Source organism: Klebsiella sp. 64, assembly GCF_018223915.1.
GTDB lineage: Bacteria > Pseudomonadota > Gammaproteobacteria > Enterobacterales > Enterobacteriaceae > Klebsiella > Klebsiella pneumoniae.
Genome location: NZ_JAGRQZ010000001.1, coordinates 1 through 410,732 on the forward strand (window position 1 = coordinate 1; position 410,732 = coordinate 410,732).

At 58.4% G+C, this 410,732-nt stretch carries 399 protein-coding genes, 11 pseudogenes and 1 other annotated feature; of the genes and pseudogenes, 222 read left to right on the forward strand and 188 right to left on the reverse strand.

Going from position 1 to position 410,732, the window contains the following annotated elements; all coding sequences use genetic code 11:
* The 6 genes and pseudogenes from KHQ23_RS00005 to xthA form a co-directional block, all read right to left on the reverse strand.
* Nucleotides 1-218, reverse strand: a pseudogene (locus tag KHQ23_RS00005) (thiamine ABC transporter permease); the annotation flags it as partial.
* Nucleotides 191-1,369, reverse strand: coding sequence for an ABC transporter substrate-binding protein (locus KHQ23_RS00010; protein ID WP_032434356.1), 1,179 nt, complete (start codon nucleotides 1,367-1,369; stop codon nucleotides 191-193). The pseudogene KHQ23_RS00005 and the gene KHQ23_RS00010, both read right to left, overlap by 28 nt.
* A 2-nt stretch (nucleotides 1,370-1,371) precedes the next feature.
* The gene (locus KHQ23_RS00015; RefSeq protein WP_004176519.1) at nucleotides 1,372-1,932 is read right to left on the reverse strand and encodes a carboxymuconolactone decarboxylase family protein; all 561 of its coding nucleotides are present in this window, start codon (nucleotides 1,930-1,932) and stop codon (nucleotides 1,372-1,374) included.
* Nucleotides 1,929-2,639: a TVP38/TMEM64 family protein gene (locus KHQ23_RS00020; protein WP_004190827.1), complete on the reverse strand. Its 711-nt coding sequence runs from the start codon at nucleotides 2,637-2,639 to the stop codon at nucleotides 1,929-1,931. The genes KHQ23_RS00015 and KHQ23_RS00020 overlap by 4 nt, the downstream gene beginning before the upstream one ends.
* Nucleotides 2,626-3,282 carry a TVP38/TMEM64 family protein gene (locus KHQ23_RS00025; RefSeq protein ID WP_004140389.1) on the reverse strand — a complete coding sequence of 219 codons (657 nt, stop codon included), beginning with the start codon at nucleotides 3,280-3,282 and terminating at the stop codon, nucleotides 2,626-2,628. The genes KHQ23_RS00020 and KHQ23_RS00025 overlap by 14 nt, the downstream gene beginning before the upstream one ends.
* A gap of 213 nt (nucleotides 3,283-3,495) precedes the next feature.
* A complete protein-coding gene (gene xthA, locus KHQ23_RS00030; RefSeq protein WP_002901486.1) occupies nucleotides 3,496-4,302 on the reverse strand; it encodes an exodeoxyribonuclease III in 807 nt (268 codons plus the stop codon).
* 438 nt (nucleotides 4,303-4,740) lie between these two features.
* Here xthA and KHQ23_RS00035 point away from each other — a divergent pair, with 438 nt between their 5' ends.
* From KHQ23_RS00035 to spy, 6 genes are all read left to right on the forward strand, one after another.
* The gene (locus KHQ23_RS00035; protein WP_002901489.1) at nucleotides 4,741-5,961 is read left to right on the forward strand and encodes an aspartate aminotransferase family protein; all 1,221 of its coding nucleotides are present in this window, start codon (nucleotides 4,741-4,743) and stop codon (nucleotides 5,959-5,961) included.
* Complete coding sequence (gene astA / locus KHQ23_RS00040) at nucleotides 5,958-6,992, forward strand: arginine N-succinyltransferase (RefSeq protein ID WP_002901491.1); 1,035 nt, start codon at nucleotides 5,958-5,960, stop codon at nucleotides 6,990-6,992. Before KHQ23_RS00035 ends, astA (KHQ23_RS00040) begins: the two co-directional genes overlap by 4 nt.
* Entirely contained in the window at nucleotides 6,989-8,467 is a 1,479-nt protein-coding gene (gene astD, locus KHQ23_RS00045; protein WP_004151922.1) for a succinylglutamate-semialdehyde dehydrogenase, read from the forward strand. Before astA (KHQ23_RS00040) ends, astD (KHQ23_RS00045) begins: the two co-directional genes overlap by 4 nt.
* Nucleotides 8,464-9,789, forward strand: coding sequence for an N-succinylarginine dihydrolase (gene astB, locus KHQ23_RS00050; RefSeq protein WP_004179412.1), 1,326 nt, complete (start codon nucleotides 8,464-8,466; stop codon nucleotides 9,787-9,789). The genes astD (KHQ23_RS00045) and astB (KHQ23_RS00050) overlap by 4 nt, the downstream gene beginning before the upstream one ends.
* A gap of 9 nt (nucleotides 9,790-9,798) precedes the next feature.
* Nucleotides 9,799-10,764 (forward strand): succinylglutamate desuccinylase, encoded by a 966-nt coding sequence (gene astE / locus KHQ23_RS00055; protein WP_032434358.1) that lies wholly within the window; start codon nucleotides 9,799-9,801, stop codon nucleotides 10,762-10,764.
* A gap of 343 nt (nucleotides 10,765-11,107) precedes the next feature.
* A complete protein-coding gene (gene spy, locus KHQ23_RS00060; protein WP_014907781.1) occupies nucleotides 11,108-11,593 on the forward strand; it encodes an ATP-independent periplasmic protein-refolding chaperone Spy in 486 nt (161 codons plus the stop codon).
* Nucleotides 11,594-11,680: 87 nt separating this feature from the next.
* Here the strand turns inward: spy and cho are convergent, their stop codons facing one another.
* A complete protein-coding gene (gene cho, locus KHQ23_RS00065) occupies nucleotides 11,681-12,544 on the reverse strand; it encodes an excinuclease Cho (RefSeq protein WP_073553510.1) in 864 nt (287 codons plus the stop codon).
* A 101-nt stretch (nucleotides 12,545-12,645) separates the two neighbouring features.
* Nucleotides 12,646-13,473 (reverse strand): ammonia-dependent NAD(+) synthetase, encoded by an 828-nt coding sequence (nadE, locus tag KHQ23_RS00070; protein ID WP_004151921.1) that lies wholly within the window; start codon nucleotides 13,471-13,473, stop codon nucleotides 12,646-12,648.
* Between the two features lie 282 nt (nucleotides 13,474-13,755).
* On the opposite strand from nadE, the gene osmE reads away from it, so the two are divergent.
* The 8 genes from osmE (at nucleotide 13,756) to chbG (ending at nucleotide 19,680) form a co-directional block, all read left to right on the forward strand.
* The gene (gene osmE, locus KHQ23_RS00075; RefSeq protein ID WP_002901544.1) at nucleotides 13,756-14,094 is read left to right on the forward strand and encodes an osmotically-inducible lipoprotein OsmE; all 339 of its coding nucleotides are present in this window, start codon (nucleotides 13,756-13,758) and stop codon (nucleotides 14,092-14,094) included.
* A 278-nt stretch (nucleotides 14,095-14,372) separates the two neighbouring features.
* Entirely contained in the window at nucleotides 14,373-14,693 is a 321-nt protein-coding gene (gene chbB / locus KHQ23_RS00080) for a PTS N,N'-diacetylchitobiose transporter subunit IIB (RefSeq protein WP_002901547.1), read from the forward strand.
* Nucleotides 14,694-14,712: 19 nt separating this feature from the next.
* Nucleotides 14,713-14,829, forward strand: coding sequence for a hypothetical protein (locus KHQ23_RS00085; protein WP_014907779.1), 117 nt, complete (start codon nucleotides 14,713-14,715; stop codon nucleotides 14,827-14,829).
* A gap of 11 nt (nucleotides 14,830-14,840) precedes the next feature.
* Entirely contained in the window at nucleotides 14,841-16,199 is a 1,359-nt protein-coding gene (gene chbC / locus KHQ23_RS00090) for a PTS N,N'-diacetylchitobiose transporter subunit IIC (protein WP_004148091.1), read from the forward strand.
* Nucleotides 16,200-16,252: 53 nt separating this feature from the next.
* Nucleotides 16,253-16,600 (forward strand): PTS N,N'-diacetylchitobiose transporter subunit IIA, encoded by a 348-nt coding sequence (gene chbA / locus KHQ23_RS00095; RefSeq protein WP_004179419.1) that lies wholly within the window; start codon nucleotides 16,253-16,255, stop codon nucleotides 16,598-16,600.
* Between the two features lie 27 nt (nucleotides 16,601-16,627).
* Nucleotides 16,628-17,452 carry a transcriptional regulator ChbR gene (chbR, locus tag KHQ23_RS00100; protein WP_002901552.1) on the forward strand — a complete coding sequence of 275 codons (825 nt, stop codon included), beginning with the start codon at nucleotides 16,628-16,630 and terminating at the stop codon, nucleotides 17,450-17,452.
* Between the two features lie 110 nt (nucleotides 17,453-17,562).
* Complete coding sequence (locus tag KHQ23_RS00105; RefSeq protein WP_004148093.1) at nucleotides 17,563-18,909, forward strand: 6-phospho-beta-glucosidase; 1,347 nt, start codon at nucleotides 17,563-17,565, stop codon at nucleotides 18,907-18,909.
* 12 nt (nucleotides 18,910-18,921) lie between these two features.
* Nucleotides 18,922-19,680: a chitin disaccharide deacetylase gene (gene chbG / locus KHQ23_RS00110; protein ID WP_004176512.1), complete on the forward strand. Its 759-nt coding sequence runs from the start codon at nucleotides 18,922-18,924 to the stop codon at nucleotides 19,678-19,680.
* A 57-nt stretch (nucleotides 19,681-19,737) separates the two neighbouring features.
* Here chbG and katE read toward each other — a convergent pair whose 3' ends face one another.
* The gene (gene katE / locus KHQ23_RS00115) at nucleotides 19,738-21,996 is read right to left on the reverse strand and encodes a catalase HPII (protein WP_032434360.1); all 2,259 of its coding nucleotides are present in this window, start codon (nucleotides 21,994-21,996) and stop codon (nucleotides 19,738-19,740) included.
* Between the two features lie 190 nt (nucleotides 21,997-22,186).
* Here katE and cedA point away from each other — a divergent pair, with 190 nt between their 5' ends.
* Nucleotides 22,187-22,441, forward strand: a complete 255-nt coding sequence (gene cedA, locus KHQ23_RS00120) for a cell division activator CedA (protein ID WP_008807754.1) — start codon at nucleotides 22,187-22,189, stop codon at nucleotides 22,439-22,441.
* 59 nt (nucleotides 22,442-22,500) lie between these two features.
* Here cedA and KHQ23_RS00125 read toward each other — a convergent pair whose 3' ends face one another.
* From KHQ23_RS00125 to hxpB, 4 genes are all read right to left on the reverse strand, one after another.
* Nucleotides 22,501-23,892, reverse strand: a complete 1,392-nt coding sequence (locus KHQ23_RS00125; RefSeq protein ID WP_004151918.1) for an L-cystine transporter — start codon at nucleotides 23,890-23,892, stop codon at nucleotides 22,501-22,503.
* 135 nt (nucleotides 23,893-24,027) lie between these two features.
* Nucleotides 24,028-24,618 (reverse strand): metal-dependent hydrolase, encoded by a 591-nt coding sequence (locus tag KHQ23_RS00130; RefSeq protein WP_211776840.1) that lies wholly within the window; start codon nucleotides 24,616-24,618, stop codon nucleotides 24,028-24,030.
* Between the two features lie 91 nt (nucleotides 24,619-24,709).
* Complete coding sequence (kduD, locus tag KHQ23_RS00135; protein ID WP_032434362.1) at nucleotides 24,710-25,471, reverse strand: 2-dehydro-3-deoxy-D-gluconate 5-dehydrogenase KduD; 762 nt, start codon at nucleotides 25,469-25,471, stop codon at nucleotides 24,710-24,712.
* A gap of 149 nt (nucleotides 25,472-25,620) precedes the next feature.
* Nucleotides 25,621-26,289, reverse strand: a complete 669-nt coding sequence (gene hxpB, locus KHQ23_RS00140) for a hexitol phosphatase HxpB (RefSeq protein WP_032424864.1) — start codon at nucleotides 26,287-26,289, stop codon at nucleotides 25,621-25,623.
* Between the two features lie 188 nt (nucleotides 26,290-26,477).
* Between hxpB and KHQ23_RS00145 the strand changes: the two genes are divergently transcribed.
* A complete protein-coding gene (locus tag KHQ23_RS00145; protein WP_002901627.1) occupies nucleotides 26,478-27,014 on the forward strand; it encodes a YniB family protein in 537 nt (178 codons plus the stop codon).
* A 29-nt stretch (nucleotides 27,015-27,043) separates the two neighbouring features.
* Here the strand turns inward: KHQ23_RS00145 and yciA are convergent, their stop codons facing one another.
* From yciA to KHQ23_RS00170, 5 genes are all read right to left on the reverse strand, one after another.
* Nucleotides 27,044-27,442, reverse strand: coding sequence for an acyl-CoA thioester hydrolase YciA (gene yciA / locus KHQ23_RS00150; RefSeq protein ID WP_002901629.1), 399 nt, complete (start codon nucleotides 27,440-27,442; stop codon nucleotides 27,044-27,046).
* A gap of 99 nt (nucleotides 27,443-27,541) precedes the next feature.
* Nucleotides 27,542-29,725, reverse strand: a complete 2,184-nt coding sequence (locus KHQ23_RS00155; RefSeq protein WP_032435282.1) for a TonB-dependent siderophore receptor — start codon at nucleotides 29,723-29,725, stop codon at nucleotides 27,542-27,544.
* A gap of 271 nt (nucleotides 29,726-29,996) precedes the next feature.
* A complete protein-coding gene (locus tag KHQ23_RS00160; RefSeq protein ID WP_002901631.1) occupies nucleotides 29,997-30,536 on the reverse strand; it encodes a septation protein A in 540 nt (179 codons plus the stop codon).
* A gap of 54 nt (nucleotides 30,537-30,590) precedes the next feature.
* A complete protein-coding gene (locus KHQ23_RS00165) occupies nucleotides 30,591-31,334 on the reverse strand; it encodes a YciC family protein (protein ID WP_032434364.1) in 744 nt (247 codons plus the stop codon).
* A gap of 25 nt (nucleotides 31,335-31,359) precedes the next feature.
* Nucleotides 31,360-31,773 (reverse strand): YkgJ family cysteine cluster protein, encoded by a 414-nt coding sequence (locus tag KHQ23_RS00170; RefSeq protein WP_002901633.1) that lies wholly within the window; start codon nucleotides 31,771-31,773, stop codon nucleotides 31,360-31,362.
* Nucleotides 31,774-32,042: 269 nt separating this feature from the next.
* On the opposite strand from KHQ23_RS00170, the gene ompW reads away from it, so the two are divergent.
* Nucleotides 32,043-32,681 carry an outer membrane protein OmpW gene (gene ompW, locus KHQ23_RS00175; RefSeq protein ID WP_002901634.1) on the forward strand — a complete coding sequence of 213 codons (639 nt, stop codon included), beginning with the start codon at nucleotides 32,043-32,045 and terminating at the stop codon, nucleotides 32,679-32,681.
* A gap of 84 nt (nucleotides 32,682-32,765) precedes the next feature.
* On the opposite strand, the gene ybiX is transcribed toward ompW, so the two are convergent.
* The 3 genes from ybiX to KHQ23_RS00190 all read right to left on the reverse strand — a co-directional run bounded on the left by ybiX (nucleotide 32,766) and on the right by KHQ23_RS00190 (nucleotide 36,794).
* Nucleotides 32,766-33,443 carry a PKHD-type hydroxylase YbiX gene (gene ybiX, locus KHQ23_RS00180; protein WP_004140326.1) on the reverse strand — a complete coding sequence of 226 codons (678 nt, stop codon included), beginning with the start codon at nucleotides 33,441-33,443 and terminating at the stop codon, nucleotides 32,766-32,768.
* A 48-nt stretch (nucleotides 33,444-33,491) separates the two neighbouring features.
* A complete protein-coding gene (locus KHQ23_RS00185) occupies nucleotides 33,492-35,777 on the reverse strand; it encodes a catecholate siderophore receptor Fiu (RefSeq protein WP_032434366.1) in 2,286 nt (761 codons plus the stop codon).
* Nucleotides 35,778-36,086: 309 nt separating this feature from the next.
* Nucleotides 36,087-36,794 (reverse strand): SDR family NAD(P)-dependent oxidoreductase, encoded by a 708-nt coding sequence (locus KHQ23_RS00190; RefSeq protein WP_032434368.1) that lies wholly within the window; start codon nucleotides 36,792-36,794, stop codon nucleotides 36,087-36,089.
* Nucleotides 36,795-36,912: 118 nt separating this feature from the next.
* Between KHQ23_RS00190 and KHQ23_RS00195 the strand changes: the two genes are divergently transcribed.
* Entirely contained in the window at nucleotides 36,913-37,185 is a 273-nt protein-coding gene (locus KHQ23_RS00195) for a hypothetical protein (protein ID WP_032427949.1), read from the forward strand.
* 35 nt (nucleotides 37,186-37,220) lie between these two features.
* Here KHQ23_RS00195 and KHQ23_RS00200 read toward each other — a convergent pair whose 3' ends face one another.
* Nucleotides 37,221-38,168 carry a zinc-binding alcohol dehydrogenase family protein gene (locus KHQ23_RS00200; RefSeq protein ID WP_211776839.1) on the reverse strand — a complete coding sequence of 316 codons (948 nt, stop codon included), beginning with the start codon at nucleotides 38,166-38,168 and terminating at the stop codon, nucleotides 37,221-37,223.
* Between the two features lie 74 nt (nucleotides 38,169-38,242).
* On the opposite strand from KHQ23_RS00200, the gene KHQ23_RS00205 reads away from it, so the two are divergent.
* The gene (locus KHQ23_RS00205) at nucleotides 38,243-38,701 is read left to right on the forward strand and encodes a MarR family winged helix-turn-helix transcriptional regulator (RefSeq protein WP_002901718.1); all 459 of its coding nucleotides are present in this window, start codon (nucleotides 38,243-38,245) and stop codon (nucleotides 38,699-38,701) included.
* Nucleotides 38,702-38,743: 42 nt separating this feature from the next.
* Here KHQ23_RS00205 and KHQ23_RS00210 read toward each other — a convergent pair whose 3' ends face one another.
* A complete protein-coding gene (locus tag KHQ23_RS00210; protein ID WP_009484646.1) occupies nucleotides 38,744-39,652 on the reverse strand; it encodes a LysR family transcriptional regulator in 909 nt (302 codons plus the stop codon).
* A gap of 128 nt (nucleotides 39,653-39,780) precedes the next feature.
* On the opposite strand from KHQ23_RS00210, the gene KHQ23_RS00215 reads away from it, so the two are divergent.
* From KHQ23_RS00215 to KHQ23_RS00225, 3 genes are read left to right on the forward strand one after another with little or no spacing between them, the layout of a single operon-like run.
* Complete coding sequence (locus KHQ23_RS00215) at nucleotides 39,781-41,091, forward strand: MFS transporter (protein WP_002901722.1); 1,311 nt, start codon at nucleotides 39,781-39,783, stop codon at nucleotides 41,089-41,091.
* Nucleotides 41,092-41,105: 14 nt separating this feature from the next.
* Nucleotides 41,106-42,194, forward strand: a complete 1,089-nt coding sequence (locus KHQ23_RS00220; RefSeq protein WP_002901724.1) for a tartrate dehydrogenase — start codon at nucleotides 41,106-41,108, stop codon at nucleotides 42,192-42,194.
* Between the two features lie 2 nt (nucleotides 42,195-42,196).
* A complete protein-coding gene (locus tag KHQ23_RS00225) occupies nucleotides 42,197-43,456 on the forward strand; it encodes a glycerate kinase (protein WP_004179454.1) in 1,260 nt (419 codons plus the stop codon).
* 218 nt (nucleotides 43,457-43,674) lie between these two features.
* Here the strand turns inward: KHQ23_RS00225 and trpA are convergent, their stop codons facing one another.
* The 5 genes from trpA to KHQ23_RS00250 are packed head-to-tail and all read right to left on the reverse strand — an operon-like array spanning nucleotide 43,675 to nucleotide 50,206.
* The gene (trpA, locus tag KHQ23_RS00230; RefSeq protein ID WP_002901728.1) at nucleotides 43,675-44,484 is read right to left on the reverse strand and encodes a tryptophan synthase subunit alpha; all 810 of its coding nucleotides are present in this window, start codon (nucleotides 44,482-44,484) and stop codon (nucleotides 43,675-43,677) included.
* On the reverse strand, nucleotides 44,484-45,677 hold the full coding sequence (gene trpB, locus KHQ23_RS00235; protein ID WP_002901730.1) for a tryptophan synthase subunit beta: 1,194 nt from the start codon (nucleotides 45,675-45,677) through the stop codon (nucleotides 44,484-44,486). The genes trpA and trpB overlap by 1 nt, the downstream gene beginning before the upstream one ends.
* A gap of 9 nt (nucleotides 45,678-45,686) precedes the next feature.
* On the reverse strand, nucleotides 45,687-47,045 hold the full coding sequence (gene trpCF, locus KHQ23_RS00240; protein ID WP_014907770.1) for a bifunctional indole-3-glycerol-phosphate synthase TrpC/phosphoribosylanthranilate isomerase TrpF: 1,359 nt from the start codon (nucleotides 47,043-47,045) through the stop codon (nucleotides 45,687-45,689).
* 3 nt (nucleotides 47,046-47,048) lie between these two features.
* Nucleotides 47,049-48,644 (reverse strand): bifunctional anthranilate synthase glutamate amidotransferase component TrpG/anthranilate phosphoribosyltransferase TrpD, encoded by a 1,596-nt coding sequence (gene trpD / locus KHQ23_RS00245; protein WP_004148109.1) that lies wholly within the window; start codon nucleotides 48,642-48,644, stop codon nucleotides 47,049-47,051.
* Nucleotides 48,644-50,206, reverse strand: a complete 1,563-nt coding sequence (locus tag KHQ23_RS00250) for an anthranilate synthase component 1 (RefSeq protein WP_004176488.1) — start codon at nucleotides 50,204-50,206, stop codon at nucleotides 48,644-48,646. The genes trpD and KHQ23_RS00250 overlap by 1 nt, the downstream gene beginning before the upstream one ends.
* A gap of 33 nt (nucleotides 50,207-50,239) precedes the next feature.
* Nucleotides 50,240-50,335, reverse strand: a sequence feature (Trp leader region).
* Between the two features lie 159 nt (nucleotides 50,336-50,494).
* On the opposite strand from KHQ23_RS00250, the gene rnm reads away from it, so the two are divergent.
* Both rnm and KHQ23_RS00260 read left to right on the forward strand, forming a co-directional pair.
* Nucleotides 50,495-51,358 (forward strand): RNase AM, encoded by an 864-nt coding sequence (rnm, locus tag KHQ23_RS00255; protein ID WP_211776838.1) that lies wholly within the window; start codon nucleotides 50,495-50,497, stop codon nucleotides 51,356-51,358.
* Between the two features lie 16 nt (nucleotides 51,359-51,374).
* A complete protein-coding gene (locus KHQ23_RS00260; RefSeq protein WP_002901738.1) occupies nucleotides 51,375-51,995 on the forward strand; it encodes an L-threonylcarbamoyladenylate synthase in 621 nt (206 codons plus the stop codon).
* A gap of 21 nt (nucleotides 51,996-52,016) precedes the next feature.
* Here the strand turns inward: KHQ23_RS00260 and KHQ23_RS00265 are convergent, their stop codons facing one another.
* Nucleotides 52,017-52,925 (reverse strand): DMT family transporter, encoded by a 909-nt coding sequence (locus KHQ23_RS00265; protein ID WP_004210746.1) that lies wholly within the window; start codon nucleotides 52,923-52,925, stop codon nucleotides 52,017-52,019.
* A 111-nt stretch (nucleotides 52,926-53,036) separates the two neighbouring features.
* Here KHQ23_RS00265 and gcvA point away from each other — a divergent pair, with 111 nt between their 5' ends.
* Together gcvA and rluB are read left to right on the forward strand one after the other, a co-directional pair.
* Complete coding sequence (gene gcvA / locus KHQ23_RS00270; RefSeq protein ID WP_004176482.1) at nucleotides 53,037-53,933, forward strand: transcriptional regulator GcvA; 897 nt, start codon at nucleotides 53,037-53,039, stop codon at nucleotides 53,931-53,933.
* 280 nt (nucleotides 53,934-54,213) lie between these two features.
* Nucleotides 54,214-55,116, forward strand: coding sequence for a 23S rRNA pseudouridine(2605) synthase RluB (gene rluB / locus KHQ23_RS00275; RefSeq protein ID WP_032434372.1), 903 nt, complete (start codon nucleotides 54,214-54,216; stop codon nucleotides 55,114-55,116).
* Nucleotides 55,117-55,176: 60 nt separating this feature from the next.
* On the opposite strand, the gene cobO is transcribed toward rluB, so the two are convergent.
* Together cobO and KHQ23_RS00285 are read right to left on the reverse strand one after the other, a co-directional pair.
* Nucleotides 55,177-55,767 carry a cob(I)yrinic acid a,c-diamide adenosyltransferase gene (gene cobO / locus KHQ23_RS00280; RefSeq protein WP_002901749.1) on the reverse strand — a complete coding sequence of 197 codons (591 nt, stop codon included), beginning with the start codon at nucleotides 55,765-55,767 and terminating at the stop codon, nucleotides 55,177-55,179.
* Complete coding sequence (locus KHQ23_RS00285; RefSeq protein WP_004196459.1) at nucleotides 55,764-56,525, reverse strand: YciK family oxidoreductase; 762 nt, start codon at nucleotides 56,523-56,525, stop codon at nucleotides 55,764-55,766. The genes cobO and KHQ23_RS00285 overlap by 4 nt, the downstream gene beginning before the upstream one ends.
* Between KHQ23_RS00285 and KHQ23_RS00290 the strand changes: the two genes are divergently transcribed.
* Together KHQ23_RS00290 and sohB are read left to right on the forward strand one after the other, a co-directional pair.
* On the forward strand, nucleotides 56,520-56,735 hold the full coding sequence (locus KHQ23_RS00290; protein WP_004210741.1) for a hypothetical protein: 216 nt from the start codon (nucleotides 56,520-56,522) through the stop codon (nucleotides 56,733-56,735). The two genes, KHQ23_RS00285 and KHQ23_RS00290, sit on opposite strands and share 6 nt — an antisense overlap.
* 44 nt (nucleotides 56,736-56,779) lie before the next feature.
* Entirely contained in the window at nucleotides 56,780-57,826 is a 1,047-nt protein-coding gene (sohB, locus tag KHQ23_RS00295; protein WP_002901758.1) for a protease SohB, read from the forward strand.
* A gap of 47 nt (nucleotides 57,827-57,873) precedes the next feature.
* Here the strand turns inward: sohB and KHQ23_RS00300 are convergent, their stop codons facing one another.
* Nucleotides 57,874-58,125 carry a YciN family protein gene (locus KHQ23_RS00300; RefSeq protein WP_002901761.1) on the reverse strand — a complete coding sequence of 84 codons (252 nt, stop codon included), beginning with the start codon at nucleotides 58,123-58,125 and terminating at the stop codon, nucleotides 57,874-57,876.
* A 406-nt stretch (nucleotides 58,126-58,531) separates the two neighbouring features.
* Here KHQ23_RS00300 and topA point away from each other — a divergent pair, with 406 nt between their 5' ends.
* From topA to acnA, 4 genes are all read left to right on the forward strand, one after another.
* Nucleotides 58,532-61,129 (forward strand): type I DNA topoisomerase, encoded by a 2,598-nt coding sequence (gene topA, locus KHQ23_RS00305; RefSeq protein WP_032434376.1) that lies wholly within the window; start codon nucleotides 58,532-58,534, stop codon nucleotides 61,127-61,129.
* A gap of 345 nt (nucleotides 61,130-61,474) precedes the next feature.
* The gene (cysB, locus tag KHQ23_RS00310; protein ID WP_002901772.1) at nucleotides 61,475-62,449 is read left to right on the forward strand and encodes an HTH-type transcriptional regulator CysB; all 975 of its coding nucleotides are present in this window, start codon (nucleotides 61,475-61,477) and stop codon (nucleotides 62,447-62,449) included.
* Between the two features lie 245 nt (nucleotides 62,450-62,694).
* Nucleotides 62,695-62,862 (forward strand): YmiA family putative membrane protein, encoded by a 168-nt coding sequence (locus KHQ23_RS00315; RefSeq protein WP_002901776.1) that lies wholly within the window; start codon nucleotides 62,695-62,697, stop codon nucleotides 62,860-62,862.
* Between the two features lie 388 nt (nucleotides 62,863-63,250).
* Nucleotides 63,251-65,923, forward strand: a complete 2,673-nt coding sequence (acnA, locus tag KHQ23_RS00320; RefSeq protein WP_004176472.1) for an aconitate hydratase AcnA — start codon at nucleotides 63,251-63,253, stop codon at nucleotides 65,921-65,923.
* Nucleotides 65,924-65,969: 46 nt separating this feature from the next.
* Here acnA and ribA read toward each other — a convergent pair whose 3' ends face one another.
* The gene (ribA, locus tag KHQ23_RS00325) at nucleotides 65,970-66,572 is read right to left on the reverse strand and encodes a GTP cyclohydrolase II (protein WP_002901778.1); all 603 of its coding nucleotides are present in this window, start codon (nucleotides 66,570-66,572) and stop codon (nucleotides 65,970-65,972) included.
* A 163-nt stretch (nucleotides 66,573-66,735) separates the two neighbouring features.
* Between ribA and pgpB the strand changes: the two genes are divergently transcribed.
* The 5 genes from pgpB (at nucleotide 66,736) to yciH (ending at nucleotide 70,378) form a co-directional block, all read left to right on the forward strand.
* Nucleotides 66,736-67,503 (forward strand): phosphatidylglycerophosphatase B, encoded by a 768-nt coding sequence (gene pgpB / locus KHQ23_RS00330; RefSeq protein WP_002901779.1) that lies wholly within the window; start codon nucleotides 66,736-66,738, stop codon nucleotides 67,501-67,503.
* A 135-nt stretch (nucleotides 67,504-67,638) separates the two neighbouring features.
* Nucleotides 67,639-67,947, forward strand: coding sequence for a LapA family protein (locus KHQ23_RS00335; protein WP_002901780.1), 309 nt, complete (start codon nucleotides 67,639-67,641; stop codon nucleotides 67,945-67,947).
* A gap of 6 nt (nucleotides 67,948-67,953) precedes the next feature.
* Nucleotides 67,954-69,123, forward strand: coding sequence for a lipopolysaccharide assembly protein LapB (gene lapB, locus KHQ23_RS00340; RefSeq protein WP_004140292.1), 1,170 nt, complete (start codon nucleotides 67,954-67,956; stop codon nucleotides 69,121-69,123).
* 191 nt (nucleotides 69,124-69,314) lie between these two features.
* A complete protein-coding gene (gene pyrF, locus KHQ23_RS00345) occupies nucleotides 69,315-70,052 on the forward strand; it encodes an orotidine-5'-phosphate decarboxylase (protein ID WP_032432724.1) in 738 nt (245 codons plus the stop codon).
* A complete protein-coding gene (gene yciH, locus KHQ23_RS00350; protein WP_002901782.1) occupies nucleotides 70,052-70,378 on the forward strand; it encodes a stress response translation initiation inhibitor YciH in 327 nt (108 codons plus the stop codon). The genes pyrF and yciH overlap by 1 nt, the downstream gene beginning before the upstream one ends.
* 131 nt (nucleotides 70,379-70,509) lie before the next feature.
* Here the strand turns inward: yciH and osmB are convergent, their stop codons facing one another.
* From osmB to KHQ23_RS00385, 7 genes are all read right to left on the reverse strand, one after another.
* Nucleotides 70,510-70,728: an osmotically-inducible lipoprotein OsmB gene (gene osmB, locus KHQ23_RS00355; protein ID WP_002901783.1), complete on the reverse strand. Its 219-nt coding sequence runs from the start codon at nucleotides 70,726-70,728 to the stop codon at nucleotides 70,510-70,512.
* Between the two features lie 275 nt (nucleotides 70,729-71,003).
* Nucleotides 71,004-71,753, reverse strand: coding sequence for a DNA-binding transcriptional regulator YciT (locus KHQ23_RS00360; protein ID WP_002901785.1), 750 nt, complete (start codon nucleotides 71,751-71,753; stop codon nucleotides 71,004-71,006).
* A 71-nt stretch (nucleotides 71,754-71,824) separates the two neighbouring features.
* Nucleotides 71,825-72,004, reverse strand: coding sequence for a hypothetical protein (locus tag KHQ23_RS00365; protein ID WP_002901786.1), 180 nt, complete (start codon nucleotides 72,002-72,004; stop codon nucleotides 71,825-71,827).
* Nucleotides 72,005-72,162: 158 nt separating this feature from the next.
* Nucleotides 72,163-74,097, reverse strand: coding sequence for an exoribonuclease II (locus KHQ23_RS00370; RefSeq protein ID WP_002901787.1), 1,935 nt, complete (start codon nucleotides 74,095-74,097; stop codon nucleotides 72,163-72,165).
* A gap of 81 nt (nucleotides 74,098-74,178) precedes the next feature.
* Complete coding sequence (locus KHQ23_RS00375; protein WP_004183728.1) at nucleotides 74,179-75,336, reverse strand: carboxymuconolactone decarboxylase family protein; 1,158 nt, start codon at nucleotides 75,334-75,336, stop codon at nucleotides 74,179-74,181.
* A 189-nt stretch (nucleotides 75,337-75,525) separates the two neighbouring features.
* Complete coding sequence (gene fabI / locus KHQ23_RS00380; protein ID WP_004140277.1) at nucleotides 75,526-76,314, reverse strand: enoyl-ACP reductase FabI; 789 nt, start codon at nucleotides 76,312-76,314, stop codon at nucleotides 75,526-75,528.
* A gap of 198 nt (nucleotides 76,315-76,512) precedes the next feature.
* Complete coding sequence (locus tag KHQ23_RS00385) at nucleotides 76,513-77,055, reverse strand: HutD family protein (RefSeq protein ID WP_004152967.1); 543 nt, start codon at nucleotides 77,053-77,055, stop codon at nucleotides 76,513-76,515.
* A 247-nt stretch (nucleotides 77,056-77,302) separates the two neighbouring features.
* On the opposite strand from KHQ23_RS00385, the gene KHQ23_RS00390 reads away from it, so the two are divergent.
* A complete protein-coding gene (locus KHQ23_RS00390) occupies nucleotides 77,303-78,682 on the forward strand; it encodes a cytosine permease (RefSeq protein ID WP_004151902.1) in 1,380 nt (459 codons plus the stop codon).
* A gap of 44 nt (nucleotides 78,683-78,726) precedes the next feature.
* On the opposite strand, the gene sapF is transcribed toward KHQ23_RS00390, so the two are convergent.
* The 6 genes from sapF to KHQ23_RS00420 all read right to left on the reverse strand — a co-directional run bounded on the left by sapF (nucleotide 78,727) and on the right by KHQ23_RS00420 (nucleotide 85,254).
* Nucleotides 78,727-79,536, reverse strand: a complete 810-nt coding sequence (gene sapF / locus KHQ23_RS00395; protein WP_004140269.1) for a putrescine export ABC transporter ATP-binding protein SapF — start codon at nucleotides 79,534-79,536, stop codon at nucleotides 78,727-78,729.
* A gap of 1 nt (nucleotide 79,537) precedes the next feature.
* Entirely contained in the window at nucleotides 79,538-80,530 is a 993-nt protein-coding gene (sapD, locus tag KHQ23_RS00400) for a putrescine export ABC transporter ATP-binding protein SapD (RefSeq protein WP_004140266.1), read from the reverse strand.
* Nucleotides 80,530-81,420, reverse strand: a complete 891-nt coding sequence (gene sapC / locus KHQ23_RS00405; RefSeq protein WP_211776837.1) for a putrescine export ABC transporter permease SapC — start codon at nucleotides 81,418-81,420, stop codon at nucleotides 80,530-80,532. The genes sapD and sapC overlap by 1 nt, the downstream gene beginning before the upstream one ends.
* Entirely contained in the window at nucleotides 81,407-82,372 is a 966-nt protein-coding gene (gene sapB / locus KHQ23_RS00410) for a putrescine export ABC transporter permease SapB (RefSeq protein WP_002901816.1), read from the reverse strand. The genes sapC and sapB overlap by 14 nt, the downstream gene beginning before the upstream one ends.
* Nucleotides 82,369-84,012, reverse strand: coding sequence for an ABC transporter substrate-binding protein SapA (gene sapA, locus KHQ23_RS00415; RefSeq protein ID WP_002901817.1), 1,644 nt, complete (start codon nucleotides 84,010-84,012; stop codon nucleotides 82,369-82,371). Before sapA ends, sapB begins: the two co-directional genes overlap by 4 nt.
* A gap of 333 nt (nucleotides 84,013-84,345) precedes the next feature.
* A complete protein-coding gene (locus KHQ23_RS00420) occupies nucleotides 84,346-85,254 on the reverse strand; it encodes an SDR family oxidoreductase (protein WP_009484624.1) in 909 nt (302 codons plus the stop codon).
* Nucleotides 85,255-85,361: 107 nt separating this feature from the next.
* Between KHQ23_RS00420 and KHQ23_RS00425 the strand changes: the two genes are divergently transcribed.
* Nucleotides 85,362-86,204, forward strand: coding sequence for a helix-turn-helix transcriptional regulator (locus KHQ23_RS00425; protein WP_047694635.1), 843 nt, complete (start codon nucleotides 85,362-85,364; stop codon nucleotides 86,202-86,204).
* Here the strand turns inward: KHQ23_RS00425 and KHQ23_RS00430 are convergent.
* Complete coding sequence (locus KHQ23_RS00430; RefSeq protein ID WP_073553522.1) at nucleotides 86,171-88,492, reverse strand: helix-turn-helix domain-containing protein; 2,322 nt, start codon at nucleotides 88,490-88,492, stop codon at nucleotides 86,171-86,173. The genes KHQ23_RS00425 and KHQ23_RS00430 overlap by 34 nt on opposite strands.
* Nucleotides 88,493-88,663: 171 nt before the next feature.
* On the opposite strand from KHQ23_RS00430, the gene KHQ23_RS00435 reads away from it, so the two are divergent.
* Both KHQ23_RS00435 and KHQ23_RS00440 read left to right on the forward strand, forming a co-directional pair.
* Nucleotides 88,664-89,833: a M20 aminoacylase family protein gene (locus KHQ23_RS00435; RefSeq protein WP_002901900.1), complete on the forward strand. Its 1,170-nt coding sequence runs from the start codon at nucleotides 88,664-88,666 to the stop codon at nucleotides 89,831-89,833.
* 25 nt (nucleotides 89,834-89,858) lie between these two features.
* Nucleotides 89,859-91,250: an MFS transporter gene (locus KHQ23_RS00440; RefSeq protein ID WP_032434384.1), complete on the forward strand. Its 1,392-nt coding sequence runs from the start codon at nucleotides 89,859-89,861 to the stop codon at nucleotides 91,248-91,250.
* On the opposite strand, the gene pspF is transcribed toward KHQ23_RS00440, so the two are convergent.
* A complete protein-coding gene (gene pspF, locus KHQ23_RS00445) occupies nucleotides 91,241-92,230 on the reverse strand; it encodes a phage shock protein operon transcriptional activator (protein WP_004148137.1) in 990 nt (329 codons plus the stop codon). The genes KHQ23_RS00440 and pspF overlap by 10 nt on opposite strands.
* Nucleotides 92,231-92,382: 152 nt before the next feature.
* Here pspF and pspA point away from each other — a divergent pair, with 152 nt between their 5' ends.
* The 6 genes from pspA to KHQ23_RS00475 all read left to right on the forward strand — a co-directional run bounded on the left by pspA (nucleotide 92,383) and on the right by KHQ23_RS00475 (nucleotide 96,495).
* Nucleotides 92,383-93,051, forward strand: coding sequence for a phage shock protein PspA (gene pspA / locus KHQ23_RS00450; protein ID WP_002901908.1), 669 nt, complete (start codon nucleotides 92,383-92,385; stop codon nucleotides 93,049-93,051).
* Between the two features lie 55 nt (nucleotides 93,052-93,106).
* The gene (gene pspB, locus KHQ23_RS00455; RefSeq protein WP_002901911.1) at nucleotides 93,107-93,331 is read left to right on the forward strand and encodes an envelope stress response membrane protein PspB; all 225 of its coding nucleotides are present in this window, start codon (nucleotides 93,107-93,109) and stop codon (nucleotides 93,329-93,331) included.
* A complete protein-coding gene (gene pspC, locus KHQ23_RS00460) occupies nucleotides 93,331-93,690 on the forward strand; it encodes an envelope stress response membrane protein PspC (RefSeq protein WP_002901913.1) in 360 nt (119 codons plus the stop codon). Before pspB ends, pspC begins: the two co-directional genes overlap by 1 nt.
* 28 nt (nucleotides 93,691-93,718) lie before the next feature.
* Nucleotides 93,719-93,937, forward strand: a complete 219-nt coding sequence (gene pspD / locus KHQ23_RS00465) for a phage shock protein PspD (protein WP_002901915.1) — start codon at nucleotides 93,719-93,721, stop codon at nucleotides 93,935-93,937.
* Between the two features lie 102 nt (nucleotides 93,938-94,039).
* Nucleotides 94,040-95,437, forward strand: a complete 1,398-nt coding sequence (locus tag KHQ23_RS00470; RefSeq protein ID WP_032434386.1) for a YcjX family protein — start codon at nucleotides 94,040-94,042, stop codon at nucleotides 95,435-95,437.
* Nucleotides 95,434-96,495, forward strand: a complete 1,062-nt coding sequence (locus tag KHQ23_RS00475) for a TIGR01620 family protein (protein WP_047694637.1) — start codon at nucleotides 95,434-95,436, stop codon at nucleotides 96,493-96,495. Before KHQ23_RS00470 ends, KHQ23_RS00475 begins: the two co-directional genes overlap by 4 nt.
* A gap of 89 nt (nucleotides 96,496-96,584) precedes the next feature.
* Here the strand turns inward: KHQ23_RS00475 and KHQ23_RS00480 are convergent, their stop codons facing one another.
* Entirely contained in the window at nucleotides 96,585-97,454 is an 870-nt protein-coding gene (locus tag KHQ23_RS00480; RefSeq protein WP_223175067.1) for a LysR substrate-binding domain-containing protein, read from the reverse strand.
* A 143-nt stretch (nucleotides 97,455-97,597) separates the two neighbouring features.
* Between KHQ23_RS00480 and KHQ23_RS00485 the strand changes: the two genes are divergently transcribed.
* The 3 genes from KHQ23_RS00485 (at nucleotide 97,598) to KHQ23_RS00495 (ending at nucleotide 101,779) form a co-directional block, all read left to right on the forward strand.
* A complete protein-coding gene (locus KHQ23_RS00485; protein WP_211776836.1) occupies nucleotides 97,598-98,911 on the forward strand; it encodes a 6-phospho-beta-glucosidase in 1,314 nt (437 codons plus the stop codon).
* Nucleotides 98,912-99,083: 172 nt separating this feature from the next.
* On the forward strand, nucleotides 99,084-100,625 hold the full coding sequence (gene tyrR, locus KHQ23_RS00490; RefSeq protein WP_002901979.1) for a transcriptional regulator TyrR: 1,542 nt from the start codon (nucleotides 99,084-99,086) through the stop codon (nucleotides 100,623-100,625).
* Nucleotides 100,626-100,726: 101 nt separating this feature from the next.
* A complete protein-coding gene (locus KHQ23_RS00495) occupies nucleotides 100,727-101,779 on the forward strand; it encodes an AbrB family transcriptional regulator (RefSeq protein WP_004176450.1) in 1,053 nt (350 codons plus the stop codon).
* A gap of 70 nt (nucleotides 101,780-101,849) precedes the next feature.
* Here the strand turns inward: KHQ23_RS00495 and tpx are convergent, their stop codons facing one another.
* Entirely contained in the window at nucleotides 101,850-102,356 is a 507-nt protein-coding gene (gene tpx, locus KHQ23_RS00500) for a thiol peroxidase (protein WP_004152131.1), read from the reverse strand.
* 102 nt (nucleotides 102,357-102,458) lie between these two features.
* Here tpx and ycjG point away from each other — a divergent pair, with 102 nt between their 5' ends.
* Entirely contained in the window at nucleotides 102,459-103,424 is a 966-nt protein-coding gene (ycjG, locus tag KHQ23_RS00505; protein ID WP_004892699.1) for an L-Ala-D/L-Glu epimerase, read from the forward strand.
* Here ycjG and mpaA read toward each other — a convergent pair.
* Complete coding sequence (gene mpaA, locus KHQ23_RS00510; protein WP_004152134.1) at nucleotides 103,421-104,128, reverse strand: murein tripeptide amidase MpaA; 708 nt, start codon at nucleotides 104,126-104,128, stop codon at nucleotides 103,421-103,423. The two genes, ycjG and mpaA, sit on opposite strands and share 4 nt — an antisense overlap.
* Before the next feature lie 72 nt (nucleotides 104,129-104,200).
* On the opposite strand from mpaA, the gene KHQ23_RS00515 reads away from it, so the two are divergent.
* Nucleotides 104,201-104,317 (forward strand): hypothetical protein, encoded by a 117-nt coding sequence (locus tag KHQ23_RS00515; RefSeq protein WP_004148146.1) that lies wholly within the window; start codon nucleotides 104,201-104,203, stop codon nucleotides 104,315-104,317.
* Nucleotides 104,314-105,930 carry an ABC transporter substrate-binding protein gene (locus KHQ23_RS00520; RefSeq protein ID WP_004176446.1) on the forward strand — a complete coding sequence of 539 codons (1,617 nt, stop codon included), beginning with the start codon at nucleotides 104,314-104,316 and terminating at the stop codon, nucleotides 105,928-105,930. The genes KHQ23_RS00515 and KHQ23_RS00520 overlap by 4 nt, the downstream gene beginning before the upstream one ends.
* Here the strand turns inward: KHQ23_RS00520 and KHQ23_RS00525 are convergent.
* Both KHQ23_RS00525 and KHQ23_RS00530 read right to left on the reverse strand, forming a co-directional pair.
* Nucleotides 105,927-106,184, reverse strand: a complete 258-nt coding sequence (locus KHQ23_RS00525) for a hypothetical protein (protein ID WP_032434388.1) — start codon at nucleotides 106,182-106,184, stop codon at nucleotides 105,927-105,929. The two genes, KHQ23_RS00520 and KHQ23_RS00525, sit on opposite strands and share 4 nt — an antisense overlap.
* Entirely contained in the window at nucleotides 106,181-106,360 is a 180-nt protein-coding gene (locus tag KHQ23_RS00530) for a hypothetical protein (RefSeq protein ID WP_014907748.1), read from the reverse strand. Before KHQ23_RS00530 ends, KHQ23_RS00525 begins: the two co-directional genes overlap by 4 nt.
* 485 nt (nucleotides 106,361-106,845) lie before the next feature.
* On the opposite strand from KHQ23_RS00530, the gene KHQ23_RS00535 reads away from it, so the two are divergent.
* Nucleotides 106,846-107,097: a hypothetical protein gene (locus KHQ23_RS00535; RefSeq protein ID WP_211776835.1), complete on the forward strand. Its 252-nt coding sequence runs from the start codon at nucleotides 106,846-106,848 to the stop codon at nucleotides 107,095-107,097.
* On the opposite strand, the pseudogene KHQ23_RS00540 reads toward KHQ23_RS00535, so the two are convergent.
* Nucleotides 107,040-107,771 (reverse strand): annotated as a pseudogene (locus KHQ23_RS00540) (DUF3577 domain-containing protein). The gene KHQ23_RS00535 and the pseudogene KHQ23_RS00540 overlap by 58 nt on opposite strands.
* Nucleotides 107,772-108,210: 439 nt before the next feature.
* Between KHQ23_RS00540 and tssB (KHQ23_RS00545) the strand changes: the two are divergent.
* From tssB (KHQ23_RS00545) to KHQ23_RS00575, 8 genes and pseudogenes are all read left to right on the forward strand, one after another.
* Entirely contained in the window at nucleotides 108,211-108,702 is a 492-nt protein-coding gene (gene tssB / locus KHQ23_RS00545) for a type VI secretion system contractile sheath small subunit (protein WP_032434390.1), read from the forward strand.
* Between the two features lie 41 nt (nucleotides 108,703-108,743).
* A pseudogene (locus KHQ23_RS26590) lies at nucleotides 108,744-108,821 on the forward strand (hypothetical protein); the annotation flags it as partial.
* Nucleotides 108,809-109,420, forward strand: a pseudogene (locus KHQ23_RS00550) (DUF2345 domain-containing protein); the annotation flags it as partial. The pseudogenes KHQ23_RS26590 and KHQ23_RS00550, both read left to right, overlap by 13 nt.
* Before the next feature lies 1 nt (nucleotide 109,421).
* Nucleotides 109,422-110,471 (forward strand): hypothetical protein, encoded by a 1,050-nt coding sequence (locus KHQ23_RS00555; RefSeq protein ID WP_211776834.1) that lies wholly within the window; start codon nucleotides 109,422-109,424, stop codon nucleotides 110,469-110,471.
* The gene (locus tag KHQ23_RS00560; protein WP_225590673.1) at nucleotides 110,461-110,943 is read left to right on the forward strand and encodes a hypothetical protein; all 483 of its coding nucleotides are present in this window, start codon (nucleotides 110,461-110,463) and stop codon (nucleotides 110,941-110,943) included. The genes KHQ23_RS00555 and KHQ23_RS00560 overlap by 11 nt, the downstream gene beginning before the upstream one ends.
* Nucleotides 110,855-111,117: pseudogene (locus tag KHQ23_RS00565) on the forward strand (PAAR domain-containing protein). The gene KHQ23_RS00560 and the pseudogene KHQ23_RS00565 overlap by 89 nt, the downstream one beginning before the upstream one ends.
* Nucleotides 111,117-111,557, forward strand: a complete 441-nt coding sequence (locus KHQ23_RS00570) for a hypothetical protein (protein ID WP_050484952.1) — start codon at nucleotides 111,117-111,119, stop codon at nucleotides 111,555-111,557. The pseudogene KHQ23_RS00565 and the gene KHQ23_RS00570 overlap by 1 nt, the downstream one beginning before the upstream one ends.
* 132 nt (nucleotides 111,558-111,689) lie before the next feature.
* Nucleotides 111,690-111,991, forward strand: a pseudogene (locus tag KHQ23_RS00575) (IS21 family transposase); the annotation flags it as partial.
* Nucleotides 111,992-112,072: 81 nt separating this feature from the next.
* Here KHQ23_RS00575 and KHQ23_RS00580 read toward each other — a convergent pair.
* Complete coding sequence (locus tag KHQ23_RS00580; protein WP_004152138.1) at nucleotides 112,073-112,957, reverse strand: LysR family transcriptional regulator; 885 nt, start codon at nucleotides 112,955-112,957, stop codon at nucleotides 112,073-112,075.
* A gap of 172 nt (nucleotides 112,958-113,129) precedes the next feature.
* Between KHQ23_RS00580 and KHQ23_RS00585 the strand changes: the two genes are divergently transcribed.
* The 4 genes and pseudogenes from KHQ23_RS00585 to KHQ23_RS00600 form a co-directional block, all read left to right on the forward strand.
* Nucleotides 113,130-114,266, forward strand: coding sequence for an alpha/beta hydrolase (locus tag KHQ23_RS00585; RefSeq protein WP_047682064.1), 1,137 nt, complete (start codon nucleotides 113,130-113,132; stop codon nucleotides 114,264-114,266).
* A 72-nt stretch (nucleotides 114,267-114,338) separates the two neighbouring features.
* Nucleotides 114,339-115,541 carry an MFS transporter gene (locus tag KHQ23_RS00590; RefSeq protein ID WP_050484953.1) on the forward strand — a complete coding sequence of 401 codons (1,203 nt, stop codon included), beginning with the start codon at nucleotides 114,339-114,341 and terminating at the stop codon, nucleotides 115,539-115,541.
* Nucleotides 115,542-115,619: 78 nt separating this feature from the next.
* Nucleotides 115,620-116,489, forward strand: coding sequence for an aldo/keto reductase (locus tag KHQ23_RS00595; RefSeq protein ID WP_004152141.1), 870 nt, complete (start codon nucleotides 115,620-115,622; stop codon nucleotides 116,487-116,489).
* A gap of 212 nt (nucleotides 116,490-116,701) precedes the next feature.
* A pseudogene (locus KHQ23_RS00600) lies at nucleotides 116,702-116,965 on the forward strand (ATP-binding protein); the annotation flags it as partial.
* Nucleotides 116,966-117,035: 70 nt separating this feature from the next.
* On the opposite strand, the gene KHQ23_RS00605 reads toward KHQ23_RS00600, so the two are convergent.
* Complete coding sequence (locus tag KHQ23_RS00605) at nucleotides 117,036-117,224, reverse strand: hypothetical protein (RefSeq protein WP_004176439.1); 189 nt, start codon at nucleotides 117,222-117,224, stop codon at nucleotides 117,036-117,038.
* Nucleotides 117,225-117,524: 300 nt separating this feature from the next.
* Nucleotides 117,525-118,439: a LysR family transcriptional regulator gene (locus tag KHQ23_RS00610; protein ID WP_004176438.1), complete on the reverse strand. Its 915-nt coding sequence runs from the start codon at nucleotides 118,437-118,439 to the stop codon at nucleotides 117,525-117,527.
* Nucleotides 118,440-118,547: 108 nt separating this feature from the next.
* On the opposite strand from KHQ23_RS00610, the gene KHQ23_RS00615 reads away from it, so the two are divergent.
* Nucleotides 118,548-119,309, forward strand: a complete 762-nt coding sequence (locus tag KHQ23_RS00615) for an SDR family NAD(P)-dependent oxidoreductase (protein ID WP_032434401.1) — start codon at nucleotides 118,548-118,550, stop codon at nucleotides 119,307-119,309.
* Nucleotides 119,310-119,525: 216 nt separating this feature from the next.
* The gene (locus tag KHQ23_RS00620; protein ID WP_032434403.1) at nucleotides 119,526-121,058 is read left to right on the forward strand and encodes an HD domain-containing protein; all 1,533 of its coding nucleotides are present in this window, start codon (nucleotides 119,526-119,528) and stop codon (nucleotides 121,056-121,058) included.
* A gap of 198 nt (nucleotides 121,059-121,256) precedes the next feature.
* On the opposite strand, the gene KHQ23_RS00625 is transcribed toward KHQ23_RS00620, so the two are convergent.
* The gene (locus tag KHQ23_RS00625) at nucleotides 121,257-121,823 is read right to left on the reverse strand and encodes a DJ-1/PfpI family protein (protein WP_004190556.1); all 567 of its coding nucleotides are present in this window, start codon (nucleotides 121,821-121,823) and stop codon (nucleotides 121,257-121,259) included.
* A 640-nt stretch (nucleotides 121,824-122,463) separates the two neighbouring features.
* Here KHQ23_RS00625 and tssB (KHQ23_RS00630) point away from each other — a divergent pair.
* The 27 genes from tssB (KHQ23_RS00630) (at nucleotide 122,464) to KHQ23_RS00760 (ending at nucleotide 154,660) form a co-directional block, all read left to right on the forward strand.
* Nucleotides 122,464-122,955 carry a type VI secretion system contractile sheath small subunit gene (gene tssB, locus KHQ23_RS00630; RefSeq protein ID WP_047694642.1) on the forward strand — a complete coding sequence of 164 codons (492 nt, stop codon included), beginning with the start codon at nucleotides 122,464-122,466 and terminating at the stop codon, nucleotides 122,953-122,955.
* 42 nt (nucleotides 122,956-122,997) lie between these two features.
* Nucleotides 122,998-124,542: a type VI secretion system contractile sheath large subunit gene (gene tssC / locus KHQ23_RS00635; protein ID WP_032427977.1), complete on the forward strand. Its 1,545-nt coding sequence runs from the start codon at nucleotides 122,998-123,000 to the stop codon at nucleotides 124,540-124,542.
* A 9-nt stretch (nucleotides 124,543-124,551) separates the two neighbouring features.
* Nucleotides 124,552-125,895 carry a type VI secretion system baseplate subunit TssK gene (gene tssK, locus KHQ23_RS00640; protein WP_073553528.1) on the forward strand — a complete coding sequence of 448 codons (1,344 nt, stop codon included), beginning with the start codon at nucleotides 124,552-124,554 and terminating at the stop codon, nucleotides 125,893-125,895.
* Complete coding sequence (tssL, locus tag KHQ23_RS00645; protein WP_004176431.1) at nucleotides 125,892-126,581, forward strand: type VI secretion system protein TssL, short form; 690 nt, start codon at nucleotides 125,892-125,894, stop codon at nucleotides 126,579-126,581. The genes tssK and tssL overlap by 4 nt, the downstream gene beginning before the upstream one ends.
* The gene (locus KHQ23_RS00650; RefSeq protein WP_032421272.1) at nucleotides 126,578-128,284 is read left to right on the forward strand and encodes an OmpA family protein; all 1,707 of its coding nucleotides are present in this window, start codon (nucleotides 126,578-126,580) and stop codon (nucleotides 128,282-128,284) included. The genes tssL and KHQ23_RS00650 overlap by 4 nt, the downstream gene beginning before the upstream one ends.
* A 4-nt stretch (nucleotides 128,285-128,288) precedes the next feature.
* The gene (hcp, locus tag KHQ23_RS00655) at nucleotides 128,289-128,780 is read left to right on the forward strand and encodes a type VI secretion system effector Hcp (RefSeq protein WP_002902160.1); all 492 of its coding nucleotides are present in this window, start codon (nucleotides 128,289-128,291) and stop codon (nucleotides 128,778-128,780) included.
* A 264-nt stretch (nucleotides 128,781-129,044) separates the two neighbouring features.
* On the forward strand, nucleotides 129,045-131,699 hold the full coding sequence (gene tssH, locus KHQ23_RS00660; protein ID WP_032434409.1) for a type VI secretion system ATPase TssH: 2,655 nt from the start codon (nucleotides 129,045-129,047) through the stop codon (nucleotides 131,697-131,699).
* A 1-nt stretch (nucleotide 131,700) separates the two neighbouring features.
* Nucleotides 131,701-134,211: a type VI secretion system Vgr family protein gene (locus KHQ23_RS00665; protein ID WP_074182940.1), complete on the forward strand. Its 2,511-nt coding sequence runs from the start codon at nucleotides 131,701-131,703 to the stop codon at nucleotides 134,209-134,211.
* The gene (locus tag KHQ23_RS00670; protein ID WP_004190533.1) at nucleotides 134,204-135,415 is read left to right on the forward strand and encodes a hypothetical protein; all 1,212 of its coding nucleotides are present in this window, start codon (nucleotides 134,204-134,206) and stop codon (nucleotides 135,413-135,415) included. Before KHQ23_RS00665 ends, KHQ23_RS00670 begins: the two co-directional genes overlap by 8 nt.
* Before the next feature lie 4 nt (nucleotides 135,416-135,419).
* Nucleotides 135,420-135,824 (forward strand): hypothetical protein, encoded by a 405-nt coding sequence (locus KHQ23_RS00675; protein ID WP_179205989.1) that lies wholly within the window; start codon nucleotides 135,420-135,422, stop codon nucleotides 135,822-135,824.
* Between the two features lie 394 nt (nucleotides 135,825-136,218).
* Nucleotides 136,219-136,581: a hypothetical protein gene (locus KHQ23_RS00680; protein WP_072001616.1), complete on the forward strand. Its 363-nt coding sequence runs from the start codon at nucleotides 136,219-136,221 to the stop codon at nucleotides 136,579-136,581.
* Between the two features lie 35 nt (nucleotides 136,582-136,616).
* On the forward strand, nucleotides 136,617-138,377 hold the full coding sequence (locus KHQ23_RS00685; protein WP_015958251.1) for a M23 family metallopeptidase: 1,761 nt from the start codon (nucleotides 136,617-136,619) through the stop codon (nucleotides 138,375-138,377).
* Nucleotides 138,374-138,634 (forward strand): hypothetical protein, encoded by a 261-nt coding sequence (locus KHQ23_RS26510; protein ID WP_004190528.1) that lies wholly within the window; start codon nucleotides 138,374-138,376, stop codon nucleotides 138,632-138,634. Before KHQ23_RS00685 ends, KHQ23_RS26510 begins: the two co-directional genes overlap by 4 nt.
* The gene (locus KHQ23_RS00695; protein WP_015958252.1) at nucleotides 138,621-139,388 is read left to right on the forward strand and encodes a hypothetical protein; all 768 of its coding nucleotides are present in this window, start codon (nucleotides 138,621-138,623) and stop codon (nucleotides 139,386-139,388) included. Before KHQ23_RS26510 ends, KHQ23_RS00695 begins: the two co-directional genes overlap by 14 nt.
* 179 nt (nucleotides 139,389-139,567) lie before the next feature.
* Complete coding sequence (locus KHQ23_RS00700; RefSeq protein WP_072032795.1) at nucleotides 139,568-140,089, forward strand: hypothetical protein; 522 nt, start codon at nucleotides 139,568-139,570, stop codon at nucleotides 140,087-140,089.
* 192 nt (nucleotides 140,090-140,281) lie between these two features.
* A protein-coding gene (locus tag KHQ23_RS00705) for an IS3 family transposase (protein ID WP_087652570.1) occupies nucleotides 140,282-141,380 on the forward strand; the annotation gives its coding sequence in 2 pieces (ribosomal slippage) (nucleotides 140,282-140,535 and nucleotides 140,534-141,380; 1,101 coding nt in all).
* A 364-nt stretch (nucleotides 141,381-141,744) separates the two neighbouring features.
* Entirely contained in the window at nucleotides 141,745-142,086 is a 342-nt protein-coding gene (locus tag KHQ23_RS00710) for a maltose transporter permease (RefSeq protein WP_223364773.1), read from the forward strand.
* 179 nt (nucleotides 142,087-142,265) lie between these two features.
* On the forward strand, nucleotides 142,266-142,487 hold the full coding sequence (locus tag KHQ23_RS00715) for a hypothetical protein (RefSeq protein WP_021469292.1): 222 nt from the start codon (nucleotides 142,266-142,268) through the stop codon (nucleotides 142,485-142,487).
* 339 nt (nucleotides 142,488-142,826) lie between these two features.
* Complete coding sequence (locus KHQ23_RS00720; protein WP_004179566.1) at nucleotides 142,827-144,035, forward strand: hypothetical protein; 1,209 nt, start codon at nucleotides 142,827-142,829, stop codon at nucleotides 144,033-144,035.
* Nucleotides 144,032-147,487 (forward strand): ImcF-related family protein, encoded by a 3,456-nt coding sequence (locus KHQ23_RS00725; protein WP_077254776.1) that lies wholly within the window; start codon nucleotides 144,032-144,034, stop codon nucleotides 147,485-147,487. The genes KHQ23_RS00720 and KHQ23_RS00725 overlap by 4 nt, the downstream gene beginning before the upstream one ends.
* Nucleotides 147,487-149,085, forward strand: a complete 1,599-nt coding sequence (gene tssA, locus KHQ23_RS00730; protein ID WP_032434416.1) for a type VI secretion system protein TssA — start codon at nucleotides 147,487-147,489, stop codon at nucleotides 149,083-149,085. Before KHQ23_RS00725 ends, tssA begins: the two co-directional genes overlap by 1 nt.
* Nucleotides 149,086-149,115: 30 nt before the next feature.
* Nucleotides 149,116-150,171 (forward strand): polymorphic toxin type 44 domain-containing protein, encoded by a 1,056-nt coding sequence (locus tag KHQ23_RS00735; protein ID WP_009486337.1) that lies wholly within the window; start codon nucleotides 149,116-149,118, stop codon nucleotides 150,169-150,171.
* Complete coding sequence (locus KHQ23_RS00740; protein WP_004190508.1) at nucleotides 150,168-150,638, forward strand: hypothetical protein; 471 nt, start codon at nucleotides 150,168-150,170, stop codon at nucleotides 150,636-150,638. Before KHQ23_RS00735 ends, KHQ23_RS00740 begins: the two co-directional genes overlap by 4 nt.
* A gap of 76 nt (nucleotides 150,639-150,714) precedes the next feature.
* Nucleotides 150,715-152,469 carry a type VI secretion system baseplate subunit TssF gene (gene tssF / locus KHQ23_RS00745; RefSeq protein WP_032434417.1) on the forward strand — a complete coding sequence of 585 codons (1,755 nt, stop codon included), beginning with the start codon at nucleotides 150,715-150,717 and terminating at the stop codon, nucleotides 152,467-152,469.
* Entirely contained in the window at nucleotides 152,433-153,518 is a 1,086-nt protein-coding gene (gene tssG / locus KHQ23_RS00750; protein WP_004176418.1) for a type VI secretion system baseplate subunit TssG, read from the forward strand. The genes tssF and tssG overlap by 37 nt, the downstream gene beginning before the upstream one ends.
* Nucleotides 153,496-154,038, forward strand: coding sequence for a type VI secretion system lipoprotein TssJ (tssJ, locus tag KHQ23_RS00755; protein ID WP_032434419.1), 543 nt, complete (start codon nucleotides 153,496-153,498; stop codon nucleotides 154,036-154,038). The genes tssG and tssJ overlap by 23 nt, the downstream gene beginning before the upstream one ends.
* Before the next feature lie 127 nt (nucleotides 154,039-154,165).
* Complete coding sequence (locus KHQ23_RS00760) at nucleotides 154,166-154,660, forward strand: hypothetical protein (protein ID WP_004179572.1); 495 nt, start codon at nucleotides 154,166-154,168, stop codon at nucleotides 154,658-154,660.
* A gap of 66 nt (nucleotides 154,661-154,726) precedes the next feature.
* Here KHQ23_RS00760 and bdcA read toward each other — a convergent pair whose 3' ends face one another.
* Nucleotides 154,727-155,440 carry an SDR family oxidoreductase gene (bdcA, locus tag KHQ23_RS00765; RefSeq protein WP_009309031.1) on the reverse strand — a complete coding sequence of 238 codons (714 nt, stop codon included), beginning with the start codon at nucleotides 155,438-155,440 and terminating at the stop codon, nucleotides 154,727-154,729.
* Nucleotides 155,441-155,513: 73 nt separating this feature from the next.
* Here bdcA and KHQ23_RS00770 point away from each other — a divergent pair, with 73 nt between their 5' ends.
* Nucleotides 155,514-156,107, forward strand: coding sequence for a TetR/AcrR family transcriptional regulator (locus KHQ23_RS00770; protein ID WP_004179574.1), 594 nt, complete (start codon nucleotides 155,514-155,516; stop codon nucleotides 156,105-156,107).
* 4 nt (nucleotides 156,108-156,111) lie between these two features.
* Here the strand turns inward: KHQ23_RS00770 and KHQ23_RS00775 are convergent, their stop codons facing one another.
* Nucleotides 156,112-156,867, reverse strand: coding sequence for an SDR family NAD(P)-dependent oxidoreductase (locus KHQ23_RS00775; protein WP_004151596.1), 756 nt, complete (start codon nucleotides 156,865-156,867; stop codon nucleotides 156,112-156,114).
* 158 nt (nucleotides 156,868-157,025) lie between these two features.
* Between KHQ23_RS00775 and KHQ23_RS00780 the strand changes: the two genes are divergently transcribed.
* Nucleotides 157,026-157,904: an AraC family transcriptional regulator gene (locus tag KHQ23_RS00780; protein WP_004151595.1), complete on the forward strand. Its 879-nt coding sequence runs from the start codon at nucleotides 157,026-157,028 to the stop codon at nucleotides 157,902-157,904.
* 50 nt (nucleotides 157,905-157,954) lie between these two features.
* On the opposite strand, the gene KHQ23_RS00785 is transcribed toward KHQ23_RS00780, so the two are convergent.
* Entirely contained in the window at nucleotides 157,955-158,161 is a 207-nt protein-coding gene (locus KHQ23_RS00785) for a YdgH/BhsA/McbA-like domain containing protein (RefSeq protein ID WP_032434421.1), read from the reverse strand.
* 25 nt (nucleotides 158,162-158,186) lie between these two features.
* Entirely contained in the window at nucleotides 158,187-159,116 is a 930-nt protein-coding gene (locus KHQ23_RS00790) for an aromatic alcohol reductase (RefSeq protein WP_025368193.1), read from the reverse strand.
* Nucleotides 159,117-159,256: 140 nt separating this feature from the next.
* On the opposite strand from KHQ23_RS00790, the gene KHQ23_RS00795 reads away from it, so the two are divergent.
* Nucleotides 159,257-160,162 (forward strand): LysR family transcriptional regulator, encoded by a 906-nt coding sequence (locus tag KHQ23_RS00795; RefSeq protein WP_004190483.1) that lies wholly within the window; start codon nucleotides 159,257-159,259, stop codon nucleotides 160,160-160,162.
* A 19-nt stretch (nucleotides 160,163-160,181) separates the two neighbouring features.
* Here the strand turns inward: KHQ23_RS00795 and KHQ23_RS00805 are convergent, their stop codons facing one another.
* Nucleotides 160,182-161,105 carry a LysR family transcriptional regulator gene (locus KHQ23_RS00805; protein ID WP_004151594.1) on the reverse strand — a complete coding sequence of 308 codons (924 nt, stop codon included), beginning with the start codon at nucleotides 161,103-161,105 and terminating at the stop codon, nucleotides 160,182-160,184.
* A gap of 87 nt (nucleotides 161,106-161,192) precedes the next feature.
* On the opposite strand from KHQ23_RS00805, the gene KHQ23_RS00810 reads away from it, so the two are divergent.
* Both KHQ23_RS00810 and KHQ23_RS00815 read left to right on the forward strand, forming a co-directional pair.
* Nucleotides 161,193-162,056: an MBL fold metallo-hydrolase gene (locus KHQ23_RS00810; protein ID WP_020316466.1), complete on the forward strand. Its 864-nt coding sequence runs from the start codon at nucleotides 161,193-161,195 to the stop codon at nucleotides 162,054-162,056.
* Nucleotides 162,056-162,967 (forward strand): NmrA/HSCARG family protein, encoded by a 912-nt coding sequence (locus tag KHQ23_RS00815; RefSeq protein WP_032434423.1) that lies wholly within the window; start codon nucleotides 162,056-162,058, stop codon nucleotides 162,965-162,967. Before KHQ23_RS00810 ends, KHQ23_RS00815 begins: the two co-directional genes overlap by 1 nt.
* Nucleotides 162,968-163,021: 54 nt before the next feature.
* Here the strand turns inward: KHQ23_RS00815 and KHQ23_RS00820 are convergent, their stop codons facing one another.
* Nucleotides 163,022-163,570 carry a TetR/AcrR family transcriptional regulator gene (locus tag KHQ23_RS00820; RefSeq protein ID WP_004179582.1) on the reverse strand — a complete coding sequence of 183 codons (549 nt, stop codon included), beginning with the start codon at nucleotides 163,568-163,570 and terminating at the stop codon, nucleotides 163,022-163,024.
* Nucleotides 163,571-163,658: 88 nt separating this feature from the next.
* On the opposite strand from KHQ23_RS00820, the gene KHQ23_RS00825 reads away from it, so the two are divergent.
* Nucleotides 163,659-164,693 (forward strand): NADP-dependent oxidoreductase, encoded by a 1,035-nt coding sequence (locus tag KHQ23_RS00825; protein WP_020316484.1) that lies wholly within the window; start codon nucleotides 163,659-163,661, stop codon nucleotides 164,691-164,693.
* A gap of 44 nt (nucleotides 164,694-164,737) precedes the next feature.
* Here KHQ23_RS00825 and KHQ23_RS00830 read toward each other — a convergent pair whose 3' ends face one another.
* Nucleotides 164,738-165,913, reverse strand: a complete 1,176-nt coding sequence (locus tag KHQ23_RS00830; protein ID WP_004148182.1) for an aminotransferase class I/II-fold pyridoxal phosphate-dependent enzyme — start codon at nucleotides 165,911-165,913, stop codon at nucleotides 164,738-164,740.
* 220 nt (nucleotides 165,914-166,133) lie between these two features.
* Here KHQ23_RS00830 and KHQ23_RS00835 point away from each other — a divergent pair, with 220 nt between their 5' ends.
* From KHQ23_RS00835 to KHQ23_RS00845, 3 genes are read left to right on the forward strand one after another with little or no spacing between them, the layout of a single operon-like run.
* Entirely contained in the window at nucleotides 166,134-166,940 is an 807-nt protein-coding gene (locus tag KHQ23_RS00835; RefSeq protein ID WP_002902393.1) for a MetQ/NlpA family ABC transporter substrate-binding protein, read from the forward strand.
* A gap of 8 nt (nucleotides 166,941-166,948) precedes the next feature.
* Nucleotides 166,949-167,962, forward strand: a complete 1,014-nt coding sequence (locus tag KHQ23_RS00840; RefSeq protein WP_004213990.1) for a methionine ABC transporter ATP-binding protein — start codon at nucleotides 166,949-166,951, stop codon at nucleotides 167,960-167,962.
* Nucleotides 167,955-168,623, forward strand: coding sequence for a methionine ABC transporter permease (locus KHQ23_RS00845; RefSeq protein WP_002902397.1), 669 nt, complete (start codon nucleotides 167,955-167,957; stop codon nucleotides 168,621-168,623). The genes KHQ23_RS00840 and KHQ23_RS00845 overlap by 8 nt, the downstream gene beginning before the upstream one ends.
* A 28-nt stretch (nucleotides 168,624-168,651) precedes the next feature.
* Here the strand turns inward: KHQ23_RS00845 and KHQ23_RS00850 are convergent, their stop codons facing one another.
* The 3 genes from KHQ23_RS00850 to KHQ23_RS00860 form a co-directional block, all read right to left on the reverse strand.
* Nucleotides 168,652-169,851 (reverse strand): amino acid aminotransferase, encoded by a 1,200-nt coding sequence (locus KHQ23_RS00850; protein WP_032412073.1) that lies wholly within the window; start codon nucleotides 169,849-169,851, stop codon nucleotides 168,652-168,654.
* A 38-nt stretch (nucleotides 169,852-169,889) separates the two neighbouring features.
* Nucleotides 169,890-170,504, reverse strand: a complete 615-nt coding sequence (locus tag KHQ23_RS00855; RefSeq protein WP_004176405.1) for a YitT family protein — start codon at nucleotides 170,502-170,504, stop codon at nucleotides 169,890-169,892.
* A gap of 251 nt (nucleotides 170,505-170,755) precedes the next feature.
* Entirely contained in the window at nucleotides 170,756-171,235 is a 480-nt protein-coding gene (locus tag KHQ23_RS00860) for an Lrp/AsnC family transcriptional regulator (RefSeq protein ID WP_002902405.1), read from the reverse strand.
* Between the two features lie 334 nt (nucleotides 171,236-171,569).
* Between KHQ23_RS00860 and KHQ23_RS00865 the strand changes: the two genes are divergently transcribed.
* Together KHQ23_RS00865 and KHQ23_RS00870 are read left to right on the forward strand one after the other, a co-directional pair.
* Nucleotides 171,570-172,949, forward strand: a complete 1,380-nt coding sequence (locus KHQ23_RS00865; protein ID WP_002902408.1) for an amino acid permease — start codon at nucleotides 171,570-171,572, stop codon at nucleotides 172,947-172,949.
* 250 nt (nucleotides 172,950-173,199) lie between these two features.
* Nucleotides 173,200-173,946, forward strand: a complete 747-nt coding sequence (locus tag KHQ23_RS00870) for a hypothetical protein (protein ID WP_211776833.1) — start codon at nucleotides 173,200-173,202, stop codon at nucleotides 173,944-173,946.
* Between the two features lie 112 nt (nucleotides 173,947-174,058).
* Here the strand turns inward: KHQ23_RS00870 and KHQ23_RS00875 are convergent, their stop codons facing one another.
* From KHQ23_RS00875 to KHQ23_RS00885, 3 genes are all read right to left on the reverse strand, one after another.
* Nucleotides 174,059-174,253 carry a hypothetical protein gene (locus tag KHQ23_RS00875; protein WP_004176404.1) on the reverse strand — a complete coding sequence of 65 codons (195 nt, stop codon included), beginning with the start codon at nucleotides 174,251-174,253 and terminating at the stop codon, nucleotides 174,059-174,061.
* A gap of 236 nt (nucleotides 174,254-174,489) precedes the next feature.
* Nucleotides 174,490-175,608, reverse strand: a complete 1,119-nt coding sequence (locus tag KHQ23_RS00880) for an oxidoreductase (RefSeq protein ID WP_020803981.1) — start codon at nucleotides 175,606-175,608, stop codon at nucleotides 174,490-174,492.
* The gene (locus tag KHQ23_RS00885; RefSeq protein WP_004213984.1) at nucleotides 175,571-176,314 is read right to left on the reverse strand and encodes a DeoR/GlpR family DNA-binding transcription regulator; all 744 of its coding nucleotides are present in this window, start codon (nucleotides 176,312-176,314) and stop codon (nucleotides 175,571-175,573) included. Before KHQ23_RS00885 ends, KHQ23_RS00880 begins: the two co-directional genes overlap by 38 nt.
* A 279-nt stretch (nucleotides 176,315-176,593) precedes the next feature.
* Between KHQ23_RS00885 and zntB the strand changes: the two genes are divergently transcribed.
* From zntB to dbpA, 3 genes are all read left to right on the forward strand, one after another.
* A complete protein-coding gene (gene zntB / locus KHQ23_RS00890) occupies nucleotides 176,594-177,577 on the forward strand; it encodes a zinc transporter ZntB (protein ID WP_004148192.1) in 984 nt (327 codons plus the stop codon).
* Nucleotides 177,578-177,911: 334 nt separating this feature from the next.
* Nucleotides 177,912-178,088 (forward strand): hypothetical protein, encoded by a 177-nt coding sequence (locus KHQ23_RS26515; RefSeq protein ID WP_303632692.1) that lies wholly within the window; start codon nucleotides 177,912-177,914, stop codon nucleotides 178,086-178,088.
* A gap of 14 nt (nucleotides 178,089-178,102) precedes the next feature.
* Nucleotides 178,103-179,476, forward strand: coding sequence for an ATP-dependent RNA helicase DbpA (dbpA, locus tag KHQ23_RS00895; protein ID WP_004151591.1), 1,374 nt, complete (start codon nucleotides 178,103-178,105; stop codon nucleotides 179,474-179,476).
* A gap of 45 nt (nucleotides 179,477-179,521) precedes the next feature.
* On the opposite strand, the gene ttcA is transcribed toward dbpA, so the two are convergent.
* From ttcA to nifJ, 5 genes are all read right to left on the reverse strand, one after another.
* Nucleotides 179,522-180,457 carry a tRNA 2-thiocytidine(32) synthetase TtcA gene (ttcA, locus tag KHQ23_RS00900; protein WP_002902422.1) on the reverse strand — a complete coding sequence of 312 codons (936 nt, stop codon included), beginning with the start codon at nucleotides 180,455-180,457 and terminating at the stop codon, nucleotides 179,522-179,524.
* A 233-nt stretch (nucleotides 180,458-180,690) separates the two neighbouring features.
* Nucleotides 180,691-181,125: a universal stress protein UspF gene (uspF, locus tag KHQ23_RS00905; RefSeq protein ID WP_004140161.1), complete on the reverse strand. Its 435-nt coding sequence runs from the start codon at nucleotides 181,123-181,125 to the stop codon at nucleotides 180,691-180,693.
* A gap of 81 nt (nucleotides 181,126-181,206) precedes the next feature.
* Nucleotides 181,207-181,419 (reverse strand): KTSC domain-containing protein, encoded by a 213-nt coding sequence (locus KHQ23_RS00910; protein ID WP_002902432.1) that lies wholly within the window; start codon nucleotides 181,417-181,419, stop codon nucleotides 181,207-181,209.
* Between the two features lie 143 nt (nucleotides 181,420-181,562).
* Nucleotides 181,563-182,687, reverse strand: coding sequence for a porin OmpK37 (ompK37, locus tag KHQ23_RS00915; RefSeq protein WP_004176397.1), 1,125 nt, complete (start codon nucleotides 182,685-182,687; stop codon nucleotides 181,563-181,565).
* Nucleotides 182,688-183,043: 356 nt separating this feature from the next.
* Nucleotides 183,044-186,571 carry a pyruvate:ferredoxin (flavodoxin) oxidoreductase gene (nifJ, locus tag KHQ23_RS00920; protein WP_211776832.1) on the reverse strand — a complete coding sequence of 1,176 codons (3,528 nt, stop codon included), beginning with the start codon at nucleotides 186,569-186,571 and terminating at the stop codon, nucleotides 183,044-183,046.
* Between the two features lie 362 nt (nucleotides 186,572-186,933).
* Here nifJ and KHQ23_RS00925 point away from each other — a divergent pair, with 362 nt between their 5' ends.
* The gene (locus tag KHQ23_RS00925; RefSeq protein WP_004140155.1) at nucleotides 186,934-187,197 is read left to right on the forward strand and encodes a DUF333 domain-containing protein; all 264 of its coding nucleotides are present in this window, start codon (nucleotides 186,934-186,936) and stop codon (nucleotides 187,195-187,197) included.
* 45 nt (nucleotides 187,198-187,242) lie between these two features.
* On the opposite strand, the gene hslJ is transcribed toward KHQ23_RS00925, so the two are convergent.
* From hslJ to KHQ23_RS00940, 3 genes are all read right to left on the reverse strand, one after another.
* Complete coding sequence (gene hslJ, locus KHQ23_RS00930) at nucleotides 187,243-187,683, reverse strand: heat shock protein HslJ (RefSeq protein ID WP_032434428.1); 441 nt, start codon at nucleotides 187,681-187,683, stop codon at nucleotides 187,243-187,245.
* Between the two features lie 122 nt (nucleotides 187,684-187,805).
* The gene (locus tag KHQ23_RS00935) at nucleotides 187,806-188,795 is read right to left on the reverse strand and encodes a 2-hydroxyacid dehydrogenase (protein ID WP_002902515.1); all 990 of its coding nucleotides are present in this window, start codon (nucleotides 188,793-188,795) and stop codon (nucleotides 187,806-187,808) included.
* A gap of 147 nt (nucleotides 188,796-188,942) precedes the next feature.
* On the reverse strand, nucleotides 188,943-189,443 hold the full coding sequence (locus tag KHQ23_RS00940; RefSeq protein WP_002902516.1) for a DedA family protein: 501 nt from the start codon (nucleotides 189,441-189,443) through the stop codon (nucleotides 188,943-188,945).
* 206 nt (nucleotides 189,444-189,649) lie between these two features.
* On the opposite strand from KHQ23_RS00940, the gene KHQ23_RS00945 reads away from it, so the two are divergent.
* The 3 genes from KHQ23_RS00945 to KHQ23_RS00955 are packed head-to-tail and all read left to right on the forward strand — an operon-like array spanning nucleotide 189,650 to nucleotide 192,802.
* On the forward strand, nucleotides 189,650-192,289 hold the full coding sequence (locus tag KHQ23_RS00945; RefSeq protein ID WP_032434429.1) for a YdbH family protein: 2,640 nt from the start codon (nucleotides 189,650-189,652) through the stop codon (nucleotides 192,287-192,289).
* A complete protein-coding gene (locus KHQ23_RS00950; protein ID WP_004140145.1) occupies nucleotides 192,286-192,471 on the forward strand; it encodes a YnbE family lipoprotein in 186 nt (61 codons plus the stop codon). The genes KHQ23_RS00945 and KHQ23_RS00950 overlap by 4 nt, the downstream gene beginning before the upstream one ends.
* 7 nt (nucleotides 192,472-192,478) lie before the next feature.
* A complete protein-coding gene (locus KHQ23_RS00955) occupies nucleotides 192,479-192,802 on the forward strand; it encodes a YdbL family protein (protein WP_032434431.1) in 324 nt (107 codons plus the stop codon).
* On the opposite strand, the gene feaR is transcribed toward KHQ23_RS00955, so the two are convergent.
* Nucleotides 192,803-193,705: a transcriptional regulator FeaR gene (gene feaR, locus KHQ23_RS00960; RefSeq protein ID WP_016947236.1), complete on the reverse strand. Its 903-nt coding sequence runs from the start codon at nucleotides 193,703-193,705 to the stop codon at nucleotides 192,803-192,805.
* Between the two features lie 235 nt (nucleotides 193,706-193,940).
* Here feaR and KHQ23_RS00965 point away from each other — a divergent pair, with 235 nt between their 5' ends.
* Entirely contained in the window at nucleotides 193,941-195,440 is a 1,500-nt protein-coding gene (locus tag KHQ23_RS00965) for an aldehyde dehydrogenase family protein (protein ID WP_004140136.1), read from the forward strand.
* Between the two features lie 123 nt (nucleotides 195,441-195,563).
* Nucleotides 195,564-196,454, forward strand: coding sequence for an oxidoreductase (locus KHQ23_RS00970; protein ID WP_025862099.1), 891 nt, complete (start codon nucleotides 195,564-195,566; stop codon nucleotides 196,452-196,454).
* 17 nt (nucleotides 196,455-196,471) lie between these two features.
* Here the strand turns inward: KHQ23_RS00970 and KHQ23_RS00975 are convergent, their stop codons facing one another.
* The 4 genes from KHQ23_RS00975 to KHQ23_RS00990 are packed head-to-tail and all read right to left on the reverse strand — an operon-like array spanning nucleotide 196,472 to nucleotide 200,482.
* The gene (locus KHQ23_RS00975) at nucleotides 196,472-197,203 is read right to left on the reverse strand and encodes a class II aldolase and adducin N-terminal domain-containing protein (protein WP_016947239.1); all 732 of its coding nucleotides are present in this window, start codon (nucleotides 197,201-197,203) and stop codon (nucleotides 196,472-196,474) included.
* Between the two features lie 5 nt (nucleotides 197,204-197,208).
* Entirely contained in the window at nucleotides 197,209-198,039 is an 831-nt protein-coding gene (locus KHQ23_RS00980) for an ABC transporter substrate-binding protein (RefSeq protein ID WP_016947240.1), read from the reverse strand.
* A gap of 23 nt (nucleotides 198,040-198,062) precedes the next feature.
* Entirely contained in the window at nucleotides 198,063-198,935 is an 873-nt protein-coding gene (locus KHQ23_RS00985) for a phytanoyl-CoA dioxygenase family protein (protein ID WP_016947241.1), read from the reverse strand.
* 26 nt (nucleotides 198,936-198,961) lie between these two features.
* On the reverse strand, nucleotides 198,962-200,482 hold the full coding sequence (locus tag KHQ23_RS00990) for an amino acid ABC transporter permease/ATP-binding protein (protein WP_004148211.1): 1,521 nt from the start codon (nucleotides 200,480-200,482) through the stop codon (nucleotides 198,962-198,964).
* Between the two features lie 488 nt (nucleotides 200,483-200,970).
* Here KHQ23_RS00990 and KHQ23_RS00995 point away from each other — a divergent pair, with 488 nt between their 5' ends.
* The 7 genes from KHQ23_RS00995 (at nucleotide 200,971) to KHQ23_RS01025 (ending at nucleotide 207,454) form a co-directional block, all read left to right on the forward strand.
* A complete protein-coding gene (locus KHQ23_RS00995) occupies nucleotides 200,971-201,885 on the forward strand; it encodes a LysR substrate-binding domain-containing protein (RefSeq protein WP_004190428.1) in 915 nt (304 codons plus the stop codon).
* Nucleotides 201,886-202,053: 168 nt separating this feature from the next.
* Entirely contained in the window at nucleotides 202,054-203,313 is a 1,260-nt protein-coding gene (locus KHQ23_RS01000; protein WP_032414844.1) for an NAD(P)/FAD-dependent oxidoreductase, read from the forward strand.
* A 24-nt stretch (nucleotides 203,314-203,337) separates the two neighbouring features.
* A complete protein-coding gene (locus KHQ23_RS01005) occupies nucleotides 203,338-203,772 on the forward strand; it encodes a RidA family protein (protein ID WP_004190423.1) in 435 nt (144 codons plus the stop codon).
* Nucleotides 203,769-204,443: a DUF1028 domain-containing protein gene (locus KHQ23_RS01010; RefSeq protein WP_016532663.1), complete on the forward strand. Its 675-nt coding sequence runs from the start codon at nucleotides 203,769-203,771 to the stop codon at nucleotides 204,441-204,443. The genes KHQ23_RS01005 and KHQ23_RS01010 overlap by 4 nt, the downstream gene beginning before the upstream one ends.
* Nucleotides 204,421-205,605 carry an acetylornithine deacetylase gene (argE, locus tag KHQ23_RS01015; RefSeq protein WP_369887433.1) on the forward strand — a complete coding sequence of 395 codons (1,185 nt, stop codon included), beginning with the start codon at nucleotides 204,421-204,423 and terminating at the stop codon, nucleotides 205,603-205,605. The genes KHQ23_RS01010 and argE overlap by 23 nt, the downstream gene beginning before the upstream one ends.
* A 24-nt stretch (nucleotides 205,606-205,629) precedes the next feature.
* Nucleotides 205,630-206,448 (forward strand): phytanoyl-CoA dioxygenase family protein, encoded by an 819-nt coding sequence (locus KHQ23_RS01020; RefSeq protein WP_047694651.1) that lies wholly within the window; start codon nucleotides 205,630-205,632, stop codon nucleotides 206,446-206,448.
* A gap of 22 nt (nucleotides 206,449-206,470) precedes the next feature.
* Complete coding sequence (locus KHQ23_RS01025; protein WP_073553534.1) at nucleotides 206,471-207,454, forward strand: zinc-dependent alcohol dehydrogenase family protein; 984 nt, start codon at nucleotides 206,471-206,473, stop codon at nucleotides 207,452-207,454.
* 2 nt (nucleotides 207,455-207,456) lie between these two features.
* On the opposite strand, the gene tynA is transcribed toward KHQ23_RS01025, so the two are convergent.
* Together tynA and paaZ are read right to left on the reverse strand one after the other, a co-directional pair.
* Nucleotides 207,457-209,724, reverse strand: a complete 2,268-nt coding sequence (gene tynA, locus KHQ23_RS01030; RefSeq protein WP_004176379.1) for a primary-amine oxidase — start codon at nucleotides 209,722-209,724, stop codon at nucleotides 207,457-207,459.
* Between the two features lie 476 nt (nucleotides 209,725-210,200).
* Nucleotides 210,201-212,246, reverse strand: coding sequence for a phenylacetic acid degradation bifunctional protein PaaZ (gene paaZ, locus KHQ23_RS01035; protein WP_004190405.1), 2,046 nt, complete (start codon nucleotides 212,244-212,246; stop codon nucleotides 210,201-210,203).
* Nucleotides 212,247-212,532: 286 nt separating this feature from the next.
* On the opposite strand from paaZ, the gene paaA reads away from it, so the two are divergent.
* The 14 genes from paaA (at nucleotide 212,533) to KHQ23_RS01105 (ending at nucleotide 224,102) form a co-directional block, all read left to right on the forward strand.
* Complete coding sequence (paaA, locus tag KHQ23_RS01040) at nucleotides 212,533-213,462, forward strand: 1,2-phenylacetyl-CoA epoxidase subunit PaaA (protein ID WP_004176377.1); 930 nt, start codon at nucleotides 212,533-212,535, stop codon at nucleotides 213,460-213,462.
* Between the two features lie 11 nt (nucleotides 213,463-213,473).
* Entirely contained in the window at nucleotides 213,474-213,761 is a 288-nt protein-coding gene (gene paaB, locus KHQ23_RS01045; RefSeq protein ID WP_004224492.1) for a 1,2-phenylacetyl-CoA epoxidase subunit PaaB, read from the forward strand.
* Between the two features lie 7 nt (nucleotides 213,762-213,768).
* Nucleotides 213,769-214,524, forward strand: a complete 756-nt coding sequence (gene paaC, locus KHQ23_RS01050) for a 1,2-phenylacetyl-CoA epoxidase subunit PaaC (RefSeq protein WP_004224493.1) — start codon at nucleotides 213,769-213,771, stop codon at nucleotides 214,522-214,524.
* A gap of 11 nt (nucleotides 214,525-214,535) precedes the next feature.
* Nucleotides 214,536-215,033, forward strand: coding sequence for a 1,2-phenylacetyl-CoA epoxidase subunit PaaD (gene paaD, locus KHQ23_RS01055; RefSeq protein WP_016947247.1), 498 nt, complete (start codon nucleotides 214,536-214,538; stop codon nucleotides 215,031-215,033).
* 7 nt (nucleotides 215,034-215,040) lie between these two features.
* A complete protein-coding gene (paaE, locus tag KHQ23_RS01060) occupies nucleotides 215,041-216,111 on the forward strand; it encodes a 1,2-phenylacetyl-CoA epoxidase subunit PaaE (RefSeq protein WP_032434436.1) in 1,071 nt (356 codons plus the stop codon).
* Entirely contained in the window at nucleotides 216,108-216,875 is a 768-nt protein-coding gene (gene paaF, locus KHQ23_RS01065; protein ID WP_032434438.1) for a 2,3-dehydroadipyl-CoA hydratase PaaF, read from the forward strand. The genes paaE and paaF overlap by 4 nt, the downstream gene beginning before the upstream one ends.
* Nucleotides 216,876-216,877: 2 nt before the next feature.
* Nucleotides 216,878-217,666: a 2-(1,2-epoxy-1,2-dihydrophenyl)acetyl-CoA isomerase PaaG gene (paaG, locus tag KHQ23_RS01070; RefSeq protein ID WP_004140117.1), complete on the forward strand. Its 789-nt coding sequence runs from the start codon at nucleotides 216,878-216,880 to the stop codon at nucleotides 217,664-217,666.
* Complete coding sequence (gene paaH / locus KHQ23_RS01075; RefSeq protein ID WP_073553536.1) at nucleotides 217,667-219,091, forward strand: 3-hydroxyacyl-CoA dehydrogenase PaaH; 1,425 nt, start codon at nucleotides 217,667-217,669, stop codon at nucleotides 219,089-219,091.
* Nucleotides 219,081-219,503, forward strand: coding sequence for a hydroxyphenylacetyl-CoA thioesterase PaaI (gene paaI, locus KHQ23_RS01080; protein WP_002902876.1), 423 nt, complete (start codon nucleotides 219,081-219,083; stop codon nucleotides 219,501-219,503). Before paaH ends, paaI begins: the two co-directional genes overlap by 11 nt.
* Nucleotides 219,503-220,708 carry a 3-oxoadipyl-CoA thiolase gene (pcaF, locus tag KHQ23_RS01085; RefSeq protein ID WP_004148223.1) on the forward strand — a complete coding sequence of 402 codons (1,206 nt, stop codon included), beginning with the start codon at nucleotides 219,503-219,505 and terminating at the stop codon, nucleotides 220,706-220,708. Before paaI ends, pcaF (KHQ23_RS01085) begins: the two co-directional genes overlap by 1 nt.
* A gap of 26 nt (nucleotides 220,709-220,734) precedes the next feature.
* Nucleotides 220,735-222,051, forward strand: coding sequence for a phenylacetate--CoA ligase PaaK (gene paaK / locus KHQ23_RS01090; protein ID WP_032434440.1), 1,317 nt, complete (start codon nucleotides 220,735-220,737; stop codon nucleotides 222,049-222,051).
* A gap of 99 nt (nucleotides 222,052-222,150) precedes the next feature.
* Nucleotides 222,151-223,077, forward strand: coding sequence for a phenylacetic acid degradation operon negative regulatory protein PaaX (paaX, locus tag KHQ23_RS01095; protein ID WP_004194367.1), 927 nt, complete (start codon nucleotides 222,151-222,153; stop codon nucleotides 223,075-223,077).
* Between the two features lie 9 nt (nucleotides 223,078-223,086).
* Nucleotides 223,087-223,683: a phenylacetic acid degradation protein PaaY gene (paaY, locus tag KHQ23_RS01100; RefSeq protein WP_002902883.1), complete on the forward strand. Its 597-nt coding sequence runs from the start codon at nucleotides 223,087-223,089 to the stop codon at nucleotides 223,681-223,683.
* Between the two features lie 8 nt (nucleotides 223,684-223,691).
* On the forward strand, nucleotides 223,692-224,102 hold the full coding sequence (locus KHQ23_RS01105; RefSeq protein WP_024940864.1) for a GFA family protein: 411 nt from the start codon (nucleotides 223,692-223,694) through the stop codon (nucleotides 224,100-224,102).
* Between the two features lie 36 nt (nucleotides 224,103-224,138).
* Here the strand turns inward: KHQ23_RS01105 and azoR are convergent, their stop codons facing one another.
* The gene (azoR, locus tag KHQ23_RS01110; RefSeq protein WP_002902889.1) at nucleotides 224,139-224,744 is read right to left on the reverse strand and encodes an FMN-dependent NADH-azoreductase; all 606 of its coding nucleotides are present in this window, start codon (nucleotides 224,742-224,744) and stop codon (nucleotides 224,139-224,141) included.
* Between the two features lie 204 nt (nucleotides 224,745-224,948).
* Here azoR and hrpA point away from each other — a divergent pair, with 204 nt between their 5' ends.
* Complete coding sequence (gene hrpA / locus KHQ23_RS01115) at nucleotides 224,949-228,851, forward strand: ATP-dependent RNA helicase HrpA (RefSeq protein WP_020316481.1); 3,903 nt, start codon at nucleotides 224,949-224,951, stop codon at nucleotides 228,849-228,851.
* 60 nt (nucleotides 228,852-228,911) lie between these two features.
* Here the strand turns inward: hrpA and KHQ23_RS01120 are convergent, their stop codons facing one another.
* From KHQ23_RS01120 to KHQ23_RS01145, 6 genes and pseudogenes are all read right to left on the reverse strand, one after another.
* Nucleotides 228,912-229,586, reverse strand: coding sequence for an O-methyltransferase (locus tag KHQ23_RS01120; protein WP_020324670.1), 675 nt, complete (start codon nucleotides 229,584-229,586; stop codon nucleotides 228,912-228,914).
* Nucleotides 229,587-230,966 carry an efflux transporter outer membrane subunit gene (locus KHQ23_RS01125; protein WP_211776831.1) on the reverse strand — a complete coding sequence of 460 codons (1,380 nt, stop codon included), beginning with the start codon at nucleotides 230,964-230,966 and terminating at the stop codon, nucleotides 229,587-229,589.
* Nucleotides 230,963-232,048, reverse strand: coding sequence for an HlyD family secretion protein (locus KHQ23_RS01130; RefSeq protein ID WP_002902965.1), 1,086 nt, complete (start codon nucleotides 232,046-232,048; stop codon nucleotides 230,963-230,965). Before KHQ23_RS01130 ends, KHQ23_RS01125 begins: the two co-directional genes overlap by 4 nt.
* A 28-nt stretch (nucleotides 232,049-232,076) precedes the next feature.
* Nucleotides 232,077-233,729, reverse strand: a pseudogene (locus KHQ23_RS01135) (MFS transporter).
* Complete coding sequence (locus KHQ23_RS01140) at nucleotides 233,729-234,160, reverse strand: MarR family winged helix-turn-helix transcriptional regulator (RefSeq protein ID WP_002902969.1); 432 nt, start codon at nucleotides 234,158-234,160, stop codon at nucleotides 233,729-233,731. Before KHQ23_RS01140 ends, KHQ23_RS01135 begins: the two are co-directional and overlap by 1 nt.
* Nucleotides 234,161-234,267: 107 nt before the next feature.
* Nucleotides 234,268-235,215, reverse strand: coding sequence for a LysR family transcriptional regulator (locus KHQ23_RS01145; protein WP_004183866.1), 948 nt, complete (start codon nucleotides 235,213-235,215; stop codon nucleotides 234,268-234,270).
* Nucleotides 235,216-235,315: 100 nt separating this feature from the next.
* Between KHQ23_RS01145 and KHQ23_RS01150 the strand changes: the two genes are divergently transcribed.
* Nucleotides 235,316-236,314: an aldo/keto reductase gene (locus KHQ23_RS01150; RefSeq protein ID WP_032434444.1), complete on the forward strand. Its 999-nt coding sequence runs from the start codon at nucleotides 235,316-235,318 to the stop codon at nucleotides 236,312-236,314.
* A 155-nt stretch (nucleotides 236,315-236,469) separates the two neighbouring features.
* On the opposite strand, the gene KHQ23_RS01155 is transcribed toward KHQ23_RS01150, so the two are convergent.
* Together KHQ23_RS01155 and KHQ23_RS01160 are read right to left on the reverse strand one after the other, a co-directional pair.
* Nucleotides 236,470-237,744: a Glu/Leu/Phe/Val dehydrogenase gene (locus KHQ23_RS01155; RefSeq protein WP_032434445.1), complete on the reverse strand. Its 1,275-nt coding sequence runs from the start codon at nucleotides 237,742-237,744 to the stop codon at nucleotides 236,470-236,472.
* A 212-nt stretch (nucleotides 237,745-237,956) separates the two neighbouring features.
* Nucleotides 237,957-238,103 carry a hypothetical protein gene (locus KHQ23_RS01160; RefSeq protein WP_004224524.1) on the reverse strand — a complete coding sequence of 49 codons (147 nt, stop codon included), beginning with the start codon at nucleotides 238,101-238,103 and terminating at the stop codon, nucleotides 237,957-237,959.
* A 169-nt stretch (nucleotides 238,104-238,272) separates the two neighbouring features.
* Here KHQ23_RS01160 and KHQ23_RS01165 point away from each other — a divergent pair, with 169 nt between their 5' ends.
* Genes KHQ23_RS01165 through KHQ23_RS01190 form a run of 6 tightly spaced genes read left to right on the forward strand, consistent with a single transcriptional unit; the run spans nucleotide 238,273 to nucleotide 245,784 of the window.
* Nucleotides 238,273-239,478, forward strand: coding sequence for an aspartate aminotransferase family protein (locus KHQ23_RS01165; RefSeq protein WP_004176366.1), 1,206 nt, complete (start codon nucleotides 238,273-238,275; stop codon nucleotides 239,476-239,478).
* 18 nt (nucleotides 239,479-239,496) lie between these two features.
* Nucleotides 239,497-240,519 (forward strand): arginine N-succinyltransferase, encoded by a 1,023-nt coding sequence (astA, locus tag KHQ23_RS01170; protein WP_004140076.1) that lies wholly within the window; start codon nucleotides 239,497-239,499, stop codon nucleotides 240,517-240,519.
* Complete coding sequence (gene astD, locus KHQ23_RS01175; RefSeq protein WP_004151571.1) at nucleotides 240,510-241,976, forward strand: succinylglutamate-semialdehyde dehydrogenase; 1,467 nt, start codon at nucleotides 240,510-240,512, stop codon at nucleotides 241,974-241,976. Before astA (KHQ23_RS01170) ends, astD (KHQ23_RS01175) begins: the two co-directional genes overlap by 10 nt.
* Before the next feature lie 21 nt (nucleotides 241,977-241,997).
* Nucleotides 241,998-243,338 (forward strand): N-succinylarginine dihydrolase, encoded by a 1,341-nt coding sequence (astB, locus tag KHQ23_RS01180; RefSeq protein ID WP_211776830.1) that lies wholly within the window; start codon nucleotides 241,998-242,000, stop codon nucleotides 243,336-243,338.
* Nucleotides 243,339-243,348: 10 nt separating this feature from the next.
* Nucleotides 243,349-244,344, forward strand: coding sequence for a succinylglutamate desuccinylase (gene astE, locus KHQ23_RS01185; RefSeq protein WP_032434448.1), 996 nt, complete (start codon nucleotides 243,349-243,351; stop codon nucleotides 244,342-244,344).
* Nucleotides 244,345-244,353: 9 nt separating this feature from the next.
* Nucleotides 244,354-245,784 carry an amino acid permease gene (locus KHQ23_RS01190; RefSeq protein ID WP_002903059.1) on the forward strand — a complete coding sequence of 477 codons (1,431 nt, stop codon included), beginning with the start codon at nucleotides 244,354-244,356 and terminating at the stop codon, nucleotides 245,782-245,784.
* A 208-nt stretch (nucleotides 245,785-245,992) separates the two neighbouring features.
* On the opposite strand, the gene KHQ23_RS01195 is transcribed toward KHQ23_RS01190, so the two are convergent.
* Nucleotides 245,993-247,318 carry an MFS transporter gene (locus tag KHQ23_RS01195; protein ID WP_032434449.1) on the reverse strand — a complete coding sequence of 442 codons (1,326 nt, stop codon included), beginning with the start codon at nucleotides 247,316-247,318 and terminating at the stop codon, nucleotides 245,993-245,995.
* Nucleotides 247,319-247,698: 380 nt separating this feature from the next.
* Here KHQ23_RS01195 and KHQ23_RS01200 point away from each other — a divergent pair, with 380 nt between their 5' ends.
* Nucleotides 247,699-248,499: a YdcF family protein gene (locus KHQ23_RS01200; RefSeq protein WP_004176353.1), complete on the forward strand. Its 801-nt coding sequence runs from the start codon at nucleotides 247,699-247,701 to the stop codon at nucleotides 248,497-248,499.
* 61 nt (nucleotides 248,500-248,560) lie between these two features.
* Here the strand turns inward: KHQ23_RS01200 and KHQ23_RS01205 are convergent, their stop codons facing one another.
* A complete protein-coding gene (locus tag KHQ23_RS01205) occupies nucleotides 248,561-248,698 on the reverse strand; it encodes a hypothetical protein (protein WP_064144915.1) in 138 nt (45 codons plus the stop codon).
* On the opposite strand from KHQ23_RS01205, the gene aldA reads away from it, so the two are divergent.
* Nucleotides 248,697-250,136, forward strand: coding sequence for an aldehyde dehydrogenase (gene aldA, locus KHQ23_RS01210; protein WP_004176352.1), 1,440 nt, complete (start codon nucleotides 248,697-248,699; stop codon nucleotides 250,134-250,136). The genes KHQ23_RS01205 and aldA overlap by 2 nt on opposite strands.
* 48 nt (nucleotides 250,137-250,184) lie before the next feature.
* On the opposite strand, the gene gap is transcribed toward aldA, so the two are convergent.
* Entirely contained in the window at nucleotides 250,185-251,183 is a 999-nt protein-coding gene (gap, locus tag KHQ23_RS01215) for a type I glyceraldehyde-3-phosphate dehydrogenase (protein ID WP_032434452.1), read from the reverse strand.
* Between the two features lie 282 nt (nucleotides 251,184-251,465).
* Between gap and KHQ23_RS01220 the strand changes: the two genes are divergently transcribed.
* On the forward strand, nucleotides 251,466-251,624 hold the full coding sequence (locus KHQ23_RS01220; RefSeq protein WP_002903230.1) for a YqaE/Pmp3 family membrane protein: 159 nt from the start codon (nucleotides 251,466-251,468) through the stop codon (nucleotides 251,622-251,624).
* 34 nt (nucleotides 251,625-251,658) lie between these two features.
* On the opposite strand, the gene KHQ23_RS01225 is transcribed toward KHQ23_RS01220, so the two are convergent.
* The 4 genes from KHQ23_RS01225 to KHQ23_RS01240 form a co-directional block, all read right to left on the reverse strand.
* Nucleotides 251,659-252,051, reverse strand: coding sequence for a DUF1398 domain-containing protein (locus tag KHQ23_RS01225; RefSeq protein WP_002903231.1), 393 nt, complete (start codon nucleotides 252,049-252,051; stop codon nucleotides 251,659-251,661).
* A 250-nt stretch (nucleotides 252,052-252,301) separates the two neighbouring features.
* The gene (yedF, locus tag KHQ23_RS01230; protein ID WP_002903233.1) at nucleotides 252,302-252,535 is read right to left on the reverse strand and encodes a sulfurtransferase-like selenium metabolism protein YedF; all 234 of its coding nucleotides are present in this window, start codon (nucleotides 252,533-252,535) and stop codon (nucleotides 252,302-252,304) included.
* A complete protein-coding gene (gene yedE, locus KHQ23_RS01235; protein ID WP_032434454.1) occupies nucleotides 252,532-253,740 on the reverse strand; it encodes a selenium metabolism membrane protein YedE/FdhT in 1,209 nt (402 codons plus the stop codon). Before yedE ends, yedF begins: the two co-directional genes overlap by 4 nt.
* Nucleotides 253,741-253,843: 103 nt before the next feature.
* The gene (locus KHQ23_RS01240; RefSeq protein ID WP_004179665.1) at nucleotides 253,844-254,197 is read right to left on the reverse strand and encodes a DUF1304 domain-containing protein; all 354 of its coding nucleotides are present in this window, start codon (nucleotides 254,195-254,197) and stop codon (nucleotides 253,844-253,846) included.
* Nucleotides 254,198-254,433: 236 nt separating this feature from the next.
* On the opposite strand from KHQ23_RS01240, the gene KHQ23_RS01245 reads away from it, so the two are divergent.
* Nucleotides 254,434-254,913, forward strand: a complete 480-nt coding sequence (locus KHQ23_RS01245; protein WP_073553545.1) for a hypothetical protein — start codon at nucleotides 254,434-254,436, stop codon at nucleotides 254,911-254,913.
* A gap of 69 nt (nucleotides 254,914-254,982) precedes the next feature.
* Here KHQ23_RS01245 and ydfZ read toward each other — a convergent pair whose 3' ends face one another.
* Nucleotides 254,983-255,186 carry a putative selenium delivery protein YdfZ gene (gene ydfZ / locus KHQ23_RS01250; RefSeq protein ID WP_004151566.1) on the reverse strand — a complete coding sequence of 68 codons (204 nt, stop codon included), beginning with the start codon at nucleotides 255,184-255,186 and terminating at the stop codon, nucleotides 254,983-254,985.
* Nucleotides 255,187-255,497: 311 nt separating this feature from the next.
* Between ydfZ and KHQ23_RS01255 the strand changes: the two genes are divergently transcribed.
* Nucleotides 255,498-256,526, forward strand: a complete 1,029-nt coding sequence (locus KHQ23_RS01255; RefSeq protein WP_004179669.1) for a CorA family divalent cation transporter — start codon at nucleotides 255,498-255,500, stop codon at nucleotides 256,524-256,526.
* A 13-nt stretch (nucleotides 256,527-256,539) separates the two neighbouring features.
* Here the strand turns inward: KHQ23_RS01255 and KHQ23_RS01260 are convergent, their stop codons facing one another.
* Both KHQ23_RS01260 and malX read right to left on the reverse strand, forming a co-directional pair.
* Nucleotides 256,540-257,712, reverse strand: coding sequence for a MalY/PatB family protein (locus KHQ23_RS01260; protein WP_009308961.1), 1,173 nt, complete (start codon nucleotides 257,710-257,712; stop codon nucleotides 256,540-256,542).
* A 51-nt stretch (nucleotides 257,713-257,763) separates the two neighbouring features.
* Nucleotides 257,764-259,356 (reverse strand): maltose/glucose-specific PTS transporter subunit IIBC, encoded by a 1,593-nt coding sequence (gene malX, locus KHQ23_RS01265; RefSeq protein ID WP_002903245.1) that lies wholly within the window; start codon nucleotides 259,354-259,356, stop codon nucleotides 257,764-257,766.
* Between the two features lie 172 nt (nucleotides 259,357-259,528).
* Between malX and KHQ23_RS01270 the strand changes: the two genes are divergently transcribed.
* Nucleotides 259,529-260,557, forward strand: a complete 1,029-nt coding sequence (locus KHQ23_RS01270; RefSeq protein ID WP_004183880.1) for a Mal regulon transcriptional regulator MalI — start codon at nucleotides 259,529-259,531, stop codon at nucleotides 260,555-260,557.
* A 39-nt stretch (nucleotides 260,558-260,596) separates the two neighbouring features.
* Here KHQ23_RS01270 and KHQ23_RS01275 read toward each other — a convergent pair whose 3' ends face one another.
* Together KHQ23_RS01275 and manA are read right to left on the reverse strand one after the other, a co-directional pair.
* A complete protein-coding gene (locus KHQ23_RS01275; RefSeq protein ID WP_047694664.1) occupies nucleotides 260,597-262,174 on the reverse strand; it encodes a YdgA family protein in 1,578 nt (525 codons plus the stop codon).
* A gap of 89 nt (nucleotides 262,175-262,263) precedes the next feature.
* Nucleotides 262,264-263,439 carry a mannose-6-phosphate isomerase gene (gene manA, locus KHQ23_RS01280; protein WP_032434459.1) on the reverse strand — a complete coding sequence of 392 codons (1,176 nt, stop codon included), beginning with the start codon at nucleotides 263,437-263,439 and terminating at the stop codon, nucleotides 262,264-262,266.
* 201 nt (nucleotides 263,440-263,640) lie between these two features.
* On the opposite strand from manA, the gene fumA (KHQ23_RS01285) reads away from it, so the two are divergent.
* Entirely contained in the window at nucleotides 263,641-265,287 is a 1,647-nt protein-coding gene (gene fumA / locus KHQ23_RS01285; protein WP_002903313.1) for a class I fumarate hydratase FumA, read from the forward strand.
* Between the two features lie 339 nt (nucleotides 265,288-265,626).
* The gene (fumC, locus tag KHQ23_RS01290; RefSeq protein ID WP_032434460.1) at nucleotides 265,627-267,027 is read left to right on the forward strand and encodes a class II fumarate hydratase; all 1,401 of its coding nucleotides are present in this window, start codon (nucleotides 265,627-265,629) and stop codon (nucleotides 267,025-267,027) included.
* Here the strand turns inward: fumC and tus are convergent.
* From tus to rstA, 4 genes are all read right to left on the reverse strand, one after another.
* Nucleotides 267,017-267,949: a DNA replication terminus site-binding protein gene (tus, locus tag KHQ23_RS01295; RefSeq protein ID WP_004148259.1), complete on the reverse strand. Its 933-nt coding sequence runs from the start codon at nucleotides 267,947-267,949 to the stop codon at nucleotides 267,017-267,019. The two genes, fumC and tus, sit on opposite strands and share 11 nt — an antisense overlap.
* Nucleotides 267,950-268,024: 75 nt before the next feature.
* A complete protein-coding gene (rstB, locus tag KHQ23_RS01300) occupies nucleotides 268,025-269,326 on the reverse strand; it encodes a two-component system sensor histidine kinase RstB (protein WP_004151564.1) in 1,302 nt (433 codons plus the stop codon).
* Between the two features lie 256 nt (nucleotides 269,327-269,582).
* A complete protein-coding gene (locus KHQ23_RS01305) occupies nucleotides 269,583-269,945 on the reverse strand; it encodes a hypothetical protein (RefSeq protein ID WP_002903374.1) in 363 nt (120 codons plus the stop codon).
* Between the two features lie 242 nt (nucleotides 269,946-270,187).
* Nucleotides 270,188-270,907 (reverse strand): two-component system response regulator RstA, encoded by a 720-nt coding sequence (gene rstA, locus KHQ23_RS01310; protein ID WP_002903377.1) that lies wholly within the window; start codon nucleotides 270,905-270,907, stop codon nucleotides 270,188-270,190.
* Between the two features lie 128 nt (nucleotides 270,908-271,035).
* On the opposite strand from rstA, the gene KHQ23_RS01315 reads away from it, so the two are divergent.
* Nucleotides 271,036-271,371 carry a GlpM family protein gene (locus KHQ23_RS01315; RefSeq protein ID WP_002903379.1) on the forward strand — a complete coding sequence of 112 codons (336 nt, stop codon included), beginning with the start codon at nucleotides 271,036-271,038 and terminating at the stop codon, nucleotides 271,369-271,371.
* On the opposite strand, the gene folM is transcribed toward KHQ23_RS01315, so the two are convergent.
* The 3 genes from folM to ydgH all read right to left on the reverse strand — a co-directional run bounded on the left by folM (nucleotide 271,368) and on the right by ydgH (nucleotide 274,637).
* Nucleotides 271,368-272,090, reverse strand: coding sequence for a dihydromonapterin reductase (folM, locus tag KHQ23_RS01320; RefSeq protein WP_004176334.1), 723 nt, complete (start codon nucleotides 272,088-272,090; stop codon nucleotides 271,368-271,370). The genes KHQ23_RS01315 and folM overlap by 4 nt on opposite strands.
* A 36-nt stretch (nucleotides 272,091-272,126) precedes the next feature.
* Nucleotides 272,127-273,509, reverse strand: coding sequence for an amino acid permease (locus KHQ23_RS01325; protein ID WP_032434463.1), 1,383 nt, complete (start codon nucleotides 273,507-273,509; stop codon nucleotides 272,127-272,129).
* Between the two features lie 177 nt (nucleotides 273,510-273,686).
* On the reverse strand, nucleotides 273,687-274,637 hold the full coding sequence (gene ydgH, locus KHQ23_RS01330; RefSeq protein ID WP_002903384.1) for a DUF1471 family protein YdgH: 951 nt from the start codon (nucleotides 274,635-274,637) through the stop codon (nucleotides 273,687-273,689).
* A 521-nt stretch (nucleotides 274,638-275,158) separates the two neighbouring features.
* Between ydgH and pntA the strand changes: the two genes are divergently transcribed.
* The 3 genes from pntA (at nucleotide 275,159) to KHQ23_RS01350 (ending at nucleotide 278,424) form a co-directional block, all read left to right on the forward strand.
* Nucleotides 275,159-276,688 carry a Re/Si-specific NAD(P)(+) transhydrogenase subunit alpha gene (gene pntA / locus KHQ23_RS01340; RefSeq protein WP_004148265.1) on the forward strand — a complete coding sequence of 510 codons (1,530 nt, stop codon included), beginning with the start codon at nucleotides 275,159-275,161 and terminating at the stop codon, nucleotides 276,686-276,688.
* Between the two features lie 10 nt (nucleotides 276,689-276,698).
* Nucleotides 276,699-278,087, forward strand: coding sequence for a Re/Si-specific NAD(P)(+) transhydrogenase subunit beta (pntB, locus tag KHQ23_RS01345; protein ID WP_002903386.1), 1,389 nt, complete (start codon nucleotides 276,699-276,701; stop codon nucleotides 278,085-278,087).
* Between the two features lie 148 nt (nucleotides 278,088-278,235).
* The gene (locus KHQ23_RS01350; RefSeq protein ID WP_002903388.1) at nucleotides 278,236-278,424 is read left to right on the forward strand and encodes a YdiH family protein; all 189 of its coding nucleotides are present in this window, start codon (nucleotides 278,236-278,238) and stop codon (nucleotides 278,422-278,424) included.
* A 109-nt stretch (nucleotides 278,425-278,533) separates the two neighbouring features.
* Here KHQ23_RS01350 and uspE read toward each other — a convergent pair whose 3' ends face one another.
* The 3 genes from uspE to ogt form a co-directional block, all read right to left on the reverse strand.
* The gene (gene uspE / locus KHQ23_RS01355; protein ID WP_002903391.1) at nucleotides 278,534-279,484 is read right to left on the reverse strand and encodes a universal stress protein UspE; all 951 of its coding nucleotides are present in this window, start codon (nucleotides 279,482-279,484) and stop codon (nucleotides 278,534-278,536) included.
* Between the two features lie 138 nt (nucleotides 279,485-279,622).
* On the reverse strand, nucleotides 279,623-280,375 hold the full coding sequence (gene fnr, locus KHQ23_RS01360; protein WP_002903394.1) for a fumarate/nitrate reduction transcriptional regulator Fnr: 753 nt from the start codon (nucleotides 280,373-280,375) through the stop codon (nucleotides 279,623-279,625).
* Nucleotides 280,376-280,569: 194 nt separating this feature from the next.
* Complete coding sequence (ogt, locus tag KHQ23_RS01365; RefSeq protein ID WP_032434465.1) at nucleotides 280,570-281,085, reverse strand: methylated-DNA--[protein]-cysteine S-methyltransferase; 516 nt, start codon at nucleotides 281,083-281,085, stop codon at nucleotides 280,570-280,572.
* Between the two features lie 292 nt (nucleotides 281,086-281,377).
* On the opposite strand from ogt, the gene KHQ23_RS01370 reads away from it, so the two are divergent.
* Nucleotides 281,378-281,536: a hypothetical protein gene (locus tag KHQ23_RS01370; protein ID WP_002903398.1), complete on the forward strand. Its 159-nt coding sequence runs from the start codon at nucleotides 281,378-281,380 to the stop codon at nucleotides 281,534-281,536.
* 32 nt (nucleotides 281,537-281,568) lie between these two features.
* Here the strand turns inward: KHQ23_RS01370 and abgT are convergent, their stop codons facing one another.
* The 3 genes from abgT to KHQ23_RS01385 all read right to left on the reverse strand — a co-directional run bounded on the left by abgT (nucleotide 281,569) and on the right by KHQ23_RS01385 (nucleotide 285,971).
* A complete protein-coding gene (gene abgT / locus KHQ23_RS01375; RefSeq protein ID WP_002903400.1) occupies nucleotides 281,569-283,095 on the reverse strand; it encodes a p-aminobenzoyl-glutamate transporter in 1,527 nt (508 codons plus the stop codon).
* Between the two features lie 120 nt (nucleotides 283,096-283,215).
* A complete protein-coding gene (locus KHQ23_RS01380) occupies nucleotides 283,216-284,661 on the reverse strand; it encodes a M20 family metallopeptidase (RefSeq protein ID WP_032434467.1) in 1,446 nt (481 codons plus the stop codon).
* The gene (locus tag KHQ23_RS01385) at nucleotides 284,661-285,971 is read right to left on the reverse strand and encodes a M20 family metallo-hydrolase (protein WP_015958358.1); all 1,311 of its coding nucleotides are present in this window, start codon (nucleotides 285,969-285,971) and stop codon (nucleotides 284,661-284,663) included. Before KHQ23_RS01385 ends, KHQ23_RS01380 begins: the two co-directional genes overlap by 1 nt.
* Before the next feature lie 166 nt (nucleotides 285,972-286,137).
* Between KHQ23_RS01385 and KHQ23_RS01390 the strand changes: the two genes are divergently transcribed.
* Together KHQ23_RS01390 and smrA are read left to right on the forward strand one after the other, a co-directional pair.
* On the forward strand, nucleotides 286,138-287,046 hold the full coding sequence (locus KHQ23_RS01390) for a LysR family transcriptional regulator (protein WP_002903460.1): 909 nt from the start codon (nucleotides 286,138-286,140) through the stop codon (nucleotides 287,044-287,046).
* A 101-nt stretch (nucleotides 287,047-287,147) separates the two neighbouring features.
* Nucleotides 287,148-287,711 (forward strand): DNA endonuclease SmrA, encoded by a 564-nt coding sequence (smrA, locus tag KHQ23_RS01395; RefSeq protein WP_009760676.1) that lies wholly within the window; start codon nucleotides 287,148-287,150, stop codon nucleotides 287,709-287,711.
* On the opposite strand, the gene KHQ23_RS01400 is transcribed toward smrA, so the two are convergent.
* Nucleotides 287,708-288,514 (reverse strand): IclR family transcriptional regulator C-terminal domain-containing protein, encoded by an 807-nt coding sequence (locus KHQ23_RS01400; RefSeq protein ID WP_004143057.1) that lies wholly within the window; start codon nucleotides 288,512-288,514, stop codon nucleotides 287,708-287,710. The genes smrA and KHQ23_RS01400 overlap by 4 nt on opposite strands.
* Nucleotides 288,515-288,683: 169 nt before the next feature.
* Here KHQ23_RS01400 and KHQ23_RS01405 point away from each other — a divergent pair, with 169 nt between their 5' ends.
* The 6 genes from KHQ23_RS01405 to pcaC are packed head-to-tail and all read left to right on the forward strand — an operon-like array spanning nucleotide 288,684 to nucleotide 293,748.
* Complete coding sequence (locus KHQ23_RS01405) at nucleotides 288,684-289,370, forward strand: 3-oxoacid CoA-transferase subunit A (RefSeq protein ID WP_002903522.1); 687 nt, start codon at nucleotides 288,684-288,686, stop codon at nucleotides 289,368-289,370.
* A gap of 10 nt (nucleotides 289,371-289,380) precedes the next feature.
* Entirely contained in the window at nucleotides 289,381-290,037 is a 657-nt protein-coding gene (locus KHQ23_RS01410; RefSeq protein WP_073553549.1) for a 3-oxoacid CoA-transferase subunit B, read from the forward strand.
* Between the two features lie 10 nt (nucleotides 290,038-290,047).
* Nucleotides 290,048-291,250, forward strand: a complete 1,203-nt coding sequence (gene pcaF, locus KHQ23_RS01415) for a 3-oxoadipyl-CoA thiolase (protein WP_004179693.1) — start codon at nucleotides 290,048-290,050, stop codon at nucleotides 291,248-291,250.
* Between the two features lie 9 nt (nucleotides 291,251-291,259).
* Nucleotides 291,260-292,612, forward strand: a complete 1,353-nt coding sequence (locus KHQ23_RS01420) for a 3-carboxy-cis,cis-muconate cycloisomerase (RefSeq protein WP_020316475.1) — start codon at nucleotides 291,260-291,262, stop codon at nucleotides 292,610-292,612.
* On the forward strand, nucleotides 292,602-293,366 hold the full coding sequence (gene pcaD, locus KHQ23_RS01425; protein ID WP_004151556.1) for a 3-oxoadipate enol-lactonase: 765 nt from the start codon (nucleotides 292,602-292,604) through the stop codon (nucleotides 293,364-293,366). Before KHQ23_RS01420 ends, pcaD begins: the two co-directional genes overlap by 11 nt.
* Nucleotides 293,359-293,748 carry a 4-carboxymuconolactone decarboxylase gene (gene pcaC, locus KHQ23_RS01430; protein ID WP_004143067.1) on the forward strand — a complete coding sequence of 130 codons (390 nt, stop codon included), beginning with the start codon at nucleotides 293,359-293,361 and terminating at the stop codon, nucleotides 293,746-293,748. The genes pcaD and pcaC overlap by 8 nt, the downstream gene beginning before the upstream one ends.
* A 622-nt stretch (nucleotides 293,749-294,370) precedes the next feature.
* On the opposite strand, the gene KHQ23_RS01435 is transcribed toward pcaC, so the two are convergent.
* From KHQ23_RS01435 to KHQ23_RS01445, 3 genes are all read right to left on the reverse strand, one after another.
* Nucleotides 294,371-295,987, reverse strand: a complete 1,617-nt coding sequence (locus KHQ23_RS01435; RefSeq protein ID WP_009486303.1) for a mechanosensitive ion channel family protein — start codon at nucleotides 295,985-295,987, stop codon at nucleotides 294,371-294,373.
* 162 nt (nucleotides 295,988-296,149) lie between these two features.
* Nucleotides 296,150-297,802 (reverse strand): class I fumarate hydratase FumA, encoded by a 1,653-nt coding sequence (gene fumA / locus KHQ23_RS01440; protein WP_004152246.1) that lies wholly within the window; start codon nucleotides 297,800-297,802, stop codon nucleotides 296,150-296,152.
* Nucleotides 297,803-297,856: 54 nt separating this feature from the next.
* Nucleotides 297,857-299,368 carry an anion permease gene (locus KHQ23_RS01445; protein WP_004148278.1) on the reverse strand — a complete coding sequence of 504 codons (1,512 nt, stop codon included), beginning with the start codon at nucleotides 299,366-299,368 and terminating at the stop codon, nucleotides 297,857-297,859.
* Between the two features lie 641 nt (nucleotides 299,369-300,009).
* Here KHQ23_RS01445 and KHQ23_RS01450 point away from each other — a divergent pair.
* A complete protein-coding gene (locus KHQ23_RS01450) occupies nucleotides 300,010-302,787 on the forward strand; it encodes a flavocytochrome c (protein WP_004179710.1) in 2,778 nt (925 codons plus the stop codon).
* Nucleotides 302,788-302,854: 67 nt separating this feature from the next.
* On the forward strand, nucleotides 302,855-303,805 hold the full coding sequence (locus KHQ23_RS01455; RefSeq protein WP_032434470.1) for an FAD:protein FMN transferase: 951 nt from the start codon (nucleotides 302,855-302,857) through the stop codon (nucleotides 303,803-303,805).
* Here the strand turns inward: KHQ23_RS01455 and dcuR are convergent.
* Entirely contained in the window at nucleotides 303,786-304,505 is a 720-nt protein-coding gene (gene dcuR / locus KHQ23_RS01460) for a two-component system response regulator DcuR (RefSeq protein WP_004176303.1), read from the reverse strand. The genes KHQ23_RS01455 and dcuR overlap by 20 nt on opposite strands.
* Entirely contained in the window at nucleotides 304,502-306,118 is a 1,617-nt protein-coding gene (locus KHQ23_RS01465; protein WP_004183910.1) for a sensor histidine kinase, read from the reverse strand. The genes dcuR and KHQ23_RS01465 overlap by 4 nt, the downstream gene beginning before the upstream one ends.
* Nucleotides 306,119-306,273: 155 nt before the next feature.
* Here KHQ23_RS01465 and KHQ23_RS01470 point away from each other — a divergent pair, with 155 nt between their 5' ends.
* The 4 genes from KHQ23_RS01470 to KHQ23_RS01485 all read left to right on the forward strand — a co-directional run bounded on the left by KHQ23_RS01470 (nucleotide 306,274) and on the right by KHQ23_RS01485 (nucleotide 310,719).
* Entirely contained in the window at nucleotides 306,274-306,630 is a 357-nt protein-coding gene (locus tag KHQ23_RS01470; RefSeq protein ID WP_032434472.1) for a hypothetical protein, read from the forward strand.
* A gap of 163 nt (nucleotides 306,631-306,793) precedes the next feature.
* A complete protein-coding gene (locus KHQ23_RS01475; RefSeq protein ID WP_211776829.1) occupies nucleotides 306,794-307,714 on the forward strand; it encodes an N-acetylmuramic acid 6-phosphate etherase in 921 nt (306 codons plus the stop codon).
* A 310-nt stretch (nucleotides 307,715-308,024) separates the two neighbouring features.
* Nucleotides 308,025-309,635 (forward strand): malate dehydrogenase (quinone), encoded by a 1,611-nt coding sequence (gene mqo, locus KHQ23_RS01480; protein WP_076750587.1) that lies wholly within the window; start codon nucleotides 308,025-308,027, stop codon nucleotides 309,633-309,635.
* Between the two features lie 157 nt (nucleotides 309,636-309,792).
* A complete protein-coding gene (locus KHQ23_RS01485; protein ID WP_002903632.1) occupies nucleotides 309,793-310,719 on the forward strand; it encodes a LysR substrate-binding domain-containing protein in 927 nt (308 codons plus the stop codon).
* Here KHQ23_RS01485 and mdcH read toward each other — a convergent pair.
* From mdcH to KHQ23_RS01530, 9 genes are all read right to left on the reverse strand, one after another.
* The gene (gene mdcH / locus KHQ23_RS01490) at nucleotides 310,709-311,611 is read right to left on the reverse strand and encodes a malonate decarboxylase subunit epsilon (protein ID WP_015874762.1); all 903 of its coding nucleotides are present in this window, start codon (nucleotides 311,609-311,611) and stop codon (nucleotides 310,709-310,711) included. The two genes, KHQ23_RS01485 and mdcH, sit on opposite strands and share 11 nt — an antisense overlap.
* Entirely contained in the window at nucleotides 311,611-312,228 is a 618-nt protein-coding gene (locus KHQ23_RS01495) for a malonate decarboxylase holo-ACP synthase (RefSeq protein ID WP_032434477.1), read from the reverse strand. The genes mdcH and KHQ23_RS01495 overlap by 1 nt, the downstream gene beginning before the upstream one ends.
* Before the next feature lie 3 nt (nucleotides 312,229-312,231).
* A complete protein-coding gene (locus KHQ23_RS01500; protein ID WP_004148291.1) occupies nucleotides 312,232-313,191 on the reverse strand; it encodes an AEC family transporter in 960 nt (319 codons plus the stop codon).
* Nucleotides 313,192-313,327: 136 nt separating this feature from the next.
* The gene (mdcE, locus tag KHQ23_RS01505; RefSeq protein ID WP_004224637.1) at nucleotides 313,328-314,128 is read right to left on the reverse strand and encodes a biotin-independent malonate decarboxylase subunit gamma; all 801 of its coding nucleotides are present in this window, start codon (nucleotides 314,126-314,128) and stop codon (nucleotides 313,328-313,330) included.
* Nucleotides 314,128-314,961 carry a biotin-independent malonate decarboxylase subunit beta gene (locus tag KHQ23_RS01510; protein WP_004143105.1) on the reverse strand — a complete coding sequence of 278 codons (834 nt, stop codon included), beginning with the start codon at nucleotides 314,959-314,961 and terminating at the stop codon, nucleotides 314,128-314,130. The genes mdcE and KHQ23_RS01510 overlap by 1 nt, the downstream gene beginning before the upstream one ends.
* Complete coding sequence (mdcC, locus tag KHQ23_RS01515) at nucleotides 314,954-315,253, reverse strand: malonate decarboxylase acyl carrier protein (RefSeq protein WP_004143106.1); 300 nt, start codon at nucleotides 315,251-315,253, stop codon at nucleotides 314,954-314,956. The genes KHQ23_RS01510 and mdcC overlap by 8 nt, the downstream gene beginning before the upstream one ends.
* Nucleotides 315,254-315,270: 17 nt before the next feature.
* Nucleotides 315,271-316,113, reverse strand: a complete 843-nt coding sequence (locus tag KHQ23_RS01520; protein WP_004143107.1) for a triphosphoribosyl-dephospho-CoA synthase — start codon at nucleotides 316,111-316,113, stop codon at nucleotides 315,271-315,273.
* On the reverse strand, nucleotides 316,113-317,768 hold the full coding sequence (gene mdcA, locus KHQ23_RS01525) for a malonate decarboxylase subunit alpha (protein WP_004176297.1): 1,656 nt from the start codon (nucleotides 317,766-317,768) through the stop codon (nucleotides 316,113-316,115). Before mdcA ends, KHQ23_RS01520 begins: the two co-directional genes overlap by 1 nt.
* A gap of 224 nt (nucleotides 317,769-317,992) precedes the next feature.
* Nucleotides 317,993-319,027 carry an AI-2E family transporter gene (locus tag KHQ23_RS01530; RefSeq protein ID WP_002903679.1) on the reverse strand — a complete coding sequence of 345 codons (1,035 nt, stop codon included), beginning with the start codon at nucleotides 319,025-319,027 and terminating at the stop codon, nucleotides 317,993-317,995.
* Between the two features lie 442 nt (nucleotides 319,028-319,469).
* Between KHQ23_RS01530 and kpnE the strand changes: the two genes are divergently transcribed.
* Complete coding sequence (gene kpnE / locus KHQ23_RS01535; RefSeq protein ID WP_002903681.1) at nucleotides 319,470-319,832, forward strand: multidrug efflux SMR transporter subunit KpnE; 363 nt, start codon at nucleotides 319,470-319,472, stop codon at nucleotides 319,830-319,832.
* Nucleotides 319,819-320,148: a multidrug efflux SMR transporter subunit KpnF gene (gene kpnF, locus KHQ23_RS01540; RefSeq protein ID WP_023280030.1), complete on the forward strand. Its 330-nt coding sequence runs from the start codon at nucleotides 319,819-319,821 to the stop codon at nucleotides 320,146-320,148. The genes kpnE and kpnF overlap by 14 nt, the downstream gene beginning before the upstream one ends.
* Before the next feature lie 43 nt (nucleotides 320,149-320,191).
* On the opposite strand, the gene KHQ23_RS01545 is transcribed toward kpnF, so the two are convergent.
* From KHQ23_RS01545 to KHQ23_RS01560, 4 genes are all read right to left on the reverse strand, one after another.
* The gene (locus KHQ23_RS01545; protein ID WP_004224649.1) at nucleotides 320,192-320,308 is read right to left on the reverse strand and encodes a hypothetical protein; all 117 of its coding nucleotides are present in this window, start codon (nucleotides 320,306-320,308) and stop codon (nucleotides 320,192-320,194) included.
* Nucleotides 320,309-320,321: 13 nt separating this feature from the next.
* Nucleotides 320,322-321,134, reverse strand: a complete 813-nt coding sequence (locus tag KHQ23_RS01550) for a serine protease (RefSeq protein WP_002903687.1) — start codon at nucleotides 321,132-321,134, stop codon at nucleotides 320,322-320,324.
* Between the two features lie 938 nt (nucleotides 321,135-322,072).
* Nucleotides 322,073-322,492: an acid resistance repetitive basic protein Asr gene (asr, locus tag KHQ23_RS01555; protein ID WP_002903693.1), complete on the reverse strand. Its 420-nt coding sequence runs from the start codon at nucleotides 322,490-322,492 to the stop codon at nucleotides 322,073-322,075.
* Between the two features lie 164 nt (nucleotides 322,493-322,656).
* Nucleotides 322,657-324,144, reverse strand: a complete 1,488-nt coding sequence (locus KHQ23_RS01560) for a carboxypeptidase M32 (protein WP_004176294.1) — start codon at nucleotides 324,142-324,144, stop codon at nucleotides 322,657-322,659.
* 216 nt (nucleotides 324,145-324,360) lie between these two features.
* Between KHQ23_RS01560 and KHQ23_RS01565 the strand changes: the two genes are divergently transcribed.
* Complete coding sequence (locus KHQ23_RS01565; RefSeq protein WP_004206050.1) at nucleotides 324,361-324,453, forward strand: hypothetical protein; 93 nt, start codon at nucleotides 324,361-324,363, stop codon at nucleotides 324,451-324,453.
* A 30-nt stretch (nucleotides 324,454-324,483) separates the two neighbouring features.
* Here the strand turns inward: KHQ23_RS01565 and KHQ23_RS01570 are convergent, their stop codons facing one another.
* On the reverse strand, nucleotides 324,484-325,734 hold the full coding sequence (locus KHQ23_RS01570) for an MFS transporter (protein ID WP_032434479.1): 1,251 nt from the start codon (nucleotides 325,732-325,734) through the stop codon (nucleotides 324,484-324,486).
* A gap of 130 nt (nucleotides 325,735-325,864) precedes the next feature.
* Here KHQ23_RS01570 and KHQ23_RS01575 point away from each other — a divergent pair, with 130 nt between their 5' ends.
* The 3 genes from KHQ23_RS01575 (at nucleotide 325,865) to bioD (ending at nucleotide 328,934) form a co-directional block, all read left to right on the forward strand.
* Nucleotides 325,865-326,767, forward strand: a complete 903-nt coding sequence (locus tag KHQ23_RS01575; RefSeq protein ID WP_002903700.1) for a LysR family transcriptional regulator — start codon at nucleotides 325,865-325,867, stop codon at nucleotides 326,765-326,767.
* Between the two features lie 123 nt (nucleotides 326,768-326,890).
* Nucleotides 326,891-328,111, forward strand: coding sequence for a sugar metabolism global transcriptional regulator Mlc (gene mlc, locus KHQ23_RS01580; protein WP_002903701.1), 1,221 nt, complete (start codon nucleotides 326,891-326,893; stop codon nucleotides 328,109-328,111).
* Between the two features lie 127 nt (nucleotides 328,112-328,238).
* Nucleotides 328,239-328,934, forward strand: a complete 696-nt coding sequence (bioD, locus tag KHQ23_RS01585; RefSeq protein ID WP_002903703.1) for a dethiobiotin synthase — start codon at nucleotides 328,239-328,241, stop codon at nucleotides 328,932-328,934.
* On the opposite strand, the gene clcB is transcribed toward bioD, so the two are convergent.
* From clcB to KHQ23_RS01615, 6 genes and pseudogenes are all read right to left on the reverse strand, one after another.
* A complete protein-coding gene (gene clcB / locus KHQ23_RS01590) occupies nucleotides 328,887-330,182 on the reverse strand; it encodes a voltage-gated ClC-type chloride channel ClcB (RefSeq protein ID WP_032434481.1) in 1,296 nt (431 codons plus the stop codon). The two genes, bioD and clcB, sit on opposite strands and share 48 nt — an antisense overlap.
* Nucleotides 330,183-330,315: 133 nt before the next feature.
* Nucleotides 330,316-330,924 (reverse strand): annotated as a pseudogene (dmsD, locus tag KHQ23_RS01595) (Tat proofreading chaperone DmsD).
* A 41-nt stretch (nucleotides 330,925-330,965) separates the two neighbouring features.
* Complete coding sequence (locus KHQ23_RS01600; RefSeq protein WP_032434485.1) at nucleotides 330,966-331,823, reverse strand: DmsC/YnfH family molybdoenzyme membrane anchor subunit; 858 nt, start codon at nucleotides 331,821-331,823, stop codon at nucleotides 330,966-330,968.
* A gap of 1 nt (nucleotide 331,824) precedes the next feature.
* Nucleotides 331,825-332,442: a DMSO/selenate family reductase complex B subunit gene (locus KHQ23_RS01605; RefSeq protein WP_004152235.1), complete on the reverse strand. Its 618-nt coding sequence runs from the start codon at nucleotides 332,440-332,442 to the stop codon at nucleotides 331,825-331,827.
* 10 nt (nucleotides 332,443-332,452) lie between these two features.
* Complete coding sequence (gene ynfE / locus KHQ23_RS01610; RefSeq protein WP_211776828.1) at nucleotides 332,453-334,888, reverse strand: selenate/tellurate reductase subunit YnfE; 2,436 nt, start codon at nucleotides 334,886-334,888, stop codon at nucleotides 332,453-332,455.
* Between the two features lie 150 nt (nucleotides 334,889-335,038).
* Nucleotides 335,039-335,308 carry a DUF1161 domain-containing protein gene (locus KHQ23_RS01615; RefSeq protein ID WP_002903714.1) on the reverse strand — a complete coding sequence of 90 codons (270 nt, stop codon included), beginning with the start codon at nucleotides 335,306-335,308 and terminating at the stop codon, nucleotides 335,039-335,041.
* Nucleotides 335,309-335,409: 101 nt separating this feature from the next.
* Between KHQ23_RS01615 and KHQ23_RS01620 the strand changes: the two genes are divergently transcribed.
* Entirely contained in the window at nucleotides 335,410-336,120 is a 711-nt protein-coding gene (locus KHQ23_RS01620; protein ID WP_004183934.1) for a YnfC family lipoprotein, read from the forward strand.
* On the opposite strand, the gene speG is transcribed toward KHQ23_RS01620, so the two are convergent.
* Together speG and KHQ23_RS01630 are read right to left on the reverse strand one after the other, a co-directional pair.
* Nucleotides 336,114-336,674 (reverse strand): spermidine N1-acetyltransferase, encoded by a 561-nt coding sequence (speG, locus tag KHQ23_RS01625; protein ID WP_002903719.1) that lies wholly within the window; start codon nucleotides 336,672-336,674, stop codon nucleotides 336,114-336,116. The genes KHQ23_RS01620 and speG overlap by 7 nt on opposite strands.
* A gap of 78 nt (nucleotides 336,675-336,752) precedes the next feature.
* Complete coding sequence (locus KHQ23_RS01630) at nucleotides 336,753-337,094, reverse strand: DUF1283 family protein (RefSeq protein WP_002903720.1); 342 nt, start codon at nucleotides 337,092-337,094, stop codon at nucleotides 336,753-336,755.
* Nucleotides 337,095-337,202: 108 nt separating this feature from the next.
* Between KHQ23_RS01630 and KHQ23_RS01635 the strand changes: the two genes are divergently transcribed.
* From KHQ23_RS01635 to KHQ23_RS01650, 4 genes and pseudogenes are all read left to right on the forward strand, one after another.
* On the forward strand, nucleotides 337,203-337,565 hold the full coding sequence (locus KHQ23_RS01635; protein WP_004219442.1) for a YnfA family protein: 363 nt from the start codon (nucleotides 337,203-337,205) through the stop codon (nucleotides 337,563-337,565).
* 113 nt (nucleotides 337,566-337,678) lie between these two features.
* Entirely contained in the window at nucleotides 337,679-338,962 is a 1,284-nt protein-coding gene (locus tag KHQ23_RS01640; protein WP_032434487.1) for an MFS transporter, read from the forward strand.
* Nucleotides 338,963-339,225: 263 nt separating this feature from the next.
* Complete coding sequence (locus KHQ23_RS01645) at nucleotides 339,226-340,689, forward strand: mannitol dehydrogenase family protein (protein ID WP_002903726.1); 1,464 nt, start codon at nucleotides 339,226-339,228, stop codon at nucleotides 340,687-340,689.
* A gap of 264 nt (nucleotides 340,690-340,953) precedes the next feature.
* Nucleotides 340,954-341,385 (forward strand): annotated as a pseudogene (locus KHQ23_RS01650) (universal stress protein).
* 50 nt (nucleotides 341,386-341,435) lie between these two features.
* Here KHQ23_RS01650 and KHQ23_RS01655 read toward each other — a convergent pair.
* Entirely contained in the window at nucleotides 341,436-342,122 is a 687-nt protein-coding gene (locus KHQ23_RS01655; protein WP_002903730.1) for a GntR family transcriptional regulator, read from the reverse strand.
* Nucleotides 342,123-342,213: 91 nt separating this feature from the next.
* Complete coding sequence (gene ydfG / locus KHQ23_RS01660) at nucleotides 342,214-342,963, reverse strand: bifunctional NADP-dependent 3-hydroxy acid dehydrogenase/3-hydroxypropionate dehydrogenase YdfG (protein ID WP_002903733.1); 750 nt, start codon at nucleotides 342,961-342,963, stop codon at nucleotides 342,214-342,216.
* A 130-nt stretch (nucleotides 342,964-343,093) separates the two neighbouring features.
* Here ydfG and dcp point away from each other — a divergent pair, with 130 nt between their 5' ends.
* The gene (gene dcp / locus KHQ23_RS01665; RefSeq protein ID WP_004190268.1) at nucleotides 343,094-345,139 is read left to right on the forward strand and encodes a peptidyl-dipeptidase Dcp; all 2,046 of its coding nucleotides are present in this window, start codon (nucleotides 343,094-343,096) and stop codon (nucleotides 345,137-345,139) included.
* 77 nt (nucleotides 345,140-345,216) lie between these two features.
* On the opposite strand, the gene KHQ23_RS01670 is transcribed toward dcp, so the two are convergent.
* Entirely contained in the window at nucleotides 345,217-345,603 is a 387-nt protein-coding gene (locus KHQ23_RS01670; RefSeq protein ID WP_021465457.1) for a nuclear transport factor 2 family protein, read from the reverse strand.
* A 99-nt stretch (nucleotides 345,604-345,702) separates the two neighbouring features.
* Here KHQ23_RS01670 and KHQ23_RS01675 point away from each other — a divergent pair, with 99 nt between their 5' ends.
* Nucleotides 345,703-346,473, forward strand: a complete 771-nt coding sequence (locus tag KHQ23_RS01675; protein WP_223174961.1) for a helix-turn-helix domain-containing protein — start codon at nucleotides 345,703-345,705, stop codon at nucleotides 346,471-346,473.
* Between the two features lie 50 nt (nucleotides 346,474-346,523).
* Here KHQ23_RS01675 and KHQ23_RS01680 read toward each other — a convergent pair whose 3' ends face one another.
* The gene (locus tag KHQ23_RS01680; protein ID WP_047694680.1) at nucleotides 346,524-347,198 is read right to left on the reverse strand and encodes an SOS response-associated peptidase; all 675 of its coding nucleotides are present in this window, start codon (nucleotides 347,196-347,198) and stop codon (nucleotides 346,524-346,526) included.
* Nucleotides 347,199-347,369: 171 nt separating this feature from the next.
* On the opposite strand from KHQ23_RS01680, the gene KHQ23_RS01685 reads away from it, so the two are divergent.
* Both KHQ23_RS01685 and KHQ23_RS01690 read left to right on the forward strand, forming a co-directional pair.
* On the forward strand, nucleotides 347,370-347,498 hold the full coding sequence (locus KHQ23_RS01685) for a hypothetical protein (RefSeq protein WP_004219446.1): 129 nt from the start codon (nucleotides 347,370-347,372) through the stop codon (nucleotides 347,496-347,498).
* A 54-nt stretch (nucleotides 347,499-347,552) separates the two neighbouring features.
* Nucleotides 347,553-347,675, forward strand: coding sequence for a small membrane protein (locus KHQ23_RS01690; protein ID WP_004143611.1), 123 nt, complete (start codon nucleotides 347,553-347,555; stop codon nucleotides 347,673-347,675).
* Here KHQ23_RS01690 and KHQ23_RS01695 read toward each other — a convergent pair.
* The 3 genes from KHQ23_RS01695 to KHQ23_RS26520 all read right to left on the reverse strand — a co-directional run bounded on the left by KHQ23_RS01695 (nucleotide 347,672) and on the right by KHQ23_RS26520 (nucleotide 348,812).
* Complete coding sequence (locus KHQ23_RS01695; RefSeq protein WP_023282553.1) at nucleotides 347,672-348,307, reverse strand: LuxR C-terminal-related transcriptional regulator; 636 nt, start codon at nucleotides 348,305-348,307, stop codon at nucleotides 347,672-347,674. The genes KHQ23_RS01690 and KHQ23_RS01695 overlap by 4 nt on opposite strands.
* Before the next feature lie 67 nt (nucleotides 348,308-348,374).
* A complete protein-coding gene (locus tag KHQ23_RS01700) occupies nucleotides 348,375-348,497 on the reverse strand; it encodes a hypothetical protein (protein ID WP_004225117.1) in 123 nt (40 codons plus the stop codon).
* Between the two features lie 219 nt (nucleotides 348,498-348,716).
* On the reverse strand, nucleotides 348,717-348,812 hold the full coding sequence (locus KHQ23_RS26520; protein WP_271229884.1) for a YnaM/YnfT family protein: 96 nt from the start codon (nucleotides 348,810-348,812) through the stop codon (nucleotides 348,717-348,719).
* Here KHQ23_RS26520 and KHQ23_RS01705 point away from each other — a divergent pair.
* The 4 genes from KHQ23_RS01705 to KHQ23_RS01720 all read left to right on the forward strand — a co-directional run bounded on the left by KHQ23_RS01705 (nucleotide 348,772) and on the right by KHQ23_RS01720 (nucleotide 350,470).
* Nucleotides 348,772-348,873 carry a hypothetical protein gene (locus KHQ23_RS01705; RefSeq protein WP_223174880.1) on the forward strand — a complete coding sequence of 34 codons (102 nt, stop codon included), beginning with the start codon at nucleotides 348,772-348,774 and terminating at the stop codon, nucleotides 348,871-348,873. The two genes, KHQ23_RS26520 and KHQ23_RS01705, sit on opposite strands and share 41 nt — an antisense overlap.
* Before the next feature lie 225 nt (nucleotides 348,874-349,098).
* Complete coding sequence (locus tag KHQ23_RS01710; RefSeq protein ID WP_071888938.1) at nucleotides 349,099-349,296, forward strand: hypothetical protein; 198 nt, start codon at nucleotides 349,099-349,101, stop codon at nucleotides 349,294-349,296.
* A 22-nt stretch (nucleotides 349,297-349,318) separates the two neighbouring features.
* A complete protein-coding gene (locus KHQ23_RS01715) occupies nucleotides 349,319-349,792 on the forward strand; it encodes an Hsp20 family protein (protein WP_002903808.1) in 474 nt (157 codons plus the stop codon).
* A 165-nt stretch (nucleotides 349,793-349,957) separates the two neighbouring features.
* Nucleotides 349,958-350,470, forward strand: coding sequence for a 2-oxo-tetronate isomerase (locus KHQ23_RS01720; RefSeq protein WP_002903810.1), 513 nt, complete (start codon nucleotides 349,958-349,960; stop codon nucleotides 350,468-350,470).
* 20 nt (nucleotides 350,471-350,490) lie between these two features.
* On the opposite strand, the gene KHQ23_RS01725 is transcribed toward KHQ23_RS01720, so the two are convergent.
* Both KHQ23_RS01725 and kbvR read right to left on the reverse strand, forming a co-directional pair.
* The gene (locus KHQ23_RS01725; RefSeq protein WP_004143607.1) at nucleotides 350,491-351,708 is read right to left on the reverse strand and encodes a diguanylate phosphodiesterase; all 1,218 of its coding nucleotides are present in this window, start codon (nucleotides 351,706-351,708) and stop codon (nucleotides 350,491-350,493) included.
* A 551-nt stretch (nucleotides 351,709-352,259) separates the two neighbouring features.
* The gene (gene kbvR, locus KHQ23_RS01730; protein WP_002903816.1) at nucleotides 352,260-352,871 is read right to left on the reverse strand and encodes a LuxR family transcriptional regulator KbvR; all 612 of its coding nucleotides are present in this window, start codon (nucleotides 352,869-352,871) and stop codon (nucleotides 352,260-352,262) included.
* 310 nt (nucleotides 352,872-353,181) lie between these two features.
* On the opposite strand from kbvR, the gene KHQ23_RS01735 reads away from it, so the two are divergent.
* A complete protein-coding gene (locus KHQ23_RS01735; protein ID WP_073553705.1) occupies nucleotides 353,182-354,108 on the forward strand; it encodes a helix-turn-helix domain-containing protein in 927 nt (308 codons plus the stop codon).
* 26 nt (nucleotides 354,109-354,134) lie between these two features.
* Here the strand turns inward: KHQ23_RS01735 and KHQ23_RS01740 are convergent, their stop codons facing one another.
* Genes KHQ23_RS01740 through ltnD form a run of 5 tightly spaced genes read right to left on the reverse strand, consistent with a single transcriptional unit; the run spans nucleotide 354,135 to nucleotide 359,136 of the window.
* Nucleotides 354,135-355,499 carry a GntP family transporter gene (locus KHQ23_RS01740; RefSeq protein WP_004209818.1) on the reverse strand — a complete coding sequence of 455 codons (1,365 nt, stop codon included), beginning with the start codon at nucleotides 355,497-355,499 and terminating at the stop codon, nucleotides 354,135-354,137.
* A gap of 57 nt (nucleotides 355,500-355,556) precedes the next feature.
* Nucleotides 355,557-356,339 carry an HPr family phosphocarrier protein gene (locus KHQ23_RS01745; RefSeq protein ID WP_032434491.1) on the reverse strand — a complete coding sequence of 261 codons (783 nt, stop codon included), beginning with the start codon at nucleotides 356,337-356,339 and terminating at the stop codon, nucleotides 355,557-355,559.
* 4 nt (nucleotides 356,340-356,343) lie between these two features.
* Nucleotides 356,344-356,964 (reverse strand): aldolase, encoded by a 621-nt coding sequence (locus KHQ23_RS01750; protein WP_002210516.1) that lies wholly within the window; start codon nucleotides 356,962-356,964, stop codon nucleotides 356,344-356,346.
* Nucleotides 356,957-358,222: a 3-oxo-tetronate kinase gene (gene otnK / locus KHQ23_RS01755; protein WP_004190239.1), complete on the reverse strand. Its 1,266-nt coding sequence runs from the start codon at nucleotides 358,220-358,222 to the stop codon at nucleotides 356,957-356,959. Before otnK ends, KHQ23_RS01750 begins: the two co-directional genes overlap by 8 nt.
* An 11-nt stretch (nucleotides 358,223-358,233) precedes the next feature.
* Nucleotides 358,234-359,136 carry an L-threonate dehydrogenase gene (gene ltnD, locus KHQ23_RS01760; protein WP_032414898.1) on the reverse strand — a complete coding sequence of 301 codons (903 nt, stop codon included), beginning with the start codon at nucleotides 359,134-359,136 and terminating at the stop codon, nucleotides 358,234-358,236.
* A 261-nt stretch (nucleotides 359,137-359,397) separates the two neighbouring features.
* Between ltnD and KHQ23_RS01765 the strand changes: the two genes are divergently transcribed.
* A complete protein-coding gene (locus KHQ23_RS01765; RefSeq protein WP_002210513.1) occupies nucleotides 359,398-360,159 on the forward strand; it encodes a DeoR/GlpR family DNA-binding transcription regulator in 762 nt (253 codons plus the stop codon).
* A 20-nt stretch (nucleotides 360,160-360,179) separates the two neighbouring features.
* Here KHQ23_RS01765 and KHQ23_RS01770 read toward each other — a convergent pair whose 3' ends face one another.
* A complete protein-coding gene (locus KHQ23_RS01770; protein ID WP_001620095.1) occupies nucleotides 360,180-361,040 on the reverse strand; it encodes a broad-spectrum class A beta-lactamase SHV-1 in 861 nt (286 codons plus the stop codon).
* Between the two features lie 297 nt (nucleotides 361,041-361,337).
* Here KHQ23_RS01770 and KHQ23_RS01775 point away from each other — a divergent pair, with 297 nt between their 5' ends.
* Both KHQ23_RS01775 and KHQ23_RS01780 read left to right on the forward strand, forming a co-directional pair.
* Nucleotides 361,338-361,598, forward strand: coding sequence for a hypothetical protein (locus KHQ23_RS01775; protein WP_004183954.1), 261 nt, complete (start codon nucleotides 361,338-361,340; stop codon nucleotides 361,596-361,598).
* Between the two features lie 86 nt (nucleotides 361,599-361,684).
* Entirely contained in the window at nucleotides 361,685-362,773 is a 1,089-nt protein-coding gene (locus KHQ23_RS01780) for an AAA family ATPase (RefSeq protein WP_001620097.1), read from the forward strand.
* 30 nt (nucleotides 362,774-362,803) lie between these two features.
* Here the strand turns inward: KHQ23_RS01780 and KHQ23_RS01785 are convergent, their stop codons facing one another.
* Nucleotides 362,804-364,069, reverse strand: a complete 1,266-nt coding sequence (locus tag KHQ23_RS01785) for an MFS transporter (protein ID WP_038991780.1) — start codon at nucleotides 364,067-364,069, stop codon at nucleotides 362,804-362,806.
* Nucleotides 364,070-364,123: 54 nt separating this feature from the next.
* Nucleotides 364,124-367,231 carry a beta-galactosidase gene (locus KHQ23_RS01790; RefSeq protein ID WP_029602384.1) on the reverse strand — a complete coding sequence of 1,036 codons (3,108 nt, stop codon included), beginning with the start codon at nucleotides 367,229-367,231 and terminating at the stop codon, nucleotides 364,124-364,126.
* Nucleotides 367,232-367,427: 196 nt separating this feature from the next.
* Between KHQ23_RS01790 and KHQ23_RS01795 the strand changes: the two genes are divergently transcribed.
* Nucleotides 367,428-368,492 (forward strand): LacI family DNA-binding transcriptional regulator, encoded by a 1,065-nt coding sequence (locus KHQ23_RS01795; RefSeq protein WP_004183956.1) that lies wholly within the window; start codon nucleotides 367,428-367,430, stop codon nucleotides 368,490-368,492.
* Between the two features lie 254 nt (nucleotides 368,493-368,746).
* Nucleotides 368,747-369,187 carry a GNAT family N-acetyltransferase gene (locus tag KHQ23_RS01800; RefSeq protein ID WP_032434495.1) on the forward strand — a complete coding sequence of 147 codons (441 nt, stop codon included), beginning with the start codon at nucleotides 368,747-368,749 and terminating at the stop codon, nucleotides 369,185-369,187.
* A gap of 52 nt (nucleotides 369,188-369,239) precedes the next feature.
* Here the strand turns inward: KHQ23_RS01800 and KHQ23_RS01805 are convergent, their stop codons facing one another.
* Both KHQ23_RS01805 and ftrA read right to left on the reverse strand, forming a co-directional pair.
* On the reverse strand, nucleotides 369,240-369,455 hold the full coding sequence (locus KHQ23_RS01805; protein ID WP_004205985.1) for a DUF4177 domain-containing protein: 216 nt from the start codon (nucleotides 369,453-369,455) through the stop codon (nucleotides 369,240-369,242).
* The gene (gene ftrA, locus KHQ23_RS01810; protein WP_004198831.1) at nucleotides 369,424-370,521 is read right to left on the reverse strand and encodes a transcriptional regulator FtrA; all 1,098 of its coding nucleotides are present in this window, start codon (nucleotides 370,519-370,521) and stop codon (nucleotides 369,424-369,426) included. The genes KHQ23_RS01805 and ftrA overlap by 32 nt, the downstream gene beginning before the upstream one ends.
* 67 nt (nucleotides 370,522-370,588) lie before the next feature.
* On the opposite strand from ftrA, the gene KHQ23_RS01815 reads away from it, so the two are divergent.
* The 7 genes from KHQ23_RS01815 to urtE all read left to right on the forward strand — a co-directional run bounded on the left by KHQ23_RS01815 (nucleotide 370,589) and on the right by urtE (nucleotide 377,896).
* On the forward strand, nucleotides 370,589-370,987 hold the full coding sequence (locus tag KHQ23_RS01815) for a rhodanese-like domain-containing protein (protein ID WP_004214783.1): 399 nt from the start codon (nucleotides 370,589-370,591) through the stop codon (nucleotides 370,985-370,987).
* A gap of 148 nt (nucleotides 370,988-371,135) precedes the next feature.
* A complete protein-coding gene (locus KHQ23_RS01820) occupies nucleotides 371,136-372,239 on the forward strand; it encodes a cobalamin-independent methionine synthase II family protein (RefSeq protein ID WP_211776827.1) in 1,104 nt (367 codons plus the stop codon).
* A gap of 171 nt (nucleotides 372,240-372,410) precedes the next feature.
* Nucleotides 372,411-373,682 (forward strand): urea ABC transporter substrate-binding protein, encoded by a 1,272-nt coding sequence (urtA, locus tag KHQ23_RS01825; RefSeq protein ID WP_023282557.1) that lies wholly within the window; start codon nucleotides 372,411-372,413, stop codon nucleotides 373,680-373,682.
* A gap of 61 nt (nucleotides 373,683-373,743) precedes the next feature.
* Nucleotides 373,744-375,318 (forward strand): urea ABC transporter permease subunit UrtB, encoded by a 1,575-nt coding sequence (gene urtB / locus KHQ23_RS01830; RefSeq protein WP_211776826.1) that lies wholly within the window; start codon nucleotides 373,744-373,746, stop codon nucleotides 375,316-375,318.
* Nucleotides 375,318-376,391 carry an urea ABC transporter permease subunit UrtC gene (gene urtC, locus KHQ23_RS01835; protein ID WP_004176247.1) on the forward strand — a complete coding sequence of 358 codons (1,074 nt, stop codon included), beginning with the start codon at nucleotides 375,318-375,320 and terminating at the stop codon, nucleotides 376,389-376,391. Before urtB ends, urtC begins: the two co-directional genes overlap by 1 nt.
* On the forward strand, nucleotides 376,391-377,188 hold the full coding sequence (gene urtD, locus KHQ23_RS01840) for an urea ABC transporter ATP-binding protein UrtD (RefSeq protein WP_004148342.1): 798 nt from the start codon (nucleotides 376,391-376,393) through the stop codon (nucleotides 377,186-377,188). The genes urtC and urtD overlap by 1 nt, the downstream gene beginning before the upstream one ends.
* A gap of 9 nt (nucleotides 377,189-377,197) precedes the next feature.
* The gene (gene urtE, locus KHQ23_RS01845; protein ID WP_004176246.1) at nucleotides 377,198-377,896 is read left to right on the forward strand and encodes an urea ABC transporter ATP-binding subunit UrtE; all 699 of its coding nucleotides are present in this window, start codon (nucleotides 377,198-377,200) and stop codon (nucleotides 377,894-377,896) included.
* A 35-nt stretch (nucleotides 377,897-377,931) separates the two neighbouring features.
* Here urtE and KHQ23_RS01850 read toward each other — a convergent pair whose 3' ends face one another.
* Both KHQ23_RS01850 and ydeE read right to left on the reverse strand, forming a co-directional pair.
* Nucleotides 377,932-378,414: a helix-turn-helix domain-containing protein gene (locus tag KHQ23_RS01850; RefSeq protein WP_002904389.1), complete on the reverse strand. Its 483-nt coding sequence runs from the start codon at nucleotides 378,412-378,414 to the stop codon at nucleotides 377,932-377,934.
* A 129-nt stretch (nucleotides 378,415-378,543) separates the two neighbouring features.
* Nucleotides 378,544-379,740 carry an efflux MFS transporter YdeE gene (gene ydeE / locus KHQ23_RS01855; protein WP_023313140.1) on the reverse strand — a complete coding sequence of 399 codons (1,197 nt, stop codon included), beginning with the start codon at nucleotides 379,738-379,740 and terminating at the stop codon, nucleotides 378,544-378,546.
* A 195-nt stretch (nucleotides 379,741-379,935) separates the two neighbouring features.
* Here ydeE and eamA point away from each other — a divergent pair, with 195 nt between their 5' ends.
* Complete coding sequence (eamA, locus tag KHQ23_RS01860) at nucleotides 379,936-380,835, forward strand: O-acetylserine/cysteine exporter (RefSeq protein WP_004143566.1); 900 nt, start codon at nucleotides 379,936-379,938, stop codon at nucleotides 380,833-380,835.
* Nucleotides 380,836-380,884: 49 nt separating this feature from the next.
* Here the strand turns inward: eamA and marB are convergent, their stop codons facing one another.
* The 3 genes from marB to marR are packed head-to-tail and all read right to left on the reverse strand — an operon-like array spanning nucleotide 380,885 to nucleotide 381,973.
* On the reverse strand, nucleotides 380,885-381,103 hold the full coding sequence (gene marB, locus KHQ23_RS01865; protein WP_002904394.1) for a multiple antibiotic resistance protein MarB: 219 nt from the start codon (nucleotides 381,101-381,103) through the stop codon (nucleotides 380,885-380,887).
* A 40-nt stretch (nucleotides 381,104-381,143) separates the two neighbouring features.
* The gene (gene marA, locus KHQ23_RS01870; protein WP_002904397.1) at nucleotides 381,144-381,518 is read right to left on the reverse strand and encodes an MDR efflux pump AcrAB transcriptional activator MarA; all 375 of its coding nucleotides are present in this window, start codon (nucleotides 381,516-381,518) and stop codon (nucleotides 381,144-381,146) included.
* A 20-nt stretch (nucleotides 381,519-381,538) separates the two neighbouring features.
* Complete coding sequence (marR, locus tag KHQ23_RS01875) at nucleotides 381,539-381,973, reverse strand: multiple antibiotic resistance transcriptional regulator MarR (RefSeq protein ID WP_004143563.1); 435 nt, start codon at nucleotides 381,971-381,973, stop codon at nucleotides 381,539-381,541.
* An 89-nt stretch (nucleotides 381,974-382,062) separates the two neighbouring features.
* Between marR and KHQ23_RS01880 the strand changes: the two genes are divergently transcribed.
* On the forward strand, nucleotides 382,063-382,191 hold the full coding sequence (locus KHQ23_RS01880; RefSeq protein WP_004217987.1) for a hypothetical protein: 129 nt from the start codon (nucleotides 382,063-382,065) through the stop codon (nucleotides 382,189-382,191).
* Between the two features lie 43 nt (nucleotides 382,192-382,234).
* Nucleotides 382,235-382,903 carry a MarC family NAAT transporter gene (locus tag KHQ23_RS01885; protein ID WP_002904403.1) on the forward strand — a complete coding sequence of 223 codons (669 nt, stop codon included), beginning with the start codon at nucleotides 382,235-382,237 and terminating at the stop codon, nucleotides 382,901-382,903.
* 68 nt (nucleotides 382,904-382,971) lie between these two features.
* Here KHQ23_RS01885 and KHQ23_RS01890 read toward each other — a convergent pair whose 3' ends face one another.
* Nucleotides 382,972-384,171, reverse strand: coding sequence for a sugar transporter (locus tag KHQ23_RS01890; RefSeq protein WP_002904407.1), 1,200 nt, complete (start codon nucleotides 384,169-384,171; stop codon nucleotides 382,972-382,974).
* 201 nt (nucleotides 384,172-384,372) lie between these two features.
* Here KHQ23_RS01890 and KHQ23_RS01895 point away from each other — a divergent pair, with 201 nt between their 5' ends.
* Nucleotides 384,373-385,164, forward strand: coding sequence for a PhzF family phenazine biosynthesis protein (locus KHQ23_RS01895; RefSeq protein WP_004183975.1), 792 nt, complete (start codon nucleotides 384,373-384,375; stop codon nucleotides 385,162-385,164).
* Between the two features lie 63 nt (nucleotides 385,165-385,227).
* On the opposite strand, the gene KHQ23_RS01900 is transcribed toward KHQ23_RS01895, so the two are convergent.
* From KHQ23_RS01900 to KHQ23_RS01925, 6 genes are all read right to left on the reverse strand, one after another.
* Nucleotides 385,228-385,905, reverse strand: coding sequence for an SDR family NAD(P)-dependent oxidoreductase (locus KHQ23_RS01900; RefSeq protein WP_004183978.1), 678 nt, complete (start codon nucleotides 385,903-385,905; stop codon nucleotides 385,228-385,230).
* Nucleotides 385,902-386,375: a YhcH/YjgK/YiaL family protein gene (locus tag KHQ23_RS01905; protein WP_002904414.1), complete on the reverse strand. Its 474-nt coding sequence runs from the start codon at nucleotides 386,373-386,375 to the stop codon at nucleotides 385,902-385,904. The genes KHQ23_RS01900 and KHQ23_RS01905 overlap by 4 nt, the downstream gene beginning before the upstream one ends.
* On the reverse strand, nucleotides 386,372-387,538 hold the full coding sequence (locus tag KHQ23_RS01910) for an exo-alpha-sialidase (RefSeq protein ID WP_211776825.1): 1,167 nt from the start codon (nucleotides 387,536-387,538) through the stop codon (nucleotides 386,372-386,374). Before KHQ23_RS01910 ends, KHQ23_RS01905 begins: the two co-directional genes overlap by 4 nt.
* A gap of 3 nt (nucleotides 387,539-387,541) precedes the next feature.
* Nucleotides 387,542-388,951 carry a sodium:solute symporter family protein gene (locus KHQ23_RS01915; protein WP_047694689.1) on the reverse strand — a complete coding sequence of 470 codons (1,410 nt, stop codon included), beginning with the start codon at nucleotides 388,949-388,951 and terminating at the stop codon, nucleotides 387,542-387,544.
* Nucleotides 388,952-389,027: 76 nt separating this feature from the next.
* On the reverse strand, nucleotides 389,028-389,912 hold the full coding sequence (locus KHQ23_RS01920) for a dihydrodipicolinate synthase family protein (protein ID WP_032434501.1): 885 nt from the start codon (nucleotides 389,910-389,912) through the stop codon (nucleotides 389,028-389,030).
* A gap of 14 nt (nucleotides 389,913-389,926) precedes the next feature.
* Nucleotides 389,927-391,075, reverse strand: a complete 1,149-nt coding sequence (locus KHQ23_RS01925; protein ID WP_004183982.1) for an iron-containing alcohol dehydrogenase — start codon at nucleotides 391,073-391,075, stop codon at nucleotides 389,927-389,929.
* A 174-nt stretch (nucleotides 391,076-391,249) separates the two neighbouring features.
* Here KHQ23_RS01925 and KHQ23_RS01930 point away from each other — a divergent pair, with 174 nt between their 5' ends.
* The 3 genes from KHQ23_RS01930 to KHQ23_RS01940 are packed head-to-tail and all read left to right on the forward strand — an operon-like array spanning nucleotide 391,250 to nucleotide 394,227.
* A complete protein-coding gene (locus tag KHQ23_RS01930; RefSeq protein ID WP_032434503.1) occupies nucleotides 391,250-392,485 on the forward strand; it encodes a four-carbon acid sugar kinase family protein in 1,236 nt (411 codons plus the stop codon).
* The gene (locus KHQ23_RS01935) at nucleotides 392,478-393,464 is read left to right on the forward strand and encodes a D-threonate 4-phosphate dehydrogenase (RefSeq protein WP_004151623.1); all 987 of its coding nucleotides are present in this window, start codon (nucleotides 392,478-392,480) and stop codon (nucleotides 393,462-393,464) included. Before KHQ23_RS01930 ends, KHQ23_RS01935 begins: the two co-directional genes overlap by 8 nt.
* Before the next feature lies 1 nt (nucleotide 393,465).
* Nucleotides 393,466-394,227 (forward strand): DeoR/GlpR family DNA-binding transcription regulator, encoded by a 762-nt coding sequence (locus KHQ23_RS01940; protein WP_002904489.1) that lies wholly within the window; start codon nucleotides 393,466-393,468, stop codon nucleotides 394,225-394,227.
* Between the two features lie 14 nt (nucleotides 394,228-394,241).
* On the opposite strand, the gene KHQ23_RS01945 is transcribed toward KHQ23_RS01940, so the two are convergent.
* On the reverse strand, nucleotides 394,242-395,186 hold the full coding sequence (locus tag KHQ23_RS01945; RefSeq protein WP_002904491.1) for an L-lactate dehydrogenase: 945 nt from the start codon (nucleotides 395,184-395,186) through the stop codon (nucleotides 394,242-394,244).
* 144 nt (nucleotides 395,187-395,330) lie between these two features.
* On the opposite strand from KHQ23_RS01945, the gene KHQ23_RS01950 reads away from it, so the two are divergent.
* Entirely contained in the window at nucleotides 395,331-395,813 is a 483-nt protein-coding gene (locus KHQ23_RS01950; protein WP_002904493.1) for a GNAT family N-acetyltransferase, read from the forward strand.
* On the opposite strand, the gene KHQ23_RS01955 is transcribed toward KHQ23_RS01950, so the two are convergent.
* The gene (locus tag KHQ23_RS01955; protein ID WP_004143535.1) at nucleotides 395,767-396,645 is read right to left on the reverse strand and encodes a LysR family transcriptional regulator; all 879 of its coding nucleotides are present in this window, start codon (nucleotides 396,643-396,645) and stop codon (nucleotides 395,767-395,769) included. The two genes, KHQ23_RS01950 and KHQ23_RS01955, sit on opposite strands and share 47 nt — an antisense overlap.
* Nucleotides 396,646-396,746: 101 nt before the next feature.
* On the opposite strand from KHQ23_RS01955, the gene sad reads away from it, so the two are divergent.
* The 7 genes from sad (at nucleotide 396,747) to KHQ23_RS01990 (ending at nucleotide 403,922) form a co-directional block, all read left to right on the forward strand.
* Nucleotides 396,747-398,135 (forward strand): succinate-semialdehyde dehydrogenase, encoded by a 1,389-nt coding sequence (gene sad / locus KHQ23_RS01960; protein WP_004179780.1) that lies wholly within the window; start codon nucleotides 396,747-396,749, stop codon nucleotides 398,133-398,135.
* A gap of 59 nt (nucleotides 398,136-398,194) precedes the next feature.
* A complete protein-coding gene (gene glsB, locus KHQ23_RS01965) occupies nucleotides 398,195-399,142 on the forward strand; it encodes a glutaminase B (protein ID WP_004143533.1) in 948 nt (315 codons plus the stop codon).
* On the forward strand, nucleotides 399,142-399,510 hold the full coding sequence (locus KHQ23_RS01970) for a DUF4186 domain-containing protein (protein ID WP_032434505.1): 369 nt from the start codon (nucleotides 399,142-399,144) through the stop codon (nucleotides 399,508-399,510). The genes glsB and KHQ23_RS01970 overlap by 1 nt, the downstream gene beginning before the upstream one ends.
* A 114-nt stretch (nucleotides 399,511-399,624) precedes the next feature.
* A complete protein-coding gene (locus tag KHQ23_RS01975) occupies nucleotides 399,625-401,049 on the forward strand; it encodes a GGDEF domain-containing protein (RefSeq protein WP_004148352.1) in 1,425 nt (474 codons plus the stop codon).
* A 77-nt stretch (nucleotides 401,050-401,126) separates the two neighbouring features.
* Nucleotides 401,127-401,657, forward strand: a complete 531-nt coding sequence (locus tag KHQ23_RS01980) for a GNAT family N-acetyltransferase (protein ID WP_002904601.1) — start codon at nucleotides 401,127-401,129, stop codon at nucleotides 401,655-401,657.
* A gap of 113 nt (nucleotides 401,658-401,770) precedes the next feature.
* Entirely contained in the window at nucleotides 401,771-403,222 is a 1,452-nt protein-coding gene (locus KHQ23_RS01985) for a tagaturonate reductase (RefSeq protein ID WP_032434507.1), read from the forward strand.
* Between the two features lie 253 nt (nucleotides 403,223-403,475).
* Nucleotides 403,476-403,922, forward strand: a complete 447-nt coding sequence (locus KHQ23_RS01990) for an N-acetyltransferase (RefSeq protein WP_032434509.1) — start codon at nucleotides 403,476-403,478, stop codon at nucleotides 403,920-403,922.
* Nucleotides 403,923-404,132: 210 nt separating this feature from the next.
* Here the strand turns inward: KHQ23_RS01990 and KHQ23_RS01995 are convergent.
* Nucleotides 404,133-404,318 (reverse strand): annotated as a pseudogene (locus KHQ23_RS01995) (tautomerase family protein); the annotation flags it as partial.
* A 172-nt stretch (nucleotides 404,319-404,490) separates the two neighbouring features.
* On the opposite strand from KHQ23_RS01995, the gene KHQ23_RS02000 reads away from it, so the two are divergent.
* The 3 genes from KHQ23_RS02000 to KHQ23_RS02010 are packed head-to-tail and all read left to right on the forward strand — an operon-like array spanning nucleotide 404,491 to nucleotide 405,907.
* Nucleotides 404,491-405,207: a hypothetical protein gene (locus KHQ23_RS02000; RefSeq protein WP_015958393.1), complete on the forward strand. Its 717-nt coding sequence runs from the start codon at nucleotides 404,491-404,493 to the stop codon at nucleotides 405,205-405,207.
* 4 nt (nucleotides 405,208-405,211) lie between these two features.
* Nucleotides 405,212-405,406 carry a hypothetical protein gene (locus KHQ23_RS02005; RefSeq protein WP_002904612.1) on the forward strand — a complete coding sequence of 65 codons (195 nt, stop codon included), beginning with the start codon at nucleotides 405,212-405,214 and terminating at the stop codon, nucleotides 405,404-405,406.
* An 18-nt stretch (nucleotides 405,407-405,424) separates the two neighbouring features.
* Entirely contained in the window at nucleotides 405,425-405,907 is a 483-nt protein-coding gene (locus tag KHQ23_RS02010) for a type VI secretion system tube protein TssD (protein ID WP_002904614.1), read from the forward strand.
* Between the two features lie 48 nt (nucleotides 405,908-405,955).
* On the opposite strand, the gene KHQ23_RS02015 is transcribed toward KHQ23_RS02010, so the two are convergent.
* The 6 genes from KHQ23_RS02015 to KHQ23_RS02040 all read right to left on the reverse strand — a co-directional run bounded on the left by KHQ23_RS02015 (nucleotide 405,956) and on the right by KHQ23_RS02040 (nucleotide 410,062).
* Nucleotides 405,956-406,336: a tautomerase family protein gene (locus KHQ23_RS02015; protein WP_015958394.1), complete on the reverse strand. Its 381-nt coding sequence runs from the start codon at nucleotides 406,334-406,336 to the stop codon at nucleotides 405,956-405,958.
* Nucleotides 406,327-406,647: a carboxymuconolactone decarboxylase family protein gene (locus KHQ23_RS02020; RefSeq protein ID WP_002904619.1), complete on the reverse strand. Its 321-nt coding sequence runs from the start codon at nucleotides 406,645-406,647 to the stop codon at nucleotides 406,327-406,329. Before KHQ23_RS02020 ends, KHQ23_RS02015 begins: the two co-directional genes overlap by 10 nt.
* Before the next feature lie 160 nt (nucleotides 406,648-406,807).
* Nucleotides 406,808-407,569 (reverse strand): trans-aconitate 2-methyltransferase, encoded by a 762-nt coding sequence (gene tam / locus KHQ23_RS02025; protein WP_073553709.1) that lies wholly within the window; start codon nucleotides 407,567-407,569, stop codon nucleotides 406,808-406,810.
* 208 nt (nucleotides 407,570-407,777) lie between these two features.
* Nucleotides 407,778-408,068: a hypothetical protein gene (locus KHQ23_RS02030; protein WP_002904624.1), complete on the reverse strand. Its 291-nt coding sequence runs from the start codon at nucleotides 408,066-408,068 to the stop codon at nucleotides 407,778-407,780.
* Between the two features lie 228 nt (nucleotides 408,069-408,296).
* A complete protein-coding gene (locus KHQ23_RS02035) occupies nucleotides 408,297-409,484 on the reverse strand; it encodes an MFS transporter (protein ID WP_047694693.1) in 1,188 nt (395 codons plus the stop codon).
* Between the two features lie 155 nt (nucleotides 409,485-409,639).
* The gene (locus KHQ23_RS02040; RefSeq protein WP_032434516.1) at nucleotides 409,640-410,062 is read right to left on the reverse strand and encodes a VOC family protein; all 423 of its coding nucleotides are present in this window, start codon (nucleotides 410,060-410,062) and stop codon (nucleotides 409,640-409,642) included.
* A gap of 207 nt (nucleotides 410,063-410,269) precedes the next feature.
* Here KHQ23_RS02040 and KHQ23_RS02045 point away from each other — a divergent pair.
* Nucleotides 410,270-410,732, forward strand: a 463-nt coding sequence (locus KHQ23_RS02045) for a YbfB/YjiJ family MFS transporter (protein ID WP_211777047.1), incomplete at its 3' end; no start/stop codon positions are given.

A 410,732-nucleotide genomic window follows, 5' to 3' on the forward strand; every position in this document is an offset into this window, starting at 1 on the left:
ATCTGCCGCTGCTCCCCGCCGCCGACGGATAACAGCGTGGAGACGAGCGTGGCGGCCAGCGCCTGGCCCAGCTGCGGGTCGGCGAACAGCGCCCGCCAGTGGGCCGGGAAGCGCGCAGCGCCCACCAGTTCTCCGGCGGCGGGGAGCAGCGGCAGATAGATCGCCGCCATCGCCCCCCAGGCCAGCAGGATCAGTGGGTACCGTAGCGGCGCAGCCATTCCTGCTCCAGCGCGTCAACCCATGCCGCGTGAGGCTCGGCAAGCACCGGCGGCAGATCCTGCGGCAGGGCTGCCGCCAGCGCCTGGCGCTGGCCGTCAGGCAGACGCTGCGGATCCAGTACGCTCGGATCGCCCCAGACGGCGGCATCGGCCTTGCGCAATTGCGCCTCAGGGGAGAGCAGGAAATTGGCCACTACTTTGGCGCCAGCGACAGCGCGGGCGTTAGCCGGGATGGTAACGAAATGGACGTTGCCGAGGGTCCCCGCGGTAAAGCCGAAGCTGTAGCTGTCCGTCGGTAATTCGCCGCTGGCGGCTTTCTGCCGGGCGTGCAGCGGGTTAAACGTCAGCGACAGGCGGAGGGTGCCCTGGTTGAGCATGGCGTCCATCCGCGCCGGCGACGCCGGGAAATCCTTGCCCGCCCGCCACAGGGCCGGGTGCAGCGCATCGAGATAGCGCCACAGCGGGGCGGTGACCGCCGCGAAGGTCGTTGGCTGCGGCGGCTGGCGCAGGGCGGCTGGCTGGTCGGTGAGCGCGATCAGCAGTTGCTCCAGCAGGGCGGTACCGGTGAAGTCCGGCGGCCGCGGGTAGGTTACGCTGCCCGGATGGGCTCTGGCGAAGGCCAGCAGGGCCTGCGGGCTGGTGGGCGGCTGCGGCGTTTGTCCGCGGCGGGCGATAAACGTCAGCTGGGCGCTGCCCCACGGCGACTCCGCGCCCTCGGTGGCGACTGAAAAATCTTCCCGTACCGGCTTTTGCAGATCGACATAGCGCCAGTTGGGCAGCGATTCGGCCCAGCCGGTGAGCAGCAGGTTGGCCTGCTTAAGCGTGCGAAAGTTTTCGCCGTTGATCCACAGCAGATCCACTGACCCGCCCTGGCGACGACCGGCCTGCGCCTCGGTCTGGATGCGTTTCACTGCGTCGGCGGCGTCGGCGACAGGCACAATACGCAGGTCGATTGCGTAATAGCGTTTGACCTCTTCGCTGACCCACGCCAGATAGCGATTGACGGCCGGGTCGCCGCCCCAGGCGTTAAACCAGACGGTCTGTCCGCGGGCTTCCGTCTGAATCTGCCGCCAGCTGTCGTCGGCATTAACCGCCAGCGGCCAGAGCAGCAGCAGGCACAGACAGAGGCTGTAATCACGCAAACGGCGCATCGTTACTCCTTATTCTGCGAGGAAGAGGTGGGTATCTGGCACAACCCCTGAGCCGGGATCGCCATCGCGGCATTGAACCGCGCTGATAAATTTTGCAGGCCGATCAGGGCGGTCAGCTCGGTGAGCGCCCGGGCGTCAAAATGCGCGGCCATCGCGCTACGCAGGGCATCATCCACCGCCGGCGGCGTCTGGGTGGCGGCTTCGGCATAGGCCAGCGCCAGGCGCTCTTTTTCGCTGAACAGCGTACTGCTGCGCCAGTCGGCGACCGCCAGCAGCTTGTCCTGGCTCCCGCTCCGCGCCGCGAGGGTCATGCTGGTGATATCGATACAGAATTCGCAGTGGCACAGCTGGGCGATGCGGGCGCTGACCAGCGAGCGCAGCACCGGATCCAGCGGCGAGCGGCGGCGTTCAATATAGCCCACGAACAGCGAAACCAGGTAAAACAGCCATGGGATCCGTCCCCACCAGCGAATGGGGCTCAGCACCTGGCCGTAATGCCGGCGGTGCAGCCAGGCCTGCGGACGAAGGATCAGGGGGACAGAATCCAGCGGGGGTAAGCTCATGGCGACGATCTCTTATGACGTTCACGGTAAATATTTTTGGCGATAGAGATGACCACCGCCAGGGCAAAAAGCAGCGAAAGCCCGGTGGCCAGCCAGAAGGTACCCCCGGTGAGCAGACTCCCGGCCCAGGAATAAACGATAGTCGCCGGGAGCTGGCCCACGCCGGTGGCCAGCATAAAGGGCCAGAAGCGCAGCGAGGTTAGTCCGGCGGCATAGCTGACCGGGTCAAACGGGACAAACGGCAGCAGGCGGCAGACCAGGATCGTCTGCGGGCCAAAGCGGGTGAAATAGCCGTCGGCACTGCGCAGCACCGCGCGGCCGGTGAGTTTCTCCACCACTTCGCGCCCCAGCGCTCTGGCGATGCAGAAGCAAAGCCCTGCCCCAGCCATGGCGCTGAACCACGACAGCGCCCCGCCCCAGAAGGCGCCGAACAGGGCGGCGTTCGCCAGGGTAATCAGGAAAGCCGGCAGCGGAGCGACGATCGCCTGGAGGATCATCAGCGCAAATGAGACCAGCGCGGCCTGCGGCCCCCAGGCGGCGATAAACCCTCTGACCTGCTGCGGATCCAGGGAGGCTAACGCCGTCAGACTCTGCTGCAGAAAGGTACGCCCGCCAGGGAACCACAGCCAGGCGGCCAGAGCGGCGGCGACCACGACGGCAAGGGCCAGCCGGGCGCGGCGCAGGTGACGGCGATCAGGTTGGGTCATGGCGCACCTCCTCACTGCACGCCGCCACGCGACGGGCGCGGGCAAACCGTTTACCTATCTGCACCAGGGCAAACAGCAGCCCGCCGGCGAGGCTCAGTTTGAGCGCGAAGGCGAGGGTCACCCCCTCGCGGGCCAGTTCGCTGGCCATCACCGAATAGATGACCAGACCCGGCAGGGTGGTCACGGCCGAGATCAGGGTAAAGGGCCAGAAGCGGATCGCCGTCAGGCCGTAGGCGTAATTCTGAATGTTGTAGGGAAAGAGCGGCACCAGGCGGGTGAGGATCAGGAAATCGCAGCCGCTGCGGGCGATACCGCGCTCAATCGCCTGAAAGACGGTGGTATGGCCCACATAGCGCTGCAGCAGATCGCGCCCAAGCCAGCGGGCGATTAAAAACGACAGCGAAGAGGCGAGGGTGGCGGCGGCAAACGAGAGCAGGGAGCCTGTTAGCGGGCCGAAGAGCATCCCGCCGGCGATCACCAGCAGGCTGCCGGGGATCAGACACAGGGTGGCAATGATAAACAGCGCAGCATAGACCAGATATCCCCAGGCGCCCTGATGGCGGAGGGTGTCCTGAAGCAGATGCAGGTGAGTCAGCAGATCGTGGAGACCGACGCGGTGGCTGATAACGGCCAGCGTGGCCACCAGCGCGAGAAGTCCCAGCCCTTTACCAATGGCCGGATGACGGCTTCTTTTGCATGAGAGGTGCTCCTGTACAGTCTGGACGCGGTGGACATCAAAAAGTGCGCGCGACAGTATCCTGTTCCGACGACCGTCACAATGGTTTACCGTCGCTTTGTTGATTTTGCTCAGGAAATTCTGCCCCCCGCACAGCGGGAGGCGAGAGAAGGGCGTGAATTATGGCCGGAAGGTGGCCCACACCGGCGCGTGGTCGGACGGTTTTTCCATCCCGCGGATCTCGTAATCGATCCCGGTTTCCACGCAGCGCTGCGCCAGAGGCTGGCTGGCCAGCAGCAGATCGATGCGCAGCCCACGGTTATCGTCGAAGCCTTTGGAGCGGTAATCAAACCACGAGAAATGCTCATGATTGTCGGGGTTAGCCTGACGCCAGGTATCCACCAGGCCCCAGCCCAGCAGGCGGTCCATCCATTCCCGTTCTTCCGGCAGGAAGGAACATTTGCCGGTGCGCAGCCAGCGTTTGCGGTTCTCTTCACCGATACCGATGTCCAGATCGGTAGGACTGATGTTCATATCGCCCATGATCAGCACCGGATTCTCTTTGTTGAGTTCGGTCTCCAGATAGTTCTGCAGATTCTGATAGAACGCCGCTTTGGCCGGGAATTTGGTTTCATGATCGCGGCTTTCACCCTGCGGGAAATAGCCGTTAATCACTGTGACGTTGCCGAAGGGCGACGGGATCTCCGCCATAATGATGCGGCGCTGAGCCTCTTCGCCATCGTCCGGGAAACCGCGGCGGACGGCAATCGGCGTCTCTTTGGTCAGCAGCGCGACGCCATAATGGCCTTTCTGCCCGTGATAAAAGACGTTATAGCCGAGCCTGGCGACCTCTTCGAGAGGGAACATGTCGTCGTGAACTTTGGTTTCCTGCAGGCCAATCACGTCCGGCTGGTGTTTTTCGACGATGGCGGCCAGTTGGTGTGGGCGGGCACGCAGGCCGTTGATATTAAAAGAGACGAATTTCATAGTCGCTGCCACTGTGCAAGGTGAATAGTGCAGGGATGGTAGCAGAAATTCGCCAGGCTGGCTGCCACCGGATGCGTCATTCTGCCAATCGCTGCGCATGAGCGTGCCGTGGGTGCCCCTTTTGCGGGCATGCCGCGCCAAAAAAGGGCAAATAGCTACGATAAATTTCGCAGAGGATCACAATTACAGAATTATATCTTACCGTTGCATAATTTATCTTCTTTAATAACTGTTTATCCCCCTTTGTCGGATACTTATTCACTAAATATGCATTTTATGTGAATAGCGTTCAGCTGTAACTCATTGATTCTGCGTTATCTCATCCGATTTATGCATTTTTATCGCTGGCTGGCACGAACCGTGCAATCTACATTTACAGCGTAATAACTCATATTTATTAACATTATTGCTACTTTTAATTTACCGGAAGAGGTCGATATGTCTCAGTCAATTACGCGTAACCACTTTGATGAATGGATGATGCCGGTCTACGCGCCAGCGGCGTTTATTCCGGTGCGGGGCGCCGGGTCACGGCTGTGGGATCAGCAGGGCAAAGAGTATATCGATTTTGCCGGCGGCATCGCCGTGAACGCGCTGGGGCATGCCCATCCGCGTCTGGTGCAAGCCCTGACCGACCAGGCCGGCAAGTTCTGGCATACCGGCAACGGCTACACCAATGAGCCGATCCTGCGTCTGGCCAAAATGCTTATCGATGCTACCTTCGCCGACCGGGTCTTCTTCTGTAACTCCGGCGCCGAGGCCAATGAGGCAGCGCTCAAGCTGGCGCGTAAATATGCCCACGATCGCTTTGGCAGCGAGAAAAGTGGCATCGTCGCCTTTCAGAACGCTTTCCACGGGCGGACGCTGTTCACCGTCTCGGCGGGCGGTCAGCCGGCCTATTCCCGGGATTTCGCCCCGCTGCCGCCGCAGATCCAGCATGCCGTATTTAACGATCTCGAGTCGGCAAAGGCCTTAATCAATGACCAGACCTGCGCGGTGATCGTCGAGCCGGTGCAGGGCGAAGGGGGCGTGGTGCCGGCCAGCGTCGAGTTTTTACGCGGCCTGCGTCAGCTTTGCGACCAGCACAACGCCCTGCTGATTTTCGATGAAGTGCAGACCGGGGTCGGGCGCACCGGCGAGCTGTATGCCTATATGCACTACGGCGTGACGCCCGATGTGCTGACCACCGCCAAAGCGCTGGGCGGTGGTTTCCCTATTGGCGCGCTGCTGGCGACAGAGGCCTGCGCCAGCGTGATGACCGTCGGCACCCACGGCACCACCTACGGCGGTAACCCGCTGGCCGGGGCGGTGGCCGGCGAACTGCTGTCGATCGTCAACACCCCGGAAGTGCTCTCCGGCGTCAGACAGCGCCATCAGTGGTTTTGTGAACGCCTGCAGGCAATTAACGCCCGCTATGGCCTGTTCAAGGAGATCCGCGGCCTGGGACTGCTGCTCGGCTGCGTGCTAAACGACGCCTGGGCCGGGAAGGCGAAAACCCTCAGTAACCTGGCGGCGGAAGAGGGGGTGATGATTCTGATCGCCGGCGCCAACGTGGTGCGTTTCGCGCCGGCGCTGAACGTCAGTGAAGAAGAGGTGAACAGCGGGCTGGATCGCGTCGAGCGGGCCTGCGCGCGTTTCGTGGCAGGAGTCTCATCATGATGGTTATTCGACCGGTGGAGCCGGGCGATTTGCCCGGGCTGCTGAAGCTGGCAGCGGAGACCGGCGGCGGGCTGACCTCGCTGCCGGTGGATGAAGCGACCCTCGCGGCACGGATCGCCCGCTCGCAGCAGACCTGGCGCGGCGAGCTACCGAAAAGCGAGCAGGGCTATGTCTTTGTGCTGGAGGAGAGCGAAAGCGGCGCGGTGGTGGGCATCTGCGCGATCGAGGTGGCGGTGGGGCTCAACGATCCCTGGTATAACTACCGGGTCGGCACCCAGGTCCATGCCTCGAAGGAGCTCAACGTCTATCAGGCGCTGCCGACGCTGTTTCTCAGCAACGATCATACCGGCAGCAGCGAGCTGTGCACCCTGTTCCTCGACCCGCAGTGGCGCAAAGAGGGCAATGGCTATCTGCTGTCGAAATCACGCTTCTTATTTATGGCCGCCTTTCGCGAGCGCTTCAATGAGAAGGTGGTCGCCGAGATGCGCGGGGTGATTGACGAGCAGGGCTACTCGCCGTTCTGGGAGAGCCTGGGCAAACGCTTTTTCGCCATGGAGTTTTCCCGTGCCGACTACCTGTGCGGCACCGGACAGAAGGCTTTCATTGCCGCCCTGATGCCCAAGCATCCGCTGTATATCGATTTCCTTTCCCCTGAGGCACAGGCGGTGATCGGCAAGGTTCATCCGCAGACCGCCCCGGCCCGGACGGTGCTGGAGAAAGAGGGGTTCCGCTACCTGAACTACATCGATATTTTCGACGGCGGCCCGACTCTGGAGTGCGACATCGACCGGGTGCGGGCGATCCGCAAAAGCCGTCTGGTGACTACCGAGGCAGGTGAAACCCCGCCCGGTGACTGGCCGCTGTGCCTGGTGGCGAATGAACAGTATCACCAGTTCCGCGCTCTGCTGGTGCATGCCGATCCGGATGGCGACACCCTGACCCTCAGCGCCCGCGAACTGGATATGCTGAAGTGTCATGCCGGCGACCAGGTGCGCATGGTGCGCCTGATCCCTGAGGAGAAAACTGCATGAGTCTGTGGATTAACGGCGAGTGGCGGCCCGGCCGTGGGCCAGGTTTCAGTAAACAGGATCCGGTTAACCTGAAGGTTGTCTGGCAGGGCGAGGCGGCGGATGCCGGGCAGGTTGCCGAGGCGGTGGCGGCTGCCCGCCAGGCGTTCCCGTCCTGGGCGCGGCTGCCGTTTGCCGCCCGTCAGGCGATCGTTGAAAAGTTTGCCGCTCTGCTGGAAGCCAGTAAGGCGGAGCTGACGGCGGTTATCGGCGCCGAGACCGGAAAGCCGCGCTGGGAGGCGGCCGGGGAAGTGACGGCGATGATCAACAAGGTGGCGATCTCGGTGAAGGCCTACCACGTCCGCACCGGCGAACAGCACAGCGACCTGCCCGACGGCGCCGCCACGCTGCGTCACCGGCCGCACGGCGTACTGGCGGTGTTTGGCCCCTATAACTTTCCCGGCCATCTGCCGAACGGGCACATCGTGCCGGCGCTGCTGGCGGGCAATACCGTGGTCTTTAAACCCAGCGAACTCACCCCGCGCAGCGGCGAAGCGGTGGTGAAACTATGGCAGCAGGCCGGCCTGCCCGCCGGGGTGCTCAACCTGGTGCAGGGCGGTCGGGAAACCGGCGAGGCGCTCAGCGGCCAGGCGGATATCGACGGACTGCTGTTTACCGGCAGCTCAACCACCGGTTTTCATCTGCATCGCCAGCTGGCCGGGCAACCGCAGAAGATCCTCGCGCTGGAGATGGGCGGCAATAACCCGCTGATCGTCGACGATCCGCGGGACGTGGATGCCGCGGTGCATCTGACCATCCAGTCCGCCTTTATTACCGCTGGCCAGCGCTGCACCTGCGCCCGGCGTCTGCTGGTCCGACGCGGAGAGGCGGGCGATGCCTTCCTCTCCCGGCTGGTGACGGTGAGCCAACGGCTGATCCCGGCGGCGTGGGACGCCGAGCCGCAGCCGTTTCTCGGCGGGCTTATCTCTGAACAAGCCGCGCAGAAAGTGCATCAGGCCTGGCTGCAGCGGGTCGCCGCTGGCGCGGTCACCCTGCTGGAGCCGCGGTTATTGCAGGCCGGGACGTCGCTGCTAACGCCGGGGATTGTCGACATGAGCGACGTGGCCAATGTCGAGGATGAAGAGGTGTTTGGCCCGCTGCTTGGGGTCTGGCGCTACGACACGTTCGAGGAGGCGATTGCCTTAGCCAACGCTACCCGCTTCGGCCTCTCCTGTGGGTTAATCTCCCCGGAACGGGAGAAGTTCGATCGACTGCTGCTCGAGGCGCGGGCAGGGATAGTTAACTGGAACAAACCGCTGACCGGGGCGGCGAGTACCGCGCCGTTCGGCGGCACCGGGGCGTCCGGTAACCATCGTCCGGGGGCCTGGTATGCCGCCGATTATTGCGCCTGGCCGATGGCCAGCCTTGAATCGCCGACCCTGACGCTGCCCGCCAGCCTGAGCCCGGGGCTCGACTTTCTGGCCGGGGAGGCGTCATGACCGCCCGCGAAGTCAACTTTGACGGTCTGCCCGGGCTGACCCATCACTACGCCGGGCTCTCCTTTGGCAATGAGGCTTCCACCCGGCATCGCTATCGGGTGTCTAACCCGCAGCTGGCGGCAAAGCAGGGGCTGAAAAAAATGAAAGCCCTCGCCGACGCTGGCTACCCGCAGGCGGTGATCCCGCCGCAGGAGCGTCCCAACGTGCCGCTTCTGCGCCAGCTGGGCTTTAGCGGCAGCGATGAGCAGGTGGTGGCCCGGGTGGCGCAGCAGGAGCCGGATCTGCTGTCGGCGGTGAGTTCGGCCTCGGCGATGTGGGTGGCGAACGCGGCGACGGTGTGTCCCTCCGCCGATTCGCTGGATGGCCTGGTGCATCTGACGGTGGCGAATCTGCAGGATAAATTCCACCGCGCCAGCGAAGCACCGACTACAGAGGCGCTGCTGCAGGCGATTTTCCCCGACCGCACGCGATTTGCTATCCACCCGGCGCTGCCCGCCTCGGCCTGGTTTGGCGACGAAGGGGCGGCGAACCATAATCGTCTCGGCGGCGAGTATGGCGCTCCCGGCGTCCAGCTCTTTGTCTATGGCCGCCGCCGGGGGAGCGAGGAGGCGCCGCGTCGCTATCCGGCGCGGCAAACCCTTGAGGCCAGCCAGGCGGTAGCGCGCCTCAATCAGGTCAATCCCCGCCAGCTGATCTTCGCCCGCCAGCATCCGGCGGCGATCGACACGGGGGTTTTTCATAACGACGTCATCGCGGTGAGCAACCGTCAGGTCCTGTTCTGCCATGAGCAGGCCTTTGCCGACCAGACCGCGCTTCTCCAGCAGCTGGCGCAGCGGGTGCCGGGTTTTACGCCGCTGGTGGTTCCCGCCAGCCGGGTCTCGGTGGCAGAGGCGGTTGCCACCTATCTGTTCAACAGCCAGCTGGTGAGCCGGGCGGATGGCAGCATGGCGCTTATCCTGCCTCAGGAAGCGCAGGAGCATGCCGGCGTGTGGGAATACCTCAATGAGCTGCTGGCCGGGGATAACCCCATCGCCGACCTGCGGGTGTTCGATCTGCGCGAGAGCATGGCCAACGGCGGCGGTCCGGCGTGCCTGCGCCTGCGGGTGGTGTTGACGGCCGAGGAGTATCAGGCGGTCAATCCGCACGTCCTGATGAACGATACGCTGTTTGCCACCCTCAATGACTGGGTGGATCGCTACTATCGCGATCGTCTCACCCAGGCCGACCTCGCCGACCCGCAGCTGCTGCGGGAAGGGCGCGACGCGCTGGATCGGTTGACCCAGATCCTGCAGCTCGGTTCGGTTTATCCATTTCAGCAATAAGGGGGCGCGGTGGAACATTTTCTGGCATTAACCCTGGCGGGGCGATTGCCCCATCACTTTCACGGCGAGACGGCCCATTTCCGCTGGCACTGGCTCGGGGAAGGGATCCTTGAGCTGACGCCGCATGCGCGCTGCGAGCGCGGGCTGGTACTTTCCTGCGCCATTCATGGCAACGAAACGGCGCCGGTGGAGATAGTCGACCAGCTGGTGCAGCGACTGGTCCGGGAGGCGCTCCCGCTGCGCTGGCGGCTGCTGGTGATCGTCGGCAACCCACCAGCGCTGCGGGCGAATAAGCGCTATCTGCACAGCGATATGAACCGTATGTTTGGCGAGCGCTGGCGGCAGTTTCCGCTCAGTGAGGAGACGCAGCGGGCGCAGCGGCTGGAGCAGGCGGTGGCCCGCTTTTATCGCGACCACGATGGCCCGCGCTGGCACCTCGATCTGCATACCGCGATCCGCGGGTCGCTACATCCGCGCTTCGGCGTGCTCCCGGCCCGCGATACGCCGTGGGAGGAGGATTTTCTTCACTGGCTGGGCGGCGCCGGGCTGGATGCGCTGGTGTTTCATCGCCAGCCCGGCGGGACCTTCACCCACTTCAGCTGCGAACGGTTCGCGGCGCTGGCCTGCACCCTTGAGCTGGGCAAAGCGCTGCCGTTGGGGGAAAACGATCTGACGCAGTTTGCCGCCGTCCAGCGGGCGCTCTCCCGGCTGCTGGTGGGGGATCTGGCCATTGCCGACGCCCCGGCGCCGCTGCGCTACCGGGTGGTACAGCAGCTAACCCGCCATAGCGATGATTTCCGCTTACATATGGCGGATCAGACGCTGAACTTCACCCCCTTCGAACCCGGCACGCTGCTGGCGGAGGAGGGCGAGACGCGGTATGTGGTGGGGCCTGAGCCGGAGTATGTTCTGTTTCCTAACCCGACGGTGGCGAAAGGACTGCGCGCCGGCCTGATGCTGGAGAAATTATCCTGAGGGCAAGCCGTCCGCCGGGCGGCCTGCTTTATTGCGCGCGTCTTTTTTCGCCATCTTATTTTTTTGTGCTCCAGTGTAAATTTGCAGATTATTCCTGGTAAAATGCTTTGTTTTTAATCTTCCCTACTTTATACTCTCCATAATTTCTCTGCAAAACAGTAAGTTATTTATTTTTTATTGCAATTCTTCGGCTAAATTCCTTATTTTCTCCATAATTGGCGAGAAACTGTTTTTTACACTTTCATTGTTTTACTCTTGCTCTGACTAATTGACGATTAACGTCGTAAAGTTAATCTCGTCAACACGGCAACGCGCCGTAAGAATAACGTAAAGTAAGGATTGAATGATGAAGAAACTCACTGCACTGTTTGTTGCCTCTACTCTGGCTCTGGGCGCGGCTAACCTGGCACACGCCGCCGAAACCACCACCGCGCCGAGCGACAGCAAGCCGATGATGATGCATCATAAAGGCGGCCCGGGTCAGCATGACATGATGTTTAAAGGCCTGAACCTGACCGATGCGCAGAAGCAGCAGATCCGCGACATCATGAAGAGCCAGCGCGAAAATATGAAACGTCCGTCCCTTGAAGAACGCCGCGCGATGCACGATCTGATCGCCAGCGACACCTTCGATAAGGCGAAGGCGGAAGCGCAGATCGATAAGATGGAAGCGCAGCATAAAGCGATGGCGCTGTCCCGCCTGGAAACGCAGAACAAGATCTACAACATTCTGACCCCAGAGCAGAAAAAACAGTTCAATGCTAATTTTGAGAAGCATCTGACAGAACGCAACGCGCCGGCAGGTAAAATGCCTGCACCTGCTGAATAATGTAGCGCACTGAATCAAGACCGCCGGTCTTGCCCAATAATGCCATCAGGCGTTGGGCAGGGCCGGCGGTTTTTTATTGGTGGCTTCTCAGCCAAGCGGATGCAGCGGATAGTCTCCGCTGAGCAAAGGCTTACAGAGGATCTTGTAACCATCCTGGTCAAATCCGGCGGGCAGACGGGTCAACTCCGCCGCCTGGTCGAGCGATTCAACGGCGCCCAGCCACAGCCAGTTATGAATGACGTGATACTGCGTCATGTCCGGGCCGCGCTCCTCCAGCGCCACGGGCCCCGCCCACGGCCAGCACACCAGCTGCAGTCTGCTCATCTGCGCCAGCAGGCGCTCTCTGTGCGCCTCCTCGCTCTCCTTTCCACAGCAGGCCCCGGCGCAGCGGCCCAGCGCGGAGCGAAAGCAGGCGCGGCCGCGGCTGAGCGGTTCCAGACCAAGCAGGCCATAACAGAGGCGCTGTTCGTCAGCGAGGCTCTGCAGCATCTGCAGCGCCGCCCGCCGGTTGGCGAACAGGCCATAGAGATGCTGCTGGTGCGAGAAATCAACCTCACGGGCATAGACAATCTGCGGCCGGTCGTCCGCAAGTAGCCAGGCGCAGAGCTGCTTGTTACGCCGTAGCCGCTTGTTAAACAGCGGCTGCTGCTCTTTAATCAACCGCGCCTCCAGCAGCAGCGCTCCCAGCTCGCCAGCGGTGCGCTGCCAGGTGATACGCCGCGACTGACGCAGCATCGCGGCCTCTTCAGGGGTGCGCAGGTGGGATAACACCCGGCTGCGGAGGTTGACGCTCTTACCGATATAGAGCGGCATCGTGTCGCTGTCGCCGTGAAACTGATAGACGCCCGGCAGCTTCGGCAGCGCCTCCAGCCACGGGCGAAGATGTTCGGGATATTCATAGATCGCCGCCGCCTCAAACTCGAGACGCGGGGCTGATTGCTTTCTGGCCACAATAACTCCTGGTACTGTCTATCCATCCAGTATAGCAGGCCATTTTTGCGGCGAAAAGGACAAAAAATAACCCCGGCGCAGGCCGGGGCGGGGGGGAGAGACTATTTTTTCCAGAAATCGTCAAAGACGGTGATCGGCGGCCGACGCTTGTGTTCGGTTTTCAGATACCAGCCCTCGATCGTTTTGGCGATGCTCGGGTCCAGCGTTTTGCCTTCCAGATAATCGTCGATGTTCTCGTAGGTGACACCCAGGGCCACTTCATCCGGCAGGGAGGGGCGATCGTCTTCCAGGTCGGCGGTGGGCAGCTTCTTATACAGATGTTCCGGGCAGCCGAGATGGGCCAGCAGCTGTTTGCCCTGACGTTTGTTCAGGCGGAAAATTGGGTTGATGTCGGTGCCGCCGTCGCCATATTTGGTGAAAAAGCCGGTAATCGCTTCCGCCGCATGGTCGGTACCGACCACAACTCCTTTGGTCATTCCGGCGATGCTGTACTGGGCCTTCATTCGCTCACGGGCTTTTTCATTTCCGCGAACGAAGTCGCTCAGTTCGATGCCTGCTTCGCGCAGCGCCTGTTCGCTGGCCAGCACCGCAGCTTTAATATTGACTGTCAACACCCGGTCAGGCTGGATAAATGCGATGGCGTCCTGGCAGTCCTGCTCATCAGCCTGCACGCCATAGGGTAAACGGACGGCGATAAACTGCAGGCTACTGTCGCCGGTTTCGGCACGCAGTTCGTTAATCGCTATCTGGCACAGTTTTCCCGTCAGGGTGGAGTCCTGACCGCCGCTGATACCCAGCACCAGCGATTTAATAAACGGGTAGGTCTGCAGGTATGACTTCAGGAAATCGACGCTGCGGCGGATCTCGCCTGCGACATCAATCTGCGGCTTTGCGCCCAGCGCCTGAATAATCTCTTGTTGTAGCGTCATCGCGCCCTCCGAAAGTGAATCTGTTTGGCAAGCTGTTGGCTTAAAGCTACCTCTTTGCCGCTGAAACGACAAGGACCGGGGTTTTGACTGCCGGAAAAGAAGGCAATCAATGACATAGGTTTTCATTATAGATGCTGTACCGCGCATTGCGCCGCCGTCCGACGTCGGCAGAACAATCCTGTTTACGCAATAACATAACCTGACATGATTTCGCTGTTCGGCTTGAAAAATAACACTATTTATTCCAGGCTTATCGTTACACAGTAGAAAAGAGGAACCAAAATGAACAAAAGCTTAGCAGGAATACTGGGCGTCACCGTCGCGTTAACCTTACTGGCGGGCTGTACCGCTTACGATCGTACCAAAGACCAGTTTACCCAGCCGGTGGTGAAAGATGTGAAGAAAGGGATGTCGCGTCAGCAGGTGATGCAGATCGCCGGCAAACCTTCAACGGAAGTCACCATGGTCCATGCCCGCGGCACCTGCCAGACCTATATCCTCGGTCAACGAGATGGTAAAGTTGAAACCTACTTTGTGGCCCTCGACGAAACGGGTCACGTCATGAACTCTGGCTACCAGACCTGCGCCGAGTATGATACCGACCCGCGCAACGCCAGGTAAGCTTCCTACTGTTTACTGACTTCTACGTAAGCCCGACCACTGGTCGGGCTTTTTTGTGAGTCATGATGCTTATTTAATTGCGCGAATTATTTGGATGAAAATGTGAGGGTAGTCAAAACCGGAGGTCAATGAGAGACAATTCTGTTCAACAGCGAATTATCCTGGCGGCTCAGCTTGCCGTATACTCAACTCATAAACAGAATTAACCGGATGTTACCAGTCTTACCGGCTCTCAGCGGTTACTGAAGGCCCTGGTCTCACACATTGAGGAAGCGTTCATGGAAAAGAAACACATTTATCTCTTCTGCTCGGCAGGCATGTCCACGTCACTGCTGGTCTCCAAAATGCGGGCGCAGGCGGAAAAATATGAAGTCCCGGTCATTATTGAAGCCTATCCCGAAACCCTCGCGGGCGAAAAAGGGCCGGAAGCCGACGTAGTATTATTAGGGCCACAAATTGCGTATATGTTACCGGAAATTCAGCGCCTGCTGCCGAATAAACCGGTTGAAGTTATCGACTCCCTTCTCTATGGCAAAGTTGATGGTTTAGGGGTATTGAAAGCCGCCGTCGCGGCTATTAAGAAAGCTGCAGCACAATAATTTTAACTTTTAAAACTCGATGTATTTTGACGCCTGGCGGCTGCCTGTTGCCGGACGTCAAAAAATAATGAGTTTATTTTCCCGTCAAAGAGTAATTTCATACATCATCGCCGTAATAGTTTATTGCGGCTTTTAAGGGTATTGACTATGAGTAAAGTGATCGATTCGCTTGAAAAGGTACTCCTTCCTTTTGCAGTGAAAATAGGAAAGCAGCCGCATATTAATGCAATAAAAAATGGATTTATTAAATTAATGCCGTTGACCCTCGCCGGGGCCATGTTTGTGTTAATTAACAACGTTTTTCTGAGCTTCGGCGAAGGCTCTTTCTTTTATTCCATGGGCATTCGCCTGGATGCCTCCACCATTGAAACCTTAAACGGCTTTAAGGCTATCGGCGGAAACGTCTATAACGGCACCCTCGGGATTATGTCGCTAATGGCGCCGTTCTTTATCGGCTCCGCGCTGGCGGAAGAGCGCAAAGTTGACCCGATGGCAGCTGGCCTGCTGGCGGTGGCGGCCTTCATGACCGTGACCCCGTATAGCGTGGGCGAAGCCTATGCGGTGGGCGCCAACTGGTTGGGCGGGCAGAACATCATCTCCGGGATGATTATCGGTCTGGTCGTTGCGGAACTGTTCACCTTCGTGATCCGTCGCAACTGGGTGATTAGACTGCCGGACAGCGTGCCGGGGTCGGTATCACGCTCTTTCTCAGCGCTGATCCCGGGCTTCTTGATCCTCTCCATCTTCGGCATTATTTCGTGGGCCCTGGCGAGCTATGGCAGCAACTTCCACCAGATCATCATGGACTCTATCTCGACGCCGCTGGCGGCGATGGGCAGCGTGGTTGGCTGGGCATACGTTATCTTTAACTCTCTGCTGTGGTTCTTCGGTGTGCACGGTTCTCTGGCGCTTACCGCCCTGGATAACGGCATCATGACGCCGTGGGCGCTGGAAAACATCGCGCTGTACAACCAGTACGGCTCTGTTGATGCGGCCATCGAAGCGGGCAAACAGTTCCACTTCTGGGCTAAACCGATGCTCGACTCCTACATCCTGCTGGGTGGCTCCGGGGCGACGCTGGGTCTGATTATCGCCATCTTTATCGCTTCTCGCCGCGCTGACCATCGTCAGGTTGCTAAGCTGGCGCTGCCGTCAGGCATCTTCCAGATTAACGAACCGATTCTGTTTGGTCTGCCGATCATCATGAACCCGGTGATGTTCATCCCGTTCGTGCTGGTTCAGCCGATTCTGGCGGCCATTACGCTGGCGGCCTACAGCCTGGGGATTATCCCACCGGTGACCAACCTGGCGCCGTGGACTATGCCGACCGGTTTGGGAGCGTTCTTTAACAGTAACGGCAGCGTTGCCGCCCTGCTGGTGGCCCTGTTCAACCTTGGCGTCGCTACCCTGGTCTACCTGCCGTTTGTGGTGCTGTCGAATAAAGCGCAGACCGTTATCGAGCAGGAAGAGAGCGAAGAAGACATCGCTAACGCACTGAAATTCTGATACCGCGCGGTACGGGCAGCGTCCCGTACCGCCTGATAAATGAGGGAAATATTATGTTTGATCTGGACAACATCGACGCGGTAGAGACCCCGGAAAATGACCTCGAAGAGGTAGTGATGGGGCTGATTATCAACTCCGGACAAGCCCGCAGCCTGGCCTATGCCGCGCTGAAGCAGGCGAAGCAGGGCGACTTTGCCGCAGCGAAAGCGATGATGGAGCAGTCGCGCCAGGCGCTGAGCGAGGCGCATCGCGTGCAGACCCAGCTTATCGAAAGCGATGAGGGCGAAGGGAAAATGAAGGTCAGCCTGGTGCTGGTGCATGCCCAGGACCATCTGATGACCTCCATGCTGGCTCGTGAGCTGGTGGCCGAATTGATTGAGCTGCACGAGAAGGTACAATAGGCCATCGCGACGATGAGGCAGCCCAGAATGATGACCACCGAGATCAGTACCGCCAGAGAACAACAGCTGTTCAACGGGAAGAACTTTCATGTGGTCATCTATAACAAAACGGAAAGCGTGAGCGGGCTTCACCAGCATGATTACTACGAATTTACCGTGGTGTTAACCGGGCGCTATTACCAGGAGATCAATGGCAAACGGGTGCTGCTGGAGCGCGGGGATTTCGTCTTTATCCCGATGGGCTCGCACCACCAGAGCTTTTACGAGTTCGGGGCGACGCGCATCCTTAACGTCGGCATCAGCAGACGCTTCTTTGAGAAACACTACCTGCCGCTGCTGCCGTTTGGTCTGGTGGCTTCGCAAGTCTACGCCGTGCAGAGCGCTTTTCTCGGCTACGTTGAGTCGGTCATCGCCTCACTCAATTTTCGCGAAACGGAATTTGACGAATTTATCGAGCTGGTCTCTTTTTATGTCATTAACCGTTTACGCCACTATCGTGAAGAGCCGGTTGCCGACGTGACGCCGCAATGGTTAAAAAATACCGTGGAAGCCATGCATGATAAGCTGAAATTCGGTGAAGGCGCTCTCGAAAATATGGTTCGCTTATCCGGAAAAACGCAGGAATATTTAACCCGGGCGACCCAGCGCTATTATGGTAAAACGCCGATGCAGATAATTAATGATATCCGTATCAACTTTGCCAAAAAACAGCTGGAAATTACCAATTATTCAGTGACGGATATTGCGTATGAATCAGGTTACAGCAGCCCGAGTTTGTTTATTAAAACCTTTAAAAAACTGACGTCGTTTACGCCGAGCAGTTATCGCAAACATTTGACCAGTATTAATTAAACCCGCGCGGCGTTCGCCGCCAGGTTTATACCGAAAATCATTCAAGTTAACTGTCCGCATTGTTGCGGAGAGCGGCCTGCGTCCAGGCGCAGCGCCTAAGGGAGAAAAAGATGAGCCAGAAATTAAAAGTAGTCACTATTGGCGGCGGCAGCAGCTATACCCCGGAATTACTGGAAGGATTTCTGAAACGTTATCATGAACTGCCGGTAAGCGAACTGTGGTTGGTAGACGTCGAAGAGGGCCAGGAGAAGCTCGATATTATCCACGCGCTGTGCCAGCGGATGGTGGAAAAAGCCGGCGTGCCGATGAAAGTCTATAAAACGCTGGATCGCCGCGCAGCGCTGCAGGGCGCAGATTTCGTCACCACCCAGCTGCGCGTGGGCCAGCTGAAGGCGCGTGAAAAAGATGAGCGCATCCCGCTGAGCCACGGCTACCTGGGCCAGGAGACCAACGGGGCGGGCGGGTTGTTTAAAGGACTGCGCACCATCCCGGTGATTTTCGATATCGTGAAAGATGTGCAGGAAATTTGCCCCGACGCATGGATCATCAACTTCACCAACCCGGCGGGCATGGTCACCGAGGCGGTCTATCGCCACACCAATTTCAAACGCTTTATCGGCGTGTGCAACATTCCTATCGGCATGAAGATGTTCATCACCGACGTGCTGCAGCTGAGCCCGAGCGATGAGCTGAATATCGACCTGTTTGGTCTCAACCACCTGGTGTTCGTCCGCGACGTGCTGGTTAACGGCGTCTCGCGCTTCGATGAACTGCTGGACGGCGTGGCCTCCGGCCGTCTGACCGCGAACTCGGTGAAAAACATCTTCGACCTGCCGTTTAGCGAAGGGCTGATCCGCTCCCTGCGCCTGATCCCATGCTCTTACCTGCTCTACTACTTTAAGCCAAAAGAGATGCTGGCGATTGAGATGGGCGAGTACTACAAAGGCGGTGCGCGCGCCCAGGTGGTGCAGAAGGTGGAGAAACAGCTGTTCGAGCTGTATAAAAACCCGGATCTTAACGTTAAGCCGAAGGAGCTGGAGCAGCGCGGCGGGGCCTATTACTCTGATGCCGCTTGCGAAGTAATCAATGCCATCTATAACGACAAGCAGACTGAGCACTATGTGAATATCCCGCATCATGGTCATGTCGATAATATCCCGGCGGACTGGGCGGTAGAGATGAGCTGCACCTTAGGCCGCGACGGCGCGAAGCCGACGCCGCGCATTACTCATTTCGATGAGAAGGTGTTAGGGCTTATCTACACCATCAAGGGGTTCGAAGTGGCGGCCAGCCAGGCGGCGATCAGCGGTGAGCTGAACGATGTCCTGTTGGCGCTGAACTTAAGCCCGCTGATCCATTCCGATCGTGACGCCGAACAGCTGGCGCGGGAGATGATTCTGGCGCATGAAAAATGGCTGCCGAACTTTGCGGCGACGATCGAAAAACTAAAATCGTAACGGGAGTAGCAAATGGAACGCGTATTGATCGTCAATGCCGACGACTTCGGCCTCAGTAAAGGGCAGAACTACGGCATTATCGAGGCCTGTCGCAACGGCGTGGTGACATCGACCACCGCGCTGGTCAACGGCGCGGCCATTGACCACGCCGCCCAGCTGAGCCGCAGTACTCCGGAGCTGGCGGTCGGTATGCACTTTGTGCTGACGCTGGGCGAGCCGCTGTCGGCCATGCCGGGATTAACCCGCGATGGCCGTCTGGGCAAATGGATCTGGCAGCAGGCGGAAGAAGATAGCCTGCCGCTGGAAGAGATCGCCCACGAGCTGGCGTGTCAGTACCGTCGTTTTGTCGAACTCTTCGGCCATGAGCCGACGCATATCGACAGCCATCACCATGTGCATATGTTCGCCCAGATTTATCCCATCGTCGCGGCCTTTGCCCGCGAGAAGGGCATTGCGTTACGCATTGACCGCCAGGTGGCGGCGCAGAGTGGGCTCGACCAGCAGGCGGCGCGCAGCAGCGCCGGCTTCAGCAGCGAGTTTTACGGCGAAGCGGTCTCTGAGGAACTGTTTCTGCAGACGCTGGATGCCTCCATCGCCCGCGGGGAGCGCTCCCTGGAGGTGATGTGTCATCCGGCTTATGTCGATCGGATCATTATGGGCAGCGCCTACTGCTATCCGCGACTGGATGAGCTTGATGTGCTGACATCTGCCTCGCTGAAAGCGGCGGTGGCCGACCGGGGTTATCGTCTGGGAACCTACCGCGACGTGTAAGCCCGACGGGGGAAAGGGAAAGTGAATCAAGCCCGGCACAGCGTGCCGGGCTTTTTACTACGCCGGAATAGCGGCGATTTTCGGGCTTCTCGACCACACGCGGTGGGCCGTCATCAGGGCGAGCAGTTTGTCCGCCGCTGGCGTGTCGAGCGCATCGGTGACGATGACCCCCTCTTCACCCTGGGTCGGAACATGCAGAACGGACGTCAGCTGCCGCGCATCCCCTGCCAGCAGGATCGGCTTCAGATGTTTATAGGCTTCCAGCAGGTAATAGCGCGCGTCACCGCTCTGACTCAGGGCGCTGAGGTCGCCGCCGAGCACCACCACCGCATCCACCGTCAGCGAAGGGGAACCGGCGAAGGTGCCGGCGATCGGCAGCGGAGAACCATCGTCGGCAATGACTTCGCCCATTCGCGAGTAGAGCAGCTTGCTGTGCACGCCCTGGGCCTGCAGCGCCTGCAGGAGCTGAACCAGATCCTGCGCTGAGGTGCGTTCGTTGAGCAGGACTGCCACCACGCGACCTTTCACATCGCCTTCGGCGTCGGCGTAGAGGCTGAGGCTGGGGTCTTTCTCCACGCCATTGACCGGGGCGGGCAGGGTAATGTTGCGCTGATCGTCGCTCAGTTCGATGCCTAAGTTCGCCCCAACCGCTTCCGCAAGCTTAGTATCAATGTGGGCCAGATGATCGACCACCCGCTCGCGGATCCAGGTGCGGACCACTTTGCTGAGTTCGAAGCTGAAACCATCGATAATATGCTGCTGTTCAATCGGCGTCTGGCTCAGCCAGAACAGACGCGGCTGGGCGTAATATTCGCCGAACGAAGGGCTGCGCTGGCGGATTTTTTCGCCGTCGACGCGCTCGGCGAGGGACTCAAAGCCACCGCGTTTGGCGGCAGGCGGCGTCTCGCGCGGCCAGTTGTCGTTAATCGAGTTGGGCTCGTAGTTGGCCGGATTGGTGTCAATGTCCATCCGGTGCATCCCGTCACGCTGGAAATTATGATACGGGCAGGTCGGACGGTTGATGGGGATTTCATGGAAGTTCGGCCCACCCAGGCGGCTAATTTGCGTATCGGTGTAAGAGAAGAGACGCCCCTGCAGCAGCGGATCGTTGCTGAAATCAATGCCCGGGACGATATGTCCGGGATGGAAGGCCGCCTGTTCATTTTCGGCAAAGAAGTTATCCGGGTTGCGGTTGAGGACCATTCTGCCAACCCGCTGTACCGGCACCAGCGCCTCGGGGATCAGCTTGGTGGGATCGAGCAGGTCGAAGTCAAAAGCAAATTCATTCTCTTCGGGGATCAATTGCAGGCCAAGCTCAAATTCCGGGTAGTCCCCGGCTTCGATGGCCTCCCATAGATCGCGGCGATGAAAGTCGGGGTCGCGGCCGGTCAGCTTCTGCGCTTCATCCCACACCAGCGACGCCTTGCCGGCGACCGGTTTCCAGTGAAAGCGAACGAAGGTGGCTTTGCCCTCGGCATTAATCAGACGGAAGGTATGGATCCCGAAGCCTTCCATGGTGCGATAGCTGCGCGGGATGCCGCGATCCGACATCGCCCACATCACGTTGTGCAGCGTTTCCGGCTGCAGGGAAACATAGTCCCAGAAAGTATCGTGGGCGCTCTGCCCTTGTGGTATGGCCCAGTGGGGTTCAGGCTTCACGGCGTGGACAAAGTCGGGGAACTTCATCGCGTCCTGGATGAAGAAGACCGGTGTGTTGTTGCCCACCAGGTCAAAAATCCCTTCGTCAGTGTAAAACTTGGTAGCGAAGCCGCGAATATCACGGACGGTGTCCGCCGACCCCGCGCCGCCCTGCACGGTGGAAAAGCGTACAAACACCGGGGTGATTTTATCGGCTGACGAAAGAAAATCGGCTTTAGTCAACGCAGCCAGGCTTTTGTAGGGCTGGAAGTAGCCGTGGGCGGCAGAGCCGCGGGCATGAACGATACGCTCCGGAATACGCTCGTGGTCAAAGTGGGTGATCTTCTCCCGCAGGATAAAATCTTCCAGCAGCGTTGGGCCGCGGCTACCGGCGCGCAGCGAATTCTGATCGTCAGCAATGCGCACGCCCTGGTTGGTGGTCAGCGGAAAATCTTCCCCCCCTTTGCGTTGCGCCTCCAGGGAATCCAGTTTGCTGTTATGAGTATCGGGCGCTTTCAGGCTGCCTGGGGCGGTGGGTTCGACGCCCGGAGCGGTAGGTTTCGGCGTGGGGCGCCACTCCCGATCGTCCGGCGCCAGCGAATCGAGACCCGGCTGCGCTTCCTCGCTGTCGTGGACCGGTGCCTGCTGTTGGTGAGGGTTCGGGTGCTTATCAGACATTACTCGTCTCCTGCTTTCATTGCTAAAAGTGGTCGTTGATAGACCAAAACCCTTCTAACTATAGAACATTACGCTGTCTGCGCCCGGCGAGGGGGCAGGGAGTTATCCTAAAATGCGCATCGGCGGCGAAGGGGCGACGAACGGGGCCACAATCGGCTATGATAGAGGTTTCTGTTTCCCGCTATGTTTAGTGAATCCATTTGTTATGAAACCATTGCGCCAACAAAATCGCCCTGTCATTAGCTACGTGCCGCGCGTGGAGCCTGCGCCCCCGGAACATGCCGTGAAAATGGACCATTTTCGCGATGTCTGGATTTTACGCGGGAAGTATGTCGCTTTTCTGCTGATGGGGGAGCATTTCCGTCGCTCACCGGCATTCAGCGTGCCGGAGTCGGCGCAGCGCTGGGCTAACCAGGTGCGTCAGGAAGGTGAGATTGAAGCCTGAGTCGGCTGCAGAAATAAAAATACCGCTGAATGATCAGCGGTTTTTTTTGTGCTTGCCGTTTAGCGATGCGCCAGTTCGGCTTCTTCCTCGCTATCGAAGATCGACTTGTCGGTCTGGCGCAGCCACTGGCTGGTCAGCGTCCCGGCGGTCATTGAGCCGTTAACGTTCAGCGCGGTACGCCCCATATCGATCAGCGGTTCGACGGAGATGAGCAGGGCTACCAGGGTCACCGGCAGGCCCATCGCCGGCAGGACGATCAGCGCGGCGAAGGTCGCGCCGCCGCCCACCCCGGCGACGCCCGCCGAGCTGACGGTGACGATGCCCACGAGGGTGGCAATCCACATCGGATCCAGCGGGTTGATGCCCACGGTCGGCGCGACCATCACCGCCAACATTGCCGGATAGATACCAGCGCAGCCGTTCTGGCCGATGGTGGCGCCAAAGGAGGCGGAGAAGCTGGCAATCGACTCCGGTACGCCGAGACGACGGGTTTGCGCCTCAACGTTCAGCGGAATGGAGGCGGCGCTGGAGCGGCTGGTAAAGGCGAAGGTGATCACCGGCCAGACTTTACGGAAGTACTTCAGCGGGCTGACGCCGTTAATCGCCAGCAGCAGGCCGTGGACGACAAACATAATACCCAGCGCAATGTACGAGGCTACCACGAAGCCGCCAAGCTTGATGATGTCCTGCAAATTCGACCCGGCAACCACTTTGGTCATCAGGGCCAGCACACCGTAAGGGGTCAGCTGCATGACCAGACGAACCAGCTTCATTACCCAGCCCTGCAGGGTATCGATCGCGGTCAGCACGCGCTGGCCTTTTTCCACATCCTCTTTCAGCAACTTAAGCGCTGCGACGCCGAGGAACGCCGAGAAAATGACGATGCTGATGATGGAGGTTGGGTTAGCCCCGGTCAGGTCAGCAAACGGGTTCTTCGGCACGAAGGAAAGGATCAGCTGCGGGACGCTGAGATCCGCTACTTTCCCCACATAGTTGCTCTGGATGGCGTTCAGACGGGCGGTCTCCGCGCTGCCCTGGACCAGACCCTCGGCGGTGAGGCCGAACATATTGGTCACCAGCACGCCAACCAGGGCGGCGATCAGGGTGGTGAACAACAGAGTACCGATGCTCAGGAAGCTAATTTTCCCCAGCTGCGAGGCATTGTGCAGGCGGGCCACCGCGCTAAGGATGGAGGCGAAGACCAGCGGCATAACAATCATTTGCAGCAGCTGGACGTAACCGTTGCCGACGATATTGAACCACTGGATGGAATCCTTCAGCACCTGGCTGTCAGACCCGTAGATTAGCTGCAGCGCCAGACCAAAGACCACGCCAGTCGCCAGACCGACCAGCACTTTTCTGGCCAGGCTCCACTGTTTATGGCGTGTTTGCCCCAGCGCAAACAGTAATACGGCGAACACGACTACGTTCGCTATTAATGGAAAGTTCATCCCCGTTCTCCTGATATTTTTATAACCTGGGCTGGTGGATAACCAGCTCTTATGACGGCAAGGTTAGCAGAAGGCGTTATCAAGGACTTATATTCAAATGGAATGGGTTATAACCAAATGGCGTTTTCCGCCGCTTTATCGCCCACTCTGGTGACTTATAAAGCGATTGAAGGTGATCTGTAGGGAATTGATCACCCCGGATGACCAGCGTATCGCGCTGTTGTCCGCCAGCGTCTGCGGCATCCAGACGGCATAGACGAACAGCGCCATACACAAGGCGCGTTCGAGCTGATTGCCCTTGCGTGGCGTAAGGATCGGCAGCCGGAAGCGCCAGCGACAGGGCCACAGCAGCGGCACACCGGCGGGGGTGAGCATATCGGCGAGAATGTGGCTGAGATAGCCCAGCACCAGGCCCTGGAGAGCGTCTGCCGGGACAATCCAGCTGTCAGGCACTTTCAGATAGAACAGCGTCAGCGCGCCAAAGACGGCCAGCAGGCTGTGGGTGAAGCCGCGGTGGCCAAAGGCCCGCGCCACGGGCTTTGAGATCCAGCTCAGCCGTTGGCCAAGAAACGACTTTGGGTGATCGATGTCCGGCAGCAGGCAGGTCAATACCGCCGAGGGCACAATATGCCACCAGTCGCCCTGCGCCAGCACCGGCGTTAACTCTGCGTTTTTGGCAAATACTGCGCAGGCGATTGAAAAGAAGAGATGGCCTTCCGCCGTCATGATAACACACCCTAAACTGTCGATTCATACAGTATAGGGTTTTTATACAGTGTACGGAAGAGGTGACGGTGTAACTCTTTGTCACAAACTCTCAGCGCGCCAGCCATCCGCCATCGACGGCCAGCGTATAGCCGTTAATATAGTCGGCCGCTGATGAGGCGAGAAACACCACCGGCCCCTGCAGGTCTTTCGGCGCTCCCCAGCGACCAGCGGGAATGCGCTCGAGGATCGCCTGGTTACGCTCTTCATCTTCGCGCAGCGCCTGGGTGTTATTGGTGGCCATATACCCGGGCGCTATGGCGTTGACGTTGATACTCTGGCCAGCCCATTCGTTGGCCAGCAGACGGGTCAAACCCAGCACGCCGCTTTTCGAGGCGGTGTAGGAGGGGACGCGGATCCCGCCCTGAAACGACAGCATCGAGGCGATGTTAATGATTTTCCCGCCTTCCCCCTGGCGAATGAACTGCCTGGCGACCGCCTGGCTGAGAAAGAAAACCGCTTTGAGATTCAGGTCGATCACCGCGTCCCAGTCGCTTTCCGTGAAGGTCAGGGCATCATGGCGGCGGATAATTCCGGCGTTGTTGACCAGAATATCGACCCGGCCCATCGCCGCCACCGCCTGGTCGACCAGACCGCTCATATCATTCTCTTGGCTGAGATCCGCCTGAATGGCGTGAAAGCGGCGGCCCAGCGCCAGCACCTGGGCGGCCGTATCATGGGGAATTTTACGGTTGATGCCGACGATATCGCACCCGGCCTGCGCCAGGCCCAGCGTCATTCCCTGTCCCAGGCCGGTATCGCAACCGGTCACGATGGCGACCTTACCCGTCAGGTCGAAGGCGTTCAGTACCATATTCACCTCTGTCAGCTGATCTACTGGCGTACGATGACGCCACCTGTGACCAGCATAGAGGGAGGAAAACAAAATTACAATTAAAATGAAACAATGTTTTGATTTTGTTGCTGGCGGCGTGACAGCGATTGTTGCACCCGCCAGCGGTCTTAGCCGAGCAAGTTCTCAGCAGTGAGTGCCAGCAGTGACGAAAGCTTGACGTCCGCCAGCGCAAAGCGCGGGTCGCGGCTGTTCTCCGCTTCCGGCACCACGATAGACCGCATGCGCGCGGCTTTGCTGGCGATCATGCCGTTGACCGAATCCTCCAGCGCGACGCAGCGCTGCGGGTCGACTCCCAGGGCAGCGGCACAGTTGAGGTAGACCTGCGGGTGCGGTTTGCTCCAGGGTAAATGCTCCGCGGAGGCGAGAGCATCAAACTGGTCGCGCAGTTCAAACATATCGAGCACTTTCTCCAGCATCATCAGCGGCGAGGCCGAGGCCAGGCCCACCTTTAAGCCCTGAGCTTTACACAGGGCCACTGCCTCGCGTACGCCCGGCAGCAGCGGGCGTGAGGCTTCCACCAGCTCAATGGCGCGACGAATAATGCGCGCGGTAGCTTCCGCCCGGTCTACGCCGTGCCACGGCTGCTGCGCGTACCACAGATCCACCACCAGGTCGATTCGCAGACCGAGCAGGTCGGGCAGTTCATCGCGGCGACGGGTATCCACTCCCAGGCTCTCCATGACCTCGACCTCCGCCTGATCCCAGAGCGGCTCCGAGTCAATCAGCAACCCGTCCATATCAAATATCGCGGCCTCAATGCGGCGCTTCGCTGACATATGTCCTTCTCCTGTTGCGTAATCAGATAAACGAATCGGCAATCATGGTATATCATACCGCGCATTATTGGGCGAAATTCGCCGTGGCAGATAGACTTATACCCGACATACTCGGGGGAGCGAGGGAAGCCAGCGCCACGCAACAGGCAGCAGGCGAACCACCAACGCGTCTTTAACAAGGGGAACTCATGACGTACCAACAAGCTGGACGCATAGCGGTTATCAAACGCATTTTAGGATGGGTTATCTTTATTCCCGCCGTGCTGTCGACGCTGATTTCTGTGCTCAAATTTATGTATGAGCACAGTGAAAAGAAACCCGGCATTGATGCGGTAATGATGGATTTTGCGCACGTGATGATTGAGATGATGCGCTTTAACACGCCGTTCCTGAACTTTTTCTGGTACAACTCGCCGCTGCCGGATTTTCACCATAGCCTGAACATCGGCTTCTGGATCATCTTCATTCTGGTGTTCGTCGGCATGGCCCTGCAGGCTTCCGGCGCGCGAATGGCGCGGCAGGCGAAATTTCTCCGCGAGGGGATTGAGGATCAGCTGATCCTCGAACAGGCCAAAGGCGCAGATGGGTTAACCCGCGAGCAGCTCGCTGAACGCATTGTGGTACCGCGCCATACGATCCTGGTGCAGTATTTCCCACTGTACGTGCTGCCGGTGATCGTGATTGTCATCGGTTACTTCTTCTTTTCGCTGCTGGGCTTTCTGTAAGTCAGGTGCCCGGCAAGCCGGGCACCTTCTTATTCCGCTGGCAGAGGACGTGGTTTTCCCTGATTATCAACGGCAACGTAGATAAACAGCGCTTCCGTCGCCTTGTAGCGCTGGCCAATCGGTTCTGAAGAAACTTTTTTCACCCACACTTCGATATTGATTGTCACCGAGGTGTTGCCGCGCTTCACGCAGCGGGCGTAGCAGCACACCACGTCGCCAACGGCGACCGGGCGTAAAAAGGTCATCCCATCCACCCGCACGGTCACCACGCGACCCTGGGCGATCTCTTTGGCCATAATGGCGCCGCCAATATCCATCTGCGACATCAGCCAGCCGCCAAAAATATCCCCGTTGGCATTGGTATCCGCCGGCATTGCCAGGGTGCGTAAAACCATTTCGCCCTTTGGGGCGAGATCTGTTGTTGTCATGCTCTACTCTGTTGTGGTCAAAGACGATCAGCGGGATGCTACTATGAAAATAGCGCAGTGAGAATAGGGGAATACGCCCGCTGGCGCGGGCGCGGTGGTTCAGAAGGAGAGGGTAACGCCGGCGTAATACGCGCGGCCAGGCTCATTGTAGGTCGAGGCGCCGGCATTTTCGCGATACAGTTGTTTATCAAATAGATTACTTATTCCGGCATTCAGGCGAATATCCCGGTTTAGCTGATACTGAGTACCAATACCCACGATGGAATAGGCGCCAACCTCGGTGGTGGCAAGGGTCCCGGTTTCGTTGCGGATCTCCGCATACTGACGCGGCTTCTGACGGCCATAAAGCGTCCAGTTCACATTCGCAGACAGGGCGTCGTTTACCTGCCAGTCGAGCATCGTGTTAACGGTATATTTCGGGATAACCGACAGCGGGTTGCCAGTCTCTTTACTTTCAGATTTGAGCATCCAGGTGGCATTGGTCCGCCAGCTGAGGACATCTCTCAGCACCGGGATCAGCAGATTTCCTTCCAGCCCCTCGACCACGGCTTTGCCGCCGTTCTGCCATTGCAAAATATTATTGCCGCTGGAGGTATAGCCCAGTACCTCTGTTCCGGAGACGATTTTGTTTTTGTAATCGTTGCGAAACCAGGTGACTCCGGCAGCGTAACCATTAAGGTTAAATTCGATACCGATCTCTTTGTTGATACTGATCTCCGGGTCGAGGTCAGGGTTACCCAGCAGGTAGCAGCTGCCTTCAGCGATCGTGTTTGGACAACCGTTGCCGCGGGTGGAGAGCAAATAGCCTTTACTGGATTGATAGAGGTTTGGCGCTTTAAACACTCGCGCGATACCGGCCTTCAGCGTGAACATATCGCCGAGCTCCTGAGACAGATTGAGGCTGGGGCTCCAGTTACTGCCAAACTGATTATGATAATCGAAGCGAATGCCGGGGATCAGGTTGGTGCCGGGCACGGCTTCGATATTATCTTCCAGATAGATACCGGTGAGGGTGGCGCTGTTTTTGGTACTGCGTTGCGTAGGGTCGCCCGAGGTCCCAGGGATAGTCTCGCCGTTGCTGTTAGTGGCCTGCATTGATGCCGGGTCGTCAAGCTGATCATGGTTCCATTCCATTCCCAGCGTCAGCGTCTGGTCCGCCAGCCAGAAGAAAGGCACATTTAATTCCGAGGTAGTACGCCAGGATTCCAGACGGCTGGTGGCATAATCTTCACTGTTGATCATGCCTTCGACGCGGCCGGTAGAGCCTTCCTGCAGGCGGGTATTGTTGGTTTTCTCGTAGTAAACACCGGCTTTGGACTGGCCCCAATCCCATAGACCGTTGTAGGTGAGTCCCCAGGACTGGCGATAGAGGCGATTAGTTTCGTGGCCGTACAGGGAGTCCACCAGCCCGTTCGGGCTAAGATTGCCGTTGCTGTACTGGGTATCACCAGCATAGATATTCCCCTGACGGCTATAGGCGTAGCTGAAATCGAGGATCTGTTGCGGGGTCATTTTCCATGACAGCAAGGTGTTAATATCTTTATTGCGGACCCCTTCGCGTCCCGCAGCGTAAGAGCCGTTTTGCGCATGGTTAATATCCCAGGCGTCGGGTTCCGTTTTATTGATATTGCCATACAGGCGCATCGTCAGCGCCTCGCCGGCCAGTGGGCCGCTGAGATTGAAGTTAGCGCGATTGGTCGTGCCTTCTTTGTTGTTTTCCGGCTGGTTGGTGAAGAAAGACAGCGAACCGTGCCAGGTGTTGGTCGGACGTTTGGTAATGATATTGACCACTCCGCCCGCCGCGCCGGAACCATAGCGCGCGGCTGCCGGACCGCGGAGAACTTCAATCCGTTCGACCATTTCGGCAGGTACCCAGTTGCTGTCGCCCCGGGTATCGCGTTCGCCGCGCCAGCTATAGCGAACCGCGTTACGTGACGTGACCGGTACCCCATCTATCAGGATCAGGGTGTTCTCCGGCCCCATGCCGCGGATATCAATCTGGCGGTTGTTGCCCCGACTGCCGCTGGCGCTGTTGCCGGTCAAGTTCACCCCGGGCATTTTACGGATGATGTCTGAGAGATCGTTGACCGGCGACTGCTTAGCAATATCCTCAGCCGTGATAATCGACACCCCGGGCTGTTGCTTAAGCGCCTCTTCCGCCGTACTGCGCACAATCATCGTTTCGGTATCTTGTTCTGATTCTTCAGCAAAGGCGTTAGGGGCGAGGAGACTGGATATGACCAGCGCCAGGGTCGTGGGCACAGAATATTGCGGCGATCTCATGTAAATATCCTTTTCAAAACAATGCAAAATGAGATCGAGAATATTAATGATAACAATTATCATTACAATGTAACGAGATGAATCTCCATAAAATCCTCACAATTACCGCAACTTTTTATGCAGTTGAGAGAAATCGTGAAGAGAGCCTGCACAGTGTGGCCGGGAAGCTGTCAGCGTATGCGCTGAGGTTGTGTGGTTGCAGGGAATGTTTGCCAGTGCAGTAAGCTTATAGGGGGCGAGCGCGGCGCGCGATGGCGCGCCGGCGGAGGGGTTAGTGGTGGTCGTCCTGCGGCATATGACGGTAGATGTAGATCCCGCTCAGCAAGGTAAAGACCAGCGTGAGGGCGGTTAAACCAAAGACCTTAAAGTTAACCCAGATATTCTGCGGCAGCCAGAAGGCGATATAGATATTGGCCAGCCCGCAGAGAATAAAGAACACCGCCCAGGCCAGGTTAAGTCGCGACCAGACCTGCTGCGGCAGGCTCAGCTCTTTACCCAGCATGCGCTGGATCAGCGGCTTTTTCATCACCCACTGGCTGAACAGCAGCGCGCCGGCGAACAGGGCATAGATCACCGTCACCTTCCATTTAATAAACTCATCATTATGGAAGAAGATGGTTAACCCGCCGAAGACGGCCACCAGCACGAAGGTGATCAGCGCCATTTTTTCCACTTTCCGGTAGCGCACCCAGCTGTAGATCAGCACGACGGCGGTCGCCACAATCAGCGCCGTGGTGGCGGCGTAGATATCGTAAAGCTTATAAAAGGCAAAGAAGACCACCAGCGGTAAAAAATCCAGAAACTGCTTCATACATCGATCCCGTCTTTCAGGACGGACCGGGGAAGGCCCCGGTCCTGGTTAAAATTAGCTGCGGATAAGCATATACACGCGAAATAAATAGATCAGCAACAGGGCGGAAATCAGGTTGCTGATGGTATTAATCACCACCGCGCCGACGTTTGGCGTCAGGGCGGCAAAGCTGGAAGCAAACAGTAACAGCAGGGTTTTCGCCACCAGCCAACCGATAATAGCCGGCGCCACCAGCCGCAGATTGGCCCACGCCAGGCGCATGCTGCTGCGCATGGCGCCGAGGATGCCCATTTTGTCCTGTACCAGCATGATCGGCGCAAAGGCCAGCACGATGGCCAACAGCACGCCGGGCACCAGCACCAGCATCATCCCCATCTGCACCAGGAAGGTGGTGAACAGGATCAGCAGCAGCAGCTTGGGCAGCACCGGCACCGAGGCGCCGATGGCGCGCAGGGCGCTAACGCGATGACCGGCGGAGACCAGCTGGATCAGCAGCAGGACGCCGCCGACGAGGATCGCATTACCTACCAGACCCGAGAAGGTTGATGCCGCCGAGGCGCGCAGCAGAACCTGCTGCTGCTCCGGCGTCATGTTCTGCACCAGCTCGAACAGCCCGGCGCTACCGGCGAGGTTATCGCCTTCGCTGAGTATCGACAGCTGCTCGTCGCTGGGTGAAAAGGCATGGCCAAGTACTACCGTAATAAACGCGCACAACAGCGCAATCAGTAAAATAGTAATGAACTGATTACGAAAAAAATTCCCGGTGTCACGGTAGACGGACTTCGCCGTGATAGACATGCATTCTCCTTGAGTGTCGCAGGTGTTAACTAGCCGGCGATTGTACCGCAAATCGTTCCGTCGTAGCACTCTCTGCGCCGGTCAGGGCAGGTATATCTTTGTAAAGAGGCCGCAATGGTGGCAGGCCGTAGCGCGCCCGCGCCCGGTTGCAGGCATCGTTTTCCTCGCCATTTTCCCCGGACATGGCGAATTCGCGACACGGCGAAGGCCGGTTTTCATAAATAGTGCAGTGAACGGCGTCGCCGATATCGCCAGACAGGGCCGCGCAGCGGCTCTGGCGCTGGTTGGTGCCGCTCATGCAGCGCAGGAAAGGGGTCAGCGGTTCGGTCAGCGCGGAGGGCACCAGGCCGCCCGCGTCGTCGGCTTCCGCCCAGTAGAAAGAGACTCGAAAATACGCACAACAGGCACCGCACGTCATGCACGGGTTGATTTCACTCATAATTACACCTGAAAAAAACGCATCAACACAGATTGTCGGCAGTTAACTTATCCAGCCGCCTCAGCGACGGCAAGAGGGGCAGAAATAAATTTTTGCGCGAAAAGTGAAAATTGATGTGCGGACAATTCAAGGCATTGCGATCGGTAGCGAAAATTAATCTGGATCAATAAATGTTAAATCTGAGGACTTAGTGTGATCTAAAACAGATCAAACGTAACTCGTTATAGGTATATTTGGCCGCGCTGAAAAACCATAATGAGGAAGTGGATATGAAGAAGTTAGCAGCGGCGGCATTGATTCTTGGCACGCTTTCTACCGGCAGCGTCTGGGCGCATGAAGCGGGTGAGTTTTTCATTCGTGCCGGGACCGCCACCGTCCGACCGACGGAGGGCTCTGACAATGTGTTAGGCAGCCTTGGCAGTTTCAACGTTAGTAACAATACCCAGCTGGGTTTAACCTTTACCTATATGGCGACCGATAACATTGGCGTGGAGTTGCTTGCCGCGACGCCGTTCCGCCATAAGGTCGGCACCGGGCCAACCGGGACTATCGCCACCGTCCATCAGCTGCCGCCCACCCTGATGGCGCAGTGGTACTTTGGCGATGCGCAAAGCAAGGTGCGCCCGTACGTGGGGGCCGGTATCAACTACACCACCTTCTTTAACGAAGACTTTAACGATACCGGCAAGGCGGCCGGGCTTTCCGATCTGAGCCTGAAGGACTCCTGGGGCGCGGCGGGGCAGGTCGGCCTTGATTATCTGATTAACCGCGACTGGCTGCTGAATATGTCGGTGTGGTACATGGATATCGATACCGATGTGAAATTCAAAGCCGGCGGCGTGGACCAGAAAGTCAGCACCCGTCTGGATCCGTGGGTGTTTATGTTCTCCGCAGGCTATCGGTTCTAAATTCTTCTGTAAACTGGCCAACGGATGGCCAGTTCATTGTCTCGTCACACCTGTCTGCCGCAAGCCTCTGTCATCAACAGCGGATCACACTTCCGTCCACTGGCGCAGCAGGTTGTGATACATGTTGAGCAGGGAGAGGACCTCTTCTCCGTCGCCAAAGCGGGCCTTCAGAGACTGGATGGTGCGGTCCAGGTCGTAAAGCATCGCACGCTGCTTATCGTCGCGGACCATCGACTGGATCCACAGGAAAGAGGCCTGGCGGACGCCGCGGGTGACCGGGGTGACGCAGTGCAGGCTGCTGGCGGGATAGAGCACCAGATGCCCGGCCGGGAGCTTCACCCGATGTTGGCCATAGGTGTCTTCAATCACCAGTTCGCCACCCTCATAGCTCTCCGGATCGCAAAGGAACAGCGTCGCTGACAGATCAGTGCGCATCCAGCCCGCCTCGCCGTTCTGGCGAACGGCGCCATCGACGTGAAAACCATAGGTCTCCCCTGGCCCATAGCGGTTAAACAACGGCGCGGAAATCGTCCGCGGCAGCGCGGCGGAAAAAAACTGCGGATGGCCGCGCAGCATATCGAGCACAGCGGCCTGCAGGCGGGCATACAGCGGCGTTCGGGTATCGATCTGCTGGTTCTGTTTGACGGCCGCCCCCTGGCTACCCACCGTAACCCGCCCGTCGACCCACTCGGCCTGCGCCAGCTGCCGGGTAAATTCCGCCACCTGGTCTGTCGATAGCACGTCAGGAATGTGATACATCATCGCGGTGTTCTCTCTAAAAAGTGGGGCGCAACGGCCCCACGCGCAGACTCAGAAATGGACGTTCGCCGTCAGCATAAAGGTCCGGGGTTCGCCCGGATGATAGCGATAGCCGCTCTTGTTGATGGAGGCCACGTAATCGGTATCAAACAGGTTATACATATTGAGCTGCAGATCGAGGTTGCTGTTGACCCGATAGCCCAGTTTGGCGTCGGCAACCCAGTAGCCCTCGGTGTGATCCGGGGTACCGACTGCACCATCGCTGCCCCGGCGCAGGCTTCCGACATAGCGCACACCGCCGCCGACGGACAGATCGTTGGTGGCCTGATACTGCGTCCACAGCGTAAAGGCATGTTTCGGGGTGTAGGCCAGGGCGGAAGATCCATCCTGTGCAACGTTCTGTCCCTCCGTCACTGTCGCATGCTGCTGAGTGTAGCCGGCGATAATCGTCCAGTCCGGGGTCAGGTTTCCGGTCGCGGAGAGTTCATACCCCTCCACGCGCTTTTTGCCGTACTGCGACCAGGTTCCGTCATCGTTGGCGGCCACTTCGTTTTCAATATCGGTGCGGAATAACGCCGCGCTGAGCAGCAGACGGTTGTCGAAGATTTGCCACTTGGTGCCCAGCTCGCTGGATTTTGCCTTCTGCGGCTTAAAGTCGGTTCGGTTAGCGCTGTTGCCGCTGCCGCTGGCGGCCAGGGCGAAGCTGCTGCCTCCCGGCGGCTGCTGTGAGATGGCGTAGTTGACGTAGACATTGCCCTGCTCGGTTAAGCGGTACAGCGCCCCGGCTTTCCAGTTAACCAGATTGCCGGATTTAGCGGTATCGACAGTGGTGACCGGGCTGCCGGTCGACTGTCCGGGCGGGCAGGCGATAGCCCCGCGTCCGCTGCCGCCGCAGGCGGTGGCGCTGTCATATTTGGTATGGTAATTGTCGAGACGCAGCCCGCCGTTGATCTCAATCCGCTCGGTCAGCGTCAGCGTATCGAAGGCATAAATCCCGAAGGTATCGGTCTGGCCGTTGGCGTTCGCCCCGTTTCTGTCCAGCCCGCCAATCGACAGGTTGCTCACCGGATGGTAGAGATTCACCGCCGGCGCGGTCCTGGCGTTAACGCCATAGTTGGTCTGGTTTTCCCGGGTAAACTCCACGCCGGCGCTGACGTCATGGCCTATCGAGCCAGTATTGAAAGTCGAGGTGATATTGGTCTGGTTGGTCAGAATGCGGTTGCTGACATCTTTGGTATTAACCAGACGCGACCAGCTCCAGGTGTTGACGTCATTGATATCGGGGGCGGTGATATTGTTCGCGCCGCCCATCACCGCGGTCAAAAGATACTCCTGTTTCACTCGCGACCAGCGGGTGGTATTGCGCACGGTGGTATTCTCCGTCAGATCGTGTTCGAAGCGCAGGGTACCGCTGTCGGTAGTAGATTTATCGTAATCGGAGTCGGTGCCATAGAAATTGCTGGTATCGACCTTCCCGGCGGAGTTGAGTGCGGCATACTTCGGCGAAGGCGCCGAATAGCCCGGCAGGCCGACGGTAGGGATCCCGCCATCCGGGGTGTTGTTCTGCCGGACGTGCAGATAGTTCAGATACAGACGAGTTGGGGTATCAAGGCCGAAGGCCAGCGACGGTGCGATGCCATAGCGTTCGTTTTCAATGCGGTCCCGACCAGCGTCATGGGTTTTTTCCCCCATCAGGTTCAGACGGAACGCAGCGTTGTCGCTAAACGCCTGGTTCAGGTCGAGAGTGCCCCGGCGCGACCAGGCGCTGCCGATGCTGGCCGAGCCGTCGATCCCGGAGTCAAGGCGCGGCTGCTTGCTGATCATATTGATCGAGCCGGAGGGCGCGCTGCGGCCATAGTCCGTGCCGGCGGGCCCTTTGATGACTTCCACCTGCTGGGTATTGAAGGTATCGCGCGTCACGCTGCCGATGTCGCGAATGCCGTCCACATAGATGCTGTTAGAGGTATCCACGCCGCGCATAAAGATGGCATCCCCGGTGGTTGAGCTGCCATTCTCCCCGGCATAAAACGCCCCCACGCCGGGAACGTTTTTGAGGGCGTCAGTCAGGTTGGTGACGCCCTGATCTTTAATCACCTGTTCCGGGATCACGGTGATGGTGCGGGTGGTATCGACCAGCGGTTTATTGAACTTGGGATCGGCGGAAGCGCCGGGGGAGTAGAGTGAAGGCGGAGCGGCTTCCACTACCAGCGTCTCTTCACTATTTTTGACCGAATTTTCCGCTGCGATGCCTGCTGCCGGCGAGGCTCCCAGACACAGACCTGTAAACAATGCCAATGAGTTGAAACTGCCGAAAGGCAGAGAAGCGTTTTTTTCCATGATAAATGCAGGCTTATTTTTTGTTATGAGCACATATCACACCGCGCAAAAGCGACGTTATTCGTCGTCTGGCTTGCGCTGACCCGGTGTGATTCTATAAATGATAAAAAGAATAGTTATCATTTGCCTTAATATTTACATAGAAAAGTTGACCTTAAAACAACTTTCTTCACTTCGATTTACATAATTCACATTTTTTGAACGATAATGCGGGAATATAGGAAAAGTGCTGCAGAATAAGGTCGGTAGCAAGCCGCGCCGGGCGGGGTTAACTTCCGGGCGGCCATATGATGGTTGTTCCGGCACGGATCACCAGGGCACGGTACGGCCCTGGTAATCCAGATAATCCAGTCCCGGACGTTGCCGTTTGTCGAGCAGGACGTTCACCAGGCGTGGGATCGTCTCTTCGATGGTCAGCGGGGCATCTGCCCCGCCGAGCTCGGTGCGGATCCATCCCGGGGCCATCACCACCAGCGGATGGGAGGCCGAGGTGGGGCGAGCGGCAAAGCTGCGCATAAACATATTCAGCGCAGCTTTACTCCCGCGGTAGAGTTCCCGCTGGCCGGTAAGGTTATTGGTCAGGCTCCCCTGGCCAGAGGACATCACGCCGAGCAGCCCCTGCGGTTTAACGGCCTGCTGCAGGCGCTCGATAACCCGCATCGGTGCCAGGGCATTGGTGAGCATCACCTGGTAAAACTCCTCGGTGGAGACGTCGCCAATGGTCTGCGATGGGTCACGATTGGTGGTACCGGCGTTGACAAACAGCATATCGAGGCTTGCCGGGGGAAGCGTCGCCTGCAGCGCGGCCAGCTGGGCTTCATCGCGAATGTCGAGCGTCGCCAGGCGTAGCCGCAGGGGATGCGTCTTGGCCAGGTCGTGGAGCGGCGTGTGGGATGATAAATCGCGCACGGTGCCGATGACCTCCCAGCCGTGCTGGAGGAACGTCGCCGCCATAGCATGGCCAAGGCCGCGCGAGGCGCCGACGATGAGGATAGTGTTGTGCTGATCGGATTTCATGATGTCTCTCGCTGCAGAAAGGAGGTCTTCACTATAATCAGGCCCGAGATCGGGCGGAAGACGCCGCCAGTGCACTCATATCTTGCAGCAAACGCCCTGTCTGGCGACTGGAGCGATAATGAACGATCCCGATTTTAATTTGCTGGCGGCCCTCGATCCGCTGCCGGTCAGTACCGAGGTGATTACGGTTTCGCAGGCGTGGCATCCGCGTCTGGAGCAGGCCCCGGCCACCGCTGGCTGCGGCAGCGGGTGCGTGAGGTGTGTCGCGAATAAAAAAAGCCCGCACAAGTGCGGGCAAAAATACTGGAAGCAATGTGAGCAATGTCGTACTGAATACCCGAGTGATTTACTCAACTATTCAGTGATGAGAAAGATAATATTTCTCATTTAAGATATCAACCCCATCTTTTGTGCGGAAGCGATTTTTTATCCGAGGGTGAAAACCGTGCGCTTCTGGCTGTCGTCCTGTGGCCAGGCCGCCGCGATCTCCTGCAGCGGCCGCGGGGTGGTGGCGATGGTCAATTTCCCCGGCACCGCCGCCTGCAGCATTTCGCCGGTCGCCGCCAGCAGCTGCGATACCGACAGGCTACCGATCCCGCTGCCCATCAGCAGGAGCGGGGCGGAACGCAGCACTGCGCCATTTAACGCGATATCGGCGCCAGCCAGGGAACCCACCTGCACATAGCGCACCGGACTGCCGGCAGGGGTATATTTCGCCAGTGCCGGCAATAATAATTCCGCGCTGTGTCCCCACAGGTAATCGATGACCACATCGATCTGCGCGGCGCTGACCGCTGAAAATTGCCCGCTCAAGGTTTTATCATCAGCGGTTAACTGAATACACTCATCGGCGTCCAGCGCCGCGAGCGACTGCGCATTGCGCCCGGTTGCAATGATTTTTTTCGCCCCCAGATAGCGGGCAATCTGTACCGCCAACTGACCGGCGCTGCCGGTGGCGCCATTAATCAGCACCGTTTCGCCGGCCTGAAGCTGGGCGCGTGTCACCAGCGATGCCCACGCGGACGTACCGGGGTTGGCCATTGCCGCCGCCTGGATATCATCGAGCGCATCCGGCAGCGGCAGACAATTCTGCAGGGCGACCGGCGCCCGCTGCGCCATACTGCCGAAGGGGGCGGTGGGGAAGGCGAAGTAGACGCGCTGGCCCTGAGGTGTGGTGCCGACGCCATCGATACCAGGCACAAAGGGCAGATTGCCGTCGAAGCTGTAATGGCGTCCGGATGCCCGGGCCTTAACCACATGGCTTATCGCGGCGGCGCGGACGTCAATGAGCGTCTGGCCGGGCGCGGGCTGCGGGTCGATAAATTCGGCCCAAACCGGGCCTTCTGCGAGATCAAAAACCACGGCTGCTTTCATAAATTATCTCCTGTCGGGAATTATGTGTAAAATACACATATTGTTTTGCAGCACTATACGCGGAAAATTAATACATGCAAGATGCACATAATGACTACGACATTACCGACTTTCACGGCGCGCTGCTGGATATCATCAGCGTAATGAACCAGCCGCTGCGCGATGAGCAGATCCTGCAGGCAGCCGGCATCCAGCTGGAACAGATGCTGTTTCCGCTGCTTGTGGCGGTAGGGCGCCATGGCCCGGTGGGGGTGGTTGAGCTGGCGGATCATTTAGGGCGCGATTACACCACCGTCAGCCGCCAGGTGAAAAAACTGGAAGCCCAGGGACTCGCCTGTAAGCAACCGAACCGTCATGATCGACGGATCAGCGAAGTGACGCTTAGCGCCAGCGGACAACAGATGATCGACAGTATTGCGGTAGCGCGGCGGCGGTTAATGAATCAGGTGCTGGCGCAGTGGCCGGAAGATGAAGTGCAGGCGCTGTTTCGCTTAACGCGCAAATACGCCGACAGTTTGCAGCAACCAGGCTAAATTCTCGTGTGTTGCCGCCTGGCGCAACAATCAGCTTTTGCGTCACAACTCACGGGTCAGTTCGTCGATGTTGTCGGAAAGTATCTCCAGCAGGGATCTCACATAGAGAGTGTTGTTTCCCTGATGCCACATCGCGCTGAGGGGGAGCCCTTCGACATGCTTTTTCGGCGTGAGCGCAAGGTATTTCACGCCGTCGGCATTCATGTCTTTATAGGACGCTGGCACCAGAGCAATGCCGAGTCCTGCGGCAACAAAACTCAGGATAGTCTGCTTCTCTTCAGCATACTGCGCGATGACAGGCATGCTGCCCCCCTCTTTGAAAATATTCATTGTCAGGTCATGGCTGTGACGCCGGGTGCGTCTTTCCGGCAAGATAACCGGCTCGTGTCGGAAATCATCGATACTGACTTCGTCATAACTGACCAGCCGGTGATGAGCGGGCACGGCGAGCACGCAGGTTTCATTGGCGATAAAACGCGCTGTCAGCGTGGCATCAATATGTTCCGGCGGGCGTACAAAGACCACATCCAGCCACCCTGAAATGAGTCGGGGAATCAGCTTGTGAGATTTATCTTCCGTAAGATGAATATCGGCCTCAGGAAAACGTCTGACAAAAAGATTAAGCAATTCAGGAAGTAATCCTTTGGCTGCGCTGTCGATAGCCCCGATCCGCAATGTTCTTTTCTGTAACAGGGTATTTTTACGGAATCGCTGCCGTAGCGCATCGAAATCAGCAATGACCGTTTTGGCCTCATTTAAAAAGGCGGCACCTTCAGGCGTTAGCGACACATTGCGGGTCGATCGATTCAGTAGCCTGATCCCCAAATCATCTTCCAGCAGTTTGATGAAGCGACTCAGTGACGCAGGCATCATTTCGAGTTTACGGGCAGCCCGGCCAAAGTGAAGCTCATCACCTAATACCACAAAGCAACGTAGCTGATTTATATCCATTTTTTCACCAAAACCTGATTATACAAATTATTTATATAAAGCCGTGCCGATGATAAAGCGGTTCAAAACTTCATACTGGGATTATTACAAAACGATAACAACCCTACATCACTATGGAGCATCCCGTCATGAAAAACGACCTCGAAAAGAAGGTGATGCGTAAGGTTACCCTGCGCATTATTCCTTTCATCATGCTGCTGTACTTCATTGCCTTCCTTGACCGCGTCAACATTGGCTTTGCCGCCCTGACCATGAATCAGGATCTGGGATTTTCACCCACCGTTTTTGGTCTGGGCGCTGGCATTTTCTTCCTGGGTTATTTTCTGTTTGAGGTACCGTCAAACTTAATTCTTCATAAAGTGGGCGCCCGCATCTGGATCGCCCGCGTCATGATTACCTGGGGATTCGTCTCTGGCTGCATGGCTTTTGTGCAGGGCACGACGAGCTTCTACATTCTGCGTTTTCTGCTCGGCGTGGCGGAAGCCGGTTTCTTCCCGGGGATCATTCTCTATCTTAGCTACTGGTTTCCTGCCGCCAGGCGTGCGCAGGTCACTGCCATCTTTATGGCCGCAGCTCCCCTGTCGACAGCACTGGGATCGCCGGTTTCGGCCGCACTGCTGGAGATGCATGGCTTCCTTGGCTACGCCGGCTGGCAGTGGATGTTTGTACTGGAAGCTTTGCCGGCGCTGGTGCTCGGTGTTGTGGTTCTGTTCTTCCTGACGGATCGTCCGGCCAAGGCCAAATGGCTGACTGATCAAGAGCGTGCCTGGCTGGAAAACGCCATGCAAGACGAGGAGCGGGCACGGGCGGCAAAACAGAGCCATTCCAGCGCATGGCGAGGGCTAGCGGATATACGCGTCCTGGCGCTGGCGCTGGTCTATTTCGGTACCTCAGCCGGGCTGTATACGCTTGGCATCTGGTCCCCGCAAATCATTCGCAGTTTCGGTGCTTCCTCGCTGGAGATTGGTTTCCTGAACGCCTTTCCGGCGGTGATCGGCGTCATCGCCATGATCCTCTGGGCGCGTCATTCCGATCGAACCAAAGAGCGCAGCTGGCACGTCATTGGCGCCTGCCTGCTGGCGGCTGCCGGGCTGATATACGCCGGTAATGTCAGCACATTGTTTACCGTAATGGTCGCCTTAACGCTGGTCACCGTGGGGATTAGCGCATCAAAACCCCCTTTGTGGAGCATGCCAACCCTGTTCCTCAGCGGCCCGGCTGCGGCCGCTGGCATTGCCGCTATCAACTCCATCGGCAACCTCGGCGGTTTCGTTGGCCCGATGATGATTGGCGTGATCCGCGAGCAAACCGGTAGTTACAGCTGGGGCCTGTACTTTGTCGCCGGATTGCTGGCGCTCTCGGCCCTCGTGGTCATGATTCTTTCTGCCAGAGCGAACAAATCGCCGACGGCAGAGCTTCCACATCCTCATACTCATTAACTGGAGAAGTAACGATGCGTCACTACAAAATTGCTGCCATCCCTGCGGACGGTATCGGACCGGAAGTCATTTCGGCAGGTATTGAAGTCTTGCACGCGCTGACGCGCCACGATCCGCAACTGAAATTTGATATAGAGACCTTTGACTGGGGGTCAGACTATTACAAAAAACATGGCGTGATGATGCCGGAAGAAGGGCTGAACATGCTGAAAGCATTTGATGCCATTTACTTCGGCGCGGTGGGGGCCCCGGATGTCCCTGACCACATCACACTCTGGGGCCTGCGGCTGCCTATTTGCCAGGGCTTTGACCAGTACGCCAATGTGCGACCCACCAAAATTCTGCCGGGCGTCACTTCACCGCTGCGCAACCGCGGGCCTGGCGATCTTGACTGGGTCATCGTGCGCGAAAACTCCGAAGGTGAATATTCTGGTAACGGCGGCCGTACCCACCGTGGTTTACCTGAAGAAGTCGGTACCGAAGTGGCAATCTTTACCCGTGTTGGGGTGACACGCATTATGCGCTATGCCTTCAGACTGGCACAGTCTCGTCCACGTAAACTGCTGACCGTGGTGACCAAATCCAACGCCCAGCGCCATGGTATGGTGATGTGGGATGAGATTGCCGCTGAAGTGGCGCAGGAATTCCCGGATGTGCAGTGGGACAAAATGTTGGTCGATGCCATGACGCACCGTATGACGTTGCATCCCCAGACCCTGGATACCATCGTTGCCACCAATCTGCACGCCGATATCCTTTCCGATCTGGCTGGCGCGCTGGCGGGTAGTCTGGGCGTAGCGCCGACCGCGAATATTGATCCTGAACGCCGCTTCCCTTCCATGTTCGAACCGATCCATGGTTCCGCATTCGATATCACCGGCAAAGGGATTGCGAACCCCATTGCCACTTTCTGGACCGCGGTACAGATGCTTGAACATCTGGGCGAACGCCATGCCGCTGCGCTGATTATGGAAAGCATTGAGTATGTGTGTGAAAAAGGCATTCTGACGCCAGATGTCGGTGGCTCAGCCAATACCGCGGAGGTGACACGCGCCGTGGTGCACTACATTGACGCTAAAGCTGACATTGCCGAGACCGCATAAACATGAATAACGAACAGGCTGCAGAGATCCTGCAGGATATCTTTCAACATGCGGTCAACAGTGCCCGCGCCGGGCCGGTGACCCTGGCTAACCTGCCGGAAAAACCTCGCGGCCGTTGTGTGGTGATCGGTGCGGGTAAAGCGTCCGCGGCAATGGCGGCTGCCGTGGATGCGGCCTGGCCGGATGTGGCGGTGTCGGGCGTGGTGGTGACGCGTTACGGTTACGCGGTTCCTGCGGGCCGCATCCGCATTATTGAGGCGGCTCATCCCGTATCAGATGCCATGAGCGAGGTTGCCGCAATGCTGATTGTGGAGACGCTGCGCGGTTTAACTGCCGATGATCTGGTGCTGGCATTGATTTCAGGGGGAGGGTCGGCGCTGATGGCGCTGCCCGCCCCGGGGTTAACGCTGGCAGATAAGCAGACCATCACCCGGGCCCTGCTCCATAGCGGGGCCAGCATCAAAGAGATGAATCTGGTACGTCGTCATCTCTCAGCGGTGAAAGGCGGAAAGCTGGCGACCATGGCGCAACCGGCGCGCATCGTATCACTGATTATCAGCGATGTGCCTGGCGATAATCCGACGGACGTAGCGTCTGGCCCCACCGTTGCCGATAACAGCGCACCACGTGATGCGCTCCGGGTATTGCAGCGGTATGGCATTGCGATCCCGAAGCCCGTTAGCGAACGGCTAAACCAGCCGGCCGGCCCGGTGGAAAACGCCGCGACAGGCGAGGTCAGGCTTATCGCCACGCCGGCGATGGCGTTAGCGGCGGCGGCTCTGGCCGCACGACAACATGGGTTCACCCCCCTTATTTTGGGGGATGCTATAGAAGGTGAAAGCAGGGAAGTGGCGGTGGTCATGGCCGGTATGGCGAGATCGGCGAAGCAGTATGGTCACCCGATTTCAGGGCCTGCTGTGCTGTTGTCAGGTGGCGAAACCACGGTGACAGTAAACAACACTCAGCCTGGAAAAGGGGGCCGCAATACCGAGTTTTTACTCAGTCTGGCCTGTGCGCTCCAGGGGGAACACGGTATCTGGGCCATGGCGGGAGATAGCGATGGTATTGATGGCACAGAAGATGCCGCAGGTGCGATCGTCTTCCCGGATACGCTTGCGCGCGGCAAGCTGAGCGGTCTTAATGCAGTGCAATATCTGGATGGCCATGATAGTTACTGCTATTTTCACGCGCTTAATGATTTGCTGATCACCGGCCCGACGTTAACCAACGTCAATGATATTCGGGCAATATTGATTGCCTGACTGTATCGCTCTCCTGTGCCAGGGAGAGCGATATTTTTCCCTTTCAACATAGTTCAAATCTTCGGTATCCGCCCGCCATCCATTTCCACGCTAAAGCGCATCGCCTGGCGTCAAGGTGTCGATCATCGGTCCGTCTGATGTGTTGGCGTGCAAGATGGCATGGAAAGGAAGGTAACGCGTGGAAATCGCCGCCTGGCGCGATGCCAGGCGGCTGATGGTCAGGCGGTTTTGGTCGCTGCCTTCAGGCTCTGGACGAAGGCTTTCAGCTCGTCGAGCATGGTCTGCGGCTCATCGAGGTGGCGTTCGATGATTTTGACGATGGCGGAACCGGAGATAGCCCCGGCGGCTCCGGCGTCAATGGCGGCGCTCACCTGCTCCGGCGCGGAGATACCAAAGCCCTGCAGCGGCGGCGCGGCGTGATATTCCGCCAGCTTCTCCACCAGGTGGTGCAGCGGCAGCGCGGCGCGATTTTCCGCACCCGTCACTCCGGCGCGCGACAGCAGATAGGTGTAGCCGCGGCCATAAGAGGCAATCTGGCGCAGTAAATCGTCATCCGCATTGGGCGGGCAGATGAAAATCGGCGCGATGTTATGGCGCATCGCCGCCTGGCGGAACGGGGCGGACTCTTCCACCGGCACGTCGGCCACCAGCACCGAGTCGACGCCGACGCGGGCGCACTGGGCATAGAACGCATCGATGCCCGGGCTGAAGACGAGGTTGGCATACATCAGCAGGCCGATTGGGATGGTCGGATGCTTCTGGCGGATCGCCGCCAGCATCTCAAAGCACTGCGCCGGGGTCACTCCCGCGGCGAAGGCGCGCAGGGCCGCGCCCTGGATGGTCGGGCCGTCCGCCAGCGGGTCGGAGAAAGGGATCCCCAGTTCAAGGGCATCGGCGCCGCCTTCGATCAGCGCATCGATAATTTTCAGCGACTGCTCCGGTCCCGGATCGCCAAGGGTGACAAAGGGGACGAAGGCGCCTTCCTGGCGATTTTTCAGTTGGGCAAACAGCGTCTCATAGCGTTCCATCAGATTTCCCCTCGCGCTTTCAGGATGTCATGTACGGTGAAAATGTCTTTGTCGCCGCGGCCGGAGAGATTAACCACTAGCAGCTGCTCTTTTTCCGGGTTCTCGCGCATCATCTTCAGCGCGTGGGCCAGAGCGTGAGAGGACTCCAGCGCCGGGATAATCCCTTCGTGGCGGGAAAGCGCTTTAAACGCGTCCAGCGCTTCGTCGTCGGTGATCGACACATAATCAGCGCGACCGGTGCTGTTCAGAAACGCGTGCTGCGGCCCAACGGACGGGAAGTCCAGCCCGGCGGAAATGGAGTAAGACTCTTCGATCTGGCCGTCGGCGGTCTGCATCATCGGCGACTTCATACCGAAGTAGATCCCAACGCGGCCATGCTTCAGCGGCGCGCCGTGCTCGCCGCTCTCGATACCGTGTCCGGCGGGCTCCACGCCGATCAGGCCGACGTTGGTTTCCTCGATAAAATCAGCGAACATGCCGATGGCGTTTGATCCGCCGCCGACGCAGGCGATCACCGCGTCCGGCAGGCGGCCCTCTTTTTCAAGGATCTGCGCTTTGGTCTCTTCGCCAATCATGCGCTGGAATTCACGCACAATCGTCGGGAACGGGTGCGGACCGGCGGCGGTGCCCAGCATATAGTGCGCCTTTTCGTAGCTGCCGGACCAGTCGCGCAGCGCCTCGTTACAGGCATCTTTCAGCGTGGCGGAGCCGCTGTGCACCGGGATCACCTCGGCGCCCATCAGGCGCATACGGAAGACGTTCGGCGACTGGCGCTCGACGTCCTTGGCCCCCATGTAGATACGGCATTTCAGGCCGAGCAGGGCGCTGGCCAGCGCTGAGGCGACGCCGTGCTGGCCGGCGCCGGTCTCGGCGATAATTTCGGTTTTGCCCATCCGTTTGGCCAGCAGAGCCTGGCCCAGCACCTGGTTGGTTTTGTGCGCGCCGCCGTGCAGCAGATCTTCGCGTTTCAGGTACAGGGTGGTGCGGGTGCCTTCGGTCAGATTCCGGCATTTGGTCAGGGCCGTCGGACGACCGGCGTAGTTTTTCAGCAGGTCGGTGAATTCCGCCTGAAAGGCCGGGTCCTTCTGCGCGCTGACAAAGGCTTCTTCCAGCTGGCGCAGGGCGGGCATCAGGATCTGCGGCACATACATGCCGCCGAATTCGCCGAAGTAGGGGTTCAGTAAAGTGCTCATTATTGCTCCTTAATATGCGCGCAGCGTCTGGAATACCGAGGCCAGCTTGCTGGCGTCTTTAATCCCGGGTTGCGACTCTACGCCTGAATTGAAATCGAGTCCGGCACAGCCGCTTTTGGCCGCTTCCACACAGTTATCGGCGCCGAGGCCGCCCGCCAGCATGACGTTGCGCAGATCCTGGCCCTGCAGCAGGCTCCAGTCAAAGCGCTGGCCGCTGCCGCCCTGGCCGTTGTCGAGCAGGTACTTGTCGACATGGCGGAGCGTACGGGCCGGGAAGGTTTCGCCGACGCTCAGCGCTTTCCAGATGCGGACGTTGTCCGCGAGGGCGTCGCGCAGCGCGTCGATATAGGCCTGGTCTTCATCACCGTGCAGCTGCACGGCGGCCAGCCCCAGAGCCTGCGCGCGGGCGACCACCTCCTCCAGCGGCGCATTGCGGAAGACGCCGACGTACTGCAGCGGCGCAGCGGCGATCACCGCTTTGGCCTGGGCGTCATTTACCGCTCGCGGCGAGGTCGGGACGAAGATCAGCCCACCGTAGATGGCGCCGGACTCCCAGGCCACCTGGGCATCCTGCGGGCGCGTCAGGCCGCACACTTTGTTCTCGCCGAGCAGCACGCGTTTAACCGCCGCTTCCAGATCCGCCTGCTCCATCAGGGCGGAGCCGATCAGGAAGCCGTTGGCGAAGTGGCTCAGCTCGCGCACTTCGGCATAGGTATGGATGCCGGATTCGCTGATCACCGTGACATCCGGGCCGAGACGCGCCGCCAGCTGACGGGTGCGGTTAAGGTCAATCGACATATCGCGCAGGTCGCGGTTGTTAATGCCCACCACCTTCGCCTTCAGGGCGATGGCGCGCTCCAGTTCCTCTTCATTGCTGACTTCGGTGAGCACGCCCATATTCAGGCTGTGAGCCACCGCCGAGAGCTGACGATACTGTTCATCGTCGAGCACCGAGAGCATCAGCAGGCAGGCGTCGGCCTGATAGTAGCGCGCCAGGTAGATCTGGTAAGGGTCGATGGTGAAGTCCTTACACAGGATCGGCTGCGGCGCGACCTGGCTGACGATCGGCAGGAAATCGAAGCTGCCCTGGAAATATTTCTCATCACACAGCACCGAGATCGCCGAGGCGTAGTGCTTGTAGATGCTGGCGATCGCTGCCGGATCGAAATCTTCGCGAATCAACCCCTTCGACGGTGAGGCCTTCTTGCACTCAAGAATAAACGCGGTGCGGGTGCCGGCCAGCGCGTCATAGAAATTGCGCTGCGTCGGAACGATCTCATTTTGAAAACTGGCTAACGGTTGTTGTTGTTTGCGGGCTTCCACCCAAATCGCTTTGTCGGCAACGATTTTTGCTAAAACGGTTTGCATTATTTACCCTCTTGCCGCTAAGGCGGTCACTCTGTCATAGGCCGCGCCGCTGTGCAGCACATCCAGTACCTGCTGAGCGTTAGCTTTCAGATCTTCATGCCCGTGTAAACGCATCAACATGGCGACGTTGGCGGCGACGGCGGCTTCGTGAGCGGCTTCACCTTTACCTTGTAGCAAGCGCGTCAGAATGTCACGGTTTTCTTCCGGGGTGCCGCCCGCCAGCTGCGCCTGATGGTAAGGCGTCAGGCCGAAGTCGTCGGCGGTCAGCTGATAGCTTTTAATTTCCCCGTTATGCAGTTCGGCCACCACCGTAGGCGCATGCAGCGAAACTTCATCCATCCCACCGCTGTGCACCACCGCCGCGCGCTGATAACCCAGCACGCGCAGGGTCTCGGCGATCGGCAGCACCAGTTCCGGGCTGTAGACGCCAATCAGCGCCAGCGGCGGATGCGCCGGGTTGATCAGCGGGCCCAGAACGTTGAACAGGGTGCGGGTCTTCAGCTGCTGACGGACCGGCATCGCGTGGCGGAAACCGGTGTGGTACTTCGGCGCGAACAGGAAGCAGACGCCCAGCTCATCAAGCGCGGCGCGGGATTTATCGGCGTTCATATCGAGATTAATGCCGAAGGCCGCCAGCAGGTCAGAAGAGCCTGATTTGCTGGAGACGCTGCGGTTGCCGTGTTTCGCCACTTTCAACCCGCAGGCCGCAGCGACAAAGGCGCTGGCGGTGGAGATATTGATGCTGTTGCTGCCGTCGCCACCGGTGCCAACGATGTCGGCAAACAGGTAGTCCGGGCGCGGGAACGGCGCGGCGTTTTCCAGCAGCGCGGTAGCGGCGCCGGCAATTTCCTGCGGCTGCTCGCCGCGCACTTTCATGCTGACCAGCGCGGCGGCCAGTTGCTCAGGCTTCACTTCGCCGCGCACGACGGCGGAGAACAGCTGGTGGCTCTCCTGCTGGCTCAGGGTTTCCGCCTGGTACAGTTTCTCAAGGATCGGCTGGAGGGTGTTGGTATGCTCCAGCTTCTGCAGCGCCCAGGCCAGGGTCTGCTCCAGCAGTCGCGCGCCCTGGGTGGTGAGGATCGATTCCGGGTGGAACTGGAAGCCGCACACCCGATCCGCATCGTGACGCACCGCCATCACCATACCGTTGAAATTGGCGTTAATCGTCAGCCCGGCGGGAATATTGCTGCCGACCAGCGAGTGGTAGCGCGCCACCGGCAGCGGGTTAGCCAGACCGGCAAACATCGCCTGGCCGTCGTGCTCAATGCTGGAGGCTTTGCCATGGAGGATCTCGCCCGCCTGGCCGACATAGCCGCCGTAGGCTTCGACAATGGCCTGGTGGCCGAGGCAGATGCCGATGATCGGCAGCTTGCCGCGCATACGGGTCAGCAGCTCCGGCATGCAGCCGGCTTCGCTTGGCGTACCCGGGCCCGGGGAGAGCATCAGCACCGGGTTGTCCATGGTGCCCAGACGCTCAATCAGCGCCTGCGCCGGAACGGAGTTGCGATAAATCACTACGTTATGGCCGTTGGCGCGCAGCTGGTCTGCCAGGTTATAGGTAAAGGAATCGATATTATCGAGCAGCAGAATGTCAGCCATCAGAAAATCTCCTTCGCGTGATGGGCCTGGGCAATGGCGCGCAGCACCGCGCGGGCTTTATTTCGGGTCTCATCCGCTTCCGACTGGGGAACCGAGTCGAGCACAATGCCGGCTCCGGCCTGGACGGTAGCGATACCTTCCTGCACGTAGGCGGAACGGATGACGATGCAGGTGTCGAGGTCGCCGTGGGCGGTGAAATAGCCCACCGCGCCGCCGTAGCTGCCGCGGCGTTTACCTTCGGCGGCGGCAATCAGCTGCATGGCGCGGACCTTCGGCGCGCCGCTGAGGGTGCCCATATTCATGCAGGCGCGATAGGCGTGGAGGACGTCGAGATCCTGACGCAATTCGCCTACTACACGGGAGACCAGATGCATCACGAAGGAGTAGCGGTCAACCTTGGTTAAATCAGCGACATAGCGGCTGCCCGGGGTGCAGATGCGCGCCAGGTCATTACGCGCCAGGTCCACCAGCATCAGGTGTTCGGAAAGCTCTTTATGATCGGTGCGCATTTCCAGCTCGATGCGGCTGTCGAGGTCGCGATCCAGCGAGCCGTCGGCGCGGCGGCCGCGTGGCCGGGTGCCGGCGATGGGGTAGATCTCAATCTGACGGCTGACGGCATCATACTTCAGCGAGCTTTCCGGCGAGGCGCCGAACAGGGTGAAATCATTGTCCTGCATAAAGAACATGTACGGGCTGGGGTTGCTCTTCTTCAGCACATCATAAGCGGCCAGCGGCGATGGGCAGGGCAGCGAGAAGCGGCGGGAAGGAACCACCTGGAAGATTTCCCCGGCGCGGATCGCGCGCTGCATTTTGCGCACCACCGCGCCGTACTCTTCATCGCTCTGGTCAACGTCGCAGCGCATTTCGGCCACGGTGGTAACCGGTAGCGGCGCCGGCGGCTCGTTCAGCTGCTGACGCAGCTGGCTCAGGCGCTGCTCCAGGCGCTGTTTTTCACTCTCCAGCGGGGTGAACAGGCTGGCCTGAATGCGGGTATGCTTGGTCTGATGGTCTATGACCAGCAGGGTTTCCGCCAGATAGAAGCAGTAGTCCGGGCAGGCGGTGTCGCTTTGCAACTGGGGAAGATCTTCAAAACCGGCCACCAGGTCATAGGCGAACAGGCCGCCGAAGAACATCGCTTCGCGCTCGTTGTCCGGAACGCTCACCAGCTCCTGCAGGAGACGGAAGGCGTCAAACACCGACAGTGAGCAGAGACGGGCGTCTTCATCGAGCAGGGCGCTGACGGCCGGGAAGGTCAGGATGCGGCCGTTGGGCTGGCGCTGATTGTTGATCCCGGAGGGCAGCGCGCCGTCCAGTAGTTCCAGCAGCGCCGCGCCGTTGGCGGAGAGGGCCTGAATAGTGACAGTGTCACCAAGGGCCGTAATGCGCAGCGCGCTATCGACCAGCAGCAGGCTTTTTAAGTCATCTTTGCTGTCGATGTCAGCGGATTCCAGCAGCAGCGTCGCCGGACGGGCGCCGCACAGTTGGTGGAATAACGCCGTCGGGTTCTCCCGGTAGATGGCGTCGCTGGTGAGAAGCTCGAGTGCCGGTTTGGATGTTTGCATTATTGTTCTCGCCTGTTCGTATTATTTTTGTCCAATAAAAAGCCCGCTCATTGGCGGGCCGGGTATCTGTATGCTGAATGCAAAACGCGATCACGCCGCCCGTCGTCAGGAGGTGCGCCACCAGCTGTGCAGAGTGATAAAGTGCATTTTCATCGTGATACCCCTTCATGTGAACTTTCGTACTAGTTAACTAGTTCAATGGAATAAAGTCAACCCTTGTTTGCAGATTTTCTCTGCCTGTCGGTATGATAATGCGCTTATTTACGTTGATGTCCAGCAGGAGTCCTTTTGAGCGACAGCCAATACGCAGTGATTTACGATCTGCACAGCCATACCACCGCCTCTGACGGGCGGCTGACTCCGCAGGAACTGGTCCATCGCGCCCATGAGATGCGCGTCGGCACCCTGGCGATCACCGACCATGACAGCGTGGCGGCGATCCCGGCGGCCCGGGAGGAGATCGCCCGCGCCGGATTACCCTTGACCCTGGTGAACGGCGTCGAGATTTCCACCCTCTGGGAGAATCACGAGATTCATATTGTGGGTCTGAATATTGATATTGCGCACCCAACGATGATCGCCCTGCTGGAGGAGCAGAAAGCGCGGCGCCAGCAGCGCGGTCAGATGATTGCCGAGCGCCTGGAGAAGGCGCGGATCCCCGGCGCCTGGGAAGGGGCGCTGAGACTGGCGGACGGTGGCGCCGTCACCCGCGGCCATTTTGCCCGTTTTCTGGTGGAGGCCGGCCATGCGAAAAACATGGCGGAAGTCTTCAAAAAATACCTTGCCCGCGGGAAAACCGGTTACGTGCCGCCGCAGTGGTGTACAATAAAACAAGCGATTGATGTGATTCATCATTCTGGCGGCAAGGCTGTGATTGCCCATCCCGGGCGCTACGATCTCTCCGCCAAGTGGTTGAAGCGGCTGTTGGCCCACTTTAGCGAGCAGGGCGGTGATGCCATGGAAGTGGCCCAGTGTCAGCAGGCGCCCCATGAACGCGCCCAGCTGGCCACCCTGGCCGTGCAGTTTGGTCTTCTGGCGTCGCAGGGATCCGATTTTCATCAGCCCTGCGCGTGGATCGAACTTGGCCGTAAGCTCTGGCTTCCTGCCGGCGTGGAAGGCGTCTGGCACAGTTGGGAAGCGGCCGCCGAATAAAAATTGAGAGGGAAGTATGAGCCAGTTTTTTTATATCCATCCGGATAACCCGCAGGCGCGGTTGATTAACCAGGCGGTGGAGATTGTGCGTAAGGGCGGGGTGATCGTTTATCCTACCGACTCCGGCTACGCGCTGGGCTGCAAAATTGAAGACAAGGGGGCGATGGAGCGGATCTGCCGCATTCGTCAGCTGCCGGACGGCCACAACTTTACCCTGATGTGCCGCGATCTGTCCGAGCTGTCAACCTACGCTTTTGTGGATAATGTGGCGTTTCGCCTGATGAAAAACAACACGCCGGGCAACTATACCTTTATCCTTAAGGGGACCAAAGAGGTGCCGCGTCGGCTGCTTCAGGAGAAGCGTAAAACCATCGGCATGCGCGTCCCGTCTAACCCCATCGCTCAGGCGTTGCTCGAGACCTTAGGCGAGCCGATGCTCTCCACGTCGCTGATGCTGCCCGGCAGCGACTTTACCGAATCCGACCCGGAAGAGATCAAAGATCGTCTGGAGAAAGTGGTGGACCTCATCATTCACGGCGGTTTCCTTGGGCAGCAGCCGACCACGGTTATCGATCTCACTGAAGACACCCCGGTGGTGCTGCGCGAAGGCGTCGGCGACGTGAGGCCGTTTCTCTAAGGCTATCTGCCGGGCGGTGCATCATGCGCCGTCCGGTACCCCGCGTTTTCGCCCCGACGGCACGATAATCATCCATAGCGCTACACAAACCAGCAGCGCGCCGAGAATCAATCCTTTCTCCACTGTCTCTCCGAGGCAGAGATAGCCCCACAGCGCCGCAAAAGGTGGGATCAAAAAGGTCACCGACAGCGAACGCAGCGGCCCTATATCTGCAATCAAGCGGAAGTAGAGAATATACCCTGCCGCCGTGCAGACCACGCCCAGCATGACTATCGCTATCCACGGCAGACTCTGCCGCCAGTCTACGGCAGGCCCATGCCAGCAGGACCAGAGAAAGAAAGGAAACAGAAACAGCGTGGCGCCGACCTGGCTACCCAGCGCGACGCGTTCAGCCTCGAGGCCGCCTCGCTGCTGGATCCAGCGGCGGGTCAGAAAGCCGGCCAGACCGTAACAGGCGGTCGCGGTCAGGCAGGCGCCAATCCCCGGCAGCAGCAGGGCGGCGCTAAGGCCAGACGTCGGGCGCGCGATCACCGCCACGCCAATGGCGCCCAGTATCGCGCCGCCGCCTTTGCGCAGGGTTAACGGTTCTGCAAAGCATAACGCGCCGATCAGCACCCCCATCATCGGCGCCGTGGCGTTAAGCGTGGCGGAGTACCCTGCCGGCAGCCATTGCGCGGCAAGGCAGTACATGAGAAAAGGAAGGCCTGAATTAATGACCCCCAACTGCAGAGTGGATGTGAATTTTCCCTGATACCCGCTCCATTTACCCTGCACGCCGAGTAACAGCCCGAGCGCGATAGCGGCGAACAGTACGCGAAGAAAAGCGCTGTTCAACGCCCCGAAGGCCGGGGTGGTGATGCGCATAAACAAAAAGCTGGCGCCCCAGAGGGCGGCGAGCAGCAGCAGGCGGCCATAGTCGATAACACGCATGATTGACTCCTTGTAGTCACGAAGGAAGTCAACTGTAGAACCCACGTGCAGCGTGCGACAAACGCGTTATGCTTACATGATTAAGTTTTTCTTAACTGAGGTTCCATACCCATGAAACTCCCGCCGCTGAATGCGTTGCGCTGCTTTGAGGCGGCGGCGCGGCTGCTCAGCCTGAAGCTGGCCGCCAGTGAGCTTTGCGTCACGCCCAGCGCCGTCAGCCAGCAGATTGCCCGCCTTGAGGAGACGCTGAATGTCCCGCTATTTATCCGTACTCCGCGACGGTTACAGTTAACGGCGGTGGGAGAGATCTACCTGCGGGCCGTTCAGCCGGCGTTTCATCAGATAGCCGCCGCCACCCAGCGCCTGCAGGTGCCCCCGGGACCAGAAAAGGTAGCTATCAGCTGTACCAGCGGCTTCGCCATTCAGTGGCTGCTGCCGCGGCTGGCTGATTTTGAACGACGCTATCCGCAGATAGAGATCCAGATCGGCACCACCAACCGGCGAGTGGATTTGCTGAGTGAAGGGATCGATTTTGCCGTGCGTCATGGTGTCGGTGGCTGGCCGGAACTGCAGGCTTACCGCCTGCTGGATGACGATCTGATGCCGGTCTGTAGCCCGCAACTGATTGCTCCGCGCCGGACGCTCACCGATGCGAGCGATCTACTGCAGTATCCGCTGCTGCACGATGAACATCGTGAAGACTGGGCGCTGTGGTGTGAGGCCGTCGGGCTGGCGCCGCACTTCGCGCGGCGTGGGCCGGTGTTCACTGATTCCAACGGCGTGACGGAGGCGGCGTTCGCCGGTATGGGGATGGCGTTGCTGCGACGCTCATTCATAGCGCCTGCGCTGACGCAGGGGCGGCTGGTTAATCCTCTGGCGCAGCCCATCGCCTGTCCGCTGGCCTATCATCTGGTTTACCACGAGACCGCGCTGCTGGCGCCTGCCAACCGCTGTTTTCGCGACTGGCTGCTTGGCCAGCGCCCGGCCGTTGCTGAGGAGCGCGCGTAGTGAGGGGGCGCTGTCCGATAAAGATCCGTGTGCGTGAATGGGCACAGGAGAATGAGGAAAATCTGTTCCATACTAAAGACGGGGCGCGGCGAACAGAAGCTTTCCCGACGAAGTTAGTGTAGTATGTTCGGCCACGAATACGGGCTCGCGGTGGATATCCTGAACGCGCCGACGAGACTTTACGTTAAAAGTATATACGTAACAATGAGTTGTGCTTTTGGCCTCATTGTTTCATAAAGCATACCAGACGCCTGGGAAGGCGACACCTTAAGGAAGCTCAATGAGCGAGAAACTGCAAAAAGTGCTGGCCCGCGCCGGCCACGGCTCCCGCCGTGAAATTGAAGCGAAAATCGAAGCTGGCCGCGTCAGCGTCGACGGCAAAATCGCCACCCTCGGCGATCGTGTGGAAATTGTCCTTGGTTTAAAAATTCGTATCGATGGTCATCTGATCTCGGTGAAAGAGTCTGCCGAGCAGATCTGCCGCGTGCTGGCTTACTATAAGCCGGAAGGCGAGCTTTGCACCCGTAACGATCCGGAAGGACGCCCGACGGTGTTTGATCGTCTGCCTAAACTGCGCGGCGCGCGCTGGATTGCCGTTGGTCGTCTGGACGTGAATACCTGCGGCCTGCTGCTGTTCACCACCGATGGCGAACTGGCCAACCGCCTGATGCACCCGAGCCGTGAAGTCGAGCGTGAGTACGCCGTTCGCGTTTTCGGCCAGGTGGATGATGATAAGCTGCGCCAGCTGTCGCGCGGCGTACAGTTAGAAGATGGTCCGGCAGCGTTTAAAACCATCAAATTCACCGGCGGCGAAGGGATTAACCAGTGGTATAACGTTACCCTGACCGAAGGGCGTAACCGCGAAGTGCGTCGCCTGTGGGAAGCGGTCGGCGTGCAGGTCAGCCGTCTGATCCGCGTGCGCTACGGCGATATTCTGCTGCCGAAAGGCCTGCCGCGCGGCGGCTATACCGAGCTGGACCTGGCGCAGACCAACTACCTGCGCGAGCTGGTGGAGCTCACGCCGGAAACCAGCTCTAAGGTTGCCGTCGAGAAAGACCGTCGGCGGTTGAAAGCCAATCAGATCCGTCGGGCGGTGAAGCGTCACAGCCAGACCAGCGCTAATCCGCGCCAGGGTAACAACAGCAACCGTCGTTCCAGTACTCGCAATAAGACTAACGGTTAATGTTATGCGTTCCGGTGACTTGCCGCCGGAACGCGTACTTCCTTCCGCGCTATCAGGCCCTCAGTAGTCTATCCCCATCTGCGCTTTAATCCCGGCATCAAATGCATGCTTGACCGGACGCAGTTCGCTGACGGTATCGGCCAGTTCAATAATATCGCGATGACAGCCGCGGCCGGTGATGATCACCGACTGATGGGCAGGGCGCTCACGCAGGGCGCTCAGCACCGACTCCAGCGGCAGGTAATCATACGCCACCATGTAGGTCAGCTCGTCCAGCAGCACCAGATCGAGCTGGTCGTCAGCGAGCATACGGCGGGCATGCTCCCAGACCGCCAGGCAGGCGGCGGTGTCGCTGTCGCGATCCTGGGTGTTCCAGGTGAAGCCGGTGGCCATCACCTGAAATTCGACGCCGTGAGGCTCCAGCAGATTACGCTCGCCGTTAGGCCAGGTCCCCTTGATAAACTGGATCACGCCGACTTTTTTGCCATGGCCGACGGCGCGGGTCGCGGTGCCAAAGGCGGCGGTGGTTTTGCCTTTGCCGTTGCCGGTAAAGACCATCACAATGCCGCGCTCGTCCTGGGCCGCCGCCACCCGGGCGTCAACTTTATCTTTCAGCCGCTGCTGGCGTTCGCGGTAGCGTTCATCACTCATTGGGCAATTCCTGGTTTACGTCCCGGTTGGGCGTCGAAGGTCATTCCCGTCTTGCGACGACTGTCGTCACCCATCAGCCACAGATAGACGGGCATAATGTCAGCGGGGGTTTTCAGTTTCAGCGGATCTTCCGTCGGGAACGCGCTGGCGCGCATTCCGGTGCGAGTGCCGCCGGGGTTGATACAGTTTACCCGCAGGTGGCGGCTTTGATACTCGTCGGCCAGCACCTGCATCATCCCTTCGGTGGCGAATTTGGAAACGGCATAGGCGCCCCAGTTGGCGCGGCCCTGACGACCGACGCTGGATGAGGTGAAGACCAGCGAGCCCGATTCCGAACGGAGTAATAAAGGAAGAAGCGCCTGGGTCAGCATAAAGGTGCCATTAACGTTCACCTGCATCACCTGCTGCCAGACCTCCGGCTTCTGCTCTTCCATTGGGCAGATGTCGCCGAGCAGGCCAGCGTTATGCAGCACGCCGTCAAGGCGGGGATAATGCATGCTGATCTGCTGCGCCAGCTGCTGGCACGCCTGGGGCGTACAGGTGAGCAGGTCGAGGGTAAACCAGCGAGGGGGAATACCACCCTCACGCTCAATCTCCTGGGCGACGGTGCGCAGTTTGTCGTCGTTGCGACCCAGCAGGATAACGCTGGCGCTATAGCGCGCGTAGGTCAGGGCCGCTTCACGACCAATCCCGTCGCTGGCCCCGGTGACCAGGATGATGCGATCTTTCAGCAAGTGACGTTGTGGTTGATAATGCACGGCAACTCCTTGGGCGATCGGTTCCCGATCGCGCTTCATCTTTGGTATCTCACTTTTGCGCTGTTATGCCTGAAAGCGCCCGCCATTGCAATCGGCGAAGCGGAAAGTATTCACAAAATTAATATCTTGCAACGATTTCAGCCGCGCGAAAAAAAACAGAATCCGCTGCGCAGAGAACACAAAGCACAAAGACTTCTCGCCAGCGGCTGAGGTACACTGTGCAGCAACGTCAGTGCTTTACACAAGGTGAAAACGTGGAATTACTTGCTCAGTACGGCTTATTTTTAGCCAAGATCGCGACGGTTGTCGTCGCCATCGCGGTGATTGCCGCTATTATCGTCAACCTCGCTCAGCGCAAGAAGCAGCGCGGCGAGCTGCGGGTGACCAATCTTAGCGAGCATTATAAAGAGATGAAGGAATCGCTGGCGGTGGCGCTGCTGGACGGCCCGCAGCAGAAGCAGTGGCATAAGGCGCAGAAGAAAAAGCAAAAACAAGAGGCGAAGGCGGCCAAAGCGCGGGCGAAGCTGGGCAATGCCGAGCCGGAAGGCAAGCCGCGCGCCTGGGTGCTGGATTTCAAAGGCAGTATGGATGCCCATGAGGTCAATAGCCTGCGGGAAGAGATCACCGCGGTACTGGCGGCGGCGAAAGCGCGCGATCAGGTGGTGATTCGCCTGGAAAGCCCCGGCGGGGTGGTGCACGGCTACGGTCTGGCCGCCTCTCAGCTGCAGCGCTTGCGCGACAAGCAGATCCCGCTGACGGTGGCGGTCGACAAAGTGGCGGCCAGCGGCGGCTATATGATGGCCTGCGTGGCGAACAAAATTGTCTCGGCGCCGTTTGCGATCCTCGGCTCTATTGGCGTGGTGGCGCAGATCCCGAACCTGCACCGCTTCCTGAAGAATAAAGATATCGATATCGAACTGCACACCGCCGGGCAGTACAAACGAACGCTCACCATGCTGGGCGAAAATACCGAGGAAGGGCGGCGCAAGTTCCGCGAGGATCTCAATGAGACACATCATTTGTTCAAGGATTTCGTCCACCGGATGCGTCCGGGACTTGATATTGAGCAGGTGGCCACCGGCGAACACTGGTACGGGGTGCAGGCGCTGGAAAAAGGACTGGTGGATGCGGTTGAAACCAGCGATGAGCTGCTGCTGGGGCTGATGGAGAGCCACGAGGTGATCGGGGTGCGTTATCAACAGCGTAAGAAGATGCTCGACCGCTTTACCGGTAGCGCGGCGGAGAGCGCCGATCGGCTTCTGCTGCGCTGGTGGCAGCGCGGTCAGAAACCGCTGATGTAAATAACATAACGCGAGGCCTGGGCCTCGCGTTATTGTTTTCACTTGTCTTAATCGACCAGGTGGTACTTGTCCGACAGTTCGTGAGCAAGATACTTAAACATGTTAAATACCGCTGTACTCTTCGGCGTCGGTAGTCCCTGCTCATCAAGGTAAAACTCACCGCTAAACACCAGGACATTGTTGCGCTGAACGACGTCGGTGGCTTCGATACCGGCTAACGTATCCTCATGTTCGCGAATAAGTTTGTTGGCTTTTTCGAGCAGCGTCTGGCGATCGATTGGTTGGGTTGTACCTTGCATAACGGACTCCTCTTTTTCTCCGCGCGTAGTTTACGCCGCGCGGCGGCGTGGGGCAATTTTTCCATGCATAAATCAAGGGTAATGGTAACCAGTGGAGAAACAGCCGTTTACTGGCGGGATTTGCTTTTGCATGCTAATAAAGTTGCGTAACGAATTTTATCAGGTACAGTGTGACGCTTTCGGCGATCTGGCAACAGATTTGCTTGACATTCGGCCAAAAATTCTTCGTGCTATGTCACCTGACGAGAAAAAGTCAGCAAACTCAAGCGCCTGGTTTTACGGAGATGAAACGGGTGTTCAGGGTTGATATTCACCGACGGTGCCGCAACATATGAGGCAGTCGCCAGTGGAGGGTGTATGAATGTGCGATGTATTCCTGGATGAATCAAATTAGGTAAAGGTGAATATGGGTAAAGCTCTCGTTATCGTTGAGTCCCCGGCAAAAGCCAAAACGATCAATAAGTATCTGGGTAATGACTACGTGGTGAAATCCAGCGTCGGTCATATCCGCGATTTGCCGACCAGTGGATCAGCTTCCAAAAAGAGCGCCGACTCTACCGCCACCAAAGGGGCTAAAAAGCCTAAAAAGGACGAACGTAGTGCTCTGGTTAACCGTATGGGCGTGGACCCATGGCATGACTGGAATGCGCACTATGAAGTACTTCCGGGTAAAGAAAAGGTAGTTTCAGAACTCAAACAGTTGGCGGAAAAAGCTGACCACATCTATCTCGCAACCGACCTTGACCGCGAAGGGGAAGCCATTGCCTGGCACCTGCGGGAAGTCATCGGCGGCGATGAACAGCGTTACAGCCGCGTGGTGTTCAATGAGATCACCAAAAACGCTATTCGTCAGGCCTTTGAAAAGCCGGGCGAACTGAATATCGATCGGGTTAACGCCCAGCAGGCGCGTCGTTTTATGGACCGCGTGGTGGGCTATATGGTTTCGCCGCTGCTGTGGAAAAAAATCGCCCGTGGTCTTTCTGCCGGGCGCGTGCAGTCCGTCGCGGTCCGCCTGGTGGTGGAGCGTGAACGTGAAATTAAAGCGTTCGTCCCGGAAGAGTACTGGGAAGTCGACGCCAGCACCACCACGCCGGGCGGTGACGCCCTGCCGCTGCAGGTGACCCATAAGGATGATAAGCCGTTCCGTCCGGTCAGCCGCGATGAGACCATGGCGGCGGTATCGCTGCTGGAAAAAGCCAGCTACAGCGTACTGGAGCGTGAAGATAAGCCGACCAGCAGCAAGCCGGGCGCGCCGTTCATCACCTCCACCCTGCAGCAGGCGGCCAGCACCCGTCTGGGCTTCGGCGTGAAAAAGACCATGATGATGGCTCAGCGACTCTATGAGGCAGGGCACATCACCTATATGCGTACCGACTCCACCAACCTGAGTCAGGACGCGCTGAACATGGTTCGCGGCTACATCAGCGACAAATTTGGCAAAAAATATCTGCCGGATAGCGCGAACCAGTACGCCAGCAAAGAAAACTCGCAGGAAGCGCACGAAGCGATTCGTCCGTCTGATGTGAACGTGCTGGCGGAAACGCTGAAAGATATGGAAGCGGATGCGCAGAAGCTTTATCAGCTGATCTGGCGCCAGTTTGTCGCCTGTCAGATGACGCCGGCGCAGTACGACTCCACCACGCTGACCGTGGCTGCGGGTGATTTCAAACTGAAAGCGCGCGGTCGCACTTTACGTTTCGACGGCTGGACAAAAGTCATGCCGGCGCTGCGCAAGGGCGATGAAGACCGGACGCTGCCGCTGGTCAAACAGGGCGACCGCCTGAGCCTGGTGGAGCTGACGCCTGCGCAGCACTTTACCAAGCCGCCGGCGCGTTTCAGCGAGGCCTCGCTGGTGAAAGAGCTGGAAAAACGCGGGATTGGCCGTCCGTCGACCTACGCGTCGATCATTTCGACCATTCAGGATCGCGGCTACGTGCGGGTGGAAAATCGTCGTTTTTACGCCGAAAAAATGGGCGAGATCGTTACCGACCGGCTGGAAGAAAACTTCCGCGATCTGATGAACTACGATTTTACCGCGCAGATGGAGGATCGCCTCGACCAGGTTGCGAACCACCAGGCCGAGTGGAAAGAGGTGCTGAACCACTTCTTCGGCGATTTTACCACCCAGCTGGCGACGGCAGAGAAAGATCCGGAAGAGGGCGGCATGCAGCCGAACCCGATGGTGCTCACCAGCATCGACTGCCCGACCTGCGGCCGTAAAATGGGGATCCGTACCGCCAGCACCGGCGTTTTCCTCGGCTGTTCGGGCTATGCCTTGCCGCCGAAAGAGCGGTGCAAAACCACCATCAACCTGGTGCCAGAGAACGAAGTCCTCAACGTGCTGGAAGGCGATGACGCGGAAACCAACGCGCTGCGCGCCAAACGTCGCTGCCAGAAGTGTGGGACGGCGATGGACAGCTACCTTATCGATCCTAAGCGTAAGCTGCACGTCTGTGGTAATAACCCGACCTGCGACGGCTACGAGATTGAAGAGGGCGAATTCCGCATCAAGGGCTATGACGGCCCGGTGGTGGAGTGCGAGAAGTGCGGGTCTGAAATGCACCTAAAAATGGGGCGTTTCGGTAAGTACATGGCCTGTACCAACGACGAGTGTAAGAACACGCGTAAGATCCTGCGCAATGGCGAAGTGGCTCCGCCGAAGGAAGATCCGGTGCCGCTGCCGGAGCTGCCGTGTGAGAAGTCTGACGCCTACTTTGTGCTGCGCGACGGGGCGGCGGGCGTCTTCCTGGCGGCCAACACCTTCCCGAAATCACGGGAAACGCGTGCGCCGCTGGTGGAGGAGCTGTACCGCTTCCGCGATCGTCTGCCGGAAAAACTGCGTTATCTCGCCGATGCGCCGCAGCAGGATCCGGAAGGCAATAAAACGCTGGTACGCTTTAGCCGTAAAACCAAGCAGCAGTACGTGGCGTCCGAAAAAGAGGGCAAAGCGACCGGCTGGTCAGCTTTCTTTATCGACGGTAAGTGGACGGAACCCAAAAAGTAATGGCGTTCGTTCGGGCAGGAAAAGCGCGCTTTTCCTGCTCAGGCGACCGGCAGAGAGAGTGCATTTCTCTGCCGTGTCGTCTTCCCCTCTTTGCGTTAATTTCCTCCCCTTATAACCACCTATATTATTTTTCGTTAGCGTCTATACAGTGTTGATATAAATGATATAGTGGTTATAGTTAATGCCTTTTTTATTATTAAAACGTCTTATACATCATCGCTTTCAGGATGCATTGCGGCGCCACTATGGCCAACTGCCGGGAGCCCAGGGCCTTCATCGGCGACAAGTTGCCTGAACGTAAAGTGTATTAAGCGGCTTCATTTTACGCGCAAACGGATATCAGCCATGAAACTACAACAGCTTCGCTACATCGTTGAGGTGGTTAACCATAACCTGAATGTTTCATCCACCGCCGAAGGGCTCTATACCTCCCAACCGGGTATCAGTAAGCAGGTCCGGATGCTGGAGGATGAGCTGGGCATTCAGATCTTTGCCCGCAGCGGTAAACACTTAACCCAGGTGACGCCGGCCGGGCAGGAGATCATCCGCATCGCCCGCGAAGTGCTGTCGAAAGTCGATGCCATCAAATCTGTCGCCGGAGAGCATACCTGGCCTGACAAAGGGTCTCTTTACGTCGCCACCACCCATACCCAGGCGCGCTATGCGTTACCGGGAGTGATCAAGGGGTTTATTGAACGCTACCCGCGGGTGTCGCTGCATATGCATCAGGGCTCGCCGACTCAGATTGCGGAGGCTGTGTCGAAAGGCAATGCCGATTTCGCCATCGCCACCGAGGCGCTACATCTGTATGACGATCTGGTGATGCTGCCATGCTATCACTGGAACCGGTCGATTGTAGTGACCCCCGAGCATCCTCTGGCCACCAAGGGCTCGGTGTCCATAGAGGAACTGGCCCAGTATCCATTGGTAACCTATACCTTTGGTTTTACCGGCCGCTCCGAACTGGATACCGCGTTTAACCGTGCGGGCCTGACGCCGCGCATTGTTTTTACCGCCACCGATGCCGACGTCATCAAAACCTATGTTCGCCTGGGGCTGGGGGTAGGGGTAATCGCCAGCATGGCGGTGGATCCGGTCTCTGACCCGGATCTGGTGAAGCTGGATGCGAACGGTATTTTCAGCCACAGCACCACTAAGATAGGTTTCCGCCGTAGCACCTTCTTACGAAGCTACATGTATGATTTTATTCAACGTTTTGCTCCCCATTTGACCAGGGACGTGGTAGATACCGCGGTGGCTTTACGCTCGAATGAAGATATTGAAGCGATGTTCAAAGATATAAAACTTCCGGAAAAATAACCCTGAAAATAATAATGGCACTCCCTGCGAGGAGTGCCATTAACTATGATGGACTGTATTTAACAACTTAAACCTCGAACCAATCACAAAATTAATAATTTTTGGCAACACGTTTTTCATTATGCCCGCCGCGATCAAATAACCGGTTAAATATATTCCATCAGGCCTAAATTCACTGGATTAATCTTTTATCCATAATTAAGATTTATCTGTACCTGATGATTTGAGCAATTGGTGGTGACAATATGATAAGTAATATCGATTACATGAAACTGGCGATGTCATACGAGAATGACAAAACCGAAATCGATCCCGTTCTGCGTAGTCGCGTATGGGGCGTAGTGTTGGTAGGGTTGGCGATGTTCTGGAGCATCATCGCGCTCACCATCTGCAACATCTGGATTGTCAGCTAAAGCTGTAGGTCATCGTTGTAGATACATGTCATTTTTATGACAGTGAAAGGAAACTGTAATATAAAATCAGTGACCGGCAATACAGGGAGAATATATTTTGCCGCTGGATTCATCCAACCTGAAATCACTCATCAGAGCTAATCACTGCCCGCTGGCCGATTAGCTCTTTTTTTGTCCTCGTGTACTAATACAATATCGGCATACGCCCTCTTTGCACTATTTTGGTGCTATTTCGCCTGCTCTCGGATAATTCCCGTTTCCTCTCTCTCTGTCTCGCCGTATTTAGCAATTTGGGTTGTTATCAAAGTGTTATGCTCAGTATGTGTTATCTTTAATGGAGACCCTGAGGAGAATCAGGGTATGCCATCCCTGAGATAAAGGAGGAGCTATGTCGTCAACCCTACGAGAAGCCAGTAAGGACACGCTGCAGGTCAACGATAAAACCTGGCATTACTACAGTCTGCCGTTGGCGGAGAAGCAGCTGGGCGAGATCAGTCGACTGCCCAAGTCGCTGAAGGTGCTGATGGAGAACCTGCTGCGCTGGCAGGACGGTGACTCGGTAACTGAAGAAGATATTCGCGCCCTGGCCGGCTGGCTGCAACAGGCCCATGCCGACCGGGAAATCGCCTACCGTCCGGCACGCGTCCTGATGCAGGACTTTACCGGCGTGCCGGCGGTAGTGGATCTGGCCGCCATGCGCGAGGCGGTGAAACGCCTTGGCGGCGATACAGCGAAGGTTAATCCGCTATCGCCGGTTGACCTGGTGATCGACCACTCGGTGACCGTTGACCGCTTCGGCGACGACGAGGCCTTCGAAGACAACGTCCGCCTGGAAATGGAGCGGAACCACGAACGCTACGCTTTTCTGCGCTGGGGGCAGCAGGCCTTCAGCCGCTTCAGCGTGGTGCCGCCGGGCACCGGTATTTGCCACCAGGTGAACCTGGAATACCTTGGCCGGGCGGTCTGGAGCGAGGAGGTGAACGGCCAGTGGATGGCGTGGCCGGATACGCTGGTGGGCACCGACTCCCATACCACCATGATTAATGGTCTTGGCGTGCTGGGCTGGGGCGTGGGCGGGATTGAAGCGGAAGCCGCTATGCTGGGCCAGCCGGTGTCAATGCTGATCCCCGATGTTGTGGGCTTTAAGCTCAGCGGCAAACTGCGCGAAGGCATCACCGCCACTGACCTGGTACTGACGGTTACCCAAATGCTGCGTCAGCATGGCGTCGTCGGCAAGTTTGTTGAATTCTACGGTGACGGCCTGGATACCTTACCCCTTGCCGACAGGGCGACCATCGCCAATATGGCGCCGGAGTATGGCGCCACCTGTGGCTTTTTCCCTATCGATGACGTAACGCTCAGCTATATGCGTCTCAGCGGCCGTAGCGAAGAACAGGTCGCGCTGGTGGAAGCCTACGCTAAAGCCCAGGGCATGTGGCGCCAGCCTGGCGATGAGCCGGTCTTTACCAGTACCCTGGCGCTGGATATGAGCAGCGTCGAAGCGAGCCTCGCCGGGCCGAAGCGACCGCAGGATCGCGTGGCGCTGGGCGATGTTCCGAAAGCCTTCGCCGCCAGCGGCGAGCTGGAGGTTAACCACCTTCAGCGTCAGCGTCAGCCGGTTGACTATACGCTGAACGGGCATCACTATTCGCTACCGGATGGCGCGGTGGCTATTGCAGCGATTACCTCCTGCACCAATACCTCTAACCCCAGCGTGTTGATGGCCGCCGGTCTGCTGGCGAAAAAAGCCGTCGAACGCGGCCTGCAGCCGCAGCCGTGGGTGAAAGCTTCCCTGGCCCCAGGCTCGAAAGTGGTGTCGGATTATCTGGCCCATGCCGGCCTGACGCCTTACCTCGACCAGCTCGGCTTCAATCTGGTGGGATATGGTTGCACCACCTGTATCGGTAACTCCGGTCCATTGCCTGAACCTATCGAAGAAGCGATCAAAAAAGGCGATCTGACCGTCGGGGCAGTGCTCTCCGGTAACCGTAACTTCGAAGGGCGTATTCATCCGCTGGTGAAAACAAACTGGCTGGCCTCGCCGCCGTTGGTGGTCGCCTATGCTCTGGCGGGGAACATGAATATCGACCTCACCCGCGAGCCGTTGGGACAGGGCAAGAATGGCGAGCCGGTCTATCTGAAAGATATCTGGCCGAGCGGGGAGGAGATTGCCCGCGCGGTGGAACAGGTCTCCACCGAGATGTTCCGCAAAGAGTACGCGGAAGTGTTTTCCGGCACTGAGGAGTGGAAGGCGATCAAGGTGGAGGCGTCAGATACCTACGACTGGCAGGAGGACTCGACCTATATTCGCTTGTCGCCGTTCTTTGACGAGATGGGCGCCGAGCCGCTGCCGGTAGAGGATATTCGCGGCGCGCGGATCCTCGCCATGCTGGGCGACTCAGTCACCACGGACCACATTTCGCCGGCGGGGAGCATCAAAGCCGATAGTCCGGCAGGCCGCTATCTGCAGGAGCATGGGGTTGCCCGGCGCGACTTTAACTCCTATGGTTCCCGTCGCGGTAACCATGAGGTGATGATGCGTGGCACCTTCGCCAATATCCGCATCCGTAACGAAATGGTCCCAGGGGTGGAAGGGGGCATGACCCGCCATCTGCCGGATCCTGAACCGATGGCGATTTACGATGCGGCGATGCTGTACAAGGCTGAGGGCACACCGCTGGCGGTGATTGCCGGTAAGGAGTATGGCTCAGGTTCCAGCCGTGACTGGGCGGCGAAGGGGCCGCGCCTGCTGGGGATTCGGGTAGTGATCGCCGAGTCCTTCGAGCGTATCCACCGTTCCAACCTGATCGGAATGGGCATTTTGCCGCTGGAGTTCCCGCAGGGCGTCACCCGCAAAACGCTGCGGTTGACCGGGGAAGAGCGGATTGATATCAGCAATCTGCAGTCGCTTCAGCCTGGCGCTACGGTGCCGGTGACCCTGACTCGCGCTGACGGCTCGCAGGAAGCGATCCCTTGTCGGTGCCGTATCGACACGGCGACCGAACTCACCTACTACCGCAACGACGGCATCCTGCACTACGTTATTCGTAATATGCTGTGAAACAAAGGGCCAGCATCGCTGGCCCTTTTTCGGTTATTCCACCGGTTTATTCTGTCGGCTTGCTGTTCAGCAGATGGCCCATCTTTGCGGCTTTGGTGTCCAGATAGTGAGCGTTTTTCGGGTTACGCCCGACGATCAGCGGCACCCGCTCCACAATGTTGATCCCGGCTTCGGTAAGAATTTCCACTTTTTTCGGGTTATTGGTTAATAACCGCACCTGCTCAACGTTGAGCAATTTGAACATGTCAGCGCACAAGGTGAAATCGCGCTCATCGGCGGCGAAGCCAAGCTGATGGTTCGCTTCGACAGTGTCGTAGCCCTGATCCTGCAGCGCGTAGGCGCGGATCTTATTCAATAAACCAATGTTGCGTCCTTCCTGGCGGTGATACAGCAGGATCCCCCGACCTTCTTCAGCGATATGCGACAGAGCCGCTTCCAGTTGAAAGCCGCAATCACAGCGCAGGCTAAACAGGGCATCGCCCGTCAAACACTCTGAATGTACGCGGGCGAGGACCGGCGACTGCCCTGATATATCGCCATATACCAGCGCGACATGATCCTGTCCGGTTGCCAGTTCTTCAAAACCCACCATCAGGAAATCGCCCCAGGGGGTTGGCAGTTTGGCTTCTGCCACACGTTTAAGCTGCATGTGATTCTCCAGATTCTGTCAGCACCTGACTGTGCTTTCTGTTTCCCGCTATTTTGCCACAACGCCTGGACGTTCTCCTAATCGCGAACGGTTAGCCGTGTGGAAAGCGCACAAACGATCTACTTTCCGCTATGATGTTCATCTACAAGGAGAAGGAGAGAAAATGCTGTTGATAGCCCGACGAACTGCTCTCGCGGCGGCGCTGCTGCTGGTTATGCCCCTCACGGTCTGGCTTTCCGGGTGGCTGTGGCAGCCTGGACTGCCGGTTGCCATGTTGAAAAGCCTGTGGTGGGTGACGGAAACGGTGACCCAGCCGTGGGGAATTATCACTCATGTCGTGCTTTGCGGCTGGTTCCTCTGGTGTCTGCGCTTTCGCCTGCGCGCGGCGTTGATCCTGTTCCTTATCCTTGCCGCCGCTATCCTGGCGGGACAGGGGGCGAAATCCTGGGTCAAGGCGCGGGTCCAGGAGCCGAGACCGTTCGTCATCTGGCTGGAAAACACAAGGCAGGTGCCGGTGACGCAATTCTACGCGTTAAAGCGTAAAGAACGCGCTAAACTGGTGCATGAACAGCTGGCGCAGGCGCAGGACATTCCGTCATTTTTACGCAAACACTGGCAGAAGGAGACGGGGTTTGCTTTCCCGTCAGGTCACACCATGTTTGCCGCCAGCTGGGCGTTACTCGCTGCGGGGCTGCTGTGGCCGCGTCGCCGCTGGGGCACAATCGCGGTGCTGCTGGTGTGGGCGACGGCGGTGATGGGCAGTCGCCTGGCGCTGGGCATGCACTGGCCGCTGGATCTCATCGTCGCCACGCTGATCTCCTGGCTGCTGGTCACGGTGGCCTGCTGGCTGACGCAGCGCCTTTGTGGGCCGCTCTCGCCGCCCGGAGAAGAGGCGCAGGATATTAAAAAACGGATGCCTGAAGCGGAATAATGTTGATTTTAGCGGCATCCGACCGCATATCCTGAAGAGTTGCCATGCTTTTTCATTCCACCGCTGCGGCGAAAATGATACTTTATAGGGCTGAAAGCGGGCTTTTTTCGCGCAACCCACATAACGGGAAGTCATGTGAAATATTTACTCATTTTCTTACTGGTGTTAGCAATCTTCGTCATTTCAGTGACGCTGGGGGCGCAGAATGACCAACAGGTCACTTTCAACTATTTACTCGCTCAGGGTGAATTCCGCATATCGACGCTGCTGGCGGTGCTGTTTGCCGCGGGCTTTGCCATTGGCTGGCTGATCTGCGGCCTGTTCTGGCTGCGGGTGCGTGTCTCACTGGCGCGCGCGGAGCGGAAAATTAAGCGTCTTGAGCATCAGATTGCCCCCGTCAGCCCGGCGGCTGTCGACGCAGGCGTGCCTGCGGTGAAGGAATAACCTCTTATGCTGGAGTTGTTGTTTCTGCTTTTACCCGTTGCCGCCGCTTACGGCTGGTACATGGGGCGCAGAAGTGCACAACAGTCCAAACAGGACGATGCGAGCCGCCTGTCGCGAGATTACGTGGCGGGGGTTAACTTCCTGCTCAGCAACCAGCAGGATAAAGCCGTCGACCTGTTCCTTGATATGCTGAAAGAGGATACCGGTACCGTTGAGGCGCACCTGACGCTCGGTAATTTGTTCCGTTCGCGCGGCGAAGTCGACCGCGCGATCCGAATTCACCAGAGCCTGATGGAAAGCGCGTCGTTAACCTACGATCAGCGCCTGTTAGCGGTGCAGCAGCTGGGACGGGATTATATGGCCGCCGGACTGTATGACCGCGCGGAAGACATGTTCAAACAGCTGGTGGATGAGACCGATTTCCGCCTCGGCGCGCTGCAGCAACTGCTGCAGATTTACCAGGCGACCAGCGACTGGCAGTCGGCTATTGAAGTGGCTGAACGGCTGGTGAAGCTAGGGAAAGAGAAACATCGTGGCGAAATCGCCAACTTCTGGTGCGAACTGGCCCTGCAGCAGATGGCAGCCAACGATCTGGATAAAGCGATGGCGTTGTTGAGAAAAGGCGCCGCCGCGGACCGCAACAGCGCCCGGGTATCGATCATGATGGGCCGGGTGTGGATGGAAAAGGGCGACTACGCCAAAGCGGTGGAGAGCCTCGAGCGGGTTATCGATCAGGATAAAGAGCTGGTGGGTGAAACGCTGGAGATGCTGCAGACCTGCTACCAGCAGCTCGGCAAAACCGATGAATGGGAAGTTTTTCTGCGCCGCTGCGTGGAGGAGAACGCCGGGGCGACCGCCGAACTGATGCTGGCGCAGATCCTTGAGCAGCGGGAAGGCGTCGAAGCGGCGCAAAACTACGTCACCCGGCAGCTGGAACGCCACCCAACCATGCGCGTCTTCCATAAGCTGATGGACTACCATCTCAACGAAGCGGAAGAAGGGCGGGCGAAAGAAAGCCTTGGGGTGCTGCGAAACATGGTTGGTGAGCAGGTGCGCAGCAAACCACGCTATCGCTGCCAGAAATGCGGGTTTACCGCTCATACACTCTACTGGCATTGTCCGTCCTGCCGCTCGTGGGCGACCATTAAACCCATTCGCGGTCTCGACGGCCAGTAAAGCCAAAAAAAAGCCCTCCATTAGTTACAACATACTTATCGCTTCACTCCTCTCCAGGCGCGGCCCCGGCAGCGCCATCGTCCGGTCAGGGCAGGTACGGCAGTCTGTTATTTTGTTCGCTTCACAGGTAGAATGCTGCCCGTTTACCTTTTTTGCGCCACCCCGGCGCCCATCAACACTAAGGTCTGGTCATGACGTCTACAGCTATCCCATCTTCCCGCGCTGTCACATCCTCTCCCGTTGTGGTTGCGCTCGACTATGATAATCGCGATAAAGCGCTGGCATTTGTCGACCGCATCGACCCGCGCGACTGTCGCCTGAAGGTGGGCAAAGAGATGTTCACCCTGCTGGGCCCGCAGTTTGTCCGCGATCTGCATCAGCGTGGGTTTGAGGTGTTCCTGGACCTTAAGTTTCACGATATTCCCAACACCACCGCCCGCGCGGTGGCCGCAGCGGCTGAGCTGGGCGTATGGATGGTGAATGTCCATGCTTCCGGCGGCGCGCGAATGATGACCGCCGCGCGCGAAGCGCTGCTGCCGTTTAGCAAAGATGCGCCGCTGCTGATCGCTGTCACGGTGCTCACCAGCATGGAGTCCAGCGATCTACAGGATCTGGGCATTACCTTATCTCCGGCTGACTACGCGGCGAAGCTGGCGGCGCTGACCCAACGCTGCGGCCTTGATGGGGTGGTGTGTTCAGCCCAGGAGGCTGTGCGCTTTAAGCATGAGCTGGGGCAGGCGTTTAAGCTGGTGACCCCGGGGATTCGTCCGCAGGGCAGCGACGCTGGCGATCAGCGGCGAATTATGACTCCTGAGCAGGCTCAGGAAGCTGGGGTAGACTATATGGTGATTGGTCGCCCGGTTACTCAGTCGGCGGATCCAGCCGCGACGCTGCGGGCGATCAACGATTCTCTGCGCAAGGGGGCATAATGAGCGATTCCAACAGCCGTCTGGTCTACTCCACCGAAACCGGGCGTATCGACGAGGCGAAACCGGCGCCGGTGCGCCCGAAAGGCGACGGCATTGTGCGGATCCAGCGCCAGACCAGCGGCCGCAAGGGCAAAGGCGTCTGTCTGATTAGCGGGATTGATGCCGATGATGCTGCGCTAACCGCTCTGGCGGCAGAGTTGAAAAAAAAGTGCGGCTGCGGCGGCGCGGTGAAAGATGGCGTGATCGAGATCCAGGGCGATAAGCGGGATTTACTCAAGTCGCTGCTTGAGGCGAAAGGGATGAAGGTCAAGTTAGCCGGTGGCTGATCGCTATTTTCCCTCTGCACCAATGGTCTGGTTGAAATAACAAGGCCGCGGTAAATGCCGCGGCCTTGAATGATTTAACGTGCGTAAGTCAATTCGTGTGAATTATTCTTTTATTTCGTCAGATAATTAAATTATTTGCCGACCTGGTGACCAATAATACCACCGACTGCTGCGCCACCCAGGGTACCGAGCGCGCTACCGTCAGTTAACACCGCACCACCGATAGCGCCGGCGCCAGCGCCGATAGCCGTGTTACGATCGCGTTTAGACATGTTAGAGCAAGCGCTCAGAGACATTGCTACAGTGACAGCCAGAACGACAGCAGCCATTTTTTTGCTCGTTGAAGTCATCATTTTTTTTCTCCTGAATAATCTATTCATGGATTACAGCGCTCCTCTAAGCATAGCCTGATAAAGCAGCTTTAGGGCAATTCCATGAAGTTAAGGTGCGCAGGTGTCACGAAAATCACGCAGGTGATAGTCACTTCCTGTTATATCGCTAATAATAATTTTACTTTTTTTAAAATTTATCGTCAGGTAAAAAGTCTTAATTAGCGGCTCGGAATACTCTCAGAGCGATAAAGCGCCCCTTCCGGCGCTTTGGCAGGAGATGGGGCGGCGGAGGATCAGATGTAGGGCACGATATCGACGGTCAGGCCGCTGCGGAGCAATTGTTCGCGACAGGCGTCCGGTAAGCGATCGTCGGTAATAACGCGATTAAAGCGGCCGGCGGGACCGAGCGGATAGGGATGTACCGCGCTGAATTTTGAACTGTCGCTAAGAATAATTGCCTCACAATGCTTCTCCAGCACGGCGTTCACCACGTCCGCACGCATCATATCGCGGCCGGTAAAGCCGGTTTCCGCCTGCCAACCGTCGATCCCGATGAAGGCTTTGCTGAAATGCACCTGCTGGATGAACTGACGGGTTAGCGGACCGACCATACTCTCACTGCGTTTCTGATAAATTCCGCCCAGCAGGATCACCTCTCCTGGGGTCTCTTTCAGCAGATGGGCGATATAGCTGCTGACGGTAATGATGGTGATATCGCCGCGCTCGGCCAGCGTACGCGCCAGCAGGGCATTGCTGCTGCCGTTTTCGATAAATACCGTTTCACCGGTATTCACTAGCGCCGCAGCCCGGCTGGCCAGCTCACGCTTAATGGCGAAATGGGTCATCATGCGGGTTTCGACATCTTCGCTGTCCAGCGGTACGGCATAGCCATGAGTACGGCGCAAATAGCTCTGCTTTTCCAGCAAATTCAAATCCTGACGAATAGTAACCTCAGAGACACCGGTCATCTTCGCCAGATCGGCGACGCTCATGCGGCCTTTATCGATGACCACTTGCAAAATACTTTGTTGTCGGGCGTTCATAGCAACATCACTGTTAGGGGGCTATATGGCGAGCAACCGGTCCATATGGCCGGCTGCGGCATGGCTGATATTCAGATTTCCCAGGGCGCCTTGGGTTGGTTTTGTTGTTCAGCATCGTCCGCCGCCAGCGCCAGCAGCTCCGCTTTGAGGATCTCCAGATTATGGATCGCAGAATGGTAATCACCGGCAACCAGAATATCCAGCACGGTATCGATACGTTGAGCGAGCAGGTGGGCATTCACATCTGACATGGCATTATCCTGGTAACAAAAACGAATGAAATCAATGATGCTAAAAATGAATGAAAAAGAGAAGCGAAAAAAACGCACAACCTTAATCGGTGCGACGGAAATGGCTGGATAGAGAGGAAAGAAGCAGCGGTTCCCGCAGGAACCGCTGTGAAGGGGCGTCAGACCGCCGGACGCGCAATAATGCTGCGGGTTTCCATGCGAACTTCAGCGATAGTGACATCGATAACGTCAGTCACTTTATAGACTACTTCACCTTTGATCTGCACGGTACCGTTCTCCTGGCTGCACACCAGTTCGTCGCGCACGGCGTGGAGGAACGGGGCCGGAATAAAGGCGACCGCGCCATTGTCCACCAGACGCACGCGCATCCCGCCGCGGCTGACGTCGATGATCTCCGCCGCGAAGCGGGTATCGGTCCCGGCTTTATCGTTGAGGAAACGGGCGTACAGCCAGTCGGCGACGTCGCGCTCGGCCATCCGGTTGAGACGACGGCGCTCCGCCATCTGCACGGTGGCTTCATCCTGGGGACGCGCAATGGTCTCGCCTTTAATGATGGCTTTCAGCAGACGGTGGTTGATCATGTCGCCATACTTACGGATCGGCGAGGTCCAGGTGGCATAGGCTTCAAGCCCAAGACCAAAGTGTGGGCCCGGCTCGGTGCTGATTTCCGCAAACGACTGGAAGCGGCGAATGCGGCTGTCGAGGAAACCGGTCGGCTGAGCGTCCAGTTCCCGGCGCAGCTTGCAGAACCCTTCCAGGGTGAGCACTTCCGTCGGGTCGACGTGCACATCATGGGTTTTCAGCAGGGCGGCCAACTGCTCGGTGTTCGCCGGATCGAAACCGGTATGAACGTTATAAACGCCGAAGCCGAGCTTGTCGCGCAGAACGCGGGCGGCACAGATGTTGGCGGCGATCATCGACTCTTCGACAATGCGGTTGGCAATGCGACGCGGTTCCGCGACGATATCCAGCACTTCGCCTTTTTCGCCGAGAACGAAACGGTAGTCCGGACGGTCTTTGAACACCAGCGCATGGGTCTGACGCCATTCGCTACGACGCTGGCACACGTCCTTCAGCAGCGTAATTTGCTGCGCGATCGCCTCGCTGTCCGGCTGCCAGCTGCCGCGGCCTTCCAGCCAGTCAGAGACGTCGTCATAGGCCAGCTTGGCTTTCGATTCGATGGTGGCGGCAAAGAACTCGATATTGTCTTCGATGGTGCCATCGGCCGCCAGGGTCATCCGGCAGGCCAGCACCGGGCGCACTTCGTTAGCGCGCAGGGAGCAGAGGTCGTCCGACAGCTCGCGCGGCAGCATTGGAATGTTGAAGCCCGGCAGATAGTTGGTAAAGGCGCGCACTTTTGCGGCGTTATCCAGCTTGCTGCCTTCGGCAATCCAGGCGGTCGGGTCGGCAATGGCGACCGTCAGCAGCAGTTTGCCATCAGCAGTGGACTCGGCATACAACGCATCGTCCATATCTTCGGTGCTGGCGCTGTCAATGGTGACGAAGTCGAGGGCGGTTAGGTCGCGGCGCGTCAGCCCCTCGTCGAGCATCTCGGTGGCGACGCCGTCCGGTGCCTCTTTCTCAAGATTATGGCGCGCCAGGGTTACCCACCATGGGACGAAGTGGTCGTCGCTAAAAGTGATGAACTGGGTCAACTCCGCGTAAAACCCGCGGTCGCCTTTTAATGGATGACGGCGCATCTCGGCGACGGCCCAGTCACCCTGTTTAAAATCGTGCTCAACGCCGCGGGCGGCGCGGCAGGGAATGGCGTCTTTCAGCAGCGGATGGTCAGGAACGATAGCGAGGCGATCGTCTTTCTTCTGGACTTTACCGACAAAACGAGTCAGGAAGGGCTCAACCAGCGATTCCGGCTCGGCGCTTTCGCGTTCTTTTTCAGAATGGATCACCGCGACGATACGGTCGCCATGCATCACTTTTTTCATCTGCGGCGGCGGAATGAAGTAGCTCTTCTGAGCGTCCACTTCGAGGAAGCCAAAGCCCTTTTCCGTGCCCTTAACGACCCCTTCCGCGCGCGGCGTCTGGGAATGCAGTTGCTGTTTAAGCTGCGCTAGCAGCGGGTTATCCTGAAACATAATTAGGTATTTTCGTGGCTAAAAGAGCGGCTGACATTTTTACGCGAATATGCCTGCCGCAGCAAGCGCTGTTTCAGCAATTTACGTCTGCTGACGCACATTGCCGAGGGCGATTTTCAGACGATTCATCCATCCGCACAGCCCGCTCCAGATCAACAGATCGATTGCATGTTGCTCAGAGAGTCGATATTCCGCGAGGGGCGTTAACTGGGCGGCGCTAAACCGGTCAGGCGAGCGTGTTAACAGCTGCACCGCGGTCACGAGAGACCGGGCCTGAGGATGCTGCTGGAGCCAGTGATGGAGGGCCTGGTCGCCCTCCCGCAGATGGCTGGCGAACTCCTCTTCACCCTGCCAGTGGGGGAGCCAGGCGTCAAAGCAGGTGGGGCTGCCATTGGTGCGCGCCGTGAGTAAGGCGACCTGCGGGCCAAAGGTATCATCCGTGCTGAGCTGGCGGATCAAGGTCTCCAGAGGCGCGAATAACTGTGGGTCGCAGGCCAGCAGCGGCGCCAGCTCGCCCAGACCGGGCAGCGACTGCCAGCCGGCGATGCGCCGCTGACGCTCATCATCGGCATACTGCAGGTCGGGATCCGCAATGTCTGCCTGCCATGCTCCCGGCGGCGGGGCGAACAGTTCCGCGGGTGCCTCCTCTTGCTGGGGCATACCGGGGATCCAGCGCACCGGAAAGCCCTGGGCCGCCTGCAGGACGGCAATCGCCCGCGCCTGGAAGCCGACGAATCCGATAATCTGGTTGAACAGAATAATGTCCCGACTGGTTAAGCCCACTTCGTCCAGCTGGCTACGGGAGAGAGCGTTAATAACCGAGGGCGAACCGGCAAGCTGACGAGCATATTGCGTGATTTGCGCCAGACGACGGTTGCTCTCGCGCGAGGAATCGGGGCCTGGCAGGGGAGCAAGGCGGGCGGCGTAGTGGTTACACAGCCGCTGGACGCCGTAGACCTGGGCGACGGTGAGCGCGGTGCTGAGTCGATCGTAAGCGGTAAAGGTCTGCAGGCGACTCACCGCCACCTGGTCGGGAAACAGCAGTTCGGCCAGCTGGCGTGCGGGGTGTAGCCAGTCAGCGTGGGCACGTAGCCAGGCGGCCGGCAGCGTCAGGTCCAGCAAAAAGCGGTCTTCAACATGGGCGGCTTCAGGGACGAGCGGCAGGACATCCACCGGGCAGATTGTTGACTGGGTTTCGTGATACCAGTGATTTTTGCCATTCACGCGGCGTGGCTCCATGGGCTTTCCTTGTTCGGTATGTGGCGAACCGCCGTTCCGCGGATCGTTTATGCAGAACTATCCTGGCGTAACCCGGAAGCAGGAGAAAATATTGATACGTGCTAACAAATAGCCGATTGGAATAACAGGTGGGGCGTAAGGCGTGGGGATGGAAGAACCCTCCTCACCGGGGCGAGGAGGGGAAGGAACTTATTTCAGTTCCAGCTCGTTCATGGCGGCGATATTGAACCCGCCGTCAACGTGAACGACTTCACCGGAGATCCCCGCAGACAGGTTGGAGCACAGGAAGGCTGCGCTGTTACCCACATCTTCAATGGTGACGGTGCGACGGATCGGGGTGACCGCTTCGCAGTGCGCCAGCATTTTACGGAAATCTTTAATACCGGACGCGGCCAGCGTACGGATAGGACCGGCAGAGATGGCATTGACGCGAACGCCTTCCGGACCCATGGCGTTAGCCATATAGCGGACGTTAGCTTCCAGAGAGGCTTTGGCCAGACCCATCACGTTATAGTTCGGGATCGCGCGCTCTGCGCCCAGGTAGGAGAGCGTCAGCAGAGCCGAACCCGGGTTCAGCATGCCGCGGCAGGCTTTGGCCATTGCTACGAAGCTGTAAGCGCTGATGTCGTGCGCGATTTTAAAGCCGTCGCGAGTGACAACGTCAACGTAGTCGCCGTCTAACTGGTCAGCCGGGGCAAAACCGATTGAGTGGACGAAACCATCGAATTTTGGCCAGACTTTTTCCAGCTCGGTGAACAGCGCGGTGATGCTCTCATCTTCAGCAACGTCGCACGGCAGCACAATGTCAGAACCCAGCGCGGCAGCAAACTCTTCTACGCGACCTTTCAGTTTCTCATTCTGATAGGTGAATGCCAGTTCCGCGCCTTCGCGGTGCATTGCCTGCGCGATGCCGTAGGCGATGGACAGTTTGCTGGCGACGCCAGTGATCAAAATGCGCTTACCGGAAAGAAAACCCATAGCTTTAATCCTTATCGTTATTGCTTATTTTTACTTTAACAATCATAACGTTAACATTGTTATTTCAAAATAACTCAAATTTAGCCGGGAATTATATCCCACTGACGACCCCTTGTGTCACGATATTTTTCAGCCGGTCCGCGCCGCGCGGGGCAAAAGTACATCGCGATAGCTGCAGTATATCATCTCTCCTGACGATTATTTGAGCGCGATCTCCGCCAGCAGCAGGCGTCCATTGCTGCCCACGGGACGCAGATTCCGCGGGGATCCACCGCGCCAGCAGAGGCCGCTGCCGGCCGCGCAGCGTCGCCCGGCCAGATCCCACTCGCCTTGTAGAACATAAGCGACCCCCTCGCTGGCAGGGCATTGCAGGTCGCTAACGACCTGAACTGTCGCCGACGCGCGCCCGCGCTGAGTCATGATATTGAAGTCCAGCCCTGGCGCAACGATCCCGACGCTGGACAGCGCCCATTCGCCGGGGAAAGCCCACGGCTGCCAGAGCGCCAGCGGTTGGTCGATATTCTCGCCACACAGCCGTAGCGGCTGCCCCGCCAGCAGAGTAATGACCCGGTCGACGCCAGGAAAGGGGGAGAAAGGGCCATCCGCCTGCAGGGTGGCAATACTCGCTCGCCAGAGAAAAGGGGCATCTGGAGCGGGTACGCAGATGATTTCGCGCGTCTCTCCGCCGCCGTTTTTCCACGGCGTGACGGGGAGCGTCGAAAGTTGAAAAGGGACCATCATGGGCAGCATACCTTAGTTAATCGCTTCCGGCGTCAACAATAAGCACCGCCTTGAGCTAGTTTAGTAACTTTCTGCAATACAAATATTTTACATATTCGTCACAAAATGAGAGTGCATGCAAGGCGGTGAGTTGTCAATGCTTGTATATACAAGAACGATTGAGTGAGGTGATATTAATAACTTGAGTGAGGAACCTATGTCTTCGTTTTCGTCTACAGACGGGCAGTCAAAGAGCAATTATGCTGGAATGAGTGAAAGGCGGTCGATTGATTACATCCCGGAAAGCGAACGGCATGGACACCCTTTTAGCCAGTTCACCCTTTGGTTTGGCGGCAATCTGCAAATTACGGCGATTGTCACTGGCGCTTTAGCCGTTGTGCTGGGCGGCGATGTAGTGTGGTCGCTGGTCGGGCTTCTGGTCGGTCAGATGCTGGGGGCGGCGGTGATGTCTCTGCATGCGCTGCAGGGACCGCGACTGGGACTTCCGCAAATGATCCTTAGCCGCGCCCAGTTTGGGGTTTTTGGCGCGGTGGTGCCGCTGGTGCTGGTTTGCGTCATGTATATCGGTTTTTCTGCCAGCGGCACCGTATTGGCCGGGCAGGCAATGGCCAAACTACTGAATATCAGCCACGTAGCCGGGATGCTGATATTCAGTGCGATTATTATCGTTATCGCCGTCCTCGGTTATAAGGTGATCCACAAGCTGGGCAAACTGGCGAGTATCGTCGGAATTCTCGCCTTCGTTTATATGTTCATCACGCTGCTACTTTCGGCCGATCTCAGTGCGCTCGCGCACAATAACCATTTTTCGCTGCCGACGTTTTTATTAGCCGTATCGCTCTCCTCATCGTGGCAGATCGCTTTTTGCCCCTATGTATCCGACTATTCGCGCTACCTGCCACGCGATGTTTCCGCCACGAAAACGTGGTGCTCAGTGTTTTTCGGCACCGTATTGGGTACCCAAACGTCGATGACGCTCGGGGTTCTGACAGCGGCCATTGCCGGCAGCGCGTTCCCTGGTCACGAGGTGAGCTATCTGGTGGGATTAGGTAAGAGTCAGGCGATGGCCATGGTTATCTATTTCGCCATCTGTTTTGGTAAAATTACCTTCACTACCCTCAATGCGTACGGCAGCTTTATGTCGCTGACCACCATTGTTTCCGCCTTCCGCCGGCAAACCGTGCTGTCGCAAAAGTGTCGCATTGCATTCGTGGTGCTGATGGTGACGGCTTCCTGCATTATCGCGTTGCTTAGCGAACCCGCTTTCTTAAAGCATTTCACGCATTTTCTTCTGTTTCTGCTGGCGTTCTTCGTGCCGTGGAGCGCCATCTGTCTGACGGATTATTATCTTATCTCGAAGGGCGCCATCGATATTCCGGCGCTAAGCGACCCGCAGCAACGCTACGGGTTCTGGAACCTGTACGCGATCACCCTGTATATCGTCGGTGTGCTTATCCAGTTGCCGTTCATTGAGAACCCGTTGTTCCATGGTTCGCTCACGTGGATCTTCGCCGGTAACGATGTCTCATGGATAATAGGTTGGTTTGGCACCGGGGTTCTTTACTACGCGCTGCGCCGCTTTGACCGCCGGTCGCTGCCGGCGCAGAGTCTTTTCCCTTCTACCTGAATGACAAGGGCGGCGTGAGGGCCGCCCCTGCCGTCGCCTGCCAGCTATTTCCCGTCTTTGCGCCAGGCGTCGGCGGTGAGGGCTTCCCCGAAGTGGCCGGCGATCAGGCGCCGGGTCAGGTCGTGCAGCGGCGAGGCCAGCACATCGGCAGTGCTGCCGCGCTCGACCACTTCGCCGTTATGCATCACCAGCACCTGATCGCTGATGTGTTTCATCATTCCCAGGTGCTGAGTGACATAGATATAGGAGATGCCCTGTTTCTCCTGCAGCTCCAGCATCAGGTTGATAAGCTGGGAGCGCATCGACATATCCAGCGAGGCCAGCGCCTCATCGCAGACGATAACCTTCGGGCGCAGGATCAGCGCCCTGGCGAGGCCGAGACGCTGCTTCTGACCGGGCGCCAGCATATGGGGGTAGTAGCTGACGTGGTCCGGCAGCAGACCGACCATGCGCAGGGTGTCGATTATCTGCTTCTGCCGCGCCTCGGCGTCGAGATCGGTATTCAGTCGCAGCGGAAAATCGAGGATCTGCGAGATGCGCTGACGCGGGTTCAGCGAGGTCGACGGATCCTGAAAGATCATGCGAATCTTCTGGCTGCGGTAGGAGTAATCCCCAAAAGTCAGCGGATGATCGTCAATCAGCAATTCGCCGCTGGTGGGTTCCACCATGCCCGCCAGCATCTTCGCGAGGGTCGATTTCCCGGAGCCGTTCTCGCCGATAATCGCCAGCGTCTGCCGTTCGCGCAGGGTAAAACTCAGCGGTTTAACCGCCTCAACCGTCTGACGGTGAAACCAGCCGGTGCGGTAGCGAAAGGTCTTACTGAGTTGGCGAACTTCCAGCAATGTTTCGACCATTTCACTCTTTCTCCATGTTCAACGGGAAATGACAGGCGTACAGATGGTTGCGCGCCCCGGTAAGACGCGGCGTTTCGATACACTCGCGCTGGGCGTACGGGCAGCGCGGCCCCAGCCGACAGCCGATAGGCAACTGCTCCAGTAGCGGGATCGCTCCAGGCAGGGTGTTGAGGCGACTTTTATGCGGCATGGCGCTACCGAAATCCGGGATCGCGCGGATTAACGCCTGGGTGTAGGGGTGATGTGGGAGGGTGATCAGCTCTTCGCTGGGCCCGCTCTCCACCGTCTGGCCGCAGTACATGACGTTGATTTTATCCGCCCATTTGCTGAGCATTTGCAGGTCATGGCTGATCAGCAAGATGGTGGTGTTGTTGTTCTGGTTGAGCCGCGTCAGCAGGCGAATAATCTGCGCCTGGGTGGTCGGCTCCATGGCGTTGGTCGGCTCGTCGGCAATCAGCAGACGCGGCTGGTTGGCCAGGGCGATGGCGATCATCACCTTCTGGCACTCGCCCTCGGTCAGCTGATAGGGGAAGCTGCGCATGGCATCTTTATGATCTTTAATGCCGACGCGGTGCAACAGCTCGATGGCCCGGCGCTTGCGCCAGCCCAGCCGTTGCCACCAGCGGCCCTTGTAGGTCCAGCCGGGGATACTCTGAATCAGCTGCTGGCCGATGCGCTCAGAGGGATCGAGGCACGACTGGGGCTCCTGAAAAATCATCGACACGTTATGGCCGATCAGCTTCCGGCGCTCGCGGTTCGACAGTCGCAGCAGGTCGATGTCATCGAAGCGCATGCGGTCGGCCGTGACCCGCCAGTTGTCTTTGGTCACGCCGCAGATAGCTTTGGCAATAAGGCTTTTCCCGGAGCCGGATTCCCCCACCAGGCCGCGGATTTCGCCTTCGGTCAGCGTCAGGCTGACGCGATCGACGGCTTTTACCCAGCCTTCGCTGGTTTTAAATTCAATGGTTAAGTGACGAATATCGAGTAACGGCATTATTCTACCCCGGCAATGATCGCCCGGCGAATACCGTCGCCCAGCAGGTTGACCAGCAGTACGCTGAGCATAATCGCCGCCCCGGGGAGCATCACGGTCCACGGCGCCACATAGATAAGCTCCAGCGCATCGCCCAGCATGGCTCCCCATTCCGGCGAAGGCAGCTGGGCGCCGAGATCAAGAAAGCCCAGCGCGGCAATATCCAGAATAGCCATCGACAGGGCGCGAGTGATCTCGGTCACCAGGCCGGAGGCGATATTGGGCAGGATGGCGAACAGCAGAATATTCAGCGTCGAGGCGCCATCGAGGCGGGCGGCGATGATGTACTCTTTTTCCAGCTCATCGTGGACCATGCTGTAGACGGAGCGCACCATGCGCGGCAGCAGCGCCAGCCAGACGGCGAACATCGCATGGCTCAGATGCGGCCCGGCAAAGGCGACGACGATAATCGCCAGCAGCAGCGAGGGGATGGAGAGCAGGGTGTCGAGGATATGGTTCATCACCGCCGAGCGCAGGCCGTGGGTCGATCCGGCAATCACGCCCAGCACCAGACCAAACAGCGTGGCGCCGAGGGTGACGACAAAAGCGCCGCCGACGGTGGGCGCCGCGCCGCTCAGCAGTCGGCTCAGCACATCGCGGCCGAGGTCATCGGTTCCCAGAAAGAAGGAGACTTCGCCATAGCGCGACCACGACGGCGGCAACAGCTGGTAGCCGAGGAACTGCTGGTCGATGCCGTAGGGGGCGAACCAGCCGCCGAAGACGCAGAGCAGCAGCAGGCCCGCGCAGCCGTACAGACCGATCATCGCCGTGGTGTCGCCATAGAACTTACGCCATACGGTGCGTAGCGCGCCGGGCGGACGCCTTTCCAGATAAACGCTATCGTAGGGCATACCATTCCTTATGTTTCAGTGGGTTAGCCATGGCACCGAGAATATCGGAAATCACGTTGACAATAATCACCAGCGCGCCAATCACCATCACTCCGGCGGAGATCGCCGCGTAGTCCTGCTGGCGAATGGCGTTGATCAGCCAGCGGCCCAGTCCAGGCCAGCTGAACACCATCTCAGTGATCATCGCCAGGGTGAGCATGGTGGAAAACTGCAGGCCGAGACGCGGGATCACCGGCGGCAGGGCGTTGTGCAGCACATGGCGCAGTAGAATTTTGCGTCGCGACACGCCGCGGGTGGCGGCCGCTTTTACATAGTTAGTGTCATACACCTCGCTGGTGCTAATGCGCATCAGGCGGATCACTTCAGTGGTGGGGGCGACCGCCAGGGTCAATACCGGCAGCACCATATGCCGGGCGGCGCTGACGATCATCTCATGGCGCCACGGCGAGTCCGAAAGCCAGGCGTCGATCAGCGCGAAACCGGTGACGTTTTTCACCTCATACAGCAGATCGAAGCGACCGGAGACCGGAAGCCAGCCGAGGGTCAGGGAAAAGAAGAGGGTCAGGAGCAGCGCCAGCCAGAAGACCGGGATCGAGAAACCGACCAGCGCAACGGCGCTGATCAGGGTATCGGGCCATTTATTGCGCATTACGCCGGCGATCATCCCCACCGGAATGCCTATCAGCAGGGCAAAGCCGAAGGCGAGGATGCACAGCTCCATGGTCGCCGGGAACACCTCGCGCAACTGCTCAGAAATCAGCTGGCCGTTAATGCTGGAGACGCCGAAATCCCAGTGCAGCACCCCTTCAAACCAGAACAGCCACGCATTCCACAGGGAAGCGCCCTGCAGTGGGGCATGAGGGGTGAAATAGCTCAGGCTGAAACCGACAAAGGTCAGAAAAAAGAGGGTGATCAGCAGCAGCAGCAGACGGCGCAGGGTAAAAATAATCATGGCTTCTTCACCTCTTCGGTATTTTCCCGCGATACGCCAGCGAACGAAGCGTTACCGAAAGGGCTGAGCACCAGGCCTTTCATATCATAGCGGTAGGCCTGCAGCCGCAGCGACGAGGCCAGCGGCAGGACCGGCAGTTCGCGGGCGAGGATGCGCTGCGCCTCTTTGTAAGCGTCCATTCGCGAGGAGAGCTGCTGCGAGAGCAGCGCTTTTTGCAGCACGTCGTCAAACTCCCGGTTACACCAGTGGGCAAAGTTGGTTTGCGAGGCGATGGCCGCGCAGCTCAGCAGCGGTCGGAAGAAACTGTCCGGATCGTTACTGTCCGTCGCCCAGCCGGAGAGCGTCAGGTCGTGGCTCATGTCCATCAGGCGCGCCTCCTGGAAACGTCCCTCTACCGGCACAATAATCACCTTAACGCCAATCTGCGCCATATCCGCCTGGATAAGCTCCGCCGTTTTCAGCGGGCTGGGATTCCACGCCTGCGAGCTGGTGGGCACCCACAGCTTGAGGGTCAGGTTTTCCAGACCCAGGGCTTTCAGGCGGGCGCGGGCCTCCTGCGGATTATATTCGGTAATTTTAGCGTCATTATCGTAGGCCCACGAGGCCCGCGGCAGCATGGACGCCGCCGTCTCCGCGGTGCCATAGTAGATGGACTGCATCAGGCGCTGGTTGTTAATCGCCAGCGCCAGGGCATGGCGCACCTCAGGATTATCCAGCGGCGGCTTGGCGGTGTTGAAGGCCAGCCAGGCGATGTTCATTCCCGGGCGCAGCGTCAGGCGCAGGCGCGGGTCGTCACGCAGGATCGTCAACTGGCTGGCGGCCGGCCAGGCCAGCACGTCGCATTCTCCGGTCAGCAGTTTCGACAGGCGGCCGGTGCCGCCGGAGCCAAGGTCGACCACCACCTGGGGCATCAACGGTTTGCCGCGCCAGTAGCCGGGGTGGCGCTGCAGGCGAACATATTGTCCGGAGCGGTAATCGGATAGCTGGAACGGGCCGGTGCCAACCGGCTGGCGGTCCAGTTGCTCCTGGCGGTCGTCCTGCGTTAAGCGGGCGGCATATTCGGCAGAGGTAATTGACGCATAGTGGGTGGCCAGATGCCAGAGGAACGAGGCGTCCGGCCGCTTGAGGCGAAACTCCACGGTCTGATTATCCAGCTTGCGGACGCTCTCCACGCTGTCAGCAAACTGCAGACTGTCGAAGTAGGGGAAGCTGCTGCCGTTGACGTTGTGCCACGGATGGTCGCGGTTAAAAATACGGCCAAAGGTAAAAATGACGTCATCGGCATTAAAGTCCCGCGTCGGGGTAAACCACGCCGTGCGTTGAAACGGGACGTGGCGGCGCAGGTGAAAGCGGTAGGTGGCGCCGTTATCGAGAACTTCCCAGCTCTCCGCCAGCTCGGGGACCAGCCGGTAGGTATAGGGATCGACGTCAAGCAGACGATCATAGATCTGAGCGGCCAGCGTATCGACAATCAGGCCGCTGCTGACTTTCTGCGGGTTAAAGGTATTAACCTGGCCGCTGACGCAATAGACGAAACCGCTATCGCGGATATCGGCGCGGTCGGGGAGCGCAGGGGCGGCAAAAGCTGGCCCACACAGCAGGGAAACGGCTGCCAGGAGAGATGACAATTTCAGGCGCATATTTTCTGTTTGATTATAGAGCTGAACTCTATCTTATTAAGATTAATAGACATTCACCACCGCCTTCAACAAGCCTGAGGGATAATGCGGTTACCGGGTGCGTATAGTATTCAGTCAATTGATTAAAATAGTCGCGGAACCGAGTCTGTATAGTGAAACATGGTAACTTTTTATCGCCGATATCGCCAGTCAGCTCTGTTTGGCCGCGGTTGACCAAACGGCGACGACGTGCGGACGCTAGAGAATAGACTCAGTATAGCGGGGAGAAAGCCGATGACCCGACGGGCGACTAGCCGTACCCGTCGGGTGTGATACAGGGGGAGCGTGTTTCGATTATTGTGACAGTGTCACTTTATGATAGTCCATATTCTGCAGGTCCTCCAGCAGCCCGGGGCCAACCGGCTGCCACTGCAAGCGCTCGCGGGTCCATGCCGAGCTGGCGCGCAGGTCAAGGGCGGTAAACGGCGCAAACCAGCCGAACCAGGCGTCGACCTGCGACTCATCCAGGTGGGTCAGCGGCAGGTTTAATCCGTGGGCAATTACCGCGGCAATATCGCGTAATGCGATCCCCTCTTCGGCCACCGCATGATAGCGCTCGCCGGCCGCGCCCTGAAGCAGCGCGCTGACATACAGACGTGCGACGTCATCGACATGGGCGGCTGACCAGCGGTTGCTTCCCTCGCCGCGCAGGGCTACCGCCCCGTTGGCGACCGCGCGTTCGATGTAGCAGGTCAGCAGTCCCTGACGCACGGTGTCATGCACCTGCGGTAAGCGGACCACCCTGACATCCACTCCCGCCTCCAGCAACTGCTGGCCGGCGAGCTCTGAGGCGGTGCGCGGGCTGGGGTGCCCTGAGTTGAAGAACGACTCCCGGGCCGGGGCGCCGCTCCCGTCGTCGCCCATCAGCGTGCCGGAGGTGATCACCAGCGGCCGCGTGCTGCCTCGCAGCGCCTGGCCCAGGGCCAGGATCGCCTGGCGGTCTTTCTCGCAGTTAGCGGCAAAGCGGCTGAAGTCGTGGTCGAAGGCGGTATGGATCACCGCGTCGGCGTTCCCGACGCCAGCCAGCAGCGACTCCGGGGCATCCAGCGTGCCGCGATGCACCTCGGCGCCGGCCGCCTTCAGGGCCTGTGCGGTGCTTTCGCTGCGCGCGAGGCCGATAACCTGATGGCCCGACGCCTGCAGCGCCGGAAGAATACGTGAGCCGATAAATCCGCTCGCGCCGGTAAGAAATATACGCATCATGGATCTCCTGAATGGGTTTCAGGCGTATCCTACCTGCGATGTCATACTATAAAAGTAGAGACATTATCGGGGTATAAATTCTAACAGGCAGAACCCACAGGCAGATGATGAACACTTCTGACAACCATGCTTTAGGCGATTTTCTCCGCGCCCGCCGCCAGCGTCTCGATCCGGCAACGTTTGGCTTCCCGGCGGGACGCCGGCGCACCCCGGGGCTGCGCCGCGAAGAGGTCGCGCAGCTCGCCAGCATCAGCCCGACCTGGTATACCTGGCTTGAACAGGGGCGCGGCGGGGCGCCTTCCCGCGAGGTGCTGGAGCGGATCGCCCGCGGTCTGCGGCTGACCACCCCGGAGCGCGAGCATCTGTTTATTCTCGCCTTTGGCCATCCGCCGCAGACGCGTCTGACGGTGACGGATGATATGACGCCGCGGCTGCAGCGGGTGCTTGACGCTTTCACCATTCCGGCGATTATCCGCACCGCCAGCTGGGACGTCATCGCCTGGAACGCGCCGGCGGCCAGGGTGCTGACCGACTACAGCCAACTGCCGCTGGCGGAGCGCAACGTGCTGCGCCGCCTGTTTACCCGGCCGGAGGCCCGCTGCACTCTGGAGGACTGGCAGAGGGTGGGGCAGCTTATCGTCAACGCCTTCCGCGCCGACGTCACGCGGATGGGCGCCACGAAAGAAACTGACCAGTTGATCGCGGAGCTCAGCCAGCAGAGCGTCGAGTTCGCCCGTTTCTGGCAAAGCCATGACGTCGCCGGCCACGGCGTGGGCTATAAGCGCATTAATCACCCGCAGATGGGTCCGCTCGACCTGGAATTTACCTCCTTTGCCGTGGAGGGCCGTCCCGATCTTTCCCTGCTGGTCTTTAATCCGGCAACGACGGAAAGCCAGCGGAAAATTCACGGTTTACTTCAGGGGGCGGGATCCGCGCCTGAGGAGAGCTGAGGGGTAAATTCATACAGCACCAGCGCATTGCTCTGCAGCGAGTCGATCCGCAGCCAATAGCCATCGAGCCTGGCTTCATCCACGCTGAGCGCCGGACGGGCCTGATGCATCAGCCACTGATAATCCTCGGCGTCAGGGCCGCTGCGGCTGCGAAAGGCGTCCACCAGCGGGAACAACGCGCCGTGGTGCTGATCGAACAGGTGCTGTTTGATGCGCCAGCTGCCATCCAGGCCCTGCAGCCGCACGCTGTAGGGCTGGCTGAAGCGCTGGATAAAGGCCGCTTCGCTGGAGAGCCAGGGATTGTAGACCACCGTATTGCGCAGCAGCAGCTGGTAGTGACCCTGGTGGTGGAGCAGCAGCAGGTTTTTATCGTGAACCAGGATCTCGCCGCGCAGCCGCCGCCAGAGCCAGAGGACCCAGTAAACCGGGCGCGGCAGGCCGTGCAGATAGTGCAGCGCCAGGCTGGAGGTATCGAGCTTGCCGTTGGCGCGAGCTTCGCCCTGGAGGCCTGAATTTAACCAGAAGCCCGCCAGCCAGACCTGGTCCGCCACCCCCAGCAGATTATCCATCAGCAGCGCGCCGCGAAAAAAGCGGCCGTTGGTATCCCGCGTATCGCCGGTCAGCGTATTCCAGGAGAGCAGCCACAGCGGCAGGTTGAGCTGACGCTGGCGCAGGGCGCTGTGGATCTGCCGCAGCTTGTGTAGCGGATAATGTTCGCTGGAGGCCAGGCGGCGGCTGTCTGCCTGGGCCAGATCCAGCTGTTCGTTGGCATCTGCCTGGCAGGCGAGAAAATCCGCCTCTGCCAGCAGCGGCGAGTGGAACAGCGGATCGTTCCCGGGATCGCCGGGAGCAAAGCGGTGCCAGATCCCCAGCTGCGGCTGCGGCAGCAGGCGATGAAGGACCCCGCGCTGCTGCCGCCAGGCGGCCTGGCGCGCAGCTTCGCTGGCCTGCGGCGACCAGTGCCAGACAAAGCGCCAGCTGTTGAGCGTGGCTGGCGGAAAATGGTTGGCGGCGAGCTGCAGGAAGCGCTGCAGCAGGTCGCTGCGGGTGGTGACGCCGGTGTGCAGGATCACCTGCCAGCCCATCGCCGCCAGCCAGCTAAAAATCTGCTGCAGGTTGTACCAGCAGGCGTAGCCGGCCATCTGCGGATCGTCCCAGCCGGTGCCGAACAGCCGACTGCTGAGAAAGGGATCGTTGATATCGATGGCATACACCGGCAGGGCGTGGTGCAGCTGTTCGAGTTCCCGGCGCACATCTTCGCGCAGCAGATCGTCCAGTTCGCGCACGGTCACCACCATCCGGGTATGGCGCAGCGCTGCGGGGCGCGCTGGACGATCGCGCAGATTGATCTGCCGGGTCTGCGGTGGGTTGATCGGCAGGGGGGGACTTTCCCGGTCGCGTGGTTCCGGCTCATTGAGTCGCGCATACAGCCGGTCGGCCGCCACCGGCTGCCAGCGATCGGCCTGCGGCGGGCGCGGTCTGGCAAGCTCCAGAGGATGCTGTTCACGATACTGGCGCGGCGTCACGCCGTGCTGGCGCTTAAACAAATCGCTCATCATTCGCGTACTGGCGAATCCCTGTTCGCGGGCGATTTGCTGGACGGTTTTGCGGGTGGTTAATAGCTGGTCGGCGGCGTGGCGCAGGCGCAGCGCGGTGAGGTACTGGACAAAACTAACCCCGACCTCTTTGCGAAATAAGCGTGACAGCCAGGCCTCGGAGACAAATTCCGCGGCCGCCACCTCCTGCAACGAGAGGCGACGCTGATAGTTAGCGTCGATCCGCGCCACCACGCTGGCTATTCTCCGGCTCCATTTTTCGGTATCGCGCCGGGGCGTGGAGGCGATGGGCTGGCTAAAGCGCGTGGCCAGCAGCAGCGCTATCTCACTCAGCCAGCGGTTGGCCTCCAGTCGGTAATGGCCAGGATGATTGACCAGGCCGCTCACCAGCAGCTGGCGCATCAGGCGGCGCAGGCCGTCATCGGCATCCCGGGTGCGCGGCGTTATCTGGTAATCGACGGCAAAAAAGGCATTATCGAGGCGGGCCAGCCAGCTGGCGGAGAGGGTGAGGATCATCACGGCGTTCGCCCCGGCGCTGCGCAGGCTCCAGCGACGGTTGCGGTTAACGATTGCCAGCCCGTCGGCGGCGAGCGGCTGCGACGCACCTTCCGCCACCGCCAGATTTACGCTTCCCTCCAGCACCCACAGCAGCGTCAGCAGATCGCTTTCCGGCTGGGTAAGCTGACGCACATCGCGTACGGTGACGCTAAAGTCGCCTGCATGCTGCTCCACATGACTCTCCTCTGTAGACAAAAAACAACCGGTTGTTTTTTGTCATAACCGATATGTATGAAAAACACTCATTGATTTTTCGTCAATATAAAACAAAAAAGCGCGCCTGCAAGCTGAGGCACCCGCATAAACTCGAAAGTGTCGTGCAAACACAACACAGGAATAACAAAAATGACACATCCGTTGCTAGAAGCATTGCAGGTTAACGAGGCGCAATTTATTGCTCTGCGTCGTCGGTTCCACCAGCAGCCGGAGATCGGCTTTGAAGAGCACCAGACCAGCAGCGAGGTCGCCCGACTGCTTGGCGAGTGGGGATACGAGGTTCACCGCGGCCTGGCGGGCACCGGAGTGGTGGGCACGCTGCGCGTCGGCGAGGGGAAAAAACGCCTTGGCCTGCGGGCGGATATGGATGCCCTGCCGATGCAGGAGCGGAGCGGTAAGCCGTGGGCAAGCCAGGTTGAAGGGCGCTTTCACGGCTGCGGCCATGACGGGCACACCACCACGCTGCTCTACGCAGCTGAATATCTGGCGCGCACCCGGCAGTTTACCGGCACGCTGCAGCTGATTTTCCAGCCCGCGGAAGAGTTGCTGTACGGCGGGCGGGTAATGGTCGAGGACGGTCTGTTTGATCAGTTCCCCTGCGACGCCATCTTCGGCCTGCACAATATGCCGGGTCAGCCGTTGGGCAAGATCGGCCTGCGCGACGGGGCGATGATGGCCTCCTCCGATACGCTGCATATTGAAGTGAAGGGCGTTGGCGGCCACGGCGCGGTGCCGGAGCATACGGTGGATGCCACGCTGGTGGCCTGCCATATTACCCTCGCGCTACAGTCCATTGTCTCGCGCAATATCACCCCGTTTGAACCGGCGGTGGTGACCGTCGGCAGCATCCAGGCCGGTCATGCGCCCAATATCATTAACGATCACGTGCTGATGAAGCTCACGGTGCGCACCCTCAATGAGCAGGTGCGCGAGACCGTGCTGCAGCGGATCCATGATATCGCCGTGGCCCAGGCGGAGAGCTTCAATGCCACCGCCACGCTGACCCACGTCAACGGCAGTCCGGTGTTGCGTAACGATCCGGCGACGAACGCCATGGTGCGGGAGGTGGCGACAGCGCTGTTTGGCGCAGAGCAGGTGGGCGAGGTGAAGCCGTTTATGGGCAGTGAAGATTTTGCCTTCATGCTGGAGCAGCACCCGCATGGCAGCTATTTCACCATCGGCGCTGGCGATGAGCCTGACCGCTGCATGGTGCATAACCCGGGGTATGACTTCAACGACGCGCTGTTGCTGACCGGCGCGGCGCTGTGGTGTGGCCTGACGGAACGCTATCTGCGCTAATCACGAGAAACGGGAGGGCCATGCGATGAGCACTGTCACAATAAGCGACACCCCGTTTGTCGGCAACGATCGCCTGCTGGTGGGGATTGTGTTAAGCGTTTTAACCTTCTGGCTGTTCGCCCAGTCGGTGATTAACGTGGTGCCGGCGATGAAAAGCAGCCTTGATATCTCTCTTGAAACCTTAACTCTGGCCGTCAGTCTCAGCGCGCTGTTCAGCGGCTGCTTCGTGGTCGCCAGCGGCGGCCTGGCGGACAAGTTTGGCCGGATGCGGATGACCACCCTCGGGCTGGGGCTGAGTATCGTCGGCAGCGCCATGCTGGTGGTCGCTCAGGGACCGGGGCTGTTCCTGGCCGGCCGGGTGCTGCAGGGGCTGTCGGCGGCGTGCATTATGCCGGCGACGCTGGCGCTGATTAAGACCTGGTATGAGGGGCGTGCGCGGCAGCGGGCGGTCAGCTTCTGGGTCATCGGCTCGTGGGGCGGCAGCGGTCTCTGTTCCTTCGTCGGCGGGGCTATCGCCACCGGTCTGGGCTGGCGCTGGATCTTCGTCTTCTCGATCGCCGTTGCCCTGCTGGCGCTGTTTTTGCTGCGCGGCACGCCGGAGAGCCGCAGCGCCAGCGCCAGCCAGCATAAGCTGGATGTCGGCGGTCTGCTGAGCCTGATTATTGCGCTGGTGCTGGTGAATCTGTTTATCAGCAAGGGCCACGGCTGGGGCTGGAGCAGCCCGCTGTCGTTGACCATGCTGGCCGGGGCGCTGGCGGCGGGGACGATATTTATCCGCAACGGCATGCGCAAAGGCGAGGCGGCGCTGATTGATTTTGCGCTGTTCCGCAATCGGGCCTACGGTGCGGCAGTGCTGTCGAACTTTCTGCTCAATGGGACGATTGGCACCATGATGATCGCCAGCATCTGGCTGCAGCAAGGGCACCACCTGACGCCGCTGGAGAGCGGGATGATGACCCTCGGCTATCTGGTGACCGTCCTGGCGATGATCCGGGTCGGCGAGAAGCTGCTGCAGCGCTATGGCGCCCGGCTGCCGATGATGGCCGGTCCGGTGTTGACCGCTATCGCCATCGCGCTGATATCCTGCACCTTTCTCGAAAAGGCGCTGTATATCGGGGTGGTGTTCGCCAGCAACGTGCTGTTTGGCCTCGGACTGGGCTGCTACGCCACGCCATCGACGGATACCGCGGTGGCCAATGCCCCGGAGAACAAAATCGGCGTCGCCTCGGGGATCTATAAGATGGGCAGCTCGCTGGGCGGGGCGATGGGTATCGCCGTGACAGCGTCACTTTTCGCGCTGTTTTTACCGCTGGGCATGGCCTATGCCGCCCAGTATGCCCTGTGGTTTAACGCCGTCTTATGTCTGGGGGCGATGGCGGTGAGCGCGCTGCTGCTGCCGCGCGCCTCTCACAGCTGATGCTTTTTCAGCAGCGCGCGGAGCTGGTGATAGGTTAATCCCAGCAGCTCCGCCGCCTGCTTCTGATGATACTTCGCCTGCTCCAGACTCCGCTGCAGCAGGCGTTTTTCCTGCTGGAGCTGGAAATCGCGCAGATCCAGCGGTAGCGCGGGCAGCTCATCGCCGGGCGCGGCTTCCGGCGGAGAGCCGGGGGACTGACGAAAAGGGTTAATAATAATCGCGTCCAGCTCATGTTCGCTGTCGCCGTGGCGATACACCGAGCGCTCAACCACGTTCTTCAGTTCGCGAATATTCCCCGGCCAGCGGTAGCCGAGCAGCGTCGCGGTCGCTCGTTCGCTAAAGCCGGGAAACAGCGGCAGACCGAGTTCGCGGCACATCTGGATGGCAAACTGGTTGGCGAGCAACATGATGTCGCTCTGCCGGTCGCGCAGCGGGGGGAGCTGTACCACGTCGAAGGCCAGGCGGTCGAGCAGGTCGGCGCGAAAATGACCTTCCTCGACCATCTGCGGCAGGTCAGCGTTGGTGGCGCACACCAGCCGGACGTTAACCTGCAGCGGCTGGCTGCCGCCCACGCGCTCCAGCTCGCCATATTCAATCACTCTTAACAGCTTCTCCTGCACCAGCATTGGGGCTGTCGCCAGCTCATCGAGAAACAGCGTCCCGCCGTCGGCGCGCTCGAAGCGCCCGGGATGGCGCTTGCTGGCCCCGGTGAAAGCCCCGGCTTCGTGGCCGAACAGCTCCGAGTCGAGCAGATTATCGTTCAGCGCCGCGCAGTTCAACGAGATAAACGGCCCCTGCCAGCGGCTGGAGAGGTAGTGGAGACGGTTAGCAATAAGCTCTTTCCCGGTGCCGCGCTCGCCGATGACCAGCACCGGTTTATCCAGCGGGGCCAGCCGGGAAACCTGTTCCAGCACCTCGAGAAAGCTGTTGGCCTCGCCCAGCAGATTATCCTTGTACTGCGCCATGATGAATTTCGCCATTAAGTAGTGTAATTAACCAGGTGACTGTAGCAATGCCCAGCACGTTTCGCAACCACCCTGTTTAAAATCAATAAGATAAAAAGTTGGCACGCCATTTGTATTAGCTAAGCCACAGGTGAATGCCTGAAACCAGAACTATGAGGATTGAAATTATGGGTATTTTTTCTCGTTTTGCCGACATCGTGAACGCCAACATCAACTCCCTGCTGGAGAAAGCGGAGGACCCGCAAAAGCTGGTGCGTCTGATGATCCAGGAGATGGAAGACACGCTGGTTGAGGTGCGTTCGACATCGGCCCGCGCGCTGGCGGAAAAGAAACAGCTGTCCCGTCGTATTGAGCAGGCGGTCGCCCAGCAGGCGGAATGGCAGGAAAAAGCCGAGCTGGCCCTGCGCAAAGAGAAAGAAGATCTGGCCCGGGCGGCGCTGATCGAAAAGCAGAAGCTGACCGACCTTATCGCTCAGCTGGATCATGAAGTGCAGCTGGTCGATGAAACGCTGGCGCGCATGAAGAAAGAGATTGGCGAGCTGGAGAACAAACTCAGCGAAACCCGCGCCCGTCAGCAGGCGCTGGCGCTGCGCCATCAGGCGGCGAGTTCGTCCCGCGATGTGCGTCGCCAGCTGGACAGCGGTAAACTGGATGAGGCGATGGCGCGCTTTGAATCCTTTGAGCGTCGCATCGATCAGATGGAAGCGGAAGCGGAGAGCCACCGCTTTGGCAAGCAGCAGACGCTGGATCAGCAGTTTGCCGAACTGAAAGCGGACGATGAAATCAGCGAGCAGCTGGCGGCGTTGAAAGCCAAAATGAATCAGTCCAACCAGTAAGTATGATTGCGCGGCGCGGCGTTGCGCCGCGGGTCACCCCCTGTAAGGAGTACACATGAGCATGCTTTTTCTCGCCATTCCGCTGACGCTGTTTGTGCTGTTTGTTCTGCCGGTCTGGCTGTGGCTGCACTACAACAATCGCGGCGCCAACGGCAGTCTGACGCAAAATGAGCAGCAACGGCTGCTGCAGTTGACCGATGACGCGAAGCGGATGCGCGAACGCATTCAGGCGCTGGAAGCGATCCTGGACGCCGAACATCCGAACTGGAGGGACAAATAATGGCCGGGCTGGATCTGAATAAAAAACTGTGGCGTATCCCGCAGCGCGGGATGGTAAAGGGCGTCTGCGCGGGCATTGCTCAGCATCTTGATGTCCCGGTGAAGCTGGTGCGCCTGATTACCGTGCTGGCGATGATTTTCGGCCTCTTTTTCTTTGTCCTGGTGGCCTACATCATTTTGACTTTTGCTCTGGATCCGATACCGGACAGCGAGCTGTACGGTCATAAAGCGCCGAGCAATGGCGATCTGCTGGCCGCCGTGGATGCCGAACTGGCCTCCGGTGAACAGCGTCTGCGTGAAATGGAGCGGTATGTGACCTCCGACACCTTTACGCTGCGCAGCCGCTTTCGCCAGCTGTAAACCCTGTTTTTAACGAATGAGGCAACGCATGAATAGCAAATGGCAACGCGCCGGGCAGCAGGTGAAGCCCGGTCTGAAAATCGTCGGTAAGCTGGCGCTGCTGACCGCGCTGCGTTATGGCCCGGCGGGCGTTGCCGGCTGGGCGGTTAAATCGGTCGCGCGTCGGCCGCTGAAAATGCTGCTGGCGGTGGCGCTGGAGCCGCTGCTCAGCCGGCTGGCCAACCGCGTCACGCGCGGGATGAAATAATGCCGCCGTGGGGAAGGCGCAAAAGGATTAACGTTGTCCTGCTTATCCCCGGCAGATCGCTTATGATGACGAGACATACCTTCAGGGCATAACGGACTGGCGATGAAGCGACTGAAAACTGAATTGAATGCGCTGGTCAACCGCGGGGTTGACCGGCATTTACGTCTGGCGGTGACCGGCCTGAGCCGGAGCGGTAAAACGGCGTTTATCACCGCGCTGGTCAACCAGCTGTTGAATATCCACACGGGGGCCCGCCTGCCGCTGCTGAGCGCCGCACGCGAAGAGCGGCTGCTCGGCGTCAAGCGCGTGCCGCAGCGGGACTTTGGCATTCCCCGATTCACCTACGACGAAGGGCTGGCCCAGCTGTACGGCCAGCCCCCCATGTGGCCAACCCCGACGCGCGGGGTGAGCGAGATCCGTCTCGCGCTGCGCTACCGTTCGAATGACTCCCTGCTGCGCCATTTTAAAGATACCTCCACGCTGTATCTGGAGATCGTCGACTATCCGGGGGAGTGGCTGCTCGACCTGCCGATGCTGGCGCAGGATTATCTGAGCTGGTCGCGACAGATGACCGGGCTCCTGCAGGGACAGCGTGCGGAGTGGTCGGCCCGCTGGCGGCAGCTGTGCGCCGGGCTGGATCCGCTAGCCCCTGCCGACGAGGCTCGGCTGGCGGATATCGCTGCCGCCTGGACGGACTATCTCCACGCCTGTAAGCGCGAAGGGCTGCACTTTATCCAACCCGGGCGCTTTGTCCTGCCCGGAGAAATGGCGGGCGCGCCGGCGCTGCAGTTTTTCCCGTGGCCCGACGTCGACGCCGTCGGCGAAGCCAAGCTGGCGCAGGCCGATAAAAACAGCAACGCCGGCATGCTGCGCGAACGCTACAAATACTATTGCGAAAGGGTGGTGAAGGGGTTCTACAAAGAGCACTTCCTGCGCTTCGACCGGCAGATTGTGCTGGTGGACTGTCTGCAGCCGCTCAACAGCGGGCCGCAGGCGTTTAACGATATGCGTCTGGCATTGACCCAGCTGATGCAAAGTTTCCATTACGGGCAGCGCACCTTGTTCCGCCGGTTGTTCTCGCCCGTCATCGACAAGCTGCTGTTTGCCGCCACCAAAGCCGATCACGTCACGATCGATCAGCACAGCAATATGGTGTCGCTCCTGCAGCAACTGATTCAGGACGCGTGGCAGAACGCCGCCTTTGAAGGGATCAGTATGGATTGCCTGGGGCTGGCGTCTATTCAGGCGACCCAGAGCGGGCTGATTGAGGTGAACGGCGAGAAAATTCCCGCCCTGCGCGGCAATCGCCTGAGCGACGGCCAGCCGTTGACCATCTATCCCGGTGAGGTGCCGGCGCGCCTGCCGGGCCAGGCCTTCTGGCAGCAGCAGGGATTTCAGTTTGAAAACTTTCGTCCGCAGGTCATGGATGTCGATCGGCCTTTGCCGCACATTCGTCTCGACGCGGCGCTGGAATTTTTGATTGGAGATAAACTGCGATGAGCGAACCGTTAAAACCGCGGATTGATTTTGATGGGCCGCTGCAAGCGGAGAAAATTCCGCCGCTGAAAGGCGCTCGCGCCTTCGACACCCTGGAGGCGGACAACTTCGCGCCAGCGCGGCTGGTGACCGGCGAAGAGGAAGAGGGGGCGGCGGAAGCGGTGGTGGAGTCGGTCCTGCGACCCAAACGCAGCCTGTGGCGGCGGATGGTCAGCGCCGGACTGGCGATCTTCGGCGTCAGCGTCGTGGCGCAAGGCGTGCAATGGACGGCTAACGCCTGGCAGACCCAGGACTGGATTGCGCTGGGCGGCTGCGTCGCCGGGGCGCTGATCGTCGGAGCCGGCGTCGGATCTGTAGCCACCGAGTGGCGCCGTCTGTGGCGACTGCGCCAGCGCGCCCACGAACGCGATGAAGCGCGCGATATGCTGCACAGTCACGCGGTCGGTAAAGCGAAAGCGTTTTGTGAGAAGCTGGCGCAGCAGGCCGGGCTGGATCAGTCGCATCCGGCGCTGCAGCGCTGGTATGCCGCGATCCACGAAACGCAAAGCGATCGCGAAGTGGTGAGCCTTTATGCGCAGCTGGTGCAGCCGGTGCTCGATGCCCAGGCGCGGCGGGAAATCAGCCGTTCGGCGGCGGAGTCGACGCTGATGATTGCCGTCAGCCCGCTGGCGCTGGTGGATATGGCGTTTATCGCCTGGCGGAACCTGCGGCTGATCAACCGAATTGCCACGTTGTACGGCATTGAGCTCGGGTTTTACAGCCGTCTGCGACTGTTTCGCCTGGTGTTGCTCAATATCGCTTTCGCTGGCGCCAGCGAACTGGTGCGCGAGGTGGGCATGGACTGGATGTCGCAGGATCTGGCGGCCCGGCTGTCGGCGCGCGCCGCGCAGGGCATTGGCGCCGGCCTGCTGACCGCCCGTCTCGGGATCAAGGCGATGGAGCTGTGCCGCCCGCTGCCGTGGATCGCCGATGATAAACCGCGACTCGGCGATTTTCGTCGCGAGCTGATTGGGCAGTTGAAAGAGACCCTGCAGAAAAGCAAAACCCACCCGGAGAAGTAACCTCCGCTCAGAGACATCGCCGGGCGGCGGCTTCGCCTTGCCCGGCCTTCGACGTCAAGCTCTGGCACGTGCACCCTGGCAATATTCGATTAGGCGCATTCCGCCGCCAGCCACTCGCTGAAGGCGCGAAAGCGCGGGCGGGAACGGTTCTCCTGCGGACAAATCAGGTCATAGCCAAAGGGCGAGGGCGCTTCATTTTCAGACAAGGCCACCAGCCTGCCGGCGTCGAGCAGCGGCTGGATCAGCGTTTTACGCCCCATCACCACGCCGAGTCCATTGAGCGCCATCTCGATGGCCAGCGAGTGGTTATTCACCGCGTAATACCGGCCTTCAAAAGGTAACGCCTGTCCGCTGTGCTGGCACCACAGGCGCCATTCCGCAAATTGATCCTGTACGTCGGTGGATTCGCACGCATGGATCCAGACGAGCGCCGCCGGGTCGCCGCCGCTTAGCGGACGATACTGCTGGCGATAACGCGGGGAGCAGACCGGGAGCAAACTTTCCGCCATCAGCCGCTGTTGATAAAGATCGGGGTAGCGCGTGGCGCCGTAGTAAATTGCCAGATCCACCCGCTCCTCGTTAAAATCCATCACCCCGGCGCGCACGCGAAACTGCAGATTCAGTCCCGGCCATTGCGCCTGAAAGCGCGGCAGACGCGGCATCAGCCACAGATGGGCCAGCGTCGGCGCAATACCAATATGCAGCGTGCCGCGCAGATCCTGATCGCGAATATCCTCAATTTCATCGTTAATCGCCCGCAGCGAATGGCTTAACGTCGCCAGCAGCCGCTTACCTTCCTCTGTCAGCGCCAGTTTACGCGTCATGCGGATAAACAGGCGAAACCCGATGTGCATCTCCAGCCTGCGGATCCGATGGCTGACCGCTCCCTGGGTTAGGTTCATTTCATGCGCGGCAAGGGTAAAGCTCAGGTGGCGGGCGGTCACCTCAAAGGTCTGCAGCAGCGCAAGGATGCTTTGTTGCTCAAGCACAGATTGTCTCCCTTATGCATTAATTGAGTTCATGCATAGGCCGATTTAATTCGTTTGTTAGGCCAGTTTTGCCGGTTTTAAATAGTTATATCGTAACTAAACCGAGGTATACCATGTCAGGACTCAAAATTGTGGTGATTGGCGGTGGCTCCAGCTACACCCCGGAACTGATTGAAGGTTTGCTCAACCGCTATCATGAAATGCCGGTCGCTTCGCTGTGGCTGGTGGACATTGAAGAGGGCAAAGAGAAAGTCGAGATTATCGCCGGACTGGCGCGGCGAATGATCGCCAAAGCCGGGCTGACTATTGAAGTGGTGGCCACCCTTGACCGGGAAAGCGCGCTGCGCGATGCCGATTTCGTCTGCTCGCAGTTTCGCGCCGGCTGCCTTGACGCCCGGATCAGCGATGAACGTATCTCCCTCAGGTATGGCTTGATCGGCCAGGAGACCAATGGCCTTGGCGGCTTCGCCAACGCCTGTCGCACCATTCCCATCGCCCTGGAGATCGCTGCCGATATGGAGCGACTGTGTCCCGACGCCTGGCTGCTGAACTTTACCAACCCGTCGGGGATGGTGACCGAAGCGATCCTGCGCCACAGCCGCATCAAAGCCGTCGGCCTGTGTAACGTGCCGGTGATTATGCAAAAAGGGATAACCACTCTGCTGCAATGCGCTGACGAAAAAGAGGTGGTGATGCAGGTCGCCGGCCTGAACCACTTTATCTTCGTGCGCCAGATCCTGCACAAAGGTAAAGAATGGCTGCCGGAGGTGATAGCCGAGATCAACGCCGGTCGGGATCCGCTGGTGCCGCGCAACATTCCGCCGTTCCGTTGGCCGTCGCATCTGCTGCAGGGCTTAGGCATGATCCCCTGCGCCTATCTGCGTTATTACTACATGAAAGACGATCTGCTGCGCCAGGAGCTGGCGGAGGCGGGCGGCGAAGGAACCCGCGGGGAAGTGGTTAAGCAGCTGGAAAAAATCTTGTTTGACCAGTACCGCGACCCGCACCTGGCAGTCAAACCGAAGGCGCTGGAAAGGCGCGGCGGCCAGTACTATTCCGAGGCGGCCTGCGAGCTGATGAATGCCATCTACAACGACAAGCGGATTATCATGCACGTCAACACGCGTAATAACGGCGCCATCAATGGCCTGCCGGATGACTGCGCGGTAGAGGTCAGCTCGCTGATTACCGCTTCTGGTCCGCTACCTCTCAATGTGGCGCCGTTCCCGGAAGATACCCTGCGTTTGCTGCAGCTGATGAAATCATTTGAACGGCTGACTATCGAGGCCGCGCTCACCGGCAACCGCCACACCGCATGGCGTGCTCTGATGCTGAATCCGCTGATCGTCAGCGGCGAGAAGCTCGAACTGGCGTTGGATGAGGTGATCGCTGAGAACTGTCAGTGGCTGCCTGCTTTCCACGCCTGACCCAAGACTCACCGGCCGCCTGGCCGGTGATTTAACCACTGACCGTCTGACTTTACGCCACAGCGCCCATTTTTCCGCCACACTGTCAATAATTGTTGACAGTTAGCTTCCCGAAAACCCATTCCTGGCCTATTATTCTCCCGTCATTGGCACTTTTAGGGTGAACACTCCCATGCGTCTTGAAGTCTTTTGTGAAGACCGTCTCGGTCTGACTCGTGAATTGCTCGATTTGCTGGTGCTGCGTGGTATTGACCTGCGCGGTATCGATATTGACCCTATTGGCCGAATTTACCTCAATTTCGCCGAACTGGAATTCGCCACGTTCAGCAGCCTGATGGCTGAGATCCGCCGTATCGCCGGCGTGACGGACGTGCGCACCGTGCCCTGGATGCCGTCTGAACGTGAACACCTGGCGCTCAGCGCGCTGCTGGTAGCGATGCCGGAGCCGGTGCTGTCGCTGGATACCAAAGGTCGGGTGGAACTGGCGAACCCCGCCAGCTGCCTGCTGTTTGGCCAAAGCCAGGCGAAGCTGCGTAACCACCCGGTGGCCCAGCTGATCGCCGATTTTAACGTTCAGCGCTGGCTGGAGAGCAGCCCGCAGGAGACGCATGCGGAGCATGTGGTGGTGAATGGGCAGAACTACCTGCTGGAAGTGACTCCGGTCTATCTGGAAGGCGAGCATAACGAGCGAGTGCTGACCGGCGCCGTGGCGATGTTGCGCTCAACCGTGCGCATGGGACGCCAGCTGCAGACCATGACCAGCCAGGATACCAGCGCCTTCAGTCAGATCCTCGCGGTGGGGCCGAAAATGCGCCACGTGGTAGAGCAAGCGCGCAAGCTGGCGATGCTCAGCGCGCCGCTGCTGATTGTCGGCGACACCGGCACCGGTAAAGATCTGCTGGCCCATGCCTGCCATCTGGCCAGTCCGCGGGCGGGCAAACCCTATCTGGCGCTCAACTGTGGCTCCATTCCCGAGGACGCGGTCGAGAGCGAGCTGTTTGGCGACGCGCTGCAGGGCAAGAAGGGCTTCTTCGAGCAGGCCAACGGCGGCTCGGTGCTGCTGGATGAAATTGGCGAGATGTCGCCGCGCATGCAGACCAAGCTGCTGCGCTTTCTCAACGACGGCACCTTCCGCCGCGTTGGCGAGGATCATGAAGTGCACGTCGATGTGCGGGTGATCTGCGCGACGCAGAAAAACCTGATCGAGCTGGTGCAGAAAGGGCTTTTCCGCGAAGATCTCTACTATCGCCTCAACGTCCTGACGCTGTATCTGCCGCCGCTGCGCGATTGCCCGCAGGACATCATGCCGCTGACGGAGCTGTTCGTGGCCCGCTTTGCCGACGAGCAGGGGATCCCGCGGCCGAAGCTCTCTGCCGATCTCAGTACGGTGCTTACCCGCTACAGCTGGCCCGGCAACGTCCGCCAGCTGAAGAATGCCGTCTATCGCGCACTGACCCAGCTGGAAGGATTTGAGCTGCGTCCACAGGACATTCTGCTGCCGGACCATGACGTCGCCTCGCTGCCGGTGGGCGAGGAGGCCATGGAAGGGTCGCTGGACGACATCACCCGCCGCTTTGAGCGCTCGGTGCTGACCCAGCTCTATCGCAGCTACCCCAGCACCCGTAAGCTGGCGAAGCGGCTGGGGGTGTCGCATACCGCCATCGCCAATAAGCTGCGTGAATATGGTCTGAGTCAGAAAAAGGGCGACGAATAATCCCGCCAGGCCGGCGACTCACGTCGCCGGCATCCCGGCCTGCAAAGCGGGCCAAACCTGTATATACTGGTTTTTTAATCCTTTTTCCGGGGTGGTGCATCTTGGCGTCGCGTCGCGCGATCGGGCACTGGCTGATATTGCTGCTGCTCTCTGTTCTCTTTTCCTCGCTGCTGTTACGAATACACCTGCCGGCAGCGCTGCTGCTGGGGCCGCTGATCGCCGGTCTCATTTTGAGCCTGCGCGGGGTGAAGCTGAGCATCCCTCGCCCCTGTTATCTGGCGGCGCAGGCCATTGTCGGCTGCATGATCGCCCGGGCGATTAATCCCTCTGTTTTTGGCGTGCTGTTCAACAACTGGGCGCTGGTGCTGGCGATCCTGTTGACCACCCTGGCGATAAGCGGCCTTACCGGCTGGCTGCTGGTCCGCTACAGCGCGCTGCCGGGCGCCACTGGCGCCTGGGGAAGCTCTCCCGGCGGCGCGTCGGCAATGGTGGTGATGGCCCAGGAGTACGGGGCCGATGTGCGGCTGGTGGCGCTGATGCAGTATCTGCGGGTGCTGTTTGTCGTCGGCGCGGCGGCGCTGGTGGTGCGCTATGCCCTGGGCAATGAAGCACAGGAAATGACTCAGGATATTGTCTGGTTTCCATCGTTGACCCTGAATTTCCCTTTCACGCTGCTGCTGACGGCGGTGGCCTGTTGGCTGGGCATGCGGCTGCGCATCCCCTCCGGGGCCATGCTGCTGCCGATGCTGCTTGGCGCCCTGGCCCAGGGCGGCGGCTGGCTGATGCTGGAGCTGCCGGAGTGGCTGCTGGCGATGGCCTATGCGGTGCTGGGCTGGACGGTGGGGCTCCAGTTTAATAAAGCCATTTTTCTGCTGGCCCTCAAGACGCTGCCGCAGATTATCGCCTCCATCCTCGGACTGATCCTGATGTGCGCCCTGATGGCCCTTGCCCTGACCCACATTCTGCAGATGGACTTTATGACCGCCTATCTGGCCACCAGCCCCGGCGGGCTGGACACGGTGGCGATTATCGCCGCCGGCACCCGGGCGGACATGTCGTTTATTATGGCGCTACAGACGCTGCGGCTGTTTACCATTTTGCTGACCGGCCCGGCGATGGCGCGGGCTATCTCCCGCTATGCGCCGCGGCAATAAAAAGCCCTCGCAGAGCGAGGGCTGGGCAGATCGAATGTCCGCGAGCGCGATGCGCCCGGGCAATCTGTTATCAGGCTTTCAGGGCGGCCAGCGCGGCGTCGTAGTCCGGCTCTTCGGTGATTTCGTTCACCAGCTGGCTGTAGACGACCTGATCGTTTTCATCGATAACGACCACCGCACGGGCAGCCAGGCCAGCCAGCGGACCGGTGGCGATGGCGACGCCGTAGTCAGCGAGGAAGGACGCGCCGCGCAGCGTGGACAGGGTGACCACGTTGCTCAGGCCTTCCGCGCCGCAGAAGCGGGACTGGGCGAACGGCAGGTCAGCGGAAATGCACAGCACTACGGTGTTGTCCAGTTCAGCGGCCAGCTGGTTGAATTTACGCACTGATGCGGCACACACGCCGGTATCAATGCTCGGGAAAATATTCAGTACTTTACGTTTGCCGGCGTACTGGCTCAGCGCGACGTCAGAGAGATCTTTGGCGACCAGCGTAAACGGCTGCGCTTTAGCGCCTGCCTGCGGAATGGTGCCCTGAACAGAAACGGGGTTGCCCTGGAAATGCACGGTTTGTGACATGGTTATCTTCCTGTTTACATATAGTTAACGTCGCGAGTAGTGTATGACATCCGCCAGCTACACGGCAAACCCTATTTAACATTTACCAGAGAGGACAAGGGAATGCGTAACGTGCGAGTGTATGAGGAAGCCTGGCCGCTCCATACCCCTTTTGTGATCGCCCGCGGTAGCCGCAGCGAGGCAAAAGTGGTGGTAGTGGAACTGGAAGAGGACGGCGTGAAAGGGGTAGGCGAATGCACACCCTATCCCCGCTATGGCGAGAGCATCGCCTCGGTCATGGCCCAGGTGATGGCGATCGGCGAGCAACTGGAGGCGGGGCTTACCCGCGAACAGCTGCAGCGGCTGCTGCCGGCAGGCGCCGCCCGCAATGCCATTGACTGCGCGCTATGGGATCTGCAGGCCCGGCGCGAAGGCAAAACCTTGGCCCAGCTGTTGGGCGTGGCGTTGCCTAACCGGGTGATTACCGCCCAGACGGTGGTCATTGGCACGCCGGATCAGATGGCGGCCAGCGCCGCGGCGCTGTGGCAGGCAGGGGCCCAGCTGTTGAAGGTGAAGCTCGACGATCGACTGATCAGTGAGCGGCTAATCGCTATCCGCCAGGCGGCGCCGGAGGCTACGCTGATTGTTGACGCCAATGAGTCCTGGCACAGCGAGGGGCTGGCGGCGCGCTGTCAGCTGCTGGCGGACCTCGGTGTGGCGATGCTTGAGCAGCCGCTCCCCGCCGACGACGACTCGGCGCTGGAAAACTTCGTTCATCCGCTGCCGATTTGCGCCGACGAGAGCTGCCACACCCGGGAGAGCCTGCCGCGGCTGCGCGGGCGCTATGAGATGATCAATATCAAACTGGATAAAACGGGCGGCCTGACCGAAGCGCTGGCTCTGGCCGGGGAGGCGGAACGGCAGGAATTTGAACGGATGCTGGGCTGTATGCTCTGCACCTCGCGCGGGATCGCCGCCGCGCTCCCTCTGGCGCCGCTGGCGCGCTTCGCTGACCTCGACGGCCCGACATGGCTGGCGGTGGACGTTGAGCCGGCGCTGCGGTTCAGCACCGGCGTGCTTCATCTTTAAGCCTGCCAGCGCAGCAGATCGGTCATCGCCGGCAGGTAACGCTCCGTTGCCTCGTCGGCGGAGACCGGCGGGAACTCGGCGGTGATGCAGGGGAGTCCGATATCGGCGCACCAGCTGCCAAAGGAGCCCGGCGTGTCGTAGCCCACGCTGCCCACCAGCGGCAGGGAGAAGGCGTCGGCCAGCCAGCGACCCAGCGGGCTGTGGCCCGGATCTTCGATACAGGCCAGCGGATCGTGAAAGGAGACCACCCACGCCGGATGAATCTGATGGATCAACTGACACAGGGCCTCGGTCTCCCGTTCCGAACCCGGCTGCTCACCGGTCAACAGCACCACGTCGCGCTCCGCCGCCGCGCTATTCCAGCGGTAAACCGTTTCCCCTTGCTTCCAGTTGGCTGCCGGAAAGTTACGGTTGAGGTCAACGCCGCGGGCATTGGCGCGCAGCCCGAGCTGACAGCCGTCAGGATTGACCGTCAGCACCACGTGGTGGCGGCGCAGCTCGGGTTTCAGGGTGCGCAGGGCGCAGGAGAGGGTCACAATCGACGAATTCTCATCACCGTGGGTACCGGCAATAATCAGCCCGCTACGGCTGTCGGCCTGCGGCGCAGGAAACCACAGCAGCGGCGCGCCCAGTTCCGAGCTGCCATACTGCCGGGTTCCCGGCGGAAAGTCGCCGCGCTGCGGGCGAGGACGTGAAATAGACATAGGGCTTCCTGTGTGTCGTTATTATTTAGTGTTGGCGAAAAGCGTATCGGGATCAAACCCATTCCCTGAGGCGTGAAATCCGACGGCACATCAATTTTCTATCATATGTCGTTTGCAATTTCAGGTGATGAAACAAATAATTATCGCTCTGTTGGCGGTATTTTTTTCATTTTAAAGGGGATCTTATGAAGTATCCTGTCGCTTTGACATGCGGCGCGCTGTGGTTAGCCAGCGTATCTTCTCTGGCCTGGGCGGCTGACGTACCGCCGGGCACGGTACTGGCGGAAAAACAGCTGTTAGTGCGCCATATCAAAGATGAACCCGCCTCGTTAGATCCCGCCAAAGCGGTGGGCCTGCCGGAAATCCAGGTGATCCGCGATCTGTTTGAAGGTTTAGTCAATCAGGATGCGAAAGGCAACCTGGTTCCAGGCGTAGCGACCCGCTGGCAGAGCAACGATAACCGCGTCTGGACCTTTACCCTGCGTGATAACGCCCGCTGGTCCGACGGCACGCCGGTTACTGCCGAAGATTTCGTCTATAGCTGGCAGCGTCTGGTGGATCCGAAAACCACTTCGCCGTTCGCCTGGTTCGCGGCGCTGGCGGGGATCGCTAACGCGCAGAACATTATTGACGGCAAAGCCGCGCCGGAGACCCTGGGAGTCACCGCCGTCGACGCCCACACCCTGCGGGTGCAGCTGGATAAACCACTGCCGTGGTTCAGCAACCTGACCGCCAGCTTTGCCTTCTATCCGGTGCAAAAGGCGAATGTCGACAGCGGGGCGAACTGGACGCGGCCCGGCAGCCTGGTGGGCAACGGCGCCTATGTTCTGAAAGACCGTGTGGTCAATGAGAAGCTGGTGGTGGTGCCGAACACGCACTACTGGGATAACGCCAAAACGGTGATCCAGCAGGTCACCTTTGTGCCGATTAACCAGGAGTCCGCCGCCACCAAGCGCTATCTTGCAGGGGATATCGATATCACCGAGTCTTTCCCGAAAAATATGTACCAGAAACTGCTGAAGGATATTCCGGGGCAGGTGTATACCCCGCCGCAGCTGGGTACCTACTATTACGCTTTCAATACCCAAAAGGGGCCGACGGCGGATGAGCGGGTACGCCTGGCGCTGAGCATGACCATCGATCGCCGGGTGATGGCGGAGAAAGTACTGGGGACCGGGGAAAAACCGGCCTGGCGCTTCACGCCGGACGTGACGGCGGGCTTCACCCCCCAGCCGTCACAGTTTGAGAGCATGAGTCAGGCTGAGCTTAATGCCCAGGCGAAAGCCCTGCTGGCTGCCGCGGGCTATGGCCCGAATCGTCCGCTGAAGCTGACGCTGCTGTATAACACCTCTGAGAACCACCAGAAGATTGCCATCGCGGTGGCGTCGATGTGGAAGAAAAACCTCGGCGTGGAAGTGAAGCTGCAGAACCAGGAGTGGAAAACCTATATCGACAGCCGTAACACCGGCAATTTCGACGTGATCCGCGCTTCGTGGGTGGGGGACTACAACGAGCCGTCCACCTTCCTGTCGCTGCTGACCTCCACCCACAGCGGAAATATTTCGCGCTTTAACGATCCGGCGTACGACAAAATCCTCGCCCAGGCGGCGGTAGAGAATTCGGCCAAAGCGCGTAACGACGATTACAACGCGGCGGAAAAGATCATTATGGTCAAAGCGCCGATCGCGCCGATCTACCAGTACACTAACGGCCGGTTGATTAAGCCGTGGCTGAAAGGCTACCCGATCACCAACCCGGAAGATGTGGCCTACAGCCGTACCATGTATATCGTGAAGCACTAACCGGTACTGGTTGCCTGATGATGCCAGGCAACCATCGCTGATCCCCGAGCTGGCGCGTCTTGCCGCGCCAGTTTTTCCTTCTGTAGGGCGTCGCGCAGCGGTATTCGCCTGCTGTGTCGGTGGGTGGCGGGCAGCGGAAGCATATAGAGCGATGAACGTTCGGCGGCGGTACACAGACTAAAGCCCGTCTGGCGCATTGCGGCGCCAACCGTATCGGGAAGGTTAATTTCGACGGGCTGTAGCAGCAGGCTCATCCGGCCGGTTTCGGTTTGAGTTCTACTAGAGTGTAGCGCTGCTGGCGCTCGGTAAATTGCGGCGTAAAGGGGGCTACACCGGTATTGGCGGAAACAGGCAACGGTTTCTGACGTAGAGCGCAGTGGCTAATAAACAGGGCGAAAACATACAGTAAACACAGAGCGTCATTCTTCATGGCGAGGCGTCCGGCAGAAAATGGAGTTCATCCTGCAAGTAGCGTGACTCTCGGACGGCCGATCTTGCTTGGTGTTCCGGCAATTTTTTTCTCATTACTGTTTTGTAATTATTATTTTTTATGCATGTCAAGGCTACGAGAAAATACTGTTAAAAAAATAAATCGAGCTCTTTTAATTCTGTGTTCAATCATATTGTTTCTTTCGAAGATGTTAACGAATGGTTTTGTCAATGAAGTCTTTGATATTAGTGTTGCTAAAATTGCTTATGTTGGGTGGACTTTTTCAATCTTATTTTCTATCCCATTTTTTGTGATTGCTTCCTATTTTAGTTGTATGGCTATAGGGGCGGTAACTGATTCATCGCGGGTTAAAAGAATTAAAATACCTTCGATGGTGTATACTTCAATTCTTTGTCTGTCAGGTGTTTTTTTTAATTATCGGTTATACTTCCTATTTCATTAGCTCTGGTGGATTGTTTAATGCTGTGGCGAAAGAAGTTTACCGTTATGATACCAAAAGCTCTTTTCAATGTAATGATAAATACTGGATTATTCCTGACTTAGGTAGAGAAGCCAGATATCTGATGGACACACCAAATAATTATAGAGCGATATATATTGAAAACAATTCTGTTCATGTGACTGCTGTGGTGTGTAAGAAAGATGTTAGTTATACCCGTTATCCTATTGAAAGTGCAGAAGATATATTAAAAAATCCCGCTTCCAAAGGAGCCTGACTGTCACCACTTATTGGACGTTGAATCTGGATATGCCGTCGATGCTGGAGCTTCCGGCGACGTGTCTTCAGCCTGTTCAGATGATTTGGACTTCGCCTGATAACCCTCCTCGCCATCGATTTTAATCCAGTGGATAAAGATAGCCAGGCCTTCAGGCTTACATCCTGCTTCCTGGCATATTTCCATTTGGTATGGGTATAAATATCGGTCCACAAATCGCCGAGACTAAAGCCAATCAGCACTTTTTTCTCGGCGTCCACGGCATCATTGTAGTGGCGGATCAGATGTTACGCCTCATCGCCTGAAACCCGAATATCAAAATAGCGATATTCCGGTTTGGTGGTAGGACCGTTCAGTGCCGCGATGGCGCACGCAAGGAAGCTGTCGCCTTTTTTAGGGTGCACGTCGCGGATGCGGCGGAGATAGTCCAGACCGTTAATTTGCAGGGTAAAGTACGGCGCAGGGGGCGTTGAGGTTGTCATGGCTGACCCCCTGAAGTTGATAAAAAAGGGATCAGTGTCGAAGGAGCTGTTACTGGCATTGAAACCATCCGCATGAGGACATTGACTCGTTGTGCGAGAAAGCTGTCCTGGATATAGCCCGGCGATCCGCAGAATGCGAACCGGCCGTGATGCCAGGGACGCTGACGCCAGCGCGGCGGAAAATAGCGTCATGTGGCAACGATGCGCAGCGGCGTAGGAGAGGGAGGAGCATGCGTCAGGCTCCCGGCCATGTACGTTGAGCGCAAACAGCGAACATGATGGTTCCCTGATAGTTGTCCTCTGAATAGTTTATCCCGCTACAGCGATAAATGTGATTGCTCCATCGCGACGCTGGCGTAAAGTGTATTCAGTGATGCATTTTTTTTTCGTTGCAGGGATATCAGGTGTATATATTTATCTTACATTATTTATCAAAGTAATCATTGGTGGGTGATATAGGTCCCGGTATTTAATATTCATGATGCTTTATCTTTTGAATTGAATTGTTGACTTGGTGAATAAATTAAATTCTTAACCTGTTAAGTTGATCGGTAATCTACTTTTGTTTTATCATCATTCCGTTTTATTCCCGCTAATATTCAATGATCCTTCCTCAAGGAAAGGAACTGCTATGGCTGATACGTTCCAGAACGAAGTGCCCAAAGCGCGTATTAATCTCAAATTATCACTTCATACCGGCGGAGCGCAAAAGAAGGTTGAACTACCACTCAAGCTGCTTACCATCGGCGATTTTAGTCATGGGAAGGAGAACCGGCCTTTATCGGAAAGAGAAAAAATCCACGTCAATAAAAATAGTTTTAACAGCGTACTTTCGGAATTTAGCCCGGAAGTAAACCTCTCGGTGCCGAATACGCTGGCCGGCAATGGTGAAGAGGAGAACGTCAGACTGCGTTTTACCGATATCAAAGATTTTGAACCGGAGCAGATTGCCCGGCAATTTCCGCAGCTCCGCGCCATGCTGGCGACGCGTAACTTATTACGCGATCGCAAATCCAATCTGCTCGATAACGCCACTTTCAGAAAAGAGCTCGAGACAATCCTGAAAGATCCGGCGCTGTCCCAGGAATTACGCGGCGAAATGAGTGCGCTTGCCCCGAAATAACCGGGGGCGCGTCTGTTAATGGATTAACCGGGAAAATGCTAATGTCTGTTACCACAGAAAACAGCCCTGTCCAGGGGCAAACCACGCTACAGGAAAACACGGCGGGAGAGGCATGGTACTAGTGAGCGGCGAAGATATGCAGCTATCAGCCAGTGATAATATGACGCTGACGGCGGGTAAACAGCTAGATGTCGGTGTGCAGAAGGACTTTACGCTGGCGGCCGGTAAACAACTCAGCCTGTACAGCCGTGAAGGGGCAAAACCGTTCAGCTCGCAAAACGATATTGATATTCAGGCTCAGAGTGAAAATATCACCACTTGGTCGACACAGGACACGCATATTTCGAGTGGCAAGAAACTGGTCGTTACGGCACAGGATGAACTGACGCTGGTCTGTGGAGGCTGCTATATCAAAATCAAAGGCGGGAATGTTGAGATTGGTGGACCGGGTAAACTGCTGTTTAAGAATACGGGCATCAGGAAAGCGGGCACTGGCAATATGCAGGGGGGGATGAAGTCGTTTGAGCCTTCAACATTTGATGAGAAATTTATAATCAGAAATGCGCTAACAAAAGAACCCATGCCTGGCAGGGCATACAAAATCACTATGCCAGATGGTTCTGTTATTTCCGGTGTGATAGATGATTCTGGAGCGACGTCACTCAATTCATCTGATGTTATCGACAATATGATTATCAGCTTGGTTAAGGCGAATTAAGATGAGATGGAATCAGTCAGACAGAAAAGTGCTTACAATTATAGCCATTGTCGGTGTGCTCCTCTATGTCATTTATAAAGGCCTGCAGTTCCTGGCAGGGGCCAGTATGGGGGCCAGTTTTGGAGTGGGCCTGGGAGGAATGAGTGGCTCTCAAAAGGTTGAAGTGTCGCGGAAAGTTGAAACGGATGCTCCGCCACAAATTATTTATCGCATAGATAAAAATCGATACTTGACGCTGGAAAACTACATATCCTGTGATAAGGGTGGACAGGTATATTACAATGACTCTCAGCGGGGAATAAAAACACACCTGGGATGGGATATCGAATTTTATGATATTTCCTATCGCCGGGGAAATAATTTAGTAGCTTATAAAGGCTCTGTTATTAATGGGGCAGATAATGGTTATCTGGCACTCCCCGGCGCATCTACCAGACAATATTGTGGTAGTGGAAGGTCAGAGCGAGGTTGTCCTTTGTTTTTCTTCCTTTCGGCAGATCATGGAAAAACCTTTATCTATAAAATTATAGCTGAGGAGTACAGTACCCCTGAACGGTTCAGTAAGCTTAAAGTGGTAGTGGCTAATGATGGGGTTTATTTAAAAGATGAGTCTCAAACAGAGAGTGTATTTTCTCACCCTATAGGTCTTCGCGATCTTCATTCAGTGAATAAATTAAGATTTTCAGACGGAAAATTAATCAGTGTTTATGATGATTGGCAGAAAAAAGTTCATGAGTTAGTGAGAAAAGAACTGATAAGAAAAAAAATGCCTTATGCAAATGATTATGGACCCACATTTCATATATTCGACTATATCAGAAAATTAACACCTCCTAAAACTCATGAGGATAGTAATTTGATGGCAAATGAGTTGTCAGATATTCGAATCAGGATTGAGGATGAGGTTTATAGTCACAGGATTGATTTTCCGAAACTTTCAACGAAAAGTATTGATGCTAAATATCTATGTAATAAAAGCATTGAAGCTAAAATCATCACATATACCAATGAGTCAAATGGGAAAAAGGAGGTGGTAAAAAATGAACAGTGATTCTGAACCCATCCGGGAACTTGAATGTAAATTTGATGATAATTGGCATCCGTCCTGGTACTCATTTCCATCTCATAAAAATTGCCAGATCAGAGGCGATTGTGATTTACCACCACATTTTCCTGGTATTATTATACTTGTACACGCTGTAAACTCGACAGGAGAGTGGTTTTCAATTGCGGAGAATAAACTTTGCGAAGGCCTGAATAAGAGGCTTGGATTAAACGGGGTAGATTATAAACTGGAGCCCAAAAAATATCTTTCTGACGATAAAATAAATTCTGAACCTCTAGTGTTCCGAGATTTACCTGAAGTTGATAAAATAAGTCTCCAGTTATTCGTTTTTACTGGGGGTATTCCTCACCTAAATAAAGGATTAACAAATGGGGAAGTTTGTCGTCGTTTTAGGGGACGTGACTTCGCACGGTGGCAAAGTCACATCAGCCTCATCCAGCTTCGATATATTCGGTAATAATGCCGCACTTTTGATGATACCGTAAGTTGCCCGAAACACGGTATGAATAAAATTATTGAATGCGATGTTTCTGCGTATGAAGAAAACGGGCGTGGGATTGTATTGCATGGCTGTAAGACACAGTGTGGTGCGAGTGTCATCGCAAGCATGCCGGATATGGAGGTTGGCTGATGGGATGGTCTCTGCCGGAAGTGCCTGAAAAAGATCAGGCACCATCCTGGTCACCGTGGATCTGTCTGTTGATTATTATTCTCGGACTTTTCACTGGGCTGCTTAATGCGGTGCTGAAATCACTAACGACAGGGTTACTTTCATTGAGCAGTGGGGCTTGGTTACCACTGACGATCAAGACCTTTGCGGGAATTTCGGCAGCCATCGCGGTCTATACTTTCAGCCAGGAAATGCTAGCAATTCGTGTCTGGAACTGGAATGAGTGGTGCAGGAACATGCGTCTGAAGTGGCGTTTACGTGCACAACAGCATCTTGTCATTCTCAGCCATGTTTTCATCACTGCCGATACGGGATTGTTAGGTCGGCTTGCAAATACGCAGGAAGGGGAACAGACCTGGAACGCGACGGCACGGAATTTATCCCTGAAGGACGCGGGCTGATACGTCATCTTAAACAGCAGCATTATCCTGCTGCTCAGGCTTGCCTTTACTATCCGGTTTACCCCTGTTTTTCTTTACGAGCAGCGTGACGCTCTGTCTGTAGACTTCGGCTGATATCCTGCCCCCTGTGCCTCTGTCCGCGCCGGCAGCCGGTTCGATAAAAAACAGGGGGTCAAAAGCCGCTGTACGTCACTGGCGGACGCACAAAGATCCTCCTGAAGCAGCAGGGGACAGCATGTATTAGCCGGCTGAAGGCGAGACCAGCGCTTATGCCAACGACGCTGTTGGCAATGCTGCAGGATAAATATCCCGGTCAGTCCCCCAACAGTCTCCGCTGGATAATGCAACGGCGGGGCCGCGAACGGACGTTGCAGTACGGTGCAGAGCAGGAGTTTATGTTCCGCCAGCGGCATCAGCCTGGCCTGTGTGGCCTGGGTCGGAAATGAGTGAAAATGCTGAGCACAGCGCCAGTCACCGGCCACTACCGGTTGCCTGCTGCCTGCAGGCAACCTCAGCTACATTCGCAATGTATCAATGACCGCTCTCAGCGCGGGTGACACATTGCGGTGCGGGTAATAGAGAAATGAACCTTCCAGACGCTGGCTATAACGCTGGAGCACCCGGATAAGTGTGCCCTGGGCTAGATCGTCGGTAATCAGCTCTTCCGGGACATAGGCCAGCCCCAGACCGAGCCTCGCCGCTTTGGCCTCCATATAGCTATCGGCGAAAGCCCACTGTCCCTGAGGTGGGTGGGTGATTTTTTTGCCATCCACATTAAGTTCCCAGGCGTAAAGGCTGCCGTCGCCGAACTGATAAGCGATGCAGGGGTGGGCGACTAAATCGGCGGGCGTTTGTGGAAAGCCGTAGCGTCGAAAATGTTCCGGGGTACCCACCACCGCCATCTCCATATCGGGCGAAATGCGTACCGCAATCATGCCGCTTCCGACTTCCGGGCCCAGACGTACGCCCGCATCAAATCGCTGCGCAATAATATCGACAAACCGGCTTTCGCTGATCAGTTCCAGTCTGATATCGGGATAGCGTTGTTTAAATACTGCCAGCTTCGGCAGCAGGACTTTATCAATGGCATGCTGGCTGGCATTGATGCGTACCGTACCGGAGGGCGTTTGACGATAGTGGGCCAGCGTGGCGAGTCCCATATCTAAGGCGTCGAAACCGGATTCGACATTGTGATAGAGCTGCTCACCCGCCTGAGTGAGCGACAATCGGCGGGTGGTGCGCACCAGAAGCTGAACGCCCAGCCGCTCTTCAAGTTCACGAACCGCACGGCTTACACCGGACTGCGCCAGGCCAAGTCGTTGCGCTGCGGCGGTAAAACTGCCTTCCCGCACCACCTGCATAAACAGATAGAGGTCATTATAGTTTTCCCGTTTCGCCATTCTCCCGCCTCGTCATCCGCATGCCATTTAGAACAATATGGTATTAATCTTAGCATTTTTCTCCCCCTAATAAGAACCATTACTGCTGGCTACACTAAGCGCACGACAATAAAGCAAAGCTGCATTGTCTACTGGAGACTTGCATTGATCACGTTTATTTAGGGGAATTTTGATGACGGTTTTCACCAAAAAACTGACAGCCGCGATACCCGCCATGCTGCTTTGCGCCTCATTAACTGGAGTCACAACGATGAGCTCTGCTGAGACAACTAACCCGAATGCGCCTGTTTCACTGATTGAACAATGGGATAAAACGTTTGCTGAGAGCTTGAAAGTGGATCACCGTAGGGTGACCTTCCAGAACCGCTACGGGATAACCTTAGTTGGCGATCTCTACCTGCCGAAGGATCGCGGTGAACGCAAACTGGCAGCTATTGCCGTGAGCGGTCCCTTCGGCGCGGTAAAAGAGCAGTCCAGCGGCCTGTATGCCCAGACGCTGGCCGAACAGGGGTTTGTCACCCTGGCGTTTGACCCATCCTATACGGGCGAAAGCGGTGGCTACCCACGCAACGTAGCCTCACCGGATATCAATACCGAGGATTTCAGTGCCGCGGTGGACTTTCTGGGCCTGCAAAAAGAGGTGGATCGCAACCGTATCGGTTTGCTCGGCATTTGCGGCTGGGGCGGTATGGCCCTGAACGACGCGGCGATGGACACCCGCGTCAAAGCGGTGGCGACCAGCGTCATGTATGACATGAGCCGCGCGATGGGGCATGGGGTAGGCGATGGCAAAGACCGCTACACGACAGCCGACCGCCGAGCGGTACTGCAGTACTTGAACGCGCAGCGCTGGAAGGATGCGGCAAACGGCACTTCCGCCCCCGGTGGGCATGACATATATGTTGATGATAAAGGCAACATCAGCGCTGCCGATCGTATTTTGCCGGAAACCTTGCCCGCCAACCCCAACCCGGTCCTGAAAGAGTTCTTCGATTATTACCGTATGCCGCGTGGTTTCCATCCGCGTTCGGTTAATTCAACCGGGGCCTGGAATGCGACGATGCCGCTGTCGTTTATGAATATGCCGCTGCTGAGTTACGCCAGCGAAGTGACTATTCCGACGCTTATCGTGACCGGCGAAAAAGCCCATTCACGCTATTTTGCCGAAGATGCCTTTAAGGCCATCGGCAGTAAAGAGAAAGCGCTGGTGATTGTCCCAGGCGCAAACCACGTCGATCTCTATGACAACGTCGCGGGCAAAATTCCCTTTGCGACGTTCGCGCAATTTTTTAAAACCAACCTGAAATAGATCTCCTGTGCCGGAGACATCCCCAAAGCCGCCACGCGCCTGCGGGCGGCTTTGTCTTGTCGGAGAGAAATAATGTCTGCATTAGGTCACACCCGGGCACACTGGAGCGGCGTCCTGGCGATGACGCTCTGCGTATTTGTGCTCATTGCCTCAGAATTTATGCCGGTCAGTCTGTTGACACCCATCGCGGGTGATTTACACATTACCGAGGGATTAGCCGGTCAGGGCATTGCGCTTTCTGGCGCGCTGGCGGTACTGACCAGCCTGACGATATCCCGTCTTACCGGATCGCTGGACCGTAAATGGCTGCTGCTGGGGCTCACGGCGTTGATGGCAGCCTCTGGGCTGATTATTGCCCTGGCGTCCAGTTTCCCGGTTTATATGCTGGGCAGAGCGCTCATTGGGATCGTCATCGGCGGCTTCTGGTCGATGTCGGCGGCAACGGCCATTCGGCTGGTGCCGCAACGCCAGGTCCCCCGCGCACTGGCCATCTTTAACGGCGGCAACGCGCTGGCCACCGTTGTGGCAGCGCCGCTGGGCAGCTACCTGGGGGCCACCGTCGGCTGGCGCGGCGCCTTTTTATGTCTTGTCCCGCTGGCGGTGCTGGCCTTCGTCTGGCAATGCATTAGCCTGCCGTCGATGAAAAGTCCGCGCGCACCACAGCGGCAGGGATCGGTGCTGCGTCTGTTCCGTCTTTCTACGCTATCCCTGGGATTGCTGGCCTGCGGACTGTTCTTTATGGGACAGTTTACCTTATTTACCTATGTGCGACCGTTTCTGGAGACGGTGACCCAGGTCAGTCCTTCTGGTCTGTCCCTGATATTGCTGACAATGGGTATCGCCGGTTTTATCGGCACGCTGCTTATTACGACCGTTCTGAATGCCCGATTTTATCCGACGCTGGTGGCTATCCCGTTGTTAATGGCCGCAATTGCCGGAACGCTTCTGCTGGCCGGACACCACACGGGATCGGTCGCCGTACTGTTAAGCCTGTGGGGCCTGCTGGCGACGGCGGCGCCCACCGGCTGGTGGACATGGATTGCGCGGACGCTGCCCGAGGATGCGGAGACGGGCGGCGGGCTGATGGTCGCCGTGATCCAGCTATCGATAGCCCTCGGGTCAACGGTAGGCGGCCTGGTGTTTGATAGTCTGGGATGGCACAGCACTTTTGCACTGAGCGGTCTGTTACTGCTGGGCGCGGCAGGGGTGACTTTTCTGCTCTCTGTCAAAATCAGATCATCTCAGCGCACTGCGATTAATGAATTGAATGCATAAGTCAAATCAGGAATGACAGGCTAATCGTGACCGCGTTCCTGTCTTACCATGGTGTTTTAACAAGAGGGGAGCTTCACCGTGGAATATTCAGTATTAAGTAACGCTCGCAAAATGCCGATGCTGGGTTTCGGCGTTTTCAAGGTGACCGATAAAGCGGAGTGTAAGCAGGCGGTGTTGAACGCCATTCGCACCGGTTATCGCCTCATCGATACCGCTGCCGTCTACGATAATGAAGATGCGGTGGGTGAGGCCGTGCGCGAAGCCATCGCCGAAGGTCTGTGTACCCGCGAGGCGCTGTTTATTACCTCCAAACTGTGGGTCCAGGACATGGCCAACACCGGGATGGCGAAAGCCGGGATTGCCGCGTCATTAAAAAAATCGGGCCTGGAATACTTTGATCTTTATTTGCTACATCAGGCGATGGGCGATTATTTCAGCGCCTGGCGTGCGCTGGAAGAGGCCTATGAGGCCGGTACCCTGAAAGCGATCGGCGTCTCCAATTTTTACCCCCATGTGTTAGCTAACTTCTGCGAAACTGTCAGAATTAAACCAATGGTGAACCAGGTTGAACTGCATCCTTATTTCGCGCAGCCCGCGGCGCTGGAAGCCATGAAGCATTATCACGTTCAGCCTGAAGCGTGGGCGCCGTTAGGCGGTGGCAGACATAATCCGTATCAAGATGCATTGCTTCGGGGGATCGCCGATGCGCACCAGAAAACCATTGCGCAGGTTGTTCTGCGCTGGAACGTGCAGCGTGGCGTCACGGTGATCCCTAAATCCACCCGCCAGGAGCGCATTGAAGAAAATTTTGCTATCTGGGATTTCGTATTAACAGACAACGAAATGGCGCAAATCAGCGCCCTGGATTTAGGCTATGTTGGCGAAGCGGTAAAACACTTCAACCCTGAGTTCGTTCGCGGATGTCTGGGGGTGAAAATCCACGACTGACCGCGGCACCGATTGGCTCCATCTTCATCTCCCCGCCTGCGCCGCGGCGACGGGCTCGGTATGCTGGTTAGCACCCACGTGTTTGCCGCGACGGTTGTCAATGCGGTAGACGATCGTCACGGGCAGCTGACTGGTGACAGTTGATCCTCTGGCCGGTGACATGTCGGTTGGATGCTTCCGTCGCAGTGGCCTTTAAAGCGGCAGTCTCCCGGGAAATTTTCGCTGCCAATGACCGCGTGACGCTGCGCTTTATCGATGCGGGAGAGATCTTTCCTGCCGAACGCCTGGCGCTGGCGCGTAACGATGAGCACTTTGATGTCGATCCGTTAGCGGAAGGCGGCAGGGGCTTGCGGCTTATTCTGCGTGCGGTGGACTATTTTAATGTGGAAACTGGCGCCGGGGAGAACGTGACTACCCTGATAGAAGCGTTGCCTGATACCCGCCTAAGCCATGCCACCGACGATCGCTGCGGGTGAGGGAACAGATGTTGCCCCCGGGCGAATCACCGGGTAAATTTCCTCACCCGCGTTCACCGGCTTCATCATCTTATTGCTGTGCCTGGGCAGCGGAGTGCACGCCCAGGTGATGAGGACGGATGGTATCTAATGTCATCATGGCTGATTTGCAGAAAATGCATTTCGCACCAAAAGGGTTTTTTTCAGTGACGTCAAACTGGGACGTTCTGTACTGGGAGCCATGGCAGCATGGGCATCTAAAATGGATATGTTCGATCATAATGTAAACCTTGTATGGGTGATGTTCTGTTGAAAAGACAATGGTCGTTTCAGGAAAATTAACGCGGCTGATTTTAGTTGGTGGTAAGCCGGGTTTTGGGTCAGATGGCGGACATTTTAAGGAGCCGACAAGGATCTGACAGGGCCTGTTTACAGAAAAAGCAAACTACTAACGGGACTGCTCAAAGGAAGGTGGTATCAGGGATAACGCCTGGAGATGAGAACACGTACTCAGATAATAACTTTTTGTCTGGTAAATCGACTCAACGATTAACGCACGTGCCGTGAATAATAGCAAACGTTATTTTAGCCTTCCGGATGCCTGCTGCGCCAGGGGAGGCTTCATCAGCGCCGTCACCCAGTCGATAAATACCTGTACCCGGGCAGAGAGCTGCCGATTACTGGGATAGAGCAGGGAGAGCGGCAGCGGCGCAGGACGAAAATCGGCCAGCACTTCAGTTAACGCGCCCGACGCCAGATCGGCCTCAAGGCGGGGCAAGGGCGCCTGATACAGGCCAAAGCCAAGCCTTGCCGCTTCGGCGCCGACGTCGGCATCGGAAGTCAGCAGCCGACAGGGCAAACTGACCTCGCTCTGACGGCCATCCTGGGTAAAGCTCAGCGGCAAGGTACGTTGCGTGCGCGATGAAACAAACCCGATCATCACGTGCCCCGTCAGTCCTTCAATCGTATGCGGGGTGCCGTACCGGGCGAGATAGGTCGGGCTGGCGCAGGTGATCTCCTGCAACCCGGCGAGCGGCCGGCAGATCATCTCGCTGTCGGGGAGATGGCCGCCGCGAATGACGCAGTCGACTCCCTCGCGAACCAGATCGACGTCACGCTCGCTTTCGCCGATCTGCAGCGTAATGTCCGGGTAGCGGGCGAGAAACTGCGGCAGCGCGGGCAGCAGCAGGGTCCGCGCCAGGTTGCCCGCCACGTCTACCCGAATGGTGCCGGAGATGCTCCCCCCGGCGCTGCGGTTGGCCTCCTCAAGGGCCGCCAGAATGGACACGCAGCGCTGATAATACAGCGAGCCTTCTGCCGTCGGCCGTACGTGCCGGGTGGTACGATGTAGCAGCCGCGCCCCGAGACTGACCTCCAACGCTTTAATAGCCGCGGTCGCTACTGGCCGGGAAACCCCCAGATCCGCGGCGGCGGCACTGAATGAGCCCCGTTCGACGATGCGCACAAACAAGGTCAGAGTATCCAGTTTATCCATGACATTGTTCCAGCTGGCAAAACTATCCTGTCGCCCAACGCGGTCTTATCGTCGGCATTCAGGGGATTATAATCGCTCATGTTTTCAGCAGAGAGAAAAGGAGAAAACATGAACAATAGCGCAAAAATCGCCCTGGTGACAGGCGGCAGCCGCGGCCTGGGACGCGCGACCGTCGAGGCGCTGGCACAGCGCGGCGTAAATGTAGTACTGACCTACAAAACGCGTCTTGCCGAGGCGAACGAGGTGGTTACACGGGTTGAAGCACTGGGCGCCCGGGCGATCGCGTTGCCTTTCAGCGCCGGCGAAATCGACACCTTTGACGCATTTGTTAGCGCTTTTCAGGGCGCGCTGACGGAGCTGGGCGCCGATAAATTTGATTATCTGGTCAATAATGCCGGCAACGCCAGCGGCATGGGATTTCTTAACGCCACAGAAGCGGAATTCGATGCGCTGTATCGCATCCATGTGAAGGGCGTTTTCTTCCTCAGCCAAAAACTATTGCCGCTGCTGGCCGATGGCGGGCGAATAGTGAATGTCTCGTCCGGCCTCACCCGCATCGTGATGGCGAACCGGGCGCCCTATGCGATCATGAAATCCGCGGTGGAAACCCTGACTCGCTATATGGCGTTTGAACTGGGCAGCCGCGGGATCACGGTGAACTGCGTGGCGCCCGGCGCCATCGCCACCGATTTCAGCGGCGGGGTGGTGCGGGATAACCCGCAGGTCGCTCAGGCGGTAGCGAACATAACGGCGCTGGGCCGACCTGGCCTGCCAGAGGATATCGGGCCGATGATCGCCTCGCTGTTATCCGATGATCATCGCTGGGTGAATGCCCAGCGCATTGAGGTTTCCGGGGGAATGCGCATCTGAGCGAAGAAAACCGGGGCTGTTTTCATCCGTAGTCAATCGATATGTCAGTGGATGCCGATAAAGCGCGACGCTGTGGAGAGATAAGGAAATAATGATCTGCCGCGTTGCTCGTTAAATATTAGTGATTGACCTTATTGCCTGAATGCGCAAGATTATTGTTGAATAAACAGTCAATATGCTAAATATATTTAATGCACATATGAAAGGATTTAAGATATGGATTTTGAAAATGAATTGACCAGTAAGATCCTTGATCCCATTCACGGCACTATTCGTTTGACGACACTCGAGATTGCCTTTATCAATCACCCCCTGTTCCAGCGCTTACGCAACATTAAACAGAACTCTTTTTTATATAAGGTGTTTCCCTCTGCGGTGCACAGCCGCTTCGAACACTCTCTCGGGGTGCTGCATTTATCAAGTGAAATACTCAATAATTTACGCCTGAATGCGATACGGTATCAAAAGAAATATGATGATGGCCATGTGTTTGGTCATATCGATAAGATACCAAAACACAACATTCAGGAGTTGAGACTCGCTGCCCTGATGCATGACATCGGGCACGGGCCGGTATCCCACCAGTTTGAGAGTTTTATGCCTGGTAAGCACGAATTCTCCGATGTTCTCCCCACAGCCTACCATTCAATCATTGATGTATTAAGCAAGCCAGAACAGAAAGTTGAACATGAACAGCTTTCGCTGTTGTTCAGCCTGATGATTTATCATGATCTGAGAAAACAAGGTAAGGTCGATGACGAAATAAATATCGAAAATGTGTTAAAAATCATCGAAAAAAGATACGGTGACCAACAGATCATTGAGGAAATTAATGGAAAGGCAACAGATATCCTGCCGTTAATGACCTCGATCATCTCTTCCTGTCCGATCGATGCCGACCGGATGGATTACTTGCTCAGAGATGGCTATTTCTCCGGCGTCAAGTGTGGCATCTACGATTACAATCGCTTGTTTATGTCAATTGTCCCGGTCGAGGAACAGGGAAAATTGTACCTTGCTTACAAAGAGAGTGGGATTGATTCGATCGCTGAGTTTATTGGGGCGCGCTCCAGCCTTTTCTCGCAGGTGTATTACCATAAAACAAACCGCGCCTTTGCGACGATGTTGAGCACATTATGTGAGATTATGCAAAGCAAGGATCCACAAAATGTCATTATCGCTGACGTTACCGACCGTATCGTTGACCATAGCGATGAAAGCTTCATCGACGCGCTGAAGGATTTTTATTTGGCGTGCAGTGATGATTATTTTTTGAATGACAAGGTTGGTGAATGGATAGATATCAGCGATACCGAGGCGGTTAATAAAAAAATAATTGATGACATTATTAACCGACACCCATGGTCGAAGGTCTATGAGGCCAAACACTCTGTGTATAAAGCTAACATCGCTGACAAGGAAAATAAGGCGTGGAAGAGTCAACTCACCGGGTTATTGACTTCTGTATTACAGCCTCATTTCAAACCACATGAATTTGCCGTTGATATTGTCTCCGACTGCGCCTTTAAAGACTTGGATAAAACCGAAGTTAAGCTTTTGGTGAAAGATCTTAAGAACCGCTACGAAATAAAACCGTTAATTCAATGTGGTGATAAGTTAAATCAGTATCAAATCATCAAATATTGCATTCGGGTATTTGTTGACCGCGATATCAAAGAACGCGTAACTCCTGAAATAATCTATAAAATCAATGAAATAGTGGTCAAGCAGATCGCGTTGCTGAATTGATGATGCCCGTCAGGGCAGCGATAAATCTTTCAGGGGCTGGTTTTTTAACCGGCCCCTGAAGATAAGCGGTAAATCGTGGCGCATCCCCGCCATCGGCATAACATACAACAGCGCGTTTACCCGAGACTAAACACCGCGCTGAGGCATAGATTCCCGCAGGGGAGCGGGTGGCTCAACAAAAACACCGGCTCAGTATGGTTATTCCGCCAGCAGGGCGGCGAATTTGGCCAGCCACTGTGGATGAGCAGGCCAGGCGGGGGCGGTAACCAGGTTACCGTCCACATGCGCCTGGTCGATACCAATATCCGCATAGTGCCCACCGCTCAGGCGCACTTCCGGAGCGCAGGCGGGATAGGCGCTGCAGGTCCGTCCCTGCAGAATACCGGCGGCGGCCAGCAGCTGCGGGCCGTGGCAGACGGCGGCGATAGGTTTACGCGCGGCGTCGAACGCCTGTACCAGTTTAATAACCTCCTCGTTCAGGCGCAGATACTCCGGCGCCCGGCCGCCGGGGATCACTAGCGCATCGTAGTTCTCGGCCTTTACTGCGGCGAAGTCAGCGTTCAGCGTGAAGCGATGGCCCGGCTTTTCGCTATAAGTCTGGGCGCCGTCAAAGTCATGGATTGCGGTCATGACATAGTCGCCAGCGGCTTTATCCGGGCAGACGGCATCGACCTGGTGGCCAATCATCTGCAGTGCCTGAAAAGGAACCATCGTTTCGTAATCTTCGGCATAATCGCCGACCAGCATTAGGATTTTCTTGCTCATCTTTGTGTCTCGTTGTGGGCGAAAGGTGTCTTAGATATAGCCTGGCGACTTGCAGAATGCGAACCGTTCAGGATGCCGACGACGGTGTCGTGTGCGTCTTGTAACCGGGCTCATGTTTTTTTGCTAACGACAACTTTGTTCGACATCGCGCTGTGGCTCGTTATCCGCAAAAAATCGGTTTGTGGGGAGTAAGGGGAGCAGAAGAATATTGTTACCGTTTAGATTTCGCGCCAGGACTATTAAGCGTCCGCCGCGAAGGGGCAATCGGATGGAAGCCAGATATTATCCCTCTGAGTAATTTATTGCGTTGTTACGCTAAATTTGCATAATGAGCGAATTATATTGCCCCGGTCGTCTCTATGGTTTCCTTTATTCATCCGCTTAATGTTTTAGCACGCCTTATAGTATCCATTGCAAACATTCCTTTGGTGCATTATTTATTGAATTTATCATTGACTGTTGTTACACATTTCAAATATTGATATTCATGGTGCTTTTATTTTCGTGGTGAAAGGGGGTGTTTATGAATAAATATAATTATTAGGTGGTTAAGTTGATCGGTAATCCATTTTTGCTTTATCATCGTCACGTTTCACATCAATATATCTTCAATAATTATTCCTTAAGGAAAGGAACTGCTATGGCTGATACGTTCCAGAATGAAGTCCCCAGGGCGCGCATTAATCTCAAATTATCTCTTCATACCGGCGGCGCGCAAAAGAAGGTCGAACTGCCGCTGAAGCTGCTTACCATTGGCGATTTTAGTCATGGTAAGGAAAACCGGCCTTTATCGGAAAGAGAAAAAATCAACGTCAATAAAAATAATTTTAACAGCGTACTTTCGGAATTTAGCCCGGAAGTTAACCTCTCGGTGCCGAATACGCTGGCCGGCAATGGCGAAGAGGAGAACGTCAGACTGCGTTTTACCGACATCAAAGATTTTGAACCGGAGCAGGTTGCCCGGCAAATTCCGCAACTCCGCGCCATGCTGGCGATGCGTAATTTATTACGCGATCTCAAATCCAATCTGCTCGATAACGCCACTTTCAGAAAAGAGCTTGAGGCAATCCTGAAAGATCCGGCGCTGTCCCAGGAATTATGCGACGAAATGAGTGCGCTTGCCCCGAAATAAGTGCGGGGCAAGTCTGTTAATGGATTAACCGGGAAAATGCTAATGTCTGTTACCACAGAAAACGCCCCTGTTCAGGGGCAAACCACGCTGCAGGAAAACAGGGCGGGCGAGGGCGTTTACGCCTCGCTGTTTGAAAAAATTAATCTCGCCCCGGCGTCTCACCTCGGAGATATCAACGACTTTCTGGACGATGCCGCGCTCTCCGAAGCGCCGGCGGCGGAGCGTCTCACCGCGGCGATGCAGGTGTTTATGGATCGCATCCGTCAGTCCGGTCAGCGGGTGGAAAAGCTCGACAAAACGCTGATCGACCACCATATCGCCGAGCTGGATTTCCAGATAAGCCGTCAGCTGGACGCGGTGATGCACCATCAGGAGTTTCAGCAGGTCGAATCCCTGTGGCGCGGCCTCAAACAGCTGGTGGACAACACCGACTATCGGCAGAACGTCAAAACGGAGATCCTCGACGTCGCCAAAGACGATCTGCGCCAGGACTTTGAGGACGCGCCGGAGCTTATCCAGAGCGGCCTGTACTGGCACACCTATACCGCGGAGTATGACACTCCCGGCGGCGAGCCGATCGGCTCGGTGATCTCGGCCTATGAGTTCGACGCCAGCCCGCAGGATGTGGCGCTGCTGCGCAATATCTCCCGCGTCTCTGCGGCCGCCCATATGCCGTTTATCGGCGCCGTCGGCCCGGCCTTCTTCCTGAAAGAGACCATGGAAGAGGTGGCTGCCATTAAGGATATCGGCAACTACTTCGATCGCGCGGAATATATTCGCTGGAAGGCGTTTCGCGAAACTGACGATGCCCGCTACATCGGCCTGGTGATGCCGCGCGTGCTGGGTCGTCTGCCGTACGGCCCGGACACCGTGCCGGTGCGCAGCTTCAACTATGTCGAGCAGGTGAAGGGCCCGGACCACGAAAAATATCTCTGGACCAGCGCGGCGTTCTCCTTCGCATCCAATATGGTGAAGAGCTTTGTTAACAACGGCTGGTGCGTGCAAATTCGCGGTCCGCAGGCCGGCGGCGCGGTGAAAGATCTGCCCATCCACCTGTACGATCTGGGCACCGGCAACCAGGTGAAGATCCCTTCCGAGGTGATGATCCCGGAGACGCGGGAGTTTGAGTTCGCCAGCCTGGGCTTTATCCCGCTGTCGTACTACAAAAATCGCGATTACGCCTGCTTCTTCTCGGCCAACTCCGCGCAGAAACCGGCGCTGTACGATACCGCCGACGCCACCGCCAACAGCCGTATCAACGCGCGTCTGCCTTACATCTTCCTGCTGTCGCGCATCGCGCACTACCTGAAGATGATCCAGCGCGAGAATATCGGCACCACCAAGGACCGGCGTCTGCTGGAGCTGGAGCTGAACACCTGGGTGCGGAGCCTGGTGACCGAAATGACCGACCCCGGCGACGAGCTGCAGGCCTCCCATCCGCTGCGCGATGCCAGCGTGGTGGTGGAAGATATCGAGGATAACCCGGGCTTCTTCCGCGTGAAGCTGTACGCGGTGCCGCACTTCCAGGTCGAGGGGATGGACGTCAATCTGTCGCTGGTTAGCCAGATGCCAAAGGCGAAGGCGTAGGTTCGGACGATGATGAAAACGGAACGTCCGTTGTGGGGCCGGGGCATTATGGTGTCGCCTCAGCATTTTCAACAGCAGGCTGCGTATGCAGCCTGGACTGCGGAAGTGATTGCCCGGATGGGTCTTAACCACCCCTGGGGAGTGGTTGAGGCGACCTTCGAACCAGAGATGCTCAAACTGGGCCGCCTGCAGGCTCACAGGCTGCAGGTCCGGTTCCAGGATGGCACGATGATTGATACGGACAATGCCGATGCGCTGCCGTCCGCGCTGTCGCTGGACGGCGCGTCCGGCGAGGCGGTGATCGTGCTGGCGCTGCCCCTGATGCAGGCGAATGGCGGCAACTGTCTGAAGCCGGAGGAGGTGGCCGAAAGGCCGGCGCGCTTCCGGCAGCGCTGGCGCGATGTCCGCAACCAGTTCGGGGATGATACCCGGCAGATTGCCGTCATACAGCCGGAGCTGACCCTCCGCTTCGCCCACCAGGACAACAGCGATTACCTGACCTGTCCGCTTGTTCGCCTGCAGCGGGACTCGCAGGGGGCCTGGCTTATCGACGAGACGTTTCTCCCGCCGCTGCTGCAGATCCAGGGCAGCCGCTGGCTGGCGACGCAGCTTGAACAGCTGCTCGTCCAGCTCCGGGCTCGTCTGACGCGCCTGATGGCCATGCGTCGCGAAAGCAATGAACGGATGGCTGATTTTGCCGTGGCTGATGTCTCTCTGTTCTGGTTGCTGAATGCGCTGAACAGCGCCGAGCCGGTGCTGGGGTACTTTCTGCGTTACCGGCAAAGCCCGCCGGAACGCCTCTACCCGGAGCTGGCGCGCCTGGCTGGTAGCCTGCTGACCTTTTCGCTCACCCATCAGGCGAATGCCGTCCCGATCTATCAGCATGACCAGCTGAACGCGGTTTTTCCGCCGCTGTTTGATTTACTGAGCGACCTGCTGGAGGCGAGCCTGCCATCGCGGGTGGTGGCGATTGCCCTGGAGCATGATGCCCGGCTGCACTTCTGGCAGGCGCGTCTGCACGATGCCCGGCTGCGGGAAGGGGCTGATTACTACCTGTCGGTTCGTTCGTCGGTACCGGCCGCCCAACTGCAGGAGCAGTTTCCGCGCCAGTGCAAAGTGGGCAGTCCGGATCATGTCAAAGCCATCGTCAACTCCTCGCGGACAGGGGTGCCCCTCACGCCATTGCGTCATGTGCCGGCGGCGATCCCGCTGCGTCTGGAAAATCAGTATTTCAGCCTCGATGTGTCCCACCCTCTGGCAACGGAAATGCTGCAGAGCGGCACCTGTATGTTTTACGTCCCGGGGATGCTCGGTGAGCCTGATCTTGAACTTTTTGCGGTACTACGAACGTGAATGAGCCTAAACGCGGCAACGCCGCGTCCATTGATATTGATGCGCTGCTGCAGAACACCTGGCTGCAGGTTATCAGCCTGCGCCACGGCCCGCAGTTCCGCGATGAGGAAGGGTACACGCTATGGCAGCGCTGTATTGCTGATGTCGAGCGCGTGCAACATGAGCTGAAGGCGAGCGGGCTTGATGACGCCAGCTGTCAGCATATTCTCACCGCCCAGTGCGCGCTGCTCGATGAAGCCGTGAAAGGGCGCGGCGTGGAGGATGAGGCCTGCCTGCAGTGGTATGACATTCCGCTGCAGGGGCACTTCCTCGGCACCATGGACGCCGGCGACACCCTGTGCGAGCGGATGCGTGATGTGTTGCGTGAACCGGCGCCCAACCTGGCCGTGGTCACCTGTTTTCAGCGGGTGATGCTGCTGGGTTTTATTGGCAGCTTTCGCTCCCTCCACGACCCCGAGCGCCTGAAGCTGGTCAACGCGCTCGGTGAGCGTGTTCCTCCTTTTCAGTGCCCGGCTACCGCTCCCGTACTGGTAGAGAGTCGCGCCGGTCTGGGGATAAGCGGCTGGCTGGCCCCATGGCCGGTACGTATTGGCCTGAGCGTGGTGGTGGTACTCGCCCTGTGGTGGGGACTCAACCACTGGCTCGATCACCTGCTGCTGACCTTGTTACCGGGGGAGGTGAAATGAGCCCCGCGCAGCAGCGTGGGCTGGCGCTGTGGGCCAGTCTGCTGAGTGCGCTGGTGTGCCTGCTATTTTTGCCGGTTCCCCGCTGGGGGGCGTGGCTCATTCTGCTGGTCACGCTGGCCCTGATCATCGGGATCTGGCGCATCGCCAGTCGTCGTACCGGACGTAACGTCGCATCAACCCTGGACCCTCTCCCGGAGGGCGCTTATCGCCAGCCGGTGGTCCTCGTTTGCGGCGACCTGCCGTGTGTCTGGCCGCCAGCGTCACCGGTGCGAGTCGTCAAACAGGGCTGCTGGATCCGCGTGGAAAAGACGGAGGAGCTGCAGCAGGTCGCGCGCCAGGTATTGAGCCAGCGGCCGGAATGGGGGCCTCAGCTGTCGGTGCTGCTCTGCGTCTGCCCGCAGCGGCATGCGCAAAGCGATGCGCTGACCAGCGCTCTGCTGGCCCTGCGCTGGCAACTCAGCCAGCTGCGCCAGCAGACGGGGTATGCCGTACCGCTGGCGCTGCAGGGGCAGGTGGGCAGCGCGATGAGTCGCGACCTGTTGTGGCAGGCGGCGATACCGGGTGAAGCGGTGAAAGTCTGGCAGCCCTCCTGCGCCCCCTGTTCCGTACCGGCCTGGGTACGCGCCGGCGGGGCGGCCGCGCTGGAGCAGCAGGTGCTGATGAACAGCCTGATGGGCTGGTCTGAACAGCACGTCCATGCCGTGTTGACGGAAGAGAATACCGACCTGCCACCTCTGACCCCTGCGGCCGCGCTGTGGGGCCTCGGGCCCTCGCTGCCCGGAAGTCTGGCATCGTCGGCCTGGACGACGTGGTTATCCCGACATAGCGGCCTGACGCGGGTAGCTGGCTGGCAGCCAGATGAGAGCGACACCGGGGACGCTTCAGCTTTGCCGGAATTCATCCTGCCGCAGTTACCGGCGGGACGGGGACTCACGCCACGAGGCAGGGCCTGGCGCGCGGCGCTCGCGATTTTCACCCTCGCGGCTGTCGCCGCGCTGCTCAGCAGTGGCTGGAATAATCGACAACTGCTGCAGCGCGTGGGCGTCGATATTGCCCGTTATGAGCGGATTGCGATGGATGATTATCGACCAAAAGCCAGCGCTGTCAGGGTGCTGCGTGAAGATGCCGCGCTGCTTGATAGCTGGGCGCGTAACGGCGTCCCGCTGCGCCTGAGTCTGGGCTTATATCGCGGGGAGCAGATTCGCCTGCCGTTGCTGGAGGCGATTCGCGGTTACGTGCCGCCTCCGCCTCCGCCCAGGCCGGTGCAGCGCGTTGCCCCGAACGTCATCCGCCTTGACAGCATGTCGCTATTCGATACCGGGAAATGGGTACTGAAGCCTGGTTCGACAAAGCGGCTGGTCAGCTCGCTGATGGACATTAAGGCCAGGCCCGGGTGGCTGATCGTGGTGGCGGGTCACACCGACAGCGTGGGTGAGGAAAAAGCCAACCAGCTATTGTCGCTGAAACGTGCGGAATCGGTCCGCGACTGGATGCGCGATACCGGCGACGTGCCGGACAGCTGCTTTGCCGTTCAGGGCTATGGCGAAAGCCGACCAATTGCAACAAACGATACGCCGGAAGGCCGTGCGCTGAACCGTCGTGTCGAAATCAGTCTGGTGCCGCAGGTAGACGCCTGCCGGTTACCGGACCAACCCTCTGCGTCATCCCAGGATGATGGCGCTTCACTACACAATGGAGAGTAATTCCATGGCAATTCCTGTTTATCTTTGGCTGAAAGACGACGGCGGCGCGGACATTAAAGGGTCTGTCGACGTTCAGGATCGTGAAGGCAGTATCGAAGTGGTGGCTCAGGAGCATAACCTGTACATCCCGACCGATAACAACACCGGCAAACTGACCGGCACGCGTATTCATACGCCGTTCCTGTTCACCAAGGAGATCGACTCCTCCAGCCCCTACCTGTACAAGGCGGTGACCACCGGTCAGACCCTGAAGTCCGCCGAGTTTAAGTGGTACCGAATCAACGATGCCGGCCAGGAAGTGGAGTATTTCAATACCAAACTTGAGAACGTCAAGGTGGTGAAAGTGAATCCCCTGATGCACGACATCAAAAACCCCGCCTACGAGAAGCACAACCATCTGGAACAGATTGAGCTGCGCTACGAGAAGATCACCTGGACCTATAAAGACGGCAACATCATTCACTCCGATAGCTGGAACGAACGCGCCACCGCGTAATTGCCCGTCATATTTCGCGCCGCTGGCGCGCAGGCGACGTTCGCTCATCCCGGCCGCATCGTTATCTCTGCGGCCGGGGATTATTGCGGGCGATCGCCTGATGCGGGCAGCGTTTCTCTGCCCGCCGTTTTTTGCTGAGCGCCTGAGATACGGGTTCTCAGCAAAGAAAAACACAATCTGTCTGCCTGACCTTGTGCGCTTGGGGTTCCTGTTCAGGAACAGCGACGGGCGGTAGCGTGTCCGGAAACAATAAGAGAGGATCTCATGGAAAATCCAGCCAGCCTGTTACGCCGTCTTAATCCCTGCTGTGCCCGCGCAATGGAGGGGGCGGCCTCCCTGTGCCAGACCCGGGCGCATGCCGAGATCCTGCCCGAGCACTGGCTGCTTAAGCTGCTGGAACAGGGGGAAGGCGATCTGACGGTGCTGGCGCGGCGCTATGAATGGGATATGGATGCGCTGTGGCAGGATCTGCTGAGCTGGCTGGATAAACAGCCGCGCTCGGTACGTCATCGTCCCCAGCTCTCTGACCATACCCTGAGGCTGATGCAGGAGGCCTGGCTGATTGCCTCTCTCAGCGGCGAAGCGCAGATCCGCAGTGTTCACCTGCTGATGGCGCTGGTTGAAAAACAGAATCTGATCCAGTGCGATGGCCTGTGGCCGCTGTTAACGCTGGGCCAGCGTCAGCTGGAACGCCTGCGCCCCTTGCTTGATGCCCAGTCCGACGAATGTCCGCCAGCGCAGCAGGAAGCGGCGCTGGCGCAGCCCCATGGCGGGGACGTGGAATTTGTGGGGCGTCCTGCGGGCAGCGAACTGAATGCGGATGGGCTCAACCCGGCGCTGCAGAACGCGCTGGACAAATTCACTCTCGACGTCACCGCCAAAGCCAGAGACGGCCAGATTGACCCGGTGTTCGGACGCGACACGGAAATCCGCCAGATGGTGGATATTCTCTCCCGTCGGCGAAAAAACAACCCAATCCTCGTCGGTGAGCCGGGCGTGGGCAAGACCGCTCTGGTGGAAGGCCTGGCGCTGCGCATTGCCGAAGGCAACGTCCCCGACGCGCTGAAGCCAGTGTCGGTGCGCACCCTTGACCTCGGTCTGCTGCAGGCCGGCGCCGGGGTCAAAGGCGAGTTCGAGCAGCGGCTGAAAAATATCATTGAGGCGGTACAGCAGTCGCCTTCGCCGGTGCTACTGTTTATCGACGAGGCGCACACGATCATCGGCGCGGGTAATCAGGCGGGCGGCGCGGATGCCGCCAACCTGCTGAAGCCGGCGCTGGCCCGGGGCGAACTGCGGACTATCGCCGCCACCACCTGGAGTGAATACAAGCAGTACTTCGAGCGCGACGCCGCGCTGGAGCGCCGCTTTCAGATGGTCAAGGTGGATGAGCCGGACGACGACACCGCCTGCCTGATGCTGCGCGGCCTGAAGTCCCGCTATGCCGACCACCACGGCGTGCATATCACGGATGATGCGGTGCGCGCCGCCGTGACGCTGTCACGACGCTATCTCACCGGTCGCCAGCTGCCGGACAAGGCAGTGGATTTACTCGACACCGCTTCCGCCCGCCTGCGTATGAGTTTGGATACCGTGCCTGAGCCGCTGACCCGCATGAAGGCGCAGCTCACCGCGCTGGCAATGGAGAAGCAGGCGCTGCTGGAAGATATTGCGCTGGGCAACAGCGCCCGCGGCGATCGGCTGGCGGCCATTGAGCAGGAGGAGATCCGCCTTATTCTGGCGCTGGATACCCTTGAAACTCAGTATGGTCAGGAGCTGCAGCTGACGGAAGCGCTGCTCGCCTGTCGCCGCGATATCTCCCGCCAGGCGGAAATTAGCGATCTACAAACCGCGCTTATCGCCGTCCAGCAGGGCAATCCGCTGCTCGGGCTGGACGTCGACGTCCGCACCGTGGCGACGGTGATTGCCGACTGGACCGGCGTGCCGCTCTCCTCGCTAATGAAAGATGAGCAGACGGAGCTGCTGAGTCTGGAAGAGAGTCTCGGCAAACGGGTGGTTGGCCAGGAGGCGGCCCTGAGCGCTATTGCCCGGCGCCTGCGCGCCGCGAAAACCGGCCTGACGCCGGAGAACGGTCCGCAAGGGGTGTTCCTGCTGGTCGGGCCGAGCGGCACCGGCAAAACGGAAACGGCGCTCGCCCTGGCCGATGCGCTGTTCGGCGGCGAGAAAGCGCTGATCACCATCAATCTCTCCGAGTACCAGGAGCCGCACACCGTCAGCCAGCTGAAGGGTTCTCCGCCCGGCTACGTCGGCTACGGCCAGGGCGGGATCCTGACCGAGGCGGTGCGCAAACGCCCCTACAGCGTGGTGCTGCTCGATGAGGTGGAAAAGGCCCATCGCGATGTGATGAACCTGTTCTACCAGGTCTTCGACCGGGGAGGAATGCGCGACGGCGAGGGGCGTGAAATCGACTTTCGCAACACCGTGATCCTGATGACCGCCAACCTCGGAAGCGACCTCCTGATGCAGTTGCTGGATGAACAGCCGGAGGCCAGCGAATCAGACCTGCACGAGCTGCTGCGCCCGGTACTGCGCGGCCACTTCCAGCCGGCGCTGCTGGCCCGCTTCCAGACGGTGATTTACCGTCCGCTGCCGGCGGCAGCGCTGCGCGCCATTGTCGGCATGAAGCTCGGGCAGGTAAGTCAGCGTCTGGCTTGCCATTACGGAATCACCACCACCCTCAGCGAGAGCCTGTTCGACGCGCTGACCGAGGCCTGCCTGCTGCCGGATACCGGCGCCCGTAACGTCGACAGTCTGCTCAATCAGCAGATCCTGCCGGCACTGAGTCAGCAGCTATTGAGCCATATGGCGGCGGGGCAGAAACCGCGCCAGGTGACGCTGGGGTATCACGAAGAGGAAGGCGTCGTGATGGCGTTTGACGAGGGGACAATATCCGATGAGTAGCGTGAAATCGTTGTTGTTCAGCCATAACCACCACCTGCTTTCGGTGAAGGGATGTGAAGCCGGGCTTGATGTGCTGGCCTTCGAGGGCGATGAAGCCCTGAGCCAGCCGTTCCGCTACCGTATTGAATTCACCAGCGCAGACCATGCCATCAGCAAAGAGATGATGCTGATGAAGGCAGCCTCCCTGACGCTGCAGGCGCCGGTGGCTCAGGGCTTCGGCATCAATGTTCAGCAACCCGTGCGGGTGATCCAGGGCGTGGTGACGGGGTTTGAACGGCTCAGTACCTCCAGGGATGAAACGCACTACGCGCTGACGCTTCAGCCGCGCCTGGCGCTGCTTAACCGCTCGCACCAGAACGCCATTTACCAGGACCAGTCCGTTCCGCAGATTGTGGAAAAAATCCTCCGCGAGCGCCACGGCCTGCGCGGTCAGGATTTTCTGTTCTCGCTGACAAAAACGTATCCGCGCCGCGAGCAGGTGATGCAGTACGGCGAGGATGACCTGCGCTTTATCACCCGGCTGCTGGGTGAGGTGGGGATCTGGTTTCGCTTTACCGCCGACACGCGGCTGCACATCGACGTCGCTGAGTTCTGCGACAGTCAGCAGGGCTATGAGAAGGGGCTGACGTTGCCTTCGGTCCCGCCGTCAGGGCAGCAGTCGGCCGGGGTGGACGCGGTGTGGGAGATGGCATGCCGCCACCGCGTCGTGGAGCAGCAGGTCAGTACCCGCGACTACAACTACCGCGAGGCGACGGCGGACATGAACGCGCAGGTGGATGTCACCCGCGGGGAGACCACCACCTTTGGTGAGGCTTACCACTGGGGAGATAACTACCTGACCGCGGGGAATGTCCATGACCGCCATCCGGCGCCGGAGTCCGGGGCGTTTTACGCCCGGCTTCGCCATGAGCGTTATCTTAACGGCCAGACCCGGATGCAGGCCACCACCAGCTGCCCGACGCTCTGCCCGGGACAGGTGTTGACGGTCATCGGCGGAGAGGAGGTGGCCAGGGAGTTTGCTGAGGGCGTGCTCGTCACGGCGATGCACAGCCACGCCCGGCGCGATGCGGATTTTGCGGTGGAGTTTGCCGGCATACCGGACAGCCCGGACGTCGGCTACCGGCCTGAGCCCGGCGCGCGTCCGGTGATGGCCGGGACGCTGCCGGCCCGCGTGACCAGCACCCGGGAAAACGACACCTACGGGCATATCGACAAACACGGACGCTACCGGGTGAATATGCTGTTTGACCGGGCGCGCTGGGAAACCGGGTTCGAGAGCCTGTGGGTCCGCCAGTCGCGGCCGTATGCCGGAGACACCTACGGCCTGCACCTGCCGCTGCTGGCGGGGACGGAGGTGGCGATTGGCTTTGAGGATGGTAACCCCGACCGGCCGTATATCGCGGGCGTGCTGCACGACTCGGCGCACGGCGACCACGTCACCATTCGCAATGACAAACGTAACGTCCTGCGCACCCCGGCCAACAACAAAATCCGCCTCGACGACGAGCGCGGGAAAGAGCATATCAAGCTCTCGACGGAGTACGGCGGCAAGAGCCAGCTGAACCTCGGCCATCTCGTGGATGCTGAAAAGCAGCCGCGCGGCGAAGGCTTTGAGCTGAGAACCGACAGTTGGGGCGCTATCCGGGCACAGAAGGGTATTTTTATCAGCGCGGACGGACAGGCGCAGGCTCAGGGGCAGGTGCTGGATATGGAGCCGGCGGTCAGCAATCTGGCCGAAGCCCGGGAGCAGATGATGTCCATCTCCGGTGACGCGCAGAAGGCGACCGCGAACCCGGCCGATCTCCAGGCGCAAATTACCCTGCTGGAGCAGCAGCTGACAGACCTCAAAAAATCGGTACTGCTGGTCAGCGCGCCGGAGGGGATAGCGCTGACCAGCGGGGAGCATTTGCAGGTCTCAGCCGGGCATAACCTGATTGCCACAGCCGGAAAGAATGCAGACGTCAGCGTGGTGAAAAATCTGTTCATCGGGGTGGGCAGTGCGCTGAGCGTGTTTGTGCGAAAGCTTGGGATCAGGCTGATAGCGAACCAGGGACCGGTACAGATGCAGGCGCAGAATGACCTGATGGCGTTGCTTGCCCGGAAGGAAATCAGCATTGTCAGCACGGAAGACAGTATCGAAATTATTGCGAAAAAACGGGTCACGATAAACGGCGGGGGAAGTTATATCACGCTCAATGCCAGTGGCATTGAATCAGCGACGGCAGGTGAGTACAGAACAAGGGCCGGGTATTACGTCAGGCGGGAAAAAGCGCAGCATAAGCCTGACATTGCACCTTTAGCTAATGCGATAAATGACGGCAGCCATAATATTCGCTACCTGTGTACAGATGATAATGGGGTGCCGATGATGAATACTCCTTACAGGGCCTTTCTGGCTGATGGCTCGGTATTAGAGGGTGTCAGTGATGGCGAGGGGTATACGAAGTTGTTTACTTCTGCACAGATACAGGATGTTCTGCTGCATATGATACCGGAGGCCATCAATGCCTAAATATAATATTTATACAAAGATTGAATCGAATGTTTCAGCAGTCGACCTTTTTTACGATCTGAATGTTTACAGAACTGATGCCAGTAATAAAAAACATATACTACTGTCAGTGGCGCAACAACCAGTAACATCAAATTATCAAACTCAGTCCCATGAAACGAATGACACAGAGGATGGGTTATCTGTAATCTACATAATGGAAATGAACTTATATCGCAAGCACGGAGGTAAGTTGTTTTCTGTGCTTTCCTCGCCTGCGAAAAAGATGTACACACTTGGTGAAATGGCATCAGGGCAAGCATATTCTAAAAATAAGCGTGAAAATGTTTGTTATTTTGAGACAAAGGCGCAGACAAAACCGGTTAATGATAAGGGTGAGGATAATATACATACTGTGCAGATTACCTGTCAGAAAAGAGCGTTTATTGCAAAAGAGTATCCTGTAGGTAGTCCTGATGATCCCTTCGATAAAAATAAGATAGAACATCAGATCCTTTCGAGGATGAATCGCAGTAGTTATCCAAATCAAGGGGATACTAGTTTGTGTGGGCCAGCATCATTTTTTTATTGCCTGTTAATGGATAGACCTGATATTTATAAACAAGCAGTTAATGAGCTTTGGTTGTATGGGAAAACTAAAATAGGTGCGTTAAATATAGTTCCAAGCAATAGTTGTCGGCATCCTATGGGGGCTTTCTATGATGCTTATGGAGAACGAGTGAAGGGGATCGATTGGATAACCCTCGCTTCTTTAAGGGACTCCGAAAATTCCATTATGAGTTATGACGAAATTGATGACCAGGCTTCAGGGATAACATTATGGGGAGCGCTTACTGAATGGTTTGTAAGTGCTGGTTATCAAAAAGAGTTTAGTAATGTCGGGCTATCGCACGTAAATCTGAAAGAACTAAGTACCCTCAATGAGTATATTAGAAAAGGTTGTCGAGTTGTTACTTTGATATCAGCTGGTATACTTGATGGATTTGACTCCACTGTCACGGCTAAGAATCATTGGATTGTTTGGGATGGACCTATAACCACACAGTATGGTGAGGTCATTTCATTAACGACTAAGGAAAATGAGTTAGTTCAATTGAAATTATTCTCTTGGGGTAAGGTAAAAAATCAGATTAAGAGGCATCTTGCTCTTTCAGATGTAATGGGAAGCATTTTTGGAGGGGTGGTGTTTAAATCACTAGAATAGTTTTATGAAAAAATATCTAATCTGTTTGTTTGTTTTTTTAGCATCCTGCTCTTCAGGTAAAATAGAGTTTTATCCAAGTGGGGGGCGGTTGAAAAATGCCAAGATAGGGACGTTTTATCAGCAAGGTTTGGTTATGAGATTTCAGGGGAGTGGAGAGGTTATTTCTTTTATTTCAAGTAATTTTAGAGCAAAATTAACTCCTGATAATTCCGGTCTGGATATAGAACCAAGCTTTATGGGGAATGAAAAAAATGACTTTAACAAAGGTAGCAGCCCTAACGAACTTGTAATAAGTGGAGTGCCCAGAATAAAAGGTGTGATAACCGTTGAAATAGTTGCAAAAACATATGTATCTATGTATTCAAAATCACAGGTGTTTACTAAAAAATATCAAATAAATGTTGATTGAATTTATTTTAGATCATGTCTTTAATGATATTAAAGTAGACAATGTGGTCGCCGGTATTACAATTTGGAGGGGTGATATCGAGTGGTTTTAAAAGAGTGGGTATGTCAAGGTGGGCACAAGTAACACCAGGTTTTTTTACCGTAATCCTAAAAGCCTGACGAAATAATCGAAAGATCTTATCCCTGGTAATTTAGAGATGGAGTTTTTTGAAAATTGAGGAAGGAATTTAATCTGGATAATCACTAACGAAACGAGTTTAGAAGAGCTTGTCTCGCTGAGACTTTTTTCATGGGGTGAAGTTAAAGATAACTCGCTTCGAGTATCATTAAAATTAGGAGAATTTCTAAACCATACTTTTGGGGGGATGGTATTTACAAAAATATCATGATTAAAAATGAATCACTATCTAAGAGCTTTTGTAATTTCTTTCTTTCTAACTGGCTGTGGCAATCACCTTGTATTTGAGCCTAATAAGTTACCAGGTGGATATATAGATCAGGAATATTATGTTCCAATCACCATCTCTGGAGGTACAGGACCAGTTGTTGATCTGAGTTATGAAATTCACCCATCAAATTCTGGATTGAAATTAGTATTTTCTGAAAAAAAATATTACACAAAATATGTATATAATAACTTTACTATAGAAGGTAAGCCTCAGTTGCAAGGGATTGTAACAATTAATATTAGGGGCGGGGTTGTTGCTAGTGCGGGGCAATATTTTGAAAAACAATATGAGATTAATATTCAGAAATAAACAGGTAATAACATCTTGGAAGGCCTGCTGAGAGCGTGCGGGCGATAGCTGACGGTACCGTCATTTCACTCCGCAAAAGCTCAGACAAGCGCGACCTAGCACCATTCAACATCAACGCCGATAAACCCAATACAAAGGGGAGTAATGATGGTTATGTGCTCATAAAGCATGAAACCGAGATCGGTAGCGGTGATGAAGGAAAAGTGGCTTTCTATTCCTTATACATGCATCTGAAGTCGCTGGCTGAAACTGTTAAAGCCGGTGATAAAGTTTACCGTAAGGATCCTATAGGCCTTCCAGGCATGGTTGATGGAGTGAATGCTTTCCATTTCCAGATTTTCTGCGATGATGACAACATCAGCAAGCTAACGGGCAGGAAAACAGGAGAGCTGGATATTTCGAAGAATGGCCGCACCGATGCGGTTTATGGTGATATTCACTTTTATCTGCCACCGCAGACAAAGTTTTATGACAAGGCTCCAGCAGATAACAGCATTTCTACCACCGGACTTTCTGAACTATATACCAGCAATGTGCCTCTGTATGCCAGCATGACTCTGGCCCAAGGCAAGTGCACGATGGTTACTCGTCAGAAAAATACGCAGACTGACGGAAAATATGATCTGCTGGGTGAACCACTGGTTAATGCAGATGGTGATGACTACGAATACAATCTCTATAAAACCGCGATGCGGAATTATAAGGAGAGCCCAAGTGCCGGGTTTGAATTACTTCGCTTTGGGCGAGTGATCAACACGGACCATGAAACACTGGTACCGGCAGACGCACCATTATGGATGACAGTCAATTACCCGGGTGGTAAAGGGGTGATCAACCTTGCTGATTCCAGTATTAAAAAGTTTAGTGACGCTGATTTCCCTCACTGGACGGGCTGGCAGATGGTAGATGACGATAGTGATAGCAACAGCCAGTGTAATTCAGCTATTATCAAGAAACTTCACGAAGTTGGTGACTTCGATAACCAGTGCGGGAAGCTAATCTGTCATTTCCCATTTGAATGGGAAAAAAGTACGATCGACATCCGTTTTTCGTGGCTGAAAACGGGAAATGAAGAGCATGAACCGATGACGGAAGCCGATTATGCAAAGTTTAAATCCCATGCGGAAGCACTATGCTTTGATTCTGGAGCGTTGAGTTCTGACCGGTTGTGGCATTTTGAGCCAAAATCATTTATTCGACATTTCAGGAAATGTAGTTGGCTCGACTCTGAAGTAATTGAAAAAGTAATGACGGCGAATGCTAGTAAAAAAAATAAAAATGCACTTGAAGGTATTAAAAATATTACATTAGAGTACTATGCGGACATAAATACAATCATGCGAAAGTATAACTTATCTGATGCAAATAGAATTTGTCATTTTTTAGGGCAGGGTGCAGTTGAATCAGGTTATTTATTGTCCATGCAAGAAACTAGCCAGCAACAAATTATTGTTGATGGTGTTCAGCAAGGTGGTGTGATTGTTGAAGCATCAACATTTAATGAAACTACTAAGCTAGGTCATTGGTACGGAGCTCTTAAAGCCGAGAAGGATAACTATTTCTCCGGGAAAAAATACAATTCCCGTGGAGGGTATATCACAGGATCCTATAGCTGGATTAACGGTAACTGTGGAGATGTAGATGCACAAAAATTCAGAGGTAGAGGGTTTAAAATGCTAACTGGACTTAACACATATTCAAGCTACTGGGTATATCGAGGTTGGTTGTCAAAAAATGACTTTGATAAATATTGGTGGGATGACCCGGAGTACAAGAAAAAAATTCAGCCGGTATGAAGAAAAAACCACCAAAAATAGGAAACCCTCAGAAAGTGACAGAAAATGCATATAACTGTATTGATACAGGTGGTTTTTTTATAGTTTGTTTTAAGTCTAAAGTTCTCAAAATTATGGATGAGGACAAAATTGGGAAATCTGATGATGACAGCATTATTTTGAAAGTAACTAAAAATATAAATGGTGCAGATAAAGGAATTGCAGAAAGGAAAATAGCTACTAAAAAAGCAAAAGAGATGATTGATGATGAAGTTTAAAACTAATTCATTTTTGTTTATGATGCTTTGTGCTACTGCTCTTAATTCTTGGGCTGGATATTACAACACAATTGATATCGATGGTGTAAGCATCCATTTAGATAAGGATAAAGCTGGATATGTAAATGTTCACGATGATCAATTAAATACGGATTACTCATGCAAAATAGAAAATTGGAATGATTCATTAATCTCTGGTGCTGGAGGTATTTCTCTAACTAGTGATCATTTAGGCGTGCTTTTAGCATCAGGAAATAAATATCTTGATGTTAAGGAGCTTATAGATTGCAAAGGACAGTCAATTCGAATTCATTCTATTCATTACTTTAATAATTCAATTTCTTCTATTATAGATGTTAATTTTGAAAAAAAATTAGTTCTGGCATTAGTTGTGATTGATGCTCACTTTAGGTCATATCAGGCGATAGTATCTAAGTTTAATGGGAATAAAAACCTTTTGTCAGGCAAAGGTTTTTGGAGTAATTCCTCATCTGAGCCAGATCAGAATAGCTTGTTTTACCCTGGTGGTTCAATATATCTAGGGAAAATATCTGTCAATGGAGAATATATTGCGCCAAACGATTTGGATTGTGCGGTTGATTCATTCCCAGGTGTGTGGGATATAGCAAGAAAAATGAAAATTATATTCCCAAGAGATAAAGATGATGCTGTAATTGACAGTAAATGCCGACAGCTTTTCTCGGGAGAGAAAACACTTGATGAATTGGGGGGGGAGCTTATCAATATGAAATGATGCTTTTTCAAATGGCTATTTACTATCAGCGCAAAAAATTTTCTCGTGAATCATTAGCAATTGATCCCAATCATACTTTCTCATGAGGATAAGCATGGATTATCAACCCTCAGTAAAATCAATAATTTTTTCGGATTTGATAGCAAAACTAAATCTGTGAAAGATGAAGGTGGCGGTCGATGAAAAATTTTATAGCTATAAGTATGTTACTGTTGTTGTCATTGAGAGTGATAGCAGGTGATCCCGGAGGAATATCCTTACTTGTAAAGACATTGCCTTCTGCAAATGATTATAAATATGTCCTTGATGGCTTTTTTAGAAATTATTACGGTGTGGACAATCCTCACACTCCTTCGTGCGATCAAAATGATTATACCCCTTATATTGATAACGTATATTTGAATACGCTCCCAAAAGGTATTGATGACAATATACTAATAAAATCCATAACAGATTTATCATCCAGAACTCAGATTGCCAAAATATTATCATCTTACTCTGATGATCAAGTTTCTGGTTTCGATGGAGTTCTTTTTTATGCAATGAAAGATAATAAGTTATTTATTTATACGTTCGACTCAAAAGCCCCTGGGCATATCTTTACGAATGAGTTGAATGTTGATGGAATTATTAGCTATAAGCTTTTAGGAAGGTCCATTTGCCAGTCTATAAGATCAAAGATACTCCCTTCCAGTCCTTAATGATATTGAGGTCAGTAGCTTTGTTTAGATACTTTTCATTAATCATATGTATGCTGTGTTTTTCAAGTGCCATTGCTGGGGAAATGTTCTCTGTAAGTATCCCGCTTAACCTTTGATCTCCTCCCTGAAAACAGTGTCAGGCTAAACTGAAGTCTCCGGTCTTTCTTCCATCTCACAGAGAGGCACATCGCCATGAAAAAGACCCGCTATACCGAAGAACAGATAGCATTTGCGCTGAAACAGGCCGCAACCGGCACTCGGGTGGAGGAAGTCTGCAGAAAGATGGGCATTTCTGAAGCCACATTTTACAACTGGAAGAAAAAGTTTGGCGGCATGGGCGTGACAAAACTGCGCCGCCTGCGCCAGCTTGAGGAAGAGAATCAGCGTCTGAAACGTCTGGTGGCTGATTTAAGTCTGGACAAGGTGATGCTGCAGGAAGTTATCAAAAAAAGTTCTGAGGCCGGCTCAGAAGCGTCAGGCGGTGCATTTTCTGCGGGAGGCTTACCGTATCAGTGTCCGACGGGGATGCGGACTGCTGATGCAGAGCAGAACCGTTTACCACTGGCAGAGCCGGCGGGATGATCGGGCGATAACCCTGCGTATCCGGGAAATAGCGGAAACCCGGATCCGCTACGGTTGCCCGCGTATTCATATTCAGCTGCGGCGGGAAGGCTGGCCTGTTAACCACAAGAAAACACACCGGATTTACTGTCTGGAAGGCCTCAACCTGCGCAAAAAGCGCCCCCGCAGGCATGTCAGTGCAGCACATCGTCAGCAACGTCCGGTCCTGAGCGGAGTCGATCAGTGCTGGAGTATGGATTTCGTGTCGGATAACCTGTTTAACGGACGACGTTTCCGGGCGCTGACTGTAGTGGATAATTTTAGTCGGGAGTGTGTGGCGATCCATGCCGGAAAGTCGCTGAAAGGTGAGGATGTGGTCGGTGTGATGGAAAGGTTGCGGGTGCTGGGCAAGCGCCTGCCGGTACGTATTCAGACAGATAACGGCAGCGAGTTTATCTCGAAAAGTCTGGATAAATGGGCGTATCAGCACGGTGTTACAATGGACTTCTCCCGCCCCGGAAAACCAACGGATAACCCGTTTATTGAATCATTGAACGGCAGTCTGCGGGATGAATGCCTGAACATTCACTGGTTTCTCTCGCTGGAAGATGCGCAGGACAAACTCGACAACTGGCGCAGGGAATATAATCATGAGAGAACGCATTCATCATTAAATGACATGACTCCGGCTGAATTCATCCGAAATCTCCGGAAAGACGAAGATCTCTGATTTAGCACTGCACTGATTTTGGGCCAGGGTCAGGTTCTATGTACCTAATTCATATTATTCTTATGCACAAAAAATAATAAATTCGGGCTCGAGAGAAGCAGCGATTTCTAATATTGCAGAGTTGCGTGAAAGCCTTGGAGCCAATCTACTCTCGAAAGAGGATGGAAGAACAAGGTGATAAAAAAAATTTAATACTGGAGGTGATGTGAAGTATTATTATGTTTTAGCATTGTTACTTGGTTACAGCTCATGTGTACTGGCAGAAGAGTGTATGGATAACTCAAATATAGATTCTCTAAGACAGGTTTTTAAAAAAATAATAAGAAGTTGTTGATTGAAATGTCTTCAAAAGAAATGTGGCGTTATGTTGAAAGTGATTTACTTATCAAAAATAAATACAGTACACATTGTCAATGTATCTGAGGTTTACTATGGCTGGGGAGTGGACAAAAAATCAAAGTATCCTGTTAACACATCGGCAGTTTTCCCAAATGAAAAAGTGTGTGTATGGAATGTATCTTTTGCTCTACCAGAGTCTATTAGAAAAAATGTGATGATGATGGTGCTTATGGGTATTTTATTGAATTTAAGAAAGTTAATGGGAAAACAGTTCTATATAACTTTACCTCTTTGTTTGATTCTCTTCCCGACGGAACTTTGGCTTGCAAAGCTGCCAATAAATTTATGCTGCAAAAATAGCTTGTGAGTATTGATGTAAGCATCTTGCTCTAAATTAAAGGTGTTGTTGATTAATCATTATTCAGCGCTCTTGCTGCTTTTTAGGTTGTGTTGCATATTATTTTGTAGCCAATAAACTCTATTTTTACTAAAAATCCAATCTTTTCTACAAAGCGGGAAGGTAATTCTGGTAAGCATTTACTGGTGATGAAAAAGGAAATCAACCAGAATAATACTGCAGAGTATTTATCTGTAAAACAGGTGACAAAGGGTAAGGATGATTGCATTTCAAATGATTATATTATTGACTGTGAAATGGATATTAATCTGAATGGGGGGGTAAAAGAATCAGTTGAAATAAACAGTAGCTTTACCAATGACGAAGGCACTGTTTTATTTGCTTATAAATTGGATGTATTGGTGGGATAGACCCAGTTACTGTCAACTATTTCGCGTATAAAATGGATTGAAATATGCACTACGAGGGGAAGAGAATATCATGGTTGAAAACGGTAGGTGGGGTGGAGAAAACCCTCCGATTCCTGATTATAATTAAAAAAGACAAGTCTCTGTTAAATTACATGCTGAAAAAAATGGAAGGCCACTTCAACGACAAAAGTAAACTAGCACGTTGATTTCTGTTTTTTACCAAAAAGGATGGTCGTATGTTTAAGTGTGAGTTTGCTAATGAAAGAAATATAATGTGGTGAGTTTTTGTTTCGCCTGCATATCGAGCTAATTTAGCCATCCTGTAATATGAGGAAATTAATGCCATATACACTTAAACATTTGCCAGAACGCTACCCCAGACCTAAACCTCTGAAATTTTCTCGTTGGCTTGTTGCTCTGGTTGTCATGCTTTCAGTCAGTATTATCATAATGCGTATATTTGGGCATTATGTTGAAAATCTGTACTTCTGGAGATTAGCTTTAGGTTTTCCTGTTGCTTTGTGGAGTGTCTTGCTTTCTTCTCGTCTGCTTGTTTGGTCTTTACAGGATAGCAAAGCAAACGCTTTTGACAAACAGCGAGAACAGTGGATTCTTCGAGAAACCCGTAAGGCACGGCGTGCATTACAAGTGCTGAGTGCAACATTTATTACCGGCCACTCATCAGTTGCTCAGAAAGATACCGCTATTGCTATGCAAAATAACGACAGCATTATTGTTTCACAGGTCGGCCGGGATGGTAATGAAAGCGCCAGAATGAGCCAAATTTCTTCCAGCCCGCAGGATTCTATGGAATTCGTGATAATGAATATTTTTTCGCAGATGATTGCAGACATTCCTTTTACACAAATCCCTGATAAATGCCCACTAGTAGTAGTTTTTGATGTAACAACATCGCTGCCTTTGGAGAACATTCGCCATTACTGGGATGAGGCATGGCAAAAGAACAATATCACTTTTCCTGTTGAACACGTTGAAGGGCGTGGTCTTAGTGTAATTGACCGCTGGTTAAATGAACGTATTAAAGATAAAGCAATGTTATTGATCGTTGGCCTCCAGATTGATCCGGTTGTTACAAACAATACTGCTGAAGCGGCTGTTGCTCTACTTCTTGGCAACCGCCTAACGCAAGAGGCGCTTGACCCCCTCGCATTACTACACCGGCCAGATGCTGCTCCCTCAGGTGAACTTAGCGAAGGGATGAGGATGGCCGCCTGGAACGTCCCGCTAAAAGAAAGTATGGTGAAAAATTTATGGCTCGCTGGAATGACAGGTGAGCAACGTGCAGAAGCGATTGGATGTCAGAATGCACATCCTGCGCAGTGCGTAAAAGATGAGGCTGTCATTTCACTCGATATATCCATGGGGAATGCTGGAGCCGCTGCACCCTGGCTGGCTATTGCTGCCGCCACTGAAATCGCCCGACAAACACAATCCCCGCAGATGATTATCTGCGGGGATACCACTCAGAAAGTGCTATGGAGCACGCTTATTACCCCGATAGCTTCAAGACAGGAGATGGATCTGTGAAGTTACTTTTAGCACCGAAAACTACGGAAGGTCGCTATCTTTCAGTCGTATTCATTCTCTTTTTACTCTTGGCTGCAATGACATTTATCGTCTGGAAACATCCTGACATGGCCGGACTTGAGGGCGATAGTCAGCAGCAGAATTACTGGCTTATTGGTGGGTGCTGCATTACCGGATGTATCTTTATCATGTTAGTTATGCTCCTGTGGACAGCTCGCAGTGCCGGTAAAAAGGAGTTTGAGGCGCTCCTGGATGTCACTCGTGGTGATGACAATAAGAGAAAAGATGAGAGTGAAAACATCTCTGTTTCTCCAGCAGTGGTGATGTGTGCCAGGATTCGTGACCATCTGCGAACCCGAATTGGAATTCACTGGCGGCGCAAAGTCCGCCTGCTTTTAGTCACCGGCGACGAGGCGGCAATCGAACAACTGGTGCCTGGCCTGCGTCAGCAGCACTGGCTTGAAGGCAACCGCACCGTGCTGATTTACGGCGGCAGCCTTGCATCGGAGCCTGACCGAGAAAAATACATCGCGCTGCGCAAGCTGCGCCGCGGTCGTCCTCTGGATGGGATTGTGCGGGTGATGCCGTCGTCTCTCACCCTGACGCCGCAGATAAGCGAGAGCGACCTGCGCGGGCTGGAAAAAATCAGCGAACTGCTGGGCTATGCCGCCCCGGTCTGGTTATGGAAACTGTGCGACAGTGAGTGGCCGCAGGCTGACCGCGCGGTGCAGGCGGTAGGGGTTAGCTTCCCGTTGCGCGCCACTGAGGAAGATGTCGCCCGTCAGCTTGCGCAGATGTTGCCCACGCTACGGGAGCAGGGGATGCACCAGATCGCAGCGGATACCCGCCACGACTTCCTGCTGCGTCTGGGGCAGCAGCTTATCGACGGGGAGATCGCACAATGGCGCCGGCAGCTGGCGCCGTGGCTGACCGCCTCGCGGCAGCGGCTTGCGCTGCGAGGCCTGATGTTTAGCCTGCCAGAGCCTCGTACCGTAGATCCGTATCAGGAGACGGATACCTCGCCTGCGGGCCAGCCTCATCTCCTGACGCTGCCCGTCACCTGGCAGGGGATCGTCGATGACTGCCGCCGTTTACGCGGGCATCACGTGGGAATGGCGTGGGAGCGGGGCCTGGCGTGCGGTCTGCTGGCCATCCTCGGCCTGTGGGCGGCGGGACTGCTGCTCTCCTTTGCCCTCAATTACAGTCAGATTGCTTCGGTAGCGGGAAAAGCCCGCGACCTGGTGGCCCACCCCTCCGTTTCTGACTATCAACTGACGGCCCTCCATGCCCTGCGCAATGAGGCCGGCCGTCTCGTGCACGATGGGCAGAAGGGGGCGCCCTGGTATCGGCGCTTTGGTCTGGACCATCATCAGCAACTATTAAACGCCGTCCTACCCTGGTACGGTGTGGCAAATCATCGCCTGATACGTGACCCGGCCAATGCCGCGTTGCAGCAGGCGCTCAACGCGCTGGTCAACTCCGCCCCCAATAGCGACCAACGAGCCAGGCTGGCGAAACCGGGCTATGACCAGCTGAAAGCCTGGCTGATGATGGCTCGTCCGGATAAAGCCGATGGCGCATTTTTTGCGCAGACCATGAAAACGGTCCAGCCGACGCGAATGGGGATCTCGACCGGTCTGTGGCAAAGTCTGGCGCCGGATTTGTGGGCCTTTTATCTCTCCCTGCTGCCCGAGCGGCCAGAGTGGAAGATCATCCCGGATGCGCAACGGGTGAGTCAGAGCCGTCAGGTTCTGTTGCAGCAGCTAGGTCGCCGCAATGCCGAAAGCACCTTATATGAGAACATGCTCAAATCCGTGCGTCGTAATTTTGCCGATGTATCGCTGGAAGACATGACCAGTGGCACCGATGCGCGCCGGCTGTTTACCACCGATGAAGTGGTCCCGGGGATGTTTACCCGCCAGGCATGGGAAGGCGGCATTCAGCAGGCCATTGATAAGGCAGCCAGCTCACGCCGGGAGGAAATCGACTGGGTGCTGAGCGATTCGCGCAAAACGATGTCGACAGACCTGTCGCCGGAGGCGCTGAAAGCGCGTCTGACCCGACGCTACTTCACCGATTTCGCCGGCAGCTGGCTGAATTTTCTCAACAGTCTGCGACTTAATCCGGCGACCAATATCGCCGATGTTACCGACCAGCTCACGCTGATAAGCGATGTCCGCCAGTCGCCGCTGATTGCCCTGATGAATACCCTTGCCTGGCAGGGGCAGGCGGGGCAACAAAGGGAGGGGCTGTCGGACAGCCTTATTAAATCGGCCAAAGATCTGGTGGGCGGGAAAGACAAGCCGGTCATCGACCAGTCGGCAGCCGGCCCGCAGGGGCCTCTGGATGACACGTTCGGCCCACTGCTCCAGCTGATGGGGAAAAACACGGGCAGCAACGTCATGTCGGCCGATAGCACCCTGAGCCTGCAAACCTATCTGACCCGTATCACCCGCGTGCGCCTGCGCCTGCAGCAGGTTGCGAATGCCTCCGATCCGCAGGAAATGATGCAGGTCCTGGCGCAGACCGTCTTCCAGGGGAAAAGCGTCGACCTGACCGACACGCAACAGTACGGTAGCCTGATTTCGGCAAGCCTTGGCGAAGAGTGGAGTGGCTTCGGCAACACTCTGTTTGTGCAGCCGCTGACTCAGGCCTGGGAAACCGTGCTTCTGCCGTCGGCGGCCAGTCTGAATGATAAATGGCGCCGCTCGGTGGTCGCCAACTGGCACACCGCCTTTGACGGACGCTTTCCGTTTGCCGCCAGCAAAAGCGATGCCTCCCTGTCGATGCTGGCTGAGTTTGTGCGCAAAGACAGCGGGCGAATCGAACGTTTTCTCACGACGGAGCTGAACGGTGTCCTGCATAAAGAAGGCAGTCAATGGGTGCCGGATAAGGTCAACAGTCACGGCCTGGTCTTTAATCCGGCCTTTCTGCGCGCGATCAACCAGCTAAGCCAGCTGTCCGACATTCTTTTCACCGACGGCAGCCAGGGGATCAGCTTTGAGTTACAGGCCAGGCCTGCCCCGGAGGTTGTCGAGACACAGCTGACGATAGACGGCCAAAAGCTGCGCTATTTCAATCAGATGGCCGACTGGCAGACTTTCCGCTGGCCGGGGGAGACGTATAAACCCGGCACTCTGCTTACCTGGACCACCGTCAATGCGGGCACGCGTCTGTTCGGTGACTACAGCGGTACCTGGGGCTTTATTCGCTGGCTGGAGCAGGGTAAACGCCATCCGCTGGATCGCAGCCAGTGGATGATGAGCTTCTCCGCTCCGGATGGCCGCACCCTGCAGTGGGTATTGCGCTCCCAGCTTGGGAGCGGCCCGCTGGCGCTTCTGGCGCTGCGCGGATTGACCCTGCCGGATCAGATTTTCACTGTCGATGCGGCTGAGAGCGCACAGGCTCTGACGACGGGGGTAGGGAATAGTGACATGGATGAGATGGAATAATGAGCATTTTACAAAATTTGGTTGCCGCCAGTCAGTTGGATGAAAGCGCACTGCGCCAGCAGGCCCGGTCACGCCAGGCGCAGTGGCAGTCCTGGCTTGCGCCAGTCAGTGACGCCCAACCAACCGGGGACGATCCGGGCTATGACGATGATTTTCAGCGTATCCGCGAGGAGGTCAATAAGATCTCCGGTGTCGATACCGTACTGATTTGCCAGTTGGCTGGACAGTTACTGGCAACAACAAAAGATATCCGGATTGTTACCTATTACTGCTGGGCCCGTTTGCACCAGGACGGGGAAGCTGGCTTGGCCGATGGGCTGGAGCTGCTGGCAGGCTTGCTGCAACGATATGGTATGCAGCTTTATCCGCAGCGCGACCGTAGCCGCAAAGCAGCCCTCGAGTGGCTGGCGGGTACTCGTATCTTAGACAGTCTTTCACTTTTTCCAGAAGTTGTGCGGGAGGACGCAAGGCGTACCGTCGGCGCGCTGCTTCTCATTGATGATTGTCTGACGACAGAACCAGAAACATCACGGCCAGATCTGCAAGCACTCTGGGGTGCTCTGGAGTCTCGTTTGATAAAGGGCGGGGGAGTCGATGCGGTGGTGCCGCAGAACGTCGGAAACCGGGGGCTGGCTCAAACCGCTTCACGCATGGCTGAATACGAAGCGCCGGTTCTCAGTAACATCACCTCCGGTCAGGATCTGCTGGCCCAGGCGCGAACCCTGACAGCATATCTGCGTGTTCAACCCGATGGCTGGCTTGCCGCACATCGGCTAATGAAAAGCCTTCGTCATGACACCTTGACAATCATCCCTGCGCCTGATGCTGAAGGAAAAACACGTATCGAGCCTCCCAGAGCAGATCAGCATGCCATGCTCAAGCGGCTGTACCTGCAACAGAGCTGGTCGGAGATACTGGAACAGGCGGACAGTACCTTCTCACGTGGCGCTAACCACCTCTGGCTTGACCTGCAATGGTATATCCATCAGGCGCTGGTGAGGTCGGGTCAGGATGTGCTGGCCGATATTATAATTGCCGATCTGAAAGGATTGCTGCGCCGTCTCACCGGGCTTGAAACATTAGCTTTTAACGACGGCACACCCTTTGCCGATGAGGTCACGCTGAACTGGATAAATCAGAGTGTACTCGACGATATGTCCGTCTGGCAGGATGAGCCAGTATCGGCTGCCAGCGGCGCTGATAACGACATTCTGGCCCTTGAACCTGAAGCGCTCGAGAAGGCTGACACTGACGGTCTCGATGCTGCACTCCACTGGATTCAGACGCGCCCGGGCACTGAATCCACTAAAGAAAAATGGCTGTTGCGCCTGCTGATGGCCCGCGTGGCCGAACAAAAGGGGAAGAATGACCTCGCGCTCTATCTTCTGCGAGAACTCGACGATGCGGCGGGATCAATCACCCTCACGCAGTGGATCCCAGCCCTGTTGTTCGAGATTAAATCGCGACGGCTCAGGCTACTGCGCATGAAAGCCACGCGCAGCGAGAGTGAAAAGTTACGATTGCAACCGGAGATGGATCAATTGCTGGCAGGTCTGATTGCGCTCGATCCAGCCAGTAGCGCGGTGCTTTGCGGCTAACAGAACGGAAACTGACACTAAGGAGAACATATGGCAGCAAAAGGTTTTTATCTGGTACAGGGAGACAGAACGACCTGCGGCGGAAGAATCACTACAGGCGCAGAAGATCACACTCTGTTTGATAAACCTGTTGCCCGGGAGCAGGACAGCGTCACTTGCGGAAAGCACGCAGGGCTATACAAGATTGCCGGTGGCATCGACAACGATACCATTCATGGCCGGCGAATGGCCGGAACCCTCGACAGCTGTAGTACTTGCCCCTGTAAGGCGAAGTTTATTCCATCAATGATGAATGATACTTATGAGAAAGGAGGTGAATGCATAACTACTTTATTTTCACTCGATGGGCTTATGGCATCTTTACAGGAACCCTATAAGAATCTTCATCCAGAAAATAAGACTGAACGACAGTGTACTCACACAGATGGGGCGATTAAAGTTGCAGAATATATACTAAGTGAAATAAAGGCGAATGTCAGAAGCGATACGGCAGAAACAATACGATATTTAATCGACGAAGATTTTATAATAAAAAGACTTACTGAATGGAATAAACTTCCCTTTTATGCAAGGCTGGGGCCGCCCCCTAAAGCAGATTTACTTGCTGCAATGGCTATTTGGTATCAGACCGTGAAAACAGGTTCAATCTGGGATCATAAACCGAAGATCCGCGATTTTTTTTCATCCGTTGCAGTAGCACGACCACTTCCCAGGAAAGGAAAATCATCAAAGTCTTATTATCATAAGTTTAAACAGCATGATTATTTTTATGATGTTTGGTCAAACATACATTATGGTTATGTTGGACGTAGTGTCGGTTTTTCTGAAGCAATTCTCTTGAAAGGGTCCACTTGGGAACAAAACATGACGCCAGGTGCCATGGGGGATGATACCATGGATGACATTACTAGCATGAAAATAGGGTTTAATCTATTTTATGAACATGGGAAATTTGCTGAGACGTTGACGGCAGATAATATTCTTTGCGTTTTAGAAACAACACCTGGCGCGCACCTTCCTCACTCAAGAGAAAATCATTGGTGCTGGAATACAGATAATCCAGAAAAAAGTGACGAATCATTTTGAAAAAAACAAAAACGTTAACGGGTATTGCATTATTTATAGCGGTGTTAGTCCTTGTCGCTCATTTTATTCCGATAAGGCCAGTCGTTGTTATTATAAATAACACTAACGAAACTATATTCGTATATGCAGGTGAGAGTATATATAATGTCGAACCTGAGCCTGACGAAGTCGCGCGTATAGTACGATCAAAGCCTGAAATTATAGCACCTGGAAAAAGAGTTAAGATTAAAGCTTCGTTTACATCTCTGATTAGGAAAGATGCAGCGCTCGACATTGGTTGGAGGGTTGGTGGTCAATACGAATATAACGCTGCAGGTAGCGGTGGTCAAAATTTTATTCTTTCTTCAAAAGAGGGCGTGTGCTACGCATCGATTTATATAAAAGATGATTTTTTTAAGGGCGCGATTAAAAATGGTTCAAGCAATAAATGTTTAAAAAAAATAAAGGCATTTAATTATAAGTATTAATTCAGGTGTTATAAAGGTTATTTTTTTAGTTGCCAGTTTCAAAATCTGATGATTGAAAGGAAATCAATATTAATTTATGGACGATTTAACCTTGCGTTATTACGACGCTGAAATGCGCTACCTGCTGGAAGCGGGTGAAGAGTTTGCCCGCGCTCATCCTGATCAGGCGGCAATGCTCAATCTCGACAAAGCGGGCGCCCGCGACCCCTTTGTCGAGCGCCTGTTTGAAGGTTTTGCCTTCCTGATGGGCCGCATGCGCGAGAAACTCGATGACGATCTGCCTGAGCTGACCGAAGGCGTGGTCAGTCTGCTGTGGCCACATTATTTACGTACCATTCCCTCGATGTCGGTCGTGGAGTTCACCCCCGACTGGCCGGAAATGAAAGAGCCGATGACGATGGCCAAAGGCTTTGAAGTGCTTTCCCGGCCGATCGGTGAAAAGGGCACGCGCTGCCGGTACACCACCACCAAAGCGATCGCTCTGCAGCCGTTATCCCTGGAGCGCGTCCAGCTGGCCACCGATACGGATGGCCGGTCGGTGATCACGCTGCGCTTTACCTGCAGCCAGCTGACGGACTGGCGCCGGGTCGATCTCAGTCATATCCCGCTCTACTGCAACGCCGATGCGCCGCTGGCCTGCGCCATGCACGAGGCCTTTACCCTCAATGTGGCCCGGATGTGGCTGCACATGCCCGATGAGGTGGACAGAAGGCCGCTGGACGGGTATTTCAGCGCGCTGGGATTTGGCGAGGATGACGGCCTCTGGCCTGAAGATGGCCGCAGTTTTCGCGGTTACCAGCTGCTGCTGGAGTATTTTACCTTCCGCGAAAAGTTCATGTTCATCGATCTGCGCGGGCTGGAGACGGTGGCTTTTCCGGCCGGACTGGCGTGGTTTGAAATCGACGTCGTGCTGGCGGAACGCTGGGAACATGACTTCCGCTTCAGCGAAAAGCAGCTGCGCCTGCACTGCGTGCCAGTGCTCAACCTGTTTCCGCTGGAGTCCGATCCGCTGACCATCAATTCCCTGCAGACCGAATACCCGCTGCGCCCGATGCGCGTGCAGGACGGCCACACCGAAATTTACACCGTCGATTCCGTGATCTCCTCACACCAGCAGGTTTACGCGCCGTTCTCAAGTTTTCGCCACAAAGGCGGCATGATGCGTCATGACGCGGCGGACTATTACTATCATACCCGGGTGCGCCGTGGCCCCTCCGGGCTGTACAACACCTGGCTTATCGTCGGCGGAGAAGCCTTTGATAATCATACCGTACCGGAAGATGAAAGCCTGTCGCTGACCCTCACCGGAACCAACGGCCAGCTGCCGCGTCGCGCGCTGCAGAGCACCGTGCTCGATACGGTGATGAAAACCACTTCCGCCAGTATTGCAGTGCGTAACCTCTGCGCGCCGACGCTGCCGTGCTATCCCCCCGCCCAGGACCGTTTTCACTGGCGGGTGCTGAGCCATCTGGGCAGCAGTTTTCTTTCCCTGATGGATAACGCGGAGGTCCTGCGCGGCACCCTGGCGCTGTATGAATGGACCGACAGCGAGATGAATCGTCGGCGTCTGGAAGCCATCCTCGACGTGAAGCACCGCGCAACAGAGCGCTTTGCACAGGGCCATCTGGTGCGCGGCGTACAGATTGAAGTCACCCTCGACAGTCACGGCTTTGCCGGACGAGGCGATATATGCCTGTTTGGCGAGATGCTTAGCCGCTTCTTCGCGCTCTACACCGACATCTACTTGTTCAACCGCCTGATTATCATTCTGCAACCAACCGGAGAACGACTGGAATGGGAAGAGAAGCACAGCCGCCGCATTCCCGGCTGACCCCGCGACTGGAGGCCGACCTGCCGCGGATCAATTTTTACCGCTTCTGCCAGCTTCTGGAAAAACGGCGTCCCGGCCAACCGCTGATGGGGGGAACCAGCCATCCGGCTGACGATCCGGTGCGTTTTTACCCGCATCCGGGAATGGGATTTCCCGCCAGCGAACTGAAAGCCGTGGAATACGATGAGGCCGATGACAGCAGGCCGCCGGTCATTCGCACCACCTTTATGGGGTTGTACGGTGTCGATTCGCCGCTCCCGACGGCATATCTCGATGATATCGCCCAGCACAGGGAAGGGCATGAAGCGCTGCAGGGCTTACTGGATATCTTCAGCCACCGGATCATGACGCAGTTTTACCGCATCTGGCGGAAATACTCCTGGCCCGCCACCTTTGAGCCCGGCGGCACCGATCGTCTCTCGCAGTCGCTACTGGGCCTGGCGGGGCTGGGCATCCCCGGCACGACGCAGCATATCGCCTCGCCGGCGTCGCGCTTTCTGGCGCTAACCGGCGTGCTGCGTCAGCCGGGCAAAACCCAGCAGGGGATCCAGGCGCTGGTCACCCTGCTGGCCCCGGAGACCACCGTCAGGGTGAGCCCGTACAGCCTGCGTCCGGTGGCGATCAGCCAGCCGCTGGGGTTTTACGGCGATGACGACTTCTTCCTGGACGGCAATACGCCGCTGGGTGACGAAGCGATGGATGCCAGCAGCCAGCTCCTCGTCGCCCTTACCACCGACAATCCCGCGGAGGCGCAGGGCTGGAAGCCTGACGGCCCGCTGTTTCGGGACTTTCTCATCCTGCTGCGGGTATACCTCGGCTGGCGATTCCGGGCCAACATCACCCTGACCGCGCCGACCCGACTGCTGGCTGTCCCGCCGCTGGGGGACGAGCCGTTCTGGCTCGGTATGAACGGCGTGCTGGGCGTGGGTGAGGGCGAGAGTGAGGACGATATTCCTCAGACCTTTACCACCGAGCTGGGTACCTATACGGGCCTGCAGCCTGCCACCTTTCTACAAGGAAACCGACGTGTTACGTATAAGTTTGACTAAAACCGCCTGTCTGCTGCCCCTGCTTGCGCTTTGCCTGAGCGGATGCGGACTCACCCAGCGCGTCTCGGAGGGAACAAAGTCTGCCTTCAACGCCGTTTTTTATAAGAAAATTGATACGCTGCATCTGGACTTTACCGCGCGCGAAGCGCTCAACACCGATGCCAGAGAGAATCACTCGCTCTCTGAACCGGTGGTGGTGCGCATCTATCAGCTTAAAGATCGCCAGACCTTTGACCGGCTGGTTTACCAGCAGCTGCTGGAGGAGGGGGATATTCTGCTCGCCGCCGATCTCCTCGCCAGTCGCGATGTGGTGATCGGTCCCGGAGGGGACGCCAGTCTCAATATGCCGCTGGAAGCGGAGGCGACGTTCGTGGCGGTTGTCGGCCTGTTCCGCCATCCGGACACACAAAGAAATACCTGGAAGCAGGTGCTGGCGCGTGAGGAATTGGATCCGGACAAGCCGCGCATTTTCACCGCCGAACACAACCAGCTACGGCTCAGGCCTGAAGCGGCGAAGTAACGTAAAAAAAACAAACATTTGCGGCGGGGCCATCGCGCCAGTTCGCCCTCAACCTTCGTAACCAGCGAACGGGCGATAACCATCTTCATCCAGCCCAACCGGTTTCATCACAGCACAGGGAGATAACGTGACAGCGAGGGAACGTTTTTTTAAGAAACTGCAGCAACAGCAAAATCCGCGGCGGACAGCGGCCCTCGACGGGTCGGCCGCCGCGGATATCGCCAGGTTTCGTCAGCAGATGGCGGCGCTGGCACAGCAGATAAGTCAGTGGTTTGATGGAACCGGTATTGAGGTGGTGATTTCGACCCGCCATCTCCACGACCTGAGTACCCTTGGCTACAGCCTCAACAGCGGCATCTGCCGCTACGATATCCCGGCCATTCGTCTGCAAAACGGCGAGCGCAGCGTCAATATCGTGCCGCAGCAGCTGTTGGATGGCGTGGAAAAGGGGATCGTGACCCTGAGTCTTGAGGCGCCCGACGGCGCGGGCTCCCGGGAGGTGTTTTATCTGAGCCTGGCCCCGGAGGAGGGCTGGATGATCCGCAAGGCGCACCAGTCCCCGGAAGCGCGGCTTATGCTTACCGAAGATCGCTTTTTTATGGCGGTCGACAGCCTGGCCTGAAGATCCCTGACAGGCGATGACGTCCCCGCGGCGGCGGTGCAAAGCGCGCATCGCCGCCCTGAGGTATCAGGCGCCAAACGCTCCGTCGATGGTGTGCATGGCGCCAGTGACAAACGATGCCTCCGGACCGGCCAGCCACGCCACCATTCCCGCCACCTCTTCCGGACGGCCATGGCGCTTAATGGCCATAAAGCTGTGCATCAGCTCTTTCATCGGGCCGTTCTCCGGGTTGGCGTCGGTATCAATTGGGCCGGGCTGGACGACGTTGACCGTGATGCCGCGCGGGCCAAAATCCCGCGCCAGGCCGCGCGCCAGCCCCTGCAGGGCCGATTTGCTGAGCGCATAGGCCGCCATTCCCGGCACTGGCATGCGATCGCCATTGACTGAGCCGATGACAATAATGCGCCCGCCTTCCGGCATGCGGCGCGCCGCTTCGACGGAGGCATGGTAGGGGGCGTGAATATTGATGCGGAACAGGCGATCGATGGCATCGCTGTCCTGCTCGAGAGCGTCACCGAAAAGCGCGATCCCGGCATTGACCACTAACACGTCCAGCGGGCCGCTGTCGCGGACCAGGCTTATCACCGCATCGCGATCGGCGCTGTCCGCCTGCACCGCCGTGCTGCCGGTCTCTGCCGCCAGCCGCTCGGCCGCTTCCGGCGAACCGGAATAGCTAAACACCACCGACGCGCCATCGGCGACAAAACGCCTGACGATCGCCGCGCCAATTCCCCGACTCCCGCCTAAAACCAGCACTGATTTGTTGTGAAACGCTGTCATATCCCGCACCTCATGATATTGTAGTGATGATTACAATATGCTGCGGCTAAACAAGCTGTCAAGGATTAATATAGTGACCACTACAAAACAAGGGCGTACTCCGGGACGTCCCCGCCAGTTTGATGCGGAACAGGCCATTGAAACGGCGCAACGCCTCTTCCACGCGCGAGGCTACGACGCGGTGAGCGTGGCCGATCTGACCCAGGCTTTCGGCATCAACCCCCCGAGCTTTTATGCCGCTTTTGGCAGTAAGCTCGGGCTGTATACCCGCGTCCTGCAGCGCTACAGCCAGACCGGGGCCATTCCCATCGATGCCCTGCTGCGAGACGACCAGCCGGTGGCGGCGTCGCTCATCGCCGTACTGCAGGAGGCGGCTCGCCGCTATGTGGCCGATCCGGCCGCCGCCGGCTGCCTGGTGCTGGAGGGGGTACATTGTCAGGATGCTGATGCCCGGGTGGCGGCAGGCGAATGGCATGCTGCGGCAAGAGCCAAAATCCAGCAGTATATCGCCCGCCATCGCCCGCAGGACGCGCTGCGGGTGACTGACTATATGGATACGTTGATGCTTGGCCTGTCGGCGAAAGCGCGGGAAGGGGATAGTCTGCCGCGTCTTCTGGAGACCGTGCGGCTGGCAGGCCTGGCGCTGGAGCGCATCCTGCCAGCCTGAGTCGTCAGATGGTTTGTCCGCCCGACACCTCGATCCGCTGGGCGGTCACCCAGCGGTTATCGTCGCGTAGCAGGCTGGCGATCATCGGCCCAATATCCTCGGGAACGCCCACCCGTCCCAGCGCCGTCATGGCGGCAAACTGCGCGTTTACCTCTGCGTCGTCCCGCACCAGCCCACCGCCAAAATCGGTGGCGATAGCGCCGGGGGCGATGGTATTGACGGTGATGCCGCGCCCGCCCAGCTCGCGGGCCATGTACACGCTCAGCATCTCCACAGCCGCTTTGGCGGCGGCGTAGGCGGAGAAGCCAGGATAGGAGACGCGGGTCAGCCCGGAGGAAAAGTTAACGATCCGCCCGCCGTCTGCCAGCAGCGGCAGCAGGGTTTGTACGAGGAAAAATACCCCCTTAACGTGGACGTTAAACAGCCCGTCGAACTGCGCTTCGCGCGTTTCGGCCAGCGGGGCGAATTCGCCGTGCCCTGCGTTATTGATCAGGTGGTCGAAAGTGGCCCGCCCCCAGACGCTGGCCAGCGCGCTGCCGAGGCTGTCGGCGAAGGCCGGGAAGCTGGCGGTTTGCGCCATATCCAGCGGCAGGGCGATGGCCTTGCGGCCCAGGGCGCGGATGTCGGCGACCACCGCTTCCGCCTGTTCGAGACTGCCGCGGTAGGTGACGATGACATCCCCACCCTGGCGGGCGATATCCAGTGCGGTCTGACGGCCAAGGCCGCGGTTGGCGCCGGTAATAAGTGCAATCTTAGTCATGTTCGGTCCTCTCTGGTATGTGGAGTCCTTACAATAGGAGAGGCTCACCGGGCCGGGTTGCCCAATCCTTGTTATTTTTTGCCCATTTCTCTCCGTTCACTCCCTTTTGCCGGGAAATAGCGCATACTCAGGCTTTAAAACTTGCCTGAAAGGATCTTATGCGCGACGCTCTGTTCGATCTCTGCCGCCGGTTTGCCGATGCTCATGTCGATAGCAGCGGGGTGGCAGTTACCCCGGTTCCCGGTATTACTCTGGTGCGGGCCCTGCATCCTGGTGACCTGCAGGCGGCTATCGCCAGGCCGCTGGTGGCCATGCTGCTCCAGGGGCGTAAGAGCGTGACCACCGGCCTGGCCAGCTTTGACTATGGTCCGGGCGAGGCGATGGTGATCGCCGCGGATGTTCCCACTACCAGCCAGATCACCGAGGCCAGTCAGCGTTTTCCCTATTACGCGCTGGTGCTGGAGCTGGACCTGGCTATCCTGCGCGAGCTGCAGGAGGCCGGGCCGTCAGGGCCGGATGAGGCGCCCCGCGTTGGTATCGAACCGATGAACGCCGATGTGACGGATGCCGCTTACCGGCTGGCAAGGCTGTTTGATCAACCGGGGGCGCTGGCGGTGCTGGGGGAAGGTCTGCGGCGGGAGCTGCATTACTGGCTGTTGCAGAGTGTCCATGGGCCGGCCATCCGGGCGCTGGGCGCCGTAGACAGCCATTCGGCGCGGATCCGCCGGGCGGTGGCGATGCTGCGCCGGGATTTTATGCAGCCAGTCAGCGTCGACGCGCTGGCCGACGCCGCCGGGATGAGCGTCTCTGTCTTTCACCGTCATTTCCGCGCCATGACCACGCTGTCGCCGCTGCAGTTTCAGAAGCAGTTACGCCTGATCCACGCCCGCCGCCTGATGCTGGCGGAAGGGATGAGTATTGCGCAGGCTGCCGGGGAGGTGGGCTATATCAGCGTGTCGCAGTTCACCCGGGAATACGCTCGCCTGTATGGCGCGCCGCCGGGCCGCGATCGTCGACGGGAAAAAATGAGCGCCTGACCTAGCGCGCGGGCTGCCGGCAGCTCATCCCTGAGCCTGACGCCGGTGCTTTAGTCCGCGATTTTCGCCGTGATATGCACTTTGTTGCCCATTCGCGCTTCAGTGATGCGATAGGTAGTCACGCCCTCGCGGGCGGCCTGCTGGAGGATTTTGCTCTCCGCATGGTCCAGGGTATCGCCGGTGGCGGTGATGGTTCTGGCATTTGCCGCCAGGGGCAGCAGGCAACTCAATACGATCAGTGGAATTAACTTGTTCATCGTCATTCTGTCCTGTGAGAGAAAATCAGCGCGCGGTCTGCAGCCAGCCGGCAATGTCCTGGGTCGGCAGCTGGTGGCGGGCATTCCAGGTGTCGCCCATCGGCCACCACACGCCATCCCCCCGGGCGAAGGCGGCGCGATAGCGCAGCATGGCGTCATCCGGGTCTGTCCGCAGCTGCTCCAGCAGGGCGGGCAGGGTGTGGACGGCTTTGCTGAACGTCTGCTGCGTTACGCGCTCCACGGTATCCGCCAACTGCCGGTAAGAGGTCGTTTCGCCGGCAACAAACACCACCTCGTTGACGATCCGCGGCTGATGCAGATAAATCGCCGTGGTCAGGCGGCCAATATCCGCCGGTGAGGTGACGGTCACCTGGGTATCCCAGCTGCCAAGGGCGTGAAGGGTTCGGTTGGATAAATTCACTACATCGAAGTCTGGTTCGAAGAGAAAGCTGGTAAACATCCCGGTGGAGACAATGACCCACTCCGTGGCCCGCTGCGCGCGCAGCAGGGTCCGGACATCGTACTGCTCGTCCCAGACCGGCTGACCGCTGCCTTTGCCTACCACATCGTAATTGACGCCAAACTGCCAGGGAAAATAGCGGGGTACCCCGGCCGCCAGCACCGCGCGGGTAATTTTCAGCTGTGTCCCCGGACCGGCGACAAACCCCATGCAGTTAATCACGGTGGTGAATCCGCGAAACTGATCGGCCAGCGTCTCCATGGCGCTACCGGCGATGTCGACGGCGAGGAAGGTGGCTCCGGCGTCGGCCAGCGCCTGATGGTTTGCCGACCGCAGCTGGCCGGCTTCATCCCAGGCCGCCGGCGAGACGATGACCGAGACCGTGCCCTGGCGCTCGATTACCGCAGGCACCAGCGCATCGAGAACGGCGGCGCCCAGTTGTCCCGCTCCCAGCACCAATACCTTTTCCGCATGATTAAAATTATCAGTTTTCATTTTAACTCCTTGCTCAGTTAAGCCTTGTGTTGACGGGCTACAGGCTCAGTGTAGGGGGACGGTCGACATTCGATAAGTACAGCGTTTCGGGTTAGACTGTTCGTAATATTGGGATAATGAGCGCCGGGGGGGGTAACGAAATGGACAAACTGGATGCCATGCAGGTCTATGTTGCGGTCGTGGATGCCCACAGCTTCGCCCGCGCGGCGGAGGTGCTCGGGCAGCCGCGCTCCACGGTATCGCGGGTGGTGAAGGAGCTGGAAGCCTGGCTCGGGGCGCAGCTTCTCCAGCGCACCACCCGCAAGCTCAGCGTGACGGCGGAGGGTCGCCGGTATTATGAGGAGTGTAAAAGGCTGCTGGCCGAGATGGCGGCGATGGAAGCCTCCTTTCCCGGGCGCTCGGCTCAGCCCGCCGGGCGGTTCAAGGTAGGGATGCCGCAATCCCTTGCCCGCCACTGCATTCTGCCGAGGATCGGCGAGTTTTTGCAGCAGTATCCCGATCTGGAGCTGATCCTCTGCTCAAGCGACAACGTGGAAGATATTATTCAGGAGGGATTCGACTGCGTGATCCGTACCGGGCGGATCGAAGATTCCACCACCCTGGTGGCGCGTCCTCTGGCCCGCTATCGCTGGATGGTCCTCGCCTCGCCGGCCTGGCTCGCGGCCCACGGCCGGCCGCAGAGCATCGACGAACTGCACCAGCATCGGGCGGTGGGCTACCTGAATCACCGTACCGGGCGGACCATCGACTGGCTTTTCTCCCTCGATGAAGGCGACTGCGCGATCCGCATGCGGGAGACGCTGGTGGTCGACGATACCGATGCCTACATTCAGGCTGGCATTCAGGGGCTGGGCCTGATCCGCGTCGCCAGCTATCTGGCGCAACCTTATCTGCAGAGCGGGGCGCTGGTCGCCTGTCTGGAGCAGGCCGCTTCTGATCTTCCCTTGTCGCTGGTCTATCCGCAAAACCGCTATCTGCCGCCGGCGGTGCGCGCGTTTTATGACTGGAGCAGGCGCGTGCTGCAACCCCCGCACAGCGAGGCCTGATGCCGGGGCATCGGCCCGGTTATTGGCCGCGCATGGCCTGTTTTAACTTCGTCACCAGCCAGTTCAGCGCCGGATCCTGCGCCCGCCGTTTGTGCCGCAAAATGCACAGCGTAAATTCCGGATACGCTACCGGCGGAGCGTCCGCGCGCAGCGCATACTGCGCCTGCCAGCGCTGCGCCAGCCCCTGCGGGACGGTGGCGAACAGCGGCAGGGTGGTCAGCAGCAGCGGAAAGGTGGAGAAATTCTGCGTGGCAAAGCGCACGCGCCGCGCGAGCCCCTGGCTGGCGAGCTGGCGGTCAATTTCACCGTGGCCGGTTTCGCGATAGGCCACCATCACATGTTCCCAGGCGACAAAGTCGCTCACCGACAGCGGACCGCGGCAGGGGATCTGCTGCGGCGACCACAGGGTGGTGACTCCCATGGACATCACCGGCTCGCTGACGATCTCCCCACGGCTCTGTTTGTTGACAGACACCGCGACATCAATGCGCTCCTCCTCCAGCAACTGGCGAACCTGGAAGGGGTCGGCGGCTATCGACTGCAGTGAGACTCCGGGCGCCTCCTGCATCAGCCCGGGTAACAGCGGGGGCATCAGCCAGTGCTCGCTCCAGTCGCTGAGGCCGATGCGAAAAAGCTGCTGCGCGCGCGCCGGGACGAACTCTCCTGCGCCAAACATCGCCGAATGCAGGTTTTCCATCAGCGGCTGCAGGTCGGTCATCAGCGCTTGCGCCCGCGGCGTCGGCAGCATGCCTCTGGCGCTGCGGACGAACAGCGGGTCGTCAAACATCTCGCGCAGCCGTTTCAGCGCCCCGCTGATAGCCGGCTGGCCAAGATGCAGCACCTCTGCGGTACGGGTGACGCTCCCTTCGCGGTACAGCACCATCAAGACTGTCAACAGATTCAGATCGATACGACTAAAATCATTTTCAATGATTTTGTTCATTATGATAATCAATTTGAATGTGGGTTATCCCGGCAGCATAGTGAATATCACCCCGATAAATCAACCAGCGCAATGCGCGCGGAGGGAGTGATGCAAACTTACCAGACAGGCGATAGCCTGATTTTCAAAGTGCCGGAGCGCGAGATTTCCCTGCTGCCGGCAGCGCTCTATCCAGAGGCGTTCCCGGTAGCGGAGGCGGAGGCCGTTATTCAGCCGATTGCGCTGTCAATCCACAGCTGGGTGGTGCAGACCCCCTACGATCTGATTGTTATCGATACCGCCACCGGCAATGGTCGGGAGCGCGGCGGCAATCCGCTCTATCATCAACTTAGCACGCCGTATCTGGAGAATCTCCGCGCCGCGGGAGTGAACCCGGAGGACGTGACCCTGGTGCTACTGACTCACCTGCATACCGACCATGTCGGATGGAATACCGTCTGGCAGGACGATCGCTGGGTGCCGCTGTTTCCCAACGCCCGCTATCTGTGCTCGGCAAAAGAGCTGTCGCGGGTGAAAAACAGCGAACGCTACCGGGCGCTGTGGCTTGACAGCCTGCTGCCGGTGATTGAGGCCGGCCAGCTGGAGACCGTCGATGTGGCGACCCGGCCGCGGGTCGGCGGACGGATCGACTTTATTCCCACCCCCGGCCACAGTCCGGACCATGCCGCGCTGGTCCTCGCCGCCGGAGATGACTACGCCTGTTTCTCCGGCGATCTTCTGCATTCCCCGATCCAGTTTGCCCATCCGCAGTGGAATTCAGCGTTCTGCGGCGATCCCCGGCAGGCGGAAGTCTCGCGACGGGAGATGATGGCGTGGGGGGCAAGCCATCATGCTCAATGGTTCACCGGGCATTTTGCCGGGCCTTCCTGCGGCTGGCTGGAGAAGGATAAGCAAGGTGACTATCGCTGGCGAGAGGCCGGGAAACAGGCTGCAGATAAGGGAGAAGAGTGATGAATAATGCGCAAAGCGTGTTGGTTTTTGGCGCCACCGGTCAGCAGGGCGGCTCGGTGGCGCGGGCGCTGCTGCACCGCGGCTGGCGGGTTCGGGCGCTGGTCAGGGATCCTTTCTCCGCCGGGGCCGCTGCGCTGGCGGCGCGGGGAGCCGAGCTGGTCGTGGGAACCTTTGAAGACCGGGCGGCAATGCGGTCGGCGATGGCCGGGGTCGACGGCGTCTTCAGCGTCCAGCCCAGTTCGCCGGGAGGGACGGTGACCGATGAGCAGGAGGTACGCTACGGGATAACCATCGCCGATCTCGCCGTCGAGTGCGCGGTGAAGCATCTGGTGTACAGCTCCGGCAGCGCGACGGGAGAGACGCCGACCGGCGTAGCGCATTATGACACCAAAGCGGAAATTGAACGGCATATTCGCCGCCTGCCGCTGGCGGCGACCATCGTGCGGCCCGCCACCTTTATGGAGCTGCTGGTGATGCCTGGTTTTGGCCTTGATGAAGGTCGTTTTCAATTTTTTATGCTGCCGGAGGGGAGAATGCAGGTGCTGGCGGTGGAGGATATCGGCCATCTTGTCGCGGCGGTTTTTGCCGCGCCGGCGCGGTTTGCCGGCAAGACGTTCGAGATCGCCAGCGACAGCGTGACCGGTCGTCAGCTGGAGGGGTTATTCTCCACGGCGGCGGGACGGCCGATCCCCTATTCGCGATTTTCCGACGAGGTGCTGGCCACCAGTCCTTTTCTGCACAAGCTGACCGGGCTGGTGGACGACGGGCGGCTGGCGGGGCACGCCGACCTCGACGCCATGCGCCAGCTGCACCCGCAGCTGCACACCTTCGCCGGCTGGCTGGCCGGCCCCGGCCGTCCCGCCTTCGAGCGGGCGCTGACCAGCGCGGCCAGCTGGGCGTTTGATCGTTAAAGGCGGGCGTTTCGTTAGCGCCAGGCGCGCTGTCTCGTCGGTGACCGGCCGCCGCTAGCCGGCAGTCAGGATCGCGTCGGCCAGCACCGCTAAAATCCGCTCTGCGCGCGGGGCATGGGACGGTTGCTCCCGCAGCCAGGCAAGCGCGGCGATCAGATCGAACAGCTCCTCTCCGCTGAGATCTGGCCGTGCCAGCCCGGCCTGCTGCGCGCGGGTCAGCAGCGACGTACCGGCGGCGCGCAGGGCAACGCAGGCGCTGTGCAGGGCGGACTCAGGATCGTCGATGGCGCTCATCAGCGGGGCGATGATCCCGCGATGCTGATGGGTAAACGCCACGCTCTCGGCCAGCCACTCCAGCAGCGCCGCGGCAGGATCGGCGGCGAGCAGAAGCGACTCAGCCCGGGCGGTTAGCGCCGCAAAGCGGCTGCGGAGCAGGGCTTCCAGCAGGCTGTCGCGGTTGGGAAAGTGGCGGTAGAGGGTTCCCATTCCGACGCCCGCCCGGCGGGCGATATCGCGCAGCGAGGCCTCAGCGCCTTGCTCCACAAAGACGTCCCGGGCCACCTCGATCAACAGGTCATAATTTTTTCTGGCATCAGCTCTCATTGGCGTTCCTTGACAATCGGAGCACTGCTCCATATATTCGGAGCGGTGCTCCGTTAAATATAACGCATTTCCATATGAGGAGAAAGCGATGTCGACGCAGATGATGAAGGCCGTTCAACAGCACGCCTTTGGCGGGCCGGAAGTCCTGAGCTATGAGGATGCGCCCATGCCGGTCCTGCAGGCCGGTGAAGTACTGGTACAGGTGCACGCGGTGGGCGTGAACCCGCCGGACAGCTATCTGCGCGATGGCTATCAACAGCTGCCCCCGGAGTGGCGGCCCGAGGTCCGCTTTCCCTTGATCCTCGGGACCGATCTCTCCGGGGTGGTGGTGGCGCGGGCGGATGACGTCCGGGAGGTGGCGGTCGGCGACGAAGTGTATGCTATGGCGCGTTTTCCCGAAGGGGCGGCAGGGGGCAGCCGCGCTTACGCCGAGTACGTTAGCGTGCCGGTCAGCGACCTCGCTCGCAAACCCCTAACCCTGAGCCATCAGCAGGCCGCCGCGGTGCCGATGTCGCTCCTCACCGCCTGGCAGTTCATGATCGATCCCGGGCATGAGGTGGCGAATCCGCTGCAGCCGGGGCCGCATCGGCCGGTGCCGCTGGCGGGTAAACGCGTCCTGGTCAACGGTGCGGCAGGGGGAGTCGGTCATTTCGCCGTGCAGCTGGCAAAGTGGCAGGGCGCCGAGGTGATTGCCGCCGCCGCGGGCCGCCATGAAGCCTTTTTACGTCAGCTCGGCGCCGATAGCGTTATCGACTATACAACCACCGCAGTGGAGGAGACGGTGCGTGACCTGGACCTGGTCATTGATGCGCCGGGCGGGCCGGCCAGCGGCCGTTTTTTGCGTACCCTGCGACCCGGCGGCGCGCTGTACCCGATCTTTCCGCTCGGCTTTGCCGGGGCGGAAGAGGCGCGACAGCGCGGAGTGACGGTCTCCACCACCCAGGTACGCTCCAGCGGCGCGCAGCTCGCCCGGCTTGCCGACCTGCTGGACGCCGGGGTCATCCGGGTTGCAATTGACAGCGTTTTCCCCCTTGCGCAGGCGCAGATGGCGCATGAGCGAGCAGCGCAGGGGCATCTTGAGGGCAAAATCGTGCTGTCGGTGATGGACTCGTCAGCCGGGTAATCCCCGACGGCCAGGGTTGCGTTTTTGCTTCTCCCGGCGGCGGGCTAAAACAGCGCCAGCCGGGCAAGACGGTCCAGCGCGTTGCTCAGCGCCTCGTCCCCTGCGGTCAGGCTGATGCGAATAAATCCTTCCCCCCCTGCGCCAAAACCCGTGCCCGGCGCCACCAGAATATGCGCTTCCTGCAGCAGCAGACGGGCAAACTCCTGCGAACGGTAGCCGGGCGGCACGCCGAGCCAGAGGAAGAAAGTGCCTTGTGCGTCACGCGCCGGCCAGCGCAGCGCGGCTAGTCGACGCAGAACCCACTCCCGACGTTGATGATAGACCGCCGTTAGCTGCGCAATCCGTTCGGCCGGCAGGTTGAGCGCGGCGATCGCCGCATCCTGAATCGCGCCAAACACCGTGCTGTAGCTATGGGTGTGCAGCTTTTTAAACGCCCGGATAATCGAGGCGTTGCCGACCGCGAAGCCGAAGCGCCAGCCGGCCATATTAAAGGTCTTGGAAAAAGTATAGGTTTCCACTCCCCATGCTTTCGCGTCGGGCTGGGAGAAGAGGCTCAGCGGCGCATCGCTGGCCGCGCTGCCGATGGCCGCATAGGCAAAATCATGGAGGATCGGCACCTGGTGACGACGAGCAAACTGCAGCGCGCTGGCGAACAGCGCCGGCGTGGCGAGGGCGCCGGTTGGATTATGCGGATAGTTAAGCACCACCAGCCCGGCCTTGTCAGCGACTTCCCGGGGAAGATCGTTAAAATCCGGCAGGAAATGGTTCTCCGCCCTGAGCGGCAGGCCATAAAACGCCGCCTGGGACTGCAGCGCCGCCGAGCGGTAAATCGGATAGCAGGGATCGGTGGAGATGAGGTATTGCCCGGGGCTGAGTAGCGCCCGCGGGATGCCGCCTATACCGATATGCGACCCCTGAAACACGGCGACTTCGCTGTGCGGATCGAGTTCCACATCATACTGCCGGCGATAGAACCGGGCGATCGCCTCGCGGACCTGTGGTTTGCCCCAGAACGACGGGTAGCCATGGTTTTCACGACGATGAATAGCGCTCTGCAGCGAGTCGATCACTTCCGGCGGGGTGGGTTGATCCGGACTGCCGCTGGAAAGATCGATCAGCGGTAGCGCTTCGGTGTTGACCTCCGCGGCCAGTTTTTCCAGCAGGCTGAACAGATTCTCTTCCAGGGCGTCCACCAGCGGCGAAGCAGTAAAATCAGGCATAACACTCCCGGTTTAAATCACGAATAATTAACCATCTTTAAGGGATTTATAGCGGCTGGCTAAATAACAATATACGCAAAAGATTCTTGTTTTTAAGATATGTCGGTATAGCAAAAGTTAATGAGGAATTAGCAAAAGGAAATTCGGCGTTCTGGCTTACAACCCACAGTCGGCTGTGATTTAATCGTTCAATATCGCCAACCCTCCAGGAAAATACCTTATGAACAAGTCAGTTGCGCGCGGGATCGCTCTCGCCCTGTTGTCGGCCACCTCTTTTTATGCCGCCGCCGACGCTCATCTTATCCGCGTCGGCTTTAACCCCGGGCCGTATAAAGAACAATTTGAGAAAGGCGTCGCGCCCTATTTATTGAGTAAAGGGTATAAAATCGAATATAAGGATTTCAGCGACGGTATTCAGGTGAATGACGCGGTAGCCCGCGGCGATATCGAAGCGAATATTATGCAGCATCCGGTATATCTGAAAGCAATTAATGAGCGGCTGGGGATCGATAACGTGGGCATTGTGCAGGTCCCCACGCCGCCGATGGGGCTGTATGGTGGGAAACTGACCACCCTGGGGACCCCGGCGGCGGGCACCGTCGTGTCGGTACCAAACCAGCCGTCAAATGAATATCGCGCGGTACTGGTGCTGGAGAGCCTTGGCTGGGTGAAAATTAAACCAGACAGCGATCCGGCCACTTTTTCGCAGCGTAACATCGTAGATAATCCTTACAAAATTGTCCTAAAAGAGATGGATAATGCCCAGCAGGTTCGCGCTCTGCCGGACGTCGACTATGGCCTGATTCAGGGCAATTTTGCCGTCTCCAGCGGTATGTCCCTGACCTCGGCCTTAAAGCTGGAAGCAGCCACCAGCCATTTTATTAATGTCGTGACCGTCGCCGGTAAAAATCAGAAGGCGCAGTTTGCCAAAGATATTATCGATGGCTACCACTCGGCCGAGTTCAAAAAATATATTCTCAGCCATCCGCAGTATGATGGTTACCTGCTGCCTGACTATTTAAAATGAATAACGCGATGATAGAATTTCGCCACGTCAGTAAAAGCTTTTCCAGGAAAGGACATCCGGTTCTGGCCTTGCAGGATATTAATCTCAGCATTGAGCGAGGCGATATTTTTGGCATTATTGGCTACAGCGGGGCAGGAAAAAGCACCTTATTACGGCTGATTAATCGTCTGGAAACACCTGGCGAGGGCGAGGTACTGTTAAACGGCGAGCCGCTACAGGACTGCAGCGGCCAGCGCCTGCAGGCCATCAAAAAAGATATCGGCATGATCTTTCAGAATTTTAATCTGCTGAATTCGAAAACCGTTTTTCATAACATCGCCATCCCGCTTATTTTACAGGGGCGCGACAAGGCCTTTATCCAGGCGCGGGTGGCGGAACTGCTGGCGTTCGTCGATCTGAGCGACAAAATCCACAGCTACCCTAATGAGCTGTCGGGCGGACAAAAGCAGCGGGTCGGTATTGCCCGGGCGCTGGCCACCAACCCGTCGGTCCTTCTGTGCGATGAAGCCACCTCGGCGCTCGACCCCCACACTACGGTGCAGATCTTACTGCTTTTGCAGGAGATTAATCGTCGGTATGGCATCACCATCGTACTGATCACCCATGAGATGTCGGTGATCCAGAAAATCTGTCACAAGGTGGCGGTGATGCAGGCGGGCCGTATCGTTGAACAGGGGGCGGTTTTTGATCTCTTTGCTCAGCCGCAGCATCCGGTCACTGCCAGTTTCGTGCAGTCGGTGGTGCACGACCGCCTGCCGCAGCGGGTGGCGTCGTTCCTGCAGCGCGATAACGGCGCCCGGGCTTTACGCCTCGAATTTGTCGGCGCGACGGCGCAGCAGCCGATTATTAACCACCTGATCCGCGAGTATGCTGTCGAGGTGAATATCCTGTTTGCCAGCATGTCTGAAGTTCAGGGCCGGATTCTGGGATTTATGATTGTGCAGCTCCTCGGCGAGCCTGACGAAACCGAACGCGCCATCACCCATCTGGTCGATGCAGGAGTGAAAATCACCCATGTTTGATCTTATTGATACCGCCATCACCGGCGATCAGTTTCTGCTGGCGCTGCATGACACCCTGATTATGGTCGCCGTCTCGCTGGGCTTTGGCGCGCTGATCGGCGTCCCGCTGGGGATTGTGCTGGTGGTTTGCCGTCCCGGCGGCATCGTGGCCAACCCGGTGGTGCATCAGGCGCTGAATCCGCTGATTAACGTGCTGCGCTCGCTGCCGTTTATCATTTTGCTGATTGTGATCCTGCCCTTTACCAGACTGCTGGTGGGCACCACTATCGGCACCGCGGGAGCCATCGTGCCGCTGATCGTCTTTGTCGCCCCCTATATTGCCCGACTAGTGGAGAGCTCGTTGCTGGAGGTGGATGAGGGGATCCTCGAGGCCGCGGACGCCATGGGCGCAACCCCCCTGCAGACTGTCTGGCACTTTATGCTGCCGGAGGCGGCGGCATCGCTGATTCTGGCCCTCACCACGGCGACCATCGGTCTGCTTGGTGCGACCGCCATGGCAGGAACGGTGGGCGGCGGCGGGATCGGCGACCTGGCGATCACCTACGGCTATCAGCGTTTCGACGCCTTTGCCACTCTCACCACCGCCCTGGTGCTGATTGTTATTGTCCAGCTTATCCAGACGCTGGGGACCCGCCTGGCTCGCCGGCTGCGTCGCGATTAATCGCTCTACCGCGCCGGGGTTGACCCGGCTAGCGTGCGCAGACCGCGGCGAAGGCGCTGGCTACCCGCGCAATATTGCCGTGGTTGAGCCCGGCCACGCAGACCCGACCGCTGGCGATCAGATAGATGCCATGCTCTTGACGCAGAACGTCTACCTGATCGGCGCTAAAGCCGGTGTAACTGAACATGCCGCGCTGGGTCAGCAGATAGGAAAAATCCCCCGCCGGCAGGGCTGCCTGCAGGGCCTTCACCAGCGCGACGCGCATGGCGCTGATGCGGGTGCGCATGGCCTCCACTTCTTCCTGCCACAGGGCATTCAGCTCGGGATCGTTGAGCACCTGCGACACCACCTGGGCGCCAAACCCCGGCGGGCTGGAGTAGTTGCGGCGCACGGTGGCTTTCAACTGGCCCAGCACGCGCCCGGCGGCATCGGCGTTGTCACAGACCACCGACAGGCCGCCGACGCGCTCGCCGTACAGCGAAAAAATCTTCGAGAACGAGTTGCTGACCAGCGCCGTCAGCCCGGCGCTGGCGATGGCGCGAATGGCATAGGCATCTTCATCCAGCCCGCGGCCAAAGCCCTGGTAGGCAATATCGAGGAACGGGATCAGCTCCCGGGCGATCACCACCTCAATCACCCGATCCCACTGCTCGGGGGTGAGATCGGCCCCCGTCGGATTATGGCAGCAAGGATGGAGCAGCACGATGCTGCGCGGCGGGAGCTGCTGGAGGGCGGCAAGCATGGCGGGGAAATTGACCCCGCGGGTGGCCCTGTCGAACCAGGGATAGGTATGCACCTCGAAGCCCGCCCCGGCAAAGATGGCCACATGGTTCTCCCAGGTCGGATCGCTGACCCAGACCGCGGAGTCGGGGAAGTAGCGCTTGAGGAAATCTGCGCCCACCTTCAGCGCGCCGGAGCCGCCCAGCGTCTGGATGGTGGCGATGCGTCCGGCACGCAACGCCGGATGATGTTCGCCAAACAGCAGGGTCTGGACGGCGCGGCGATAGGGCGCCAGTCCCTCCATCGGCAGATAGAGGCTGGCCTTTTGCAACTGGCTCTGCAGCCGGTCAGCGGCCTGACGGACCGCCTCCAGCTGAGGAATGATGGCCTGCTCGTTATAGTACAGCCCGATGCTGAGGTTAACTTTGTCTGCCCGGGGATCCTGTTGAAAGGCTTCCATCAGCGACAGGATAGGATCGCCCGCGTAGGCGTCAACGTTCTGGAACACAGTGGTTACTCCTGAAATGACCGTTAAAGGTGAAGCCATTACACCGCATAGCGTCCGGGGCGGTGGTTCATGGCGATAATCGAATTCAAAATCACGGCGCCGAGGACAGAGACCAGCAGCATCGGCAGGCTAACCACCCACAGCGAGGCGGTGACGATGCAGGCGTCCACTACCATCTGGAATTTACCGGCGCGGATGCCGCTTTTATCCTGCAGATAGAGGGCCAGAATATTGACGCCGCCGAGACTCGCTTTATGGCGGAACAGCACCACAAAGCCGATGCCGACCATGATGTTGCCGAAGAGGGTGGCGTAATAGGGGTTCAGGCGATCGACATGGATAAAGTAGCCGTGCAGGTCGGAGAACAGCGACACCAGTCCGACCGCGCAGAAGGTTTTCAGCGTGAAGGCGGCGCCCATCCGCCGGACGGAGAGCCAGTAGAAGGGCAGATTAATGGCGAAGAAAACCACGCCGAACGGCAAGTGGGTGGCGTAGTGGATCAGAAAGGCCATGCCCGCCGTCCCGCCGGTCAGGGCGCCAGCCTGGCGAAAGAGGATAATGCCAAAGGAGATCATCAGCGTGCCGAACAGCAGCGCCAGGGCATCCTCCAGCCAGGTGTGGGTCAGTTTTTCAGGGGAAAGGACGTTATCCATAAATAAGCACTATCTTTTCGTTAACAAGGATAAGCTCTTGTTTGCAAAAATCGCACCAGAGGAGCGTGCCCTGGCGAGCGTTTGCGGAAAAAATAGCCGTGGTTTAGCCTAACCTGTTGTTCTGACAGGAAGAGGAAATTGCACGGGTCGTGCGTTTTATGGTTTCCGAATACGTGAATTGTGCGAATTTGCCGCTTGTCGCGCATTGTCTGGCCCCGCGTCTGCACCAGCGCAGGGCACTGTGCCCCGGTTCAGCGCAGCGGGGTCGTGCCCGGCATCAGCTGGCCGTTCTCTTTAAGGCGGTTGAGCACGACGGCGGTTTTCAGATGGGCCACCCCTTTGTTTTGCGCCAGAATATGGCTGATCAAATGGCTCAGACCGGGCAGGTCCGGGACCGTTACCCGCAGCAGATAATCGGCGTCGCCGGTGGTTTTCCAGGCGTCCAGAATGGCGTCCACTTCACTGAGCATCTGATGAAAACTCTCCACGCATTGCGGGGTGTGATTCAGCAGACGCACCTCAATCAGGCCAAGCATCTCCTGCCCGGCTGCATCCGGCGCCAGACGCGCATGGTAGCCGAGGATAAGCTGTGCCTGTTCAAGGGCGATACGGCGGCGCGAACACTGGGAAGCGGACAGGCCGATAAGCTCGCTCAGCTCCTGATTGGTTAAACGGCCATTGGCCTGCAGCAGGGTAAGTATTTTCAGATCATAGTCGTCGATGTTGTACATAGTGGCCACTAGCGGAACGTAAAAGTGGCTACCAGCCTAACAGTTTTTTGCCTGGCGTGAAGCCTGAGCGGACGGCGGCAAACCGGATGCACCAAAACGGGTCAGGTTCATGCATTAATCCGCTCTTTTTCTCATGATCTGTGCGTTATCTGGCCAGTTTTCGCGTGTGATGCGCCAGGTCGGCGCCGACATGACCAGCTACCGGAACTGATTTGAAAAGAATATTTGAATATATTTCAATTAATTAATTTTTGTCTGACGCTGCAAGACGCTCCGCTGGCCTGAAAGTTGCTACCGGCGAACGTGACTTTTTACAGACAGGGGCAGGTCAGAGATGACAACGCAGCAAGAGCATCAGTTAAAACGCGGGTTAAAAAACCGCCACATCCAGTTGATCGCCCTCGGGGGGGCGGTCGGCACCGGACTGTTTTTAGGTATCGCGCAAACGATCCGTATGGCAGGCCCGTCGGTCCTGCTGGGGTACGCCATCGCCGGGGTTATCGCTTTCTTTATCATGCGTCAGCTTGGCGAAATGGTGGTAGAGGAGCCGGTGGCGGGGTCGTTCAGCCATTTCGCCAACCGCTACTGGGGGCCCTTCGCCGGGTTTATGTCCGGCTGGAATTACTGGGTGTTGTACGTGCTGGTAAGCATGGCGGAGCTGACGGCGGTGGGGATCTATATTCAGTACTGGTGGCCGGAGGTACCCACCTGGCTGTCGGCGGCGATCTTCTTCGTGGCGATCAACGCCATCAACCTGACGCACGTCAAAGTGTATGGCGAGCTGGAGTTCTGGTTCTCGATTGTCAAAGTGGCCGCCATCATCAGCATGATCGCCTTTGGCTGCTATCTGTTATTTAGCGGTCACGGCGGCCCGGCGGCGACGGTGGCCAACCTGTGGCAGGACGGGGGATTTTTCCCTAACGGCATCACGGGCTTGGTGATGGCCATGGCGGTGATCATGTTCTCCTTCGGCGGGCTTGAGCTGGTGGGGATCACCGCGGCGGAAGCCGACGAACCGCATAAAACCATTCCCAAAGCCACCAACCAGGTGATCTACCGTATTCTGCTGTTTTACGTGGGGTCGCTGGCGGTCCTGCTGTCACTCTACCCGTGGCGGAACGTCGTGGAAGGGGGAAGCCCCTTTGTGCTGATCTTTCACGCCATTGACAGCAATATTGTGGCCAACGCCCTCAATCTGGTGGTGCTCACCGCCGCGCTGTCGGTCTACAACAGCTGCGTCTACTGTAACAGCCGGATGCTGTTCGGCCTGGCTCAGCAGGGCAACGCCCCGCGTGCGCTGCTGCGGGTGAACCACCGCGGGATCCCATTGACCGCCCTGGCGGTATCCGCCGTCGCCACGGCGCTTTGCGTGGTGATTAACTATGTGATGCCCGGGAAAGCCTTTGCCCTGCTGATGGCCCTGGTGGTGGCCGCCCTGGTCATCAACTGGGCGATGATCTGCATCACTCATCTTAAGTTCCGCCGCGCCATGCAGCGGGCGGGGAAGGTAACGGCTTTCCAGAGTTTCGCCTATCCCCTGACAAACTGGCTGTGTCTGCTGTTTCTCGCCGCGATCCTCGGGGTGATGTATCTGACCCCGGACATCCGCATCTCCGTCTGCCTGATCCCGGTATGGCTGCTGATCCTTGCTGCAGGCTATCTGCTGCGCAGGAAAAGCGCGCCGGCGCCGGTGGCGGCGCTTGAGGAGCGTTAATCTGCGACGCCCTACCTGGCGGCAGGGCGATATTATTGCGCTGAAAATATATAGCGCCAATATATAGGATGGTTTATATAATTACGATAAATGATAACTAACAATATCACGCTGAATATAAATTAGAATGTGAGGAGACCGCGCGCTTTTTATTGATCTTGCGTACCGCTTTGCTACTATCCAGCCGGCATTGAGACTGTATTTAATAATGCCTGGAAATGGAATAGTAAAAACCATAATGGAGTAGGGTATGAAGCATGTGCACAAGCTGGCCTGGATAGGCCTGTTCGTCAATATTATTATCTGTTTTGTCGCGCGAAATTTATTACTTGATGAAGGACAGCTGAACTTCCATAGTCGGGCGGACGGCGTATGGTCCTGGCTGGTGCTGGCCCTGTTTATCGCCGTGGTGGTTCAGACGCTCAGCATTATGCTGTCTGGCCGCTATCCTTATCTGGCCATTGTGCTGGCGTTTGTTGGCGGTATCGTGATGGTGCCCGCCAGCGTGATCTTTCTGATGGGTAGTCTGTTCAGCTTGCAAACGCGGATTAACGCCGGATTTACGCCCTGGCGATCAACCACGGCAGTGGGCGAGGCTGATAACCAGCAGCTATTAACCTTTTATGACTCAGGCTTTTATCCCCAAGGGGCGCTGGCGCTCATCGCCGGGATCATTATTTTAATGATTGGCATGGGGATAGGCGGAGTATTTATTGCCGCCGGTATTGTTGCGCTGTGCAATGGCTATCGTCTGCAAAATCGGGTGGTGATTGGCGTGAGCGGCGAGTCGATGATATTTACGCCGGGGCTCTATGCCGATACCTACGTTATTCCCTTGCGGGATGTTGCCGTAGTTGAACGCAGCAATAATGATGCGAAAGTCCGGCTGCTGATCCGTTCCAGCGGCAGAAGCTTCACGTTGCGTAAAAAACTGCTCGCCGGCGATAAGGTTAATGACGCCTTCGCCGCCATTCTGGCAAAACTGACTACCGTTTAATGCTGGCAGAATAGAGAAGCCGCCAGGCGGCGCGAGGCGTCCTGGCGGTGAAAGGTGGGGTTAGCCTGCGCGGCTACCGCACCAGCTTGTCTCTTACGAACAGCACTGCCTGTTAATCCACGTTAGTAAAATAATCGCGCGCGGCGGTCTCGACGCGTTTCGCATCCAGCCCGGTCTTCTCAGTGATCTGTTCGATAAACGATTTAAATTTTTCGCTCATCACGTTACCCCCTTCCCAGTGGGCGACGTAAAATTTGCACTGATAGCGATAAAAATGGAGAGTGGTATCTCCTAACGTGTAATACATGCGCTTCTCCTGTCCGGTAGTAAGGTTGCCGCGTCCACAGCGTCAGCAACCTCTTTCTCATTACGATCGATCTGCATTCTATCCTCCTCCCAATTGGCTGAAATTTCCAGCGGTGCTTTGCACCATGGAGCAGGATAAAGCAATGTTAATCTGCGGATAGATAGTGATTTTTTCTAAGGTGGCGCAAAAGTAGCGGTTACCTGCGGGCCGCGCAGGTAACCGGAGAACAGGGCGGATTAGCGCAGCGTGTTGCGCTCGTCGTCGGACAGGTCCAGGGTCTGCACCATACCACTTTCAGCAGAGCGCACCGCCGCTTCCAGAACGGCCATCACCGCCAGCGCTTCCACCGGCGGCACCGGATTGGCGATCTGGCCCTTCAGCGCATCGCGGATCAGCATATAGTACTGGCGCTGATCGCCCTGCGGGGTAGCCTGCGCGTGGGCCTGCAGCGAGGCATCATAGATAACCAGCGGGTCGTCATCCTGGCCCCAGTCGGCGCTGCCCGGTACCACGCCCGCCAGCAGCTGGCTCTCCTGTTGGTCGGCCCGCGCTTTGATAACGCTACCTTTATCGCCGTGCACGGTGAAGCGCGACGAGCCGCCCGCGACCAGCATGCTGCAGTGCAGGATCACTTTATGCGCCGGGTAGTTTAATACCACATGCGCCCAGTCGTTGATCTCCGCCCCGTCGCGCAGGGTGGCTATGTTACCTTGCACCGACTGCGGCAAACCAAATAGCTGCAGCGCCTGGTCGATCAGGTGCGGCCCCAGGTCGAACCACAAGCCGCTGCCCGGGACGTTCTGCTCGCGCCAGCGGACGCGGACTTCCGGGCGGAAGCGGTCGAAATGCGACTCGAAATGTTTCACCGCGCCGAGGGTGCCTTGCTCAATCACCTGACGGATCCCGAGATAGTCGCTGTCCCAGCGGCGGTTATGGAAGACGGAGAGCAGACGCTGTTTCTCCTCCGCCAGGGCGATCAGCTCCCGGGCCTCCTGCATATCGAGGGTAAAGGGCTTATCCACCACCACATGTTTGCCGGCGTTCAGCGCCAGACGTGCCAGCGGGGCGTGCGTGGCGTTAGGAGAGGCGATGACCACCAGGTCAACGTCCGGATGCTGGACCGCAGCTTCCGGGGAGGCGATCACCGTGACGTCCGGCAGGTCGCGTTTGACCTTCTCTTCATCGCGGGAAGCGACGAACGCCAGGTTCAGCCCCGGCACCGAACGGATAAGCGGCGCGTGGAAGGTCTTACCGACGAATCCGTAGCCAATCAGGGCGATATTTATCGTGTTGTTACTCATCAGGTTCTCCACGTTGTTAAGCGTCAGCAATATGTACAGAGAGGGCGGGGTCATCCCCCAGCTCAGCCCAGGGACGATCAAGAAAAAGATGGTGAATGTCGCTGAGTCCGGCCACCCGCCACGGTTCGCAGCGGTTGAGTTTGGTATGGTCCGCCACCAGCCAGTGCTCGGCGCTGGCGGCCAGCATGGCGCGTTTAACGTCGGCATCAGCTTCCTGGCTGGCGCTCAGCCCCAGCCCGGCATGGAGCGCGCAGGCGCCGAGAATGGCGATATCGGCCCGGTAGCGGGTGACCAGCGCCAGGGTGGCGCTGCCGGCGAACAGCCGTTGTTTACTATCCCACTGGCCGCCAAGCAGGATCAGCTGGATATCGGCACGGTCGCTGAACAGCTGAGCGATATCCAGAGATGCCGTGATCACGGTCAACGGCCCTTTCAGCTGGGCTGCCACCGCCAACAGCGTGCTTCCGGCGTCGAGAAACAGCGTCGAGCCAGAGGGAATGCGCGCGGCGACCTGCTGACCCAGGCGCTGCTTGGTCTGGGTGAGAAGAGCGTTTCTGCCCTGGCGCGTCATGGCCGGGACGTTAAGGGCGATGGCCCCGCCGTGGCTTTTCTGCAGCACGCCCTGTTGTTCCAGGTCGCTCAGATCGCGGCGAATGGTATCGGCCGACACCTGCAGCTCTGCAACCAGTTCGCTGATGCTCAGCTGACCGGTTTCGCTAAGCCTGTCGAGAATATGTTTTTGCCTGGCGAGCTTATGCATGGCCATTGACTCCGCAAATTAACGCAATAAACAGCATAATACAGCAAGAAGTTGCAAAATAAACGGCAAAACGTCGCTCTGTATGTGTTGAATCGTGAAGAACTTGATTTCACTAAGTTTTAACGTTAAATGAGGGGAGAGCCGCGACCGGGGGCGAATGCGCTTTTCAATGAAGCGACTAGGCCTGTATTTCCGGGTCATTAAAAGCAAGAATGCGTGCTTTCGCGTACCTTATAGAGAAGGCGCGTAATTTAGCAGATATGGATTAACGGAGGTTGAGTGGACGCGATTAAAGGCTCGGAGTTGCAGATACCGGACGCGATCTTCGCGTGGGTGCTCGACGGGCAGGGGGGCGTTAAGCCGCTCGCCGATGACGATATTATCGACAAAGACAAGCCTTGCTGGCTGCATCTCAACTATACCCATAGCGACAGCGCCGACTGGCTGGCGGCCACCCCGTTGCTGCCCAATAACGTACGCGATGCCCTGGCGGGGGAGAGCACCCGGCCGCGGGTGACGCGGATCGGTGACGGGGCGCTGATCACCCTGCGCTGTATCAACGGCAGTACCGATGAGCGGCCCGACCAGCTGGTGGCGATGCGCCTGTATATGGATGAGCGGCTGATCGTCTCCACTCGTCAGCGCAAAGTGCTGGCGCTGGACGATGTGCTGGGCGACCTGAAGGAAGGTAATGGCCCGACGGACGGCGGCAGCTGGCTGGTGGAGGTCTGCGATGCGTTGACCGATCATGCCAGCGAGTTTATCGAACAACTGCACGATCGCATTATCGACCTGGAAGACGACCTGCTCGATCAGCAGGTGCCGCCGCGCGGATTTCTCGCGCTGCTGCGTAAGCAGCTGATTGTGATGCGCCGCTATATGGCGCCGCAGCGCGACGTTTATGCCCGGCTGGCCAGCGAGCGGCTGCCGTGGATGAGTGACGATCAGCGGCGGCGAATGCAGGATATCGCCGAGCGGCTGGGGCGCGGTCTGGATGAGATCGACAGCTGTATCGCGCGGACGGCGATCATGAGCGACGAGATCGCCCAGATTATGCAGGAGTCGCTGGCGCGGCGGACCTATACCATGTCATTGATGGCGATGGTGTTTCTACCCAGCACCTTTTTAACCGGCCTGTTCGGCGTCAACCTCGGCGGGATCCCTGGCAACAGCTGGCATCTGGGGTTTAGCCTTTTCTGCTTGATGTTAGTCGTTGTCATCGGTGGTGTTGCGTGGTGGTTACATCGCAGTAAATGGCTGTAAAGAATCGCCTTTTAGCGGCTGTAGTGCCGGGAAAACCCGGCAATGTTTGAGCGAAATCAATAAACCATCTACCCATTCAGGGCAATATCTCTCTCGCAGGTGAATGCAACGTCAAGCGATGGGCGTTGCGCTCCATATTGTCTTACTTCCTTTTTTGAATTACTGCATAGCACAATTGATTCGTACGACGCCGGCTTTGTTGAGTCGGCTTTTTTTTTGCGCTCTCCGGACCAGCTTCTACCCTTACTAAGACACCCGACGGTTTCTGGCCGTTGACGCCTGCGGGTACGCCCGTATCACTCTCCGGGAGGCCTCTATGTATTACGCTTCAGAGCTGACAGCCCAGTCTATCCCTATCTCGCCCGAGCCGAACGATCCGGCTCCTTTACCCGATCCACGACCGCGTCCGCAGCCCCAGCCCGATCCGCCGCCTGACGAAGAGCCGATTAAATTGTCGCATCAGGCGCGGAGATCTGCGAGGATACGCGCCTGCAGATTGTCTGCCTTTTAATACGAGAATACATTGTGACCGCTTTTTCTACCCTGACTGTTTTACCTGCCGCCCAATTAGCCAACCTTAACGAGCTGGGTTATCTGTCGATGACCCCGGTTCAGGCCGCCGCCCTGCCGGCGATCCTCGCGGGGAAAGATGTGCGCGTGCAGGCAAAAACCGGCAGCGGAAAAACGGCCGCATTTGGGCTGGGTCTGCTGCAGCATATCGATCCGGCGCGCTTCGAGACCCAGTCGCTGGTGTTATGCCCGACCCGCGAGCTGGCCGATCAGGTCGCCGGCGAGCTGCGCCGCCTGGCGCGCTGCCTGCCGAACATCAAGATTCTGATGCTCTGCGGCGGGCAGCCCTTTGGCGCCCAGCGAGATTCCCTGCAGCATGCCCCGCATATTATCGTCGCCACCCCGGGCCGTCTGCTCGATCATCTGCAGAAGGGAACGGTCTCCCTTGACGCGCTGCAGACCCTGGTGATGGACGAAGCGGACCGCATGCTCGATATGGGCTTTAGCGATGCCATTGATGAGGTGATCCGCTTCGCACCGGCTGACCGGCAGACGCTGCTGTTCTCTGCTACCTGGCCGGCGGCAATCGCGGCGATCAGCGGCCGGGTGCAGCGCAATCCGCAGACCATTGAGATCGACACTGTCGACGCGCTCCCGGCGATTGAACAGCAGTTCTTTGAAGTTTCCCGCCACGGTAAGATTGCCCTGCTGCAGCGCCTGCTCAGCCAGCATCAGCCCGCATCCTGCGTGGTGTTCTGCAATACCAAACGCGATTGCCAGGCGGTCTGCGATGCGCTCAACGCTGCCGGGCAGAGCGCCTTGTCGCTGCATGGTGACCTTGAGCAGCGCGATCGCGATCAGACGCTGGTGCGCTTCGCTAACGGCAGCGTCCGGGTTCTGGTGGCGACCGACGTCGCTGCCCGCGGTCTGGACATCAAATCCCTGGCGCTGGTGGTGAATTTCGAGCTGGCCTGGGATCCGGAGGTGCATGTTCACCGCATCGGCCGTACCGCCCGCGCCGGTGAACAAGGGCTGGCCATCAGCTTCTGTGCGCCGGAAGAGGCGCAGCGCGCCACTATTCTGGCCGACATGCTGCAGCTTTCCCTGAACTGGCTGCCGGCGCCGACGGGCAACACCATCGCGCCGCTGACGGCGGAGATGGCGACGCTGTGTATCGACGGTGGGAAAAAGGCGAAAATGCGCCCGGGAGATGTGCTGGGAGCCCTGACCGGGGATATGGGCTTTGATGGTGCCGATATCGGCAAAATTACCGTCCACCCTGCCCACGTCTATGTGGCGATCCGCCAGAATATGGCGCAGAAGGCGTATAAGCAGTTACAAAATGGCAAGATCAAAGGTAAATCCTGCCGCGTACGACTGCTGAAGTAAGGGCAGGAGAGTGCGTCTCAGGCGGCTGCCTGAGACGCGTGAGGGTTATTTCACTTCCACCACGTTCAGACGCAGCTCATCGAGACGGGCGTCTTCTTCTTCCGGCTGCCAGCCGGCGGGCTGCAGGGGAATATCTTCCCGGTCAAACGCCAGATCGCCACCATCCACCACCTCTGAGCCGTGGGTGATACCTTTAAAATCAAACAGATTGACGTCGCTCAGGTGCGAAGGCACCACGTTCTGCATCGCGCTGAACATGGTTTCAATGCGCCCAGGATAACGCTTATCCCAGTCGCGGAGCATATCGGCGATCACCTGGCGCTGCAGGTTTGGCTGCGAACCGCACAGGTTGCACGGAATAATCGGGAAGCCTTTGGCCTGGGAGAAGCGCTCGATGTCCTTTTCGCGGCAGTAGGCCAGCGGGCGGATGACGATGTGTTTGCCGTCGTCGCTCATCAGCTTCGGCGGCATCCCTTTCATTTTGCCGCCGTAGAACATATTCAAAAACAGCGTCTGCAGGATATCGTCGCGATGATGGCCGAGGGCGATCTTGGTCGCCCCGAGCTCGGTGGCGGTACGATAGAGGATGCCGCGACGCAGGCGAGAGCACAGCGAGCAGGTGGTTTTTCCTTCCGGGATCTTCTCTTTGACGATGCCGTAGGTGTTCTCTTCGACAATCTTGTATTCAACCCCCAGCTGCTCCAGATACGCCGGCAGAATATGCTCCGGGAACCCTGGCTGCTTCTGATCGAGGTTCACCGCCACCAGCGAGAAGGAGATGGGCGCGCTTTTCTGCAGATTGCGCAGGATCTCCAGCATGGTATAGCTGTCCTTGCCGCCTGAAAGACAAACCATAATGCGGTCGCCCTCTTCAATCATATTGAAGTCGGCAATCGCCTCACCGACGTTGCGGCGCAGACGTTTCTGCAGCTTATCGATGTTGTACTTTTCTTTTTTACTGATTTCTTGGTTTTGCAGCATGTAATAGTGGCTCAATTCATAGTGTGGCATCAGAAGAGCACGCATTCTGCCAGCCGCTGAACAACGTGGCGCTGGCGCGTAGCAATTATTGAGGTTTGACAGGCAACCGTGGCGTGTATGGTACGGATTCAGGGGCGGAATGTCAGCATCTTTCCGGCACTTTCGGCAGCGAGCAGCCAGGCGGGGGCGGCTGATGCGGAAATAAAAAGCCCGCCGGGCGGCGGGCTGCGGCGTTAGCGGACCACCAGTACCGAGCACTCGGCGTGACGAACCACCGCGGCGGCGTTGGAGCCCAGCAGATAAGTTGTGATATCCGGTCGGTGCGAAGCGATGATCACCAGGTCGGCTGGCAGCGACTTAGCCAGCGCAAGGATTTTATCTTTTGGCGATCCTTCCGCGACGTGAAAATGCATCCGGTCTTCCGGGATGGAGAACTGCTTCGCGATCTCTTTCAATTGCGTTTCAGAACCCTCACGCAGCTCGTCCATGCCGGGAAGCTCAGCGGTATAGGCCATTCCCAGTGAGGCATAATAGGGCAGAGAAGGGATCACGGTGAGGAAATGCACCTCGGCGTCGTCAATCCGCGCTTCCGATTCAACGTGACTGATAATGCGTTCAGTAAATTCTTTATCGGAGATATCGATAGGGACAAGAATCATTCTGCTCATAAAACCTCCTGTTTAAGTATCCCTTCATATTGTACGGTATTAGGACACGTTTTGTATCATGACCGCAGTCACACTTTGACATTAACGTAGCTTGCGTTCGGGAAATTTTCCTTTGATCACCCCGTCATAATACCGGCCTTTTGACACCACCTGTAAAAAATCATGAAAAATACGCGGTGGGACCCCGGTATATTGTAATGGCGGCTGGTGATAGAAATAGATTTCCAGTGTGGCGGAGGCGTCATCGTAGGCGACGGAGATAATTCGGGAAGATTTAACCGGATGGTGGTGCATGATGGACGTCCTCGGGCAAGCACTGACTGGCCATGACTATATCATTAAACGGACGGCTATTTTAGTCCGCGAGATATAGCGTTTTGTTTTATCTGCAGCGAGGCGGGTGGGGGAAAGCCCGCCGGAACCGGCGGGCAGGCGCATCAGAACTGGTAAACCAGGCCCAGGGCGACGATGTTATCGGTAGAGATACCGTTGTCTTCGTAGAATTTGTCGTTACCATCCAGCAGGTTGATTTTGTAATCAACATAGGTGGACATATTACGGTTGAAGTAATAGGTTGCGCCAACGTCCATATATTTGACCAGATCTTTATCGGCATAGCGGCCGTTATTGTACAGATCTTTGCCTTTGGACTGCAGGTAGGAGATGGCCGGACGCAGGCCGAAGTCGAACTGATACTGCGCGGTGACTTCGAAGTTTTGCGTTTTATTGGCCACGCCGTCATTGCCGTACGGGGTCATATTGCGGGTTTCAGAGTACATGGTCGCCAGGTAGATATCGTTGGCGTCGTACTTCAGGCCGGCGGTCCAGGCTTCCGCTTTATCGCCGCGCGCGTTGGTCTGGGTCATCTGATCGTTAGTACGGTCAGACGAGGTGTAAGCTGCCGCCGCGCTGATGCCCATGCCGAAGTCGTAGGAAGTGGAGAGGCCGAAACCATCGCCATTGTCGAAGCGAACATCGCTGTCGCTGCTGCGGTTATTGGTGCCGACGTTGATATCCTGCGCGTTCTGGCCTTCGTTTTTACCCTGATACTGCAGGGCGAAGTTCAGACCCTCCACCAGACCGAAGAAATCGCTGTTGCGGTAGGTTGCGACGCCGTTGGCGCGGCCTGCCATAAAGTTATCCGCATAGGTGTAGGAGTCGCCGCCGAACTCCGGCAGCATATCGGTCCAGCCTTCAACGTCGTACAGCACGCCGTAGTTACGACCGTAGTCGAAGGAGCCGTAATCGCCCACTTTGATACCGGCGAATGCCAGACGGGTCCACGCCTGATCGCTGGAGGTCTCGGTGTTGTTGGCCTGAACGTTATATTCCCACTGGCCATAGCCGGTAAGCATATCGTTGATCTGGGTTTCGCCTTTAAAGCCAAAACGTAAATAAGTTTGATCGCCGTCTTTTTTCGAGTCGCTGGAGAAATAATGCAGACCATCTACCTTGCCATAGAGATCTAATTTATTCCCGTCTTTATTATAAATTTCCGCCGCATGCGCGGCACCGGCGGCTAATAAAGCCGGAATAACGAGGGCCAGTACTTTTCTTTTCATGAAGAAATTCCTTTAACTGTTTTTATGTTTTAACTTCCGGGTGGGAAGTGAACTCATGCTAAAGGAGCGGTCTGAGATCCGGTAAGACTCAATTGTTACGATATAAGTAAAATCTAAAATAAGTAATACCAATGAAATGGTGATAATTATGCTGAATGCATTTATAGATAATATACAAAATAAAAATTATACATGCCCGGGCTAATCACGTATTATTTGCGCGTTATATGCCTTTATTGTCATGCCAATAATTTATTGTTGCCGTCTCATTCTGCGGAATGATGTTGTTTATCGGTAAAACGACAAGCCCGAACGTTGTGTTCGGGCTTTTTTTATGGACAAAGGTGACGGGGCGGTTAACCTTCGCTTGGCGATTTCTCCGCTTTGCCAGCCAGCTGGGCGAGGAAGTCATAGCGCTTCTGCAGATCGGCGGCGGCGTCTTTCCATAGCTGCTCCGCCACTTCAGGCTGCTGGGCGTTCAGGCGGCGGAAACGTTGCTCATTAAGCAGCGTCTCGGCCAGCGCGTCTGATGGCGGACGGGAATCTAGCGCCAGCGGGATCTTGCCTTCGTCTGCCCGACGCGGGTCGAAGCGGTAGAGCGGCCAGAAGCCGGTGGCGGTCAGCTGACGCATCTGGTCGTGGCTGAGCGCCAGATCGTAGCCATGCTCTTCGCAAGGGCTATAGGCGATGATCAGCGATGGCCCCGGATAGGCTTCCGCTTCCTGAATCGCTTTCACCGTCTGGTTCAGCTGCGCGCCCAGCGAAATTTGCGCCACATAAACATGACCGTACATCATCATGCTGACGCCCAGATCTTTACGCGCCTTGCGTTTGCCATGCTCGCCAAACTTAGTCACTGCTCCCAGAGGGGTGGCTTTTGACGCCTGCCCGCCGGTGTTGGAGTAACACTGGGTGTCCAGCACCAGAATATTGACGTTTTCCGTCAGGCTCAGTACATGGTCCAGGCCGCCGAAGCCGATATCGTAAGCCCAGCCGTCGCCGCCGATCAGCCAGACGGATTTCTCCACCAGCGCGTCGGCATCGGTCAGCAGCTCTTCAGCACCCGCCACGCCGGCCAACGCCTGACGCAGGGCCGCCACCTGTTCGCGGCGAACTTCCGGCGTCGCCTCGGCGTGCAGCGCCGCGTTCAGCTCTGCCGGCAGCTTGTCGGCGAATTCGCTCAGCAGGCGCATCACGCGCTGGCGATGCTGGTCGACGGTCAAGCGGAAGCCGAGCCCGAATTCGGCGTTATCCTCAAACAGCGAGTTGGCCCACGCCGGGCCGCGGCCGTTGGCGTCGGTAGTGTACGGTGTCGAGGGCAGGTTGCCGCCGTAAATGGAGGAGCAGCCGGTGGCGTTGGCAATCAGCATTCGGTCGCCGTACAGCTGGGTCAGCAGTTTGATATACGGCGTTTCGCCACAGCCCGAGCAGGCGCCGGAGTATTCAAACAGCGGGCTGATCAGCTGCGAGGTGCGAATATCAATGCGCTCAAGTTTGCTGCGGTCGATTTCCGGCAGGTTGAGGAAGTACTCGTAATTGACCTTCTCCTCTTCCACATGCTCCAGGCGGGACATCATATTGATGGCCTTGATCTCCGGGTTCTGGCGGTCTTTTGCCGGGCACACTTCGACGCACAGGTTGCAGCCGGTGCAGTCTTCCGGGGCGACCTGCAGAACGTATTTCTGCCCGCGCATATCGCGGGATTTCACATCCAGCGAATGCAGGCTGGCAGGGGCGTTCTTCATCTCTTCCGGGGCGACCACTTTGGCGCGGATCGCCGAGTGCGGGCAGGCGGCGACGCAGTGGTTGCACTGAGTACACAGCGCTTCCTTCCAGAGGGGGATCTCTTCGGCGATGTTGCGTTTCTCCCAGCGGGTGGTGCCCATGGGCCAGGTGCCGTCCGGCGGCAGGGCAGAGACCGGCAGCGCATCGCCGAGCCCGGCCAGCATCGCGGCGGTGACCGTTTTGACGAAATCCGGCGCGGCGTCGGAGACCACCGGCGGGCGGTTCGGACTGCTGGCGTTCACCGGCTGGAGCGGTACTTCCGCCAGTGATTCACGGGCCAGGGCCAGCGCCTGCCAGTTGCGCTCCACCAGCTCCTGACCTTTACTGCTGTAGCTTTTGGCGATGGCTGCCTGCAGTTCCGCCAGCGCGCTATCACCCGGCAGGATCTGGGTTAAATGGAAAAAGGCCATCTGCATCACGGTATTAATGCGCGCCCCGAGGCTGCATTCGCGGGCGATCTTTGCCGCGTTGACCACGTAAAAACGCGCTTTTTTCTGATTCAGGGTGGCCTGGACTTCCTGGGGCAGGCGGGACCAGACCTCATCGGCGCTGTACGGCGTGTTGAGCAGGAAAATGCCGCCGGGCTTCAGCCGCTCGGCCATCTGGTATTTATCGATAAACTGCAGCTGGTGGCAGCCGACGAAATCAGCCTGCGAAATCAGATACGATGAACGAATCGGTTTTTCGCTGACCCGCAGATGCGAGACGGTGAGGCCGCCCGCTTTCTTCGAGTCATAGACAAAATAGCCCTGGGAGAACCATGGGGTCGAGTTGCCGATGATTTTGATGTTGTTTTTGGTGGCTGACACGCTGCCGTCGCTGCCGAGGCCGTAGAACAGGGCCTCGAGCTTGGCCTCTGCCGGCAGGGTATTTTCGCCCAACGGCAGCGACAGGTTGGTCACGTCATCATAGATCCCGACGGTAAAGCGCGGCTTCGGCTGGGCGGCCTGCAGTTCACTGAATATCGCCAGCACGCATTCCGGACCAAACTCCTTGGAGGAGAGACCGTAGCGGCCGCCGATAGTGCGCGGTAGCGTCTCGCGCTCGCCGCGGTTAAAGGCTTCCGCCAGGGCGGTCATCACGTCGAGGTAAAGCGGTTCGGCAAGCGCGCCGGGTTCTTTGGTGCGATCCAGTACGGCAACCGCGCGGGCGCTCTCCGGCAGCGCCGCCAGCAGGTGGGCGGCGGAGAACGGGCGATAGAGGCGGACTTTTAGCACGCCGACTTTCTCGCCGCGACTCAGCAACTCATCGACCACCTCTTCGCAGGTGCCGATGGCCGAGCCCATAATGACGATCACGCGCTCTGCCTGCGGGTGGCCGTAAAACTCAAACGGTTTGTACTGACGGCCGGTGGCGGCAGCGAAGTCGTCCATCGCTTTCTCGACATGGTCATACACCGCGTCGTACCACGGATTGGTGGCCTCCCGGGACTGGAAATAAGTGTCGGGGTTGGCCGAGGTTCCGCGGATCACTGGGTGTTCCGGGTTGAGCGCGCGCTGGCGATGCTCAGCGATCTTATCCTGCGGCAGCAGGGCGCGAATAGTGTCATCCGCCAGCGGGGCGATTTTGTTGATTTCGTGCGAAGTACGGAAACCATCAAAGAAATGAATAAACGGCACCCGGCTTTGCAGGGTGGCGATATGCGAGATTAGCGCGAAATCCTGCGCTTCCTGAACGCTGCTGGCGCACAGCATGGCGCACCCGGTCTGGCGGACGGCCATGACATCGGAATGGTCGCCGAAGATCGACAACGCATGGGTAGCGACAGTGCGGGCGGCGACGTGCAGCACAAACGGCATCAGCTGGCCGGCCAGTTTGTACAGGGTGGGGATCATCAGCAGCAGGCCCTGCGATGAGGTAAAGGAGGTGGAGAGGGCGCCGGTCTGCAGCGCGCCATGTACGGCGCCAATGGCGCCCGCCTCCGACTGCATTTCGACCACGCGGGGAACATCGCCCCAGACGTTTTTCAGCCCATTGCCGGCCCAGGCGTCAGCCTGTTCCGCCATCGTTGAACTGGGCGTGATCGGGTAGATGGCGATAACTTCACTGGTGCGAAACGCGACGGAAGCGACCGCGCCATTACCATCAATCGTAATCATATGAAGACACCCTTACATTGCGCAAAAGAATGGACGCGTGAAACCGCGACGCGCCCTGTAATTATATAAGGGGTAGTTTAGCAAACCGCTGACCCCGCCATTTTTGCATTTGTGTCCTCAATGCGCCGGGTACCCGTGACCAGATCAATATTTTGCGTGGTTCGCGGAGAAAATGGCTGCCTGCCGGGAGAGGAACCACCTGCGCCGGGCGACATGGCCGAGGCAGATCAAGCTTTAGGCGAAAATTTGCTAGAAAATGTTAATGAGGCGCATAAATACGTACTTCCCCTCTCGACGCCGCCCGCCACGCTGCCTATTATTCTGGGGTTTGCTTTTTTAAGACGTTTCCGAGGGGAGAGAGAATGCGAGCTGCGATGTTAGTAGGATGTGCGGCGCTGTTGCTGTCCGCGTGCAGTAGTGAACCCGTTCAGCAGGCCACGGCGGCGCACGTCACGCCGGGAATGCGGGCGGCGATGAGCGACGCCGGTCAGGCCAACTGCGCCATGATAGGCGGCTCGTTATCGGTGGCTCGTCAGCTCGATGGTTCGGCGATTGGCATGTGCGCGCTGCCGAACGGCAAACGCTGCAGCGAGCAGGCGCTGGCGGGCGGCAGCTGCGGCTACTAACAGCGGCCCCGTCGCGGGGCAGCGTCAGCGGCACCTCAACGCCGGCTAGTGCATCAGGTCGGCGAGCTTATAGACCAGCGTCTGGTCGGCGGTCGCCAGCGTCAACTGGTTTTCCGTCAGATCGACCTGCGCACCCTCGCGCAGCATCTTGTTGATCGTCGCATCCAGGGTATTGAGCTGGGCGTCGTGGCACAGCATCCGGGTCATCGCCAGCGATTTGACCTTCAGCTCGCCGTCCGACACTTTACCTTCCCCGCTAAAGCCGTTGCACATATTGCCGGATACATACATCTTGCCGGTAATAGCCATCTTCTCACCGAAGCTCAGCTCCAGCGGCCGGTCGCTGGCGTTGACCGCCTGGCCGTTGACGCTGGTCAGCACGAAACGATGATGCTGCAGCTGTTCCGCACCGGTGGACACTTTACTGTTATAGACACAGCCGGACAGCAGCATACCTGCCGCCAGAAGCGCCGCAAATTTGTTCATTTTCACTCCAAAACATTCACATAACTAATAAAACCAAGCCAGTGTAACGGTATCGCAGCGGGGATCTGTGGGGATTATCTGAATGTGCTCCCCCCGGGAGAGGAGCACAAAAGGGAAAGGCATTAGACGATGGCGTTCGGACAGGTTTCGCCGTTGGCGACCTGCTGCAGGTTACCCAGAGTGGTCTCCGAAATGCTGATCAGCGCCTCGGCGGTGAGGAACGCCTGGTGGCCGGTAAACAGCACGTTATGGCAGGCGGAGAGGCGGCGGAAGACATCGTCCTGGATCACGTCGTTGGATTTGTCTTCAAAGAACAGATCGCGTTCGTTCTCATAAACGTCCAGCCCCAGCGCGCCAATTTTCTGGTGCTTCAGGGCGTCGATGGCCGCCTGGGAGTCGATCAGGGCGCCGCGGCTGGTGTTGATCACCATCACCCCGTCTTTCATCTGATCGAAGGCTTCGCGATTGAGCAGGTGGTAGTTTTCGTCGGTCAGCGGACAGTGCAGGGAGATCACGTCCGATTCCTTGTACAGCGTGGCGAGGTCAACATATTCCACCCCCAGCTCCAGCGCGGCGGCGCTTGGGTACGGGTCGAACGCCAGCAGGCGCATGCCGAAGCCTTTAAGGATCCGCAACATCGCTACGCCAATTTTCCCGGTGCCGATCACCCCGGCGGTTTTGCCGTACATGGTGAAGCCGGTGAGGCCTTCGAGGGAGAAATTGGCATCGCGGGTACGCTGGTAAGCGCGGTGGATGCGGCGGTTGAGCGACATCATCATACCGATCGCATGCTCAGCGACCGCTTCCGGAGAGTAAGCTGGAACGCGCACGACGCGCAGGCCAAGCTCCTTTGCCGCCTCAAGGTCGACGTTGTTAAACCCGGCGCAGCGCAGGGCGATATATTTCACCCCGTGGGCCTTCAGCTCTTCCAGCACCGGGCGGCTGCCGTCGTCATTGACGAAGATACATACCGCTTCGCAACCGTTGGCGGTTTTGGCAGTCTTCGCTGTCAGCAGGAAATCGAAGAATTCCAGTTCAAAGCCGTATGCATCATTAACGTGCTGCAGGTACTTTTTATCGTACTGCTTCGTACTATAAACCGCGATTTTCATAAGACTTTTCTCCAGTGATTATACCGTCACGGTAGCATATTTAAAATAATGGTACAATTATTAAAAAATAGTTTAATGAGAGGGTGCTAATCCTAATTCTAGAGCATATCGCGGACTTGCGGAATCTCTTTGAAAGACAAAGTTTTTTCACCACAAACTGAGGCTGAAAGCGCCGGGGGCGAGCAGCAGAAGCGGCCACAGCAGACCGGAGCTGACGTTAGCCAGCTGAAACGACCACAGCGGCAGACTGCTGGCGCCGCTAACGAAGGGCAGCGTAGCCCTCAGGGGAGAGAGAAAGCGGCTGAAAAAGATAGCCCACGGGCCATAGCGCTGAAAGAAGAGGCGGCTGCGGGCCAGACGCTCGGCGGTCAGCCAGCGTAGATGGGTGAGGCGATGACGGTAGCGAATGCCCAGCCGCCACGATAGCCAGAATCCGCCGATGGCGCCGAGGCTGGCGCTGGACCACATTAACAGGAAATGTCCGAGGCTGGCGGAAGCGAATGTTCCCAGCAGCAGCAGGCCGGAGGTGCCGGGGATTGCCAGCGAGACCAATGCGCAGGATTTAGTGAAGGTAAGCAGAAAAACAATCAGCAATACCCATGGATAGTGGTCCTGTGCGCTCTCTATGAGCGAGATAATTAACGACACCGCCTCTCCCGCAAGCTATTCCCGTCTGGCTGGAGTGTGGCAGGAGCGACTTAAACAACAGTTAAATGATAATGGCCGAACGTCGCGCCGCGAGTCCGGCTGGCAACTATGCTTTAACAGGCCGTAAACTTTCACTCACTGGTCGAACGTGTCACAATGGACGCCTTTCGGCTTTTACTTATGTTGAATCAGGATATTAACTGCCCATGAAGGGTAAATATAAAGCCGCCATCGCGCTGGTGTTAGTTCTGGTGTTATTGCCGCTAACCCTGCTGTTGACGCTAACCCACTGGGTGCCGACGCTGGCGGGCATCTGGCTGCCCGTGGGCACGCGTATCTCTTTGCAGGAGAGCCCGCGCCTGACGCGGTCGGCCCTGCTGATCCCCGATCTGCGTTATCTGGTGGGCGACTGTGAAATCGCCCGGGTGACCGATGCCCGTCTCTCGCGTCCCAGCCGCTGGCGGCTGCATATTGGCCAGCTGGAGATCAACAGCGCCTGCCTGAGCAAATTGCCGGCCAGCGATCCCTCTCCCGGTTCACCGCGCACGCTTGCCGAATGGCAATCGATGTTGCCCTATAGCTGGTTAACCATTGACAATCTGCGGCTCTCGCCGTGGGAGAAATGGCAGGGGCGGCTGGTAATGTCATTAACGCCTGCGCAGCAGGATATCGGCTTTGCCGGGAAGGAACTGAGTCTGCAGGCGCGCCTGCGCGGCCAGGCGCTCACCGTCAGCCAGTTCAGCGCCCGGCTGACTGACGATCAGCCGCCGGTGAAGCTGGTGGGGACCTTCCATCTGCCGCTGGTGCCGGATGGTCTGCCGGTCGACGGCCAGATGCAGGGCACCTTCGAATTCCCGCAGACTGCGGAATGGATCGATGCTGAGCTCGAGTGGCAGCACAATCGCGGCCAGCTGCTGGTCACCCCGCGGGGTGAGGTAGAGCCTATTCTGGACCTGCCGTGGGAGATCACTCCGGAGCGGATCACCATCAGCGACGGCCGCTGGCGCACCCGTTACGAGGCGTATCCGCTGCGCGGGCGGGTGGCGCTGTCGGTGGGTAACTGGCAGCAGGGCACCGAACAGATGATCGTCAGCGGTCGCCTGAATGTTCTCACCGAGGGGCATGCCGGGAAGGGCAATGCGGTACTGAATATTGGTCCGGGCAAGCTGAGCATGGATAACAGCGATCTGCCGCTGCGGCTCACCGGTGAGGCCAAGCTGGGGGAGATGATACTATACGCGGCGCTGCCGGCTCAGCTCAGCGGGCCGCTGATCAGCCCGCAGCTGGCTTTTCACCCCGGTGCGTTGCTGCGCTCGCGCGGGCGGGTGATCGACGCGCTGAATATTGACGAAATCCGCTGGCCGCTGGCCGGGGTGAAGGTCACTCAGCAGGGCGTCGATGGCCGCCTGCAGGCGATCCTTCGCGCCCATGAGCAGCAGATGGGCGACTTTACGCTGCATCTGGACGGTCAGGCGAGCGATTTTCTGCCCGACAGCGGCCGCTGGCAGTGGCGCTACTGGGGCGAGGGACATTTTACCCCGATGCAGGCGCGCTGGGATGTGAAGGGCAGCGGGGAGTGGCGCGACAATGCTATTACCCTGAGCAGCCTCTCCACCGGCTTCGATAAGCTTGAGTACGGCACAATGCGGGTCAGCACCCCGCGTCTGACCCTCGAGCAGCCGATCCGCTGGCTGCGCGATGCTGAGCATCCGCGCTTGACCGGCGCGCTGTCGCTGGACGCCGCCAAAACCACCTTCTCCGGCGGCAGCTATCTCCCGGCCTCAACGCTGAAATTCGCCCTCGACGGTCGGGACCCGACGTGGTTCCAGTTCACCGGCGCCCTGCATGCCGAGGCTATCGGTCCGGTGCGTCTGTCCGGGCGCTGGGATGGCGAACGGCTGCGCGGCCAGGCGTGGTGGCCAAAACAGTCGCTAACGGTGTTCCAGCCGCTGGTGCCGCCGGACTGGAAGATGAACCTGCGTGAAGGCAGTCTCTACGCGCAGGTGGCCTTCTCGGCGGCAGCCGGGCAGGGATTTGAGGCGGGCGGCCATGGCGTCCTGAAGGGCGGCAGCGTCTGGATGCCGGATAACCAGATCAACGGCGTCGACTTCGTCCTGCCGTTCCGCTTCAGCGATGGTCACTGGCAGCTGGGCACCCGCCGCCCGGTCTCCCTGCGCATTGGCGAAATCGTCAACCAGGTCACCGCGCGTAATCTGACGGCGGACCTGCAGGGCACCTGGCCGTGGAGCGAGGCCAATCCGCTGCAGCTCAGCGACGTCAGCGTCGATCTGTTAGGCGGGAAACTGACGCTGCTGCAGCTGCGTATGCCGCAGCGCGACCCGGCGTTGATCCGCCTGCAGCATATCTCCAGCAGCGAACTGACCAGCGCCGTCAAGGTGAAACAGTTCGCCATGTCCGGCGCGGTGAGCGGCGCGCTGCCGCTGTGGCTGGAGAATAATCAATGGATTATCCACGACGGCTGGCTGCGCAATGACGGACCGATGACCCTGCGGCTGGATAAAGACACCGCCGATGCGCTGGTGGCGGATAACGTCTCCGCCGGGGCGGCGATTAACTGGCTGCGCTATATGGAAATCTCCCGCTCGTGGACGCAGATTAACCTCGATAATCTGGGCGTGTTGACGCTTAAGGCCAGCATCAACGGCACCAGCCGGGTGGAAGGGAAAAGCAGTACCGTGCATTTAAACTACGCTCATGAAGAGAATATTTTCGACCTGTGGCGCAGTTTGCGCTTCGGCGACAATTTACAGGCGTGGCTCGAGCAGAATGCTACGCTGCCCGTACGGCGCTGTACGGACGGTAAGACATGTAAGGAACCTAAATGAAGAAGCTGTTACTGGCCATGGTGGCGTCGATGCTGCTCGCCGGCTGTACGCCGCGCATCGAAATCGCGGCGTCGAAAGAGCCCATCACCATCAATATGAATGTCAAAATTGAGCATGAGATCCATATCAAGGTCGATAAGGATGTGGAAAACCTGCTCAAATCCCGCAGCGATTTGTTCTGAGGCGACGATGAGAAAACGACTGTTAACCGCGGCGCTGACGCTGGCTTTACTCAGCGCGCCCGCGCTGGCGTTGACCCTGAGCGAAGCGCGCCAGCAGGGACGAGTGGGGGAGACGCTGAACGGCTATCTCGCGCCGCTGCGTCAGGATAAAGAGACGCTGGCGCTGGTAAAGCTGATTAACGCCGCGCGCAGCGAAAGCTACCAGCAGCTGGCGGATGACAACAATCTGCCGGTGGATGAAGTGGCGAAAATGGCTGGGCAGAAGCTGGTGGCCCGCGCGCAGCCCGGGGAGTACGTCCAGGGATTGAACGGCCAGTGGGTGCGCAAATAATTAGCGACAGCGCTTGCGGTATTCCCCCGGGGTGACGCCAAAGCGCTGCTTAAAGGCGGTGGAGAAATGGCTGTGGTCGCTGAAGCCCCAGCGGTAGCCGATCCCCGCCAGCTTTTCATCGTCATGGACATTCTGTAACGCCTGGGCACACAGATCCAACCGCCGGTTCTTAATATACTGCGCCACCACCAGCCCCTGGTCGGCAAACAGCCGGTACAGGCTGCGTACCGACATGCCCGTCTCGCTGGCCAGCCACTCCGGACGCAGATGCTCCGACTGAATGGACGCATCGATTAACGCAATAATCTTCTGAAACTGCTTTTCCCGCCGGGAAGGGGCAGGATCGCGCTGATGCAGCACCGGGCGCAACAGGCAGGCGATCGCCTCCAGCGCGGCTTCGCTCTCGCTGGCGGAGAGCGTCGTGCCGCCCATGCTTTCCAGCAGCAGTCGCTGGCTGAGCTGGACCATTGGCAGAGATTTGTCCAGCCGGCAGGCGGTAGTGATGTCCCCTGTGGGCGCCACCCGCTGGCGCGGCAGCAGCAGCGAGGCCTGACGCGAGGTCTGCTGCCAGACGATGGAGCATGGGCGGGCGGCGTCGATTAACGTGATATCGCCTGCCGCCAGCGTCACCTGGCGATCGTCCTGTTCGATGATGGCTTCGCCGGCGAGCTGAAACACGGTATAGAACCAGGCGTCGTTATCGCGTTTTATCTCATTGCGCGTGCGGTAGAGATTGACGCCGGCGGCGGTGACGGTACTGACCTTGAGGCTGCCGGCGTAGCGGGCGTCAATCTCGCCGTGGAAACTCTCCTTCAGCGGCCGGGCGGCGAAATGGCCGCAGACCTGATTGATCGTCGCCAGCCAGCGCTGATATGCCAGCCCCCCCTCTGCCGTGGTCATCATTCGCCCTTCTCCTGTAATAACAATGTTTCCGCATTGTTGCATTTGTGTCGCCTCAGGCAAGGGCGCGATGGCGGGTATATGAAAGAACTATTACCCGTGGCACATTTCTGCGAGGGCAGACGACGGAATTGCGGCGACTGTCACAGCGGCGCAAACGAATGTCACAGAGAAAAAAGCGCCAACCGCCAACCAGACATAGACTGAAAGCACTATCCGCGATGAATAAGGAAAGGGTATGTCCACCTCACAGATAGCGCTGCTTGCCAGCGTCCAGCAGTTTTTAGACCGTCAGCATGGCCTGTATATCGACGGCGCCCCCTGCGCCGCGCAGAGCGAAAACCGGTTAACCGTCTGGGATCCGGCCACCGGGCAGGCGATTGCCACCACCGCCGACGCCAGCCCGGCGGATGTCGACCGGGCGGTGATGTCCGCCTGGCGCGCTTTTGTAGATCGCCGCTGGGCCGGGCGCACCCCGGCTGACCGTGAACGCATCCTGCTGCGTTTTGCCGATCTGGTGGAGCAGCACGGCGAAGAGCTGGCGCAACTGGAAACCCTCGAGCAGGGGAAATCCATTGCCATTTCCCGCGCCTTTGAGGTCGGCTGCACCCTGAACTGGATGCGCTACACCGCGGGGCTGACCACCAAGATCAGCGGCCGGACGCTGGACGTTTCGATCCCGTTCCCGCAAGGGGCGCGTTACCAGGCGTGGACCAAAAAAGAGCCGGTCGGGGTGGTGGCGGGCATCGTCCCGTGGAATTTCCCGCTGATGATCGGCATGTGGAAGGTCATGCCGGCCCTGGCGGCGGGCTGTTCGATCGTCATCAAACCCTCGGAAACCACCCCGCTGACCCTGCTGCGGGTGGCGGAGCTGGCGACCCAGGCGGGCATTCCTGACGGGGTGTTCAACGTGGTCACCGGCAGCGGCGCCGGCTGCGGCGCGGCGCTGACCGCCCATCCGCAGGTGGCGAAGGTTAGCTTTACCGGCTCGACGGCGACCGGGAAACAGATTGCCCGCGTGGCTGCCGACCGCCTGACCCGCGTGACGCTGGAGCTGGGTGGCAAGAATCCGGCGATTGTGCTCAAAGACGCCGACCCCCAGTGGGTTATTGAGGGGCTGATGACCGGAAGCTTCCTCAATCAGGGGCAGGTCTGCGCCGCCAGCTCGCGGATCTACATCGAAGCGCCGCTGTTTGACACCCTGGTCAGCGGCTTCGAGCAGGCGGTGAAATCGCTGCAGGTGGGGCCGGGGATGCAGGAGACGGCGCAGATCAACCCGGTGGTCTCCCGGGCCCACTGCGACAAGGTGGCGGCCTACCTCGAAGAGGCTCGCCAGCAGAAGGCAGAGCTTATCAGCGGCAGCGCCGGACCAGATGCGGGAGGGTACTATATTCCGCCGACGCTGGTGGTAAACCCCGACGCCGGACTGCGTCTCAGCCGTGAGGAGGTTTTTGGCCCGGTGGTGAACCTGGTGCGAGTGGCCGATGGCGAGGAGGCGCTGCGCCTGGCCAACGACAGCGATTTTGGTCTGACCGCCAGCGTCTGGACCCGCGATCTGACCCAGGCCCTGAACTACACCGACCGTCTGCAGGCGGGAACGGTATGGGTCAACAGCCATACCCTGATTGACGCCAACCTGCCTTTCGGCGGCATGAAGCAGTCTGGTACCGGCCGCGATTTCGGCCCTGACTGGCTCGACGGCTGGTGCGAAACCAAATCCGTCTGCGTGCGCTACTAGCCCTCCGTCGGGGAAGGCGAAAGGCTTTCCCGACGCGCCCCTTGCCGACTTCCGGTCTTTCTCGCTACTGTGGAGGGCAATCTTTGCCTAATCTGGGCGGTGAATCATCAGGAGGTCTTCGGCATGACAGCATTTCCTAAGGTTGCGCTAATTGGTCCCGGCGCCATCGGCACCACGATTGCCGCCGCCCTGTTTGAGAGGGGGAGGGCGCCGATGGTCTGCGGGCGTACCGCCCATTCGGCGCTGGTGCTGCGCACTGACGAGGGTGAGATCGTGGTGCCCGGCCCGGTGCACACCGACCCGATGGCGATATCCGCCCCCTTCGACCTGGTCTTTGTCGCGGTGAAAACCACCCAGACGGAGGCCATCGCCCCCTGGCTGACGGCCCTGTGTTCCCCTGACACCGTGGTGTGCGTGCTGCAAAACGGCGTTGAGCAGCGCCAGCAGTTTGCCCCCTTGACCGGCGGCGCGACGGTGCTGCCGTCGGTGGTCTGGTTCCCGGCGCAGCGCGATGCCGATGCCTCTGTCTGGTTGCGCGCCACGCCGCGCCTGACGCTGCCGGATCTGCCGGGGGCAGAGCGAGTGCAGCAGGCGCTGGCGGGAACCCGCTGCGCGGTGGACCTGGCGGCTGATTTTACCACCGTTGCCTGGCGCAAACTGTTGCAGAACGCGGTTGCCGGACTGATGGTGCTGACCGGACGACGCGCCGGGATGTTCGCCCGGGAGGACATCACTGCCCTCGGACTGGCTTATCTGCGCGAATGCCTGCAGGTGGCGCGGGCGGAAGGGGCCGCCCTGAGCGACAGCGTGTCGGAGGAGATTATCGCCGGCTTTCATCGGGCGCCTGCCGACTTAAGCACCTCTATTCTGATCGATCGCCTCAATGGCCGACCGCTGGAGTGGGATATTCGTAACGGCGTGGTGCAGCGTCGCGGGCGTCAGCACGGCATTCCGACGCCGCTCAGCGATATCATCGTGCCGCTGCTGGCGGCGGCCAGCGACGGCCCGGGCTGACCCGGGCTGGCGCGGGGTTAGTCCACCAGCGAGGGATCGAGGTCGATCATCAACTGCTTCATCTCGGCAAAGTGCTGCCTGGAGAAATCGGCAATCTTCTCCCAGTCCTGGGCGGTTTTTTCCGCCACCGCGTCTGACAGCACCTTCAGCGGCTGGCCGGTTGACCAGGCGGTGATCAGGATCTGACAGGCGCGCTCCAGGGTCCAGATATCGTCGAACGCTTCGCCGATGTTCGGGGCGGTCACCAGCACCCCATGGTTGCCCATCAGCAGACGGCGTTTATCTGCCAGCAGCCCCGCCAGCCGGGCGCCTTCTGCCGCGGTGTCCGCCATCCCGCCGTACAGGGTATCGACGGCGACCCGGTTAAAATAGCGGGCCGTGTTCTGGTCGATGGGCAGGATCTGCGGCGTCGCCAGACAGGCGAGGCTGGTGGTGTACACCGGGTGCAGATGCAGCACCACCCGCACGTCGGGCAGTCGCTGATGGATCTGCCCGTGGATGGCCCACGCGGTGGCATCGACGTCAGGGCGCGCGGCGCAACGTTCATCATCGGCGTTCAGCACCAGCAGATCGCTGGCGCGGATGCGCGAAAAGTGTTTCCACTTCGGGTTGAGTAAAAACGTTTTCCCGTCAGCGGAGAGCGCGGCGCTGAAATGGTTGGCCACCGCCTCATGCATGCCGAGATGGGCAATGATGCGAAAGGTGGCCGCCAGGTCGATGCGGATCTGCTCTTCATCGGAATCGCGCATGGGCATTACTCCGCTTTCGGCATCAGGGTCTGCAGATCCTCTTCCGTCGGCGCCTGGAAGTGATATTTCTTCAGCAGGGCGGCATATTCCGGCGTCGCGCTGTATTTTTTCAGCGCCTCTTCGAGGGCGTTTTTCACCTCCATGTTGCCTTTTTTAACGCCAAAGCCGTTCAGCACCGGATAGATCAGCGTGTCAGAGGAGATAACCACCCGGTTGCCCAGCTTTTCCACCACCCCGCGCGCCACGGCGGCGTCGGTGATCTGCGCATCCACTGCGCGCGACAGCAGCGCCTGGGTGGTCTGCGGGTCGGTGGTATAGACGCTCAACGCAATTGGCTTCAGCCCTTTCTTCACGCAGTAGTCGGCGGAAAGCTTCTGCAACTGCGCCAGCCACGAGGTGGCGCCCATCGAGCCGATTTTATGCCCGCAGAAGTCTTCCGGCGTCTTAGGCTGGTAGTCGCTCCCTTTGCGGGCGAGGATCGCCTCCCCGCTTTTCAGGTACGGCACCATGTCGATCACCTTCAGGCGCTCGGCGGTAATGTACATCGACGAGTTGGTGATATCGAAGCGCCCGCCCTGCAGCCCGGGGATCAGGTTGGGGAAGCGGGTATCGATATTCACTGCTTCACGGCCCATGCTCTTCGCCAGGCCGTTGAGCAGTTCAATATCAAACCCCGCCGGCTTATTGTTCTCCATGTACTCGTAAGGGAAAAAGGTCATGTCCGAACCAGCGGTGATCTTACCGCTTTGCTGGAAGGCCAGCGCGTTCAGGGATGTCAGAGCCCCCACTGCGCAGAGCAGCAGAGCCAGCGGGCGTGGTGCGAAAAAGCGTGTCATAAAACCTCCGGAGTGTGGGCGAATTACATGCTGGCGCGATCGGTACCGGCCTGCTGAACAAAAAACGAAGCGCCGCGCGGCTTCTGCGGCAGGCGAAGCTGGTTATCGGTGCTGCGCACCAGACCGCTCTCTTCCCCGGCCACCAGCTGGCCGGCATGGCGGCTCGGCAGCGGGTTTTCGCCGAAGGGCAGCGCATCCTCGGCGGCGTAGACGCTGATGAACAGGGTGCGCGGCAGGGCGGTCTCGTTGGGGCTGGAGGCGTGCAGCAGGCGGGTATGCATAAAGCAGACCGAGCCCGCCGGGCCAAAACAGGCCTGCGGCTGCTGGCAGTGCGTCGCCACCACCTCATCATCCACCGCCCCCGTGAAGCGCCCCTCCTGCCAGTGGGTCCACAGCGGCCCCTGATGGCTGCCCGGCACCACGTTGAGCGGGCCATTCTCCGGCGTCACCTCGCTGACCATCAGCAGAGCGGTGATGATGTCGTCATTGCTGTGTGGGGTGAAGAGGAAATCCTGATGCCATTTCACCTCGGTGGCGGTGTGCGGCAGCTTGGAGTTAATTTTGCTGTGATGAAAGCGGGTGCCGCTGCCGCCGATCAACTGCGCGGCGATGGTAGCCATCCGCGAATTCAGCGCAGTATGGCGATAGGCCTCGGAGATCTCCGTCGGTGAGGCGACCCGGCGCAGCGACGGATGGTCGGGAGCATGGTCGCGTTCGATATCGAAACGTGGCCGCCCGTCGAGGGTTTCTCCCCACGCCGTCGCGTGGCGGCGGCTCTCCTCGACCCAGCCGTCGAAATCGCTCTGCAGGGCGGCGATGTCAGCGCTGGAAAGCACTTCTTCGACCACTAGAAAACCCTGCTGATGAAACTGATCAATTTGCCACTGCGCAATCATAGTTTTTCCTCTTCACGTTCCGATAGTTAAGCCAGAGAAACATCTTTCAGAAAGGCCTCGACCCGCGGGTGATGCCCGCTACGCATCGCCTGCGGCGTGTCATCGCACACCACCCGGCCTTTCTCCATAAACACGATCCGGTCAGACACTTTGAAGGCGAAGTTCATCTCGTGGGTGACGATGACCATCGTGATGCCTTCGTGGGCCAGGGATTCGATAACCTGCAGCACTTCATTCACTTTTTCCGGATCCAGCGCCGAGGTGGGCTCATCGAACAGCATGATCTGCGGACGCATCATCAGGGCGCGGGCGATCGCCACCCGCTGCTGCTGTCCGCCGGAGAGCTGGTGTGGATACTTCCAGGCGTGCTCCAGCATGCCCACTTTGTGCAGCAGTTCGCAGGCGTGCTGGCGCAGCTCCGCGTCACTTGCCAGATGGTGATAGCGCGGGGCCAGCAGCAGATTGCCGAACACGGTCAGATGCGGGAACAGGTTAAAGCTCTGGAACACCATGCCGATGTTCAGGCGATGTTCGGCATTCTCCATAAAGCGCGGCTTCTGCTGCCCCTGGCGGTCGAGGTGAATAAAGGGTTGGCCGTTAATCTGAATTTCGCCGTTATCGATCTGCTCAAGACCGTTCAGCAGGCGAATGAGGGTGGTTTTCCCCGAGCCTGACGGACCGATGACCGAGACCACCTCGCCGGGCTGGATCTGCAGGCTCACCGCCCCCAGCACTTCGACGTTGTTGTAGGCCTTATGCAGCTTAGAGGCCTGCAGTGCCGGCTCATGACTCTGGGTGACGCTGCGCGCCATCGCCGGGCGGCGGGCGCTGGCCAGCCGCTGCATCTCGGCATCTACCGGACGAGCGGTATTGCGCTGGGTTACGTCAAGGTAGTTCTCCAGCCGTTTCAGCAGAAAATCGAACACCGTGACGATAAAGATGTAATAAAACGCCACGGCCGTCATCGTCTCCATGACCAGAAAGTTCTGCGAGTAGAGCTGCTGGCCGACCATCAATATTTCGGTCAGGGAGATCACCGACACCAGTGAACTGAGCTTCACGATGGCGATATATTCATTGGCCAGCGCCGGCAGGGCGACGCGCAGCGCCTGGGGGATGATCACCCGCCACTGGATCCCGGCGTAGCGCAACCCCAGGGCCCGCGCGGCTTCGCTCTGCCCTCGAGGGATGGAGAGCAATCCGCCGCGGTGGATCTCGGCGATATAAGCCGCTTCGCTGAGAACCATCGCCAGCAGGCCGGCCCAGAAGGGATCGTTCAGCACCGGGGCGAAGGAGGGCAGCGCCTGCGGCATGTTGTAGACAAAAATCAGCAGGACCAGCAGCGGCATACTGCGAAATAACCAGATATACAGCCGGGCTGGGGTGGATAACCAGCCGCGCGGCGACTGTTTGGCCAGCGCCAGAATAAATCCGAGCACAATACTGCAGCCCCAGGTCAGCAGACTTAATTTAATGACGGTCCAGGTGGCCCACCAAAAATCGGCATCGCTGAGCAGGCTTAACATGTAGTTCCAGTTAAACGTCATGGGCTATTTCACTCGTCATAATTATCAAAAATTAAAGTGGCTCGGCTGTGCCGTAATGGGGAGCCACCGGTATTCATCGTGCGAATACACTATGCTGGCAGGATGCTTTCAGAGGCAATTAGTAAATTTTTGGCCTTTAAGTTTAAAAAAACTATACAACGATATTAACGATATGGAATTTAAAGTGATTGCTGAGATACTTTGTGTAAACAATTTAAAAACAATGACAGTAATTCAATAACGCTATTTTGTGGGGGAAGGGTATTTTGCGCGAAACTGGGGCAGCTGCTGCCTGTCTGGCGTGCAGCGTGGCGCATGATGGTGCAACGGCGGAAATAAACCACGCGGGCGTAGAGCAATAATAAATATTGCCGCCCCTTGTCGGGCAACGCGCCGCTCTTTTCCGGGGGTGGCACGCGGATTGCTTGGGACTTAGAGGAAAACTATTCCCCACGTGCGCCGGACCATATTTTATCAATGGTGATGCTATGAACCGATTTACCCTGAAGCAGCTCAAATATTTCGTCACCGTGGTGGAGACGGAGAGTATCGCCGAGGCCTCCCGCCAGCTGCACATTGCGCAGCCGTCGATTTCGATTGCCATCAAGAATCTGGAGAGCACCTTCGACCAGCAGCTGTTTATTCGCCACCACGCGCAGGGCGTTTCGCTCACCTCCAGCGGTCGGCGGATCTACGATAAAGCGAAAGAGCTGCTGCGCCTGTCCTGGGAGTTCGAACAGAATTCGCGAGCGGATAAAGAGCTGGTTTCTGGCATGATCTCCATCGGTTGCTTTGAATCGGTGGCCCCGCTGTATATGCCGAAGCTGGTGGCCGGGTTTAAGAAATGCTATCCGGAAATCACCCTGCATCTGTACGACGGCGAACAGCATGAGCTGATGCATGGCCTGCACCGCGGCCGCTTCGACCTGGCGCTGGTCTACGATCTGGAGCTCGGCCATTCGATCAATAAAGAACGGCTCAATGCCCCGCATAAACCCTACGCGCTGCTGCCCGCCGCGCATCCGCTGGCGCAGAAGGCGCAGGTGACGCTGCAGGAGCTGAGCCGTGAGCCGATGATCCTCCTCGATGCGGTCCCCAGTAAAAATTATTTTATCTCCATCTTTAAGGAAAAGGGTTATCACCCGGAAGTGGCTTACAGTTCCCCCTCCATTGAAATGGTGCGCTGTATGGTGGGTCAGGGGTTGGGTTTTTCGGTACTGGTCACCCGGCCCTGCTGCGACATGACCTACGATGGTGAAAGAGTGGTGCAGCGGGATATTGCCGACGAGATGCCCGCCTCGACCTTAATTATGGCGCATCTCGCGAATAATGAGCCCACGCGGCCGACGCAACTGTTTATGGATTATTGTCGCAGCATCGAATTAACCCCAACTCACGCCTGAAATAACGCCTGTCGATCCGGCAGGCATTATTTTTTGTCGTCACTCAGCCTCGCAAAATTCTATTCAGTCGATCGTTTTATAATATTTTACCAATTCGTCACAGTTAAATAACCTGAAAGCCGTCAATTCCGGCGACGTCGTCGGCAACTGTGCTTGAAGGATAGCGAAATGACTGAACAGATTACCGAGATCGATACCCTGGTGGTGGGCGCGGGGCAGGCGGGCGTCGCCATGAGCGAGCATCTGACCCGGCTGGATATCCCCCACCTGGTGCTGGAAAAGCAGGGTATTGCCCAGGCCTGGCGCAGCGGACGCTGGGATTCGCTGGTCGCCAACGGCCCGGCCTGGCACGATCGGTTCCCGGGGATGGTGTTCCCGGACTGCCCGGCAGACAGCTTTGTCGGCAAAGAGCAGGTGGCAGACTATTTTGCCGCCTATGCCCGCAGCTTCAATGCGCCGATCCGTACCGGGGTGGAGGTTTTCAGCGCCGAACGCCTCGTCGGACGGCCGGGCTTTCGTATTGACACCTCGCAGGGGGGGATTGAAGCGCAGCGGATCGTAGCGGCCACCGGGCCGTTTCAGCGGCCAGTGATCCCGGCCATCGCCCCACAGAGTCAGGCTATTCAGCAGCTCCACTCCGCGCACTATTTTAACCCGCAGCAGCTACCGGAGGGCGGTGTGCTGGTGATTGGCGCAGGATCCTCCGGCGTGCAGATTGCCGATGAGCTACAGCGAGCCGGACGCGCGGTGTGGCTGTCGGTGGGAGCGCACGACCGCCCGCCGCGTCGCTATCGTCAGCGCGATTTTTGCTGGTGGCTCGGGGTGCTGGGAATGTGGGATGCCGCGGCCAATGCGCCGGGTAAAGAGCATGTCACTATCGCGGTGAGCGGCGCGCGCGGCGGCCATACCGTCGATTTTCGCCAGCTGGCGCATCAGGGGGTCACGTTAGTGGGGCAGACCCGCGGCTTTGACGGTGACAAAGCACTGTTTCACCCCGACCTGGCGGAGAATATCCGCCGCGGCGATGCCTCCTACCTTGCGCTGCTCGACGCCGCGGACGCGTGGGTGGCCCGCAACGGCATGGACCTGCCCGAAGAGCCCTCCGCCCGCGAATTTCTGCCCGATCCGGCCTGCGTTACCGACCCGCTGCTCAGTCTCAATCTGGCCGAGGCCGGGATCTGCACCATCATCTGGGCGACGGGCTACACCACTGACTATCGCTGGCTGAAGGTCAACGCCTTCGATGACGCACAGCGGCCACAGCATCACCGCGGCGTATCGACGGAGCCGGGCGTCTATTTCCTCGGCTTGCCGTGGCTCTCGCGGCGCGGGTCCACCTTTATCTGGGGCGTCTGGCACGATGCCAAATATATTGCCGACCAGATCGCCATTCAGCGCCAGTACCAGCGTTACCAGCCGTCCTGTTAACCGTTTTCCTTAAGGAGTGCTTTGATGCCAACTCATACCCGTATTCGCATGTTTAACACCAAAGAGACCTACCCGAACCAGGCGCTGAACAACGATCTGTGCCAGGCGGTGCGGGCCGGCAATACCGTCTACGTTCGCGGCCAGGTTGGCACCGACTTCGCCGGCAATCTGATTGGCCTCGGCGACCCGCGGGCGCAGGCGGAGCAGGCAATGAAGAATGTTGAACAGTTGCTGAAAGAGGCGGGAAGCGACCTCTCGCATATCGTCAAGACCACTACTTATCTGATCGATCCCCGCTATCGCGAGCCGGTCTATCAGGAGGTGGGCAAATGGTTAAAAGGTGTCTTTCCCATCTCCACCGGGGTGGTGGTGTCGGCCCTCGCGCAGCCGCAGTGGCTGATGGAGATTGACGTTACGGCGGTGATCCCTGACGACTGGCAGGGGGAGGCAGCAGAATGACTCTCTCTATTAGCGCCCGCTGCCCGGAATCAGGTCAGCTCGGCATTGCCATTAGTTCGTCGAGCATGGCCGTGGGATCGCGCTGTCCGTGGCTATTGCCCGGCGTCGGCGCGGTCGCCAGTCAGAACATAACCCTGCCGTCGCTGGGGCCGCAGATCCTCAGCGCGCTCGAAGCGGGGGCCAGCGTTGAGCAGGCCCTGAACCTGGCCCTGGCGGAGGATCGCTTCCGCGAATATCGCCAGGTCGCGGCGATTGACGCCAACGGCGACACGGCGGTGTTCAGCGGGGAGTTCACCCTCGGGATCGGCGGCGCCCTGGCGGGGGATAACTGCGTGGCGGCGGGTAACATGCTGGCCGGTCAGGGGGTAATCGCCGCGATGGTGGGCGCCTTTGAGGCCGCCACCGGAGAGCTGGCCAGCCGGCTGCTGGCCGGGCTGCGCGCCGGGATCGTCGCCGGGGGCGAGGCCGGGCCGGTCCACTCGGCGGCGGTGAAGGTGGTGGACGATTACCCGTGGCCGGTGGTCGACCTGCGCATTGACTGGGCGGAGGTGGATCCGCTGGCGGCCCTTGAGCAGCTGTGGCTGGCGTGGGAGCCGCAAATGGAGGCCTATATTACCCGGGCGCTCGACCCGCGAGAGGCGCCGGCCTATGGCGTGCCTGGCGATGAATAACACGCCGGGAGCGATCCTTGCCGCGCTGCTGGCTTTTGACACCACCAGCCGCCATTCGAACCTGGCGATGATCGACTGGATCGCCGATTTTCTCGCCGCCCGCGGCGTGGCGTCCCGCCGCTTTTATGACCCGTCGGGCGGTAAGGCCAATCTCTACGCCCGGCTGGGGCCGTCCGGCGGCGGTGGGGTGATGCTCTCGGGCCACACCGACGTGGTCCCGGTGGACGGCCAGGCCTGGAGCGTTCCGCCTTTCAGCCTGACCGAGCGCGATGGCCGCTACTATGGCCGCGGCAGCGCCGATATGAAGGGGTTTCTCGCCTGCGTGCTGGCGGCAGTGGATGACTTTCTGGCGGCGCCGCTGCGCATGCCGCTGCATCTGGCCTTCTCCTATGACGAAGAGGTCGGCTGTCTCGGCGTGCGCAGCCTGGTGGATTTTCTGCAGGCCTCGCCGGAGAAACCGGCGCTGTGCCTCATCGGCGAGCCGACAGAGATGCAGCCGGTGTTCGGTCATAAAGGCAAACTGGCCATGCGCTGCTGCATCGAGGGGCAGGCCTGCCATTCGGCCTACGCCCCGCAGGGGGTGAATGCCATCCGCTACGCGGCCAGGCTGATCAACCACCTGGATCGGCTGGGCGTGCGTCTGGCCCGGCAGCAGGACAGCCGCTTTTCGCCGCCCTTCAGCACGCTACAGGTGGGCACCATTCAGGGTGGGGCCGCGCTGAACATCGTTCCGCAGTCCTGCCGCTTTGATTTTGAAATCCGCTACCTGCCGGGGATGCGTCCTGAAGCGGTCACCGAGGCGCTGGCGGCCTACGCCCGCCGCCGACTGCTGCCGGAGATGCGCCGGGTCGGCGGCGGGAGCGACATCCAGTTTCAGCTGTTGAGCCACTACCCGCCGCTGCTCAGCGATCCACAGTCCGACTTCGCCCACTGGCTGGCGCAGTGGTGCGGCAGCGATCGGTTTTCCACCGTGGCGTTCGGCACCGAAGGGGGACTGTTCGATGAGATGGGCGTCGCGACCCTGGTCTGCGGGCCGGGCAGCATGGCCCAGGGCCATAAGGCCGATGAGTACATCAGCATCGACCAGACCGAACGCTGCATGGCGATGCTGGGCCAGCTTTGCGCCTGGATGCGCGCCGAACCGGCGGAACCGCTTACCTGATCCACCCACACAGGAACCCAAGCGATGCACAATCAACACTCTCCCCATATCGATCAAGCGACTGTCGACCGCTGGCAGGCGGACGGCGTGGTATTACTGAAGGGCGTTTTTACCCACTGGGTCGAGCGCCTCGCCGAGGGGGTCACGGCGCTGATGGCCAGCCCCAGCGAATATGGTCATGCGCGCACGGTGATCCCCAAAGATGGTTCGCCGCCTTTTTTTCAGGATTACTGCAACTGGGCGCGGATCCCGGCGTTTAGCGAGTTTGTCTTCCAGTCGGCGGCCGCGGAGATCGCCGCGGCGCTGATGCAGTCGCAGACGGCGAAATTTTTCCATGAGCATACGCTGGTCAAACCCGCCGGGGGCAGCACGGTGACTCCCTGGCATCATGACCAGCCTTACTATTGCGTCTCCGGCAGGCAGAACGTCAGCTTCTGGATCCCGCTGGACCCGGTGGCGGAGGCGACCTCGCTGCGCTGCATTCGCGGGTCGCATCGCTGGGAGGCGGAGTACAGTCCTACCCGTTTCAATGGCACTAAGCTTTACGAGCACACCCGGTTCAGCGCGCTGCCGGATATCGACGCCCATGAGGACGAGTACGATATCGTCAGCTGGGCGCTGGAGCCGGGGGATGCGGTGGCCTTCCATTTTCGCACCGTCCATGGCGCCCGCGGCAACCTCGGGGCGCGGGCTCGACGGGTCTTCTCCGCCCGCTGGGTGGGGGATGACGCCGCGTTTGCCGACCGCGGCGGCGTGACCTCGCCGCCGTTCCCCGAGCTGACCCTGCGGGACGGCGACCCGCTGGATTCCCCACTGTTCCCCCAGGTCTGGCCACCGGCGTAAGCGGCTTCGGACGGGATCTGCTATGATCCCGACTTTCGTTGTCTGGAGCCAGTCGATGTTCAACGACGCCATTGTTTATGACCGCTACGGGCCGCCGTCCGCGGTGCTAACGCTGAAACGCCTGCCGCTGGCGCCGCTGGCGGGCGGACGGGTGCGGGTCAGGATGCGCTTTGCCCCGGTGAATCCTTCGTATCTGATCCCCGTGACCGGCGCCTATCGCCATCGCACCCGACTGCCGGCCGTCGCCGGCTATGAAGGCCTTGGCGAGGTGGTCGCCGCGCCATACGGCAGCCGGCTGTGCGCGGGCCAGCGGGTGCTACCTCTTCGCGGAGGCGGCACCTGGCAGCGGTTTATCGATCTGGATGAGACCTGGCTGGTGCCGGTGCCGCCGGCGGTTGACGATCTGCTGGCCGCACGCGGGTATATCAATCCGCTGACGGCTATGCTGATGCTCAAGCGCTGGCCGGTTGCCGGAAAACACCTCGTGCTGACCGCGGCATCGTCCTCCTGCGCCAGTCTGCTGGGACAGTGGGCGCTGGCGATGGGCGCCCGCTCGGTGAGCGGGATTATTCGCTCGCCGCAGCATCGGGCGCGCCTGGAACAGGTCGGGATCTATCCGATCCTCGATACCGACCGGGCGCTGATGGAGAAGGTCAGCCAGCACAGCGATCTGGTGTTTGACGCGGTGGGCGGCGAACTGGCGAATACGCTGCTGTCGGTGCTGCCCGGGTCGTCGACCCTGATCTCCTATGGGCTGTTATCCGGGCGGCCGCTGACCCAGACGCGCGGTAGCGCGACGGTGCGCAAGTTTCATCTGCGGGAGGCGCTGCCGACACTCAGCGTGGCGGCGTGGCGGGCAGCGTTCGACGAAATCTGGCAGCGCCTGCCGACGACCTCCCAGCCGCCGGCCCAGCGTATAGCGTTGAACGACTGGCGGGAGGCGATTGCCGCCGCCGGCCAGCCGGGAAGAGGCGGTAAGATCCTGCTGGATTTCACCGCTGGTTAAGATTACTTTTTCTTTTCGCCCAGAGTAGGGGTTTCGTCAAAGAAGTTCCACGGCTTGAGCAGCGCGTGCGCCCACTCGGTCGGCATGATCGGCCACTCTTCGGCGCGCGCCACGTGGGTGGTGCCGGTGGTGATCCACACGACGTCATCGTGGTTAGTCAGCGACTCATCATCCTTCGCGTACTGGCCCAGGCCGGTATCGTGGGCGGAACGGTTCGGGTATTTCCCTTCCGGATATCGCTCTGTCGGGTGGTAGCGCGTCACCCACAGCTGTTTATCCATAAAGCTCAGGCGATGATATATCCACTCGTCCGGGGCGAATTTGGCACCGGTCGCCGCCGGGTGCGTGCCGCCGGCGTAAGGGATAATCTGGTATGAGACCGGGTTGCCCATGCGGTTCTCTTTGCTGGTGTTGCTCAGCAGGCGGATAGTGCCCGGGTCGAATTTCTGCGCCGCTTTCTGCTCGCTATCGATTGTGTACTGATTCACCTGCATGGTGCTGGTGCGCGGGCCGCCGGCGGTGTTGGGCTTCACTTCAGGATCCATCGCCACCAGGGTGTTGTTCTCGCCGTCCACATCGAGGTCGAGGCGGAAGTTATAGATGTGCTGGTGAGTGGTGCCGACAATATTATGGTCGATCAACGTTCCGTAGCGGGTATCCTCTTTGGCACTGGGGTCATGCATGGTCTTCGCCAGCACGCCTTTCACCGCTTCAATGCCGGTGGCGCCGGCATCGATACCGATGGTGCCGTTGTCGTGGAACACCCAGTCAAAGATATAGTCGTAGTTGCCGACGGTGCTGATCCAGCGTACCACCAGTTCCCGGCGTTCGGTGCTGACGTTGGGTTTGCCCATCTCCAGGTGCTTATACTCAGGCCCGGCATAGCGTTCGAATATGGCCACCGCGCCTGGAATAGTGGTTGGTTTGCCGGTGTAATCGGCGATAGTTTCGTCCAGCAGTACCGCATTTGACGGCGCATCTTTACCGCGTACAATCGGCGAGGTCAGGGTGCCCATGCCATAATCGCCGGAGTCGAGGTAGGCTTTGAAATACCAGCCGACGTCCGGGTCGCCGTAGGGGACGATCATCCCGCCCAGGGAACCTTCATACATCACCTGGCGTTTTGTGCCGTTATCGTTGTAAGTCACCGTTGAGAGGATTGGCCCGACGCGCGAGTTCAGGCGCAGATGAAAATCCCAGTTCTGCCAGTGAATGGTATCGCCGGTGATCGTGTAGTTTTTGCCTTCCGGTTCGGTTATCTCCAGCGGTTTCACCGCCGGGGCGTTGCGGTCGCGACCATCATACGGACGGGGCTCCATTGGGACCGGGATCACCGGACCTTCTTCGATTTTGATGATTTTCTTCGCTTCAAGGTCGACCACCGCCACCAGGTTTTCAATCGGGTGAGCCCAGTAGTTGCCGTCGCCGGTATCCAGATAACTGACCACCTTCAGCAGACGCGCATCCTGCTGCAGGCCATCTTTGCCATCAAAAAAGCCAACGGTGAGCGGGGTGGTGACCACTTTGCCAGGATCGGTAATACCGTGCTTTTTCAGCACCTCAGCGAATTCGCTGCTGGTATTGATGATGTTCTGCACGCTGACAAAATCATCGAGCAGCACCATCCCGTGGGCGCCTTTGATCGGCGTCCAGGAGAGGATTTTTTTGTTTTGCAGATCGACCACGGCTTCAATGACGTGTTTGCCATCGAGCATCACCACATCGGCAGTGCGGGGAGCATCGACCGGCGTTCCCTGCAGGGCAAAGGCCCATACCGCCGCCTTGTCCGGCTCGTGTAAGGAAATCTCAGTAAAGCGGGTATTCGGCTGAAACTCCGGCGCGGCTTTGACAATGGTCACCGCTTCACTGATTTCCGCCGCCGAGAGCGAGTTTAACGGGTGCGGGCGCTTTTCCACCTGGAAGGTCTGATCGAGACCGGACTGGAAGACATCGTTGATAAAGGTATCGGAAACCCAGGCTTTACCTTCCTTCATTACCACAGGCACCTGTAGGTCAAGGGATTTACCGTTGACGATCGCCGTTTTGGCGCCGGGCTTTACTTTGACGTAAGCGCCGTCTTTTATCAGGGTGAACATTTGCGCGTAGTCATCCCACTGCACATCGGCGCCGAATTCCTGCAGCGTTTTATCCAGCGGTACCATGTGGGCTTCGCTACCGTGAGCGAAGACCGGTGATTGCCAGGCGCAAACCACCGCCACGGCCAGCGCCAGCGCGGTTTTACGAGGAGAAAATTTCAAGCCGTTTGCCATTGTGACCTCATCTTATTGTTGTGTTGTCTCTTGCCGCTGCGAATGTCGGCTTTGTCATCCTTAAGCTACCAGCCAGCGGCGCCGGGGCGTTTGTTTGCTTTTGCCAGCTTGTTTGTCAGTTTTGCCAGACGGGCGTAAAAAATGCCTCCGCAGAGGCATTGAGTACGTGCGCTGATTTTTTTGCCGGGTGGCGGCTGACGCCTTACCCGGCCTACGGTCCGTGCGGCCTGCCGTTAATTTATTCACCATTCTTGCTGGCCCGAGCCCGGGGGTACAGGGGGCGGCGGCGACTGGCCGCCCCCTGTGCGCTCCCTGCGCTATGCCAGGCATAACGCAGACGATTAACCGGGAGCGCAATGTGCGCTGAAGCCACGGATAACATAAAGGACTTCCCGGGGCGAAACCGTTGCAAACCGATTGCAGTATCAATGGCTAAAGGGTCGGCCAACAGAGCGCCAGCGGTCTATTTTTCGCTATCACGCCGGGAAATCTCCCTGTTGACGCGCCACCAGGGTCAGAATGGAATACAGCGCCACCGCCTGCTGGTGCTGGTTGAAAATCTCCACCGCCCATTCCACCACGCCGGTGGCTTTCTCATCGGCGCTGCGCTGACGTTTGACCGTTTTCCGCTTACAGGTGAGGCGAACCTGAATGGTGTCGCCCGGTTTGACCGGCTCAATAAAGCGCAGGTTTTCCATCCCATAGTTGGCGATAACCGGCCCGACGCCGGCATCGACGAACAGCCCGGCCGCGGCGGAGATCAGGAAATAGCCGTGGACCACCCGCTCGCCAAAAATCGACTCGGCGGCGGCGATTTTGTCCATATGCGCGTAGAAATGATCGCCGCTCAGGCAGGCGAAGTTAACGATATCCGCTTCGGTCAGGGTTCGGCGCGGGGTTAATAAGCTGTCGCCAGGCTGAATCTCTTCGAAATATTTGCGGAACGGGTGAATACGGTCTTCGTTCACCTGGGCGCCGCGCACCCACTGTTGACCGATGGTCGCCAGCATCGTTGGGCTGCCCTGGACCGCGGTACGCTGCATATAGTGTTTCACCGAACGCAGCCCGCCAAGCTCTTCTCCGCCGCCAGCGCGGCCGGGGCCGCCGTGCACCAGCTGCGGCAACGGCGAACCGTGGCCGGTTGATTCTGCGGAGGATGCTTCATTCAGTATCTGAATACGGCCATGGGCGCGGGCGGCGCCGAGGATAAACTCACGCGCCAGCTCGCCGCTGGCGGTGACCAGCGTCCCCGCCAGACTGCCGCCGCCGGCGCGCGCCAGCGTCAGCGCATGCTGGCGGTCGCGATACGGCATCAGCGTCGCCACCGGACCAAAAGCTTCAATGGCGTGAACCGCCGGCGTTTCATCCGGCTGTGAGCAGTACAACAGGGTCGGCGGGAAAAATGCGCCGGCCGCGCTGAGGTCCGCCTCTCCACCGAGCAGTACTTCGCAGCCAGCGGCTATCAGCTTATTGACGCTCTCCTGTACGTCCTGACGCTGTTCGCTATTAACCAGGGCCCCCATCTTAACGCCCTCCTGCGCAGGGTCACCGACGGTTACTTTATGCAGGCGGGAGATCAGTGCATCGCTAACCGCATTAATCTGAGCCAGTGGCACAATGATTCTGCGGATAGCGGTACATTTTTGCCCGGCTTTCGCCGTCATCTCGCGGACCACTTCCCGAATAAACAGCGCGAATTCCGGTTGCTCCGGAGTGACGTCTTCGCCTAACACGCAGCAGTTGAGTGAATCTGCTTCCATGGTAAAGGGAATGGATTTGGCTACCAGGTTAGGGTGCGCCCGTAGCTGCTGGCCGGTGGCGGCTGACCCGGTAAAGGTAACCACGTCCTGGCTATCGAGGTGGTCGAGCAGATCGCCCGCGCCGCCGCAAATCAGGCTGATGGCGCCCTCCGGCACCAGGCCGCTGTCGACAATCGCTTTCACCATTGCCTGGGTGAGCTGGGCGGTAGCAGTTGCCGGTTTAATGATAGCCGGCATACCGGCAAGCCACGTGGGCGCCAGTTTTTCCAGCATTCCCCAGCAGGGGAAGTTGAAGGCGTTGATATGGACGGCGACGCCTGATTTTGATGTCAGCACATGACGCGCGGCAAAACCGCCCTGTTTGGAGAGCGGGATGAGCTCGTCTTCCGGCCACAGGATATCGTCCGGTAATTCTCGACTACCGAGCCCGGCATAGGTGAAAAGGGTACCGATACCGCCTTCAATATCCACCCAACTGTCGGCGCGAGTGGCGCCGGTTTGCGCGGAGATGGCGTAGAACTGGTCTTTCTGCTCCAGCAGGTGTTTCGCCACCGCTTTCAGCATCGCGCTGCGTTCAATAAAGGTCATCGCCTGCAGGGCTTTACCACCGCGCTCAATCGCGAAGCGGCGCGCCTGCGCCATATCCAGGCCTTCACTGGTCACCTCCCAAAGCGCCGCGCCGGTGATGGCGTGATGGATAGTACGGGCGCGGCCCCGGCCGGTCTGCCAGGCGCCGGATAAGTAGCTGGCTAACTGCTGCATCGCAAATCTCCAAATGTGTTACGTGTGATATCTATAAATAGTTCTTTTATGAATCATAAAATGCAAGCCCGTATTTAATAAATTATTAACATTGTGATCGCGATGGCGTTACGTCTTATGCTTAACTTACTGTATTAATTGTGGTTTACAAAAGGTTTTGCGGAGATTATCACAAAAGGAGCAAACAAAATTTGTGGTTTTATTTAACCAATATGTAACCTTCAATAAACAAAGTGATTCACATAAATGTTTTTGTTGTGAATATCGGAATCATAAAGGTGATGACGTGACAGAAGAACAACGCTTTGACCAGCGCATCGCGCAGGAAACGGCCATCGAACCGCAGGACTGGATGCCGGATGCCTACCGTAAGACCTTGATTCGGCAGATAGGCCAGCACGCGCACTCGGAGATCGTCGGCATGCTGCCGGAAGGCAACTGGATCACCCGCGCGCCGACGCTGCGCCGCAAAGCGATCCTGTTGGCTAAGGTACAGGATGAGGCTGGACACGGGCTGTATCTCTATAGCGCCGCGGAAACCCTTGGCTGCGCCCGGGAAGACCTGTATCAGAAGATGCTCGACGGGCAGATGAAATACTCCTCCATTTTTAACTACCCGACCCTCAGCTGGGCGGATATCGGCGTGATCGGCTGGCTGGTCGATGGCGCGGCCATCGTCAACCAGGTGGCGCTGTGCCGGACCTCCTACGGCCCCTATGCCCGGGCGATGGTCAAAATCTGCAAAGAAGAGAGCTTTCACCAGCGTCAGGGATTTGAAGCCTGCATGGCGCTGGCGCAGGGCAATGACGCGCAGCGGCAGATGCTGCAGGACGCCATTAACCGCTTCTGGTGGCCGGCGCTGATGATGTTTGGCCCCAACGACGACAACTCGCCGAACAGCGCCCGCAGCATGGCGTGGAAAATCAAACTGCACTCCAACGACGAGCTACGTCAGCGCTTCGTCGATAACACCGTGCCGCAGGTAGAGATCCTCGGTATGACCGTCCCGGACCCGGATTTGCAGTTTGATGAAGCCAGCGGCCACTACCGCTTCGGCGAAATCGACTGGCAGGAATTTAACGAGGTGATTAGCGGCCGTGGCATTTGCAATCACGAGCGGCTGGCCGCCAAGCGTAAGGCCTGGGAAGAGGGCGAGTGGGTGCGCGAGGCCGCGCTGGCCCATGCGCAAAAACAGCAGGCCCGCAGCGCGGCATGAGGAGAGACAACATGAGCAAAGTTTACTGGCCGTTATATGAAGTGTTCGTTCGCAGCAAACAGGGGTTATCCCATCGTCACGTCGGCAGTCTGCACGCCGCCGATGATCAAATGGCGCTGGAGAATGCCCGCGATGCCTATACCCGCCGCAGCGAAGGCTGCTCAATTTGGGTGGTGAAGGCCAGCGAAATCGTTGCTTCGCAGCCGGAAGAGCGCGGCGAATTCTTCGACCCGGCGGAAAGCAAAGTCTACCGTCATCCGACTTTCTATACCGTGCCGGATGGCATGGAACATATGTGAGGCGGCGATGAATATCCCTAACCCCGTAGCCACCTACGCCCTGCGGCTTGGCGACAATGGTCTGGTTCTGGCCCAGCGTTTAGGCGCCTGGTGCGGCCATGCTCCCGAGCTCGAGATCGATCTTGCGCTGGCCAACATCGGCCTCGACCTGCTCGGCCAGGCGCGCAATTTTTTAAGCTATGCCGCCGAGCTTAACGGCTGCGGCGACGAAGATACGCTGGCTTTTGGTCGCGATGAGCGCCAGTACAGCAACCTGCTGCTGGTGGAGCAGCCAAACGGCAATTTTGCCGACACCATCGCCCGCCAGTTCTTTATCGATGTCTGGCACGTCGCCCTGTACAGCCGGCTGGTGAACAGCCGCGACGCGCAGCTGGCGGCCATTGCCGCCAAAGGGCTGAAAGAGGTGCGTTACCACCTGCGCTTCAGCCGCGGCTGGCTGGAGCGTCTGGGTAACGGCACCGAGTTATCAAATCGCAAAATGCAGCAGGCGGTCGACAATCTGTGGCGCTTCACCGGCGAACTGTTCCTTGCCGATGAAGTGGAGCTCAGCCTGGTTGAGCAGGGTATTGCGGTTGATCCGCGTGAACTGCAGGCCGAATGGCAAAGCGCGGTACACACGGCGCTGCTCGACTCCGGCTTACAAATCCCGCAGGAAGCGGCCTTCCGCAGCGGCGGCAAACAGGGGCTGCACAGTGAACATCTCGGCCCGCTGCTGGCGGAGATGCAATATCTGCAGCGTTCGCATCCCGGACTGCAGTGGTAAGTGAGGTGACTATGCAACGTCTTGCCGATATCGCTCCTGCAGAGGTTCGCACCATCTGGGGATTATTAAGCGCGATCCCGGATCCGGAAGTGCCGGTACTCACCATCACCGACCTCGGTATGGTACGCAGCGTCGCGCGCCATGGCGACGGCTGGGTGATTGGCTTTACCCCGACCTATTCGGGCTGTCCGGCGACGGAGCATCTGCTGGGGGAGATCCGCGCGGTCATGAGCGAGCATGGTTTTCAGCCGGTACATATCGTCCTGCAGCTGGATCCGCCGTGGACCACCGACTGGATGAGTCAGGATGCCCGCGAGCGCCTTCGCCTGTACGGCATCAGCCCGCCCCAGGGGCACGCCTGCCATGCGGACATGCCCGCTGAGGTGAGCTGTCCGCGCTGCGGCAGCACCCATACCTCGCTGATTAGCGAATTCGGTTCCACGGCCTGCAAAGCGCTCTATCGCTGCGACAGCTGCCGGGAACCTTTTGATTACTTTAAATGTATTTGAGGTTGCCATGACGACGTTCCATTCGCTTAAGGTGGCGAGAGTCGAGCCGGAAACCCGCGATGCGGTGACCATCACTTTTGCGATCCCGCAAGCCCTGCAGGCGGAGTACTGCTTTCGCCCGGGCCAGCATCTGACGCTAAAAGCCCGTCTGGGCGGTGAAGAACTGCGCCGCTGTTACTCCATTTGTCGCAGCCGCACGCCAGGCGAAATTAGCGTCGCGGTCAAAGCTATCGACGGCGGGCGCTTTTCGCGCTACGCCCAGCACGATATCCAGCAGGGTATGGAGCTGGAAGTGATGGTGCCGCAGGGGCATTTCGGTTATCAACCGCAGGCTGAACGGCAGGGTGAATATCTGGCGATTGCCGCCGGTTCCGGGATCACGCCGATGATGGCGATCATGAGCGCGACGCTGGCGACCGAGCCGCAAAGCCGCTTCACGCTGATCTACGGCAACCGCAGCAGCCATAGCATGATGTTCCGCCAGGCGCTGGCCGATTTAAAAGACCGCTATCCGCAGCGCCTGCAGGTGATACACCTGTTTAGCCAGGAGTCGATGGACAGCGATCTGCTACAGGGGCGCATTGACGGCGACAAACTGCGCCAGCTCGCTGACCATCTGCTGGATTTCAGCCGTTTCGACGAGGCTTTTATCTGCGGCCCGGCGGCGATGATGGATGAGGCGGAAGCGGCGTTACGTGAACTTGGCGTAGCGGAGAAATCGATTCATCTCGAACGCTATAATACCCCAGGCGGCAATGTGAAGCGCGCCGCCGGCGTGCAGGCGGAAGGGCGCACGGTGACCATCCGCCAGGACGGGCGCGATCGGCTTATCGCCCTCAGCGCCGAAGACGACAGCATCCTGGATGCCGCATTGCGTCAGGGCGCCGATCTGCCGTTCGCCTGTAAGGGCGGGGTATGCGCCACCTGTAAATGCAAAGTGCTACGCGGTGAAGTGGCGATGGCCGCCAATTACAGCCTGGAAGCAGATGAGCTGGCGGCAGGCTACGTGCTGAGCTGCCAGTCGCTGCCGACAAGCGGCGATGTGGTGGTCGACTTTGACGCGCGGGGGATGGCATGAGTGACCTGCTGATCCACCGTCATGGCCGGGTGCTACAGCTAACGCTGAACCGCCCGCAGGCCCGCAACGCGCTGAACAATGCCCTCTTAACCCAGATTGCCGAGGCGCTGGAGGCGGCGGCAGTTGATGACAGCGTCGGCGTCTGCGTTATTCGCGGTAACGCGCGTTTTTTCGCCGCCGGGGCTGACCTCAATGAAATGGCGGAAAAAGATCTTCCTGCCACCCTGGATGATATTCGCCCACGGTTATGGGCGCGAATCGATGCTCTTACTAAGCCGCTCATCGCCTCGGTCAACGGCTACGCGCTCGGCGCCGGCTGCGAGCTGGCCCTGCTGTGCGACCTGATTGTCGCCGGGGACAACGCCCGCTTTGGCCTGCCGGAAATTACCCTCGGCATAATGCCGGGCGCGGGCGGCACCCAGCGGCTGATCCGCAGCGTTGGCAAGGCGCTGGCCAGCCGGATGGTGCTGAGCGGCGAGAGTATTGACGCCCGCCAGGCGCAGCAGGCCGGGCTGGTCAGTGATATCCATCCGGCGGCGTTAACCGATGAGTATGCCCTGAAACTGGCAACCACCATTGCCCGCCATTCGCCGCTGGCGCTACGGGCGGCAAAACAGTCGCTGCGCCTGTCGCAGGAAGTCAGCCTGCAGGCCGGTCTACAACAGGAGCGCCAGCTGTTTAGCCTGCTGAGCGCCACCGAGGACCGCCGCGAAGGCATCGACGCCTTCTTACAAAAACGTACCCCGGAATTTAAAGGACGCTAATCGTGGAAGCTTTCATTCTCAGCGCAGTGGAACAGGGCGTCATGACCATTACCCTCAATCGCCCGGACCGCCTCAACAGTTTTAACGATCTGATGCATCACCAGCTGGCGGAATGTCTGAAGCAGGCCGAGCGCGATGATGGCGTGCGCTGCCTGCTGATCACCGGCGCCGGCCGCGGTTTTTGCGCCGGCCAGGATTTGAACGACCGCAATGTCGACCCCAGCGGCCCGCCGCCGGATCTTGGCATGTCGGTAGAACGCTTTTACAACCCGTTAGTGCGCCGTCTGGCGGCGCTGCCGAAACCGGTCATCTGCGCGGTTAACGGCGTGGCCGCCGGCGCGGGCGCTACCCTGGCGCTGGGTTGCGATATCGTGCTGGCCGCGCGTTCGGCCAAATTTGTGATGGCGTTCAGCAAGCTCGGCCTGGTGCCGGACTGCGGCGGCAGCTGGTTCCTGCCGCGGGTGGCCGGCCGCGCTCGCGCGATGGGGCTGGCGCTGCTGGGCGACAGCCTCAGCGCGGAACAGGCCGCGCAGTGGGGGATTATCTGGCAACTGGTGGACGATTCAGAACTGGCGGATACCAGTCTGCAACTGGCGCGCCATCTGGCGGCGCAACCGACGTTTGGTCTTGGGCTGATTAAAAAGGCGCTGCTGGCTTCTGAAACCAACAGTCTCGACGCGCAGCTGGACCTGGAGCGCGATTATCAGCGTCTGGCCGGGCGCAGCGATGATTACCGCGAAGGGGTCAGCGCGTTTCTGGCCAAACGGCCACCACAGTTCAGCGGGAAATAGATGATGACGACATCCTTAGCCACCGTGGCGGTGATCGGCAGCGGCACCATGGGGGCCGGCATCGCCGAAGTGGCTGCCGCCGCCGGGCATCCGGTGCGTATTTTTGATATTAACCCTAAGGCTGTAGACCAGGCGATAGAGGGTATCGCCGGGCGTCTGGCGTCACGCGTTGCGCGGGGCAAACTGGCGTCAGAGCAGGCTGATGCGCTGCTGGCGCGCCTGCATCCGGCCCACGATTTAGCCGCGCTTGCCGATGCAGATTTAGTGATCGAAGCGGCCTCTGAACGGCTGGAGGTCAAAACGGCGCTGTTCGCGCAGCTGGCGGCGATCTGCGCGCCGTCAACGCTGTTGACCAGTAATACCTCATCTATTTCGATTACCGCTATCGCCGCCGGGGTCAAAAACCCGGAGCGGGTGGCCGGACTGCACTTTTTTAATCCGGCGCCGGTGATGAAGCTGGTCGAGGTGGTGAGTGGTCTTGCGACCTCCACAGAAGTGGTGGAGCAGCTGTGCCAGTGCGTAAGCGGCTGGGGGAAACAGCCGGTGCGCTGCCGCTCAACGCCCGGTTTTATCGTTAACCGCGTAGCGCGTCCGTTCTACGCTGAGGCCTGGCGCGCGCTGGAAGAGCAGGTCGCCGCCCCGGAGGTTATCGATGCCGCTTTGCGTGACGGCGGCGGTTTTCCTATGGGACCGCTGGCGCTGACGGACCTGATTGGCCAGGACGTCAACTTCGCCGTGACCTGTTCGGTGTTTAACGCCTTCTGGCAGGACCGCCGCTACCTGCCATCGCTCCTCCAGCAAGAGCTGGCGCTGGCCGGGCGGCTAGGTAAAAAGAGCGGCCACGGCGTCTATCGCTGGCCCGCTGAGATACTGCCGGACGCGGCGCTGCCGCCGGTAATGATGGGTGCTGAATCCGTTACCGTCAGAAGTGACAACGTCACTGAATTAGACGATGTCTTGCTGCTGGAGACTGAAGGCGAGACCGCCCTGGCGCTGAGTATTAAGCATCACCGCCCGGTGGTGGTGTATGACCTGTGCGCCAGCGATACGGTGGTGCTGGCCGCAGCGGCGACCAACGCGCCTGCGGCCACTGATAAGGCCGTGCATTACTTCCAGCAGCAGGGCAAGAAAGTGCTGCGTATTGCCGATTATCCCGGCCTGCTGGTGTGGCGCACGGTGGCGATGCTGATTAACGAAGCGCTGGATGCGGTACAAAAAGGCGTCGCCAGCCCGCAGGATGTCGATACCGCGATGCGCCTTGGCGTGAACTATCCGCATGGCCCGCTGGCATGGGGAGAACGCCTTGGCTGGCGGCGGGTGCTGCAACTGCTGGAGAACCTGCAACACCATTATGGCGAGGAGCGCTATCGCCCCAGTTCCCTGCTGCGCCAGAAGGCGCTGATGGAGAAGCACCATGAGCAATGATCCGTGGCGCAACGCGCGCGTGATGTACGAAAAAGATACCTGCGCCAGAAAGATGGGGATCGAACTTATCGAAATGGACGACGGTTTTGCGCAGATGAGTATGACCGTCTCGGCGGACATGCTTAACGGCCATCAAACCTGTCACGGCGGTCAGCTATTTACGCTCGCCGATACCGCTTTCGCCTACGCCTGTAACAGCCAGGGGCTGGCGGCGGTGGCCTCGGCGGCAAGCATTGATTTTCTTCGTCCGGCGTTTGCCGGCGACCGGCTGGTCGCCACCGCCAGAGTCAAACAGCAGGGCAAGCTGACCGGCGTCTACGACATCGAAATTGTTAATCAACAGCAAAAGATTGTGGCCCTGTTCCGCGGCAAATCGCACCGCATCGGCGGCACAATCACGGGAGACGTGTAATGCGCGACGCCTTTATTTGTGACGGGATCCGTACGCCGATTGGCCGCTACGGCGGCGCGCTGGCCAGTGTGCGCGCCGACGACCTGGCGGCGATCCCGCTGCGTGAGCTCCTGAGTCGTAATCCCGGGCTCGACCCGGCAGCAATTGATGATGTGATTTTCGGCTGTGCGAATCAGGCCGGGGAAGATAACCGCAACGTGGCGCACATGGCGACGTTGTTGGCCGGTTACCCGCATACCGTGCCGGGCACCACGATTAACCGCCTGTGCGGATCGGGTCTGGATGCCATCGGCTTTGCCGCCAGGGCGATCAAAGCCGGCGATGCCGATCTGCTGATTGCCGGCGGCGTGGAATCGATGTCGCGTGCGCCTTTCGTGATGGGAAAAGCCAGCACGCCGTACCAGCGTCAGGCGGAACTCTTTGATACCACGATTGGCTGGCGTTTTGTGAACCCGCTCATGGCGCAACACTTCGGAACTGACAGCATGCCGGAAACGGCCGAGAATGTAGCTGAATTGTTAAATATCAGCCGGGCCGATCAGGACGCTTTCGCCTGGCGCAGCCAGCAGCGCACGGCGCAGGCCCAGCGCGACGGCATTCTGGCGCAGGAGATTGTGCCGGTGCAGATTGTCGGCCGGAAAGGGGCGGTTAGCGACGTGCGCGAGGACGAGCATCCGCGCCCGGAAACGACGCTTGAGCAGCTGGCGAAACTGAAAGCGCCGTTCCGCCAGGGCGGCGTCATTACTGCGGGCAATGCTTCAGGCGTCAACGATGGCGCCGCGGCGCTGATCATCGCCAGCGAACAGCAGGCCGCTATCCAGGGGCTCACGCCGCGGGCGCGTATCGTGGCGATGGCGACGGCGGGTGTCGAACCGCGCCTGATGGGACTGGGGCCGGTACCGGCGGTGCGTAAAGTGCTGGAGCGGGCGGGACTCAATATTAACGATATGGATCTGATTGAGCTGAATGAGGCCTTCGCCGCCCAGGCGCTGGGGGTGCTCAGACAGCTCGGCGTGCCGGACGATGCGGCGCACGTGAATCCCAACGGCGGCGCCATCGCGTTAGGCCATCCGCTGGGCATGAGCGGCGCGCGGTTAGCGCTGAGCGCCAGCCTTGAGCTGCAACGCCGGGGCGGGCGCTATGCGCTGTGTACGATGTGTATTGGCGTGGGTCAGGGCATTGCCATGATCCTCGAGCGAGTGTGAGCTAATTTACCTGCGAGTACCCTACAATGATAACTACTACAAAATTAGATCCGATTGAAACCGCATCGCGTGACGAACTGCAGGCCCTGCAAACCCAGCGCCTGAAATGGACGCTGAAGCATGCGTACGAAAATGTGCCGATGTATCGCCGCAAATTCGACGCCGCCGGCGTGCACCCTGACGACTTTCGGGAATTAAACGATCTACAAAAATTCCCCTGTACCACCAAACAGGATCTGCGCGACAACTATCCCTTCGATACCTTCGCGGTGCCGATGGAGCAGGTGGTGCGCATTCACGCCTCTTCCGGCACCACCGGCAAACCGACGGTGGTGGGGTATACGCAAAACGATATTGATAACTGGGCCAATATTGTCGCCCGTTCGCTGCGCGCGGCCGGTGGTTCAGCAAAAGATAAAATTCACGTCGCCTACGGCTACGGCCTGTTTACCGGCGGCCTTGGCGCGCACTACGGCGCGGAACGTTTGGGCGCGACGGTGATCCCGATGTCCGGCGGACAGACCGAAAAACAGGCGCAGCTGATCCGCGATTTCCAGCCGGATATGATCATGGTGACGCCGTCCTACTGTCTGAATCTGATTGAAGAGCTGGAGCGCCAGATGGGCGGCGATGCCCGCGGCTGTTCATTGCGGGTCGGCGTCTTTGGCGCTGAGCCGTGGACGCTGGCGATGCGCGCGGAAATCGAGCGCCGGCTGGGGATCACCGCCCTGGATATTTACGGTTTGTCGGAAGTCATGGGACCGGGCGTAGCGATGGAGTGTCTGGAAACCGTTGACGGCCCGACTATCTGGGAAGACCACTTCTTCCCGGAAATCGTCAACCCGGACGACGGTACGCCGCTGGAAGATGGCGAGCATGGTGAGCTGCTGTTTACCACCCTGACCAAAGAAGCGCTGCCGGTGATCCGCTATCGTACCCGCGATCTGACGCGCCTGATGCCGGGAACCGCGCGGACCATGCGCCGCATGGATCGCATCAGCGGACGCAGCGACGATATGCTGATTATCCGCGGGGTTAACGTCTTCCCCTCGCAGCTGGAAGAGGAGATCCTCAAGTTTGAACATCTGGCGCCGCACTATCAGTTAGAGGTCAATCGCCGCGGTCATCTGGATTCGCTGGCGGTGCGCGTTGAGCTGAAAGAGAGCGGGCTGGCGCTGAGTCATGAACAACGCTGCCAGATTTGCCATCAGTTGCGTCACCGCATTAAGTCGATGGTCGGGATCTCCACCGATATTACTATCGTCAACTGCGGCAGCATTCCGCGCTCGGAAGGGAAAGCCTGTCGGGTATTCGACCTGCGAAAAGCGGTGGTTAGCGGTTAATCCTCTCCCCGATAACCCGGCTGAGGCCTTTACGCCGTAAGCCGGGAATTTCCTGTGCTATGATTCATAAAGGAAAAATATAACAACAGAATGAATCAGATGAGTAAACTCGACGCCTTTATTCAACAAGCGGTGACGGCGATGCCCATCAGCGGCACGTCATTAATTGCCTCGCTGTATGGCGACGCTTTATTACAACGCGGTGGGGAAGTGTGGCTGGGCAGCGTCGCGGCGCTGCTGGAAGGATTAGGCTTCGGCGAGCGCTTCGTACGCACCGCGCTGTTTCGCCTCAATAAAGAAGAGTGGCTTGATGTTGTCCGCATCGGCCGGCGCAGCTTCTATCGCCTGAGTGATAAAGGGCTGCGCCTGACCCGGCGCGCGGAGCATAAAATTTATCGCGCCAGTGCCCCGGAATGGGACGGTACCTGGCTGCTGCTGCTTTCGGAAGGCCTGGAGAAAAATGTGCTCGCCGACGTTAAAAAGCAGCTGCTGTGGCAGGGGTTTGGCGCGCTGGCGCCGAGCCTGCTGGCCTCGCCGTCGCAAAAGCTGGCCGATGTCCAGTCTCTGCTCCACGAAGCGGGCGTCGCCGAAAACGTCATCTGTTTTGAAGCCCATTCGCCGCTGGCGCTCTCCAGAGCGGCCCTGCGCAGCCGGGTGGAGGAGTGCTGGCATCTCACCGAACAAAATGAGATGTACGAGGCGTTTATCGCCTTGTTCCGTCCTCTACTGCCGCTGCTGCGCGACTGCGACCCGTCAGAGTTGACGCCGGATCGCTGTTTCCAGATCCAACTGCTCCTTATCCATTTCTATCGCCGGGTGGTGCTCAAAGACCCGCTGCTACCGGAAGAGCTCCTGCCGGCGCATTGGGCAGGGCAAACCGCCCGCCAGCTGTGTATCAATATTTATCAACGCGTGAGTCCCGGCGCGCTGGCGTTCGTCAGCGAGAAAGGTGAGAGCTCGGTGGGCGAGCTCCCGGTGCCGGGTCCGCTCTATTATCAGCGCTTTGGCGGTTTGCCGGGCGCATAAGGAGGTTGCATGCCGATATATCAGATTGATGGACTGACGCCAGTGGTGCCGGAGGAGAGTTACGTTCACCCGACCGCGGTGTTGATTGGCGACGTGATCCTCGGCAAAGGGGTCTATGTTGGGCCCAACGCCAGCCTGCGCGGCGACTTCGGGCGCATCGTGGTCAAAGACGGCGCCAATATTCAGGATAACTGCGTGATGCATGGCTTCCCCGGCCAGGATACGGTGGTGGAAGAGGAGGGCCATATCGGCCACGGCGCTATTCTGCACGGCTGCGTGATTGGCCGCAACGCGCTGGTGGGCATGAGCGCGGTGATTATCGATGGGGCGGTCATTGGCGAAAACAGCATTGTCGGCGCTTCGGCCTTTGTCAAAGCCAACGCCGAGATGCCCGCCAACCATCTGATTATCGGCAGCCCGGCAAAAGCGATTCGCACCCTGAGCGAACAGGAGCTGGCGTGGAAAAAACAAGGTACCCGTGAATACCAGGCGCTGGTGGAACGCTGTAAGCAGACGCTGCACCAGGTGGAGCCATTACGGGAAGTCGAAGCAGGGCGTAAGCGGCTGGCGTTTGATGAAAACCTGCGGCCAAAAGCCGCAACCTGAGGGGTAAAATTATGGCAGAGAAATTATCCGCGCACTGTCACTGCGGTGCGGTGGCGTTTACCGTGGAACTCAGCGACGGCTTCAACACCGTTCGGCGCTGTAACTGCTCATATTGTCGCATGCGTGGGGCGGTCGCGGTCTCTTCGCCGCGTTCAGGAATAGAGGTGGTACGCGGAGGGGATAAGCTCACAGAGTATCGCTTTAATACAGGGGAAGCCGTGCACTTTTTCTGCTCGGTATGCGGGATCTACACCTTTCATCAACGGCGATCAAACCCACAGCAGTATGGGGTGAATGTGGCCTGCATTGACGGCGTTTCGCCTTTCGATTTCCCTTGCGTGGAGGTCAACGACGGCGTGAATCATCCAAAGGATGGCGGCGGAGGCGTGGTGGGGTATTTACGCTACGAGAAAAAGTAAAACTCTCCTCCCGCAGGAAGCGAGAGGAGTGAAATATTAGGCTGCAACCACGCTGTCGATGGCCGCTTTCGCGTCAGACTGCGCTTTGGCCGCGACTTCCGGGCCGTAAGCGATACCTTCGGCGAACACAAAGTTCACGTCGGTGATGCCGATGAAGCCGAGGAAGGTGGACAGGTATGGGGTGACCAGGTCGGTCGGAGTATCTTTATGGATACCGCCGCGGCTGGTAACGACGACCGCGCGTTTACCGGTTACCAGACCTTCCGGCCCTTTCTCGGTGTAGCGGAAGGTGACGCCGGCGCGAGCCACCAGGTCGAAATAGTTTTTCAGCTGCGTCGGGATGTTGAAGTTGTACATCGGCGCAGCGATGACAATCACATCGTTGCCTTTCAGTTCGGCGATCAGCTCGTCGGAAAGGGCCAGCGCTTCCTGCTGACGCGGAGTCAGCGGCGCGTCGCTCGGACGCAGGGCGCCAACCAGTTCGCCATCCAGAACCGGGATCGGATTGGCGGCCAGGTCACGTACGGTGATCTCATCGCCAGGGTGTTTTTCCTGCCATTGTTCAACAAAATAGTCGGAAAGCTGACCAGATTGTGAGTACCCTGCCAGAATACTGGATTTCAGAACTAATACTTTGCTCATGGGTGTTTCCTTTTTTTAATGTGATTGACGGGTCAATGCCCTGGTGCTTGTTGACACTGTATTCACAATCGCGCCACAGAGATAGCGCAATATATCGAATTCTATGTTCAGATTTTTTGAACAAGGCACGAATGACACAGATGTGGTACTCTAAGGCAATACTTCAAAAGAGATTTTCCCGGCAGAGCTCTGCCCGATAACGCTATGACAGAACAACAAAAAATCACCTTCCCCCAGCTTTATCAACAGCTCGACGGCCTGATGCTGCGCGACAAAACGCGCTTTGCCCGCCGTCTGCACGGCGTGAAGAAGGTTAAAAATCCTGAATCGCAACAGGCCATTCTGCAGGAGATGGCGCTGGAGATAAGCCAGGCAGCCGGTAAAGTCCTGCTGCGCGAAGCGGCGCGTCCGGCCATCACCTATCCGGAAAACCTGCCGGTTAGCCAGAAAAAACAAGAGATTCTCGAGGCGGTGCGCGACCACCAGGTGGTGATCGTCGCCGGGGAGACCGGTTCGGGTAAAACCACCCAGTTGCCCAAAATCTGCATGGAGCTGGGGCGCGGGCTGAAAGGACTCATCGGCCATACCCAGCCGCGTCGCCTGGCGGCGCGGACCGTCGCCAATCGTATTGCCGAAGAGCTGCAGAGCGAGCCGGGCGGCTGCATCGGCTATAAAGTCCGCTTCAGCGACCATGTCAGCGAAAACACCATGGTTAAGCTAATGACCGACGGTATCCTGCTGGCGGAGATCCAGCAGGATCGTCTGTTGATGCAGTACGACACCATCATTATCGATGAGGCGCACGAGCGCAGTCTGAATATTGACTTTCTGCTCGGCTATCTGAAAGAGCTCCTGCCGCGCCGCCCGGACCTGAAAATCATCATTACCTCGGCGACCATCGACCCGGAACGTTTCTCAAAGCATTTCAATAATGCGCCGATTATCGAAGTCTCCGGGCGGACTTACCCGGTGGAAGTGCGCTATCGGCCGATAGTGGAAGAGGCGGACGATACCGAGCGCGATCAGTTACAGGCGATCTTTGATGCGGTTGACGAACTGGGGCGCGAAGGGCCCGGCGATATTCTGATCTTTATGAGCGGTGAGCGGGAAATTCGCGATACCGCCGATGCGCTGAATAAGCTGGATCTGCGCCATACCGAAGTGCTGCCGCTGTACGCCCGCCTGTCCAACAGCGAGCAGAACCGCGTCTTCCAGCCGCACAGCGGACGACGCATCGTGCTGGCGACCAACGTGGCGGAAACCTCGCTGACCGTGCCGGGCATTAAATACGTTATCGATCCCGGTACTGCGCGTATCAGCCGTTATAGCTACCGCACCAAGGTGCAGCGCCTGCCGATCGAGCCGGTTTCCCAGGCGTCCGCCAACCAGCGTAAGGGCCGCTGCGGCCGCGTTTCGGAAGGGATCTGTATTCGTCTTTATTCAGAAGACGATTTCCTGTCGCGCCCGGAATTTACCGACCCGGAGATTCTGCGCACCAACCTGGCGTCGGTCATCCTGCAGATGACCGCCCTGGGCTTAGGCGATATCGCCGCCTTTCCGTTTGTCGAAGCGCCGGATAAGCGCAATATCCAGGACGGCGTACGCCTGCTGGAAGAGCTGGGCGCCATCACCACCGATGCGCAGGCAACGGCTTATAAGCTAACCCCGCTGGGCCGCCAGCTCAGCCAGCTACCGGTGGATCCGCGTCTGGCGCGCATGGTGCTGGAGGCGCAGAAGCACGGCTGCGTGCGGGAAGCGATGATCATCACCTCCGCGCTGTCGATCCAGGACCCGCGCGAGCGGCCGATGGACAAACAGCAGGCCTCTGACGAAAAACATCGCCGCTTCCACGATAAAGAGTCCGATTTCCTCGCCTTCGTCAATCTGTGGAACTACCTCGGCGAGCAGCAGAAGGCGCTGTCGTCGAATCAGTTCCGCCGCCAGTGCCGGGTCGATTTTCTTAACTATCTGCGTGTGCGCGAGTGGCAGGACATCTACACCCAGCTGCGCCAGGTGGTGAAAGAGCTTGGCCTGCCGATCAACAGTGAGCCGGCGGAATATCGCGAGATCCATACTGCGTTGCTGACCGGTCTGCTGTCGCACATCGGCATGAAAGATGCCGATAAGCAGGAGTATACCGGCGCCCGTAATGCGCGGTTCTCTATTTTCCCGGGTTCCGGCCTGTTTAAAAAGCCGCCAAAGTGGACGATGGTGGCCGAGCTGGTGGAGACCAGCCGGCTGTGGGGGCGTATTGCCGCCCGCATTGAGCCGGAGTGGGTGGAGCCGGTAGCGCAGCACCTGATCAAGCGCTCATACAGTGAGCCGCACTGGGAACGGGCGCAGGGCGCGGTGATGGCGACGGAAAAGGTCACCGTTTACGGCCTGCCGATCGTCGCCGCGCGTAAGGTCAACTACAGCCAGATCGACCCGGCGCTGTGCCGCGAACTGTTTATCCGCCATGCGCTGGTGGAGGGCGACTGGCAGACGCGTCACGCCTTCTTCCGCGATAACCTGAAGCTGCGCGCGGAAATCGAAGAGCTGGAGCATAAGTCGCGCCGTCGCGACATCCTGGTTGATGACGAGACGATGTTCGAGTTTTACGACCAGCGCATTAGCCACGATGTCATCTCCGCTCGCCACTTTGATAAGTGGTGGAAGCAGGCCAGCCGCGAAACGCCAGACTTGCTCAATTTTGAAAAGAGCATGCTGATTAAAGAGGGGGCGGAGCAGGTCAGTAAACTGGACTACCCGAATTTCTGGCATCAGGGCAACCTCAAGCTGCGTCTTAGCTATCAGTTTGAACCGGGCGCTGACGCCGATGGCGTAACGGTGCATATTCCGCTGCCGCTGCTCAACCAGGTAGAGGAAGCCGGGTTTGAATGGCAGATCCCTGGCCTGCGTCGCGAGCTCATTATCGCGCTGATAAAATCGCTGCCGAAGCCGGTACGGCGCAATTTCGTCCCGGCTCCCAACTATGCGGAAGCGTTTCTTGGCCGGGCGGCGCCGCTCGAGCTGCCGCTGCTCGATTCGCTGGAGCGCGAGCTGCGTAAGATGACCGGCGTGACCATCGACCGCGAAGCCTGGCAGTGGGATCAGGTGCCCGATCACCTGAAAATCACCTTCCGGGTGGTGGATGATAAAAACAAGAAGCTGCAGGAAGGGCGCTCGCTGCAGGCGTTGAAAGACGCCCTGAAGGGCAAAGTGCAGGAGACGCTGTCGGCGGTCGCTGATGACGGTATTGAGCAGAGCGGGCTGCATATCTGGAGCTTTGGCACCCTGGCGGAAAGTTACGAACAGAAGCGCGGTAACTATAAGGTGAAAGCCTGGCCGGCGCTGGTGGACGAGCGCGACAGTGTGGCCATCAAGCTGTTTGATAATCCACAGGAACAGCAGCAGGCCATGTGGCGCGGTCTGCGTCGCCTGCTGCTGCTCAACATCCCGTCGCCGATTAAGTATCTGCACGAGAAACTACCGAATAAAGCCAAGCTTGGGCTCTACTTTAACCCGTACGGCAAAGTGCTGGATCTGATTGACGATTGCATCTCCTGCGGCGTTGATAAGCTTATCGACGAAGCGGGCGGTCCGGTGTGGACGGAAGAGGGCTTTAGTCAGCTGCACGATAAAGTGCGAGCCGAGCTCAACGACACGGTGGTGGAGATCGCTAAACAGGTCGAGCAGATCCTCACCGCGGTGTTCAATATCAACAAACGGCTGAAAGGCCGGGTGGATATGACCATGGCGCTGGGGCTGTCGGATATCAAAGCGCAGATGGCGGGTCTGGTGTATCGCGGCTTTGTCACCGGCAACGGTTTCCGCCGTCTTGGCGATACGCTGCGCTATCTGCAGGCGATTGAAAAGCGTCTGGAGAAGATGGCTATCGATCCGCACCGCGATCGGGCGCAGATGCTTAAGGTGGAGAGCGTGCAGCAGGCGTGGCAGCAGTGGCTGAATAAGCTACCGCCGAACCGCCGTGAGGACGACGATGTCCGGGAGATCCGCTGGATGATCGAGGAGCTGCGGGTCAGCTTCTTCGCCCAGCAGCTGGGCACCCCGTATCCTATCTCGGACAAGCGAGTGTTGCAGGCGATGGAGCAAATTACCCCATAGCCTGGCTGGTTGTCCCCGGTGGCGCTGCGCTTACCGGGGCTACTGGTCAGGCGTCCACGCTTAAGCGTTTACCCACGCCAGAGTAAAGCCGTCCCAGCCTTTAGTGCCCACGGTTTGCAGCGCCGTTGCCGTCAACCGCGGCTCGGCGCCCATCATCTCAATGAACTGACGCACGCCCTGAACGCGCTCGTCAGCGCTCTGTGGGTTGACCACTTCGCCGTCGCGTACCACGTTATCGCCAATAATTAAGGTTCCTGGGCGGGAATAACGTAGCGCCCAGCGCAGATAATGGGGGTTATTCGGCTTATCGGCATCGATGAAGATCAGGTCGAAAGCGGGACATTCGCCAAGCGCCTCCAGGGACTGTAACGCCGGCCCCTCCCGTAGCGTGACCCGCTGGTCAACGCCCGCCAGCTGCAGATTCTCCCGCGCCACCTGGGCATGATGCGCGTCGGCCTCCAGGGTGAGGAGCTGGCCGTCTGCAGGAAGCTCGCGCGCCATCCAGATGGTGCTATAGCCGCCGAGGGTGCCGATCTCCAGTATCCGCTTAGCCTGGGTTAGCCGTACCAGCAGGGCGAGAAACTGACCCTGATTGGCGGCGACATCGTGTGCCGGGAGCCCGGCACGATGGTTGTTTTCCAGTACCCGATCGAGCACAGGATCGCCGGGAATTAAGGCCTTAATCAAATAATTGTCTACTGCCGACCACTGTTGTTGCATATGACGCTTCCCCATTTAGCTCCCTGATGAGTCAGACCAGCCGCCTCCCAGCGCCCGGTACAGATCGATCTGCGCCAGCAGCAGGTTGTTCTTCACCTGCACCACGCTAAGCTGGGTGGAGAACAGCGTTCGCTGGGCATCAAGCACATCCAGATAAGAAGAGTAGCCGTTACGGTAGCGGTTTTGTGCAATACGTAAGGTTTCCTGGGCAACGGTCTCTTGTTCCTGAAGCTCGGATAACTGTTCGCCATAGCGACTGATGGCGTCCAGGCTGTCATTGACCTCTTTGAACGCGCTGCGCACCGTTTTCTCATAGCTATAGAGCGCCTGGTTGCGCTGGGCCATGGAGACGTCCACCTGGGCATTTAACGCCTGGCGGTTTAGCAGCGGCGCCAGAATACTGCCGCCAAGACTCCACAGCCGCAGCGGGTTGTCCAGCAGATCCGGCAGCGTCCGGTCCTGCAGGCTGCCGGTAGCGGTCAGGTTAATAGAGGGCAGCAGCTGCGCCTGCGACGAGGCCAGCGTGGCGTCGGCGGCCACCAGCTGGCGCTCGGCCTGAGCGATGTCCGGACGGCGGTTGAGCAAGGTGGACGGCAGCTGCGACGGCAGACGCAGCGGGGTAAGCTGGGCGAACTCGCCGCGTTTTACCGCGCCAGGGTTATCGCCGAGCAGCACGCTGAGCGCATTTTCCTGCTGCGCAATCTGGTGCTGTAGCGGCGGGATCTGCGCCCGCGTTGACCGCAGCTCCGAATCCGCCTGCATCAGCTCAAGGCGTGAAGTATACCCGGTTTCAAACTGACGTTTGGCCAGGCGCCACGCGTCTTCCCTTGATGTTAGCGTCTGCTGGGTCACCCGCAGCTGCTCATCCAGCGACAGCAGCGTGACGTAGCCAACGGCCACCGAGCTGGCGACGCTCAAATTGGCGGCGGCGGCGGCGGCTTTCTGCGCCTCAAGGCTGGCCCCGGCGGCGTTGGCCGCGCTGCGGTTCGCTCCCCAGATATCGACATCATAGCTGGCGGTCAGGCCGCCCTTATACAGTGTGCTGTGGATCGGCAGGCCGGTGGCGGCGGACTGCGTCCGGGCGCGGGTGCCGGTGAGGCTGGCGTCCAGTGACGGAAACAGGCTGCTGTCGGCGGCGTAAGCGCGCGCCTGATACTCATTCACTCGCTCGCGGGCGATCAGCACATCGCTGTTATAGCGCAGCGCCTGGTCGACATACTGATTGAGGGTACTGTCATGAAAATTGCGCCACCACACGCCCTCCACCGGGCTGGCCGGGCCAACGTCGGCCCGCCAGGCGGCAGGAATAGTCAGGGTCGGCTGCGCGCGCTGCACATCGGCGGATTGACAGCCGACCAGCGCCAGAACGATAGCAGGGGCGACCGGGCGGATCATGGTTGTTTCTCCGCACGGGTATCAATAGTCACCTGCACCGACATCCCTGGCCGCAGGCGTTCGCTGTTGTTTTGCCCGTCGTTGACCGTAATACGCACCGGGATGCGCTGGGCGATCTTGACGAAATTGCCGGTGGCGTTGTCCGGAGAGATGGCGCTGAACTCCACCCCGGTCGCCGGGGAGATACTCTGCACCTTGCCGTGGAAGGTCTCGCCGTTGAGCGCGTCTACGGTGAAGGTGACCGGCTGGCCAACGCGTACTTCGGCCAACTGGGTCTCTTTGAGGTTGGCAATTACCCAGTGCTGCGGCGGAACCAGCGAGGTCAGATGGGTTCCGGCGCTGACATAGGCGCCAAGACGCACCGAGATCTGCCCCAGCTGGCCGCCGGTGGGGGCGATAATCTGGGTATTCTGCAGGTCGATCTGCGCCAGCTCAAGCGCCGCTTTGGCGCTGGCCACGTCGGCCTCCAGCGAATCGCGATTGACGATGGTCGATTCACGGTCCTGGCGCGACATCTCCAGCGCCGCTTTCGCCTGCTCAATATCCGCCGCCCCTTGCGCCGCGCTGGCCCGCGCCGAATCACGTTCGCGGATCGACAGCGAACCGTCGGCGGTTAACTGCTGGATGCGTTTTAAATCGGCCTGGATTTTCAGATTCTGCGCGCGGGCGTTTTGCAGCGCGGCTTCATTCTTGGCGATCGTCGCCTCGGCGCTTTTGCGCTGTTGCAGGTTATTGCGCAGCGCGGCCTCTTTCATCGCCAGGGTAGCCTGGGCCTGATGCACCCGCTGTTTATAGATGCGATCGTCTATCTGGAACAGCACCTCGCCCGGCTGGACAATCGCGAAATCTTTGACGTTGACGGCGGTGATATAGCCGTTGACCTGCGGGCTAATAAAGGTGGTCTGCCCGCGCACATAGGCGTTGTCGGTAAACTGGCTATGACGAGTGAACGGCGGCAGTTGCCAGGCGTAGAGGATCACCAGCACGCCGACGAGGCCTATCGCCGCGGCGGTAAAAATGGAAACCACGCGAATATTATTCCGGGTGTTGGCCTGTTGTTTGGCCGCATCCTGCTGACTCATAACGACTCCAGAGATGAAATGATGATAATTATTTGCTGCCGGTAGCGCGTTGCAACGCGATATGGGCAGTCAGTCGTAAGCGAATTAAGCGCCAGAAAACCCACACTAGTGTCCCGGCGGAGATCGCCGCCGTCAGCAGATAGGTATCATTCCAGGCGAGAATATTGGCCTGCAGCGTCGCGGCGTTTTGCAGCAGGGTGGTGGCCTGAACGTTGAGCAGCGTACAGTCGCCAATCTGGCTCTGATACATCAGGCTGTACTGCTGCAGCCGCTCGACGATCAGCGGGTTCAGGGTGGTTATCTGGTCCGCCAGCTGGCTGGAGTGGAATTTCTCACGCCAGGTCTGGAAGGTGCCGAGGATCGCCGAGCCGAGCAGCCCGCCAATGTTCTGGCTCATGCCGAACAGCACCGAGAAGCTGACCAGGTTGCGCGGGTCGGCAAACACGCCGCCAATCCCGGCGAGCATCGCCGGGGCCAGAAAGAAGGCGCTGCCGAAGCCGAGTAAAAACTGGCTGAACATTAATTGTTCCGGACGGGTGAGGGCGTTGGACTGGCTGTCGAGCAGCGAGGCTATCATGATCAGCGCCAGCGCGGTGGCGGTCGGCCAGTAGAGCTTCTGCGGGTTGAGCGTCAGACAGCTGGCAATGATCCCGCACAGAATACCGGCGAAAATCGACCACGCGAGGTTAGTCATCTGTTCGTTTTGCAGGCCAACGTACTGCAGCCAGCCGATGACCCCGGTGTTCTGCTCCGCCAGCACGATGCGGATCAACAGCATAATCAGGCCCAGACGCACGATGCTGCCGCTGGAGAGCCATTTGGTATTGAGCAGGGGGTTGCTGCGGTTATGCTCGAAGGTAATCGCAGCGACGATCAGTATTACCGCCGCCGCCAGCGCCCAGCCGATCCACGGCGCTTCAAACCACCACTCGAGCCGCCCCAGCGACAGCACGGCGCACACCAGCGCCATGCCGGGCGCCAGCAGAAAGAAGGTAATGAAATCCTTTTTTTCGAACACTTTTTTACGATCGCTTGGCGGCAGTTTTAGCGCGATGACGCAGGCCAGCGACACCAGCGCCAGGCCCAGCTCAAAGAAGTAGAGACCGCGCCATTCATCGGTCTGCAGCAGTTCGGTGGAAAAGAGGCGCGCCAGGGGAATGGCCAGTGACGAGCCGGTGATGCCGATAGTTAGCCCTTTCAGGCGATGGCGCGCAGGCCAGGCCTGTACCTGGTAGTAAATCCCCAGCGAGCTGAGCGCCGCGGCCACCATGCCGTGGGCGGCGCGAACCATCATCGCTGAGCTGAGATCGTTGACGAAGAGGTGGAAAAAGGTGACCAGCACATAGAGCACCAGAAAGCCTTCGGTGAAAGCGCGCAGGCCAAACTGCTGGCGGAATTTCACCAGCAGCAGGTTGATGGAGACGTTGGTCATCACGTATACCGCCGGCAGCCAGGCGATTTCTGTCGACCAGGCGGCGAAGGTACCCTGCAGCAGCTGCAGGTTGGCGGTGACCACTGCGTTGCCCAGCGCGCCGGTGAGACATACCAGCAGACCGACCACGCCGTAGGCAAGGCGTTTCGCCGGACTGTGCAGCGGCGTCGACGGCGAACCGAGCAGAGCCGGTTTTTCATGCGGCGCCCAGTCATGCGGGGCGTAGGGGTTATCCTGGCGACGGGGCATTATTTCTTCTCCACTTCGCGCAACAGCTTTTCCAGCACCCGCTGGGTTTGCTCCTGCTCCTGTGGGGTAATCGCCGTCAGGATCTCTTCGCGCAGATCGTCAGCCACCGTTTTGACCTGTTCATAGAGGGCCTTCCCTTTGTCGGTGACCACCAGCAGTCGCTTACGTTTGTCGCTGGCGGTGGTGATGCGCTCCACCAGTCCGAGGGCGACCAGACGATGGATCAACGGCACAATGGTCGGGCTCTCCACCCCCAGCTCCTGCGCCAGTTCGCTTTGCGACAGCGGCTGCTGGTGGCGGGCGATGGACGCTACCGCCACCCAGCTGGCCTGGCTGAGACCGAGATTTTTCAGCCGACGATTGACCGCCAGCCGCCAGTGGTGCGCGGTGAGGTATAAAAGATGAGAGAAGGTAAGCTGTCGATTGTCCATAGGTCGTCTGTCAATATCGTTAGAGCTCTAACGATTTTATGCCGGATAACCGCCGGAGTTCAAGATGAAAGATAGAAATTGGTTAACGGTATGTACGTTAATTGTAGTTAATCTTCCGGCCGCGATCCGTGTCGTGCGGTCTGCTGACCGAGGATATTTTTATTCTGCGCCATCACCCAGGCGATAAAGGCCCGCAGGGGGGCGGGAATATGTTTCCGGCTTGGGTAGTAGACGCAGAAATGGTCGGCAGGATAGCGGTAGCCGGGTAACAAATGGACCAGGCTGCCCGCGCTCAGCTGCTGCGTCACCAGCGACTGATAGACAAAGGCGATGCCTAATCCGCTCTCCGCGGCCTGGATCATTGCGCTATCGGCATCGACGACCAGATCGCCTTTAACCGCGACCTCGCTAAGCTCGCCGCTGGGGCCAATAAACTCCCAGCGGTACTTCTCACCACCAGGAAAACAGCGGTTAATGCAGCGGAAATTAACTAATGACTGCGGGGTGTCGGGCTCTCCGGCTTCGCGTATATAGTCCGGGCTGGCCACCGGGATCAGCGATAGTTTCTCGCCAAAGGGGATGGCAATCATCTCTTTGGGCACATCCTGCGAATAGCGAATGCCGGCGTCAAAACCGGACTCGATAATATTGACTTTCCGATCGGTGGCATACAGTTCGAGCGTCACATTGGGACAGGCGTTTTTAAAGGCGATAAAATAGTCTTGAAAAAACAGGTCAATAACAATGCGCGGTAAATTAACTTTCACCACGCCTTCCGGAGTCAGACGGTGATAATTCAGACTGTCCACCACCCGGCGATAATCATTGACCACCGGCGTTATATTATTAAGAAATTCCTCACCCACTGCGGTTAATGACAAACTGCGCGTTGAGCGATTTAGCAGGCGCACGCCTAACTTTTCTTCCAGATGATTAATAGCGACGGTAAGGGCCGGTGGGGAAAGGTTTAACGCTTTAGCGGCCTGACGAAAACTGCCATGTTTCACTATGAGTATTAATATTTCTATTTGTTGCAGATCGGGCAAGGTTTTCATTGTTAATTTCCAGCTAACACCGCGTTCGGAATAGATTAATTGTTATCAATATGAAAGGGAAGTATATATTTAATGCCATTCAGCAATTAAGGAAAATAAGATGAAAACACGTTATCTTGGAAAAGAGAAGTTTCAGGTTTCCGCATTAGGTCTCGGATGTATGGGGATGAGTTTTGCCTATGGCGGCGCTGAAACGTCGCAGGCGATAAATACGATCCATGCCGCCATGGACATGGGCGTGACCTTCCTGGATACCGCCGAAGTATATGGTCCTTTCGATAATGAAGTTCTGGTCGGAAAAGCGATTAAAGGTTTTCGCGATAAGGTGCAGATTGCCACCAAATTTGGATTTCGTATTTTGCCGACCGGCCAGGGTCTGGAGCGGATGGCCGGCGTTGACAGCCGTCCGGCACATATTCGCGAATCAGTGGAAGGGTCGCTGAAGCGACTGAATGTCGAGACCATCGATCTGCTCTATCAGCACCGCGTCGATCCCGCGGTACCGGTGGAAGAGGTGGTGGGCACTATGGCCGATCTGGTTAAAGAGGGTAAAATTCGCCATATCGGTCTGTCGGAAGTATCTGCTCAGACGCTGCGCCGGGCCTGCAAGGTACATCCGATCGCTGCCGTGCAGACGGAATATTCGCTATGGAGCCGCGAGCCGGAGGGCGGTATTCTCCACACCTGCCGCGAGCTGGGGGTCGGCTTTGTGCCATACAGCCCGCTTGGCCGCGGCTTCCTGACGGGGACAATTACCGATCCCGGCGTTTTGGCAGCGGATGATTTCCGCCGCCATCTGCCGCGCTTCCAGGCCGAAACCATGCGCAAAAACCAGCTGCTGCTTGAGCGCCTTCAGCAGGTGGCCACCCGCTATGACGCGACCCTTGCGCAGATTGCCCTTGCCTGGGTGATGAGCAAAGGCGAGGATATCGTGCCTATCCCGGGGGCGAGGAAAATTGCTCACCTGCGCGACAATGCCGGCGCCGCGAATATTACCCTCGCGGCGGAGGACATCCTCACCATCGAACATATTTTCACTGCCGACAACGTCACTGGCTTACGCTATACCCAGGGCGACTTTGATTTAATCGAAAAATAATCCCCTGCGGGCAGCGGATGGTTATTACTTGCGTGACGTTGTCACCTTTACCGAACAACTCCTCGTCAGATAGCGCACATCCTCGGCGGTTAACGGCGCGGCAAAGAAAAAAAGGGGCGGCGCAAGGCCACCCCTGATGCGGTTGCTGATGGGGATCAGCCCGGGTAGATGCCACGGTCTTTACGCGCCATCAGGATGCGCTCGCAGGCCACGATATAGGCGGCGGTGCGCAGCGTACACTCTTTCTCGGCGGCTTTATCCCAGACGTGCACGATAGCGTCGGTCATAATGCGGTCCATTTTGGCGTTGATCTCCTCTTCGCTCCAGAAGAAGCTGGCCATGTCCTGTACCCACTCAAAGTAGCTGACGGTCACCCCGCCGGCGTTGCAGATAACGTCCGGCACCACGATCACGCCGCGCTCGGCCAGCACGTCGTCCGCTTCCGGATAGGTTGGGCCGTTGGCCCCTTCCAGCACCAGTTTGCAGGTCAGCTTCTCCGCGCGCTCGCGGGTGATTTGCCCTTCCAGCGCCGCCGGGATCAGGATGTCCATCGGGGTGGTCCAGAAGGCGTCTTTATCGATCTCCTGGGCGCCCGGGAAACCGGCAATCTGCTTTTTCTCCGCCTGCCAGGCGGTGAGGGCGGCCATATCGATTCCGCCTTCGTTATACAGGGTCGCGGTATGATCCTGAATAACCACGATACGAGCGCCGACGCCGGCGAACAGGCGGGCCGCTTCGCTACCGACGTTACCAAAGCCCTGCAGCGCCAATTTGGCGCCTTCAATTTCGATACCGGCGCGACGGGCAACTTCCCGGCCGGTGACAAACACGCCGCGTCCGGTGGCTTTTTCACGACCGAGGGAGCCGCCGAGGTGGATCGGTTTGCCGGTGACCACGCCGGTGATGGTGGTGCCATGGTTCATGGAGTAAGTGTCCATCATCCATGCCATCACTTTGCCATTGGTGCCGACGTCCGGCGCCGGAATATCTTTCTGCGGCCCGATAATAATGCCGATTTCGCTGGTGTAACGGCGGGTCAGACGCTCCAGTTCACCTTCCGACAAGGAGAAGGGGTCGACGCGGATGCCGCCTTTGGCCCCGCCGTAAGGAATATTGACCGCGGCGCATTTAATGGTCATCCAGGCAGAAAGTGCCATGACTTCGTTAAGATCGACATCCGGATGGTAGCGAACACCACCTTTACCCGGTCCGCGCGACAGATTGTGCTGAACGCGATAGCCCTCGAAGTGGCGGATGGTGCCGTCGTCCATTTGCACAGGAATGTCGACGATCAGCGCGCGCTTCGGATGGCGCAGGGTTTCCACCCAGTAGGCAAGATCGCCGAGATAAGGCGCGACGCGGTCGATCTGGCGCAGGTAGGTGGTCCATGGAGATGTACTACTTTCAGATGCGTAAGATAACTTTTCCATAAGAGTCCTGTTTCTCAGTGTTATTTATGTCGTGTAAAACCGTGGAATAGCTACAGCAGTAAACTCTGTGCAATGAATGGTATCACCAATTTTATAAAGCGGTATTTGACGGCAATTCCGATTTTTAAATTTTTGTTAGATTTTTTATTTTTTAAGTGAATAACTACGCACGTCAACCACCCGCAAGCTGTGCATTTTAATTCACTTTTTATTCACTTAAGTGCATAAGAAAATATTTTTTCTATGTTTTTCATTATCTTGATGATCTTCAAAAAGTGAATAAATTGCTTTTGCCCGTATTGACAATCTTGTTGTTCACAGGCCAGCATTAGCCCACACAACAACATGGCATTAACCATGAATTAACAATTACCCGTAAAAAGAATAGGGCTTTATTTTTCTGTGGTGAATATTTTTACCATCGCAGCGGGCGCGCTCGTGCCCAAAATAAGCCGAGGGGCAGGGTTAATGTCGATTGTCCAACGCGACGGGAGCGTTTTCCGTCGTCTTACGTTCCGGAGATAAATTATGTCAGGCAGTATGACTCGCGAAGATTTTGACGCTTACCTGGTTCCCTGTTTTGCCCCCGCGCCGTTTATTCCGGTCAGAGCGGCGGGCTCCCGCGTCTGGGACCAGCAGGGGAAAGAGTATATCGATATGGCGGGCGGCATCGCAGTGAACGCCCTGGGCCATGCTCACCCGGCGCTGGCTCAGGCCCTGCAGGATCAACTGGCGAAACTGTGGCATATCGGCAATGGCTATACCAACGAGCCGGTGCTGCAGCTGGCAAAAACCCTCGTGCAGTCGACCTTTGCCGACAAGGTGTTTTTCTGCAACTCCGGCGCCGAAGCCAACGAGGCGGCCCTTAAGCTGGCGCGGAAATATGCCCACGATAAGTTTGGCGGTGAAAAAAGCGAAATCATCGCCTTCAACCACGCCTTCCATGGCCGCACGCTGTTCACCGTCTCCGTTGGCGGCCAGCCGAAATATTCCAGCGATTATGCTCCGCTGCCGCAGGGCATTACCCATCTGCCCTATAACGATATCGAGGCGGTCACCGCGGCGATCTCCTCGCGCACCTGCGCGGTGATCGTCGAGCCGATTATCGGCGAAGGCGGGGTGATCCCGGCGGACCCGGCGTTCCTGCAGGCGCTGCGTACCCTCTGCGATCGCCATCATGCCACTCTGATATTCGATGAGGTGCAGACCGGCGCCGGGCGTACCGGCCATCTCTACGCCTACCAGCATTACAACGTCGTCCCGGACATTCTCACCAGCGCCAAAGGGCTGGGGGGCGGCTTCCCGATCGGCGCGATGCTGGCGAAAGAGGCCTGGGCGCAGGTCTTCCAGCCAGGCACCCATGGCACCACCTTCGGCGGCAACCCGCTGGCGGCAACCGTCGCTAACGCCGTGCTGGCCCATCTCGATGCGCCGCTGCTGGCGGGCGTTGGCGAGCGCCATGCGCTGATCGTTGACCAGTTGAATGCGATCTCTGCCCGTTACGATGCGTTCAGCGCCGTGCGCGGCACCGGTCTGCTGATCGGCGCTGAGCTGGCGGGGCCGCTGCGCGGCAAGGCCAAAACGTTGACCAACCTGGCGGCGGAAGAGGGGCTGATCGCCCTGATTGCCGGCCCGGACGTGCTGCGCTTCGCGCCGGCGCTCAATATCCCGCTGGCGGATATTGCGGAAGCCTTCGTGCGCCTTGATCGCGCCGTTGCTCGCTTAACCCGCTAATCGGGAGGACGGCCTGTGATGCTATTTCGTCCCGTACGGGAAAACGATCTCGACGACATCGTCCGCCTCGCCGCGCGGGCGGGGGTCGGCATGACCTCCTTACCGCATGACGTCGGGCGTCTGGCGGCCCGGATCCGGCGCAGTATCGAGACCTTCGCCGGCGAACTGCCGCGCAGCCAGCAGGGTTTCCTGTTTGTGCTGGAGGACACCGCGCTGGCGCGGGTGGTGGGGGTGAGCGCCATTGAGGTCGCAGTGGGCCTGGACGAGCCGTTTTACAATTTTCGCATTCAGAAAACGGTGCGCGCCTCGAAAGCGCTGGGAGTCTATAAGCCCCAGGAGCTGCTTAATCTCAGCTATGACCACACCGGGCATAGTGAGCTATGTACGCTGTTTCTCGACCCGGCGTATCAGCGCAACCGCAATGGTCTGCTGCTCTCCAAGGCGCGCTTTTTATTTATCGCCGCCTTTCGCGAGTGGTTCTCCCCGCACCTGTTTGCCGAACTGCGCGGCTGCAGCGATGAGCAGGGACAGTCGCCGTTCTGGGATGCGCTGGGCCATCATTTCTTCGACATCCCGTTCGCCGATGCCGACCGGCTGACCGGCACCGGCATGAAAACCTTTATTGCCGAACTGATGCCGGCGTACCCGATCTATATCTCACTGCTGCCGGAAGCGGCCCGCGGGGTCATCGGTCAGGTGCATCCCAATACCGCCCCGGCGCGGGCGATCCTCGAGAAAGAGGGTTTCAGCTGGCGCGGCTCGGTGGATATTTTCGATGCCGGTCCGGTGCTGGAGGCGGACACCGATCAGATCCGCGCCGTGCGCGACAGCCAGCGCCTGCCTGTCCGGCAGCTGATGGGCGACCTGCCGGCGCCGACCCTCGTCGCCAACGGTCAATTCGACAACTTTCGGGCGCTGCTGGTGGCCCACGAAGAGCAGGTCTCGCTTGACAGCGCCGCGCTGGACGCGCTGCAGGTCAGTGAAACCGACCGCGTTTATACGGTAACCCTGAATCCAGAGGACAACAGATCATGGCGGTAAAAGCACAGTTTATAGCCGGGCAGTGGCTGCCAGGCAGCGGCGCAACGATGAGCAAACTGGCCCCGGAGGATCAGTCGCTGCTGTGGCAGGCGGCCAGCGCGGGGGCTGACGACGTCCAGGCGGCCTGCGCCGCGGCGCGCGCGGCGTTTTATCCCTGGTCGCACCGGCCGCTGGCCGAGCGTATTGACGTCGTACAGCGTTTCGCTGCGCTGCTGGAGACGCATAAAGAGGCGCTGGCGACCCTGATTTCCCGGGAGACCAGCAAGCCGCTGTGGGAGACCCGCACCGAAGTGCAGGCGATGATCGGCAAGGCCGCGATCTCCATCGAAGCCTATCACCAGCGGACGGGCTTTCATGAGTCGACGCTGCCGGACGGTAAAGCGCTGCTGCGCCACAAACCGCACGGCGTGATGGCGGTCTTTGGCCCCTACAACTTCCCGGGCCACCTGCCCAACGGACATATCATTCCGGCGCTGATCGCCGGGAACACCATTGTGTTTAAACCCAGCGAGCTGACGCCGGCTACCGCTGAAATGACCGTCCAGCTGTGGCAGCAGGCGGGCATCCCCGACGGGGCGATCAACCTGCTGCAGGGCGGAAAAGCCACCGGCCAGGCGCTGCTGGAAAATCGTGATATCGACGGCGTGCTGTTCACCGGCAGCGCGGCGGCCGGTTTCCACTTCCATCGCTACTTCGGCGGCCAGCCGGAGAAGATGCTGGCCCTCGAGATGGGCGGCAACAACGCACTGATCGTCGCCGACGCGGCCGATATCGATGCGGCGCTGCATGTGATTATCCAGTCGGCGTTTATCTCTGCCGGGCAGCGCTGCACCTGCGCGCGCCGGCTGATCGTGCCGCGCGGCGAGCAGGGGGATGCGCTGCTGCAGCGGCTGGTAGAGGCCAGCGCGCAGATCCGCGCCGGCAAGTGGGATGATCAGCCGGCGCCGTTTATGGGCGGGGTGATCTCTCTCGACGCTGCGCAGAACATGCTGGCGGCGCAGCAAAAACTGGAGGGGCTCGGCGGCAAGGTGCTGCTGCGCATGCGCCAGCCTGACCCGCGCTCCACGGTGCTGACCCCGGGGATCGTCGACGTCACCGGTATTGAGGTGCCGGATGAAGAGTACTTTGGCCCGCTGCTGACGATTATCCGTTACGACGGCTTCCCGGAGGCGATTCGCCTCGCCAATCAGACCCGCTATGGCCTGGCCGTCGGGCTGATCTCCAGCGATGCGGCGCAGTTTGATCAGCTGGCGGACGAGGCGCGAGCCGGGATCGTCAACTGGAACAAGCCGCTGACCGGCGCATCGAGTAAAGCGCCGTTTGGCGGGGTGGGCGCCTCCGGCAACCATCGCGCGGCAGCGTGGTACGCCGCCGACTACTGTGCCTGGCCGATGGCCTCTCTGGTCAGCGATACGCTGACGCTTCCGGCGACGGTATCGCCGGGCCTGCCATTCTGATAACGGATCCTGTGAGGACATATGTCTGGTTTTGAAGCAAACTTTGATGGCCTGGTCGGCCCGACGCACCACTACGCCGGACTCTCCGTCGGCAATGAAGCCTCGCAAAATAACCGCGATGGTCTCTCTAACCCTAAAAAGGCGGCGCTGCAGGGGCTGTATAAAATGAAAGCCCTGGCCGATCGCGGCTTCGTGCAGGGCATTCTGCCGCCGCAGCCGCGGCCGAATCTGCGTCTGCTGCGCGAAGTGGGTTTCCAGGGCAGCGATGAGCAGGTTATCCGGCAGGCGGCCCACGCGGCGCCGCACCTGCTCTCCGCCTTCAGCTCCGCCTCGTCGATGTGGACCGCCAACGCGGCGACCGTCTCACCGTCGGCGGACAGCGCCGATGGCAAAGTCCATTTCACCGTCGCCAACCTGAACAATAAGCTGCACCGTATGCAGGAGGCACCCACCACCTCGGCGATCCTTGGCGCCACGTTCGCCGATCCGCGCTACTTTGCCCACCATGCGGCGCTGCCGCAGCATGGCGACCTCGGCGATGAAGGGGCGGCCAACCATAACCGCTTCTGCCGGGAATATGACCGGCAGGGGGTGCAGTTTTTCGTCTATGGTCGACGCGCCAGCGGCGGTATCGCCCCGGTGAAGTATCCGGCGCGGCAGACCCTCGAGGCCAGCGAAGCGGTGGCCCGCCTGCATCAGCTGGATCCGCGCTACACGGTGTTTGCCCAGCAGGCGCCGCAGGCTATCGATCGCGGCGTGTTTCATAACGACGTCATCGCGGTCAGCAATCGCCATGTGCTGTTCCACCATCAGCAGGCGTTTGTCGATCAGGCGGCGGTGCTGACCACGCTGCGGGCTAAAAGCGACAGTCTGGATATCCCGTTCACCAGCGTGGAAGTGCCGGACGAGCGGGTTTCGCTCGACGACGCCGTGGCCTCTTACCTGTTCAACAGCCAGCTGCTGAGCAAACCAGACGGCAAGATGCTGATCGTGGTGCCGGAGGAGTGCCGCCAGCGGGAAAACGTCTGGCGCTATCTCAGCGATCTCGCCGCCGATAGCGCATCGCCGATCGATGAAGTGGCGGTCTTTGACCTGCGGGAAAGCATGCGCAACGGCGGCGGCCCGGCCTGTCTGCGGCTGCGAGTGGTGCTCAACGAGGCGGAGCGCCAGGCGGTCAACGCCCATAGCCTGATGAACGACGAACGTTATCAGCAGCTGACGGCATGGGTGGAAAAACACTATCGCGACCGGCTGCATGCCCGCGATCTGGCGGACCCGCAGCTGCTGCGCGAGGTTTATCAGGCGCTGGATGAGCTGACGCAGATCCTGCGCCTCGGCGCGGTCTATGATTTTCAGCGTTAAGGAGCGGCAGATGGAGCACCTGGTTAACGATTTACTGCACTGCCGCCTGCAGGCGTGGACCTTTCCGGCGGGCATCGAGGCCCGCTGGCTGGGTGAGGGCATTTTACAGCTGCTGCCGACGGCGCCGTGGCGCCAGGCGACGATCCTCTCCGCCGGCGTGCATGGCAATGAGACCGCGCCGATTGAACTGCTGCTGCAGCTAACCCACGATCTGAGCCAGGGGCGGCAGCCGCTCACGCAGGCGCTGCTGATCGTCTTTGGTAATCTGCCGGCGATCCGCGCCGCGCGCCGCTATCTGCATAACGACCTGAATCGCCTGTTCGGCGGCCGCCATCTGGCGGTCACCCCGGGAAATGAGTCGCGGCGGGCTTTTGCGCTGGAGCAGGCGGTGCAGGCTTTTTATCGCGCCGCCGATGCGGCGGGGCCGGTCAACCGTGGTCATCTCGATATGCACACCGCCATTCGCGGATCGCTGTATCGCCAGTTTGCGCTGCTCCCAGCCCACGCCGGGGATTTTTCGCCCGATTTCTATCAGCTGCTGCAGGCCAGCGGGATGGACGCCGTCGTGCGCCATATCGAAGCGGGCGGCACCTTCACCCATTTCACCTGCGAAAAGTTCGCCGCGCAAAGCGCCACCCTGGAGCTGGGGAAAGTGATGCCGTTCGGCGCCAACGATCTCGGCCTGTTCGCCGCCGCCGACGCGGCGATCCGGGCCTGGATCGCTGACGCGCCGCTGCCGCCGCGCGACAAAGCGCCGGTGGACTACTTCCTGGTCGAGGAGAGCATCATCAAGCGCGAGGGGGAATTTACGCTTAATCTCGCGGCAGACGTTGAAAACTTCACCGCGCTCCCGGCAGGGTATGAGATCGCCCGCCAGGCAGAGAAACGTTGGGTGGTGCAGGCCCGGGCCCCCTATATCCTCTTTCCCAACGCCGGGGTCGCCACCGGCCAGCGCGCCGGGCTGTTGCTCCGCGCCGCTGCCCTTCGTCTCCCGCAACCAGCCTGAGGAAACACCATGACTGAACATCAACATCAGGCGTCACCTGCCGCCGGAGGTGAAGGCGCGTCACAGCTTAAGCGCGGGCTCAGCGCCCGCCATATCCAGATGATTGCCCTCGGGGGCGCCATCGGCACCGGGCTGTTTATGGGGGCGGGGCGCAACATCGCCGTCGCCGGCACCTCGATCCTGGTTATCTATGTGCTGGTCGGGTTCTTTACCTATATGGTGATGCGGGCGATGGGAGAGCTGCTGCTCACCCGCCATGACTACCGCTCGTTTGCCGACTTTGTCGGCGAGTATCTCGGGCCGCAGGCCAGCTTTTACCTCGGCTGGACCTACTGGCTAAGCTGGGTGGTGACCTGTATCGCCGACGTGGTGGTCTGCGGGAGCTATATGCAGTACTGGTTCCCGGAACTGTCGGCGTGGATGCCGGCCCTCAGCATGCTGGCGATTCTGTTCCTGCTTAACCTGCTGTCGGTGAAAATGTTCGGCGAGGCGGAGTTCTGGTTCGCCCTGATCAAGGTGATCACCATTATCGCCCTGATCGGCACCGGCGGCTGGATGATCGCCACCGGCTGGACCTCCCCGGACGGCGTGACGGCCTCCCTCAGCCATCTCACCGACCCGACGGCCTTTATGCCCCACGGCATCACCGGCTTTTTCGCCGGCTTCCAGATAGCGATCTTCTCCTTTACCGGCATTGAGCTGCTGGGCACCATGACGGCGGAGACCCGCGATCCGCAGCGCATTTTGCCCAAGGCGATCAATGCTCTGCCGCTGCGGATTATTATCTTCTATCTGCTGTCGATGGTGGTGATCATCGCTGTCGCCTCGTGGCCGGGGGTGTCGGCGGAGACCAGCCCCTTCGTGACGCTGTTCGCCAAGGCCGGGCTGCCTGCCGCCGCGGCGGTGATTAACTTTGTGGCGCTGACCTCGGCGATGTCCTCGGCCAACAGCGGGGTCTTCTCCAGCACCCGCATGCTGTACGGCCTGTCGGTGGAGAAGCATGCGCACTGGCAGTTTCGTATCCTGTCGCGCAGTACCCGCATTCCGGTGCGCAGCCTGCTGTTCTCCTGCTTCTGCATGCTGATCGGCACGCTGTTGCTGTTTCTGGTGCCGAACGTGATGACCCTGTTCACCATCGTCTCGACCCTGGCGGCGATTATGGTGGTGTTCAGCTGGGGGATGATCCTCGTGGCCTATCTGGTTTACCGCCGTCAGCGTCCGGACCTGCACGCCGGGTCGATCTTTAAGATGCCCGCCGGGGTAGTGATGAGCTGGGTGAGCCTGCTGTTCTTCGCGTTCGCTATCTTCATCATGATCTTTGACCCGGACACGCTGCTGGCGCTGTTGGCTTCTCCGCTGTGGTTTATCGCGCTGTGGGGCTTCTGGAAGCTGAAGCAGCGGCGCGAGGGGCAGCTTCAGCTGGACAACCAGAGCGCCTGACACCCGCCGGTCCTGGCGGCCGGCTAAGCAGGGGGGAAGACTTGACGCCTGTTTGTGCCCGGTGGCGGCTGGCGCCTTACCGGGCCTACATGCTTACCGGACCTGGGATAAGCGGTTTCCCCCGCGGCGTGATCTTTCTCCAGGCCCGCGCACGCGCAGCGCCGCCGGGCGGGATAGTCGGCGCCGTAGTAGCCCTGGCGGGCGGCGGTCAGGCGCTTTCCGCCCGGGAGGGGGCCGTGCCCAGCGCGGACTTCATCCGGCTGGCGCAGAATATCGCCAGGAGCGAAATCGCCACCGTAATGCCCAGATAAACGGCCACCGGCCGCCAGTCACCGTCATATTTCGCCAGCAGACCGGTGGCGATAAGCGGCGCGGTGCCCCCGGCCAGCGCGGCGCCCAACTGGTAGCCGAGGGTGATCCCGGTATAGCGCACATTGGCGCTGAAAATCTCAGAGCACAGGGTGCCGAGCACCGCGGTTACCGGCGCCCACAGGATGCCGAAGGCAACGGTCGTCGCCAGCATGATGCCCCAGCCGGTGCCGGTGTCGAGCAGCAGGAACCACGGGACGATAAACAGCCCCAGCAGCACCACGCTCAGGGTGTACATCTTTTGCCGACCCACCTTGTCTGACAGCAGCCCCATCAGCGGGATCATCACGGTGGCCACCAGCGCGCCCAGGGTCACGGATTCCAGCGCCTGCGACTTCTGATAGCTCAGGGTGGTGGTGGCGTAGCTGACTACAAAGGTGGAGAAGATATAGAAGGGGGCGGTCTCCACCACTTTCAGGCCGGCGGCGATCAGCACTTCCCGCCAGTGGTGCTTGAGCGTATCGCGCAGCGGGGCCTTCGCCACCTGGCCGGATTTTTTCACCTGCTTAAAGGCGGGCGTTTCGTCGATATCTTTGCGGATCCACAGGCCGAGAAAAACGAGGACGGAGCTGAGCAGGAACGGTATGCGCCAGCCCCAGGCGAGAAACTGCGCCTCATCGAACAGCGTCATCAGCGAGACGATAAATGTCGCCATCAACATGCCGATGGTCACCCCGGCCTGGGGAATGCTGCCGAAAAAGCCTTTCCGCTTTTCCGGCGCGTATTCATAGGCCAGCAGCAGCGCGCCGCCCCATTCGCCGCCGATACCCATGCCCTGAATAATGCGCAGAGTAATCAGCAGGGCCGGCGCCCAGAGGCCCACCATCTCGTAGGTGGGCAGCAGGCCGATCGCCACCGTGGCGCTCCCCATCAGCGACAGGGTCAGCACCAGCGTCTTCTTGCGGCCGATGCGATCGCCGATATGGGCGAAAATCACGCCGCCGATGGGGCGGATAAAAAACGTCAGCGAGAAGGAGAGCCAGGAGAGGATCAGGCCGATAACCGGGTCGACCATCGGAAAGAAGATTTTGTTGAACACCAGCGCGGCGGCGGTGCCATAGAGAAAATAATCGAACCATTCGATGGCGCTGCCTGTCAGGCTCGCGATCAGTACCTTCTTGTTTTTCTGCAGAATGGATGCAGTGTTGTCTTGTGGATTGCTCATTACGAAACGTTCTCCCGCCACGGTAGATAGGTCAGGTGTCACTCTGTACGAGCAGGGTGCAACCTGATGTGAAAAGGTTGTGTAATTGTTAAGCAACTTAGGGTTGAAGGTTACAATTGGCAAGTTTATCGCTGGCAAACTGGGCGTTATGGCGCGCTTTGAACTGGTATAACCGCGACGCTATTTTTTATTTTCCACCTGATTTTGCTGTTTTTTGTTATTTTCATAGTGAGTTGTTCAGGTGCAACCCGCCTGTTTTTAGATGTTTCTTGTTATTTCAAAATGGTTACAAATCGACGCCGCTATGCCTTCCGGCAGGCGGCGTTTATGATAGCGAAAGCATCCTCTCCGCTCGGCTGAGAGAGGATTAAGGAGCCAGAATGGCAGAACAATTTCCTCCGCTGTCGGCAGCGACGCTGGCGGCGGCTAACCAGGTCGGCGCCTGGCTGGCGCAGGACGAGCTGGCGACGCTGCCCGCGCTGCCGCAGGTGGACGTGGTAGTGCTGGCCGGCAACGCCGTGATCCCAACCATCGACGGCGCCTGCCGTCTGGCGGCGGCGCAGGCGGTCCCGCTGCTGATCAGCGGCGGCGTGGGACATTCTACGGGCTATCTCTACGAGGCGGTGCGCCAGGATCCCCGTTACCGTACGTTGCCGGTGGATGGCCGCCCGGAAGCGCATATTCTGGCCGACATTGCTCATGACTACTGGCACATCCCCCATTCGCGGCTGGTGGTGGAGGACCAGTCAACCAACTGCGGTGAGAACGCCCGTTTTACCCGGACCACGCTGGAGAGCCGGGGGCTCGCCCATCGTCGCGGGATCATCATTCAGGACCCGACTATGCAGCGGCGAACCATGGCTACCTTCGCCCGCGTCTGGCAGGGGGCGACGACGCCGCCGCAGTGGTTGAGCTTTCCCGGCTGCTCGCCGGTGCTGGAGCAGACCGATGGCCAACTGGGGTTCGCGGGCGGCGGAGCGGGGCTCTGGCCGGTCACCCGCTACCTGGCGCTGCTGCTGGGCGAGCTGCCGCGCCTGCAGGATACCCCTGAAGGGTACGGTCCGCGGGGAAAAGACTTCATCAGCCATGTCACCTTCCCGCCGGAGATCCTCGACGCCTGGCGACAGCTGCGGGAGGACGCCCAGCTTGCCGGGGCGCTGCAGGCCCGCACCCTCGGCTGAAAAATGCCCGTTTACGGCAGATTCGTCGCAAACGGGCAATTTGTGTTATTAAAATGTAACCTCAAGCGGGCATTTTTGGCCCGTTTTTATGAATCAGCTCACAGAACTGCGTCAATGTGCTGCCGAACAGCGGCTTATCCGCCCGATTTTTAACAAAAAAATCACCTGTTAAATACAAATGCACCACAGGAGCAGCCATGACAGCACCCGTTCAACACCCGATGTATATTGATGGCCAGTTCGTTTCCGGTCGCGGCGACGGCTGGATCGACGTGCTTAACCCGGCGACCGAAGCGCTGCTGTCGCGGATCCCGGACGGGACTGCCGAAGAGGCGCGGCTGGCGATTGACGCCGCCGAGCGCGCCCAGCCCGGCTGGGAAGCGCTGCCGGCCATTGAGCGTGCGGGCTGGCTGCGCAAAATTGCCGCCGGTATCCGTCAGCGTGCCGACGAGATCGCCGGGCTGATTGTCGCTGAAGGCGGCAAGATCCAGCAGCTGGCGGCGGTGGAGGTTGCGTTCACCGCGGACTATCTCGACTATATGGCAGAATGGGCGCGCCGTTACGAAGGTGAGATCGTGCAGAGCGATCGCCCGGGGGAGAATATCCTTGTCTTTAAACGCGCGCTGGGGGTGACCACCGGGATCCTGCCGTGGAACTTCCCATTCTTTCTTATCGCCCGCAAGCTGGCGCCGGCCCTGATCACTGGAAATACCATCGTCATTAAGCCCAGCGAATTTACGCCCAATAATGCCATCGCCTTTGCCGAGATTGTCCATCAGGTTGGGTTGCCGAAAGGGGTCTTTAACCTTGTGCTCGGCCGTGGGGAAACCGTCGGCCAGGAGCTGGCCGGCAATCCGAAGGTGGCGATGGTCAGCATGACCGGCAGCGTGGCGGCGGGAGAAAAAATTATGGCCGCTGCGGCGAAAAATATCACCAAAGTGTGCCTCGAGCTCGGCGGCAAAGCGCCTGCCATTGTAATGGACGATGCGGATCTGGAGCTGGCGGTGAAAGCGGTAGTGGACTCGCGGGTGATTAACACCGGGCAGGTGTGTAACTGCGTCGAGCGGGTCTATGTTCAGCAGGGAATATACGACCGCTTCGTCAACCGCCTCGGTGAGGCGATGAAGGCCGTCCAGTTTGGCGACCCGGCGACGCGGGATGACATCGCGATGGGGCCGCTGATCAACGCGGCGGCGCGGGACCAGGTGGCGGGCAAAGTGGCGAAGGCAGTGGCGCAGGGGGCGCGGGTGGCGCTGGGCGGTCAGCCGCTGGAGGGCAAAGGCTATTTTTATCCGCCGACCCTGCTGCTGGATGTACGTCAGGAGATGGACATTGTCCATGAGGAAACCTTCGGTCCGGTGCTGCCGGTGGTGGCCTTTTCGACCCTCGATGAGGCGCTGGCGATGGCCAATGACAGCGATTATGGCCTGACCTCCTCAATCTATACCCGCGATCTGAACGTGGCGATGAAAGCGATTAAGGGACTGAAGTTTGGCGAAACCTATATCAACCGTGAGAACTTTGAGGCGATGCAGGGGTTCCACGCCGGCTGGCGTAAGTCGGGGATCGGCGGCGCAGATGGCCGCCACGGCCTGAATGAGTACCTGCAGACCCAGGTGGTCTATCTGCAGGCCTGAGGCACTCCACACAGAACCGGCGGACAGCGCAGGCTGCCCGCCGTTCACTTAGCGGGCAAATTTCTCCAGCACGCGGATCAGTTGGGTGACAAAGCCGTATTCGTTATCGTACCAGGCGACGGTTTTCACCAGCTGTACGCCGCCGGCCTCCACAATCTCCAGCTGGGTAGCATCGTAGATCGAACCGAAATGGCTGCCGATGATATCGGAAGAGACGATCTCCTCTTCGGTGTAACCAAAGGATTCATTGCCCTCAGCCGCCTGCCTCATCGCCTGATTGACCTCATCCGCAGTCACATTTTTCTCCAGCACCGATACCAGCTCCGTCACTGAGCCGGTTTTGGTCGGTACGCGCTGGGCATGGCCTTTCAGCTTACCGCTCAGGGCAGGGATCACCAGGCCAATGGCTTTTGCCGCGCCGGTAGTGTGCGGGATAACGTTTTCCGCCGCCGCCCTGGAGGCGCGCAGATCTTTTCCGCGCGGCCCGTCCACCAGCGACTGGGTGCCGGTATAGGCGTGGATGGTGGTCATGGTGCCTACGGTGATGCCGAAGGCATCCTGCAGAACTTTGGCCATCGGCGCCAGGCAGTTGGTGGTGCAGGAGGCCACGGAGATGATGGTGTCATCCGGGGTCAGGGTGTCATCGTTGACGTTGTAGACGATGGTTTTCATCTCGCCGGCGGGGGCGGAAATCAGCACTTTGCGCGCGCCGGCCTGGAGATGGGCTTGCGATTTCTCGGCCGAGGTGTAGAACCCGGTACACTCCACAATCACCTCGGCGCCTGCCGCCTGCCATGGAATATGCTGCGCCTCTTTTTCGGCATACACCGTAATGGTTTTGCCGTTGACGATCAGCGCATCTTCGGTAAAGTCGACGCTCCACGGGAAGGGGCCGTAGTTTGAATCATGCTTCAACAGGTAGGCCAGCACCTTTGGCGAAGTGAGGTCGTTGATAGCCACCACTTCCAGGCTGCTGTCGACTTCTAATAAACGACGTAACACCAGACGTCCGATACGACCAAATCCATTAATTCCAAGTTTACTCATGGATATTCTCCGGTTGGTAAAACGACTCGATGTGATGAAACTCCTCCAGGCTTAGCCCTGTCCCTCTGATTGGTCAACTGACAATCTGTGCGCTTTGCCGGGGCCTGCGGGCCGGAGAGGGGAAAAGTGAATGTTTTCCCGGTCTTTTTTGCCCGTGACGGCAGGGAATGATTTTTGTTACCAGAGATGAGGGGGCTGCCTGCTGGCGAAACGACGAAAAGCGTCTATGCTTAACTATTGAATAGCTTAGTAAAAAATTGACGTTAGACGAAGGGAGAGGTTATGGGATTCTGGAGAATCGTTTTCACTATCATTCTGCCGCCGCTGGGTGTGCTGCTGGGAAAAGGCTTCGGCTGGGCGTTTATTCTCAATATCATTTTGACTCTGCTGGGCTATATTCCTGGCCTGATCCACGCCTTTTGGGTGCAGACCCGCGATTAAAGGCTGACCCTCGCCGCCTCCCCCTGAGACCTGTTCAGGGGGGCATCAGGCACTCTTTATACAACAGCGTATTATCCTTAGACCAGTAGTGCCGGGTCTCCTCTTCCAGATCGACGATCCACTTAAACACCCCGGCGCTGGCGAGATCCCGGCAGTACTGTTCAAAGTTAATGGCCCGGGCAAAGTGGCGGATAACGGCGGCCCTGGTCAGACAATGGCTGGCCTCAGCGCGAACGCGCAGCAGCCCGCGGGCGCTTTTTACCGAGACCACCTCGTCGTTTGCCATTACGAAATTCATATTGCCGGTGGAAACAAAATAGATGTAGTAGGAGACCTTATGCCGACGGAGTTCATTGGCGAAGGTGGCATAGTCGGCGTCAGAACGCGCTTGCTCAAAAAAATGACCCAGCCTGACCAGCAGTTCCATTTCGATCCTTATCGTGTCGCTGTGTGCGGCTTTGGCCGATAGCGGCAGAAACCATTCACTAAATAACTTATTCGCATTTTAATAATATAGGTGCGTTATATTAATGGTTATTGCGTAACTGGAACACGGTTTCAAGTGTTACAATCTATTGCAATCGTTTGGCTACCTGGTCAGCGATGCGTAAGCGAACGGCGAGGCGGGAACGAGGAGACAAGCGCCGGCGGGGAAGGCCGCCGGCGGGAAAACGGCGCTACTTCTGAATCAAATAGCGAATGGTTGGGCCATCCTGTTGAATATCCAGCACCGTGTAGCCGTGGTTCCTTGCATCAAGCGGAATGTTATTGATCGACTGCGGACAGTCGCTGACCACTTCTAGGATCTCGCCTTTTTGCAGGGAAGGCATTGCCTCCAGGGTAGCGACCGCCGGATACGGGCAGGGTTCGCCGACCATATCCAGGCGATAATCAGGGATGATGTTTTTCATGCGCTCTCCTTCACGGTCCGGACCGCCGCCTGGCGGCGGAAAAAATGTCTCTCCCAGGCGATCACCAGCAGCAGGGCGATCAGCAGCAGTAGATAGGTGGCCAGTAGTCCGCCAAAGGGACCGAAGGCGTTCAGCAGGTTGACTTTCTGCCAGTGGGTGGCGAGCGGGGCGGCGATATCGTCCCAGCACCAGGCGAGCAGCGTTGAGCCGATGACGTTGCCCAGCCCAACCCACCAGTAGTGAACCTGGCCCTCCACCGCCCGGTACATCCAGCCGGTCTCACAGCCGCCGGCCAGCACGATGCCAAAGCCAAATAGTAGCCCGCCAATCGCCGCATTAGGACCGGCCCACATAATTTTCGGCGCCATCCCCAATTGCACATAGCTGAAGATACCGATGGCGCTCGCCGCCATGCCGAAGATAATCGCCTTCGCCATCACCGTCCGGCCGGTGATCCACATATCGCGAAAGGCGGAGGTAAAGCAGATCTGCGCGCGCTCAATAAGCAGCCCAAAGGCAATGCCAAACAGCATCGCCAGGCCGAGCGCCGGGTGGTCTGCAGCGGTGAGCAGGCCCCAGCCGATCATGGCGAAAAAGAGCACCATCCCCAGGCGGAAACGGCGGCGCGCCTGCTGCGGTTTTTGGGTTAACGGCGAGGCGGTGGACACCTTTTGTATTTTTACCGGGATGCGAAAAAGGGGCAGCAGCGTGAAGCGGGCGCCAAACCAGGAGCCGATGGCGGTGGCGATGGCAAACAGCCAGGCGTGCAGGGAGAACTGCGGAATGCCGGTGAAGAAGGCCGCCAGGTTGCAGCCCATCGCCAGCCGTGCGCCGAACCCGGCGATGATGCCGCCCGCCACGGCCTGCGCAATGCGGATCCGGCTGCGTGGCAAGCGCAGTTTGACGTTATTCGCCCACAGCGCGGCGGCCAGGCAGCCGCCGAACATGCCGATGATCATACTGCCATCGATGCGGGTCAGCGGCGACCCTTCGAGATGTATCAGCTGGTAATAGCCCCACTGTTCGCTGTGGACGCCCAGCAGCTGCAGCAGCTGACCACCCCAGCGGGTGAATTCGCCGGTCACCGCCCAGAAGGTGCCGGTGATGCCAAAATAGTAGGTAGAGAGGATGCCCGCGGCAATGACCGCCGGGACAGGAGACCAGAACCGGATAAGCCAGGCCTGTTTGAAGGATTGCCATGTCATAAAAATGCCTCTGAACTCAGAAGGTATTAACGGTCGATGACCGACCAAAGGGGGCAAATAGTACCCGCCTTAGCGCCTGCTTTCTCTGTTTTGGATCAAGGCCCTACGCTTGCGTCAGCACGGCAACCAGCGCCAGCAGCGCGGGCAGCGCCTGAATATAGAGAATTTTGCGGCTGGCGGTCAGCGCGCCGAAAATCCCGGCGGCCAGCACGCAGGCCAGGAAAAAGATAACCACCTGCACCCCCGGCGCCCCCAGCCACAGCCCCCATGCCAGGCCGGCGGCCAGAAAGCCGTTATACAAGCCCTGGTTGGCCGCCAGCACCCGGGTCTGCCGGGCGAAATCGGCGCTGAGGTTAAAGGCCCGGCGCCCGGCGGAGCCTTCCCAGAGAAACATCTCCAGCACCAGGATGGCGAGATGAATAATAGCGACCAGCGCAACGAGGAGAGTGGCTAACACAGCGGTCCTTAACGATTAGGGGAATGTTTCTCCAGTATAACCGCAGGCGCTCACCAGGCGAGAGGACGACTGCTATAGTGCAGATAGCGTCATATTTTCCCGCCGCGAAGAGCGTCGGTTTATCTGATTGCCCTTTGGTTTAGCTAAGCGGTGCTAGCATGCCGGGTTCTTTTTACGGGTATGGCATAGGTTACTGAATGGTAAATAAATTATGGATTTTGTTATCAGGGCTACTAATGGTTGCCATGCCGTCGGCGCAGGCCGGGGAATTAAGCCTCTACTCGATGAATACCGGTTCCTATGTCTATCATATGACGGGTAACCACGGACAATATAACGAACATTACAATAACAACTTTTTCTCGGTGGAGCGCAAGTTTTCTCAGGATTCAAAATACAGCGTGCTGGTCGGAACGATGAAAAACAGCTTTGACGATCGTTGCCTGACCCTCGGCGTGCGCCGCGACTGGCTGAAAAACGATACCGGCTGGGTACTGAAAGGGGTGTATGCCTATACCGGGGAATTTTTCTTTGATGCCTTCAGCCACTGTGGGGATTCCGGCACCTACCGCACCGCCAAAAAAATCACCGGCATCGGTTTTTCGCCCTACCTCTATCATGGCCTGCAATATAATTTCACCGATTATTTCGGTGTGGAAGGCGGCATTATTGTGCCGGCGATCTTTGTGATGAGTGTTCAGTGGAGCTTTCGCTAGACGCTTTATTTCCCGGGAAAAGAGCAGGCCACCACAGGTGGCCTGATACTAACGACCTGGCGGCAGGAATTAATGGAAGCCGAGACGGATCAGATCCAACGGGCAGAAGCGGCCCTCGCAGCCGTCGATTTCAACGCAGTCCGCCCGGCGCAGCTGCTCAGCGGTTTTCCCCTCGCCATGGATAGCTTTAATCACGCCCGTCGTCCCGTTACCGGCGATCATTACCATGCTGCCGGTAGCAATAGCGTTACGATTACGGTCATAGGTTTTCATGGTCTCCTCCTCAATAAACCTGGGTGAAAGCAATGATTAAGCGCGCAAATTAATACCGCTTTCTGCCTGAAAAAGTTTTGAGGATAATCAAATTTATTTTAATAACCGCCTGAGCATAAAGGCAAGAAGACCTTCCGTTCGCTTCCATCGCATCGCCTGCGCGGCGAGGGGATGAAGCGTGATACTGGCCGTCATATGTCAGCCAGGTTACTGTTTTATGACCAGATTATTAACCTTGCCAGCCCGCGGAAAATAGCGAAAGATGGCACTATTCGGGCATCAACGGTGCCAGTGCCTGTCCTGAGGGAGCCATGAGTCAAGACGTCACCGCGAAGATGTTAAAGCCCGATTTTGATAGTGAAGTTTCCGGCCTGGTGCATGGCTATTTGTTTCATGAACAGCGCCCCCCGCAGCCGATCGCCTCTGGCGAGGTCTGCGCCCGCTATCAGGCGCTCGCCGATGACAAGGCGTTTATCTGGTTACACCTGAATCTTAATCATGCCACCGCCGAGAAATGGTTAACCAGCCACTTTCCGGTGGCCGATTTTTTCTTCGAGGAGATCCGCAGCGGCTCGCACACCACCCGCATTGAGCGACAGGGGGAAAATCTGTTCGCTGTGCTTAACGATGTGCTGTTTCGTCCGCAGGATACCAGCGCGGAAACCGCCACGCTGTGGCTCTACTGTAGCCCCAGGCTGGTGGTGACGGCGCGCTTCAAACCGTTGCGGTTTATCGAATGGATGCTGCCGCGCTTGCAGACGCTCAGGGTGAACACGTCTACTGAGCTGCTGGCCTTTCTGCTGGAGGAGCAGGAGGAGGTGCTGGAGCAGGTCGTCCGCCAGGCCAGCCGCCATGTTGACCTTATTGAAGAGCGTCTTCTGAGCAATCACGTGCAGCGCAACCGGGCCGATCTGGCGCGGCTACGGCGGATGCTTTTACGCTTCCAGCGGTTGCTGGCGCCGGAGCCGGCGGCGATGTTCCGGCTGCTTAACCGGCCGCCGGCGTGGATGGATCGCGCGGTGGTGCAGGCGTTTCGTCAGTTCACCGAAGAGTTTAGCGTGGTGCTTAACGATCTGTCGGGCCTGATCGAGCGCATCAGTCTGCTGCAGGAGGAGATTGGCGCCCGCCAGCTGGAGCAGAGCAATCGCACCCTCTATACCCTGACGGTGATCACCGTCCTCGCGCTGCCGATTAACATCGTCGCCGGTTTCTTCGGCATGAACGTCGGTGGGATCCCGCTGGCAAGCAACCACCACGGGTTTATCCTGCTGGTGGTGATTGTCGCTGTCTTTACCCTCGGCGCCGGTTACCTGGCGTTTCGCCGGCGCGATGACCTGTAGATTGCGCGTCGAATCAGCTGAGGCTGCGCAGGGCGGCAATCAGTCCTTCGACACCGCGTTCCAGCTTCTCGCGCGGGCAGCCGACGTTGAGCCGCAGAAAGCCGTTGCCCTCAGGACCATAGGTATAACCCGGCATAATCGCCACCTTCTGTTCGGCGATCAGCGCCTGCTGTAGCGCGCGATCGTCAACGTTGAGCGGGCGCAGGTCGATCCATGCCAGGTAGGTGGCCTCCGGCGGCTGCCAGCAGAGCGCGGGGAAGGCGTTGTTGAGCGTGTCGGCGACATAGCGCATATTCGCCTGCAGGTAGTCGCGCAGGGCATCGAGCCAGGGAGCCCCGTCGCGGTAGGCGGCGATATGGGCGACCAGCGCCGGCACGGAAGGGGAAGAGAGCCCGTCGCGACCCTTTAGCGCCTGCAGGTAGCTGTCGCGCTCGTTCTCTTCGGGGATAAAGCCGTAGGCCCCGGTAAAGGCCGGAATATTGAAGCTCTTCGAACCGGAGGTGAACAGCGCCCATGGTCCCTGAGCGACCTCGCTCCACGGGATATGGCGGTGTTCGCCCCAGGTCATGTCCATATGAATTTCGTCGCTAATCACCCTGACGCCATGTTTTTGACACAGGGCCGCCATGGTCTCCAGCTCCTCGCGACGCCAGACTTTCCCCGTTGGGTTGTGCGGGCTGCACAGCAGCAGCAGGGTATTCTTTGGCTCCGCCAGCGCCGCCTCCAGGCGGTCCATATCGCAGCGCCACCGATTATCCTTCAGGATCAATGGCACCGGGGCAATCCGCCGCCGGTTAGCGGTGATGGTGTTATAGAACGCATCGTAGGCAGGGGTGTGGACCACGACGCCGTCGCCTTCTTTCGACCACTGGCGGATGGTTTCCGCCACCATATAGATAACCGACGGTCCGTAGACCACAGATTGCGGATCGATGTCGCTGTTAAAGCGGCTGGCGTACCAGTGGGCAATCGCCCCGAGAAACGCCTCGTTGCGCCAGCGGCTGTAGCCGAACACCCCGTGGGCCAGCCGCTGGCTAACGGCGTCGAGAATACAGGGCGCGGTGGCGAAATCCATATCGGAAATAGTGAACGGCAGCAGATCGGCGGCGCCAAACCGGTCGGCGACATAGTCCCATTGCGTGCACCAGGTGCCGTGGCGATCGATAGGGGTGGCAAAATCAAACATTGGAGCTTCCTTAGCGAGCGCCCCCTCCGTAGCGGAGGGGGACTAGTGGGATCAGGCCTGCACGGTATTCATCAGCGTGGCCATCTCATCTTTTACCGACTGTACCTGCGGGCCAATAACCACCTGCAGATTATGCTGGTTGAGCTGTACCACCCCGATGGCGCGATGGGCTTTCAGCGCGGCGGCGTCCACTTTGCTCATATCGTGCACCGACAGGCGCAGACGGGTAATGCAGTTATCCAGCGAAACAATGTTCTCTGCGCCGCCGAGCGCCGCCAGAATCGCCGGTACGTTATACCCGGATTTGCCGATGGTACCGGCGACGGCTTTCTCCACGCTGGCGGCAGTGTCGATGTCGCGGCCCGGCGTTTTCAGATTGAAGCGGGTGATGGCGAAGCGGAAGATGGCATAGTAGACCGCGAACCAGATAGCCGCCACCACCGGCACCAGATACCACTTGGTCGCCAGACCATGCAGGATGCCAAACACCACGAAGTCGATAATATTGCCGTCGGTGTTGCCGATGGTGACGCCGAGCACCGCCATGATGGTAAAGCCGAGACCGGTCAGCAGCGCGTGGATGACATACAGGACCGGCGCGACAAACAAGAACAAGAACTCCAGCGGCTCGGTGGTGCCGCCGACCACGCAGGCGATGACCCCGGAGATCAGCAGGCCTTTAATTTTATGTCGGTTTTCCGGACGGGCGCAGTGGTACATCGCCAGCGCGGCTCCCGGCAGGCCGCCGAGGAATGCCGGCATTTTACCCTGCGACAGGAAACGGGTGGCGCTTTCGGCGAAGCCGTGGGTCGTCGGACAGCTCAGCTGCGCCTGGAAGATGGTCAGCGCGCCGCTGACGCTGTGGCCGCAGACGTCGAGGGTGCCGCCGGCTTCGGTAAAGCGGATCAGCGCCACCAGAATATGGTGCAGGCCAAACGGCAGCAGCAGTCGCTCGCCGGTGCCGAAGATCATCGGCCCAAAATCCCCGGCGCTGTTGATCATCTTCCCGAGGGCGTTGATCCCCATGGCGAAGACTGGCCACACCAGCGGGATCGCCAGCCCGACCAGCCCCAGCACCACGGTGGTGACGATCGGCACGAAGCGGGTGCCGCCGAAGAAGGCCAGGGCGTCCGGCAGGCGAATGTTATGGAAGCGTTCATGCAGCAGCCAGACGATAATCCCGGCGATCACCGCCCCGAGGATCCCGGTATCGATTGACGGAATGCCGATGATGTTCTGGATATTGTTGGCCTTCAGGATCGCGGCGTCGGTGGTGGGCAGAATACCCTTCGCGGTCAGCCAGAAGTTGACCGCCAGGTTCATGACCGCGTAGCCAACGAAGCCGGCGAAGGCGGCGACGCCTTTGTTCTCTCGCGCCAGACCCAGCGGGATGGCGATACAGAACATGACCGGCAGGAAGCTGAAGGCAAAGGAGCCGACCTTGCTCATCCAGATAAAGATGGCCTGCAGCAGCGGCATATCCAGCCACGGCAGCAGAGTCAAAACATCGTGACTGCTTAGCGAGCTGCCGATCCCCAGCATGATCCCGCAAAACGAGAGCAACGCTACGGGCAGCATGAAGGTTTTTCCCAGCTGCTGGAAAAATTCCCATAAGGTGATTTTTGGTGCTGTTTTCGCCGTCATAGCACGGTTCCTGATTCATAAGTGGTCGGGAGAACTAACGCCACGGCAAGATAAAACGTTTTATCACTTTTTAGTGCGATAAAAATCACATATTCAAGCGATAATAAGGTTTATAAAGATCGCACAATGATAAAACGATTTATCGACAGGCAAGGGAGTCAGCCAGCAGGTTATGGCTATCGCAAAAAAGATCACCATCAATGATGTGGCGCTGGCTGCCGGCGTCTCCGTGAGTACCGTTTCACTGGTACTGAGCGGCAAAGGGCGCATCTCCAGCGCCACCGGCGAGCGGGTTAATCAGGCTATCGAACAGCTGGGATTTGTGCGCAATCGTCAGGCGGCCTCGCTGCGCGGTGGGCAGAGCGGCGTGATTGGCCTTATCGTCAGCGACCTGTCAAAACCGTTTTATGCTGAATTAACCGCCGGCCTCACCGATGCCCTGGAGAGGCAGGGGAAAATGGTATTTCTCACCCAGGGAGGCCGCAGCGGCGAGAAGATGGCCCAGCGGTTTGATACGCTGGCGGCGCAGGGGGTGGACGGGGTGATTATCGCCGGGGCGATCGACCGCGGGAGCGAGCTGCGCGAGCGTGCGGCGGAGGCGGGGGTGCCGCTGGTGTTTGCTTCCCGCGCTAGCTATCTTGACGATGTCGACCTTATCCGCCCGGACAACATGCAGGCGGCGCAGCTGGTGACCGAGCATCTGATCCGCCGCGGCCATCAGCGGATCGCCTGGCTTGGCGGCCAGAGCTCGTCGCTAACGCGCGCCGAGCGGGTCGGCGGCTATTGCGCCACCTTGCTGAAATACGGTCTGCCGTTTCACAGCGAATGGGTGCTGGAGTGCGAGTCGAGCCAGAAGCAGGCGGCGGAGGCGATGACCGGCCTGCTGCGCCAGAATCCGACCATTACCGCGGTGCTGTGCTACAACAACGTGGTAGCCACCGGCGCGTGGTTCGGTTTGTTACGGGCTGGAAGACAGAGCGGGGAAGATGGCGTCGAGAGCTACTTTGAGCAGCGGGTGGCGCTGGCGGCGTTTGCCGACGTGCCGGAGGCCGCCCTCGACGACCTGCCCCTCACCTGGGTGACCACCCCGGCGCGGGAGATGGGGAAAAGCCTGGCGGATTCGATGCTGCGGCGGCTGGAAGAGGGGACTGGCGAGACGCGAAACCAGATTATGCCCCCGCGGCTGGTGACGCGAAAATGAGGGAGACGGCGCGCGCTGGCCGTCTCCTGTACCGATAAGTTACGGCTGCGGGGCGGCGTCGTCCTGCTGAGGAGCGGCGTCATCCTGCTGCGGCTGGCCTTCCTGCTGCGGCTGGCCTTCCTGCGGCGCGCTGTCCGGCAGCGAAGGCGCTTCCAGACCAAACATCGCGGCAAAGTCTTGCAGCGGCATTTTCTGTCCGTTCAGCGTCACCTGGCCGTTCGCGTACTGCAGACTGCTGCTGATGGCGTTAGCTTCCATGGTGGTAATGCGGAACATCTGGCCCATCGCCGCCAGGCCTTTGACCTGCTGATCGGCAAGCTTGGCGGCATCGGCCGGCTGATAGCCTTCCAGACCGGCGATCTTAGTCATAAACTCCGTCGCCATATCCACCGGGATCACCACTTTGCCGTCCAGGGACTGCACCACGCGATCCAGGCTGTCCGCCAGGGTCTGCGGCGGAGCGGTCACCTGGGCCGGATCTTTCAGCAGAACCGAGAGGTTGAGGGTGCTTTCGCCTTTGGCATTGCGCCAGCTCAACGGAGAGATGGTCACCGACGGGTTGCCTTTGAGCAGGATCGGCAGCGCATTGAACAGCGTTTCGGTGAGGGCCTGCTGATACAACTCCGGATTCTGCGCCAGCTCCGGTTTCGCCAGCAGCGCCTGAGACTGCGCGCTGTACTGCTGACTGAACTGGTGCCACGCCTGACCGTCGACGTTATCCACTTTCAGCGTGAGTTTGCCGCTGCCCATATCCTGCCCCTGCAGCTTGAGGCTGTTGACGGTGTAGTTCACCTGGCTGTTCACGCCTTTGCCGTCCTGGGTCAGCGTCGAGCCGCCGTCCAGCGCCATGCCGTCGATCAGCGCCAGCTCTTTGCCTTCGACGCTGATGGCCAGTTTATCGAGGGTCATTTTTTGCTGGCCGATACGTTCGTTGAAGCTGGCCAGCTCGGTGGCGCCGTCGGTGGTCAGGTTGACGAAGCGCAGCTGTACCTTCTGATTATATTCATTGAGCGCATCGATCTGCCCGCTGCCGGCCTGGCCCTTCAGGCTGATGTTTTTGCCGTCGCGGTCGGCGTCGAGCTGGAACTGACCGCCGCTGAAGGTGACTTTCTCATCGACTTTAGCGTAGTCGAGGGCGTTAAGGACGATAGCCGACTGGCTGTCGCCGCTGTAGGCAATGCGCGTATCGACGGTAAAGGGGGTGTCGCCTTTGGCTATCTCGAACAGCGCCTGGCTGGCGTCGTTTTTCACCAGCGTGGTGTGGACGGAAGCCATTGCCGGCGCCAGATTAAAGGCTTTTAACGAGGCCAGCGGGAAGGGGCCATGATCGACCACTTCGTCAAGCACCACGCTCTGCCCGGCGGCCAGCCAGCCGTTAGCCTGACCGGCGATCGGCTTCACCACCAGCTGCAGATGGCTGCTGAACAGCCCGCGCTGGTAGTCCTGATAGCTCAGCTCCAGACCTGACTCCGGCGCGCTGCTGCGCAGCTGGGCGTTTGCCTGCTGCACCATATCGGCGATCCGGCCTTCCAGCTGTTTACCAGTGAACCAGGCGCCGCCTGTCCATACCACGCCCAGCGCCACGATGACTCCTGCTGCGACCAGCGATTTTTTCATAGCATTTATCCATAAATGAAGCCAGGCGGAGAGACCGCCTGGCTGAGTTATCACCAACAGTAAGCGCGACCTGAAGGGTCAGTCGCTTACTAGAGCTTATTGAAAACGCGCGCCACGCGGCCGCGGCCGCTGACCTGCACCGGCGATTCACTGGCGGCCACGAAGGCCGACTCGCCCGGCTTGAGGGTCAGGCTCTGGTCGCCTTTGCGCAGTACGGCTTCGCCGTCGACGCAGAACACGATCGCCGCGCTTGCCTGGGCCACATCGCTGGCCTCGGCGGAGAGGTCATGCAGGGAGAAGGCAAAATCTTCCACCGGGATCGGGAAGTCGAGTTCCGCGCCGTGACGCTGCGGCTGGGTCAACAGCTCACCCGCCGGTTTAGCCTCGAACTTGACGTTAGCAACCAGCTCAGGAATATCAATGTATTTCGGCGTCAGGCCGGCGCGCAGTACGTTATCCGAGTTGGCCATCACCTCCAGCGCCACCCCCTGCAGATAGGCGTGCGGCGTTTCAGCAAACAGGAACATCGCTTCGCCTGGGTTCAGCTTCACCACGTTCAGCAGCAGCGGGGAGAAGAGGCCGCTGTCGTCCGGATAGAATTCCGCGATCAGGCGGATAGTCTGCCACGGTTCGCCTTGTTCACGGGCCAGTACGTCGCGCAGCACCTGCAGCGCCTTGGCCTTTTCCTCACCCTGCATATTTAGCAGGCTGGCAAACAGCTGGCTCAGGTGAGTCGCGTCCGGCTGCTGCAGGAAGGCGCCGATTGCCGGATGCGCGCTAGCCACCGGCTGCAGCAGGGTGACAATCTCGCTGAACTCGCGAAATGCATTCATCGCCAGGAACGGCGTCAGGGCAAAAACCAGCTCCGGTTTGTGGTTCGGATCTTTGTAGTTACGCTCGGCGGCGGAGAGCGGGATACCGGCGGCGTTCTCGCGGGCGAAACCTTCTTCCGAGGCCTGCTTGTTGGGATGCACCTGAATTGAGAGCGGCTGAGCGGCGCACAGTACCTTAAACAGGAACGGCAGTTCACCAAAGCGGGCGGCAACCTTGTCGCCGAGCAGAGCGGCTTTATCCGCGTCAATCACCTCGCGCAGTGAACGCGGCTGGCCGTCGGCAGCCAGGATCTGCGAGCTGCTCTTCGGATGCGCCCCCATCCACAGCTCTGCCATCGGCAGATTGTCCGGGTTGGCGATGCCATAGAGTTCGGTTAAGGCGGTGTGGCTTCCCCATGCATAGTTCTGCACGGCGTTAATCAGCTTTTGCATTCTCAATCCCTGTTTCAAACAAAGTAAATTTTATCGCCCTATTAAACCAGCAAACGGTGGAGAAGCAACTGCTGAAAGAAAAAGTCGTCCTTGTCTCAGTTTTTGTTAAAAAATTGTGTAAGATTGTTCGACTCGCTTTTCTACAGGCACATGGAGTCCCTGCCTGAAACATAATCAGCCAAAGCAGTAAGTGAGAGTACAATGTCGAATAAACCGTTTGTTTACCAGGATCCTTTTCCGCTCAAAAAGGATGACACCGAGTATTATCTCCTCAGCAGTGATTACGTCTCCGTCGCCGAATTCGCCGGCCAGGAAGTGCTAAAAGTTGACCCTCAGGCGCTGACCCTTCTGGCGCAGCATGCTTTCCACGACGCCTCCTTTATGCTTCGCCCTGCGCATCAGCAGCAGGTGGCGGATATCCTTAACGATCCGGAAGCCAGCGAAAACGATAAATACGTCGCGCTGCAGTTCCTGCGCAACTCGGATATCGCCGCCAAAGGTATTCTGCCCACCTGCCAGGACACCGGCACCGCGATCATCATGGGTAAAAAAGGCCAGCGCGTGTGGACCGGCGGCGGCGATGAAGCCGCCCTGGCGCAGGGGGTGTACAACACCTATATCCAGGACAACCTGCGCTACTCGCAGAACGCGCCGCTGGATATGTATAAAGAGGTTAACACTGGCACCAACCTGCCGGCGCAGATCGATCTCTATGCTACCGATGGCGATGAGTACAAATTCCTCTGCATCGCCAAGGGCGGCGGCTCGGCGAACAAAACCTATCTGTACCAGGAAACCAAAGCGCTGATCACCCCGGCGAAGCTGAAAAATTACCTCGTCGAGAAGATGCGCACCCTCGGTACTGCCGCCTGTCCACCGTACCATATCGCCTTCGTGATCGGCGGTACCTCGGCGGAAGCGACGCTGAAGACCGTGAAGCTGGCGTCCACCAAATACTACGATGGCCTGCCGACCGAAGGTAACGAGCACGGCCAGGCGTTCCGCGACGTGCAGTTGGAGCAGGAGCTGCTGCTGGAGGCGCAGAACCTTGGTCTCGGCGCGCAGTTCGGCGGCAAATACTTTGCCCACGATATCCGCGTGATCCGTCTGCCGCGTCACGGCGCTTCCTGCCCGGTAGGGATGGGGGTTTCCTGTTCCGCCGACCGCAACATCAAAGCCAAGATTAACCGCGACGGCATCTGGATCGAGAAGCTGGAGAGCAACCCGGGGAAATATATCCCTGAGCATCTGCGCCAGGCCGGGGAAGGCGAAGCGGTGAAGGTAAATCTTAACCAGCCGATGAGCGAGATCCTGGCTCAGCTGTCGCAGTATCCGGTGTCCACCCGCCTGTCGCTGAGCGGGACTATCATCGTCGCCCGCGATATCGCCCACGCTAAGCTGAAGGAGCTTATCGACAACGGCGAGGCGCTGCCGCAGTACGTCAAAGATCACCCGATCTACTACGCAGGTCCGGCCAAGACGCCGGATGGTTACGCCTCCGGCTCTCTGGGGCCGACCACCGCAGGCCGCATGGACTCTTACGTTGATCTGCTGCAGTCCCATGGGGCGAGCAAGATCATGCTGGCGAAAGGCAACCGCAGCCAGCAGGTCACCGACGCCTGCCACAAACACGGCGGCTTCTACCTCGGCAGCATCGGCGGCCCGGCGGCAGTGCTGGCCCAGCAGAGCATCAAGAGCCTCGAGTGCGTGGCCTATCCGGAGCTGGGTATGGAGGCTATCTGGAAAATTGAAGTGGAGGATTTCCCGGCCTTTATCCTCGTTGATGATAAAGGCAATGACTTCTTCCAGCAGATCCAGACCTCGCAGTGCGCCCGCTGCGTGAAGTAACCCACGCCGCCCTTCGGGGCGGCGCTGGTCGATGACAAACCTGTTTTCGTTAGGGTGAGCGCCTTTCTGCCGGGCGGCGGCTTTCGCCTTACCCGGCCTACGAAAAACAGCAATATCAATAAGTTATGCAGTTCTCTGTAGGCCCGCGCAAGCGCAGCGCCGCCGGGCAATCCCGACGATTGCATTTTGTCAGCGGTCTGGGCTGCCCCTCGGGGCGGCTTTTTTTATGTCGCTTCGCGGCACGAACCACCAAAACAACTTATCAATCTGGCCAATACTTAGTCTTTTAAGCAGGTGAGCTTTGTCGCTATGACGCACTTTTCATCCAAGGAGAAAGTAATGACAACGCATCGCAGTGAAAAAGACTCGATGGGCGCCATCGAGGTCCCGGCCGATAAACTCTGGGGCGCCCAGACCCAGCGCTCGCTGGAGCATTTCCGCATCTCGACCGAAAAAATGCCCGGGGAGCTGATATTCGCCCTGGCGCTGACCAAGCGGGCGGCGGCGAAGGTTAACCAGGATCTCGGACTGTTGACGGCGGAGAAAGCCGGGGCGATCGTCGCCGCCGCTGACGAAGTGCTGGCCGGAAAGCACGCGCAGGAGTTCCCCCTGGCTATCTGGCAGACCGGCTCCGGCACCCAAAGCAATATGAATATGAACGAGGTGCTGGCCAACCGCGCCAGTGAACTGCTCGGCGGAGAACGGGGGATAGCGCGAAAAATTCATCCCAATGACGATGTGAATAAGAGCCAGAGCTCAAATGATGTATTCCCCACCGCCATGCACGTCGCGGCGCTGATTGCCCTGCGGGAAAAAGTGATCCCGTCGCTGCAGGCGCTGCGGGCGACGCTCAATGAAAAAGCGGTGGCCTTCAGGGATATCGTCAAGATCGGCCGCACCCATCTGCAGGACGCCACGCCGCTCACCTTAGGCCAGGAGATCTCCGGCTGGGTGGCGATGCTGGACCATAGCCTGAAGCACATTGAAGCCAGTCAGCCGCATCTTGCCGAGCTGGCGCTGGGCGGGACGGCGGTAGGCACCGGGCTGAATACCCATCCGGAATATGCCGTACGCGTGGCGGCCGAGCTGGCGTCGCTCAGCGGACAGCCATTTGTCACCGCGCCGAACAAATTCGAAGCGCTGGCCACTGTGGATGCCCTGGTCCATGCCCACGGCGCGCTGAAAGGCCTGGCGGCCTCGCTGATGAAAATCGCTAACGATGTCCGCTGGCTGGCCTCCGGCCCCCGCTGCGGCATTGGTGAAATCGCCATCCCGGAAAACGAGCCAGGGTCATCGATTATGCCGGGCAAGGTTAACCCAACCCAGTGCGAAGCTCTGACCATGGTCTGCTGCCAGGTGATGGGCAACGACGTGGCGGTGAATATCGGCGGTGCTTCCGGCAACTTTGAGCTTAACGTCTATCGCCCGATGGTCATCCACAACTTCCTGCAGTCGGTGCGTCTGCTGGCGGACGGTATGGCGAGCTTTAACGAGCACTGTGCGGTGGGTGTTGAACCGAATCGCGAGCGGATCAGTCAGTTGCTCAATGAGTCGCTAATGCTGGTTACTGCGCTGAATACCCATATCGGCTACGACAAGGCGGCGGAAATCGCTAAAAAAGCGCACCATGAGGGGCTGACTCTCAAAGCCTCGGCGCTGGCGCTGGGCTACCTGACGGAAGCCGAATTCGACAGCTGGGTGCGCCCGGAAGAGATGGTCGGCAGCCTGGCTATTCGCTAGCCAGCCAGAGGTGCAGGCGCGGGATAAGCAATCTCAGCGACTGCGCCTCCGGTTTGTAGCGATACTGCACATTGTCGGCATCATAGTTCAGCAGCTCGCCAATATCCGGTACGCTGACCCCCCGGCTGCCGGACATCAGGGCGATCAGCGGGCTGGGGCAGGCGTACTGTACCTGTTTCTGCTCGCCGGCGTACCAAACGCGGGCGATCGGCTGGACTTTCACCGGTCGTTTTATTTTCAGCCGCGCCCGCTGCGGCAGGGCGGCGATATCCTGATACTCCCTTTCCAGTTTGCTCTGCCACTGCTCCCGGGTCCACGGCGGCACCGCCCGCGGCGCTTGCAGGCTTTTCTCCAGCATCATCAACACCTGGTCGCGGGTCAGATTCTTGATGACGTGCTTATTGGCCCAGCCGAAGCGGATGGTGCTCGGGTCGACGAGGGGCGTCAGCGTGCGGTAGGCGCTTAGGGTGATCAACCCCGGCAAATGACGGTGTACCCACTCAAAACGGGCGGTGGGGGGCAGGCCGGAGTCGACGGTGACGATCTTCTCGAAGGTGGCCTTCAGGGCATTGATATGCTGAATACGCGCCAGCAGATCCTGCTGCTCCGCGGCGGTAACCTGCAGGCAGATAGCCCCCGGCAGGCGTACGGCGGCCTTGCTGCTGCGGTTTTCCGATTGCTGCTGGATAAACAGATGGCTGTAGTGGCGCAGGGCGCGCGCCAGGGCCGTCTTGCCGATGTGCTGCACCACCGGAATGGTGGCCAGCGGATCGTGCTCGGCATCCTTACCGATCGCCGGCAGTTCAAATACCCGGCCCGCCAGCAGACGGCAGTCACTTAACGCCTGCTGGAGCGCCTGCAGCTCCAGCTCGATCTGGCGAAAGGTATTATTCAGACGTTCAACGAGGTCGTAGCTGGCCATTATTACCACCTTAGTTACAACATACTATTAGATTTTTGCAGCATACCCAGCCCGCGGCTTCTGCGCAAGTTTTATTCAGGCAGAGGTGAAATCAGGCAGCTGATGATAGACCGGCCAGCTAAAGCAGAAGCGGGCGCCGCCGAGAGGGCTGGCCTCGCAGCGCACCTCGCCGCCCATCGCCTGGGCGATACTGTGGACAATCGCCAGGCCGAGGCCGCAGCCTCCTGTCGCCCGGTCCCGGCTGGGGTCAAGGCGGACAAAGGGCTCAAACACCCGCTCGCGCTCCTCGGGGGCGATTCCCGGGCCGTCATCCTCAACCAGCAACGATGCGCGCGAACCCTGCAGCGTCAGGCTGACCGCTACCCGCTGGCTGCTGTAGCGCAGGGCGTTATTGACCAAATTATCCAGCACCCGCTCCATCAGTCGCATATCCAGCGCGCCGTAGTTACCGTGGGTCAGCGTCGCCAGGGCGACCTCGCGCTGTGGGTTAACCATCTGGATATCCTCGACGTGATCGCTGATCCAGGCGGGAAAATCGGGAGTCGTCAGGCTGAGCTCCGTCTGCGGGCGGTCGAGGCGGGCGTAGGTCAGGAGCTCTTCAATCAGCGCCTCCAGCTGACCGATATCGCGGTTCAGCGCCTGCGATTCCGCCTCGGTGAGATTCTCGCTCATCTCCAGACGGTAGCGCAGGCGTACCAGCGGTGTCCTGAGTTCATGGGCGATGCCGTCAATCAGCTGCTTTTTGCTGGCAATAAGCGCATTAATGTTATCGGCCATTTGGTTAAAGGCCACCCCGAGCCGCTCGAAGCTGGACATACTGTCGAAGTGAATGCGCTCGCTGAGGTGACCTTCGCCAAAGCGCTGGGCGGCCGTCTCAATGCGCAGCATGTCCTGCCAGTGCGGGCGCATCCAGATAAACACCGGAAAGGCCAGCGAGATAGCAATAAACGCCATCAGCGCCACGTCCAGCAGGCGCATCTCATGCAGAAAATAGAGATAGGGCACCGGGCCCACCGACAGCACATAGTGGCTGCGGGGAATGCGCTGAATAAAGGTGTACTGATCGTCGAGGGCGACGATATCGCCGGCGCGCAGGTGCTGCATCGAGCTTTCCGACAGCTTAAATTTGCTGATCGGCTCGATGTGCAGATCAAACGATAAATTCAGGTCCAGCTCTTTAAGGGTCTTGCTCCAGTCGCGCGGCGGTATCTCCCGCAGCTCGCTGCGCATCAGATACAGCGAGCTTTTCATCAAATCGTCAAGCGACTGCCGTCCGGCGCGCTCCGCGGTAAATTTATAGACCAGACCGACCAGCATGGTCATCACCAGAAAGCAGACGAAGAGCAGAAGATAGAACTGCACGAACAGCTTTTTCATTACATTACCGCGTATTCAAGAGAAACCTGTCTGGCGCCCCAGGGGCATCTTCTGCGCGTCGGGGAGTCAATGTTATCGATATCCCCGGGCGAGGCGCGGGGAAATCATAGATACGCTATCAAAGCAGGGTTTATGCCCCCTGACAATAGCCAGCCTGGAGACAGAACGGTGAAAAGGTGACAGTGTCACTCGATGCGGTGATTTCTTCACCCTCGGGGGGAGCAGGGCAATCGTATTTTGTGCGTCGATGGATACGCTACTCACGATAATAAGGAATGTCTACCGGATAGGTGGTCGTCAGACTCAGCAGCCGACAGCGCACCAGTTTTTCCGTTTCGGCATACCAGTAAGCAAACTCGCCGGTGGTCTGGTGGTAAATCATCTGATCGAGGTTGGCAAACGGGATCACCAGCAGCGGCCCCTGGCGAACGTGGCCGCCGCCGGTTTCAAAGTGATGCTGCCCCCAGGATTGCTGGGTATGTTCATAGCGATGAAGGATCACCTCGATTTGCCCGCGCTGCGGACAGAGGAGTCGAATATCGGCGTTGTCGAGGGAAAAAGCCCAGCCAGAGAGAGAAGTGAACAGTGAGAGTGCCAAAAGTACAACGTATTTCATCATGCAAAAGTCCTGTGTTTTCAGGCTTTATGCCACTCTGACAGCGGTAAGTCCTTGAGCACAATCATATTGAGGAGTTATGTGATGGGGTTCTGTACGGCTAATTCTATTGATTTAATCAATATGACAAGTTCCGGTGATGAATGTGCGCGCCAGGGACGAACGCAGCAGGCAGCAAACGTGATAACTTTGCCGCCGGCGAGCGCGCGATGAGCGGGCCCCTCGCAGGGCCGCAGAAGGGCCGCTTAGTTATCCCAGGCGTGAGGGGCGAACAGGTAGCCTTTGTTGCGAACGGTCTTAATACGATAGGGCTCCGTGGCGTTGTCGAGCAGTTTTTTGCGCAGGCGGGAGATAGCCACGTCGACGCTGCGATCCATCCCGTCATAGGTAACGCCGCGTAAATTTTTCAGCAGTGCGTCGCGGTCCATAATCTGCCCGGCGTGGGTGGCCAACTCCCACAGCAGATCGAAATCGGCGGTCGACAGGGCGACGTTTTCTCCGCCAAGCAGCACCTGGCGGTTGACCGGGTCAATGGTCAGCGAGCCGAAGGAGATGGTTTTATGTGGCGTGAGCGTTGAGGAGGCGGATCCGGCGCCTGCCGGAGCAATATGCTGGCGCAAATGCAGACGCAGTCGCGCGAGAAGTACCGCTGGCGGGGTGGTTTTCAGAATATAATCGCTGGCGCCCATCTCCAGGGAGAGGATATGGTTCATATCGCTGTCGAGCGAAGTCAGCAGGACAATCGGCCCTTGCCATTGCCCGCGCAGATCGCGACAGAGCGTCATTCCGTCCTTGCCGGGCAGCATAATGTCCAGCAGCACCAGATCCGGTTTCTCCCGCGCGATCACCTCCTCAGCGCGGTCGCCGCGAGGCTCGACCACAACATCCATATCATGCTTGCCGAGATAGGCGGCGATCAGCGTGCCTACCTCAGGGTCATCCTCAACAAAAACGATTTTATTCATGTCTATTGCACATCAGTAAAAGAAGTAACATACACCGCACTTATTTTACCCGCCATTACTCTTTTATAAACAGCGTTAAATCCGCTATGCTGCCCTAACTTATTGATTCACTGTTAAGGCATACGGGCATGGGGCTGTTAATCAAAGGGCTGTTGGGAGCGCTGGTGGTGGTGCTGATTGGCGTGCTGGCGAAAACCAAAAACTACGCTATCGCTGGCCTGGTCCCGCTGTTTCCCACCTTTGCGCTCATCGCCCATTATATTGTCGCCAGCGAGCGGGGGATCGAAGCCCTGCGCGCGACCATCGTATTCGGCATGTGGTCGATTCTTCCCTATTTTATCTATCTGCTGTCACTGTGGTATTTCACCGGGATTATGCGCCTGCCGTTGGCGCTGGCAGGCGCAGTGGGATGCTGGGGGCTGTGCGCCTGGCTGTTAATCCTCGGCTGGAGCCGTTTCCACTAGCGCAGCGGGCGGCCGCCGTCGACAGCGAATGAGCGGCCGGTAACGTAGCGGCTGGTAAACAGGTAATCGATGAGATCGCTAATCTCTTTTTCGCCAGGGGCGATTTTCATCAGCGATTTATCCAGCGCCTGCTGACGATAGGCCTCGTCGTCACCCTCATTAAACATGATTAGCGACGGCGCGATGGCGTTGACCTTAACCTCTGGCGCCAGCTTGCGAGCGAAGGAGCGGGTCATGTTATCCAGGGCGGCTTTGCTGGCGGCGTAGGCGATATGTTTGTCGCTCCCGCGCTCCACCACGTAATCGGTGATATGGATAATGTCGCTGGCGGCATGGCCGTGGCCGCGCAGCAACGCCTCCAGCGCATGGTTGAGCAGATAGGGGGCGTGGACGTGGATCTGCATCATGCGGTTGATGACGGTGCTCAGCGGGACGCCCGGCTTTTCCGCCATCCAGTCGCTGGCGTTATGGATGATGGCGCGCAGACCGTCGGTGTGTGATTTGACCGCTTCAGCGAAGGTCAGAATGCCGTCATCGCTGCTAAAATCGGCCTGCAGGCAGAGCGCGCCCGCTTCGCGCAGGCCGTCAATCGCCGGATAGGGCGTACGATAGCTGACGATGACCGGCTGGCGCTGCTGCAGAAAATGGTGTGCCAGAGCGAGGCCGATGCGGCGGCCTGCTCCTGTGATCAGAATCGGGCGGGGCTGTTGTTCAGCCATGGGTATCTCCTATGCGTTCTGCGGCAGGGCGACCGCTTACCCCACCAGCATCCACGTTGCCGGCACAGCGGCAACCAGCAATAAACCAATTAGCGCCACTTCGCGGCGTTTGAGCGAACGATCGTGCTGGTGCGTACGTCGGGCGTACAAAAAGACCAGAAGACCCGGAGCGTAAAGTACCACCGACAACAGCAAATGCACAGGCCCCGACGCGTATAATAACCATATGCCATAAATACAGGCGCCGATAGCCACCGCTTTATGCAGCGGGCGAGTGGCGATTTTCAGCAGAAAGGCGCCGACCAGCAGATAGGGCACGAGAATCATCTCAGAGGCAATGGTCAGCAGCGTGCCGTAGTCCGACCCGGTCAGCCAGATCAGCACCAGCGATACCTGAACGCTGATATTGGTCAACCACAATGAGGCGGAGGGGGCGTTGTTGCTATTCTGACGGGCAAACAGGCGCGGGAAGGCTTTATGAGTGGCGGCGAGGAAAGGCACCTCCGCGGCCATGATGGTCCAGCTGAGATAAGCGCCGCACACCGACACGATCAGCCCGGCGGCAATGACGATCTCCCCCCATGACCCCATCAGCCTGACCATCAGTCCCGCCATCGACGGGTTACGCATTTCGGCCAGTTCGCTGCGCGGCACAACGCCCAGCGACAGCAGGGTGACCAGCAGATACATCGCGAGGGCCGACAGCACCGCCAGCAGCGTCGCGCGGCCAACGTCGCGCTTGTGTCGCGCCCGCGCGGACACGACTACCGCCCCCTCCACGCCGATAAACACCCACAGGGTGATCAGCATGGTGTTTTTGACCTGTTCCCATACCGGCACGCCCAGCGCCAGGCCGCTAAAATCGAGGCGGAACGTATCCAGCTGAAAGGCCAGGGCGGCGAGCGCGACAAAGGCGCCCAGCGGCAGAAGCTTGGCGAGGGTGGCCACCAGGTTAATCCCCGCTGCCGTCTGGACACCGCGCAGGACCAGAAAGTGGACGACCCACAGCAGAACCGACGCGCCAACGATAGACTGCCAGGTATTACCATCGCCAAACAGGCGCAGCTCAGGGGTATCGGTGAAAAAACTGAGCGCCGAAAAGACGATAACCAGATAGGAGACATTGGCGATCACCGCGCACAGCCAGTATCCCCAGGCGGAGCAGAAGCCGATCAGTTCGCCGAATCCTTCGCGAGCGTAGGTGAAGATCCCGCCGTCGAGGTCGGGACGAATACGGGTCAAGAGCAGCATGGCGAAAGCGAGAAACAGGATCCCGACGCCGGTGATGGCCCAGCCAATGAGCAGAGCGGAGGGGCTGGCCACGGCAGCCATATTTTGCGGCAAACTGAATACGCCAGCGCCGAGCATTGAGCTAAGGACCAGGGCGGTCAGGGCGCTCAGGCCCAGTTTCTTTTCCATTGCATTCCCGAGGTGAAAATGGCTGTTCCAGAATATTTATTTTGCGAAATCGCATAAAAATGGAGGATTGCGCTAAGGCGCGGGATTTTACGGAGTGTCCGGGGGCCATGCAATGGCGGGGGATGAAAAAAAATAAAAAGGCGGCAATGCGCCGCCTTTTTAGCCAGCCAGCAGCGATTATTTGTACAAATCGGCGCTGATGGTGATGTTGCCGCCGCGTTCCTGCCACTGGCGGGTGATGTGGTAGTACTTCGCCCCTTTCTTCGCCGCGCGTTTCGCCGTCTGATAGGAGATTTCGGTCATGTTGCCGTAGTTGCCGGTGAACTGGATGTTATCGAACGGCACCATTTGCGCCGCAGTCACTTTGTTCACTTCTTCGACCTTAGTGCCGTTCGGCAGAGTGACAGTGTAACGTCCACCTTTCGAAGACTGAGTCTCAAAGAAACGCCCAACGCCGGTACCCGAACCCACCGCGGCGGTGGTGGCAACGCCCGGAATTTCAACGTTCTTCGCCGCTTCGCCGCCTTTGGCCAGCGCTGCGCGGCCAGCTTCAGAGTCAGCCGGGATCGCGTCCGGGCTCTGCAGCACGCGTTTTTCAGCATCTTTTTTGTAGATATAAGCGGTAATGCGCTGGTTGCCGCCCTGGTTGGCGTCAACCTGGCGGACGATAAAGAACGCATAGGCGCCTTTTGCTTTCGCCGCTTTGGTGATGGCGTCGTTGACTTCCGGCTGGCTGCGATAGAAGCCCTGAACGGTGACGGTGTCGTAAGGCATCAGCTCAACGGCCTGATCTTTCGGCAACTCCATCACGCCGTTGATAATGCGATTCTTCGGCGCATCCGCTTTCGGCGCGTCTTCTTTATAAAGGTCAGCCGTGACGCGCCAGTTGCCGCCATTGCCGTAGTCCGACGTGTCGACAACATAGAATGAGGCCGCGCCGTCTTTGTCGGCTTTGCGCGATACTGCCTGTACCGCATCGCCAATGGCATTAAACCGGCCGGTGACGACAACGCGATCGTAGGGCTTCAGCGCAGCCGCCTGCTCCGGGGTCAACTCGGTCGCTGCATGGGCAGACAACGTGGCGGTTGTCAGGAGAGCAGACGCCAGGAGGGTGTTTTTAAGCTTCATAAAAATAATCCTTTGCCTTGCGCAAACCATATACTGGTGTTGTTGTTGACTGAAAACGTTTGATTATTGCATTTAATCGCCGTGACTGTCTGCGTCAATTTTTGCTTGCCGCCCGAATCGTATACTACGGAAAGATAACATTTTTCGATATGTTGAAAAAACAGGCGCTTGACCAGCAAAAACGATAATCAATACCACTTTTATTAGTTAATGTAATGTTAACACAATGATCTCAATGGCGATAAATGGCGTTTTATACCGCAGGATAAGCGGATTATCAGGCCTGGGCGGCAAATTCAGGTAAATATTGCTGCCCGGACCCATCTGAGCTGACAATAAGCAATAAAATCAAAATTTGTGTTTTATCGCAGTAGATCACAATCGGTATTTTCAGTAGGTTATAAAAAGTTTGTTACTGTTTCATTTTGTAGACAGCGAAAGATGGCGAGGAAGATTTTGCCGTCCTGGCGTTGTTGGGCAGAAAAGTAAACCATCATCAAAAACCGATGGAAGGGAAAACTATGCGTATTGGTGTACCACAAGAAAGGCTAGCCCAGGAGACCCGGGCCGCCGCCACGCCGAAGACCGTTGAGCAATTGCTCAAACTCGGCTTTAGCGTCGCGGTAGAAAGCGGCGCCGGGAAGCTGGCCAGCTTTGACGATGAGGCCTTTGCCGAGGCAGGAGCTGAAATCGTGACCGGCGACGAGGTATGGCAGTCTGATGTCATCCTTAAGGTCAATGCTCCGAATGACGATGAAATTGCCCTGCTGAATCCGGGGACCACGCTGATTAGTTTTATCTGGCCGGCGCAAAACCCGCAGCTGATGGAAAAACTGGCGGCCCGTAATATCAACGTAATGGCGATGGATTCCGTGCCGCGTATTTCCCGCGCCCAGTCGCTGGATGCGCTCAGCTCAATGGCCAACATCGCCGGGTACCGCGCTATCGTTGAAGCGGCGCATGAATTTGGTCGATTCTTTACCGGGCAGATTACGGCGGCAGGCAAGGTTCCGCCCGCCAAGGTGATGGTCATTGGCGCCGGGGTAGCCGGTCTGGCGGCGATTGGCGCCGCCAACAGCCTGGGCGCTATTGTTCGCGCCTTCGATACCCGTCCGGAAGTGAAGGAGCAGGTGCAGAGTATGGGCGCCGAGTTCCTCGAGCTGGACTTTAAAGAGGAAGCGGGCAGCGGCGATGGCTACGCCAAGGTGATGTCTGAGGCCTTTATTAAGGCTGAAATGGCGCTGTTCGCCGCGCAGGCGAAAGAGGTCGATATCATTGTCACCACGGCGTTAATCCCGGGCAAACCGGCGCCGAAGCTGATCACCCGCGAAATGGTCGACTCCATGAAATCGGGCAGCGTGGTGGTCGATCTGGCCTCGCAAAACGGCGGCAACTGTGAGTACACCGTACCGGGCGAAGTGGTGACCACCGCCAACGGCGTGAAAATCATCGGTTATACCGATCTTCCTGGCCGTCTGCCGACCCAGTCCTCCCAGCTCTACGGCACCAACCTGGTGAACCTGCTGAAGCTGCTGTGCAAAGAGAAAGACGGCAATATCGTTATCGATTTCGATGACGTGGTAGTGCGCGGTGTGACCGTTGTTCGCGAAGGTGAAATCACCTGGCCGGCGCCGCCGATTCAGGTCTCCGCTCAGCCGCAGGCCGCGGCGAAAAAAGTGGAAGCGCCGAAAGAAGCGGTGAAACCGGCGTCGCCGTGGCGCAAATATGCGCTGATGGCGCTGGCGATTATTCTCTTCGGCTGGCTGGCCAACGTGGCGCCAAAAGAGTTCCTCGGCCATTTCACCGTCTTCGCGCTGGCCTGCGTGGTGGGTTACTACGTGGTGTGGAACGTCTCCCATGCGCTGCATACGCCGCTGATGTCGGTGACCAATGCCATTTCGGGCATTATCGTGGTTGGCGCGTTGTTGCAGATAGGCCACGGCGGCTGGGTCAGCTTCCTGAGCTTTATCGCGGTGCTGATCGCCAGCATTAATATTTTCGGTGGTTTTACCGTGACTCAGCGCATGCTGAAAATGTTTCGCAAAGGATAAGGGGTAGCACATGTCTGGTGGATTAGTAACGGCTGCATACATTGTTGCTGCAATCCTGTTTATTTTCAGCCTGGCGGGCCTGTCGAAACACGAAACGTCGCAGCAGGGCAACTATTTCGGCATCGCCGGGATGGCCATTGCCCTGATTGCTACCATCCTGGGGCCGGACGCCGGCAACGTCGGCTGGATTATTCTTGCGATGGTGATCGGCGGGGCGATCGGTATTCGTCTGGCGAAGAAGGTCGAGATGACCGAAATGCCGGAGCTGGTGGCTATCCTGCACAGCTTCGTGGGTCTGGCAGCGGTGCTGGTGGGTTTCAACAGCTACCTGCAGCATGAAACCGGTATGGAGCAAATTCTGGTCAATATTCATTTGACCGAAGTGTTCCTCGGGATCTTCATCGGCGCGGTGACCTTCACCGGTTCGGTGGTGGCGTTTGGTAAACTGCGCGGCAAAATTTCCTCCAGGCCGCTGATGCTGCCCAATCGCCATAAGCTGAACCTGGCGGCGCTGGTGGTTTCCTTCATCCTGATGGTGATTTTTGTTCGCTCTGACAGCACCGGCACCCAGGTCCTGTGCCTGCTGGTGATGACCGCGATCGCGCTGGCCTTTGGCTGGCACCTGGTGGCCTCTATCGGCGGTGCGGACATGCCGGTGGTGGTCTCGATGCTCAACTCCTACTCGGGCTGGGCGGCGGCGGCGGCGGGCTTTATGCTGAGTAATGACCTGCTGATCGTCACCGGCGCGCTGGTGGGCTCTTCCGGCGCCATCCTCTCTTACATTATGTGTAAGGCGATGAACCGCTCCTTTATCAGCGTGATCGCCGGGGGCTTCGGCACCGATGGTTCCTCCAGCGGCGGCGATGAAGAAGTGGGCGAGCATCGCGAGATTAGTGCCGAAGAGACGGCGGAGATGCTGAAAAACTCGCACTCGGTGATCATCACCCCGGGCTACGGTATGGCGGTGGCTCAGGCGCAGTATCCGGTAGCAGAAATTACCGAGAAGCTGCGGGCGCGGGGTATCAAAGTACGCTTTGGTATTCATCCGGTGGCCGGGCGCCTGCCGGGGCATATGAACGTCCTGCTGGCGGAAGCCAAAGTGCCTTACGACATCGTGCTGGAGATGGATGAGATCAACGACGATTTCAGCGACACCGACACCGTGCTGGTGATCGGCGCCAACGATACCGTCAACCCGGCGGCGCAGGACGATCCGAAGAGCCCGATCGCCGGCATGCCGGTGCTCGAGGTGTGGAAAGCGCAGAATGTGGTGGTCTTTAAGCGTTCAATGAACACCGGTTACGCCGGCGTACAGAACCCGCTGTTCTTTAAAGAGAACACTCATATGCTGTTTGGCGATGCTAAAGCCAGCGTCGATGCGATCCTGAAAGCGCTGTAATGTAACATAATTGTTTTACAACGTTTGTTTATAAGCCGTCTCCTGTGAGACGGCTTTTTTATATGCAGGGAGATGCCTGGAATTGTTCATAAAATAAGCGGCAAGAGGTGATATAATGTTCCGGTTCTTACATCAGACAGAGGATATTATGGATACCGAGTTAACCCCAACGCAGATGGCCATCGAATTCTTACGCCGCGACCCCACCGTCATGACCCCAGCGCAGTATCTGAAAAAACTTAAACTGCTGGAGCTGGAGTTTGCTGACCTGATGGCGCTCTCCTCGCTGGAGCTGAAAGAAGAGATCGATCTGGCCTGGCGTCTGGGTATCCACTAAGCCATTCTCGCTGGACAGTGACAGGGGCCGCCAACGGCCCTTTTTTTGTGCCTGGCTGGCAGCAAGCAAAAAAATCCCCCGCGAGGCGGGGGAAGATCAGTGGTAGCGGTTAATCGTCGTCGTCGTCGTCCAGTTCCACCGGCGTCTGGTAGGCCTCCGGTTTCAGCACCAGCAGGTCACAGCGCAGGTGGTCGACAACCTGTTCCGCGGTATTGCCGAGGAACGCCGCCGACAGGCCGGTACGTCCGACCGTTCCCAGCACCACGATCCCCGCCTGCAGATGCTCGGCGAGGTCCGGGATCACCTCTTCAGGCAGTCCTTTTTCGACGTGGGTGAATTTTTCATCGATGCCAAACTTCTGCCGCAGCGCTTTCATCGCCAGCAGATGCTGGCCGCGAATGGCGTCGTTGTAGACGCTGGGATCAAAATCCGGCAGTTCTATCGCGATATTGATCGGCGTCACCGGGTAGGCACCGATCAGGTGCACTTCAGTGTGGTTGACTTCTTCCGCCAGCGACAGCGTCTCGCGAACCAGCTTCTCGTTAAGGGTGTTGTGATAATTCTCTTCACTGGCGAGATTGACGGCGACCAGCGCTTTGCCGCCTTCCGGCCACGGCTGGTCTTTGACCATCCACACCGGGCAAGGGCATTTACGCAGCAGATGCCAGTCCGTCGGGGTAAAGATCACCGCCTCCAGTTTGTCGTGCTGGTGGGCCATCTTCAGCAGCAGATCGTGTTTCTCACTGACCACCTCCTGAATAATCGCTTCGAAGGGGCGATTGTGCCACACCACTTTCACGTCAATCGGCACGCCCGATTCCAGGTAGAATTTCGCCTGCTCGCGGATCCAGGCCGTTCGTTGGGCAATGACGCCCTGGCGCATTGCCGTCCGCTCGTCCGGCGACAGCAGGGTGGTCATTTCATAGGAAAAATCATAGATCGGCAAAAAGGCTTTGATGCGTCCACCAATCCGTTGGTGCAGGTACACCGCTCGCCTTAGCGCCGGCTGGTCGTCCTGGTTAGGATCGATTACTACCAGCATGCTCTGATACTTCGCCATACAGGGTCTCCTTACAACTGCAGCTACCGTCAGTTATTAAAAAGATAACCTATATGGATGAATTGAAACAGGGGAGGAGCCTGGTCAGATCAACAAATCTGAAAAAATTGCCGATCGTGACCAGGTATTGCGCAGAGATTAAGCGACGTTGCGCGCCTGTCCGGCCAGCTGGGCCAGCAGATCGCTGTTTTCAATAGTGATATATTTGCCTTTCACCGCCAGCATGCCGCTTTTCTGAAAACGGCCCAGCAGACGGCTGATGGTTTCGACGGTGAGGCCGAGATAGTTGCCAATATCGCCGCGGGTCATGGTCAGCCGGAACTCACGTGGTGAGAAGCCGCGCTGGGCGAAACGACGAGAAAGGTTATAGATAAACGCGGCCAGGCGCTCTTCGGCATTCTTTTTGGAAAGCAACAGGATCATATCCTGGTCGCCTTTAATCTCACCGCTCATCAGGCGCATCATCTGCTGACGCAGATTGGGCATTTTTCCGGAAAGATCGTCAAGGGTTTCGAAGGGGATCTCGCAGACCATTGAGGTTTCCAGCGCCTGCGCAAAGCTCGGGTGCAGACCGGTGCCGATGGCGTCAAAGCCCACCAGGTCGCCCGCCAGATGGAAGCCAGTGATCTGCTCATCACCTTGCTCGGTGATGGTATAGCTTTTGATGGTCCCGGAGCGAATAGCGTACAACGACTTCAGCTCATCACCGGCTTTGAACAAGGTTTGACCTTTCTGGATAGGCTTTTTCCGCTCGATAATATTATCCAGCTGATCAAGCTCATGCTCGTTCAGAGTAAAGGGGATGCAGAGCTGGCTAATGCTGCAATCCTGACAATGGATTGCACAACCGCCAGACTGAATGCGTCGAATAATTCGCTTCTCAGGGATCATATGTCTGCTCAGGCCTTAATTGATATTGGTCAATTTTAACATCTTTTTGATCAGCAGGTAAGTCTTCAGGCCCGGAAACACGTAATATCAGCAGGGTAAATCAAATCGTCTGTGTATCTAATTGATTAAAAAGAGATTATTACGCCACTTTCGATTGTAAAATTACCTGAAAATTCCAGAAAAGGCATTTTCAGTCAAAGCAACAGATAGCCCTCATGACGCAAAAGCCACTCTTTACGCTGTACGCCGCCGGCATAGCCGGTCATGGTGCCGTTGCGCCCGATGACCCGATGGCAGGGCACCACGATACTCACCGGATTGGCGCCATTGGCGGCGCCCACCGCGCGCGCGGCGCCGGGACGACCGAGCGCCTTGGCCAGTTGGCCGTAGTGCATCACCTGGCCACAGGGGATATCGCGTAACGCCTGCCAGACCTGGCGCTGAAAAGGGGTGCCGGCGGTGGCGGTAGGCAGAGTCTCGATAATGGCTAAATCGCCGGCAAAATAGTCGCTCAGCTTACTGCTGAGACCGCCGGGATTGCGGCAGTCGACGCGCTGATAGCCTTCCCGGCGATAGTGAACGTCGAGCAGCGTTTCCATCCGATCGCGGTGCTCGTCCCACTCGACGGCGCGCAAATTAAACTGTTCGTCGCAAAGCACCCACAACGGCCCCAGCGGGGTATCCATTTTATCCTGCAGCAAGGTCAACATCGTTTCTGTCATCCACCATCGTACATGAGAGGCACACGATACCACGCGCTGACGGCAGTCAACTATACTCCCAAAAGGTAAAACCGCATCGCCAGATAGCACGGCGGGCTATCCGCCGTGGAGGTATTCTGCGATCGCCACGATGATTTATTTTTGGATCGATCCTGGCGGGTTACCGGACAGGGTTTTTGCTACTTTTAAGCTGACGACGTCGGTCCTCCGCGCCGCTGTGCGCGCTCGGGAAAGTGCTACCGCGTCGGCGCGGCGCGGTTAATAACTCAGAGGTGGAGCTATGCAATATATACTGACTGGCGTAATCGTACTGATCTTCAGCGGTCTGGTTATTCACGGTATGTCGCTGTTGCTTGAGCGGGGGTATCGCGCGCTTTTCGGCATATTCGCCGGAGCCGGGGAAGCGACCCGTAAGTTCAAAGTGAAGATATCGCGTTAAGCTAAGGCGGCCGTCCCTGGCGCATCGGTGGGTTAAGACAGCCGCGGATAGATGCCAGGGCCGATCGGCAGTCCCACCAGATACCAGCCCACCAGCAACAGCAGCCAGACGGCGAGAAAAATCAGCGGGTAAGGGAGCACCAGCGAGTAGTAGGTGCCGAGGCGGGCATCCGGCCGGTAGCGCTGTAGAAAGCCGAGAAACAACGGCACAAACGGTGACACCGGCGCCAGCGGCAGCACCGATGAATCAGCGATACGAAACAGGATCTGCGCAAACGCCGGGTGAAAGCCCAACAGCATAAACATTGGCACGAAGATCGGCGCCAGAATCGACCAGATGGCCGAGCCGCTGGCGATAAACATACACAGAAAAGCCGACAGCAGCGCAAGGCCGACAAACGCCGGAACACCGTTCATGCCTGAACTCTCCAGCAGGTCCGTCAGCCCGACGGCCATAAACTTGCCCATGTTGCTCCAGTTGAACATCGCCACGAACTGCGCCAGCGGGAAGACCATCACGATAAACCCGGCCATCTCTTTCATCGGCTCAATCATCAACTGCGGCAGGTCGGCCTGGCGGCGAATTTTGCCGGTGGCGATGCCGTATGCCAGCGACACGACAAAGAAGAAAAAGATAATTAGCGGCACGATGCCTTTGATAAACGGCGAGGGCATGACCGTATGCTGAACCGGATCGCGAAGAATACCGTTTTCGGGGACCACCATCAGGGCGATGACCGCCACGAATACCAGCGTCGCCACGCCGGCGATGCGCAGGCCGAACCGCTCCCCGGGCGTCAGCGTCTGCAGCTTTTCATCACGACTGCCTTGCCACTGGCCCAGCCGCGGCTCGACCAGCTTATCGGTGATCAGTCCGCCGACGAGCGTCAGAACGATCACCGAGGTCGCCATAAAGTACCAGTTGTCGATCACGCTGACGTGCAAAGAGGCATCGATGGACTTTGCCGCCTCGGTGCTGATCCCGGAGAGCAGCACGTCGGTGGTGACAATCAGTAGATTGGCGGTAAAGCCGCAGCCCACGCCGGCTATCGCCGCCAGCAGACCAGCGACAGGATGCCGACCGACGGCAAGAAACATCAGCGCCCCCAGCGGCGGCATAATCACCAGCGCCGCATCGGAAGAGATATGGCTGAAAAAGGCGATAAACAGCACCATATAGCTGGCATAGCGGGCGCTGACGTGCGAGGCCATCTTGACCATCAACGCCGGTAACAGGCCCACCCGCTCGGCAAAGCCGGCGCCCAGCACCAGGGCGAGGATCGCGCCCAGCGGCGCGAAACCGCTGAAGTTTTTAATCACGTTCGGCAAAAACCAGTGCAATCCTTCCACGCTGAGCAGGTTTTTGACCACCACCCGCGAACCGTCAGTTGGGTTTTGTACCCCAACGTTGAGGGCGGAGAGGATTGCCGTGGCAGCGATCAGCACGGCGATGAGATAGATAAACAGCAAAAACGGGTGCGGGACCTTGTTACCGATCTTCTCTACCCAGCCATAGCGCTTTCCGCCGGGGGAAGATGACGGTATGGATGACATACTCATGGGCATTCCTCTGTTGTCGTTGTTGTGTTGGGCAGGCCTGCTCCCGTACTGCCGGCGGTTATTATGGTCGGTGCGTGCCGCGATGCCGGTCAGCGTTGGCCAGGAGTAGCCTCTAAGTGGTTATCGTAAAACGGACGGACTCACCTCCGCCGGGATCGGGCAACGATAGGGGCGTTCGGCCAGTACCTGCCTGAGCTCTTGCTGGCTGGCCGCCAGCAGGGCGCTGTCGCTGAATAAACGGATGGCGGTCGCCGCGAGGACTTTCCCCGCCAGCAACATCCCTTTATGGGCAATGGAGGTTCTGCCCTGGCTCACCAGCTGCCAGCTGTGCAGCGGGGTACCCACCGCGAAGCACGGGCTGAAGCACTGGGCCACCGGCGCTTTCCAGCTAACATCGCCGACGTCGGTGGATCCGGCGAGGACGTTATCCGTGGCCGCCCAGGGCGCCACCTCATCAATCAGCAAGGTGTCGCGGTGGCGACGAGCGAACGTTTTGCCTTCCTCGCCACTGGTGCCGGCAATATTGTTCAGGCTGTTGTTAATATCATTGGCGCTGAGAGTGGCGCGGATCGCCGCGGCAAAAGCGCGTTCCTCGTCGCTCCAGGCGGGGGTACCGTAATGACAGACCGCCTGATACATCGCCGCCTCAAGCGTGCGGTTGGGCAGATAGCTGGAGCAGGCTTTTTCAAAGCGGCAGCTGACCTGGGTCTCGGTCATCAGCGCGGCCCCCTGGGCAATCTTCTCTATGCGGGCGAAGATTTGCTCAGCGTCGGCCATCTCCGGCGCGCGGATCAAATACAGCACTTCCGCCTGCGCCTGCACCACGTTGGGCGAGACGCCGCCGGTATCGGTAATGGCGTAATGGACGCGCGCCTTCTCGATGATATGTTCATTGAGGAAATTGCTGCCGGTGGTCATCAGGGTGACGGCATCCAGCGCGCTCCGGCCCAGGTGCGGCGAATTAGCGGCGTGGGCCGCGGTGCCGGTAAATCGCCATGCCGCCTGAATGTTGGCGAGGGTGCGGGTACTGAACATCCCGGCCCAGGCTTCCGGATGCCAGGTCAGCGCCGCATCGACATCATCAAACAACCCTTCGCGCACCATAAAGGTTTTTCCCGAACCGCCTTCCTCGCCGGGACAACCGTAGAAGCGCAGAGTGCCGCTGTCGCCGTGCTGCTGCAGCCAGCCTTTGGCGGCGACCGCCGCGGCGAATGCCGCGGTGCCGAGCAGATTGTGCCCACAGCCGTGGCCGTTGGCTCCCGGTGTCAAGGGCGTCGGTTCCGCGCTGTGGGCCTGCTGGCTGAGTCCCGCCAGGGCGTCAAATTCGCCGAGCAGGGCAATGACCGGTTGGCCCTCACCGACTCTGGCGATAAAGGCATTCGGGATCCCGCCGGCATCGCGGGTGAGCTGAAAACCTTCCGCCTCCAGGGCGTCGGCCAGCCGTTGGGCTGACCAGAACTCCTCAAAGCGGGTCTCCGGGTGGTCCCAGATGTCGTCGGCGATGGCGCAGTAAGTGTCGCGTTGTGCCTCAACCACCTCGTCCACAAACTGAAAAATGGCTTCCATTACACCCCCCGCTGCCAGGGAAAGTTAAGCGCGACGCGCGCCAGGGTTTCGACCGCTACCGCCATTACGCTCTCGTCGAAGTCAAACTTTTCGTTGTGGTGACCGGCGCTGAGTTCAGTGCCGAAAATCATGTACGAGGCGAGGCCGCCGCGCGCCTGGACCCGGGCCATCATCAGGGTGGCGTCTTCCGAGCCCGCCGGGGCGGCGATGCGATCCACCGCCTGTTGCACGCCAGGCACCCGGGCGGCCTGTTCGCGCAGATAGTCCACCCACGCCGGCGACGGTGCGCTGGCGGTCGCCGCGCCCATCATGCGCAGTTCGTAGCGGGCTTCGTACATCGCCGCAGCCCCGGCGACGACGTGCTGCGCCCGCTCGAACACGTACTGATTAATGGCTTCGCTTTCGCCGCGGGTTTCCACTTTTAACAGCGCGGAAGAGGGCACCACGTTGCGCCCGGTACCGGCCTGCATCACCCCGACGTTGACCCGCGAGGCGCCGGCGCTGTGCGGCGGGATGGCGTGCAGGCCAAGGGCGGCCTGGGCGGCGGCCAGCAGCGCGTTGCGCCCGTCCTCGGGCTTGCCGCCGGCGTGGGCGGCCACGCCGCTGAACTGCACGTCGAATTTGGTGGTGGCCATAAAGTTGTCTCCACCGCAGACGACGGTACCTGCCGGCACGCCGGTCCCGATATGGATCGCCGTGAAATAATCCACGTCATCAACCACGCCGGCGGCCACCATCGCGCGGGCGCCGCGGGTACCCTCTTCAGCAGGCTGGAAAATCAGTTTAATGACGCCATTGAGCTGGGCGGCATACTGCTTGAGCACATGCGCCAGCCCCAGCCCGATGGCGGTATGGCCGTCATGGCCGCAGGCGTGCATCATGCCGGCGTTGCAGGAGGCGAAATGATCGCGATGGGGGCGGTGGCTGTCGTCATGCTGTTCGTTGAGATCGAGGGCATCCATATCGACGCGAAAGGCCAGGGTTGGTCCGGGCCGCCCTGTGTCGAGCGTGGCCACCACGCCGGCGAAACCGCCTTCAAACGCCGGCAGCCAGCGCTCCGGCGCGCCCTGTTCGCGGGCGCGTTCGAAAGCCCGGGCCAGGGTCTCCTCGTCCGGCAGCCCCATCCGGCTGTCGGCATCGATGACGTCGCGGCCTAGCGCCAGCTGATAGCCTAGCCCGTCAAGAATATCCGCGACCTTACTGGCGGTGCGAAACTCCAGCCAGCCGGATTCAGCGTGCAGGTGAAAATCACGGCGCCATTGGGTCATGGAGGGCGCCAGCTGGCGGAGGTATTCATCAAGTTGCGGCATAGCTTATCCTGTCATAAGTAAAAAATGTGACGGCGTTCACGATGTGATAGCTTTTGTTTATCACTGACGCGCTACAGGCCTTAACACCCTTAACCTGCCACAGCCTGATGGATTACAGTAGATGTCATTTTCTTCTGTCTGATAAGCAACGGTTATCACTAAAAGCATGGCATTTCAGATTAAATTTCATCAAATTCGCGCCTTCGTCGAAGTAGCCCGGGAAGGCAGTATCCGTGGCGCCAGCCGGGCGCTGGCGGTCTCGCAGCCGGCGCTGACCAAAGCGATTAAAGAGCTGGAGGAGGGGCTTTCCGCCCAGCTGTTCGTCCGCCGCAGCCAGGGGGTGGCGTTAACCGACAATGGCGAAAGTTTTTATCAACATGCGAGCCTGATCCTTGAGGAGCTGCGGGCGGCGCAGGATGAACTGCTGCAGCGCCAGGGGGAACAGGCCGGGCAAATTAATATTGGCCTTGGCGCCAGCGTCGCCCGGTCGCTGATGCCGTCGGTGATCTGCCGCTTTCATCAGCAGCATCCGCAGGTGAAGGTACGGATCATGGAGGGTCAGCTGCTGGCGATGATTAATGAGCTGCGCCAGGGGGAGCTGGATTTCACCATTAATACCTATTACCCCGGGCCGTACGACCATGAGTTCAGCTTTGAGAAACTGTTTGAGAAACCGTTCGCGGTGTTCGCCCGCGCGGGCCATCCGGCGGCGCAGGCCACCTCGCTGGGGGAGTTGATGGATCACCACTGGACCATGCCGACGCCGCGCGGCAGCTACTTCAAGCAGCTGCAGGAATGCTTCGAACAGCTGGGACGGGAGCCAAAGGTGGGGATCGTCTGCGAAACGTTCTCATCCTGCATCAGCCTGGTGGTGAAAAGTGATTTTCTCAGCATCCTGCCGGTGGAGCTGGGCAACGACCCGCTGATGGCCGACAAACTGGTGATGATCCCCATCCGTGAAGTGTTACCCACCGCCACCTATTATCTGATCCAGCGGCGCGATACCCGGCAGACGCCGCTCACGGCGTCGTTAATCACCCTGTTCCGCCGCCAGAGCCGACAATTGTTTCCTTAATCGTCCGTCGCGCTCACTTTGCCAGCGAACGCGGCTAAACGCGTTGAGAGGGGAGCGCGAGGCGGCTATAGTAGCTGGCGACAGCCGCTGGAGGAGAGCCCATGAACCTTGATGACAAATCCCTGTTTCTTGACGCCATGGAAGATGTCCAGCCTCTGAAACGTAATCATGACGTGCACTGGCATCCCGGGCGTAACAGCCGGGCCCCGCAACGCGTCGATACCCTGCAGCTGGATAATTTTCTCACCACCGGCTATCTCGATATCGTGCCGCTCGCCACGCCGCTGGAGTTTAAGCGAGAAGGGCTGCAGAGCGGCGTGCTGGATAAGCTGCGGCGGGGGAAATACAGCCAGCAGGCGAGCCTCTCCCTGCTGCGCCAGCCGGTGGAACAGTGCCGGCAGATGCTCTTCGCCTTTATGGTACAGGCGCAGAAAGAGGGGTTACGCAATGTGCTGATCGTTCACGGCAAAGGCCGCGACGACCAGTCCCACGCCAATATTATCCGCAGCTATCTGGCGCGCTGGCTGGAAGAGCTGCCGGAGGTGCAGGCCTTCTGCGCCGCGCTTCCGCATCATGGAGGCAGCGGCGCCTGCTATGTCGCGCTGCGTAAATCGGCGCAGGCGAAGCAGGAGACCTGGGAGCAGCACGCCAAGCGCAGTCGTTAGCGCAGAAGCAGCGTCAGCTCGCGGGCGGCTTTTTGCAGCTCCGGCAGCACGCGCTCGATCATCTCGCGGGCCGTCATCTGGCCCGCATGCACCCCGACGTTGAGCGCCGCCTGGACCTGCCCCTGAGCGTTAAACAGCGGGACCGCGAGGGAGCGCAGCCCCATCTCCAGCTCCTGATCGTTGAGGGCATACCCCTGCTGATGCACCCGTTTCAGTTCGGCGCGCAGCTTCGCCACCGAATCCACCGTCTGTGGGGTATAGCGGATCATGGTCACCCGGCCCAGCATATCGTTGAGCTTCTCCTCCGGCTGATGGCTCAGCAGCACCCGGCCCATCGAGGTCGCCCACGCCGGAAGGCGACTGCCGATATCCAGGTCGATGGTCATAATCCGCGAGCTGGAGGCGCGGGCGATATACAGGATATCGTCGCCGTCGAGGGTGGCGATGGAGCAGGACTCATTGAGCATTTCGCTTAGATGCCGCAGCACCGGCTGCGCCGAACGCGCCAGCGGCGTCGAGGCCAGCCAGGCGTGGCCCAGCGCCAGGATCCGCGGCCGTAGCTGAAAGTTTTTACCGTCTTCGGCATACACGAACCCCAGCTTGCTCAGGGTATACAGGCAGCGGCGCACCGCGGCGCGCGGGATGCCGGTCTTCTGACTGATCTGTGAGATAGACAGCAGGGGCCGCTGCGGCGTGAACGCCTGAATCACCTCCAGACCCCGCGCCAGGGAGGCCATAAAGTTAGGATCGCCTTTAAACGGATCGCCGTCGCCGGTCAGTAAATCGTCTGGATGCTTGTCCATTTCTGTTCCCCATATTTGCCATCGATCACATTCTTTCGCTAAAGATAACCGATGTTCGATTATCGCACCATATTTCGATTATCGCCCTTGACCGACATCGTTAAGCGGGTCACATTTTGTGCGAACAACGAATAAAAGTGCGATTACCGCACATCACTGGAGCGACCTGATGATTGATAAAAGCGTATCGACGCTGAGCGAGGCCATCGCCGGGATCCACGATGGGGCGACTATTATGATCGGCGGCTTTGGCCCCGCCGGCCAGCCGACCTTTCTGATTGACGCCCTGATTGACCAGGGCGCTCGCGACCTGACCATCATAAATAACAACGCCGGCAACGGGGAAGTGGGTCTCGCCGCGCTGCTCAAGGCGGGCCGGGTGCGCAAAATGATCTGCTCCTTTCCGCGCCAGGTGGATTCGCAGATTTTCGATGATCTCTACCGTCGCGGCAAAGTGGAGCTGGAGCTGGTGCCGCAGGGCAACCTCGCGGCGCGGATCCAGGCGGCCGGCGCCGGGCTGGGGGCGGTGTTTACCCCCACCGGCTACGGCACGCCGCTGGCGGAAGGCAAGGAGACACGGGAAATCGACGGTCGCCACTACGTGCTGGAGTACCCGATCAAAGCCGATTTCGCGCTGATTAAAGCCCACCAGGGCGACCGCTGGGGCAACCTGGTCTATCGCAAGGCGGCGCGCAACTTTGGCCCGATCATGGCGACAGCGGCGAAAACCACCATCGTAGAGGTCTCGCAGCTGGTGGCGCTGGGCGACCTCGATCCGGAAAACATCATCACCCCCGGCATTTTCGTCCAGCGCGTCTTCTCGCTGGAAAACCTGACTGCCGCACAACGCGCCTGAGGAGCCCGACATGCAAAAACTGACCCGTGACGAAATGGCCCAGCGCGTGGCCCGCGATATTCCCGAAGGCGCTTACGTCAACCTCGGCATCGGCCTGCCGACCCGCATCGCCAATTACCTGCCCGCTGACAAAGAGGTGTTCCTGCACAGCGAAAACGGCCTGCTGGGGATGGGGCCGAAACCGCAGCCCGGGGAAGAAGATCCCGAGCTGATCAATGCCGGTAAAGAGTATGTCACCCTCCTGCAGGGGGGCTGCTATTTCCACCACGGCGACTCCTTCGCCATGATGCGCGGCGGTCATCTCGATATCTGCGTGCTGGGGGCCTATCAGGTTTCCGCCAGCGGCGACCTCGCCAACTGGAGCACCGGTGCGCCGGATGCGATCCCGGCCGTTGGCGGGGCGATGGATCTGGCCATCGGCGCCCGCCAGGTGTTTGTGATGATGGACCACCTGACCCGTGACGGCGAGTGCAAGCTGGTGGCGCAGTGCAGCTACCCGCTGACCGGCGTCGGCTGCGTCAGCCGGATCTATACCGACCAGGCGGTGATCGACATCACCGACCGCGGCCCGGTGGTGCGGGAAATCTTTAACGGCCTCTCTTTTGAAGAGCTGCAGCGCATCACTCCGGTGGCGCTGACCTTTCAACAACTGGCGGAAAGCGCGTAAGGAACCTATGATGAATCAGGCATTTATCTGTGATGCGGTGCGTACACCCTTTGGCCGTTTCGGCGGTGCCCTGGCGACGATGCGCGCTGACGACCTGGCGGCGCTGCCGCTGAAAGCGCTGCTGGCGCGGAACCCAGGACTGGATCCCTCGCGCATTGACGATGTGATCTTTGGCTGCGCCAACCAGGCCGGGGAAGACAACCGCAACGTGGCGCGGATGGCGCTGCTGCTGGCCGGCCTGCCGGAGAGCGTGCCCGGGAGCACCATCAACCGCCTGTGCGGTTCCAGCCTTGACGCGATTGGCGTCGCGGCGCGGGCGATTAAAAGCGGGGAGACGCAGCTGATGATCGCCGGCGGGGTGGAGAGCATGTCCCGCGCGCCGTTTGTGATGGGGAAGGCGGAGAGCGCCTTTAGCCGCAGCATGCAGATGGAGGATACCACCATCGGCTGGCGCTTTATTAACCCGCAGATGAAAGCCCTGTACGGCGTGCATTCCATGCCGGAGACGGCGGAAAACGTCGCCGATGAGTTTGCCATCTCCCGTGCCGATCAGGACGCGTTCGCCTTACGCAGTCAGTTGCGCACCGCCGCGGCGCAAGAGGCGGGGCGTTTCGCCGATGAGCTGATCGCCGTCCAGGTGCCGCAGCGCAAAGGCGAGCCGCTGCTGTTTAGCCGCGATGAGCACCCGCGCAGCACCTCGCTGGAGGCGCTGGCTAAACTGCGCGGCGTGGTGCGCGCCGACGGCAGCGTTACCGCCGGTAACGCCTCCGGGGTTAACGACGGCGCCTGCGCGCTGCTGCTGGCCAGCGAGACGGCGCTGTCGGCTAACGATCTTCAGCCGCTGGCCCGGGTGGTCGGCGTGGCGACGGCGGGCGTTGCGCCGCGGATCATGGGCTTTGGCCCGGCGCCGGCGGTGCGCAAGGTGCTGGCGCAGACCGGCCTGACATTAGGCCAGATGGATGTCATTGAGCTGAATGAAGCCTTCGCCGCGCAGGCGCTGGCGGTGACCCGCGATTTGGGCTTACCGGACGATGCCGCCCACGTGAACCCTAACGGCGGGGCGATTGCGCTGGGCCACCCGCTCGGCGCCTCCGGCGGCCGGCTGGCGATGACCGCGGCTTATCAGCTGAAACGGACCGGCGGTCGTTACGCCCTGTGCACCATGTGCATCGGCGTCGGACAGGGGATCGCCCTGATTATTGAACGCGTTTAAGGAGCCAGAATGAGTTTGTTGACCCCGATGCTGCGCAGCAGTCCGCTAACCGACTGGTTCAGCGACGCGCAGCGGGTGCAGGGCATGCTGGATTTTGAAGCGGCGCTGGCGCAAGCGCAGGCCGCCTGCGGGATGGTGCCGCCGGAAGCGGTCGGGCCAATTGTCGCGGCCTGCCGCCACGAGGCCATCGATTTTGCCGCGCTGGGCGAGGCGGCGGTGGGAGCCGGTAATCTGGCCATCCCGCTGGTGAAACAGCTGACGGCGCAGGTAAAAGCGCAAGATCCTGAGGCTGCGCGCTACGTTCACTGGGGCGCTACCAGCCAGGACGCCATCGACACCGGACTGGTGCTCCAGCTGCGCGGGGCGCTGGATGCCGCTGAGACTCTGCTTGAGCAGCTGTTGGCGGCCCTGGCTCTCCAGGCGGATCGTTATCGCGATGCCGTGATGCCGGGCCGGACCTGGATGCAGCACGCGCTGCCGGTGACCTTTGGCCTGAAGCTGGCGGGCACCCTCGACGCGCTCCTGCGCTGGCAGCAGCGGCTGCGCGAGATGCGTCCGCGGCTGCTGGCGCTGCAGTTTGGCGGCGCCGCGGGCACTCTGGACGCGCTAAAAGAGAAAGGGCCGGCGGTTGGCCTGGCGCTGGCGCAGATCCTCGGTCTGTCGCTGCCGGATACTCCGTGGCACAGCCAGCGCGATCGGCTACTGGAGGCGGGCGCCTGGTTCGCCGGCGTCTGCGGCACGCTGGGGAAATTCGCTAACGACTTTTCCCTGCTGATGCAGACCGAAGTGGCTGAGGTGGGCGAGCCGGTGGCGGAAGGCCGCGGCGGTTCGTCGACGATGCCGCATAAGCGCAATCCGGTGGCCTGCGCGGCGATCCTGACCGCCGCCCAGCGTACGCCGGGGCTGATGGCGACGCTCTACGCCAGCCAACTCCAGCAGCATGAGCGGGCGCTGGGCGGCTGGCAGGCGGAGTGGGAGACCCTGCCGGAGCTAATTACCCTGGTGGGCGGGGCGTTGGCGCAAAGCGAGGCGCTGGTGCGCGACATGCAGGTTTTCCCGCAGAAAATGCGCGCCGATCTCGATATCACCCATGGGCTGATTATGGCTGAGGCGGTGACTCTGGCGCTGGCGGAATTCATTGGCAAAGCCGAGGCGCATCATCACATCGAAGCGCTGTGCCGCCAGGCGCTGGACCGTCACTGCCCGCTGGTCGATCTGCTCGCGGCTGACCCACAGGTCAGTCAGTATCTCTCTCGTGAACGCTTAACCACGCTGCTGGACCCGGCAACGGCGACCGGCAGCGCCGAACGCTTTGTGCGCCAGGTGCTGGCGCGTTATCAGGAGCAACGTGATGAATCTTGATTATCAACTCGACGGGCCGGATGGCGCGCCGGTTATCGTCCTCTCCAATTCGCTGGGCACCACCCGGGCGATGTGGCAGCCGCAGATCGAGGCGTTAACCGCCCATTTCCGGGTGCTGCGCTACGACACGCACGGCCACGGTAAAACGACGAAAAATGGCAAAGTGACCCTCGCCCAGCTGGGTGAGGATGTGATTGCGCTGCTCGATCACCTGAATATCGACCGCGCCTGGTTCTGCGGGATCTCGATGGGCGGTTTGACCGGCCTGTGGCTGGGCCGCTTTGCGCCGGAGCGTTTTCATGGTCTGGCGGTCGCCAACACCGCGGCGCGCATTGGCGATCAGGCCAGCTGGCTGTCGCGGGCGCGGGCCGTACGTCAGGAGGGGATGGCGGTGGTGGCCGCCGGAGCGGCAGACCGCTGGTTCACCCACGCGTTTCGCCAGAAGGCGCCGGAGGTGGTCGAGGCGCTTTGTCACCAGCTGACCCATACCGATGCTGAAGGCTATGCCGCCTGCTGTGAGGCGCTGGCCGCCGCCGACCTGCGGGGCGAAGTGGGGCAGATCCCGCTGCCGACGCTAATCATCGCCGGGGAAAGTGACCCTGTCACCACGGTCGGTGACGCTCATTTCCTGCAGCAGCAGATCCCCGCCTCCGAGGTGGTGGTTCTGGCGGCATCGCATCTGTCTAACATTGAGGCGCCGAAAAGCTTTACTTCGGCGCTGCTGAGCTTTTTCCAGGGGGAACGCCATGGATGATAAACAGCGCTATCAGGACGGGATGGCGGTACGGCGCAAAGTATTGGGCGACGCCCACGTCGACCGTACGCTGCAGCATCTGACGCCGTTGAATGATGAGTTTCAGGACTTTATTACCCGCTATGCCTGGGGCGAGACCTGGACGCGTCCGGGGCTCGATCACCATACCCGCAGCATGATCACTATTGCCATGCTGATCGCTCTCAATCGCGAGGCGGAGCTGAAGATGCATCTGCGCGCGTCGTTTAACAACGGGGTGACCCGCGATGAGCTGAAAGAGCTGATCATGCACTCTGCGCTGTACTGCGGGCTGCCGGCGGCCAATGCCACGATGCATCTGGCGCAGCAGGTGTTTGACGACATCGACGCCGCGCAGGGTTGAGTCGTCGTCCGAGTCGGATTGCCCGGCAGTCGTTGTAGGCCGGGTAAGGCGCAGCCGCCACCCGGCGAAATGGCGGGTATGGCGCCGATAGATTGCCCTCCGGCGCAGCGCTTGCCGGGCCTGGGAAGCGAAGATCGCCTGTAGACCCCGTAGGCCGGGTAAGGCGCAGCCGCCACCCGGCGAAATAACGGCACAACCGGAAATGTCCCTGTTCGCACTATGTTTGGCAGGGCTACAACTTCTATGTTAATTCCGGGCAGATTGCGCTCCCGGTTGATCTTCTGCGTTATGTCTCTTATGGCGCAGGGAGCGCACAGGGGGCGGCCAGTCGCCGCCGCCCCCTGTACCCCCGGGCTCCGGCCAGCAAAATCGCCGCTGCGCGGTCCCTTCGACTTATCCCTGCAGGCTGCGGGTCGGGCCGAGGCAGCGTCCCTGCAAAACACGGCCCTCAGCCCGCATCCATGCGGGCTGCCCCGGCCTTCCGGGAACGTCTCAGCGATGTTGAGGCCGCCAGCACCGGCAGTTTCAGTCGCGCAAGTGGGTAAATGAGTGACAGGCCTCACGAACCCCTGGCCGGGTAAGGCGCAGCCGCCACCCGGCGGAAATGCCGCTACGTTAACCCTTATTTCTCAGGCTCCTGCGGCGCGACGGCCGGGGCGGCGTACCAGGCTTCCTGCGGCACCACTACCGCCGCTTTTGGCTGCATCACAAAGTTCGGCGACATAATCTGCACGCCGAATTCGTTAAACACATCAATAATGCTGCTATGCAATGCGTTGCGGCCATCCGGCAGCTTGGTTGTGGGGAGTAAGCGCACCTGCAGCTCATACGAGGTATACCAGTCGAGCAATCCCAGCTTACGCACCACCGGCGCAATTTGCTGATCGACCCCGGAGGTGCGTCTCGCCGCCAGCTCCAGCAGCGCATGGACCTGACGCCACGGCGTATCGTAGCCAATGGTGACGCTGGTGGTGAGGTTGACTCCACCGTCGGCGCTTTCGGCGCTGAGATTAATAATTTTCCCGCCCACCACCACCGCGTTCGGGACGGTAACGATGTAATTTTCGCGGGTGAGAATTTTGGTCGCCAGTACGCCAATCTCGCTGACCTGACCCTCATTATCGGCGAGGCGGATCCAGTCGCCTTTGCGCAGCGCCCGAGAGTAGATCAGCACCAGGCCGCTCATCGCATGGGTCATCACCCCGGTTGACCCGAGGGTCAGCATCAGGCCGAAGAACACGCTAATGCCTTTGAAGGCGAGGGAGTTGGCGCCGGGAAGGAACGGGTAGGCGGCGGAGAGGGCAAACAACCAGATGACCACCGAGATAAGCCGACGGGTGGCGCTAACGGTCTCCGGATGAATGCCGGGAATCTGAATGCGGCCGGCGGCGACCTGGTCGAGAACCACCTTCACCAGGCGAATGATAAGCCAGGTGAGAAGGAAAATAAGCACCACGATCATCAGCCCCGGCAGGGAGGCGACAATCGACAGAGAGAGGTGGCGGATCACCCCCAGCGACCAGTCGCCCAGCGATTCGCTCCACACCCGCGTCCAGGGAAACAGGCTGAAGGCCCAGCTCAGCCAGAGATAACAGGCCAGCATGCCGAGAAGGATGACCAGCACAGCATAGAGTCGAACTTCAATATTGCCGAGATAGCGCCGCCAGTGCTGCGGTATGGCGCTACGTTTTTCGAGGATCCGCAGCAGGAAAAAACGTCGCACCCGCCGCCAGGCGCGGAAGGCGCCGTAGTAAAACAGCGCCAGCAGCAGCGCCCCGGCCAGGGCTTTACCGGCGGAGATGAACAGATAGCGGTTGTTGAACTGCTCCTGGAGGCTGGTGCGCTGGGCTTCCATACGCGCCAGCACCCGCTGGGCTGCCTGGTCGAGGGTTAAATCATCGCCCTCGTCGAGATCCGCCTGGCTCAGCAGCAGCACCGGTTTGCCGTTCATCAGAAACAGTCTGCCTGGCTGACCATAGCGGATAACCGGCACGACCCGCAGCGGCTGGCGAATATCATCTTCGGTGAAGGCGCGCAGGGCGCTACGGGTGCGCAAAACGCGCTCTTCGGGCGTGGTCTGGCCAAAGGTGGCCTGCAACATGACGACAGGTTGGTGGAAAATCGTGACCGTGCGTGCCTGCTCGCGCGCGGTTGGCTGCTGTCGCGGTTCGGCGGCCAGCGCCGGCTGGAGCACCAGCAGCGCCAGCGCCCAGAGGATAACGATGCTCATCCTGTTCATTGAGGCACCTGAGATAAGAATTATTGTTATTTTTCAGCAAAAAACGGAGGGCTTGTAGTTGAGCATAGCCTGGTGCGAAGTGAATTCAAGCTGGGGAAACGCGGACATAAAAAAGCCGTCGCCCAAACGGCGACGGCCTGATATCAGCGTCAGAGGATAGCGTTAGCCGTGCTGTTTACAGCCCGCGCACTGCTTATTCTGGATCTGCTGGAAGAAGTCGTTGCCTTTATCATCGACGAGGATAAACGCCGGAAAATCTTCCACTTCGATTTTCCAGATAGCTTCCATCCCCAGTTCCGGATAGGCCACGCACTCGAGGCTCTTGATACTCTGCTGGGCGAGCACTGCCGCCGGGCCGCCGATGCTTCCAAGGTAGAAGCCGCCGTGTTTATGGCAGGCATCGGTCACCTGCTGGCTGCGGTTGCCTTTCGCCAGCATCACCATGCTCGCGCCGTGGGACTGCAGCAGATCAACGTAAGAGTCCATGCGGCCGGCAGTGGTTGGGCCGAGGGAGCCGGAAGCGTAACCGGCTGGCGTTTTTGCCGGGCCCGCGTAGTAGATCGGGTGATCTTTGACGTACTGCGGCAGCGCCTCGCCGTTGTCGATAAGCTCCTTCAGCTTGGCGTGGGCGATGTCGCGGGCCACGATAATGGTGCCGTTAAGGCTCAGGCGGGTGGAGACCGGATGTGCCGACAGCTGCGCCAGGATCTCGCTCATCGGCTGATTCAGGTTGATGCTTACCACCTCGCCTTCGCCGGCCTGACGCAGATGCTCAGGAATATATTTTCCCGGATTGCTCTCCAGCTTCTCGATCCAGATACCGTCGCGGTTAATTTTGGCTTTGATATTGCGGTCGGCGGAGCAGGAGACACCCATGCCGATCGGACAGGAGGCGCCGTGGCGCGGCAGGCGGATCACCCGGATATCGTGGGCGAAGTATTTCCCGCCGAACTGCGCGCCGAGGCCGAGGTTCTGCGCTTCCTGCAGCAACTCCTGCTCCAGTTGCACGTCGCGGAACGCCTGACCGTGTTCGTTACCTTCGGTCGGCAGACCGTCGTAATAGCGGGTCGAGGCCAGTTTCACGGTCTTCAGCGTCGCTTCCGCCGAGGTGCCGCCGATCACAAACGCGATGTGGTACGGCGGGCAGGCGGCGGTGCCGAGAGTGCGCATCTTCTCAACGAGGTAGTTTTTCAGCTTCGCCGGGGTGATCAGGGCCTTGGTCTCCTGGTACAGATAGGTTTTGTTGGCGGAACCGCCGCCTTTCGCCATGCACAGGAACTTATATTCTTCACCGTCGACGCTGTAGAGATCGATCTGCGCCGGCAGGTTGGTGCCGGTGTTAACCTCTTTATACATATCCAGCGGCGCGTTCTGTGAGTAGCGCAGGTTATCTTCGGTATAGGTGTTGTACACCCCCTGCGCCAGGGCGGCTTCATCGCCGCCGCCGGTCCAGACGCGCTGGCCTTTTTTCCCCATGATAATCGCGGTGCCGGTATCCTGGCAGGTCGGCAGCACGCCCTTGGCGGCAATTTCCGAGTTGCGCAGGAACTGCAGGGCGACATATTTATCGTTATCGCTGGCTTCCGGGTCGAGCAAAATCGAGGCGACCTGTTGCTGATGGGAGACGCGCAGCATAAAGGCGGCGTCGTGGAAGGCCTGCTGAGCGAGCAGGGTCAGCGCCTGCGGCTCTACTTTCAGGACCTGCTGGCCGTCAAATTCGGCGACGGAGACGTGCTCTTTGCTGAGCAGATAGTATTCCGTATCGTCGTGCGCCAGCGGAAACGGATCCTGATAAACAAACGGTTTAGTCGACATAGTCACTTACTCCATAAAGATAAAAACCGCCGGGGTAGTCCCGGCGGTTATGAATCAGAACATCATGGACATCCACGGATAGCCAATCAGCAGCAGGGCGGCCAGGAAGATGGCGCCAAAGATGGTGCCGAGGCGCCAGTAATCTTTGGTCGGCAGGTAGCCGCTGCCGTAGTAGATTGGGCTTGGGCCAGTACCGTACGGGGTGATGATCCCCATCACGCCCAGCGAGGTGACCATCAGCAGGACAAACACTTCCATATTCATTCCCGGGATAGTCGAGGCAATGGTCAGCATGGCCGGCAGCAGCGCGGTGGTGTGCGCGGTGGTGCTGGCAAACAAATAGTGCAGCAGGTAGAACGCCAGCAGCAGGACGATGGTCGCCATCCCCGGGGAGATGCCGCTCATCAGCGCGCCGCCCTCTTTACCCAGCCAGGCGATAAAGCCGGTGGAGGAGAGGCCGTCGGCCAGTGCCACCAGGGTGGCGAACCAGACAAAGGTGTTCCATGCCGCTTTGTTGTTGGTGATATCGCTCCAGGAGAGCACGCCAGTCCACAGCATCAGCACGATAACCAGCAGGGCAGCCAGCGCCGGTTCGATCCAGTCGGCGGCGAAGATCCACATCATCAGCGCGAAGCAGACGAATACCAGCAGCAGAATTTCATTGCGCGACAGTTTGCCCAGTTTTTCCAGTTCACGCGCGGCCCACAGTGGCACTTCGTTATTGACTTTCACTTCCGGCGGGTAGAACCAGTAGGCCAGCAGCGGCATAGCCAGAATCAGCAGGATACCCAGCGGCAGGAAGGCGATGAACCAGGTGCCCCAAGAGATATTGATGCCAACAATGCTTTTGACCAGCGCCAGGGCCAGCAGGTTCGGGGCCAGAGCCGACAGGAACATCGAGCTGGTAATACAGGCGGCGGTGATCGCTACCCACATCAGATAGGAACCGATTTTACGTGCGCTCGGATCGTTTGGCTTTGAACCGTACAGCGGCGGCAGGTTAGCGATAATCGGGTAGATAGTCCCCCCGCTGCGTGCGGTGTTAGATGGCGTAAACGGCGCCAGCAGCAGATCCGCGAAGGTGATGGCGTAGCCGAGCGTCAGGCTGCGACGGCCAAGATATTTCACCAGAATCAGCGCCAGGCGGCGGCCGAACTGCGTTTTATCGTAGCCGGCGGCGAACATGAACGCGCCGAAGATAAGCCACACGGTGGAGTTGCCGAAGCCGCTCACCGCCCACTTAAAGGAGGCGCCAGCCATTTTGAAGCCTGGCGCGGCCATCTGATCCGGGCTGAACAGCAGCCACTGGCTGCACAGGGCAATAACTACCACGCCGGTGATACCGATAACGGCGCCGGGCAGCGGTTCAAAAATCAACCCGACGATCACCCCGACAAAGATAGCGAAGTAGTGCCAGGCGTACGGCGGCAGGCCTTCGGGGACCGGGACGAACAATAACAGCACGGCAACGATAATCGGCAGCGCCATCATCAGGAGAGGTTTTTTATTCGCAGTCGTTGGCTTGACTGCACCGGCAGGCGGTATGGTTGTCTTTTTCTCTTTCATAATGAGTATCTGCAAGTTGTTGAAAATAACGTTTACGCCAGCGTCTTGCTCAGTGGTTTCTTTAATTACAAAAGTTACTTTAGTTTTTATTTTGCGTTTTTGAGTATCGACAGGGCGCTTATTTAACGCGTTTTATGAGGCGTTAAATTAAATTTGTTGGTTATTTATATATTGCGCTTTCAATGGCCGTTGCAATTGATCAAGATCAATAAAAGCCGGTGATTTCACTATTTTTTTATTATCAGTATAACCCTATATGATGAGGTGTTATTTTGGCGAAAATATCGATAGATGTTAAAAGAAAAATGAACAATAAATGCTGAAATTATTTTATGTTTTAGTATCTTTATGATTTTATTGTATTTTTTGTTGTTTCCTTGTCATTGTTTATGTTAACAAAAGTATCCTAATTGTTATCACGCATTTGTATTATGTAAATGCTATTTATTATTTTAATAATACAATAGAGGTAGCGATGTTATTGCTGGGGTTAAATAGTTTTATAACTAACGTAATTGGTTTAGTAATTAAAAAACGCGCTATATTATTGGCATGACAACAGGAATTAAAAAACCAAAACCATTAATGATTCCGTCACCTCATTCTGAGCTTTTAATATTTTAAAATCTGGAGCGTAACTTATGACCAGTAACGAACGTATTTTGCAGCCATTTACTTTACCAAATGGTACCGAGCTGAAAAACCGTTTGCTCATGGCGCCAATGACCACCTGCACCGGTTATTTCGATGGTACTGTCACCAGCGAGCTGGTGGAGTACTACCGCGCGCGCGCCGGAAGCATCGGTACCATTATTGTCGAGTGCTGCTTTATTGATGACTACGGTCTGGCCTTCCCGGGCGCGATCGGCATTGATAATGATGAAAAAATTGCCGGCCTGGCGAAAATCGCTGAGGCGATCAAAGCCGAGGGTTCAAAAGCGATTCTGCAGATTTACCACGGCGGCCGTATGGTCGACCCGCAGCTGATCGGGGGGCGCCAGCCGGTGGCGCCGAGCGCTATTGCCGCGCCGCGTGAGGGCGCCGCCATGCCGCGGGCGCTGAGCGGAGAAGAAGTGGAAGGGATGATCGCCAAGTTTGGCGACGGCGTTCGTCGCGCCATTCTCGCCGGTTTCGACGGGGTCGAAATTCACGGCGCCAACACCTATCTCATTCAGCAGTTCTATTCGCCGAACTCCAACCAGCGCGATGACGAGTGGGGCGGTAGCCGCGACAACCGCGCCCGTTTCCCACTGGCGGTGCTGGATATTACCCACAAAATGGCCCGCCAGTACGCCGACGATGCCTTTATCATCGGCTATCGCTTCTCGCCGGAGGAGATGGAGGTCCCGGGGATCCGCTTTGACGACACCATGTATCTGCTGGAAAAGCTGGCCGCCCGCGGTGTCGATTATCTGCACTTCTCGGTGGGCGCGACCCTGCGTCCGTCTATCGTCGATACCAGCGATCCGACGCCGCTGATCGAGAAATACTGTGCGATGCGCTCTGACACCCTCGCCCAGGTGCCGGTGATGGGCGTCGGCGGGGTGGTGAACGCCGCCGATGCCGAGCAGGGCCTCGATCACGGCTATGACCTGATTGCGGTAGGCCGCGCCTGCATCGCCTATCCGGACTGGGCGTCACGTATCGCAGCCGGCGAAGAGCTGGAGCTGTTTATCGACAGCACCCAGCGTGAAGCGCTGCACATTCCGGAACCGCTATGGCGTTTCTCGCTGGTGGAAGCGATGATCCGCGACATGAGCATGGGCGACGCCAAATTTAAACCGGGGATGTTTGTTGAGACCGTCCACGATGACGCCAATGAGCTGGTGATCAACGTCAGCCTCGAAAATGACCATATTGCCGATATCGAACTGGCGGCGAGCCCGGTCCAGACCGTGGAATTCACCACCAGCTTCGAAGAGATCCGCGAACGTATTCTCACCGCCAATACCCCGCACGTCGATGCCATTTCCGGGGCCACCAGCCAGAGCGAGGCGGTGAAAAAAGCGGTCGCCAAAGCGATGCTGAAATCGAGTAAAGCGCTGGCGGCGGAAGAGGGCGGCAATGACGTCGCGCCGAAAAGCTATGATGTGGTGGTAGTCGGCAGCGGCGGCGCCGGTCTGGCGGCAGCCATTCAGGCCCACGACGAAGGGGCCAGCGTGCTGATCGTTGAAAAAATGCCAACCATCGGCGGGAACACCATCAAGGCTTCCGCCGGGATGAACGCCGCGGAAACCCGCTTCCAGCGCGTGAAAGGTATCGAAGACAGTAAAGAGCTGTTCTATCAGGAAACCCTGAAGGGCGGCCACAACAAAAACAACCCGCAGCTGCTGCGCCGTTTCGTTGAAAACGCGCCGCAAGCCATTGAGTGGCTGGCGGACCGGGGCATTATGCTCAACGATATTACCACCACCGGTGGGATGAGCATTGACCGTACCCACCGTCCGCGCGACGGGTCAGCGGTCGGCGGCTATCTGATTAGCGGCCTGGTGCGCAACATCACCAAACGCGGTATTGACGTCCTGCTGGATACCTCGGTGGAAGAGATCCTGATGCGCGGGGATGAGGTTAGCGGTGTACGTCTGATCAACGACGAAAAAGAGGTCATTGAAGTACAGACCAAAAGCATCGTAGTGGCCACCGGCGGCTTCAGCGCTAACAGCGCGATGGTCGTGAAGTATCGTCCTGACCTTGAAGGCTTCGTCACCACTAACCACAAAGGGGCTACCGGGAGCGGTATCGCGTTGCTGGAACGCATCGGCGCCGGCACCGTGGACATGGGCGAAATTCAGATTCACCCGACCGTCGAGCAGCAGACCTCGTATCTGATTTCCGAATCGATTCGCGGCGGCGGCGCTATTCTCGTTAACCAGCAGGGGAACCGCTTCTTCAACGAGATGGAGACCCGCGATAAAGTCTCGGCGGCGATTATCGCTCTGCCGGAACACTATGCTTACATCGTCTTCGACGAGCATGTGCGGGCGAAAAACAAAGCTGCCGACGAGTACATCGCCAAAGGCTTCGTCACCAGCGCCAGCTCACCGCGGGAACTGGCGGAGAAACTGGGGATGGATTACCATGCCTTCCTCGCCACCCTCGAGTGCTATAACGGGGCGGTGGAAAAACAGCATGATGAACAGTTTGGCCGGACCACCGCGCTACGCGCGCCGATTAACGAAGGCCCGTTCCACGCCATTCGCATCGCCCCCGGCGTGCACCACACCATGGGCGGCGTGACCATTAATACCGATGGCGAAGTGCTGAATGTGGCGCAGCAGCCGATTCGCGGCGCCTACGCCGCCGGTGAAGTGGTGGGCGGGATCCACGGCGGCAACCGTATCGGCGGTAATGCGGTGGCGGATATCATTATCTTCGGTACCCTCGCGGGCCATCAGGCGGCGAAACGTGCCAGAGGATAACCTGTAACCTTGCTCCTGCCGGGTTGGCGCTTTCACCGCCCGGCTTGCCCCTTCTAAGGAGAGCCCGATGTCCGATAACCGCGTCTATAGCTACTCCGCCGTGTTGATGGGCTCGCCCATCCTGCTCAAACTCTGTTCCCACGATGAGGCGATGGCCTCCCGCGTTTTCCAGCTTATCAAGCGCTACGAAGACCTGCTTACCGTTAACCGCGCCGAGTCGCAGGTGATAGATATCAACCATGCCGCCGGGCGTCATCCGGTCACCGTCAGCCGACCGGTCTTTCAGCTGATCCAGTGCGCCAAAGCCGCCAGCATGGTGCGCGACAGCGCTTTTAACCTCGCCATCGGCCCGCTGGTGAAGCTGTGGCGAATTGGTTTTCACGGGCACAGCGTGCCTGACGCGGCTGATATCAGAGCCCGACTGGCGCTGACCCGCCCACAGGAGGTGATCCTCGATGAGGCAACCTGCAGCGTGTTTCTCCAACAGCCGGGGATGGAGCTGGATCTCGGGGCGATCGCCAAAGGTTATATCGCTGACCGCGTGCGCGATTATCTCCGTCAGCAGCAGGTGGAGAAGGCGCTGATCAACCTCGGCGGCAATGTGCATACCCTCGGCGAATGGGCCATTGGCCTGAAAAAACCATTTGCCGACGCGCAGGCGCTGATCGGTTCCCTGACGGTCAACGGGCAATCGGTAGTCACCTCCGGGACCTACGAGCGCTATTTCGAACAGGATGGCAAACGCTGGCACCATATTCTCGACCCGCGCAGCGGTTATCCGCTGGACAACGAACTCGACAGCGTGACGGTCATTTCCGCGGATTCTTTAGACGGCGACATCTGGACCACGCTGCTGTTCGGCCTCGGCGTGGAGAAGGGCTGCGCAGCGCTGCGTCAGCGGCAGGATATCGACGCGATTTTCGTTACCAAAAATCGCGACATTATTCTCTCATCGCCGCAGCGGCTGCGTTTTGCGCCGCTGGACAGCGGCTATCGGGTTATTGACTGTACTGCTTAAGCAAACTGTACTGTTCGGCGACCAGGCGGTAGCGATAGACCGGCCGCCCGGTAGCGCCGTAGTGGATAGTGGTATAGAGAATATTGATCTGCGCCAGCCAAATCAGATATTTGCGGCAGGAAACGCGGGAGATATTCACCGCCGCCGCCAGCTCATCGGTAGAGAATTCGACATCCGGATGGGCGTCAATCCACTGGCAGAGTGTGCGCAGCGTTTGCGCGGTTAACCCTTTAGGCAGCTTGCGCGCGTCGCTGGCCTCCGGCGCGCCGCCGTGCAGCAGGCGGTCGACATCGGCCTGTTCGTAATAGGGCTGGCCGGTTATCAGCTTGCGCTTCTCCCGCCAGGTGGTGAGCGCCTCTTCAAAGCGCGGAAACTGGAAAGGTTTGATCAGGTAATCGACCACCCCGTAATGCATCGCGGTCTGTACCGTGGCGGCATCCGCCGCCGAGGTAATCATGATAACGTCGATGGCGCGACCCGACTCGCGGATGGTCGGCAGGAGATCGAGCCCGCTGTCCTGCTGCATGTAGACATCCAGCAGCACCAGATCGATCTCCTGCTGCGGATCGTTAATCATCTCCTGGGCCTGACTGAGCGTCGAAGCGCTCCCGCTGCAACGAAAGCCGGGAACCCTTGCCACGTACAGGCGATTCAGTTCGGCCACCATGGCATCATCGTCAACAATTAAAACATTTATCACGCAGGTTTCCTTTTACTATCCCAGGGGAGATGAACAAAAAATTGGGTAAATACGCCGGGTTCCGATTCGACGGCGAGGGTGCCGCCGAGCTCGCGCAACTGCTGGTTAGCAAGAAACAGCCCGACGCCGCGATTCTCGCCTTTGGTGGAGAAGCCTTTGTTAAAGATAGCGTCGATGTTGTTCTCCGGGATCCCCGGCCCATCGTCGCTCACTTCACCGCTTAGCCAGCCGTCCTGGTAGTGCAGCAGCAGGCCGATCTCACCCTCCGCCTGGCCGCTCATGGCGTCCAGCGCGTTCTCAATAAGGTTGCCCAGCACCGTCACCAGCACCGTGACCTGTTTCTCGTTCGGACAATCCGGCACCAGGCTCTCCTCCGCCAGCGTCAGGGTAAAGCCGCACTCTGTGGCGCGCTGAATTTTACTTATCAGGAAGCCGGCCACCACCGGGGATTTAATGCGATGTTGAATGTCGCCGATGTCCGCCTGGTAGCGGTGGGCGGTCTGCAGCACGTATTCCTCGAGTTTGCCGTAGCTTTTCATATTCAGCAGACCGAGGATCACGTGCAGTTTATTCATAAACTCATGGGAGGTGGTGCGCAGGGCATCCACATAGCTCATCATGCCGTCCAGTCGCTGCAGCAATTGGCTGACCTCAGTTTTATCGCGGAAGGTACAGATGGCGCCGACCACCGCACCCTGGCTGCGAATGGGCACTGTATTGCCGATCAGCAGCAGACCATTGCAACCCAGTTCGCGGTCGTACATTGGCTCGCCGCTCTGCAGTACGGTCTGCAGATCGTCGAGCAGGGGGCTGTGAACGAGAGTCTTATCCGGGCCGGAAAAGAGGATCTCTTCCGCCGCGGGGTTGATGAGATTTACCTCGCCATGGGCATCGACCGCCACCACCCCCTCCTTGAGGGCGTGAAGCATGGCCTGACGCTGCTGAAACTGGGTGGATATTTCGTGCGGCTCCAGCCCCAGCAGTACGCGCTTCAGGCCGCGAACCAGGCTCCAGGTGCCCAGCGCGCAGACCAGCGCGCTGAACAGGATGGTCAGCAGCACGTCCCAACGGCTGTTGGCGATCTGTTCGTCCACTTTACTCAGTGAAATGCCGACCACCACCACGCCGATTTGCTGATGCCGTTCGTTGAACACCGGCGTAAACACCCGTAGCGCCGGGGCCAGCACCCCGTGGTTGATGGCGACATTCTCTTTTCCCTGCAGCGTTGGCTGAATATCGTGGCCGATGAACGGTTTGCCGATGATTGAGCTGTCCGGATGCGAATAGCGAATACCCTGCATATCGGTGACGATAGCGTACAACAGGTCGTTGCGGCGGGTAATGGCCTGCGCCAGCGGCTGAATGATCTGCTGCTGCGGGGGCGCCTCCAGTCCGCGCTTCACCTGCGGCATATCGGCCATGGTGCGCGCCACCGCCAGCGCGGTCTCTTTCAGACCGTCGCGGGTGGCGTTGCTGATCTGCATATACCACAAGGCATACACCAGCAGCAGCACGGCGCCGATGACGCTGCCGATCATCAAGGACACGGCGGTGCTCAGCTTTAACGGTAAGGCGCGTTGGCGAACGCGAGGCGGGTGCTCTGAAGCCTTCATGACGACCCCGGGTAGATTCAGTGAAAGATTATTATCGCCGATAGCGCGGCATACATAAAGCCGTGTAATCAAAGCAAAAGGCCGCTTTTGCTACGGCAGACTCCTCCACCGCGCGGTACACTGCGGCTTTTCGCCACAGGCTTAAGGGAGACACTATGGAACTGGCTTCTCTGGTCCGGGATATCCTCCGGCAGCGGCACGTTGAACGTCTGGCGCAGCATCGTGAACAGGATAATGAAGCGGAAGCAGAGTGGGAGATCGCCCGCTGGCGGCATCGCAGCGGGGTGGTGATCCAGCGCCGCTATGAGCTCGAGATCGCGCAGCAGGATAGCGCATCCTGCCCGGAGTGCTGGATTGACTGGCAGGTTATCGACGCCGCCGGCCAGGAGATCAACCCGATGCGCAAACAGTTTTATAACCTTTGCCAGCAATCCTTCTGGCTGGCTATGCAGGTGGGTGGTGAAGATGAGACCTCAGACAGAATTGCTCAGATAACCGACAATCACCCGTAAACGCGCGTTGGGGACGGTAAACTGTGACCCCGACGGCGGTAAAGCGCAGAACATTCCACTTATAGTGGCGGCAGAGGTTAAATAGTCCTGATGAATATAAGGATATGCATCAGGCCGCTGATTTTGCCGAGATGCGCTTTTTCTGTCGTAAATGGAGGTTGTTATGAGCAGTTCGCTAACCGCGTCAATGCAGGCTCGTCGTCACCGGGAGACCACCCACATCGATCGCCTCGCCACCGCCGATATGCTGGCGATGCTGCATCAGGATGATAAGCAGATATCGGAGGCGGTCGGCGCCTGTCTGCCGGATATCGCCCGGCTGATTGATATCGCCACCGCGACGATAAGCCGGGGAGGGCGCCTGGTCATTATTGGCGCCGGCGCTTCGGGCCGGACGGCCATTGAGGCGGTCAGCGACTATTCGCCGGAAGGTAAACACGCGCTGGTGGGGCTGATTGCCGGTGGGCAGACGACGGCGATGGCCGAGCGGGAGACTGAGGCGAATAATTATGACCTGGGCGCCTTTGAGCTGCAGTCGCTGGACTTCAGCAACCGCGATATGCTGCTGGCGCTGACCGTCAGCGGCAAGACGCCATGGGTGTGGGGGGCGATGCGCCACGCCTGGTCGCTGGGCGCCCCGATAGCGGTCATCACCCAGCAGCCGACCAGCGAGGCGGCGCAGCTGGCGGATATCATTATTGCTCCGCAGACCGGGCCGGAGGCGGTGGCGGGGTTAGCCAATCCGAAGGCTCAGTTGGCCCAGAGGCAGATCGTCAATATGCTGACAACCGGACTCGCCATCCGTGACGGTCGGGTGTACAGCAATTTGCGGGTGGACGTGCAGGCTGACAATTCGCACTGGGCGGAGCGGCAGATAGCGATTGTGATGGCGGCCACCGATTGCACGCGCAGTGAAGCAAAGGCTGCCCTGGCCAGCTGTCATCAGCACTGCCGCACCGCGATCCTGATGCTGCTCAGCGGGCTTGACGCCTGGCACGCGCGGGAGCTGCTAACCAAACATCACGATCATCTGCGTCTCGCCCTGCGTGAAGCCCAGCGTAGCGCTGTCACTCCCGCCCAGTAATCCCTTCTCTGCCAGGCGCGCGATGAGCATGCGCGCCTGGACTTTTGTAATTAAAGAAATTCTTATCTTTTATTTTACCCGGCAATAGATATTGAATTTTCGACCTTATTTTTTTTATCCGTCTTCGCTCTGTTTTTAAAATTGATTTTTTAAGTTAAATAACTGTTTGGTTTAAAATGCGAGAGTGTAAATGATATTTTAAAATAAAGTAAAAGTGCGTTAATATGCTGCCTCTTATGACCGTGTGCTACGTGATAATTCTATTATGCCTGCAATGAAAAAAACGATTATTTCCTTAACCGCATTAGCGATGTTCGTCAGCGCGGCGACGCATGCTGAAGCGGATACCTCGAAAAAAACCGACTTCCTGCTGATTGGCGGCGGGATCATGAGCGCCTCGCTCGGCACCTGGCTGCAGGCGCTGCAGCCGGACTGGGATCTGACCATGGTGGAGAAACTGGACGGCGTGGCGCTGGAGTCTTCCAACGGCTGGAATAATGCCGGTACTGGCCACTCGGCGAATATGGAGCTGAACTATACGCCGGAGCGGGCGGACGGGTCGATTGACGTCAGCAAAGCGCTCGATATTAACGAGCAATTTATGATTTCCCGTCAGTTCTGGTCGGCACAGGTGAAACGCGGTATTTTGCACGATCCGCACTCGTTTATTAATTCCACGCCGCATATGAGCTTCGTCTGGGGTGATAATGTGGATTATCTGCAGAAGCGTTATAACGCGCTGCAGCAGACCACCTTATTCCAGGGGATGAAATTCTCCACCGATCACGCGCAAATTAAACAGTGGGCGCCGCTGGTGATGGAAGGCCGCGATCCGCAGCAGAAAGTGGCAGCCACCTGGACGCCGGTGGGTACCGATGTCAACTACGGCGAAATCACTCGCCAGCTGATCGGCAGCCTGAAGAAAAATAACCACTTCACCCTGCAGACCTCCTCTGAGGTAACGGATTTCAAACGTAATGCCGACAATTCCTGGCACGTAACGATTAAGAATGTGCAGAGCGGGGAAGCGCAGACTATTGACGCCAAATACGTCTTTATCGGCGCCGGCGGCGGCGCGTTGAAGCTGCTGCAAAAAACCGGTATTCCGGAAGCGGACAACTATGCCGGCTTCCCGGTGGGCGGCTCGTTCCTGATGACCGAGAACCCGGCGGTCACTGCGCAGCACCTGGAGAAAGTGTATGGCCAAGCTTCAGTCGGCGCGCCGCCGATGTCGGTGCCGCACCTTGACGCTCGTTACCTCGACGGTAAGCGCGTGGTGCTGTTCGGGCCATTCGCCACCTTCTCGACCAAGTTCCTGAAAAATGGTTCGTTCTTCGATCTGCTCAGCACTACCACCACCAATAACGTGCTGCCGATGACCCACGTCGGTCTCGACAACTTCGATCTGGTGAAATACCTGGTTAGCCAGGTGATGCTCAGCGATGATGACCGTTTCGCTGCGCTGAAAGAGTACTACCCGGACGCGCGTAAAGAAGACTGGAAACTGATCCAGGCCGGCCAGCGCGTACAGATCATCAAGAAAGACGCAGAGAAGGGCGGCGTGCTGAAGCTCGGTACCGAAGTGGTGGTCGATCAGCAGAAAACCATTTCCGCGCTGCTCGGCGCTTCGCCGGGGGCTTCCACCGCCGCGCCGATCACCCTGAACGTGCTCAAGCAGATGTTCCCGCAGCAGTTTAACTCGCCGGAGTGGCAGAGCCGCATTCACGCTATTGTGCCGAGCTACGGCCAGAAGCTGAACGGTAACGTGGCGCTGACCCAGCAGGTTTGGGATGACACCGCTGCGACCCTGCAGCTGACGAAACCGCCGGTGATCCAGATGCCAGCGGCTGCGCCTACCGCGACCGCCAAGCCGGCAGAGACGCCGCGCGAGGCCTCGCCGCAGCACGATATGGCGCTGTAAAAGCAAACTCGACAGTGAACAAAAGGGAAGACCATGGTCTTCCCTTTTTTGCGTTATTTACCGGCTGAGGCCGCGCGCTGCCTGCAACTTTGGCGTCATAAAAGATATACTGGTTTGAATTGAAATAAGAAAATTAAACCAGGAGTGTGGAAGGGCCATGCAAGAGGATATTAACCAGGAGATCACCTTCCGCAAGCTGTCGGTCTTTATGATGTTTATGGCGAAGGGCAATATCGCCAGAACCGCCGAAGCGATGAAACTCAGCAGCGTCAGCGTTCACCGCGCGCTGCATACACTGGAAGAGGGGGTGGGCTGCCCGCTGTTTGTCCATAAAGGGCGCAACCTGCTGCCGCTGCAGGCGGCGTGGACGCTGCTTGAATACTGCCAGGATGTGATAAGTCTGATGAACCGCGGGCTCGAGGCGACGCGCAAGGTTGCAGGCGTCGGTCAGGGGCGGTTGCGCATCGGTACCCTCTATTCTCTGACCCTGGAAACCGTTCCGCGCATCATTATGGGGATGAAGCTGCGTCGCCCGGAGCTGGAGCTGGACCTGACGATGGGTTCAAATCAGATGCTGCTGGATATGCTGGAAGACGATGCCCTCGATGCCATCCTGATCGCCACCAACGAAGGGGAGTTCAATAATACCGCTTTCGACGTGGTGCCGCTGTTTGAGGACGATATTTTTCTCGCCGCCCCGGCGACCGAACGGCTGGATGCCTCACGGCTCGCCGATCTGCGCGATTACGCCGACCGCAAGTTTGTTTCGCTGGCGGAGGGGTTCGCCACCTATGCCGGATTCCGGGAAGCATTCCATATCGCCGGCTTCGAGCCGGAGATCGTCACCCGGGTGAATGATATCTTTTCGATGATAAGCCTGGTGCAGGCTGGCGTCGGTTTTGCCCTGCTGCCGGGGCGGATGAAGAAAGTGTATGAGAAGGATGTACAGCTGCTAAAGCTGGCGGAACCCTACCAGATGCGCCAGCTGATCTCTATCGTCTATTCGCACCATCGCGAACGCGATGCCGACCTGCTGGCGCTGGCGGCGGAAGGACGGATGTACGCCCGCAGTATTAATCGCTAAGCCGCTGCGCCAGATGGCGGGCGACGTCCAGGCCGCTGCGCTCCAGCGCAATGGTCTCCCCGCGCCAGCCCGCCTGGCGGGTCAGGCAGGTGAGTACCCCGCCGGGGGGCATCTCAATGGCTAAGCGCGCATCGCGCTCATCGGCGGCGACCATCGCCTCCTGCCAGTGGACCGGGCGCGCCATGTTCATCGCCAGATCGTCGGCGATCCGCTGCGGATCCCATAGCACGCGCGCCGTCGAGCCGCTTAAATAGGCGCACCGTGGGCGCCTTAAGCTGGCGCCGGCAAAAGCTTTCGCCAGCTCAGCGGCGGGTTTATCCAGCAGCGCGCAGTGCGACGGCACGCTGACCGCCAGCCGCTGGGCTTTACTGGCGCCAGCCCGCAGCGCCAGCTGCGCCACCTCGGCCATTGCCTCATCACGGCCCGCAATCACGAACTGCGTTTCGGCGTTCAGGTTGGCGAGATAAACCTCGTGGCCCTGCATCAGCGCCTCAACCCGCGGGCGGGTCAGGCCCATAATCGCCGTCAGTCCGTAACCTTCAGGATACGCCTGTTCCATTAAGTCCCCGCGCAGGGCCACCAGCCGCAACGCGCTGGCGAAATCGAGCGCGCCGGCAATCACCGCGGCCGGAAACGCGCCGATGGACAGGCCGCTGACCATCTGCGGATCCACGCCCTGACGCTGTAGCTCGCGCGCCCAGGCTACCCCGGCGATCAGCAGACAGAGCTGGACCGCACGGGTGTGTTGTAGCGCGTCGGCGCTATCGAGGGTATCGACTTCATCCCCCAGCACGGCGCGCGCCTGGGTGAGGATCGCCTCGCGATCGGGGATCATCGCCAGCATGCCGGGACGCTGGCCGCCCTGACCGGGAAAGGTAAATAAAATCTTCATTATTCCTCCCTGTGCCACGGCGTCGCGGTTAAGCGCGCGCCGCGGGACGTTTTCAGCAGCGCGCGCCCGTCGCGCAGCCATTCATTAAGGGCGAAGGCGCCGTACGGCGTTTCGACCTGGGTATCAGCGCGGCATGGGAGTTGGGCCACCCGGGTTTGCCATTCCAGCAGCGCCTCGCGGTCCAGCGGCTGTGGCGCGCGGATCAGCAGATCCAGATCGCTGGCCGCATGCAGCACCGGGATCTCGGTTGCCAGCGCGTAGCCGGTACTGCCGGTGACGCCCCAGCCCCAGGGCCAGCGGTGTAAGGTGAGGGCGATAGCCCCCTGGACCGGCGGCTGCGAGACAAACGGCGAGCAGAGTAATGCTTCGCGCTCGACAAGCATCTCCGGGGTGACGCTGCGCACGATATTGCGCGCCTGTACCCAGCCGGCGGCGCGCTGCTCGCGCTTCATGCCCCGCACCCCAACCGGGACGCGGGCCTGGTCGTCAACGTCGCGCCTCACCACCACCGGCAGCGCGGCTCGCCACTGCTGAGCCACCCACGGCTCGGCAATATCTTCCAGGGCGCTGGCGCGGTTTAACCAAACTAGATCATGGGGACGCGGCGTTGCTGACATGGTTTACAGTCCTGAAGTCAAAGAGATAAACAGCGGTAGCGACAGGATACACAGAACCGAGCTCAACAGCAGCACGGCTTCAGCATCCGGAGACTGGACGCCGAAGCGGTTGCCGAAGACCACGCCGAAGAAGCCGGCGGCCAGGGCTATCATCAGGATCGCGGTAATGGCAATGGAACCGTGCAACCCAAGTAACATCACCAGACCCCAGGCAATAAACGGCTGCACCAGCAGTTTCACGATGGTTGATGTAGCGATCAGCGCATTGAGCTGCAGTTTACGCGCCGACAGGATCACCCCGGTGAGAAACAGCGCGGCGGCGGTGGCAGCCAGGCCCAGCGGTTTGATCGACGCCAGCAGCAGGTCCGGCATTTTAATGCCGATCGCGGAAAGCACCACCCCAAGCAGCGGGCCCCAGACGATCGGTTTTTTCACCGAACGCCACATCAGCACCGGCAGCATCGCCAGCGTAGAACCGCTGTTTTCACCCGCGGCGCGGGCTTTTTCACGCTCCAGAATCAGCAGGCAGAACGGGGTCATCAGTACCGAGCCGCAGGCGATAGAGACCGCCACCGACAGCGAGGTTGACGCGCCTTCACCCAGCACGCTGCCTAGGATCGGCAGACCTAACGCGGCATAGTTTGGCAGGGCGACGGTGAGGGTCAGCACCGCGGCATCCTGCGGCGTGCGTTTGAACACGCTGGTGGCGAGGAAGTAGATCGCGGCATAGGTGATCCACATCGCGCCGGTCAACACCAGCACCAACGGCGACTGGGCGACGATACCGGCCCACGGCGTTTGTACCGTCGCGCTAAACAGCGTGGCGGGTAAGGCAAAATCCATTACAAAAATATTAAGCAGCGAGACGTTTTTGTTATCTACCATCCCGGCCTTACCGGCCCAGAAGCCCAGCAGCATAATGACGAAAATCGGGGCAAGAGCATGAATAATCACATAAGTCATAAATCACCTGTAAATAAGATAGAGTACTGGCGCGATTGTTATTTTTTCTAAAAGCCGTCCCTACCCGGCGCGGTTATTACGCGCTCCGGGGGACGGCTTCCGGCAGGTTTTCTTCTACTACTTACGTACGAACGTCTTACCAGCTGGCGCGCATGCGATCGCGAACCAGTTGCGAGCTGCGGCGGTTTTCCGCACCCAGGCGGCACTTCAGTGAGGCATCGGTGCGCGCATCAGCGATGGCGTCGCGCAGCGTGTTGCTGACCAACGACAGATCGTGATCGTCAGGGGCATCCGGATTATTAATATCCAGCAGGGCGGAGAGCAGGCCGAGCGTCGCATAGTTGCTGACGTCGTAGGCCATTGGCGGAATGGTAGCCGCCAGTTTCTCCAGCGCCTCTACGGTACGCAGCGTAATGCGCGCCGCCGACGCTTTACCCATCGCGTGGACCAGCACGCCGCTATCGTTAAAGGCGATCAGGCGGTTGGCCTGGTAGCCGTGGGCCAGAAACGCCCCGGACATCGCTTTGCCGACGATCAGGCCAATTACCGGGTGGCCGGCCAAACGGGCTTTGGCATAAGCGCCAGCCGCCCCGGCCAGCGCCTGGTGAATGCCGAAAGCTTCTTCGCGGCGGCCATAGGCCTGGCTTGGCACATCGATCACGGCGACGATCGGCCGTTTGACTGGCTGGTCGGCGTCGGCGGCAATGGTTTCATTAACCACTTTCGCCAGCGTCCAGCCTTCCAGCAGGCCAACTTCGCCGCCGGCGGCGCGCGGGTAGTGGTTGTTAGCATCCGGGACCACGGCGATAAAACGCACGTTTTCGCCATTAATCTGGCCGTCTGCCACCTGGACGGAAGGGCACAGGCCGCTCATCAGCGGCGCGTCGGGCGCCAGTTTGTTCAGCCACAGCGCGGCGCGGTTTGGGAACTGACTCATTATTTATCCTCCCGGGCAAAAAGCTGTTTAATCTGCGCGGTATCCGCCTGCTGGCGGGTGTCGAACTGGCTCAAGCGACGCAGATAATCGTCATAGTTGTCGCTGCGGTGCTGTACCGGTACGCCTTTGGCGATCGCCTCATTCATTGCGGTTTTAACGGCGTTAACGCCATCGTTAACCAGCGCGTCGACCAGTCCGCTGGCGGCGCGAATTTCGCCGCCGGTCATGCTCCAGATAAACGGCCGGTTGCGGGAGTCGTACTCTTCAATGCCGGCTTCCTGCTCGATAACCTGCGGGCCGTTGAGGCCGAGACGGGCTTCACGAGTGACAATGAGATAGCTGCACAGCGCGGCGGCGATAGACATACCGCCAAAGCAGCCGACGGTGCCGGCGATGATGCCGACTACCGGCGTGTAGCGGCGCAGATCGACAATCGCCGCGTGAATATCAGCGATGGCGGCCAGACCGAGGTTGGCCTCCTGCAGACGTACGCCGCCGGTTTCGAGGCACAGCACCGCCTGCGTCGGGATACCGTTGCGGTTATCTTCCGCCGCCAGCTCCAGCGCGGCGGCCATTTTGGCGCCGGACACTTCGCCCATACTGCCTCCCTGGAAGGTGCCCTCGATGGCAATCACCACCGCAGGCTGGCCGTTGATCGTGCCTTTGGCGACCACCATACCGTCATCGGATTGCGGGACGATGCCCTGGGCGCCGAGCCACGGCGACATAATACCGTCAAACGGATCCAGCAGTTCGCGGTAGCTGCCGTCGTCCAGCAGGGCGTGGGCGCGTTCGCGAGCGCGCAGTTCGATAAAGCTGCGATCGTTACGCATGAGCGGCCTCCTCAAAAACCTGTTCAATACGAATACGGGCGACGCCCGGCGTGGCGCCGAAGTCGTGGATAATCAACTGCCCGGCGGGCAGGCCGTTGATCAGGTTCAACCTGTCGAACAGCGCCTGCCAGCGCGCCTGGCTGTTATCCACTGAGGTGGTGATCTGTACGTTGAGCGTGGCGCTCTGTGCGGCGGTATAAAGTACTTCCATATCGCCTGAACCCACGACTCCTGCCAGCGCTCGGCCGCTCAGGGCGCGGCTGGCAGGAAATGACAATGTAATCTGTTCCATAACATCCTCTGAATGCGTTAGCCGGCAACTCTGTCGAGAAACAGGGTGGCGGCAAGGAGATCGGCGGCGCCTCCCGGCGAGGCGTTTAGCGCCAGCATGATTGCGTCCAGGCGGGCCAGGGCGGCGCGCCCGGCGAAACTGGCGCAACCGCCAGCCGCCAGCACCTCACAAGCGCCTTGCTGCATGGCCTGCAGCCCGGCCATACCGGCGCGCGACAGCACGCAGGTATCGCTCAGCGAGGTCATGATGGCCATCAGCGCATCAAGCTGCGCCTGCGGCTCACTGGCGCCTCGCGCCCGGCTGTGCTGCAGTTGCGGCAGCGCCAGGCGGGTGATATGCGGGAAACCACACTGCGCTTCCTCGCGGGCGCCTGGCACCTGCCAGCGGCGGCTGGCGCGAAGCCCTTTACTAAAGCTTTTCGGCGCGAAGCCGTCGGGCAGGCGGGCGAGGGCGGCGGCGGCGTCGGCGATCGCCTGTGACTGACCCTCTCCACCCAACATCGCCACCGCGCTGACCAGCAGGCCTAGCGCCCAGATAGCGCCGCGGTGGGTGTTAACCCCACCCGTCGCCAGCATCATCTGCGCTTCGCCTTCGCGGCCAAGGCGGCCGACGGTTTCGCGCAGGGCGATGTCCGCCGGGCGACGCCAGCTTTGCTCGGCCAGCGCGTGAAAGGTCGGCTGCAGGCTGCGGGCGGAGCGCTCCATCAGCGCCAGATTCAGGTCCTGATGCGCGCCGTTGCCGCGGCTATCCACCAGACCCGGTTTCGGGCTCAGGCGGGCTTCGTCAATCAGACAGGCGCTGGCGGTATGCGCCAGCCAGCTGACGCGGCTTTCTGCGTGCAGGGGGGAGAGATTTTTCATTACCAGCTCCGGAATTTTGCCGGTGGGTTGTACAGTCCGTCGGACCACTCCACCAGGTCGGCGACGCTGCCGGCGGCCAGCAGGGAGCGGGTGGCATCGCTGCGGCGAATCCCGAGATCTTCCGGGTAGACCACTTTGCCGCTCTGGCGCAGCGCGGCGACGCGTTTGGCGTCCACACCAAGGCCGATATCGGTGATCCCGGCCACCGCGGCGACCATCGCCCGGCGCTCTTCAAGGCTCTCCGCACGGTACAGGTAGGCGATACCCTCTTCGGTCAGGACGTGGGTGACGTCATCACCATAAATCATTACCGGCGCCAGCGGCATGCCGGAGGTTTTCGCCACCTCAACTGCATCCAGCGTCTCAACGAAGGTTGGTTTCACGCCGGCCTGGAAGGTTTCGACCATCTGCACCACCAGCTTTTTACCGCGTTGCATCGGGTCCGGCTCGGTGATCATATTGAGCCATGCCGGGGTGGCGTGGCGGCGACCGTGCGGGTCGTGGCCCATGTTCGGCGCGCCGCCGAAGCCGGAAAGACGGCCGCGGGTGACGGTCGAGGAGTTAGCCAGACCATCCACCTGCAGGGTTGAACCAATGAACATATCTACCGCGTACTGGCCCGCCAGCTGGCAGAAGGCGCGGTTAGAGCGCATCGAGCCATCCGGGCCGGTAAAGAAGATATCCGGGCGGGCGCGGATGTACTCTTCCATCCCCAGTTCGCCGCCGAAGCAGTGCACGCTCTCCACCCAGCCGCTCTCGATGGCCGGGATTAAGGTTGGATGCGGATTCAGGGTCCAGTGTTTACAGATTTTGCCTTTCAGGCCGAGCTGCTCGCCATAGGTCGGCAACAGCAACTCGATGGCGGCGGTATTAAAGCCGATACCGTGGTTAAGCGACTGCACCTGATGTTCCGCATAGATGCCCTTGATCGCCATCATCGCCATCAGTATGTGTTCTTGCTTAATCAGGCGCGGATCGCGGGTGAAGAGCGGTTCGATAAAGAACGGCTTGTCGGCAACCACCACGTAATCGATCCACGAGCCGGGGATATCGACGCGCGGCAGATCGCATTCGTCGTCCACCAGTTCGTTGACCTGGGCTATCACAATGCCGTCGTGGAAGGCGGCGGCTTCCACCAGCGCCGGGGTATCTTCGGTACTCGGTCCGGTATACAGGTTGCCTTTGCGGTCAGCTTTATAGCCGGCAATCAGCGCGACGTTTGGCGACAGATCGACGTACAGGCGCGAGTAGAGTTCGATATAGGTGTGGATGGCGCCGATTTCGAGCAGGCCATCTTCCAGTAGTTGCGAAATGCGCAGGCTCTGGGTGCCGGAGAAAGAGAAATCCAGCTTGCGGGCAATACCTTTTTCAAACAGGTCCAGATGCTCGCTGCGCCCGACGCTGGGCATAATCATATGCAGGTCGTGGATTTTTTGCGGATTAACTTCCGCCAGCATGCGCGAGAGGAAATCGGCCTGTTTCTGGTTGTTGCCTTCCAGCACAACCCGGTCGCCGGGGGCGAGCAGGTTTTCCAGTACGCTGACCAACTGGTCAGTCGGGATGACCTTACCTGGCATGTTCGCCTCGGCCAGCCGCCGCTGTTTTTCCGTTCGGCGACGGTTCCAGACCCGCCCCGTCGTTTGTTCGGCATTCATTAATAACCTCCTGATTCGACAAATCGTTTTGTTTGTCCTGGTGGAGATTAGTGTGCGACGCGAGGCTATGAGCATCAATTAAGCGCGGTGGCCGATCGTTAGCATCAGAGTAACGATTCCGCCGCAACGTTTGTGATGCGGATCAATAATACATAAGGCGTAGTGGTCTACGGAGAGAGTGTAGGGCAGGGAGCAGGCCGGCGAAGCGCCGGCCTGCGGAAGGACTACTGTTTACTGACATCGCTTAATAAGAAAGCGATACTCTGCCCGCCGCTGGTCTGCTCGAGGGCAATTTTGACGATAATCGTCAACGGCACCGAGAGCAGCATGCCAACCGGACCCAGCAACCATCCCCAGAAGATTAAGGACAGGAATACCACCAGCGTCGAGAGGCCCAGCCCGCGCCCCATGATACGAGGTTCGAGAATATTGCCGAATACCAGGTTGACGATCAGGTAGCCGGCCAGCACTACCAGCGCCTCGTACAGACCACCGAACACCAGCACCTGCAGGATCGGCGGAATGGCCGCCAGCACGGAACCGATATTGGGAATATAGTTCAGCGCGAAGGCCAGTAGCCCCCACATAAAGGCGAAGCGCACATCCAGCAGCACCAGCATGCCCCAGACCACCAGGCCGGTGATCAGGCTTATCGCAGTTTTCAGCACCAGATAATGCGATACGCTGTCGATGGCCCGCTGGATGGCGCCCATGCCTTCTACTGGTCTGGACATTAACTGCTGCAGCTTAGCGGGAAGCTGCGGCACCTCCAGCAGCATAAACACCACCGTCAGCAGCAGCAGAAAAATGGAGGACATGGCGTTCGACAGCTGAGTGAGCAGGCTGGTGACCAGGGTCATTACGGCGTTAGGGTCGATGTACTTATTGAGCTCGACCACCGAAACGGTGAATCCCATACGCTGCAGCCAGGGCGCGATGGTTTGCATCGGCTCATAGAGATAGTTGCGATACTGCGGCAGGGTGCGTGCCAGCTCGTTGAGCGAGGTCCCCAGCGAGGCCAGCAGCACAATGGCTAACATAACAATCAGGCCAATCAGTAGCGAGATCGCCAGCACGCGCGGTACCCGGCAGCGGACCAGTAGTTGGACCAGAGGATTGATGATCACCGCCAGAAAAAGCGCCAGGATAAACGGGACGATTATGTCCGCCGCAAAGCGAATGCCGGTAAGGATGATCACCAGCATGCCCAACATGATGACCATCTTTAATCCGTTAAGTGTAATAATGGGTTTAGCCATAGGATCCCGACCTCAAACTTCCTTGCCTATTAACAGGTTGCGTTACATTAGCATAATGACGCTTTTTTGCAGAACAAACGCATTGAAGAAAAACCGCGGCGTAAAGAATTGCAAAGTCTTTGAATTAAATGTAGCACTATGCTACAAATCTACCTGTGTTTAACTACTGAGGACAATTTTCATCCGCACCGGACGAGAAGCAACACCGCGGATAATTGTAATTTTATGGACAATCAGTTCAGGATGTATATTTTAAATCACCCCGCAGTATCCCTCACTTTTTCCCGTTTTGCCGGCGAACAGCACTGGCATTCGGCGCTATAGTCACCTTCTTTCTGCCTGAGCTGGCGCCAAGCGCACAGCGATATCTACGTCAGAAATTTTCCTGTTTACGTCTCGCGTAAACGGTAATGGATTATATTCTCAAGCAGGAGAAGGGATCATGTTTTATTGGATTTTATTAGCTTTAGCAATTATTGCTGAAATTACCGGCACCTTGTCTATGAAATGGGCAAGCGTGAGCGGCGGGCACACCGGCTTTATTTTAATGCTGGCCATGATTGCCCTGTCATATATTTTTCTTGCCTTTGCGGTTAAAAAGATTGCCCTCGGTGTGGCCTATGCGTTGTGGGAAGGGATCGGTATTTTACTGATTACCCTGTTCAGCGTGCTGCTGTTTGATGAGAGTCTGTCCCTGCTGAAAATAGCCGGCTTGACCACCCTGGTGATAGGGATCGTCTTAATTAAGTCAGGCACCCAGAAAAAAGCGTCTTCCAAGCAGGAGGTGGCCCATGCAGCAGTTTGAGTGGATCCATGCCGCCTGGCTGGCAATCGCCATTGTGCTGGAAATTATTGCCAACGTCTTTTTGAAGTTTTCCGACGGCTTCCGCCGCAAGATCTACGGCATTCTGTCCCTGGCGGCAGTATTGGGCGCGTTCAGCGCCCTGTCGCAGGCGGTTAAAGGGATCGATCTCTCGGTTGCCTATGCACTGTGGGGCGGCTTCGTTATCGCGGCGACCATCGCCGCCGGCTGGGTGCTGTTTGGTCAGCGTCTGAATAACAAAGGCTGGGCGGGGGTTATCCTGCTGGTAGCCGGCATGGTGTTAATTAAACTCGCCTGACGTCTCGCCGCCTGCAAAGCCAGGCGGCAAACGGAAGCTTCCTTCACGCCTTGCCCCGCTGTAATTGTGTCAGGTGACGCTGAGGGCTGCGCAGGTTCACTGCTTTTGGCTGGCGGAAAATCATTTCCGCCAGGACGATGTCAATAATGATATTCTTCACCGGCCTCGGTCCATTACTCACCGGCAAGCGCCTCCAGCTTATCGCGAAAGCCAGTCACCGCAATGGCGCGATTGTCCGCCCGCCAGCGATCCTGCGGGCCGGGGGCCGAACTCTGCACGGCGATCACCTGCCAGCCGTCCTCCGTTTTCAGCAGCAGCGGCGAGCCGCTGTCGCCAGGCAGGGTGTCGCACTGATGCGACAGTACGCTGGTTTGCGCCCACCCTGTCACGATGCAATCCTGGTGGCTGTAAAGATTATCGAGATGATCTTCAGGATAGCCAGACTGGGTAACTTTACGGTCCGCCGCCTTCAGCGCGGCGGTGAGATCGGCCTTGCTGCCCGGAAAGAGCGGGATCGGCGTAATGCCAGACGGAGCATAGCGCAGCACGATCAGACCAAAATCGGACGGCGCCGCAGCGGAAGGGACAATCCAGCCGTCGCCATCGGCTTTCAGGCGTCTGCCTAAGCTGGGATCAACTCGCCCGTCAATGCCGTGGATCTCATAGACCCAGTTGCCCTTGCGGGAAATAAAGCGCAGGGCGACCGCTTTGTCCGGCTTGCCGCGCGGGGGCGTTAACAGACAGTGGCCCGCGGTCAGCGCCAGATGCGGAGAGATGAGCGTCGCCGTACACAGATTGCCGCTGGCGGTTTCCAACTGGCCAATCGCGTCCCACGGACTCTCCTCGGGGCGGTTCACCGCTTTACGGTCATCGTGACCGAAAAACAACGTCTTAATATCTTTGGCGCTCAGTCCGCTATCATCGGCATGTGCGCCCAGAGGTAACAGATAAAATGAACACAGTAATAACAGAACGTCTCTACGCATATCACTCTCTGGGGAGGCTATGATGTCTATTGACAGTAGCAGGAGATTTAAGTTTTTGAAAGTAAACAATAATTCTAAACAGGCCAAACCGTATACCACATCAGCGCGCGGTGGGGTCTGGCGCTGGTAAAACCTCCTGATTTCAAGCGGTTAATACCAGTGTTCTGCTTGTGCTATTTCCGCAGAAAGTGGCGTCTTGCGCAACAAAATTCATGTATCAGAACGTACTGAATTCGGTTAATAATGCAGCAATTCATCCGTGGGATTATTCCTGGTTTGTCAGCATAATGCCCAAAAATAATACTTTTACCCACCAGATCTTCACCGGAATTCGCACTTCTTTACGCCTCTCGTAATTATTTTCAATGCGAAACATTTTCTCACCGAAAACGTTGTTACCGTCGCCCTGCCGTTGAGTAAATAGAGAGGTAGTACCGGCGATGATAGCCTGAACTCTATTTCCCCTGCGTTCGGAGGGCTTATGTCTAAAAAAGGTATTCGCGCACTGGTTTATGTTTCCCTGGTCTCAGTCGCTATCTGGGGCGCGACCGGCTATCTGGTGATGGAAGCCGTGCGTGCATTGTGATGGGCGCGCCACCCGGCAAGGGCCAGGCGTGCGACATATTACGACTAACATGTCTGGCGTCTTCTGGCGCCGGACATTTTTTTGCGCCGCAGAGAGTCACAGGATAATGGGAAGCGGGGAGCGGGTCAGCGATAGCCGCACGGTATTCATTTTAATGAAAAGCTGGTAGAAGCAGCAAAATGCGAACGCGGGATAAATAATTAAGAGAGGAAAAAACGGGTTGCAACCACTGCGCATATAATTAGCAGGATCAGGATGAGCTCAAAACGATAGCGCCGCAGCATAGTGCTCTCCAGAAAAAACGGCGCTGAAACAGCGCCGATTATTAAGAAGGTTGGTTCACCGGGAGGAATTATGCTGCCGGCTGTGCAGTCGGTTTAGCGGCCTGGTGTTTAGTGGTTTTGTGGTGTTTTTTCGCTGCCTGCGCTTTCTGGGCTGCCGGTTTAGCCGCAGCTTTGTGATGCTTTTTCGCCGCCTGAGCTTTCTGCGGAGCAGCTGGTTTAGCTGCTACTTTTTTGTGTTTTTTAGCGGCCTGGGCTTTCTGAGCAGCGGCTGGTTTAGCTTCTGCTTTTTTGTGTTTTTTGGCAGCCTGAGCTTTCTGCTCTGCGGCCGGTTTTGCCGCGGCTTTGTGGTGTTTTTTGTGATGGGTGGTCTTGGCAGCCGTGCTGTGGGTGGCAGCCGGTGCCTGAGTGGTGCTTACTGCGTCAGCAGCGAAAGCGGCGGAAGAGAGACCCATAGCAGCGGCAACGACCAGAGCTAATACTTTTTTCATTCTGATATCCTCGAAAAGTTTTCTTAATTTCAACCCCACTGCGGGGCCGGTGAAATCACTATATGCTTGTCTTTTCGAGCTTTCCGTGAGTGTTTGGTATCGGCGTGTAACCGAATGTACAAGGCGGGAACGACAGGACGCGCCGGGTAGCCCGGCGCGTATGATTACAGGTAGCGAGTGGTCAGGTGCTCGCGGAAGTAGCGGCTATTAAGATCCTCACCGGTGGCCTGCTGAATCAACTGCGAGGTGGTGAAGCGGCTGCCATGCTGCCAGATATTCTGCCGCAGCCAGTCGAACAGGGCGCTGAAATCGCCTTCCTCAATATCGCGATCTAATGTCGGCAGCGCGCGGCGGGCCGCGGCCATCAACTGCGCGGCATACATCGCGCCCAGGGTATAGGAAGGGAAATAGCCGAATCCGCCGTCGGTCCAGTGAATATCCTGCATGCAACCATCCCGATAGTTGCCGGTGGTCGACAGCCCCAGCCAGTGCTGCATTTTCTCGTCCCACAGCGACGGGATATCATCTACCTCAATCTCGCCGTCGATCAGCGCACGTTCAATTTCATAACGCAGGATGACATGCGCCGGGTAGCTCACCTCATCGGCATCGACGCGAATAAAGCCGGGTTTCACCTGCTGATTCCAGGCGACAAAATTGTCCTGGCTAAAGGCCGGCCGATCGCCAAACCGCTCGCGCACCGCCGGTAACAGGCGATTAAGAAAACGCTCGCTGCGTCCCAGCTGCATTTCAAAAAACAGGCTCTGCGACTCGTGGATAGCGGTGGAGCGGGCGAGTCCTACGGGCTGGTCGACCCACGGGCGAGGTAGATTCTGCTCGTAGCGGGCGTGGCCGGTTTCGTGGATCACGCCGAACAGAGCGCTGAGCAGGTCGTTTTCGTTGTAGCGGGTGGTGATGCGCACATCCTGGGGTACGCCGCCGCAGAACGGGTGGGCGCTGATGTCGAGGCGCCCGCCGTCGAAGTCAAAGCCAAGGATACGCATCGCCTGCAGGCCCAGCTCCCGTTGTTCAGCAATGGGGAAAGGCCCCTGCGGGGCGATTAGCGTCTGCTTCGCCTGCTTCTCCACCGCCTGGCTAAGCAGGGAAGGTAGCCACGATTTGAGATCGGCGAACAGGCTGTCCAGCCGCGCGCTGGTCATATCCGGTTCGAAAATATCCAGCAGCGCGTCGTAGCGTGAGCCGCCCCTGGCATCGGCGCGGATCTGCGCTTCCTGACGGCTCAGTCTGACCACCTCGCGTAGGTTGTCGGCAAAGCCCGTCCAGTCATTGGCGGGACGCTGGCTGCGCCAGGCATGCTCACAGCGGCTGCCGGCCAGCGATTTTGCTTCCACCAGGCTCTCCGGCAGCAGCGCCGCCTGATCGTACTGACGCTGCATTTCCCGCAGGTTGGCCTGTTCAACATCATTAAGATCCTGCTGGCGGGCTTCCTGTAACCATTGTCCCACTTTTTTATCGGTCAGGATCTGATGCTGCAGCACGCCGAGCTCGGCCAGCGCTTCGCTGCGGGCGACGCTCCCGCCCGGGGGCATCATCGCGAACATATCCCAGCCGGCGATGGCGGCGAGATGCGAAAAGCGCGACAGGCGCTGAAAGGTACGGGTAAGCTGCTGATAAGGCGTATTTTCAGTCATAGTGGCGTTCGGTCCGTGACAGGTGAATAAAGAGATTATCGCTTTGCCTCTACACTATCCTGATACGCCCGGCGGGTCGAGCGTTGCGCACAGGGGAAGGGAAAGACACATGGCGGGAGAATAAGCTCACCTCTGTGATCGGTGTGACAGAAAACGGTAACATAACGGTACTAAACTGTGATCGATTACACAGGTCTGGAGGTTCGGGGGTGGTTTATGAATCCGTTCACCTGGCTGTTTATTGCACTGCTGTCCGTTGATGCCGTCAGAGAGCTGATGGGCTTGTCTTCCATAATGGGCATGTGGTGAAACGTGGCCCGCAGGCCACGTCACACGCGACTATTTCAGTCGCTGATGTAAGCAGGTGCCGGTCAACAGCGCGGCAAGGAGCAGCAGCGCGATAAACCCACCGACGCCGTTCCAGCCGTAGTGATGCCAGAATACCCCGCCTAACGTCCCGGCAAGACTTGAACCCAAATAATAGCTGAACAAATACAGCGATGATGCCTGACCGCGGGCGCGGCGGGCGCGTGGGCCAATCCAGCTGCTGGCGACGGAATGCGCGGCGAAGAAGCCAGCGGAAAACAGCAGCATGCCGATGAAAATAAACCACAGGGAAGAAAAGAGCGTCAGCAGCAGGCCGCAGAGCATCACCGCTGTAAAGCCAAGCATCACCGGCCCGCGGCCAAAGCGTACGGTCATGGCCCCTGCCTTCGGTGAACTCCAGGTCCCGGTGAGATAAGCTACCGACAGCAGGCCTACCACCGCCTGGCTTAACGACCACGGCGACATCATCAGCCGGTAGCCAATATAGTTAAACAGGGTGACAAAAGCGCCCATCAGCAGAAAACCTTCGACGAACAGCAGCGGCAGGCCACGGTCGCGCCAGTGCAGACGGAAGTTAATCAGCAGCGTTTTCGGTCGCAGCGAGGTCGGGCGGAAATGGCGCGACTCGGGCAGGATACGCCAGAACATAATCGCCGCGGCCAGCGCAAAGCCGCTGATCGCCGCCAGTGCCACGCGCCAGCCGAAGAAATCGGTAAAGACCCCGGTCAGCAAGCGGCCGCTCATGCCGCCGATGGAGTTGCCGCTGATATAGAGTCCCATCGAAAAGGCGACGAAACTGGGGTGGATCTCCTCGCTCAGATAGGTCATGCCGACCGCCGCTACGCCGCTCAGTGACAGGCCGATGAGCGCGCGCATAATCAGGATGCCGTGCCAGCTGGTCATCATAGTCGACAACAGTGAACAGCAGGCGGCCAGCAGCAGGGCGGTGACCATCACCGGCTTGCGGCCTATAGCGTCCGACAGCGGGCCGGTAAACAGCAAGCCCACCGCCAACATCGCCGTGGAAATTGAAAGCGAAATACTGCTGCTGGCCGGCGACACGCCAAACTCGTTCGACAGCACCGGCAGGATCGGCTGCACACAGTAGAGCAGGGCAAAGGTGGCCAGACCGGCGGAGAACAGCGCGAGAGTGACGCGCATAAACTGCGGGGTGCCACGTTTAATAAACGGATCCGGGCGGGATGCACCAGCGACGCTGACCTCGCCCGCCGGCACGGTGTCAACGGTTGTAGTACGACTCACAGAGAATTCCTTGCGTAGAAGTTGTTGCTTACCAACAGAGTGTTGTGACCATTCAGCTCACATTTTTAGGGTATGAAAATGTAAATATTCTGTCTAATATATTAATAATCTCAAATAAGACGTTTTAAATATGAATATCGAGTTGCGTCATTTGCGCTACTTTGTCGCCGTCGCCGAGGAGCTACATTTTGGCCGCGCCGCGGCGCGACTGAACATCTCTCAACCACCGCTAAGTCAGCAGATTCAGATCCTTGAGCAGCAGACCGGCGCTCGCCTGTTTGCCCGTACCAACCGCAGCGTCAGCCTGACGGCGGCCGGAAAGCAGTTTCTCGCCGATAGCCGACAAATCCTCGCCCAGGTGGATGAGGCGGCTGCTCGCGCCGCCCGTCTACACCATGGCGAAACGGGTGAGCTGCGCATCGGCTTTACCTCCTCGGCCCCTTTTATTAAGGCCGTCTCCGATACGCTATCGATGTTTCGCCAACGCCTTCCGGATGTGCATATTCTCACCCGCGAGACTAACACCCGCGAACAGATAGTGCCCCTGAGCGAGGGGGCTCTGGATTTGGGGCTGCTGCGCAATACTCAACTGCCGGACACCCTGGCGTGGGAGCGGGTTCTGCGCGAGCCGCTGTTGGCGATGGTCCCGGCGAATCACCCGCTGGCCCGCCAGCCCTCGGTCAGCCTGGCGGCGCTGGCGCGCGAGCCCTTCGTCTTTTTCGACCCGCACGTCGGCACTGGCCTGTACGACGACATCCTCGGCTTGCTGCGCCGCTACGGCCACACGCCGAAGATTGCCCAGGAGGTGGGGGAGGCAATGACGATTATTGGTCTGGTGGCCGCCGGACTGGGGGTATCGATCCTCCCGGCCTCCTTTCAGCGCGTCCAGCTCAGTGAAATGCGCTGGCTGCCGATCGACGAACAGGATGCGGTATCGGAGATGTGGCTGGTGTGGTCTAAACACCATGAGCAAGGGGCACTGGCAAAACGCTTTCGTGAGGCGCTGCTCTCCTGGAAAAGCGAGCATAATTGAGGCGAAAAGGGGCTGGAAATGTGCGGTAAATCACAAGGCTAAGTAAAAATTTGACGTTCACCGTCGAAGTGCTTCACCATAGCCGAAAGTTTATTTCGAAGCGCGAAAATAAGGGAGTCAATGGTGGTAGCGGATAGTCAACCAGGCCATATCGATCAAATAAAGCAGACCAATGCGGGCGCCGTGTATCGCCTGATTGATCAGCTCGGCCCGGTATCGCGTATCGACCTTTCCCGATTTGCGCAACTGGCGCCGGCCAGCATCACCAAAATCGTCCGCGAAATGCTGGAAGCGCATCTGGTTCAGGAGACCGAGATCCAGGAGCCCGGCAGCCGCGGCCGCCCGGCGGTGGGGCTGATGGTGGAGACCGAGGCATGGCACTATCTGGCGGTGCGCATCAGCCGCGGTGAGATCCATCTTTCGCTGCGTGATTTAAGCAGTCAGCTGGTGGTGGAGGATCAGCTGGAGCTGGCGCTTACCGACAGCACGCCGTTTCTGACGCGCGTTATCGACCATATTGATCGCTTCTTTATTCGCCATCAAAAGAAGCTGGAACGCCTTACCTCCATCGCCATGACGATGCCCGGTATTATCGATACCGAAAATGGCATTATTCATCGCATGCCGTTTTATGAGGATGTTAAAGATGTCCCGCTCGGCGAAGCGCTGGCCAATCATACCGGGGTGCCAGTCTATATTCAGCATGACATCAGCGCTTGGACTATGGCGGAATCTTTGTTTGGCGCCTCGCGCGGCGCCCGGGACGTCATTCAGGTGGTCATCGATCATAACGTCGGCGCCGGGGTGATCACCGATGGGCGCCTGCTGCACGCCGGCAGCAGCAGCCTGGTGGAGATTGGCCATACCCAGGTCGATCCCTACGGCAAACGCTGTTACTGCGGCAACCATGGTTGCCTGGAGACAATTGCCAGCGTAGAAAGCGTGCTGGAGCTGGCGCAGATGCGCATGGCGCAGTCGATGAGCTCGCTGCTGCACCAGCGTCCGCTGAGCGTGGAGTGGCTTTGTCAGGCGGCGCTGCAGGGCGATTTGTTAGCCCGGGACATCATCAGCGGCGTGGGTAATCACGTTGGGCGGATTCTGGCGATCATGGTCAATCTGTTTAATCCGCAGAAAATTCTGATTGGCTCGCCGTTCAATCTGGCGGCAGAAATTCTTTTTCCGGCAATTTCCAGCTGTATTCGGCAACAATCTCTCCCAGCCTATAGCCGGCATATTACCGTTGAAAGTACTCAGTTCTCCAACCGCGGAACGATGGCTGGCGCGGCGCTGGTCAAAGATGCGCTCTATAACGGATCCTTACTCATACGACTGTTACAGGGTTAACATTTTTTCATAGTCACACCAAAAATTGCGCTATCTCAAGCTGACCTCAGACGGCTTCACGTAGACTTTGCCCACCGTTGATTATTTCTCTCCCGTATATTTCATCGACAAAACTGTGGGGTTAGTGATGTTTAAGCGTTTCTTTATTACAGGTACAGACACCTCTGTCGGGAAGACAGTGGTTTCCCGTGCGCTGTTGCAGGCACTTGCTGCCAGAGGCAAAAGCGTGGCCGGGTATAAGCCTGTGGCGAAGGGCAGCAAAGAGACGCCGGACGGTTTACGTAACAAAGATGCGCTGGTGTTGCAGAGCGTCTCCACGCTGGCGTTACCTTATGAGGCTGTCAACCCCATCGCCTTAAGCGAAGACGAGAGCAGCGTGGCGCATAGCTGCCCGATCAACTACGGTCTGCTGTCCGATGGTTTGCAGCGTCTGGCCGCGCAGGTCGAACACGTGGTGGTTGAAGGCACCGGCGGCTGGCGCAGCCTGATGAACGACCTGCGGCCGCTTTCCGAGTGGGTGGTTCAGGAGCAGCTCCCTGTGCTGATGGTGGTGGGGATCCAGGAGGGGTGCATCAACCATGCGCTACTGACAGCCCAGGCGATCGCCAATGACGGTTTACCGCTGATTGGCTGGGTGGCCAATCGGATCAACCCTGGTCTGGCGCACTACGCCGAAATCATCGATGTCCTCAGCAAAAAGCTGCCGGCGCCGCTGATCGGCGAGCTGCCTTATCTGCCGCGCGCCGAACAGCGTGAGCTGAGCCGCTACGTCGACTTAGACATGCTCGGCAACGTGATGGCGATAGATCGAATCCCGGCGTAACGTCCGCGACAGCACAGACGACACGACGCAGGTTATCAGCAGACCGGGCAGCAGCGTATACTGCCCGGTCATCTCGCAAATCATCAGGGTTGACATGATCGGCGCATGGGTCGTGGCGGCCAGAAACGCCGCCATGCCGGTCAGACCCATCATGATGGCCATTTCTTCACTTCCCGGCAGCCACAGCCTGCTGAAGCAGGCAAACAGCATGCCCATCGCCAGGCCGACAAACAGCGTCGGGGTAAAGACCCCGCCTGGCGCGCCGGAGCCGCTGCTGGCCAGCACCGCCAGCAGTTTGCAGATAAATACGCCCACCAGCAGCGCACCGGACGGCGGCAGCAGCAAATAGCTTTGCACTACGCTGTAGCCGTTGCCCCATACTGCCGGGGTGATGAGCGATAAGCCGCCGACAATCAGCCCGCCCAGCGCCAGCTGCCACGGAGGCGCCAGCTTCAGTTTAACGAACCCGCGGTGGCTGTAGTCCATCAGCCAGATAAACAGCGGCCCGCACAGCCCGGCCAGCAGGCCAGTCGCCAGCATTAAGCCATAGTGCAGGGCGCTGAGGTTCTGCTGTAACACGACGTGATACAGCGGCGCGGCGCCGCCATTAAGAAACTGCGTCAACAGCAGGGCGATCACCGCCGAGATCACCACCGGCCCAAGCGAGGCCAGCATCAGCGTGCCAAAGAGAATTTCAGCAATAAACAGGCTGCCGGCCAGCGGGGCATGATAGGCGCTGGCCATCCCGGCAGCCGCGCCGCAGGCGACCCATAGCTTCCACTCTCTCTGCGGCGTGAAGCGACGGGCAAACAGCGAGGCCGCCAGCGCGGCCAGCAGGATCATGGCGCCTTCCCGGCCAATCGCGCTGCCGGTCACCACGACCAGCAATGACGCCAGTGATTTCACCAGGCTTGCCGGCGTATCGAAACAGCCGTCGCCGGTCTCCAGGGCTTCCATATAATCGGTGGCGGCATGCGGACGCGCGACGCTGCGTCGTTGCCAGAGCCAGAGTAAGGTTCCCGCCGTCAGGCCGCCCAGCGCGGGGGTAACCAGCCGACGCCACGCCGGCAGCGACTGTGCGGCGTTGACCAGGCTCCCGCTGTCATTACTGAGCAACAGCGTTTCCAGCACCACCATAGCGTGGCGAAACAGCGCCACCGCCAGGGCGGCGAGAAGGCCAATCAGGGTGGCGATCAGCAGGCGGCGAAACATCACCTGCACATCAGGATAGGGATGAAGACGATGCATTAGTCACGGCGAGGTTCGGAAAACATTGGCTTATTGTGATAGGGAATAACCTTAGATGCAAAAGCGATAAGTGCGGGTGAAAGGCTGGGAAGCGGCAAAATAAAACCGCGCCGGATACCGGCGCGGCGAAGGGTTAACGATAGAGCGGTTTTTGCGCCACGGCGATCGGCAGATTCTCCTGCCACTGCGCCAGAGTCGCCTGCGCCAGCTGACCCAGCGCCTGATAGAAGGGGTGGGCGGCATGGTCGACAAAGACGCTCAGGAAACGCCCGGACTACGGCAGCAGGTGCCAGGCCAGCAGTTGAGCGAACAACGCATCCTGCTCCGTTTCGCACAACCATGCCGCCAGGAGTAGCACGGTGCCGAAATGATCTTCCGGTTCGTTGCCATCGGCCTCCAGCGCGATACCGTTCTCGCGCATCCACTGGCGCAGAGCCAGCGTGGAATCGCCAAACAGCACAGACTCTTTATCCAGCCAGACAGAGCCCCAGGGCGGCGCCGGCAGGGCCCATGGCCCGATAAACAGGCGCTGCCAGGCTTCCGGCAACGTTTCTTCAGCCGATGCGGCAAACCCTGACGCCATCGGGGCTGCGACCGGGAAGGGCCACTGCTGTTGCCAGCTCCCGTCCTGGAAGGCGGCGACCAGCGGCGCAATTTCCGCGCTATTCGGCGCATAAGAGAACAGCGCGCCCAGGGTGCGGGCGCTTAACGCGACGGCGTCGCGATTTGGGATCGGCATCATCACTTATTCCTTTCTGCGGCGCGCGCCTGCGCGCCGTCTCATTAACCGGCAACCGCCAGACCGACGGTCATATGCAGACCATAAAACAGGCCGCGGCCAATACATTCGGCGATCAAGACCAGCAGCAGGCCGATCAGCAGCCCCGTAGCGCGCGGCGGCTGGCGGCGGATCAGCGGACATAGCCAGCAGCCGAGGCCCAGCGCCAGCAGTACCAGGCGTAGCGCCTGGAGTTTGCCATAATCTGGCAGCAGGGTGGCCGCCTGCTGAACCGAGCTGTGAAGGGTACTGAGCCCGGCGCTTTGCATAATGATAACTGCGGCGCTGATGACCAGCGCGGCCACGCTCAGTCCGGCAAAAAACCAGCCGTTAAAGTTGACTTTCGCCAGCCGCAGCAGCAGGGCGGCAAACAGCGGCCCGCTGAGGAGCACCGTCAGAAAGAACGCGCTGGTGGTGTAGCCATTGTACCATGTTGGCACGGTATTGATTTGATAAACCCGGGTCATTGCGAGGACAAACAGCAGCCCTAACAGCATGGCGATCGCCAGCCAGACTTTACCCAGCGTCGCCGGCATTTTTTCCAGCACCGCCAGCAGCCACCAGAATCCGCCCACGGCGAAGAACAGAGCGCCGCTGGCGATTTCGTTGCTCAGCGCCGAGGCGCCGATGTGGTTCAGCGAGTTAAACGCGCGCAGCGGTGAACCGAGATGCATCACCGAAGCAAGAAAACCAATGCCCATCAACAGCCAGATAAAAAACATATTGCGCACCAGCCGCCGCCGGGCTTCCCGTTGGTCCCCCAGCGCCAGCCAGCCAAGACCGCTGACGATGGTCGCGCCGACCACGCACTGACCCAGCACCGTAAACAGCACCAGCGGCCATTCATGCCATCCGTTTCCCATCTCACACCTCCTTCGGGTTCGCCAGGTAACCGGTGGTATCGCCACACGGCCGGGCATTGGCGTTAGGTTTGATAACGATACTCGGCCGGGTAAAGTGCGCCGACGGCAGCGGCGCTACCGCGGCCAGCTGGCCGTGCTTAGCGCGCAGTTCGGCAATTGGCCCGAAATCCAACGCCCGCAGCGGGCAGGACTCGACGCAGATCGGCTTTTTCCCCTCGGCGACGCGCTCGTGACAGCCATCGCATTTGGTCATATGGCCTTTGTCGGCGTTATACTGCGGGGCGCCGTACGGGCAGGCCATATGGCAGTAGCGGCAGCCAATGCATACCTCTTCGTTGACCACCACAAAACCGTCTTCGCGCTTATGCATCGCGCCGCTCGGACAGACCTTGGTGCAGGCCGGATCTTCGCAGTGGTTACAGGCGATGGAGAGGTAATAGGCAAACACGTTCTGCTGCCAGACGCCGTTGTCCTCCTGCCAGTCGCCGCCGGCATACTCATAGATCCGGCGGAAGCTGACCTCCGGAGTCAGGTTCTTGTAGTCCTTACAGGCCAGCTCGCAGGTTTTGCATCCGGTACAGCGAGCGGAGTCGATAAAGAATCCATATTGCGTGCTCATGGTTTACTCCTTAAACCTTCTCGATATCGACCAGGTTGGTATGCTGTGGATTCCCCTTCGCCAGCGGCGACGGGCGGTGGGTGGTCAGGGTATTCATGCAGGCGCCATGGTCGATCCGATCTCCGGTCATATTGGCGTCGTGCCAGGCGCCCTGGCCCATCGCCGAGACCCCCGGCATGATGCGTGGCGTCACTTTCGCCGGAAGACGGACTTCGCCGCGCTGATTAAAAACGCGCACCATATCGCCGTTTTTAATCCCGCGTTTTTCCGCGTCAAGCGGATTGATCCATACTTCCTGGCGACAGGCCGCTTGTAATACATCAACGTTGCCGTAGCTGGAATGGGTGCGCGCTTTATAGTGGAAACCAAACAGCTGCAGCGGATACTGGCTGCGCAGCGGATCGTCCCAGCCTTCAAATGTGGAGGCGTAGACCGGCAGCGGGCTGATAACTTCGTCTTTCTCCAGCTGCCAGCGGGCGGCAATCTCTGCGAGTCGGCTGGAGTAGATTTCAATTTTGCCGGACGGGGTTTTGAGCGGATGCGCTTCAGGATCGCGCCGGAAGTCGCGATAGGCGACGAAGTGGCCGTTCGGGTCTTTGCGCTTGTAGATGCCCATTCGCTTCAGATCCTCGTAGGCCGGCAGCGCCGGATCTTTCGCCACCATTTTGGCGTACAGATACTGCAGCCACTGTTCCTGGGTACGTCCCTCGGTAAAACGTTGATGCACGTCGTCGCCGAGTCGTTTCGCCACTTCGCTTAGGATCCAGTAAATCGGTTTGCGTTCGAACTTCGCTGAGGTGGCGGGCTGAATAAAAATCAGATAGCCCATATTGCCGGCGTAATCGTTAGGAATGATATCCTCCTGCTCAACGGTCATCAGGTCGGGCAGCAGCAGGTCGGCGTATTTCGCCGACGAGGTCATAAAGTTGTCGATAACCACAATGGTTTCGCACTTGCTTTCATCCTGCAGAATTTCGTGGGTCTTATTGATGTCGGAGTGCTGGTTGATGATGGTGTTGCCCGCGTAGTTCCACAGGAACTTGATCGGCACATCCAGCTTCTCTTTTCCGCGTACGCCATCGCGGCTGGCGGTCATCTCTGGACCGCGCGCGATGGCGTCGGTCCAGGTAAAGCAGGAGATGGCGGTCTTCACCGGGTTTTCCAGCACCGGCAGGCGCTCAATGGTGATGGTGTAGGTTGATTCGCGGGCGCCGCTATTGCCGCCGTTGATGCCGACGTTGCCGGTTAAGATCGGCAGCATGGCGATCGCCCGGGCGGTGAGTTCGCCGTTGGCCTGGCGCTGGGGCCCCCAGCCCTGGCAAATGTAGGCCGGCTTGCTCATGCCGATTTCGCGCGCCAGCTTAATGATGCGATCGGTGGGGATACCGGTAATACGCGAGGCCCACTGCGGCGTTTTAGCGATCCCGTCGTCGCCCTCGCCGAGGATATAGGCTTTGTAATGACCATTCGCCGGCGCCCCGGCCGGGAGCGTTTTCTCGTCGTAGCCAACGCAGTATTGATCAAGGAAAGGCTGGTCCACCAGATCTTCGTTAATCAACACCCAGGCGATACCGGCGACCAGCGCGGCGTCGGTGCCGGGGCGAATGGGGATCCACTCATCTTCCCGACCGGCGGCGGTATCGGTGTAGCTCGGATCGATGACGATCATTCGCGCGTTAGAGCGCTCGCGGGCCTGCTCCAGATACCAGGTAATGCCGCCGCCGCTCATCCGGGTCTCCGCCGGATTGTTGCCGAACATCACTACCAGCTTGCTGTTTTCAATATCCGAGGTGCTGTTGCCGTCGTTACTGCCGTAGGTGTAGGGCATGGCGCAGGCAATCTGCGCAGTACTGTAGGTACCGTACTGGTTAAGCGAGCCGCCGTAGCAGTTCATTAAACGCGCTACCGGCGACGCGGAAGGCGACGAACGGGTGATGTTGCCGCCGACGATCCCTGAAGAGTAGTTAATGTATACGGCTTCGTTGCCATACTGCGCTACCACGCTCTTCAGGCGGTCGGCGAGGGTATCCAGCGCCTCCTGCCAGCTGATGCGGACAAATTTGCCTTCTCCGCGCTTGCCGACGCGCTTCATGGGATAGTTAAGGCGATCCGGATGATTGATGCGCCGGCGAATCGAACGCCCGCGCAGGCAGGCGCGGACCTGATGGTCGCCGTAGCGGTCATCGCCGGTGTTATCCGTTTCGACGTAAACCACTTCATCATCACGCACGTGCAGCCGCAGGGCGCAGCGGCTGCCGCAGTTAACCGAGCAGGCGCCCCAGACAATGCGGGTTGTGTCGCCTGTAGCCTGTTGTACCGCCGCCGCGGCGCGGCGCAGCGTAAAGGGCAGGGTCAGCCCGCCGGCGGCCAGCGCCAGGGAGCCGAGGGCTGTGGATTTGAGTAGCGCGCGTCGGCTGACGCCGCCGGGAGATTCCTGATTCGACATTGCTCACTCCATGATCGTTATGTTGTACGGAGAAGGGCCGCTGTGCCATTAACAGACGCAGGGGTGAGCGATAATACGTTATGGGTAGCCAGTAGACCTTATCCCTGGTCAATGCAGGGATAAGATCTTTCATTTGAAACCGAAGAGGGCTTACTGAGCGTCGTTTTCGGCGGGACTGTCGCTGTTACGCGTATAGGTGATTTTGAAGGTGTCGTTGGCGCAATGACCGACCACCTGAACCCCGGGCTGGTCTGCCTGATCGTTTGGCACAATGGCCAGGCTGAAGGCGGTTTCCGGTACGCCATTGTTGATGATCTTCTGCTGGATGTCGCTTTTGACCCGTTCACAGGAGTCGGGAGCCGCCAGTACGGCCGTGGAGCACAGCAGTAGCGCAGCGCCGGTGCAGAGGGATAGTTTCATCTTACGCTCCTTATCGATGTTATCCAGATTTAAGCATAGCAGAACTGGTGTAAACAATTGTATTTGCTAATATGATCGGATGTACACAAAAGGAATCGTCTGTGAAAAGATTGTATTGGCTGATCCCGGCAGCGCTGCTGCTGACGGCATGCGACCGTAAAAGCGCCCCGGACGCCTTCACCCCGGAGATGGCGAGTTTTTCCAATGAGTTTGAGTTTGATCCCCTGCGCGGGCCGGTGAAAGATTTTAGCCAGACGCTGCTGGATGAACACGATGTGGTGGTCAAGAAGGTGAGCGCTCAGCTCTCCAGGGAAGGGTGTTTCGATCTGCTGACCCTGGAAGATGTGGAGAACAAAACCGGCGCCACGCTGCTGCTGGACGCCAACTATTACGTCGACGGGCGCACCCACGAGAAGCGGCTGCGCCTGCAGGGCAAGTGTCAGCTGGCGGAGATGCCTGCCGCCGGGGTGAGTTGGGAGACGGATGATAACGGTTTTATTATCAGCGCACGCGGCAAAGAGACCACCGCCACCTACCGCTATGACAGCGATGGCTATCCGCTGGGAAAAACCACCACCGCCAAAGAGGAGCGATTTACCGTCGCCTCAACGCCGTCAAAGGATCCGCGTAAGAAATTGGACTATACCGCCATCAGCACCTTCAACGATCGCACGCTGGGCACGGTGCGTCAGACCTGCGACTACGACGATCACGACAATCCGCTGAGCTGTGAGCTGCAGGTGATCGATGAAAGCGTCCAGCCGCCGCTGACCCGCCACTACACCATTAAAAACCGTATCGATTATTACTGAGCCGTCGGCTTCAGCAGGGACGGCCCGGGCGTTTTGTGCTCGGCCAGATACTGGTGCTGGAACAGGCACATGCGGATGGTGTTGCGGTACTCGCCGTTAATGAAAAACTCATGGATCAGTTCACCCTCGACCATAAAGCCGAGCTTGCGGTAAATATGGATCGCTTTTTCATTCTCTTTATCAACGATTAAATACAGCTTATACAGATTGAGCACGGTAAAGCCATAGTCCATCGCCAGGCGTGCGGCGCGGGTGGCGAGACCTTTTCCCTGGAAGTCGGGGGAGATGATGATCTGAAACTCGGCCCGGCGGTGCACATGGTTGATTTCAACCAGCTCCACCAGTCCGGCTTTATCGCCATTGCATTCGATGACAAAGCGGCGCTCGCTTTGATCGTGAATATGTTTGTCGTACAGATCGGAGAGCTCAACGAAGGCCTCGTACGGCTCTTCAAACCAGTAGCGCATGACGCTGGCGTTGTTATCGAGCTGGTGGACGAAGCGCAAATCTTCGCGCTCAAGCGGGCGGAGTTTGACGTGTAGCGCGTCGGTCATGGAGATTCCTGTGGTCAAAACGGAAAAGGGATTACAGAAAGGCGGCGCCCGCAGGCGCCAGCGTGGTCAGGGAGCGGCTCAGGGATTGATCGCGCGGCCGGTGCGACGGTCAAGACAGCGCAGGGTGTTTGGCTCCCAATAGGCATTGACGTTGGCGCTCTTCTGGCAGTTATCCTGCGCGTCGAAAGCGACATCGGCTTTATCCCACTCTTTTTCCGCCCGTTTGTTCACCTTCTGGCGCAGGCTGCGGGTGTCGTTCCATTGCTCTTTTTCCATCGACGCCTGCTGACGGCTCTGCGCGCTGTCGCCAGATTCAATCACCAGCCGGTCGGTGGCGGCATAGGAGCTGGAGGTGTAGACCACAGCGCTTAACGCCAGAATGGCGGTCAGGCACCAGCGTTTGTTCAGTGTCATGTTCATCACGATTTCCTTTAAGTGATGGGTTAACCCTCAGGTTCAGTTTACTACAGCTCTTTTGTTGGGCATAGCCGGCAAAACAGCGTGGGGCAGAGGCCATTATCGCGTAGAATGGTTCAACGCTTTGTCTCTTTTACGAATCTTTTAATGCTCAAAACAACGCTGCTGTTCTTTGCTACCGCTCTGTGTGAAATCGTCGGCTGTTATCTACCGTGGCTATGGCTCAAGCGCGGGGCAACGCCGCTGCTGCTGATCCCCACCGCCCTGGCGCTGGCGCTATTCGTCTGGCTCCTGACGCTCCATCCGGCCGCCAGCGGCCGGGTATATGCCGCCTACGGTGGGGTGTACGTTTGTACCGCATTGCTCTGGCTGCGGGTCGTTGATGGGGTCAAATTAACCCATTATGACTGGGCGGGCGCGGCAATCGCCCTGTGCGGCATGCTAATCATCGTGGCGGGGTGGGGACGGGCCTAAGCCCGTCATGTGTGATCCCTGCCGCTTTTTTCAACCCTAATTCTTGTATGGTAGTCGACCTGTTGCCTTACTTATCAGACATCCTATTTCATATGACTCTGTAAGGAACAACGATGGCTATCGAGACTCTTGCCGCCCGGACCGGGGCGACGCCGTTACGCATCCGTCGGGTGCAGAAGATCACCCTGACGCTGCTGTTTATCGCCGGTATCGTCAACTTTCTTGACCGCTCTTCGCTGAGCGTCGCCGGGGAGGCGATACGCGCCGACCTGGGCCTTAGCGCCACCGAGTTTGGGGTGCTGCTCTCCGCCTTTTCGCTCTCCTACGGCTTCGCGCAACTGCCCTCCGGTATTTTGTTGGATCGCCTGGGACCACGGATTGTGCTGGGCGCCGGGCTGATTTTCTGGTCCGCGATGCAGGCCCTGACCGGGATGGTCAATTCGTTCTCGCATTTTATTCTGCTGCGCATTGGCCTCGGGATCGGCGAAGCGCCGTTTATGCCAGCCGGCGTGAAATCGATCAACGACTGGTATGCGCAAAGAGAGCGCGGCACGGCGGTGGGAATATTCAACTCCTCGACGGTGCTGGGCCAGGCTATCGCCCCGCCGGCCCTGGTCATCATGCAGTTGGCCTGGGGTTGGCGAACGATGTTTGTGGTGATTGGTTTAGCCGGGATCGTGGTCGGCCTGTGCTGGTATGTGGGCTACCGTAACCGTCGGCTGTTTACCCTGCAGGAGGAGGAGCAGCAGTATCTGGCCAGTGAGGAGGCGGCCCGCCCGGCGCTGAAGTTTAGCGAATGGCTGGCTCTGTTTAAACGGCGGACTACCTGGGGGATGATCCTCGGCTTTTCCGGTGTGAACTACACCGGCTGGCTGTATATCGCCTGGTTGCCCGGCTATTTGCAGGCGCAGCAGGGGTTAAGCCTGGCCCGTACCGGCTGGGTGGCGGCGATCCCGTTTCTTGCCGCGGCGGTGGGGATGTGGGTCAACGGCCTGGTGGTCGATGCCCTGGCGCGCAGAGGCTACGATCAGGCGAAAACCCGCAAAACGGCGATTGTTATCGGTCTGGTGCTGTCGGCGCTGGGCACCTTGCTGGTGGTGCAATCGTCCACGCCAGCCCAGGCGGTGGCTTTTATCTCCATGGCGCTGTTTTGCGTTCATTTTGCCGGGACGTCCGCCTGGGGGCTGGTGCAGGTAATGGTGGCGGAGCATAAAGTGGCTTCGGTGGCGGCGATCCAGAACTTCGGCAGCTTTGTGTTTGCCTCCTTCGCGCCGATCGTGACCGGCTGGGTAGTGGATACGACTCACTCTTTCAATCTGGCGCTGGTGATCGCCGCCGGGGTGACCTTTGCCGGGGCGCTGTGCTATTTCTTTATCGTCAAAACTCGCATCGATTAACAACGCTCGGCGATTCGTCAACAGCAGGCCCGCAGGGACGCGCGGCCGCCATGTTCTTCTCCTCCCGTTACCTGCGCTATCCTGTCACTGCGGCGATTGCAGCCACGTGCCCCGTGCTTTATCAGGCGAGATCTTCTTGTATGGTAGTTGACAGAAATCAAAGATGTTATACCAATTGCGTGAGATGGTTGAGGCACAAAGGCATTCTCCTCGAGAGTTCTCCCCGAGAATGGTTGATGGGCTACATAACAACGAGAGTCATCATGGAAAACACCCTCTTAACCGCTAACGCCACGCTGCCGACCTACGATCGCAGCGCACTGATCCCCCGTATCGTTCATCTTGGTTTTGGCGCGTTTCATCGCGCTCATCAGGCTGTGTATGCCGATATACTGGCCAGCGAGCACGGCAGCGACTGGGGCTACACCGAAGTTAATCTGATTGGCGGCGAGCAGCAGATCGCCGATCTCCAGCAGCAGGATCTGCTGTATACCGTCGCCGAAATGTCCGCCGACGCCTGGACCGCGCGCGTGGTTGGTGTGGTGAAGCAGGCGCTGCACGCCGGGGTTGATGGTCTCGAAGCGGTGCTGGCGGCGATGTGTCAGCCACAGGTGGCCATTGTCTCCCTGACGATTACTGAGAAAGGCTATTGCCATTCGCCAGCCAGCGGCGAACTGCAGCTCGATCACCCGCTGATCGCCGCCGATCTGCATAACCCGCACCAGCCAAAATCGGCGGCGGGGGTAGTGGTGGAGGCCTTATCTCGCCGCCGGGCGGCCGGCCTGCCTGCTTTTACCGTGATGTCCTGCGATAACATGCCGGAAAATGGTCACGTGATGCGCAACGTCGTCTGCGCCTACGCCCGGGCTTTAGACGAGGATCTTGCCGCATGGATAGAGCAGAATGTCACCTTTCCGTCGACGATGGTGGACCGGATTGTCCCGGCGGTGACTGCCGAAACCCTCGATAAAATTACCCAGCTGACCGGGGTGCGCGACCCGGCCGGGGTGGCCTGCGAACCTTTCCGTCAGTGGGTGATTGAGGATAACTTTGTTGCCGGACGTCCGCAGTGGGAGAAAGCGGGAGCGGAACTGGTCGCCGACGTGGTGCCTTTCGAAGAGATGAAGCTGAGAATGCTCAACGGTAGCCATTCGTTCCTCGCTTATCTCGGCTATCTGGCCGGTTATCAGCATATCAACGACTGTATGCAGGACGATAACTACCGTCGCGCGGCGCTGTCGTTGATGCTGGACGAACAGGCACCAACGCTGAAGGTGCAGGGGGTGGATCTGTCACGCTATGCCAGTTTGCTGATTGACCGTTACTGCAATCCGGCACTGAAGCACCGCACCTGGCAGATAGCCATGGACGGCAGCCAGAAGTTGCCCCAGCGCATGCTGGACTCCATACGCTGGCATCTGGTGCATCAGCGTGATTTTACACTGCTGGCGCTGGGCGTGGCAGGGTGGATGCGTTACGTTGGCGGCGTTGACGATGCGGGCCAGTCAATCGAGATATGCGACCCGTTGTTGCCGGTTATCCAGCAAGCGGTGGCTGCCAGCGCCGATGGCGAAGCGCGAGTCAAAGCGCTGCTGGGTATTGAGGCTATTTTCGGCGTCGAACTGCCGCAGGAGTCACGCTTTGTCACGGCGGTGACCCGCGCCTACTTAGCGCTGCAGCGGCAGGGGGCTAAAGCTACCGTCGCCGCGTGGGCCGCCGCGCAATAATCTTTTTCCGGTGTCGGTCCCGGGGTCGACACCGGCTCTTCAGTTATTTCTACGATACTCCGCTGATGTCTATTTTTTGCTAGCGATCGGTTTTAGCAGACGCAGAATATGATCGAACGCAATGTCTATACATAACTCTATATTTCCCTGATTTACTGAAGATAATTAGCTGTTATTTTTCCGAACAATGACTGGTATTTCACCGCAATAATGGCATAGTTAAGTTAATGAAAAAGAACTTTCTCTGCAAAAGGAGTACGGGCCATGTATAAAAAAATTTTATTGCCTGTTGATGTCTTTGAAATGGATTTAAGCGATAAAGCGGTGCGTCACGCGTAATTTCTCGCTTCGGCCGAAAATGGCGAGATCACCTTGCTCAACGTTCTGCCGAACAGCAGCCGTTCGCTATTGCGCGGTTTTACGGCGGATATTCGTAAGTTTGAAGCCTATATGGAAGAAGAGTCGGAGAAAAAAATGCGCGAGGTGGCGCGACTGTTCGCCATCCCCATGACGCGGATCCATACCCGCGTAGTCTTTGGCAACGTGCGTGACGAAATTCTGGCTATCAGTAACAACGAAGAGTTCGATGTCATTGTGATTGGTTCCCGCAAACCAGGGATCTCCACCCATCTGCTGGGCTCCAACGCCGAGTCAATTCTGCGCTACGCCAAAACGCCGGTATTGGTCGTTAGATAATCCCTTCAATGACGACGGCTGCGTCGGCCATGCCGGCAGCCGTCTGACTCTTATTCTTCACTAAACCAGTCGCGGTTCTCCTGGCGAATCAGCAGTACGGATTCGCTGATTTCATGCAAATGGATACTCATGGCTTTTTCTACCGCCTCGGCATCGCGTTTTTCCAGCGCGGTGAAAATCTCATGATGCTGGCGCAGAAGCATCTCCGGAGAGGTGACATGGTCCAGACTCATATAGCGGACGCGATCGATGGCGGCTTTAATATTTTCCACTGTCTCCCAGGCCAGCTGACAGTCGGCGATAATCGACAGCTTCTGGTGAAATTCATCATCGAGCAGGAAAAAGTCGTTTAACTGCTGCCGATCAACAGCAATACGCTGCTGGTGAAGATTCTGTTCCAGCTGATAAAGTTGCTCTTCGTTAATCATGCCGGCGGCACGGCGAACCACCGCGCACTCAATCGCCTGGCGGACGAAGCAACCATTACGCACCTGCGACAATGAGATTTTATTGACGTAGCTACCGCGCTGGGGACGAATCTGGATAAGTCCGTTTTCCGCCAGCTTAATGAAGGCTTCGCGCACCGGCTGACGAGACACCGCAAAACGCACGGAGACTTCTTTCTCCGACAGCGGTGTACCAGGCGGGATCAGGCAGTGAACGATATCCCGGCGGAGGATGCGATAAATTTGCTGATTGACGGGTTGCGTCGGATTCAGTTGCGATTCTGCGGCCATTGATGGTTACTTTTTAGGGGGTTATGCGCACTATTTTACGCGTTTTTTGCGTTTCCGCCCATACCCGGCCCGCAGGCCGGGTGGCTGACGGTTAGCCCTGACGGTGAACGCTGAGTCCGGCAAAGCTCTGACTCACCGGCATCATCTCCAGGGTGTTGATGTTGACATGTTTCGGCAGGGTGGCGACCCACCAGACCGCCTCGGTCACATCTTCCGGGGTTAGCGCTTGGGTATTTTCGTAAGCTTTTTCGGCTTTAGCGTCATCGCCCTTAAAGCGGACGTTAGAAAACTCGGTGCCGCCCACCAGACCCGGCTCGATGTCGGTCACGCGCACCGCGGTGCCGTGCAGGTCGGTACGAAGATTGAGGCTAAACTGACGGACAAAGGCTTTGGTCGCCCCATAGACGTTTCCGCCGGCGTAAGGCCAGCTGCCTGCCGTAGAGCCGATATTGATGATATGGCCGCGATTGCGCTCCACCATCCCCGGCAGCACGGCGCGGGTCATGTACACCAGCCCTTTATTATTGGTGTCGATCATATCTTCCCAGTCTTCCACACTGGCGCGGTGCGCCGGCTCCAGACCAAGCGCCAGGCCGGCGTTGTTCACCAGCACATCGATAGCCTGCCACTCGGCGGGCAGGTCAGCAATCAGCGTCTCAATGGCGGCGCGGTTGCGGACGTCAAGTTGCGCGATATAAAGGTTATCGCCCAGCTCGTCTTTCAGCGTCTTCAGGCGCTCTTCACGACGACCGGTGGCAATCACTTTATGACCGTTAGCGATAAAACGGCGAGTAATACTTTCACCAAAACCGGCGGTGGCGCCGGTGACCATGATAATCATCTTACTGTTCCTCAACGCTTTTTGTGTTTTCATACCATAGCACGCACAGGCGGCGACCGGTAACGGAAATCATTGCGACCCCTTAAGGAGAGGCCTAATCTTACAGCATTAGCCTGTACAGGAGAGAAAGATGTCCGAACGAAACCCCTTTTTTAGCGTCAGTACGTTGCCTTACCAGGCGCCGCCGTTCGATGTGATTGACGACAGCCACTATCGCCCGGCGTTTGATGAGGGCGTCCGGCAGCAGCGGGCCGAAATTCGCGCTATTATCGACAATCCGCAGCCGGCCAGTTTCGCCAACACGCTCGAGGCGCTGGAGCAGAGTGGTCAGCTGCTGGCGCGGGTGACGCGGGTCTTTTTCGCCATGGCTGGCGCCCATACCAATCCTTATATTCAATCACTGGATGAACAATTTTCCGCCGAACTCGCCGAGCTGGGGAATGACATCTGGCTTAATGCGGCCTTGTTTCAGCGCGTGAACAGCGTCTACGAGCAGCGCGACGCGCTGGCGCTGGACAGCGAGTCCTATCGTCTCCTGACCCTGACGTGGCAACGTTTTGTTCACGCCGGGGCGACGCTGGCTCCCGAGCAGCAGGCGGCGCTGCGCACACTGAACACCGAAGCGGCTACGCTGCAAAGTCAGTTCCAGCAGCGACTGCTGGGAGCGGCAAAAAGCGGCGGCCTGGTGGTTGATTACCGGCATCAACTGGCTGGCCTGAGCGATGAGGAGATAGCGGCGGCGGCTGACGCAGCGCGTGAAAGAGGGCTTAGCGACCGCTGGTTGCTGACGCTGACCAATACCACCCAGCAGCCGCAGCTGCTTGCGCTGCGCGACCGGCAAACGCGGGAGAATCTCTTCGCCGCCGGCTGGACCCGCAATCAGCAGGGCGATGAGCATGATACGCGTGACCTGGTACTGCGGCTGGCGGCGATCCGCGCGCAGCAGGCTGAGCTGTTGGGCGCCGCTGATTACGCCAGCTGGGCGCTGACCGATCAAATGGCGGCTTCCCCGGCGGAGGCATTGGGCTTTATGCGCCGGATAGCGCCGGCGGCGCGGGCGCGGGCGGAACGAGAGCTGGCGGACATCCAGCAGGTGATCGACAACGAAGGCGGGGGTTTTCGCGCGACGGCATGGGACTGGCTTTACTACAGCGAGCAGGTGCGGCGGGCTGCCTATGCCATTGATGACGCGCAGCTCAAACCCTATTTTGCCCTCGAGCGGGTGCTGCACGACGGCGTCTTCTGGACGGCAACGCAACTCTTTGGGCTGCGCTTTGTTGAGCGCTTCGATATACCGGTCTATCACCCGGATGTGCGGGTCTGGGAGATCTTCGATCACAACGGCGAAGGGATGGCGCTGTTTTACGGTGACTACTACGCTCGTGACTCAAAGAGCGGCGGCGCATGGATGGATGTGTTTGTCGAACAGTCGACTCTGCGCGCGCAGCGCCCGGTTATCTACAATGTCTGCAACTACGTCCGTCCGCAGGCAGGGCAGAGCGCGCTGCTGTCGTGGGATGAGGTGATCACCCTGTTTCATGAGTTCGGCCATACCCTGCATGGGCTGTTCGCCAGCCAGCGCTACGCCAGTCTCTCGGGGACCAATACGCCGCGCGATTTTGTCGAATTTCCTTCGCAGATCTTCGAACACTGGGCCAGCCAGCCGCAGGTGTTTGCCCACTACGCGAAGCACTACCAGTCCGGGGAGCCGATGCCGCAAGCGCTACGCGACAATATGTTGCGTGCGGCAACCTTCAATAAAGGGTACGACATGAGCGAGCTATTGGCTGCTGCGTTACTCGATATGCGGTGGCATAGCCTGTCGACCTCGGCATTACCGGAGGAGGTGGACGCGTTTGAGCAGCTGGTGCTTCGGGAAGAGAACCTGGATCTGGCGGCGGTCCCCCCGCGCTATCGCAGCAGCTATTTCTCCCATATCTTCGGCGGCGGCTATGCGGCAGGCTATTACGCCTATCTGTGGACCCAGATGCTGGCCGACGACGGCTATCAATGGTTCGTGGAGCAGGGCGGTTTGACCCGTGAGAACGGTCAGCGTTTCCGTGAGGCGATTTTATCACGCGGGAACAGCACTGATTTAGCTGAACTTTATCGCCAGTGGCGCGGGCACGATCCGCAGATTGAGCCGATGCTGAAAAATCGCGGGTTGAGTGCGTAGGGCAATTTTAGTCTGACAAGATAACCGGGCGCGCTGCCCGGTTTTTTGTCTGATCTAGTCGTAACCTTATATTTCTTTTACCTCACGCTGCCTAAATCTTTATCGCTCTCTCTCCCTTTAAGCATTAGCGTGGCTTCTTCGATACGAATGAAGCGCCCGGAATCATCTATTTCAGCGAACATATAAACTTCCATGTCCACCTCTTCTCCGCTGCGCCTGGTGCACAGAACGCGATGCCTTGTGGCATAAAGATTCCCGTTACGAAGTTCGTCATGTAACTCAATTTTAGCGAAGGCGATAATTTCCCGGAGTCTACGCGCATGCTGAGCAAAGCCATCTAATCCTTCCCACTTGTTATCAGTACGCTGCCGAAAACCGGGACTAAAATAGCGACTGAGTATCCGATCCAGTGGTATCTGTTGGTGGTTGATAATGTCATCCAATACCCTAGTAATAGTAATCATTTTGATGGTTAGTCCTCTGTGAAAGTGATGAATACTTTACAATCGACTAACTGGCTTCAGTACGGTATAAAAGACATTAAACACCTCAAACACGCCAATATGCACGATCCATTGATTCCATTCGAACCGGTGTTTTCACCCCAGGGACCCACTTTACTCGTCGCGGTACGTCAGTCTGAGGTAATACGGGAGACTCCACGCCACCATCACAGCTGTGGGCAGTTAATCGGTGCCATACGTGGGCTACTTACGGTCGATGGCGGTGATTGTCGCTGGGTGGTACCGGCAACACATGCCGTCTGGATACCGCCAGGTGTTCCGCACGGCCTGCGCTCGCACGGTCCATATTCAGGATGGAGTGTTTATGTTTCTGCCAAAGCCTGTGGCGAGCTACCTGATAAGCCATCTGTTCTCTCAATGACAAATCTGCTGCGTGAAGCGATAACGCGAGCGGCTGCATGGCAAGGTGTAGAGCTTACTGCGTCCCAAAAACGTTTAGCTGGCGTTATTCTTGATGAAATTGGTTCCCTTCCCAGGGTTAATCTTGGGCTCCCAATGCCGCAAGATAGCCGATTGCTCAGAATCGCGCAGGCGCTGTCAGCAAACCCGGACGACGGGCGCAGGTTGGAAGAATGGGCAGCCTGGGCCGGCATGTCATCACGCACGCTCACGCGACGATTCCGAGCCGAAACGGGTTTTAGCTTCAATGAATGGCGACAGCGGATACGCTTACTCAGGGCTCTTGAGCTTCTGGCTGCCGGCAAGCCAGTGACGGCGATAGCGCTGGATCTGGGATATGACAATGTGAGTGCCTTCATAGCCTTGTTCCGTCGGATGTTCGGCACTACTCCAGGGCGGTATAAAATTTAATTATCTCTTCGCTGAATATGATGCGTTATCCGCCGCTTTGATTACGTTTGTCATGGGCTGAGAGGGGCAAGTAATTCGGGCCCCTGATTTTTCACATTGCCGACCGCCAGCGTTACCGGGTGCCAGGTAAAATCGTCGGCGGAAACGGCTCCGTCGCTGGCAATCTCCGCCGCTTCCGCGCCGGTGACATCCTGCCTCATCCATTCGCGGGCGGCTTCAGGCGTCAGGACCAACGGCCGACGGTCATGAATATCGACAAGACCGCGATCGGCGGCGGCCGTCAGGATCAAGAATCCTTCGGCATGGTCCCCACGTTCGAACGGAGTCCGACCAATCGCGGCCATAAAAATTGGCTGGTCATCCTTACGCTGGATAAAGTATGGCTGCTTTTTATTTCCTTCCTTTTTCCACTCAAACCAGCCGTCGGCGAAGCAGATCGCCCGTCCGTGCTCCCACAGCGGCTTGAACATCCTGCTGGAGGCTGCAGTCTCAACCCGGGCATTAATCAGCGGCGGTTTATCCCACCATCCTGGCGCATAGCCCCAGTAAACGGCATCGAGATGGAGTTGCTCATCGCGTTCATTGAGGAGTAAAACTTTTGTCCCGGGCGCGACGTTATAGCGCCCGATAGGCGCCGGGTCCCAGGCAATATCTCGTTCGGCCGCTTCCACGAGATGCGCCAGGTATTCCTCCCGGCTTTGCGCTTGCGCAAAACGTCCGCACATAGCCACCTCCAGCGTGATGTCTGACTAACAGTATAGAACAGCTGCAAAACGGTGTTTTCACCTGCCCAAATACCACGCTCCTTCCACGTCAGTAGACCATTATTTCAGGCCGTCATCTTGCCTGACGTCGCGACAGTACACGCTGGGCGTTAGGCCTGGCATTGTCCGTTTATGCTTCATCGTTATTACCCTAACGCCTGTCTGATAAAGGAAATCGTTTTTACTCTTTTTATTATCTTTCAGAATTATCGCACGGAGTTTTACCTTTGTCTGAAATGGTTGTCGCTGGGTTGTATTTGAAAACATCCACCCCTTATTATTTAAAAAATCATCTTTATCTTTTAAAAGGTTGTTATGAGTAACTTACTATTATTAGTCCTGGCGGTGGTGTTATTGTTTACATCTTTGTTTTTTGGCCTGTCCTATGTTAGAGAAAGAAGAAAAATGAAGATGCGCTTTAATAAATTCCGACGTTAACCGATCCTTCCTGCGGAAAGCGCAAGAGCAACAGATGAGAATCTCGTTAACTCTTGTTTGGTAGCTATTTGGAATTTTTTCATAATATTGATTTTGTGAGAGAAGACCGTCTTATGGCTGATGCCCAGTTCTTGCGCTATCTGCTGATTGTTCATTCCCGTTCTGATCGCATCGATAATATAAAGTTGTGATTTGGTCAAGGTTAACCGAGGGCATTTGACACAGCGTCTGCTGTCTTTTTCCAGCCCACCGCAACTAGATGTTGTCGACTCCGTCAGACGTTTTGCAATCTGATTTTTTACGCGGCGCAAGTCGCTGTTCATGCTGATAAAAGTGGCATCGCGTAGACAAAGTGGTAACTGTTCAACCTGCAAAGCGCTGTCGGTGGCGACGAAAATAAAAATAGACGTGTGCGGAGGAAGTTTTTTGAAAAACGGGTGGCATAGATAATGTTCACCAGCGGCCATTTCTGTGAACAGCATATCAATCGGACCTAATATATCTGTGGAACAGTCCACAACGGAATACGGTTCACGGATGTGTTCTTCTTTCGCGATCTCGCTAAGCAGTTCGCAAATTCCGCGATTAAGAAATATGTTTTCAGTGTTAATTAAAATATCAGGCATAGTCATGGCGATCGTGAAAGTTGTCATGCATTTAAAGTGGAGAACATTAAATGCGTATGCCTTTAGGATATTTCTAATAATCAACAAATGCAATAAGTCTAATTTTGGACTTTGAGCTGGCGAGTAAAATTAATGGTATATTAATCAATGGCTTATTTTTTAGCGTTGCGCGGGCATGACCGCTAATTTGGCACAAACTGCTTAAATTGCTTATATTGCATGCGTTAATTCTGGTCTCAAATATATTAATCAGAGTTACTTATTCACTGTATGAATTGCTTTTTCAAAAATACCTTTTGCAGGCGCGGGTCCTTGAGGAGATTGCGCTTGAGCGAAACCTGGGGTGGTCATTGATAAAAAGGGGCGGGGTAGACCCGCCGCTGCGGAGGGTGAACAGCAACGGCGTACAACAGAATCAGTTATCAGGATTGTTGGAAATGCTTTTCCACACCATTCCCAGGCCGATCAACATCGACGCGAAGAGGGCGAACAGGGTGGTTGAGATAAAAATGCTGGTCATGGCGGTGCCTCAGAAAGTGCGTATGCAGATCATTAGGCACGGTGTCGGATGAAAGGTTCCTTACCCGGCCGGGTATATTTTCACCAGCGGCGTCCGGTTGACGGCAACAAGGCGAATGCCACGTCGAAGCGCCGCTGTTGGCAAGGGGACCCTGACAGGCAGCCGGGTTGCTAACCGCGCTGTTCAAGGGGAGAATACACGACGGCAAAGGGGGAGCGATTCGGACGTTGACATCCCCTTAAACAAGTTATATATACATGTCGCTTCTGTTTATTGAATGTTAAACAGCATCAGTTATGGGACTCAGAAGCGCCACAGCCCCCGCCGTCGGGCGGGGGTAACTTCGCCACCGGCATGCTTATTTTTAACTGAGGCTGGCGAAGAAAAAATTTTTATTTCGGGTCTTGAAAAACGCGCCTTAGATATTATTTTATATAGCGGACAAGCAATGCTTGCCTTTATGTTGAGCTTTTGAATGGATATTCAGGAGGTTAATTATGGCACTCAAAACCTTGTCAGCACTCCCGGTATTTGCTGATTCTCTTTTTGCCGATCGCTTTAATCGTATTGACCGTCTTTTCAGCCAGTTAACGGGCGATACGCCGGTGGGCACTTTACCGGCTTATGATTTACAGAAAGTCGACGACAGCAATTTCCTGCTCAGCGTCAGCGTGCCTGGCTGGAAAGATGATGAGCTGGAAATAGAAACCGTAGGGGGGAATCTGCATATTTCCGGGAAACGCCAGGAAACCGATGCCTCGACAGACAGCGGTGAACGCTGGATTTATAAAGGTATCCGCCGCGCTAATTTCCAGCTCAGTTTCTCTCTTCCTGAACACGCCCAAATTAATCAGGCGCAGCTGGATAGCGGCATCTTAAAAATAGCCATCCACCAGGAGATCCCGGAGAGCGAAAAACCGCGTAAAATTGCGATCGAGAATCAGGGGCGCGTGATAGAACATAAAGTTTGATTCACCGTTGTTCCGAGGATGTTACCTTAAAGGCCCGCCCTGCGGGCCTTTATCCTTTCTCCCTGAAAATATAAATGGCCCCCCGACGACAAAGAAATCGATATGCTATTCTGTTAACAGACGCAGTGAGTCTGCTATTTCTTTCAATTTCGGCGAGGAGGAAGAATGACTGACGAGATCGATAGCGACGCAAACAATACGCATGAACTAACCGCTGAAGTGGCTCGGGCGCTGATCGCGCGCGGTTGGCGACTGACCACGGCGGAGTCCTGCACCGGAGGGAATCTGGCGGCAGCGCTCTGTGCCCAGGCGGATACCGCGGCATTTTATGATACCGGCGTAGTGACCTTCAGCGATGAAGCCAAGCGCAACGTGCTGCAGGTTCGCGCGGAAACCCTGGCGGTACACAGCGCCGTCAGCGAAGCCTGCGTTCAGGAGATGTCCTCTGGTATTCTGGCGCTCGCCGGGGCTGATATCGCCATCGCCGTCAGCGGCTACGCCGGACCGGAGGGCGGGGAAGATGGTACCCCCGCCGGCACGGTATGGTTTGCCTGGAATTTTCGCGGCCAGACTGAAACCAAACGGATGTGCTTTGCCGGCGACTGTGAGACCGTGGTGGCGAAAGCGGTACGATATGCCCTGGCGGCGCTGAGCGAAAAGCTTGCCCACTGGCAGTGACGATGCCCGGGGGCGCGGCCTTACAGGTCCATTGCCTGGCGCGCTACCGGCCAGCAGATCTCGCCGATGCCGTTAAGGCAGGGTCGGGAAAAGAGAAAGCCCTGAAACAGGCGTATGCCCACCGACTGCAGCCAGCACCACTCCTCCAGGGTTTCGACACCTTCAGCCACCACCGTAATGCCAAGATCCTCGCAGCAGCGGACGACCGAGGCGACAATCGCCTGTTTGGTGCCGCTAATATGGATATCGCGCACCAGTTCCGCATCCACTTTGATTTTATCAGGCTGAAAACGGGTCAGTAACGACAGGCCGGAATAACCTGCGCCAAAGTCGTCGATGGCCAGCTTCATGCCCGCGACGCGCAGGGCTTTGAGCACCTTGCGGAACTGGTCGAAGCAGGTGATCACTTCTGTCTCGGTGACCTCGATCAGTACCTGATCCGGTCTGAGGCCGGCCGCCAGCAGGCTGTCCATCAGCCAGCCTACGGCGTCAGGGTGGTGATACAGCGATCCGGGCAACAGGTTAATCGCCAGCTGATGTTTCCCGAGCGGCAGCTGGCCGGCGAGAGCGAATGCATACGCTTTGCTTTCAAGATCAAAACGGTAGCGATCCTCCGCCGCAATGGCGGCAAACATTTCCACGGGAGAGCCGCCGGTTGGGCTGCGGATCAGAGCCTCAAAGGAAGAAACTCGCTTTTTAGCCGGCTCGACAATAGCCTGCAGAGCAAACTGGCAAGGTTGACCGGGCAGGTGCTGCGGCGCGGCCGTACCTGACGCGGGCATCATCATCCAGCGAGAGGGCTGCAGCGGCTCGGGCAGGCAATAGCGGCCGCCGTCGGCAATGAAGGCGCTAAGCAGCCGGAACATCCGGTCGTTGACCGGTTCGGTGACCCCAAACGTGCTAAAGCGCAGAATTTCCTCCAGCGCGCCATCGGTTTCAAACAGCCGGAGATCCAGTATGCGCATTCCGGTGCCGTGAAAACGTCGGTAGGCTGAGTAATCGCGCATCAGCTCCACTACGTCGCGATGACGCGGGTCGCTTTGGATTTCGCTGAACAGCGACTCAAGTGCCTCCTCAGTCCCTTCCAGGACCTGGAAAAACTGCAGGCCGTTAAACAGCAGAATGCCGGTGATGCCAAGGGGCAAATTTTTACTGCTGGCGCGATGGACTAAAGCGTCGAGATCGACGGGCGGGCGGTCAGGATGAACCTGGCTGCGGTAAATCAGGGTGGTTAGCATAGTTGTTACGATCGCTCCCGCGGCATAAGAACATCCGCGCTCAGCATGCAAGATGAGTATGACCTGACCCTAAAGGAGGGCGAGGCTGATATGTACAAACATTCAACCAACCGTGATGTCCGCTACGCGGAACGCGAGCTTCACTTTGTGATTCCCTTCACTGTACAGGGAATTACACATTTGGCTATCTTTTTCTCATCCTCAATGCAAAAAGACGCTAACAGGCCTCTCATTCCCTCCTCAGACACTGGCGCTGCGTCTTATTTTACCTGTTAATATTCGCTACCAGGAATTATCCTACCATTCTATTTCCCACTCTCAAAAATGAGGCGCTGGTCTTGCCTGAATATAATCGAGTGAATATTATCACTCTAAATTAAATCCTTTTGTAAGGTTTGATATGAGCGACTTCTTTATTATTTTGTGTCTGATTTTATGTCCCATCATTTCTTTTATGGAGTGGCTTTTCCTATATTCAGGAAAGGCGCAAGAGACGGTATGTTTTCCGTTCCAGAAGATGATTGTTTGACAGAATAAAATGACGAGTTGTATCAGCGTTTGGCGAGCAGTTGCACAAGGTTGTTAAACTGCTGACGGCTATTCAAATTAAATTTACTCATAATATTCTTTTTATGTGAATGAATCGTTTTGGGACTAATATTTAGCGCAGCGGCGACTTCATGCGGGCTCAGGCCAATACTGAACGCGTAAATGACTTTGGTTTGCGCGTCGCTGACCGACCTGCAGGCGCAATTAATGCAACGCCGCAGACGATTGAACGGCGGGTCTTGCCGCGGTAGCAGCGGACGTTCAATGGCGTTAGCTATCTCATCTTTCAGCCGCTGAACGCGAGCGTGAGGCGGCATAAATACCGCATGCTGCAGACAATTCGGTAAACCCTCATCTACGGTAGCGTGTTCATTGTCCGGGAAAATAAAAAGCGTATATTGTTCCGGGGCATGCTGAAAAAGATCCTGGCACAAGTACCACTCCCCCGCGACCATTTCCGTGAATATCACATCAGCTTGCGCCATCGATCCTGCATCCCATTGTTGAGAAAACTGATAGTGTGGCCGCCCGGCGGCCTTCATCGCTTCATCAACCAGTTCAGCAATAGCGACTCGCAAATAGTGATTTTTTATATTGAACAAAAAATTAGTCATATAACTTCCCTGTGGGCATTAAAAAACATATCTGGATAAATTAAAGAATATAATGATGATGCAGGTACTATTTTTAGCCGTGGTAATCTAAGGGATGTTTTCCATTAATGCAATATCTGGTGGGGAAAGTGAGATAACGGTATATTGATATGCGAAAGTTCCTAATAAACAAAACCTTAAGCATATATTTGTAACTATTTAAAGCCGTTTGCTGTTTTTTTATTTTTGCGATGCATAAAAAGCTTAGTGATAGCCGCGCTCTGTTGTTAAAATTAGCGGAGGACAAGAATACAGGATGTATGCCGTACTTATGAAGCAGATGCTCTATTTGAAAAAGCTGGCGTGGCTGGAGGATAATATCTATTGTAACCCGGCGATCGATGACCTGGCGCTGTATATGGGCTATTCACGTCGGTTTGTGTACGACGTGTTTTACCAGTATGGCCAGTTACCCATCGGGCAGTATATTCGTCTGCGGCGGTTGACCATCGCAGCGGTCAGTCTGCGCTTAACACGGCAACCGATCGCCGCTATTGCCTGGCAGTTAAGCTATGACTCGCCGCAGACCTTTTCCCGGGAGTTTAAGAAGCGCTTTTCGCTCTCGCCACGTGAATACCGTTGCGCGGCGCACTGGGACACGGCAAAGCTGTTGAAAAAGTTTCACCCGGACGGAGAGAGCCTACCTCTGGCTCGTTTTTTTTCTCTGCCGGAACAGGTCTATTACGGCTATCCGATGAAGTATGAACTGCGCCTGTCGGATTTGGTGTTGCAAAGCACCGCTAAGACGAGCATCAGACAAAAGGTTGACCGTTTTTTCACCGCTGGCGGAGGCTCGCTTTCCGTACTTTCCGACTACGCCGCGGCGAGTAAAAATGAGCTTAACGTCGAGGTTAACGCTTTTGTCGGCTGTCATGAGGCGGGAAAGCTGCCCCCCGCGCTGGCCATGAAAAGCTCGCTGACAACCCGGTCAGGGCTTTATGTCGGGGTTGAATTCTACGGCAGCTGGTCACGTTATGCTCGTTTATCCAGCGATCTGTATATGGAGCTGCTGCCATCCCTGGGGGTAAGTCGTCGGGACGGCTATGACATTGAATGTTTTATAACCCGCCATGCGGAAGGCGAAGAGGCAGGGGACAGGCGCTATCGCGTACGCTATTTTATCCCGGTGACGCTGTCGGCAGCGGGTCTGCGGTCTGACAGCGGTAGTGGGTCAGGGCCTGCGCCGGGGCGAAGTTAAGGTGGCCGGAGCCACCCAGGTTAACATCAAAGCGCAAACCACAGCAGCCAGGTGATGAGAAAGCCCGTCACCCCCATGATGGTTGTCAAGACGGTCCAGGTTTTGAGTCCATCCGGCACCGAGAGTCCGAGATAGCGCGTGACGACCCAGAATCCGGCGTCGTTGACGTGCGACAGCCCGAGCGAGCCGAAGCAGGTCGCCAGCGTCACCAGCACCAGTTGCAGCGGCTCCAGACCGACAACCGCCTGCGACAGCAGACCGGAGGTGGTGAGGATCGCCACGGTGGCCGAACCCTGCGAGGCTCTGAGCACCAGCGATAGCAGAAAAGCGGCGGGCATCAGCGGCAGATGTATTGTCTCCAGCGCCTCGGCTAAGGCATTACCGATGCCGGAAGCGACCAGTACGCCGCCAAAGGCGCCGCCGGCGCCGGCGACGAGGATCACGTCCGCCGACGAGGGGATCGCGCTGCCGGTGACTTCGCCCAGCTTTTTCAGGCTCATCCGCCGACGGATGCCCAGCGTCCAGCTGGCCAGGCCCAGGGAGATCAGCAGGGCGACCGGAGGGGTACCAATGACGGTCATCAGCTGGCGAACCGCGCTTTCCGGCAGCAGAAGCGCCTGACACAGCGTCCCGGAAACAATCAGCATGATGGGCACCACGATCAGCCCACCGATAACCAGCGCATTCGGCGGCGGCAGACGGGTCTGCTGCGCGTTAACCGAGAGATCCGGTACTTCCGCCGTTTGTTGCTGCTCCAGCACGTTAATCGACAGATGATAATGGCGCCGATTGATAAACCGGGCGACAAAATAGCCCACGATACCGACGACCACCGACACCCCAATCCCCGCCAGCATCAGCCAACCGACATCGCTATGCAGAATGCCTGCCGCAGCCGCTGCGCCAGGATGGGTGGGCAGCGCCACGTGGACGGTTAACATCACGCCGGCCATCGGCAGGCCAAACTTCAGCGGCGACACGTGGGCGACTTTGCTGAAGCCGTAGATTAACGGAATGATGATGATAAAGCCGACTTCAAAAAAGACCGGGGTGCCGAGAATAAAAGCCACGATGGTTAAGGCGGCAATGGTTCGTTTTGCACCCAGTACGCCGGTCAACGTTTTCGCCAGCGATTCGGCGCCGCCGGACATTTCAATCAGCACCCCCAGCATTGAGCCCAGAATAATAATGCTGGCGATGTGGCCAAGCAGGCCGCCCATGCCTTTTTCAATGGTGGTTATAATTTTATCTGCCGGAATGCCGGTGGCGAATGCCACCAGCAGACTGACGATCAGGAGCGCCACAAAAGGATGTGCTTTCGCTTTGATCACTAACAGGAGCAACAGCACTACGCTGGCTAACGCAATAAGTAACAGCGCCGATGTCGACATAGGTTTGCCTCGGGTATTAACAGGTGTACAGAGAGTTATTTTTTTAGAAAACGGCGTTTATTTTTTCCGGTAGGGCGAGAACCACCCCAGCCCGGAAAGCGTGTCTGTCCGGGGGATATATTCGCAGCCGATCCAGCCGTCATAACCGGTTTTATCCAGTAGCGCATAGAGCCACGGATAGTTTATTTCGCCCTCATCCGGTTCATGACGGTCGGGCAGGGAGGCAATCTGAATATGGCGATACTGGCCGGCATATTCGGTAATAAGATGGCTTAAATTGCCGTCCACCTTCTGCGCGTGAAACAGATCTAACTGCACCGCCAGGTTCGGCCTGTCGACCCGTTTCACCATCGCCAGCGTCTGATATTGACTGTGGTAGAGATAGCCCGGTTTGGTCTGCGGATTCAGCGCTTCGATGAGTATCCGCTTGTCGTGGCGGGCAAAGCACTCCGCGGCGTAGCGCAGATTATCGATAAGCACGGCCTCGCAGGCTGCGCGATCCGCTCCCGGCGGCACCACGCCGGCCATGATATGCACCTGCGGGCAACCGAGCTGGCAGGCATACTCCAGCGCCAGCTCAATATCGCGTCGGGCCTCCGCGCTTCTCCCGGGGATGGCGGCGAGCCCCCATTCTCCGGCGTTGACGTCGCCGGGTGGGGTATTGAACAGCACCAGCTGCAGCTGGTTCTCCTGCAGGCGCTGTCTGATTTCCCCGGCGGCATACTCATAGGGAAACAGAAACTCAACGGCTTCAAATCCCGCCCGGGCAGCGGCGGCAAAGCGTTCCATGAACGGCAGTTCGGTAAACAGCATGGATAAATTTGCAGCGAATTTTGGCATGGTTTTATCTCAGTTCTTTCACTTCGTCAGCGGTCAGGTAGCGGATCTCGCGGTTGCCGAGGGTAAATATCAGCCGTGCGGTCTCTTCCAGTTCCTCGGTATTGTTGGTGGCTTCGCGCAGCGATGAGCCAGTAACCACCGGTCCGTGGTTGGCCAGTAAAAAGGCGTTATAGCGGGGCGCCAGCCCGGCCAGCGCCTGGGCAATACGGTCATCGCCCGGCCGGTAGTAGGGAACCACCGGGACGTCGCCGACGCGCATCACCACATAGGGGGTAAAGGGGCGGATACAGTTGTGCGGATCGAGCCCCTGCAGGCAGGAGAGCGCGGTCAGATAGTGGCTGTGCAAGTGGACGATCGCCTTGCAGGCCGGGTTGTGCAAATAGACCGCCCGGTGAAAAGTGACCTCTTTCGACGGTTTGTCGCCGGAGATCCATTCCCCTTGCAGCGTCACCACCGACAACCGCTGAGCCTGCAGTTCGCCGAGGCAGGCGCCGGTCGGCGTCGCCAGCAGGTTGCCGTCCGGCAGCAGCAGCGACAGATTGCCAGCGGAGCCGGTGGCATAGCCGCGGCTAAACAACGAGGCGCCAATCTGCACCATTTCCTCTCGCAGTTGTTGCTCAGTCATGACGAAACTCCTGCTGGGCACGGGCAAAGAACTGGATATCGCCGAAGTTACCTGACTTCAGCGCCAGGGAGAGCGGCTGGCGGGTGTCACGCACCCAGGGCACGCCAGGGGAGATGGTCGGCCCAATATGGAACGCCTCAACCCCCAGGGTCTGCGCCACAATGCTCGACGTTTCCCCTCCGGCCACAATAAAGCGGGTAAATCCTTTCGCCTTCAGGGCGGCGGCAAGAGCGGCAAACAGCTGTTCCACCCGTTCGCTGCTGGCCTTGTCGCCATACTGCGCCTGGATCCGCTGCAGCGTTTGCGGCTCGGTGGTGGCATAGATCATCGGCGCCAGCGGCGCATCGCGCTGCGCGTCCACCCAGTCAGTCAGCGTCCTGACGTAGCTCTCCAGATCGGTAAAGCAGGCGCTTAAGTCGACGGCGCGGGCGGGGGCCTGTTGACGATAGGCCGCCACCTGGCTGTTGGTCATCACCGAGCAGGAGCCCGAGAGCACCACCGCCGGGCCGGCCAGCGGCATGCCGGCCTGAGCGCTTTCCCCCCTGGCGCCATGGCGCTGCGCCCAGTCGCGGGCGAGGCCGATGGCGAGGCCGGAACCGCCGGAGACCAGCTTCATCTCCCGCAGCGCCACGCCCTGGGTGAGCAGATCCTGTTCGCTGAGGGCGTCGAGCACCACATAGCGCACCGCCGGATCGTTGACTGCCGCCAGCGCGGCGGCGACCGCCTCCGGCCCCCGGGCGACAATCGGCCAGGCAATCAGAGCGGCTTTTCCGCGCCCCTGGCGCTCAATTAAGCGGCCCAGGTGCGCATCCTCCATCGGCGTCACCGGATGGTGGCGCATCCCGGACTCATTCAGCAGTTGCTCGCCGACGAACAGGTATCCCTGATAGACCGTGCGGCCGTTAACCGGCAGCGCCGGGGAAATCACCGTCCGCGTCTCACCCAGCTCGGCCAGCAGGGCATCCAGCACCGGGCCAATGTTACCCTGCGCGGTGCTGTCGAAAGTGGAACAGTACTTGAAATAAAACTGCTGACAGCCCTGGGCCTGCAGCCAGCGCAGGGCCGCCAGCGACTGGCTGACGGCCATTTCCGCCGGGCAGGAGCGGGTTTTCAGGCTGATGACCACCGCCTCGCTGGTCAGCGGAAGATCGCGGGTCGGCACGCCATTCAGTTGCACCGTCGGCATGCCGTTGCGCACGAGGAAGCTGGCAATATCCGTGGCGCCGGTGAAGTCATCGGCAATGACACCAAGCTGCATGTTGTCTCTCCTCACTGTTTATGGCCCGGCAGGGTGATGCCGTTGAAAATCTTGATCACCGCGCTGTCATCTTCCCGACCGAATCCGGCATTACTGGCGGAGGTGAACATATTCAGCGCGGTGGTAGCGAGCGGCAGCGGGAAGGTCAGCGCCCGGGCAGTGTCATTCACCAGCCCGAGATCTTTGACAAAAATATCGACAGCGGATTTTGGCGAGTAATCGCCATCCAGGACGTGCTGCATGCGATTCTCAAACATCCAGGAATTACCCGCCGCGTGGGTGACCACGTCATACATCGTCTCCAGTGGGATCCCGGCGCGGGCGGCAAGCGCCATCGCTTCGGCGGCAACGGCGATGTGCACCCCGGCCAGCAGCTGATGGATAATTTTTACCGTCGAGCCAAGACCAATGTCGCTCCCGATGCGGTAGACTTTGCCGGCCACGGCCTCCAGCACCGGCGCGAGGCGGGCAAAGGCGGCATCGCTCCCGGAGGCCATCACCGTCATGTCGCCGGCGGCCGCTTTCACGGCGCCGCCCGATACCGGCGCGTCGAGCATCAATAGCTGGTACTCCGCCAGCGCCTCGGCAATGGCCTGAGCATCGGCGGAGGCGATGGTGGACGACACCATCACGACGGTGCCCGGCTTCAGATGGGCGGCGAGGCCGCTCTCGCCGAACAGGATCCCCCGCACCTGGGCGGCATTGACCACCAGCAGCACAACTGCATCCAGTTCCGCGGCGAACGGCACCGCGCTGGGGCCCGCGCCTTTGGCGCCCGCCGCCAGCAGTGCGCGACAGTTGTCGGGATTGATGTCAACGCCCCAGGTGTTCAGGCCCGCCTGCAGGCAGGCGCGGGCGGCGCCCATGCCCATTGAACCCAGTCCAATCACGCAGACGTTAGTGTGTGCAGCCATGCTGGTCTCCTTGTGAACATTAGTTAATTAATGTGATTTAATGATAGAATAAAGCGTTATCATGTGAATTTATGTGAGAGTTATCACGAATAACCCACATGAATATAAAAAATTCACAGGCGGAAAGAGGCTGCACAGCGGCGATTCTTGCCCTAAAATAGCGTAAAAAACAGCGGCAAAGCGCGATAACAACACCGGGTGTCGCCAGGGCCGTAGCCTGGGTGGTGACGCCTGGTGTGAAAAAATGGTAAGGGGAGAGCGGTGATTCCAATAGAACGACATCAGCGTATTTTAGCCCTGGTGGAGCAGCGTGGGGCGGTAAGCATTAACGAGCTGACGGAGATCCTCGGCGTGTCCCATATGACCATCCGTCGGGACGTCAGTAAACTGGAGGAGCAGGGGCTGCTGGTCAGCGTCTCGGGCGGCGTACGCGCCGTCAGCCGGCTGGCCGCGGAACCCAGTCATCTGGTGAAAAGCACGCTGCAGAGTGAGGAGAAACAGGCGATCGGCGCGCTGGCGGCGAGTCATATCGCCAAAAACAGTTGCATCTATCTGGATGCCGGGACTACCACCCTGGCGCTGGCGCGGGCGATCCTCGACCGGAACGATCTCCAGGTGGTCACCAATGATTTTGAGATAACCCAGCTGCTGATCGATGCCAGTCAGTGCGGCGTGATCCACACCGGCGGCACTCTGTGCCGGGAGAACCGCTCCTGCGTGGGCGAATCGGCGGCGCGTACGTTACGCCACCTGGCTATCGATACGGCCTTTATCTCCGCCAGCGGCTGGGACAGTCGCGGGATATTCACCCCTGATGAGAACAAGGTTACCGTCAAGGAGACCGTCAGCCAGGTCAGCGCGAGAAGCATCCTGCTGTGCGACAGTTCGAAATACAATCAGGTGGCCACGTTCATGGCGTTACCTTTGACCCGGTTCACCACCATCATTACCGACCGGCATCTCTCCGATGCCGCCGCCAGTCATATCGCCCGGCACGCCTGCGAGGTGCTACGAGCCGGATAACGCGCGCGGCCACCGCCGGGTTAGCGTTGCCAGTGCTCGATCAGCGCCGCGCCGATCCCGGCGATTTGCTGATTTCGCTCGGCCATGCTCGCCGGCGTATCCCGCAGATAAATCACCACGATGCGCTCTGCTTTGTTATTCGGGCCAAGCAGGGCGACAATCCCGCGCGCACCCCGTTCGCCAGCTCCGGTCTTATCGGCGATAAACCAGCCCGCCGGCAGCACGGAGCGGATCAACGGTCCGGCGACCCGATCGTCCACCATCCACTGCAGCAGCTGCCGTTGCGAACGGGCGCTCAGACGCTGGCTGGTCAGCAGCTTGCGCAGGGTCGCGGCCATGCTGGCCGGGGTAGTGGTGTCGCGGGCGTCGCCGGGAAGCGCCTCATTCAGTTCCGTTTCCCAGCGGTCAAGGCGGGTGACGTTGTCGCCGATCTGGCGCAAAAAGGCAGTCAATCCTGCGGGGCCGCCGACGGTGGCCAGCAGCAGATTGGCGGCGCTGTTATCGCTCATGGTAATGGCGGCGGCGCAGAGTTCGCCGACCGTCATGCCGTCGGCAAGGTGTTTTTCGCTGACCGGCGAGTAGTCCACCAGATCCTGCTGGCGATAGTGGATCTTTCGCTCCAGCTGTTCGTCACCGGCATCCACCCGCGCCAGCACTGCGCCGCAGAGCACTACTTTAAAGGTGCTCATCATGGGAAAGCGTTCATCGGCGCGCCAGGCGGTCAGGGTGCGGCCGCTGGCCAGATCCATTTCTATCATGCCTACGCGGCCCGACAGCTGGCTTTCGCTTAGTTTAATTTGCTCAAGCGGCTGCGGGCTGGCGTGTACCGCCAGCGGCAGGGTGGCTAACAGGGAGATAATACACAGGCGAATATAACGCATAACCACAATACATCCTTGAGTGAGGGCCGATAAAGGCGAGTAAAGAAGCGACAAATAAGAATAACCCGGCGTTTTGCTGATTCACAATTCCTCTTTTTTCCTTCATCATTTGTCATCTTTTATTTCGAATAATCAATATCTAGCCCTGCCTAAGCACGCTATTTTTTGACTCAAGGCCGTGATGAACTATAAGAAAGTACTAAATACCGCACTCTGTCGGGCGTCGCTGTTTGCCGATCACCACGCCCGCCGGTCCCTGCGGTTCGCCAACGCTATATGCCATCCCGGGAGGAACTGGTGCACCCGATAATTAAGGTCATGCTGGTGGGCGGTAAGGCGGACGGGCTGTTGGTCAGCGTCGCCGATGACGCGACCGAGGTCTCGGTGACGCCTGCGCAGTACGGTGCGCTATCCGGGCAACCGTTGAGCTACCGAATTGTTAGCCAAACCATTGACGATGAACGCTATTTTTTTGGCGTTTTCAGCGACGCCCATCAGGATAGCGATAAGCTGAAGCGGGTCGCCCTGACCCGTGGAATGAAAAAAATGTTCTGTTAAACCCTGCCCGAAAGGGGGCGTAAGAGGGTATGCCGGGCGCCGCTGTGCTACTGTGGCAGCCTTCTATTTCCAGGGCCGGACGCATAATGATTCAGTACATTCGTATTCAAAATTTTCGCTCAGTGAAGGATATCGCGCTGGAGCTCGGGCCGCTGAACATTGTCTTCGGCCCTAACGGCTGCGGTAAATCCAATATTTATAACGCCATCCACCTGCTGACCGCTGCCGCTGAGGGCAGGCTTTCGGGGTTTATCAGCGAAGAGGGCGGTCTGGAGAATATGATGTGGTCCGGGGAGCGTTCGCCCCTCGATCGTCACCCCCGCCGGCTGCAAATCGCCTGCCGGACCGACAGCTTCGATTATGAGCTGCAGATAGGCTTCCCTGAAAAATTGCCCTATCCGACGCAATTCATGCTCGATCCTATCGTTAAAGAAGAGAATATCTGGCTGGCCGGCTACTCCCGCCGGCCTTCCTCCCGCGTACTGCAGCGCAAGAATCAGGCGGCGTTTCTCGTCGATGTCACCGGGGAGAAAAGTACTTTCACCGAGAGTATTTATGAAAATGAGTCGGTGTTCGGTCAGCTTGGCGAGCCGCACCGTTTCCCCGAAGTATCGCGAGTGCGGGAGACCTTGCGCCGTTGGCGGTTTTATCATGAATTCGCGATTGGCCGTCATTCGCCGCTGCGTCAGCCGGCCGTGGGTTACCGTTCGCCAGTCCTCGACAGCGATGGCCAGAATCTCGCCGCCGCCTTTCAGACCATTGTCGAGATCGGCGCGGAGGAGATTTTGCATGAAATCCTTGCCGACGCCTTTCCCGGCTGCCAGTTTTATTGTGAAAACGAGCACTCGCGTTTCGCTCTGAAAATGCGTCGCGAAGGGATCCGCCGCCCGCTGCTGGCGGCGGAGATGTCCGACGGTACGCTGCGCTTTTTGTGCCTCGCCGTCGCGCTGCTCAGTCCACGCCCGCCGGCGTTTCTGGCGATCAATGAACCGGAGAACAGCCTGCATCGCGACATGTTGCCCGCGCTGGCCCGGCTGATTATCGAGGCCTCGCGCTACAGCCAGATCTGGCTGACCAGCCACTCGGCGGAGCTGGCGGAGCTTATCGCCGCCGGGGCGCCTTGTCAGCGCTATGCGCTGGAGAATCGCGGCGGGGAGACGCGGATTGTCGAGTGAAGCCCGTCATCCCTGACGGGGGCGCTGGAGTCAGGCGGGGCTCTGCGTCTCTGCGGTCGGCAGCAGACGGTTGCCGCCGCGTAGGGTGACGAACGAGAGCAGGGTGAAGCTCAGGGTCATGCAGCCGAGGATCAGATAGGCCTGATGGAAGCCGACGGTGTCGTACATCCGGCCCACCCAGGCGGAAAGCACCACCCCGGACAACTGTTTTGACAGATTAAAACCGATCAGGAACAGGGTGGCCGAGAGGCGCGGGTTAAAGGCGGAAGAGATATATTTAAAAGTTCCCACCAGCAGGAAGGGGATCTCAAACATATGCAGCATCTTGAGGATCACCACCTCGACTGCCGATGAGGCGAAGGACGACCCGAGAATACGCACCGACATGATCATCCCCGCGGTCAGCAGGGCGTTTTTGGCGCCGATGCGGTTAACGATGGCCGGCGCGCAGAACATGATCAGCGCGTTGAGCAACTCGCCGCCGGTGGTGACGAAGCCAAACACTTCGGTACCGCGCTGCGGACTGGCGAAAAAGCTTTTGAAAAAGTTGGCGAACTGCTGGTCAAACACGTCGTAGACGCTGGCGACACCCACCACATAGACGATAAAGCCCCAGAAGCGCGGCATACGCAGCAGCTCTGCCGCCGTACGCAGCGAAAAGGCCTGGCGATTGGCGCCCAGCGCCTCGATAACCTGGGCGCTGTTGCTGCTTTCCGGCCGCGACAGCCAGAGCAGCAGACCGAGCACCAGCGCAAAGCCGGAGGCGATCCAGAAGGTGATATTGGGATCGATGCCGAACAGCACGCCGGTTATCGAGGCGCATAGCGCCCAGCCGACGCAGCCTGCGACCCGCACTTTGCCATATTCAAAGCGGTTGGCCCGGCTGACGCGTTCGATATAAGCTTCCACCGCCCCGGAGCCGCTGGAGAAGACAATCCCCAGGTAGATCCCGCCTACCAGCGAACCAGCGATAATATTCATCTGCAGCAGCGGAGAGAAAACGAAAATAAAGAATGGCGCGAACAGAATTAACAGTACCGTAATGGTCCACAGCAGATGTTTGCGCAGGCCGAGCTTATCCGACATCAGGCCGAACACCGGCTGAAAAATAATGGCGAATAACGCGATAGACGAGAAAACGATCCCGGTTTCCGTTTTAGTTAAGTGGTTAACGTCCGCCAGCCACACCGGAAAAAACGGGAAGTAGGCCGACATAATGAAATAGTAAAAGAAAAAGAACAGCAGGAAATAGACGAAATTATGCCGTTCTCGTGGCGCCAGTTCTGAGAATTTCATCACCATGATCCCTTGTTATTCTGTTTGTGGGGTGGGGGCTGTCGCCCCCACGGATTAAAAGCAACGCAATGAGACCTCGTACTGCCAGCGCGTTTGGCTCAGGAGCCACTGCGGCAGCACGCTGGGGGTCCAGGAGTCATCGCCTCCCACCCCCATATGCAGGCCGTCGAGGGTGATCCACACGCCGTCTTCGGCCTGCATCTTGTGCCAGTGGTCGGTCTCCATCAGCTGACGGGTGCTCCATGGCTGAACGGAGAAGTGGAAATGACCGCTGATGTGCCAGCGCCCCCAGTCCAGCGCCTGGGTATCACAGCGCAGGCCGTTTTCCGTCGGGAAGATATAGGGGGTGGTCATCGCCGCCAGCGGCTGCTCCCAGCGGGCGAAGCAGGCGCTGCTCCGCCGGTCGGGGTAGTTCTCATGCGGCCCCAGACCCAGCCAGCTCACCGGCGCCTGCTGATCCGCCACCTGGAAGTGCAGCCCGACCCGCGGCAGCGGCGGCAGGGTTTCCGCCCGTTCGCCGTCCACCGCCAACCGCAGGGTTCCGTCAGCAGTGAAGTGCATGCGCCAGTGGCTGACAATCACTACCTCTTCGCCGCGCAGGTAGTGCCAGCGGCAGTCGACGAGGGTTTCATTTGCCAGGCGCTGCGCATCGCACTGGACGCAGTGCGCCTCAAGATCGTACAGGCCGGCGCTTTTCCAGCGCTCCACCCAGGCGTTGGGGTCGATACGCTCTACTTCGCTGACCCCGATGTCGTTGTCGAGCGGCGCGCGAATAAACTGGTCACGCAGGGGGGTCAACAGCTGCTCCTGACCGCCAATCGACCAGCGGCTCAGCAGACCCGTCCGGCGATCGATGGTCCAGCATTGCGAACCGGCGCGGATCTGCCAGACCTCATCGCTGACGATAAGATCCGGAGCGCCGGCAGACACGGTGGGCGCCGGCAGCGCCAGCGGGGCGGGCAGGGGAAACTGTTGCCAGGCGACGCGGTGCTCCGCTTCTGACCAGGCGGTCGCCTGGGGCTGGGTCACCTCCAGCGTCAGCCACACCGCGCGGGCGCCTTCAGGCAGGATCAGGCTATCGAGCAGCGTTATCTCGTCGCTGCCCTCAGGGGGCAGCGCCAGGGTCAGGTCGCCGTGATACAGGGGTTCACCGGCCGCCTGCACCTGCCAGCGCAGCACTTCGTTATCGGTTGGGCGGAACAGGTATTCGCTGATGATGCGCACCCGCAGCGGCGAGGTCGACAGCAGCGTGAACTGAAAATACTGCTGGGCGTGCTTTGCCTCCACCAGCGACGGATGCGGCGTGCGATCGGGAAACACCAGACCGTTCATACAGAACTGGCGATCGTTAGGCTTATCACCAAAGTCGCCGCCATAGGCCCAGCCGACGCTGCCGTCGGCAAAGGTTTTGCGGATCGCCTGGTCGGCCCAGTCCCAGATAAACCCGCCCTGCAGCCGCGGATACTCGCGAAAGGCCTGCCAGTAATCGGCGAAGTTGCCGAGGCTGTTGCCCATCGCGTGGGCGTACTCGCAAAGGATCAGCGGCCGCTGCTCACCGGGCAGGCTGATCCATTTTTTGATCCCCCATTTGGGGACCGCCGGGATCGGCTGGTCGCGTTCGATGCGGGCGTACATCGGACAGATAATATCGGTGGCGGTGGTATCCGCGCCGCCGCCCTCGTACTGCACCGGACGGCTCGGATCGTTGCGTTTCAGCCAGTGGTACAGCGCTTCGTGGTTGCCGCCGCCGCCGGACTCGTTGCCCAGCGACCAGATGATAATGCACGGATGGTTGCGGTTGCTCTGTACCATCCGGGTGACGCGGGCGCTGAAGGCTGGTAGCCACGCCGGATCGTCGGACAGCCGATTCATCGGCACCATCCCGTGGGTTTCAATATTGGCTTCATCGACCACGTACAGACCGTAGCGGTTGCAGAGTTCATACCAGCGCGGCGCGTTGGGATAGTGCGAGCAGCGCACGGCGTTAAAGTTGTTCTGCTTCATCAACAGAATGTCCTGCACCATATCCGCCTCGGTGACCACCTGCCCGCGCAAATGATGATGCTCATGGCGGTTAACGCCGCGGATCAGCAGCGGTTTACCGTTGAGACGCAGCAGGCCATCGGCAATCTCGATGCGGCGAAAACCGATGTCCCACGCTTCGGCCTCCAGCAGTTCGTCGCCGCGCCACAGGGTGACCACGGCGCGATAACAGTTCGGGGTTTCCGCGCTCCAGTGCGCCGGCGTCGCCACCGCCAGGGAGAAATCGACCCGTTCCGCGTAGTGGCCGCGCTCATCCACCGTCGGGGTACCTAACGGCTGCCGCCCGGCGGCGATCTGCTCCTCGCCGCGCCACAGGCTAACCCCGACGCTGAGCCCGGCAAGCGCCGCCTCAGTCGCTTCGATGGTCGCCTGGACCTGCAGAGTGCCGTCGCGATAGAGGGCGTCAAGGGCTGGCGTCAACTGCACGTCGCATAGCCGTTGCTGCGGCTTATTCAGCAGCCATACCGAGCGGAAAATGCCGCTCATCCGCCACATATCCTGGTCTTCCAGCCAGCTGCCGGCGCTCCAGCGCATGACCATCACGCACAGGCGGTTGTCGCCCGGACGCAGGAAGGGGCTGAGATCGAACGCCGCCGGCAGGCGACTGTCCTGCGAATAGCCGACCCACACGCCATTGCACCACAGATGAAACGCCGAGTTGACGCCATCGAAAATAATCTGCGTTTGCCCGTTCTCGCGCCATGTGTCCTCAACCGTAAAGTGCAGGGAGTAGCAGCCGGTCGGGTTATCCTCCGGCACCCGCGGTGGGGTGGTGTCGATGGGATAGCGGACGTTGGTGTAGATCGGCGCGTCATAGCCCTCCATCTGCCAGTTGGAAGGCACAGGCGTGCCGCGGCAGTCCGGTAGATCCTGCGTCAACCACTGCGCATCGACGGCAAACGGGCTACGGGCGTAAGAGAACTGCCACTCGCCGTCCAGTTGACGGCGGCGGGATGAAGGTAGGTTATCGCGGGCGGCAAGCTCATCGCGCCAGCTGGCGAAAACGGGATGCGCTGGCAGGCGGTTAAGGTGGGTAATGGTCTGGTTCTGCCAGTCTTCACGGGCGAGGACGGCGTGAAAGTCAGGAGTGTGGCTGCGGCCGGTATCGCTAATTTGCATATTAAACCCCGGTAAGTCATAAATTGTCGTTCGCTAAACAGGATGATTAACGTTATCGGGTAATTTGTTTTGTCCAGCAATCTCGGGGGAATCGAAATTAACAGACGATCACGAAAGCGGGGGCGAAGCGCTGTTTTTTGTCGCGCGTTAAACATAAAATGTTAGCGCACGACATTGTTATTGCTGAGGAGAAAAGATGCCGCGTCGTACCGCAACCCTGGAGGATGTCGCCCGCGCCGCGGGCGTGTCCCAGCAGACGGTCTCCCGGGTGCTGAACCGTCCTGAGGTGGTGTCAGCCCGCACCCGCGAGCAGGTGATCCGCGCGATGCAGGCGCTGCACTATGTGCCTAACCGCTCAGCGCAGCTGCTTGCCGGCAAAGCGGCGCCCTCCATCGGGCTGATTACCGCCTCGCTGACGCTGCACGCCCCCTCGCAGATCGCCGCCGCGATAAAGAGCCATGCCAGCCTGCATCAGCTGGAAGTGGCGATAGCGATGCCGGCGCAGGCTGATTTTGTCGCGCTGCAGGCCCGGCTGGACGAGCTGCGCGCTCAGCATATTCGCGGGGTGATCGTCAGTCTGCCGCTGGAGAGCGCCACTGCCGAGCGGCTGGTGCAAGACAATCCGGATATGGCCTGCCTGTTTCTCGATGTCTCCCCGGAGGCCGATGTCTGCTGCGTGCGCTTCGACCACCGCGACGGCTGCGGGGCCTGCGTGCGCCACCTGTGGGAGCTGGGGCATCGCGAATTTGGTCTGCTGGCGGGACCGGAAAGTTCGGTTTCCGCCCGTCTTCGTCTCGCCAGCTGGCGCGAGGCGTTGCACAGTCTGAATATTGCCCGCTCTACTACGGTGTTTGGCGACTGGAGCGCCGCCAGCGGTTGGCAGAAAACTTTCGAGCTCCTCCACCTGCAGCCGCGGATCAGCGCCATAGTGGTGGCAAACGATCAGATGGCGCTCGGCGTGCTCAGCGCGCTGGCCCAGCTCAATCGCAGCGGCAGCCAGGCGGTATCGGTGACCGGCTACGATGACACCGCCGACAGCCTTTACTTCCAGCCGCCGCTCACCACGGTGGCGCAGGACTTCGATCTGTTGGGCAAAAGGGCGGTGGAGCGGCTGATTGCCCTGATGGCGGCCCCGCAGCTGCGGATCCGCGAGCTGCTGCCGACCCGGCTCATCGTGCGCCAGTCGGCCTGGCCTGTCGCCGCCGCGGAGGACCGGCAGCAGACCCTGGCGCAGCTGAAAGCGCTGGTGGAGAAGCTTTAGCTGCTGGTCGTTGAGGCTTTATTGAAGTTGAGCATGCTAACTTCGGCAGCAAACGTAGAGAGGTAAAGCTTATCTGTCTGCGAAAAATGCAAAACACAATCTATCCATGCAAGCATTGATTTACCGCCAGTCATATGGCGGTTTTTTTTTGCCCCTTCCACCCTGTACCGACTGCTTCAGTCCGGCTTTCCATCTGGCATATCCTGCCGCGGCATGCTAGATCTTGCTTCCGGGAGACGACGGGAGACAAGGTCATGATGGTGATTGAGGGTAAAGAGGCGATCGCGCGGGTGGACTGGCAGCGAGTGCGAACGATCATCGCCGAGGCCGGGCTGAATGAGCGTGATGTTCAGCAACTGGAGCAGGCGTTCCGCCAGAGTACCTTCTGCTGGTTTGGCTATGAGAACGGTCAGCTGATTGCCGTGGCGCGAGCCATCAGCGACTGCACCTGGAGCAGCTATCTGGCGGATGTGGCGATCGTCCCCACTCGTCAGGGACAGGGCTACGGGCAACAGCTGATGCTGGCCATCCGGGAGCAACTCCTGCCCTTTGGCAAAATATTTATCTATGCGGTGGCCGATAAAATTACGTTTTATCAGCGCTTTGGCTTTGCCATGTTGACTACCGGCATGGTCTGCGCCAGCGAGGAAGGCATGCAGAAAATGCAGGAGCAGGGCTATATCCGTCAGCCCTGAAAGCTGACGCTTAGAAACGCCTGGCTTAAACGGGTAAACCAGGCGCAGGCTGTCAGAGGGGGCGTTCGAGCACGAAAAGATACGCTTCCCGCGACCAGAACAGGGCGGTACGGCGGCGCTCCACCGACATGGTTTTCACTTCCCATCCCTCACGGGTATAGCTGCTGAGAAACTGGCTCATTTTGTCAGGGTCGGCCTTGGCTTCGCCAAAAAACAGACTGCCCAGCAGCCCCTCTTTATAGATCACTACCCGACACTCTTTCTTCATCATCGACCCTCCTGGCGACCGGTTTACTGTGGCCGTCTATTGTCCGTGGCTGCGACGATTTTGCAATCGGAGAAGGCGTAAACTGTTTACGGTACTGCAGCGGGCTGAGCGCGAAGTGCTGGCGAAAATGGTGGCGCAGGGTGCCGGCGCTGGCAAACCCGCAGCGCTCAGCGATCTGATCGATGCCCATCGTGCTCTCCGTCAGGTGCTGGCGGGCGCGCAGCAGTCGTTCCTCCAGCAGCCAGCGGGCGGGCGTTTTACCGGTGGCCTCCTCAAAGCGGCGCAAAAAGGTGCGCGTCCCCATGCCGGCGCGCTGGGCGAGGGAAGCGACGGTATGGCTGGCGGCAAGATGCTGGTGCAGATAGTCAAACAGCTGACCGAGGCGCAGGCTCTCCCGGCTGCGGGCTACCGGGCGCAGGACCTGCTGCGCCTGACCGCCGTCGCGATGGGGAGAGACGACCAGGCGGCGGGCGACGACGTTGGCGGCTTCGCTGCCGAAATCTTCACGCACCAGATGCAGACAAAGGTCGATCCCCGCCGCGCTGCCGGCGGAAGTCATCAGCAAAGCATCGCCCACGTAAAGGACGTCCTCCACCACCTGGATCTGCGGAAAACGGGACTGCAGCGCCGCGGTGTAGCGCCAGTGGGTTGTCGCCTGGCGGCCATTGAGCAGCCCGGCGGCGGCGAGAACGAACACCCCGGAACAGATAGAAATAATCCGACATCCGCGGGCGTGGGCGGAAGCCAGCGCGGCGCACAGCGCCTCGGGGACCGGGGCGTCGACGCCGCGCCAGCCGGGGACCACGATCGTATCCGCCTGGGCGAGAAGTTCAGGACCGCCGTCGGTCATCAGGCGGATGCCGCCGGTAGCGCACAGCGGCCCTTCATCGACGGCGGCGACGGCGAACTGGTACCAGTTGTCGCCCATTTCCGGGCGCGGCAGGCCGAAGATCTCCACGGCTACGCCAAACTCAAAGGTGCACAGGCCATCGTAGGCGAGGGCGATCACCTGATGACGTGACGGTGTCACAGAAGGGGTTGTCAGAATGTTAGCGTTTTCTGTCATGGTTGCCGGCAGATCAGGGTGATGGGCGTCAGTAAAGTAGTGTTATCACAGACAAGGAGAAGACGCCATGAGTGTAGTAACCCAATTTACCCCCGCCACCTCCGCTGAGGCTATCCGCTGGTTCAGCCATAAGCTGCATCTTGAGACCGACTGCGCCGATGTGCACAGCGCCCAGCGTGCCGGCGAGGTCGACTTCGTCCTGCTGCACGTGGTCGGCAGTGAGGAAGCCTTCGCCAGACGTCACCTGCCAGGCGCGCAGCATCTCCCGCACAGCCAGATCACCGCCGAGCGAATGGCCGCCTGGCCGGCGGATACCCTCTTTGTGGTCTACTGCGCCGGGCCGCACTGCAACGGCGCTGACGTTGCCGCGCTGAAGCTGGCTGAGCTCGGGCGGCCGGTGAAAATGATGCTCGGCGGACTCACCGGCTGGGAAGATGAGGGCTATGCGTTTGTTTCCGGTAAATGAAATTTTTTCATGTACCATGAAATATTCTCGTTTGCGGCCCACCACTCTGCATGCCAGTATCTGGACATATAGCCATCCAGAAGTCTAAAAATTCAAATAATGAACTATCACGGTGGGCAACTAACGCGCCCACCGCTAAGGAGACAGCATGCAACGTCAACAGGCCCCGTTCCGCGCAGACATCGTCGGCAGTTTTTTGCGCCCGGACAGCATTAAACAGGCGCGTCAGCAGCTGGCTGAGGGGATTATCGACGCCGCTCAGCTACGCGAGATTGAGAATAACGCGATCCGTCATCTGGTTCAGCAGCAATGCGACTGCGGCCTGCATGTGGTCACCGACGGTGAGTTTCGTCGCGCATGGTGGCATTTCGATTTCTTCGATGGCCTGCAGGGCGTTGAACGTTACGATGCCGAGCAGGGGATCCAGTTCAACGGCGTGCAGACCAAAGCGCACGGCGTTCGCGTCACCGGCAAGCTGGCGTTTGGCGACCACCCGATGCTGGAGGATTTCCGCTATCTGAAAAGCATCAGCGGCGACGCGCAGCCGAAGATGACCATTCCCAGCCCGAGCGTGCTGCACTTCCGCTGCGGGCGGAAAGATATCGATGCCACGGTCTACCCGGATCTTAGCGACTACTTCGACGATTTGGCCACCACCTGGCGCGACGCCATCCGCGCGTTTTATGACGCCGGCTGCCGCTATCTGCAGCTGGACGATACCGTGTGGGCCTATCTGTGCTCCGATGCCCAGCGCCAGCAGGTACGCGAGCGCGGCGAGGATCCGGATGCGCTGGCGCGTATTTATGCCCGGGTGCTGAACCAGGCGCTGGAGGGTAAGCCGGCCGATCTGACGGTGGGCCTGCACGTCTGCCGGGGTAACTTCCGTTCAACCTGGATCTCGGAAGGCGGTTACGAGCCGGTTGCCGAGGTGCTGTTTGGCGGCGTTAATGTCGATGCCTTCTTCCTGGAGTACGACAACGACCGCTCCGGGGATTTCGCGCCGCTGCGCTTTATTCGTCCCGGCCACCAGCAGGTGGTCCTCGGGCTGATCACCACCAAAAACGGCGAGCTGGAGAATCCGCAAGGGGTAAAAGCGCGTCTCGCCGAGGCCGCGCAGTACGTGCCGCTCGAGCAGATCTGCCTCAGCCCGCAGTGCGGTTTCGCCTCCACTGAAGAGGGGAATGCCCTCAGCGAAGACCAGCAATGGCAAAAGGTCCGTCTGGTGACCTCCATCGCCGCCGACGTCTGGTAATTGCTTTCTTAGCGCAGCGTTGCACCGTGATGAGGCAACGCTGCCATCCTCTTCGCCACTATCGCCCACCTGCGCCGCATCCTGCTGTTTTCACAACCTGGCACCTTTTTTGCCTTATCACCTCTGGTTAGCTGTTAATTCTTTATTTTTTGCGCTACTCAGGAGTGAATCATGCAACGTAGAACGTTATTAAAAGCTTTTGCACTCTCCGCCTCTGTTATGGCTATGGGTCTCTCCTTTCAGGCCTATGCCGCCGACACCATCAAAGTCGGGATCATGCATTCGCTCTCCGGGACGATGGCGATTTCCGAAACGCCGCTGAAAGACGTCGCGCTGATGGCCATCGACGACATCAACGCCAAAGGCGGGGTGCTGGGCAAGAAACTGGAGCCGGTGGTGGTCGACCCGGCCTCCAACTGGCCGCTGTTTGCCGAGAAGGCGCGCCAGCTGCTGGCCCAGGATAAAGTGGCGGTGGTGTTTGGCTGCTGGACGTCGGTCTCGCGTAAATCGGTCCTGCCGGTGTTTGAGGAACTGAACGGCCTGCTGTTCTACCCGGTGCAGTACGAAGGGGAAGAGATGTCCCCCAACGTCTTCTATACCGGCGCGGCGCCTAACCAGCAGGCTATCCCGGCAGTGGAATACCTGCTGAGCGAGGACGGCGGCGGCGCTAAACGTTTCTTTCTGCTGGGGACGGACTACGTCTATCCGCGCACCACCAACAAGATCCTCCGCGCCTTTCTGCATGCCAAAGGGATCCAGGACAAAGATATCGAGGAGGTCTACACCCCGTTCGGCTACAGCGATTACCAGACCATCGTCGCCAATATCAAAAAATTCGCCGCCGGTGGCAAAACGGCAGTGGTCTCCACCATCAATGGCGATTCCAACGTACCGTTCTACAAAGAGCTGGCTAACCAGGGTCTGAAAGCGACCGATGTACCGGTGGTGGCCTTCTCGGTGGGGGAAGAGGAGCTGCGCGGCATCGATACCAAACCGCTGGTCGGCAACCTCGCGGCATGGAACTACTTTGAATCCGTCGATAATCCGACCAACAAAGCCTTCGTCGCCGATTATCGCGCGTATGCCAAAGCGCACAAGCTGCCGAATGCCGATACGGTGGTGACCAACGATCCGATGGAAGCGACCTGGGTGGGCCTGCATATGTGGGCGCAGGCGGTGACCAAAGCGGGCACCACCGATGTTAACAAAGTACGCGAGGCGATGGCCGGGCAGACCTTCAAAGCGCCGTCCGGATTTACCCTGACCATGGATGCCACCAACCACCATCTGCATAAGCCGGTGATGATCGGTGAAATTGAAGGCAACGGCCAGTTCAACGTGGTCTGGCAGACCGATGAGCCCGTCCGCGCGCAGCCGTGGAGCCCGTGGATCCCCGGTAATGATAAGAAACCTGACCATCCGGTGAAAACCGTCAGCCAGTAAGCGCCACGGCCGACGGGGCGGGAGCGTCGCGCCCGTCGGCCGCTGACCAGAGGAGAACGACATGAACGCATTGCGTCTCATGAGTGTGTTGGCGCTACTGCTGACCTTGCTGCCATGGCGGGCGCAGGCCGCGGAGGCGGACGACTTCGTTGCCGCCAGTCGCAGCCAGCAGGCGCAGCTGTTGACCCAGTGGGCGGCAGCGCCGCAGGCGGATCGTCTGCCGCTGCTGCGGGCGTTGACCACCGAGAGCCTGGTGATGGACGACGGAAAACATGCTTTCCGCACCCGACTGGGCGGATTACAGCCATTGGGCGCTGTCGCCGCGCCGCAGGGCGAAACCCGGCCGGTCCGTCTGACCAACCGGCTGCGCAATCTGGCTGCCGGCGCGCTGGCCAGCCACCTTATTTTAAGTGACAACGTCACGGAGAGAGCTTCCGCCGCACGAACGCTACAGCGGGAAGCGACTCCGGCCATGGCCGCGCTGCTGCAACAGCGGCTGCAGGCGGAAACCGATGATAATGTGCGGGGTCTGCTGGAGGTGGCGCTGGCGCGCCTGCAGCTCACTCAGCCTGAGGCCAGCGCGCGGCTGGCCGCCGTGACGCTGCTCGGCCATTCCGCGGATCCGGAAACCCAGGCGCTGCTGATCCCCTTTACCGATGCCCAGCATGAGCCGGATGCGGCGGTGCGCGAGGCGGCCAGCGATAGCCTGCAAAAGATCAAACATCGTCTGCTGCTCGGCGATCTGCTGGGCCAGGCCTTTATGGGGCTGTCGCTGGGCTCGGTGCTGCTGCTGGCCGCGCTGGGGCTGGCGATCACCTATGGCCTGCTGGGGGTGATTAACATGGCCCATGGCGAGATGTTAATGATCGGCGCCTACAGCTGCTGGCTGGTACAGCAGGCGCTGGCGCAGCTCGCGCCGCGATGGCTGGCCTTTTATCCGCTGGTCGCGCTGCCGGTGGCGTTTCTGGTGACCGCCGGGATCGGCATGGCGCTGGAGCGCACCATTATTCGTCATCTGTATGGTCGGCCGCTGGAAACGCTGCTCGCCACCTGGGGGATCAGCCTGATGCTTATCCAGCTGGTGAGGATGTTGTTTGGCGCGCAGAACGTGGAGGTGGCAAACCCGGCCTGGCTCTCCGGCGGCGTGCAGGTCCTGCCGAACCTGATCCTGCCGTGGAACCGGCTGGCGGTACTGGCGTTCGTCCTGCTGGTGCTGTGCTTTACCTGGCTCATCCTGAACCGCACCCGTCTGGGGATGAACGTCCGCGCCGTGACGCAGAACCGGGCGATGGCCGCCTGCTGCGGCGTGCCTACCGGGCGGGTGGATATGCTGGCCTTTGGCCTCGGCTCCGGTATTGCCGGGCTGGGCGGCGTGGCGCTGTCGCAGCTTGGCAACGTCGGGCCTGAACTGGGTCAGGGATACATCATCGACTCGTTTCTGGTGGTGGTGCTGGGCGGCGTCGGCCAGCTGGCCGGCAGCGTGGCGGCGGCCTTTGGGCTGGGCATTTTCAACAAAATTCTCGAACCGCAAATGGGCGCGGTGCTGGGCAAGATCCTGATCCTGGTGATGATTATTCTGTTTATTCAGAAACGACCGCAGGGTCTGTTCGCGCTGAAAGGGAGGGTTATCGACTAATGAGCCAACCAATCACCTTAACGCTGGCGCAGCGCGCGCCGCGGCCTCTGCGCTGGCTGGGGATCCTGCTGGTGCTGGGGCTGCTGAGTATGCCATTCCTGGCGCTGCTGCCGGCCTCCCATCCGCTGGCGGTGCCGAGCTGGCTGCTGACGCTGAGCGGCAAAATCCTCTGCTACGCCATTGTGGCGGTGGCGCTGGATCTGGTCTGGGGCTATGCGGGCATGCTGTCGCTGGGGCACGGGATCTTCTTTGCCCTCGGCGGGTACGCCATGGGGATGTACCTGATGCGCCAGGCGGCGGGCGACGGTCTGCCGGCGTTTATGTCTTTTCTCTCCTGGAGCGAGCTGCCCTGGTTCTGGTGGGGCACGCAGCATTTCGCCTGGGCGATGGCGCTGGTGGTGCTGGTTCCCGGTCTGCTGGCCCTGGTTTTCGGCTGGTTTGCCTTTCGCTCGAAGATCAAAGGGGTCTATTTCTCGATCATGACCCAGGCCCTGACCTATGCCGGTATGCTGCTGTTCTTTCGCAACGAGACCGGGTTTGGCGGGAATAACGGCTTCACCGGTTTTACCACGCTGCTGGGCTTTCCTGTCACCGCCACCGGCACCCGCGCCAGCCTGTTTATGGCCACGGTTTTGCTGCTGTTGCTGACCCTGTGGCTGGGCTCGGCGCTGGCGCAGAGTAAGTTTGGCCGGATCCTCACCGCGGTGCGTGACGCCGAAAACCGGCTGATGTTCTGCGGGTACGACCCGCGCGGCTTCAAGCTGCTGGTGTGGACGCTGTCGGCGGTGCTCTGCGGTCTGGCGGGGGCGTTATATGTCCCGCAGGTGGGGATCATCAACCCCAGCGAAATGTCGCCGACCAACTCCATCGAGGCCGCCATCTGGGTGGCGCTCGGCGGGCGCGGCACCCTGATTGGCCCGGTGCTTGGCGCCGGATTGGTCAACGGTGCGAAAAGCATTTTCACCGTGGCGATGCCAGAGTACTGGCAGCTGTTTCTCGGCCTCATCTTCATCATTGTGACCCTGTTTTTACCCCGCGGGGTGATGGGCCTGCTGCGTCGAGGAGACCGCTAATGCAACCGGATGAAGGACTATTTACCCGCCAGCTGCCCGGCGATCGCTTTCGCGAACAAACCGATCCGGTGCTGCAGCTGGAGAACATCAACGTCAGCTTTGACGGTTTCCGGGCGCTGACGGATCTGTCGCTGGCGATAGGCGTCGGCGAACTGCGCTGTGTGATCGGCCCCAACGGGGCGGGCAAGACCACCCTGATGGACGTGATCACCGGCAAGACCCGGCCGCAAAGCGGCAAAGCGCTCTATGACCAGTCGGTGGATCTGACCACTCTTGACCCGGTGGCCATCGCCCGCCAGGGCATCGGGCGCAAGTTTCAGAAGCCGACGGTCTTCGAAGCGCTGACGGTGGCGGAAAATCTCGCCCTGGCGATGAAGGGGGATAAATCGGTGTGGGCCAGCCTGCGCGCCCGGATAAGCAGCGAACAGGACGATCGGCTGAATGAGGTGCTGCGCCTGTTGCGTCTTGACGGCGAGCGCTACCGCCAGGCCGGTCTGTTGTCCCATGGTCAGAAACAGTTTCTTGAGATCGGCATGCTGCTGGTGCAGGAGCCGCATCTGCTGCTGCTTGATGAGCCGGCGGCCGGCATGACCGATGCGGAAACGGAGTATACGGCGGAGCTGTTTCGTACCCTGGCTGGACAGCACTCCCTGATGGTGGTGGAGCACGACATGGGATTTGTCGAGACCATCGCCGACCGGGTGACGGTCCTGCATCAGGGCCAGGTGCTGGCGGAGGGATCGCTGCGGGAGGTACAGGCCAATGAGCAGGTCATTGAAGTTTATCTGGGACGTTAAGGAGCGCCAATGTTACAGGTGAGTCAGCTACATCAATACTACGGCGGCAGCCATATTTTACGCGGGGTGGATTTTTCCGCCCGCCAGGGCGAAGTCACCTGCCTGCTGGGGCGCAATGGCGTCGGTAAGACCACGCTGCTGAAATGCCTGATGGGGCTGATCCCGGCGCGCAGCGGTGAGGTACGCTGGCAGGATCAGAACATCACCCATCGCAAACCGCACCAGCGGGTGCAGGCCGGGGTCGCCTACGTCCCCCAGGGGCGCGAGATATTTCCGCGCCTGACGGTGGAAGAAAACCTGCTGATGGGGCTGTCGCGCTTTCCCGCCCGCGAAGCGCAGCAGGTGCCGGAGGAGATCTACCAGCTTTTCCCGGTGCTCAGGACCATGAAGCAGCGGCGAGGCGGTGACTTATCCGGCGGCCAGCAGCAGCAGCTGGCGATTGGCCGCGCGCTGGCCAGCCGCCCACAGCTGCTGATCCTTGATGAACCCACCGAGGGGATCCAGCCCTCGGTCATCAAAGAGATTGGCGAGGTGATCCGCCAGCTGGCGAGCCGCGGAGACATGGCGATCCTGCTGGTGGAGCAGTTCTATGACTTTGCCGCCGGACTGGCGGACCACTACCTGGTGATGTCGCGCGGCGCCATCGTCCAGCAAGGCAAGGGTGGTGATATGGAGAGCGACGGCGTGCGCGCCATGGTGACCATCTGACCATGCCGGCGGCGGTCGCGCCGCCGGTTTGCGGCCTATTTGCGCAGCAGCCGCTGCAGGCGCGCCTGGCGCCAGTTTTTAATCCATTCGCCGAACACGAACAGGCGTAATCCTCTCACCACCAGCAGGGCGCCCCAGATCAGGGCGACCCAGCCGGACCAGTAGTACTGTGGATTAGTGAAGCGGTTAAGCACCGCCAGCAGCACGCAAACCACCAGCGCCACCGACAGCGAACGGAAAAAGCGGCTCTCCTGATGCACCCGCGCTTTGGCTTCCTCTATGCGCAGATCCAGTGAGGCTTCCTGGCCCGGCGCGTCTTCCCGCCGGGCTTCGCCGCCGATCTCGGCCACCGTCACCTCAAAGACCGCGGCGAGGGCGCTGAGGGTCTCCAGCCCCGGGCGTTCGCCATTCTCAATGCGCTGGATCGTGCGGACGCTGAGACCCGCCATTTCGGCCAACTGCTCCTGGGACCAGGCGCGCTGCAGCCGTAATTGTTTGACCTGATTGTTGCTGTTCATATTCGTATGCTCCATAACGTTCTGCGGATGTAAACCTGTGATGGAGTATGGTGAACCGGGCCGCCAGCCACCACGACAGCGACCCGACAACGGCCCGACAGCAACCTGACAGCCGCATGCCAGCTGGCGTCAGGCGTTGGCCAGCGGAGAATCCGGTTGCCAGGGGCGGGCATTGATCCCGCGGAAAATCATCAGCCAGGCGGCGACAATCGCCACGATAAGAATGACAAAAAGCGACCAGTGCGGCAGATGGGTGAGGATCAACCCCGTCAGCATCGGGTTGAATGCCGCCCCCAGCCACCCCAGCGACTGGGCGGAGAAGTAGCTGGCCTTCATCCCCGGCGGGGCAATATGGTCAATCAGCATATACTCCCCGGGGGCATAAATCACTTCCCCGAGGGTGAAGATCGCCGCCGAGATCCCCCACGCCCACAGGCTGGCGCCAGAGAACATAAAGCCCACAAGGCCGATCACAAAGCAGACGGTGCCGAAGGTCATCAGCGGGCGGATATTTCTCGCGCTCAGCCGCCGGCCAACCGCGTACTGCAGAGCAACCACCACCGCGGCGTTGACCGGCAGCACCACGGCCACCACTTTCTCGGCGAAATCGCTGCTGGCGACCACCAGCACATACTGCGAGAGACAGGAGGCGAAGGCGCCGCCAACGAAGGAGGCCAGCAGCCCGGAGCAGGTAAACCACAGCAGCGCCCGGTCGCGCAGCAACACCGAAGGCGACCAGGGCGCGGCGCCCGGCTGGGCCGCGGCGGCGTCATCCCGCTGAAGAAACAGCTGAATAAACACCAGCGGAAAGGCGGCGCAGGCGGCCGCCAGCCAGAACGGCAAATTGATACTGTGCATTACCAGCAGGGTGCCGATGGGCGGCCCAACGGTCCAGCCGATGTTGAGGATGGTGTAGTTCAGCGAGAAGATGCGCGCTTTTTTCTCTGCCGTCAGCCGATCGGCGAACCAGGCTTTCAGGACGGTGGAAAAGACCGAGTAGGCGCAGTTGATCAGCGCAAAGAAGATCACCACCAGGAGGGCGTTATTGACCAGCGGTATTGCGCTGAAGCCGAGAATAAACACCAGCACTGACCACACCATATAGCGCTTTTTATCGAACCTGTCAGCGAGGATGCCAAAACCCATGCTGAACAACACCCCAACCACCAGCGCCAGCGACAGGGCATAGCCAATCACATCCACCTCCAGCTGAAAGCGTCGGGTGAGATAGATGGTCATAAACGGCAGTGTGGCCCCGCGGCCGATAGTCAACAGTAACGACGATGCCAGCAGCGCGATGGTGGAGCGCCGGAGAGTGGTGATCATGATTTCCTTGCCTGTCATGTTGTTATAATTTTATGTCTTCGATCACAAATAACACGGTCATTACGCCTTGTACAGGTCATCGCGGTCGACGGGCGCACTTCCGGGCCTGCCAAAAATAATGATCTATCCCGGCGGCCGCTTTTTCGCTACTTTGATTTTGTTCACAAAAATTCCAATAACGACAGAGGCAGGGGTATGACGAGGAAAGATGGACTACTGGCGCTGCTGGTAGTGGTGGTGTGGGGGCTTAACTTTGTGGTGATTAAGCTGGGGTTGCACAATATGCCGCCGCTGATGCTGGCGGGGCTGCGCTTTATGCTGGTCGCCTTCCCGGCGCTGCTGTTTGTCGCCCGGCCAGCTATTCCGCTGCGCCTGCTGCTGGGCTATGGCCTGACCATAAGTTTCGGTCAGTTCGCCTTTCTGTTCTGCGCTATCGGCCTGGGTATGCCGGCCGGGCTGGCCTCCCTTGTGCTGCAGGCGCAAGCCTTCTTCACCATCATCCTTGGCGCCTTCGTCTTTGGCGAACGTCTGCAGGGCAAGCAGCTGGCGGGGATCGCCCTGGCGATCTTTGGCGTGCTGGTGCTGGTGGAGGGCAGCCTTGGCGGGGAGCATGTGCCGCTGGTGGGCTTTATGCTGACCCTCGCGGCGGCGCTCAGCTGGGCCTGCGGCAATATTTTCAACAAGAAAATCATGTCCCAGGCGAGCCGGCCGCCAATCATGTCGCTGGTGGTCTGGAGCGCGCTGATCCCGGTGCTGCCGTTTATGCTGGCCTCATTGTTGATCGATGGCCCGCAGACCATGCTGGCGAGTCTGCAACACATCGATCTGCTAACGATACTGTCGCTGCTTTATCTGGCGTTTATCGCCACTATCGTCGGCTATGGCATCTGGGGATCGCTGCTGGGGCGGTATGAAACCTGGCGGGTGGCGCCGCTGTCGCTGCTGGTGCCGGTGGTGGGAATGGCCAGCGCTGCGCTGCTGCTCGGGGAGACGCTGAGCGGACTGCAGCTCACCGGGGCGGTGCTGATTATGGCCGGGCTCTACATTAATGTCTTTGGCTTACGTTTGGTGCGGCCTGGGATGGCGCGCGGATAAAAAAAAAGCCCCGGAGACGGGGCTATACACAATTATGCGTGTAATGGCATCACAGGTCGTGCTGCTGGTAGTACGGCACGCCAAGTTCGTCAGATTTATCATTACCAGCCGCCATATGATTGAAATCAAACGGCGAATCATTATGTTCTGAAGGGATAATCATTGTATCACGCTGGTTTTGACGCACCGGCGTGGTGTTTTGCTCCGCATAGCTGAGGCTGGAGGCCAGCGACAAGAGTACGATAGCTGCGGCAGCGAATAGTTTCATGATTTCCTCAATACGTCTTTTATAGTGCAGGCGATTAACATCAGTTATTTAGCGGATGTAGATAGCGGGATTCGCCAGGTACATTCGTTATGCGATACTTGTGGGGCGGAACATCGAAATAGTTCTTGAACGTTCGCGTCAGGGTCTGCTGCGACTCGAAACCATAGCGTTCCGCCAGGTACAGGATTGGCTCATTGCTCTGCTTGAGCTTCTGCGCAATCTCCGTCAGCTTGCGGCTGCGGATGTACTGGCCGAGGGAATGGCCGGTCTCTTTCTTAAACATACGTTGCAGGTGCCACTTAGAGTAACCGGAGCGCTCAGACACTTTTTCCAGCGACAGGGGCGATTCCAGGTTATCCTCGATCCACGACAAAATACTATGGATAGTGATGGCGTCATTATTACGTCTGGACATCATCTTACCTCTTCTTATTTTTACGGCAGGACCTTCTTGAGCAGTTGCTCAAGCATGGCGACTTCGTCCGCCGACAGATTTTTCGTTAACTCCTGGTGTAACTTCTGACCCACAACCTGATGACACTGCTCGCAAAGGGCTGCGCCGTCCGGCGTCAACTGCACCAGCACGCCGCGCTTGTCAGCGGGGTTGGGTAACCGTTCAATCCAGCCTTTGCACGCCAGGCGGTCGAGCATGCGCGTCATCGCGCCCGGGTCGACGGAAAGCACGGTTTTCAGCTCAACGGGGGTAATACATACTTCGCAACGAATGGAGCAGAGCACGCGAAACTGGGTCGCGGTAATATCCATAGGTGAGAGGTAGTCATTGAGCAGGCGATCTTTTTTCTGGTTAACCATCTGGATCAAGCGACCCAGCGGGATCATTTCATTAAACAGGTCGCTGGTACTTTTCATAATGGTTGCCCAGGCAAGTAATTAGTTGCAGGTGATACTATTGCCCAGGCAATCATAAGTCAACATTATGAATTGGCCGATGCCACGATTTGCTAAAATGGAAAAGTACGATGTGGGTCACTCTTTATGATTTTTCTAACGCTTGTTATTTTTTTGCAGAAGTGATTTATCAGCAGGCTGGCGTCAAATTTGTTGAAGCCGATATACTCACGGAATGAAACCATTCTTAAAAAATGAATATTAACGGGACTTTAATTAACTATGTTCGATTTGTTTAAAGCAATAGGGCTCGGCCTGGCGGTGCTTTTACCGCTGGCGAATCCACTCACAACCGTGGCGCTGTTCCTTGGCCTGGCCGGTAATATGAACAACGCCGAGCGTAATAAACAGGCGTTAATGGCATCGGTGTATGTCTTCGCCATCCTGATGGTGTCGTGGTATGCCGGTCAGGTGGTGATGAATACATTCGGCATATCAATACCTGGGCTGCGTATCGCCGGCGGATTGATTGTGGCCTTTATCGGTTTCCGCATGCTGTTTCCCCAGCAAAAAGCCCACGATTCGATGGAAGCGAAGATCAAATCGGAAGAACTGCAGGATGAACCGACCGCCAATATCGCCTTTGTGCCGCTGGCGATGCCAAGCACCGCCGGTCCGGGCACCATCGCGATGATTATTAGCTCCGCCTCGACCGTTAAGCACGGCGTGGACTTCCCGGAGTGGGTGGTGCTGGCGGCGCCGCCGATCATCTTTTTGCTGTTAGGGGTGATTCTGTGGGCTTGTCTGCGCAGTTCCGGCGCGATTATGCGTCTGGTTGGCAAAGGCGGCATCGAGGCCATCTCGCGACTGATGGGCTTTCTGCTGGTCTGCATGGGCGTGCAGTTTATTATTAACGGCGTGCTGGAGATCATTTCGACCTGGCATCCCTGACCGCCCGCGATGCGCAGAGAAAAAAAGCCCGCCGGCGCGATACCGGCGGGCTTTTTTGTGCGACGGAATCAGGAGTGGTGCGGCTGATGGTCTTCCAGCGATACCGGCCAGCGACGGAATATCATCAGCGACCAGACCAGCGCGACCAGCGCCGGAATGGCGCCGACGTAGCCGACGGAGGCCATGGAAAGATGCAGACTCACCTGGCTGCCGACCAGCGCCCCGGCGCCTATGCCGATATTAAAGATGCCCGAGAACAGAGACATGGCGACGTCGGTGGCATCCGGAGCGGAGGCCAGCACTTTCACCTGCATGCCGAGACCGATAATCATGATCGCCACCCCCCAGAAGATGCTGAGCAGCATCAGGTGCTGCGGGTTATGCGAGGCCGGCAGCAGCAGCAGCAGGCAGGCGAGCAGCAGGGCAATCGCCAGGCTTATCAGCCCCGACGCGTGCTGGTTACCGAGTTTACCGAACAGAATGCTGCCGATAATACCGGCCCCGCCAAGGATCAGCAGCAGTACGGTGGCAAAGTTGCCGCTCAGGCCCGCTACCGTCTGGACAAAGGGCTCGATATAGCTGTAGGCGGTATAATGAGCGGTCACCACCACCACGGTCAGAATGTACACGCTGACCAGCGCCGGGCGGCGGAACAGCACCGGCAGGCTTTTCAGCGAGCCAGAATGTTCGCTCGGCAGGGTCGGCAGCAGTTTTACGAGGCAGGCCAGGGTGGCTAACGCGCCGAGGCCGATCGCCAGGAAGGTCATCCGCCAGCCAAAGTACTGGCCGATAATGCGCCCGATCGGAATACCAAACACCATCGCCAGCGCGGTACCGGTGGCGATCAGGCTCAGCGCCTGCGCCCGTTTGCCCGGCGGGGCCATGCGGATGGCCAGTGCCGACGTTATCGACCAGAACACTGCATGCGCAAAGGCGATACCAATGCGGCTGATCACCAGCACGTCAAAATTCCAGGCAAAAAACGACAGGACGTGGCTGGCGATAAACAGAATAAACAGGCCGATAAGCAGGCGCCGGCGCTCCACTTTGCTGGTCAGCAGCATAAACGGCAGCGACATTAACGCCACCACCCATGCGTAGATGGTCAGCATCATGCCCACCTGGGCGGTTTCCATGCCGAAGCTGTCGGCAATATCCGACAACAGACCGACCGGGGCAAACTCTGTGGTGTTAAAAATAAACGCGGCGATGGCCAACGTCACGACACGTAGCCACGCTACCTTGCGTGAGACCGTATTCGTAGTCATAAGCTCTGGACTGGTGATTCAGGGAAAGATGTGACGCTGATCTTAAAACGATTGTTGGCGAAAAGACAATCATTTTGTGATCTGCGTCTCATTTCATCGCAAGGGGCTGGCCGCGGTTAAGCGATTAATTTTGCTATGGATAGTGTCAAGGGGGCGCTTTTATGTCATGTTGAAGGAAAGTAAAAAAAGTAAGGACAGGGTATGCAGGAAATTCAATTTTATCTGGTCGATGCTTTCAGCGATAAAAACTTTGGCGGCAATGCCGCGGCCGTCTGCCCGCTCAGCGAGTGGTTAGCCGACGATGTGCTCCTGAAAATGGCCCAGCAGCATAATCAATCCGAAACGGCTTTCTTTGTCCGTACCGACGAGGGCTATGAGCTGCGCTGGTTTACCACACTCGCTGAGATCAATCTCTGCGGCCACGCGACCCTCGCCGCTGCGCACGTTATTTTCGAATATCTCGACCATCCTTCGGCGACGATTCTCTTTAGCACCCGTTTTGTTGGTGAGCTGCGGGTCACCCGTAATGGCGACTGGCTGACGCTCGATTTCCCGGCGTGGTCGACCTCCCCGGTGGAAAACCCGCCGGCGGATCTGCTGACCGGGCTAGGACTCGAGGCCGCCGTTGAAGTTCGGGAAGGACGCGATTATCTGGTGGTGCTGGCGGATCGCCAGCAGGTTGAAGCGGTGCGACCGGATATGGCGCGGCTGCGAACGCTTGGCAAAATGATCTGCGTCAGCGCGCCGGATGAAGAGTATGACTTTGTCAGCCGCTTCTTCTGCCCGGGAGAAGGGGTGCCGGAAGATCCGGTCACCGGCTCCGCCCATAGCATGCTGATCCCCTGGTGGGGCGAAAAGCTGGGGAAAACCACCATGATGGCGCGCCAGGTCTCCGCTCGCGGCGGCGACCTGCGCTGCCAGTGGCAGGGCGACCGTGTGCTGATTAGCGGCCAGGCCACCACCTATATGCGCGGAACGGTTTACCTGCGTTAATCATGGCCCCCGCGTCGCCCCGGAGAGCGGCAATCTACTTCCGCTCCCCGGGGCGACATAGCATTAGCCCAGCGATGCGCCGCCACACATCACCAGCTCCTGTCCGGTCATCGCCGATGCGCCCTCGCTCAGCAACCAGCTCACCAGAGAGACCACTTCCTGCGGAGTAATCAGTCGCCCAAGCGGCGGAAGCCGCGGCGGGGAACTTTCTCTGCCTGGCTGATGAAGCATCGGCGTATCGGTTGCGCCGGGGGCCACGACGTTGACCGTCACCCCGGCAGGCGCCAGCTCTGCCGCCCAGCTCCTGGCGAGAGCGACCAGCGCGGCTTTGGTGGCCGCATACTGCGAGCGACCAGCGGCGCCTCGTGACGTACGGCTTCCCAGCAGAACGATCCTCCCGCCTGGCCCCATGGTCGGGGCGAAGTGATTGACCAATGTCTGAGCAGCATCGACGTGTAAACGCCACAACGACTCGCTGCGCTGAGGGTCCAGATTACCCAGGGTGGCGGCCGCCATTGAACCCGCGGCGTGAATGATGGCCTGAGGGGGCTCAATCTGCTCCAGCGCCGCCAGCAGCGCGCTGCGTTGGCTGACGTCGACCATCAGATGGCGAAAGTTCGGCTGTGAGAAGGGCGGCAGCGAACGGCTCATGCCGATCACCTGCCAGCCGTCCGCCAGCAACTGCCTCACCACTGCGGCGCCGATCCCGGAGCTGGCCCCGGTTACCATTGCCCGCTTCATCGCGCCTCCAGCATCTCAGCGGGGATTTTGAATACTGCCTTTCTGACCGGCGCTGGCGTCGAAACCGCACACAGCGCCTGGTGCGGTTCGCCGGGGTAAAAGACCGCGAAGTCGCCGGGACGCAGCAGAATAGAGACACTCTCCGGGGCCGGCTGACATATATAGAGGTCGGGCTTAAGCTCATGATCTTCCGGGCGCATCGCGGGAGCCATGCCCGCCTGGATGCGCTCCTCGCCGGCCAGGATGACCTGAATATCCGCCCACTGGCGATGATATTCCGTATGCCGCTCGGCCGCAGGCTGGGTTTGCACCACGCTGAGGGTGCAGAACCACGGCGCATCGTCGGGCTGGAAGCGGCCATTCTCTCTGGCACTGAGGGCGGCCAGCGAACAGGCCTCGCTGCTCAATAGCTGCTTTAACGCCGGCGGCAGACCAGCCTGCTGCAGCGCCTGCAGATTACCGATAATCATGCGCTTTCTCCTTTTACCCACTGTGGCGAGACACGAACATACTTGATCGCCTGGCGATACCAGGTGTAGGCGATATGCAAATTACCGTCTGCTCCCTGTTTGATGCTGGGGTAGGAGAACTCCCGGTTCAGCTTCTGCTCCGAATTATTGGTCATGCAGTAGCCGTCACCCTCATCGAGATTGCGCAGCCACGGCCAGCTTTCACCACCATCGGCTGAAATAGCGACGGTCATCGGCGCGCGTGGTGCGCCCCAGAAGGCGCTTTTCCCGGTCGCTTCCGGCTCCCTACGGCCATCGTCGTCAGCAATTTCATCATACAGCGAGGCGCGGCGTTCCGTGGCGCCGGCGGCGCTCATATTATTGAACACCAGCGCCAGTTCACCATTGTCCAGGGGGGGCGCCTGAATGGACGAGTTGTTGTTCGGAAGCGTCGTCGGTACCGGCGCAGACCAGCTCTCTCCCTGGTCGCTGGACTGGCTGAACCAGATATGATCCGCCCAGCGGCTGCGGAAGAAGGCTGCCAGTCTGCCGTCCGGAAGCGGAGTGATACTCATATGGACACAACCCAGGCTCTCCGGGACCGCTACGTCACGCCAGCTTTTTCCGCAGTCTGAAGAGATCTTCACCGCGCTGACGTCATTGTTACCCACCCATATCTCGCCGGGTTCGGTACGGCAGTAAAAGACCGGCAGCAGCCAGTTGCCGTCAGACATAACGCTTATTGGCTGGCGAATAAAGGTACCCGGCTGATCCAGCAGCGTATCGATGGCCCCCCAGCTTCGTCCGCCATCGTGGGAGAGGCGGTAGCGCACAATGGCGGTATCCTGGTTTCCGGCAAATTGCGCTGTCCACAACAGCCACAGCACGTTATCGGGCGCCTGAAACAGCACCGGGTTTTGTTCTGAGCGGTCTGGGTCATCAGATAGCTTGACCGCCTCACTCCAGCGGTCACTGCCGGGGGCTAACCGCGATCCCCAGATAGAAATATCGGCTTTTCCCTCCTGGGAGCCGCCAAACCAGACGCACATCAGGCTGCCGTCATCCAGCGGCAGCAGATTGGCGGCATGGTTCTGCGGGCAGGCGCAGGGAAGCATTGCCCATGCGATGTGTTCATCTTGCTGGTGTTGGCGAATGACGCCGTCAAAAGGCGGAATTACGGTCATGTTTTATACTCCACGTTGCTCAACTGGGGCGGGGGATGGTTGTGATTTATTTGGGATCAGGCGGTCAATCACCATGATGATGGCCGGGGTCGCCAGGGCGACATACATGTTATTGATGCCGAACGGGTCGCCGAGTAAATACCAGACGGACGTCACCACACAGGCGCCGATCAGGCCGGCATTCGCGCCCCGAGTGCTTCTGAAGAAGGGGGCATAGAAGGCGATGACCGCCACCACGGTAATGGAGAGGCGAATGGCGCGGGTAAAGAAGGAGAGTTTCAGCACCTCCGGTACCAGCAGCACAAAGATCAGCGGCAGGAAGCCGATAATTAGCGACGCCCAGCGTGTGGCTCTGAATTCCTGGTCCGGCGTTGGGTTGCGCCATGGTACGTAAAAATCCTTCATCACCAGCGAGGCAATGGCCAGGGCTACGGTACTTACGCTGACGAAAATCGATGCCACAAGTGACGTTGTCACCAGACCTGCCAGCCACGGGTTCATGTCCTGCAGAAAGACCGGGAGGGCATACAGGCTGTTGATCTCGGGATGCAGGTATTTCGCCGCGACGCCGATAATGGCGATGGCAAAGGCGATAGGCAGGCAGAAAAAGAAGGCGATCCAGGTGGAGCGTTTCGCTGACCGAACGTCTTTGGTTGAGCTAATGGCCTGAATGACAAACTGGGTGCAAAAAATGGAGCCGATAGTGCCGATGAGCCAGGCGAAGATCGTGCCAGCACCAATGTTGCCATCCCATGTCCAGTAATAATCCGGCATCTTCTCCATCATCGGCGAGAAGCCGCCGGTTTTGGACAGGGCAAAACCCAGAATGATCAGCAGACCGGCGTATTTCAACGCGCTGTGTAACATGGTGACCCAGGCGACGCCCTTCATGCCGCCGAACGCGAAATAAAAGGTACTCACAATGGCGGTAATAAAGGCGGCTACCGGTAAATTCACTTTTAATACGGTGGAGATGGCTGCGGCACCGCTGACGTAATTGCCCACGTTAACCAGCAGCAGCGCATAAATCATAATCAGGGAGATAATATTTTTGGTACTGTTGCCATATTTTTCAGCGATGGCGCCGGAAATGGTGATTTTTCCGGTGTTATAGATGCGTTTCACCAGGATTAAACCGAACAGCGGAAAGCCGATGGCTGCCCCCAGCACGGACCACGAGGCGGCAATTCCGCTCTCAAAGGCGGCCTGGGCAGTACCGATGGTCGATTTGGCGCCAATATATTCTGACATCAGTAATATACCGACAATAAAGGCCGGCATGGCGCGCGAGCCTTCCATAAAATCCCCGGAATTTTTACTACGAATACGGAATGTCAGCCAGGTGGTAAACAGAATATAGGCAATAACAATGCCGACAATAATAAAGGTATCTTCAGCGGTAAAATGATTCATCTTAGCCTCTCTCTGGGCGTACGAATCCTGGGCACGGCGGTACCCGGTCTGTTTTATTAAAAAAGCGCAGCAAGTATTACGCTAAATAACGAGCGATGATGTCGCGTATCTGCTGCAGCTGTTGGTCACTAAACTGCACCGCGTAGCGGCTGTCGCCCACCTCGTGACCCATTAGCTGCAGGGCTTTCTTCACCGCCGCAGGCGAGAACGCCACTTTATACAGATCGGTGCGCAGGCCCGTTACCTGCTCCTGGGCCTGGCGCGATCCGGCGATATCCCCGGCGTGAAAGCGCGACCAGATGGCGTTAATTTCAGCGGGGGCGACGTTGGCAAGCCCCGAGATGCAGGCCGAGCAGCCGTCGACAAATCCCTGATGGATAAGCGAGTCCGGCCCGTTCAGAACGTCGAAACCGTCGATATCGCGCACCGCGTCGAGAAAGCCTTTCAGGCTGTCGTAGCTGCCGGCGCTATCCTTAATGCCGACTATATTCTCGTGGCGGGCCAGCTGGCGCGCGGTCTCCGGGGCAATAGTGTTGCCGGTGCGGGCGGGAATGTTGTAAAGAAAGAGCGGGACGCTCAGCGCGTCGGCGATCGCCGTATAGTGGTTAATCAGCTCTTCCTGCTTCAAGGGCACGAACCACGGGGTAATGGCCGATACCGCGTCAACTCCGAGGCGGGCGATCTGCTGGCCCAGCCGGCGCGTCTCCCGGGTGGAAACCTCCCCAATATGGGCCACCACCGGCGCGCGACCGGCCGCCTCTTCCACGCAGGTTCTGGCGATGGCGATCTTCTCTTCCTCATTGAGGACAAAAAACTCGCCGTTGGTGCCGCCGCAGAAAATACCGTTGCCTGCGGCGAGCTGGCGCTGCACCTGCTGGCGTAGCGCCGGCAGGTTAAGCGCTCCCTCGGCGGTAAAGGGAGTGACAATGGCGGTGAGTACGCCGCTAATAGCTTTCCTCATTTAACTTTCTCCTGTTAGGCATGTTCTGGATACAGCGTTTGGTAGATGGCCGCGATCTCTTCGCGGCTGACGCTGCATGGGGCATTGTTCATCAGGCGTTTGACGTTTTGCGCCGCTGCGCTGAGGGCGGAAATACTCTCCTGAGGCACGCCTAGCGCGGCCAGGTTGTCCGGCAGCGGCAGTCGTTTGACCAGCGCCGCCAGCCATGCGACCAGCGCATGGGATTTCTCTTCCGCGCTGAGCGTGCGATCTGCATCGGGGATCAGGTCCCAGACTTGAGCGAACTTCGCCACCGCGTGAGGGCGGACCACCCGCATGCAGGGCGCCAGCAGAATGGCGTTGGCCACCCCGTGCGGCAGGTGCCAGGTACCGCCAAGCGGATAGGAGAGCGCATGCACCAGGTGAGTGCCGGCATAGTTGATCGCTGCGCCGCCGTACCACGAGGCCCAGAGCATCTCCAGCTTCGCCGTCAGATCCTGCGGCTGATTTACCGAACGCTCGATATGGCGTACCAGCTTGTGTAAACCGATTAACGCCGCGTTATCGCTCACCGGGTTGGCGACGGTGGAGGTAAAGCACTCCAGCAGATGACACAGAGCATCGATTCCGGTCGACGCCGCGATGCTGGGCGGCATGCTGGTGGTCAGCTCCGGCAGCAGGGCGACATAGTCCGGAAGCAGCACCGGGGAGATGATCCCCACCTTCGTCTGCTGCTCGGGGATCGCCAGAATGGCGTTCGGCGTCGCTTCGGATCCGGTGCCCGCGGTGGCCGGGATTAACAATGAGCAAATTCGTCGTTGCGGCTGCTCGCCTGCCAGCAGGGCCGTCAGCGAGGGCGCCTCAGGGTGCAGAAGTACTGACAGCAGTTTTGCTACATCCAGTACGCTCCCCCCGCCGATACCAACGACCATCTGCGGCTGGCTGGCGCCCAGCTGGCTGACGATCTGCGTAACATCGTGATGGTTGGGCTCCGCTGGCACGCTGTCAATGACCTCAACTTCACGCCCTTCAGCCGCCAGCAGGCGATGAATCGCCTGGGTTGCCTCCAGCGCCCCGACGTTCTTGTCGGTCACCAGCAGGATTGAGGTTTTACCGGCCAGCAGCGGGAGCAGGGCCGATGAGGCGCCAGCCCCGCTGATGATTGTGCTGTGTATCGTCGCCACGCGTTTCTCCTTGGTAGTAATTGATTGAATTCAATCATTCATAAATCTTGCTACTCGTCTGATGGGGGAAATTTATAATTTATACGGCAGCTTAATAACTTGAGCTTGCTCACATTTAATCAAATATGATTGAATATAATCAATTTAAGATTTTATCGACTACAAGGCAGGACAATGAACGACGGCAATAACAGAGTGCTGGTGCTGGCGGATGACTTTACCGGGGCCAATGACGCCGGGGTCAGCCTGGCGGAGGCGGGTATGTCGGTGGAAGTGGCCTTCACCGCCGGACAGCCATCAACCGCCCGGGCATTAATTCTCAACAGCGACAGCAGGGCGATGACCGCCGCCGCGGCGGCGGACAAGGTCGCCGCTCTGCTGCGCGGCGCGGCGACATTCGTCCCGCACTGGCAGGTAAAGAAGATCGACTCCACGCTGCGCGGTAATCCCGGCGGCGAACTGGAGGCAATGATGGCGGCGCAAGGCTGCCGGATGGCGGTGGTGGCCCCGGCTTATCCGGCAGCCGGGCGGCATACCCGGGACGGGCGCTGCTATGTGCATGGCGTGCCCCTCGATCAGACCGAATTTGCCAGCGATCCGAAAACGCCGGTGAGCCGGGCGGAGATTAGCGAAATTATCGCTATGCAGAGCCGTCTTCCCTGTCTGACCCTGAACGCTGGCCAGCTTCCGGCGGCATTAGCGACGGCGGGCGAGGAAAAGCGAGTGTTGATTGTAGACGCCTGGGAAGACAGCCATCTGGACCAGGTGATCGACGCCGTTGCGCCCCATGCGCGGGAGACCCTGCTGGTCGGCTCGGCGGGTCTCTGCGAGGCGCTGGCTCGCCGCCTGCGCCGCAACGAGCAGGGCCCGCTGCTGGCGGTGGTCGGTTCGATGAGCGAGATGGCACAGCGTCAGGTTGCTGCGCTGCAGGTCCATTCCCGAGTACGGGTGATTGAAATTGATGTCGAACAGGCCTTTAGCGGATCGCCAAAGGAGGAAGCTTCACGGATCGCCGGGGCACTGCGCGAGGGCCAGCACTGCGTGGTGACCACCCGCCCGAATCACGCCGTCCGGCACGGGATTGAAGCCCGGTGCCGTGAACGCGGCCTCAGCCGCGCCGCCTACGGGGAGCACATCTGCGCCTGGCTTGCCGACGTCACGGCGCAGGCGGTGGCGCAGTCTTCCCCTGGCGCGCTGTATCTTTCCGGCGGCGATGTGGCTATCGCCGTCGCGCACGCGCTCGGCGCCACAGGGTTTCAGATCCGCGGCCGGGTGGCGGAGTGCGTTCCATACGGGCATTTTCTCGGCGGCCGCTGGTCGCGGCCGGTGATGACCAAAGCCGGAGGATTCGGCACCGACACCACGCTATTACATGTTGTGAATTTTATTGAGGAGAAACTGAGTGTCTAAGATGATTGCAGTGACAATGGGCGACCCGGCAGGGATTGGTCCGGAGATTATTATCAAATCCCTCGCCGAGGGGGCGCTGAGCGGCGCGCCGGTGGTGGTGGTGGGCTGCGCGCAGACGCTGCGGCGGATCCTGGCGCTAAATATCACACCGCGTGCGGAGCTGCGCATTATTGACCATCCCGCCGAGGCGAGTTTCTCCCCAGCGACCATCAACGTCATTGATGAACCACTCAGCGACCCGCAGGGGCTGCGCCCTGGCGAAGTCCAGGCCCAGGCAGGGGATCTCGCGTTTCGCTGCATCAGGCGGGCGACCGCGCTGGCGCTGGAGGGCGCGGTCGCGGCCATCGCTACCGCGCCGCTGAATAAAGAGGCGCTGCATCTCGCCGGGCACGCTTATCCCGGCCATACCGAACTGCTGGCCCACCTGACGCAGACTACCGATTACGCCATGGTGCTCTATACCGAGAAGCTTAAGGTTATCCATATCACTACCCATATTTCCTTGCGCCAGTTCCTCGATACTCTCAACCAGCCGCGGATTGAGACGGTGATAGGCGTGGCGGATCGCTTTCTGCGCCGCGTCGGCTATCCGCGTCCGCGCATCGCGGTCGCCGGCGTTAACCCGCACGCCGGGGAGAACGGCCTGTTTGGCGATGAAGAGATCCGTATCGTCGCCCCGGCGGTCGCCGCCATGCGGGCGAAGGGAGTGGAGGTGACCGGCCCCTGTCCGCCGGACACGGTGTTTATGCAGTGTCACGAAGGCATGTACGACATGGTGGTGGCGATGTATCACGACCAGGGGCATATTCCGCTGAAGCTGCTGGGATTCTATGACGGGGTGAATATTACCGCCGGGCTGCCGTTTATCCGTACCTCCGCGGATCATGGCACTGCGTTTGATATTGCCTGGACAGGTAAAGCGAAGTCTGAGAGCATGGCAACCTCCATTGAGCTCGCCATGCACATCGCGCAGGAATAACATGAAGGGATATAACCGGTTAGAGCAGATTATGGACTTCCTGAAAAGCCATAATCTGGTGACAGTCGACCAGCTGGTGGCGGCGACCAACGCCTCGCCGGCCACCATTCGCCGCGACCTGATCAAACTCGATCAGGAAGGGGTGATCAGCCGAACGCACGGCGGGGTGACGCTGAACCGGTTTATTCCTTCCCAGCCGACGACGCTGGAGAAAGCCCAGCGCAGTCCGCTTGAGAAGCAGGCTATCGCCAGTGCGGCGGCAGCGCTGGTGAAAGCCGGCGACGCCATTGTGCTTGACGCCGGCACCACCATGATTGAGCTGGCGCGGCAGATCACCCATCTGCCGCTGCGGGTGATCACCAGCGATTTACATATCGCGCTGTTCCTATCGGAATTTAAGCAGATCGAAGTGACGATTATCGGCGGGCGCATCGATGACAGCAGCCAGTCGTGCATCGGCGATCACGGCCGCCGCCTGCTGCAGACCATCTGGCCCGATCTCGCCTTCGTCAGCTGCAACGGCTGGGACCTTGAGAAGGGGATCACCGCCCCGACGGAGGAAAAGGCCGCCCTGAAGCGCGATCTGATGGCCAATGCCCGGCGGCGTATCCTGCTGGCGGACAGCTCCAAATACGGCGCCTGGTCACTGTTCAACATCGCTCCGCTGGCGTCGTTGACCGATATCGTCACCGACGCCCACCTGCCGGATAAAACCCGCGAGGCGCTGGAGACCCTTTCCCCGCAGCTGATCATTGCCGACTGACTCGCAGGCTGCCGTCAGGGCAGACGGGCGATATTGGCCTTGATCACCGCGATCGACTGGCTGAACTTCGCCTGCTCTTCGCCGGCCAGCTGCAGTTCAATGATCTGCTTCACGCCACCCTGGGCCAGCACCGCCGGCACCCCAGCCGCCGCGCCGCTGACCCCGTACTCGCCGTCAAGAATGCAGGAGACCGCCAGCGCGCGGTGGCTGCCGGTGAAGATATTGCGGCAGATCTCGGCGATGGTCCCTGCCACGCCATATTCGGTGCAGCCTTTACCCGCGTAGATCTCAAATCCCAGCTTGCGCACTTTGTCAGCCATCGCCTCGCGATCGAGCGGCAGGCCGGTGCGCTGCTGGTAGAGGTCGGCGATTGGCGTGCCATATACCGAGGAGTGCGACCACACCGGAAACTGGGTATCGCCATGCTCGCCGAGGATAAAGGCGTCGATGCTCTGGGCGCCAATCTCCAGTTCCTGCGCCAGCAGGCGACGCAGGCGGGTGGTATCCAGCCAGACGCCGGTGCCCAGCACCTGGCTGCGCGGCAGGCCGGAAAGCTGCCATACCTGCCAGGTGATGATGTCGCAGGGGTTGGTGGCCACCAGAAAGATGCCGTTAAATCCGTTGGCCATCATCGTCGGCACAATGCTCTTCACAATCTTCGCGGTGGAGGTCAGTTCATCCAGCCGGCTCTGGCCGGGGCGCAGCGCGCCGCCGGAGACGGTGATCACCGCGATATCGACATCGGCGCAGTCGCTGGCCTCGCGGGTGGAGATGGTCATCATCCCCGGCAGGTAGGCCGCGGCGTCGCTCAGGTCCTGAGCGTGGGCCTCAGCGCGCTGTTGGTTAAGGTCGACGAGGATCAGCTCCTCGCAAATGCTCTGGTTGAGCAGGGCGTAGGCCGCCGACGCGCCGACATTGCCGGCGCCAATAATCATCACTTTACGGGCTTTGGTGTGCATATTCAGATCTCAAGTACGAACGGCAGGGGATAAAATTACTGTGTTTCAGTGGGTTAGCGCAATAGGCGGGCGGCAATATAAGTTAATGCTATGTCGGGAAAAGCCGCCGGCCGCGCTACAGTGGGGTAAAAAAGGAGCTCACCTATGTACACCATCACCGACATCGCCCCTACCGACGCCGAATTTATCGCCCTGATTGCCGCCCTCGACGCCTGGCAGGAGACCCTCTACCCGGCGGAGAGCAACCACCTGCTGGACCTTAGCCAGCTGCCGCCGCAGACGGTCATCGCCCTGGCGATCCGCAGCCCGCAGGGCGAGGCCGTTGGCTGCGGGGCTATTGTCCTCAGTGAGGAAGGCTTTGGCGAGATGAAGCGGGTCTATATCGATCCCCAGCACCGCGGCCAGCAGCTGGGAGAAAAGCTGCTGGCGGCGCTGGAAGCGAAAGCGCGTCAGCGCGACTGCCATACCCTGCGCCTGGAAACCGGTATCCATCAGCATGCGGCCATCGCCCTCTACACGCGCAACGGCTACCAGACCCGCTGCGCGTTTGCGCCGTATCAACCCGATCCGCTCAGCGTGTTTATGGAGAAACCACTGTTTGCCGATCTTCGTTCAGCAGCGCTATAAACGCCTCCAGTTGGCGGGTTTTGGCGCCCCGGCGCCACACCAGCCAGGTGGTGAGCCAGCGCCATTCTTCGGCCAGCGGCCAGGCGGAAACCTGCTGATGGCCGGGCATACTCTCCAGCATGCTGCGCGGGATCAACGCCAGGCCGGCGCCGGCGATGACGCAGGCCAGCATCCCGTGGTAAGACTCCATCTCGTGGATCCTGCCCGGGGTCGCTCTGTCGGCATGAAACCAGCTCTCAAAATGCCGGCGATAGGAACAGTTGGCGCGAAAGGCGTAGACGTTGGCCCCGTTCACTTCGCTGGCGCGGGTGATGGGTGCGTGGCCGTAGGGGGCGACGATCATCATCTCTTCAGGGAACACCGGCAGCCCCTCCAGGCCCGGATGCACCAGCGGGCCGTCGACAAACGCGGCGCTCAGGGCGCCCTCCAGTACGCCGTCGATCATCGTCCCGGAAGGGCCGGTTGAGAGCGCCAGATGAATTTTCGGGTAGCGCTGATTAAAGTGGGCCAGAGTGCTGGGGATCCGTACCGCCGCGGTGCTCTCCAGCGAACCAAGTGAAAACAGCCCCTGGGGTTCGTCGCCCGCCACCACCATTCGCGCCTCGTCCACCAGGGCGAGGATCTGCTGGCTATAGCGCAAAAAGCTGTGTCCCGCAGGCGACAGGCGCAGGCGCTGGTTCTCGCGGATAAACAGCTCAACGCCGAGGTCGGCCTCCAGCTGGCGGATGCGGGTGGTGAGGTTGGACGGCACGCGATGCACTCTCTGCGCCGCCTGGGTAATGCTGCCGGTGCTGGCGACAGCGTTAAACATCTCTAGCTGAGTCAGGTCCATGATATTCTTCTTTTGTGAATGTGTTGCTTAATATTATTCATTTTCAATGAATGGAAAGGTAAGCCAGAATACGGACACTTCGCAAGCAACGAGAGAGAATAATGATGAATTTATCTGCAACGCACGCCGTCTCCGTCAATCCGACTACCGGTGAGGTGGTCTCCTCGCTGCCGTGGGCCAGCGAACGCGAGGTCGACGCGGCGATCGCGCTCGCCGCGGCGGGCTATCGCCAGTGGCGTCAGACGCCGCTTGCCGACCGCGCCGACGCCCTGCGCCGCATCGGGGCCGCGCTGCGCGCCCGTGGCGAAGAGGTGGCCCAGATGATCACCCTTGAGATGGGCAAGCCGATCGCTCAGGCGCGCGGCGAGGTGGCGAAATCGGCCAACCTCTGCGACTGGTACGCTGAACACGGCCCGGCGATGCTGGCGACGGAAGCTACCCTGGTGGAAAATAACCAGGCGGTGATTGAGTATCGGCCGCTGGGCGCCATACTGGCGGTCATGCCGTGGAACTTCCCGGTCTGGCAGGTGATGCGCGGCGCGGTGCCGATCCTGCTGGCCGGCAACAGCTATCTGCTGAAGCATGCCCCGAACGTGATGGGCAGCGCCCGTCTGCTGGGCGAGATTTTTGCCGCCGCCGGCCTGCCGGATGGTGTATTTGGTTGGGTGAACGCCACCAATGACGGCGTTTCGCAGATTATCAATGACGACCGCATCGCGGCGGTGACCGTCACCGGCAGCGTCCGCGCCGGGAAGGCGATTGGCGCCCAGGCGGGCGCGGCGCTGAAGAAATGCGTGCTTGAGCTGGGGGGATCCGATCCCTTTATCGTGCTCAACGATGCCGATCTCGATGAAGCGGTAAAAGCCGCCGTCACCGGCCGCTATCAGAACAGCGGCCAGGTGTGTGCGGCGTCGAAACGCTTTATTCTCGAAGCCGGCATTGCCGAGGCCTTCACCCGCAAATTTGTCGACGCCGTGGCAGCGCTGAAGATGGGCGACCCGCGCGATGAGCAAAACTACGTCGGACCGATGGCGCGGTTCGATTTACGCGATGAACTGCACCAGCAGGTAACGGCGACCCTTGATGAAGGGGCGACTCTGCTGCTGGGCGCGGAAAAAATCGAAGGGGCGGGCAACTACTATGCGCCAACGGTGCTGGGCAACGTCACCGCCGGGATGACCGGCTTTCGTCAGGAGCTGTTTGGTCCGGTAGCAACCCTGACCACCGCTCGCGACGCTGACCATGCACTGGCCCTCGCCAACGACAGCGAGTTTGGCCTGTCCGCCACGGTCTATACCACCGACGAGGCGCAGGCCCAGCGCTTTGCCCGCGAGCTGGAGTGCGGCGGCGTCTTCCTCAATGGCTACTGCGCCAGCGACGCCCGCGTGGCCTTCGGCGGCGTAAAGAAGAGCGGTTTTGGCCGCGAGCTGTCGCATTTTGGCCTGCACGAGTTCTGTAATGCGCAGACCGTCTGGAAAGACCGTCGCTAATCAACGTTAGCCCCTGACGACCGTCGTCCACGTCTGCTATACTCGCCCACCGAATTTTGATGGTGGGCAAGGAGCCGCGTGTGGCGACGGTTATCAATAATGCAATGCTGGAAGCCATTCTGGCAGAAATCAGGCCGCTGATTGGCCGCGGAAAAGTGGCGGATTATATTCCGGCGCTGGCCAGCGTCAGCGGCGACAAGCTTGGTATCGCGATCAGTACGGTGGACGGTCAGCACTTTGCCGCTGGCGATGCCCATGAACGTTTTTCCATCCAGTCAATCTCCAAGGTATTGAGCCTGGTGGTGGCCATGAACCACTATCAGGAGGAGGAGATCTGGCAGCGGGTGGGGAAAGATCCTTCCGGCCAGCCCTTTAACTCGCTTCTGCAGCTGGAGATCGAGCAGGGCAAACCGCGCAACCCGTTTATCAACGCCGGGGCACTGGTGGTCTGCGACATGCTGCAGAGCCGGCTCAGCGCCCCGCGTCAGCGGATGCTGGAGATTGTCCGCCGTCTGAGCGGCGTGGCCGATATCGCCTACGATCCGGTGGTGGCTCGCTCAGAGTTTGAGCATTCGGCGCGCAACGCCGCCATCGCCTGGCTGATGAAATCCTTTGGTAACTTCCATAACGACGTCGCCACCGTGCTGCAGAACTATTTCCACTACTGTTCTCTGGAGATGAGCTGCGTTGAGCTGGCGCGAACCTTTCTGTTTCTCGCCGACCGCGGCATTGCCCCGCATCTCGACGCGCCGGTTATTGCGCCCATCCAGTCCCGCCAGGTGAATGCCCTGATGATGACCAGCGGCATGTACCAGAATGCTGGTGAATTCGCCTGGCGCGTTGGCCTGCCGGCGAAATCAGGCGTCGGCGGCGGGATCGTGGCGATTGTCCCGCAGGAGATGGCGATCGCCGTGTGGAGCCCGGAGCTTGACGACGCCGGGAACTCGCTGGCCGGCGTGGCGATGCTGGAAAAACTGACTCAGCGGATGGGGAGGTCGGTGTTCTGATGGTCGATCAGGATCGCTTGTTTGCGCGCCTGGCGCGCTCGACGTTTCGCTCACGCTTCCGTCTGGGGGGGAAAGAGCGGCAATATTGTCTCGATAAGGGACCGGAGGTCATCGATCGGCATGCCGCAGACTTTATTCGCCAGCGGCTGGCGCCCGCTGCGCCGATCAATGATGGCAAGCAGACGCCGATGCGCGGTCACCCGGTGTTTATCGCCCAGCACGCGACCGCTACCTGCTGTCGCGGCTGCCTGGAAAAATGGCATGCCATTCCCCACGGCCGCGCGCTGAGCGAGCCGGAGCAGGACTATATCGTGCAGGTCCTCCACCGCTGGCTGGTGCTACAAATGAATGCGCCGTCTGTGCGCTAATTTGCATTTGATCGGCGCCGGAGTATGCCTGATAAATATTCTCATGTTATGATAATCCGCTAACTAACTATTAACATAATAATTTCCTGAAACAATTAGACGGATAATTACTGAATGTCTTCACTGTCGATTCGGTCATTTACGCTGTTTCGTGAAGAACAACCCGTGCGCGATGCATTGGTCTTATTTACGTTAACGCTACTGCTGCATTTTCTTGGCGCTATGCTGCGTCTGGTGCAGGAGCTCTCTTTCTTCTGGCCGCTCAATGCAGTGATGGCCGGGATTTTTGCACGCTATGTATGGCTTAACCGCAGCTATTTTTATGCCGTCTGTTTTGCGGCAATGCTGGTCTATGACGGATTAACCTCGCGCTGGGGAATGGGCTTTGCCTCATTGCTGATTAACTTTTCCAATATTGTCTTTATTGTGACGCTGGCGCAGCTGGTGCTGTGGGATAAACGTCGCGCCGACTCCATGCCGGGCCCGATAAACGCGCTTAATTTATTCTGTTTCTGCCTGTTAGCCGCCTTACTGTGCGCAGCGGTCGGCGCGCTGGGGTCGGTGGATGTTGAACGCGCCACCTTCGTTCCCCAGCTGGCGGACTGGTTTAGCGAACAGTTCTCAACGGCGGTATTAATCCTGCCCTTTATTCTGACCCTGACGCTGCCTTCGGCATTAAGCGGTTTTCGCTTTCGCCAGCTGCTGCCGGTGCTGGCGCTGGTCCTGTCAATTGCGCTTGGCGTGGCGGTAGGCGGCGCGGGCAGCATTACCTTCCCGTTACCGGCTTTGATCTGGTGCGCTGTACGCTATCCGCTGCCGCTGACCTGTCTGCTGACTTTTCTCACTGGCATCGGCGAAATACTGCTGGTCGCTAATTCGTTAATTCACTTTTCGCCAGATGCGCGAATGCAGCCGTGGCAGCTGTTCTCCACCCGCCTCGGAATTGCCGCCATGCTGATTAGCCCGGTGATTGTCGCATCCAGTGTCGAAGCGATTAACACGCTGGTGAAGCAGCTGGCCCTGCGCGCCGATTTTGACTTTCAGACCCGCGTCTATTCCCGTTCCGGACTGAGCGAAGCGTTGAAGCGTCAGACGCTGCCGGCGGATAAGCTGCTGACGGTGATGGTGCTGGATATCGATGGCTTCAAACGGGTGAATGATGCTCTGGGCCATGAAGGCGGCGATTGCGTGCTGACCCAGTTTGCCCAGCAGGTTCGACAGCTGGTGGGTGAGCAGGGGATGGTGGCCCGTATCGGCGGCGAAGAGTTTGCGGTGGCCGCCGTCGTCGACAGCGCCCAGCAGGGCTATTTGCTGGCGGAAAAGATCCGTCACGGGGTGGAGTCGCAGCCTTTCGGCCTGGGCCAGAACCCGATCCACCTGACCATCAGTCTGGGACTGGAGACGCGCGAGGTAGGCCACGCCCGCATCACCGAGCTGTTTAACCAGCTGCTGTTGGCGGCGGACGATGAGATGGTGAAAGCCAAACAGAGCGGTCGTAACCAAATTTGTATGCCGACGCTGACCGAAAGCGCGCCATAAGAAAATCCTATCGGGATCCTACTTGTGCTAATTTTTGGTTAAAAACATAGTGATGTGGTCGATAACAGGGAGCTTTTATGACCACATCCTTTTCACTGCGCACGCTCTCGCGTGACGATATTCTCCATCACCTCCCGGCATTAAGCGAGATCCTGGCAAGCTGCGTCAACGGCGGCGCCTCGGTGAGCTTTATGCTGCCTTTCGCGCCGCAAACGGCGATAACGTTCTGGCAACGCACTGCCGACAGCGTGGCGGCCGGGGAGCGCATTGTGCTGGCCGCCTTCGACGCGGAGGAACGTCCCGTTGGCACCGTGCAACTTATCACCAGTCAACCGGAAAACCAGCCCCATCGAGCGGATGTCGCCAAATTATTGGTTCACCAAAATGTCCGCCGCCAGGGGATCGCCCAGGCATTGATGAGCGAGCTGGAGCGCATTGCCCGGCGGGAAAGGAAGACGGTGCTGGTGCTGGACACGGCGACCGGCAGCGGGGCGGAACAGTTCTATGCCCGCTGCGGCTGGGAAAAAGTGGGGGAAATTCCGCGCTATGCGCTGATGCCCGACGGCGAAATGACTGCCACCTCACTATTCTATAAGTTTCTGCCCTGACGGCCGCTATTGCAGATTGCTTTGATCAAAACAGGGTTTCACTGGTAGCAAAACCTGATAACTTATTGGACCAATTACTCGGGTTGTATGACTACTATTAGAGGGAACCCATTGTGAAAACTTTAAACCGTCGTGATTTCCCCGGCGCGCAGTACCCTGACCGTATCATCCAGTTTGGGGAAGGTAACTTCCTGCGCGCATTCGTTGACTGGCAGATCGACCTGCTCAACGAGCATACCGACCTGAATGCGGGCATCGTGGTCGTGCGGCCTATCGCCACAGATTTTCCGCCTTCGCTGAACACCCAGGATGGCCTGTACACGACTATTATTCGCGGCCTGAACGAGCAGGGCGAAGCGGTCAGCGATGCGCGTCTTATCCGCTCGGTCAACCGGGAGATCAGCCCTTACGCAGACTTCGACGCTTTTTTACGCCTGGCGCATAACCCGGAGATGCGGTTTGTCTTCTCCAACACCACCGAGGCGGGCATCAGCTACCATGCCGGGGATCGGTTTGACGACGCGCCGCCGGTCAGTTATCCGGCGAAACTGACCCGTCTGTTGTTTGAGCGTTACCAGCATTTCGCCGGTGCGGCCGACAAGGGATGGGTGATTATTCCCTGCGAGCTGATCGATTATAACGGCGAGGCGCTGCAGGCGCTGGTGCTGCGCTATGCTAGCGAATGGGAACTGCCGCAGGCATTTATCACCTGGCTGACCTCAGCGAATACCTTCTGTTCGACGCTGGTGGATCGCATTGTGACCGGCTATCCGCGTGATGAAGTGGCGGCTCTCGAGGCGCAGACCGGCTATAAAGATGCTTTCCTTGATACCGCTGAGCATTTCTACCTGTTCGTTATCCAGGGACCTGCCTCGCTGGAGGCCGAGCTGCGTCTCGATAAACTGCCGCTGAATGTGCGCATTGTGGACGATATCAAGCCGTATAAAGAACGCAAAGTGGCGATCCTTAACGGGGCGCACACCGCGCTGGTGCCGGTGGCCTTCCAGGCCGGGATCGACACCGTGGGTGAGGCGATGAACGATGCGGAGATTTGCGCGTTTGTCGAAAAAGCGATTTATGACGAGATTATTCCGGTGCTGGATCTGCCGCGCGATGAGCTGGTGTCATTCGCCAGCGCCGTGACAGGGCGCTTCCGTAATCCCTATATTAAACATCAGCTGCTCTCGATTGCGCTCAACGGCATGACCAAGTACCGCACCCGTATTCTGCCGCAGCTGCTGGCGGGGCAGAAAGCGCATGGCGCGCTGCCGCCGCGTCTGACCTTTGCCCTGGCGGCGCTGATCGCCTTTTACCGGGGAGAGCGGGATGGTGAGAGCTATCCAGTACAGGATGACGCCGACTGGATATCGCGCTATCAAACGCTGTGGGCCCGCCATCGCGATGGCCAGATGAGCATTCGCGAGCTGGTCACCGCCGTGCTCAGCGTGGCGGATCACTGGCAGCAGGATCTGAGCCAGATCCCGGGATTGGTGGAGCTGGTGACTGCCGACCTTGACGCTATTCTGACCTGCGGTATGCGCGACGCCGTCAAACCTCTGTGCTGATAGTCCATCTATACACCCGGCTGCGGCCGGGTTGTGCAGGATCTTTATTAGTTACAACATACTATTATACTAACCTGTAACAGCCGGTCAGTGGCTCCTCTGCATACGGCTTTTTAGTGCCAAATCGTTCCGAACAGCAGGAGAATTATGGCCGAAGCGCTTGAACAAATATCTGCGCAGGAAAATAATGACCTCAACTCATATCTCCTGCCAATATTCGCAGGCTAATGCATTCATCTGTAAGGAAACTCTCATGGTCATCGATATCCGGGAAGTACGGCCCCACGACAAAGCCGAATGGCTTCAGCTTTGGCAAGGCTACACTCGTTTTTACGGTAGCCCGCAGCCGGAAGAGGTGACCGAATACACCTGGCAGCGGATGCTGGATGTAAACTCGTCTGTATTGGGTAGAGTCGCGGTGGTGGATGATGCGGTGGTCGGCTTCGCTATCTGTGTTCTTCATGAGGGAACCTGGGTTACCACGCCGATCTGCTATCTGGAGGATCTGTTTGTCGATCCCGCCTTCCGTGGACAGGGTATTGCCAGAACCATGATTAAGTCGCTGCAAAGCGAAGGGGCGGACAAAGGCTGGTCGCGGCTGTACTGGCATACGCGCCGTGATAATCCCGCCCGTCATCTGTATGATGAGTTTACCCCAGCTGACGATTACGTACGCTACAGGATCACGCTTGGGTCCTGAAGCGGTAAGAGGTTGTTAAGCTTTTCCCGCTATAACAGGGGAAACAGGCTCAGGAGAAGCAACGATGGAAAAACGTCTTGAAACAGTGGTCAATGTGATTATGTTTCTTTCGCTATTGGCAACGGCCTGGGATCTCTCGCTGGTGCATCATCTCGCGTGGTAGTAAATTATATCATCTGAAACGCGGCGCCTCTTGCGGCGCCGCCTGTCTCATTCATCCGCCATCTTCCCTGCGCTAAAACTCCAGTCCTCCAGTTGGTTAAACTGGATAACCACCATCACGTCCTGCGGGCTGACCGCCATCTCATCGTCTAAACGTGCGCAGAGCCGACGATAGAGTCCTTGTTTCTGCGCCCGGCTGCGCGGTTTTCCAGCGAAAATATGAAACAATACGAAGTAATAGCTAACCGAGATATTTTAAACCGGGCAGGGTGCGAGGGAATATAAAAAAAGAGTAGAGTCAATATTACTATCAAGGCCATCGTTTTATAAGTATATTGAAAGGCCAGATGATCATAAGAAATATGTGCCGGAACAATGAATGATCTAATAAAGGAAGGATCTAATTATGTATTATAGGAATTTCATCATTCCCTCAATCGAGGCGGAGCGTATTCTGGCCATGAAATTTGATGAAGCATTTGCTGGAGTAAAAAAGAATGTTATTGATACACTGAATCAAATGGGAAATGGTATAACCCGTGCTTCGTATTATACTTCCTGCTTAATGGATAATTATCAGGATGTTTGTTCTAAGTTAAAGCAAGAGGACACAAGATTTATTGCAGGGCTGGCGCAGTTAGTTAAAAGCCGTGATATCATTTTCCAAATGATTAAAATATATATAGAAACCTACTTTCAAAATAAAAAAGAAGAAAAAGCTCAATATATTCTCAAGAAGCTTGTCGGCGCGGGAGTTTACATATCATCTTCAGGATTAACTAATCGTATTTTAATAATGGCAGTAGCAACCATGATTTGCCAGACTTCCAGGTTTAATACTGTTGTATATGGGCGTATCAACAGGGCAAGGTCATTAGTCCTTAAAGGGAGTGTAACTGCTACCGCAGTGGTATTAAACGTGTATGGATTGATTCAGGATGCCGCTAATAGCGCTGACAATTTGAAAATGCATAATTCATTTTATTACAATGCGTTATACGCTAACCATCTGGAGATGATGTACTTTCTCATCGAACCTGTCATCACAGGCGTTCCTTATTTAAATCCGATGATTATTTCTGATGATGAACTTGCTGAATTACTTATTAAATTAATGAGGTGAATGGATGGATTTCTTGAAAAGATGGTTAAAAGAAGAATTCATTCTTTTTTTATGGGGATGGGGTATTGTATTATTAATCATTATATTTAGCATGATTGCAGTCTCTCTTTTTCCTGACATTGCCATTAACTTAATAGGACTTTTTGTTTTATTAATCATTGGGTTTCACGTTGTCGTTTGGTTTAAAGTTAAAAACTGATATGAAAGAGGAGGGGTAATGTCAAATCCAGCATATTTATGGTTAACTGATGAGAATGATTCGCCTATTATAGGTTCTTGCCTGATGCCCACACGCACGGGTTCCATCGAATTGCGCGCAGTGAATCATCATGTTTGGTTACCTACCGATAATAATACAGGAAAGCTGACGGGAACCCGTCTTCATACACCGGTTAAAATTCAAAAAGAGTTTGACAGAACAACACCTTTGCTATTTAGGGCTCTTTGTGAAGGTCGAACATTAAGATCGGCAACGCTAAAAATGTACAGAATAAATGAGGCGGGACTGGAAGTTGAATATTTTAACATAGCGATGGCGAATATTAAGATTACGGCAATCACACCAAATTTACATCCGGCCGGAATGACAAGTACTCACCTTGAAGACATTGATTTCCGTTATGAGACGATCACCTGGATATACACAGAAGGGAACATCATGTATCGTGATTCATGGAACGATCGCTGTTGTGCATGGTAGCAAATGATATAGTGCTGAAACGCGGCGCCTCTTGCGGCGCCGCCTGTCTCATTCATCCGCCATCTTCCCTGCGCTAAAACTCCAGTCCTCTAGTTGATTATACTGGATAACCACCATCACGTCCTGCGGGCTGACCGCCATCTCATCGTCTAACCGCGCGCAGAGCCGACGATAGAGTCCCTGTTTCTGCGCCCGGCAGCGCGGTTTTCCGGCGAAAATATGAAACAGCACGAAGCGGGCGCTGCGTCCTTCGCTGAGGTAGTGCGGGTCGTAAATGCGCTGCTCGTCGGCGGCCCGTTCGATAAACTGAAATCTATCTGCTGACGGAACGTCGAACTCCGCCACCAGACACTCATGAAAGAGCGCCGACAATTGAGCAAACTCCGCGGGACGCCAGGCTGTGCCAAGCGAAATTCGGGTCAGGGGCATGACGCCTCCTGCGCGTTCAGGCAGGTCAGGGCGCTGGCCGCCGCCGGCCAACCGGCATAGAACGCCAGATGGGTAAACAATTCGACAATTTCTTCCCGGCTCAGGCCATTCTGATAGCCGAACGCGATGTGCCACGGCAGCTGTTCAGTTTTGCCCTGCGCCGTCAGGGCGGAAAGGGTGATCAGGCTGCGTTCGCGGGGCGACAGCTCGCTCCGCGCCCAGATATCGCCAAACAGCACCGTTTCGGTCAGCTCGGCTAGCTTTGGCGCGATAGCAGCCAGCGTTCGGCGATCGACAGGAGGAGTACTCATAGTGATTCTCTTTGCAGGTTAAAGGAGTCATCACTCTCGCACGCTGACTAAGATATTGAATATCGCAACGTTCAGGATTATCAATCCTGAAAATCAGGATGGTATAGCCGATCCTTTACACCTTTCATCACTCCGCTTTTCTGCCCACCTATCCCAACGGTCAGGCGGCGATCTTTCGCGCCACGATAAACAGCCGTGGGAAACGCAGGAGCACCTTCCCGTTACACCGTAACGGATAGTGTGCGGCCAGCAATGCGAGATAGCGTGTGAGAAACGCGCTTCCGGCCTGCTCGTCCAGGCCTGCCAGATAGGGGCGTAACCCGGTGCCCTGCAGCCAGTCGACAATCGCCTGATGAGAAGCAAGGGGATGAAAATAGGTGGTGCGCCAGATATCAACTTCGCAACCCTGGCGGCTGAGCAGATCGTACCAGGCGGCGGGCGGGAGTAACGGCTGGCGTCCACGGTCCGGCAACCCCATCTCGCTGGCAACCTGACGCATCAGGGTATGGGAAGGTTCCTGCCAGTTATCCGGCATCTGCACTGCCAGCGTTCCGTTGTCCGCCAGCTGGTTTACCAGATGGGGGAAAAGCGTCTCATGATCCGTCAGCCACTGCAGAGAGGCGTTCGCATAGATCACGTCTACCGGTTGCGCAGGCCGCCAGCGGGCAATATCGGCATCGATGAACTCACAATCGGGTAAGGCCTGTGCCGCCTGAGCCAGCATGGCCGGGGAGTTATCGATACCGACGATCGTCGCCAACGGCCAGGCGGCGCGTAGCAGGCGGGTGCTGTTTCCCGGCCCGCAGCCGAGGTCGACGGCGTACTCGACCTGCAGATGGGCAATACGCGAGAGCAGGTCGGCCGCGGGGCGGGTACGTTCAGCGTCAAATTGCAGATACAACGAAGGATTCCAGTCGGCCATCGGGTGCAGTTCCTGTGTGAGGAGGGAGACAGGGTAAAGCATAGAACGCGTCAGGCGGCATGTCAGCGGTTAATGAACCTCAGCGGTCACCTTTGTGCGTGACAGTGTCACAAAATAGAACGTGGCTGGATTGCGCCTGCGCTGTTGGCCGAACCTGGGATTGAGACATGGCAGGGAACGTCTCTGCGCCCGTGGCGGGCGCAGGAGCCTATTCGGCGTTTTTGAGCGCCTCGGCGCGGCTGGCGGTGGCGTAGACAAAATCCAGCATCGGCTCGAGATCGGTGTCATAGCCAGCCTGAATAATTTTTCCTCGCAGCCATTCGATTTCACTGGTGATATCGGGAGGAAAAATGTTGTTATCCTGCGCCCGGCGCAGCCATTTCAGCAGAAAGTTATTCTTTCCCCTGATACCACCCGCTTTTTTCGATTTTCCGTGCATCTTCAGCGCGACCAGGACGCAGTAATAGAAATGAACGCGCTGATTAAAACTTTGGTGCATGTCTGTGTTTCCCGCCAGAATCAGGAATTCACCGTGTGGGTCAGTGATTCGGATTGGACTACGGTACCGGGCTGGATCGTTGCGCGAACTCTGTTGTCTACCAGTACCGTCCATGCATCTGTTGCCAGACGCTGACGGGATGTTGGCACGGAAGCCGAATCGTCGTCAATTGCCGATTCATTTTTTGCCGGCGTCATCGGACCGCGGCGGCCCGCGAGCCGGGCCACACTACTCTCTGGCGATAAGCCGCTGTTGCCGATGTACGCGGAAAATCAGCAGGAATGCGAGCGCCACCACGATCGCCGCCAGCAGATACAGCGTGGCGAGATCGTAGAACCCGGCGACCCAGCCGGCCAGCGGCCCGGTCAGGCCCAGCGCCAGATCAAGAAACGCCGAGTAGGTGCCGAGGGCGGTCCCCTGATTTTGCTCTTCCACCTGTTTTACCGCCTCAACCCCTAAGGCCGGAAAGACCAGCGAGAAACCCGAACCGGTGAGAAAGGCGCCGACGCCGGCCATCCATGCTGATGGCGCCAGCCAGATAAGCAGCAGGCCGAGACTTTCGATGATGAAGCAGGCCAGGGAGACCGGGACTCCGCCAAAGCGGGTAATGGTATTTCCCAGCACCAGGCGAACGCAGATAAAGCCGACGCTGAACAGCGAAAGGGTAAACGCGGCGCCCTGCCAGCTGTGCGCGGCGAAGTAGAGGGTGATAAAGGTGGCGATAACGCCGAAACCGACGGTGCCAAAGGCCAGCCCCAGGCCGTAAGGCCAGATTTTTCGCACCACCGCGTGAAAGGGCGCTCTGGCGCCGGCGGTCACCTTGACGTCCTGGCGGGTACGAGCGAACAGCAGACCGATGGCCGCGACCAGCACTACCACCGTAGCAAAGCCGCTGATGCCAAAATAGTGATTGAGGGTAACTCCCAGCGGCGCCCCGACCGCCATCGCCACATAGGTCGCCACGCCGTTCCAGGAGATAACCCGTGACGTGTGGATCGCGCCGACGGTTTTGATCCCCCACAGGGTGGCGCCGGTGGCGGTAAAGCTCTCGCCGACGCCGAGAAACACCCGGCCCGCCAGCAGCGCGGCAATGGCCAGCATCGGCGTTGCCTGCAGGACTACCGCCAGTAGCGTGAAGGCGCCACTGAGCAGGCTGCAGACGATCCCAAGGCTGACCACTTTTTTCGGCCCCCAGATATCGGTATAGAGCCCGGCGTGCGGCCGGCTTATCAGCGTCGATATGTACTGCAGACTGATCACAATTCCGGCCACAAAGGTGCTATAGCCCAGCTGATAGTGAATATAGCCCGGCAGTACGGCCAGCGGCAGACCAATGGAGAGATAGCAGATACAGGTAAAAACAACGATCGAAATAATGCGCAAATTGAGTTGTGTAGTGCTGACAGAAGTGCTCATAGGGATAAGAGGTTAATACAACGGGATGTGTAGCATAGCGCGCCGTGAGGGCGCTGGCGAGGCGCGACAGCGTTTTATCGGTAACCGACGGGAACGATATTTGTACGAATGTAAATAACTGCTTTTACAGCGCTTAACGCCCGCCTCGCTCAGCGTCAGCTCGCCGCCATACCCGACGAATCACACACCATGCCCCAGGCGCGGTTTTGCAATACCGTGCGGTAGCCGTCCCGGTCGACGAAAGTGACGCCATTGACCTCCCAGTAAGGGTTAAACGCCGTAACGCGCAGAAAGCCGGCGGCGTCCATGGCTGCGCACTGTGCCTCCCATGCCGCCTGCTGCGGATAGTACAGCACCAGCAGATCTTCATCGCCTGGCGAGGGGGTGACGGGATGGTGGCGGCAGTGGGTGAATTCCAGATGCCAGCCCGCTTCGGGCACGCCGAGCATTATCCCGCTGAATCCTTCATGATCGGTAAAGCTGCCGAGCAGCTCGAGTCCCAGCCCGGCGCAATACATGCTGGCGGTGGTGTCCAGTTCGCTGACCGGCCTGGCAATGCGCATATGACAGAACGACATAATGACTCCCGTGAGCATAAGTTGAGTTGATACTGTACCGGTAAATCGGCCCGGCGTGTGTTAAGCCGTGCCCAGGCGCCACCTTCTCTCTGTAAATACCATAGCGGATTAACATCCGCCTTGCGCCAACAATACCTCTTCATCATAATAAAAAAAGAATTATAAAATATTATTGTTCTTAAATTGAGAATCACTGTGGGGTGGTGGATGAATAACCAATCGCGCCAGGCCTTATGGCTGGCACTGGCTGGATCGATAGTACTGATGATCGGCATGGGCTATGGGCGCTTTGCCTTCACCGGCGTGCTGCCGCTTATGCTTAATGAAGGTCTGTTAACCCTGCACGAGGGCAATCTCGCCGCGTCAGCCAATTACGCTGGCTATCTGGTCGGTGCGTTGCTGCTGGCGCGGGTGCAGCCTGGGGCCGCCACCCGACTGAGCATTATCTCCGCCGGGTTGACCATCGCCAGCCTGGCGCTGCTGGCCTGGGTGAGCTCGCCGTGGATCATTATTACGCTGCGCGCCGTCGCCGGCGCGCTGAGCGCGATAACGCTGATTGCAGGTTCGCTGTGGCTGCTGGAACATATGGGGCATCATCACGGGGCGCCGTTGCTGTATGCCGGGGTGGGGCTGGGGATATTTATCTCCGCGGAGGGGATCGCCCTTGGAC

Coding starts and splice junctions, on each gene's coding strand:
- KHQ23_RS00010 (WP_032434356.1), bottom strand. CDS start 1,369: ATGCGCCGTTTGCGTGATTACAGCCTCTGTCTGTGCCTGCTGCTGCTC.
- KHQ23_RS00015 (WP_004176519.1), bottom strand. CDS start 1,932: ATGAGCTTACCCCCGCTGGATTCTGTCCCCCTGATCCTTCGTCCGCAG.
- KHQ23_RS00020 (WP_004190827.1), bottom strand. CDS start 2,639: ATGACCCAACCTGATCGCCGTCACCTGCGCCGCGCCCGGCTGGCCCTT.
- xthA (WP_002901486.1), bottom strand. CDS start 4,302: ATGAAATTCGTCTCTTTTAATATCAACGGCCTGCGTGCCCGCCCACAC.
- KHQ23_RS00035 (WP_002901489.1), top strand. CDS start 4,741: ATGTCTCAGTCAATTACGCGTAACCACTTTGATGAATGGATGATGCCG.
- astA (WP_002901491.1), top strand. CDS start 5,958: ATGATGGTTATTCGACCGGTGGAGCCGGGCGATTTGCCCGGGCTGCTG.
- astD (WP_004151922.1), top strand. CDS start 6,989: ATGAGTCTGTGGATTAACGGCGAGTGGCGGCCCGGCCGTGGGCCAGGT.
- astB (WP_004179412.1), top strand. CDS start 8,464: ATGACCGCCCGCGAAGTCAACTTTGACGGTCTGCCCGGGCTGACCCAT.
- spy (WP_014907781.1), top strand. CDS start 11,108: ATGATGAAGAAACTCACTGCACTGTTTGTTGCCTCTACTCTGGCTCTG.
- nadE (WP_004151921.1), bottom strand. CDS start 13,473: ATGACGCTACAACAAGAGATTATTCAGGCGCTGGGCGCAAAGCCGCAG.
- osmE (WP_002901544.1), top strand. CDS start 13,756: ATGAACAAAAGCTTAGCAGGAATACTGGGCGTCACCGTCGCGTTAACC.
- chbB (WP_002901547.1), top strand. CDS start 14,373: ATGGAAAAGAAACACATTTATCTCTTCTGCTCGGCAGGCATGTCCACG.
- KHQ23_RS00085 (WP_014907779.1), top strand. CDS start 14,713: ATGTATTTTGACGCCTGGCGGCTGCCTGTTGCCGGACGTCAAAAAATA.
- chbC (WP_004148091.1), top strand. CDS start 14,841: ATGAGTAAAGTGATCGATTCGCTTGAAAAGGTACTCCTTCCTTTTGCA.
- chbA (WP_004179419.1), top strand. CDS start 16,253: ATGTTTGATCTGGACAACATCGACGCGGTAGAGACCCCGGAAAATGAC.
- chbR (WP_002901552.1), top strand. CDS start 16,628: ATGATGACCACCGAGATCAGTACCGCCAGAGAACAACAGCTGTTCAAC.
- KHQ23_RS00105 (WP_004148093.1), top strand. CDS start 17,563: ATGAGCCAGAAATTAAAAGTAGTCACTATTGGCGGCGGCAGCAGCTAT.
- chbG (WP_004176512.1), top strand. CDS start 18,922: ATGGAACGCGTATTGATCGTCAATGCCGACGACTTCGGCCTCAGTAAA.
- katE (WP_032434360.1), bottom strand. CDS start 21,996: ATGTCTGATAAGCACCCGAACCCTCACCAACAGCAGGCACCGGTCCAC.
- KHQ23_RS00125 (WP_004151918.1), bottom strand. CDS start 23,892: ATGAACTTTCCATTAATAGCGAACGTAGTCGTGTTCGCCGTATTACTG.
- KHQ23_RS00130 (WP_211776840.1), bottom strand. CDS start 24,618: ATGACGGCGGAAGGCCATCTCTTCTTTTCAATCGCCTGCGCAGTATTT.
- kduD (WP_032434362.1), bottom strand. CDS start 25,471: ATGGTACTGAACGCCTTCGACCTGACGGGTAAGGTCGCCATCGTGACC.
- hxpB (WP_032424864.1), bottom strand. CDS start 26,289: ATGTCAGCGAAGCGCCGCATTGAGGCCGCGATATTTGATATGGACGGG.
- KHQ23_RS00145 (WP_002901627.1), top strand. CDS start 26,478: ATGACGTACCAACAAGCTGGACGCATAGCGGTTATCAAACGCATTTTA.
- yciA (WP_002901629.1), bottom strand. CDS start 27,442: ATGACAACAACAGATCTCGCCCCAAAGGGCGAAATGGTTTTACGCACC.
- KHQ23_RS00155 (WP_032435282.1), bottom strand. CDS start 29,725: ATGAGATCGCCGCAATATTCTGTGCCCACGACCCTGGCGCTGGTCATA.
- KHQ23_RS00160 (WP_002901631.1), bottom strand. CDS start 30,536: ATGAAGCAGTTTCTGGATTTTTTACCGCTGGTGGTCTTCTTTGCCTTT.
- KHQ23_RS00165 (WP_032434364.1), bottom strand. CDS start 31,334: ATGTCTATCACGGCGAAGTCCGTCTACCGTGACACCGGGAATTTTTTT.
- KHQ23_RS00170 (WP_002901633.1), bottom strand. CDS start 31,773: ATGAGTGAAATCAACCCGTGCATGACGTGCGGTGCCTGTTGTGCGTAT.
- ompW (WP_002901634.1), top strand. CDS start 32,043: ATGAAGAAGTTAGCAGCGGCGGCATTGATTCTTGGCACGCTTTCTACC.
- ybiX (WP_004140326.1), bottom strand. CDS start 33,443: ATGATGTATCACATTCCTGACGTGCTATCGACAGACCAGGTGGCGGAA.
- KHQ23_RS00185 (WP_032434366.1), bottom strand. CDS start 35,777: ATGGAAAAAAACGCTTCTCTGCCTTTCGGCAGTTTCAACTCATTGGCA.
- KHQ23_RS00190 (WP_032434368.1), bottom strand. CDS start 36,794: ATGAAATCCGATCAGCACAACACTATCCTCATCGTCGGCGCCTCGCGC.
- KHQ23_RS00195 (WP_032427949.1), top strand. CDS start 36,913: ATGAACGATCCCGATTTTAATTTGCTGGCGGCCCTCGATCCGCTGCCG.
- KHQ23_RS00200 (WP_211776839.1), bottom strand. CDS start 38,168: ATGAAAGCAGCCGTGGTTTTTGATCTCGCAGAAGGCCCGGTTTGGGCC.
- KHQ23_RS00205 (WP_002901718.1), top strand. CDS start 38,243: ATGCAAGATGCACATAATGACTACGACATTACCGACTTTCACGGCGCG.
- KHQ23_RS00210 (WP_009484646.1), bottom strand. CDS start 39,652: ATGGATATAAATCAGCTACGTTGCTTTGTGGTATTAGGTGATGAGCTT.
- KHQ23_RS00215 (WP_002901722.1), top strand. CDS start 39,781: ATGAAAAACGACCTCGAAAAGAAGGTGATGCGTAAGGTTACCCTGCGC.
- KHQ23_RS00220 (WP_002901724.1), top strand. CDS start 41,106: ATGCGTCACTACAAAATTGCTGCCATCCCTGCGGACGGTATCGGACCG.
- KHQ23_RS00225 (WP_004179454.1), top strand. CDS start 42,197: ATGAATAACGAACAGGCTGCAGAGATCCTGCAGGATATCTTTCAACAT.
- trpA (WP_002901728.1), bottom strand. CDS start 44,484: ATGGAACGCTATGAGACGCTGTTTGCCCAACTGAAAAATCGCCAGGAA.
- trpB (WP_002901730.1), bottom strand. CDS start 45,677: ATGAGCACTTTACTGAACCCCTACTTCGGCGAATTCGGCGGCATGTAT.
- trpCF (WP_014907770.1), bottom strand. CDS start 47,045: ATGCAAACCGTTTTAGCAAAAATCGTTGCCGACAAAGCGATTTGGGTG.
- trpD (WP_004148109.1), bottom strand. CDS start 48,644: ATGGCTGACATTCTGCTGCTCGATAATATCGATTCCTTTACCTATAAC.
- KHQ23_RS00250 (WP_004176488.1), bottom strand. CDS start 50,206: ATGCAAACATCCAAACCGGCACTCGAGCTTCTCACCAGCGACGCCATC.
- KHQ23_RS00260 (WP_002901738.1), top strand. CDS start 51,375: ATGAGCCAGTTTTTTTATATCCATCCGGATAACCCGCAGGCGCGGTTG.
- KHQ23_RS00265 (WP_004210746.1), bottom strand. CDS start 52,925: ATGCGTGTTATCGACTATGGCCGCCTGCTGCTGCTCGCCGCCCTCTGG.
- gcvA (WP_004176482.1), top strand. CDS start 53,037: ATGAAACTCCCGCCGCTGAATGCGTTGCGCTGCTTTGAGGCGGCGGCG.
- rluB (WP_032434372.1), top strand. CDS start 54,214: ATGAGCGAGAAACTGCAAAAAGTGCTGGCCCGCGCCGGCCACGGCTCC.
- cobO (WP_002901749.1), bottom strand. CDS start 55,767: ATGAGTGATGAACGCTACCGCGAACGCCAGCAGCGGCTGAAAGATAAA.
- KHQ23_RS00290 (WP_004210741.1), top strand. CDS start 56,520: ATGCACGGCAACTCCTTGGGCGATCGGTTCCCGATCGCGCTTCATCTT.
- KHQ23_RS00300 (WP_002901761.1), bottom strand. CDS start 58,125: ATGCAAGGTACAACCCAACCAATCGATCGCCAGACGCTGCTCGAAAAA.
- topA (WP_032434376.1), top strand. CDS start 58,532: ATGGGTAAAGCTCTCGTTATCGTTGAGTCCCCGGCAAAAGCCAAAACG.
- cysB (WP_002901772.1), top strand. CDS start 61,475: ATGAAACTACAACAGCTTCGCTACATCGTTGAGGTGGTTAACCATAAC.
- KHQ23_RS00315 (WP_002901776.1), top strand. CDS start 62,695: ATGATAAGTAATATCGATTACATGAAACTGGCGATGTCATACGAGAAT.
- acnA (WP_004176472.1), top strand. CDS start 63,251: ATGTCGTCAACCCTACGAGAAGCCAGTAAGGACACGCTGCAGGTCAAC.
- ribA (WP_002901778.1), bottom strand. CDS start 66,572: ATGCAGCTTAAACGTGTGGCAGAAGCCAAACTGCCAACCCCCTGGGGC.
- pgpB (WP_002901779.1), top strand. CDS start 66,736: ATGCTGTTGATAGCCCGACGAACTGCTCTCGCGGCGGCGCTGCTGCTG.
- lapB (WP_004140292.1), top strand. CDS start 67,954: ATGCTGGAGTTGTTGTTTCTGCTTTTACCCGTTGCCGCCGCTTACGGC.
- pyrF (WP_032432724.1), top strand. CDS start 69,315: ATGACGTCTACAGCTATCCCATCTTCCCGCGCTGTCACATCCTCTCCC.
- yciH (WP_002901782.1), top strand. CDS start 70,052: ATGAGCGATTCCAACAGCCGTCTGGTCTACTCCACCGAAACCGGGCGT.
- osmB (WP_002901783.1), bottom strand. CDS start 70,728: ATGACTTCAACGAGCAAAAAAATGGCTGCTGTCGTTCTGGCTGTCACT.
- KHQ23_RS00360 (WP_002901785.1), bottom strand. CDS start 71,753: ATGAACGCCCGACAACAAAGTATTTTGCAAGTGGTCATCGATAAAGGC.
- KHQ23_RS00365 (WP_002901786.1), bottom strand. CDS start 72,004: ATGTCAGATGTGAATGCCCACCTGCTCGCTCAACGTATCGATACCGTG.
- KHQ23_RS00370 (WP_002901787.1), bottom strand. CDS start 74,097: ATGTTTCAGGATAACCCGCTGCTAGCGCAGCTTAAACAGCAACTGCAT.
- KHQ23_RS00375 (WP_004183728.1), bottom strand. CDS start 75,336: ATGGAGCCACGCCGCGTGAATGGCAAAAATCACTGGTATCACGAAACC.
- fabI (WP_004140277.1), bottom strand. CDS start 76,314: ATGGGTTTTCTTTCCGGTAAGCGCATTTTGATCACTGGCGTCGCCAGC.
- KHQ23_RS00385 (WP_004152967.1), bottom strand. CDS start 77,055: ATGATGGTCCCTTTTCAACTTTCGACGCTCCCCGTCACGCCGTGGAAA.
- KHQ23_RS00390 (WP_004151902.1), top strand. CDS start 77,303: ATGAGTGAAAGGCGGTCGATTGATTACATCCCGGAAAGCGAACGGCAT.
- sapF (WP_004140269.1), bottom strand. CDS start 79,536: ATGGTCGAAACATTGCTGGAAGTTCGCCAACTCAGTAAGACCTTTCGC.
- sapD (WP_004140266.1), bottom strand. CDS start 80,530: ATGCCGTTACTCGATATTCGTCACTTAACCATTGAATTTAAAACCAGC.
- sapC (WP_211776837.1), bottom strand. CDS start 81,420: ATGCCCTACGATAGCGTTTATCTGGAAAGGCGTCCGCCCGGCGCGCTA.
- sapB (WP_002901816.1), bottom strand. CDS start 82,372: ATGATTATTTTTACCCTGCGCCGTCTGCTGCTGCTGCTGATCACCCTC.
- sapA (WP_002901817.1), bottom strand. CDS start 84,012: ATGCGCCTGAAATTGTCATCTCTCCTGGCAGCCGTTTCCCTGCTGTGT.
- KHQ23_RS00420 (WP_009484624.1), bottom strand. CDS start 85,254: ATGATGCGTATATTTCTTACCGGCGCGAGCGGATTTATCGGCTCACGT.
- KHQ23_RS00425 (WP_047694635.1), top strand. CDS start 85,362: ATGAACACTTCTGACAACCATGCTTTAGGCGATTTTCTCCGCGCCCGC.
- KHQ23_RS00435 (WP_002901900.1), top strand. CDS start 88,664: ATGACACATCCGTTGCTAGAAGCATTGCAGGTTAACGAGGCGCAATTT.
- KHQ23_RS00440 (WP_032434384.1), top strand. CDS start 89,859: ATGAGCACTGTCACAATAAGCGACACCCCGTTTGTCGGCAACGATCGC.
- pspF (WP_004148137.1), bottom strand. CDS start 92,230: ATGGCGAAATTCATCATGGCGCAGTACAAGGATAATCTGCTGGGCGAG.
- pspA (WP_002901908.1), top strand. CDS start 92,383: ATGGGTATTTTTTCTCGTTTTGCCGACATCGTGAACGCCAACATCAAC.
- pspB (WP_002901911.1), top strand. CDS start 93,107: ATGAGCATGCTTTTTCTCGCCATTCCGCTGACGCTGTTTGTGCTGTTT.
- pspC (WP_002901913.1), top strand. CDS start 93,331: ATGGCCGGGCTGGATCTGAATAAAAAACTGTGGCGTATCCCGCAGCGC.
- pspD (WP_002901915.1), top strand. CDS start 93,719: ATGAATAGCAAATGGCAACGCGCCGGGCAGCAGGTGAAGCCCGGTCTG.
- KHQ23_RS00470 (WP_032434386.1), top strand. CDS start 94,040: ATGAAGCGACTGAAAACTGAATTGAATGCGCTGGTCAACCGCGGGGTT.
- KHQ23_RS00475 (WP_047694637.1), top strand. CDS start 95,434: ATGAGCGAACCGTTAAAACCGCGGATTGATTTTGATGGGCCGCTGCAA.
- KHQ23_RS00485 (WP_211776836.1), top strand. CDS start 97,598: ATGTCAGGACTCAAAATTGTGGTGATTGGCGGTGGCTCCAGCTACACC.
- tyrR (WP_002901979.1), top strand. CDS start 99,084: ATGCGTCTTGAAGTCTTTTGTGAAGACCGTCTCGGTCTGACTCGTGAA.
- tpx (WP_004152131.1), bottom strand. CDS start 102,356: ATGTCACAAACCGTGCATTTCCAGGGCAACCCCGTTTCTGTTCAGGGC.
- ycjG (WP_004892699.1), top strand. CDS start 102,459: ATGCGTAACGTGCGAGTGTATGAGGAAGCCTGGCCGCTCCATACCCCT.
- mpaA (WP_004152134.1), bottom strand. CDS start 104,128: ATGTCTATTTCACGTCCTCGCCCGCAGCGCGGCGACTTTCCGCCGGGA.
- KHQ23_RS00520 (WP_004176446.1), top strand. CDS start 104,314: ATGAAGTATCCTGTCGCTTTGACATGCGGCGCGCTGTGGTTAGCCAGC.
- KHQ23_RS00525 (WP_032434388.1), bottom strand. CDS start 106,184: ATGAGCCTGCTGCTACAGCCCGTCGAAATTAACCTTCCCGATACGGTT.
- KHQ23_RS00530 (WP_014907748.1), bottom strand. CDS start 106,360: ATGAAGAATGACGCTCTGTGTTTACTGTATGTTTTCGCCCTGTTTATT.
- tssB (WP_032434390.1), top strand. CDS start 108,211: ATGGCTGATACGTTCCAGAACGAAGTGCCCAAAGCGCGTATTAATCTC.
- KHQ23_RS00555 (WP_211776834.1), top strand. CDS start 109,422: ATGAGATGGAATCAGTCAGACAGAAAAGTGCTTACAATTATAGCCATT.
- KHQ23_RS00560 (WP_225590673.1), top strand. CDS start 110,461: ATGAACAGTGATTCTGAACCCATCCGGGAACTTGAATGTAAATTTGAT.
- KHQ23_RS00570 (WP_050484952.1), top strand. CDS start 111,117: ATGGGATGGTCTCTGCCGGAAGTGCCTGAAAAAGATCAGGCACCATCC.
- KHQ23_RS00580 (WP_004152138.1), bottom strand. CDS start 112,957: ATGGCGAAACGGGAAAACTATAATGACCTCTATCTGTTTATGCAGGTG.
- KHQ23_RS00585 (WP_047682064.1), top strand. CDS start 113,130: ATGACGGTTTTCACCAAAAAACTGACAGCCGCGATACCCGCCATGCTG.
- KHQ23_RS00590 (WP_050484953.1), top strand. CDS start 114,339: ATGTCTGCATTAGGTCACACCCGGGCACACTGGAGCGGCGTCCTGGCG.
- KHQ23_RS00605 (WP_004176439.1), bottom strand. CDS start 117,224: ATGATCGAACATATCCATTTTAGATGCCCATGCTGCCATGGCTCCCAG.
- KHQ23_RS00610 (WP_004176438.1), bottom strand. CDS start 118,439: ATGGATAAACTGGATACTCTGACCTTGTTTGTGCGCATCGTCGAACGG.
- KHQ23_RS00615 (WP_032434401.1), top strand. CDS start 118,548: ATGAACAATAGCGCAAAAATCGCCCTGGTGACAGGCGGCAGCCGCGGC.
- KHQ23_RS00620 (WP_032434403.1), top strand. CDS start 119,526: ATGGATTTTGAAAATGAATTGACCAGTAAGATCCTTGATCCCATTCAC.
- KHQ23_RS00625 (WP_004190556.1), bottom strand. CDS start 121,823: ATGAGCAAGAAAATCCTAATGCTGGTCGGCGATTATGCCGAAGATTAC.
- tssB (WP_047694642.1), top strand. CDS start 122,464: ATGGCTGATACGTTCCAGAATGAAGTCCCCAGGGCGCGCATTAATCTC.
- tssC (WP_032427977.1), top strand. CDS start 122,998: ATGTCTGTTACCACAGAAAACGCCCCTGTTCAGGGGCAAACCACGCTG.
- tssK (WP_073553528.1), top strand. CDS start 124,552: ATGATGAAAACGGAACGTCCGTTGTGGGGCCGGGGCATTATGGTGTCG.
- KHQ23_RS00650 (WP_032421272.1), top strand. CDS start 126,578: ATGAGCCCCGCGCAGCAGCGTGGGCTGGCGCTGTGGGCCAGTCTGCTG.
- hcp (WP_002902160.1), top strand. CDS start 128,289: ATGGCAATTCCTGTTTATCTTTGGCTGAAAGACGACGGCGGCGCGGAC.
- tssH (WP_032434409.1), top strand. CDS start 129,045: ATGGAAAATCCAGCCAGCCTGTTACGCCGTCTTAATCCCTGCTGTGCC.
- KHQ23_RS00670 (WP_004190533.1), top strand. CDS start 134,204: ATGCCTAAATATAATATTTATACAAAGATTGAATCGAATGTTTCAGCA.
- KHQ23_RS00675 (WP_179205989.1), top strand. CDS start 135,420: ATGAAAAAATATCTAATCTGTTTGTTTGTTTTTTTAGCATCCTGCTCT.
- KHQ23_RS00680 (WP_072001616.1), top strand. CDS start 136,219: ATGAATCACTATCTAAGAGCTTTTGTAATTTCTTTCTTTCTAACTGGC.
- KHQ23_RS26510 (WP_004190528.1), top strand. CDS start 138,374: ATGAAGAAAAAACCACCAAAAATAGGAAACCCTCAGAAAGTGACAGAA.
- KHQ23_RS00695 (WP_015958252.1), top strand. CDS start 138,621: ATGATGAAGTTTAAAACTAATTCATTTTTGTTTATGATGCTTTGTGCT.
- KHQ23_RS00700 (WP_072032795.1), top strand. CDS start 139,568: ATGAAAAATTTTATAGCTATAAGTATGTTACTGTTGTTGTCATTGAGA.
- KHQ23_RS00710 (WP_223364773.1), top strand. CDS start 141,745: ATGTTGAAAGTGATTTACTTATCAAAAATAAATACAGTACACATTGTC.
- KHQ23_RS00715 (WP_021469292.1), top strand. CDS start 142,266: ATGAAAAAGGAAATCAACCAGAATAATACTGCAGAGTATTTATCTGTA.
- KHQ23_RS00720 (WP_004179566.1), top strand. CDS start 142,827: ATGCCATATACACTTAAACATTTGCCAGAACGCTACCCCAGACCTAAA.
- tssA (WP_032434416.1), top strand. CDS start 147,487: ATGAGCATTTTACAAAATTTGGTTGCCGCCAGTCAGTTGGATGAAAGC.
- KHQ23_RS00735 (WP_009486337.1), top strand. CDS start 149,116: ATGGCAGCAAAAGGTTTTTATCTGGTACAGGGAGACAGAACGACCTGC.
- tssF (WP_032434417.1), top strand. CDS start 150,715: ATGGACGATTTAACCTTGCGTTATTACGACGCTGAAATGCGCTACCTG.
- tssG (WP_004176418.1), top strand. CDS start 152,433: ATGGGAAGAGAAGCACAGCCGCCGCATTCCCGGCTGACCCCGCGACTG.
- bdcA (WP_009309031.1), bottom strand. CDS start 155,440: ATGACAGCGTTTCACAACAAATCAGTGCTGGTTTTAGGCGGGAGTCGG.
- KHQ23_RS00775 (WP_004151596.1), bottom strand. CDS start 156,867: ATGACTAAGATTGCACTTATTACCGGCGCCAACCGCGGCCTTGGCCGT.
- KHQ23_RS00780 (WP_004151595.1), top strand. CDS start 157,026: ATGCGCGACGCTCTGTTCGATCTCTGCCGCCGGTTTGCCGATGCTCAT.
- KHQ23_RS00785 (WP_032434421.1), bottom strand. CDS start 158,161: ATGAACAAGTTAATTCCACTGATCGTATTGAGTTGCCTGCTGCCCCTG.
- KHQ23_RS00790 (WP_025368193.1), bottom strand. CDS start 159,116: ATGAAAACTGATAATTTTAATCATGCGGAAAAGGTATTGGTGCTGGGA.
- KHQ23_RS00795 (WP_004190483.1), top strand. CDS start 159,257: ATGGACAAACTGGATGCCATGCAGGTCTATGTTGCGGTCGTGGATGCC.
- KHQ23_RS00805 (WP_004151594.1), bottom strand. CDS start 161,105: ATGAACAAAATCATTGAAAATGATTTTAGTCGTATCGATCTGAATCTG.
- KHQ23_RS00815 (WP_032434423.1), top strand. CDS start 162,056: ATGAATAATGCGCAAAGCGTGTTGGTTTTTGGCGCCACCGGTCAGCAG.
- KHQ23_RS00820 (WP_004179582.1), bottom strand. CDS start 163,570: ATGAGAGCTGATGCCAGAAAAAATTATGACCTGTTGATCGAGGTGGCC.
- KHQ23_RS00825 (WP_020316484.1), top strand. CDS start 163,659: ATGTCGACGCAGATGATGAAGGCCGTTCAACAGCACGCCTTTGGCGGG.
- KHQ23_RS00830 (WP_004148182.1), bottom strand. CDS start 165,913: ATGCCTGATTTTACTGCTTCGCCGCTGGTGGACGCCCTGGAAGAGAAT.
- KHQ23_RS00835 (WP_002902393.1), top strand. CDS start 166,134: ATGAACAAGTCAGTTGCGCGCGGGATCGCTCTCGCCCTGTTGTCGGCC.
- KHQ23_RS00840 (WP_004213990.1), top strand. CDS start 166,949: ATGATAGAATTTCGCCACGTCAGTAAAAGCTTTTCCAGGAAAGGACAT.
- KHQ23_RS00845 (WP_002902397.1), top strand. CDS start 167,955: ATGTTTGATCTTATTGATACCGCCATCACCGGCGATCAGTTTCTGCTG.
- KHQ23_RS00855 (WP_004176405.1), bottom strand. CDS start 170,504: ATGGATAACGTCCTTTCCCCTGAAAAACTGACCCACACCTGGCTGGAG.
- KHQ23_RS00860 (WP_002902405.1), bottom strand. CDS start 171,235: ATGTACAACATCGACGACTATGATCTGAAAATACTTACCCTGCTGCAG.
- KHQ23_RS00865 (WP_002902408.1), top strand. CDS start 171,570: ATGACAACGCAGCAAGAGCATCAGTTAAAACGCGGGTTAAAAAACCGC.
- KHQ23_RS00870 (WP_211776833.1), top strand. CDS start 173,200: ATGAAGCATGTGCACAAGCTGGCCTGGATAGGCCTGTTCGTCAATATT.
- KHQ23_RS00875 (WP_004176404.1), bottom strand. CDS start 174,253: ATGTATTACACGTTAGGAGATACCACTCTCCATTTTTATCGCTATCAG.
- KHQ23_RS00880 (WP_020803981.1), bottom strand. CDS start 175,608: ATGACCCCGCCCTCTCTGTACATATTGCTGACGCTTAACAACGTGGAG.
- KHQ23_RS00885 (WP_004213984.1), bottom strand. CDS start 176,314: ATGCATAAGCTCGCCAGGCAAAAACATATTCTCGACAGGCTTAGCGAA.
- ttcA (WP_002902422.1), bottom strand. CDS start 180,457: ATGCTGCAAAACCAAGAAATCAGTAAAAAAGAAAAGTACAACATCGAT.
- uspF (WP_004140161.1), bottom strand. CDS start 181,125: ATGAGCAGAATGATTCTTGTCCCTATCGATATCTCCGATAAAGAATTT.
- KHQ23_RS00910 (WP_002902432.1), bottom strand. CDS start 181,419: ATGCACCACCATCCGGTTAAATCTTCCCGAATTATCTCCGTCGCCTAC.
- ompK37 (WP_004176397.1), bottom strand. CDS start 182,687: ATGAAAAGAAAAGTACTGGCCCTCGTTATTCCGGCTTTATTAGCCGCC.
- nifJ (WP_211776832.1), bottom strand. CDS start 186,571: ATGATTACGATTGATGGTAATGGCGCGGTCGCTTCCGTCGCGTTTCGC.
- KHQ23_RS00925 (WP_004140155.1), top strand. CDS start 186,934: ATGCGAGCTGCGATGTTAGTAGGATGTGCGGCGCTGTTGCTGTCCGCG.
- hslJ (WP_032434428.1), bottom strand. CDS start 187,683: ATGAACAAATTTGCGGCGCTTCTGGCGGCAGGTATGCTGCTGTCCGGC.
- KHQ23_RS00935 (WP_002902515.1), bottom strand. CDS start 188,795: ATGAAAATCGCGGTTTATAGTACGAAGCAGTACGATAAAAAGTACCTG.
- KHQ23_RS00945 (WP_032434429.1), top strand. CDS start 189,650: ATGAAGGGTAAATATAAAGCCGCCATCGCGCTGGTGTTAGTTCTGGTG.
- KHQ23_RS00950 (WP_004140145.1), top strand. CDS start 192,286: ATGAAGAAGCTGTTACTGGCCATGGTGGCGTCGATGCTGCTCGCCGGC.
- KHQ23_RS00955 (WP_032434431.1), top strand. CDS start 192,479: ATGAGAAAACGACTGTTAACCGCGGCGCTGACGCTGGCTTTACTCAGC.
- feaR (WP_016947236.1), bottom strand. CDS start 193,705: ATGATGACCACGGCAGAGGGGGGGCTGGCATATCAGCGCTGGCTGGCG.
- KHQ23_RS00965 (WP_004140136.1), top strand. CDS start 193,941: ATGTCCACCTCACAGATAGCGCTGCTTGCCAGCGTCCAGCAGTTTTTA.
- KHQ23_RS00970 (WP_025862099.1), top strand. CDS start 195,564: ATGACAGCATTTCCTAAGGTTGCGCTAATTGGTCCCGGCGCCATCGGC.
- KHQ23_RS00975 (WP_016947239.1), bottom strand. CDS start 197,203: ATGCGCGATTCCGATGAAGAGCAGATCCGCATCGACCTGGCGGCCACC.
- KHQ23_RS00980 (WP_016947240.1), bottom strand. CDS start 198,039: ATGACACGCTTTTTCGCACCACGCCCGCTGGCTCTGCTGCTCTGCGCA.
- KHQ23_RS00985 (WP_016947241.1), bottom strand. CDS start 198,935: ATGATTGCGCAGTGGCAAATTGATCAGTTTCATCAGCAGGGTTTTCTA.
- KHQ23_RS00990 (WP_004148211.1), bottom strand. CDS start 200,482: ATGACGTTTAACTGGAACTACATGTTAAGCCTGCTCAGCGATGCCGAT.
- KHQ23_RS00995 (WP_004190428.1), top strand. CDS start 200,971: ATGAACCGATTTACCCTGAAGCAGCTCAAATATTTCGTCACCGTGGTG.
- KHQ23_RS01000 (WP_032414844.1), top strand. CDS start 202,054: ATGACTGAACAGATTACCGAGATCGATACCCTGGTGGTGGGCGCGGGG.
- KHQ23_RS01005 (WP_004190423.1), top strand. CDS start 203,338: ATGCCAACTCATACCCGTATTCGCATGTTTAACACCAAAGAGACCTAC.
- KHQ23_RS01010 (WP_016532663.1), top strand. CDS start 203,769: ATGACTCTCTCTATTAGCGCCCGCTGCCCGGAATCAGGTCAGCTCGGC.
- argE (WP_369887433.1), top strand. CDS start 204,421: ATGGCGTGCCTGGCGATGAATAACACGCCGGGAGCGATCCTTGCCGCG.
- KHQ23_RS01020 (WP_047694651.1), top strand. CDS start 205,630: ATGCACAATCAACACTCTCCCCATATCGATCAAGCGACTGTCGACCGC.
- KHQ23_RS01025 (WP_073553534.1), top strand. CDS start 206,471: ATGATCCCGACTTTCGTTGTCTGGAGCCAGTCGATGTTCAACGACGCC.
- tynA (WP_004176379.1), bottom strand. CDS start 209,724: ATGGCAAACGGCTTGAAATTTTCTCCTCGTAAAACCGCGCTGGCGCTG.
- paaZ (WP_004190405.1), bottom strand. CDS start 212,246: ATGCAGCAGTTAGCCAGCTACTTATCCGGCGCCTGGCAGACCGGCCGG.
- paaB (WP_004224492.1), top strand. CDS start 213,474: ATGAGCAAAGTTTACTGGCCGTTATATGAAGTGTTCGTTCGCAGCAAA.
- paaC (WP_004224493.1), top strand. CDS start 213,769: ATGAATATCCCTAACCCCGTAGCCACCTACGCCCTGCGGCTTGGCGAC.
- paaD (WP_016947247.1), top strand. CDS start 214,536: ATGCAACGTCTTGCCGATATCGCTCCTGCAGAGGTTCGCACCATCTGG.
- paaE (WP_032434436.1), top strand. CDS start 215,041: ATGACGACGTTCCATTCGCTTAAGGTGGCGAGAGTCGAGCCGGAAACC.
- paaF (WP_032434438.1), top strand. CDS start 216,108: ATGAGTGACCTGCTGATCCACCGTCATGGCCGGGTGCTACAGCTAACG.
- paaH (WP_073553536.1), top strand. CDS start 217,667: ATGATGACGACATCCTTAGCCACCGTGGCGGTGATCGGCAGCGGCACC.
- paaI (WP_002902876.1), top strand. CDS start 219,081: ATGAGCAATGATCCGTGGCGCAACGCGCGCGTGATGTACGAAAAAGAT.
- pcaF (WP_004148223.1), top strand. CDS start 219,503: ATGCGCGACGCCTTTATTTGTGACGGGATCCGTACGCCGATTGGCCGC.
- paaK (WP_032434440.1), top strand. CDS start 220,735: ATGATAACTACTACAAAATTAGATCCGATTGAAACCGCATCGCGTGAC.
- paaX (WP_004194367.1), top strand. CDS start 222,151: ATGAGTAAACTCGACGCCTTTATTCAACAAGCGGTGACGGCGATGCCC.
- paaY (WP_002902883.1), top strand. CDS start 223,087: ATGCCGATATATCAGATTGATGGACTGACGCCAGTGGTGCCGGAGGAG.
- azoR (WP_002902889.1), bottom strand. CDS start 224,744: ATGAGCAAAGTATTAGTTCTGAAATCCAGTATTCTGGCAGGGTACTCA.
- hrpA (WP_020316481.1), top strand. CDS start 224,949: ATGACAGAACAACAAAAAATCACCTTCCCCCAGCTTTATCAACAGCTC.
- KHQ23_RS01120 (WP_020324670.1), bottom strand. CDS start 229,586: ATGGGGAAGCGTCATATGCAACAACAGTGGTCGGCAGTAGACAATTAT.
- KHQ23_RS01125 (WP_211776831.1), bottom strand. CDS start 230,966: ATGATCCGCCCGGTCGCCCCTGCTATCGTTCTGGCGCTGGTCGGCTGT.
- KHQ23_RS01130 (WP_002902965.1), bottom strand. CDS start 232,048: ATGAGTCAGCAGGATGCGGCCAAACAACAGGCCAACACCCGGAATAAT.
- KHQ23_RS01140 (WP_002902969.1), bottom strand. CDS start 234,160: ATGGACAATCGACAGCTTACCTTCTCTCATCTTTTATACCTCACCGCG.
- KHQ23_RS01145 (WP_004183866.1), bottom strand. CDS start 235,215: ATGAAAACCTTGCCCGATCTGCAACAAATAGAAATATTAATACTCATA.
- KHQ23_RS01150 (WP_032434444.1), top strand. CDS start 235,316: ATGAAAACACGTTATCTTGGAAAAGAGAAGTTTCAGGTTTCCGCATTA.
- KHQ23_RS01155 (WP_032434445.1), bottom strand. CDS start 237,744: ATGGAAAAGTTATCTTACGCATCTGAAAGTAGTACATCTCCATGGACC.
- KHQ23_RS01160 (WP_004224524.1), bottom strand. CDS start 238,103: ATGGTTAATGCCATGTTGTTGTGTGGGCTAATGCTGGCCTGTGAACAA.
- KHQ23_RS01165 (WP_004176366.1), top strand. CDS start 238,273: ATGTCAGGCAGTATGACTCGCGAAGATTTTGACGCTTACCTGGTTCCC.
- astA (WP_004140076.1), top strand. CDS start 239,497: ATGCTATTTCGTCCCGTACGGGAAAACGATCTCGACGACATCGTCCGC.
- astD (WP_004151571.1), top strand. CDS start 240,510: ATGGCGGTAAAAGCACAGTTTATAGCCGGGCAGTGGCTGCCAGGCAGC.
- astB (WP_211776830.1), top strand. CDS start 241,998: ATGTCTGGTTTTGAAGCAAACTTTGATGGCCTGGTCGGCCCGACGCAC.
- astE (WP_032434448.1), top strand. CDS start 243,349: ATGGAGCACCTGGTTAACGATTTACTGCACTGCCGCCTGCAGGCGTGG.
- KHQ23_RS01190 (WP_002903059.1), top strand. CDS start 244,354: ATGACTGAACATCAACATCAGGCGTCACCTGCCGCCGGAGGTGAAGGC.
- KHQ23_RS01195 (WP_032434449.1), bottom strand. CDS start 247,318: ATGAGCAATCCACAAGACAACACTGCATCCATTCTGCAGAAAAACAAG.
- KHQ23_RS01200 (WP_004176353.1), top strand. CDS start 247,699: ATGGCAGAACAATTTCCTCCGCTGTCGGCAGCGACGCTGGCGGCGGCT.
- aldA (WP_004176352.1), top strand. CDS start 248,697: ATGACAGCACCCGTTCAACACCCGATGTATATTGATGGCCAGTTCGTT.
- KHQ23_RS01205 (WP_064144915.1), bottom strand. CDS start 248,698: ATGGCTGCTCCTGTGGTGCATTTGTATTTAACAGGTGATTTTTTTGTT.
- gap (WP_032434452.1), bottom strand. CDS start 251,183: ATGAGTAAACTTGGAATTAATGGATTTGGTCGTATCGGACGTCTGGTG.
- KHQ23_RS01220 (WP_002903230.1), top strand. CDS start 251,466: ATGGGATTCTGGAGAATCGTTTTCACTATCATTCTGCCGCCGCTGGGT.
- KHQ23_RS01225 (WP_002903231.1), bottom strand. CDS start 252,051: ATGGAACTGCTGGTCAGGCTGGGTCATTTTTTTGAGCAAGCGCGTTCT.
- yedF (WP_002903233.1), bottom strand. CDS start 252,535: ATGAAAAACATCATCCCTGATTATCGCCTGGATATGGTCGGCGAACCC.
- yedE (WP_032434454.1), bottom strand. CDS start 253,740: ATGACATGGCAATCCTTCAAACAGGCCTGGCTTATCCGGTTCTGGTCT.
- KHQ23_RS01245 (WP_073553545.1), top strand. CDS start 254,434: ATGGTTGCCATGCCGTCGGCGCAGGCCGGGGAATTAAGCCTCTACTCG.
- ydfZ (WP_004151566.1), bottom strand. CDS start 255,186: ATGAAAACCTATGACCGTAATCGTAACGCTATTGCTACCGGCAGCATG.
- KHQ23_RS01255 (WP_004179669.1), top strand. CDS start 255,498: ATGAGTCAAGACGTCACCGCGAAGATGTTAAAGCCCGATTTTGATAGT.
- KHQ23_RS01260 (WP_009308961.1), bottom strand. CDS start 257,712: ATGTTTGATTTTGCCACCCCTATCGATCGCCACGGCACCTGGTGCACG.
- malX (WP_002903245.1), bottom strand. CDS start 259,356: ATGACGGCGAAAACAGCACCAAAAATCACCTTATGGGAATTTTTCCAG.
- KHQ23_RS01270 (WP_004183880.1), top strand. CDS start 259,529: ATGGCTATCGCAAAAAAGATCACCATCAATGATGTGGCGCTGGCTGCC.
- KHQ23_RS01275 (WP_047694664.1), bottom strand. CDS start 262,174: ATGAAAAAATCGCTGGTCGCAGCAGGAGTCATCGTGGCGCTGGGCGTG.
- manA (WP_032434459.1), bottom strand. CDS start 263,439: ATGCAAAAGCTGATTAACGCCGTGCAGAACTATGCATGGGGAAGCCAC.
- fumA (WP_002903313.1), top strand. CDS start 263,641: ATGTCGAATAAACCGTTTGTTTACCAGGATCCTTTTCCGCTCAAAAAG.
- fumC (WP_032434460.1), top strand. CDS start 265,627: ATGACAACGCATCGCAGTGAAAAAGACTCGATGGGCGCCATCGAGGTC.
- tus (WP_004148259.1), bottom strand. CDS start 267,949: ATGGCCAGCTACGACCTCGTTGAACGTCTGAATAATACCTTTCGCCAG.
- rstB (WP_004151564.1), bottom strand. CDS start 269,326: ATGAAAAAGCTGTTCGTGCAGTTCTATCTTCTGCTCTTCGTCTGCTTT.
- KHQ23_RS01305 (WP_002903374.1), bottom strand. CDS start 269,945: ATGATGAAATACGTTGTACTTTTGGCACTCTCACTGTTCACTTCTCTC.
- rstA (WP_002903377.1), bottom strand. CDS start 270,907: ATGAATAAAATCGTTTTTGTTGAGGATGACCCTGAGGTAGGCACGCTG.
- KHQ23_RS01315 (WP_002903379.1), top strand. CDS start 271,036: ATGGGGCTGTTAATCAAAGGGCTGTTGGGAGCGCTGGTGGTGGTGCTG.
- folM (WP_004176334.1), bottom strand. CDS start 272,090: ATGGCTGAACAACAGCCCCGCCCGATTCTGATCACAGGAGCAGGCCGC.
- KHQ23_RS01325 (WP_032434463.1), bottom strand. CDS start 273,509: ATGGAAAAGAAACTGGGCCTGAGCGCCCTGACCGCCCTGGTCCTTAGC.
- ydgH (WP_002903384.1), bottom strand. CDS start 274,637: ATGAAGCTTAAAAACACCCTCCTGGCGTCTGCTCTCCTGACAACCGCC.
- pntA (WP_004148265.1), top strand. CDS start 275,159: ATGCGTATTGGTGTACCACAAGAAAGGCTAGCCCAGGAGACCCGGGCC.
- pntB (WP_002903386.1), top strand. CDS start 276,699: ATGTCTGGTGGATTAGTAACGGCTGCATACATTGTTGCTGCAATCCTG.
- KHQ23_RS01350 (WP_002903388.1), top strand. CDS start 278,236: ATGGATACCGAGTTAACCCCAACGCAGATGGCCATCGAATTCTTACGC.
- uspE (WP_002903391.1), bottom strand. CDS start 279,484: ATGGCGAAGTATCAGAGCATGCTGGTAGTAATCGATCCTAACCAGGAC.
- fnr (WP_002903394.1), bottom strand. CDS start 280,375: ATGATCCCTGAGAAGCGAATTATTCGACGCATTCAGTCTGGCGGTTGT.
- ogt (WP_032434465.1), bottom strand. CDS start 281,085: ATGTTGACCTTGCTGCAGGATAAAATGGATACCCCGCTGGGGCCGTTG.
- KHQ23_RS01370 (WP_002903398.1), top strand. CDS start 281,378: ATGCAATATATACTGACTGGCGTAATCGTACTGATCTTCAGCGGTCTG.
- abgT (WP_002903400.1), bottom strand. CDS start 283,095: ATGAGTATGTCATCCATACCGTCATCTTCCCCCGGCGGAAAGCGCTAT.
- KHQ23_RS01380 (WP_032434467.1), bottom strand. CDS start 284,661: ATGGAAGCCATTTTTCAGTTTGTGGACGAGGTGGTTGAGGCACAACGC.
- KHQ23_RS01385 (WP_015958358.1), bottom strand. CDS start 285,971: ATGCCGCAACTTGATGAATACCTCCGCCAGCTGGCGCCCTCCATGACC.
- KHQ23_RS01390 (WP_002903460.1), top strand. CDS start 286,138: ATGGCATTTCAGATTAAATTTCATCAAATTCGCGCCTTCGTCGAAGTA.
- smrA (WP_009760676.1), top strand. CDS start 287,148: ATGAACCTTGATGACAAATCCCTGTTTCTTGACGCCATGGAAGATGTC.
- KHQ23_RS01400 (WP_004143057.1), bottom strand. CDS start 288,514: ATGGACAAGCATCCAGACGATTTACTGACCGGCGACGGCGATCCGTTT.
- KHQ23_RS01405 (WP_002903522.1), top strand. CDS start 288,684: ATGATTGATAAAAGCGTATCGACGCTGAGCGAGGCCATCGCCGGGATC.
- KHQ23_RS01410 (WP_073553549.1), top strand. CDS start 289,381: ATGCAAAAACTGACCCGTGACGAAATGGCCCAGCGCGTGGCCCGCGAT.
- pcaF (WP_004179693.1), top strand. CDS start 290,048: ATGAATCAGGCATTTATCTGTGATGCGGTGCGTACACCCTTTGGCCGT.
- KHQ23_RS01420 (WP_020316475.1), top strand. CDS start 291,260: ATGAGTTTGTTGACCCCGATGCTGCGCAGCAGTCCGCTAACCGACTGG.
- pcaD (WP_004151556.1), top strand. CDS start 292,602: ATGAATCTTGATTATCAACTCGACGGGCCGGATGGCGCGCCGGTTATC.
- pcaC (WP_004143067.1), top strand. CDS start 293,359: ATGGATGATAAACAGCGCTATCAGGACGGGATGGCGGTACGGCGCAAA.
- KHQ23_RS01435 (WP_009486303.1), bottom strand. CDS start 295,987: ATGAACAGGATGAGCATCGTTATCCTCTGGGCGCTGGCGCTGCTGGTG.
- fumA (WP_004152246.1), bottom strand. CDS start 297,802: ATGTCGACTAAACCGTTTGTTTATCAGGATCCGTTTCCGCTGGCGCAC.
- KHQ23_RS01445 (WP_004148278.1), bottom strand. CDS start 299,368: ATGAAAGAGAAAAAGACAACCATACCGCCTGCCGGTGCAGTCAAGCCA.
- KHQ23_RS01450 (WP_004179710.1), top strand. CDS start 300,010: ATGACCAGTAACGAACGTATTTTGCAGCCATTTACTTTACCAAATGGT.
- KHQ23_RS01455 (WP_032434470.1), top strand. CDS start 302,855: ATGTCCGATAACCGCGTCTATAGCTACTCCGCCGTGTTGATGGGCTCG.
- KHQ23_RS01465 (WP_004183910.1), bottom strand. CDS start 306,118: ATGAAGGCTTCAGAGCACCCGCCTCGCGTTCGCCAACGCGCCTTACCG.
- KHQ23_RS01470 (WP_032434472.1), top strand. CDS start 306,274: ATGGAACTGGCTTCTCTGGTCCGGGATATCCTCCGGCAGCGGCACGTT.
- KHQ23_RS01475 (WP_211776829.1), top strand. CDS start 306,794: ATGAGCAGTTCGCTAACCGCGTCAATGCAGGCTCGTCGTCACCGGGAG.
- mqo (WP_076750587.1), top strand. CDS start 308,025: ATGTTCGTCAGCGCGGCGACGCATGCTGAAGCGGATACCTCGAAAAAA.
- KHQ23_RS01485 (WP_002903632.1), top strand. CDS start 309,793: ATGCAAGAGGATATTAACCAGGAGATCACCTTCCGCAAGCTGTCGGTC.
- mdcH (WP_015874762.1), bottom strand. CDS start 311,611: ATGAAGATTTTATTTACCTTTCCCGGTCAGGGCGGCCAGCGTCCCGGC.
- KHQ23_RS01495 (WP_032434477.1), bottom strand. CDS start 312,228: ATGTCAGCAACGCCGCGTCCCCATGATCTAGTTTGGTTAAACCGCGCC.
- KHQ23_RS01500 (WP_004148291.1), bottom strand. CDS start 313,191: ATGACTTATGTGATTATTCATGCTCTTGCCCCGATTTTCGTCATTATG.
- mdcE (WP_004224637.1), bottom strand. CDS start 314,128: ATGAGTCAGTTCCCAAACCGCGCCGCGCTGTGGCTGAACAAACTGGCG.
- KHQ23_RS01510 (WP_004143105.1), bottom strand. CDS start 314,961: ATGCGTAACGATCGCAGCTTTATCGAACTGCGCGCTCGCGAACGCGCC.
- mdcC (WP_004143106.1), bottom strand. CDS start 315,253: ATGGAACAGATTACATTGTCATTTCCTGCCAGCCGCGCCCTGAGCGGC.
- KHQ23_RS01520 (WP_004143107.1), bottom strand. CDS start 316,113: ATGAAAAATCTCTCCCCCCTGCACGCAGAAAGCCGCGTCAGCTGGCTG.
- mdcA (WP_004176297.1), bottom strand. CDS start 317,768: ATGAATGCCGAACAAACGACGGGGCGGGTCTGGAACCGTCGCCGAACG.
- KHQ23_RS01530 (WP_002903679.1), bottom strand. CDS start 319,027: ATGGCTAAACCCATTATTACACTTAACGGATTAAAGATGGTCATCATG.
- kpnE (WP_002903681.1), top strand. CDS start 319,470: ATGTTTTATTGGATTTTATTAGCTTTAGCAATTATTGCTGAAATTACC.
- kpnF (WP_023280030.1), top strand. CDS start 319,819: ATGCAGCAGTTTGAGTGGATCCATGCCGCCTGGCTGGCAATCGCCATT.
- KHQ23_RS01550 (WP_002903687.1), bottom strand. CDS start 321,134: ATGCGTAGAGACGTTCTGTTATTACTGTGTTCATTTTATCTGTTACCT.
- asr (WP_002903693.1), bottom strand. CDS start 322,492: ATGAAAAAAGTATTAGCTCTGGTCGTTGCCGCTGCTATGGGTCTCTCT.
- KHQ23_RS01560 (WP_004176294.1), bottom strand. CDS start 324,144: ATGACTGAAAATACGCCTTATCAGCAGCTTACCCGTACCTTTCAGCGC.
- KHQ23_RS01565 (WP_004206050.1), top strand. CDS start 324,361: ATGAATCCGTTCACCTGGCTGTTTATTGCACTGCTGTCCGTTGATGCC.
- KHQ23_RS01575 (WP_002903700.1), top strand. CDS start 325,865: ATGAATATCGAGTTGCGTCATTTGCGCTACTTTGTCGCCGTCGCCGAG.
- bioD (WP_002903703.1), top strand. CDS start 328,239: ATGTTTAAGCGTTTCTTTATTACAGGTACAGACACCTCTGTCGGGAAG.
- clcB (WP_032434481.1), bottom strand. CDS start 330,182: ATGCATCGTCTTCATCCCTATCCTGATGTGCAGGTGATGTTTCGCCGC.
- KHQ23_RS01600 (WP_032434485.1), bottom strand. CDS start 331,823: ATGGGAAACGGATGGCATGAATGGCCGCTGGTGCTGTTTACGGTGCTG.
- KHQ23_RS01605 (WP_004152235.1), bottom strand. CDS start 332,442: ATGAGCACGCAATATGGATTCTTTATCGACTCCGCTCGCTGTACCGGA.
- ynfE (WP_211776828.1), bottom strand. CDS start 334,888: ATGTCGAATCAGGAATCTCCCGGCGGCGTCAGCCGACGCGCGCTACTC.
- KHQ23_RS01615 (WP_002903714.1), bottom strand. CDS start 335,308: ATGAAACTATCCCTCTGCACCGGCGCTGCGCTACTGCTGTGCTCCACG.
- speG (WP_002903719.1), bottom strand. CDS start 336,674: ATGACCGACGCGCTACACGTCAAACTCCGCCCGCTTGAGCGCGAAGAT.
- KHQ23_RS01630 (WP_002903720.1), bottom strand. CDS start 337,094: ATGAACATGACACTGAACAAACGCTGGTGCCTGACCGCCATTCTGGCG.
- KHQ23_RS01635 (WP_004219442.1), top strand. CDS start 337,203: ATGGTTCAACGCTTTGTCTCTTTTACGAATCTTTTAATGCTCAAAACA.
- KHQ23_RS01640 (WP_032434487.1), top strand. CDS start 337,679: ATGGCTATCGAGACTCTTGCCGCCCGGACCGGGGCGACGCCGTTACGC.
- KHQ23_RS01645 (WP_002903726.1), top strand. CDS start 339,226: ATGGAAAACACCCTCTTAACCGCTAACGCCACGCTGCCGACCTACGAT.
- KHQ23_RS01655 (WP_002903730.1), bottom strand. CDS start 342,122: ATGGCCGCAGAATCGCAACTGAATCCGACGCAACCCGTCAATCAGCAA.
- ydfG (WP_002903733.1), bottom strand. CDS start 342,963: ATGATTATCATGGTCACCGGCGCCACCGCCGGTTTTGGTGAAAGTATT.
- dcp (WP_004190268.1), top strand. CDS start 343,094: ATGTCCGAACGAAACCCCTTTTTTAGCGTCAGTACGTTGCCTTACCAG.
- KHQ23_RS01670 (WP_021465457.1), bottom strand. CDS start 345,603: ATGATTACTATTACTAGGGTATTGGATGACATTATCAACCACCAACAG.
- KHQ23_RS01675 (WP_223174961.1), top strand. CDS start 345,703: ATGCACGATCCATTGATTCCATTCGAACCGGTGTTTTCACCCCAGGGA.
- KHQ23_RS01680 (WP_047694680.1), bottom strand. CDS start 347,198: ATGTGCGGACGTTTTGCGCAAGCGCAAAGCCGGGAGGAATACCTGGCG.
- KHQ23_RS01685 (WP_004219446.1), top strand. CDS start 347,370: ATGCTTCATCGTTATTACCCTAACGCCTGTCTGATAAAGGAAATCGTT.
- KHQ23_RS01690 (WP_004143611.1), top strand. CDS start 347,553: ATGAGTAACTTACTATTATTAGTCCTGGCGGTGGTGTTATTGTTTACA.
- KHQ23_RS01695 (WP_023282553.1), bottom strand. CDS start 348,307: ATGACTATGCCTGATATTTTAATTAACACTGAAAACATATTTCTTAAT.
- KHQ23_RS01710 (WP_071888938.1), top strand. CDS start 349,099: ATGTTAAACAGCATCAGTTATGGGACTCAGAAGCGCCACAGCCCCCGC.
- KHQ23_RS01715 (WP_002903808.1), top strand. CDS start 349,319: ATGGCACTCAAAACCTTGTCAGCACTCCCGGTATTTGCTGATTCTCTT.
- KHQ23_RS01720 (WP_002903810.1), top strand. CDS start 349,958: ATGACTGACGAGATCGATAGCGACGCAAACAATACGCATGAACTAACC.
- KHQ23_RS01725 (WP_004143607.1), bottom strand. CDS start 351,708: ATGCTAACCACCCTGATTTACCGCAGCCAGGTTCATCCTGACCGCCCG.
- kbvR (WP_002903816.1), bottom strand. CDS start 352,871: ATGACTAATTTTTTGTTCAATATAAAAAATCACTATTTGCGAGTCGCT.
- KHQ23_RS01735 (WP_073553705.1), top strand. CDS start 353,182: ATGAAGCAGATGCTCTATTTGAAAAAGCTGGCGTGGCTGGAGGATAAT.
- KHQ23_RS01740 (WP_004209818.1), bottom strand. CDS start 355,499: ATGTCGACATCGGCGCTGTTACTTATTGCGTTAGCCAGCGTAGTGCTG.
- KHQ23_RS01745 (WP_032434491.1), bottom strand. CDS start 356,339: ATGCCAAAATTCGCTGCAAATTTATCCATGCTGTTTACCGAACTGCCG.
- KHQ23_RS01750 (WP_002210516.1), bottom strand. CDS start 356,964: ATGACTGAGCAACAACTGCGAGAGGAAATGGTGCAGATTGGCGCCTCG.
- otnK (WP_004190239.1), bottom strand. CDS start 358,222: ATGCAGCTTGGTGTCATTGCCGATGACTTCACCGGCGCCACGGATATT.
- ltnD (WP_032414898.1), bottom strand. CDS start 359,136: ATGGCTGCACACACTAACGTCTGCGTGATTGGACTGGGTTCAATGGGC.
- KHQ23_RS01770 (WP_001620095.1), bottom strand. CDS start 361,040: ATGCGTTATATTCGCCTGTGTATTATCTCCCTGTTAGCCACCCTGCCG.
- KHQ23_RS01780 (WP_001620097.1), top strand. CDS start 361,685: ATGATTCAGTACATTCGTATTCAAAATTTTCGCTCAGTGAAGGATATC.
- KHQ23_RS01785 (WP_038991780.1), bottom strand. CDS start 364,069: ATGAAATTCTCAGAACTGGCGCCACGAGAACGGCATAATTTCGTCTAT.
- KHQ23_RS01790 (WP_029602384.1), bottom strand. CDS start 367,231: ATGCAAATTAGCGATACCGGCCGCAGCCACACTCCTGACTTTCACGCC.
- KHQ23_RS01795 (WP_004183956.1), top strand. CDS start 367,428: ATGCCGCGTCGTACCGCAACCCTGGAGGATGTCGCCCGCGCCGCGGGC.
- KHQ23_RS01800 (WP_032434495.1), top strand. CDS start 368,747: ATGATGGTGATTGAGGGTAAAGAGGCGATCGCGCGGGTGGACTGGCAG.
- KHQ23_RS01805 (WP_004205985.1), bottom strand. CDS start 369,455: ATGAAGAAAGAGTGTCGGGTAGTGATCTATAAAGAGGGGCTGCTGGGC.
- ftrA (WP_004198831.1), bottom strand. CDS start 370,521: ATGACAGAAAACGCTAACATTCTGACAACCCCTTCTGTGACACCGTCA.
- KHQ23_RS01815 (WP_004214783.1), top strand. CDS start 370,589: ATGAGTGTAGTAACCCAATTTACCCCCGCCACCTCCGCTGAGGCTATC.
- KHQ23_RS01820 (WP_211776827.1), top strand. CDS start 371,136: ATGCAACGTCAACAGGCCCCGTTCCGCGCAGACATCGTCGGCAGTTTT.
- urtA (WP_023282557.1), top strand. CDS start 372,411: ATGCAACGTAGAACGTTATTAAAAGCTTTTGCACTCTCCGCCTCTGTT.
- urtB (WP_211776826.1), top strand. CDS start 373,744: ATGAACGCATTGCGTCTCATGAGTGTGTTGGCGCTACTGCTGACCTTG.
- urtC (WP_004176247.1), top strand. CDS start 375,318: ATGAGCCAACCAATCACCTTAACGCTGGCGCAGCGCGCGCCGCGGCCT.
- urtD (WP_004148342.1), top strand. CDS start 376,391: ATGCAACCGGATGAAGGACTATTTACCCGCCAGCTGCCCGGCGATCGC.
- urtE (WP_004176246.1), top strand. CDS start 377,198: ATGTTACAGGTGAGTCAGCTACATCAATACTACGGCGGCAGCCATATT.
- KHQ23_RS01850 (WP_002904389.1), bottom strand. CDS start 378,414: ATGAACAGCAACAATCAGGTCAAACAATTACGGCTGCAGCGCGCCTGG.
- ydeE (WP_023313140.1), bottom strand. CDS start 379,740: ATGATCACCACTCTCCGGCGCTCCACCATCGCGCTGCTGGCATCGTCG.
- eamA (WP_004143566.1), top strand. CDS start 379,936: ATGACGAGGAAAGATGGACTACTGGCGCTGCTGGTAGTGGTGGTGTGG.
- marB (WP_002904394.1), bottom strand. CDS start 381,103: ATGAAACTATTCGCTGCCGCAGCTATCGTACTCTTGTCGCTGGCCTCC.
- marA (WP_002904397.1), bottom strand. CDS start 381,518: ATGTCCAGACGTAATAATGACGCCATCACTATCCATAGTATTTTGTCG.
- marR (WP_004143563.1), bottom strand. CDS start 381,973: ATGAAAAGTACCAGCGACCTGTTTAATGAAATGATCCCGCTGGGTCGC.
- KHQ23_RS01885 (WP_002904403.1), top strand. CDS start 382,235: ATGTTCGATTTGTTTAAAGCAATAGGGCTCGGCCTGGCGGTGCTTTTA.
- KHQ23_RS01890 (WP_002904407.1), bottom strand. CDS start 384,171: ATGACTACGAATACGGTCTCACGCAAGGTAGCGTGGCTACGTGTCGTG.
- KHQ23_RS01895 (WP_004183975.1), top strand. CDS start 384,373: ATGCAGGAAATTCAATTTTATCTGGTCGATGCTTTCAGCGATAAAAAC.
- KHQ23_RS01900 (WP_004183978.1), bottom strand. CDS start 385,905: ATGAAGCGGGCAATGGTAACCGGGGCCAGCTCCGGGATCGGCGCCGCA.
- KHQ23_RS01905 (WP_002904414.1), bottom strand. CDS start 386,375: ATGATTATCGGTAATCTGCAGGCGCTGCAGCAGGCTGGTCTGCCGCCG.
- KHQ23_RS01910 (WP_211776825.1), bottom strand. CDS start 387,538: ATGACCGTAATTCCGCCTTTTGACGGCGTCATTCGCCAACACCAGCAA.
- KHQ23_RS01915 (WP_047694689.1), bottom strand. CDS start 388,951: ATGAATCATTTTACCGCTGAAGATACCTTTATTATTGTCGGCATTGTT.
- KHQ23_RS01920 (WP_032434501.1), bottom strand. CDS start 389,912: ATGAGGAAAGCTATTAGCGGCGTACTCACCGCCATTGTCACTCCCTTT.
- KHQ23_RS01930 (WP_032434503.1), top strand. CDS start 391,250: ATGAACGACGGCAATAACAGAGTGCTGGTGCTGGCGGATGACTTTACC.
- KHQ23_RS01940 (WP_002904489.1), top strand. CDS start 393,466: ATGAAGGGATATAACCGGTTAGAGCAGATTATGGACTTCCTGAAAAGC.
- KHQ23_RS01945 (WP_002904491.1), bottom strand. CDS start 395,186: ATGCACACCAAAGCCCGTAAAGTGATGATTATTGGCGCCGGCAATGTC.
- KHQ23_RS01950 (WP_002904493.1), top strand. CDS start 395,331: ATGTACACCATCACCGACATCGCCCCTACCGACGCCGAATTTATCGCC.
- KHQ23_RS01955 (WP_004143535.1), bottom strand. CDS start 396,645: ATGGACCTGACTCAGCTAGAGATGTTTAACGCTGTCGCCAGCACCGGC.
- sad (WP_004179780.1), top strand. CDS start 396,747: ATGATGAATTTATCTGCAACGCACGCCGTCTCCGTCAATCCGACTACC.
- glsB (WP_004143533.1), top strand. CDS start 398,195: ATGGTGGGCAAGGAGCCGCGTGTGGCGACGGTTATCAATAATGCAATG.
- KHQ23_RS01970 (WP_032434505.1), top strand. CDS start 399,142: ATGGTCGATCAGGATCGCTTGTTTGCGCGCCTGGCGCGCTCGACGTTT.
- KHQ23_RS01975 (WP_004148352.1), top strand. CDS start 399,625: ATGTCTTCACTGTCGATTCGGTCATTTACGCTGTTTCGTGAAGAACAA.
- KHQ23_RS01980 (WP_002904601.1), top strand. CDS start 401,127: ATGACCACATCCTTTTCACTGCGCACGCTCTCGCGTGACGATATTCTC.
- KHQ23_RS01990 (WP_032434509.1), top strand. CDS start 403,476: ATGGTCATCGATATCCGGGAAGTACGGCCCCACGACAAAGCCGAATGG.
- KHQ23_RS02000 (WP_015958393.1), top strand. CDS start 404,491: ATGTATTATAGGAATTTCATCATTCCCTCAATCGAGGCGGAGCGTATT.
- KHQ23_RS02005 (WP_002904612.1), top strand. CDS start 405,212: ATGGATTTCTTGAAAAGATGGTTAAAAGAAGAATTCATTCTTTTTTTA.
- KHQ23_RS02010 (WP_002904614.1), top strand. CDS start 405,425: ATGTCAAATCCAGCATATTTATGGTTAACTGATGAGAATGATTCGCCT.
- KHQ23_RS02015 (WP_015958394.1), bottom strand. CDS start 406,336: ATGCCCCTGACCCGAATTTCGCTTGGCACAGCCTGGCGTCCCGCGGAG.
- KHQ23_RS02020 (WP_002904619.1), bottom strand. CDS start 406,647: ATGAGTACTCCTCCTGTCGATCGCCGAACGCTGGCTGCTATCGCGCCA.
- tam (WP_073553709.1), bottom strand. CDS start 407,569: ATGGCCGACTGGAATCCTTCGTTGTATCTGCAATTTGACGCTGAACGT.
- KHQ23_RS02030 (WP_002904624.1), bottom strand. CDS start 408,068: ATGCACCAAAGTTTTAATCAGCGCGTTCATTTCTATTACTGCGTCCTG.
- KHQ23_RS02035 (WP_047694693.1), bottom strand. CDS start 409,484: ATGAGCACTTCTGTCAGCACTACACAACTCAATTTGCGCATTATTTCG.
- KHQ23_RS02040 (WP_032434516.1), bottom strand. CDS start 410,062: ATGTCGTTCTGTCATATGCGCATTGCCAGGCCGGTCAGCGAACTGGAC.